General features: G+C 69.0%; 408 protein-coding genes, 3 tRNA genes, 1 other RNA gene, 1 pseudogene and 1 riboswitch (2 of these 414 cut by a window edge). Of the genes and pseudogenes, 233 read left to right on the top strand and 180 right to left on the bottom strand.

What is annotated here, in order from left to right; translation table 11 throughout:
- The 4 genes in view from BDK89_RS14350 to BDK89_RS14335 are tightly spaced (at most 54 nt apart) and all read left to right on the top strand, a layout consistent with a single transcriptional unit that may run on beyond the window.
- A protein-coding gene (locus tag BDK89_RS14350) for a glycosyltransferase (protein ID WP_133869595.1) crosses the window boundary here: on the top strand, positions 1 to 1,332 show its 3' portion. It extends 1,224 nt beyond the left edge of the window; only the last 1,332 of its 2,556 coding nucleotides appear in the window; its start codon lies off the left edge, out of view; the stop codon is at positions 1,330 to 1,332.
- Between the two features lie 54 nt (positions 1,333 to 1,386).
- A complete protein-coding gene (locus tag BDK89_RS14345; RefSeq protein WP_133869594.1) occupies positions 1,387 to 2,202 on the top strand; it encodes an ABC transporter permease in 816 nt (271 codons plus the stop codon).
- A 34-nt stretch (positions 2,203 to 2,236) separates the two neighbouring features.
- Positions 2,237 to 2,482 carry an AbrB/MazE/SpoVT family DNA-binding domain-containing protein gene (locus BDK89_RS14340; protein WP_133869593.1) on the top strand — a complete coding sequence of 82 codons (246 nt, stop codon included), beginning with the start codon at positions 2,237 to 2,239 and terminating at the stop codon, positions 2,480 to 2,482.
- Complete coding sequence (locus tag BDK89_RS14335) at positions 2,466 to 2,888, top strand: PIN domain-containing protein (protein ID WP_133869592.1); 423 nt, start codon at positions 2,466 to 2,468, stop codon at positions 2,886 to 2,888. The genes BDK89_RS14340 and BDK89_RS14335 overlap by 17 nt, the downstream gene beginning before the upstream one ends.
- A 10-nt stretch (positions 2,889 to 2,898) precedes the next feature.
- Here BDK89_RS14335 and BDK89_RS14330 read toward each other — a convergent pair whose 3' ends face one another.
- The gene (locus tag BDK89_RS14330; RefSeq protein WP_133869591.1) at positions 2,899 to 4,101 is read right to left on the bottom strand and encodes an ABC transporter ATP-binding protein; all 1,203 of its coding nucleotides are present in this window, start codon (positions 4,099 to 4,101) and stop codon (positions 2,899 to 2,901) included.
- A gap of 6 nt (positions 4,102 to 4,107) precedes the next feature.
- The gene (locus BDK89_RS14325) at positions 4,108 to 5,682 is read right to left on the bottom strand and encodes a DUF2142 domain-containing protein (protein ID WP_133869590.1); all 1,575 of its coding nucleotides are present in this window, start codon (positions 5,680 to 5,682) and stop codon (positions 4,108 to 4,110) included.
- A gap of 55 nt (positions 5,683 to 5,737) precedes the next feature.
- On the opposite strand from BDK89_RS14325, the gene BDK89_RS14320 reads away from it, so the two are divergent.
- The 9 genes from BDK89_RS14320 to BDK89_RS14280 all read left to right on the top strand — a co-directional run bounded on the left by BDK89_RS14320 (position 5,738) and on the right by BDK89_RS14280 (position 19,461).
- Entirely contained in the window at positions 5,738 to 8,311 is a 2,574-nt protein-coding gene (locus BDK89_RS14320; protein WP_166657587.1) for a glycosyltransferase, read from the top strand.
- Complete coding sequence (locus BDK89_RS14315) at positions 8,308 to 8,526, top strand: hypothetical protein (protein ID WP_133869588.1); 219 nt, start codon at positions 8,308 to 8,310, stop codon at positions 8,524 to 8,526. The genes BDK89_RS14320 and BDK89_RS14315 overlap by 4 nt, the downstream gene beginning before the upstream one ends.
- Positions 8,513 to 10,711, top strand: a complete 2,199-nt coding sequence (locus BDK89_RS14310) for a glycosyltransferase (protein WP_133869587.1) — start codon at positions 8,513 to 8,515, stop codon at positions 10,709 to 10,711. The genes BDK89_RS14315 and BDK89_RS14310 overlap by 14 nt, the downstream gene beginning before the upstream one ends.
- A gap of 11 nt (positions 10,712 to 10,722) precedes the next feature.
- Positions 10,723 to 12,021: a hypothetical protein gene (locus BDK89_RS14305; RefSeq protein WP_133869586.1), complete on the top strand. Its 1,299-nt coding sequence runs from the start codon at positions 10,723 to 10,725 to the stop codon at positions 12,019 to 12,021.
- Positions 12,018 to 15,233 (top strand): rhamnan synthesis F family protein, encoded by a 3,216-nt coding sequence (locus BDK89_RS14300; protein ID WP_133869585.1) that lies wholly within the window; start codon positions 12,018 to 12,020, stop codon positions 15,231 to 15,233. Before BDK89_RS14305 ends, BDK89_RS14300 begins: the two co-directional genes overlap by 4 nt.
- Positions 15,234 to 15,236: 3 nt before the next feature.
- Positions 15,237 to 17,309 carry a glycosyltransferase gene (locus tag BDK89_RS14295; protein ID WP_133869584.1) on the top strand — a complete coding sequence of 691 codons (2,073 nt, stop codon included), beginning with the start codon at positions 15,237 to 15,239 and terminating at the stop codon, positions 17,307 to 17,309.
- Positions 17,310 to 17,347: 38 nt separating this feature from the next.
- Positions 17,348 to 18,235 (top strand): sulfotransferase family protein, encoded by an 888-nt coding sequence (locus BDK89_RS14290; protein WP_133869583.1) that lies wholly within the window; start codon positions 17,348 to 17,350, stop codon positions 18,233 to 18,235.
- A 105-nt stretch (positions 18,236 to 18,340) separates the two neighbouring features.
- On the top strand, positions 18,341 to 18,658 hold the full coding sequence (locus BDK89_RS14285) for a hypothetical protein (protein WP_133869582.1): 318 nt from the start codon (positions 18,341 to 18,343) through the stop codon (positions 18,656 to 18,658).
- Positions 18,658 to 19,461, top strand: a complete 804-nt coding sequence (locus BDK89_RS14280) for a glycosyltransferase family 2 protein (protein ID WP_133869581.1) — start codon at positions 18,658 to 18,660, stop codon at positions 19,459 to 19,461. Before BDK89_RS14285 ends, BDK89_RS14280 begins: the two co-directional genes overlap by 1 nt.
- A 1-nt stretch (position 19,462) precedes the next feature.
- Here the strand turns inward: BDK89_RS14280 and BDK89_RS14275 are convergent, their stop codons facing one another.
- Positions 19,463 to 20,344: a class I SAM-dependent methyltransferase gene (locus BDK89_RS14275; RefSeq protein ID WP_133869580.1), complete on the bottom strand. Its 882-nt coding sequence runs from the start codon at positions 20,342 to 20,344 to the stop codon at positions 19,463 to 19,465.
- An 18-nt stretch (positions 20,345 to 20,362) separates the two neighbouring features.
- The gene (gene galE / locus BDK89_RS14270) at positions 20,363 to 21,355 is read right to left on the bottom strand and encodes a UDP-glucose 4-epimerase GalE (protein ID WP_243839176.1); all 993 of its coding nucleotides are present in this window, start codon (positions 21,353 to 21,355) and stop codon (positions 20,363 to 20,365) included.
- Positions 21,356 to 21,380: 25 nt separating this feature from the next.
- Between galE and BDK89_RS14265 the strand changes: the two genes are divergently transcribed.
- Positions 21,381 to 22,232 carry a glycosyltransferase gene (locus BDK89_RS14265; protein ID WP_166657586.1) on the top strand — a complete coding sequence of 284 codons (852 nt, stop codon included), beginning with the start codon at positions 21,381 to 21,383 and terminating at the stop codon, positions 22,230 to 22,232.
- Here BDK89_RS14265 and BDK89_RS14260 read toward each other — a convergent pair.
- The 6 genes from BDK89_RS14260 to BDK89_RS14235 form a co-directional block, all read right to left on the bottom strand.
- Positions 22,224 to 22,814 (bottom strand): HhH-GPD-type base excision DNA repair protein, encoded by a 591-nt coding sequence (locus BDK89_RS14260; RefSeq protein WP_133869577.1) that lies wholly within the window; start codon positions 22,812 to 22,814, stop codon positions 22,224 to 22,226. The two genes, BDK89_RS14265 and BDK89_RS14260, sit on opposite strands and share 9 nt — an antisense overlap.
- Positions 22,815 to 22,824: 10 nt before the next feature.
- The gene (locus tag BDK89_RS14255; protein WP_133869576.1) at positions 22,825 to 23,334 is read right to left on the bottom strand and encodes a flavin reductase family protein; all 510 of its coding nucleotides are present in this window, start codon (positions 23,332 to 23,334) and stop codon (positions 22,825 to 22,827) included.
- A gap of 32 nt (positions 23,335 to 23,366) precedes the next feature.
- Positions 23,367 to 24,632, bottom strand: coding sequence for a hypothetical protein (locus BDK89_RS14250; protein WP_133869575.1), 1,266 nt, complete (start codon positions 24,630 to 24,632; stop codon positions 23,367 to 23,369).
- Positions 24,633 to 24,710: 78 nt separating this feature from the next.
- Positions 24,711 to 27,455, bottom strand: coding sequence for a pyruvate dehydrogenase (acetyl-transferring), homodimeric type (gene aceE / locus BDK89_RS14245; protein WP_133869574.1), 2,745 nt, complete (start codon positions 27,453 to 27,455; stop codon positions 24,711 to 24,713).
- A 124-nt stretch (positions 27,456 to 27,579) separates the two neighbouring features.
- Positions 27,580 to 29,289, bottom strand: coding sequence for an SGNH/GDSL hydrolase family protein (locus tag BDK89_RS14240; RefSeq protein ID WP_133869573.1), 1,710 nt, complete (start codon positions 29,287 to 29,289; stop codon positions 27,580 to 27,582).
- Complete coding sequence (locus BDK89_RS14235) at positions 29,286 to 31,016, bottom strand: SGNH/GDSL hydrolase family protein (RefSeq protein ID WP_166657585.1); 1,731 nt, start codon at positions 31,014 to 31,016, stop codon at positions 29,286 to 29,288. The genes BDK89_RS14240 and BDK89_RS14235 overlap by 4 nt, the downstream gene beginning before the upstream one ends.
- A 102-nt stretch (positions 31,017 to 31,118) precedes the next feature.
- Between BDK89_RS14235 and BDK89_RS14230 the strand changes: the two genes are divergently transcribed.
- The 3 genes from BDK89_RS14230 (at position 31,119) to BDK89_RS14220 (ending at position 36,960) form a co-directional block, all read left to right on the top strand.
- A complete protein-coding gene (locus BDK89_RS14230) occupies positions 31,119 to 33,263 on the top strand; it encodes an acyltransferase family protein (RefSeq protein WP_133869571.1) in 2,145 nt (714 codons plus the stop codon).
- Between the two features lie 19 nt (positions 33,264 to 33,282).
- Positions 33,283 to 33,729 (top strand): ribonuclease H family protein, encoded by a 447-nt coding sequence (locus tag BDK89_RS14225; RefSeq protein WP_133869570.1) that lies wholly within the window; start codon positions 33,283 to 33,285, stop codon positions 33,727 to 33,729.
- A 96-nt stretch (positions 33,730 to 33,825) separates the two neighbouring features.
- Complete coding sequence (locus tag BDK89_RS14220) at positions 33,826 to 36,960, top strand: SpoIID/LytB domain-containing protein (RefSeq protein WP_133869569.1); 3,135 nt, start codon at positions 33,826 to 33,828, stop codon at positions 36,958 to 36,960.
- Positions 36,961 to 36,982: 22 nt separating this feature from the next.
- Here the strand turns inward: BDK89_RS14220 and argJ are convergent, their stop codons facing one another.
- The 3 genes from argJ to BDK89_RS14205 are packed head-to-tail and all read right to left on the bottom strand — an operon-like array spanning position 36,983 to position 39,621.
- The gene (gene argJ / locus BDK89_RS14215; protein ID WP_133869568.1) at positions 36,983 to 38,149 is read right to left on the bottom strand and encodes a bifunctional glutamate N-acetyltransferase/amino-acid acetyltransferase ArgJ; all 1,167 of its coding nucleotides are present in this window, start codon (positions 38,147 to 38,149) and stop codon (positions 36,983 to 36,985) included.
- Positions 38,150 to 38,192: 43 nt separating this feature from the next.
- A complete protein-coding gene (locus BDK89_RS14210; RefSeq protein WP_208294080.1) occupies positions 38,193 to 38,684 on the bottom strand; it encodes a MarR family winged helix-turn-helix transcriptional regulator in 492 nt (163 codons plus the stop codon).
- Between the two features lie 31 nt (positions 38,685 to 38,715).
- Positions 38,716 to 39,621 carry a TIGR01777 family oxidoreductase gene (locus BDK89_RS14205; RefSeq protein ID WP_133869567.1) on the bottom strand — a complete coding sequence of 302 codons (906 nt, stop codon included), beginning with the start codon at positions 39,619 to 39,621 and terminating at the stop codon, positions 38,716 to 38,718.
- 165 nt (positions 39,622 to 39,786) lie between these two features.
- On the opposite strand from BDK89_RS14205, the gene BDK89_RS14200 reads away from it, so the two are divergent.
- Positions 39,787 to 41,832, top strand: a complete 2,046-nt coding sequence (locus BDK89_RS14200) for a hypothetical protein (RefSeq protein ID WP_133869566.1) — start codon at positions 39,787 to 39,789, stop codon at positions 41,830 to 41,832.
- Positions 41,833 to 41,902: 70 nt separating this feature from the next.
- On the opposite strand, the gene BDK89_RS14195 is transcribed toward BDK89_RS14200, so the two are convergent.
- Complete coding sequence (locus tag BDK89_RS14195) at positions 41,903 to 42,124, bottom strand: thioredoxin domain-containing protein (RefSeq protein ID WP_133869565.1); 222 nt, start codon at positions 42,122 to 42,124, stop codon at positions 41,903 to 41,905.
- Between the two features lie 75 nt (positions 42,125 to 42,199).
- Positions 42,200 to 42,622, bottom strand: a complete 423-nt coding sequence (locus tag BDK89_RS22680; protein ID WP_133869564.1) for a thioredoxin domain-containing protein — start codon at positions 42,620 to 42,622, stop codon at positions 42,200 to 42,202.
- A 128-nt stretch (positions 42,623 to 42,750) separates the two neighbouring features.
- On the opposite strand from BDK89_RS22680, the gene BDK89_RS14185 reads away from it, so the two are divergent.
- From BDK89_RS14185 to lipA, 4 genes are all read left to right on the top strand, one after another.
- Positions 42,751 to 43,176 carry a hypothetical protein gene (locus BDK89_RS14185; protein WP_133869563.1) on the top strand — a complete coding sequence of 142 codons (426 nt, stop codon included), beginning with the start codon at positions 42,751 to 42,753 and terminating at the stop codon, positions 43,174 to 43,176.
- Positions 43,177 to 43,254: 78 nt separating this feature from the next.
- The gene (gene lpdA, locus BDK89_RS14180; protein WP_133869562.1) at positions 43,255 to 44,655 is read left to right on the top strand and encodes a dihydrolipoyl dehydrogenase; all 1,401 of its coding nucleotides are present in this window, start codon (positions 43,255 to 43,257) and stop codon (positions 44,653 to 44,655) included.
- 27 nt (positions 44,656 to 44,682) lie between these two features.
- Positions 44,683 to 46,104 (top strand): 2-oxoglutarate dehydrogenase, E2 component, dihydrolipoamide succinyltransferase, encoded by a 1,422-nt coding sequence (gene sucB, locus BDK89_RS14175; RefSeq protein ID WP_279586817.1) that lies wholly within the window; start codon positions 44,683 to 44,685, stop codon positions 46,102 to 46,104.
- Position 46,105: 1 nt separating this feature from the next.
- On the top strand, positions 46,106 to 47,761 hold the full coding sequence (lipA, locus tag BDK89_RS14170) for a lipoyl synthase (protein ID WP_133869560.1): 1,656 nt from the start codon (positions 46,106 to 46,108) through the stop codon (positions 47,759 to 47,761).
- Positions 47,762 to 47,815: 54 nt separating this feature from the next.
- Here lipA and BDK89_RS14165 read toward each other — a convergent pair whose 3' ends face one another.
- Together BDK89_RS14165 and BDK89_RS14160 are read right to left on the bottom strand one after the other, a co-directional pair.
- Positions 47,816 to 48,712 (bottom strand): LLM class flavin-dependent oxidoreductase, encoded by an 897-nt coding sequence (locus tag BDK89_RS14165; RefSeq protein WP_133869559.1) that lies wholly within the window; start codon positions 48,710 to 48,712, stop codon positions 47,816 to 47,818.
- Between the two features lie 34 nt (positions 48,713 to 48,746).
- Positions 48,747 to 48,986 carry a hypothetical protein gene (locus BDK89_RS14160; RefSeq protein WP_133869558.1) on the bottom strand — a complete coding sequence of 80 codons (240 nt, stop codon included), beginning with the start codon at positions 48,984 to 48,986 and terminating at the stop codon, positions 48,747 to 48,749.
- 148 nt (positions 48,987 to 49,134) lie between these two features.
- Between BDK89_RS14160 and BDK89_RS14155 the strand changes: the two genes are divergently transcribed.
- Positions 49,135 to 50,376 carry an MFS transporter gene (locus BDK89_RS14155; RefSeq protein WP_133869557.1) on the top strand — a complete coding sequence of 414 codons (1,242 nt, stop codon included), beginning with the start codon at positions 49,135 to 49,137 and terminating at the stop codon, positions 50,374 to 50,376.
- An 8-nt stretch (positions 50,377 to 50,384) separates the two neighbouring features.
- On the opposite strand, the gene BDK89_RS14150 is transcribed toward BDK89_RS14155, so the two are convergent.
- The gene (locus BDK89_RS14150; RefSeq protein WP_133869556.1) at positions 50,385 to 51,809 is read right to left on the bottom strand and encodes a dihydrolipoyl dehydrogenase family protein; all 1,425 of its coding nucleotides are present in this window, start codon (positions 51,807 to 51,809) and stop codon (positions 50,385 to 50,387) included.
- Between the two features lie 153 nt (positions 51,810 to 51,962).
- On the opposite strand from BDK89_RS14150, the gene mscL reads away from it, so the two are divergent.
- The 4 genes from mscL (at position 51,963) to BDK89_RS14130 (ending at position 55,811) form a co-directional block, all read left to right on the top strand.
- Positions 51,963 to 52,334 (top strand): large conductance mechanosensitive channel protein MscL, encoded by a 372-nt coding sequence (gene mscL / locus BDK89_RS14145; RefSeq protein ID WP_133869555.1) that lies wholly within the window; start codon positions 51,963 to 51,965, stop codon positions 52,332 to 52,334.
- 84 nt (positions 52,335 to 52,418) lie between these two features.
- Positions 52,419 to 53,222 carry an SGNH/GDSL hydrolase family protein gene (locus BDK89_RS14140; RefSeq protein ID WP_133869554.1) on the top strand — a complete coding sequence of 268 codons (804 nt, stop codon included), beginning with the start codon at positions 52,419 to 52,421 and terminating at the stop codon, positions 53,220 to 53,222.
- Positions 53,223 to 53,278: 56 nt separating this feature from the next.
- Positions 53,279 to 54,895, top strand: a complete 1,617-nt coding sequence (locus BDK89_RS14135) for an ABC-F family ATP-binding cassette domain-containing protein (protein WP_133869553.1) — start codon at positions 53,279 to 53,281, stop codon at positions 54,893 to 54,895.
- Positions 54,896 to 55,019: 124 nt separating this feature from the next.
- Positions 55,020 to 55,811 carry a siderophore-interacting protein gene (locus tag BDK89_RS14130; protein ID WP_133869552.1) on the top strand — a complete coding sequence of 264 codons (792 nt, stop codon included), beginning with the start codon at positions 55,020 to 55,022 and terminating at the stop codon, positions 55,809 to 55,811.
- Between the two features lie 15 nt (positions 55,812 to 55,826).
- On the opposite strand, the gene BDK89_RS14125 is transcribed toward BDK89_RS14130, so the two are convergent.
- The 12 genes from BDK89_RS14125 to BDK89_RS14070 all read right to left on the bottom strand — a co-directional run bounded on the left by BDK89_RS14125 (position 55,827) and on the right by BDK89_RS14070 (position 68,295).
- The gene (locus BDK89_RS14125) at positions 55,827 to 56,027 is read right to left on the bottom strand and encodes a cold-shock protein (protein WP_133869551.1); all 201 of its coding nucleotides are present in this window, start codon (positions 56,025 to 56,027) and stop codon (positions 55,827 to 55,829) included.
- Between the two features lie 105 nt (positions 56,028 to 56,132).
- Positions 56,133 to 56,714: a YdeI/OmpD-associated family protein gene (locus BDK89_RS14120; RefSeq protein ID WP_166657584.1), complete on the bottom strand. Its 582-nt coding sequence runs from the start codon at positions 56,712 to 56,714 to the stop codon at positions 56,133 to 56,135.
- Positions 56,715 to 56,745: 31 nt separating this feature from the next.
- Positions 56,746 to 57,105, bottom strand: a complete 360-nt coding sequence (locus BDK89_RS14115) for a cation:proton antiporter (RefSeq protein ID WP_133869550.1) — start codon at positions 57,103 to 57,105, stop codon at positions 56,746 to 56,748.
- Positions 57,105 to 57,359: an MrpF/PhaF family protein gene (locus BDK89_RS14110; protein ID WP_133869549.1), complete on the bottom strand. Its 255-nt coding sequence runs from the start codon at positions 57,357 to 57,359 to the stop codon at positions 57,105 to 57,107. Before BDK89_RS14110 ends, BDK89_RS14115 begins: the two co-directional genes overlap by 1 nt.
- Entirely contained in the window at positions 57,356 to 57,937 is a 582-nt protein-coding gene (locus BDK89_RS14105; protein ID WP_133869548.1) for a Na+/H+ antiporter subunit E, read from the bottom strand. Before BDK89_RS14105 ends, BDK89_RS14110 begins: the two co-directional genes overlap by 4 nt.
- Positions 57,934 to 59,505 carry a Na+/H+ antiporter subunit D gene (locus tag BDK89_RS14100; RefSeq protein WP_133869547.1) on the bottom strand — a complete coding sequence of 524 codons (1,572 nt, stop codon included), beginning with the start codon at positions 59,503 to 59,505 and terminating at the stop codon, positions 57,934 to 57,936. The genes BDK89_RS14105 and BDK89_RS14100 overlap by 4 nt, the downstream gene beginning before the upstream one ends.
- On the bottom strand, positions 59,502 to 59,918 hold the full coding sequence (locus BDK89_RS14095; RefSeq protein ID WP_133869546.1) for a sodium:proton antiporter: 417 nt from the start codon (positions 59,916 to 59,918) through the stop codon (positions 59,502 to 59,504). The genes BDK89_RS14100 and BDK89_RS14095 overlap by 4 nt, the downstream gene beginning before the upstream one ends.
- Positions 59,915 to 62,725, bottom strand: coding sequence for a hydrogen gas-evolving membrane-bound hydrogenase subunit E (gene mbhE / locus BDK89_RS14090; protein WP_133869545.1), 2,811 nt, complete (start codon positions 62,723 to 62,725; stop codon positions 59,915 to 59,917). Before mbhE (BDK89_RS14090) ends, BDK89_RS14095 begins: the two co-directional genes overlap by 4 nt.
- 75 nt (positions 62,726 to 62,800) lie before the next feature.
- Positions 62,801 to 64,462 carry a fumarate hydratase gene (locus BDK89_RS14085; RefSeq protein WP_133869544.1) on the bottom strand — a complete coding sequence of 554 codons (1,662 nt, stop codon included), beginning with the start codon at positions 64,460 to 64,462 and terminating at the stop codon, positions 62,801 to 62,803.
- Positions 64,463 to 64,591: 129 nt separating this feature from the next.
- Positions 64,592 to 65,332 carry a sulfite exporter TauE/SafE family protein gene (locus BDK89_RS14080; RefSeq protein ID WP_133869543.1) on the bottom strand — a complete coding sequence of 247 codons (741 nt, stop codon included), beginning with the start codon at positions 65,330 to 65,332 and terminating at the stop codon, positions 64,592 to 64,594.
- Entirely contained in the window at positions 65,332 to 67,803 is a 2,472-nt protein-coding gene (gene hrpB, locus BDK89_RS14075; RefSeq protein WP_133869542.1) for an ATP-dependent helicase HrpB, read from the bottom strand. Before hrpB ends, BDK89_RS14080 begins: the two co-directional genes overlap by 1 nt.
- Positions 67,804 to 67,806: 3 nt before the next feature.
- Positions 67,807 to 68,295 (bottom strand): TlpA family protein disulfide reductase, encoded by a 489-nt coding sequence (locus BDK89_RS14070; RefSeq protein ID WP_133869541.1) that lies wholly within the window; start codon positions 68,293 to 68,295, stop codon positions 67,807 to 67,809.
- A 136-nt stretch (positions 68,296 to 68,431) separates the two neighbouring features.
- Here BDK89_RS14070 and BDK89_RS14065 point away from each other — a divergent pair, with 136 nt between their 5' ends.
- From BDK89_RS14065 to BDK89_RS14055, 3 genes are read left to right on the top strand one after another with little or no spacing between them, the layout of a single operon-like run.
- Positions 68,432 to 69,235 (top strand): hypothetical protein, encoded by an 804-nt coding sequence (locus BDK89_RS14065; RefSeq protein ID WP_133869540.1) that lies wholly within the window; start codon positions 68,432 to 68,434, stop codon positions 69,233 to 69,235.
- A 41-nt stretch (positions 69,236 to 69,276) separates the two neighbouring features.
- Positions 69,277 to 70,416 carry a hypothetical protein gene (locus tag BDK89_RS14060; protein ID WP_133869539.1) on the top strand — a complete coding sequence of 380 codons (1,140 nt, stop codon included), beginning with the start codon at positions 69,277 to 69,279 and terminating at the stop codon, positions 70,414 to 70,416.
- 5 nt (positions 70,417 to 70,421) lie between these two features.
- Entirely contained in the window at positions 70,422 to 71,099 is a 678-nt protein-coding gene (locus BDK89_RS14055; RefSeq protein WP_133869538.1) for an HAD family hydrolase, read from the top strand.
- A gap of 82 nt (positions 71,100 to 71,181) precedes the next feature.
- Here BDK89_RS14055 and BDK89_RS14050 read toward each other — a convergent pair whose 3' ends face one another.
- On the bottom strand, positions 71,182 to 72,792 hold the full coding sequence (locus BDK89_RS14050; RefSeq protein WP_133869537.1) for an acyl-CoA dehydrogenase family protein: 1,611 nt from the start codon (positions 72,790 to 72,792) through the stop codon (positions 71,182 to 71,184).
- 65 nt (positions 72,793 to 72,857) lie between these two features.
- Between BDK89_RS14050 and BDK89_RS14045 the strand changes: the two genes are divergently transcribed.
- Positions 72,858 to 73,439: an LOG family protein gene (locus BDK89_RS14045; protein WP_133869536.1), complete on the top strand. Its 582-nt coding sequence runs from the start codon at positions 72,858 to 72,860 to the stop codon at positions 73,437 to 73,439.
- Entirely contained in the window at positions 73,436 to 73,939 is a 504-nt protein-coding gene (locus BDK89_RS14040; RefSeq protein ID WP_133869535.1) for an 8-oxo-dGTP diphosphatase, read from the top strand. The genes BDK89_RS14045 and BDK89_RS14040 overlap by 4 nt, the downstream gene beginning before the upstream one ends.
- A gap of 83 nt (positions 73,940 to 74,022) precedes the next feature.
- Here the strand turns inward: BDK89_RS14040 and BDK89_RS14035 are convergent, their stop codons facing one another.
- The gene (locus BDK89_RS14035; protein WP_133869534.1) at positions 74,023 to 76,491 is read right to left on the bottom strand and encodes a hypothetical protein; all 2,469 of its coding nucleotides are present in this window, start codon (positions 76,489 to 76,491) and stop codon (positions 74,023 to 74,025) included.
- A complete protein-coding gene (locus BDK89_RS14030; RefSeq protein WP_166657583.1) occupies positions 76,484 to 76,951 on the bottom strand; it encodes an RNA polymerase sigma factor in 468 nt (155 codons plus the stop codon). The genes BDK89_RS14035 and BDK89_RS14030 overlap by 8 nt, the downstream gene beginning before the upstream one ends.
- Before the next feature lie 152 nt (positions 76,952 to 77,103).
- Here BDK89_RS14030 and BDK89_RS14025 point away from each other — a divergent pair, with 152 nt between their 5' ends.
- From BDK89_RS14025 to BDK89_RS22435, 4 genes are all read left to right on the top strand, one after another.
- Positions 77,104 to 78,087 (top strand): serine hydrolase domain-containing protein, encoded by a 984-nt coding sequence (locus BDK89_RS14025; protein ID WP_133869532.1) that lies wholly within the window; start codon positions 77,104 to 77,106, stop codon positions 78,085 to 78,087.
- Positions 78,088 to 78,126: 39 nt separating this feature from the next.
- Entirely contained in the window at positions 78,127 to 79,479 is a 1,353-nt protein-coding gene (locus BDK89_RS14020) for a lysylphosphatidylglycerol synthase transmembrane domain-containing protein (protein WP_133869531.1), read from the top strand.
- Positions 79,476 to 80,324 (top strand): HhH-GPD family protein, encoded by an 849-nt coding sequence (locus tag BDK89_RS14015; RefSeq protein WP_243839175.1) that lies wholly within the window; start codon positions 79,476 to 79,478, stop codon positions 80,322 to 80,324. Before BDK89_RS14020 ends, BDK89_RS14015 begins: the two co-directional genes overlap by 4 nt.
- A 196-nt stretch (positions 80,325 to 80,520) precedes the next feature.
- The gene (locus tag BDK89_RS22435; protein WP_243839174.1) at positions 80,521 to 81,912 is read left to right on the top strand and encodes a collagen-like domain-containing protein; all 1,392 of its coding nucleotides are present in this window, start codon (positions 80,521 to 80,523) and stop codon (positions 81,910 to 81,912) included.
- Positions 81,913 to 82,012: 100 nt separating this feature from the next.
- On the opposite strand, the gene BDK89_RS22585 is transcribed toward BDK89_RS22435, so the two are convergent.
- From BDK89_RS22585 to BDK89_RS13990, 3 genes are all read right to left on the bottom strand, one after another.
- A complete protein-coding gene (locus BDK89_RS22585; protein ID WP_279586791.1) occupies positions 82,013 to 82,534 on the bottom strand; it encodes a UGSC family (seleno)protein in 522 nt (173 codons plus the stop codon).
- 14 nt (positions 82,535 to 82,548) lie between these two features.
- Positions 82,549 to 83,982, bottom strand: coding sequence for a thioredoxin family protein (locus tag BDK89_RS13995; protein ID WP_133869527.1), 1,434 nt, complete (start codon positions 83,980 to 83,982; stop codon positions 82,549 to 82,551).
- Between the two features lie 442 nt (positions 83,983 to 84,424).
- Positions 84,425 to 85,243: a phytanoyl-CoA dioxygenase family protein gene (locus BDK89_RS13990; protein WP_133869526.1), complete on the bottom strand. Its 819-nt coding sequence runs from the start codon at positions 85,241 to 85,243 to the stop codon at positions 84,425 to 84,427.
- 47 nt (positions 85,244 to 85,290) lie between these two features.
- On the opposite strand from BDK89_RS13990, the gene BDK89_RS13985 reads away from it, so the two are divergent.
- The 3 genes from BDK89_RS13985 to BDK89_RS13975 all read left to right on the top strand — a co-directional run bounded on the left by BDK89_RS13985 (position 85,291) and on the right by BDK89_RS13975 (position 87,223).
- Positions 85,291 to 85,971, top strand: a complete 681-nt coding sequence (locus BDK89_RS13985; RefSeq protein ID WP_133869525.1) for a hypothetical protein — start codon at positions 85,291 to 85,293, stop codon at positions 85,969 to 85,971.
- Positions 85,972 to 86,065: 94 nt separating this feature from the next.
- The gene (locus BDK89_RS13980; RefSeq protein ID WP_166657582.1) at positions 86,066 to 86,419 is read left to right on the top strand and encodes an iron chaperone; all 354 of its coding nucleotides are present in this window, start codon (positions 86,066 to 86,068) and stop codon (positions 86,417 to 86,419) included.
- A 33-nt stretch (positions 86,420 to 86,452) separates the two neighbouring features.
- Positions 86,453 to 87,223: a DUF429 domain-containing protein gene (locus tag BDK89_RS13975; protein WP_133869523.1), complete on the top strand. Its 771-nt coding sequence runs from the start codon at positions 86,453 to 86,455 to the stop codon at positions 87,221 to 87,223.
- A gap of 10 nt (positions 87,224 to 87,233) precedes the next feature.
- Here BDK89_RS13975 and BDK89_RS13970 read toward each other — a convergent pair whose 3' ends face one another.
- On the bottom strand, positions 87,234 to 87,653 hold the full coding sequence (locus BDK89_RS13970; protein ID WP_133869522.1) for a CoA-binding protein: 420 nt from the start codon (positions 87,651 to 87,653) through the stop codon (positions 87,234 to 87,236).
- 157 nt (positions 87,654 to 87,810) lie between these two features.
- Between BDK89_RS13970 and BDK89_RS13965 the strand changes: the two genes are divergently transcribed.
- Complete coding sequence (locus BDK89_RS13965) at positions 87,811 to 88,713, top strand: DMT family transporter (protein WP_133869521.1); 903 nt, start codon at positions 87,811 to 87,813, stop codon at positions 88,711 to 88,713.
- A 26-nt stretch (positions 88,714 to 88,739) separates the two neighbouring features.
- A complete protein-coding gene (locus BDK89_RS13960; RefSeq protein WP_133869520.1) occupies positions 88,740 to 89,618 on the top strand; it encodes an aldo/keto reductase in 879 nt (292 codons plus the stop codon).
- Between the two features lie 28 nt (positions 89,619 to 89,646).
- Here BDK89_RS13960 and BDK89_RS13955 read toward each other — a convergent pair whose 3' ends face one another.
- On the bottom strand, positions 89,647 to 91,137 hold the full coding sequence (locus tag BDK89_RS13955) for a prolipoprotein diacylglyceryl transferase (RefSeq protein ID WP_133869519.1): 1,491 nt from the start codon (positions 91,135 to 91,137) through the stop codon (positions 89,647 to 89,649).
- On the opposite strand from BDK89_RS13955, the gene BDK89_RS13950 reads away from it, so the two are divergent.
- The 3 genes from BDK89_RS13950 (at position 91,136) to BDK89_RS13940 (ending at position 97,325) form a co-directional block, all read left to right on the top strand.
- A complete protein-coding gene (locus BDK89_RS13950) occupies positions 91,136 to 94,933 on the top strand; it encodes a multifunctional oxoglutarate decarboxylase/oxoglutarate dehydrogenase thiamine pyrophosphate-binding subunit/dihydrolipoyllysine-residue succinyltransferase subunit (protein WP_133869518.1) in 3,798 nt (1,265 codons plus the stop codon). The two genes, BDK89_RS13955 and BDK89_RS13950, sit on opposite strands and share 2 nt — an antisense overlap.
- 71 nt (positions 94,934 to 95,004) lie before the next feature.
- Positions 95,005 to 96,555 (top strand): S1 RNA-binding domain-containing protein, encoded by a 1,551-nt coding sequence (locus BDK89_RS13945; RefSeq protein WP_133869517.1) that lies wholly within the window; start codon positions 95,005 to 95,007, stop codon positions 96,553 to 96,555.
- Entirely contained in the window at positions 96,552 to 97,325 is a 774-nt protein-coding gene (locus tag BDK89_RS13940; protein ID WP_133869516.1) for an exodeoxyribonuclease III, read from the top strand. The genes BDK89_RS13945 and BDK89_RS13940 overlap by 4 nt, the downstream gene beginning before the upstream one ends.
- A 153-nt stretch (positions 97,326 to 97,478) precedes the next feature.
- On the opposite strand, the gene BDK89_RS13935 is transcribed toward BDK89_RS13940, so the two are convergent.
- Positions 97,479 to 99,386: an ATP-dependent helicase gene (locus tag BDK89_RS13935; RefSeq protein ID WP_133869515.1), complete on the bottom strand. Its 1,908-nt coding sequence runs from the start codon at positions 99,384 to 99,386 to the stop codon at positions 97,479 to 97,481.
- On the opposite strand from BDK89_RS13935, the gene BDK89_RS13930 reads away from it, so the two are divergent.
- The 7 genes from BDK89_RS13930 (at position 99,385) to BDK89_RS13900 (ending at position 105,433) form a co-directional block, all read left to right on the top strand.
- The gene (locus BDK89_RS13930) at positions 99,385 to 100,002 is read left to right on the top strand and encodes a PH domain-containing protein (RefSeq protein ID WP_133871105.1); all 618 of its coding nucleotides are present in this window, start codon (positions 99,385 to 99,387) and stop codon (positions 100,000 to 100,002) included. The genes BDK89_RS13935 and BDK89_RS13930 overlap by 2 nt on opposite strands.
- Before the next feature lie 46 nt (positions 100,003 to 100,048).
- Positions 100,049 to 100,966, top strand: coding sequence for an alpha/beta fold hydrolase (locus tag BDK89_RS13925; RefSeq protein ID WP_133869514.1), 918 nt, complete (start codon positions 100,049 to 100,051; stop codon positions 100,964 to 100,966).
- Positions 100,963 to 102,120 (top strand): CaiB/BaiF CoA transferase family protein, encoded by a 1,158-nt coding sequence (locus BDK89_RS13920; protein ID WP_133869513.1) that lies wholly within the window; start codon positions 100,963 to 100,965, stop codon positions 102,118 to 102,120. The genes BDK89_RS13925 and BDK89_RS13920 overlap by 4 nt, the downstream gene beginning before the upstream one ends.
- 35 nt (positions 102,121 to 102,155) lie before the next feature.
- A complete protein-coding gene (locus BDK89_RS13915; RefSeq protein ID WP_133869512.1) occupies positions 102,156 to 102,983 on the top strand; it encodes a PIG-L deacetylase family protein in 828 nt (275 codons plus the stop codon).
- A gap of 69 nt (positions 102,984 to 103,052) precedes the next feature.
- On the top strand, positions 103,053 to 103,805 hold the full coding sequence (locus BDK89_RS13910) for a hypothetical protein (protein ID WP_133869511.1): 753 nt from the start codon (positions 103,053 to 103,055) through the stop codon (positions 103,803 to 103,805).
- A 4-nt stretch (positions 103,806 to 103,809) separates the two neighbouring features.
- Positions 103,810 to 104,166, top strand: coding sequence for a hypothetical protein (locus BDK89_RS13905; protein WP_133869510.1), 357 nt, complete (start codon positions 103,810 to 103,812; stop codon positions 104,164 to 104,166).
- Between the two features lie 118 nt (positions 104,167 to 104,284).
- On the top strand, positions 104,285 to 105,433 hold the full coding sequence (locus tag BDK89_RS13900; protein WP_133869509.1) for an IS30 family transposase: 1,149 nt from the start codon (positions 104,285 to 104,287) through the stop codon (positions 105,431 to 105,433).
- Positions 105,434 to 105,466: 33 nt separating this feature from the next.
- Here the strand turns inward: BDK89_RS13900 and purU are convergent, their stop codons facing one another.
- Positions 105,467 to 106,321: a formyltetrahydrofolate deformylase gene (gene purU / locus BDK89_RS13895; RefSeq protein WP_133869508.1), complete on the bottom strand. Its 855-nt coding sequence runs from the start codon at positions 106,319 to 106,321 to the stop codon at positions 105,467 to 105,469.
- A gap of 122 nt (positions 106,322 to 106,443) precedes the next feature.
- Here purU and BDK89_RS13890 point away from each other — a divergent pair, with 122 nt between their 5' ends.
- The gene (locus tag BDK89_RS13890) at positions 106,444 to 107,004 is read left to right on the top strand and encodes a hypothetical protein (protein ID WP_133869507.1); all 561 of its coding nucleotides are present in this window, start codon (positions 106,444 to 106,446) and stop codon (positions 107,002 to 107,004) included.
- A gap of 32 nt (positions 107,005 to 107,036) precedes the next feature.
- Here the strand turns inward: BDK89_RS13890 and BDK89_RS13885 are convergent, their stop codons facing one another.
- Complete coding sequence (locus tag BDK89_RS13885; protein WP_133869506.1) at positions 107,037 to 108,002, bottom strand: SDR family NAD(P)-dependent oxidoreductase; 966 nt, start codon at positions 108,000 to 108,002, stop codon at positions 107,037 to 107,039.
- Positions 108,003 to 108,169: 167 nt separating this feature from the next.
- Between BDK89_RS13885 and BDK89_RS13880 the strand changes: the two genes are divergently transcribed.
- The gene (locus tag BDK89_RS13880; RefSeq protein ID WP_133869505.1) at positions 108,170 to 108,409 is read left to right on the top strand and encodes a hypothetical protein; all 240 of its coding nucleotides are present in this window, start codon (positions 108,170 to 108,172) and stop codon (positions 108,407 to 108,409) included.
- A 43-nt stretch (positions 108,410 to 108,452) separates the two neighbouring features.
- Positions 108,453 to 109,271, top strand: a complete 819-nt coding sequence (locus BDK89_RS13875) for an alpha/beta hydrolase (protein WP_133869504.1) — start codon at positions 108,453 to 108,455, stop codon at positions 109,269 to 109,271.
- A gap of 12 nt (positions 109,272 to 109,283) precedes the next feature.
- Here the strand turns inward: BDK89_RS13875 and BDK89_RS13870 are convergent, their stop codons facing one another.
- The 3 genes from BDK89_RS13870 to BDK89_RS13860 are packed head-to-tail and all read right to left on the bottom strand — an operon-like array spanning position 109,284 to position 114,176.
- Entirely contained in the window at positions 109,284 to 110,627 is a 1,344-nt protein-coding gene (locus BDK89_RS13870; protein WP_208294079.1) for a UTP--glucose-1-phosphate uridylyltransferase, read from the bottom strand.
- A 37-nt stretch (positions 110,628 to 110,664) separates the two neighbouring features.
- Entirely contained in the window at positions 110,665 to 111,492 is an 828-nt protein-coding gene (locus tag BDK89_RS13865; RefSeq protein WP_133869503.1) for a phytanoyl-CoA dioxygenase family protein, read from the bottom strand.
- Positions 111,489 to 114,176, bottom strand: coding sequence for a family 78 glycoside hydrolase catalytic domain (locus tag BDK89_RS13860; RefSeq protein ID WP_133869502.1), 2,688 nt, complete (start codon positions 114,174 to 114,176; stop codon positions 111,489 to 111,491). The genes BDK89_RS13865 and BDK89_RS13860 overlap by 4 nt, the downstream gene beginning before the upstream one ends.
- A 241-nt stretch (positions 114,177 to 114,417) precedes the next feature.
- Between BDK89_RS13860 and BDK89_RS13855 the strand changes: the two genes are divergently transcribed.
- The 3 genes from BDK89_RS13855 (at position 114,418) to BDK89_RS13845 (ending at position 117,658) form a co-directional block, all read left to right on the top strand.
- Positions 114,418 to 115,380, top strand: coding sequence for a carbohydrate ABC transporter permease (locus BDK89_RS13855; RefSeq protein ID WP_133869501.1), 963 nt, complete (start codon positions 114,418 to 114,420; stop codon positions 115,378 to 115,380).
- On the top strand, positions 115,377 to 116,201 hold the full coding sequence (locus tag BDK89_RS13850; RefSeq protein WP_166657580.1) for a carbohydrate ABC transporter permease: 825 nt from the start codon (positions 115,377 to 115,379) through the stop codon (positions 116,199 to 116,201). Before BDK89_RS13855 ends, BDK89_RS13850 begins: the two co-directional genes overlap by 4 nt.
- Positions 116,202 to 116,278: 77 nt before the next feature.
- Positions 116,279 to 117,658 carry an ABC transporter substrate-binding protein gene (locus tag BDK89_RS13845; protein ID WP_133869499.1) on the top strand — a complete coding sequence of 460 codons (1,380 nt, stop codon included), beginning with the start codon at positions 116,279 to 116,281 and terminating at the stop codon, positions 117,656 to 117,658.
- Between the two features lie 141 nt (positions 117,659 to 117,799).
- Here BDK89_RS13845 and BDK89_RS13840 read toward each other — a convergent pair whose 3' ends face one another.
- Together BDK89_RS13840 and BDK89_RS13835 are read right to left on the bottom strand one after the other, a co-directional pair.
- On the bottom strand, positions 117,800 to 118,768 hold the full coding sequence (locus BDK89_RS13840; protein WP_133869498.1) for a phytanoyl-CoA dioxygenase family protein: 969 nt from the start codon (positions 118,766 to 118,768) through the stop codon (positions 117,800 to 117,802).
- Positions 118,769 to 118,841: 73 nt separating this feature from the next.
- A complete protein-coding gene (locus BDK89_RS13835; protein ID WP_133869497.1) occupies positions 118,842 to 119,837 on the bottom strand; it encodes a LacI family DNA-binding transcriptional regulator in 996 nt (331 codons plus the stop codon).
- A 177-nt stretch (positions 119,838 to 120,014) separates the two neighbouring features.
- Between BDK89_RS13835 and rhaI the strand changes: the two genes are divergently transcribed.
- The 7 genes from rhaI to BDK89_RS13800 all read left to right on the top strand — a co-directional run bounded on the left by rhaI (position 120,015) and on the right by BDK89_RS13800 (position 128,286).
- On the top strand, positions 120,015 to 121,178 hold the full coding sequence (gene rhaI, locus BDK89_RS13830) for an L-rhamnose isomerase (RefSeq protein ID WP_133869496.1): 1,164 nt from the start codon (positions 120,015 to 120,017) through the stop codon (positions 121,176 to 121,178).
- A gap of 9 nt (positions 121,179 to 121,187) precedes the next feature.
- Positions 121,188 to 123,224: a bifunctional aldolase/short-chain dehydrogenase gene (locus BDK89_RS13825; RefSeq protein ID WP_133869495.1), complete on the top strand. Its 2,037-nt coding sequence runs from the start codon at positions 121,188 to 121,190 to the stop codon at positions 123,222 to 123,224.
- A 3-nt stretch (positions 123,225 to 123,227) separates the two neighbouring features.
- Entirely contained in the window at positions 123,228 to 124,580 is a 1,353-nt protein-coding gene (locus tag BDK89_RS13820; RefSeq protein WP_133869494.1) for a rhamnulokinase, read from the top strand.
- On the top strand, positions 124,577 to 125,815 hold the full coding sequence (locus BDK89_RS13815; RefSeq protein ID WP_133869493.1) for an alpha-hydroxy acid oxidase: 1,239 nt from the start codon (positions 124,577 to 124,579) through the stop codon (positions 125,813 to 125,815). The genes BDK89_RS13820 and BDK89_RS13815 overlap by 4 nt, the downstream gene beginning before the upstream one ends.
- A gap of 45 nt (positions 125,816 to 125,860) precedes the next feature.
- Positions 125,861 to 126,640, top strand: a complete 780-nt coding sequence (locus tag BDK89_RS13810) for an enoyl-CoA hydratase/isomerase family protein (RefSeq protein ID WP_133869492.1) — start codon at positions 125,861 to 125,863, stop codon at positions 126,638 to 126,640.
- 20 nt (positions 126,641 to 126,660) lie between these two features.
- Positions 126,661 to 127,605, top strand: coding sequence for a patatin-like phospholipase family protein (locus BDK89_RS13805; RefSeq protein ID WP_208294078.1), 945 nt, complete (start codon positions 126,661 to 126,663; stop codon positions 127,603 to 127,605).
- Between the two features lie 156 nt (positions 127,606 to 127,761).
- Positions 127,762 to 128,286 (top strand): DoxX family protein, encoded by a 525-nt coding sequence (locus BDK89_RS13800; protein ID WP_133869491.1) that lies wholly within the window; start codon positions 127,762 to 127,764, stop codon positions 128,284 to 128,286.
- Between the two features lie 15 nt (positions 128,287 to 128,301).
- On the opposite strand, the gene BDK89_RS13795 is transcribed toward BDK89_RS13800, so the two are convergent.
- The 9 genes from BDK89_RS13795 to BDK89_RS13755 all read right to left on the bottom strand — a co-directional run bounded on the left by BDK89_RS13795 (position 128,302) and on the right by BDK89_RS13755 (position 138,442).
- Positions 128,302 to 129,051 carry an SDR family NAD(P)-dependent oxidoreductase gene (locus tag BDK89_RS13795; protein ID WP_133869490.1) on the bottom strand — a complete coding sequence of 250 codons (750 nt, stop codon included), beginning with the start codon at positions 129,049 to 129,051 and terminating at the stop codon, positions 128,302 to 128,304.
- Positions 129,052 to 129,169: 118 nt separating this feature from the next.
- On the bottom strand, positions 129,170 to 130,942 hold the full coding sequence (locus BDK89_RS13790) for an ABC transporter ATP-binding protein (protein ID WP_133871102.1): 1,773 nt from the start codon (positions 130,940 to 130,942) through the stop codon (positions 129,170 to 129,172).
- 122 nt (positions 130,943 to 131,064) lie between these two features.
- The gene (locus BDK89_RS13785; protein WP_133869489.1) at positions 131,065 to 132,801 is read right to left on the bottom strand and encodes an ABC transporter ATP-binding protein; all 1,737 of its coding nucleotides are present in this window, start codon (positions 132,799 to 132,801) and stop codon (positions 131,065 to 131,067) included.
- Positions 132,798 to 133,307: a TetR/AcrR family transcriptional regulator gene (locus tag BDK89_RS13780; protein WP_279586816.1), complete on the bottom strand. Its 510-nt coding sequence runs from the start codon at positions 133,305 to 133,307 to the stop codon at positions 132,798 to 132,800. The genes BDK89_RS13785 and BDK89_RS13780 overlap by 4 nt, the downstream gene beginning before the upstream one ends.
- Positions 133,308 to 133,545: 238 nt before the next feature.
- The gene (locus BDK89_RS13775; RefSeq protein WP_133869487.1) at positions 133,546 to 134,484 is read right to left on the bottom strand and encodes a magnesium and cobalt transport protein CorA; all 939 of its coding nucleotides are present in this window, start codon (positions 134,482 to 134,484) and stop codon (positions 133,546 to 133,548) included.
- A 122-nt stretch (positions 134,485 to 134,606) separates the two neighbouring features.
- Positions 134,607 to 135,416 (bottom strand): Fpg/Nei family DNA glycosylase, encoded by an 810-nt coding sequence (locus BDK89_RS13770; RefSeq protein WP_133869486.1) that lies wholly within the window; start codon positions 135,414 to 135,416, stop codon positions 134,607 to 134,609.
- A 166-nt stretch (positions 135,417 to 135,582) separates the two neighbouring features.
- Positions 135,583 to 135,657 (bottom strand) — tRNA-Lys (locus BDK89_RS13765).
- A 71-nt stretch (positions 135,658 to 135,728) separates the two neighbouring features.
- Complete coding sequence (locus BDK89_RS13760) at positions 135,729 to 138,062, bottom strand: peptidoglycan-binding protein (protein WP_133869485.1); 2,334 nt, start codon at positions 138,060 to 138,062, stop codon at positions 135,729 to 135,731.
- Between the two features lie 306 nt (positions 138,063 to 138,368).
- Positions 138,369 to 138,442 (bottom strand) — tRNA-His (locus BDK89_RS13755).
- A gap of 128 nt (positions 138,443 to 138,570) precedes the next feature.
- Here BDK89_RS13755 and BDK89_RS13750 point away from each other — a divergent pair.
- The 6 genes from BDK89_RS13750 (at position 138,571) to BDK89_RS13725 (ending at position 145,146) form a co-directional block, all read left to right on the top strand.
- The gene (locus BDK89_RS13750) at positions 138,571 to 139,791 is read left to right on the top strand and encodes an acyl-CoA dehydrogenase family protein (RefSeq protein ID WP_243839171.1); all 1,221 of its coding nucleotides are present in this window, start codon (positions 138,571 to 138,573) and stop codon (positions 139,789 to 139,791) included.
- A 210-nt stretch (positions 139,792 to 140,001) separates the two neighbouring features.
- On the top strand, positions 140,002 to 141,360 hold the full coding sequence (locus BDK89_RS13745) for an aspartate aminotransferase family protein (protein WP_133869483.1): 1,359 nt from the start codon (positions 140,002 to 140,004) through the stop codon (positions 141,358 to 141,360).
- Between the two features lie 279 nt (positions 141,361 to 141,639).
- Positions 141,640 to 142,575: an ABC transporter ATP-binding protein gene (locus tag BDK89_RS13740; RefSeq protein WP_133869482.1), complete on the top strand. Its 936-nt coding sequence runs from the start codon at positions 141,640 to 141,642 to the stop codon at positions 142,573 to 142,575.
- Positions 142,572 to 143,432: an ABC transporter permease subunit gene (locus tag BDK89_RS13735; protein ID WP_133869481.1), complete on the top strand. Its 861-nt coding sequence runs from the start codon at positions 142,572 to 142,574 to the stop codon at positions 143,430 to 143,432. Before BDK89_RS13740 ends, BDK89_RS13735 begins: the two co-directional genes overlap by 4 nt.
- A complete protein-coding gene (locus BDK89_RS13730) occupies positions 143,432 to 144,409 on the top strand; it encodes an ABC transporter ATP-binding protein (protein ID WP_133869480.1) in 978 nt (325 codons plus the stop codon). The genes BDK89_RS13735 and BDK89_RS13730 overlap by 1 nt, the downstream gene beginning before the upstream one ends.
- Entirely contained in the window at positions 144,406 to 145,146 is a 741-nt protein-coding gene (locus tag BDK89_RS13725; RefSeq protein ID WP_133869479.1) for a hypothetical protein, read from the top strand. Before BDK89_RS13730 ends, BDK89_RS13725 begins: the two co-directional genes overlap by 4 nt.
- A gap of 42 nt (positions 145,147 to 145,188) precedes the next feature.
- On the opposite strand, the gene BDK89_RS13720 is transcribed toward BDK89_RS13725, so the two are convergent.
- Positions 145,189 to 145,983, bottom strand: a complete 795-nt coding sequence (locus tag BDK89_RS13720; RefSeq protein ID WP_133869478.1) for a hypothetical protein — start codon at positions 145,981 to 145,983, stop codon at positions 145,189 to 145,191.
- A 70-nt stretch (positions 145,984 to 146,053) separates the two neighbouring features.
- Here BDK89_RS13720 and BDK89_RS13715 point away from each other — a divergent pair, with 70 nt between their 5' ends.
- From BDK89_RS13715 to BDK89_RS13700, 4 genes are all read left to right on the top strand, one after another.
- On the top strand, positions 146,054 to 146,491 hold the full coding sequence (locus tag BDK89_RS13715; protein ID WP_133869477.1) for a DUF983 domain-containing protein: 438 nt from the start codon (positions 146,054 to 146,056) through the stop codon (positions 146,489 to 146,491).
- 303 nt (positions 146,492 to 146,794) lie between these two features.
- Positions 146,795 to 147,847 carry a recombinase RecA gene (gene recA, locus BDK89_RS13710; RefSeq protein ID WP_133869476.1) on the top strand — a complete coding sequence of 351 codons (1,053 nt, stop codon included), beginning with the start codon at positions 146,795 to 146,797 and terminating at the stop codon, positions 147,845 to 147,847.
- A gap of 128 nt (positions 147,848 to 147,975) precedes the next feature.
- A complete protein-coding gene (locus tag BDK89_RS13705) occupies positions 147,976 to 148,407 on the top strand; it encodes a VOC family protein (protein WP_133869475.1) in 432 nt (143 codons plus the stop codon).
- Between the two features lie 63 nt (positions 148,408 to 148,470).
- On the top strand, positions 148,471 to 149,415 hold the full coding sequence (locus tag BDK89_RS13700; protein WP_133869474.1) for an SMP-30/gluconolactonase/LRE family protein: 945 nt from the start codon (positions 148,471 to 148,473) through the stop codon (positions 149,413 to 149,415).
- 26 nt (positions 149,416 to 149,441) lie between these two features.
- On the opposite strand, the gene BDK89_RS13695 is transcribed toward BDK89_RS13700, so the two are convergent.
- From BDK89_RS13695 to BDK89_RS13675, 5 genes are all read right to left on the bottom strand, one after another.
- Entirely contained in the window at positions 149,442 to 150,653 is a 1,212-nt protein-coding gene (locus BDK89_RS13695; protein WP_133869473.1) for a mandelate racemase/muconate lactonizing enzyme family protein, read from the bottom strand.
- 43 nt (positions 150,654 to 150,696) lie between these two features.
- Positions 150,697 to 151,788, bottom strand: coding sequence for an alcohol dehydrogenase catalytic domain-containing protein (locus BDK89_RS13690; protein ID WP_133869472.1), 1,092 nt, complete (start codon positions 151,786 to 151,788; stop codon positions 150,697 to 150,699).
- Positions 151,788 to 152,204, bottom strand: a complete 417-nt coding sequence (locus BDK89_RS13685) for a hypothetical protein (RefSeq protein ID WP_133869471.1) — start codon at positions 152,202 to 152,204, stop codon at positions 151,788 to 151,790. Before BDK89_RS13685 ends, BDK89_RS13690 begins: the two co-directional genes overlap by 1 nt.
- A 56-nt stretch (positions 152,205 to 152,260) precedes the next feature.
- Positions 152,261 to 153,643, bottom strand: a complete 1,383-nt coding sequence (locus BDK89_RS13680; protein ID WP_243839170.1) for a mycothione reductase — start codon at positions 153,641 to 153,643, stop codon at positions 152,261 to 152,263.
- Positions 153,644 to 153,711: 68 nt separating this feature from the next.
- Complete coding sequence (locus BDK89_RS13675; RefSeq protein ID WP_133869470.1) at positions 153,712 to 154,155, bottom strand: hypothetical protein; 444 nt, start codon at positions 154,153 to 154,155, stop codon at positions 153,712 to 153,714.
- Between the two features lie 57 nt (positions 154,156 to 154,212).
- Here BDK89_RS13675 and miaB point away from each other — a divergent pair, with 57 nt between their 5' ends.
- Positions 154,213 to 155,634: a tRNA (N6-isopentenyl adenosine(37)-C2)-methylthiotransferase MiaB gene (miaB, locus tag BDK89_RS13670; protein WP_243839169.1), complete on the top strand. Its 1,422-nt coding sequence runs from the start codon at positions 154,213 to 154,215 to the stop codon at positions 155,632 to 155,634.
- Positions 155,631 to 156,569 carry a tRNA (adenosine(37)-N6)-dimethylallyltransferase MiaA gene (gene miaA / locus BDK89_RS13665; RefSeq protein WP_243839168.1) on the top strand — a complete coding sequence of 313 codons (939 nt, stop codon included), beginning with the start codon at positions 155,631 to 155,633 and terminating at the stop codon, positions 156,567 to 156,569. Before miaB ends, miaA begins: the two co-directional genes overlap by 4 nt.
- On the opposite strand, the gene BDK89_RS13660 is transcribed toward miaA, so the two are convergent.
- The gene (locus BDK89_RS13660) at positions 156,553 to 156,948 is read right to left on the bottom strand and encodes a PPOX class F420-dependent oxidoreductase (RefSeq protein WP_133869468.1); all 396 of its coding nucleotides are present in this window, start codon (positions 156,946 to 156,948) and stop codon (positions 156,553 to 156,555) included. The two genes, miaA and BDK89_RS13660, sit on opposite strands and share 17 nt — an antisense overlap.
- 87 nt (positions 156,949 to 157,035) lie before the next feature.
- Between BDK89_RS13660 and dapF the strand changes: the two genes are divergently transcribed.
- Genes dapF through BDK89_RS13640 form a run of 4 tightly spaced genes read left to right on the top strand, consistent with a single transcriptional unit; the run spans position 157,036 to position 161,296 of the window.
- A complete protein-coding gene (dapF, locus tag BDK89_RS13655; protein WP_133869467.1) occupies positions 157,036 to 157,842 on the top strand; it encodes a diaminopimelate epimerase in 807 nt (268 codons plus the stop codon).
- Complete coding sequence (hflX, locus tag BDK89_RS13650; RefSeq protein ID WP_133869466.1) at positions 157,839 to 159,146, top strand: GTPase HflX; 1,308 nt, start codon at positions 157,839 to 157,841, stop codon at positions 159,144 to 159,146. Before dapF ends, hflX begins: the two co-directional genes overlap by 4 nt.
- Before the next feature lie 52 nt (positions 159,147 to 159,198).
- Positions 159,199 to 160,311 carry an aminotransferase class I/II-fold pyridoxal phosphate-dependent enzyme gene (locus tag BDK89_RS13645; protein ID WP_133869465.1) on the top strand — a complete coding sequence of 371 codons (1,113 nt, stop codon included), beginning with the start codon at positions 159,199 to 159,201 and terminating at the stop codon, positions 160,309 to 160,311.
- Positions 160,312 to 160,321: 10 nt separating this feature from the next.
- Positions 160,322 to 161,296, top strand: a complete 975-nt coding sequence (locus BDK89_RS13640) for a hypothetical protein (RefSeq protein ID WP_133869464.1) — start codon at positions 160,322 to 160,324, stop codon at positions 161,294 to 161,296.
- A 30-nt stretch (positions 161,297 to 161,326) separates the two neighbouring features.
- On the opposite strand, the gene lexA is transcribed toward BDK89_RS13640, so the two are convergent.
- Positions 161,327 to 161,959, bottom strand: coding sequence for a transcriptional repressor LexA (lexA, locus tag BDK89_RS13635; protein ID WP_133869463.1), 633 nt, complete (start codon positions 161,957 to 161,959; stop codon positions 161,327 to 161,329).
- A 226-nt stretch (positions 161,960 to 162,185) separates the two neighbouring features.
- Between lexA and BDK89_RS13630 the strand changes: the two genes are divergently transcribed.
- Together BDK89_RS13630 and nrdR are read left to right on the top strand one after the other, a co-directional pair.
- Entirely contained in the window at positions 162,186 to 162,596 is a 411-nt protein-coding gene (locus BDK89_RS13630; protein WP_133869462.1) for a LysM peptidoglycan-binding domain-containing protein, read from the top strand.
- A gap of 130 nt (positions 162,597 to 162,726) precedes the next feature.
- Positions 162,727 to 163,179, top strand: a complete 453-nt coding sequence (gene nrdR / locus BDK89_RS13625) for a transcriptional regulator NrdR (protein ID WP_133869461.1) — start codon at positions 162,727 to 162,729, stop codon at positions 163,177 to 163,179.
- Between the two features lie 24 nt (positions 163,180 to 163,203).
- Here nrdR and BDK89_RS13620 read toward each other — a convergent pair whose 3' ends face one another.
- On the bottom strand, positions 163,204 to 163,911 hold the full coding sequence (locus BDK89_RS13620; RefSeq protein ID WP_166657578.1) for a dihydrofolate reductase family protein: 708 nt from the start codon (positions 163,909 to 163,911) through the stop codon (positions 163,204 to 163,206).
- A 722-nt stretch (positions 163,912 to 164,633) separates the two neighbouring features.
- Here BDK89_RS13620 and BDK89_RS13615 point away from each other — a divergent pair.
- The gene (locus BDK89_RS13615) at positions 164,634 to 167,489 is read left to right on the top strand and encodes a vitamin B12-dependent ribonucleotide reductase (RefSeq protein ID WP_133869459.1); all 2,856 of its coding nucleotides are present in this window, start codon (positions 164,634 to 164,636) and stop codon (positions 167,487 to 167,489) included.
- A 174-nt stretch (positions 167,490 to 167,663) separates the two neighbouring features.
- Here BDK89_RS13615 and BDK89_RS13610 read toward each other — a convergent pair whose 3' ends face one another.
- Positions 167,664 to 169,991, bottom strand: a complete 2,328-nt coding sequence (locus tag BDK89_RS13610; RefSeq protein WP_133869458.1) for an arylsulfatase — start codon at positions 169,989 to 169,991, stop codon at positions 167,664 to 167,666.
- 257 nt (positions 169,992 to 170,248) lie between these two features.
- Here BDK89_RS13610 and BDK89_RS13605 point away from each other — a divergent pair, with 257 nt between their 5' ends.
- Complete coding sequence (locus tag BDK89_RS13605; RefSeq protein ID WP_133869457.1) at positions 170,249 to 171,934, top strand: SulP family inorganic anion transporter; 1,686 nt, start codon at positions 170,249 to 170,251, stop codon at positions 171,932 to 171,934.
- A gap of 239 nt (positions 171,935 to 172,173) precedes the next feature.
- Here the strand turns inward: BDK89_RS13605 and BDK89_RS13600 are convergent, their stop codons facing one another.
- From BDK89_RS13600 to BDK89_RS13580, 5 genes are all read right to left on the bottom strand, one after another.
- Positions 172,174 to 172,812, bottom strand: a complete 639-nt coding sequence (locus BDK89_RS13600; protein ID WP_133869456.1) for a TetR/AcrR family transcriptional regulator — start codon at positions 172,810 to 172,812, stop codon at positions 172,174 to 172,176.
- 2 nt (positions 172,813 to 172,814) lie between these two features.
- Entirely contained in the window at positions 172,815 to 173,501 is a 687-nt protein-coding gene (locus BDK89_RS13595; RefSeq protein ID WP_133869455.1) for an ABC transporter ATP-binding protein, read from the bottom strand.
- 47 nt (positions 173,502 to 173,548) lie between these two features.
- A complete protein-coding gene (locus BDK89_RS13590) occupies positions 173,549 to 174,646 on the bottom strand; it encodes an ABC transporter permease (RefSeq protein WP_133869454.1) in 1,098 nt (365 codons plus the stop codon).
- Between the two features lie 220 nt (positions 174,647 to 174,866).
- Positions 174,867 to 175,061 carry a hypothetical protein gene (locus BDK89_RS13585; protein WP_133869453.1) on the bottom strand — a complete coding sequence of 65 codons (195 nt, stop codon included), beginning with the start codon at positions 175,059 to 175,061 and terminating at the stop codon, positions 174,867 to 174,869.
- Between the two features lie 42 nt (positions 175,062 to 175,103).
- Complete coding sequence (locus tag BDK89_RS13580; RefSeq protein WP_133871099.1) at positions 175,104 to 175,295, bottom strand: helix-turn-helix transcriptional regulator; 192 nt, start codon at positions 175,293 to 175,295, stop codon at positions 175,104 to 175,106.
- Between the two features lie 75 nt (positions 175,296 to 175,370).
- Here BDK89_RS13580 and map point away from each other — a divergent pair, with 75 nt between their 5' ends.
- Positions 175,371 to 176,351: a type I methionyl aminopeptidase gene (gene map / locus BDK89_RS13575; protein ID WP_133869452.1), complete on the top strand. Its 981-nt coding sequence runs from the start codon at positions 175,371 to 175,373 to the stop codon at positions 176,349 to 176,351.
- Here the strand turns inward: map and BDK89_RS13570 are convergent.
- Positions 176,333 to 178,063, bottom strand: coding sequence for a SulP family inorganic anion transporter (locus BDK89_RS13570; protein WP_166657577.1), 1,731 nt, complete (start codon positions 178,061 to 178,063; stop codon positions 176,333 to 176,335). The genes map and BDK89_RS13570 overlap by 19 nt on opposite strands.
- Positions 178,064 to 178,173: 110 nt before the next feature.
- On the opposite strand from BDK89_RS13570, the gene BDK89_RS13565 reads away from it, so the two are divergent.
- The 3 genes from BDK89_RS13565 (at position 178,174) to BDK89_RS13555 (ending at position 181,661) form a co-directional block, all read left to right on the top strand.
- The gene (locus tag BDK89_RS13565) at positions 178,174 to 179,424 is read left to right on the top strand and encodes a DUF1214 domain-containing protein (RefSeq protein WP_133869450.1); all 1,251 of its coding nucleotides are present in this window, start codon (positions 178,174 to 178,176) and stop codon (positions 179,422 to 179,424) included.
- Positions 179,425 to 179,493: 69 nt separating this feature from the next.
- Positions 179,494 to 180,591: a hypothetical protein gene (locus BDK89_RS13560; RefSeq protein WP_133869449.1), complete on the top strand. Its 1,098-nt coding sequence runs from the start codon at positions 179,494 to 179,496 to the stop codon at positions 180,589 to 180,591.
- 44 nt (positions 180,592 to 180,635) lie between these two features.
- A complete protein-coding gene (locus BDK89_RS13555; protein WP_133869448.1) occupies positions 180,636 to 181,661 on the top strand; it encodes a mechanosensitive ion channel family protein in 1,026 nt (341 codons plus the stop codon).
- A 150-nt stretch (positions 181,662 to 181,811) separates the two neighbouring features.
- Here BDK89_RS13555 and BDK89_RS13550 read toward each other — a convergent pair whose 3' ends face one another.
- The 4 genes from BDK89_RS13550 to BDK89_RS13535 form a co-directional block, all read right to left on the bottom strand.
- On the bottom strand, positions 181,812 to 183,005 hold the full coding sequence (locus BDK89_RS13550; protein WP_133869447.1) for a hypothetical protein: 1,194 nt from the start codon (positions 183,003 to 183,005) through the stop codon (positions 181,812 to 181,814).
- A 105-nt stretch (positions 183,006 to 183,110) separates the two neighbouring features.
- On the bottom strand, positions 183,111 to 185,282 hold the full coding sequence (locus BDK89_RS13545; protein ID WP_133869446.1) for an LPXTG cell wall anchor domain-containing protein: 2,172 nt from the start codon (positions 185,280 to 185,282) through the stop codon (positions 183,111 to 183,113).
- A 227-nt stretch (positions 185,283 to 185,509) separates the two neighbouring features.
- Positions 185,510 to 186,178: a response regulator gene (locus BDK89_RS13540; protein ID WP_133869445.1), complete on the bottom strand. Its 669-nt coding sequence runs from the start codon at positions 186,176 to 186,178 to the stop codon at positions 185,510 to 185,512.
- Entirely contained in the window at positions 186,175 to 187,401 is a 1,227-nt protein-coding gene (locus tag BDK89_RS13535; protein ID WP_133869444.1) for a sensor histidine kinase, read from the bottom strand. The genes BDK89_RS13540 and BDK89_RS13535 overlap by 4 nt, the downstream gene beginning before the upstream one ends.
- 114 nt (positions 187,402 to 187,515) lie before the next feature.
- Here BDK89_RS13535 and BDK89_RS13530 point away from each other — a divergent pair, with 114 nt between their 5' ends.
- The gene (locus BDK89_RS13530) at positions 187,516 to 189,129 is read left to right on the top strand and encodes a glycerol-3-phosphate dehydrogenase/oxidase (RefSeq protein ID WP_133869443.1); all 1,614 of its coding nucleotides are present in this window, start codon (positions 187,516 to 187,518) and stop codon (positions 189,127 to 189,129) included.
- 6 nt (positions 189,130 to 189,135) lie between these two features.
- On the opposite strand, the gene BDK89_RS13525 is transcribed toward BDK89_RS13530, so the two are convergent.
- Positions 189,136 to 191,076, bottom strand: a complete 1,941-nt coding sequence (locus BDK89_RS13525; RefSeq protein ID WP_166657576.1) for a M15 family metallopeptidase — start codon at positions 191,074 to 191,076, stop codon at positions 189,136 to 189,138.
- Positions 191,077 to 191,234: 158 nt separating this feature from the next.
- Between BDK89_RS13525 and BDK89_RS13520 the strand changes: the two genes are divergently transcribed.
- The 3 genes from BDK89_RS13520 (at position 191,235) to BDK89_RS13510 (ending at position 196,118) form a co-directional block, all read left to right on the top strand.
- Positions 191,235 to 194,372, top strand: coding sequence for an ATP-dependent DNA helicase UvrD2 (locus BDK89_RS13520; protein WP_166657575.1), 3,138 nt, complete (start codon positions 191,235 to 191,237; stop codon positions 194,370 to 194,372).
- Positions 194,373 to 194,437: 65 nt separating this feature from the next.
- Complete coding sequence (gene trhA, locus BDK89_RS13515; RefSeq protein ID WP_133869440.1) at positions 194,438 to 195,097, top strand: PAQR family membrane homeostasis protein TrhA; 660 nt, start codon at positions 194,438 to 194,440, stop codon at positions 195,095 to 195,097.
- A 28-nt stretch (positions 195,098 to 195,125) separates the two neighbouring features.
- On the top strand, positions 195,126 to 196,118 hold the full coding sequence (locus BDK89_RS13510) for a Gfo/Idh/MocA family protein (RefSeq protein ID WP_133869439.1): 993 nt from the start codon (positions 195,126 to 195,128) through the stop codon (positions 196,116 to 196,118).
- 13 nt (positions 196,119 to 196,131) lie between these two features.
- Here BDK89_RS13510 and BDK89_RS13505 read toward each other — a convergent pair whose 3' ends face one another.
- A complete protein-coding gene (locus BDK89_RS13505; RefSeq protein ID WP_133869438.1) occupies positions 196,132 to 197,988 on the bottom strand; it encodes an alpha-amylase family protein in 1,857 nt (618 codons plus the stop codon).
- Positions 197,985 to 199,451: a hypothetical protein gene (locus BDK89_RS13500; protein WP_133869437.1), complete on the bottom strand. Its 1,467-nt coding sequence runs from the start codon at positions 199,449 to 199,451 to the stop codon at positions 197,985 to 197,987. Before BDK89_RS13500 ends, BDK89_RS13505 begins: the two co-directional genes overlap by 4 nt.
- A 212-nt stretch (positions 199,452 to 199,663) precedes the next feature.
- On the opposite strand from BDK89_RS13500, the gene BDK89_RS13495 reads away from it, so the two are divergent.
- Together BDK89_RS13495 and BDK89_RS13490 are read left to right on the top strand one after the other, a co-directional pair.
- Entirely contained in the window at positions 199,664 to 200,191 is a 528-nt protein-coding gene (locus tag BDK89_RS13495; protein WP_133869436.1) for an HNH endonuclease, read from the top strand.
- 27 nt (positions 200,192 to 200,218) lie between these two features.
- Entirely contained in the window at positions 200,219 to 200,827 is a 609-nt protein-coding gene (locus BDK89_RS13490) for a flavin reductase family protein (RefSeq protein ID WP_133869435.1), read from the top strand.
- Positions 200,828 to 200,920: 93 nt separating this feature from the next.
- On the opposite strand, the gene BDK89_RS13485 is transcribed toward BDK89_RS13490, so the two are convergent.
- Positions 200,921 to 202,240 (bottom strand): hypothetical protein, encoded by a 1,320-nt coding sequence (locus tag BDK89_RS13485; protein ID WP_133869434.1) that lies wholly within the window; start codon positions 202,238 to 202,240, stop codon positions 200,921 to 200,923.
- Positions 202,237 to 204,066, bottom strand: coding sequence for a glycoside hydrolase family 15 protein (locus tag BDK89_RS13480; protein ID WP_208294075.1), 1,830 nt, complete (start codon positions 204,064 to 204,066; stop codon positions 202,237 to 202,239). Before BDK89_RS13480 ends, BDK89_RS13485 begins: the two co-directional genes overlap by 4 nt.
- 86 nt (positions 204,067 to 204,152) lie before the next feature.
- On the opposite strand from BDK89_RS13480, the gene BDK89_RS13475 reads away from it, so the two are divergent.
- The gene (locus tag BDK89_RS13475; protein WP_133869432.1) at positions 204,153 to 204,713 is read left to right on the top strand and encodes a GNAT family N-acetyltransferase; all 561 of its coding nucleotides are present in this window, start codon (positions 204,153 to 204,155) and stop codon (positions 204,711 to 204,713) included.
- Between the two features lie 4 nt (positions 204,714 to 204,717).
- On the opposite strand, the gene BDK89_RS13470 is transcribed toward BDK89_RS13475, so the two are convergent.
- The 3 genes from BDK89_RS13470 to BDK89_RS13460 all read right to left on the bottom strand — a co-directional run bounded on the left by BDK89_RS13470 (position 204,718) and on the right by BDK89_RS13460 (position 206,644).
- Positions 204,718 to 205,731, bottom strand: a complete 1,014-nt coding sequence (locus BDK89_RS13470) for a DNA topoisomerase IB (RefSeq protein WP_133869431.1) — start codon at positions 205,729 to 205,731, stop codon at positions 204,718 to 204,720.
- Positions 205,732 to 205,829: 98 nt separating this feature from the next.
- Positions 205,830 to 206,222 carry an ATP-binding protein gene (locus tag BDK89_RS13465; RefSeq protein ID WP_166657574.1) on the bottom strand — a complete coding sequence of 131 codons (393 nt, stop codon included), beginning with the start codon at positions 206,220 to 206,222 and terminating at the stop codon, positions 205,830 to 205,832.
- A gap of 41 nt (positions 206,223 to 206,263) precedes the next feature.
- The gene (locus tag BDK89_RS13460; RefSeq protein ID WP_133869429.1) at positions 206,264 to 206,644 is read right to left on the bottom strand and encodes an STAS domain-containing protein; all 381 of its coding nucleotides are present in this window, start codon (positions 206,642 to 206,644) and stop codon (positions 206,264 to 206,266) included.
- Between the two features lie 89 nt (positions 206,645 to 206,733).
- Between BDK89_RS13460 and BDK89_RS21825 the strand changes: the two genes are divergently transcribed.
- The 6 genes from BDK89_RS21825 to BDK89_RS13435 all read left to right on the top strand — a co-directional run bounded on the left by BDK89_RS21825 (position 206,734) and on the right by BDK89_RS13435 (position 212,216).
- Entirely contained in the window at positions 206,734 to 207,363 is a 630-nt protein-coding gene (locus BDK89_RS21825) for a biliverdin-producing heme oxygenase (RefSeq protein WP_166657573.1), read from the top strand.
- Complete coding sequence (locus BDK89_RS13455) at positions 207,360 to 209,570, top strand: SpoIIE family protein phosphatase (RefSeq protein WP_166657572.1); 2,211 nt, start codon at positions 207,360 to 207,362, stop codon at positions 209,568 to 209,570. The genes BDK89_RS21825 and BDK89_RS13455 overlap by 4 nt, the downstream gene beginning before the upstream one ends.
- Positions 209,571 to 209,886: 316 nt before the next feature.
- Entirely contained in the window at positions 209,887 to 210,240 is a 354-nt protein-coding gene (locus BDK89_RS21820) for a c-type cytochrome (protein ID WP_166657571.1), read from the top strand.
- Positions 210,237 to 210,905: an SCO family protein gene (locus BDK89_RS13445; RefSeq protein WP_133869426.1), complete on the top strand. Its 669-nt coding sequence runs from the start codon at positions 210,237 to 210,239 to the stop codon at positions 210,903 to 210,905. Before BDK89_RS21820 ends, BDK89_RS13445 begins: the two co-directional genes overlap by 4 nt.
- On the top strand, positions 210,902 to 211,339 hold the full coding sequence (locus BDK89_RS13440) for a copper chaperone PCu(A)C (RefSeq protein WP_133869425.1): 438 nt from the start codon (positions 210,902 to 210,904) through the stop codon (positions 211,337 to 211,339). Before BDK89_RS13445 ends, BDK89_RS13440 begins: the two co-directional genes overlap by 4 nt.
- 13 nt (positions 211,340 to 211,352) lie before the next feature.
- A complete protein-coding gene (locus tag BDK89_RS13435; protein ID WP_133869424.1) occupies positions 211,353 to 212,216 on the top strand; it encodes a cytochrome c oxidase assembly protein in 864 nt (287 codons plus the stop codon).
- 22 nt (positions 212,217 to 212,238) lie between these two features.
- On the opposite strand, the gene BDK89_RS13430 is transcribed toward BDK89_RS13435, so the two are convergent.
- Both BDK89_RS13430 and BDK89_RS13425 read right to left on the bottom strand, forming a co-directional pair.
- Positions 212,239 to 212,646 carry a DUF1801 domain-containing protein gene (locus tag BDK89_RS13430; protein ID WP_133869423.1) on the bottom strand — a complete coding sequence of 136 codons (408 nt, stop codon included), beginning with the start codon at positions 212,644 to 212,646 and terminating at the stop codon, positions 212,239 to 212,241.
- A 19-nt stretch (positions 212,647 to 212,665) separates the two neighbouring features.
- A complete protein-coding gene (locus tag BDK89_RS13425) occupies positions 212,666 to 213,565 on the bottom strand; it encodes an aldo/keto reductase (protein WP_133869422.1) in 900 nt (299 codons plus the stop codon).
- Positions 213,566 to 213,672: 107 nt separating this feature from the next.
- On the opposite strand from BDK89_RS13425, the gene treY reads away from it, so the two are divergent.
- Together treY and treZ are read left to right on the top strand one after the other, a co-directional pair.
- A complete protein-coding gene (gene treY / locus BDK89_RS13420) occupies positions 213,673 to 216,291 on the top strand; it encodes a malto-oligosyltrehalose synthase (protein ID WP_133869421.1) in 2,619 nt (872 codons plus the stop codon).
- Positions 216,291 to 218,012 carry a malto-oligosyltrehalose trehalohydrolase gene (gene treZ, locus BDK89_RS13415; protein WP_133869420.1) on the top strand — a complete coding sequence of 574 codons (1,722 nt, stop codon included), beginning with the start codon at positions 216,291 to 216,293 and terminating at the stop codon, positions 218,010 to 218,012. The genes treY and treZ overlap by 1 nt, the downstream gene beginning before the upstream one ends.
- A gap of 303 nt (positions 218,013 to 218,315) precedes the next feature.
- Here treZ and BDK89_RS13410 read toward each other — a convergent pair whose 3' ends face one another.
- Positions 218,316 to 219,131, bottom strand: coding sequence for an acyl-CoA thioesterase (locus tag BDK89_RS13410; RefSeq protein WP_133869419.1), 816 nt, complete (start codon positions 219,129 to 219,131; stop codon positions 218,316 to 218,318).
- Positions 219,132 to 219,218: 87 nt separating this feature from the next.
- On the opposite strand from BDK89_RS13410, the gene BDK89_RS13405 reads away from it, so the two are divergent.
- The 4 genes from BDK89_RS13405 (at position 219,219) to gdhA (ending at position 222,798) form a co-directional block, all read left to right on the top strand.
- The gene (locus BDK89_RS13405; RefSeq protein WP_133869418.1) at positions 219,219 to 219,860 is read left to right on the top strand and encodes a TetR/AcrR family transcriptional regulator; all 642 of its coding nucleotides are present in this window, start codon (positions 219,219 to 219,221) and stop codon (positions 219,858 to 219,860) included.
- Entirely contained in the window at positions 219,857 to 220,771 is a 915-nt protein-coding gene (locus BDK89_RS13400; protein WP_133869417.1) for a TauD/TfdA dioxygenase family protein, read from the top strand. The genes BDK89_RS13405 and BDK89_RS13400 overlap by 4 nt, the downstream gene beginning before the upstream one ends.
- Before the next feature lie 15 nt (positions 220,772 to 220,786).
- A riboswitch (guanidine-III (ykkC-III) riboswitch) is annotated at positions 220,787 to 220,849 on the top strand.
- 11 nt (positions 220,850 to 220,860) lie between these two features.
- Complete coding sequence (locus BDK89_RS13395) at positions 220,861 to 221,175, top strand: DMT family transporter (protein WP_133869416.1); 315 nt, start codon at positions 220,861 to 220,863, stop codon at positions 221,173 to 221,175.
- Between the two features lie 282 nt (positions 221,176 to 221,457).
- A complete protein-coding gene (gene gdhA / locus BDK89_RS13390) occupies positions 221,458 to 222,798 on the top strand; it encodes an NADP-specific glutamate dehydrogenase (RefSeq protein ID WP_133869415.1) in 1,341 nt (446 codons plus the stop codon).
- A 27-nt stretch (positions 222,799 to 222,825) separates the two neighbouring features.
- On the opposite strand, the gene meaB (BDK89_RS13385) is transcribed toward gdhA, so the two are convergent.
- The 5 genes from meaB (BDK89_RS13385) to BDK89_RS13365 all read right to left on the bottom strand — a co-directional run bounded on the left by meaB (BDK89_RS13385) (position 222,826) and on the right by BDK89_RS13365 (position 229,826).
- The gene (meaB, locus tag BDK89_RS13385; protein WP_133869414.1) at positions 222,826 to 223,806 is read right to left on the bottom strand and encodes a methylmalonyl Co-A mutase-associated GTPase MeaB; all 981 of its coding nucleotides are present in this window, start codon (positions 223,804 to 223,806) and stop codon (positions 222,826 to 222,828) included.
- Positions 223,807 to 223,810: 4 nt separating this feature from the next.
- Positions 223,811 to 225,994 carry a methylmalonyl-CoA mutase gene (gene scpA, locus BDK89_RS13380; protein WP_133869413.1) on the bottom strand — a complete coding sequence of 728 codons (2,184 nt, stop codon included), beginning with the start codon at positions 225,992 to 225,994 and terminating at the stop codon, positions 223,811 to 223,813.
- A complete protein-coding gene (locus BDK89_RS13375) occupies positions 225,991 to 227,838 on the bottom strand; it encodes a methylmalonyl-CoA mutase subunit beta (RefSeq protein WP_133869412.1) in 1,848 nt (615 codons plus the stop codon). Before BDK89_RS13375 ends, scpA begins: the two co-directional genes overlap by 4 nt.
- Positions 227,839 to 227,927: 89 nt before the next feature.
- A complete protein-coding gene (locus BDK89_RS13370) occupies positions 227,928 to 228,926 on the bottom strand; it encodes an NAD(P)-dependent alcohol dehydrogenase (protein WP_133871098.1) in 999 nt (332 codons plus the stop codon).
- A 132-nt stretch (positions 228,927 to 229,058) separates the two neighbouring features.
- Positions 229,059 to 229,826 (bottom strand): DUF4386 domain-containing protein, encoded by a 768-nt coding sequence (locus BDK89_RS13365; RefSeq protein WP_166657570.1) that lies wholly within the window; start codon positions 229,824 to 229,826, stop codon positions 229,059 to 229,061.
- A gap of 137 nt (positions 229,827 to 229,963) precedes the next feature.
- Between BDK89_RS13365 and BDK89_RS13360 the strand changes: the two genes are divergently transcribed.
- Positions 229,964 to 230,968 carry an AraC family transcriptional regulator gene (locus BDK89_RS13360; RefSeq protein ID WP_133869410.1) on the top strand — a complete coding sequence of 335 codons (1,005 nt, stop codon included), beginning with the start codon at positions 229,964 to 229,966 and terminating at the stop codon, positions 230,966 to 230,968.
- Positions 230,969 to 230,974: 6 nt separating this feature from the next.
- Here BDK89_RS13360 and BDK89_RS13355 read toward each other — a convergent pair whose 3' ends face one another.
- The 7 genes from BDK89_RS13355 to BDK89_RS13325 form a co-directional block, all read right to left on the bottom strand.
- Positions 230,975 to 232,042, bottom strand: a complete 1,068-nt coding sequence (locus BDK89_RS13355) for a DUF2855 family protein (protein ID WP_133869409.1) — start codon at positions 232,040 to 232,042, stop codon at positions 230,975 to 230,977.
- A gap of 139 nt (positions 232,043 to 232,181) precedes the next feature.
- A complete protein-coding gene (locus BDK89_RS13350; protein WP_133869408.1) occupies positions 232,182 to 232,610 on the bottom strand; it encodes a hypothetical protein in 429 nt (142 codons plus the stop codon).
- Positions 232,607 to 233,422, bottom strand: a complete 816-nt coding sequence (locus tag BDK89_RS13345) for a YqjF family protein (RefSeq protein ID WP_133869407.1) — start codon at positions 233,420 to 233,422, stop codon at positions 232,607 to 232,609. The genes BDK89_RS13350 and BDK89_RS13345 overlap by 4 nt, the downstream gene beginning before the upstream one ends.
- 45 nt (positions 233,423 to 233,467) lie before the next feature.
- Complete coding sequence (locus tag BDK89_RS13340; RefSeq protein ID WP_133869406.1) at positions 233,468 to 234,727, bottom strand: NAD(P)/FAD-dependent oxidoreductase; 1,260 nt, start codon at positions 234,725 to 234,727, stop codon at positions 233,468 to 233,470.
- A gap of 44 nt (positions 234,728 to 234,771) precedes the next feature.
- Positions 234,772 to 235,101 carry a helix-turn-helix transcriptional regulator gene (locus BDK89_RS13335; protein WP_133869405.1) on the bottom strand — a complete coding sequence of 110 codons (330 nt, stop codon included), beginning with the start codon at positions 235,099 to 235,101 and terminating at the stop codon, positions 234,772 to 234,774.
- Positions 235,102 to 235,145: 44 nt separating this feature from the next.
- Positions 235,146 to 235,769, bottom strand: a complete 624-nt coding sequence (locus BDK89_RS13330) for an HAD family hydrolase (protein ID WP_133869404.1) — start codon at positions 235,767 to 235,769, stop codon at positions 235,146 to 235,148.
- The gene (locus BDK89_RS13325; RefSeq protein ID WP_133869403.1) at positions 235,766 to 236,671 is read right to left on the bottom strand and encodes an AAA family ATPase; all 906 of its coding nucleotides are present in this window, start codon (positions 236,669 to 236,671) and stop codon (positions 235,766 to 235,768) included. The genes BDK89_RS13330 and BDK89_RS13325 overlap by 4 nt, the downstream gene beginning before the upstream one ends.
- A 201-nt stretch (positions 236,672 to 236,872) precedes the next feature.
- On the opposite strand from BDK89_RS13325, the gene mbhE (BDK89_RS13320) reads away from it, so the two are divergent.
- From mbhE (BDK89_RS13320) to BDK89_RS13290, 7 genes are read left to right on the top strand one after another with little or no spacing between them, the layout of a single operon-like run.
- Entirely contained in the window at positions 236,873 to 239,191 is a 2,319-nt protein-coding gene (gene mbhE / locus BDK89_RS13320; protein WP_166657569.1) for a hydrogen gas-evolving membrane-bound hydrogenase subunit E, read from the top strand.
- Positions 239,188 to 239,616 carry an MnhB domain-containing protein gene (locus BDK89_RS13315; RefSeq protein WP_133869401.1) on the top strand — a complete coding sequence of 143 codons (429 nt, stop codon included), beginning with the start codon at positions 239,188 to 239,190 and terminating at the stop codon, positions 239,614 to 239,616. Before mbhE (BDK89_RS13320) ends, BDK89_RS13315 begins: the two co-directional genes overlap by 4 nt.
- A complete protein-coding gene (locus BDK89_RS13310) occupies positions 239,613 to 240,047 on the top strand; it encodes an NADH-quinone oxidoreductase subunit K (RefSeq protein WP_133869400.1) in 435 nt (144 codons plus the stop codon). The genes BDK89_RS13315 and BDK89_RS13310 overlap by 4 nt, the downstream gene beginning before the upstream one ends.
- Entirely contained in the window at positions 240,044 to 241,525 is a 1,482-nt protein-coding gene (locus tag BDK89_RS13305; RefSeq protein ID WP_133869399.1) for a proton-conducting transporter transmembrane domain-containing protein, read from the top strand. The genes BDK89_RS13310 and BDK89_RS13305 overlap by 4 nt, the downstream gene beginning before the upstream one ends.
- Positions 241,522 to 242,100, top strand: a complete 579-nt coding sequence (locus BDK89_RS13300) for a Na+/H+ antiporter subunit E (RefSeq protein WP_133869398.1) — start codon at positions 241,522 to 241,524, stop codon at positions 242,098 to 242,100. Before BDK89_RS13305 ends, BDK89_RS13300 begins: the two co-directional genes overlap by 4 nt.
- Positions 242,097 to 242,363 (top strand): MrpF/PhaF family protein, encoded by a 267-nt coding sequence (locus tag BDK89_RS13295; protein WP_133869397.1) that lies wholly within the window; start codon positions 242,097 to 242,099, stop codon positions 242,361 to 242,363. The genes BDK89_RS13300 and BDK89_RS13295 overlap by 4 nt, the downstream gene beginning before the upstream one ends.
- Complete coding sequence (locus BDK89_RS13290) at positions 242,360 to 242,665, top strand: monovalent cation/H(+) antiporter subunit G (RefSeq protein WP_133869396.1); 306 nt, start codon at positions 242,360 to 242,362, stop codon at positions 242,663 to 242,665. The genes BDK89_RS13295 and BDK89_RS13290 overlap by 4 nt, the downstream gene beginning before the upstream one ends.
- A gap of 18 nt (positions 242,666 to 242,683) precedes the next feature.
- Here BDK89_RS13290 and BDK89_RS13285 read toward each other — a convergent pair whose 3' ends face one another.
- The 8 genes from BDK89_RS13285 to BDK89_RS13250 form a co-directional block, all read right to left on the bottom strand.
- Positions 242,684 to 244,684, bottom strand: a complete 2,001-nt coding sequence (locus BDK89_RS13285) for a heavy metal translocating P-type ATPase (protein WP_208294074.1) — start codon at positions 244,682 to 244,684, stop codon at positions 242,684 to 242,686.
- On the bottom strand, positions 244,677 to 245,033 hold the full coding sequence (locus BDK89_RS13280; protein WP_133869395.1) for an ArsR/SmtB family transcription factor: 357 nt from the start codon (positions 245,031 to 245,033) through the stop codon (positions 244,677 to 244,679). The genes BDK89_RS13285 and BDK89_RS13280 overlap by 8 nt, the downstream gene beginning before the upstream one ends.
- Before the next feature lie 169 nt (positions 245,034 to 245,202).
- The gene (locus BDK89_RS13275; protein WP_133869394.1) at positions 245,203 to 247,473 is read right to left on the bottom strand and encodes a hypothetical protein; all 2,271 of its coding nucleotides are present in this window, start codon (positions 247,471 to 247,473) and stop codon (positions 245,203 to 245,205) included.
- A gap of 90 nt (positions 247,474 to 247,563) precedes the next feature.
- Positions 247,564 to 248,583, bottom strand: a complete 1,020-nt coding sequence (locus tag BDK89_RS13270) for a Gfo/Idh/MocA family protein (protein ID WP_166657568.1) — start codon at positions 248,581 to 248,583, stop codon at positions 247,564 to 247,566.
- A 342-nt stretch (positions 248,584 to 248,925) separates the two neighbouring features.
- On the bottom strand, positions 248,926 to 250,152 hold the full coding sequence (locus BDK89_RS13265; RefSeq protein WP_133869392.1) for an HNH endonuclease signature motif containing protein: 1,227 nt from the start codon (positions 250,150 to 250,152) through the stop codon (positions 248,926 to 248,928).
- A gap of 24 nt (positions 250,153 to 250,176) precedes the next feature.
- The gene (locus BDK89_RS13260) at positions 250,177 to 250,734 is read right to left on the bottom strand and encodes a flavodoxin domain-containing protein (RefSeq protein WP_133869391.1); all 558 of its coding nucleotides are present in this window, start codon (positions 250,732 to 250,734) and stop codon (positions 250,177 to 250,179) included.
- The gene (locus tag BDK89_RS13255; RefSeq protein WP_133869390.1) at positions 250,731 to 251,189 is read right to left on the bottom strand and encodes an ester cyclase; all 459 of its coding nucleotides are present in this window, start codon (positions 251,187 to 251,189) and stop codon (positions 250,731 to 250,733) included. Before BDK89_RS13255 ends, BDK89_RS13260 begins: the two co-directional genes overlap by 4 nt.
- Positions 251,190 to 251,265: 76 nt before the next feature.
- Positions 251,266 to 254,019 carry a winged helix-turn-helix domain-containing protein gene (locus tag BDK89_RS13250; RefSeq protein ID WP_133869389.1) on the bottom strand — a complete coding sequence of 918 codons (2,754 nt, stop codon included), beginning with the start codon at positions 254,017 to 254,019 and terminating at the stop codon, positions 251,266 to 251,268.
- Between the two features lie 171 nt (positions 254,020 to 254,190).
- Between BDK89_RS13250 and BDK89_RS13245 the strand changes: the two genes are divergently transcribed.
- From BDK89_RS13245 to BDK89_RS13220, 6 genes are all read left to right on the top strand, one after another.
- Positions 254,191 to 254,442, top strand: coding sequence for a hypothetical protein (locus BDK89_RS13245; protein WP_208294073.1), 252 nt, complete (start codon positions 254,191 to 254,193; stop codon positions 254,440 to 254,442).
- Positions 254,439 to 255,305 (top strand): NAD(P)H-binding protein, encoded by an 867-nt coding sequence (locus BDK89_RS13240; RefSeq protein WP_133869388.1) that lies wholly within the window; start codon positions 254,439 to 254,441, stop codon positions 255,303 to 255,305. Before BDK89_RS13245 ends, BDK89_RS13240 begins: the two co-directional genes overlap by 4 nt.
- Before the next feature lie 39 nt (positions 255,306 to 255,344).
- Positions 255,345 to 255,845 carry an anthrone oxygenase family protein gene (locus tag BDK89_RS13235; protein WP_166657567.1) on the top strand — a complete coding sequence of 167 codons (501 nt, stop codon included), beginning with the start codon at positions 255,345 to 255,347 and terminating at the stop codon, positions 255,843 to 255,845.
- 59 nt (positions 255,846 to 255,904) lie between these two features.
- Positions 255,905 to 256,780 (top strand): LLM class flavin-dependent oxidoreductase, encoded by an 876-nt coding sequence (locus BDK89_RS13230; protein WP_133869386.1) that lies wholly within the window; start codon positions 255,905 to 255,907, stop codon positions 256,778 to 256,780.
- A gap of 126 nt (positions 256,781 to 256,906) precedes the next feature.
- Complete coding sequence (locus BDK89_RS13225; protein ID WP_208294072.1) at positions 256,907 to 257,110, top strand: ribbon-helix-helix protein, CopG family; 204 nt, start codon at positions 256,907 to 256,909, stop codon at positions 257,108 to 257,110.
- Positions 257,107 to 257,490: a type II toxin-antitoxin system death-on-curing family toxin gene (locus tag BDK89_RS13220; RefSeq protein ID WP_133869385.1), complete on the top strand. Its 384-nt coding sequence runs from the start codon at positions 257,107 to 257,109 to the stop codon at positions 257,488 to 257,490. The genes BDK89_RS13225 and BDK89_RS13220 overlap by 4 nt, the downstream gene beginning before the upstream one ends.
- 362 nt (positions 257,491 to 257,852) lie before the next feature.
- Here the strand turns inward: BDK89_RS13220 and ssrA are convergent.
- Positions 257,853 to 258,231: a transfer-messenger RNA gene (gene ssrA / locus BDK89_RS13215) on the bottom strand.
- Between the two features lie 128 nt (positions 258,232 to 258,359).
- On the opposite strand from ssrA, the gene BDK89_RS13210 reads away from it, so the two are divergent.
- Positions 258,360 to 258,809 carry a DUF3237 domain-containing protein gene (locus BDK89_RS13210; protein WP_133869384.1) on the top strand — a complete coding sequence of 150 codons (450 nt, stop codon included), beginning with the start codon at positions 258,360 to 258,362 and terminating at the stop codon, positions 258,807 to 258,809.
- A 1-nt stretch (position 258,810) separates the two neighbouring features.
- The gene (locus tag BDK89_RS13205; protein ID WP_208294071.1) at positions 258,811 to 260,079 is read left to right on the top strand and encodes a flavin-dependent oxidoreductase; all 1,269 of its coding nucleotides are present in this window, start codon (positions 258,811 to 258,813) and stop codon (positions 260,077 to 260,079) included.
- Positions 260,080 to 260,094: 15 nt separating this feature from the next.
- Here BDK89_RS13205 and BDK89_RS13200 read toward each other — a convergent pair whose 3' ends face one another.
- The 3 genes from BDK89_RS13200 to BDK89_RS13190 form a co-directional block, all read right to left on the bottom strand.
- The gene (locus BDK89_RS13200) at positions 260,095 to 261,375 is read right to left on the bottom strand and encodes a glycosyltransferase (RefSeq protein WP_133869383.1); all 1,281 of its coding nucleotides are present in this window, start codon (positions 261,373 to 261,375) and stop codon (positions 260,095 to 260,097) included.
- Positions 261,372 to 263,597 carry a glycoside hydrolase domain-containing protein gene (locus tag BDK89_RS13195; protein ID WP_133869382.1) on the bottom strand — a complete coding sequence of 742 codons (2,226 nt, stop codon included), beginning with the start codon at positions 263,595 to 263,597 and terminating at the stop codon, positions 261,372 to 261,374. Before BDK89_RS13195 ends, BDK89_RS13200 begins: the two co-directional genes overlap by 4 nt.
- 172 nt (positions 263,598 to 263,769) lie before the next feature.
- A complete protein-coding gene (locus tag BDK89_RS13190) occupies positions 263,770 to 264,546 on the bottom strand; it encodes a hypothetical protein (RefSeq protein WP_133869381.1) in 777 nt (258 codons plus the stop codon).
- 244 nt (positions 264,547 to 264,790) lie between these two features.
- Here BDK89_RS13190 and BDK89_RS13185 point away from each other — a divergent pair, with 244 nt between their 5' ends.
- Positions 264,791 to 264,970: an antitoxin gene (locus tag BDK89_RS13185; RefSeq protein ID WP_133869380.1), complete on the top strand. Its 180-nt coding sequence runs from the start codon at positions 264,791 to 264,793 to the stop codon at positions 264,968 to 264,970.
- Positions 264,971 to 265,033: 63 nt separating this feature from the next.
- On the opposite strand, the gene BDK89_RS13180 is transcribed toward BDK89_RS13185, so the two are convergent.
- From BDK89_RS13180 to BDK89_RS13165, 4 genes are all read right to left on the bottom strand, one after another.
- Positions 265,034 to 266,083 carry a hypothetical protein gene (locus tag BDK89_RS13180; protein ID WP_133869379.1) on the bottom strand — a complete coding sequence of 350 codons (1,050 nt, stop codon included), beginning with the start codon at positions 266,081 to 266,083 and terminating at the stop codon, positions 265,034 to 265,036.
- Between the two features lie 89 nt (positions 266,084 to 266,172).
- Positions 266,173 to 267,507 (bottom strand): hypothetical protein, encoded by a 1,335-nt coding sequence (locus tag BDK89_RS13175; protein ID WP_133869378.1) that lies wholly within the window; start codon positions 267,505 to 267,507, stop codon positions 266,173 to 266,175.
- The gene (locus BDK89_RS13170) at positions 267,500 to 267,826 is read right to left on the bottom strand and encodes a hypothetical protein (protein ID WP_133869377.1); all 327 of its coding nucleotides are present in this window, start codon (positions 267,824 to 267,826) and stop codon (positions 267,500 to 267,502) included. The genes BDK89_RS13175 and BDK89_RS13170 overlap by 8 nt, the downstream gene beginning before the upstream one ends.
- Positions 267,827 to 267,880: 54 nt before the next feature.
- Positions 267,881 to 269,107: an MFS transporter gene (locus BDK89_RS13165; RefSeq protein ID WP_166657566.1), complete on the bottom strand. Its 1,227-nt coding sequence runs from the start codon at positions 269,105 to 269,107 to the stop codon at positions 267,881 to 267,883.
- A gap of 122 nt (positions 269,108 to 269,229) precedes the next feature.
- On the opposite strand from BDK89_RS13165, the gene BDK89_RS13160 reads away from it, so the two are divergent.
- Together BDK89_RS13160 and BDK89_RS13155 are read left to right on the top strand one after the other, a co-directional pair.
- Positions 269,230 to 269,823 (top strand): GNAT family N-acetyltransferase, encoded by a 594-nt coding sequence (locus BDK89_RS13160; RefSeq protein WP_133869375.1) that lies wholly within the window; start codon positions 269,230 to 269,232, stop codon positions 269,821 to 269,823.
- A gap of 6 nt (positions 269,824 to 269,829) precedes the next feature.
- On the top strand, positions 269,830 to 270,219 hold the full coding sequence (locus BDK89_RS13155; protein ID WP_133869374.1) for a VOC family protein: 390 nt from the start codon (positions 269,830 to 269,832) through the stop codon (positions 270,217 to 270,219).
- A 72-nt stretch (positions 270,220 to 270,291) separates the two neighbouring features.
- Here BDK89_RS13155 and BDK89_RS13150 read toward each other — a convergent pair whose 3' ends face one another.
- Positions 270,292 to 271,122: a fumarylacetoacetate hydrolase family protein gene (locus BDK89_RS13150; RefSeq protein WP_133869373.1), complete on the bottom strand. Its 831-nt coding sequence runs from the start codon at positions 271,120 to 271,122 to the stop codon at positions 270,292 to 270,294.
- 277 nt (positions 271,123 to 271,399) lie between these two features.
- On the opposite strand from BDK89_RS13150, the gene BDK89_RS13145 reads away from it, so the two are divergent.
- Together BDK89_RS13145 and BDK89_RS13140 are read left to right on the top strand one after the other, a co-directional pair.
- Positions 271,400 to 272,275, top strand: coding sequence for a DUF559 domain-containing protein (locus BDK89_RS13145; protein WP_133869372.1), 876 nt, complete (start codon positions 271,400 to 271,402; stop codon positions 272,273 to 272,275).
- 155 nt (positions 272,276 to 272,430) lie between these two features.
- The gene (locus tag BDK89_RS13140) at positions 272,431 to 273,261 is read left to right on the top strand and encodes an IS5 family transposase (RefSeq protein WP_133869371.1); all 831 of its coding nucleotides are present in this window, start codon (positions 272,431 to 272,433) and stop codon (positions 273,259 to 273,261) included.
- Between the two features lie 209 nt (positions 273,262 to 273,470).
- Here BDK89_RS13140 and BDK89_RS13135 read toward each other — a convergent pair whose 3' ends face one another.
- From BDK89_RS13135 to smpB, 4 genes are all read right to left on the bottom strand, one after another.
- A complete protein-coding gene (locus BDK89_RS13135) occupies positions 273,471 to 274,898 on the bottom strand; it encodes an NAD-dependent succinate-semialdehyde dehydrogenase (protein ID WP_133869370.1) in 1,428 nt (475 codons plus the stop codon).
- A gap of 102 nt (positions 274,899 to 275,000) precedes the next feature.
- The gene (locus BDK89_RS13130; protein ID WP_133869369.1) at positions 275,001 to 276,029 is read right to left on the bottom strand and encodes a hypothetical protein; all 1,029 of its coding nucleotides are present in this window, start codon (positions 276,027 to 276,029) and stop codon (positions 275,001 to 275,003) included.
- A gap of 120 nt (positions 276,030 to 276,149) precedes the next feature.
- Positions 276,150 to 276,581, bottom strand: coding sequence for a GNAT family acetyltransferase (locus BDK89_RS13125; protein ID WP_133869368.1), 432 nt, complete (start codon positions 276,579 to 276,581; stop codon positions 276,150 to 276,152).
- 2 nt (positions 276,582 to 276,583) lie between these two features.
- Positions 276,584 to 277,081: an SsrA-binding protein SmpB gene (gene smpB, locus BDK89_RS13120; protein WP_133869367.1), complete on the bottom strand. Its 498-nt coding sequence runs from the start codon at positions 277,079 to 277,081 to the stop codon at positions 276,584 to 276,586.
- 81 nt (positions 277,082 to 277,162) lie between these two features.
- On the opposite strand from smpB, the gene BDK89_RS21815 reads away from it, so the two are divergent.
- Both BDK89_RS21815 and BDK89_RS13110 read left to right on the top strand, forming a co-directional pair.
- Positions 277,163 to 277,561, top strand: a complete 399-nt coding sequence (locus BDK89_RS21815) for a M67 family metallopeptidase (RefSeq protein WP_166657565.1) — start codon at positions 277,163 to 277,165, stop codon at positions 277,559 to 277,561.
- Between the two features lie 193 nt (positions 277,562 to 277,754).
- Positions 277,755 to 278,717 (top strand): PLP-dependent cysteine synthase family protein, encoded by a 963-nt coding sequence (locus tag BDK89_RS13110; protein ID WP_133871093.1) that lies wholly within the window; start codon positions 277,755 to 277,757, stop codon positions 278,715 to 278,717.
- On the opposite strand, the gene BDK89_RS13105 is transcribed toward BDK89_RS13110, so the two are convergent.
- The 4 genes from BDK89_RS13105 to BDK89_RS13090 all read right to left on the bottom strand — a co-directional run bounded on the left by BDK89_RS13105 (position 278,708) and on the right by BDK89_RS13090 (position 288,502).
- Positions 278,708 to 281,095: an HAD-IC family P-type ATPase gene (locus BDK89_RS13105; RefSeq protein ID WP_133869365.1), complete on the bottom strand. Its 2,388-nt coding sequence runs from the start codon at positions 281,093 to 281,095 to the stop codon at positions 278,708 to 278,710. The two genes, BDK89_RS13110 and BDK89_RS13105, sit on opposite strands and share 10 nt — an antisense overlap.
- A gap of 70 nt (positions 281,096 to 281,165) precedes the next feature.
- Entirely contained in the window at positions 281,166 to 282,200 is a 1,035-nt protein-coding gene (locus BDK89_RS13100) for a dihydroorotate dehydrogenase-like protein (RefSeq protein ID WP_133869364.1), read from the bottom strand.
- Positions 282,193 to 285,846 (bottom strand): pyruvate:ferredoxin (flavodoxin) oxidoreductase, encoded by a 3,654-nt coding sequence (gene nifJ / locus BDK89_RS13095; protein ID WP_424955287.1) that lies wholly within the window; start codon positions 285,844 to 285,846, stop codon positions 282,193 to 282,195. Before nifJ ends, BDK89_RS13100 begins: the two co-directional genes overlap by 8 nt.
- A 136-nt stretch (positions 285,847 to 285,982) precedes the next feature.
- Complete coding sequence (locus tag BDK89_RS13090) at positions 285,983 to 288,502, bottom strand: bifunctional acetate--CoA ligase family protein/GNAT family N-acetyltransferase (protein WP_166657564.1); 2,520 nt, start codon at positions 288,500 to 288,502, stop codon at positions 285,983 to 285,985.
- 72 nt (positions 288,503 to 288,574) lie between these two features.
- Here BDK89_RS13090 and murI point away from each other — a divergent pair, with 72 nt between their 5' ends.
- Genes murI through rdgB form a run of 3 tightly spaced genes read left to right on the top strand, consistent with a single transcriptional unit; the run spans position 288,575 to position 290,789 of the window.
- Entirely contained in the window at positions 288,575 to 289,384 is an 810-nt protein-coding gene (murI, locus tag BDK89_RS13085) for a glutamate racemase (protein ID WP_133869361.1), read from the top strand.
- A 59-nt stretch (positions 289,385 to 289,443) separates the two neighbouring features.
- Complete coding sequence (gene rph / locus BDK89_RS13080; RefSeq protein WP_133869360.1) at positions 289,444 to 290,199, top strand: ribonuclease PH; 756 nt, start codon at positions 289,444 to 289,446, stop codon at positions 290,197 to 290,199.
- On the top strand, positions 290,196 to 290,789 hold the full coding sequence (rdgB, locus tag BDK89_RS13075; protein WP_208294070.1) for an RdgB/HAM1 family non-canonical purine NTP pyrophosphatase: 594 nt from the start codon (positions 290,196 to 290,198) through the stop codon (positions 290,787 to 290,789). The genes rph and rdgB overlap by 4 nt, the downstream gene beginning before the upstream one ends.
- A 7-nt stretch (positions 290,790 to 290,796) precedes the next feature.
- Here the strand turns inward: rdgB and BDK89_RS13070 are convergent, their stop codons facing one another.
- Positions 290,797 to 291,795 carry an alanine racemase gene (locus BDK89_RS13070; protein WP_133869359.1) on the bottom strand — a complete coding sequence of 333 codons (999 nt, stop codon included), beginning with the start codon at positions 291,793 to 291,795 and terminating at the stop codon, positions 290,797 to 290,799.
- Between the two features lie 43 nt (positions 291,796 to 291,838).
- Positions 291,839 to 293,872, bottom strand: a complete 2,034-nt coding sequence (locus BDK89_RS13065) for a putative bifunctional diguanylate cyclase/phosphodiesterase (RefSeq protein WP_133869358.1) — start codon at positions 293,870 to 293,872, stop codon at positions 291,839 to 291,841.
- 64 nt (positions 293,873 to 293,936) lie between these two features.
- Between BDK89_RS13065 and BDK89_RS13060 the strand changes: the two genes are divergently transcribed.
- Positions 293,937 to 294,010: transfer RNA gene (locus BDK89_RS13060), tRNA-Leu, on the top strand.
- Between the two features lie 204 nt (positions 294,011 to 294,214).
- Here the strand turns inward: BDK89_RS13060 and BDK89_RS13055 are convergent.
- The gene (locus tag BDK89_RS13055) at positions 294,215 to 296,638 is read right to left on the bottom strand and encodes a helicase HerA-like domain-containing protein (protein ID WP_133869357.1); all 2,424 of its coding nucleotides are present in this window, start codon (positions 296,636 to 296,638) and stop codon (positions 294,215 to 294,217) included.
- Positions 296,639 to 296,697: 59 nt separating this feature from the next.
- Between BDK89_RS13055 and BDK89_RS13050 the strand changes: the two genes are divergently transcribed.
- The 5 genes from BDK89_RS13050 (at position 296,698) to BDK89_RS13030 (ending at position 300,929) form a co-directional block, all read left to right on the top strand.
- On the top strand, positions 296,698 to 297,360 hold the full coding sequence (locus tag BDK89_RS13050) for a DUF2461 domain-containing protein (RefSeq protein WP_133869356.1): 663 nt from the start codon (positions 296,698 to 296,700) through the stop codon (positions 297,358 to 297,360).
- Between the two features lie 91 nt (positions 297,361 to 297,451).
- The gene (locus BDK89_RS13045; RefSeq protein ID WP_133869355.1) at positions 297,452 to 298,147 is read left to right on the top strand and encodes a ZIP family metal transporter; all 696 of its coding nucleotides are present in this window, start codon (positions 297,452 to 297,454) and stop codon (positions 298,145 to 298,147) included.
- A gap of 177 nt (positions 298,148 to 298,324) precedes the next feature.
- On the top strand, positions 298,325 to 298,696 hold the full coding sequence (locus tag BDK89_RS13040; protein WP_133869354.1) for a hypothetical protein: 372 nt from the start codon (positions 298,325 to 298,327) through the stop codon (positions 298,694 to 298,696).
- Between the two features lie 51 nt (positions 298,697 to 298,747).
- Positions 298,748 to 300,271 (top strand): pyridoxal-phosphate dependent enzyme, encoded by a 1,524-nt coding sequence (locus tag BDK89_RS13035; protein WP_243839164.1) that lies wholly within the window; start codon positions 298,748 to 298,750, stop codon positions 300,269 to 300,271.
- A 1-nt stretch (position 300,272) separates the two neighbouring features.
- The gene (locus BDK89_RS13030; RefSeq protein ID WP_133869353.1) at positions 300,273 to 300,929 is read left to right on the top strand and encodes a hypothetical protein; all 657 of its coding nucleotides are present in this window, start codon (positions 300,273 to 300,275) and stop codon (positions 300,927 to 300,929) included.
- Positions 300,930 to 300,953: 24 nt separating this feature from the next.
- On the opposite strand, the gene BDK89_RS13025 is transcribed toward BDK89_RS13030, so the two are convergent.
- A complete protein-coding gene (locus BDK89_RS13025; RefSeq protein ID WP_133869352.1) occupies positions 300,954 to 302,153 on the bottom strand; it encodes a L,D-transpeptidase in 1,200 nt (399 codons plus the stop codon).
- 162 nt (positions 302,154 to 302,315) lie between these two features.
- Here BDK89_RS13025 and BDK89_RS13020 point away from each other — a divergent pair, with 162 nt between their 5' ends.
- The 3 genes from BDK89_RS13020 to BDK89_RS13010 all read left to right on the top strand — a co-directional run bounded on the left by BDK89_RS13020 (position 302,316) and on the right by BDK89_RS13010 (position 306,935).
- Positions 302,316 to 303,542 carry a PLP-dependent lyase/thiolase gene (locus BDK89_RS13020; RefSeq protein ID WP_133869351.1) on the top strand — a complete coding sequence of 409 codons (1,227 nt, stop codon included), beginning with the start codon at positions 302,316 to 302,318 and terminating at the stop codon, positions 303,540 to 303,542.
- Between the two features lie 61 nt (positions 303,543 to 303,603).
- Complete coding sequence (locus BDK89_RS13015) at positions 303,604 to 304,644, top strand: phosphotransferase family protein (RefSeq protein WP_133869350.1); 1,041 nt, start codon at positions 303,604 to 303,606, stop codon at positions 304,642 to 304,644.
- 98 nt (positions 304,645 to 304,742) lie between these two features.
- Complete coding sequence (locus BDK89_RS13010; RefSeq protein WP_133869349.1) at positions 304,743 to 306,935, top strand: choice-of-anchor D domain-containing protein; 2,193 nt, start codon at positions 304,743 to 304,745, stop codon at positions 306,933 to 306,935.
- A 204-nt stretch (positions 306,936 to 307,139) separates the two neighbouring features.
- On the opposite strand, the gene BDK89_RS13005 is transcribed toward BDK89_RS13010, so the two are convergent.
- Positions 307,140 to 308,543: a COG1470 family protein gene (locus BDK89_RS13005; RefSeq protein ID WP_133869348.1), complete on the bottom strand. Its 1,404-nt coding sequence runs from the start codon at positions 308,541 to 308,543 to the stop codon at positions 307,140 to 307,142.
- 256 nt (positions 308,544 to 308,799) lie between these two features.
- Between BDK89_RS13005 and BDK89_RS13000 the strand changes: the two genes are divergently transcribed.
- The 8 genes from BDK89_RS13000 (at position 308,800) to BDK89_RS21810 (ending at position 323,020) form a co-directional block, all read left to right on the top strand.
- Positions 308,800 to 309,423 carry a helix-turn-helix transcriptional regulator gene (locus BDK89_RS13000; protein WP_133869347.1) on the top strand — a complete coding sequence of 208 codons (624 nt, stop codon included), beginning with the start codon at positions 308,800 to 308,802 and terminating at the stop codon, positions 309,421 to 309,423.
- 37 nt (positions 309,424 to 309,460) lie between these two features.
- Positions 309,461 to 310,192: a Pvc16 family protein gene (locus BDK89_RS12995; RefSeq protein ID WP_133869346.1), complete on the top strand. Its 732-nt coding sequence runs from the start codon at positions 309,461 to 309,463 to the stop codon at positions 310,190 to 310,192.
- 34 nt (positions 310,193 to 310,226) lie between these two features.
- Positions 310,227 to 312,299, top strand: a complete 2,073-nt coding sequence (locus tag BDK89_RS12990; protein WP_208294069.1) for an ATP-binding protein — start codon at positions 310,227 to 310,229, stop codon at positions 312,297 to 312,299.
- Positions 312,300 to 312,444: 145 nt separating this feature from the next.
- On the top strand, positions 312,445 to 320,220 hold the full coding sequence (locus tag BDK89_RS22580; RefSeq protein WP_133869345.1) for a hypothetical protein: 7,776 nt from the start codon (positions 312,445 to 312,447) through the stop codon (positions 320,218 to 320,220).
- Positions 320,221 to 320,345: 125 nt separating this feature from the next.
- On the top strand, positions 320,346 to 321,905 hold the full coding sequence (locus BDK89_RS12980) for a phage tail sheath family protein (RefSeq protein ID WP_133869344.1): 1,560 nt from the start codon (positions 320,346 to 320,348) through the stop codon (positions 321,903 to 321,905).
- A 101-nt stretch (positions 321,906 to 322,006) separates the two neighbouring features.
- Complete coding sequence (locus tag BDK89_RS12975; RefSeq protein WP_133869343.1) at positions 322,007 to 322,447, top strand: phage tail protein; 441 nt, start codon at positions 322,007 to 322,009, stop codon at positions 322,445 to 322,447.
- Position 322,448: 1 nt separating this feature from the next.
- Entirely contained in the window at positions 322,449 to 322,865 is a 417-nt protein-coding gene (locus tag BDK89_RS12970) for a hypothetical protein (RefSeq protein WP_133869342.1), read from the top strand.
- Positions 322,862 to 323,020, top strand: coding sequence for a DUF6760 family protein (locus BDK89_RS21810; RefSeq protein ID WP_166657563.1), 159 nt, complete (start codon positions 322,862 to 322,864; stop codon positions 323,018 to 323,020). The genes BDK89_RS12970 and BDK89_RS21810 overlap by 4 nt, the downstream gene beginning before the upstream one ends.
- A 1,190-nt stretch (positions 323,021 to 324,210) precedes the next feature.
- On the opposite strand, the gene BDK89_RS22575 is transcribed toward BDK89_RS21810, so the two are convergent.
- Complete coding sequence (locus BDK89_RS22575; RefSeq protein ID WP_279586790.1) at positions 324,211 to 324,333, bottom strand: hypothetical protein; 123 nt, start codon at positions 324,331 to 324,333, stop codon at positions 324,211 to 324,213.
- 118 nt (positions 324,334 to 324,451) lie between these two features.
- On the opposite strand from BDK89_RS22575, the gene BDK89_RS21805 reads away from it, so the two are divergent.
- From BDK89_RS21805 to BDK89_RS22185, 9 genes are all read left to right on the top strand, one after another.
- Complete coding sequence (locus tag BDK89_RS21805; RefSeq protein WP_166657562.1) at positions 324,452 to 325,276, top strand: eCIS core domain-containing protein; 825 nt, start codon at positions 324,452 to 324,454, stop codon at positions 325,274 to 325,276.
- A 130-nt stretch (positions 325,277 to 325,406) separates the two neighbouring features.
- Positions 325,407 to 325,853, top strand: coding sequence for a phage tail protein (locus BDK89_RS12960; RefSeq protein ID WP_133869340.1), 447 nt, complete (start codon positions 325,407 to 325,409; stop codon positions 325,851 to 325,853).
- A 36-nt stretch (positions 325,854 to 325,889) separates the two neighbouring features.
- On the top strand, positions 325,890 to 326,654 hold the full coding sequence (locus tag BDK89_RS12955; RefSeq protein ID WP_133869339.1) for a CIS tube protein: 765 nt from the start codon (positions 325,890 to 325,892) through the stop codon (positions 326,652 to 326,654).
- A complete protein-coding gene (locus tag BDK89_RS12950) occupies positions 326,651 to 328,405 on the top strand; it encodes a VgrG-related protein (protein ID WP_133869338.1) in 1,755 nt (584 codons plus the stop codon). Before BDK89_RS12955 ends, BDK89_RS12950 begins: the two co-directional genes overlap by 4 nt.
- 20 nt (positions 328,406 to 328,425) lie before the next feature.
- Entirely contained in the window at positions 328,426 to 328,815 is a 390-nt protein-coding gene (locus tag BDK89_RS12945) for a PAAR domain-containing protein (RefSeq protein WP_133869337.1), read from the top strand.
- A gap of 8 nt (positions 328,816 to 328,823) precedes the next feature.
- On the top strand, positions 328,824 to 329,222 hold the full coding sequence (locus tag BDK89_RS12940; protein WP_208294188.1) for a GPW/gp25 family protein: 399 nt from the start codon (positions 328,824 to 328,826) through the stop codon (positions 329,220 to 329,222).
- Between the two features lies 1 nt (position 329,223).
- The gene (locus BDK89_RS12935; RefSeq protein ID WP_133869336.1) at positions 329,224 to 331,164 is read left to right on the top strand and encodes a putative baseplate assembly protein; all 1,941 of its coding nucleotides are present in this window, start codon (positions 329,224 to 329,226) and stop codon (positions 331,162 to 331,164) included.
- Positions 331,165 to 331,177: 13 nt separating this feature from the next.
- Complete coding sequence (locus BDK89_RS12930) at positions 331,178 to 331,993, top strand: phage tail protein (protein WP_208294068.1); 816 nt, start codon at positions 331,178 to 331,180, stop codon at positions 331,991 to 331,993.
- Positions 331,994 to 332,023: 30 nt separating this feature from the next.
- Positions 332,024 to 333,319 carry a zinc ribbon domain-containing protein gene (locus BDK89_RS22185; protein WP_208294067.1) on the top strand — a complete coding sequence of 432 codons (1,296 nt, stop codon included), beginning with the start codon at positions 332,024 to 332,026 and terminating at the stop codon, positions 333,317 to 333,319.
- 36 nt (positions 333,320 to 333,355) lie between these two features.
- Here BDK89_RS22185 and BDK89_RS12920 read toward each other — a convergent pair whose 3' ends face one another.
- Positions 333,356 to 336,118 (bottom strand): AfsR/SARP family transcriptional regulator, encoded by a 2,763-nt coding sequence (locus tag BDK89_RS12920; RefSeq protein WP_133869335.1) that lies wholly within the window; start codon positions 336,116 to 336,118, stop codon positions 333,356 to 333,358.
- Positions 336,119 to 336,255: 137 nt separating this feature from the next.
- Here BDK89_RS12920 and BDK89_RS12915 point away from each other — a divergent pair, with 137 nt between their 5' ends.
- Positions 336,256 to 336,855, top strand: a complete 600-nt coding sequence (locus BDK89_RS12915) for an ATP-dependent Clp protease proteolytic subunit (RefSeq protein ID WP_133869334.1) — start codon at positions 336,256 to 336,258, stop codon at positions 336,853 to 336,855.
- A gap of 30 nt (positions 336,856 to 336,885) precedes the next feature.
- On the opposite strand, the gene BDK89_RS12910 is transcribed toward BDK89_RS12915, so the two are convergent.
- Positions 336,886 to 337,359 (bottom strand): hypothetical protein, encoded by a 474-nt coding sequence (locus BDK89_RS12910; protein ID WP_133869333.1) that lies wholly within the window; start codon positions 337,357 to 337,359, stop codon positions 336,886 to 336,888.
- A 65-nt stretch (positions 337,360 to 337,424) separates the two neighbouring features.
- Positions 337,425 to 338,240 (bottom strand): dienelactone hydrolase family protein, encoded by an 816-nt coding sequence (locus tag BDK89_RS12905; RefSeq protein ID WP_133869332.1) that lies wholly within the window; start codon positions 338,238 to 338,240, stop codon positions 337,425 to 337,427.
- A gap of 138 nt (positions 338,241 to 338,378) precedes the next feature.
- Between BDK89_RS12905 and BDK89_RS12900 the strand changes: the two genes are divergently transcribed.
- The 16 genes from BDK89_RS12900 (at position 338,379) to BDK89_RS12825 (ending at position 354,833) form a co-directional block, all read left to right on the top strand.
- Complete coding sequence (locus tag BDK89_RS12900) at positions 338,379 to 339,902, top strand: YifB family Mg chelatase-like AAA ATPase (RefSeq protein WP_133869331.1); 1,524 nt, start codon at positions 338,379 to 338,381, stop codon at positions 339,900 to 339,902.
- On the top strand, positions 339,899 to 341,065 hold the full coding sequence (locus BDK89_RS12895; RefSeq protein WP_133869330.1) for a DNA-processing protein DprA: 1,167 nt from the start codon (positions 339,899 to 339,901) through the stop codon (positions 341,063 to 341,065). Before BDK89_RS12900 ends, BDK89_RS12895 begins: the two co-directional genes overlap by 4 nt.
- Positions 341,066 to 341,165: 100 nt before the next feature.
- Positions 341,166 to 342,047 (top strand): tyrosine recombinase, encoded by an 882-nt coding sequence (locus tag BDK89_RS12890; protein ID WP_166657561.1) that lies wholly within the window; start codon positions 341,166 to 341,168, stop codon positions 342,045 to 342,047.
- Positions 342,044 to 342,805, top strand: coding sequence for a FliA/WhiG family RNA polymerase sigma factor (locus tag BDK89_RS12885; RefSeq protein ID WP_133869328.1), 762 nt, complete (start codon positions 342,044 to 342,046; stop codon positions 342,803 to 342,805). Before BDK89_RS12890 ends, BDK89_RS12885 begins: the two co-directional genes overlap by 4 nt.
- An 85-nt stretch (positions 342,806 to 342,890) precedes the next feature.
- Positions 342,891 to 343,475, top strand: coding sequence for a murein hydrolase activator EnvC family protein (locus BDK89_RS12880; RefSeq protein ID WP_166657560.1), 585 nt, complete (start codon positions 342,891 to 342,893; stop codon positions 343,473 to 343,475).
- Between the two features lie 125 nt (positions 343,476 to 343,600).
- Positions 343,601 to 344,578, top strand: coding sequence for a 30S ribosomal protein S2 (rpsB, locus tag BDK89_RS12875; RefSeq protein ID WP_133869326.1), 978 nt, complete (start codon positions 343,601 to 343,603; stop codon positions 344,576 to 344,578).
- A gap of 46 nt (positions 344,579 to 344,624) precedes the next feature.
- Positions 344,625 to 345,413: a translation elongation factor Ts gene (gene tsf, locus BDK89_RS12870; RefSeq protein ID WP_133869325.1), complete on the top strand. Its 789-nt coding sequence runs from the start codon at positions 344,625 to 344,627 to the stop codon at positions 345,411 to 345,413.
- A gap of 182 nt (positions 345,414 to 345,595) precedes the next feature.
- Complete coding sequence (gene pyrH / locus BDK89_RS12865; RefSeq protein ID WP_243839161.1) at positions 345,596 to 346,291, top strand: UMP kinase; 696 nt, start codon at positions 345,596 to 345,598, stop codon at positions 346,289 to 346,291.
- Positions 346,292 to 346,379: 88 nt separating this feature from the next.
- Complete coding sequence (locus tag BDK89_RS12860; RefSeq protein WP_208294066.1) at positions 346,380 to 346,832, top strand: DUF5684 domain-containing protein; 453 nt, start codon at positions 346,380 to 346,382, stop codon at positions 346,830 to 346,832.
- A 70-nt stretch (positions 346,833 to 346,902) separates the two neighbouring features.
- Entirely contained in the window at positions 346,903 to 347,460 is a 558-nt protein-coding gene (frr, locus tag BDK89_RS12855) for a ribosome recycling factor (RefSeq protein ID WP_133869323.1), read from the top strand.
- A 72-nt stretch (positions 347,461 to 347,532) separates the two neighbouring features.
- Complete coding sequence (locus BDK89_RS12850; RefSeq protein WP_133869322.1) at positions 347,533 to 348,993, top strand: phosphatidate cytidylyltransferase; 1,461 nt, start codon at positions 347,533 to 347,535, stop codon at positions 348,991 to 348,993.
- Between the two features lie 16 nt (positions 348,994 to 349,009).
- The gene (dxr, locus tag BDK89_RS12845) at positions 349,010 to 350,182 is read left to right on the top strand and encodes a 1-deoxy-D-xylulose-5-phosphate reductoisomerase (RefSeq protein ID WP_133869321.1); all 1,173 of its coding nucleotides are present in this window, start codon (positions 349,010 to 349,012) and stop codon (positions 350,180 to 350,182) included.
- On the top strand, positions 350,179 to 351,498 hold the full coding sequence (locus BDK89_RS12840; RefSeq protein WP_133869320.1) for a M50 family metallopeptidase: 1,320 nt from the start codon (positions 350,179 to 350,181) through the stop codon (positions 351,496 to 351,498). The genes dxr and BDK89_RS12840 overlap by 4 nt, the downstream gene beginning before the upstream one ends.
- A 315-nt stretch (positions 351,499 to 351,813) precedes the next feature.
- On the top strand, positions 351,814 to 353,043 hold the full coding sequence (gene ispG / locus BDK89_RS12835; protein ID WP_133869319.1) for a flavodoxin-dependent (E)-4-hydroxy-3-methylbut-2-enyl-diphosphate synthase: 1,230 nt from the start codon (positions 351,814 to 351,816) through the stop codon (positions 353,041 to 353,043).
- A gap of 47 nt (positions 353,044 to 353,090) precedes the next feature.
- Positions 353,091 to 353,819 carry an SCO6745 family protein gene (locus BDK89_RS12830; RefSeq protein ID WP_133869318.1) on the top strand — a complete coding sequence of 243 codons (729 nt, stop codon included), beginning with the start codon at positions 353,091 to 353,093 and terminating at the stop codon, positions 353,817 to 353,819.
- 3 nt (positions 353,820 to 353,822) lie between these two features.
- Positions 353,823 to 354,833 (top strand): serine hydrolase domain-containing protein, encoded by a 1,011-nt coding sequence (locus BDK89_RS12825; protein ID WP_133869317.1) that lies wholly within the window; start codon positions 353,823 to 353,825, stop codon positions 354,831 to 354,833.
- 40 nt (positions 354,834 to 354,873) lie between these two features.
- On the opposite strand, the gene manA is transcribed toward BDK89_RS12825, so the two are convergent.
- Positions 354,874 to 355,836: a mannose-6-phosphate isomerase, class I gene (gene manA / locus BDK89_RS12820; protein WP_133869316.1), complete on the bottom strand. Its 963-nt coding sequence runs from the start codon at positions 355,834 to 355,836 to the stop codon at positions 354,874 to 354,876.
- A gap of 140 nt (positions 355,837 to 355,976) precedes the next feature.
- Between manA and BDK89_RS12815 the strand changes: the two genes are divergently transcribed.
- On the top strand, positions 355,977 to 356,882 hold the full coding sequence (locus BDK89_RS12815; protein WP_133869315.1) for a hypothetical protein: 906 nt from the start codon (positions 355,977 to 355,979) through the stop codon (positions 356,880 to 356,882).
- Positions 356,883 to 356,950: 68 nt separating this feature from the next.
- Here the strand turns inward: BDK89_RS12815 and BDK89_RS12810 are convergent, their stop codons facing one another.
- From BDK89_RS12810 to BDK89_RS12780, 7 genes are all read right to left on the bottom strand, one after another.
- On the bottom strand, positions 356,951 to 357,580 hold the full coding sequence (locus tag BDK89_RS12810; RefSeq protein WP_133869314.1) for an MBL fold metallo-hydrolase: 630 nt from the start codon (positions 357,578 to 357,580) through the stop codon (positions 356,951 to 356,953).
- 13 nt (positions 357,581 to 357,593) lie between these two features.
- Positions 357,594 to 358,682 carry an S-(hydroxymethyl)mycothiol dehydrogenase gene (locus tag BDK89_RS12805; RefSeq protein ID WP_133869313.1) on the bottom strand — a complete coding sequence of 363 codons (1,089 nt, stop codon included), beginning with the start codon at positions 358,680 to 358,682 and terminating at the stop codon, positions 357,594 to 357,596.
- Positions 358,683 to 358,749: 67 nt separating this feature from the next.
- A complete protein-coding gene (locus BDK89_RS12800) occupies positions 358,750 to 359,214 on the bottom strand; it encodes a DUF1203 domain-containing protein (protein ID WP_133869312.1) in 465 nt (154 codons plus the stop codon).
- A gap of 70 nt (positions 359,215 to 359,284) precedes the next feature.
- A complete protein-coding gene (gene nucS / locus BDK89_RS12795) occupies positions 359,285 to 359,956 on the bottom strand; it encodes an endonuclease NucS (protein WP_133869311.1) in 672 nt (223 codons plus the stop codon).
- Positions 359,957 to 360,171: 215 nt separating this feature from the next.
- Positions 360,172 to 361,761, bottom strand: coding sequence for an ABC1 kinase family protein (locus tag BDK89_RS12790; protein WP_133869310.1), 1,590 nt, complete (start codon positions 361,759 to 361,761; stop codon positions 360,172 to 360,174).
- Between the two features lie 254 nt (positions 361,762 to 362,015).
- Positions 362,016 to 362,834: an enoyl-CoA hydratase-related protein gene (locus BDK89_RS12785; RefSeq protein WP_133869309.1), complete on the bottom strand. Its 819-nt coding sequence runs from the start codon at positions 362,832 to 362,834 to the stop codon at positions 362,016 to 362,018.
- Positions 362,835 to 362,859: 25 nt separating this feature from the next.
- The gene (locus BDK89_RS12780) at positions 362,860 to 363,630 is read right to left on the bottom strand and encodes a 3'(2'),5'-bisphosphate nucleotidase CysQ (RefSeq protein WP_133869308.1); all 771 of its coding nucleotides are present in this window, start codon (positions 363,628 to 363,630) and stop codon (positions 362,860 to 362,862) included.
- A 59-nt stretch (positions 363,631 to 363,689) separates the two neighbouring features.
- On the opposite strand from BDK89_RS12780, the gene dinB reads away from it, so the two are divergent.
- On the top strand, positions 363,690 to 364,913 hold the full coding sequence (gene dinB / locus BDK89_RS12775; protein ID WP_133869307.1) for a DNA polymerase IV: 1,224 nt from the start codon (positions 363,690 to 363,692) through the stop codon (positions 364,911 to 364,913).
- A 371-nt stretch (positions 364,914 to 365,284) separates the two neighbouring features.
- Here dinB and BDK89_RS12770 read toward each other — a convergent pair whose 3' ends face one another.
- Both BDK89_RS12770 and BDK89_RS12765 read right to left on the bottom strand, forming a co-directional pair.
- Positions 365,285 to 365,854 carry a bleomycin resistance protein gene (locus BDK89_RS12770; protein ID WP_208294065.1) on the bottom strand — a complete coding sequence of 190 codons (570 nt, stop codon included), beginning with the start codon at positions 365,852 to 365,854 and terminating at the stop codon, positions 365,285 to 365,287.
- A 38-nt stretch (positions 365,855 to 365,892) separates the two neighbouring features.
- Entirely contained in the window at positions 365,893 to 367,038 is a 1,146-nt protein-coding gene (locus BDK89_RS12765) for a nitronate monooxygenase (protein WP_133869306.1), read from the bottom strand.
- 76 nt (positions 367,039 to 367,114) lie between these two features.
- On the opposite strand from BDK89_RS12765, the gene hisC reads away from it, so the two are divergent.
- From hisC to BDK89_RS12740, 5 genes are all read left to right on the top strand, one after another.
- Positions 367,115 to 368,206 carry a histidinol-phosphate transaminase gene (hisC, locus tag BDK89_RS12760; protein WP_208294064.1) on the top strand — a complete coding sequence of 364 codons (1,092 nt, stop codon included), beginning with the start codon at positions 367,115 to 367,117 and terminating at the stop codon, positions 368,204 to 368,206.
- Positions 368,203 to 368,568: a YidH family protein gene (locus BDK89_RS12755; protein WP_133869304.1), complete on the top strand. Its 366-nt coding sequence runs from the start codon at positions 368,203 to 368,205 to the stop codon at positions 368,566 to 368,568. The genes hisC and BDK89_RS12755 overlap by 4 nt, the downstream gene beginning before the upstream one ends.
- A gap of 13 nt (positions 368,569 to 368,581) precedes the next feature.
- The gene (locus BDK89_RS12750) at positions 368,582 to 368,929 is read left to right on the top strand and encodes a DUF202 domain-containing protein (protein ID WP_133869303.1); all 348 of its coding nucleotides are present in this window, start codon (positions 368,582 to 368,584) and stop codon (positions 368,927 to 368,929) included.
- Positions 368,930 to 369,050: 121 nt separating this feature from the next.
- Positions 369,051 to 369,611, top strand: a complete 561-nt coding sequence (locus BDK89_RS12745) for an RNA polymerase sigma factor (protein WP_133871086.1) — start codon at positions 369,051 to 369,053, stop codon at positions 369,609 to 369,611.
- Complete coding sequence (locus BDK89_RS12740) at positions 369,608 to 369,907, top strand: hypothetical protein (protein WP_133869302.1); 300 nt, start codon at positions 369,608 to 369,610, stop codon at positions 369,905 to 369,907. The genes BDK89_RS12745 and BDK89_RS12740 overlap by 4 nt, the downstream gene beginning before the upstream one ends.
- 18 nt (positions 369,908 to 369,925) lie before the next feature.
- Here the strand turns inward: BDK89_RS12740 and BDK89_RS12735 are convergent, their stop codons facing one another.
- The 3 genes from BDK89_RS12735 to BDK89_RS12725 all read right to left on the bottom strand — a co-directional run bounded on the left by BDK89_RS12735 (position 369,926) and on the right by BDK89_RS12725 (position 373,125).
- Positions 369,926 to 370,321: a tellurite resistance TerB family protein gene (locus BDK89_RS12735; RefSeq protein WP_133869301.1), complete on the bottom strand. Its 396-nt coding sequence runs from the start codon at positions 370,319 to 370,321 to the stop codon at positions 369,926 to 369,928.
- Positions 370,322 to 370,357: 36 nt separating this feature from the next.
- Positions 370,358 to 372,448: a prolyl oligopeptidase family serine peptidase gene (locus BDK89_RS12730; RefSeq protein WP_133869300.1), complete on the bottom strand. Its 2,091-nt coding sequence runs from the start codon at positions 372,446 to 372,448 to the stop codon at positions 370,358 to 370,360.
- A gap of 143 nt (positions 372,449 to 372,591) precedes the next feature.
- Positions 372,592 to 373,125, bottom strand: coding sequence for a GNAT family N-acetyltransferase (locus BDK89_RS12725; protein ID WP_166657559.1), 534 nt, complete (start codon positions 373,123 to 373,125; stop codon positions 372,592 to 372,594).
- Between the two features lie 269 nt (positions 373,126 to 373,394).
- Here BDK89_RS12725 and BDK89_RS12720 point away from each other — a divergent pair, with 269 nt between their 5' ends.
- Both BDK89_RS12720 and BDK89_RS12715 read left to right on the top strand, forming a co-directional pair.
- Entirely contained in the window at positions 373,395 to 373,730 is a 336-nt protein-coding gene (locus BDK89_RS12720) for a hypothetical protein (RefSeq protein WP_133869298.1), read from the top strand.
- Between the two features lie 32 nt (positions 373,731 to 373,762).
- Positions 373,763 to 374,320 carry a putative glycolipid-binding domain-containing protein gene (locus BDK89_RS12715; RefSeq protein ID WP_133869297.1) on the top strand — a complete coding sequence of 186 codons (558 nt, stop codon included), beginning with the start codon at positions 373,763 to 373,765 and terminating at the stop codon, positions 374,318 to 374,320.
- A 59-nt stretch (positions 374,321 to 374,379) separates the two neighbouring features.
- Here the strand turns inward: BDK89_RS12715 and BDK89_RS12710 are convergent, their stop codons facing one another.
- The gene (locus BDK89_RS12710; protein ID WP_166657558.1) at positions 374,380 to 375,324 is read right to left on the bottom strand and encodes a nucleoside hydrolase; all 945 of its coding nucleotides are present in this window, start codon (positions 375,322 to 375,324) and stop codon (positions 374,380 to 374,382) included.
- A 38-nt stretch (positions 375,325 to 375,362) separates the two neighbouring features.
- Here BDK89_RS12710 and BDK89_RS12705 point away from each other — a divergent pair, with 38 nt between their 5' ends.
- The 18 genes and pseudogenes from BDK89_RS12705 to BDK89_RS12620 all read left to right on the top strand — a co-directional run bounded on the left by BDK89_RS12705 (position 375,363) and on the right by BDK89_RS12620 (position 391,289).
- Positions 375,363 to 376,190, top strand: a complete 828-nt coding sequence (locus BDK89_RS12705; RefSeq protein WP_133869295.1) for a hypothetical protein — start codon at positions 375,363 to 375,365, stop codon at positions 376,188 to 376,190.
- 109 nt (positions 376,191 to 376,299) lie between these two features.
- On the top strand, positions 376,300 to 376,746 hold the full coding sequence (gene rpiB / locus BDK89_RS12700; protein WP_133869294.1) for a ribose 5-phosphate isomerase B: 447 nt from the start codon (positions 376,300 to 376,302) through the stop codon (positions 376,744 to 376,746).
- Between the two features lie 31 nt (positions 376,747 to 376,777).
- The gene (locus BDK89_RS12695; RefSeq protein ID WP_133869293.1) at positions 376,778 to 378,019 is read left to right on the top strand and encodes a serine hydroxymethyltransferase; all 1,242 of its coding nucleotides are present in this window, start codon (positions 376,778 to 376,780) and stop codon (positions 378,017 to 378,019) included.
- Between the two features lie 226 nt (positions 378,020 to 378,245).
- Positions 378,246 to 379,523: a glycosyltransferase family 4 protein gene (locus tag BDK89_RS12690; RefSeq protein WP_133869292.1), complete on the top strand. Its 1,278-nt coding sequence runs from the start codon at positions 378,246 to 378,248 to the stop codon at positions 379,521 to 379,523.
- A 134-nt stretch (positions 379,524 to 379,657) separates the two neighbouring features.
- A complete protein-coding gene (locus tag BDK89_RS12685; RefSeq protein WP_133869291.1) occupies positions 379,658 to 379,996 on the top strand; it encodes an AtpZ/AtpI family protein in 339 nt (112 codons plus the stop codon).
- An 8-nt stretch (positions 379,997 to 380,004) separates the two neighbouring features.
- Positions 380,005 to 380,499 carry a Cg1360 family ATP-synthase-associated protein gene (locus BDK89_RS12680; RefSeq protein ID WP_133869290.1) on the top strand — a complete coding sequence of 165 codons (495 nt, stop codon included), beginning with the start codon at positions 380,005 to 380,007 and terminating at the stop codon, positions 380,497 to 380,499.
- A gap of 93 nt (positions 380,500 to 380,592) precedes the next feature.
- Complete coding sequence (gene atpB, locus BDK89_RS12675) at positions 380,593 to 381,351, top strand: F0F1 ATP synthase subunit A (RefSeq protein ID WP_133869289.1); 759 nt, start codon at positions 380,593 to 380,595, stop codon at positions 381,349 to 381,351.
- A 51-nt stretch (positions 381,352 to 381,402) separates the two neighbouring features.
- The gene (gene atpE, locus BDK89_RS12670; RefSeq protein ID WP_133869288.1) at positions 381,403 to 381,654 is read left to right on the top strand and encodes a F0F1 ATP synthase subunit C; all 252 of its coding nucleotides are present in this window, start codon (positions 381,403 to 381,405) and stop codon (positions 381,652 to 381,654) included.
- Positions 381,655 to 381,811: 157 nt separating this feature from the next.
- On the top strand, positions 381,812 to 382,399 hold the full coding sequence (locus BDK89_RS12665; RefSeq protein WP_133869287.1) for a F0F1 ATP synthase subunit B family protein: 588 nt from the start codon (positions 381,812 to 381,814) through the stop codon (positions 382,397 to 382,399).
- The gene (locus tag BDK89_RS12660) at positions 382,396 to 382,953 is read left to right on the top strand and encodes a F0F1 ATP synthase subunit B family protein (RefSeq protein ID WP_133869286.1); all 558 of its coding nucleotides are present in this window, start codon (positions 382,396 to 382,398) and stop codon (positions 382,951 to 382,953) included. Before BDK89_RS12665 ends, BDK89_RS12660 begins: the two co-directional genes overlap by 4 nt.
- On the top strand, positions 382,950 to 383,477 hold the full coding sequence (atpH, locus tag BDK89_RS12655) for an ATP synthase F1 subunit delta (RefSeq protein ID WP_133869285.1): 528 nt from the start codon (positions 382,950 to 382,952) through the stop codon (positions 383,475 to 383,477). Before BDK89_RS12660 ends, atpH begins: the two co-directional genes overlap by 4 nt.
- Positions 383,478 to 383,494: 17 nt before the next feature.
- The gene (gene atpA / locus BDK89_RS12650; protein WP_133869284.1) at positions 383,495 to 385,084 is read left to right on the top strand and encodes a F0F1 ATP synthase subunit alpha; all 1,590 of its coding nucleotides are present in this window, start codon (positions 383,495 to 383,497) and stop codon (positions 385,082 to 385,084) included.
- Between the two features lie 57 nt (positions 385,085 to 385,141).
- A pseudogene (locus BDK89_RS12645) lies at positions 385,142 to 386,044 on the top strand (F0F1 ATP synthase subunit gamma); the annotation flags it as partial.
- A 218-nt stretch (positions 386,045 to 386,262) separates the two neighbouring features.
- A complete protein-coding gene (gene atpD, locus BDK89_RS12640) occupies positions 386,263 to 387,693 on the top strand; it encodes a F0F1 ATP synthase subunit beta (RefSeq protein ID WP_208294062.1) in 1,431 nt (476 codons plus the stop codon).
- Between the two features lie 2 nt (positions 387,694 to 387,695).
- Entirely contained in the window at positions 387,696 to 388,094 is a 399-nt protein-coding gene (gene atpC / locus BDK89_RS12635; protein ID WP_133869282.1) for an ATP synthase F1 subunit epsilon, read from the top strand.
- A gap of 8 nt (positions 388,095 to 388,102) precedes the next feature.
- Positions 388,103 to 389,059, top strand: a complete 957-nt coding sequence (locus tag BDK89_RS12630; protein ID WP_133869281.1) for an SGNH/GDSL hydrolase family protein — start codon at positions 388,103 to 388,105, stop codon at positions 389,057 to 389,059.
- A gap of 113 nt (positions 389,060 to 389,172) precedes the next feature.
- Positions 389,173 to 390,435, top strand: a complete 1,263-nt coding sequence (locus BDK89_RS12625; RefSeq protein WP_133869280.1) for a hypothetical protein — start codon at positions 389,173 to 389,175, stop codon at positions 390,433 to 390,435.
- A gap of 83 nt (positions 390,436 to 390,518) precedes the next feature.
- Positions 390,519 to 391,289: an SDR family NAD(P)-dependent oxidoreductase gene (locus BDK89_RS12620; protein ID WP_133869279.1), complete on the top strand. Its 771-nt coding sequence runs from the start codon at positions 390,519 to 390,521 to the stop codon at positions 391,287 to 391,289.
- Between the two features lie 3 nt (positions 391,290 to 391,292).
- Here the strand turns inward: BDK89_RS12620 and BDK89_RS12615 are convergent, their stop codons facing one another.
- Positions 391,293 to 392,081 (bottom strand): VOC family protein, encoded by a 789-nt coding sequence (locus BDK89_RS12615; protein ID WP_133869278.1) that lies wholly within the window; start codon positions 392,079 to 392,081, stop codon positions 391,293 to 391,295.
- A gap of 149 nt (positions 392,082 to 392,230) precedes the next feature.
- Between BDK89_RS12615 and BDK89_RS12610 the strand changes: the two genes are divergently transcribed.
- The 4 genes from BDK89_RS12610 (at position 392,231) to BDK89_RS12595 (ending at position 400,068) form a co-directional block, all read left to right on the top strand.
- Positions 392,231 to 392,989: an enoyl-CoA hydratase gene (locus BDK89_RS12610; protein WP_133869277.1), complete on the top strand. Its 759-nt coding sequence runs from the start codon at positions 392,231 to 392,233 to the stop codon at positions 392,987 to 392,989.
- An 84-nt stretch (positions 392,990 to 393,073) separates the two neighbouring features.
- Entirely contained in the window at positions 393,074 to 395,191 is a 2,118-nt protein-coding gene (locus BDK89_RS12605) for an ABC transporter permease (RefSeq protein ID WP_133869276.1), read from the top strand.
- On the top strand, positions 395,188 to 398,217 hold the full coding sequence (locus tag BDK89_RS12600; RefSeq protein ID WP_133869275.1) for an MFS transporter: 3,030 nt from the start codon (positions 395,188 to 395,190) through the stop codon (positions 398,215 to 398,217). The genes BDK89_RS12605 and BDK89_RS12600 overlap by 4 nt, the downstream gene beginning before the upstream one ends.
- Positions 398,218 to 398,220: 3 nt before the next feature.
- Positions 398,221 to 400,068, top strand: coding sequence for a type 1 periplasmic-binding domain-containing protein (locus BDK89_RS12595; protein ID WP_133869274.1), 1,848 nt, complete (start codon positions 398,221 to 398,223; stop codon positions 400,066 to 400,068).
- A gap of 21 nt (positions 400,069 to 400,089) precedes the next feature.
- Here BDK89_RS12595 and glpX read toward each other — a convergent pair whose 3' ends face one another.
- Entirely contained in the window at positions 400,090 to 401,088 is a 999-nt protein-coding gene (glpX, locus tag BDK89_RS12590) for a class II fructose-bisphosphatase (RefSeq protein ID WP_133869273.1), read from the bottom strand.
- A gap of 72 nt (positions 401,089 to 401,160) precedes the next feature.
- Between glpX and BDK89_RS12585 the strand changes: the two genes are divergently transcribed.
- The 4 genes from BDK89_RS12585 (at position 401,161) to BDK89_RS12570 (ending at position 405,279) form a co-directional block, all read left to right on the top strand.
- Entirely contained in the window at positions 401,161 to 402,669 is a 1,509-nt protein-coding gene (locus tag BDK89_RS12585; protein WP_133869272.1) for an aminotransferase class V-fold PLP-dependent enzyme, read from the top strand.
- A gap of 547 nt (positions 402,670 to 403,216) precedes the next feature.
- Complete coding sequence (locus tag BDK89_RS12580; protein WP_133869271.1) at positions 403,217 to 403,996, top strand: hypothetical protein; 780 nt, start codon at positions 403,217 to 403,219, stop codon at positions 403,994 to 403,996.
- A 3-nt stretch (positions 403,997 to 403,999) separates the two neighbouring features.
- A complete protein-coding gene (locus BDK89_RS12575; protein ID WP_133869270.1) occupies positions 404,000 to 404,701 on the top strand; it encodes a J domain-containing protein in 702 nt (233 codons plus the stop codon).
- On the top strand, positions 404,698 to 405,279 hold the full coding sequence (locus BDK89_RS12570) for an alpha/beta hydrolase family protein (RefSeq protein ID WP_133869269.1): 582 nt from the start codon (positions 404,698 to 404,700) through the stop codon (positions 405,277 to 405,279). Before BDK89_RS12575 ends, BDK89_RS12570 begins: the two co-directional genes overlap by 4 nt.
- On the opposite strand, the gene BDK89_RS12565 is transcribed toward BDK89_RS12570, so the two are convergent.
- Positions 405,269 to 406,798 (bottom strand): MFS transporter, encoded by a 1,530-nt coding sequence (locus BDK89_RS12565; RefSeq protein ID WP_133869268.1) that lies wholly within the window; start codon positions 406,796 to 406,798, stop codon positions 405,269 to 405,271. The genes BDK89_RS12570 and BDK89_RS12565 overlap by 11 nt on opposite strands.
- A gap of 68 nt (positions 406,799 to 406,866) precedes the next feature.
- Here BDK89_RS12565 and murA point away from each other — a divergent pair, with 68 nt between their 5' ends.
- Positions 406,867 to 408,153, top strand: coding sequence for a UDP-N-acetylglucosamine 1-carboxyvinyltransferase (murA, locus tag BDK89_RS12560; RefSeq protein WP_208294061.1), 1,287 nt, complete (start codon positions 406,867 to 406,869; stop codon positions 408,151 to 408,153).
- A 64-nt stretch (positions 408,154 to 408,217) separates the two neighbouring features.
- On the opposite strand, the gene BDK89_RS12555 is transcribed toward murA, so the two are convergent.
- Positions 408,218 to 408,499 carry a hypothetical protein gene (locus BDK89_RS12555; protein ID WP_133869267.1) on the bottom strand — a complete coding sequence of 94 codons (282 nt, stop codon included), beginning with the start codon at positions 408,497 to 408,499 and terminating at the stop codon, positions 408,218 to 408,220.
- A gap of 41 nt (positions 408,500 to 408,540) precedes the next feature.
- Between BDK89_RS12555 and BDK89_RS12550 the strand changes: the two genes are divergently transcribed.
- The 3 genes from BDK89_RS12550 to BDK89_RS12540 are packed head-to-tail and all read left to right on the top strand — an operon-like array spanning position 408,541 to position 410,584.
- Entirely contained in the window at positions 408,541 to 408,798 is a 258-nt protein-coding gene (locus BDK89_RS12550; RefSeq protein ID WP_133869266.1) for a NifU family protein, read from the top strand.
- A gap of 12 nt (positions 408,799 to 408,810) precedes the next feature.
- Positions 408,811 to 409,770: a methylmalonyl Co-A mutase-associated GTPase MeaB gene (meaB, locus tag BDK89_RS12545; RefSeq protein ID WP_133869265.1), complete on the top strand. Its 960-nt coding sequence runs from the start codon at positions 408,811 to 408,813 to the stop codon at positions 409,768 to 409,770.
- 37 nt (positions 409,771 to 409,807) lie between these two features.
- Complete coding sequence (locus BDK89_RS12540; protein WP_133869264.1) at positions 409,808 to 410,584, top strand: enoyl-CoA hydratase/isomerase family protein; 777 nt, start codon at positions 409,808 to 409,810, stop codon at positions 410,582 to 410,584.
- Positions 410,585 to 410,666: 82 nt separating this feature from the next.
- Here the strand turns inward: BDK89_RS12540 and BDK89_RS12535 are convergent, their stop codons facing one another.
- From BDK89_RS12535 to BDK89_RS12520, 4 genes are read right to left on the bottom strand one after another with little or no spacing between them, the layout of a single operon-like run.
- The gene (locus tag BDK89_RS12535) at positions 410,667 to 411,824 is read right to left on the bottom strand and encodes a glycosyltransferase family 4 protein (RefSeq protein WP_133869263.1); all 1,158 of its coding nucleotides are present in this window, start codon (positions 411,822 to 411,824) and stop codon (positions 410,667 to 410,669) included.
- Positions 411,825 to 411,872: 48 nt separating this feature from the next.
- Positions 411,873 to 412,328, bottom strand: a complete 456-nt coding sequence (locus BDK89_RS12530) for an SRPBCC family protein (RefSeq protein WP_166657557.1) — start codon at positions 412,326 to 412,328, stop codon at positions 411,873 to 411,875.
- A 1-nt stretch (position 412,329) separates the two neighbouring features.
- The gene (gene galT / locus BDK89_RS12525) at positions 412,330 to 413,316 is read right to left on the bottom strand and encodes a galactose-1-phosphate uridylyltransferase (protein ID WP_133869261.1); all 987 of its coding nucleotides are present in this window, start codon (positions 413,314 to 413,316) and stop codon (positions 412,330 to 412,332) included.
- Positions 413,317 to 413,337: 21 nt separating this feature from the next.
- On the bottom strand, positions 413,338 to 414,141 hold the full coding sequence (locus BDK89_RS12520; protein ID WP_133869260.1) for a class I SAM-dependent DNA methyltransferase: 804 nt from the start codon (positions 414,139 to 414,141) through the stop codon (positions 413,338 to 413,340).
- A 68-nt stretch (positions 414,142 to 414,209) separates the two neighbouring features.
- Here BDK89_RS12520 and BDK89_RS12515 point away from each other — a divergent pair, with 68 nt between their 5' ends.
- Positions 414,210 to 415,334, top strand: a complete 1,125-nt coding sequence (locus BDK89_RS12515) for a cysteine desulfurase family protein (RefSeq protein ID WP_133869259.1) — start codon at positions 414,210 to 414,212, stop codon at positions 415,332 to 415,334.
- The gene (gene mnmA / locus BDK89_RS12510) at positions 415,331 to 416,398 is read left to right on the top strand and encodes a tRNA 2-thiouridine(34) synthase MnmA (protein ID WP_133869258.1); all 1,068 of its coding nucleotides are present in this window, start codon (positions 415,331 to 415,333) and stop codon (positions 416,396 to 416,398) included. The genes BDK89_RS12515 and mnmA overlap by 4 nt, the downstream gene beginning before the upstream one ends.
- A 13-nt stretch (positions 416,399 to 416,411) precedes the next feature.
- On the opposite strand, the gene BDK89_RS12505 is transcribed toward mnmA, so the two are convergent.
- On the bottom strand, positions 416,412 to 417,308 hold the full coding sequence (locus BDK89_RS12505; RefSeq protein ID WP_133869257.1) for a hypothetical protein: 897 nt from the start codon (positions 417,306 to 417,308) through the stop codon (positions 416,412 to 416,414).
- A 134-nt stretch (positions 417,309 to 417,442) separates the two neighbouring features.
- Between BDK89_RS12505 and BDK89_RS12500 the strand changes: the two genes are divergently transcribed.
- Positions 417,443 to 418,501 (top strand): uroporphyrinogen decarboxylase/cobalamine-independent methonine synthase family protein, encoded by a 1,059-nt coding sequence (locus BDK89_RS12500; protein WP_133869256.1) that lies wholly within the window; start codon positions 417,443 to 417,445, stop codon positions 418,499 to 418,501.
- A gap of 116 nt (positions 418,502 to 418,617) precedes the next feature.
- Complete coding sequence (gene ligA / locus BDK89_RS12495) at positions 418,618 to 420,687, top strand: NAD-dependent DNA ligase LigA (protein ID WP_208294060.1); 2,070 nt, start codon at positions 418,618 to 418,620, stop codon at positions 420,685 to 420,687.
- A gap of 60 nt (positions 420,688 to 420,747) precedes the next feature.
- Here ligA and BDK89_RS12490 read toward each other — a convergent pair whose 3' ends face one another.
- Entirely contained in the window at positions 420,748 to 421,308 is a 561-nt protein-coding gene (locus tag BDK89_RS12490; protein WP_133869255.1) for a hypothetical protein, read from the bottom strand.
- Between the two features lie 96 nt (positions 421,309 to 421,404).
- Between BDK89_RS12490 and BDK89_RS12485 the strand changes: the two genes are divergently transcribed.
- Together BDK89_RS12485 and BDK89_RS12480 are read left to right on the top strand one after the other, a co-directional pair.
- The gene (locus BDK89_RS12485) at positions 421,405 to 423,807 is read left to right on the top strand and encodes a PASTA domain-containing protein (protein ID WP_133869254.1); all 2,403 of its coding nucleotides are present in this window, start codon (positions 421,405 to 421,407) and stop codon (positions 423,805 to 423,807) included.
- 129 nt (positions 423,808 to 423,936) lie between these two features.
- On the top strand, positions 423,937 to 424,818 hold the full coding sequence (locus BDK89_RS12480; protein ID WP_133869253.1) for an SDR family NAD(P)-dependent oxidoreductase: 882 nt from the start codon (positions 423,937 to 423,939) through the stop codon (positions 424,816 to 424,818).
- Positions 424,819 to 424,866: 48 nt separating this feature from the next.
- On the opposite strand, the gene BDK89_RS12475 is transcribed toward BDK89_RS12480, so the two are convergent.
- From BDK89_RS12475 to BDK89_RS12465, 3 genes are read right to left on the bottom strand one after another with little or no spacing between them, the layout of a single operon-like run.
- On the bottom strand, positions 424,867 to 425,271 hold the full coding sequence (locus BDK89_RS12475; protein WP_133869252.1) for an SCP2 sterol-binding domain-containing protein: 405 nt from the start codon (positions 425,269 to 425,271) through the stop codon (positions 424,867 to 424,869).
- Positions 425,272 to 425,309: 38 nt separating this feature from the next.
- On the bottom strand, positions 425,310 to 426,419 hold the full coding sequence (menC, locus tag BDK89_RS12470) for an o-succinylbenzoate synthase (protein WP_133869251.1): 1,110 nt from the start codon (positions 426,417 to 426,419) through the stop codon (positions 425,310 to 425,312).
- Complete coding sequence (locus BDK89_RS12465) at positions 426,419 to 427,129, bottom strand: GNAT family N-acetyltransferase (protein WP_133869250.1); 711 nt, start codon at positions 427,127 to 427,129, stop codon at positions 426,419 to 426,421. Before BDK89_RS12465 ends, menC begins: the two co-directional genes overlap by 1 nt.
- A 168-nt stretch (positions 427,130 to 427,297) precedes the next feature.
- On the opposite strand from BDK89_RS12465, the gene serA reads away from it, so the two are divergent.
- Positions 427,298 to 428,866, top strand: coding sequence for a phosphoglycerate dehydrogenase (gene serA / locus BDK89_RS12460; RefSeq protein WP_133869249.1), 1,569 nt, complete (start codon positions 427,298 to 427,300; stop codon positions 428,864 to 428,866).
- Positions 428,867 to 428,882: 16 nt separating this feature from the next.
- Here the strand turns inward: serA and BDK89_RS12455 are convergent, their stop codons facing one another.
- The 7 genes from BDK89_RS12455 to BDK89_RS12425 form a co-directional block, all read right to left on the bottom strand.
- A complete protein-coding gene (locus BDK89_RS12455) occupies positions 428,883 to 429,686 on the bottom strand; it encodes an isocitrate lyase/PEP mutase family protein (protein ID WP_133869248.1) in 804 nt (267 codons plus the stop codon).
- A 67-nt stretch (positions 429,687 to 429,753) separates the two neighbouring features.
- Positions 429,754 to 430,566: an orotidine-5'-phosphate decarboxylase gene (gene pyrF / locus BDK89_RS12450; RefSeq protein WP_133869247.1), complete on the bottom strand. Its 813-nt coding sequence runs from the start codon at positions 430,564 to 430,566 to the stop codon at positions 429,754 to 429,756.
- 23 nt (positions 430,567 to 430,589) lie between these two features.
- The gene (locus BDK89_RS12445) at positions 430,590 to 430,781 is read right to left on the bottom strand and encodes a ferredoxin (RefSeq protein ID WP_133869246.1); all 192 of its coding nucleotides are present in this window, start codon (positions 430,779 to 430,781) and stop codon (positions 430,590 to 430,592) included.
- A 24-nt stretch (positions 430,782 to 430,805) separates the two neighbouring features.
- Positions 430,806 to 431,303 (bottom strand): sunset domain-containing protein, encoded by a 498-nt coding sequence (locus tag BDK89_RS12440; protein ID WP_133869245.1) that lies wholly within the window; start codon positions 431,301 to 431,303, stop codon positions 430,806 to 430,808.
- 89 nt (positions 431,304 to 431,392) lie between these two features.
- On the bottom strand, positions 431,393 to 433,102 hold the full coding sequence (leuA, locus tag BDK89_RS12435; RefSeq protein ID WP_243839160.1) for a 2-isopropylmalate synthase: 1,710 nt from the start codon (positions 433,100 to 433,102) through the stop codon (positions 431,393 to 431,395).
- 351 nt (positions 433,103 to 433,453) lie between these two features.
- Positions 433,454 to 434,881: a hypothetical protein gene (locus tag BDK89_RS12430; protein WP_133869244.1), complete on the bottom strand. Its 1,428-nt coding sequence runs from the start codon at positions 434,879 to 434,881 to the stop codon at positions 433,454 to 433,456.
- A gap of 131 nt (positions 434,882 to 435,012) precedes the next feature.
- Positions 435,013 to 436,752 (bottom strand): RNA polymerase sigma factor, encoded by a 1,740-nt coding sequence (locus BDK89_RS12425; protein WP_133869243.1) that lies wholly within the window; start codon positions 436,750 to 436,752, stop codon positions 435,013 to 435,015.
- 259 nt (positions 436,753 to 437,011) lie between these two features.
- Between BDK89_RS12425 and BDK89_RS12420 the strand changes: the two genes are divergently transcribed.
- Together BDK89_RS12420 and BDK89_RS12415 are read left to right on the top strand one after the other, a co-directional pair.
- On the top strand, positions 437,012 to 438,346 hold the full coding sequence (locus tag BDK89_RS12420; protein ID WP_133869242.1) for a DEAD/DEAH box helicase: 1,335 nt from the start codon (positions 437,012 to 437,014) through the stop codon (positions 438,344 to 438,346).
- 85 nt (positions 438,347 to 438,431) lie between these two features.
- Positions 438,432 to 439,370: a hypothetical protein gene (locus BDK89_RS12415; RefSeq protein ID WP_133869241.1), complete on the top strand. Its 939-nt coding sequence runs from the start codon at positions 438,432 to 438,434 to the stop codon at positions 439,368 to 439,370.
- On the opposite strand, the gene leuD is transcribed toward BDK89_RS12415, so the two are convergent.
- Both leuD and leuC read right to left on the bottom strand, forming a co-directional pair.
- Positions 439,371 to 439,952, bottom strand: coding sequence for a 3-isopropylmalate dehydratase small subunit (gene leuD / locus BDK89_RS12410; RefSeq protein WP_133869240.1), 582 nt, complete (start codon positions 439,950 to 439,952; stop codon positions 439,371 to 439,373).
- Between the two features lie 23 nt (positions 439,953 to 439,975).
- On the bottom strand, positions 439,976 to 441,397 hold the full coding sequence (gene leuC, locus BDK89_RS12405) for a 3-isopropylmalate dehydratase large subunit (RefSeq protein ID WP_133869239.1): 1,422 nt from the start codon (positions 441,395 to 441,397) through the stop codon (positions 439,976 to 439,978).
- A gap of 39 nt (positions 441,398 to 441,436) precedes the next feature.
- On the opposite strand from leuC, the gene BDK89_RS12400 reads away from it, so the two are divergent.
- Positions 441,437 to 442,075 carry an IclR family transcriptional regulator gene (locus BDK89_RS12400; RefSeq protein WP_133869238.1) on the top strand — a complete coding sequence of 213 codons (639 nt, stop codon included), beginning with the start codon at positions 441,437 to 441,439 and terminating at the stop codon, positions 442,073 to 442,075.
- A 150-nt stretch (positions 442,076 to 442,225) separates the two neighbouring features.
- Here BDK89_RS12400 and BDK89_RS12395 read toward each other — a convergent pair whose 3' ends face one another.
- The 7 genes from BDK89_RS12395 to BDK89_RS12365 all read right to left on the bottom strand — a co-directional run bounded on the left by BDK89_RS12395 (position 442,226) and on the right by BDK89_RS12365 (position 448,603).
- The gene (locus tag BDK89_RS12395) at positions 442,226 to 443,122 is read right to left on the bottom strand and encodes a GNAT family N-acetyltransferase (protein ID WP_133869237.1); all 897 of its coding nucleotides are present in this window, start codon (positions 443,120 to 443,122) and stop codon (positions 442,226 to 442,228) included.
- Between the two features lie 32 nt (positions 443,123 to 443,154).
- Positions 443,155 to 444,177, bottom strand: coding sequence for an FKBP-type peptidyl-prolyl cis-trans isomerase (locus BDK89_RS12390; RefSeq protein WP_133869236.1), 1,023 nt, complete (start codon positions 444,175 to 444,177; stop codon positions 443,155 to 443,157).
- Between the two features lie 89 nt (positions 444,178 to 444,266).
- Entirely contained in the window at positions 444,267 to 445,331 is a 1,065-nt protein-coding gene (locus BDK89_RS12385; RefSeq protein ID WP_133869235.1) for a hypothetical protein, read from the bottom strand.
- Positions 445,332 to 445,453: 122 nt separating this feature from the next.
- Positions 445,454 to 446,821, bottom strand: a complete 1,368-nt coding sequence (locus BDK89_RS12380; protein ID WP_133869234.1) for an ABC1 kinase family protein — start codon at positions 446,819 to 446,821, stop codon at positions 445,454 to 445,456.
- Positions 446,818 to 447,660: an alpha/beta fold hydrolase gene (locus tag BDK89_RS12375; RefSeq protein ID WP_166657556.1), complete on the bottom strand. Its 843-nt coding sequence runs from the start codon at positions 447,658 to 447,660 to the stop codon at positions 446,818 to 446,820. The genes BDK89_RS12380 and BDK89_RS12375 overlap by 4 nt, the downstream gene beginning before the upstream one ends.
- 64 nt (positions 447,661 to 447,724) lie before the next feature.
- A complete protein-coding gene (greA, locus tag BDK89_RS12370; protein WP_133869232.1) occupies positions 447,725 to 448,174 on the bottom strand; it encodes a transcription elongation factor GreA in 450 nt (149 codons plus the stop codon).
- A gap of 60 nt (positions 448,175 to 448,234) precedes the next feature.
- The gene (locus BDK89_RS12365) at positions 448,235 to 448,603 is read right to left on the bottom strand and encodes a VOC family protein (RefSeq protein WP_133869231.1); all 369 of its coding nucleotides are present in this window, start codon (positions 448,601 to 448,603) and stop codon (positions 448,235 to 448,237) included.
- Positions 448,604 to 448,692: 89 nt separating this feature from the next.
- On the opposite strand from BDK89_RS12365, the gene BDK89_RS12360 reads away from it, so the two are divergent.
- The 8 genes from BDK89_RS12360 to BDK89_RS12325 all read left to right on the top strand — a co-directional run bounded on the left by BDK89_RS12360 (position 448,693) and on the right by BDK89_RS12325 (position 454,846).
- Positions 448,693 to 449,685: a 3-isopropylmalate dehydrogenase gene (locus BDK89_RS12360; protein WP_133869230.1), complete on the top strand. Its 993-nt coding sequence runs from the start codon at positions 448,693 to 448,695 to the stop codon at positions 449,683 to 449,685.
- Positions 449,686 to 449,690: 5 nt separating this feature from the next.
- Positions 449,691 to 450,608 carry a branched-chain amino acid transaminase gene (locus tag BDK89_RS12355; RefSeq protein WP_133869229.1) on the top strand — a complete coding sequence of 306 codons (918 nt, stop codon included), beginning with the start codon at positions 449,691 to 449,693 and terminating at the stop codon, positions 450,606 to 450,608.
- A gap of 27 nt (positions 450,609 to 450,635) precedes the next feature.
- On the top strand, positions 450,636 to 451,289 hold the full coding sequence (locus BDK89_RS12350) for a DUF5995 family protein (protein ID WP_133869228.1): 654 nt from the start codon (positions 450,636 to 450,638) through the stop codon (positions 451,287 to 451,289).
- A 73-nt stretch (positions 451,290 to 451,362) separates the two neighbouring features.
- The gene (locus BDK89_RS12345; protein ID WP_133869227.1) at positions 451,363 to 451,782 is read left to right on the top strand and encodes an AtzH-like domain-containing protein; all 420 of its coding nucleotides are present in this window, start codon (positions 451,363 to 451,365) and stop codon (positions 451,780 to 451,782) included.
- Positions 451,779 to 452,552, top strand: a complete 774-nt coding sequence (locus BDK89_RS12340; protein WP_133869226.1) for a cysteine hydrolase family protein — start codon at positions 451,779 to 451,781, stop codon at positions 452,550 to 452,552. Before BDK89_RS12345 ends, BDK89_RS12340 begins: the two co-directional genes overlap by 4 nt.
- An 8-nt stretch (positions 452,553 to 452,560) precedes the next feature.
- The gene (locus BDK89_RS12335; RefSeq protein WP_166657555.1) at positions 452,561 to 453,736 is read left to right on the top strand and encodes an amidase; all 1,176 of its coding nucleotides are present in this window, start codon (positions 452,561 to 452,563) and stop codon (positions 453,734 to 453,736) included.
- Positions 453,733 to 454,149 carry a cupin domain-containing protein gene (locus tag BDK89_RS12330; RefSeq protein WP_133869224.1) on the top strand — a complete coding sequence of 139 codons (417 nt, stop codon included), beginning with the start codon at positions 453,733 to 453,735 and terminating at the stop codon, positions 454,147 to 454,149. Before BDK89_RS12335 ends, BDK89_RS12330 begins: the two co-directional genes overlap by 4 nt.
- Before the next feature lies 1 nt (position 454,150).
- Complete coding sequence (locus BDK89_RS12325; RefSeq protein ID WP_166657554.1) at positions 454,151 to 454,846, top strand: SDR family NAD(P)-dependent oxidoreductase; 696 nt, start codon at positions 454,151 to 454,153, stop codon at positions 454,844 to 454,846.
- A 28-nt stretch (positions 454,847 to 454,874) separates the two neighbouring features.
- On the opposite strand, the gene BDK89_RS12320 is transcribed toward BDK89_RS12325, so the two are convergent.
- The 5 genes in view from BDK89_RS12320 to BDK89_RS12300 are tightly spaced (at most 57 nt apart) and all read right to left on the bottom strand, a layout consistent with a single transcriptional unit that may run on beyond the window.
- Positions 454,875 to 456,950, bottom strand: a complete 2,076-nt coding sequence (locus BDK89_RS12320) for a 2OG-Fe(II) oxygenase family protein (protein ID WP_133869222.1) — start codon at positions 456,948 to 456,950, stop codon at positions 454,875 to 454,877.
- A 25-nt stretch (positions 456,951 to 456,975) separates the two neighbouring features.
- Positions 456,976 to 458,772 (bottom strand): ABC transporter permease, encoded by a 1,797-nt coding sequence (locus tag BDK89_RS12315; protein WP_133869221.1) that lies wholly within the window; start codon positions 458,770 to 458,772, stop codon positions 456,976 to 456,978.
- A 1-nt stretch (position 458,773) separates the two neighbouring features.
- Positions 458,774 to 460,003, bottom strand: coding sequence for an extracellular solute-binding protein (locus BDK89_RS12310; RefSeq protein WP_133869220.1), 1,230 nt, complete (start codon positions 460,001 to 460,003; stop codon positions 458,774 to 458,776).
- A 57-nt stretch (positions 460,004 to 460,060) separates the two neighbouring features.
- Positions 460,061 to 461,245 (bottom strand): ABC transporter ATP-binding protein, encoded by a 1,185-nt coding sequence (locus BDK89_RS21800; RefSeq protein ID WP_166657553.1) that lies wholly within the window; start codon positions 461,243 to 461,245, stop codon positions 460,061 to 460,063.
- Positions 461,230 to 461,373, bottom strand: the final stretch of a protein-coding gene (locus BDK89_RS12300) for a hypothetical protein (protein WP_166657552.1). 759 nt of this gene lie beyond the right edge of the window; only the last 144 of its 903 coding nucleotides appear in the window; its start codon lies beyond the right edge, outside the window — the gene reads right to left on this strand; it ends in the stop codon at positions 461,230 to 461,232. Before BDK89_RS12300 ends, BDK89_RS21800 begins: the two co-directional genes overlap by 16 nt.

Here is a 461,373-nt window from a genome sequence, read left to right as displayed (position 1 = left end):
GGCTGGCACGGCGCGAGCCCCGGCCCCGGACAGTTGCGCCCGCTCGCCGTCGAACGCGAGGTCTCGGGCGTGACCGCTGCCTCGGCGATGCTGCGCCGTGACGTGTTCGACGAGATCGGTGGGTTCGATCCGGTCCTGTACATCAACTTCAACGACGTCGACGTCAGCCTGAAGATCCGGGCGACCGGCAGACGAATCGTCTGGACGCCGTTCGCCAGCTGGTACCACTTCGAGAGCCAGACCCGCGAAGCGAGCGCCGAGCCGGAGGAGTGGGCCGAGATCGACCGGCGCTGGCACGACGAGATCAACGCCGACCCGTACTACAACCCCCGGTTCGCGCCACGCCGGACCGACTGGCTCGAACGGCCCTGGCACTCGGGCGCCCCGGCGCTGGAGGAGGCCGATGCCGACCAGGGGTTCGGGTCGTGGCTGCTCGACCGGCTCGGCGGCACGATCTCGGGCTCGTCGAGCTCCGCCTGGTGGCGCGCCCCGATGCTCGCGCTCGCGCTGTTCGTCACGTCGTGGGCGCTGGCGGCCGAGGTCGGCGCCGGGCCGAATCCGCTGCGCCGGATCGGAGTGACCGGCGGGGCCGTGCTGATCTGGACGTTGCTGCTCGCGTTGGCCTTCCATCGGCGTCGATGGGTGCTGGCGTCCGCGGTGTTGCTGGCTGCTGCGCCGGCGGCGAGCGGGCATCTGGCGCTCGCCGGTCGGGAAGCGGTGGCGTGGATCGGCACCGTGCTGGTCGCAACGCTGATCGGACCCGTCTCGCGCGCCCGTCCTCCCGTCGCCTGGGCGCTGGCGGGGGCCGTGACGCTCGTCGACGCAGGGGTGTGGTGGCTCGCCGCCGACGACCGCGCCGGATCCGGCGACGGAGCACTCGCCTTCGTTCGCGACGCTCCCGCGGTCTTCGGCGCAGGCGACGGCGGGTGGGCGTTGGCATCGGTCGGTGTCTGGTGGGCGGCGCTGGTCGTGCTCGTCGCCGTCTGGATCATGGGCCGCCACGCGTCGCTCGTCATCGCAGTCGTGGCTGCTCTCGCCGTCCTCACGGTCGTCGCCTGGTGGATCGCCGATCAGCAGGGGAGCAGCGCTGCCGACGTCGGCTTCGTCCTGCTCGCCGGTGTGCTCGTCGCAGCGGCAGCCCGGTTCGACCACGAGGCCGCCGGCGGGCCGATTGCCGTCACCGCCGCATCGGTGGCGCTCGGCGTCGCGTGGTCGGCCTCGCTGCTCGAGTTCGCCGACGGGCGCTGGTGGGCCGGTGCTGCCGCCGTCGTGACGCTCGCCGGCTCGATCAGGGTCACGGTCGGGCTCGTCGGCCGCTCGTCGGCGGACTGACCCTCCCGACCCAGGACGTCGGTCCGGGCCGAGGCGCCAGTAACCTCCCCGCTCATGTCATCGGCGACCGAGTTGTTCGCGCGCCGCGAGCTGCTCTGGAACCTCACCCTGCGAGAGCTGCGCGGCCGCTACAAGCGCAGCATCCTCGGCTGGGGCTGGTCGCTGCTGAACCCGATCGCGTTCATGCTGATCTACACGTTCGCGTTCTCGATCGTGCTGCGCGCCGAGCCGCCGGCCGGTGATCCGAGCGGCCTCGATTCGTATGCGTTCTTCCTGCTCTGCGGTCTCGTCCCGTGGACGTTCTTCAGCGTGGCGGTCAGCACGTCGATGGGGGCCATCGTCGGCAACGCGGCCCTGGTCGGCAAGGTGGCGTTCCCGCGTGAGCACCTCGTGATCTCGACGGTCATGGCCGGACTCTTCACCCTGGGCGTCGAACTCGGCGTCCTCTCGATCGCTCTCCTGATCGCCGGCAACATGGTGCTGCCGTGGCTGCCGGTGGCGGTGCTGGTCTCCGCACTCCTGGCAATGTTCGCGACGGGTCTGGGCCTGGCGCTCGCCGCTGCGAGCGTCTATTTCCGTGACATGAACTACCTGTGGGGCATCGTCATGCAGGCGTGGTTCTTCCTGACCCCGATCGTGTACCCGCCGAAGTTCGTCGAGGACGAGTTCGCCGACTACCCGACCCTGCTGCGGATCTACAACAACATCCCGATCACGACGGCGGTCCGCATGTACCGGAACCTGCTCTACGACTTGCGCATGCCGCGCCTGATCGACTTCGGGGTGCTGGGCGGCACGGCGATCGTCGTCCTGCTCGCCGGATGGTGGCTCTTCGATCGCCTCGAAGGCCGCTTCGCCGAAGAACTCTGACCCCCGCTTCCGAACGAATGGTACGATGCCATCCATGGTGGTATCGATCGATCGTGCGGGTCGGATCGTGATCCCGAAAGACATCCGGGAGCGGTTGTCCCTGGAGGCCGACGCCGAGGTGGAGATCGAGATCGACGGCGACGCGATCCGGCTCGTGCCGGTCCGGACGGCCGGACGTCGCATCGTCGACAAGGACGGGCTCCCCGTCATCGAGCGTGGCGACGGCCCGATGATCACCGACGCCGACGTGCAGCGCTGGCGAGATGCCGACCGACGCTGAGCGGTACGCGGTCGACACGAGCGTCGCCGTGGCAGCGCTCGACGCTGCCCACGCGGCGCACGAGATGTGCCGGGCCGTCGTGGTCGAGAACCGGCCGAGTCTCGCCGGGCACGCGGCCTTCGAGACGTTGTCGGTGCTCACCCGGCTGCCGGGCCCGCTCGCGATCGACGCGCCCAGCGCAGCCGACCTGATCGCCAGGGTGTTCCCGACCGTTGCTCGGCTCGACGCGGACCCGTCCGAGCTGATCGCTCGTCTGGGCATGGTCGGCATCACGGGTGGTGCCGTGTACGACGCACTCGTCGGCGAGGCCGCCCGCACCAACGACGTGCGGCTCCTCACTCGAGATCAGCGGGCACGACGCACCTACGACCTGCTCGGCGTCGACTACGAACTCGTCGGGTTGTAGGCAGACGAGTTCAGACGTTCCAGTTGCCGCCGAGGGTGACGAGGCCGCGGTCACCGTCGGTGCCCTTGAGCACGTCGAACTTCACGAAGCGGTTGCGCACGTCGAACTCGCGCTGACCCGACTCGTCGCGGACCTCGGCGCTGAGCTCGTAGGTGCCCTCGGTGAGTGCGAGATGGTCGAGTTCGAGGGTGACCCTGCGTTCGCCGTGGACCTGGTCGATGCGGGCGTTGCGTGAGCGTGTACCGATCTCGCTGATCAAAGTGCCGCTCTGATCGAACACCGACACCGTGAGTTCCGGATCGAGCACCGGCCGCTCGGCCGACAGCACGAACCGGATCGCCAACGGGTCGCCGCTGCGCGGGATCGTGATCGGCTGTTCGGCGCCGTCGAGCAACTCGACGCTGCTGATTCGGATCTCGCCCGAACCCCACCGCATCGAGTCGTTGATCTCGACCGAACGGCCCGCGTGGGCGGTGTCGAGGTAGGCGTCGGTGATCTCGCTCGGCGCGCCGATCATGCGGAGCGTGCCGTGGTCGATCCACGCCGCCCGCTTGCAGAGGCGGACGACGTCACCCATGTCGTGGGTGACGAGCACGATCGTCTTGCCGCGATCGCGGAACTCGGCGATCTTGTCACCGCACTTGGCCTGGAAATCGGCGTCGCCGACCGCGAGCACCTCGTCGATGATGAGCACGTCGGGGTCGACGTTCACGGCGACCGCGAAGCCGAGCCGGACGAACATGCCCGACGAATAGTTCTTCACCGGTGTGTCGATGAACTGCTCGAGCCCGGAGAAGGCGACGATCTCGTCGAACCGCTCGTGGACGTACTTGCGGGGGACGCCGAGAATCGCAGCGTTGAGATAGACGTTCTCGCGCCCGCTCAGTTCGGGGTGGAACCCGGCGCCGAGTTCGAGCAGTGCCGAGATCGTGCCGTCGACCGAGACCGAACCCTCGTCGGGTTGCAGGATCTTCGTCAGGCACTTGAGCATCGTCGACTTGCCCGACCCGTTGTGGCCGACGATCCCGAACGTCTCACCCTCGTGGACGTCGAAGGAGATGTCGCGCAGCGCCCAGAAGTCCTCGTGGGTGCTGCGACGCCGGTTGAGCAGCGACTGCTTGAGCGACTGGTGCCGTTCGTGGAACAGCCGGAAGCGCTTGGAGAGGTGCGAGACGCGCACCACCGGGCGCGGTTGCGAAGAGGTCGCCGACATCGTGCGTCAGGCTACCGCCGGGTCGTCGGCGGCTCGTTCCGGTCGGGCGATCACCGACCAGCCGAGGCCGACCGAGCAGGCGGCGAGCAACGCGAGCGGGAGCGCCGACGGGACCGGTTGGAGCGAGGTGTCCCACCGCCACGGCAGGTAGCTCCCGTCGAGCCCGACACCCCAACGGCGTGCCGCAGCCCAGGCGCCGAGGTTCAGCACGAGCAGCCCCGTGATCGTCACCCAGACCGTGAGCCGGGCTCCGAACCGACCGACGATGCCATCGGGATCTGCTCCATCGGCACGATCGCCCGGTCGAACGACGAGCAACAGCGGCACGCCGATCAACAATGGCAGCGAGTACCGACCCTGCCAGTAGGTGCCGGAGTCGTTGTTCTGGAGCAGCTCGAACGTCCACGACGACAGGGCGGCGACGAGCACGAGCACGACGGCTGCGACGAGTCCGCGGAGGTTCGTGATCAGGGCGAAGCCGACGGCGCCGCCGATCGCGAGGAGCCAGGCGTAGACCGCGAACGAGGGGATCGGTGCGTCGAGCCAGCCGAGCCGCCCGATCGCCTCGACCAGGTTGTCGTCGGTCTGGTTGACGATCGCGACGACGAGGTCGGTGTCCCACCCCTTCGACCGCGTCGAGACCAGCAGGGGCCAGGCGACGACCCCGGCGATCGCACCGATCGCCACGAGCCACCAACGTGCTTCGGACGGCACCGCATCGGCCTTCGAACGCACGAGCTCGGCGACGACCAGCAGGATCGGGGCGACCACGACCAACTGCGACGTCCTCGAGTCGCTCGTGACACCCCACACCAGGGTGACCAGCGTCGCCACACCGGCGAGCGCGACCGGCCCGACGCTCAACCGCCGTGTCAGATCGACGAGCGCAAACCGGCGGAAGACGGCGACGCCGAACACGATCAGACACGCCCAGACCAACCCGTCCCGTCGTGACACGGCGAGGGCGGCCCACCCCGACGCGATCAGCCAGGCCGTCGCGGTGGGCACACGGCTCCGCAGATCGGTGGTGAGCAGCGCGACCCAGAGCGCGGTCGCGCCGGCGATCGCATAGGTCGAAGGGTTCGCCGACGGCAGGCTCGACCAGGCCATCGGCGTCAGGGCCAGCAACAGAGCGCCTCCGAGCAGTCGGCTGCGCCGGAGCGCCAGGACGATCGCAGCCGACACGAACACCGTGGCGACGACGCCGGCGACGAGGCGCGCCCACCAGACCGGATCGAGCCCGGGCAGGAGGGTGGCCGCGCCGGTGAGCCCGTGGCCGCCCGGCGGGTAGTCATCGGCTCGGGTGAGCACCAGGAGGTCCTGGCCGCTGTGCTCGAGCGGGGCGGCGCAGGTGGCGGGAGCGAACGGGTCGAATGCGTAGCAGCCCGGGTCGGTCATCACGTACCGGTCGGGGAGGACATAGAAACCGTCGGTCTTGTCGGCTCGCAGCACGAGGGCTCCGGAGCGGACGAGGTGGCTGTGCTCGTCGGGCTGCGCCCCGGGCGGGACCACGAGGAGCCACGACAGGATGATGCCGCCGACGAGGGCCGCGACGATCCAGGGGAGCTGCCGGTCGGACACGACGCCCGAGCCTACTCACGGTGGTCGCCCGGTGGCCGGAAGTACACTCCCGCGGATGGCACGGGTTTCGGTGGTCACGGCGACCGAGCATCCCGAGCTCGGCCGGCACACGGCCGTCGTGGCCGACGGTACGACCCTCACCCCGGGGGCGCTCGGTCGGATGGCGGCGGTGCTCGATGCCGACCGCGACGTCGACGTCGTCACCGCCGACTACGAGGTCGCCGACGGCTCGACCACCGGCCGGGCGTACACGCCGGCGTGGTCGCCCGAACGGATGCGGCATCACCCGGTGGCCGGCCCGGTGCTCGTGACCCGGACCGGTGTGGTCGAAGCGCTCCCCGGCGGAGTCCTCACGGGCGACACATCACCGTCGTCGATCCACGACGCAGCGCTTCGCGTCGGTGAGACATCGCAGCGCTGGCACCGTCTGCCGTTCGTCGCCGCACGCTGCGACGCGATCGTGCTCGCCGCCGATCGCTCCGCCGTCGCCGCCCACCTGGAACGAATCGCATCGTCGGCAAGCGTGACCGAGGGCGATCGGCCCCGAACCGTCCGCATCGTGCACCACGATCCGGCCGCGCCGTCGGTCAGCGTGATCGTGCCGACGCGTGGGACCGAGGGCATCGTCTTCGGCAACCGCCGGACGTTCGTGGTCGATGCGGTGCGGAGCCTGGTGGAGCGTTCGGAGTACCGAGCCCTCGAGTTCGTGATCGTGTACGACACCGCGACGCCGGAGCCGGTGCTCGACGAGCTGCGCGACATCGTCGGCGTCGGGCTCGTGCTCGTCGAGTACGGCGAACCGTTCGACTTCTCCGACAAGGTGAACGTCGGCGTCGCCGCCTCGTCCGGGTCGCTCCTGCTGCTGTTGAACGACGACACGGAGCTGATCGCGCCCGACTCATTGTCGGTGCTCGTCGGTCATCTCGCCGACCCCGGTGTCGCGATGGTCGGCGCGAAGCTGCTGTTCGAGGACGGCACCCTCCAGCATGGCGGGCACGTGTACCACGGCGATGTCCACCACGCCTGTTTCGGCTGGCCCGGCGACTCACCCGGCCCCGCACCGTTGTCGCCGCTCGCCGTCGCCCGCGAGTGTTCCGGGGTGACCGCCGGCTGCGCGCTGGTCCGCCGCAGCGTGTTCGACGAGGTCGGCGGCTTCGACTCGGCGTTCCCGCACAACTACAACGACGTCGACTTCTCGCTGAAGGTACGGGCCGCGGGTCATCGCATCGTCTGGACACCCTGGTCGACCTGGTACCACTTCGAGAGCCGTACCCGGGTCGCCGACATCCGCCCCGACGAACGCACACGCCTCGACGAACGGTGGCACGACGAGCTGCGGAACGACCCGTACTACCACCCCGACCTCCCTTCCGGACCGGCCGACTGGCGGCCGGCGCCGACGGCGTCGCCGAACAGCGAACCGAGCCGATCACTGGTGGCGCGGACGCGCTCGTTCGTCGGTCGAACCCTGCTCCGACGGCGGATGCAGCGGCCCCACGGGGTGAACCTCATCGGCTACCTGGGCGCGACGAGTGGTCTCGGGGAACGGGTGCGCGAACTCGAACGGGTGCTCGCCGCCGCCGACGTGCCGTACTCGCGCTGGGATCTCGATCTGACCGAGAGCGCCCGGTCGTCGACGCCGGCCGAGCGGCGCGCCGACGACGACGTGATCTTCGACACGACGATCGCCGTGGTCACGGCCCTGGCGTTCCCCGCGCTCGCCGACGTCTACCCACCCCTGGTCGACGAGGTCGACCGGGTCGTCGGCTACTGGTTCTGGGAACTCGACGAGATCCCCGACAGCCACCGCCCGGCGATCGCCATGGTCGACGAGATCTGGGCCCCGACCACCTTCGTGCGCGATGCCTATGGGGCGGCCGTCGACATCCCGGTACATCTCGTACCGCTGCCGATCCGGCCTCCCGTGCCATCGGGTCGCGACCGCGCCTCGTTCGGGATCGACGACCGGTTCGCGTTCCTCACGAGCTTCGATCACCTCAGCGCGATGGAACGCAAGCACCCCGTGGGTGTCGTCGAGGCCTTCCGGCGGGCGTTCCCCGGCCGCGATGACGTCATGCTGATCGTCAAGTCGATCAATGGTCACCTCCGCCCCGACCAGACGGACGAACTCCTGGCCGCTGCGGGAGATGACGCTCGCATCGAGCTGCGTGACGGCTATCTCAGCGACGGTGACCAGGCTGCGCTGCTCGCCGCCGCCGACTGCTACGTGTCGCTGCATCGCAGCGAAGGGCTCGGGCTGCACATCGCCGAGTCGATGTGGCTCGGCACACCGGTTGTCGCCACCGACTACTCCGGCAGCGTCGACCTGACCTCGCCGCTGCCCGACGGCGATCCGGTCGCCGAACTCGTGCCGTGTCGACTCGTCACCGTCGAGCGCGGCGGTGAGGCGTACACGTCGGGACGATGGGCCGACCCCGATCTCGACGCTGCGGCCGCCGCCTTGCGGCGCGTCGCCGACGATCCGTCCCACCGTTCCCGGATGATCGAGGCGGCACGCCGCCGGGCCGGGACGACGGACGACCTCGACGGTGCTGCAGCCGCCGTGACGAGCCTGTTGCGGTCGAAGCCCGCTCGCGGTTCGCGTCGATCGTTACGATTGCCGACGTGACGTTGCGTTCCCGGGCCCGTTCGTTGATCACCGGCGACGATCGCATCGAACGTCTGGAGCAAGAGCTCCGAGACGTGCACGACGCGATCGACGCGATGCGGCGCGAGCAGGCGGCGACGCTCGACGGACTCCGTCGTTCGGTGGCCGACGCGGTCGACGATCTGGCCGAACGTCGTGCGGCGCTCGACGGCCGGGACGCCGATGTCGCCGACTGAACAGCCGGTCAGCGTCCTCGTCGTCGTCCCCGGACCGGCAGCGGTGCGGCCGGCCGACGCGCTGGTGCGGGCGGTCGAGACGGCGCACCCGTCTTGGCAGGTCCTCCGGGTGTGGGCCGGTGACCCCGACCTCGCTCCTGCGACGGTCGAGTGGTGCGACGCCGGACCCACCGAGTTCGAAGCGGCCGCCCTCCCGGCCGACGGACGGGTCCTGGCAGCAGCCTGCGACGCCGTCGGGCGTCTGCACGTCGGCCCGGTCGTCGTGCTCACCGGTGGTGCCGTGGCGGTCGACGGTTCGCTCGGCGCGCTGGTCGCCCCGGCCGGCGAGATCGTCGTCGTGCCGCGGCTGCTCGAGCCGCCACCGCTCGACGACCTCGGTCCGTCGACGAGCCGGCTCGCCGACGATGGTCGTTGCTCTACCGCGGCGCTCGGGTTCGGCGCCGGCACCGGCGACACCGCTGCGTGGCTCCGGGAAACCCTGACCCGCCCCGAATCCGTGTCGGCAGGGGCGGCGCTCGAAACGACGGCTGCGTTGTTCCCGTCGTCGTGGTGCGACGACCCTGCCATCGGTGCGTCGGCGTGGCGCTGGGGTGCCGACTCGCCCAGCCTGCTCGAGGCGCCGACCTTCGACCCGCAGCGACCGTGGCTGCTCGATCCGTCGCTCGACGCACCGCCGCGAGTGTCGCTCTCCGACCCGGCGCGACGCCGCGTCGTCGACGCGCTGGCGTCGCAGCTCGGTGGCGCCGACGCCGTCCTCCGACTGCCCGGTGGTCTCACAGCCGACGAGACCGTCCGCGAGACACTGCGACGCTTCGGCCAGCCGACCCTGCGACCGTGGACCGAACCGGTCCCGACGAGGAGCGTGCTCGACGAGCACTTCTGGGACGTGCTGCACGATCTCGAACCCGATCTCCGAGCGGCCTTCCCCGACCCGAACGGTGCCGATGCCGGTCGGTGGGCGGCGTGGACCCGTCAGGCGGTGTCCGACCGTCGCGTGCCGCTGCTGATCGAGCCACTGCAGAGCGCCGAACGGAACGGCCCGCGACGCACCGCCGATCGCACCGACGGGGTCAACCTGGTCGGCTATTTCCGACGTCAGAGCGGGGTTGGCGAGGTCGCCCGTCGCGTGGCCGCCGTCCTCGACCGGGCGGGCGTGCCGCACACCACCGTCGGCTACGACGACGGCGACGGCCCGGGCGTCGCCGACGCCCCGGAGTGCGATGACCGACTCGAGTACGCGAACTCGATCGTCTTCGTCAACGGCGACCAGTTCGACCGGTTCCGACGATCGATGCCCGACGTGTTCGGCCCCGGGCGGCGGATCGTCGGCGTCTGGTTCTGGGAGATCGATACCGTCGACCCCGACTGGGTCGGGCACACCCATGTCGACGAGATCTGGTCGGCCACGACGTTCATGGCCCGCACCTTCGCCGCCCTGCGGGGCCCCGAGGTGGTCCACGTCGCCTTGCCGATGGCCGACCCGACGCCGTCGATACGGTCCCGTGCCGAGTTCGCACCGCTCGCGTCGGCCGGAGATCGGTTCGTGTTCGGCGTGGTCTTCGACCATCTCAGCGTCACCCATCGCAAGAACCCGAGCGCCGCGATCCGTGCGTTCCGTGACGCGTTCGCGCCCGACGAGGGCCCATTGCTCGTCGTCAAGAGCATCAACGGTCGACGGTGCTGGGAGGAACACGAGCGGCTGCTGGCCGAGGTCGGCGACCGGCCCGACATCATCGTCTGGGACGAACACCTGCCCCACGCCGATCACATGGCCTTGATCGGCTCGTTCGACGCGCTCGTGTCGCTGCACCGCAGCGAAGGGCTCGGGCTGCACCTCGCCGAGGCAATGGCGCTCGGTGTCCCGGTGATCGCCACTCGGTACAGCGGCAACGTCGACCTGATGGACGACGAGTCGTCGATCCTGATCGATGCCGAGATCGTCCCGATCGGTCCCAACGGCGGCTGGGCCTACCCGGCGACCGCCTCGTGGGCCGAACCCGACCACCACCAGGCGGTCGACGCGCTGCGGCGCCTCGCGAACGACCCCGCCGGTGCGGTCGAGCTGGGGGAGCGAGGACGCCGGCATCACGCCGAGCTCGCCCGCACGACGATGTCGGAAGCCGCCTTCGTCGACGTGATCCGGCACCGTCTCGGCCTCACGGGCAGCCCGACCACCGACCACTAGCCTGGGCGCCGATGCGCGCCGGAACGATCATCGCTTCGAACTACCTGGAGATGGCGAAGCTGCTCGCCGGGTCGTTCCTCGAACAGCATCCGGACGACACGTTCGCGATCCTGCTGGTCGACGACCGGCCGGTCGACGAACCCGGCGACGACCGGATCGACATCCTGCGGCTCTCCGATCTCGATCTCGCGTCCGACGAGGTCGACCTGATGCGTTCGATCTACGACGTGATGGAGCTGGCGACGGCGGTGAAGCCGGCCCTGCTCCAGACCCTGCTGCGCGACGACGACCTGGCCTGCTACATCGACCCCGACATCTACGTGTACGGGTCGTTCCCCGACGTGATCGAACCGGCCCGAACGGTCGGCATCGTCCTCACCCCGCACGCGCTCGAGCCGATCCCGCGCGACGGGCACCACCCGACCGAGCGGGTCATCATGCAGTCGGGCATTATGAACCTCGGCTTCATCGCCGTCGGCCGCCCGGCCGGCGAGTTCCTGGCGTGGTGGCGCGAGCGATTGCTCGTCGACGCGATCAGTGCGATCGAACTCAACCTGTTCACCGATCAGCGGTGGATCGACTGGGTCCCGGCGCTGTTCGACCATGTGGTGTCGCGCGACCCGGGTATGAACATCGCCTGGTGGAACATCCACGAACGACGGATGGAGCGCGGCGCCGACGGAGCGATCCTCGTCAACGGACATCCGCTGCGGTTCGTGCACTTCAGCGGCTACTCGCCGTCGACGCCCGAGATCCTGTCGAAGCACCAGGCCGAGCCGCCCCGGACCGAGCACGCCGACGGTTCGGTGATCCGAGAGCTCGCCGACGAGTACGGGCGGCGGCTGATCGAGAGTGGCCATGCCGATCGAATCGGCGTGCCGTACCAGTACGGCACGACCGACGACGGGCTCGAACTGAGCGGCGCCGTGCGCGGCACCATCCGGCTCGCGCTGCTCGGCGGCCGTGCGACCGGGTCGGAGGTCGGTTCGTTCGACCGGACGGTGCCGCTGGCGTTCGGACCGTCCGCCGACCGGCTCCGGCCGTGGCTCCTCGCGCCCGACGCCGACCATCCCGACCTGACACGCGTGGCGGTCGCGCTGTGGCACCGCCGGCCCGACCTGCGCGCCGTGTTCCCCGACATCGACGGCGCCGACCTCGACCGATACCGGACCTGGCTGGCGACCGATCCGGGTGCAGCGGTCGCGCTGCCCGGACTCGAACACGAGCCGCCCCCTGCCGCGCCCGACGCACCCGCCGGTGCCCGGGACCGGGTGCGTGAGACGCTGCGTCGATTCGCGCCCGTTCGATGATCCCGGCCTCGGTTCGTCGGACCGGCGCCTGGCGGGCGATCGCCCGATGGCGGCGGCGTCGGCTGATCGCGTCCTCGTCGTGGTTCGACGAAGCCTTCTACCGGTCGAGGGTCGCCGACGCCGGCGACGACCCGCTCGGCCACTTCGTCCGGGTCGGCGAGTCGGCCGGGCTCGACCCGCACCCCGACTTCGACACCGATGCGTACGTGCTCCTGAACCCCGGCGCCGAGGGCCAGGCGCTGACGCACTTCGTGCGGACCGTCGCCGCCAACCCGTCGAGGTCGCTGCAGCCGTGGCAGGTGATCGATCCGGCCGACCCGCGTGTCGCCTCGGGCTGGTTCGACGCCGAGTGGTACCGCTCACAGCTCGACGACGGATCTGAGACCGCCGACGACGCGCTCGCGAGGTGGCATCCGTACGTCCACTACGTCCGGCACGGCGTCGCCGACGGGCGGCCGCCGAGTCCGATCTTCGACGCCGACGAGTACGCCGAGCACCACGACGTCGGCACGGAGGGACCCGTCCGCCACTGGATCGACGAGCAGCCCGAGGTCGGCCCGTTCGCGACCCTTCGCACGGCACAGCTCGACGGGCTGCGGCCGTACGGCAGGCATCGAGTCCGGCCCGATCGCGACCTCGACGGCCGCAGCGTGTGCGTCATGGTCCACGGTTTCTACCCCGACGTGCTCCCGGCACTGTTCGAGCGGTTGCGGGCGCTCCCGAGCGGCTGGACGTTGCTGGTCAGTGTCGTGGACGAAGCCGCGGTGAACGTCGCACAGACTGCCGTCGATGCTGCGTTCGAGCAGGGAGTTGGTCCCGGACGCACCGTGGTGCGCGTCGTGGCGAACCGCGGCCGCAACTTCGCTCCGTTGCTCGTCGAGTTCGGCGACGAGGTGCTGACGCACGAGTTCGTCCTGCACCTCCACACGAAGAAGTCGCTCTACACCGGCAACGAGGCGACCGAGTGGCGCGACCACCTGGTCGATCACCTCGTGCCCGACCCGGCCGGTGTGTCCGCGATCCTGAGTGCGTTCGCCGACGACCCGACCACCGGCGTGGTGCAGGCCCCCGCCTTCCCGGCGTTGCCCGTGTGGGCGAACCACTGGCTCGCCAACTCGGGCCGGGGGCGGCAGCTGCTCGAGCGCATGGGGCTCGATCCGGCGCTCGGCCGTGGCTACGTCGACTACCCGGTCGGCGGGATGTTCTGGGCCCGATCGGCGGCTCTGCGCCCGCTGTACGACCTCGGTCTCACGCTCGACGACTTCGAACCGGAGGCCGGCCAGACCGATCGCACCCTCGCCCACACACTCGAACGACTCGTCTCGTGGTCGGCGGTCGCCGCCGGGCTGCAGTACGTGGAGTTCGACGCCGACACGGGAACGTGGCGTCGCGGCTGGACGACGCGGTCGTCCGACCGGATCGGGCGCATCGGTCGCGCCGAGATCGCCGACGCCCTGCGCGGTGCCGACCTGGTCACCATCGACCTGTTCGACACCCTGTTGCTCCGGCCGGCGCTCGACGCCGAGGCGCTGCGTGAAACGGCTGCGCAGCGGCTCGGGGATGAGGGACTCGATCTGCTGCGACGCCGCATCGAGGCAGAGGTCGAGGTTCGCGGACACGGGCTCGGCGACAGCACCCTCGGCGAGATCTACGCCGTGGCGGCCGAACGGTGGCCGGCCGACGCGGATGCCTTCGACCGGCTACGAGAGGCGGAACTCGAGCTCGAACGCCGGACGATCGTGCCCCGCCGCTGGCTGATCGAGACCCTGGCCGACCTGAAGTCGGAGGGGCAGCGGTTCGTCCTGGTCACCGACACCTTCTTCGAGCGCCCGTTCGTCGAGGAGCTCGTGGAGGCCGTCGGCGCCACCGACCTGCTCGACGATCTCGTCGTGTCGAACGACGTGCGAGCGCGCAAGGACACCGGCGACGTCTGGGATCTCGTCGCGGAACGCGAGCACCCCGAGCGATGGGTGCACATCGGTGACAACGAGTTCTCCGACATCCAGCAGGCCGCCGACCGTGGAATCGGCACCCTGTACCTGCCGCACGCCGGTGCGATCGCCTCGGCCGCAGGGTTCGATCTCGGGGCGGTGGCCGCGCCGGCACGGCGGGCGACGTCGATCGTCGCCGGTGCCGGGCTCGCGTCGCTGCTGTCGGTTCGACCCGACCGTGACGCTGCTCGTACTCCGGCCGAGTTCGGGTACGGCGTCGTCGGCCCGCTGATGGTGTCGTTCGTGTCGTGGATCCGGCGGCGGGCGTTGGCCGACGACGTCGATCGCCTGCTGTTCGTCGCCCGCGATGGCTACCTCCCGCACCGCATCATGCAGCAGTTCGACCGGGTCGACCCCGATCGGCGGGTCGCTGCCTCCTACTTCCTCACCTCTCGTCGTGCGGCACTCCGGGTGGCGCTCGGCAGCGACGACCCGGAGATCGCCATCGATGCCGCGCTCGGGGCGTCCTGGTTCGGCGGCACAGTCTCTGCGTTCTTCGACGCACGCTTCGGATGGACGCCCGAACCCGACGTGTTCGACGGCATGGCCGACCGGGTCGTCGACCTTCCCCGCGACGAGCCGATCGTGCGCGACATCGTTCGTGCGGTCCTCGACGAGCTGACCGCCATCGGGGGTCGTGAGCGGGCGGCATTCGATCATTACGTGTCGAGCCTCGGGATCGGAGCCGACGGCCACCACGCCTTGGTCGACCTCGGCTACTCGGGAACGACGCAGCGCCTCCTGGAGACGGCGCTGCCCGGTCGGACATCGGGCTACTACGCGGTGCTCACGCCGGCCGGCACCGCAACACCGGCGACCGCAGCCTGCTTCGGTGACGACGCCGTCTGGAACGACGCGAACCTGATCCTCAATCACCAACGGATCTTCGAGCTGGTCTGTGCCGCACCACACGGCCAGGTGGCCGGTCTCGGCGGCGACGGCACGAGTGTCGGCGTGATGATCGACTCGCGTGCTCAAGTCGGCGAGGACGAACGACTCGTCGTCGCCGAGGTGCAGGCGGCAGCGATCCGGTTCTGCGCCGACCTGATCGAGCGGCACGGCCCCGACCTGCTCAGCGCTCCGCTCGACGAACCGGCCGTCATGCGGGCCATCGAACGGGCGGGGGAGATCATCGTGCCGTCGTTCGAGGCCGTGTTCGCAGGACTCCACCTCGACGACGACTACAGCGGCATCCCACGGTTGCCGATCGAGGTCGACTGACCCGTGAGCAGCCACGAGCGCGGCGACATCACGGCGGTGCCGGTCGTGGTGGTCACGATGCGGCCACCGACCGGCGTCCTCGAGCGGTGCGTGCGGTCATTGCTCGACACGTCTCCCGGTGACGGCCGAGCGATCGAGGTCATCGTCGTCGACAACGGTGGCAGTGCTCGAGCGCGGCTCGACGCCGCCGGTCTCGTCGGCGTCGAGGTCATCGAGACGCACGCCAATGTCGGCTTCGGCGCCGCGGCGAACGTCGGCCTCGACCACGCGGTGAGTCGGCAGGCCGAGGCGGTCGCCGTGTTGAACGACGACGTGTTCGTCCGCTCGGGTTGGCTGGCACCGCTGCTCGACCATCTGGCATCCGGCCGGGTGGCCGCCGCGCAGCCCCTGATCGTCCGGCACGCCGCCGACCCACCGACCGTCGAGAGCGTCGGGCGGGCATCGGACGCTGCCGGGGCCGTGTCCGACCTCGGTGCGGGACGATCGCCGAGCGACTTCGCCGGAGCGGCGCCCGGAGCCGTGCCGGCCGTGAGCTCGGTGGCCGCCGTCTACTCGACCGACTTCGTGCAGGACGTCGGGGGATTCGACGAACGGTTCTTCGTCGGCTACGCAGATCTCGAACTCGGACGACGCGGTTCGGCCGCAGGCTGGACGTTCGCCGTCGTTCCCGGCTCGGTGGTCGAACACGTCGGCTCGGCCACGACATCGATGTTGGGCCCCGGGCTCGTCTACTTCCAGGAGCGCAACCGTCTCTGGGACGTCGCGCTGCACGGGGGAGCGGCCGAGACGGCGCGAGCGATCTGGCTGAGTGTTCGCCGGGTCCGCCACGAACCACGCACGCTCCACCGACGGGCGCTCCTCGACGGTGCCGTCGGAATGCCTCGCCGTTGGCTCGAACGGGCCCGATCGTCCACCCCGTCGCTCCGTGATCGCTCGCGCCGCACGGGCCCCGATCCGATGGCGACACGCCCCACGACGGGCGTCAACGTGGTCGGGTACCACCACATCAGCAGCGGCCTCGGCGACGCAGCCCGCTCGTTCACGGCCTGTCTCCGCGCCGCCGGCGCCGACGTGCTCGAGATCGACAACGACGTCAGCCAGAGCCCGCGCCGGCACGCTGCGAGAACGGTCACGGGACCGCTCCACGACACGACCGTGGCCTTCGTGACGGCGTTCGAGTTCGCCGACTTCTGCGAGCGTCACCCCGAACTGGTCGGCCCGGGTCGCCGCATGATCGGGTATTGGTTCTGGGAGCTGAGCACGGTGCCGCCCCTGCACGCGGAGGCGATGCGGCTCGCCGACGAGGTGTGGACGCCGACGACGTTCGTGCGCGACGCCTACGGCTCGGTCGCCGATCCGGATCGACCGGTGCGCTTGATGCCGATCCCGCTCCCTCGTCCCGAGCCTGACGCGGCAGCGACGTCTCGGTGGCGAGCCGAGTTGGGTGACGCATTCGCCTACCTCGTCAGCTTCGACTACCTGAGCATCCCCGAGCGGAAGAACCCGCACGCCGCGATCGCGGCGTTCCGGTCGGCGTTCCCCGATCGAGAGGACGACTCGGTTCGGCTCGTGGTGAAGACGATCAACCGCGAACGTCGACCCGACGACGCAGCGGCGATCGAAGCACTGGCCGCCGGTGACGACCGGATCGTGTTCGTCGACTGCCACCTCGACGAGAACGATCATCACGGTCTGATCGCCGCGGTCGACTGTCTGGTGTCACCGCACCGCAGCGAGGGACTCGGACTGCAACCGGCGCTCGCCATGTGGTTCCGGACGCCCGTCGTCGCAACGCGGTACGGCGGCGTCGTCGACTACCTCGACGACGACAACGCCTGGCTGTGCGGCTACACCGAGGTCGGCGTCGACGCCGGAGAGGGGATCTACCCACAGGGAGCGCCGTGGGCCGACGTCGACGTCGACGAGCTGGCCGAACAGCTGCGACGCGTGCGTGCCGACGACGGACGGCGGGCGCAGGTCGTCGAAGCAGCACACGCCCGCATCGCCGCCGAGCCCGAACCGGCCGAGTTCGGTCGCCGATACCTCGAGGCGCTGCGCACCCTCCGGCCGGCCTGACGGCCGGTTACGCTGCGAGCGATCGAACGGTCGTCGGTATGAGCTGGTTGTCGAGAGCGAAAGACGTGGTGTCCCGCACCATCGGTGGGCGTTCCAACGAGACGCCCGAGACACGCGAGTCGACGTCCGACCGACCCGAACCCGAGACGGCGCAGGGGTACGTGCCGCCGGAAGAACTCGGTGGGGTGGTGCCCGACCGGGTCGTCGTGTTCCTCCACGTGCCGAAGACGGCCGGCACCTCCTTGCGCGACTTCATGTTCGACGCCATCCGCCCCGGGCTGCTGGCACCCGAACGGCACCGTTTCCCGACCGAGATGACACCCGACGAGGTCGCCGGTCTGTCGAACTACCGGGCGTTCGCCGGCCACTTCGACGTCGTCGATCTGGGTAAGTTCCCCGGTCCGCAGGCGGTGTTCACCGTGCTGCGCGACCCGGCCGACATGCTCGTGTCGCTCTACGACTTCTGGCGGGCCCACGATCCGGCGTTCATCGAGGAGCACGATCTCGTCGGCCCGCGCCTCGCACGCGAGCGTTCGTTCGAGGAGTTCGTGGGCGACGTCGATCAGCGCATCGTCCCCGATCTCGACAACACGCTGGTGCGCACGTTCACCGGACGCATCCGGTCGAACGAGCCGCTCGACGATCGTGAAGCGCTGCTTGCCGAGGCGATCGGGCGACTCGAGTCGTTCGCCCACGTCGGTCACGTGTCCGAACTCGAACGCACCTTCCAGTGGTTGGGCGGCGAACTGGGTGTCGACTCGGTGGTGCCCGAGCGACGCAGCAACGTCCGTGGACAATGGACGGCCGAGCACCTGCACAACGTCGACCGGACCGAGGTGACCCCCGCGGCTCGGAAAGCCCTGCGCCCCCTCACCGACCTCGACGACCGACTCGTCACCCACTTCTTCCCACCCACGACCCCCTGACCCGGACGCGCACCCGTGCCACCGGAGTCGGGTGATCTCCGGAAACGTCGACTCCGTCGCCGTTCCCTGTGACACCCGACCCGGTGCCACTAGGCTCTCGACGACGTGAAGCGGAATCCGATCTCCAGGGCGTTGCGGGGCCTGACCGCTCCCGTGCGCGGGTTCGCCGACCGGCGGGTCGACACCGTGACCCACGAGGTCCGGCAGCAGGCGGGGGAGCGACGCGACGAGGTCGTCGACGCCATCACCCGGGTCGATCAGGCGCACACCGCCCAGGTCGCCGAACTCTCGGCTCAGATCGCCACCCTGACGTCACGGGTCGACGAGATGTCGCAGATGGTGCTCGAGTTGCGAGCGACCAACGATCAGCTGCTCGCCGTCGTCGCCGCCTCGTCCGAGCGGCCCGACCCGGCGGCCGGTTGATGACGGCGGTCTCGCTCACGGCATCGCCTGCGCCGCGGGCGACGTTCGCCTGGACCGACACGCCCGAGCTGTCGGTCGTGATCGTCACGTACGGCACCGGACACGTGCTCGAACGCACGGTGACCGACCTGGCCAGTGCCCTCGAAGGCGACGACCTCGACGCCGAGGTGATCGTCGTCGACAATCCGCACCCGATCCGCGGCACGTGGGCCGGCGACCGCATCGCGCTGGCGACCGACGGTGTCCGACTCGTCCGGGCGTCGGAGAACCTCGGCTTCGGCGGGGGCAACGACCGAGGCGTGTCGATCGCTCGCGCCCCGCTCGTGTGCCTGCTCAACCCCGACGTCTTCCTCCGACCGGGCGACCTGCGCCGCCTCGTCGATGCGGCGCGTCGTCACGACGGCGACATCGTGGCGCCGGCCATGCTGTGGCCCGACGGCACCGTGCAGGAGTTCGGCTTCCGACTCCTCGCCGACGGTTCGACCCGGGCGGTCGAACAGCCGACCGACGACGGGTACGACTACTGCTCGGCGGCGTGCTGGCTGTTGCCGAAGGCGTTGTTCGACGAGCTCGACGGCTTCGACGAGGCGTACCACCCGGCGTACTACGAAGACGTCGACTTCGTGTTGCGGGCCAGGCAGCGTGGCCGGACGATCCATCTCGTCCACGACGTGCAAGTGGTGCATGCCGCCCACTCGGAGCTGTCGTCCGGCTGGACCGAGGCGGTGCCCGACGTGTCACGGCAGCGGTCGGTGTTCGTCGAACGGTGGGCCGATCTGCTCGCCGGTCGCCCCACCGAATAGCTCAGCCGCCGCGTCGGAGGAGCCGTCGCAGCGACGACGACAGTCGCACGGCCCGAGATCGCTTCAGCGCGTCGATCTCGCTGGTCAGCGACTCGTTCGCGTGGCGGAGCGCGTCGTTGGTCTCGTGCAGCGCCGCCAACTGCTCGTCACGGACACGCTGCTCGCCGGCGAAATCGATCGGCTCGTGCTCGACCGTACCGAGTGCGCCCGCACCGTCTCCCGGCACCGCCTCCACGACGAACTGGTACACGGACGAGTCGGGGTCGGCATCGACGTAGCGGAGGGCATCGGCCGGGTACGCGTCGTCGAGCGGCAGTTGGCTGGCGCCCATCGGGTGACGGACGGTCTCGACGCGGGTGGCGGTGAGACCGGCGTCGTCGAGCAGCGACCGCAGGCCCGCTCGGGTGAACCAGCGCAGGTGGGTCCGGTCGAGGAGGCCGACGTCCTGATAGTCCCATCGGCCGCTCAAGAGGTGCAGCCGGACGTCGACGTGCGACACGTTCGGGACCGAGATCACGAACCGGCCGCCGTCGTTCAACAGGCCGGTGAGATCGCGGAGCACCTCGTCGGGGCGACGGAGGTGCTCGAGAACGTCGCCGAGCATGACGACGTCGAACCGCTCGTGTTCGATCTCGCTGAGTCGCTGCACGTCGAGGTCGACGACGTGGCCACGTTCGATGTGCGGGTTCGACGCCAACTCGTCGGCATCGATATCGACCCCGACGACCCGGTTGCCGGCCGCGACGAGTGCTCCGCTGACGTGACCGTTCCAACACCCGAGTTCGAGGACCGATCGATCGGTCCCGATCATGTCGATCGCGTACTTGTGTGGATGGTTCGTGGTGTCGGGTCCGAAGGTCGTGTGGTAGCGGTCGTACGTCATGGCGGGGTCGAACCGAGGTCAGGCGGACGGGGTGGCCTCGAGCTGCGTCGTGTGCCAGCGGAACGCCGTCTCGATGATCTCGTCGAGGCCGTGCCGAGCGTTCCAACCGAGCAGTGCGTTCGAACGCGTCGTGTCACTGAACGTCGACACCGGGTCGCCGGCGCGACGGGGGACGATCCGGTGCGGCACCGGCTGCCCGGCCACCCGCTCGATCGCTCCGAGCACCTCGAGCACCGACGATCCGTTGCCGGTGCCGACGTTCACGGCGGTGGTGTCACCCCCGCCGGCGAGGTAGCCGAGGGCAGCGACGTGCGCAGCGGCGAGGTCGTCGACGTGGATGTAGTCGCGGATGCAGGTGCCGTCCGGTGTGGGGTAGTCGTCACCGAACACCTGCAGCTCCTGGTCGCCGGTCAGCAGGGCGCGGATGGCCACGGGGATCAGGTTGAGCGCGTACGTCCAGTCCTCGCCGATCGTCGCGTCGAAGCTGGCGCCCGCCGCGTTGAAGTACCGGAGGCTGACACTGCGGACGCCGTGGACGACGCCGTACCAGTGCAGGACCCGTTCGACTATCGCCTTGGTGTCGGCGTAGACCGACTCGGGGTGGATCGGTTGCTGCTCGTCGACGGGGACGACGGCCGGCGTGCCGTACACCGAGCACGACGACGAGAAGACGATCTGGCGCACGTCGGCGGCGAGCGCCGCGTCGAGCAGGCGGACCGTGCCGTCGACGTTGTTGCGGAAGTACTTGCCCGGGTCGGCCATCGACTCGCCCACGTTCTTGTAGGCGGCGAAGTGGACGATCGAGTCGACGTCGTGCTCGCGGCAGGTGCGGAGGACGAGGTCGTGGTCGGCGATGTCGCCGACCACCAGGGGAGTGTCGCCGACGGCCTCGGCGTTGCCGAGTTCGAGCGTGTCGTAGGCCACGACGCGTCGGCCGGCCTCTCGCAGTGCTCGGACCGTGTGCGAACCGATGTAACCGGCGCCGCCGGTGACCAGGATGGAGGATGTCACAGGGGGTGACTGTACCGTTCGGGCCGTGATCATCGGGGTCGTCGTGACGCATGCGGCTCCTGCCGCGCAGCTCACCCGGTGCCTCGACGCCCTCGTCGAAGACGGTGCGCTCGACCGTGTGATCGTCGTCGACAACGGCGGCGCCGCAGCGATCGGCGATCGCGACGCTGTCGACGTGATCCGCACCGACAACCGCGGGTACGGTGCGGCGGCCAACGAGGGGTTCTCGCTCGCCACCTCGATGGGCGCCGACCGGATCGCGTTGCTCAACGACGACGTGATCGTCCGTTCGTCGTGGCTCGCGCCGCTCGTCGACGCCCTCGACGCCGACGACCGGCTCGGTGCGGTGCAACCCAAGCTGCTGTTCGCCGATCGCGAACCGGCGACCATCAACAGCCTCGGCGTGCAGATCGACGACTGCGGGGCCGGACACGACATCGCCTACGGAGAGCCCGATCGAACGCCCGACCCGTTCGAGATCGAGGCGTTCACCGGGGGCGCAGTGCTGTTCCGGCGGACGTTCCTCGATGCGACCGGCGGCTTCGACGAGCGTTACTTCCTCTACTACGAGGACGTCGATCTGTCGGCCCGTGGCGGCGTGCTCGGGTGGCGGTACCGGTGCGTGCCGGAGTCGGTGGTCGATCACATCGGTTCCGCCACCACGTCGGCCTCGCCCGACCGCACTCTGTACCTCCAGGAGCGGAACCGGCTCTGGTGCACGTTCCGCAACGGTGATCGCGGCACGATCGTGCGTGCGAAGTGGTTGTCGGTGAGGCGGCTCCGGCACGACCCGAAGGTTGTCCACGCCAAGGCGATGCTGGCCGGGTTCGCCGGCGCACCAGTGCGCTTGTGGGAGCGCCGTCGTCGTTCAGGCTGACGTCGGCCGTCCCTGCTTGTCCTTGCCGGCGGCCTTCTGGGCCGCCTTCCAGGCCCGGACCGCCGCGAGCGAGGCCTCGTCGGCGCAGTCGGCGATCGTGCGGGGTTCGTCGTCGCTGAACACGCCGGCCGCCCGCTCCCAGCCGTCGGGACGGACGGCGAACCGTTTGGCGAGCAGGGCGATGAAGATCTTCGTCTTCTCCGGCCCGAACCCGGGGAGCGCACGCAAGCGCTTCGACAGCGTCGCTGCGTCGCACCCGTCGGCCCAGAGCGACGCGGCGTGACCGTCCCACTCGTCGGTGAGTGCGGCGCAGAGCGAACGGATGCGCTTGCCCATCGAGGCCGGGAACCGGTGGATCGCCGGCTTCTCGCAGCAGACGGTGACGAACTCGTCCTCGTCGAGCGCAGCGATCGTCTCCGGTTCGAGGTGTCCGAGGCGTGCGCGAAGCGTGAAAGGGCCCTTGAACGCCCATTCGAGCGGCACCTGCTGGTCGAGCAGCATGCCGATCATCAGCGCGTCGAAGTCGTCGTTGAGAAGGGCGTCGGCGGCGGCGTCGCCGGTGATGTACAGGTCGCCGGGCATCACGAGGCGGTCAGTGGCCGCCGCGCTTCACGCCGCCGTACTTCATCCGGGTGTCGCTCATCGACGCCGGACGTGCGTCGTCGTCGTCGATCGCAGCGTCGACCACCTCGCCGATGAACAGGGTGTGGGTGCCGAGGTCGTGCGCCTGACGCACCTCGCAGTCGACCCAGGCGATCGCCTCGTCGAATACGGGCGCTCCCGTCGTGGCCTCCCGCACCGCGCGTCCGTTCAGGGTGCCCTCGGCGTCGTCGTACGAGGCCGGCTTGGAGAACTTGACGAAGACCCGGGTGTCGTCGGCGTCCCAGAAGTTGACGGTGAAGCAGCCGCCCTCGCTGATCAGCCGATGGGTGACGGCCGAGTTGTCGACGCCGATCCCGATCAGGACGGGTTCCATCGAGAGCTGGGTGATCCAGCTCGTCGTCATGCCGTTGCGTTCGTCGCCGCTGCGCGACCCGACGAGCGCGAGCGCGTTCGGGATCTTCCAGGTGACTCGGTTGAGGAGTTCGTCGTCGAGTGGCATGCGCCCATACTGGCGCACGCGACCCGGATCGGTCACTCGGGCGGGGCGAGTTCGGTGTCGGTCGGGTTGAGGGTGACCCGATACGAGATCTCGGCGGGATCGCCCTCGTCGTACGCCTCCGACAGGCTGATCTGGCCGCCGTAGCGCTGCAGCAGCAGCACGGGGACCCGGTAGTCGGTGTCCCCGTATTTCGACACCTCGGCGGGCCGGTACGGTCCGTCGCTCGACAGCGGCACCTCGGCGGCGATCAGGACGTCGCCGTCGAACTCGGCCTCGGAGTAGAACGCCGCCAGTTGATCGGGCGTCACGCCCGGGGCGGCCGTCCACTCGAGCATGATCTCGATGTAGTTGAGGCCCTTGTCGGCGTCGAACGAATCGGGCGACCGCTCGATGAGACGCAGGCTGGCGTCGGCGAAGCTCGCATCGTCGGGGACCGGCATCGCGCCGATGAGCGAGTCGAGGATCGGGACGGGGACGATGCCGGGCGACACCTCGGCCGACAGATCGATGCGGTAGCCGCCCTGCAGCGGCGGCGCGTCACTGCGGTACGACGCCCCGGTGACGTCCTCGTCGCCCCAGACGAAGACGCTGTCGATCTCGGCGGGGTTGCCGTTGACGTCGGCAGCGGCGGTTTCGGTCGGCACGTAGACGTGGTTCACGGTGTTCGGACCACCGGGATCGCCCGGGTCGGACGTGGTGCTGTTCTTCCGCTCGTACCCGAGGTCGGCCATGATCGGATCCCAGATCTCGATGATCTGGACCGATCCGGGGCCGTTGTCGTCGAGATCGATGTCGACGTCGGGGATCTCGCCGTCGGGCGCGATGACGGTGTACTCGGTGCCGACGTCGTTGAACTCGGCATCGTCGGTCTGTCGTGCAGTGACCGTGTGGTCGACGCGGTACAGGACCGAACCGTCGGGCACGCCGATCTCGAGCGGGAAGCCGAGTTCGACGGCGAACGCCAGCGGGTCGACCGACGAGAGGTCGCCGATCTGTTCGACGAGGGTCGGCAGGGCCGCCAGGTCGAACTCGATCGGCTCCGGTGCCGGCATCGTGGTGGGCGCCGGGGGCTCGGTGGTCGACGGTGCGGTGTTCGACGGTGCGGTCTCGGGTGTGGCGGTGGTCGGCGGCGCCGTCGTGGCCGTGGCGTCCGTCGAGTCGCTCGTGTCGCTCGTGTCGCTCGTGTCGGTCGTGTCGGCGGTCGCCGCCGTCACCTCGCTCGAAGCGTCGTCACCTCCACCGCAGGCCGCCACAGCGACGAGCAGGGACGAACCGATCAGAACACGTGCAACCGCCATGGCACGACCGTAGGCGTTGCGCCCCCGCCGATCGGCCGGATTAACGACGAAAGGGGTCTCCGACCCCCTTTGGTTCGGTCAGACGATGTAGGGGTCGACGGCGTCGGGGTCGATGTCGTAGCGCTCGATCGCGTCCTGCACGACCGAGGCGTCGACCTCGCCGGCCTCGAGGAGCCCGGTGAGCACGGTGACGACGACGTTGCCGGTGTCGATCTCGAAGTGGCGGCGCAGCGCCTCGCGCGTGTCGGAGCGGCCCATGCCGTCGGTGCCGAGCACGTGGAACGGGCGCCCCTCCGGAGCGAACCGGGCGATCTGTTCCGGCACCGCCGTCATGAAGTCGGACACCGCGGTGATCGGACCTGCCGACTCGCCGAGCAGCTGGGTGACGAGCGGGAGCTCCGCGTCGCGAGACGGGTGCAGTCGGTTGGTGCGTTCGACGGCGAGTGCGTCCTCGCGCAGCTTCTTGTACGACGTGGCCGACCAGAGCTCGGCCGCGACGTCGTAGTGCTCGGCCAACTCGTCGGCCGCCTCGCGCGCTGCGGCGTGCGAGATGCCCGAGAACAAGATGGTGGCCCGCTTGTTCGGCCCCTCGGGCGCGTCGGCCCACTTGTAGAGGCCGCGGACGGCGCCCGCCTCGAACTCCTCTTCACGACCCTCGGGCAGGGCCGGCATCGGGTAGTTCTCGTTGTAGAGGGTGATGTAGTACATCACGTCGGGGTCGAGTTCGCCGCCGTTCTCTCGTGAGTCCTTGCCGTACATCCGCTCGATGCCGGCCTTGACGATCGCACCCACCTCGTAGGCGAACGCGGGGTCGTAGGCCTGCACGGCCGGCACGGTGGAGGCCAGCACGAGGCTGTGGCCGTCCTGGTGCTGCAGTCCCTCGCCGAGCAGCGTGGTACGGCCGGCGGTCGCACCCATCATGAAGCCGCGGGCGCGGATGTCGGCCGCCTGCCAGATCAGGTCGCCGATGCGCTGGAAGCCGAACATCGAATAGAAGGTGTAGAACGGCAGCATCGGCACGTTGCGGGTGGCGTACGACGTCGCGGCGGCGATGAAGCTCGACATCGAGCCGGCCTCGGTGATGCCTTCTTCGAGGATCTGGCCGTCGGAGTCTTCCGTGTACGACAGCAGCAGGTCGTGGTCGACCGGCTCGTACTTCTGGCCCTGGCTGGCGTAGATCTCGAGTTCCTTGAACAGCGAGTCCATGCCGAACGTGCGGCCCTCGTCGGGGATGATCGGGACGACGCGCTTGCCCATCTCCGGGTCGCGGCACAGGCTGCGGAGGAGTCGGGTGAAGCCCATCGTGGTCGACACGGCCTGCTCGCCCGATCCGCCGCGCATCTCGGCGAACGTGGCGTCGACCGGCATCGACAGGGGACGCCGGGCGTGGGTGGTGCGCTTCGGGATCGACCCGCCGAGCGCCTTGCGGCGCTCCATCATGTACTGGTACTCGATCGAGTCTTCCGACGGCCGGAAGTACGGCGGGTTGTCGGCCTGGATGAGGTCTTCGGGGATCTCGTCCTGGAGGTGCAGGCGCTCGCGCAGATCGAGGATCTGCTGCTTGGTCATCTTCTTGATCTGGTGCGTCGCGTTGCGACCCTCGAAGCCCTCGCCGAGGGTCCAGCCCTTGACGGTCTTGGCCAGGATCACCGTCGGGCGGCCGCTGCCCAGGTTCTCCATCGCGGCCTTGTACGCCGCGTAGAGCTTCTTGTAGTCGTGGCCGCCGCGCGGCAGGTTGCGGAGCTCGTCGTCTTCGAGGTGCGACACCATCTGGCGCAGGCGCGGATCGGGGCCGAAGAAGTTGTCGCGGATGTAGTCGCCGTTCTCGACGGCGTACCGCTGGTACTCGCCGTCGACGGTCGTGTTCATCTTGTTGAGGAGGACGCCGTCCTTGTCCTGGGCGAGCAGCTCGTCCCACTTGGAGCCCCAGATGACCTTGATGACGTTCCAGCCGGCGCCGCGGAACACGGCTTCGAGTTCCTGGATGACCTTGCCGTTGCCTCGCACCGGGCCGTCGAGGCGCTGGAGGTTGCAGTTGACGACGAAGACGAGGTTGTCGAGCTGCTCGCGCGACGCGAGCGAGATGGCGCCGAGCGTCTCGGGCTCGTCGCACTCGCCGTCACCGAGGAACGCCCAGACGCGGCTGTCGCTGGTGTCGTCGAGTTGGCGGTTCTGCATGTACCGGTTGAAGCGTGCGTGGTACAGCGCCGTAATGGGGCCGAGGCCCATCGACACGGTCGGGAACTCCCAGAAGTCGGGCATCAGCCGCGGGTGCGGGTACGACGAGAGACCGCGGCCGCCGCGACCGATCTCACGCCGGAAGTGGTCGAGGTCGTCCTCGGTCAGGCGGCCCTCGAGGAAGGCGCGTGCGTACACACCCGGGGCGGCGTGGCCCTGGAAGTAGACGTGGTCGCCGGGCTTGTCGTCCTTGCCCTTGAAGAAGTGGTTGAAGCCGATCTCGTACAGCGAGGCCGAGCTGGCGAACGTCGACAGGTGGCCACCGATGCCGTCGGCGGCCTTGTTGGCCTTGACGACCATGATCGCCGCGTTCCACCGGATGAAGGCACGGATGCGGCGCTCGATGTGCTCGTCGCCGGGGAACCAGGGTTCCTGCTCGCGCGGGATGGTGTTGACGTACGGCGTGCTCACCGTCGCCGGGAAGCTCACGCCGTTGGCGTTGGCCCGGCTGAGCAGCTGCGAGAGGAGGAAGCGGGCACGGGTCTTGCCGTGTGTCTCGACGATGGCGTCGAGTGAGTCCAGCCACTCCTGGGTTTCGGTCGGATCGATGTCGGGCAGCTGGTGCACGTAGCCGTCGAAGATCATGCGGCCCATCATCGCAGGGTTACCGACGGGTACGGCACGGACCGTCTGGAAACGGTTTCATTTCACACGATCGAGACGCTGTGTCTGCCCGGTGACGGTCGATGCCGGCCGTCGCGGCGGCGTGTCAGCGCTGGCGTGTGTCGAGCACTCGCTGGGCGGTGTGGCCCTCGAACACGTCGCCGACCTCGCCGAGCAGGTCGACCACGACGTGGCTTCGGCTGTGCGTCGACACGCACAGCAACCCGTCGGCGTCGGGGGTGAGGAACGCGGCGTTCGCGACGACCTCGCCGACGCCGAGGTTGAGGTTCGACGCAGTGGGCCGGTCGGCGGTGCACGGATAGGCGGTGAAGTGTCCGGCCGCCTCGGCACCGACGCCGGTCAGGTTCACGATGGCGCCGCCGGCGGTCTCGCCGAGTTCGGGGCCGAGGTCGATCTCGACGGTGCTGCCGGCGGCGACCTTCGTCCCGTCGAGGTCGTCGCGTGAGTCGAACAGCCGCCGCGGCAGGTCGACGACGACGCCGGACGCCTCGTCGAAGATGCCGAACAGGTCGACGACGACGTGGGTCGTGGTCGTGGAGCGGAGGCAGATCTCGCCGTCGGCGTCGGGTGCGACGACGACCAGGTTCGGCGTTGCTGCGGCGCCTGCGAAGTTCACGTTCGAGTGGTCGGCGTCGACACCGCAGGGGGTGACGGTGATGTGGCCGAAGTCGGTGCCGGCGACCGACGTGACGTTGATCGCCACGGCGTCGGGGTCGCCGGTGAAACCTGCGGCCGACCGCACGTCGTCGACGTCGAGTCGGAGGGTCTCGCCGCCGCCGAGCGGTGCACCGGCGGTTCGGGTGTCGTGCCACCGGGTCGGTCCGACGGCGTTGAACCCGGCATCCGACGCGAAGGTGCCGGTCACGTCGACGACGAGGTTGGTCTGGGTGAGTGTCGTCAGGCAGAACTCTCCGTTGGCATCGAGCGGTGCGAGGGCGGTGTGGGCGACCACCTGGCCGCGCGAGTAGTTGTGGACCGAGGTGGTCGGTGCCGGCTCGTCGCACCGGTGGACCCCCAGGTGGCCCGACCGGCGGGGGTGGGTCGTGGTCAGGTTGACGGTGGCGGCGACGGCACCGTCGGCGTCGGGGACGCGGATCCGCGTCGTCGATCCGTCGGCGACGGTGGTCGCGGTGCTGTCGACGGCCGACTTGATCAGGCTCGAGTACAGCGCCGCGCCGGTGGTATTGAGGTGGATGGCGTCGTAGGTGATGCCAGGCCGGTTGGCGGCGGCCGCCCAGTCGATCAGCGTCAGGTTGGCGTGGCGGTCGAGCGCTCGTTCGAGATGGTCGTTGACGGTGGGGAAGTACCAGTAGTACGGCTGCACCTGCCGCCATGCTGCGCCCGAGATGTACTGCGGGTCGATCTCTCGCAAGGTCACCCAGTAGACGTGCTTCACGCCCGCCGCGGTGAGCGTGCCGATGATCGAGTCGATCGAGCGGTCGAAGCGCTCCGGGTCCCAGTACGGGTAGTTGTACCCGCCGGCGATGACGACGTGATCGCCGAACCACTGCGGGCTCACGGCGAGGCGGTACTTGACGAAGTCGTTCTCGAGCTGCTCGACGAAGCGGGCGGGCTGGCCGTCGACGTTGACCTCCCAGTCGGCCGGGAAGGCGGCGGGGATCGCCGATCGGGCGCCGAGTCCGACCGAGTCGGCGAACACGGCGACGCGTTGCGAGCGTGGCGCCGCCTCGGTGATGCGTTCGGGTTCCGACGCCTGGCCCGACGCACCCGCGGTCGAGACGCCGAGTCCGAGCGCGGCGATGGCGATGGTGGCGAGGACGCGTGTGGCCCTCACTCGACCCACCAGCCGGTCGTGTCGAACACGGTTTGTCCAGCGTTGATGGCGAAGAGGCACAGCGTGCCGTCCGAGGTGGTGCCCGTCGTGACGAAGTTGGCGAGCGTTCGCCCCTGGAGTGCGTTGACGTTCGAGTTGGTCGGACGGTCGCCACACGACCACGCCTGCAGGTGGCTGTTGCGCATCGGCGCGACCAGCGTGATCGTCCCGGTCACCGCCTGGGCACCCATCGGCGCAACCGTGACCTCGAGGGTCTGTTCGAGTCCGTGGATCGGGTACCAGCCGCCGGTCGCGTCACGGGTGTCGAGCATGCGGGTCGGCGTCGCCGGCTGGAACGCCAGCCGGCCGCTCTCGCTGAACGTTCCGGTTAGGTCGACGACCAAGTCGACCAGACTGAACGAGTCGAGACAGATCGTGCCCTCGTCGGAGACCGGGATGTAGGCGCTCGATGCGATCACCTCGCCCGGGAGGTAGTTGAGCGTGGCCGTGTTCGGGATCGGGTCGAGGCAGGGGTGCGCAGTGACGTGACCGGGTGCCGAACCCATCACAGCGGTGATGTTGACGGCGACCGCCTCGGCGCCGTCGGGGACGGGTAGCTCGAGACGCCGGTTCGCAGTCGTGTCACGGGTGTCGATCAGACGCTCGAGTTCCGGTAGTGGCGTGAACCGGAGTCCGTCGTCGACGAACGCAGCCTGCACGTCGACGATGACGTCGGCAGCAGCATGGCTGTACACGCAGAACGTCTTGTCATCGGTGAGCGGGGTGATCGTGACGGCCCCGCGGTCGCCGGTCGAGTAGTTCGTGAACGACGACGACTCGATGCCGGCGGTACACGCGTTGGCGCCGAGGTGGCCGGGGCCGGCGACACCGGCGGCGGTCACGTAGGCGGCGACCGCGGTGGCGTCGGACGGGACGACGTCGGACACGTCGACCTCGATCGTCTGTCCTGCGCTCAGGCGGCCCGGTGGGTCGGTCCGGGTGTCGAGCACTCGTTCAGGGCCGATCGGCACCATCTCGGACACGCCACCGGTCGACGTCGGGATCGGCGCGGCGAGACCGACGTCGGTGGCGCGACCGAGTGAGGCGGTGATCTCCTCGGCCATCCAGAGCGAGCGATTCCGATAGCCCGTCGGGGACAGGTGGGTGTGGTCGGACGAGTAGTTCCCGGTGGCGTACATCACCGACGGCCAGTCCCACGTGTGGAAATCGGGGTGCTCGCTCGCCATCCGGTCGAGGGCGTTGTTCCAGGCGTCCATCGAGACGCGGTTGTAGGGGAAGCGGGTGATCTTCGGCCACCAGATGCGCTTGCCTGGGCCGATCGTGTCGACGAGGTGCTTGATCGCGTTGTACGAGCACTGGTCGATCGTCTCGTTCCGGTACTGGCACAGCCCGGCATCGTTGGCGCCGAAGTTGACCACGACCGCATCGGGGTCCCAGCCCTGCGACTTCCACAGGTCGATCCAGTAGCTGGCACGGAACGTCGTGCCCACGCCGAAGTAGCCGGTCGAGTAGCCCTCGCCGGCGCGGGCGCGAATCGGCCCCCACCCCTGCTCGGCGAGACGGGTCGGCAGGTCCGGCCCGAAGGCGAGCGAACCGACCATCACCGAGTCGCCGATCACCGAGATCGCGCCGAGCGGTCCGTCGTTTCCTCGAACGATCTCGATGGGCGCCGCCTCGACCGGGTCGGGGTCGGCGGCGACACCGATCGCCACGGTCGTCGTGGCCACGATCGCCATCGCCACCCACACCGCTCTCCGTCGGACCCGCCCGCGCCTGCAATCGTGCATGAGACCACAAGATACTGCGACCGACTCCTACACTCCGAGCAGATGGCCGGCACCGTGACCACTCCTGCTCCCGGCACCGCGCCCCGCATCCGGTACCAGCCGGCGCTCGACGGGGTGCGTGCGCTGGCGGTCGTCGCCGTGCTGCTCTTCCACGCCGGCGTCCCGGGCTTCGACGGCGGCTACCTCGGCGTCTCGGTCTTCTTCACCCTCTCGGGGTACCTGATCACCTCGCTCCTGATCGCCGAGTTCGACACCAAGGGCACGATCGACCTGCCGGCGTTCTACGGGCGGCGCATGCGTCGGCTGCTGCCGGCGAGTGTGCTCACGGTCGGTGTCATCGTCGTCCTGTCGTCGATCACCGACTGGTTCGACGGCGTGAGTTCGTTGCGTCCCCAGGTGATCGGCTCGCTGTTCCAGGTCGCCAACTGGGTCCTGCTCGCCGGTGACGGTTCGTACCAGGAGCTCCTCGCCGAGACGAGTGGCACGCCGTCGCCGCTCGAGCACTTCTGGTCGCTCGCGATCGAGGAGCAGTTCTACTGGCTCTGGCCGCTCGCCATGCTGTTCCTGCTCCGACGTGTCGGCCCGCATCGCAGCCGCACGATCGCGATCGGTGCGCTCACCGCGCTCGCCGCCGTCGTCGCGCCCATCATCGCACAGGTGTGGGGTGCCGACGCGGCGTATTGGGCCACGCCGGCACGCCTCGCCGAGATCCTGGTCGGTGCGTTCCTGGCGATGCTGCTCGGCCGGCGGCTCGACCTGCCGTCGTGGCTCGCGTGGTTGGCGCCGCTGGGTCTGATCGTGTTGTCGGCCTCGGTCGTGCTCTTTCCGACGGTCGGTGGCCCTGCCTACGAGGGCGCGCTCCCGCTGGTCGCCGTCGTGTCGGGTGCGCTGCTGGTCGGTCTGCAGGTCGACGGGCCGGTGCGGGCGGGGCTGTCGATCGCGCCGCTCGTCTTCGTCGGCAAGATCTCGTACGGCGTCTACCTCTACCACTGGCCGATCTATGTCGTGCTCGACGCCGACCGCGCCGGGTTCGACGGTGCACCGCTGGTGTTCGTCCGTCTGGCGCTCACCTTCGTGGTGGCCGTCGCGAGCTACTTCTTCTTCGAGCAGCCGATCCGGCACGCGACCAAGGTCGGATTCCGGCCGACGTTGATCGCGTCGCTCGGTGCCACGACGGCGGTGGCGGTGGCGTCGGTCGTGCTCGTGCCGACCGCGCTCGGCAACTACTGGGAGTCCGACGACCAGACCGCCGAGGCCGCGGCGATCGAGACCGACGACACGACCCCGCTCGTGCCGATCGTCGCCACCACCGCGCCGACGTCGCCGGTCACCACACCGTCCGACGAGAGCAACACGACCGACGGGAGCACACCGGTCGACGGGAGCACCGCCACCGATCCGCCCGGGCCGGGGAGCACGTCGGTGCCGTCGGCCTCGGCCACCACCGTGCCGGCGCCGACCACCGTGCCGCCGCTCCCCGAACTGGCGAGGCCGGTGCGTGCCCTGATGGTGGGTGACTCGACCGCCGAGGCGATCGGCGCCGGGCTCGTGTCGTGGGCGGCCGCCAACCCCGATCTCGCCCAGGTGCAGACCGACGTCGAGCGAGGCTGCGGATTCGTCGTCGTCGGCGAACGAGCCGTCGGCGAGGGGTGGGAGCAGACCCCCGACCGCTGCGTCGCCTGGGTCGACGACCGTGTCCCGGCCCAGGTCGCCGAGCTGACCCCCGACGTCGTCGTGTTGATGGTGACGCCCTGGGACGTCATCGATCACCGATTCGACGGATCGACCGAGAGCACCCCGTTCGACCCGGAATTCGAGGCCGAACTCGTCGAGGCGTACGGCGGGATCGTCGGCGATCTCGTCGACGCCGGCGTGTCGTCGATCGTCTGGGTCGAGCCGCCGACGCCGAACCCGCTGTGGATGAGTCGCGAGGCGCCGCAGGCCGACCCGGCCCGGTACGAGGTCGTCGGGCGCGTCGTCACCGAGCTGCAAGGCCAATACCCGCAGCTGCGGATCCTCCCGTTCGCGGCGTGGCACGCGGCCGAGGGCCTCGACGACGACAAGGAGATCCGGCCCGACGGTGTGCACTGGACACCCGACGTGTCGCGGCTGATCTCGGAGAACTACCTCGGTGAGCAGGTCATCCGGGCGGCACTCGGCTTGCCGTTCTCCGGGCCGACCAACTGAGACCTGAACGGAGACTGTGATGGACGATTCGACGATCACCGTGTACACCGACGGCGCCTGCTCGGGGAACCCCGGGCCCGGCGGATGGGGATGGGCGGTCGCCCCCGACGGCGAGCCGCACGGGTCGGGTGGCGACGACCGCACCACCAACCAGCGGATGGAGTTGCAGGCGGTGCTCGAAGCCCTGCGGGCGCTCGGCGTCGGCAGCGAGGCCGGCCACGTCGAGGTCGTGTCCGACTCGACCTACGTCGTCAACTGCTTCCGTGACGGCTGGTGGAAGAACTGGCGCCGCAACGGGTGGAAGAACTCGAAGAAGCAACCGGTCGCGAACGCCGACATCTGGGAACCGTTGGTCGACCTCGTCGAATCGGGCGACGTCACGTTCCGCTGGGTGAAAGGTCACTCGGGCGACCCGATGAACGATCGCGTCGACGCCCTCGCAGTCGCCGCCGTCCCCGCCAAGTAGTACGGCGACGAACCCCGCGCTTCACCCGTCGGCCGCCGGTGCCGATGAACCAGGGTGACGTTACGGACGTGTGACGATTCGATACGATTTTCCGACGTGATCCGTCGGTCTCTCTCCCGCGTCGTTCGCGCCTGCGTGCTCGGCGGTCTCGTCGCTGGTGCTGCGGTCACCGTCCCGTCCACCGCGGTGCAGGCCGAACCGAGCGGCGACGACACCGTGATCGCGTTCCTCGCCCGCGGCGTCGGGTTCGGGCACGGACGCGGCATGTCGCAGTGGGGCGCCTACGGGCGCGCACAGGCCGGTCACGACTACACCGAGATCCTCGACCACTACTACGGCGGCACCTCGATGGGCACCCGCACCGGCGACATCAGGGTGCGACTCACCGACTGGGACGGGCGCGGCACCTTCGGCGTCGTCAGCACCAGGGGCAAGGCGCGCTGGGCCGGCGCGAGCCAGTCGTCGGCCAACGACTACACCTCGCTCTATGCGGTCGAGACCTCGTCCAACACCTTCGACGTGTACGGCATCGTGTCGAAGCAGAGCTGCCCGTCCGGTTCGGTGGCGACGGTGCCCGAGAGCCTCATCACGTTCGGGATGACCAACAGTTCGGCGGTCGAGCAGATGCAGCGCGTGCTGCGCGATCTCGGCCACGACCCCTCCTACATCGACGGTGACTTCGGCAACCTCACGAAGGCCGCCCTGCACTCGTTCCAGGAAGCGCAGAACCTGCCGTCGGGCGGCACGGTGTGGAACCAGGACGACTGGGAACGGGCGAGCGAACTCCTCGCCGATCAGTCACCGACCACCTGGACCAAGCTGAAGTCGGGCGTCGCCGGCCCGATCACGTTCAGCACCACGGTGGCCGACGACACGGCCGTGCCGGGCGACGTGCTCGGCGCGTGTCAGCCGGACGGATCGCTCACCCACTACCGAGGCGACCTCGAGTTCTGGAACACCGGCGACGGCAACCGGGTCGTGAACGAACTCGACACCGAGCTCTATCTCCGCGGCGTGGTGCCCAAGGAGGTGTCGGCGAGCTGGCCCACCGAATCGCTCAAGGCGCAGTCGGTCGCCGCCCGCTCGTACGGCCTGACCCAGAGCCGGTACTCGTACGCGTCCACCTGCGACACCAGTTCGTGCCAGGTGTACTACGGGGCGGCCACCCGCGGGGGAGCGACGAGTTCGTCGTTCGTCCCGGTCGAGCACGCTCGAACCAACTCGGCGATCGCCGCGACCGCCGGTGACGTGCGGGTGTGGACGGGCACGAACAACCTCGTCTCCACCGAGTTCTCGGCTTCGAACGGACCGCGGACGGCCGGTGGGTCGTTCCCGTCCGTGAACGACCCGTTCGACGACGTCGAGCCGAATCCGCTGCACCAGTGGACGAGGGTCATCGACGCCGACTCGGTCATGTCGCGATACGGCCTGAGTTCGGCCGATGCCGTCGCGACGGTCAACGACCCGACCACTCCGTACGACGGCATCTGGGACAACCGGGTGTCGCTCGGCAACGGCAACTACCGCAGCGCCTGGAACTTCCGGGGCGACTACGGGCTGCCGTCGCCCGGATTCGAGCTGGTCCCGATCTACCGCTCGATGACGAACGCCGCCGACTTCGCGTACATCGGCGACTCGATCGGCACCGGCATGGCGCTCGGCTCGTCGTCCGAGTTCCAGGTGCTCACCGACGAGGTGTTCGACGCCGAGATGTACTCGTCGGTGTCGGGGCGCACGACCGCAGAGGGCGTGGCGGTGGCCGAAACCGTGCCGATGGGCACCGATCTCGTCGTGGTCGAACTCGGCTACAACGACACACCCTCGAAGATGCCGGAACGCATCGACGCGGTGATGAGCGCCCTCGCCGACCGCCAGGTCGGGCTCGTGGTGTGGCCGAACCTGTCGACGCGTCGGAGCGGCTACGACTACGCCTCCACGAACGCCGCGCTCGACGCTGCCCGCTCCGACTGGCCGAACCTGGTCGTCGCCGACTGGAACGCCCACAGCGGCCACGCCTCGGCGCACCGCTGGTTCCAGAGCGACGGCGTGCACCTGACGAGCACCGGCGACGCCGAGTTCTCGCTGTTCCTCCGCGACCGCATCCTGCAACTCCTCGGCGACGGATACACACCGCCGCGCCGCCTCGGCGCGCAGCAGACGCTCGAGGTGCCGGTGCTCGGCGTCGGCGCCGTGCCGGCGTCGGGCGTGTCGGGCGTCGCCCTCAACGTCACCGCCGTCCGGGCGTCCGCCCCCGGCCACCTCACCGTCTGGCCGTGCGGTTCGCCGAAGCCCGAGACCTCGTCGGTCAACTTCGTGGCCGCTGCGGCGTCGCCGAACGCCGTCGTCGTCCCGGTCGACGAAACCGGCGCGATCTGCGTGTGGTCGCTCGTCGCGACCGACCTCATCGTCGACGTGTCGGCCTGGTTCGGCGACAGCGCGTCGATGGAAGCCGCACAGGCCCGGCTGATCGACACGCGGGACGGTACCGGGACGCCACAGCGACCGCTGCCGGAAGGTGAGCGCCTCGAGGTGCCCGTGCTCGGCGTCGGCGGTGTCCCGGCGTCGGGTGTCTCCGGCGTCGCGCTGAACGTCACCGCTGCCCGCCCGACCGCCGACGGCCACCTCACGGTGTGGCCGTGCGGCTCAGAGCGCCCCGACACCTCGTCGGTGAACTACCTCCGTGGCGTCGCCTCCCCGAACGCGGTGGTGGTGCCGGTCGACGAGACCGGCACGGTCTGTGTGTCGACCCACGCCGAAACCGACGTGGTCGTCGACGTGTCGGCGTGGTTCGCCGACAACTCGTCGATGGGCGCGGCCGCGGCCCGGCTGATCGACACCCGCAATGGCACCGGCACGGCGGAGCGGAGCCTGCCGGCTCAGAACCAGCTCGAGGTGCTCGTGCTCGACGTGGGTGGTGTGCCCGGCTCCGACGTGTCCGGCGTGGCGTTGAACGTCACGGCCGCCCGTCCGACCGCCGACGGTCACCTCACGGTGTGGCCGTGCGCATCGGCGAGGCCCGAGACCTCATCGGTCAACTTCGTCAACGGGGTCGCCTCGCCGAACGCCGTGGTCGTGCCCGTCGACGGCACCGGCAAGATCTGCGTCTGGACGTACGCCCGAACCGACGTGCTCGTCGACGTGTCGGCCTGGTTCGGCGCCGGCGCCTCGATGGGTGTCGCGTCCGACCGCCTCGTCGACACCCGCTTCGGCATCGGCCCGCAGCCCGGCTGACGCGCCGAGCTGCTGTGTCGGGCTACGTCGTGTAGTCGGCGTTGATGCGGATGTAACCGTCGGTCAGGTCGCAACCCCACACGGTTGCGGCGCCGTCGGCGATGCCGAGGTCGGCCGAGATGACGACCTCGTCGCCGCGCATGTACGTCGACAACCGCTCGAGTTCGGCGTCGTCGACGCGAGTCGGATAGATCTCGGTGTCGCCGAACGCGATCGAGACCCGGTCCTGGTCGATGTCGGTGTCGTCGCTGCACTTGCCGATCGCCATGGCCACCCGGCCCCAGTTCGGGTCGGCGCCGTGGACGGCGGTCTTCACCAGCGGCGAGTTGACGATCGCCTTCGCGACCCGCTTCGCCTGTGCTGCGTCGCGGGCGCCGGTGACACGGACCTCGATGAGTGTCTCGGCGCCCTCGCCGTCGCTCGCGATCAGCTTGGTCAGCTCGAGACACACCGCTTCGAGGGCGACCTCGAACTCGGCGATGTCGACCGGGCCGGCCGCAGCGCTCGTGAGGACGACGGCGGTGTCGCTCGTGGACGTGTCGGAGTCGACACTCACACAGTTGAACGTGCGATCGACCACCCGACGGAACGTGGCGTCGAGCATGTCCGCGTCGATCTCGGCGTCGGTCGTGACGACGGCGATCATGGTCGCCATGTCGGGCTCGATCATGCCGACGCCCTTGGCGATGCCGACGACACGAGCGGGGCCGTCGCCGATCGTGCGTGCGGCGACCTTCGGCACGGTGTCGGTCGTCATGATGCCGCGTGCTGCTGCTCCGGCGTCGGTGCCGCCGGGAGCGGTCGGGGTGGCGGCTGCTCCGGCCCGGATGCGATCCATCGGGTAGCGGCGGCCGATCACACCGGTCGACGCGACGAGGAGATCGGTCGGCTCGCATCCGAGTCGGTCGGCGACGATCGTCAGGAGTTCGTTGGCGTCGTCGAGTCCTGCCGGACCGTTCGCGACGTTCGCGTTCTTCGACACGATCACGATCCCGCGAGCCCGCCGGTCGGAGAGATGCTCGCGGCTGATCGTCACGCTCGGGCCGGCGAATCGGCTCATGGTGAAGACGCCCGAAGCGGGGTGCGGGTCGGCGGTGGCGATGACGACGAAGTCGTCGGTGTCGTCCTTCACGCCGATGCTCGCGACGTGACAGCCGAATCCGGTCGGCAACGGGATCGTGTCGTCCATGACGTGCATCATGCCCGACCGGGGCGCTGGTTGCACCGGGCGGTCAGGCGTCGTCGAGGGCGGTTCGCACCTTGTCGAAGATGGTCGCGAGGGTCGCCAGCTCGTCCTCGTCGAGCAGGTCGACCAGGCGTCGACGAACGCTGTCGACGTGGGTCGGGGCGGCACACTCGAGGGTGGCGCGCCCCTCGGGCGTGAGCGCTGCGAGCATGACCCGGCGATCGTCGTCGGAGCCGACCCGCTCGACCCACCCTCGCCGGACGATGCCGTCGAGCCGCCGGGTGAGGCCGCTGGGCGAGAGCTGGAGGTCGTCGGCCAGGTCGCACATCCGCAGGCGCTGATCGGGTGCCTCGGACAGGAACACCAACACCTGGTAGTCGCCGAGTGACAGTCCGGTCGGCCGGAGGTCGGCCTCGATCGCGGTGTTCAGGTCGGCCTGGGTCTCGACGTACGACCGCCACGCGCGCATCTCGACGTCGTCGAGCCAGCGGGTCTCGGTCGGTTGCGTGATCGGTGTCGGTGCGGTGGTCTCGCCCACGCCACCAGTGTACGCAGCGATCGTCCGGCCGTTATCGTCCGAGTTCGGCCCGCAACGCCGCCTCGAGACCCGGATGTTCGAACTCGAAGCCGTGGTCGGCGAGCGCCGCCGGGATGACCCGGGCACTGTCGAAGAGCAGGGCTTGGGCGAGGTCGCTGCCGACGACGAGCTTCGGACCGAAGGCCGGAACCGGCAGGAACGTCGGACGGCCGAGGACGTCGCCCAGCACGTCGGTGAACTCGCGGTTGGTGGCGGGGTTCGGCGCCGTCAGGTTGAACGCTCCGTCGACGTCGGACGTGATGGCGTGCACGATGGCGCGCACCTCGTCGGTGAGGCTGATCCAGCTCCACCACTGCCGTCCGTCACCGAAGCGGCCGCCGAGTCCGAACTTGAACAGCGGGAGCATCTTGGCGAGCGCACCACCGTCGGGGGTGAGGACGACGCCGGTCCGGACGGTCGCCACCCGCGTCACGTCGCCCGCACGCACGGCGGCCTGCTCCCACTGGGTGCAGACGCTCGGGAGGAACCCGTCGCCAGGAGCGGACGTCTCCGTCAGGGTCTCGTCGTCCCGATCGCCGTAGTAGCCGATCGCCGATGCGCTCACCAGGGCCCCGGGTGCGTCGGCGCCGAGCTGGTGGAAGGCGTCGACCAACGTCTCGGTGCTGTCGATGCGGCTCGTGCGGATGAGCGACCGGTACTCGTCGGTCCAGCGCTTGTCACCGATGCCGACACCGGCGAGGTTGACGACCACGTCGAGCTCGGCGAGGTCGGCGGGATCGAGACGTCGTTCGGACGGGTCCCAGGAGATCTCGCCGTCGCCTGCTGCGCGTCGGACGATGGGGATCGCCGTGTGGCCGGCGTCGGTGAGCGCGCGTTTGAGCGCCGTGCCGATCAGACCGGACGATCCCGTGATGCCGACGCGGAGAGGAGCGCTCATGACCACACACTACGAAGGCGGTGTCGTCGTCGGATGCAGCCGTCGAATGCAGCCGTCGAATGCAGTCGTCGGATGCAGGGGTTCAGCAGCGACCCGATCCGGCCGATGAAGTTGCGGCGGGAAACTTCGGGTCCCCGCGATCACGGATTGGATACGGTCACGGACATGAGCGACGACACCCCCTGGCAGCCGCCGAGCTCCGACTCGGGCGCCGACCCGGCCGAACCGCAGCGCGGCGATGCGGGCGTCTCTCCGTGGTCACGCGAGGGCGCAGGCGCCGGTGAGCCGGTGTTGCCCGAACCCGAGCCGGCCTCGGCTGCCGTGCCGCCGGCCCCTCCCGCTCCCGACGCCGTCGCGCCGAGCCCCATTGCCTCGAGTCCGGTCGCCCCGCTTCCCGCTGAGTCCGGAGCCACGGCGCCGACGGCGACATCGGGCGAGTCGAGCAAGCGGCGTCCGGTGCTCGTCGCGCTCGCTGCCTGCGCCGTCGTCGCGATCGGTCTCGCGGCGATCTTCGCCGTGCGGCAGTTCAACGACGAGTCGGCGGGTGGCGCCGGATCGCCGGAAGAGCTGGCCGATCAGATGATGGCGTCGATGGAGGGTGAAGACGTCCTCGGTCTCGTCGACCTGATGCTGCCGGGTGAACGCGAGTCACTCGGTGAGCCGATGATCGACACCGTCGCCGAGTTGCAGCGACTCGAGATCCTCTCGTCCGACCTCGACCTCGGCGCCCTCGACGGCTTCGACGTCGTGATCGAGCAGCACACGACCGAGGTCGAGCAGCTCGGTGTCGACGACATCGTGATGCTGCACATGTCGGCCGATGCGCTCGTCACGGTCGACGGCGACGCGATCCCGATGGGTGCGCTGATCACCGACCGCTTGTCCGAGGACGAGCTCGCCGAGATGCGCGGCTCGTCGGTGACCGAATCCGACACACTCGAGATGAGCATGGCGGCCGTCGAGCACGACGGTGCCTGGTACCTGAGCCTGCTCTACACGGCGGCCGAGGCCGCCCGCACCGAGGCGGCCGTCGGTGCGACGCCGTCCGAGGGCATCGGCGCCGTCGGTGCCGACTCGCCGGAGGGTGTCGTCGATCTGTTCGCCGAACATCTCGCGGCACTCGACGTGCGCGGCATGCTGCAGATGCTCGACCCCGCCGAGGCCGAAGCCTTGCAGCGGTACGCTCCGCTCTTCCTCGCCGACGCCGAGCAGGCGATCGCCGACGAATCCGACGGCGTCGAGATCCGGCTGACCGAGACCGACGTGCGCGTCGAGGGCGACGGCTCGGCCCGGACCCTGTTCGTCGACGCCGCCACCATCGAGGCCTCGTACGGCGACGACTCCGTGCGCTTCTCGTTCGAGGACGACTGCATCACGGTCGACTACGCCGGACCGAACGGTTCGGAGTCGGCGGAGACCTGTCTCGACCCGGAGGCCACCTCGTCGATGGAGGAGATGACCGGCGTCGACGTGCCCGAGTCGGTCGAAGCATTCGTCACGGCGTTCACCGAGGCGTTCAGCGACATGGAGGCCGTGGGTCTCGAGGTCCGCGAACGAGACGGGCAGTGGTACGTGAGCCCGATCGCCACCGGTAGCGAGGCGATGCTCGCCGTGCTGCGGGCTCTCGACCGCGACGAACTCGACGAGTTGATCGATCTCGGCACCGCAGCGGTCGGTGACTTCTTCGACATGGCGTTCGGGCTCGTCCCGGGCGTCGTCGGTGACGACGACTTCGCGATCGACCAGGAGTGGACCGACGACGGCTGGGTCGAGGACGACTGGGCCGACGAGGACTGGGACGACGACGACTCGGCCGACGACTGGGAGTACGAGGAGTCGGCGGCCGATCGGTGCTACTCGATCGACGACGCTGCCGAAGCGACCACGTGCTTCGAGACCGAGATCGCCGCCGGCAACGCCGAGGACTGGGAGATGCCGGTCTCGTTGCTCGCTCCCGAGTGCGGGCTCACCGAGTTGCTGTGGTCGGGCGAGGTGTACAGCCTCTCCGACGACGAGTTCACCGCGGCGATGACGGGCGCCGCACCGTGCTACGAAGCGCTCGTCGCCGACGGGTACGACGAATGGCTCGTGCCGTACGAGGTCGACAACGTCGAGTGCTTCGAGGGTCGCAACCCCTACTCGGTGTTCGACGAGGAGTACGGCGACCGGGTCTTCGACTGCGCCTTCGCCGCCGACGCCGACGACGCCTGACCGACGACGCCGACCGGGCGGTGCCGTCTCGCGGACGGTCGACGTCGGCCTGGCGCGTGTGCAGGAGAGCTCAGGCGGTCGCCTGGCTCAGGATGCCGTCGAGCGTCTCGGCGTCGACGGCCCCGGCGATGGTCTGGACATCGCCGTTCGGGAGGACGATGGCGATCGCCGGCTGATACGCCACGCCGAAACGGGTGAACACATCGGCGTTCGTGTCGTCGATCTGCGGGAAGCTCAGGTCGTACCGGTCGGCGAAGTCGACGTACTGGCCGGTGTCACCGGACCACGCCACTCCGACGAAGGCGACTTCGTCTCCCCAACGTTGCTTGGCCTCCTCGACCGAGGGGGCTTCACGATTGCAGGTGCTTCACCAGGGAGCCCAGAACCACAACAGCACGGGTCGGCCGGCGAATGCGCCGAGTTCGATCTCGTTGCCGTCGATCGTGGTGGCCGACACGTCGAGGATCTCGGGCACGGCCACGGGGGCCTCGGTCGGCGACGGCGTCGGCTCGGTAGCCGGTTCACCCGCAGGCTCCTCGACAGGCTCGGCCGCCGGTTCGTCAGCAGGCTCGCCAGCCGGTTCGGTCGCGGGCTCGTCAGCGGGCTCGTCAGCCGGTTCGTCAGCAGGCTCGCCGGCCGGTTCGTCGGCGGGCTCGTCGGCCGGTTGCGGAGCGGGCTCTTCGACCGGGGTCTCCGTCTCGACCTGTGCGTCGGAGTCACCGCCACCGGCGCACGCCGCGAGCACGATGGTGCCGGCGGCGGTGAAAGCGGTGAGGCGACGTGCGATCACGGGCGTCAGAGTAGCGGTCCGGTGCGAGCGGATGGGCGCGACCGGGCCGTCGTTTCGTAGTTGTTCACAGGTCGTTCTCATCCGTCGTGATCGACCGTCGGTCCGTGCCGCCGTTAGCCTCCGAGCGCGTGAAGACCCGGACCTTGCTGCTCCTCGCGCTCGCCTGCGGCCTCGCGATCATGCTCGCCGGCGCCGTCTTCCTGTTCCAGCTCGCCGGCCAGGACGACGTGTCCGAGGCCGTCCCGATCGGGGAGCCGGTCGACGTCGGCGATCTGACGATCGAGGTCGAGGCCGCCGACGAGGCGGATGGCGTGCTCAGCGTGGGCATCCGGATCGCCGGCGTCGACGATCCCGACGGCGCCGCCGGATTCCGCCTGATCGCATCCGGTCGGCCGATCGCGCCGGTCGACACCGATGCCCCCGACGCGTGCGCGGCGACCACGGTCGCCGAGTCGGTGTGCGTCGTGCGGTTCGACGTGTCGAGCGCCGACGGGAGCTCGCGGGTGTTGTTCTACGAACGCGGTGAAGAACAGGCCCGCTGGGTCCTGTCGTGACGACGGTCACCACACGGTGGTGGCCTGGCCACCACCGTCGTGCAGTTACCGGTTGGTAGGGCCGATACGGTGAACGCCGTGAGCAACACGTTCGATCTGGTGGTGATCGGCGGCGGCCCCGGCGGCTACGCAGCTGCGTTGTACGGGGCGTCGGCCGGTCTGCAGGTGGCCCTCGTCGAGAAGGATGCACTCGGAGGCACGTGCCTCAACCGTGGCTGCATCCCGGCGAAGGCCTTCCTCGAGACGGCGGCCGTCAAGCGGCACGTCGAACACAGCGCCGACTTCGGCATCGAGTCGAGCGCCCCGACGGTCGACTTCGCCGTCACGCAGGCCCGCAAGCAGAAGATCGTCGCCGGCCTCGTCGGTGGCATCGGCGCGATGTGCAAGGGCCGCAAGGTCGAGGTGTTCAACGGTGTCGGCTCGCTCGGCGCCGATCGCACGGTCACCGTGCAGATGAACGAGGGCGCAACCGAGACGATCACCGGCACGAACGTGCTGCTGGCGACCGGCTCGGTGCCCCGCCTCATCCCGAACTTCGAGCGTGGCGGCCCGATCATGACGAGCGACGAGGTCCTCGACCTCGAACACGTCCCGGGCCGCGTCGCCGTCATCGGTGGTGGCGCCATCGGCTGCGAGTTCGCCTCCACCTTCGCCGACCTCGGCGCGGAGGTCACGATCCTCGAGGGCCTGCCCAAGATCCTCCCGGGTCTCGACAACGACGTCGCGAACGTCGTCGTGCGCTCGTTCAAGAAGAAGGGCATCACGATCAAGACCGGGGTCATGGTCAACGGCCACACCCCGAACGACAACGGCGGCACCACGGTCGCGTTCGGTGACGGTGAGTCGGTCGAGGTCGACGCCGTGATCGTGTCGGTCGGTCGGCGCCCCTTCGCCGACCAGCTCGGTCTCGACGGCACGGCCGTCACGGTGAGCGAGCGCGGGTTCGTCGAGGTCGACGAGTTCTGCCAGACCGGTGAGCCGGGCGTCTACGCGATCGGCGACCTGATCGACACGCCGCAGCTCGCCCACGTCGGCTACGCCGAAGCGGTCATGGTCGTCAAGCACCTGCTCGGCGAGTCGCCGATGCCGGTCATGTACGACCGTGTCCCGTGGGCCATCTACTGCCACCCCGAGGTCGCATGGGCCGGACCGGGCGAAGACGCCTGCAAGGAGGCCGGCATCGACGTGCTGGTGGCCAAGCACCCGTACAAGTTCAACAGCCGTGCCCAGATCGTCGGCGAGACCGAAGGCATGGTCAAGGTCGTCGCCAAGAAGAACGCCGACGGCACCGCCGGCCAGGTCCTCGGCGTCCACATGGTGGGCCCCTGGGTGACCGAGCAGCTCTCCGGCGGGTACCTTGCAGTCAACTGGGAGGCCACCGTCGACGAGGTCGCCGAGTTCATCCAACCGCACCCGAGCCTGTCCGAGCTGTTCGGTGAGACGATGTTGACGCTCACCGGTCGCAACTTCAACGGCTGATCCACGCTCACCACCCCCTCCACCACGATCAAGAGGACACCCAAGAACATGGCAGACGTCACCCTTCCCCAGCTCGGTGAAACGGTCACCGAAGGAACGATCACGCAGTGGTTCAAACAGGTCGGCGACTCGGTCGCGGCCGACGAGCCGTTGTTCGAGGTCAGCACCGACAAGGTCGACACCGAGGTCCCCTCCCCGGTTGCCGGCACGGTGACCGAGATCCGCGCCGCCGAAGGCGACACGATCGAGGTCGGCACCGTGGTGGCCGTCGTCGGTGACGACGCCGGTGCGGCACCCGCCCCGGCCCCCGAACCCGCACCCGAGCCCGCAGCAGCGCCGGCTTCGGCCCCCGAGCCTGCTCCGGCTCCTGCGCCTGCTCCTGCTCCTGCGCCCGCACCGGCACCGGCACCTGCTCCCGAGCCGGCACCGGCTCCTGCTCCTGCTCCTGCGCCCGAACCCGCCCCGGCCACGGCGGGCGACAACCGACTCCTGTCGCCGGTGGTGCGCCGCCTGGTGAACGAGCACGGGCTCGATCCCGACTCGATCAACGGCACGGGTCCCGGCGGCCGCATCACCCGCGAAGACGTCCTCGACCACATCGACACCCACGGCAGCTCGCCCGCCCCGGCTCCGGCTCCTGCGGCCGCTCCTGCTCCTGCGGCCGCTCCGACTGCGGCTCCCGCCCCGGCGCCGGCCGCTGCGCCCGCTCCGGCCGCCCCGAAGGTCGAAGCCGACGAGCGCGACGAGGTGGTGCGGCTCTCGAAGATCCGTCGCCTCACCGGCGACCACATGGTGATGTCGAAGGCCACCTCCCCGCATGCGTTCAGCGTCGTCGAGGTCGACTTCGCGAACGTCGACGCCACCCGCAGCAAGGTCAAGGCCGAGTTCAAGGCCAGCGAGGGCTTCAGCCTCACCTACCTGCCCTTCATCAGCCGTGCGATCATCGACGGTCTCGGCGAGTTCCCGCACCTCAATGCGAGCGTGTCGGGTGACGAGCTCCTCGTGCACAACTTCATCGATCTCGGCATCGCGGTCGACCTCGACTACGAGGGTCTCCTGGCGCCGGTGATCCGCAACGCCGAGACGAAGCGTCTGAAGGCGATCGCACACGAGATCAGCGATCTCGCCAACCGGGCCCGTGAGCGCAAGCTCGGCCCCGACGAGATCTCGGGTGGCACGTTCACCATCTCGAACAACGGTTCGGCCGGTTCGGTGCTCACGATGCCGATCATCAACCAGCCCCAGGTCGGCATCATCTCGACCGACGCCATCGTGCGCAAGCCGGTCGTCGTGCAGGGCCCCGACGGTGGCGAGGCCATCGCCATCCACCCGGTCGGCAACCTCGCCATGAGCTGGGACCACCGTGCGTTCGACGGCGCCTACGCCGCCGGCTTCCTCAAGCGGGTCAAGGAGATCCTGGAGACGCGTGACTGGAGCGCTGAACTCTGACATGAGTACGGCCCCGCTCCGAGCCCGCTGGCTGGGGCGGGTGCCCTACCGCGAGGCGCTGGCCCTCCAGCAGGCCCTCTTCGATCACGGGCACGAGCAGCACCTGCTGCTGCTCGAGCACGACCACGTCTTCACGTACGGCCCCCACGCCGACCTCGACACCAACCTCCGGTGCGAGCCCGCGGCGGTGGGCGCCGACTTCGTGAAGGTCAAGCGTGGCGGCGACATCACCTACCACGGGCCCGGTCAGCTGGTCGGGTACCCGATCGTGAACCTGCCCAACGTGAAGGGTTCGCTCCAGCACGTCAACGCGGTCGAAGACCTGCTGATCGACACCCTGACCGAGCTCGGGGTGCCCGATGCCGGCCGCCTGCCCGACTATCCGGGCGTCTGGGTCGACGTGAACGGTCACGAGCCGCGCAAGATCGCGGCGATCGGTGTCCGTCTGAAGGGCGGGCGCACCATGCACGGCTTCGCGCTCAACCTCACGACCGACATGCGCTACATGCGCGAGCACATCGTCGCGTGCGGGATCGCCGATCGGCCCGTCACCTCGTTGTCCGAGGAGGGCGTCGACGCCTCGACGGAACAGGTCGTCGACATCCTCGTCCGGCTCGCCGCCGACCGGTGGGGCGGGGGAGCGGTCGATCGCCACGACGTGCAGTGGCAGCACCGGACCGCCGACCTCACCCCGTTCTCCCGTGGCGAGGGGCCCGGTGAGAAGGTCACGTTCCGGCCGCGGTCGCACGCCCGCCTGGAGGCCGCCGGGGTCACCGAGGGACTCCAGATCGAGAGCCGCAAGCCCGACTGGCTCCGCCCGAAAGTCGACCTGAACGCAGAGGTCGTCTCGCTCAAGAAGACGATGCGCGAACTGTCGCTCGTGACCGTGTGCGAGGACGCCGGCTGTCCCAACCTCTCCGAGTGCTGGAGCGACGGCACGGCGACCTTCATGGTGCTCGGCGAACGCTGCACACGTGCGTGCGGGTTCTGCCTCGTCGACACACGCAAGCCGCTCGGGCCCGAGGCCGACGAGCCGCAGCGGGTCGCCGAGGCGGTCGACCGGCTCGGGCTCGACCACGCCGTGCTCACCATGGTTGCCCGCGACGATCTCGCCGACGGCGGCATGGCCCACATCGCCGCCTGTGTCGAGGCGATCCGGCTGCGCCGACCCGCCACGCGCGTCGAGACGCTGATCTCCGACGCCAAGGGCTCGCTCGACTCGCTCGAGCTGCTGTTCGCCGTCCGACCCGACGTGCTCAACCACAACGTCGAGACGGTGCCCCGCCTCCAGCGGGCCGTGCGCCCCTCGGCGGGCTACGCACGCAGCCTGGCGGTGCTCTCGTGGGCGAAGGAGGCCGGGCTCGTCACCAAGTCGAGCCTGATGGTCGGTGTCGGCGAGACCGACGACGAGGTCGTCGCCACGCTGGCCGACCTCGCAGGGATCGGGTGCGACATCGTCACGATCGGCCAGTATCTCCGTCCGACGACGCATCACCTGCCCGTGTCGCGCTGGGCGGAACCCGACGAGTTCGCCCGCTGGAAGCAGATCGGCGAAGACCTCGGCATCGGCCACGTCGAGGCCAGCCCGCTGACCCGCTCGAGCTACCACGCCAAGCAAGCCGCCGAATCGGTCACCACCCCCGTCACCCTGTCCTAGGGGTCGGATACGTTTCGTCGGGACCGACGAAACGTATCCGACCCCATCTGTTCGCTAGGTCTCGAGGGGGAGGAGGGCGTCGGCGGCTTCGGTGAGGTGGGTCTGCCAGGCGTCGACGGTGGTGGGTTCGTCGATCGGAAGGACGACGAACTTGCTGGTGCCGATGTCGACGAAGCGACCGATGAGCGACCGGAGAGCCTCCCAGCTCGTCGGGACGAGCTCGCTCGGGTCGAGATCGGGCCGTCTCTTCGCCAACTGCTCGAGCAGCGGCGTCGGCGCATCGCCCAGCGAGTAGGGGATCAGGACACCGTAGTGATCGTCTTCGATCTCGCGGTTGTGCTCGGTGCAGACCTGCTCGATCACCTCGCGACCGGCGGCCGCGTCGGCCGGCGTGACGAACGAGGGCAACCAGCCGTCGGCGAGGCGCCCGACCCGCTTGAGTTCGGACGGCGCGATGCCGCCGAGCCAGACGTCCATTCGCTTCGGCACCGGGCGCACGCGCACGCCGTCGTAGTGGAAACGTTCGCCGTCGTGCACGACCGGCTCGCCGGTCCAGCACTGGCGCATGACCGACATCGCCTCGTCGAACCACGCCGCCCGTTCCTTGCGGTCGACCCCGAACGCCTGCTGCTCCATCGGGTGGACCTGGCCGAGCCCGAACGCCGGGAGCAGGCGACCGCCCGACATCGTGCCGAGCGTGGCCAATGCCTTGGCGAGCACGATCGGGTTCCGACCAGGCAGCACCATCACCGACATCCCGAACTTCAGGTTCGTGGTGCGGCCGGCCGCGTACGACATCGCGACCATCGGGTCGGGGGCGTCACCGCCGATCTTCTCCGACACCCACAGGCTGTCGAAGCCGTGACGTTCGAGTTCGTCGACGACGAGACCGAAGCGTTCGTCGTGGAGGGTGGTGCGCGTGCCGAGGCCGTAGCCGATCCGGACCTTCATGTCCGGATGGTGTCACACGTGGCGGTGTTGGGTGCTAGCCGAGGGCTCGACCGACGCGGGTGTCGGCGAGGACCATGGCGAGGCGGGGGTCGTCGCCGCGCTCGACGCGGCCGACCTGGATCCAGCTGAGGACGAAACTGGCGGCGGCCACGGCGATGACCAGCGACCACTGCGACACCTCACCGATGAGGCTCAATCCGGCCGCCAAGCCCGCCGCGACCACGCTCAGCACGGCGCCCAGCCGAAGCGTGGCGAAGAGTGTGGCGTTGGTCATGGACCATGTGTAACCCATCGGTCCCTTCTGCTACGCCGGAATTACGGAGTCGCGCGGAAACGACGCGCGTTCTGCAACACAACGGTCATACGCGTCACCTGATCGCGCGGCCGGTCTGCACGTGAGGACCGACCGGTAGCGTGCCGCCATGGCCGATGCCCGACGGGTGCTCCGGCACCGTTCGGTGCGCCTCTACCTGACGTCGACCGCGCTCGCCGCCGTCGGTCTCAACATCTTCGTCACCGTGTTGTTCAAGCACGTGTTCGACATCACGGGCAACGAGCTCGACATCGGCTGGCTCGGCCTCGCCCAGTTCCTGCCCGCCGCGTTCCTGGTGCTGGTGTCCGGTTGGGTCGCCGACCGGTTCGACCGTCGCCGCATCAGCTTCGCGTTCATGATCGTCCGCGTCGTGTGCTGTCTCGCCCTCGTCGCCGTCGCCCGTTCCGAACCGACGAGCATCTGGCCCTTCCTCTTCGTCGCGCTTGCCTTCGGCACCGCCGATGCGATGCTCAACCCGGCTCGGCGATCGATGGCACCGCTGATCGCCCCGGTCGACGAGTTCCCGCAGGTGATCGCGCTCTGGACGGCCACGTTCACGGCGTCGTCGATCATCGGGCCGGTGCTCGGCGGGTTCATCTACGTCCAGGGACCCGACGTCGCCTACCTGGTCGCCGGGGCGCTGCAGTTGGCGGCGGCACCGTTCCTGCTGCTGATCCGGTTCGAACGCCCGCAGGAGCGCTCGACCGGGAGGCCAACGCTCGGGAACGCGATGGAGGGCCTGCGCTTCGTCCGCCGCACACCGATCGTGCTCGCGGCGATCAGCCTCGATCTGTTCGCCGTGCTGTTCGGCGGTGCGGTCGCACTGATCCCGGCGGTTGCTGAGGAGCGGCTGGGCGTCGGCGACATCGCCTACGGCTGGTTGCGTGCGGCGCCGGGTATCGGCGCTGCGGTGATGGCCGTGGTGCTCGCTGTGCGACCGGTGCAACGGCGCGTCGGCCCGACCCTGTTGTGGGTCGTGGCGATCTTCGGTGCCGGCACCGTCGTCTTCGGCGTCACCACCAGCTACGCCGTGGCGTTCGTCGCGCTCGTCGTGCTGTCGGGTGCCGACATGGTGTCGATGTTCATCCGGGGCTCGATCGTCCCGCTCGCCACACCGAACGACCAGCTCGGCCGGGTCAGCGCGGTCGAGGGCGTGTTCATCGGTGCGTCGAACGAGCTCGGCGCCTTCGAGAGCGGTGTCGCTGCGCGTGCGTTCGGGCTGCCATGGGCGATTGCAGGCGGCGGTGCGATCACCATGCTGATCGCCGGCTCGTTCGCGATCTTCTTCCCGACCCTGCGCAAGGTCGACCGCTTCAGCGACGTCAAACCGCCCCAGCCGACGGCGGTCTGAGCACTGCCTCAGCCGAAGATGCGGCTGAGGCGGGCGACGGCGCGGAACTTGCGGCCGGTGTCGAACGATCGGTCGGCGCCGATGCGGCCGATCCCCGAGGCGATCGTCGGGTAGATGTGCACGAGGTCGGAGAGCTCGTCGACGCCGATCCCGAAGCGGATCGCCAGCGCCAGTTCGTGGATCAGTTCGCCTGCACCCGGTGCCAGCGCGTGGGCGCCGACGATGCGGTCGTTTGCCGCAACCACGATGATCGACCCCTCGGTGGTGCCGTCGGCCCGTGCCCGGTCGTTCTCGGCGAGTTCGTGCCGGAAGACGGTGACGTTCCGTTCTCCGTGCCGTTCACGGGCCTCGGCGGCAGTGAGACCGGCATGGGCGAGCTCGGGATCGGTGAAGGTGCACCACGGCACGAGATGAGCGGGCTGCCCGCGCCCGGGGAAGAACATGTCGCGCACCGCCAGGACGGCATCGTGCGCCGCCGCGTGGGTGAAGCGAGGACGGTCGGCTGCCGCGTCGCCCACCACGTAGATGTTGGGGACCAGCGTTCGGTTGCGTTCGTCGACGTCGGCTCCGGCGGCCGAGACCGGAACACCGAACGCGTCGAGACCGAGGTCGTCGACGTTCGCGATCCTCCCGGTGGCGACCAGCAGCCCTTCGGCCGTGAACTCACCTTCGGTCGTCTCGACGACGACGCCGTCGCCGCCGCGCCGAACGGCGGTCGCCGTCGTGGCGAGGCGCAGATCGACCCCTTCCTCTCGCAGGATCTGACCCAGCCGATCGGCGAGTTCGGGTTCGTCGCGCGGGACGAGGCGGTGTGCCTGTTCGATCACGGTCGTCGGGACGCCGAGGCGCACCATGGCCTGCGCGAGCTCGGTGGCGATCGGACCGCCGCCGATCATCACGAGCGACGACGGCGGCCGTTCGAGTGTGAACAGGTTCTCGCTGGTCAATACGTCGACCGATTCGATCCCGTCGATCGCCGGCACGGCCGGACGACTCCCAGTACAGACGAGCGTGTAGCGCGTGTCGAGTTGCACCTCGCCCTCGTCGGTGGTGACGGTGACCTGGCGGTAGCCGGTGATGCGAGCCGTGCCCTCGATGACGTCGACACCCATCTGTCGGAACCGGTCGGGGTGGTCGTCGGTCGCGGCGATCTGGCCCTGGACATCCTTGGTCCGGGCCCACACGGCGTCGAGATCGACCTCGGGTTCGCCGCCGGTGATACCGAAGCGGTCGGCCGTCCGGACGGTGTGCGCCACCCGGGCGCTCGCCAGCAACGTCTTCGATGGCACACAGCCCGTCCAGAGGCAGTCGCCGCCGATCGGGCCCCGCTCGACCGCGGCGACCTTGAGGCCCACTTCGCCGGCGGCGAACTCGGCGGCGAGGGTCCCGCCCGAGCCCATGCCGACGATGACGAGGTCGTAGGTCGGGCCCATCAGGTCGTCGTGGTGGCGGTCGTGGCCGTGGCGTCGGGGCGTCGCATGCGCTGCACACCGTAGACCGTCGGCCCGAGGATCGCTCGGCCGAGTACGCGCGTTCTGCCAGACTGGACGACCGGGGGCCAACCGACCACAGAAAGAGAACCAGCAATGCAGAACATGATCAAAGAGTTCAGAGACTTCATCAACAAGGGCGACGTCGTCACGATCGCCGTCGGCTTGGTGATGGCGCTGTACTTCAAGCAGATCGTCGACAAGATCATCGAGGGCGTCATCACGCCGCTCCTCGCCGCCATCTTCGGCGAGCCCAACTACGCGAGCATCGGCTTCGACATCGGCGACTCGTTCATCAGCATCGGTCTGGTGCTCGGAGCAGTCATCGACTTCATCGCCGTCTCGTTCATCCTGTTCCTCCTCATCAAGGCCTACAACAAGTGGAAGGCCGAGGCTCCGGAGGAAGAGGCCGGCCCGACCGAGGTCGAGCTGCTCACCGAGATCCGCGACTCGCTCCGCAACCGCTGAGTCGAGTCCGACAACACCCAGAACCTGCCGCACGGGCGGGCTCGCGCGTGGCGCGGGCCCGCCCGTCGGCTTGAATGGCTGGTCATGGAGCGGGCGCTACTCGGACTCGTCGGTGTGATCGCGCTCGTCGCGTCCGCCTGTGGCGAGGGTGACGACGCCGTGTCGACGCTGCCCGACGTGCCCGACACGGTTGCCCTCGGCGGGGTCCCCGAGGCGCCGACGCCGATCTCGTCCACGATCGTCCCGGCGACGCTGCCCCCACCGACCACCCTCCCGGAAGTCGAGCCGATCACGGCGCCGGTCGGTGACGCCGCCGCCGGCGACCGGCTCCTGCTGATCGGTGACTCGGCGATGCTGACGCTCACCCCACGCGCCGAGGGGATCGCCTGCGACATCCTGACCGGGCTCGGGTGGCAGGTCGGCATCGAAGCCGAACTCGGCCGATACATCGGGTTCGCCGACGAGGTGGTCGACGAACTCGTCATCGACGTGGCCGACGACTGGCAGGTGATCGGGCTCATGTTCGGGCATCACCTCGACACCACCCCCGACGAGTTCGGTGTTGCGCTCGACGAGGTGCTCGACGACATCGGCGCGGTGCCGGTGCTGCTCTACACCCGGAGCGAGATCGACGAGGCCAGCGCCGAACTGAACGACGTCATCCGGCAGCGGGCCACCGACCGCCCGACGGTGGTGCTGGTCGACTGGGGCACCGCCGTCGCCGACGAGCAGGAACTCGAACTCGTCGGCGCCGACGGGCTCCCGACGGTGGCGGGCATGGAGCGGATCACGCTGCTCACCGCGGCAGCGCTGGGCGAGTCGCCGTCGGGCGGCGGCGGGTTGTGTTTCGAGCCGACCTTCACCGACGACTCGGCCATCGTGCTGTGACACCGGGCCGCCGAACCCACCGTTCGGCTCGGCCCGCACGCTCGTAGCCTGTCCTGATGCTCCAAGCACAAGCACTCTCGGTGGAGGTCGGAGGTCGACTCGTCGTCGATCAGGCCTCGTTCACCGTGATGCCGCGCGACAAGGTGGGCATCGTCGGTCGCAACGGCGCCGGCAAGACCTCGATGTTCAAGGTGCTCGGTGGTGCCGCCGAGCCGTCGGGCGGCAAGGTGCTGCGCAAGGGCGGCTTCGGCTACCTGCCACAAGACCCGAAGATCGACGGATCACAGGAGCACCGAACCGCTGTCCAGCACGTGCTGTCGGGCCGCGGGATCGACGCCGAGGTCGAACGGATCGAGAAGCTGCGTGCCGCGATGGAAGAGTCGCCGACCGACGCCAACGTCGCCCGCTACAGCCGCGCCGAGGAGCGGTTCCGGCTCGAGGGCGGTTACTCCGCCGACAGTGAGGCCCGCTCGCTCGCAGCCGGTCTCGGGATCGGCCAGGATCGCATCGAGCTCCCGATCGGGGTGCTGTCGGGCGGCGAGCGTCGCCGGGTCGAGCTCGCCCGCATCCTGTTCGCCGGATCCGACGTGCTCTGTCTCGACGAGCCGACCAACCACCTCGACGTCGACGCCAAGACGTGGCTGATGGGATTCCTGCGGCAGTACCGCGGCGCCCTGCTCGTGATCAGCCACGACCTCGACCTGCTCGACGAGGCGATCACCCGTGTGCTGCACCTCGACCGTCCGACCGAGACGGCGACCGGCCACATCGTCGAGTACAAGGGCACGTACAGCCAGTACGTGACGGCCCGTGCCGAGGACGAACGTCGCCTCACCAAACAGGCGGCCGAGCAGGAGCGCGAGATCGCCCGCATGCAGAAGTTCGTCGACCGGTTCGGCGCCAAGGCCACCAAGGCCGCCCAGGCACACTCGATCGAGAAGCGCATCGCCCGGCTCGAAGCCGAGAAGGTCGACGCACCGAAGAACACCAAGCAGATCACCGTCCGGTTCCCCGATCCGCCGCCCTGTGGTGAGACGGTCATCGAGGCGAGCGAGCTGTGCAAGGGGTACGGCGGGCCGCCGGTGTTCGAGGACGTCGCCTTCGACCTCGGCCGTGGTGAACGCCTGCTCGTGCTCGGCCTGAACGGCGCCGGCAAGACGAGCCTGCTCCGCATCCTGGCCGGCGAGACCGAAGCCGATCTCGGCCACTTCGAGTTCGGCTACCAGGTGCAGCCGGGCTACTACGCCCAGGAGCACGACAACCTCGACGTGCACCGATCGCTGCTCGACAACATCCGCAACGAGGTCCCGCCCGGCGTGAGCCTGACCGAGACCGAACTGCGCGGACTGCTCGGCATGTTCGGGTTGTCGGGCGAGAAGGTCTTCCAGGACGCCGGCACCCTGTCGGGTGGTGAGAAGACCAAGCTCGCGCTGGCGATGCTGATGGTCGGTCGCAACAACCTGTTGCTGCTCGACGAGCCGACGAACAACCTCGATCCGCCGTCGCGCGAGGCCGTCGCCGATGCCCTCAAGGGCTGGCCGGGAGCGATCATCTTCGTGAGCCACGACACCGAGTTCGTGACCGAGCTGGCCCCGACCAAGGTGCTGCTCATGCCCGACGGCGACGTCGACTACTTCAACGACGAGTGGCTCGAACTCGTCTCCCTCGCCTGACGCTCGCGAACGGTCGGATGAGGTCAGTCGGATGAGGTCAGACCCCAACCGACGAGTTCGTTGATGCCGTCACGTTCCGGTCGGTCGGTTGGGGTCTGACCTCATCCGACAGCACACTGGGTCGATGGGCGACGATGATCTGAAGGCTCGACTGCTCGCTGTTCGCAAGGCGCCGCCTGCGTTCGAGGAGGTGACGGTGGTCGATCGGGTCGAGCGGTCGCCGCGGATGCTGCGGGTGTCGCTCGAGGGCGACGTGCTCCGCCGGATCGAGATCGACCAGCCGGCGATGAGCGTCCGGTTCGTCGTGGCGTGGCCGGGCGACGAGCTCGAACTGCCGGAGTGGAACGGGAACGAGTTCCTGCTGGCCGACGGTCGGCGACCGGCGCTGCGCACGTTCACACCGCTCCGCCACGACGCCGAGCGCAGGCGGCTCGATCTCGAGATCGTGCGTCACGACGGCGGTGCGGTGTCGGGGTGGGCCGAGACGGCCGAGCAGGGGAGTGTCGCCGCGTTCTCCGGACCGGGCGCCGGCTACGACTTCCCCGAGGATGCCGATCGGCTCCTGGTGTTCGGCGACGAGACGGCCATGCCGGCCATCGGGCAACTGATCGAGATGGCGCCCGACCACCTCGCACTCGACGTGCACGTCGAGACGGTGACGCCGGAGGCACAGCTCGATCTCGGGCCGCGCGACGTCGACGACGTCACCTGGTACGACACGCCGGCCGGGGCGCAACCCGGAGGGGCGCTGGCCGATCGTGTCGAGACGCTGACCGGCCTCCCCGACGGTGCCCACGTGTGGGCGGCCGGGGAGGCATCGGCGGTTCAGCGAATCCGCAACCACCTCTTCAAGACGCTCGGGGTCGAGCGCGCTCGAGGAACGGTACGGGGATACTGGAAACCCGCTCGGCAGTGAGCCGGCGGGCGGGCGTCAGATGACCTTGACGCCGACGGCTTCGGGGCCCTTGCGGCCCTCGCCGACCTCGAACTCGACCTGCTGGCCTTCGAGGAGGGTCTTGCGGCCCGATCCTTCGATGTTCGAGAAGTGGACGAAGATGTCCTGGTCGCCTTCGCGGCTGATGAATCCGAAGCCCTTCTGATCATTGAAGAACTTCACGGTGCCAGTGGCCATGTACTTACTGCTTTCTACTGCCCGAACGACCGACGTGATCGCTCGACGCGAGGCACGTTACCTGCCCGACGGCCGAACCGTCCGATCGGTTCGACGAGTCGCTCGTCAGCGATCTCGGAATCCCTTGCCCGCGAGGATCTTCGGCACGTACTTGTCGACCCGGGATGCACGCGTGCTCGACTGCTTCGCGCTCGAGAAATAGAGGTGGTACTCGCGGCGGCGACCGGGGGTCAGTTCGTCGAACGCGGCGGCGAGGTCGGGGTCGGCGTCGAGACGCTCTCGGAGTTCGTCGACCATCTCGGGCTCGGGTGCCGGCCCGACCTCGAGACCGCGGGCCTCGACGTCGATCGCCTGCTCGACGTAGGCCGGGACGATCTCGGCGAGCCGCTCCACGTCGGCGACCGACGTGAACTGCATGCGCCGTGCCGAGCGGGTGTTCGGCCCCTGGTCGTGGAGGACGCCCTCGACATCGTCGAGGAGGGCGCCCTTGAAGAACATCAGGGCCAGGAAGTGCTTCATCTCCTGCATGAGCACGATGTGGCTGCCCTCGTGCGAGTAACAGGGCTTGCCCCACTTGATCGTCTCGTCGAGACCGCACTCGAGCAGCACGGCACGCAGGGCGGCCACCTCGTCGGGCCACTGCTCGCTCGCCGCGAGATAGGCGTCGACGTCGTCGAAATGTTCCATCGCGGCATCGTAGGCCGTTGAGGGAACAGGGTCAGTCGCTGTCGGCCTCGGCGGCTCGTTCGGCTTCGAGATCGCGGCCGAGCTCGTCGGTGGCGTCGAGCGGCGGTCGGATCACGTAGTACACCGATCGTCCCATGATGTGGGTGCCGACAGTACCGGCGATCAGCTGGAGCGCGACGATGAGCAGGGCCTCGATGACCGCCGGCGTGGTGCGCAGCGTCATCGCGACCCCGACGGCCATCAGCAAGATACCGAGCGCCGGCGCCTTGGCGGCGGCGTGCATGCGGGCGTACGTGTCGTCGAAGCGGACGGCGCCGATGCCGGCGAGCAGCACGAGGAGTGCTCCGATGATCATGCTGACGCCGCCGACGACGTCCCAGACCTGATCCATCAGCGATCACCTCGCTGTTCGACGAAGCGGGCGATCGCGCCCGTGGCGACGAAGCTGAGCAGGGCGACGACCAGCAAGGTGTCGAGACCGATCGGCGAGCCGATGTGGGCGGTGCCGACGAGGATGCCGCTCATGATCGTGATCAGGAGGGCGTCGAGGGCGATCATGCGGTCGGGGACGGTCGGGCCCCGGAACAGGCGATAGAGGAAGCAGAACGCTGCGAGCGACAGGATGATCAGGGCGGCGGTGGTCATCGCGGACCTCCCTCGTCGGCGGTCGAGAGCTGGGCTCGCTCGACACTGTCGGCGAACTGTTGTCGGGCCTCCCGCGATCCGAACGCCTTGACCGCGAGTTCCTCGAGGTGGAGGAGGTCGCGCCGGACGGCTTCGACGTCGTGCAGGAAGAGAACGTTGACGTACAGCACGGCGGGGTCGCCCTTCGCCTCGATCGTCATCGTGCCCGGGGTCAGCGTGATCACGTTCGCGACCACCATCATCGTGATCGGCTGCGTGGTGCGGAGCGGCACCGCGACGACGCCGTTGCTGATGCGGCTGCCGGGGGTGATGATCTCCCAGGCGAGGATGAGGTTCGACTTGACCAGCTCGACGAGCACGAAGCCCATGAAGTACAGCAGCGCGAGCGGGCGCACCCGGGGTGTCTGCAGGTCTCCTCGTCGGAGCAGCCGGGGCAGTCGGGCGAATGTCAGCACGAACAGCGCCACCACGATGCCGCTGGCGACGTTGGCGAACGACAGGTCGCCCCACAGCAGGATCCAGAGCACCGTCAGCCACAGGATCGCCGCCGAGGCGCGCATCCCCGAAAAGCGGTTCACGGTGCGTCCTCCGCCTGCTCGGGCTCGAGGTCGACCTGAAACTTGACCTCGTCGTCGACCTCGTCGGTGCCGAGCACCGCCGAGACGTAGCCGGTCGGCTCGAGGAGTTCGATGCTGGCACGTTCGGACACGTCGTAGAGGGCGCCGGCGAAGATGCTGACACCGATCGACGACAGGGCGAGGACGGCCGTCGGGGCGATCATGCCGACCGGGGCGCCGAGGAGGTTCGGGTTCCGCTCCGACTCGGGCGCCAGGCCGACGGGCTCCTCGTCCGGGGCGCTCCAGAAGACGTTCGACCAGATCTTGGTCATCGAGAACAGGGTGAGCATGCCGACGAACAGGCTCGCACCGACGACGAGCCACTCGTCGACGGCGAGGCCGGCATCGGCCAGCGCGAACTTGGCGAGGAAGCCCGAGAAGGGCGGCAGGCCGGCCAGACTCAGGGCCGGGACGGCGAACAGGGCGGCGATCACGGGCGCGGTCCGGATCAGTCCGCCGACCTCGGACAGTCGGGACGAGCCGGCGCGGCGGGCGACCAGCCCGGCGACCAGGAACAGTGCCGTCTTCACGATGATGTGGTGGACGATGTAGAAGACGGCGCCGGCGACACCGGCGACGGTGAACAGCCCGAGGCCGAAGATCATGTAGCCGATCTGGCTGATGATGTGGAACGCCAGGATGCGCTTCATGTCGTCCTGGGCGATCGCGCCGAACACGCCGATCACCATCGTCAGCACGGCGACGACCAAGAGGACGGTGCCCATGTAGTCGGGGCGGTCGAAGAGCAGCGTCTGGGTGCGGATGATGGCGTACACGCCGACCTTGGTGAGCAGGCCGGCGAACACCGCCACGACCGGTCCCGGCGCTGTGGGGTAGCTGTCGGGGAGCCAGAAGAACAGCGGGAACAGGCCGGCCTTGATGCCGAACACGGCGAGCATCGCGAGCGCCAGCATCGCCCGGACCGCCGGGTCGAGTTCGGCGATGCGGATCGACAGGTCGGCCATGTTGACGGTGCCCGTCGCGGTGTACACCCAGGCGAGCGTGGTGATGAAGAGCGCCGACGCCACCAGGCTGATCACGACGTAGCTCATGCCCGACCGGACCTGGTCGGGCCGGCCGCCGAACGTGAGGAGCACATAGCTGGCGGCGAGCATCATCTCGAACGCCACGAACAGGTTGAACAGGTCGGCGGTGACGAAGCTGCCCATCACACCGGCGGCGAGCACGAGATACACGGGATGGAACGCGATGCGTCGACGTTCCTCACCGGCTTGGCCGATCGCGTAGATGTGGACGGCCAGCAGCACGAGCGACGACACGGCGATCATCAGTCCGGCGAGACGGTCGACGACGAGCGTGATGCCGAACGGAGCGGGCCAGCCGCCGTCGCGGTGGATCACGTAGCCCTGGTCGTCGGCGCCGATCAGGAGCGCGATGCTGATGCCGAACACGGCGGTGAGCGCGGCGACGGCGATGATGCGCTGGAGCCAGCGCCAGCGACCGACGACGATCGTGATCGCCGCAGCGAGCAGCGGGATCGCGATCGTGAGGGGGACGAGGGTGCTCATACGGTGTGCTCCTCGTCGAGGTCTTCGTCGTCCTCGTCGGCGTCGGACTCGCGCTGGTCGGCGTCGAGGCGGGCGACGATCCGGTCCTCGATGTCGTCCTCGACGCGGTCGTCTCGCGTGAGCTGCCAGCTGCGGAAGCCGAGCGACAGCAGGAAGATCGTGATACCGAACGTGATGACGATGGCCGTGAGCGCCAGTGCCTGGGGGAGGGGATCGGTGTAGTCGTCGGGGTTGGCGCCTTCGGGAACGATCGGCGCCGGGCCGACACCGCCGCCCGACACGAGGAGCAGCAGGTTGGCGCCGTGACCGAGCAGCCCGATGCCGATGATGATGCGCGACAGGCGGCGCTGCATCAGCAGGAACGAGCCGCAGGCGAACAGGACGGCGGCGACGAAGGCGACGAGGACGGTCATGGCGCCGACGCCTCCATCTGCTCGGGGTCCTGCATCGGTACGGCGTCTTCACCGAAGGCCTCGTAGGCCATCAGCACGAGGCCGACGACGACGAGGTACACCCCGATGTCGAACGGCAGGGCCGAGGTGACCTTGATCTTGCCGAGCAGCGGGAGTTCGCCCTGCCACTTGGCGTGCTCGAGGAACGACTCGCCCAGTGCGAGTGGCACGAGTGCGGTCGTCACCGAGACGAACAGGCCGGTGCCGAGCACGAACCACGGCTTCGGTCGGACCGAACGTCTCACCGACGACACGCCACCGTTGACGTAGCGGAGGCTGATCGCGACACCGGCCGTGAGACCGCCGACGAAGCCGCCGCCCGGCTGGTTGTGGCCGGCGAACAGGAAGTAGATCGACAGCACCATGATGCTGGAGAACAGGATCCGCGCCGACACGTCGACCACCGGCAGCCGGGCGAACGCCGGCACCTCGAGCAGGGTCGGCGCCGGCTCGACCGGGCCGCGTCGGGCCACGCGAGCGAGCGCGACGACGCCGAGCGCGGCGATCACGAGCACGGTGATCTCGCCCAACGTGTCCGCGCCGCGGAAGTCGACGAGGATGACGTTGACGACGTTCGAGCCGTCGCCGGACGACACCGACTGACGCACCATGTCGTCGGCGATGTCGGGTTCGGCGACGTCGCTCCGTGCGGCGGCCGTGACGAGTGCCGCGATGAACGCAGTCACGCCGACGAGGGCTGCGACGGCGATACGGATCGGCAGGGCGATCGCCAGGTGCCGATCGTCGAAGCGGGCCGGGAGGAACCGGAGCACCAGGACGAACATGACCGTGGTGAGCACCTCGATGGCGAACTGGGTGAGGGCGAGGTCGGGGGCGCCCTGGGCGACGTAGAAGCCCGACATGCCGAAGCCGACGGCGCCGAGCATGAGCGCAGCGGCGATGCGGCGATGGACGATCGTGGCGCCGATGGCGGCGGCCAGGACGATGCCGGCGAGCGGCACGTGGATCGGGGTGTCGATCAGGTCGGGCCACTCGTCGAGTGCGGCGGCGGCCGGGATCACGATGGCGAGCATCGACACGGTCAGGATGACCATCAGGTACGTCGGCAGCGAGCCGTTCTGCACGACCCGCGTCGTCCGCTTGGCGAACCGGATCAGACCGTTGAGCAGGAACCAGAAGCTCCGGTCGGCGGTCGGGAACCAGGTGATGGCCCGGTGGAAACGGCGCTGGGCGATCGCCACCGGTCGGCGGGCGACCGTCAGGACGACGCCGACGCCGATGATCAGTGCCGAGAGCATCAGTGCGGTGTTGATCCCGTGCCAGAGCGCGAGGTGCTTCGGCTTGGCCGCCTCGTCGAGCGTGGTCGTCGCGGCACCGACGAGGTCGTCGATGATGACCGGCGCGAGCCCTGCCGCGACCGTGAACGTGGCGAGCAGGATCGATGGGCCGGAGAACGTCCACGCCGGCGCCTTCGCCGTCTCGGTGACGTGTTCGTGCTCGGCATCACCGAACCGGCCGAACACACCGAGCACGAAGCGTGCCGAGTAGGCGAACGTCAGGATCGAGCCGACGACGAACACGACGACCAAGGCGGTCGCACCGGTGAAGTCGCCGTGGAGGGCGCCGTCGAGCCCCTTCTCCTTGGCGATGAATCCGAGGAGCGGCGGCAGGCCCGCCATCGACGCCGCCGAGATCGTCGCCACGGCGAGCACGGGCCACCAGGTGCGCCCGAAGCCGTGGAGCGCCCGGATGTCGCGGGTGCCCGCCTGGTGATCGACGATGCCGACGACCATGAAGAGGGCCGCCTTGAAGGCGCCGTGTGCGAGCAGCACGGTGATGCCGGCCTGTGCGAGTTCGTACTCGCCCATGCCGAACAGCAGCATCATGAATCCGAGCTGGCTGACGGTGCCGTACGCGAGGAGCAGTTTGAGGTCGTGCTGACGCAGCGCTCGCCAACCACCGACGATCATCGTGATCGACGACACGACGAGGATCAGGTTGCGCCAGGTGCCCGTTTCGGCGAGCACCGGCGACAACCGGGCCACGAGGTAGACGCCGGCCTTCACCATGGTGGCGGCGTGGAGGTACGTGCTGATCGGTGTGGGCGCGACCATGGCACCGGGCAACCAGCCGGCGAACGGAATCTGCGCCGACTTCGTCATCGCTCCGAGCAGGATCAAGATGACGGCGGCGGTGATGACGCCGCTGTCGCCGACGGAGATGTCGACGAGCTCGCTGATCAGATACGTGCCGGTCGACTGGCCGAGCAGGATGATGCCGGCGAGCAGGGCGAGCCCGCCTGCGCCGGTGATGATGACGGCCATCAGCGCCGAGTCGCGGGCCTTCGGGTTCTCGTCGTCGTTGCCGATGAGCAGGTACGACGTGATCGACGTCAGCTCCCAGAAGACGAACAACGCCATCAGATGATCGGACAGGACGACGCCGAGCATCGCCCCGGCGAACAGGGTCAGCAGGCCGGCGAGCCGGGCGGTCCCTGGTTTCGGATGGCTGAAGTAGCCGACCGCGTAGGTGCAGACGAGGAGCCCGATGCCCGACACCAGCGACACCATGACGACGCTCATGGCGTCCATGCGCAGGACGATGTTCAGACCGAGCTGGGGGATCCAGCCGTATTCCTCGGTGACCGGCTCACCGTCGATCGCTGCGGCGAACTCGGTTCCGAGCACCGCGAGCGTGATCGCCGGGACGACACCGGCGATCGCGAACGCCCACCGGCCCAGACGGTCACCGGCGACGATCAGCGCGATGCCGACGACTGCGTGGAGGGTGAGGACGAAGATCAGCACGATGGGAACGAAGCAGGCGGGATCACCCGCCGAACCGGGGCGAGTATACCGAGCGCCCGGTTCGGGCCGGGTGGGTCAGCCCAGTCGGACGTTGGTGGCTCGCTGGGCCGCTTCGACCTTGACCTGCTGGAAGAAGTCGTTGCCCTTGTCGTCGACCACGATGAACGCCGGGAAGTCCTCGACCTCGATCTTCCAGACGGCCTCCATGCCGAGTTCGGGATACTCGAGCACCTCGACCTGTTTGATGTTGTCGAGCGCGAGGCGTGCGGCCGGTCCGCCGATCGAGCCGAGGTAGAAGCCACCGTGGGCGTTGCATGCGTCGGTGACCTGCTGGCTGCGGTTGCCCTTGGCGAGCATGATCATCGAGCCGCCGGCGGCCTGGAACTGCTCGACGTAGGCGTCCATCCGGCCCGCCGTGGTGGGGCCGAACGAGCCCGAGGCGTAGCCCTCGGGGGTCTTGGCCGGGCCGGCGTAGTAGACGCAGTGGTCCTGCAGGTACTGCGGCATCGGCTCGCCGGCGTCGAGGCGCTCCTTGATCTTGGCGTGCGCGATGTCACGAGCGACGACCATCGGGCCGGTCAGCATCACGCGCGTCTTCACCGGGTACTTCGACAGCTCGGCGCGGATGTCGCTCATCGGGCGGTTGAGATCGATGTGCACCACGTCGCTGCCGTCGAGGTCGTCATGGGTGACGTCGGGCAGGAAACGGGCCGGGTCGGTCTCGAGCTGTTCGAGGAAGACGCCTTCGCGGGTGATCTTGCCGAGCGCCTGCCGGTCGGCCGAGCACGACACGGCGATGCCGACGGGGCAGCTGGCGCCGTGGCGGGGGAGTCGGATGATGCGAACGTCGTGGCAGAAGTACTTGCCGCCGAACTGGGCGCCGATGCCGGTCGTCTGGGCGAGTTCGAGCACCTTCTTCTCGAGGTCGAGGTCGCGGAAGCCGTGGCCGAGCTCGGAACCCTCGGTCGGGAGCGCGTCGAGGTAGCGGGCGGAGGCGAGCTTGGCCGTTTCGACGGCGAACTCGGCCGAGGTGCCGCCGATGACGATCGCCAGGTGGTACGGCGGGCAGGCGGCGGTGCCGAGCGTCTGGATCTTCTCGAAGATCCACGGCAGCAGCGTGGCCTCGTTGAGCAGGGCTTTCGTCTCCTGGAACAGGTAGCTCTTGTTGGCCGAGCCGCCACCCTTGGCCATGAACAGGAACTTGTACTCGTCGCCGTCGATCGCCGAGATCTTGATCTCGCCCGGCAGGTTCGTGCCGGTGTTCTTCTCGTCGTACATGGTGAGCGGCGCCATCTGGCTGTACCGCAGGTTGCTCGTCTGATACGTGTCCTGGATACCGCGGGCGATCGAGCGCTCGTCGCCGCCGCCGGTGTGGACGTTCTGGCCCTTCTTGCCCTTGACGATGGCGGTACCGGTGTCCTGGCACATCGGCAGCACGCCGCCGGCTGCGACGGCCGCGTTCTTCAGCAGGTCGGTGGCGACGAAGCGATCGTTGTCGCTGGCCTCGGGGTCGTCGAGGATGTTGCGCAGCTGCTGGAGGTGCCCGGGTCGGAGGAAGTGGGCGATGTCGTGCATCGCTTCGGCCGTAAGGCGCTGGATCGCCTCCGGCTCGACCTTGAGGAAGGTGCCGAGCTCGGTGTCGACGGTCGACACGCCTTCGGTCGTGATCAGCCGGTACTGGGTCTGGTCGGGCCCGAGCGGCAACAGTTCCGTGAACCCGAAATCGTCATCAGCCATGCCCGAAACCCTACGCCCGGCTCAGTCCGCCCACCGCATCCCCGACGAATGGGGTCGGAGACGTTTCGTCGGCCGGGTGTCGTCGGGCGAGGACGGTCGTCGACGAAACGTATCCGACCCCATGGGCCGTCAGGCCAGGCTCTTGGCGAGGACGAGGACGGCGCTGGCGGCGCAGACGACGAGGACGAACGGACGCACCCGTTCGGGTGGGAGCTTGGCGATCGTGTACTTGCCGACGGAGAAGCCGGCGATGACGCTCGGGATCAGGAAGCACGCCAGCTGCACCTCGCGCCAGCCGGTCACCCCGGCGATCACGAGCGACGGCAGCGTGAAACAGATCAGACCGATCGTGTTGAAAACCGCCAGCGTCGCCCGGAGTACCCGTGGATCGGAGTGCTGGTAGGTGATCGCCATCGGCGGGCCGCCGACGCCCGCCACCGTGCCGGCGAACCCCGACCCGGTGCCGGCGATCAACTGGTTTCGCAGTGTCGGCCGGACATGCAGGCCGGTGACCGAGGCGACCACGGCGAGCAGCACGGCGAGCCCGACCACGATCGTCACGGCCTCGTCGCCCTGCGACGCCACCAGGGCAGCGCCGGCGACCGATCCGACGAAACGGGCCGGGACGGCTCGATAGATGGTCGAGTCGATGTGCGCGCGTTCGCGCCACGCCATCCCCACCACGAGCGGCGGGATCGACAAGGTCAACGCCCCCGGGATGAACGCCGGGTCGATCAAGCTCAGCGTGGGCGCCGCCATCAGGCCGAGTCCGACGCCGATCGACGCCTGGGTGGCGGCACCGATCAGCACGATCACCATGGCGAGCACCATGAGGCCGGCGTCGACGCCGACGATCTGAGCGGCGAGCATCAGCGTCCCTTGAGACGCTTCGGCTCGGCACCGCCCGGGTCGTCGGGCCAGTGATGCTTGGGGTAGCGGCCCGCGAGCTCCTTCTTCACGTCGGCCCACGTCCCGGTCCAGAACCCGGGGAGGTCGGCGGTCACCTGGATCGGCCGGTCGGCGGGCGACAGCAGGCTGAGCACGATCGGTCGGCCGCCGGCGGTGGGATGGACGGTCGTGCCGAACAGGTCTTGCACCCGCACGCTCGCCTCGGGTTCGTCGCTGCGGTAGTCGATCGGCACCGAACGGCCGGTCGGCAGTTCGAGCGTCGCCGGCGCCAACTCGTCGAGATCGGCGCCCTGCGGCCACGGCAGTTGCGAGCGCAGCACCATGACGAGGTCGAGCCGCTCCAGGTCGCGACGCCCGGTCGCCCCGGGCAGGTACGGGGCGAGCCAATCGTCGACGGTGTCGGCGAGTGCCTCGACACTCCAGTCGGGCCACGGGTCGCCGAGGGCACGGTGCAGGAAGTCGACTCGCTGTCGGAGCGCGATCGAGGCACCCGACCAGCCGAGCACGGCGAGCCCGGTCGCGCGCACCCGGTCCATCAGCGCCGCCGTGGTCGCCTCGCCGGGTTCGGGTCGCCGGGTCGTCGCTCCCAGTTGCATGGAGTCGAGCCGTCGTTCGACCCGTTCGACGAGTTCGTCGCGATCGGTGTCCCATGCGAGCTCGGTCCGTTCGACGACCTCGTCACCGAAGACCAGCGCCACCTCGTCGCCGTCGAGTCCGGCGCCGAGTCGGATCCGGGCTCGGTTCCGTTTGCCGTCGAGGTCGGCGGCGACGACGAACGGTTCGTGGGCAAGTGGGTCGTCGTCGGCCAGCCAGGCTCCCGTGCCGCCACGGAGCTGGAACTGCCCGGGCCGGCGTCGCACACCGAGCCGGTCGGGGAACGCATGGAGGAGGGCCAGGCCGGCCCGGTCGGGGTCGATCAGGTCGGTGTCGAAGCTGATCCGGAGGCGTCGTGCGAGGTCGCGTGCGCGCCGCCGGACCTGGTCGACCGCCCGCCGATCGGCCTGATCGTGGCCGCCACGACCGGCGATCAACCGCAGCCGGAGCCCGAGGTCGGCCGGGAGTTCGTCCGGGCGGCCTCGCAGCACGTCACGCTCGTCGAGCAGTACGGCGAGTGCGCAGCCGAGCGGTGAGCGCTCGTCGACCAGCATCCGGGCGAGCCTCGGGTGTACCGGGAGGCCGAGCATCTGTCGACCGACGTCGGTGAGCCGGCCGTCGGCATCGATCGCCTCGAGTCGCTCGAGGAGTTCGGTGGCGCTCCGCATCGCCTTCCGGGGCGGCGGCGTGAGGAACGCGAGATCGTCGGCCGCGGTGCCCCACGACGCGAGCTCGAGCGCCAGTCCGGCGAGGTCGACCTCGGTGATCTCCGGAGCGCGGTGTGCCGGGCGGCTCCCGTGCTCGATCTTGCTCCACAGCCGGTAGCAGGCGCCGGGCTCCACGCGGCCGGCGCGGCCCGCCCGCTGCTCGGCCGAGGCGCGACTGGTCGAGATCGTCGTCAGTCGGGTCATGCCGGTCCGGACGTCGAAGCGCGGTGCCCGGGCGAGTCCGGAGTCGACGACCACTCGAACGCCGTCGACGGTCAGCGACGTCTCGGCGATGTCGGTCGAGAGTACGACCCGTCGTCGCCCCGGTGGCGAGGGAGCGAGCGCCTGATCCTGCTCGGCGAGCGAGAGAGCGCCGGCCAGCGGGTACACGTCGACGTCGGCACCGACCTGGCCCGTGAGCTGCTCCTGGGTACGTCGGATCTCGCCGATGCCGGGGAGGAACACCAAGACGTCGCCCGGTTCGTCACGCAGCGCCTGCACGACGGTGCGGGTGGTCGCCTGTTCGATGCGCTCCTTGCGGTCGCGCGGCGCCCACCGCATGTCGACCGGGAACATCCGTCCTTCGCTCTCGATCAGCGGCGCGTCGCCGAGCGCGGTGACGAGGGCGTCGGTGTCGGGCGTCGCCGACATGGCGAGGATGCGCAGGTCGGGGCGGAGCGTCGACCGGGCGTCGAGGGAGAAGGCGAGCCCCACGTCGGTCGGCAGGTTGCGCTCGTGCACCTCGTCGAACACGACCAGGCCGACACCGGGCAGCTCGGGATCGGTCTGGAGCCGACGGGTGAGGATGCCCTCGGTGACGACCTCGATCCGGGTGTCGGGGCCGAGGTGGCGCTCGTCGCGGGTTTGGTAGCCGACGACGCCGCCGACCTCGGTGCCGAGCAGGTCGGCCATTCGTCGGGCAGCGGCCCGGGTGGCCAGGCGGCGGGGTTCGAGGACGACGATCTTGCGTCCCTCGAGCCACGGCTCGTCGAGCAGCGCGAGCGGTACGAGGGTCGTCTTGCCGGCTCCCGGGGGAGCGACGAGTACGGCGGTGCCGTGGTCGGCGAGTGCGGTGCGGAGTGCGGGGAAGGTCTCGACGACCGGCAGGTCGGGGAGCGGCCGGCCGGCCACAGGTCAGCCGGCGGCGGGCGAGCCGGCGAACGCCACCGGGTCGCCGGGCGCCGGGATCGTCGGCGGGCTCCAGCGCGTGGTGTCGGAGATGGCGTCGGCGACGGCCTCCCACGACTCGGGGCTCCAGCCCTCGGCCGTGGCGACGGCCTCACCGTCGACGCGGACGAACACGAACGCCGGGAGCGACTCGAGTTCGAGCGCCTTCACGAAGCTGCGGTCGGGGTCGGTGAACACCAGGAACTGCTCGGTGAGCGGGCCCAGGAATTTCTTGGCGTCGGCGTCGTCGGCCGTCACGACGAAGTTGACGCGAGCGTGCGAACCGCGGAACTCCTCGAGGATGCGGACGGCGGTCTTGAGGACCCAGGCGCTCTCGTTGGTGTACGGGTCGAGGACGACGCTCGCCAGATGGAACGTCGTGAGCCACTCGGCCAGCTCGCGGGCTTCGCCTCCGAGGGGGCGCAACATCAGATCGTCAGGCAGTTTCGTCGCCACGGCGTGCGATCCTACCGACCCCCACCACAACCCGCCGAATGCGTGAACAAACTGCGGAATAGTTCCGCAGTTTGTTCACGCCTTGGTCGGGTCGGCGCGAGTGAATCGGGGGTGGGGGAGGGCGTAGGTTGGTGGGGTGCATCCGATCGAGCATCTGCGCTACGTGGCACGCTCCGGTGGAGGCGACCCGGGCGACCTCGCTCGCGAGGCGGCGTTCGCCCTCGGCTCGCTCCGCGCCGACCCGGCGAACCTCGTCGTCGCCAGCCGGCGCATGATCGAACGTCACCCCGACGCCGGACCGATGTGGTGGCTGTGCGCCCAGTTGCTGGTGTCCGACGACCCGTCGACGCTGGCGTGGGAGTTGGCCGACGTGCTGATGGACGACCCGGTCACCGCACGCCTCACCTCCGCACTGCCCGCCGACGGCGCCGTGGTGACGGTCGGATACCCGCCCACCATTGCCGACGCCCTGGTCGGCCGCGACGACCTGCGTGTCTGGTGCGCCGACAGCGAGTTCCGGGCAGGCGACCTGGTCCGTCGCCTCGACCGCGCCGAGGTCGCCGCCGAACCGATCACCCACGACCAGCTCCCGGCCGCGGTCGCCGACGCCGACCTCGTGCTGATCGAAGCCGCCGCTGCGTGCGACCGTCGCGTGCTCACGACGCTGGGCAGTCAGGTGTTGGCCGCGACGGCGTCGTCGGCCGGCACACCCGTGTGGCTCGTCACCCCGACCGGGACCCGCATCCCGCACCAGTACGTCGCCGAGGTCGCCCGACGAGCGATCCCCGACGACGACGGGTGGGGAGCGTCGGTCGACGATCTGCCGATCGACCTGGTCGACGTGGTGATCAACGCGGACGGCCGGTCGACCCAGGTCGGCGTCGCACTGCGTTCCGAGTGCCCGTTCGCGCCGGAACTCCTGCGTACCGGCATCGTCTGAGCTGCCACCGGCCGCCGGCGCTCCCCGGGTACCGTGGCCACATGACTCCCCGAATCCCGGCGCTCCTGTTCGTCGGCGCACTGGTGATCGCCGGGTGCAGTGGAGGCGACGACGAGTCGGCCTCGACCACCGACGCCGCCCCCGAGACGACGGCGACGCCGAGCACCAGCGCTCCGGCGCCCGCCACCGATGCACCGTCGACGACGGCACCCGACGACACGACGGCGCCGGCCGGCGAGTTCGCCGACTGGTGCGCCGTCGCGATCGAGGTCGAGACCCTGAGCAGTGAGAGCGACCTGGTCGACTACACCGACCCGGCAGCGGTGGAGGAATACCTCGACCAGTTGATCCCGGCGCTCGAAGCGTCGGTCGACTCGGCCCCGGCCGAGATCGCCGACGCCGTCGCCACGTCGGCCGACATCAGCGGCCAGTTCCGAGACGCGCTCGCCGACGCCGGCTACGACATGCTCGTGGCCGACCTCTCCCTGGTCGACGAACTCGACGCCGAGCGCGACGCCGCCCGGGACGAGATCCGGGCGTTCAACGCCGAGCACTGCGGCTTCGAGTTCGACGACGACGTCGACCCCGACGAACCCGACGACGACTTCAGCTTCAGCGACGGTTCACTCCGCGACCAGTTCATCGGCCAGCTCGTCGCCTCGGGGTTCACGATGCCCGAAGCGGCGTGCATCTTCCAGGAGATGGACTTCTCGGACCCGTCGTCGCTCGAAGACCCCGACGCCCTCATCCCGATCTTCGAGTTCTGCGGCATCGATCTGGACCGTCTGGAGGAGATCGGCACCGCCGTCGCACCCGACCTCGCCGTCGGTGACGACCTGCTGGCCACCAGCCTCGCCTCGATCGGTCTCGACGACGACCAGATCGAGTGCGTGACCGCCGAGATCGAGGCGTTGCCGCCGAGCGACGTCGACGAAGACCTCGTGCTCGCCACCATGCTCGGTTGTGGCGTCTCGATGGAGCAGATCACCTCGCCCGACCTGTCGTCGGCGGGCGAACTCGAAGACCTCTACGTCGAGCAGTTCATGGCGATGGGTGTCGACGAGGAGGGCGCCCAATGTCTGTACGACGAGCTGCTCGTCGGCAACATCGAGGGATTCACCGCCGAAGACGTGCTCGGCGCACTGGATCTGTGCGGCATCGATCCGCTCACGCTGGACTGACCGTCATGGGCATCGACTACGACGCGATCCTGTTCGACGCAGGCGGGGTGCTGGTGCTGCCCGACCCGACGGTGCTCGGCCCGCTGCTCGAGCCGTACGGCGGCGAGCCGTCGGTCGAGGTGCACCGGCGAGCGCACTACGCCGCCATGGCGGCCAAGTCACGAGAACTCGAGGGTGAGACCGAGTGGGACTCGTACAACGTCACCTACGTGCGAACGGTCGGTGTGCGTGACGATCTGGTGGACCACGCAGCCGTGGTGCTCGACCACACCCGGACTGCGCACCTCTGGCGCTGGGCGATCCCCGAGACGCTCACGGCCCTGGCCGCTCTGGCCGAACGAGGCGTGCCGATGGGCGTGGTGTCGAACGCGAGCGGTCAGGTGGAGGCCGCGCTCGCGGTCGCCGAGATCTGCCAGGCCGGCGACGGGCCGTGCACGTCGATGCGCGTCGTGATCGACAGCCATGTCGTGGGGGTGGCGAAGCCCGACCCACGCATCTTCGACTTCGCACTCCCGTACTTCGCCGAGTTCGAGCGTGACCGCATCGTCTACGTCGGCGACTCGGTCGTGATGGACGTCGGCGGCGCCACGGCGGCCGGTCTGACCCCGGTCCTGATCGACCCCTATGACGACCACGAGGGCGCCGACTTCGCACGCATCCGAGCCGTCACCGACCTCCTGTAACAGATGGGGTCAGGCACCTTCTGGCAAGCCAGGTCGAGGTCACCAGGGCGTCGAAGTCCAGAAGGTGCCTGACCCCATCTGTTCAGGCGACCATGCGGCGGGCGATGACCTTGAGGCAGAGGGTCTCGTCGGCGCCTTCGAAGATCGACAGCACCCGGGCGTCGACGAACAGGCGGCTGACCTCGTACTCCTCGGCGTAGCCGAAGCCGCCGTGGATCTGCATCGCCTCGCGGGTGACCCACTCGGCGGCCTTGCAGACGTACGCCTTCACCATCGAGGCCTCCATCTGGCCCTTGCCCTCGCCCATGAGGCGGGCGACCGCGTACGAGAACTGGCGGCTGGCCTGGATCAGCATGGCCATGCGGCCGAGCTTGGCCTGGGTCAGCTCGTACTCCATGATGTTCTCGCCGAACACCTTGCGGTTCTCGGCGTACTCCACGGCCGAGTCGTAGGCGGCCTGCATCACGCCGAGCGCACGCGCAGCCGTCTGGAGGCGTCCGTTCTCGAAGCCGGCCATCTGGAGATAGAAGCCCTTGCCCATGCCGTCCTCGCCACCGACGAGGTTGTCGGCGGGCACCCACCACTCGTCGAGGGCGATCTCGTAGGAGTGCATGCCGCGGTAGCCGATCGTGTCGATGGGGCGGCCCTCCATCTTGCCCTTGCGGTCGACGCCGTCGATGGTGACGGGGTCTTGCTCGAGCACGAAGCCGTGACCGTCGCCGCGGGGCTTGGGCACGATGAACAGGCTCAGGCCACGGTGGCCGGCCGTCTTGTCGGGGTCGGTGCGGGCCAGGAGCGACAGCACGTCGGCACGGGCGCCGAAGGTGCACCAGGTCTTCACACCGTTGATCACGTAGCCGGGCTGGCCTTCGGGGCCCTTGGCCGGGGTGGCGGTGACCTTGAGGCCGGCGACGTCGGATCCGTAGTCGGGCTCGGTGACCGCAACGGCGGGCATGACCTCGGCCGTCGCCAGCTTGGGGAGCCACTGCGACTTCTGCTCTTCGGTGCCGCCCTTCACGAGCGCCCGGGTGAGGATCTCGGGTCGGGTGATGAGCGAACCGCCGATGCCGAGGCTGGCCTTGCTGAGTTCTTCGGTGGCGACGACCATGCCGAGGTACTCGTCGGGGCCGCCTTCGCTGTAGCCGCCGTACTCGGCGGGCACGCTCAGGCCGAAGGCGCCGAGCTCGGCCATGCCGGAGATGATCTCCTCGGGCACGTCGCCGTTGGTGCGGTGGACGTGCTCGGCGTGGGGCGCGATGACGTCGTCGGCGAACGAACCGAACGCGTCGCGCACCATGTCCATGTCGTCGGGCAGGTGCAGCGCACCGGGCGTCTTGGCGAGCGAGGCGACGAACGACGGGTCGCGGTACTCGCCGACGAAACCGTCGGTCGATGCCAAGGCGTCGGCGTCGACGCCCCACAGCTCGTGACGGCCGATCAGCTTGGTGGCGAGATCGTGCACGGCGTCGGCAGCGAAGCCGCAGGTGAGGGCGGCCTCGGTGTCGCCCTTGGTGCCGTACTCGAGCATCGCTCGCGCCGTGGCGACGGCGGCGCCGCCGTGGGCGAGGTCGTACGCGAAGACCTGGTTCTGGTCGGGCCCACCGAGCTCGGTCAGGCGAGCGATGGCTTTGGCGATCACGGCCTCGGCGGTCTCGATGGCGGCTTCGGCGGCGGCGAGATCGGGCGTCGTCATGGCTCCAACTTACTGCCCGGTAACCCGTGCGCCCCAAGCCGAGCGCGCCGTGGCATCCTGGCCGGGTGGCAAGTCTGTGTGTGTTCTGCGGTGCGAATCCGGGCAACGACGCGGCGATCATCGAACGGGCGACCGAGCTGGGTCGCTCGATCGCCGAGCACGGGCACCGTCTGGTCTACGGCGGCGGCCGCGTCGGCCTGATGGGCACCGTTGCCGACGCCGCTCTGTCGGCCGGTGGCGAGGTCGCCGGGTTCATCCCGCAGGCGCTGTACGACCGCGAGGTCGCCCACACCGGGCTGACCGACCTGATCGTCACCGACTCGATGCACACTCGGAAGCAGGCGATGTGCGACGAGTCCGACGGGATGATCGCCCTGCCGGGCGGGTACGGCACGCTCGACGAGGTGATCGAGATCCTGACCTGGAACCAGATCGGCACGATCGCCAAGCCGGTCGTGTTCCTCGACGTCAACGGCTACTTCGACAGCCTGTTCCGCTTCTTCGACGAGTGCGTCGACGCCGGGCTGATCATGCCGGCCCACCGGGCGATGGCGCAGCGGGCGTCGACGGTGGCCGACGCGTTGGCGATCGCCACCGGCCCGGCGCCGAGCAGCCCGAGCAAGTGGACCGACCCGAGCGTTCGATGACGGGTCGGAGCCCGCGGTCCGTCGATGACGTCGACTGGGCGACCTGGGACCCGAACATCCGGGCGACGCTGCTGTTCGTGATCCGCGACGAACAGGTGCTGCTGATCCACAAGAAGCGCGGGATCGGTGCCGGCAAGATCAACGGGCCCGGCGGCAAGATCGACCCGGGCGAGACGGCGATGGAGTGTGCCGTCCGCGAGACGCAGGAGGAGTTGCACGTCACGGCGACCGGCGTCGCCGAGGCGGGTCGGCTGTGGTTCGACTTCGTCGACGGCACCAAGATCCACTGCATCGTCTTCCGAGCCGACGACTTCGACGGTGAGCCGACCGAGACCGACGAAGCCGTGCCGCTCTGGTTCACCCTCGACGACGTCCCCTTCGAGCGGATGTGGCAAGACGACGAACTCTGGTTCCCGTCCCTCCTGAACCGGGTCCCCTTCGAGCTGAAGGCAACCTTCGACGACGACCAGTTGCTCGACGCCCAACTCTCCGTCGGTTGAGGTCAGACCCCAACCGACGATCCAGTCGGTCGGTCACCGCAGAGACTCCGTCGGTTGGGGTCTGACCTCAACCGACTGGCACCTCACCGGCAGCTCGAGGGAAGGGGCCCGAGCGCATCGGGGGAGATCGGGGGACTCTCCAGCAACCCTCCGGTCGATCCAGCCGGGTCGACGGTGAACGTGATGGGTTCGTCGAGTACCACGCCGTCGGGGATGGCAACGCTGGCGAGGAGCGCGCCGTCGGCCGGATTCACGCTCGGGGACGTGGCGTCGGGGAGCGGGCGCTCGCCGATCCGGGCCTCGACCGCCATCGACTCCACCCCGTCGCCGTGTCCGAGGATCGTCAGCTGCAGCTGCCCGGTGTTCCGGCAGTCGATCTGAGCGTTGGTGACCTGGAAGCCGGCGTCGCCGATGGCGAGGAAGCGTCCGGAGTCGGTGGCGAACTCGACGATCGTCGGACTCGAGGTGGCGTCCGCTGCGATGGAGGTCGTTCCGCTCAACTCGGATCGGGGCAGCGCCAGCACCGTCGCCTCGTGATCGAGTGGGAGTCGGCAGCCGTCTTCCGGATCGCTGAATGTTCGAACCTGGACGTGGCCGTCGACCAGGTCGAGACCATCGAAGAAGGGTCCACAGGTGCCACCGTCGATCGACACGAGCAGGGCGATTTCCGACTCGTAGTCGATCGGATCGCCGGTGCCGACGCGGTCGAACAGTGTCAACAGGCTGTCGAGCTGCGCCTGGTCGGCCGCCCAGCCGATCCATCCACCGCCACTGCCGCCGATCGGCCGTGACACGACTCGGAACGGGACGTCGTCGTCGCGGCCGGATTCCGACGGGGGTTCCCAGGGTGCAGCCTCGCTGGTCGCACAACTCGTCACTGTCTCGGCCGGGATCGGGATGCGGGCGTACTCGATGTCGCCGTCGGTCACCACCAGCTCGGCGTTCTCGCCGGGTACCTCGGTGAGACCGAATCCGATCACCACTTGACCACTGCCGCTCGTGGTGCCGTTCCCGAGCTCCTGGCCGTCTTCGACGACCGTGAGGGTTCGTGTCGCACGCTCGGGCATCTCGAGACCGACGTTCGCCATGACGAGTGATCCGTCGGGACCGCCGCAGCCGATCCGGATACTCGTCACGAAGGCGTCGCCGGTGTCGATGCCGAGCCGCTCGTTTCGGCTGCTGTATCCGGCGAGCGGGATGACGTGCGTGAAGCCGCGGACCGGGTCCTGGAAGGCGAGGATCGGGGAGCCGTACCACGACGTCAGGTCGGCGTTGCCCGAGCGGACCTGGGTGTCGATGACCATCCCGGCATCGGGGCACCCCGTCGGATCGACGACCTCGTCGACGGGACAGATCCGTCCGACTCCCTCCTCGACGACGAGTTGTGCGTCGAACATCCGCCAGATCGGACCGGACGACGACAGGGTGAAGAACTGCTCGACCGTGATGCCGTCGCCGAACGGTCGGGCCGGCAGCGGGTACTGCTCACCGTCGGGCACCTCGGGGTCGCCCTCGACCCGGGTCGCGTCGGACGCCAGGATCTCGACCTCGTCGCCGACGACCCTGCCGGCGTAGCCGGTGAGATCGTCGACACGGTCACGTGTGGCCGACCGGCCCCACGCGTCCCACACCTCGCCCTCGGAGAAGAACGACCGGCCCGATTCGGATGCGACCACGAAGCTCATCAGGTTGGTGGTGTCCGGGTCGACCGGTGAGATCAGATCGATCGTCGCCTGAATCACCGACACGTCGCCGTCGCCGTGGTTGACGACGTAGAACATGCCGGCGGCGGTGTTGTGCAGTTCGGGCTCGCCCTCCGGCGGCAGCGGCACGACCACGTCGGTCGGCGTCAACGTGACGGTGGCGGCATCGTCCGACTCGTCCGGCGTTCCGTCCGGCGCCGTGTACTCGATCGTCTGCTCGGACACGTCGTACAGCTCCGCGGCGGGCACGACGATGTCGGCGCGGTCGCCCAGTGCCGCACGGTCGATGGCGACGACGTACAGCCACGACAGGAGCGGGTCCTCGCAGGCGTCGGCTCGCTCCTCGAACACCGGTATCCAGGTGCTGACGCCGTTCCGGTTGGTCACCTCGAACCGGGTGACGACGTCGGCGCACGCGTTGTCGGGTCGGGTCATGACGAGGGCGACAGCCTCAGCGAATTCGACGTCGGGCTGCTCGACGCCGGGGTTCCAGCCGGCCCACAGCGAGTCGAGCTCCTCCGTCGAGCCGACGAGCGCGGCGTTGCCGAACCCGACCGTGGTCTCGGCGACGATGACGACCTCGAAGTACGCCTCGTCGGCGATCAGTGTCTCGCCGTCGTTCGGGCGCAGCGCGTCGTCGACCGGGCTCACCGGGGCGGTGGCATCGTCGCCTCGCATCAGGACGAGGCCGGTTACGCCGACCACGATCAGGACGACGACGGCAGCGGGGAGGAGCCAGCGCGGCGTGCCCGACGGCTGCCGGTGACGCTCGAACACGCTCTTGGCGCCGGCTTCGTCGACTTCGGGTGCGAGTCGGGCGAGTTGCGCGGCGAAGTCGGTTTCAGGCATCGGACACCTCCATCAGGGAACGGAGACGGGTGCGTGCGTCGTGCAGGTTCGACTTCACCGTGCCGGGGCTGACCTCGAGCGCCGCTGCGACCTCGTCGACCGGGAGGTCGGCCAGGTAGTGCAGACACACCGCCGCCCGCATCCGGTCGGGGAGTGCGGCGACGGCACGTCGCAGGTCGAGCAGATCGGCGGTGAGGTCGGCGTCGGGAACCGGCCGCACGGTGGTGAGGATCTCGCTTCGGCGGCGCCGGTTGCGTTGGCCGTTGAGGAGGCGGTTGACCGCCACCCGTCGGACCCAGCCGGCCGGGTCGTCATAGCGCGACACCTCGGCCCACTTCCGGTCGGCCCGGATGAACGCCTCCTGGACCGCGTCGGCGGCGTCGACCGGGTCGAACGCGACGCCGAGCGATCGCACGAGACGCCCGTATTCGGCGTCGAAGAGCCCACTCACATCCGTCATGTCACCCCCGACACCCGCCAGCATGCCACCCAGTTGGGTCGAAGGATGTCGGTTGATGTCAGACATCAGCCGAGCCGGCGATTGTCGGTGACGCTCCTGAGCGGTCGGTTGATGTCTGACATCAACCGACCGTCCTCGTAAGGTTCGGCCCTATGAGGGTGCAGGAGCAGGTGGATGCGATCTTCGGGCGCGATCCGGAGCAGGGGGTGTCGCTCGCGATGGTGGTGCTCCGCCGGGGCGAGATCGTGGGGGAGCGGTACGGCGTGCAGCCGGCGAACGACTTCCAGCCGGCGGTCGAGATCGGCCCGGAGTCGACCCTCATCTCCTGGAGCACCGCCAAGTCGATGACCCACGCCGCATGCGGCATCCTCGTCCGCGACGGTCTGCTCGATCTCGACGCTCCCGCACCGGTCCCCGGGTGGGCCGGCACGCCGAAGGCCGAGATCACCACCCTCGACCTGCTCGAGATGCGGCCCGGATTGCGCTTCCTCGAGGATTACGTCGACGGTGAGGAGTCGAACTGCATCGCGATGTTGTGGGGCGACGGCGCCCACGACCACGCCGCTTACGCCGCCGGCCTCCCCCTCGACCACGAACCGGGCACCGTCTGGAACTACTCGTCCGGCACGACGAACATCGTCACCCGCATCATCGGCGACATCGTCGGTCACGACCAGGAGCACATGGAACGCTTCCTGATGGAGCGCCTGTTCGGCCCGACCGGCATGACCAGTGCGATCCCCAAGTTCGACGGCGTCGGCACCTGGGTCGGCTCGTCGTACGTGTACGCCACCGCTCGGGACTTCGCCCGATTCGGCGAGTTGTACCGGCACGACGGTGTCACCGAGGACGGTGAGCGGATCCTGCCCGAGGGGTGGGCCGACCACGGCCGCACGTTCGTCGCCCACGACCCGACCGACGACCTGCCGACCGGCTTCGACTACGGCCGTCACTGGTGGATGTGGCCCGAGTTCCCCGGTTCGATCGCGGCTCACGGCTACGAGGGGCAGTACATCATCGTGGTCCCCGACCGAGAACTCACGATCGTCCACCTGGGCAAGACCCCGGCCGAGCACCGCCGTCACGTCGTCGGGCCGATCGCCGACCTCATCCGCAGCGTCCCGCCGTCGACATAACCTGGCGCGACCGCCCTGCTCAGCGGCGGTGAGTCACCGATGACCGATCCGACGACCCCCGCTTCCGACGCTGCTGCGTCCGAGCCGTCCGCCGAGCCGGACGGTCGCGCGGGCGACCACGCCGTCGAACAGGCCGGCGGGTTCGACTCGGACTCGGTGTTGCGGGTCGAACCTGACGAGTACGAGGCACGCCAGGGCGACGCCCCGACCCGCCGCCCCTTCCGGTTCACGCTCAAGCTGCTGCTGTTCCTGGCGGTCATCTACTACTTCGTCGTCCCGCTCGTCCCCGATTTCCGGAACGCCCTCGAAGATCTCCGTCAGGTCGAACCCGCGCTGCTCGTGCTCGGTCTGGTACTCGAACTGATCGCGCTCTACTGCTACGCCCCGCTGATGAAGGCCGCGCTCGGCGACGCCGGGCACGACATCTCCCGCGGCCGGCTGTTCCGCATCCAGATGAGTACTCGCGCACTCTCGTCGATCGTTCCCGGCGGCAACGCGGCGTCGTCGGCACTGGGGTATCGGCTGCTCACACTGTCGGGCATCTCCGGCCCCGACGCCGGGTTCGCCTTGGCGACGGTCGGGCTCGGCTCAGCGGTCGTGCTCAACCTGATCCTGTGGTGCGGGCTCGTCGTGTCGATCCTCATCCGCGGCGTCAACCCGATCTACGCATCGGCAGCGTTGGCCGGCGTGATCGTGATGGGTCTCGCTGCCACCTTGGTGTTCGGCCTGATGGAAGGCCAGGGGAGATCGGAGCGGGCGGTGCGATGGATCGCTCGCAAGATCCACATCGACGAGAACAAGGCAGCGCTCGTCCTCCACCGCGTGGCCGAGCGGCTCGACCAGCTCATCTCCGACCGGCAACTCCTCGGTCGTGTCGTGCTCTGGGCGGCGCTGAACTGGATGTTCGACATGGCCGCCCTGTGGGTCTTCCTCCGTGCGTTCAACACCACGATGCCGCTGGACGCCATCATCGTCTCGTTCGGCATCGCAAACGTGCTCGCCGCCATCCCGATCACACCGGGAGGGCTCGGGTACGTCGACGCGAGCTACGTCGCACTGCTGGTCGGCTTCGGCGCCACCCGCAGCCGCGCCACCCTCGGTGTCGCCGCGTACCGCTTCGCCCAGTTCTTCTTCCCGATCCTGCTCGGCGGTCTGATGTACCTGTCGCTCCGTGTCGGGCCCTGGTCGATCGAGCGACGCGACCGCCTGATCCGGTTGCGAGATCTGGCCGAGGAGGAGACACGTCGCGGCGAGTCGAAGATCGACTTCCAGATGCGGTTCCCGACCCGTGACGACACCGGCCAGCTCATCCGACGACCTCCGTCGGCTCGGGAGAAGATCGAGGAGCAGCAGGAGAAGTTCCGGCGCTGGCGACGGAATCGTAAGGAGTGAGTGGCCTGACCGGCGACGTGCTCGCCTGGGGCGTGCCGCGCCTGCGCGACCTGCCGTGGCGGCACACCCGCGACCCGTGGGCGGTCCTCGTGAGCGAGGTCATGCTGCAGCAGACCCAGGTCGGCCGGGTGATCCCGCGTTGGGAGGCGTTTCTCGAACGGTTCCCGACGCCCGAGGCCTGTGCCGCCGCCCCGCTCGGTGACGTGCTCCGCGAGTGGCAAGGGCTCGGCTACCCGCGTCGCGCCCGCAACCTGCACGCCACGGCACAGCAGGTGGTGGAGCTCGGTGGCTTTCCGCGAGACCTGGCCGGTCTGCTCGCGCTGCCCGGCATCGGCCAGTACACGGCGCGAGCGGTGATGGCGTTCGCGTTCGAGCTCGATGCGGCCGTCGTCGACACCAACATCGCACGTGTCTATGCCCGAGTGGCGGGGGAGCGGTTGACGCCGAAGCGGGTGCAGGCGATCGCCGACGAGTACTGCCCCAGCGGTGACGCCTGGGTCTGGAACCAGTGCCTGATGGACCTCGGCGCCGTCCTGTGTCGCCCGCGGGACCCGGCGTGCGACGCCTGCCCGATCCGTGCCCGTTGCTCATGGGCCGGCGACGTCGACCGGCCCGATCCGGCGGTCGGGTCGAGCGGGGTCAGCACCAAGCAGGCCCCGTTCGAGGGCAGCGACCGCCAGGCCCGCGGTCGCTTGATGAAAGCCCTCGGCGACGGTCCGGTCGCCGTCATCGATGTAGCCACGGTGATGCAGCGCGACGAGGCCACTACCGACCGGTTGCTTCGGTCGCTGATCGCCGACGGCTTGTGTGTACTGGACGACATGTCGGTCCGGCTTCCCGGTTGAGCGTCGGGCGGTCGACGGCGACAACAGCACGGCTGTCGCGCACCCGGTAACCGGTCAAGGGTCGCCTGACCAGGCCCGATGCAGAACCCGTGCGTCGAGATCTCCGACCGGTCCGGGTGCTTCGGCGCCGTGGCGGGCTGCGGCCGACTCGGCGTTGTTGTCAACGGTGCTGAAAGCACCAGCTACGGAGGTTCCCGTGAAAACCCGCTCGACCCGACGCGTCCTGACCGGACTCGCGATCGTCGGACTGACCGCGACGGCAGGCTTTGCCGTTTCGGCCGGTTCGTCGTCCCATGCCGGACCGTCGGTCTTCTACCCGTCCGACTCCTGTCGACTGATCGACTCGCGAGATGTCGGGACCGGCTCCGGCTGGCTCGGTGCCGGCAAGACCCGGTCGATCACTGCCGTCGGGACGTGCTCGATCCCCGCCGACGCCACCGCCCTGTCGGTGAACGTCACGGCCGTCCTGCCGACGAAGCCGACCCACATCACGCTGTTCCCGAACGGCTCGTCCCGACCCGACGCATCCACCTTGAACCCGACGCCGCAGGTCGGCGTCGTCGCGAACACGACCGACGTCCGACTCGGGAACGGCAAGTTCTCGGTCTACAACCATGCCGGCTCGGTCGACGTGATCATCGACGTGCTCGGTTGGTATGCGCCCGGTGCCGGTGCTCCCGGCCCGAAGGGTGACACGGGCGCTCGCGGCGCGCAGGGCCCGCAGGGCGAACAAGGCCCACAGGGCGAACAGGGCGAACAGGGCGAACAGGGTCCGCAGGGCCTGCAAGGCGACCAGGGTCCGCAGGGCCTGCAAGGCGACCAGGGCGACCAGGGCGCGCAGGGCATCCAGGGCCTGATGGGGATCCCGGGTCTGCAGGGTGTCCCCGGTCCGCAAGGCGATCCCGGTGTGCAGGGCCCGCAAGGCGAACAGGGCGACCCTGGTGTGCAGGGGCCGAAGGGCGATCAGGGCGACCCCGGCGTGCAGGGCCCGCAAGGTGAGAAGGGTGACCAGGGCGATCCTGGTGTGCAGGGACCGAAGGGTGACCAGGGTGATCCCGGCGCACCAGGCCCGCAGGGCAACCCGGGCGCGACCGGCGCCACGGGCCCGCAGGGTCCCGCCGGTCCGCAGGGTCCCGCCGGTCCGTCGGGCGCCATGGTGCTCAAGGACGCATCGAACAACACGATCGGCACCGTCACCAGCATCGGTGACTACGGCGTCGAGGTGCTCACCTCGACCGGTCATCTCGCCGGCTTCGCATGGGACGGCACGATGTACCCGGGCCAGATCTACTACACCGGCGCCGGCTGCACCGGCACGGCCTACCTGAACTCGGGCGGCGCCGGATCGCCGGCGACGTGGAGCCGAACGATCGTGTACTCGAATGCGTTCGACTCGCTGATGACCAAGGCCACGGCGGACGCGAACGGCATGTCGCCGAACGTGTCGCTCACCTCGGCGTCGATCGACAACCCGAACTGCTACGCGTCGTCGGGCACCGCGCACGGATACCTCCTGCAGACCGCGACACCGGCGTCGGTCGGGCTCCCGAGCTACCCGCTCGCCGCCCCGCTGTCGATCGGCAGCTGACCCCGACACCCCTCGACGATCACGAGCAAGGCGTGAACAAACTGCGGAATAGTTCCGCAGTTTGTTCACGCCTTCGGCGGTCGGGGTGGGTTGGGGTGGGTCAGCCGGCGGTGACTTGGGCGACGATGTCGTCGAAGGCGGCGTCGGCGTAGGCCCGCATCTCGTCGTCGGTGCGGTCTTGGATGGGATGCGGGGTGAAGACCCGCGCCATCGCCGAGTAGCCGAGCGACTTCGACTGGGCTTCGGCCGCCGTCACGAACTCCTGCGACGCGACGAAGACACCGGGGATGCCACGGAGTTCGAGATCACTGATGTCGTGCACACTGCACGACGTGCAGCTGCCTCAATCGGCGAGCGCCTCGATCACCACCTGGCACTCGGTGGCGATCTCGTGCCGCAGGTCGACCGGAGCGGGCTTGGTGAACGTCGGCTTCATGTAGCGCTTGACGTTCGCGCCGACGCCGGTGAGTCGCTCCTCGAGCCGGTCGAGGAACACGTCGCCTCGCGGCTTGGAGATGTCGAGCAAGCCGACGGTCAGCCCGTCGAGCGATGCCGGGCGCGCCAGGCGTGCCCGTTCGGCGACGGTGCGTTCTCCGGTCGGATCGAGGATCGTTCGCGTCATGGCCCCTCCTGCGTTCAGTATCGCACCGCTCGGGTGACCGGTGTCGAACCCTTCGCGCCGTTCGCCCAACCGGCGATCAGCATCGAGAACAGCCCGGCACCGCCACCGGCGTAGGCCAGCATCAGGCCGGTCGGCGTGAACTTCGGCAGGTCGCCTTCGAGTCCGGCCGGTACACCTTCGGTGATGCCATCGGCGCCGCGAGCGAGTTCGGCTGCCGGTGTCGTGAGTCGGGAGTGGAGCTCGAACAGGATCCGGTCGCGGTCCCAACCGGCCTCGGCGAACACCCGGGCGTGCTCAGGGCCCATGACGAGGATGGCGTCGAACGCGATGACCAGCTTGTGGTGGTGCATCGCCTGGAGCTGGTGGGCGAGCGAGTTGGCCAACGATTCGGGCGTTCGGCTCAGCTGATCGACGATGCAGTGCGGTCCTTCGCCGGCGAACACGGTGATGGCGTCGACACCGTCGTCGATCCCGAACTGTCCGGCGAGCGTGCCGTACGGCGAGGTGACGTCGTCCTCCGCGAAGCAGAAGCCCACCTTGCCGGGGTTTCCGTGGGTCGCCCGGTCGACCTCGCCGGGGCGTCCACCGCCGACGTTGCGGACGACGAGCTGGAGCGCCCGCCCGATCGTCGAGTTGGCACGGTTGCCCTGGCCCATCGCGTTGATCCCCGAGTTCATGCCGATCCGACGGGTGCCGGGGCCGCTGCACACGATCACCGGGCTGACCGGCATCGTGGTCGCGAGGAGACCGTGCATGTTGAACTCGTCGTTGCACACCGCCTCGACCGCGGTGAGGACCCACGGCATGAACTCCGGCTTGCAGCCGGCCATGACGGCGGCGATGGCGACCTTCTCGACGGTCACATCGACGAGGTCGGGCGGCACCGTGGCGACGATCTCGTCGGGAGAGCGAGTGGTGCCGTCGAGCATCGCCATCACGCGCGCCTCGGTCGGCGGCACGACGGGGAGGCCGTCGGTCCAGCCCCGTGTGAACATCATCTCGATGTCGTCCTCCGCGTCGGCGACCTCGATCCGCCGTGCCTGGAGGATGCTGCCGCCGTGGCGCACACGGAGCTCGTCGATCAAGTCGGGGTCGACGCTCTTGCTGCCGCAGCCCGGACGCATCGTCGGCAGGTCGGGTCCGAGGCCCTCGATGCCGGTCAGCGCTTCCCATGCGGTACGCAGCCAGCCGACGGTGCGGTCGACCTCGGTGCCGTTCTCGACCGAGATGAGGGTGGGGACGGTCTCGATCTCGTGGTGCCAGCTGACGCCGAGGTCGGCGTCGTGGACGGCGGCCGGGTCGCCGGGGAAGTCGGGGTCGTCCTGGGTGTAGACCGTGATGCCGGGGCCGGCGGCCAGTTGCTGCAGCACCGGCACCACCGTGCGGCACGTCTCGCAGTCGCGCTTGACCACGACCACCAACCCGTCAGGCAACACCGGCTTCCCCATCCCGCCGACGCTACGCCGTGGTGCAACCACCCGGCGAACCAGCACCCGCCCGCCGCCGGACTCCTGGTGGGTCGAATCGCCTGTGCGTCCGGGGGTGGGGGTGGTCGGGGTCGGGTCGGTGCCGGACGCCTGGTGGATTAAATCGCCTGTGCGTCCACCGGTGGACTCGAGGTGGATTAAATCGACTGTGCGTCCGGGTGAGGGGTTGGTCGGGGTCGGGTCGGTGCCGGACGCCTGGTGGGTTAAATCGCCTGTGCGTCCGCCGGTGGACGCCTGGTGGATTTAATCGCCTGTGCGTCCGGGTGAGGGCTGGTCGGGGTCGGGTCGGTGCCGGACTCCTGGTGGATTAAATCGCCTGTGCGTCCACCGGTGGACCTGAAGTGGATTTAATCGCCTGTGGGTCCGGCGGTGGTCGGTGGGGAGCGCCCTGGAGGCGGCGGGGTCAGGGGGCGGTCGGGACGACGGGGAAGCGGTCGTCGTCGAGGGGGTCGCCCGGGCGGAGGCCGTCGGGTTCGAACGGGGGCGAGACCTGCCACGGGCGTTCGGCCCACACGGCGTCGTCGCCGACCCAGCGCAAGCTGACGACCCGTCGTCGCCGGTCGGCCGACGGGTTGCCCGGCGCGTCGTGCAGGGTCCGGTAGTGGAACACGACGACGTCGCCCGGTTCGACACCGAAGGTCACGGTTCGCAGGGTCGGATCGTCGGCCAGCATGGCGTCGATGTCGGGCAGCAGCTCGTACCGCCCCGACTCCGCGGCGTACGGCGTGTGATCGACGAACTTGCGCGGGATGAACCAGCGGTTCCAGCGATGCGACCCGGCGACGAACCGCACGCCCGCTCCCTCGGGCACCGGGTCGAGTGCGATCCACATCGAGACGTTCTGGTCGCCGTCGACGGAGTAGTACGGCTGGTCGTGGTGCCACGGCGTGCGCTCGGTGGCTCCCGGCTCCTTCACCAGGACGTGCTCGTGGAAGAAGCGGACCGTGTCCGAACCCATCAGGGCTGCGGCGACCTCGGCGAGACCACTGCCGAAGACGGCTGCCTCGTACTGCGGCACGGAGCGCCAGGTCACGTAGTCGCTCCAGAATCCGACCGACTCGTCCGGGTTCGTGTACCAGTGCGACCACGGGCTCGGGTGGGTGCGGTTGTACTCGACGCCGTCGGCCAACCCAGCCAGCGTGGCCGGGTCGACCGCTTCGCGGAGCACGGCAGCGCCGTCGTGTCGGAAGGCATCGATCGCGTCGGGGGTGGCGCTCGTCATCGGAACCAGGATCGCAGAATCGTTCTGCGATCTCTAGGCTGCCGTGCGTGGCACGAGGGCTTCAGGGTGGGAACCGGCTCCGATGCGGCCCCGAGCCGCGTCGGCGAGCGCGCTCCCGGCGCCGCAGTGCCGTTGCCGGTCTGGTCGCGCTGGCGACGCTGACCACCACGGCCTGCGGCGGCAACGACGACGAACCCGAGGTGGTGGCACCCGGGCCGCTCGACTCGCTCGAGGTCGGCGACTACGAACCGGCGGCGAGTCTCTCCGAGCTCGCCGAACGATCCGACCGAACGGCCATGGGCACCATCGTCGACGTCGAGGAAGGGTGGCGGTTCGGAGACGGCCCCGACGACCCGGCGGCGACCCGCATGATCGAGCTGATCGTGGAGGCCGGCGAACTCGACGGACCGATCCACGTGATCTGGCCGTATGCGCAGCGCTACGAGATCGATGTGATCCGTGAGGCGATGCCGATCGGTGCGCCGGTCGTGCTGTACCTGTCCGAGTTCACGGCGATCGACGGCGAAGCAGGCTGGTACCACCTCGGCCCTGACGACGGCCACACCCACTGGGAACTCACCACACCACAGGGGTTCATCCTCGCCGACAGCGAGCTGGGCGTCGCCGTGCTCGGCGATCCGTCGGCACCGTTCGACGACGCACCGCCCCTCGACGGCGATTTCGACCTCTGGCTCGTTCCCACCTCGACCGTGCCGCCGAACGAGTGACCGGTCGAACGACTGACCGACGAACGACGAATCGCCCGGGCGGCTGAACAGTCGGCGGCTTGCATCGGCCGCCGCCCTGACCGACACTGACGCGGTGTCCGCCTCCGAGATCGACGACTACCTCCTGACGTTGCCCGACGACCAGCGGCGCGCGCTCGACGAACTCCGCCGGGCGATCCTGGCGGTGATCCCCGACGCCGAGCAGGGGATCTCGTACAAGCTCCCGGCGTTCCGTGCCGAGGGCAAGCTGGTCGCCGGGTTCGGCGCCTTCAGCAACCACCTGAGCTACCTGCCCCACAGCGGCACCGTGCTCCCGGGCCTCCGGCTCGACGCCGCCGGCTACGACTGCACGAAGTCGTCGCTCCACTTCACCCCCGACCAGCCGCTCCCCGCCGCGCTGGTCGAGCGCCTCCTCGAAGCGAGGCTCGCCGAGATTCGCGGCGACTGACGCTCGCGAGCAGGTCGATGGCATCCTGATGGCGTGCGGCTGATCGGGATCGACCTGGCGGCGAGTCCGGCGTCGACCGGTGTCGTGGTGATCGAACGGGCCACGCGCGGGTGGGTCGCCCGAGCCGTCGACGACGAAGCCGACGACGACCTGCTGGTATCGCTCGCCGTCGACGCCGACGCGATCGGTGTCGATGCCCCGCTCGGCTGGCCCGACGCATTCGTCGAGGCAGTCGCAGCTCACCACCGCGGCGGCCGGTGGACGGGCACGACCGACCGTCGGCCGTTGACGCACCGGCTCACCGACCTGGTCACGCGCGAGATCGTCGGTCGGTATCCGCTGTCGGTGTCGGCCGACCTGCTCGGCGTGGTCGCGATGCGCGCCGCGCTGTTGCAGCAGCGCTGGGCCGACGAGGTGTGGGCCGGCGAGCCGGCGGCCCGCGATGGCAGCGGCGTCGTCAGCGAGACGTATCCGGCGGCCGCCTTCGCAGCGTGGACGATCGCCTGCCGCGGCTACAAGGCGCGCAATCGGCCCGAGGAAGCCCGAGCGGTGCGCGACTCGATCGTGCGTGAGTTGGCCCGCTCGACGACTTCGTGGCTCGACAGCACGGCGATCGCCGATGCGGCGGTCGCGAGCGACCATGTACTCGACGCCTGGGTGTGTGCCCTGATCGCGCTGGCGGTGCGTGCCGGCGCGACAGCCGGGCCGGACCCGGCGCAGGTCGACGTGGCCCGACGCGAAGGTTGGATCCACGTCCCGACGTCACCGCTCGACGCGCTCCGGCCTCCGGGCCGAACCCGGTGAGCAACTCGGCTCAGCGGCGGATCAGCCGGGCGAACTCGATCTCGAGGCACCGGTCCTGCACCACGTCGAGGCCGGCGTGCACGGCGCGTGTGGCGGCGACGTCGTTGACGAGGCCGAGCTGGAACCAGACCGACGTCGCCCCGATCGCGATCGACTCGTCGACGACCCCGGCCAGGTGCTCGGTGCGGCGGAACACGTCGACCATGTCGGGCACCTCGGGAAGCGCGTCGAGGCTCGGATAGACCGGTCGGCCGAACAGTTCGTCGACGGTCGGGTTGACGAACCACAGGGTCCACTCGGTGTGGTCGATGAGGTAGCGGGTGACGGTGTGGCTCGGTCGACGGGGATTGTCGGACACGCCGACGACGGCGACGGATTGCGTCCGCCGCAGGAGTGCACGGAGTCCGTCGTTCTCGTCGATCAGCGGCATCGTGACGGTGCGGGGCAGATGGGTGGCTGCACGACGTCATCTTGGGTGGTGCACCCGGTGCGGGGCAAGCCGTTTGGCACCCGCCCGTTCGGAACATCGACGCGCCGTCCGAAACCGGCCAGCGGGAGGCGACCGCACCGCCGTATCGTCGCTGGCGATGGCCAGCCAGACCGTGCTCCCGACCGTGGCTCCCGAAGACGTATCGATGGGCCCGATCGACTGGGCTCGGTGGGCCGCGCCCGGCCTGATCTGGGGGTCGAGCTTCTACCTGATCGCCGAGGGGCTCGATGCCTTCTCGCCGTACCTCGTGTCGTGGCTCCGGATCGGATTCGGGATGGTCGTCATCGCTGCGTTCGGCGGGTGGCGCGGATCGGTCGATCGTGCGGCGTGGGCGCGGATCGGCCTGTTGTCGGTCGTGTGGATGGCGTTGCCGTTGACGCTGTTCTCGCTCGCCGAGGAACGGGTCTCGTCGAGCGTCACCGGCATGCTCAACGGCGCCAACCCGATCTTCACCGCAGCCGTGGCCGCCGTGATCGTGGCGGCGCTCCCACCGTCTCGTCAGATGGTCGGCCTCGCCGTCGGGCTGCTCGGCATCGTGATGATCGCCGCTCCCACCTGGTCGGAAGGATCGTCGAGCGCGAGCGGCATCCTGATGATCCTGGCCGCACTGGCGTGCTACGGCGTCGCCCTCAACGTCGCCGGACCGGTGCAACGACGGATCGGCTCCATCGCCGTCATCGGCCGGGCGTTGCCGCTGGCGTTCGTGTGGACGGCGCCGATGGGGATCGCCGGCATCGGCGACTCGACGTTCCAGTGGCGCAGCTTCCTCGCCGTCGCCGTGCTGGGCGCGTTCGGCACCGGGGTCGCCTTCGTCCTGATGGCGTCGAACACCGGGCGCTACGGCAGCACCCGGGCGTCGAGCACCACGTACCTGATCCCGGCGATGTCGATCGCGCTCGGGGTCGCGCTGCGTGGTGAGACGACGTACGCCATTGCGCTCCTCGGCAGCGTCGTCGCCGTGGCGGGCGCGTACCTGGTGAACACTGCTCGGCGGCCCTGATTTTCGGCCTGGGGTAGTGTCGCCGCATGCTGCCGACTGCACCGTTCGGGTCGACCGGACACCGTTCCACCCGCATCATCTTCGGCGCCGCTGCGCTCGGCGGGATGAGCCAGCAGCGGGCCGACGCCACCCTCGAGCTCATCGATCGAGCGGGGGTCAACCACATCGACACGGCGGCGAGCTACGGCGCGAGCGAAGACCGACTGCAGCCGTTCCTGTCCGACCACCGCAGCCGCTTCTTCCTCGCCACCAAGACCGGTGAACGATCGGGGTCGGCGGCGCGGGCCGAACTCGAGCGGTCACTCGAACGGATGGGGGTCGACCAGGTCGACCTGATCCAGCTCCACAACCTGGTCGAACCAGACGAGTGGGAGACGGCGTTCGCCCCCGACGGTGCGGTGGCTGCGCTCGAACAGGCTCGTGCCGAAGGACTCACCAGGTTCATCGGGGTGACCGGACACGGGCTGCGGATCGCGTCGATGCACCTGCGGAGTCTCGATGCGTTCGCGTTCGACAGCGTGCTGTTCCCGTACAACCACTCCCTGCTCGGGCTCGACGACTACCGGGCCGACGTCGGTGCGCTCCGCTCTCGGTGCGGTGAACGCGGCGTGGCGGCACAGACCATCAAGTCGATCGCTCGGGGTCGGTGGGCCGATCCCGGTCAGCCGCACTTCAGTTGGTACGAGCCGCTGACCGAACCCGACGCCATCGCCCGCGCCGTGCGCTACGTGCTCGCCGAACCCGACTTGTTCCTCAACACGACGAGTGATGCCCGCCTGCTTCCGGCGATCCTCGACGCAGCGTCGGGCGACGTGACGGCGCCGACCGATGCCGAGATGGCCGCCGACGCCGACGAGTTCGGTGTGACCCCGCTGTTCGACGGCCGCGAGCTCGAGCGGATCTGACACTCGGCGTCAGACGAGCGCCGCGGACTCAGCCGTCCTGTTGGACCAGGCTGGTCTCGCCGGGGCAGATGCCGGCGTCGACGAGCAGGCCGGCGAGCGTGAGGTAGCCGTCCTCGTCGTACGAGCGGGCTTCGTCGCCCTGCAGGGTGCTGCACACGGTGGCGACCGCCAGATCGGCTGCCGGGCTCGTCGTCTGATCGGCGAGTCCGGCCTGGACGGCGAACGCCCGGCCGGCTTCGAGCGCGGCGTCGCACGTGGCCAGTGCCGTGTCGAAGGTGACGCCGGTGACCGTGCACGACACGCCGAGGATCTGTCCGGTGGTCGTCGAGTCGACGATCTGGTTCGCTGCCGGCGTCGTGGCCTCGAACGGCGCTGACGAGTACGAGAGGCGCTGCCACGACCAGCCGGTCGACGGGTCGTCGACGCCGACGAGCACCTCGTCGTCGTCGAGCCAGAGGGTGACCGGGTGGTTGTTCACGTCGTCGACGCCCGGAATGGCGGTCTCCTGGAAGTCTTGCCATTGGAGTGGGAACGCCTCGGCGAACGAGGCGAGGTCGAGCGACAGTTCGTAGCGGGTGCGCTGGTTGTCGTCGTCGTCGCCTTCGTCGACCTGATCGTCGAGGTCGATGTAGCCACGCCGCAGTCGGTTGGTGAGGATCGCGTCCGCGGTGTCGTCGTCGCGCAGATACGTCATGGCCCGGTCGATCGACTGGACGACGGGTTCGGACGGGTCGACGGGCACCCAGAGGCCCTGTTCGTTCTGGGCGAACACCTCGACACCGTCGGGGCTCGTGAGGTTGTCGGTCGCGTTCGGGCTGCCGGCAAGACCGACGAACTCGAACGATCCGGTGTTCGTGTCGAACGTCAGCGTGCCCTGGAGCGGGATCTGCTCGGCGGTCGAGGTGATGAGGATGCTCGTCTGCTGTACGTCGGGCACGTCGGGGCCGGCCGCCGGGATCTGGTCGCGGTCGAGCCAGTCCTGGACGTATCGGGCGCCGACGTAGATGCCGATCGCGGCGGCGCCGAGCAGGCACGTCGCGATCAGGCCCCGGGCGAGGCGGCGGTACCACGGGTTGGCGCGTCGGTAGACGCTGCGGTTCCGCTCGTCGCGGCTGCGGTACACGCTGGCCGCCGCACCGGCGGGTGCGCCGCGCGTCGGTGCCTCGTCGACGCCTCCGGAGGGCGCCGCCGCCCCGGCGCCGAGGCGCGGCTCGTTCGGATCGACGTCGGGTTCGGTGGGCGCGTCGGCCGTGTCGCTCGTTCCGGCGTCGGCGAGCGACTCGCCGTCGTCGGTCGTGCCGCCGTGCCAGGCTGCTGACAATGCGCCGAGGGTCGCCGACGTGTCGGTGTCGTCGGCGACACGGTCGGCCGGTTCGGTGGGAGCGGGCACGACATCGCCCTCGGCTGCGTCGTGCGAAGACGCGACGGCATCGACCGTCTCGGCGTCTGCCGGCTCGGTCGATTCCGTCGTCTCGGGCACGTCGTCCGGTTCGGACGCGTCGCGTTCACCCACCGTCATGCGCACATCGTGCCAGATCGGGCACCCCTCGCGGGTGACTGCGCCCGGGAGGCCCGCGACGCCCGATGAGCAGGGTGGGAACAGCACCACCTTTCGGACACGAGCCGTTGCCGCCGGTACGCTCGGCTTCGTGTCTGGCACAGAGACCTCCGGATCGGCGTTCGGGACCAACTCCTGGCTCGTCGAAGAGATGTACGAGCGATACGTCGCCGATCCCACCGCGGTAGCCGAGTCGTGGCGTGAGTTCTTCGAGGACTACACGTCGATCTCCGCACCGGCGCACCAGAACGATCCGGCACCTGCCCCGGCGCCCGCCCCGGCCGACAGCAACGGTGCGGCGACGCCGCCTCCGCCGCCGGCTGATGCCACGCCGGCACCAGCACCTGCTCCGTCCGCCTCGAAGCCTGCACCTGCGCCAGCGGCCGAACCGGCCGCCGAACCCGGCGAGCTGATCAAGGGCGTCGGCGCTGCGATCGTGCGCAACATGGCGGCGAGCCTCGAGGTGCCGACCGCCACGAGCTTCCGCAACGTGCCGGCCAAGCTGCTCGAGGTCAACCGCAAGGTCATCAACGGGTACCGCACCCGAGCCGGCCTCGGCAAGGTCAGCTTCACCCACCTGATCGGCTACGCCGTCGTGCGAGCGATCGCCGAGACGGTGCCGAACATGAAGAACGGGTTCGTCGAGGGCGCCGACGGCAAGCCCCGGCTGGTGCGCAACGACCACGTCAACATGGGCCTCGCGGTCGACGTCGACAAGGGCGACGGCACCCGCACGCTGGTCGTGCCGGTGCTCAAGCAGGCCGACACGCTCGACTTCGCTGGCTTCCTGGCGGCCTACAACGAGATCATCCGCAAGGTCCAGAACAACAAGCTGACCCTCGACGACTACGCCGGTGCGAACGTCAGCCTGACCAACCCGGGCACGATCGGCACCGTCCAGTCGGTGCCGCGCCTGATGCCCGGCCAGGGCGTCATCGTCGGCGTCGGCAACATCGACTACCCGGCCGAATTCGAGGGCGCCGACAAGCGCAACCTGTCGTCGCTCGGCGTGTCGAAGGTCGTCACCGTCACCAGCACGTACGACCACCGGATCATCCAGGGCGCCGAGTCGGGCCTGTTCCTGAAGCGGGTCCACGAACTCCTGCTCGGCGAGCACGGCTTCTACGAGGACATCTTCCACGACCTCGACATGCCGTACGAGGCGGTCAAGTGGCGGCCCGACACGAACCCGATCGACCGCGAAGAAGCGATGCTCGCCAAGCAGATGGCCGTCGCCAAGCTGATCCGTGTGCACCGGGTCCGCGGTCACCTCATCGCCGACCTCGACCCGCTCCGCTGGAAGGAGCCGCACACCCCGGTCGAACTCGATCCGGCCACGTACGGCCTCACGATCTGGGATCTCGACCGCGAGTTCCTCACCGACGGCGTCGGCGGTCGCGACAAGATGTCGCTCGGCGACCTGCTCGGGGTGCTGCGCGACGCGTATTGCCGCACGATCGGCGTCGAGTACATGCACATCCAGAACACCGAAGAGCAACGGTGGATCCAGGAGCGTGTCGAGTCGAAGCCGCCGTCGTTCGAGAAGGACCAGAAGATGCGGATCCTCGAGCGGCTCAACGCCGCCGAGGCGTTCGAGAAGTTCCTGGCCACCAAGTACGTCGGTACGAAGCGGTTCGGGATCGAGGGGGCCGAGTCGGCGATCCCGATCCTCGACGAGATCCTGTCGCACGCCGCCGACGAGGGGCTCGACGGTTCGGTGCTCGGCATGGCCCACCGCGGTCGACTCAACGTGCTCTCGAACATCGTCGGCAAGAGCTACGAGGCGATCTTCTCCGAGTTCGAGGGCCACGTCGATCCGAACACCGTGCAGGGTTCGGGCGACGTCAAGTACCACCTCGGTGCGACCGGTAAGTACCACAGCCCGTCCGGTGCCGACATCAAGGTCGAGCTCGCCGCCAACCCGAGCCACCTCGAGACGGTCGACCCGATCGTCATGGGCATGGTCCGTGCACAGCAGGACCAGATCGAGCCGATGGGTGCGTTCTCGGTCCTGCCGCTCCTGATCCACGGCGACGCAGCGTTCGCCGGGCAGGGCGTCGTCGCCGAATGCCTCGCCATGAGCGACATCGGCGGCTACCGCATCGGCGGCACGATCCACCTCATCATCAACAACCAGATCGGCTTCACGACCGCCCCCGAGTGGAGCCGGTCGTCGATGTACTGCTCCGACGTCGCGAAGACGGTGCAGGCGCCGATCTTCCACGTCAACGGCGACGACCCCGAGGCGTGCGTCCGGGTGGCCAGGATGGCGTGGGAGTACCGCCAGAAGTTCCACAAGGACGTCGTCATCGACATGGTGTGCTACCGCCGCCACGGTCACAACGAGGGCGACGATCCGAGCTACACCCAGCCGCTGATGTACAAGGCGATCGCCGAACGTCGAAGCGTGCGCAAGGTGTACGTCGAGACACTGGTGAAGCGCGGCGACATCACCGTCGAGGAAGCCGAACAGGCGCTCGAGGACTTCCAGGGCAAGCTCCAGGTGGCGCTCGACGAGACCCGGTCACGCAACACCGAGGCGCCGAAGGTGCCGCGTCCGCCGAAACCGCTCGGCGTCCTGCCCCACATCCCGACCGGCGTCGAACGAGAGACGCTCGAGCGGATCTTCCATCAGCTCACGAACTTCCCCGAGGGCTTCACGCCGCACCCGAAACTGGTGCGCCAGTTCGAGACGCGCACGAAGCAATTCGAGTCGGCGAACGACGTCGACTGGGCGACCGCCGAGGCGCTCGCGATCGGTTCGCTGATCCTCGAAGGTGCCCCGGTCCGACTCGCCGGCGAGGACTCCCGGCGCGGCACGTTCAGCCAGCGCCACGCTGCCGTGGTCGACTTCGAGACCGGCCAGCCGTGGATCCCGCTCGCCGACATCGAGGGCGCCGAAGCCAACTTCTGGGTGTACGACTCCTTGCTGTCGGAGTACGCAGCGCTCGGCTACGAGTACGGCTACGCCCACTCGAACCCGGATGCGCTCGTGATGTGGGAGGCCCAGTTCGGCGACTTCGTCAACGGTGCCCAGATCATCATCGACCAGTACATCGTCGCCGCGGAAGACAAGTGGGGCCAACGCAACGGCGTGGTGCTCCTGCTGCCCCACGGCTACGAAGGCCAGGGCCCCGAACACTCCTCGGCCCGGATCGAGCGCTTCCTCACCCTCGCCGCCGAAGACAACATGCAGGTCGTCAACGCCACGACCGCACGTCAGTACTTCCACCTGCTGCGCCGGCAGGTGCACCAGGAGCGTCAGACCCCCCTGGTGGTGTTCACGCCGAAGCAAGGCCTGCGCATGAAGCAGACCCGTAGCCACATCGACGAGCTCACCATGGGCTCGTTCGAAGAGGTGCTCGACGATCCGCACGTGTCCGACCCCGATGCCGTCAGCCGCATCGTGTTCTGCTCGGGCAAGGTGGCCTGGGACGCGATGTCGGAGCGCGACGCCCGAGAGGCGCCGGTTGCCATCGTCCGTGTCGAGCAGCTGTTCCCGCTGCCGACCGATCAGATGCTCGACATCGTCCAGAACCGGTACCCGAACGCTCGCGAGCTCGTGTGGCTCCAGGAGGAACCGGAGAACATGGGTCCCTGGCACTTCATCGAGCACCACACCTGGCGTGTGAAGGATCTCGGCTACGACCTCCGCCACGTCGCCCGTGTCGAGTCCGGTAGCCCCGCCACCGGGTCGAAGACGGTCCACGACCAGGAACTCGCCGACCTGATGGACGGCATCTTCGACGGCCTCTGAGGGATGCGGCGCGCGCGGGGCGCTGACCCGTACGATGGGCCACCGAGCGCTTGCGCGCTCGGTGGAACAACATGACGAACCAGAACAGCAAACCAGACCTCTTCGTCGTCGATGGCTCGAACATTGCCACGGAAGGTCGGTCCAAGCCCAGCCTCGAACAGCTCAACGAAGCGGTCACCGCCTTCCGTGAGGAGTACCCCGACGTCGACGTGACCGTGGTGGTCGACGCGACATTCGGCCACCGCATCGCCAAGGGGGAGGTCAAACAGTTCGACAAGGCGGTCGCCAACAACGAACTCGTGACCCCACCCGCCGGCGCAGTGGGCCGCGGCGACGCCTTCATCCTCGCGATCGCCGACAAGGCGAACGCGGGCGTCTTCTCGAACGACTCCTTCCAGGAGTTCCACGGCGACTACGGCTGGCTCTTCGAGCACGGCCGCCTCATCGGCGGCAAGCCGGTGCCGCACGTCGGGTGGGTCTTCGTCGACCGCAACCCGGTCCGTGGCCCGAAGAGCCGTGAGTCGATCCGTGCCGCGAAGAAGGCCGAGGCGTCCGACGAACCGGCGACCGCAGCCAAGGACAAGGCCCAGCGTCGTGTCCGCAAGAAGAAGGCAGCGGCGTCCGAACCAGCCGATCAGACGGCGAACGACCAGAACGACGAGTCGACTTCCGCGAAGCAGCAGGACGATGCCAAGCAGACCGGGGCCAAGAGCGGCCGCTCGAGGCGAGGCCGCGGCAAGCAGAGCGCCAAGCCCGACGCTGCCGACCAGGACGGTGCGAAGCAGGAGAACGCGAAGCAGGACGGCGGCGCGTCGTCGACCAAGCACGTCAACGAGCTGGTGAACTTCCTCGAGTTCGTCGAGAAGCACGCCGTCGGTCAGTCGATCACGGCGACGGTGGCGAGCTACTCCTCGCACGGCGCCTACGCCGACTTCGGCAACGTGCAGGTCTACATCCCGCTCCGCCTGATGTCCGACCCTGCGCCGACGAGTGCGCGCAAGGCCGTCACCATCGGCGACGAACTCGAGGTCGTGGTCGCGGCGTTCTCACCCGATCGCCGCAGCATCGACGTGGCCCTGCCCGCCATGGCCGACCGGATCGAGCTGCCCGACGGCCAGACGCCGAGCAGCGACGACGACGAACCCGCTACGAAGCCGAAGAAGCGACGTGCCTCTCGCCGACGCGGCAAGAAGGCTGCCGCCGAGGCCGCATCGGAGACGACCGAGCAGTCCGACGCATCGACGGCTGCCGACGAACCGTCGAGCGAGTCGGCGCAGACGGTGCCGGAACCGGCGACCGACTCCGCTGAGACCGTGGGCGCCGAGCCCGCTCCTGCCAAGGCGCCGGCGAAGAAGCGAGCCGCCAAGAAGAAGGCGGCGGCGAAGAAGGCCCCGGCCAAGAAGAAGGCGGCGGCGAAGAAGGCTCCGGCGAAGAAGAAGGCGGCGGCGAAGAAGGCCCCGGCCAAGAAGAAGGCGGCGGCGAAGAAGGCTCCGGCGAAGAAGAAGGCGGCGGCGAAGAAGGCTCCGGCGAAGAAGAAGGCGGCTGCCAAGAGGGCCCCGGCCAAGAAGAAGGCCGCTGCCAAGAAGGCGGCGGCGCCGGCGGCGGAGACACCCGAACCGTGAGGGTCGTCACCTGGAACGTCAACTCGCTCCGAGCCCGGCTCGAGCGGGTCGAGGAGTGGGTCACCGAGGTGCAGCCCGACGTGTTGTGCATCCAGGAGACCAAGCTCGCCGACGACGCCTTCCCGGCGCTCACGTTCGAGGCGCTCGGCTACGAATGTGCCCACTACGGGCAGGGGCAGTGGAACGGGGTCGCGATCCTGTCGAAGGTCGGCCTCGACGATGTCGTCGCCAACTTCGCCGGCGACATCGAGCCCGACCCCGACGCCCGCATCCTCACTGCGACGTGCGGCGGCGTGCGCATCTCGTGCTGCTATGTGCCGAACGGTCGGTCGCTCGACGACGACCACTACACGTACAAGCTGAGCTGGCTCGACCGGCTGCTCGAGCACCTGCGTGCCGAGAGCGACCCGGGTGACGACGTGATCGTGACGGGCGACTTCAACATCGCCCCGAGCGACGTCGACGTGTACGACATCCGCAAGTTCGCCAACGCCACCCACGTGAGCCAGCCCGAACGCGACCGGCTCCAGGCGCTGTGCGACTGGGGGCTCGTCGATCTGTTCCGGCATCAGCACCCCGACGCGGAGAAGGTCTACTCGTGGTGGGACTACCGGGGCGGCGACTTCCACCAGGGCCGCGGACTGCGCATCGATCTGGTGCTCGGCAGCGCGTCGCTCGTCGACCGCGTCGACTGGGCCGTCGTCGACCGCAACGCCCGCAAGGGCAAGCAACCGAGCGACCACGCCCCGGTCATCGTCGACCTGACCTGACCGCACACCGCGACGAAGGGGGTCGGATACGTTTCGTCGGATGATGTCCGTCGGATGATGTCAGACATCATCCGACCAGATCGTGGTGTGCCCGGGTCGATGGACGTCGGATGATGTCTGACATCATCCGACCTATCCGACCCCCTTGGTCGGTCAGTGCGACTGGAGGGCTCGGTCGATGCCGTGGAACAGGCGGCGGCTGGTGATGGCGCCGAGCCCGGTGAGCTGGTCGAGTTCGTCGGGCGACGACGGGCGGTGGGTGGCGATCAGCGACAGCACGTGGTCGGTCACCAGCGCATCGGGCAGCAAGCCGTTCGCTCGGGCAGCGTCGGCCCGCCACGTTCGGAGTCGGTCGAGGGTCGACTCGCGCGGCGACGGCTGCGTGCCGACCAGCTCGGGTGGGGGCGGGAGCACGACCGGTTCGCCCGGTTCGAACCCGTCGAGCAGGGGAGTGCGGCGCCGCTGGTAGCCGTTACGTCGCTCGGACCAGTGCACCGTGAGCCGATCGGTCGCCCGGGTGACGGAGACGTAGAAGAGGCGCGCCTCCTCGGCCTTCAGCGCTGCCGTCGTCGCCGACCGGTGCGGCACGAGGCTGGTCTCGCAGCCGACGAGGTGCACCGTGTGCCACTCGCGGCCTTTGGCGGCGTGGAACGTGAGCAGTTCGACGCCGGGTCGTGCGGTGCCGAACGGGTCGGTCGCCGACACCCACGCACGGAACGCAACGCCGTCACCGGTCGGGTGGGTCCGAAGGAAGTCATTGGCGGCGAGGGCGACCGTCGTGCGTGGGTCGTCGTCGCCCTCGGCGGCCAGGTGTTGGTCGCGGATCCAGCGTCGTAGCGAGTCCTGCTCTCGAAGGCGGTACGCCTCGTCGAGCAACGGGCCGAGTTCGGTGCCTGCGCCGTCGACCCGGGTGCGCAGCGGCAGTCCGGCGGCCTGGAGCGCAGCCCGGACCGGGGCGAGCGTCGCGTGGGTGCGTGCCAGCACGGCGACCTGGCCCGACCGCAGCCGTGTCGGGTCGTCGGCTGCGATCGCTCGCGCCACGGCGGCCGACTCGGCTGCCTCGTCGTCGTGCGCCGACACGCGAACCGTCGGCCCGTCACCGCGGGCGGATTCGATCGCGGTGTCGACCTCGGCACCCGCCAGGACCACCCGTCCGATCTCGACCACCTGCGGTGTGCATCGGTGGTTGACGGGGAGGCGGATCACCTCGACACCGGGGAACCGGTCGGCGACATCGGTGAGCAGCGCCGGATCGGACCCGGTGAAGCCGTAGATCGCCTGTGCCGGATCGCCCACCAGGTAGAGATCGTCCCGGCCCGTCCGGAGCACGTCGAGGAACCGGTGCTGGAGCGGGTTGAGATCTTGGGCCTCGTCGACGAGGACGTGACGGAACCGCCACCGGAGCGCGTCCGCGAACGTCTCGTCGCGTTCGGCGGCATCGATCGTCAACGCGATCAGATCGTCGAGATCGACGATGCGCCGCTGACGTTTCTCCTCCGTGTAGGCCGAGAGCACGTCGGCGACGAACTCGGGGTCGTGGAGCGAGCGGAGTTCGTTGTTGCGCACCGCCCGGACGTAGGCCCGCGGTGTGAGACCACGCGACGAGGCGACGCCGATCGCATCGACGACGGACGGCAGGTCGGCCGCCGACGCCCGGTCGGTGAAGGCTCGCAGCCCGCCGATGATCCGGGCCCGATCGTCGACGACGGTCCGGGGCGCCTGGTCGAGATCGGCCCACCGTTGTCGGAGGAGCTGATTGGAGATCGAGTGGAACGTACCGGCCGTGATCTGGTCGTTGACGCCCATGCCGGCCAGTCGGCGGCGGAGTTCGCCCGCCGCCTCCCTCGTGAAGGTCAGCACGAGCGTGTGTCTGGCGTCGGCGGTCTCGGTGGCGATCCGGTAGGCGGCTCGCCGGGTCAGCACCCTGGTCTTGCCGGAACCGGCGCCCGCGATCACGGCGACCAGGGACGATTCGCAGGTGACGGCGCGATGCTGGTCGGCGTCGAGATCGGCCAACAACGCTGCGGGGTCCACCTCGTTCACGGTACTGTTTGCGCTCATGCCGTACCCCAAGAATCTGCTCAACGATTACGAGACCGTTGCGCTCGATCTCCACCCGCACTGGTGGTACTACACGAAGGCGATCCTGGCGGTCGCGGCAGCGGTCATCTTCGCGATCGTGGTGACGATCGCGTTCGACGGAACGCTCGAGACCGGGCTGCAGTGGATCGGCATCGCCGCGATCCTCGTGTCGCTCGGTTGGCTCGTGAAGCGGTACGCCACCTGGTCGACCACCAACTTCGTGGTGACGAGCGACCGAGTCATCTACCGGTCGGGTGTCGTCCGCAAGAGCGGGATCGAGATCCCGCTCGAGCGCGTCAACAACGTGTCGTCGAACCAGGGCGTCTTCGAGCGGATGCTCGGTGCCGGCGACCTGCTGATCGAGTCGGGCGGCGAGTCGGGGCAGCAGCGCTTCACCGACATCAAGAACCCGAACCGCGTCCAGAACCTCATCCACGCCCAGCGTGAGGCGAACAACACCCGGATGTACGGCGGAGGCGGCAACAGCGGCAGCGATGTCGCGACCCAGCTCGAGAAGCTCGAGGGCATGCTCGAACGCGGCACGCTCTCCCAAGAGGAGTTCGACGCCCAGAAGCGGCGTCTGCTCGGCGACTGATCGCCCGATCCGGCGGCGTCGAGCCGGGCGTGCCAAGCTCGGCGCCATGACACGCGCTCAACTCGACTCGGGCATCGAGCTCGAGTACGACACCTTCGGCTCGCCCGACGACCCGGCCCTGTTGCTGGTGATGGGCTTCACCGCCCAGATGATCCTCTGGAACGAGGAGTTCTGCGAACAACTCGCGGCCTCGGGGCGGTACGTCATCCGGTTCGACAACCGCGACTGCGGGCTGTCGACGAAGCTCGACGGCCAGCACGTCGACGCCGCAGCCGTGCTGGGCGCGGCGATGGCGGGCGAGGAGATCCCGCCGGTGCCCTACACGCTCTCCGACATGGCGGCCGACGCCATCGGACTCCTCGACGCGCTCGGGATCGACCGTGCCCACGTCGCCGGAGCGTCGATGGGCGGCATGATCGTCCAGACGATGGCGATCGAGCACCGCGATCGTCTGCTCAGCGTCACGTCGATCATGTCGACGGTCGGCGACCCCGAGTACGGAGCGGCCGCTCCGGAAGCGATGGCCGTGTTGCTGTCGCCCCCGCCCGCCGAGCGCGACCAGGTGATCGAACGAGCCGCCAGCACGCGGATCTGGGCATCGAAGCGGTACTTCGACGAGGCCAAGGCGAAAGAGTTCGCCGGCGTCGCGTACGACCGGTCGTTCTACCCGGAGGGCGCGTCCCGCCAGCTCGCTGCGATCACCGCCTCCGGCGACCGCAGCGACGGTCTCCGATCGGTGTCGACGCCGATGCTGGTGATCCACGGTCTCGACGACACGCTGATCGCTCCGTCGGGCGGCCGCCGGACGGCCGAGCTCGTGCCGAACGCACACCTGCTCGAGGTGGCCGACATGGGCCACGACGTACCCCCGCCGCTGTACGGCATCATCGTCGGGGCGATGATCGGGCACCAGGACTCGGCGGTTCATCCGTCGGCTGCGGCGCCGCTGGAGGCGGCATCGTGAGCGGCCCCCTCGACGGCTACCGGATCATCGAGATCGCCGGCATCGGACCCGGTCCGTTCGCCGCGATGCTGCTGAGCGACATGGGCGCCGAGGTCATCCGGGTCGAACGCGCTGGCGCGGTTCGTGGCCCCGCACCCGATGCGCCACACGGCGACATCCTGCGCCGTGGTCGGCGCAACATCGCCCTCGACCTGAAGAACCCCGACGGCGTCGAGACGCTGCTGCAACTGGTCGAGAGCGCCGATGCGCTGATCGAGGGCTTCCGGCCGGGCGTCATGGAACGACTCGGCGTCGGGCCCGACGTGTGTCTCGAACGCAACCCGAAGCTCGTGTTCGGCCGGATGACCGGTTGGGGTCAGGACGGCCCGTACGCCCTCGCCGCCGGCCACGACATCAACTACATCGCCCTGGCCGGAGCGTTGGCCCACTACGGCCGCGCCGGGCAGCCGCCGACCCCACCGATGAACATGGTCGGCGACTTCGGCGGTGGCGGCATGTTCCTCGCCTTCGGCGTCGTGTGTGCCCTGCTCGAAGCGCAGAAGAGCGGTGAGGGGCAGGTGGTCGACACCGCGATGGTCGACGGCACGGCGATCCTCATGACCATGTTCTGGGCGTTCCACCACATGGGCGCGCACGACATCAACCGCCGTGGCGAGAACCTGCTCGACACGGGCGCCCATTTCTACGACGTGTACGAGTGCTCCGACGGTGAGTACGTCTCGCTCGGCTCGATCGAGCCGCAGTTCTACGCCGAGCTGATGCGGCTCACCGGACTGGACGGCGACGAGGAGTTCGCCGCGCAGATGGACGCGTCGAAGTGGCCGCACCTGAAGGAACGGCTGGCCGAACTCTTCCGGACGAAGACTCGCGACGAGTGGTGCGAGATCATGGAGCACACCGACGTGTGCTTCGCTCCGGTCCTCCGGATGGACGAGGCGGCGCAGCACCCGCACAACGTCGAACGCAACACCTTCATCGCCCCCGGCGGCGTGACACAGCCGGCTCCGGCGCCGCGGTTCAGCCGCACGGCCGCCGAGGTCGACCGGCCGCCCGCACACGACGGCCAGCACACCCGCGAGGTACTGGTCGAGTGGGGGATCGACGAGTCGCAGGTCGACGCGCTGATCGAGTCGGGAGCTGCCAAGCAGGCCTGACGCCGGTTCCCGCCATCGCGTCGTATCGTGACGCGATGGCGACACTGGTCTGCTTCCACGCCCACCCCGACGACGAAGCGATCGCAACCGGGGGCACGATGGCTCGCGCCAGCGACGAAGGGCACCGTGTCGTGCTCGTCGTGGCGACCGACGGCATCCACGGCGAACGCCCCGACGACCTCGGTGCCGACGAGTCGCTCGTCGACCGTCGCAAGGCCGAGACGATGGCGTCGGCCGAAGCGCTCGGCATCCACCGCGTCGAGTTCCTCGACTACCACGACTCGGGGATGACCGGCTGGGAAGGAAACGGTCACGACCACGCCTTCGCCAACGCCGATCTCGACGAGGCCGCGGGCCGGCTCGCTCAGATCCTGCGTGACGAAGCGGCCGACGTGCTGACGATCTACGACTGGCACGGCGGCTACGGGCACCCCGATCACATCCGGGTGCACGAGGTCGGCTGCCGAGCCGAGGAGCTGGTTGCCGACGACCTGCCGGCGCTGCGGGTCGTCGAATCGACGATGAACCGCGACGACATGCGACGCGGCATCGAGTCGGCCAAGGAACAGGGGCTCGACTTCGGCCCCGACGAGTTCGACCCGGACGGCCCGATGGACGACGGCAACCCGATGGGTACCCCCGAAGCCGAGATCACCCTGGCCGTCGACGTCGCCGACTGGGCCGAACGCAAACGCCGATCGATCGCGGCGCACCGCAGCCAGGTCACCGACTCGAGCTTCTTCCTCCAGATGCCCATGGACGCGTTCGCCCAGGCGTTCGGCACCGAGTGGTTCATCGAACACGGCCGCGAGGCGGGTGACGGCCCGCGCCGTGGTTGGTTCTTCGCCGACCAGACCGGCTGAGTGCCCGGGGCGGTACGGGTCACACCGGATTGCCGAGGTTTCGCTGCTCGCGTTGGGCAAGATGAGCCCATGCCGACGAGCAGGACCGTTGCCGCGCTCACCGTCGCCGGGCTGATGCTCGTCGCTGCGTGCAGCGACGACGAACCGACCACGTCGCCGACGCCGCCGAGCTTCACGTTCGCGTCGACGACATCGACGACGACCGTTCCCGACACGACGGTGCCCGGCGACGATTCCTCCACCGTCCCCGAGACGACGGTGCCGCCCACGCCGCCGCCGACGGACGCGACCACGACGACGACCGAACCGTTGTCGACCCAGGAACTGATCCTGCGCGGCGACGGCCTCGGTTCGGCCCGGTTCGGCGCCGCACCACAAGGCGTCGTCGAATACGTCACGTCGGTGCTGGGCGGCAACACCGGTGACACCGGTTGGGTCGACCCGTTCGCGTTCGCCGACTGCGGCGCGGGTGGTGCCGCCACCAAGGCACGTCGCGTCGACTGGGGCGTGCTGTCGCTGCTGTTCTCCGACGCCTCGACCTACGCCATCGACCGTGAACACTTCATCGGTTACGAGTACGGACGTGTCGGCGAGATCGGCGACGAACCGGTCGGCCTGCACACGCCGGGCGACGTCGGTCTCGGATCACGGGTGATCGACCTGTTCGCCGAGTTCCCCGAGGCATCGGTGAACGAGGGTGACGAGGACGTCGGCATCCCCCCGAACTACTACGTGAGCGACGTGTTCTACGGGCTGCTCACGGGGACCGCCGACGACGACTTCGTGACCGTGATCTTCGGCGGCTACGGCTGCGGCGAGTGACGCCGTGGGCGACCTGCACAACATCACGGCGTGGGTGCTGATCGCCAGCAACGCGCTCGCCGGCGTCTGGTGCCTCGCGGCCTACCAGTGGCGGCAACTGGCAGGAATGCCGATGTGGGGGCTCGTCATCGTCGCGCAGGCGACCACGTTCGTCCAGGCGGCCGTCGGGGCGCTGTGGGCGAATCAGGCCGACATCGAGATCGACGACATGCACATGCTGTACGGCTTCTCCACGCTCGTCGCCGTGGCGATCCTGTACAGCTATCGCGGCAGCCCGTTCATCAAGGACAAGACCACGCTGCTCTACGGCTTCGGCAGCCTCTTCATCATGGGACTCGGCCTCCGCAACCTCGTCCTCTGAACAGAAGGGGTCAGGCACCTTCTGTTCAGCTCGCTCGGGGTACCTGACCCGGGTGCACAGAAGGTGCCTGGCTGGGTTCCGAGGGTCGTTGCAACACCTTGATCTTTTGGAGGTGTTCATGCCGAGGCAGCGTGTTGCTGATGAGGTTCGTTGTTGGGTGTGGTTGTTGGTGGCCGATGGTCACACACAAGCTGGGGTGGCTCGACGGTTCGGGTTGTCTTCGACAACGGTGCGTCGGATTGCTCATGATCCCGAGGTGGAGAAACAGGTTCGTGACACATCAGTGAGCCGGTTGACGTTGACCGGCCGGGAAGAGATCTCTCGTGGGATCGTGGAAGGGGTTTCCAACGCTGAGATCGCGCGTCGGATTGATCGGCATCGTTCAACGGTGGGCCGTGAGATCAACAACAACGGTGGCCGCGACGAGTATCGGGCGGTTGCTGCGCATCTGGCCGCTCAGCAGCGTGCGAAGCGACCGAAGTTGTTCAAGTTCGAGCAGTTCCCGTTGCTGGCGATGGTGGTTGCGTGCTGGCTTGATCTCGAGCAGTGGTCGCCGGAACAGATCAGTGCCAGGCTGGTGCTCGAGTTTCCCGACGACGAGACGATGCGAGTGTCCCCCGAAACGATCTATCGAGCGTTGTATGTGCATGGTCGGGGCGGGCTCCGTAAAGAACTCGCTGCGTGTCTACGTACTCAACCTCAGCATCGCCGGGCCCGCCCGGTCACGGCTCGGAACCGGGACCAGTCCTCGATCCCGGACCTGGTGTCGATCGCGGAACGTCCCGACGACATCGAGGACCGTCTGGTGCCTGGCCATTGGGAAGGCGATCTGATCATGGGTCGCAACAACGGCTCCCAGGTCGGCACGCTCGTGGAGCGCACCACCGGACTCGTGATGCTGTCCAAACTTGGCACCAAACAAGCCGATCACGTCGCGGACGCGATCGCAGCACGTGTCCGAACCCTGCCGGCCGTGCTGCAGGGAACACTCACCTGGGATCGCGGCACCGAAATGGCTGCTCACCGCCGGTTCACGATGGCCACCGACATGAAGGTGTACTTCTGCGACCCGCACGCTCCCTGGCAACGAGGCAGCAACGAAAACATCAACGGGCTGCTACGCCAATACCTACCCAGAGACAGTGACCTGTCCCAGTTCAGCCAAGAACAACTCGACGCGATCGCTCACAAACTCAACAACCGGCCACGCAAACGCCACAGCTTCCTGACACCATTAGAAGTCTTCGACCAACTCGTGTTGCACTGACCACTGGAATCCAGCCTGACCCCTTCTGTTCGGTCAGCTAAAGACGACGGTCTTGTTGCCGACGAGGAAGACGCGGTCGTCGGCCCAGTAGCGCACGGCGCGAGCGAGGACGAGGCGTTCGGTGTCCTGGCCGAGTTCGACCAGTTGCTCGGCGGTGTGTGCGTGCGAGACGCGAGCGACGTCCTGCTCGATGATCGGCCCCTCGTCGAGTTCGGCGGTGACGAAGTGGGCCGTCGCGCCGACGAGCTTCACGCCACGCTCGTGGGCCTGGTGGTACGGGCGGGCGCCCTTGAAGCCGGGGAGGAACGAGTGGTGGATGTTGATCGCCCGCCCGCGCAGGAACTCGCACAGGTCGTCGGAGAGGATCTGCATGTAGCGGGCGAGCACGACGAGGTCGATGTCGTGAGTGCGCACCAGCTCCTGGATCTGCGCCTCCTGCTCGGCCTTGGTGTCCTTCGTGACGGGTAGGTGGAGGAACGGGATGTCGTACCGGCCGGCGACCGGCTGGCAGTCGGGGTGGTTCGAGACGATCAGCGGGATGTCGATCGGCAGCAGCCCGTTCCGCCAGCGGTAGAGGAGGTCGACGAGGCAGTGGTCGAACTTCGACACCATGACCAGCACCTTCGGCCGGGCGTCGGCCGGGCGCACGTGCACGTCGGCCATCGGGTCGGCGAGTCGTTCGGACACGGCCCAGTGCACCTTCGACGGGTCGTCCGTTCCGGAGTCGACGACCATGCGCATGCAGAACGTGTTCGTCTCCGGGTCGCTGAACTGCTGGTTCTCGACGATGTTGCCGCCGACGTCGAGGACGCCGGCACATACGGCCGCGACGATCCCCGGGCGGTCGGGACAGGTGAGGGTGAGGACGTGGTGGTTGGCCGCGCTCATGCTGCGAGTATGGCGGGACCACAGCCGGTTCGAGACACCGAATTCGAGACGAGTGGTCCTGACATGCGGGACGGCGCCGAGGGTGACGTGTCGCATCGGTCGGGTCCGGGTATCACCCGCACATGCTTCCCCCGACCACCCCCACGACGCATCGCACGAACACCCGAACCTCTGCCCGTCGGCTTCCCGCCCTGCTGGCGGTGGCGACACTGACCCTCGCCGCGTGCGGCGACGATGCCGAGGGCGACGCGAACACCGACGTCGTCGCCGACGAGGAACAGCAGGACGCGCAGCCGACACCCGGGTCGGCCGGCTTCACCGAAGGCGACTTCGACGCCGTCCCGATCGCCCGGGGTGCGACCGAGATCAGCGAGAAGACCGAACGTGACGGCGCGATCAGCCAGTCGTTCACGGCGACGGCCACGAGCCCCCAGCAGATCATGGACTTCTACACCTCGCAGCTGGCCCAGCTCGGCTGGCAGGAGGTCGAAGCTGTCCGAGAGACCGGCACCGACTCGCTGGCCGCAGCGTGGGTGCAGGGCAACGACCGCCTCGAGATCTCGGCGCTGCTCGCCCAGGGCGTCGAGGACGAACAGACCCAGTTCAGCATCGTGCTGCTCCCGGACCGCACCGCCGGCGAGGAGATCAACGACGCCGACGACGGCGAGTCCGACGACGGCTGACCGTGCCGGGTTCGGCCGTCGGAGACCGACGGTCAGAGCCCGGCTTCGGCCGTCACCCAGTTCCAGAGCCGCTCACGGCGCTCGGGGGTGTCGGTCTTCTTGGTGGTCGGCAGCTTGTGGATCGAGCGGAGCCGGCGGTCGAGCCAGAAGCCACCGTTGTGGGCGAGTGGCTCGGCATCGCCGGCGAGCCACACCAGCGTGTCGGCGCCCTCGTCGGCGTCGCGGAGGAGCGGGCCCATCACCTTGCGGAAGCCCGGCAGCGCCGCCTCGACGCCGGGCGTGTCCGCCCAGCCCGGGTGCATGGCCTGGAACGAGACGCCTCGGTCGCCGCACCGTTCCGCCCACATCTCGCTGAGGGTCACCTGGGCCCGCTTCGCCCGGGCGTACTGCTCGGTGCCGGAGTAGTCGTCGGCGGGCATCTCGATCTGTTCGACGGTGAGCCCGGCGGTGTACATGCCGCCCGACGACATCGTGATGACACGGCTGCCGTCGGTATCGGCGAGGCGGTCGAGGAGGAGCGACGTCAGCAGGAACGGGCCGACGACCTGGCTGGCCACGGTCTGCTCCGTCCCGTTCGAGGCGTCGTTGCGTTCGGCGGTGAGTGCGCCGGCGTTGTGGATCAGGACGTCGAGTCGGTCGTGTTCGGTGAGCACCCGATCAGCGAGGTCGCGCACCTGGTCGTACTCGCCGGTGTCGCAGGCGACCTGGCTGATGGTCTGGTTGCCGGTCGAGTCGATCAGCTCGTCGACGACTCCCTGATTGCGCTCGGCGGTTCGTCCGACGACCACCAGCGTCGCGCCCTGATCGGCGAGGATCTGGGCGGCGCACCGGCCGAGTCCGGACGTTGCGCCGGTCAGGACGACGACCCGCCCGGTGAAGTCGTAGTCGGTGAGCGGCGTCCAGCCGTCGAGCTTGCGACGTGCGAGGTAGCCGATCTTGGTGAAGCTGGTGACGATCGGGATCTCGAGCGCCGTGTCGGCGATGTCTCGGACGTTCATGGTTCCAGCTTCCTCCAGTGTGGTCGCGATGTCGATGCCGGCAGTGACCGGCCACGCGGGAGTGCCCGCGCATCGAGGGGTTCACACCTCGCTACGGCCGTCACCCGAACGGTGGATGCGTTTCCGCGCACGGTTTCGCCCCGCCGGCTGCGGGGAACGGTCGGCTCGTGACCGACTCCACGTCCGAACATCCCGCCCCCGCCATCATCGCAACCTTCCCCGACCGGGGTGAGGCCGAGGTGGTCGCCGCCAAGCTGATCGGCGCCGGACTCGACGCCGTCGTCGTCGACGAGGTGGAGGGTGGATCGCTCCCGGTCGACACCGAACCCGGCGTCGTCGTCGCCGTCCCGGCCACCGAGGAAGCCGCTGCGAGGGACGTGCTCGCCATCGATACTCCCCGCAGCTGACCATCGTCGCTACCCTCGTCGTCGACACGGGCGGGAGGAAGCGATGACCAAGCGAGAACCGGAGCAGCTCTACACGGGTGCGGCCCCGGGAAGCGAGAGGTGGGAGCACCACAGGTCGGCATACCACTCGCCGCTGTTCGACAACCCGGTCGTCACCAACGTGGTGCATCCGACGATCACACCCGTGGTCCCGGACGCCCCGAACGGAACGGCGATCGTGATCGCACCCGGTGGTGGTTTCCACGCTCTGTCGATCGAGAGCGAGGGATTCGAGGTCGCCGACTGGCTGGCTGCCCGCGGCGTCACCGCATTCGTGCTGGAGTATCGCCTGGTGCCCTGCGGCGACGATGCCGTCGCCGACCTCGTCACGAAGATGGCGTCCGACCTCGACGGTGTCTTCGACGAGATGAACGAGATCGCACCGCTCGCTGCGGCCGACGCATCGGCGGCCGTCCGCTGGGTACGCGAGCACGCCTCCGAGTTCGGTGTCCGACCCGATCGCGTGGGCTTCATCGGTTTCTCGGCCGGCGGCAACGTCACGATGCGGGTCGCGTACGCCGATGATGCGGGAGCACGGCCCGACTTCGTCGCACCGATCTACGCCTCGGTCCGCGGCTACGAACTCGCCGAGCCGCCGGCCGGCAGTGGACCCATGTTCGTCGTTGCTGCCACCGACGACTCGCTCGGTCTGGCCGACGACTCGGTGGCGATCTACGACAGGTGGCGTCGTGCGGGGATCGCAACCGAGTTGCACATGTACGCGTCCGGTGGCCACGGCTTCGGCATGAAGCACCAGGGCCTGCCGTCCGACTCGTGGATCGACCGGTTCGGCGACTGGCTCGCCGCCAACGGCCTGCTCTGACTCGACCGATCGTCAGGCGCCGAGGACGGCACCGTCGGGGACGGTGCCACCGTCGGGGCCGAGTTCGGCGTCGCCGACGACGCGGACGTCGGCGCCGAACGTCCAGTCGCCTCGTACGACCAGTGAGGTCGCCTCGGCGAGGCTCGGTGCGCCGGCGGGGAAGCGCTGGTCGAAGTCGTCGATCAGCTTGTAGCAGGGAGCGAGCTCGACGAAGGGGATCTCGTCGGGGACCTGGACGAGCCGGAAGTCGTCGGTGAGGCGGTAGCAGTCGCTGCGAACGACGAGGAGATCGTCGGTGGTCTTGACCGGGATGAAGCGGTCGCGGCCCACCTCGACGGTCGTGGCCCCCTCGAACACCTCGACCGCGGCACCCATCGCCGTCTCGAGCTGGATGACGGACGGGCTCTGCTTGTCGGTCGGGTCGACGGTCTTGCGGTTGATGATCACGGGCAGGCCGAGGTCGCCGTCGTTCTCGTCGAGCAATCGTCGCGTGGCAGCGACGTCGAACCACAGGTTGTTCGTCGAGGTGTACGGGTGGCGATCGATGTCGCCCTGCTCGTCGGGCGGGGTCTGGGCCGTCTCGCGCAGGATCAGCCGTCCGTCCGACTTGCGGATCGCGAAGTGCCCACCCTTGCGGTCGCTCGGCGTGCGCCGGACCGCTTCGATCGCGAACGGCGCGCCGCTGTCGGCGAACCAGGCGGCGACGCCGGGATCGGGCACGGCACCGAGGTTGTCGGAGTTGGCCACGAATACGCGCTCGAATCCCTGCTCGGCGAGCTGGTCGAGAAAGCCGGTCGCGTGGAGCACGGTGTAGAGGTCGCCGTGTCCGGGCGGACACCACTCGAGTTCGTGGTCGTCGGGCCACGACACGGGGACGAGTTCGTCGGCGAGCAGCTTGGGGACACGGTGCTGCATCAGCTCGATCGGCAGATCGTCGACGGCGAGGTCGGGGTAGTGCGCCAGCGCAGCAAGGCTGTCGGCCGACGTTCGGAACGAATGCAGGAAGCTGAGTGGCAGGCGTGCACCGGTGGTGCTGCGCAACGTCTGGACCTGACGGACGATGATGTCGAGGAAGCTCAGTCCGTCGCGCACGCCGAGCAACGACTTGGCCTGTTCCATGCCCATCGACGTGCCCAGGCCACCGTTGAGGCGGATCATCGCCGTGCCGCGCAACGCGGACGTGTCGGCGGGGGCCCCGTCGAGTGACGGGGCGTGGTACGGATCGATGTCGGCGTCTCGGAGGAGCCCGCCGGCTCCGGCTCGCACGTCGGCGAGTTGTCGCTCGAACACCGAGATCGCCGTTTCGGCGATCCCGGCTCGTTCCATCACGGCCCGGGGGTCGGTCTCGGCAGTCACGTCCGCCACCGTACCCAACCGACCGCGCAGCGAATCGTTACGCCGACGTGTCGGTGCCGTAGACGAGTGGATTCTGGGCCGGGTCGTCGAGGCGGTCGCCCACGGTCAGCCGTGCAACCTGCTCGTCGGACAGGATGTTCTGCTGCCCGTTGAAGGTGCAACCGTCCGGCATGAACGCAGCCGTCATCGCCCGCCGGAGCCCGGCCGTCATGTTGGCGCCGGCACCGTGGATCGTCATGCCGCTGTGGAACGAGCAACTCCCGGCCCGCATCGCACCGCTGGCAGCCGGACGGCTTCGGAACTGCGGGTAGACCTCGAAGATCGCTCCGACGTTCTTGCCGATGTTGACGTTCTCCGTCGTGGTCTCCTGATGCGAGCCCGGGAAGAAGTAGAGGCAGCCGTTGGCCTCGGTCGCATCGTCGAGCGCGATCCAGATCGAGATCGCGTCGTGCGACGTGAACGACCAGTAGGGCGCATCGAGGTGGAACGCCGTCGGGTTGGCGTACGGCCGTTTGATCAGGGCCTGATCGTGCCACAGCCGCATCGCGTCGTTGCCCGACAACCGCGCCGCCATCTCGCCGATGCGTGGATCGGTGATCAGTGCCTCGAGATCGTCGTCGGTCTGCCACAGGTTGACGAGCTGGTCGAAGACCTGGTCGTAGAAGTCGCCGGCGTCATCGCTCTGATCGATCTCGTCGGTGAGCGCCGTCTGGTTCGCGAACCGCTCGCCGTGCCGGTTCTCGACGGCGTGGGCGACGACCGATCGCCAGTGCTCGAGTTCGTCGGCGTCGAGGAGGTCGGGGACGACGATGAAGCCGTCGCGCCGGTACTGCTCGATCTGCTCGGGGCTGAGTTCGTGGTTCATGCGGACTCCGTGGGGTGCGTGGTCGGGCGGACGAGGTGTGGGTCGGTGACTGCGATGGTGTGGGTGCCTGGTCCGAGGTCGATTGGGCCGTCGTCGTCGGTGGGCTGACCGTCGACGACGACGGCGGACTCAGCCGTCGTCGGGGCGACGAATGTCGCCGTGCTGCCGAACGGCACCTCGACCGTGGCTGCGAACCCGTCGGACACCGACCAGTCGATCGACGCCGGCCCGTACGGGGTGTGGACCGTGGCGCGGGCGTCGTCGATGCCGGCGCACGGACGCGGAGCGAATCGGATCGCGCCGTACCCGGGCGTCGCCGGCGCCAGTCCGGCGAGGTGGCGGTACATCCAGTCGAGCACGGCGCCGTAGGCGTAGTGGTTGAACGACAGCATGTGATGATCGGTCGTGTCGTCGTCGGGTTCGTGGGGGAGGATCGCGCCGTCGTGGATCGAGCCGTCGGGCTTGATCGCGTCCCACCGTTCCCAGGTGGTCGTGGCGCCTTGGCGGACCTGGTAGAGCCACGACGGCGACTCGGTGCGGAGCAGCATCGTGTACGCCTCGTCGAAATACCCGTGACGAGCCAGTGCCGGCAGCACCAACGGGGTGCCGAGGAAGCCGGTCGACACGGCGCCGTCGGCATCGGCGACGAGGTCGGCGAGCCGTCGGGCGACGGCGGCGAGTTCGTCGGGCGGCGCGATCTCGAACACGACGGTGACGGCACAGCCGGTCTGTGAGGTCTGGGCGTGGTCGGCCCACCGCTCCCAGGCGAGCCCGGCGATCTCGTCGCCGAGGTGTTCGTACGCCAGCGCAACGTCTCGGTGACCGAGCTCGTGGGCAGCGCGAGCGGTCAGCCTGGCCGAGTGGGCGAAGAATGCGTTCGCGAGGTAGTCACCCTCGACCTTGGCGAGCCATGGCCGGTCCGACGGAGCGTCGGGGTCGAGCCAGTCGCCGAACTGGAACTCGCCGCCGAGCAGGCCGGCGAGGTCGCCGGTGGGGTGGCGCTTCGAGCGCAGCGTCTCGATCCACCGGATCATGCTCGGCAGTTGGTCGGCGAGGATCGTGAGGTCGCCGTAGGCCTCGAAGTGGGCCCACGGGGCGATCGTGGCCACGTCGGCCCAGCCGGCGCGTCCGGCGCTCGACTCGCCCTCGAGCGCGACGTCGGGGACGACGCTCGGGATCCCACCGTCGTGCTGCTCGAGCGCGACGTCGCGCAACCAGCTCGCCCAGAAGTTGCGGGCGTCGACGAGCAGGCTGGCGGTCGACGCGAACGCCTGGGCGTCGCCGGTCCATCCCATCCGCTCGTCGCGCTGCGGACAATCGGTCGGCACCCCGACGAAGTTGTCCCGCAATGACCACATCACGTTGGCGGCGAGCTGGTTCAGTTCGCCGTTCGAGCACGAGAACGAGCTGCGGGTGGGAAGATCGGAACTGATCGCGACTGCTTCGATCGACACGACGTCGGCCCTGGTTCGGACTTCGGCGTGTCGGAAACCGTGGAAGGTGAACCGCGGCTCCAGTCGCACGGTGCCGCTCTCGGCGAGCACGTATCGGTCGCGGGCCTGCGCGGTCCGGAGTGCCTTGCGATGCAGCGCACCGTCGGGCTCGACGACTTCGGCATGTTCGACGACGACCTCGTCGCCCGCCACCCCGCTCACCTCGACGGCGACCCACCCGCTGATGTTCTGACCGACGTCGACGCGCACAGTCGCGTCGTCGTGTCGAACGGTCTCGAGCGGGCGACGTTCGATGACACGGATCGGTCGCACCGACCAGGGTTCGAGTCGTTCGAGGTCGAACGCCATCGACCCGACGGGCGACCAACCGGTCTGGTCGTGGCCGGCCGTGTCCCACCGTTCGAGCGACCGACGCAGGTCGATCTCGCAGCCGTCGTAGAAGTCGTCGGCGAGGACTTCGGCCGTCGACCAGGTCCAGTCGGGGCCGGTGCCGATCGTGGTGGTGCTGCCGTCGGCGAACTCGATCTCGAGTTGGGCGAGGAGCGCGAGCCCGTCGCCGTAGCGGTTCCGGTCGTCGTCGGTGCCGGACCATCCGAGTCGACCACGGAACCACCCGTTGCCGAGCGTCGCGCCGAGGCAGTTCGGCCCGTCGGCGACGAGGTCGGTCACGTCGTAGGTCTGCACGAGCAGGCGTCGGTGATAGCTCGTCCACCCGGGAGCGAACAGGTCGTCGGCAACGGGCGAGCCGTTGAGGCGCAACTCGTAGACACCGTGTGCCGTCGCGTAGAGCCGGGCCCGGACGATGTCGGTGCGCTCGATCTCGAACTCGCCGCGGAGGAGCGGCGCTGCGGTCGGGTGATCGGCGTCGTGCCCCGGTGCGATCGCTTCGGCGCGCCAGTCGGCGGGGGAGAGGAGGCCGGCTTCGACCGAGCACGGTGCCGACCAGTCGGTCCAGTCGCCGGCGACGAGCGCGGCGACCCGGAACCAACGACGCTCGCGGCTCGTGAGTCGGCCGCCTGGTGCTTCGACGGCCACCTGGCCGGGGCCGGGAACCACCGCCGACGCGATGACGCGGTCGAAGTGCTCGTCGTGGGCCACCTCGATACGCGCGGCCGCCTGCTCGTCGTCGGGGTCGACGATGTTCCAGCTCAGTCGAACGGCGTCGCCGGCGACGCCGATCAGTCCGCCGTCGTGGTGCGGCTGGAGCCCGACGACCCGGTGGGCGGTCATGCCGGAACCGACCGACGACTCGGGGAACTGAAACGTTTCATATCGGCGAACCTACGGGTGTCTCTCGGGCGTCGTCAAGCCGATCGACGCCGTGTCGTTCGCCGGGGCGGCCCCGGGAGGCCGATGGGAGCGTGGTCGGGCGCGACGTCGCCGCCGAGTTGACACCAAGCGCTCGTTCACCGTAAGTTCGCTTCCGACTTGAATCGTTTCAAAACGGTCTGACCATCGAGAGGGGGTATGGATGACCACGATGACGACGCACGAATCGACAGCGACGCCGCACGACACGACCGCCGGCGCGGCCGCATCGCGACGACCGACGCGCCGATCCGGACGGCGCCGCCGGTGGACCGGTCTCGCCTTCTGCGCGCCGCTGCTGCTCCTCGTCGCCGCCCTCGTCGTGTGGCCGATCATCAGCCTCGTCCGCTACTCCTTCACCGACTACGGCGGCCTCACCGACCCGGTCTGGGTCGGACTCAAGAATTACCGGTTCCTGATCAAATGGCAGGACTTCCACCGGATCGTCCTGAACAACGTGGTCATCCTGCTCGGTCTGTTGATCTGGGTGAGTGTCCCGTTCGTGCTCGCGATCATCCTGTTCGGCCGTCGCGGGGCCAACGTGGTCAGGACAATCCTGTTCATCCCGGCGATGCTGTCGCCGATCATCGTCGGCAACGTCTTCCGCATCATCCTCGCCGACGACGGCCCGGTGAACTCCTCGCTGCGGGCGGTCGGCCTCGGAGCGCTCGCTCCCGGATGGTTGAGCGACGGCGACTTCGTGCTCGTCACCCTCGCGCTCGTCATCTGCTGGGCAACGATGGGGAGCGGCATCTTGTTCTACACGTCCGGGCTGTCGGCGATCTCGCCGTCGTACATCGAGGCGGCCAAACTCGACGGCGCCAACTGGCGTCAGATCGTCTGGTACATCTACCGACCGGCGCTGCGCCCGATCACCCGCTTCTGGACCCTGCTGCTCACGGTGACGACGGTGACGGGGTTCTTCCCCTGGGTGTACGGCCTCACGCTCGGCGGACCCGGCGTCTCGTCGACCACGCTCGACTTCGCCGTGTACCTCACGCTCAACCAGGGAAACCAGCTCGGACGAGGCGCGGCGATCGCCGTCGTCTCGGTCGTGCTCGTGCTGCTGGTGCTGAGCGGGCAGTCGGTCATGCGGCTCGTCCGCCGGGACGGTGACTGGTCGTGAACAAGCGTCTCGGTCAACTGCTCGGCGCCGGGGTCGTCGGGATCGCGGTCCTCTCGGTGCTCGGCCCGCTCGTCTGGGTCACGCGCGTCGCCACACGGACCCCGGAGGAGTACCAATCCGACCCGGGTGGGTGGGGCTCGTCGTGGACGCTCCAGAACCTCAGCGACTCGTGGGAGGTCGCCGACCTCGGCGATGCCCTCATCACATCGGCGTCGATCGTCGTGCCCGGAGCAATCCTGGCCACGGTCCTCGCGGCGCTCGCCGGGTGGGGGTACGCCAAGCACGACTTCCCCGGCAAGACGGTCGCGATCGGTGTCACGAGCGCCGCGATGTTCCTCCCGATCGCGGCGCTCGCGATGCCGCTGTTCGAGATCGGACTCTCGTACGGGGTGGTGGGGGAGCGATGGTTCCTCTCCCTCGTGTACGGCACGATCTTCGCGCCGTGGACGACGCTGTTCCTCCGCTCGTACTTCCAGGGCGTCCCCGACTCGATCACCGAAGCGGCCTCGCTCGACGGTGCCTCGGCGTTCCGGACGTTCCTGTCGGTTGGTCTGCCGCTGAGCATGCCCGCCCTCGCCACGGCGTTCATCCTCAACGCCTTCCTCCAGTGGAGCGAGCTCCTGCTCGCGCTGCTGCTCCTGCCGTCGGGCGACGACACGACCGTGTCGGTCGCGATCGCCCAGTTCTCGACCCAGTTCCGCACCGGCGGTCCACTCACCGCCGCCTCGCTCCTCATCGGCTCGCTCCCGATCCTCGCGCTGTTCCTCGTCGGACAGCGCTGGATCCGCTCCGGCATGTTCACCGGCGGCGTGAAGGACTGACGCCGCCCGACGACGCGACGTGCACACCGATCCACCCACCGCCCAGCGGGCGACCCACACCAACGGAGAATCCCACCATGACACCTGAGAACCCCAACATCTCACGCCGCCGGCTCCTCGGTGGCGGCCTCGCGCTCGGCGGATTCGTCGCGCTCGGCGGGCTCAGCGCCTGCGGCGGGGACGACGACGATGACGACGGCAGCGCCGGCACGACGCCGGGAACGACGGGCGGCTCCGGCACGACCGCGCCCGCCTCGGGCGGCGGCGGCTCGATCTCGATGTTCGGCTGGGACATCGCCGACACGACCGCAGGCCTCGGTCTGGGGTTCGAGGCGTGCCGGGTCGCATGGCAGGAGCAGACCGGCAACGAGCTGTCGTTCGACGGTGTGCCGTTCGGTGACTTCGTGGCGACCGGCACGACGCGTGCCCGTGCCGGTGAGCTGTCCGACGTGGTCGAGTTGCTCCCGAACCTGAACCACGCCGGCATCTTCCCGGCGCTCGCGCCGACGGCGAAGGCCGACTACGGCGCACTCGCCGACGAGGTGACCGGCTGGGAGTCGGCGCTGCTCGACGCGACCGTCGACGGCGAGTACGCCGGCATCCCGGGCGGTGCGCAGGGCACGCTCTTCTACTACAACAAGGCGTTGTTCGAGCAGGCCGGTCTCGACCCCGAGGCCGCCCCGACCACCTGGGAAGAGTTCGAGGCGGCGTGCGACGCGCTGCTCGCCGCCGGCATCACGCCGCTCGGCATGTCGGGCGTCGACGGCAACCTGCTGTGGTGGGCGTGGAACGCGTTCACGCCGCAGTTCTTTACGACCGCCGACGAGGTCAACAAGGTGCGCACCGGCGAGATCCCGCTCGACGACGAGCGCTTCATGCAGTCGTTGGCGCCGATCGCCTCGACGTACGCCAAGGGCTACTGGAACGAGGACTACGCGTCGAAGCAGTTCGCCGACATGGAAGCAGCGTTCGGCGCCGGCGAGGTCGCGATCGTCCCCGGCCTGATCACGAGCGCCATCAACTGGCGGGTGTTCGACGACAGCCTCGGCAAGGATGCCTACGGCGTCTTCACCGCCCCGCTGGTCGAGGGCGGCATCGAGCGCAAGCAGTTCTTCAACCCGGTCCTGCTCTACGGATTGTCGACGAGCACCGACGAGGTCGAGCTCAGCCGCGACTGGATCTCGTTCGTCGTGTCGAAGGAGGGTCAGGAGATCATGCTGCGTGAGAGTGGGCAGTTCCCGAACCGTTCCGACGTCAGCGTCGCCGAGGTGGCCGACAGCCCCGGCGCCGCGGCGATCAGCGCGATCGTCGAGGAGGTCGGCGGCGTTCCGGCCGCCCAGGTCAACTTCAACTCGGCCGCCGCCGGCGCTGCCACGCAGGGCATCACCGACGCAGCGGTCAACGACGACCTCGCCGGGTTCCTCGAGAACCTGGCGCTGCTGCAGTCCGAGGGCTGACAGCCTCCAGGCCACCCCGCCGGTGCCCGTCGCCCTCGAGGCGGCGGGCACCGTCGCGTCCGGGGCCGGTTTCATCGACGCTCGAACCGTCGCCCTCGAGGCGGCGACGGGCGCACCGCGGCGGGCGCGTCCGGGCGAGCGTCAGCAGATGCGGCGGCTGGGCTGGATCAGTGCGTCGTCCCACGGCTCGATCGTCAGGTCCGCGTCGAGCCAGTAGCGCTGGAACGTCGTGTCGCCCCACCCCTGGTACACCGTCGCCCAGTCGACGTCGGCGTGGTTGGTCAGCGCGCGTGCCTCGATCGGGTCGTCGGTCGACTGATAGCGCACGTCCATCGAGAGCCGGAGGTGATCGCGATCAAGGGCCGGCAGCGAGCGGTGCACCGTGTAGGCGTTGAACGTGAGGACGTCACCGGCGGCGAAGTCCGCGCCGTGCCAGCGGGGGAGGTCGTCGTCGCACAGCTGCGCGCCGATGTGGCCGGCGCCCGGCGCCTCGATCACCGGTCGGTAGCCCCGACGGTGTGTGCCCGGCAGCACGGCGAGCGAGCCGAGTGACCGGGGGCAGTCGCCGAGCGGGGCCCAGCACGTCCACGTCGCCCCGGTGCCCTGGACGAGCGGGAAGTCCTGGTGCGCCGGCGTCGGGGACAGGCCGCGGTGCGACGTCATCGCGCGCACGATGTGTCGGGGATGGACGAAGACCGATCCGTCGATCAGGTCGTCGTACAGCGACAGCAGTGCCGGGTGGTGGGGGAGGCGATGCAGCGACTCGACCTGCTGGATGTGGACGTACCCCTGCTCGGACACGCCGATGTCGTCTCGTAGTTCGTCGTCGGGGATCGTGTCGATCGCGCGGTGGTCGAGTCGTCCTTGCTCGAGCGGAGCGGCATCATCGAGCCACCCGTCGGCGGCGACGGCAGCGAGGATGTCGCGTCGGACCTCGAGCACGGCCTCGCGTGGCAGGAGGGCGCGAAAGAACAGATAGCCGTCCGCGTCGGCGCGTGCCCGCAGCGCCCGGGGATCGTCGAGCAGGTCGGTGGAGTCGACCAGGTCGTCCAGATCGGCCGGGCCGAGGGCGTCGGAGTCGGAGTCGTGGGGAGGCGGGGGATTCGTCATGCGGTGCCGTGAAACGTGCCTTGAAACGATTCAATCCGCACGGTACCGATGGGACGGCGGCAGGTCAAGAGGGTCACGGCGTACGCGGGGCCGCGGTGCTGCGGCGGACCGACAGGGACGGCTCGAAGCGGATCTGGCGCGGCGAGTGGTCGGGATCGTCGCGCTCGCCGAGCAGCAGTTCGAGTGCTGCAGCGCCGAGTTCGGCGCTGGGCCGTGCCACCGAGGTGAGTGGAACGGCCGCTGCCGCTCCGAACTCGATGTCGTCGAACCCGACGACCGACACGTCGTCGGGGATGCGCGCGCCGCGCTCGAGGAGTGCGAACTCGACCCCGAGCGCCAACAGGTCGTTGGCGCACACGATGGCCGTGGGGAGGTCGTCGACGTCGAGTGATGCGGCCAGGGAGCGGCCCTCGGCGACGGTCAGGTGGTCGACACGCATCGTCGTGACGGCGATGTCGTGGCGGGCAGCTGCCGCCGTGAGCCCGTCGGTGCGCTCGGCGCACTGGGGGATCGAGTCGGGGCCGACGACCCACGTCACCCGGCGATGGCCGAGTTCGGCCAGGTGATCGACGGCGATCGCGGCACCGCGGACGTCGTCGACCGACACCGACGAGGTGTCGCCATCGCTGTGGCGGTCGACCAGGACGACCGGGAGACGGTCGCCGAGGAGTGCGAGTGCATCGTGGGTCGTGTCGGCCGGCGTGATGAGGACACCTGTCGGGCGCTGCTCGACGATCGTGCGGAGATATCGGGCCTCGCGCTCGGCGTCGCCTTCGGTGCTCGCGATCAGGACGGCGAGATCGCGCTCTGCGGCCACGCGCTCGACGCCGCTCGTGAGATCGGCGAAGAACGGGTTCGAGATGTCGGGGATGACGACGTTGATCGTCGGCGCGCTGCCGACCCGGAGTTGCCGGGCGCTCGCGTTGGGGACGTAGCCGGTCTCGGTGATCGCGGCTCGGACGCGCTCGATCGTCGGGTCGGCGACGAGCTCGGGGCGGTTGAGCACGTTGGACACCGTGGCGATCGACACGCCGGCGATCTCGGCGACTTCGCGGATGCTGGCGGCCATCGAGCTGGAGCCTACCCCTCGCTGACCTGCGGATTCGCGGACCGACGGGGGCGCTCGCCGGCGCGTCTCGGTCGGTCGTGTGGACCTCGGCGGGTCGTCGTGTCTAGAGTGTGAAACGTTTCAACCCGGCGCCGTCGACTGGTGCCCTCGCAACCCCCGACGGAGGCAGACCCCACCGTGTTCTCGACCCAAGCCATCGAACGGCTCGACCAGCAGGCGATCGAGGTCCCGTCGTGGGCGTACGGCAACTCCGGCACCCGGTTCAAGGTGTTCGCCCAGGCCGGGGTGCCGCGCGATCCGTACGAGAAGCTGGCCGACGCTGCTCAGGTGCACGCCCTCACCGGACTCGCTCCGAGCGTCGCGCTGCACATCCCGTGGGACGAGGTCGACGACTTCGCCCGACTGGTCGACCATGCCGAGTCGCTCGGGTTGCGGATCGGCACGATCAACTCGAACACGTTCCAGGACGACATCTACAAGCTCGGTAGCCTGGCACACGCCGACGCCGACGTTCGTCAGGCGGCGATCGATCACCACCTCCGCTGCATCGAGGTGATGCACGCCACGGGTTCGACCGACCTCAAGATCTGGCTCGCCGATGGCACGAACTATCCGGGCCAGGACGACATGCGGGCCCGCCAAGATCGCCTTGCCGAGTCGTTGGCCACCATCTACGAGCGGCTCGCCGACGATCAACGCCTCGTTCTCGAGTACAAGTTCTTCGAGCCGGCCTTCTACCACACCGATGTTCCCGACTGGGGCACGTCGTACACCCACTGCGTCGAGCTGGGCGAGCGCGCCGTGGTGTGCCTCGACACGGGCCACCATGCGCCCGGCACCAACATCGAGTTCATCGTCACCCAGCTGCTGCGCCTGGGCCGGCTCGGGGCGTTCGACTTCAACTCGCGCTTCTACGCGGACGACGACCTGATGGTCGGCGCCGCCGACCCCTTCCAGCTCTTCCGCATCATGCACGAGGTGAACCGCGGCGGCGGCTTCGAGGCTGGTTCCGACGTCGTGTTCATGCTCGACCAGTGCCACAACATCGAGGCCAAGATCCCCGGCCAGATCCGCAGCGTGCTCAACGTGCAGGAGATGACCGCACGCGCCCTCCTGATCGACCAGGACGCACTCGCCGACGCGCAAGGGCGTGGCGATGTGCTCGGCGCGAACGAGGTGTTCATGGACGCCTTCTACACCGATGTCCGGACGGCGCTCGCCGACCGGCGTGAAGCGCGCGGGTTGCCGCGCGACCCGATCGCCGCCTACGCGGCGTCGGGGTACCAGGCAGAGATCGAACGGGCCCGGGTCGGCGGAACGCAAGCCGGCTGGGGCGCCTGAGGAGCAGACATGACGAACCGAACCGTCGACGAACTCTTGGCGCGCTCGAACCGCCTTGGTTCCGACCGCAAGAACACCAACTACGCCGGCGGCAACACGTCGGCCAAGGGCACCGACGTCGACCCCGTCACCGGCACCGACGTCGACCTGATGTGGGTCAAAGGATCCGGCGGTGACCTCGGCACGCTGACCGAGGACGGCCTGGCCGTGCTCCGACTCGACCGGATGCGGGCGCTCGTCGACGTCTACCCCGGCGTCGAGCGCGAAGACGAGATGGTCGCCGCGTTCGACTACTGCCTGCACGGCAAAGGCGGTGCCGCACCGTCGATCGACACCGCCATGCACGGCCTGGTGACCGCGCCCCACGTCGACCACCTCCACCCCGACGCCGGCATCGCGATCGCCGCCGCCGTCGACGGCGAGGAACTGACCCGCACGATCTACGGCGGCAAGGTCGCCTGGGTGCCGTGGCGTCGTCCCGGCTTCCAACTCGGACTCGACATGGCCGAGATCCAGCGTGAACACCCCGAAGCGGTCGGGTGCATCCTCGGCGGGCACGGCATCACGGCGTGGGGTGCCACCAGCGAGGAGAGCGAGCGCAACTCGCTCTGGATCATCGACACGGCGGCCGCCTACATCGATGAGCACGGTGCCCCCGAACCGTTCGGGACGGTGCTCGACGGGTACGGTCCGCTGCCGGCAGCCGAACGCCGCGCCAAGGCAGCGGCGCTGGCGCCGACGATCCGCGGCATCGCGTCGCACGACTCACCGATGGTCGGCCATTTCGACGACGACCCCGCGGTGCTCGAGTTCCTCTCCCGCGCCGAACATCCGAGACTCGCTGCGCTCGGCACGAGCTGCCCGGATCACTTCCTCCGTACCAAGGTCAAGCCGATGCTGCTCGATCTGCCGGCCACGGCGTCGGTCGACGACTGCATCACCCGCCTGCGTGAGCTGCACGAGCCGTACCGCGACGAGTACCGCACGTACTACGAGACGTTCGCCGACGAGTCGTCGCCGGCGATGCGCGGTGCCGATCCGCTCATCGTGCTGGTGCCGGGCGTCGGCATGTTCAGCTTCGGACGCAACAAGCAGACCGCCCGCGTCGCGGGCGAGTTCTACATCAACGCCATCAACGTGATGCGCGGTGCCGAGGCGCTGTCGACGTACCAACCGATCTCCGACTACGAGAAGTTCCGGATCGAGTACTGGGCGCTCGAAGAGGCGAAGCTGCAGCGGATGCCGAAGCCCAAGTCGCACGCGACCCGCGTTGCGCTCGTGACCGGTGCGGCGTCCGGTATCGGCAAGGCGATCGCGACACGGTTGGCCGGCGAGGGAGCCTGTGTCGTGGTCGCCGATCTCGACGCCGACAAGGCGGCAGCGGCGGCGGCCGAGCTGGGCTCGACCGACGTGGCCGTCGGCGTCGGTGTCGACGTGTCGGACGCTGCAGCCGTTCGACGAGCCGTCGACGAGGCCGTGCTGGCGTTCGGCGGCGTCGACCTGGTCGTCAACAACGCCGGGCTGTCCCTGTCGAAGCCGTTGCTCGACACCACCGAGGCCGACTGGGATCTGCAGCACGACGTGATGGCGAAGGGCTCGTTCCTGGTGTCGCAGGCGGCGGCGCGGGCCATGATCGACCAGCGGATGGGCGGCGACATCGTGTACATCGCCTCGAAGAACTCCGTCTTCGCCGGCCCGAACAACATCGCCTACTCGGCGACCAAGGCCGATCAAGCCCACCAGGTCCGATTGCTCGCCGTGGAGCTCGGCGAGCACGGCATCCGCGTCAACGGCATCAACCCCGACGGTGTCGTGCGCGGGTCGGGGATCTTCGCCGGTGGATGGGGAGCTCAGCGGGCTGCCACCTACGGCGTCGACGAAGCCGACCTGGGCGAGTTCTACGCACAGCGCACGATCCTCAAGCGGGAGGTGCTGCCCGAGCACGTCGCGAACGCCGTCGCCGCGATCACGGGCGACGATCTCTCGCAGACCACCGGTCTGCACATCCCGGTCGACTCCGGCGTCGCTGCGGCGTTCCTGCGCTGAGCCGTGGCGATCGTCGCAGCGATCGACTGCGGAGCGACCTCGGTCCGCGTGTGTCGCGTCGATCTCGAGGCGCCGAGCCTCGTCCCCGAGGTGGTCCACCGTGTTGCGCACACCCCCCGGCGCGACGCGGCGGGCCACCTCCGTTGGGACTGGACCGCGATCACCTCCGCCGTGGAGCTCGGCCTCGAACGGTGTCTCGAACTCGGGCCGATCGACTCGATCGGGGTCGACACCTGGGCGGTCGACTACGGCTTGCTCGACGGTGACGGGCACCTGATCGCCGACCCGTTCTCGTACCGCGACGAACGGACGAGCGGCTATCGAGCACTCGTCGACGAGTTCGGTGCGACTCGCATGTACGAATCGAACGGGCTCCAGCTGCAACCGTTCAACACGATCTTCCAGCTCGCTGTCCACGACCGCGCCGAGATGGAACGTGCCGAGCGTCTGCTCTGGCTCCCCGAGTTGCTCGTCCACCACCTGTGCGGTGCGACGGTGACCGAGCGGACCAGCGCCGGCTGCTCGGGCCTGGTCGACGTGTCGACCGGCGCGTGGTCGCGCGAGCTGTGCGATCTCGCCGGAATCGACTCCCGGATGCTCGGGGAGATCGTGCCGGCAGGACGCGTCGTCGGCGAGTGGCGCGGCGTGCCGGTCTCGCTCGTTGCTGGCCATGACACGGCATCGGCCGTGGCGGGGATGGGCCCCTCGATCTCGGGCGGCTCGGCATTCGTGGCCACCGGCACGTGGATGCTCGCCGGGATCGAACGCGACGCTGCTGACACCTCGTCGTGGGCACGACGCCGGAATTTCACCAACGAGGCGGCAGCGCTCGGCGGTTTCCGGTTCTTGCGCAACGTCACCGGCTTCTGGCTGCTCGAGCAGTGTCGAACCGAGTGGCGGCTCGATGTGGGCGAGCTCGTGGGGCGTGCCACGGCGGTCGAGGCGAAGGTGCCGATCGTCGACGTCGACGACGAGTCGCTCCGATCGCCCGACGACATGCTCACGGCGTACACGACCCTGGCGGGTCTTCGCAGGGACACCGATCCAGCGCTGGTGACACGCAGCATCGTCGAGTCGGTCGCAGTGAGGACCGCCGACGTGCTCGCCGAGGTCGAGGTGGCGCAGCCCTTCGACGACGTCGTCCTGTTCGGCGGTGCGGCTCGCATCGAGCTGCTCGTCGCTCGGCTGCGCAACTTCACCCGGCGGGCGATTCGGGTCGGTCCGGCGGAGGCCGCCGCACTCGGCAACGCGCTCGTGCAGGGCGTCGCGATCGGCGCGCTGTCGACGCTCGACGCCGGACGCGAGAGAATCACCGGCAGCGTGTACCCGAAGAACGATCGCCGAACAGCACCATGAACGAACGACGCATCCCCAAGCCCGCCGACTTCGCCGAGCTCTTGCGATTCAAGAGCCCGACGCTCGACCGCACTGCGGCTCGGCTCGCGAACGCTCACACGATCGCCGACCTCCGCGCGATCGCCAAGAAGGTCACGCCGAAGGCACCGTTCGACTACACCGACGGGGCGGCCGAGGCCGAGCTGTCGCTCGCGAGGGCCCGTCAGGCGTTCGACGACGTCGAGTTCCATCCGGCGATCCTGCGCGACGTCTCCGAGATCGACACGTCGGTCGAGGTGTGCGGCGGCGCGTCGTCGCACCCGTTCGGCATCGCACCAACCGGCTTCACCCGCATGATGCACTCGGCGGGGGAGCGGGCCGGCGCTGCGGCAGCCGGCGCTGCCGGCATCCCGTTCTCGTTGTCGACGGTCGGCACGGCGACCCCCGAGGACGTGATCGCTGCGAACCCGCACGGTCGCAACTTCTTCCAGCTGTATATGTGGAAAGACCGCGACCGCTCGATGGACGTGCTCGATCGGGCCGCGGCGGCCGGGTTCGACGTGCTCCTGGTGACCGTCGACGTGCCGATCGGCGGGGCACGCCTGCGCGACCGCTACAACGGTCTGACGATCCCGCCGACGCTGACCGCCGGCACGGTGCTCAACGCGATCCCGAAGGTGCGGTGGTGGACCGACTTCCTCACCACCGAGCCGCTCGAGTTCTCGACGTTCAAGGGGTTCGACGGCACCGTCGCCGACCTGCTCGACACCATGTTCGACCCGACGGTCGACTACGAAGACCTCCGCTGGATCAAGGACCGTTGGCCCGGACCGGTGGTCGTGAAGGGCGTCCAGACGTTGGCCGACGCAAAGCGGTGTGCCGATCTCGGTGTCGACGGCGTGTTGCTCTCGAACCACGGCGGTCGACAACTCGACCGGGCTCCGGTGCCGTTCCACCTGCTGCCGACCGTTCGGCGAGAGCTCCCCGACGACGTCGAGGTCTGGATCGACACCGGGATCATGTCCGGTGCCGACGTCGTCGCCGCCGTCGCCCAGGGCGCGGCGTTCACGCTCGTCGGGCGTGCCTACCTGTACGGCCTGATGGCCGGCGGGCGTCGAGGTGTCGATCGGGCGATTGAGATCCTCACCGACGAGATCACCCGCACGATGAAACTGCTGGGCGTCTCGAGCCTCGCCGAACTCGAACCAGGGCACGTCAGCCAGCTCCGCCGTCTGCTCCCGATCGACCCACGCTGACGCTCCGCATCGTCGAGGCGTCGCCGCACTGACGAGACTCGGGCGATGGGGGAGTACGAAGACCTGATCGTCGACCGACGCGGCCATGTCGACATCGTCACGCTGAACCGACCCGACGCTCGCAACGCACTGACGCACCGCACCTACGCCGAACTGACGTATGCGGTCGAGACCACGACGGCGCGATGCCTCGTCATCACGGGTGCCGACCCAGCCTTCTGCTCCGGCGACGACGTCAAGCGGGTGATGGTCGCGTCGGGTGAACAGACCGCCGATCGCCTGCGCACGGAGCCACGCATCACACCGGCGGCGGGTGCCCTCCTGGCCACCGACGTGCCGGTGATCGCCGCAGTGAACGGTGCAGCGGTCGGGTGGGGGATGGAGCTGGCGCTCATGGCCGACATCCGCATCGCGTCCGACCGGGCGAAGCTCGGTGAGCTGTTCGTGAAACGAGGGTTGTGCTGCGATGTCGCCGGCATCGGCCGGCTCGCCGGGATCGCCGGTCGTGAGACCGCCGCCGAGCTGCTGTTCACCGGTCGTGTCGTCGGCGCCGACGAGGCGCACCGGCTCCGGTTGGTGTCACGCGTGGTCCCGCACGACACACTGCTGGCCACGGCGTTCGCCCTCGCCGACGAGATCGCCGACAATCCTCCGCTGGCCGTGCGGCAGCTCAAGGCCGGTTTACGCAGGGCGCTCGATCCCGATTGGGACGAACTCGGTCGGTGGGTCAGCGCGACGCTCGGCGAGCTGTTCCGGACCGACGACCACCGCGAAGGAGTCGCCGCCTTCCTGGAGAAGCGCCCGCCGAACTTCGTCGGTCGCTGAGACCGGGCACACTGGTCGACGTGACGACCGATCCGGCAACCGGCAAACGCGTGGCGCTCGCTCTCGGGAGCGGAGGCGCCCGCGGCTACGCGCACATCGGCGTCATCCAGGAGCTCGAGGAGCACGGGTTCGAGATCGTGGGCATCGCCGGTTCGTCGATGGGCGCGCTGATCGGCGGACTCCACGCGGTGAACGGTCTCGACGAGTTCGCCGACTGGGCCGTGACACTGACCCAGCGCGACGTGCTGCGGATGCTCGACCCGACGCTCATGGGTCCGGGCATGGTGCGTGCCGCCAAGATCTTCGGCAAGCTCGGCGAACTGGTCGGCGATGTCCTGATCGAAGACCTGCCGATCCCGTACACCGCCGTCGCCGCCGACCTGACCCGACGCAAGGAGGTCTGGTTCCAGCGCGGCCGACTCGACGCAGCGATCCGTGCGTCGTCGGCCATCCCCGGGGTCATCACCCCGGTCGTCGTCAACGGTCGGCTGCTCGCCGACGGTGGATTGGTCGACCCACTCCCGGTCGTGGCAACGGCCGGCATCGAGGCCGACGTCGTCGTCGGGGTCGGACTCGCCGGCGAGCACCTGAGCGTGGCCGGTTGGCCGGATGCACCGGCACGGGAGGAGGCGGCGGTCGACGACGAAGAAGTCCGACCCGACAGCGAGCTCGTCCGGACGTTGAACCGGTGGATGGGGAACGTGCGCAGCCAGCTGACCGACACCGACGCGGCAGACGCACCGGCGTACGATCCGCCTCCGGCCGGGTTGAAGACACGCGACGTCGTCGACCTGTCGCTCGACACGCTCCGCAGCGTCGTCGCCAAATACCGGCTGGCGGGCTACCCGCCCGACGTGCTCATCACGATCCCACGCGACGCCGGCGGCACCCTCGACTTCCACCGCGCCGCCGACCTGATCGCCCTCGGCCGAGAACGAACGAAAGCCGCCCTCCAGGTCGGTTGAGGCCAGAAGGGGTCAGGCACCTTCTGGCAGACGATTCGGAGAGCGCAGCGCCTGCGAGCCAGAAGGTGCCTGACCCCTTCTGGCAGGCGGCTCGACGTCGCACAACGGTCGGTTGGGGTCTGACCTCATCCGACGGGTTGGCTACGGTCCTGCGGCATGGGTGATGCTGAGGCGATCGATCTGGCGCTGCTGGTGTTCCGGTGTGGGATCGGGGCGGTCATGCTCGCCCACGGGATCAACCACATCTGGGGTGGCGGCAAGATCGAGGGCACGGCCGGGTGGTTCGGCTCGATGGGGATGCGGCCGCCGCTCGTGCAGGCCTGGCTCGCCAGCCTGACCGAGATCGTCGGCGGTGCGTTGCTCGTGCTCGGTCTGCTGTCCCCGTTCGGGGGCGCCGCCGTGGTGGGGACGATGACCGTCGCGTTCGTCATCAACCATCGCGGCAACGGGTTCTTCATCTTCCGTCCCGGCGAGGGCTGGGAGTACGTGATGACGCTCGGGCTCACCGGCATGGTGCTCGGTGCCGTCGGCCCGGGCTCGTGGTCGCTCGACGACGCGCTCGACATCCGGGCCGACCTGATCGGTTGGACCGGCCTCGCGATCTCCGTCGGCGCCGGCGTCGGTGGTGCCGCGCTGCTGCTGGCGACCTGCTGGCGGCCGCCCGCCGCGCCCGACGGCTGACGAGTACGCCGCGGCCTACTGGCCGATCGGCATGCCGCCGTCGACCCGCACCAGTCCGCCGGTGACGAACGTCGACGCCGGACTGGCCAGGAAGAGTGCCGCGGTGACGATCTCGTCGGGGTCGCCCGGACGCCGGAGCGCATTGTCGGCCGTCTCGCGGGCCTCGTCGGTCCACGCCTTCGAGATGTCGGTGAGGAACGGCCCGGGCGACAAGGTGTTGATGCGCACCGTCGGGCCGTACTCGGCGGCGAGCGAGCGCCCCATCTGGTTCAACGCCGCCTTCGCCGAGCCATAGGGCACGACGTGCGGGAGGGGGAGCAGCGAGCCCGACGAGGTGACGTTGATGATCACGCCGCCGTCGCCGTCGCTCATCCGCTTCGCCACCTGCGACGCCATGCGGAACGGGCCCTTGAAATTGAGGCCGACGACGCTGTCGAACAGGGCCTCGGTCACCTCGTGGCTGGGTGCTGCCGGCCCCATGCCGGCGTTGTTGATGCAGACGTCGATGCGGCCGAACTCGTCGTAGGTGCGGTCGATGAGTGCGTCGATCGAGTCCCACTTCGCGGCGTGTACCTGTACCGCCAGTGCGCGGCGTCCGAGGGCACGCACCTCGTCGGCGACGGCCTCGCAGTTCTCGAGCTTGCGACTCGCGATCACCACGTCGGCGCCGCGCTCGGCGAATGCCTTGACCATCTCGTACCCCAACCCCCGGCTCCCGCCGGTGACGAGCACGACCTTCCCCGAGAAGTCGAACAACGGATCCATGGTCCCAGCCTGGCCGATGGGGCCCCGACGGATGGTGTCGGATCCGTTGCGTCGTCAGGCCAGGTGAGCGAGAGCGATGCGGCGACGCAACGGATCCGACACCATCCGTCGGTCGGGGTCAGGTGGCTTGGCCGGCGAACTGGGCTTGGTGGAGGCGGGCGTATGCGCCGTCGGCGGCCATCAGTTCGTCGTGGTTGCCCTGTTCGACGATCCGGCCGCCGTCCATCACCAAGATGACGTCGGCACCGCGGATGGTGGAGAGACGGTGGGCGATCACGAAGCTGGTGCGCTGCGAGCGGAGCCGGTTCATCGCCTCCTGGATGAGGACCTCGGTGCGGGTGTCGACCGAGCTGGTCGCCTCGTCGAGGATCAGGATCGACGGGTCGTTCAGGAATGCCCGGGCGATCGTGAGCAACTGCTTCTCGCCGGCCGACACGTTGTCGCCCTCGTCGTTGATGACCGTGTCATAGCCGTCGGGGAGGGAGTGGACGAACCGGTCGACGTAGGCGATCTCGGCGGCTTCGTGGATCTCGGCCTCGGTGGCCGAGGGTCGGCCGTAGGCGAGGTTGTCGCGGATCGTCCCGCCGAACAACCACGTGTCCTGCAGCACCATGCCCATCTCCGAACGCAGCTCGCTGCGCGGGATCGACGCGATGTCGCGGCCGTCGATGCTGATCGTGCCGCCGTCGAGTTCGTAGAACCGCATCAGCAGGTTGACGAGTGTCGTCTTGCCGGCGCCCGTGGGGCCGACGATCGCGATCGTCTGGCCGGGTTCCGCGGTCAGCGACAGGTGCTCGATGAGCGGTGTGTCGGGGTCGTACGAGAACGACACGTCGTCGAACACGATGCGGCCCCGCACCGGCTGCGGATCGACCGTCGCCGGGGCTTCCGGTGACTGTTCCTCGGCGTCGAGCAGTTCGACGACCCGCTCCAGCGAGGCGAGGCCCGACTGGAACGTGGCCGCCATCGACGCGAGATGGGTGAGCGGCTGGGAGAACTGGCGGGCGTACTGGATCATCGCCTGCATGTCGCCGACCGTGATCGCCCCGGCCGAGATCCGGAGACCGCCGGCGACCGCGATGATCACGAACTGCAGGTTGCCCATGAAGACCATCATCGGCTGGATCAGACTGGCCGTGAACTGGGCCGACCGGCTCGCCTCGTAGAGCTCGTCGTTCTCGTTCCGGAACCGTTCCTCGACGTCGTCCTGGCGACCGAACGCCTTTACGACGGCGTGGCCGGTGAACACCTCCTCGGCCTGCGCGTTGAGCGACCCGGTGTGTCCCCACTGGGCGATGAAGCGGGGCCGGGCCCGCTTCGAGATGACCTTCATCAACCACACCGACGTCGGCACGGTGACGAGTGCGATCACCGCCAACAGGGGCGAGATCGTGAACATCATGACGGTCACACCGATCAGGGTGAGCAGCGACGTGACGATCTGGCTCGTCGTCTGCTGCAGGCTCTGGGCGAGGTTGTCGATGTCGTTCGTGACCCGGCTCAGCAGGTCGCCACGCTCCTGGCGGTCGATGTACGAGATCGGCAGCGAGTGCAGCTTGTTCTCGACGGCTTCGCGGAGCCGGAACATCGATCGTTGGATCGACCCGGCGACGATGTAGCCCTGGGCGTAGCCGAACACCCACGACGCCACGTAGATCGCGCCGACGAGGATGAGCTGGTCGGCGAGTCGGCCGGTGTCGATGTCGCCGGCGAGCGCGCCGCTCACGATGATGTCGGTCGCCTCACCGAGCAGGCGTGGGCCGACGACGACGCAGGCCACGCTGATCACAGTGAGGAACAGCGAGAGCACGATCCAGCGCTGTTCGGGGCCGATGATCTCGCGCAGGCGGCGCAGTGCCGCACCGGCGTCGCGGCTCTTCTCGGTCGGCATGCCGGCGCCGCCACCGGGGCCGAAGCTGCCTCGTCGGGCTTCGCGGCCGGTGGTGGTGATGACCTCGAGTTCGTCGTCGTGTCGTTCGCCGTCGTGCTCGTCAGGGGTGCGATCGTCGGTGCTCACGCCGCGGCCTCCTCACCGGTCTGCGACGCCAGGATCTCGGCGTACGTGGGGCAGTGTTCGAGCAGTTCGTCGTGGCGTCCGAGTCCGACCACCCGTCCGTCCTCGAGCACGAGGATCTGATCGGCGCCGACGATCGTCGACACCCGTTGGGCGACGACGATCACGGCGGCTTCACGGGTGCGTGGCGCCAGGGCGGTTCTGAGCCTCGCCTCGGTGGCGAGGTCGAGGGCGGAGAACGAGTCGTCGAACACGAAGATGTCGGGATTGGCCACGAGTGCGCGTGCGATCGACAGGCGCTGCCGTTGACCGCCCGAGACGTTGGTGCCGCCTTGGTTGATGGGGCTGTCGAGACCGTTCGGCATCGACTGGACGAACCCGGCCGCCTGGGCGATCTCGAGCGCCTCCCACAGCTCGGCGTCGGTGGCGTCGGGTCGACCGAATCGCAGATTGCTCGCCACCGTGCCGGAGAAGAGGAACGCCCGCTGCGGCACGTAGCCGACGTGACCCCACAGCAGCGACGGATCGAGCCGCTTGAGGTCGACGCCGTTCACCCGCACGGCGCCACCGGTCGCGTCGAACAGGCGGGCGACGAGGTTCACGAGCGTGGTTTTGCCGGCGCCCGTGCTGCCGATGACGGCGAGCGTCTCGCCGGGCCCGACCCGGAACGACACGTCGCAGAGCACCGGCTGGTCGGCGCCCGCGTACCGGAAGTCGACCTGATCGAACTCGACCGTGCCCCGTTCGGGCATGTCGGTGACCGGATCGTCCGGCACCGTCACCGTCGAGGGACGCTCCAGCACTTCGGAGATGCGTTCGCCCGCCACGGACGCACGCGGGATCATCGAGACCATGAACGTGGCCATCACGACGGCGATCAGGATCTGGAGCAGATACGACAGGTAGGCGACGAGCGACCCGACCTGCAGGTCGCCGCTCTCGATCCGGCCGGCGCCGAGCCACAGCACACCGATGCTCGACACGTTGACCATGAAGCCGATCGTCGGGAACATCGCCGCCATGATCCGCCCGGCTCGCAGCGACACGTCGGTCAGGGCGGCGTTGGCCTCGGCGAAGCGCACCCGCTCCTCCGGCTCGCGCACGAACGCCCGCACGACCCGCATGCCGGTGATCTGTTCGCGCAGCACCGAGTTCACCTTGTCGATGCGCACCTGCATCGCCTGGAAGGCCGGGACCATCTGGACGATCAGGATGCCGAGCACGACAACGGTCGCCGGCACGGCGATCACGAGCACGATCGACAACCCGAGGTCTTCGCGCATCGCCATGATCACGCCGACCACCATCGTGATCGGTGCGGCGATCATCATCGTCGCCGCGAGGACCACGAGTTGCTGCACCTGCTGGACGTCGTTGGTGATGCGGGTGATCAGCGACGGGGCACCGAACCGGCCGACCTCGCGAGCGGAGTAGTCGGTGACCTGGTGGAACAGGTCGCGACGGATGTCGCGGCCGAAGCCCATGGCGACGCGTGCTCCGAACCAGACGGCGGCGATCGCGAACACGACCTGTACGAGGCTGAACGCGATCATGATCGCGCCCACCCGCCAGATCTCGGCGTTGTCGCCGACGAGGACCCCCTCGTCGATGAGTCGGGCGTTGAGGCCGGGCAGGGTCAGCGTGGCGGTCGTTTGCAAGGCCTGCAGGATCAGGACGAGCACGAGTTCGCGGCGATACGGCCGCAGCCCGTTGACGATCAGTTGGCGAAGCTTCATCGGGTCTCCTGGGGGGAGGCACAGCCGTGCAGGAATCGGTCGACGATCGTGGCGGCCGGGGCGGGCTCGGCGGCGATCATCGGGTGGGTGAGTGCGAGCACGAACGCCTGGAGGGTGCGGGCGGCGTCGGTGGGCGTGAGCGAGAGCTCGTCGGCATGGCGTGCCATCAGCTCGACGAGTGCGGGGTGTTCGCTCATCGGGCCGCGCTTCGGCGGATGGCGTTCGACGAGCTTCGACAGGAGCCGCCAGATGTCGGTGGTGCGCTGCTGGAGCAGCTCGGTGGCGGCGACGAGCTGACCGGCGAAGTCGAGTGACGGGTCGATGGCCGCCATGGCCTCGTTGACGGGGCCGGGGTCGGTCACCGACAGCACGACGGCCTCGATCAGTTCGACCTTGTCGTCGAACACGTTGAAGATCGTGCCCTCGCTGACCCCGGCGGCCTCGGCCAACTCCTTCGTCGTGACGGCCGAGCCGCGTTCTCGCACGAGGGGGACGGCGGCGTCGATGATCGCCTGCCGTCGCTCTGCCGGCGGCAGGGGAGTGGCTCGTTTGGTGGGTGTTTCGGCGCCGATACCCCGACCCTACCCGACTGAGTGAGTGCTCACTCAGTCGGAACAGAGGGGGTCAGGCACCTTCTGGCGCTCCAGAGTTGGCCCGAGTCGACCGGAAGGGGTCAGGCACCTTCTGGCGCTCCAGGTCTGGCCCATGTTCAGTGAATGGCCAGAAGGTGCCTGACCCCTTCCGTCAGCGGTTGCGGGTGGGGGTGCCGAGCCAGCCGGATCGACGGAACTGCCACCACAGGGCGAGCGACGCCAGGATCATGATCCCGATCGCGAGGGGGTAGCCGAACCGGTAGTCGAGTTCGGGCATCGAGTCGAAGTTCATGCCCCACACTCCGGCGAGCAGTGTCGGCACGAGGAAGATCGCCGCCCACGCCGACATCGTGCGCATGTCGTCGTTCTGCGACACCGACACCTGGGCGAGGTTCGCCTGGAGGGCGTCGCTCAGCACGTCGTTCACGGTGTGGAGCTGCGCGACGAGTCGGCGGACGTGGTCGGCGACGTCGCGGAAGTACTCGTCGATCTCGTCGGCATCGGCACGATTGCGGGTGACCACCGCCAGATCGCCGGTCGGGGAGGCGAGCCGCTCGAGCGGGCCGATCAGTGGCTCGACGTTGCGGAGCATCTCCAGCACGTGCCGCTTGAGCGCATAGATGCGCGGTGCGCTGTTCGTGCGCTCGACCGAGAACACCTCCTGCTCGATCTCCTCGATGTCGATCTGGAGACCCCGGATGATGGGCTCGTACCCGTCGACGACCTCGTCCAGGAGCTCGTACAACACGTCGACCGGTCGTCGTTCGGACAGCGGCGACTCCTGGTGCTTGGCGGCGGCGCGTCCGCCGATCCGGTGGGCGTCGCCGTGGCGCACGGTGACGATGAAGCCGTCGCCGATCGCCACGAACAGCTCACCGATGCGGATCGCCTCGGCGTCGTCGTCGTAGAACGCCGGCTTCGCAACGAGCACGAGGGTGTCGTCGTACCGCTCGAGCTTCGGTCGCTGATGCGCATGCAGCGCATCCTCGGCCGCGAGTTCGTGCAGACCGAAGCGCTCGGTCAGTTCGGAGACGCCGGAGATCGCCTCCCCGCTCAGATCGACCCAACAGTCCGTCGACGTGATGCTCATACGGATGAGCGTTCCCCCGAGCGCTGCTGGTCAATCAAGAACAGAAGGGGTCAGGCACCTTCTGTTCAATCGTGGCCGGGTCGCCGACCTCCCGTGAACAGAAGGTGCCTGACCCCTTCTGTTCAGCGGGGTTGGTGGGTGGGGCAGTAGTAGCAGGTGCGGTTGGCGACGTCGATGGTCTGGATCGGGGTGCCACAGCGCAGGCAGCGGTCGCGCTTGTAGACGTAGGTCGCCTCGCGGCGGGGGATGCGGGCGCCCTTCGGGAGGTCGAGTTCGGCACGGTCGACGGTGACGATGCGGCCCGACTTCACGCCGGCTCGCAGCATGCGGACGGTGGTCTCCCAGACCGCTTCCAGCTCGGAGCGGTCGCAGTCCTTCCCGGGCCGTTCGGGATGGATGCCGTGGACGAAGAGGAGTTCGGCCCGGTACACGTTGCCGATCCCGGCGACGACGGCCTGGTCGAGCAGCAGGCCGCCCATCGCCTTGCGGCTCTTCGCCATCCGGTCGATCGCCCGGTCGGCGTCGGCGTCGTTGCGGAGCGGGTCGGGTCCGAGGCGGTCGACGATCGAGTCGCGGACGTCGGGTGGATCGATCGTGCACGCCGTCGGGCCGCGCAGGTCGATCGTGACGGGGTCACCATCGTCGAGCGTGGTGAGCCGCATCCGGAGCGCGCCCTTCGGTTCGGGCGGGTCGTCACCGCGATGGATGCGGTACTTGCCGAACAGGCCGAGGTGGACGTGGCCGACCTCGCCGGTCGACCACCAGTAGAACAGGTGCTTCCCGTACGGCTCGATCCGTTCGAGGACGGCGCCGTCGACCCGTTCGGCGTCGGCGGCGAACCGCCCCTGCGGGCTCGTCACCGACAGCGGGCGACCCGCCAGCAGCTTCCCGTGATCCCGAGCGATCCGGTGAATCGTGTGGCCTTCGGGCATGCCCCGCAGGGTACAGAAGGGGTCAGGCACCTTCTGTTCGCCGCAGCGTCGGTGGTCAGGCATCGCTCCGAACAGAAGGTGCCTGACCCCTTCTGTTCCGACGAAACGTATCCGACCCCATTCGTTGCTGGACGCGCGAAACCCCGGCTCGGGAGCCGGGGTTTCGTGGTCCGCCCCCTGGGATTCGAACCCAGAACCAATGGATTAAGAGTCCACTGCTCTGCCGTTGAGCTAGAGGCGGTCTGCTGCGAGCAGCACAGCGAGTCTAGGGGGCGGTTTCCCGCCCCCCAACTCGCTTCGGTACCCGGTTCGTCAGGGCTGCGGCGGCGCGAGCAGGGTGTCGATCTCCCACACCACACCCGCTGCGGTCGGCAGCGCGTCGCCCAGGATGTTCGCCGTCACACTCGCGTCGGCGTTGCTCACCGTCGTGCCGGCGACGGTCAGGTCCTGGCCCGACAGCGCCGTCGCATAGTCGCCATCGGCGAGCGGATCGAGCACCGTCGTCACCACGTGGAACGACAGCAGATCGATCAGGTCGTCGGTCGGCGCGGTCGCCGCGTCGTCGGGAAGGGCATCGTTGTTCGGCGCCATCAGGGTGGCGGCGGCGGACGGATCGGACAGCTGACCCTTGACCGCTTCGAGGCCCGGCGTGTCGAGCAGGGCCACCAGTTCGCTGAACTGCGGGTTGGCGATCAGGACACCGAGGATCGAGTCAGCGGGGACCGGCACCGTCGTCGTGGTGGTCGGAGCGGCGCTCGTCGTCGTGGTGGCGGGCGGTGCCGTCGTGGTCGGCGCCGCCGTGGTGGTGGTCGTGTCGACCGGAATGGTCGTGCCGGTGCCGATCGTGGTGGTGGTCGTGCTCGCTGGCGGCTGGTCGCCGCCCGAGTTCGCACCCGCCTGGTAGATCGCCTGCAGCGTCGCCGCATCGAGGATGCCGGTCGGCTCGACGCCGAGGTCGGTCTGGAACGCCTTGATCGCATCGGACAGCGCTTCGCTCCACAGGCCGTCGATGGGGCCGGTGTAGTAGCCGAGTTCGGTGAGCAACTGCTGGACCTCGGTGATCGTCGCCGTCAGGATCGGGTTCTCGCCGAGCGCCTGCTGGATCGCAGCGATCGTCGCCGCGTCGAGTTCGCCGGTCGGCTCGAGGCCGTTGTCGGTCTGGAACGCAGCGATGGCGGCCGCGAACTCGTCGTTCATCTGGCCGTCGATCGGACCGGCGTAGTACCCGAGCTCGGTCAGCGCAGTCTGCATGTCGGCGATGAAGCCGGCGAGCTGCGGCGCAACACGGTCACGGATCTCCTCGAGCGAGATCGTCAGGTCGGCGACGATGTGCAGCGTCCCCGACGAGTCGCGGGCGGTGATGAAGCGACCGCCGCCGGGCTCGCCGTCCTCGGCGAAGTCGATCGGTCCGCTCGGACCTTGGTAGTCGATGTCGAGACCGTCGGCGAGCAACGCCCGGCAGTCGGCGTAGGTGGTGCACACGGTTCCGTCACCGCCGGTCACCGTCCGCATCGCGGCCGAGACCTCGGCGGGGTCGGTGCTGCCGGCCGCCTCGACGGCGAGCGCCATCGAGATCGCACAGTCGTACGCCTGCGCGCCGTAGAGCACCTCGCCCTGTGCAGCCTGCTGGTCGAGCAGTCGGGTGAGGAACGACACCGGGCCGGTGGCACCGATGACGGTCGCTCCGTCGAGCGCCGCCGGGTCTTGCGGAACGGCCTTCTCACCGAGTCGGGGTGTGGCCAACCCGTCGAGGCCGAGCATGGTGTCGGGGGCGACGCCCGCCTCCTGCATGACGCCGGCCAGGCGCGGGCCCTCCTCGAGCGCGATCATCACGTAGAGATCGGCCGCCGTGGCGGCGACCTGCTCGCCGAGACCCGTCATCAACACATCGGCGGGGTTGTACCGCTCGACGGTGACCTCGATGCCGACGAGGCCGAGCATGCCGGCCAGCGTGTTGGAGAGTCCGTCGCCGTACTCGTCGCCGCGGGACACGATGGTGACCTTCGGCTGGCGACCGATCACGTCGGCCGTGTACTCGCGGACCCGGTCGAACGTGTGGATCGCCACGATGTTGTCGTCGAACGTGGTGCGCAGGAAGCGTCCGTCGGCACCCTCGAGCGTCGTCAGGCCCGGCGCCGTGACGCTCGCTCCGCACACGACGGCGTCGTTGCTGCCGAGCAGCGGGATGATCGCGCGGGCGTCGGCCGAGGTGGCCGGGCCGACGATCAGCGGGCTGGTGTCGGCCACCATCGACTCGAACACGGCGGTGACGTCGCGCTCGGGGGTGGGCCGTTCGGCCACGATCGTGAGTTCGCCGCCGAGCACGCCGCCGCCGGCGGCGATGTCGTCCGCTGCGAGGGCGAGGCCGCCCTCCTGGGCCGCGCCCAACAGGTCGAACAGGCCGACCTCGGGCTGGATGAATCCGATCGTCAGCCCGTCGCCGTCGAGTGCGGGCGCATCGTCGTCGCCGTCGTCGGCGGCATCGTCACCGTCGTCTCCGTCGTCGTCGGACGGTTCGTCGACGGCCGAGTCGTCCGACGGCTCGTCATCGTCGTCGTCACCGCTGCACGCGGACGCCAGCAGCGCCACGGCGGTGACCGCCGCGGCAGCTCGCCCGAACCTCGATCGTCGAATCGTCGATCGCATCCCAACCCTCCCAGGTCGCGGCCGAGCCCCTGCGGCTCGTCGCACTGGCCGACATCGTCGCACAGCGAACGCTCGTACGGGAAGGGCAAGACGAAATCCTGAGGGTGCGATCGAAACACGTGCCCGTCCGGCCGACCGCGAACGCTCCGTCGCCGGACCGGGGTCGGGACTCCTGGTGGATTGAATCGCCTGGGCGTCCACCGGTGGAGCCGTGGTGGATTGAATCGCCTGGGTGTCCGGGTCGGACTGGTGCCCCCGGGACGCGACACCGGGGAGCCGGCGTTGCCGACTCCCCGGTTCTCGAAGGGTGACCGAGGGGACTTGAACCCCCGACCTCCAGGATCACAACCTGGCGCTACCACCAGCTGAGCTACGGCCACCATGTATGCCCGGGAGCGTTGCCGCTCACGGCGTCGAACAGTCTGCCAGGTCGGGAGCGGATCGCCACCCTCGATTCGTCGATCGTCCGGCTTCGCGCGGAGCCGCCCTCGTTTGCGACACTGATCGGGTGACGACTTCCGCTGTGACTCCCCTCGAACGTGTCGATGCCGCCATCGACGCCCTCCTCGCCGAGCACCCGCCGGCCTCGACCCCGAACCAGGAGTTCCGGGGACACCGGTACGACGCCGGCCTGGCGTGGGTGCACTTCCCGGAGGGGTTCGGCGGCATGGGGCTCAAGCCCGAGCTGAACAAGCACGTCGACCAGCGACTGAAGGAGGCCGGCGCAAAGCCGACCGAGCCGCACACCTTCTTCATGGCGCTCGCCGGCCCGACGATCGTGACCCACGGCAGCGACGAGGTGAAGGAGCGCTTCCTCCGCCCCATGTACACCGGTGAAGAGGTCTGGTGTCAGCTGTTCTCCGAGCCCGGCGCCGGGTCCGACTTCGCGGGTCTCGCCACCCGCGCCGTGCGAGACGGGGATGAGTGGATCATCAACGGCCAGAAGGTCTGGAACACCCTGGCCCACATCGCCGACTTCGGCATGCTCGTCACCCGCTCCGACCCCGACGCCCCGAAGCACAAGGGCATGACCTACTTCGCGCTCGACATGAAGGCACCCGGTGTCGAGGTGCGACCGCTGCGCCAGATCACCGGCGAGGCCGAGTTCAACGAGGTCTACATGACCGACGTGCGAGTGCCCGACGCCCACCGCGTCGGCGACGTCGGCGAGGGCTGGCGCGCCAGCCTCACCACGCTCATGAACGAGCGCAACGCGATCGGCACCGGCAGCGGCGCCGGATCGGGCTCCACGTCACGCCCGGGCGGTGCGGCCAACGACGCCGTCGCGATCTGGAACGAACTCGACCCGTCCGAGCAGACGCCGGTCCGCAAGGACACCCTCATGAAGTTCTGGGTGCAGGCCGAGGTCAACCGGCTCACGAACCGCCGCGCCGGCCAGAACGCGAAGGCCGGCAACCCCGGCCCCGAGATGTCGATCGCGAAGCTCGCCTTCTCCGAGCTCAACAAGGGCCTGTACGAGTTCTGCATCGACCTGATGGGCGCGGACGCTCTGATCGACTACGACTACACGTTCCGTCGTCCCGAAGACCTCGACGTGTCGGGCATGGGCCACGGGCCCCGCTACTCGTTCCTCCGCGTGCGGGCCAACTCGATCGAGGGTGGCACGACCGAGATCCTCCGCAACATCCTCGGTGAACAGGTGCTCGGCCTGCCGGGCGAACCACGGGTCGACAAAGACGTCCCCTGGAACACCGTCCCCCGCAGCTGAACCGTCGGATGAGGTCTGACCTCATCCGACGGGCGCGACGGCTTCGACCCGCCAATCTGGCCGGATGAGGGGTCGGATGGGGTCAGACCCCATCCGACCAACCGATCCGTGCCGTGGGGCGGGTTGCTGGCCCGGGGAGCGGCGCAGGTCTAGCCTGAGCTGACCCGTCGCGCGGATGCGGCGGCAGTTCACAGAAAGCACCGATAACTCGTGTCGAGTCACGACGAACTCGTTTCGAAGGCCAAGCAGATCACCGAGCGCGAGATGGCGTCCTACGCCGAGCGCACGAAAGCCAGCCAGGCGGCGACCGAACGCGCCCGGAAGGTGATGCCGGCCGGTGTGCCGTCGAGCTTCCAGGCGTACGACCCGTGGCCGGTCGTGGTGAAGCACGCCGCCGGTTTCACGATGGTCGACGTCGACGACAACAGCTACGTCGACTACGACATGGGGTTCGGTGCGCTGTTCGCCGGTCACATGAACCCGGCGGTCCACAAGGCCGTCAGCGAACAGCTCGCCGACGGAACCCTGTACGTCACGCCGTGCGAACTCAACGCCGAAGTCGGCGAGATCCTCGCCGACCGGTACGGGTTCCCGATGTGGCGGCCCACCAACTCGGGAACCGAGGCGACGATGGACGCCATCCGTCTCGCTCGCGGCGTCACCGGACGCGAGAAGCTGGTCAAGGTCGAAGGCGGCTACCACGGCCACCACGACGAGGTGATGATCTCGAACAAGCCGGGTCTCGACGAGGCCGGGCCGGCCGACGCACCGCACTCGGTGCCCCAGTCGGGCGGCATCACGCAGGGCACGATCGACGACGTCATCGTGATCCCCTACAACGACCCCGAGGCACTCGATCGTGCGCTGGCGGCGGGCGACGTGGCGTGCTTCATCGTCGAGCCGGTCATGGAGAACATCGGCATCTGCTTGCCCGACGAGGGCTACCTGCAGGCCGTCCGCGACATCTGCGACAAGCACGGCACCCTCCTGATCTTCGACGAGGTCAAGACCGGCATCACCGCCGGCTACGGCGGCGCCACGAACCAGCTCGGGGTTCGTCCCGACCTGATCACCCTCGCCAAGTCGATCGGCGGCGGCTTCCCCGTCGGAGCGTTCGGCGGCAAGGCCGAGTACATGAACTACATCACCGACGGCACGGTGCTGCACCTCGGCACCTACAACGGCAACCCGCTCGTGATGGCCGCCGTCAAGGCCACGCTGACCGAGGCGTGCACCAAGCCGATCGTGGAGGAGACCGTCGCCCGCAATGGCCGACTGGTCGATGCCTGCCAGGCGATCATCGACCGCTCCGGCATCCCGGCCCACACGGTGCGGTTCGGTGCGAAGGGCTGCATCACGTGGTCGGCGTCGCCGGTTCGCAACTACCGCGACTACAAGGCGACCGACTTCGACCTGGCGTTCGCCCAGTGGATCCACGGCATCAACCGTGGCGTGCTCTTGCCGCCCGGTCTCGACGAGCAGTGGCTGATCTCGGTCATGCACGACGACGACGCCGCGATGCGCTACGCCACCGTCTTCGACGAGTTCGTCCAAGAACTCGTCGGCTGACGCACAGCACCCCATGCGAGTCGAGGCGATGTCGGTCGAGGTCAGACCCCAACCGACATGCCCGGCGTCGCAGGCTTGAGCAAACCCGTCGGTTGGGGTCTGACCTCAACCGACGCAACGGATGGGGTCGTACCTGTCGGTTGATGTCTGACATCAACCGACGAGCACCACGCTGGTCGGTCGATCGATGTCTGACAACCGAGACATCAACCGGCGGGACGACGTCGAATCGGCCGGAAGGACGACGTCGGTGGGGGAGCGGTGCGGCATGATGCTCGGGTGAGTGTGATTTCCACCGCCGGGCTGACAATGCAGTTCGGCTCGCATCGGGCGCTCGACGCCCTCGACGTCGACGTGCCGAACGGCATCACCGGCCTGGTCGGTGCCAACGGCGCCGGCAAGACCACCCTGATGTCGATCCTGCTCGGATTGCGCCGCGCCACGTCCGGCACGGCGACCGTGCTCGGCCTCGATCCGTCGACGCAGGGCGCCGAACTCCGTGCCCTCGTCGGCTACGGCCCCGAGCGCAACGTCCTGCCCGAAGACATGCCGGCGTCCGACTTCGTCAAGCACCTCGCCGAGGTGCGCGGTCTCCCGAGCGACGAGGCCCGCAGTCGGGCCAGTGACGCACTGTGGCTGGTCGGCCTCGGCGAAGAACGGTTCCGTGCCCTCGGCTCGATGTCGACCGGGCAACGGCAGCGCGTCAAGCTCGCCCAGGCGATCGCCGCCGATCCGCGTCTGATCTTCCTCGACGAACCGACCGACGGGCTCGACCCGGTGCAGCGCGACGAGATGCTCGCCCTGATCCGCCAGATCAGTGCCGAGTACTCGATCGACGTCGTGCTCTCGTCGCACCTGCTCGAAGAAGTCGAGCGGATCTGCGACAACGTCGTGGCGCTCGACGCCGGCACGCTGGTCGCGAGCGGCCCGCTCGCCCAGCTCGTCGGCGACGACGAGGGCGTCGTGCTCGAGATCGTCGAGGTCGCCGACCGGCCCGGTGCGATCGAGCAGGTCTCGGCCAGCCTCACCGGCGCCGGCTTCGTCGTCCGGCCGCTCGGGGTCGGCACGGTCGAGGTGATCGGTCCCGACGTCGACCTGGTCGCCGACGGAGTCCGCGATGCGCTCGCTGCGAGCGGCGCCCGTCTCGGCAAGGTCGTCAGACGGCGCCGCCGACTCGAAGACCTGTTCCACATCGCAGCAGAGGTGTCGTCATGAGCGACGCACAGATCCTCGACCGGGGCTACCGCCGCTACGACGGTGAGCGGTCCGGCGTCCGCGGTGCGGTCCGCTCCGTGGCATGGCACACCACACGAAGCATCCTCGGGCTCGGTCGCAAGGGCCGACACAAGGTGTTCCCGATCATCGTGGCGGTCATCGCCTTCGTGCCGGCCACGGTCTTCCTCGCGGTCACGGTGCTGTTCGGGGAGCTCGGCGACGAAGTCCGCCCCGAGTACTGGGAGTTCTTCGGGTTCTCGGTGATGGCGGCGCTGCTGTTCACGGCGTTCGTGGCCCCGGAGGCCATCGTCCGTGACCGTCGCGACGGCATGTTCTCGCTCTACTTGTCGACGCCGCTCACCAAGCCGACCTACCTGCTCGCCAAGGCCATGGCGACCGTCGGCACGCTCTGGTTGATCATCGGTCTGCCGGTGGTCATGGCGTTCATCGGCTACACCGTGCAGTCGCAGGGCCCCGACGGGTTCCCGGCGTGGCTCGGCGTGGCTGCTCGGCTGCTCGCCTCGGGGCTGCTGATCAGCGCCATCTACACGGCGGTCAGCCTCGCAGCGTCGAGCATCACCGACCGGCGTGCGTTCGCGAGCGTGGCCGTGATCATGCTCATGTTCGGTCTCTCGATCGCAGTCAACCTGATCGTCGAAGAGGGTCAGATGAGCGACTGGTTGTCGCTCCTCGACCCGCTCGGCACGCCGCTCGAGATCCCGGCCCGCATGTTCGGCGGCGAGTCGGTCGAGTACGCCGGCGTCGCCACCTGGGCGGTCGCCCTCGCCAACGCGGCGTGGCTGCTCGTTCCGTCCGCGATCGTCGCCTTCCGCTACCGCAACCTGGAGGCCGTCTGATGAGTGACTGGGCACCCCCGACCCCGGCGATGCCGCCGCCTCCCGATCCGAATGCCCCGGCCCCCATGGTCGAGGTCACCAACGTCACCAAGGCGTTCGGCGACGTCGTCGCCGTCTCCGACGTGTCGTTTCGCGTCGGCCCCGGTGTCACGGCGCTGCTCGGCCCGAACGGCGCCGGCAAGTCGACCCTGTTCCGCGTGATGTGTGGCCTGACGCCGCCGTCGCAGGGCACCGTCCGCGTGCTCGGCGCCGACGCTCGAGCCGACCGTGAAGTTCGTGGCCGGATCGGGCTGGCGCCACAGCAGGACGCCTTGTTCGATCGGCTCAGCGCCCATCGATTCGTCGAGATCGCCGCGCTGACCCACGCCGTGTCCGAACCGGCATCGGCCGCGGACCGTGCACTCGAACTCGTCGACCTCGACCCCCGGGTCGACAAGCCGGTCGGTTCCTACTCGAAGGGCATGCGGCAGCGGGTGAAGCTCGCGGCGGCACTCGTCAACGATCCCGACGTGCTGATCCTCGACGAGCCGCTGACGGGCCTCGATCCGGTGCAGCGCAATCGCATGATCCGGCTGTTCCACGATCTCGGCGACCAGGGCAAGTGCCTGCTCGTGTCGAGCCATGTGCTCGACGAGGTGGCCCGGATCGGATCGAACGTCCTCGTGATCGCTCAAGGTCGCCTCGCGGCGTCGGGTGACTATCGGGCGCTCCGTCGCCTGATGGACGATCGTCCGCTGCGTTTGCGCATCAACGCCGACCGGCCGCGCGACCTCGCCGCTGCGCTCGTCGGTGGGTCGTTCGTCGACGGGGTCTCGGTCTCGGCCGACGAGGTGATCGCCGACACCACCGACATCGATCGTTTCGGCCGCCACGTGGCGGCCGTCGCCAAGGAGCTCGACGTGCGCCTGTACGAAGTCCAACCGACCGACGACGACCTCGAGTCGGTCTTCCGCTATCTCGTGGAGCGTCGGCGATGAGCGGCCGTTCGGTTTCCCCGTTCGCCGCCATCGGTCTCACGTACCGGCTGCTGCTGCGACAGCTCGTCAGCCGCGGGCGCGTGCTCGCCCTCCTCGCAGTCGGCTTGGCCGTCGCCGCGGTGGCGTGGGCGGTCGGGTCGTCGTCCGACGTGACCGACCCGCTCGAGGCGTCGGTGGGCGTGATCGCCGGTCTCGGTTTCACCGTCGTCGTCCCGGTCGTGTCGCTCGTGTTCGCCACCGCCGCGCTCGGTGACGCTCGCGAGGACGGCACGCTCGTCTATCTGTGGCTCCGACCGATCGACCGATGGCCGGTCGTGGTGGGCGCCTGGCTCGCCGCACTCACCGTCAGTCTGCCACTCACGCTCGGCCCGCTCGCACTCGCAGCGGTGCTGTCGGGCGAGGCCGGCACGATCTTCGGTGCCACGATGCTCGCGTCGATCGTCGGCGTCGTGGCCTACAGCGCCGTGTTCCTCCTGGTCGGTCTGCTGGTGAAGAACCCGATCGTGTGGGGGCTCGGCTACGTCCTGATCTGGGAAGGCGTCATCTCGGCGTTCGGCAGCTCGGCGGCACAGTTGGCGATCTCGGGATACACCCGCTCGATCGTCACGGCGATGACCGACGTCGACGTCGATCTCGGCGACCAGTCGCTCGCCGCTGGCGTCATCGTTCCGATCCTCGTCGCCGTGGTCGCCCTGTTCGTCGCCGCTCGTCGCCTCGACGGCATGGACGTCGCCTGACGTCGCCGACGCACGTGTCGTCGACCACGTCGGTTCCGTCGGTCAGCTCCAGCCGGGGTTGTCGCCACCGCGATAGCGGGTGACCGACAGCGGCGTCGACCATTGGCGACGCTTGCCGCCCGACATCGACCCGAGGATCAGCACGACGCCCATCACGGCGAAGATCACGGCGCCGCCGAACACGACCGGTGTGGTGCGCAGCGCCAACTGCTTGATCGCGTGCGTCCAGGTCTGGTTGTCGAGTGCCGGCAGCAGATGGACCGGGATGAGATACCCGAACACGATCAGCGACGCGGCGAGCGCGATCCCGAACTCGCCCAGGCCCCGCAGTACATCGCGTCGTTCGGGGCGCGTGAGCAGTCCGAGCACGAGTGCGATCACGCCGATCACGCCCGTCCCGAGTGCGATCCACCCGAGCGCGGCGCGCATGTTCGACAACACACCGATCGTGTCGATCGGCAAGGTGATGTCGGGTGCGTCGACGGCCCGCTCGTCGCGGACGATCGGCACCATGTCGAGCCCGGTGACCACGACCGGGTCGTCGGCGTTGCCGATGATGCGGTCGTGGATGCGCTCGAGGACGGGCGCCATGACGGCGGCGCCGGGGCGCGACGTCATCACGACGTCTTCGAGGAGGGTGCCGAGTTCGGCCTGGGTCTGGCCGATCGTGGGCGCTGCGGCACCGGTGATGAGTGTGTTGAGCTCGACCCGGATGTCGGCCTCTTCGAGGATGGCCGCGGCGCTTTCGCGGGTGTCGTCGGGCGTGAACGCGATCCGTTGGAGCCACCACGACCCGGCTGCGATACTGATCGACACCGCTGCGACCAAGAACAACATCCCGGCAAGACTCCGCTCCACGGGGTGAGAGTCTGGCAAAGACGAGCGGTAGTCTGCGAGTGTGAGTGGTATGTCCGGACAAATCCCCGTCATCCAGCCCATCGAGAAAGCCCCGTCCCGGCCCCGTCTCCTGGCGCGCGGATTCACCCGCCGGTGCCCCTGGTGTGGCGATCGCCACGCCTATTTCACCGGCTGGTTCAAGCGCGAGGAGCGCTGTCAGCGGTGCGGTCACGGCTACCGACGCGGCGACCACGCGTTCGAACTCGGCGCCACCACGGCCAACATCATCCTGACCTTCGGCACCCTGCTCCTGGTGATGCTGGTGCTCGTCGTCGCGACCGTGCCCGACGTACCGGTCGTGCTCGTCGTCGTGGCAGCCAGCGCCGTCGGCCTGCTGGGGCCGGCGCTGTACTACCCGATCTCGTTCACGCTGTGGCAGGCGGTCGACCTCTGGATGCGTCCGCCGACCGAGGCCGAACTCGCCGGCATCGCCGACGCCTCGCTGTAGCGCGCCCGGCCGGCGCCGGGTTCATGGAACGGCGAGACGCTCGAACGACGGGAGAATCGAACGACGGGAAAATCGAACGATTGTTCCCTGGGATCCTTGCCGAACGGTTGTTCGACAACTACAGTGTTGTCATTCCCGATCGCACCTCGGACTGCACCTCGGATCGCACCCGATCCAGCGGCTCGTGACCGACCGGGGAAACCATGTGACACCCCTTCCGTACGGTGATCACCACGTCGAATCCCCGACGGAACGGGCGCACGTCGCCCCGACAACGAGAAGCAGGAACAGGGAGACACCACAATGGCGAACGACCGCGAAAAGGCGCTGGACATGGCGCTGTCCCAGATCGACAAGCAGTTCGGCAAGGGATCGATCATGCGGATGGGCGAGAAGGGCACCATGGCGGTCGAGGCCGTCTCCACCGGTGCACTGAGCCTCGACCTCGCACTCGGCATCGGCGGCCTGCCGCGTGGCCGCATCACGGAGATCTACGGCCCGGAGTCGTCGGGTAAGTCGACCCTCGCCATGCACGTCGTGGCCGAGGCCCAGCGCAACGGTGGCACGTGCGCCTACATCGACGCCGAGCACGCGATGGACCCGGTCTACGCCAAGGCGATCGGCGTCGACATCGACCAGCTCCTCATCTCCCAGCCCGACACCGGCGAGCAGGCACTCGAGATCTGCGACATGCTCGTGCGCTCCGGCGCGATCGACGTCGTCGTCGTCGACTCGGTGGCGGCGCTCACGCCCCGTGCCGAGATCGAGGGCGAGATGGGCGACACCCACGTCGGCCTCCAGGCCCGCCTCATGAGCCAGGCGCTGCGCAAGCTGACCGGCAACCTCAACAAGACCAAGACGATCTGCGTCTTCATCAACCAGCTGCGCGAGAAGATCGGTGTCATGTTCGGCTCGCCCGAGACGACGCCGGGCGGTCGTGCGCTCAAGTTCTACTCGTCGGTCCGTCTCGACATCCGCCGCATCGAGTCCCTGAAGGACGGCGCCGAGGTCGTCGGCAACCGCACCCGCGTCAAGGTCGTCAAGAACAAGGTCGCCCCGCCGTTCCGGCAGGCCGAGTTCGACATCATGTACGGCAAGGGCATCAGTCGTGAGGGGTCGCTGCTCGACATGTCGGTCGATCTGGGCATCGTGACCAAATCGGGAGCGTGGTTCACCTACGAAGGCGAACAGCTCGGCCAGGGCCGGGAGAACGCCAAGAACTTCCTCACCGAGCATCTCGAGGTGATGATGGAAATCAGCGACAAGGTGATGATCGCTGCCGGCCTGCGCCCCGATCCCGATGCGCCCGGCGACGAGTTCACCGACGCCGACGACGAGCCCATCACGCTCGACTGATCCAGGAGGCGGTCGGTTCTGGTCGGGTGTCCGACCGGAACCGGCCACCCGACCGTCGAACGCACCAACCCGGTCGGTTCTGGTCCGACACCAACCGACCGACATCGACCGATCGAGGAGATCACGACATGGCCGTCCCACAACGTCTGACGATGGTGACGCTCGGCGTTGCCGACCTGGCCCGATCGACGGCGTTCTACGAATCGCTCGGTTGGACACGATCGTCGGCGTCGCAGGACACCGTGACGTTCTTCTCGATGCAGGGCAGCGCCCTCGGCCTGTTCGGTCGTGACGCGCTGGCTGATGACGCTGGCGTCGACAGCCAGGGCTCGGGCTTCCGGGCCGTCACCGTGGCGCTTAACTGCGACAGCCGCGACGAGGTCGACGCCGTGTTCGCCGAGTGGGTCGCCGCCGGCGCCGAGCCGGTCAAGCAACCCGAGCCGGTGTTCTGGGGCGGCTACTCGTCGTACGTCGCCGACCCCGACGGCCATCTCTGGGAGATCGCTCACAACCCGTACGCCCCGAACGACGAGTCGGGCCGCATGCCGCTACCCGACTGACCGCCGCTCGCTCCCCGGTGCTCCGGGTCGTGGTGCTCGGTGGTGCGGTGACACGATCGGGCGATGACCCGCTTCGTCGATCTGCAGCCCGAACTGACCGAGGTGGCATCGGGCCTCCGGTTCCCGGAAGGGCCGGTCGCGATGCCCGACGGCTCGGTCGTCCTCGTCGAGATGTTCGGCCCGAGGCTCACGCGTGTCCTGCCCGACGGCACCACCGAGACGATCGCCGACATCCCCGGGGGACCGAACGGCGCGGCGATCGGCCCCGACGGGGCCGTGTACCTGTGCAACAACGGCGGCGCCTTCCGTCCGGCCGAGTTGGGCGACCTGCTCCTCCCGGGTGGGTTCGACGCCTCGGCCCACATCGGCGGTCGGGTCCAGCGCGTCGACCTCGACAGCGGCGAGGTGACCGATCTGTACACCGAGTGCGACGGACGACCACTGCGCGCACCGAACGACCTCGTGATGGACGGCCACGGCGGCTTCTACTTCACCGATCACGGCATCCGCGATCACGGCACCCGGACCAGCGATCTGACGGCGATCTACTACGCCCTCGCCGACGGCAGCCACATCCACGAGGTGGTGTTCCCGACCGAAGCCCCGAACGGCATCGGCCTGTCGCCCGACGGCTCGATGCTCTACTGGGCCGAGACGATGACCGGTCGCGTGTTCCAGCGTGCCGTGGTCACGCCCGGCGAGTTGGCGCCGGCGGTGCCGCTCGACCCGTCGGCCGTGTTGTGCGGCCTCGCCGGCCAGCAGTACCTCGACTCGCTCGCTGTCGACGGCGATGGGTGGGTGTGCGTCGCCACGATCTTCAACGGTGGCGTGACGGCGATCTCGCCCGACGGTGAGGTGGTCGAGCACCACGCGACGGGCGACATCATCACGACCAACATCTGTTTCGGTGGCGACGATCTGCGCACCGCCTACATCACGTTGTCGAGCACCGGTCGACTGGTGTCGACGCCGTGGCCTCGCACCGGGTTGCGCCTGGCGCACACCTGACGTCCAGGGCGCAGCGCCCGTGCCGCTCAGACCCGCCGGTGCAGTTCGGCTTCGTCGATCGGGTCGTTCCACATCGTCAGGTGCGTCGCATCGCCGTCGTACGGGTGGGCCCGGGCGACGTCCTCGTCGAGCTCGACGCCCAGACCGGGTGCGGTCGGGATCACGACGTTGCCCTCCGACCACTGCAACGGTTCGACGAGCAGATCGGCGTGGAAGCCGGTGAGATCCTGGATCGCCTCGGTGATCAGGAAGTTCGGCGTGCACGCAGCCAGCTGCACGTTGGCCGCCAGACCGATCGGACCGTTGTAGCAGTGCGGTGCCACCTGAGCGCCGAACGCCTCGGCGATCGCCGCCACCTTCTTGCCTTCGAGTAGGCCACCGACGCGCCCGAGGTTCGGCTGGATGACCGACGCTGCCCGCGCCTCGAGGAGCCGCGCGAACTCGTACTTGGTCGTCAGCCGTTCACCGGTGGCGACCGGCACGTGCGACGACTGAGCGACCTGCGCCATCGCAGCGATGTCGTCGGGCGGCACCGGCTCCTCGAACCACAGCGGGTCGTACGGGGCGATCGCCGAGGCGATCCGCAGCGCTCCGCCCGCGGTGAACTGCCCGTGGGTGCCGACGAGGATGTCGGCACGGTCACCGACGGCGTCGCGCACGGCGGCGACGATCGACCGGGTGAGTTCGACGTCGGCGCGTCGGGGTTGGTGCCCTCCCATCGCGGTGTACGGCCCGCACGGGTCGAACTTCACCGCCGTGAAGCCCCGCTCGACCTCCTCGGCCGCCCGTGCCGCTGCGGTATCCGGATCGGTGTACACGTCCGCTGTGTCGTCGGGCTTCGGGTACAGGTACGTGTACGACCGCAACGCCTCGTGCACCCGGCCACCGAGCAGCTCGTAGACGGGCTTGCCGGCCGCCTTGCCGATGATGTCCCAACAGGCGATCTCGAGCGCGCTCATGGCGCCCTGCAGGGTCACGTCGGGTCGCTGGGTGAACCCGCGCGAGTAGGCGCGCCGCCAGAACAGCTCGATGTGGTGCGGATCGTGGCCGACGAGGAACTGATCGGCGAGGTCGACGATCGTGTCGGCGAGCACGGGTGCACGCACCGTCGCCCCGTATGCCTCGCCGTATCCGTACAGCCCGTCGTCGGTGGTCACCTTCGCGACGACGAAGTAGTGGCCTCCCCATCCCGGCGGGGGATTCCCGATGACGAACGTCTCGACTGATTCGATGCGCATGCCGGCGAGTCTCCCAGACCGGTACCAGCGGGCCCGAACGCCGTCAGTCGAAGATGATGACGTTGCGCAGCGCGGCGCCGGATCGGACCTCGTCCATCGCGTCGTTGATCTGCTCCAGGGGGAAGCGGCGCGAGATCAGCCCGTCGAGTTCGAGGTCGCCGTCGTGGTAGCGCTGCATCAGGTCGGGAATGTCGCGTGCGATGACCGAGGTGCCCATCTTCGAACCGAGGATCCGCTGGTTGTTGCCGGCCAGCGTGCTCGGGTCGAACGAACCGGCGACGCCCGTGGCGGGCATGCCGACGATCACGACGGCGCCCATCGTGCCGACGATGTCGCCCGCCGTCGCCAGTGCCGAGGGCGCCCCGGTCGCCACGAACACGTAGTCGGCCATCTCGTCGTTGGTGAGTGATCGGACGAGGTCGTCGATCGGACCGTCGGCGAGGTCGTGGGTGTGGGTGGCACCGAGCCGTGCCGCCAGCTCGAGCTTGCCGGCGTGCATGTCGACGGCGACGATCGACGCCGCCTTGGCGATCGCCGCGCCCTGCACCACGTTCAGGCCGACGCCGCCACACCCCAGCACGACGACGGTGCTGCCGGGCTCGACCTGCGCCGTGTTGACGACGGCGCCGACACCGGTGATCACCCCGCAGGCCAGGAGCGACGCCGAGTCGGCCGGCAGATCGCCGTCGATCGGCACGATCTGGCTGGCGTGCACCACGACCTCCTCGGCGAACGCAGCGGTGCGCATGCCGTGCACGATCGAGGCGCCGTCTCGGTCGGTGAGCGGGGAGCGCCCGTCGAGAGCGAACTGGGTCGAGCAGGCGACCTCGGCCCCGTTCTGGCACCGGTGGCACTCGCCACACGATCGGATGAGGGTGACCACGACCGACGTGCCGACCTCGAAGCCGACGCCGTCGCCGACCTCGACGATCTCGCCGGCGGCCTCGTGGCCGAACACGGCGGGTAGCTCACCGCCCCATTCGCCGTCGGCGTACGACACATCGCTGTGGCAGATCGCGACCGCCCGCAGGCGGACGCGCACCTCGCCGGTCTCGGGGCCGGCCAGGGTGAGTTCTTCGACGGCCAAGGGCTCGCCGAACGAACGGCAGACCGCGGCGCGAACCGTCGACGACATCAGAGGCCCGGCTTCCAGACCATCAGGACGAGGCCGATGAAGAGGCCCAGGTGGGTGATGCCGACGCCGGCGGCCAGCTTGCCGCGAGCGGCGTCGGACGTGTCGGTGATCGAGGGTCGGATGAGGAACCAGCTCACGGTGACGAGGATCAGCCAGTCGACGATCGACAGGGCGAGCCACAGCTGGCTCATCTTGTAGGCATCTTCCGACATGCCGGCCAAGCCCATGCCGAGCACCCACAGCACGATCAGCGCGGGGAACGTCATCTTCATGTGCGTCGCCGCGATCGCCTGCGTCTCACCGGTGCGACGCAGACTCGGGTAGAGGAACAGCGGTCCGAACGCCACGATCGCAGCGAGGATGTGGGCCAGCGCCATGGCGCGGTACGGGAAGGTGTCGAGAAGGATGGCGAGCACGACGCGCACGCTACCCGGCGGGTGCGCCGCCAGTCAGATCGCCGGCGAGGCGTGGGTCACAGTTGTTCGACCGCTTCGAGCAGGGCGTTCTCGACGACCTCGGTCAGCGCCGGATGGATCCAGTACGGCTCGTTCGCGATGTCGGCCGCCGTCTGGTCGAACTGCATGGCCTGGATCAGGGGCTGGATCAGCGATGCCGCCTGTGGGCCGATGATGTGGGCGCCGACGATCAACCCGGTCGCGGCGTCGACGACGACCTTGGCGAACGACGTGTCGTCGACGAGGGCCCAGCCGTAGGCGGTGCCGCCGTAGTCGCGGCGACCGATCACGACGTCGCGACCTTCGGCGCGTGCCTGCTCCTCGGTGAGGCCGACCGTCGCCACCTGCGGGTTGCTGAACACCGCCGACGGGACGGCCTTGTAGTCGACCCGCTTCAGGTCGTCGGGGTGGGCGATGTTCCAGAACGCCACCGTTGCCTCGTGGTTGGCGACGTGCTTGAGCTGCCACGAGTTGGCGACGTCACCGATCGCCCAGACACCCTCGACACGCGTCCGGAGGTGTTCGTCGACCTCGATCGTGCCGTGGTGGTGGCACGACAAGCCGCCTTCCTCGGCGGCGACGAGATCGCTGTTCGGCTCGCGCCCGGTGGCGACGAGCAACTGGTCGACGACGATCTCCTCACCGGCGCAGTGGATGACGATCTCGTGCCCGCGCCGCTCGACCTTGGTCGGCAGGTGCTGGAGGTGCACGTCGACGTTGGGACGAGCGGAGAAGACCTCCGTGAACCGTTCGGCGATCTCACGGTCGAAGTGCCGGAGGAGGACGTCGGAGCGGTTGAAGACCGACACCTGCGAACCGAGACCGGCGAACACGTGGCCCATCTCGACGGCGATGAAGCCACCGCCGATGATCCCGAGCCGGCCGGGGAGTTCGTCGAGCCGCATGATCGTGTCGCTCGTGTGGAACCCGGTCTCCATGAGGCCCGGGATCGGCGGCACGACGGGGCGCGAACCGGTGGCGACGAGGATGTGATCGGCGGTCATGCGGACGCCTTCGACGTCGATCACCTTGGGTGCGACGAACTGAGCGGTCGCCTGGTAGAGCGTGACGTTCTCGGTGCCGGTGTCGCGGTACTGGCGGCCTCCTTCGGAGATGGGGTCGATCCGACCGAACACCCGGTCGCGGATCGCCGGCCAGTCGGCACCGTGGTACTCCAGTGAGATGCCGAGCCGGTCGGCATGGCCGGCTTCGAGCGCGACGTCGGCGGGCATCACGAACATCTTCGAGGGGATGCACCCGACGTTGAGGCACGTCCCGCCGAAGGTGCCGCGCTCGATCAGCGCGATGTTCCAGTCGGACAGGTACTCGGGGATCGAGTTCCCCGATCCACTGCCGATGATGATCAGGTCGTATTGCTCGTCGGTCTCGATGGGAGGCACGAGCACAGTGAACACCGAACAGCCCCGAACCCTTCCCGACCGATCGTCTGACCCGATCGTGACCGGTGTCAGTCGTCGGGGCGCGACTCGTGATGGCGTCGTCCGTCCGTGCGGCGATCCTCTTTCATCTCCGACTCGAAGACGTGCTCGCGTCCGTCGAGCAGTTGCCGTTCGACGGCGGTTTTCACGTCGCGGGCCGGCGACCAGTAGGTGGCGTCGTACTCCTCGACGATCTGGAACGTCCAACGGCCCTCGATGACATTGCGACCCACGAACTCGGTGCGGATCCGGTCGGCCAGGTCGCCGTGTCCGGCCTCGTCGAGTTCGTCGGCTGCCTCCCCGAGGAGCAGATCGGCGTGACCGCTCATCTGGTGGAAGTCGTACAGTCGGCCGCGCGCCCGCTCGATCCACTCGACCGCTTCACCGAGCTTGCCGACCGACGAGACCGTGTCGTCGTCGACGCCGTCGGGTCGTCGGTCTCGTTCCAACCAGGGCCGATGCCGCTCGCTCATGCCGGTTCGGTACCCGCAACGCACGCCGGGAAACGCTGGTCGGTAGCCTCGACGGGCGTGACACGCAGCTACGTCGTTCGTACCTACGGGTGCCAGATGAACGAGCACGACTCCGAGCGCATCGCCGGACTGCTCGAGGCCGACGGGCTCGTGCGCGCCGAGTCGGAGGACGAGGCCGACGTCGTCGTGCTCAACACGTGCTGCATCCGTGAGAACGCCGACAACAAGCTGTACGGCAACCTCGGCCACCTCAAGCCGTGGAAGGACGCCAAGGACGGTCGTCAGATCATGGTCGCGGGCTGCCTCGCGCAGAAAGATCGCGATCTCGTGGCGAGCAAGGCCAAGCACGTCGACGTCGTCATCGGCACCCACAACGTGCACCGCGCCGCCGATCTGCTCGAGCAGGCCACCACGAGTTCGGCGCCGATCACCGAGATCCTCGAAGAGGCCGTGATCGACGACCATGCGATGTTCCCGTCGGCACTGCCGGCCCGGCGCGAGACGAGCTACAACGGCTGGGTCACGATCCAGATCGGCTGCGACAACAACTGCGCCTTCTGCATCGTGCCGGCCGTGCGGGGCGCCGAGATCAGCCGCCCGTACGACGACATCGTCGCCGAGGTGCGCCAGCTCGCATCCGACGGCGTGACCGAGGTGACCCTCCTCGGTCAGAACGTCAACTCGTACGGACGAGACCTGCAACTCGCCGCCCGCCGTGCCGGCGACGACGACGCGAAGCTGCGTCCGTTGTTCGCCGACCTGCTCCGCGACGTCGGCTCGGTCGAGGGCATCCGCCGGGTCCGCTACACGAGTCCTCACCCGAAGGACATGCGTCCCGAGACGTTCGCCGCCATGGCCGAGACACCGGCCGTGTGCAATTACCTGCACTATCCGCTCCAGTCGGGCAGCGATCGTGTGCTGTCGCTGATGCACCGCGGCTACACCGGTGAGCGTTACCTCGAGCGGTTGGCCCAGGCCCGTTCGGTGATCGGCGACCTCGCCGTGTCGACCGACATCATCGTCGGCTTTCCCGGCGAGACCGACGACGACTTCGAACGCACGCTCGAAGTCGCCGCCGCCGCGGAGTTCGACTTCGCCTACATGTTCATCTTCTCGCCCCGACCCGGGACCGAAGCGGCCGACATGGAGGGCGACTTCGTCGACGCGGCCGTGGCGGGTGAGCGCTTCGATCGACTCAAGCTCGTGATCGAACGCTCGGCGCTGCGCAAGCATCAGGCGCGCGAGGGGCTCGTCGAGGAGGTCCTGGTCGAGGGGCCGTCGAAGAAGCGCCCCGAGATCACGACCGGCCGGACCCGCCAGAACAAGCTCGTCCACTTCGAGGCGCCCCAGCCGCTGCGGGTCGGTTCGTACGCGAACGTCGAGGTCACCCGCGGCGCGCCGCACTTCCTCGAAGGCCGGTTCGTCGAGCTGCTCGCCGAACCGACCCACAAGCTGCGCATCCCCGTCGCCTCGCTGTGAGCGCGCTGCCCCGACGAGTGGCGGTCGTCGGACCGACCGCGTCGGGCAAGTCGTCGGTGGCGATGGCGGTCGCCGAGCAACTCGGCGACGTCGACCTGGTCTCGATCGACTCGATGCAGGTGTACCGGGGCATGGACGTCGGCACGGCGAAGCCGAGCGTCGAGGAGCGGCATCGCGTGCCGCATCATCTGCTCGACCTCGTGGAGCCGTCCGACGAGTTCACCGTCGCCGAGTTCCAGCGGGCGTACCGGGCGGTGCTCGGCGATCTCGCCGATCGGGGCCGTCGAGCGATCCTCGTCGGCGGGACCGGCCTGTACCACCGAGCGGTCATCGACGACCTCGAGATCCCGGGGGAGTGGCCCGTCGTCCGTGAACGCCTCCGCATCGAACTCGCACGTGCCGGTCCGGAGGTACTGCATGCCCGTCTCGCCGCCATCGATCCCGCCGCGGCAGCCCGGATGGAGCCGACGAACGAGCGGCGGATCGTCCGTGCGTTGGAGGTGTGCGAGGGGAGTGGGCGACCGTTCTCGTCGTTCGGGCCCGGTCTCGACGCCTACCCGCCGACCGACGTGGTGCAGATCGGTCTGCGTTGGGATCGGGCGGTGCTCACCGAGCGGATCGTCCGCCGGGTGCAGATGATGGTCGACGACGGTCTGGTCGACGAGGTCGCAACGATCCGTTCGACGACCGGCTTCTCGAAGACGGCGGCACAGGCACTCGGCTACAAGGAGATCCTCGCCTACCTCGACGGCGAACTGAGCCTCGTCGAGGCCGTCGATCAGGTGACGCTGCGGACCCGGCAGTTCGCGATCCGCCAGTTGCGCTGGTTTGGTCGCGATCCGCGGGTGCGATGGGTCGACGTGGCGGCCGACCCCGTCGCCGAGGCGGCCCAGCTCGTCGTGGACGCGCTCGAGCGGGCTACTCCGGCAGGGTGATCACGACGCCGCGGTCGCCGTAGGGGATGCGGTTGCGCTTGACGATGCCGCCGATCGTGCCGAGCACTTTGGTGATCTTCGTCATGAAGCCGTACTTGTCGTTGACCTTGACCCGGATCGCCTCGAGTTCGTCGCCCTCGACGAGTCGGGCGGTCGCGTCGACGGGTTCGCTCCCGTCGTTCACGTTGCCGCGCGCGTCGCACGGCTGGACGATGACCCGGTCGGTGTGGGCGAGTCGTTTGGCCTTGCCAGAGCCGGAGCTGGTCCAGAAGCCGATCTCCCGGTCGCCGAGCGGCACCGACCACACGGGTGTCGGCACGGCCGTCCCGTCACGCTTGAAGGTCGTGAGCAGGATGTACTTCTCGTCGCCGAGTCCCATGGGTCGAGCGTACGCCACCCGCCGACGTCGGGCGAGCGGAACCCCGAGCCCATCGGTGGACACGACGGCGTACGCTGGTGGGAGCACATGAGCACTCTGACGATCACCAAGCACCACGGCCTCGGCAACGACTTCCTCGTCGTGTTCCACCCCGACGTTCCCGAGACCGACCTGCCCGATCTGGCCCGACGGCTGTGCGATCGCCGACGCGGCCTCGGCGCCGACGGCCTGCTCGTCGCCGAATCGGAGGATGGCTACGCGGCACGCATGGTGCTGTACAACGCCGACGGCAGCCGAGCCGAGATGAGCGGCAACGGCATCCGCTGCTTCGCGCAGGCGCTCGCCGCCCGACGGGGCGACCTCGACGATCAGCACATCCTCACCGACGCCGGCGCCCGGCTCGTGACGCTCGCGACCACCGACGACGACGACACGGTGTTGGCCACCGTCGAGATGGGCTCGGTCGATCCGATCGACGAACCGTCCGGGTGGTCCGAACTCGGGTGCCATCCCGATCGTCCGGTCGCCCACTACAGCCTCGGCAATCCGCACAGCGTCGTCGGCGTCGACGACGTCGACGTGGTCGATCTGCAACAGCTCGGTTCCACCGTCCCGCACGTCAACCTCGAGATCGTCGAGCCCGGCGAGCACACCGACGAGATCCGGATGCGGGTGCACGAACGCGGCGCCGGCATCACCGAAGCGTGCGGAACGGGTGCCTGTGCCTCCGCCGTGGCCGCTGCCTCCTGGGGGCTGGCGACGCCGCGGGAGGGCAAGCTGGTCGTCCACATGGACGGCGGGAGTGCGACGGTGGCGCTCGACACGCCCGACGCCGGACGCGTCACGCTCACCGGGCCGGCGACGTTCGTCGCCACGATCGAGGTCACCGCATGAGCAGCCCGTACCAAGAGGCGCTCAGTTCGACCCTCATCGACCGGACGATCCGGGAGAAGATCGTGCTGGTCGCGGTGGCCCTGCCCGGGGAGACCGACGAGCAGGTCGACCAGAGCCTCGACGAGCTCGAGCTCCTCGTCGACACCGCAGGCGCCGATGTCGCCGGACGACTGATCCAGCGCCGCGACGCCCCCGACCACACGTGGTACATCGGCAAGGGCAAGGTCGACGAGCTGAAGGAGTTGTGTCTGGCGGTCGATGCCGACACGGTCGTGTTCGACAACGAGCTGGCCCCGGCGCAGCAGTTCAACCTGGAGAAGGTGCTCGGCCGAACGGCGATCGATCGCACCGCCGTGATCCTCGACATCTTCGGCCAGAACGCCCACACCCTCGAAGGCAAGGCCCAGGTCGAGCTGGCGCTCCTGCGCTATCGGCTGCCCCGCCTCCGTCGCGGCAAGGGCGCCAAGCTGGCGCAGCAGCGCGGTGGTGTCGGTGCCCGATTCGGCGGTGGCGAGACGAAGATCGAGGTCGATCGCCGTCGAATCATGCGCCGGATCACGAAGCTCGAGAGCGACTTGAAAGACCTGGCGGCGACGCGCGACCTGCAGCGCAAGAGCCGCCGTCGGAGCGGTCTGGCGAACGTCGCGATCGTGGGGTACACCAACGCCGGCAAGTCGACGTTGCTCAACCGGCTCACCGATGCCGGTGTGCTGTCGGAAGACCGGTTGTTCGCCACCCTCGACCCGACGACCCGGCGACTCGCCCTGCCCGGCGGTGAGCCGGTGCTGCTCACCGACACGGTCGGGTTCGTCCGAAGCCTGCCCCACGGTCTGGTCGAGGCGTTCAAGGGCACGCTCGAGGTGGCGGCACTCGCCGACTACCTCGTCCACGTCGTCGACGCGAGCTCGGTCGACCCCGACGGCCAGATCACGGCGGTGCGCGAGGTGCTCGCCGAGATCGGCGGCGACGAAGTGCCCGAGCTGATCGTGTTCAACAAGTCCGATCTGGCGCCCGACCACGCCCCGCAACTCGTCGTCGATCATCCGGGTTCGGTGGCCGTGAGTGCCGTCACCGGCGACGGCATCGAGGTGTTCCTGCGCACCCTCGCCGACCGCTTGCGAGCATTGACGAATGTCGTCGAGTTGTTGATCCCGTACGACCGGGGCGACGTGATCGCCTCGGTGCACCGCGAGGGTGAGGTCGTGTCCACCACCGAGGCCGAGAAGGGTCTCACCGTGCGAGCTCGCCTGTCCGACGCGTCGGCCGGTCGTCTGGCCGAGTTCGTCGTCGCCGACGTGACCTGACGGTCGATCCGTCGCCGGCCGAGGCGGGCGCGTCTCCTAGCATCGGGTTCGCATGACCCCCGAACCGTTCGTCCCGCCGCCGTACCCGTACGAGCGGATCGACCGCTTCAAGCCGTACGGTGAGCGGTTCGAGACCGGCCTGATCGACCTGTCGATCGGGACTCCGTTCGATCCGCCCCCGGCGGCGGTGATCGAGGCGCTGGCCACTTCGAACGCGGAGCGGGGCTACCCGCCGAGCATCGGCACCGTGCCCCTGCGGGAGGCGATCGGGCGGTGGATGCGACGACGTTTCGATCTCGACGTCCCGATCGACCAGATGGCTGCGGCGATCGGCACGAAGGAGTTCGTCGGGACGCTGCCGCAGTGGATGAAGCTGCGTTCGCCCGATCGCGACACCGTGCTCTACCCCGAGATCTCGTACCCGACGTACGAGATGGGGGCCACGTTGGCGGGCTGCCGAGCCGTCCCGATCCCGATGACGCCGACCGGCGGTGTGCAACTCGATGCGATCGACCCGGCCGACGCGGAACGGGCGCTGCTGCTGTGGGTCAACAGTCCGGGCAACCCGAGCGGCATCCTCGACGATCTCGGAGCCGCCGCAGCGTGGGGTCGCGAACACGGCGTGCCGGTCTTCTCCGACGAGTGCTACGTCGAGTTCACGTGGACGGGCCACGGTCGGACCATCCTCGAGCACGGCACCGACGGCGTCGTCGCCGTGCACTCACTCTCGAAGCGGTCGAACCTGGCCGGTGCCCGGCTCGGCTTCTACGCCGGCGACGCCGACCTGGTCGACTACCTGCGCGAGGTCCGCAAGCACGTCGGGATGATGGTGCCGGGCCCGGTGCAGGCCGCCGGCGTGGTGGCGCTCGACGACGACGAACACGTCGAGGTGCAGCGTGAGCGGTATCGGACGCGGCTCGTCCATCTGGCCGATGTGCTGAGCCGCTGGTCGGGGTACGACATCGAGGTGCCCGGGGGTGGCTTCTACCTGTGGTTCCGAGTCGGTGACGCATGGGAGTTCACCGAACGCCTGGCGCGCGAAGCGGGCGTGTTGGTGAGCCCCGGCGACTTCTACGGCGCCGCGGGTGCTGACTACGTGCGGGTGGCCGTGGTACAACCAGACGAGCGGATCGCCGAGATCGCCCAGCGACTCGGCGTTGACTGAAAGGCCACACATGCCCAAGGGAGGACACGGACGCGGCGTCATCGCGGCGATCGGTTTGCTGGTGCTGTGCGCCGGACTCGTCGGCGGAGGTGTCCTCTGGGTCCTCGCCGACCGCGAGCCGGAATCGGCAGCGGAGTCGTTCGCTCGTGCCGTCACCGGCTGCACGACCACGCTGACGTTCGGTGAGCCGGGCGAGTTCTACGTGTTCGAGGAACTGTCCGGCATCGTCGCCCCGGTCGACGGGTGCCAGCCGAGCACTCTGCCCGGACGGCCGTTCACCTTCACGGTGACGACCACGACCGGGGTCGAGGTGCCCCGGGTCGCCGACGACGGCGTCTCGTACGACCTCGACGTCGGCAGTGGCACCTCGGTGGCTCGGATCACGATCCCCGAACCCGGCGAGTACCGCATCAGCGTCCTGGGTGCCGATCCGGCGATCGTCGCCGCGATCGGTGGCGACCCGCAGGACGGCGTCGAACAGTTGCGACAGGGAGCGATCGCCGCCGTGGCGGGCGGACTCGTGCTCGGCGGTTTCCTGCTGTGGCTGTCGGCACGTCGGTCGAAGAAGGCAGCGACCTTCACGGGGCTCGCCGATCCCGGTTGGGGCGTGACCGAACGCGACCACGCCCGGCGCGCCGAGACCCAGAACGGATCGTGGCCGCCCGCGTCGCCCGACGTCCGCCAGGTTCCGGTCAATCCCATGGCGCCGGACGAGCGACGGGTCGCCGAGCCGTGGTCGGCTCCCGACGCCGAGACGACCGCACCGCCGCTGGTCGTGCCGACCCCCGACGTCGACTCGCCGTCGACCGAGTCGGCAGCGACGCCACGCCCGGACCCTTCGGCAGTCTCGCCGGGATCGCCATCGGCGCCCGCTCCGGCGCCGGATTCATCGTCGGCCGTTGCCTGGCCGAGCGATCTCGAACCGTCGCCCGAACGCGACGACGCCGACGTGTCGTCGTCGAGTGACGACGACACGTCGGCGTGATGGTGAGCGCCGTCGGTCGGCGGCCGCCGATCAGAGGCGGCGCATGACGGTCACGACCCGGCCGTAGATCGTGACCTCGTCGGGCCCGAACACCATCGGGTCCATCGTGGAGTTGGCGGGTACCAGGACGACCTGATCGCCCTCGCGGCGGTAGGTCTTGACCGTGGCCTCGTCGCCGGGGATGCCGGCGACGACGATCTCGCCGTTGCTCGCCGTCGACTGCTGCGCCGCGATCACGAAGTCGCCGTCGAGGATGCCGGCGTCGATCATCGACTCGCCGCGGACCCGGAGCATGAACAGTTCGCCATCGCCGGTGAAGTCGGTCGGGACCGGGAACAGTTCTTCGACGTTTTCCTGGGCGAGCACGTCGGTGCCGGCGGCGACGTCGCCGACGAGCGGCACGTGACGGACCGGTCGCCGCTCCATCGCCACACCGGAGTTCGGATCCCACCGCACCTCGATCGCACGGGGCTTGGTGGGGTCGCGGCGCAGGTACCCCATCTTGGTGAGGGTGTTGAGGTGGCTGTGCACCGTGGACGGTGAGGTGAGGCCGACCGCCTCGCCGATCTCGCGGACCGACGGCGGAAAGCCGCGGTCGCGGGTCTGGGACTCGATGAACTCGAGAATCTCTCGTTGACGACGACTGATCGCTTTTTCGGCCATGGTGACATCGTACAGACGTTCGCCGACCAGGTCAAACACCCGTTCGTCGGACAGGTGTTCCGAATCGCGCACCCGTTCGTCGAACAAATGTCCGTTTTCGGGTTGACGAGCGAACGGTCGTTCGGGTACAACTGTTCGACGTACAGTCGTTCGGTCACCCGGCCGGGCGCCTGAGCAGCACCACCAGCACCACCACCGAGCACTGGATCGTCAGTTGGGAGACGAGATGAGCGCCACGATCAGCCTGCAGCACACGACACGAGCCCCGCAGCGGGGTCGCACCCACGGCGGTGACTCGTCGACGGTTCCCGCCGTCGAGCGCCGTCCGGCTCGCCGCCGTGTCAGCGAGGCCACGTATCGCCGGCGCCGAGCCGTCGTCGGAACCGCCCTGGCCGCGTTCGTCGCGGTGGGCGCTGTCACGACGTACGACGTGCTGGCCGGCTCCGGCGGCGTACCTGCCTCCGCTGCCGTGAGCCAGCCGGCACGAAGCTCCGTCGTCGCCCAGCCGGGCGCCTCGCTGTGGACGATCGCCCAGGAACACCGTGGCGAGATCTCGCTCGTCAAGTACGTCGACAAACTGGTCGCCCTGAACGGCGGCGCCACGATCCACGTCGGCCAGATCGTCGTCCTGCCCTGATCTCGCCGAACTGCCGTGCCGAACCGCTGAGCCGAGCTGCTGAAGCGTCACTGAGTGATCGCCGAACGGGCGGCGGTCGGCTCGAGGATCGTCGGGGTGAGCGCGGCGTCGCCGCAGTAACCTCGACCGGGTGCACTGTCCGTCCTGTCACGCCGACGACACCAAGGTCGTCGATTCGCGCCTGGCGGCCGAGGGGTCGGCGATCCGCCGTCGTCGTCAGTGTCTCGGGTGTGGCTACCGCTTTACGACCTACGAACGGGTCGAAGAGCTGCCGCTCGTCGTGACCAAGTCGGACGGTACGACGCAGCCGTTCGACCGCGACAAGATCGTCCACGGTCTGCGGGCGGCGACGAAGGGCCGGAGTGTCGACGACATCACGATCGCCGAGCTCGCCAGCGCCGTCGAGGACGAGCTCCGACTCGACGGTGGTGAGGTCACCAGCAGCCGGATCGGGCTCGCCGTGCTCGAGCGGCTCCGAGTCGTCGACGAGGTCGCCTACATGCGTTTCGCCTCGGTGTACAAGAACTTCGACGGCGCCGCCGACTTCCAGAGCGAACTCGAGCTGCTCAAGAAGCTCTCCTGACGCCGGCGCCGGTCGCCGCGCCGATCAGTCGCGTCGCCGCACCCAGCGGGTGAACAGATAGCCCTCGTCGTCGAGCAGCACGTGCGCCGGCTCGTACCCGAGGCCCCGTTCCGGAGCGCCTGATGTCAGCCGTGCGGCATCGCCACCGACGACGTGGGGCGACACCGTCAGGCAGATCTCGTCGACGAGATCGGCGGCGGCGAGCGCCCCGTTGAGCGTCGGCCCGCCTTCGGCCTGGACGTGGGTGACGCCGGGGATCAGGTGGGGGATGCGTTCGACGGCCGCCACGAGATCGACCTCGCGACCGCCCGTCCGCAGGGTGTCGACGCCGCTCGGGATCTCGGCGTGCTCGTTCGTGATCACGAATCCGGCGCCCGAGGTGAACAGTGGCGACGTCGCATCGATGCGGCCGCTGTTCGTCACGACGCCGATCCGCAGGTCGGGACGCTTCGGCGGGCCGTAGCCCTCGCCGGCCGCGGTCGCTGCGCCGACGATGACGACGTCGACGACGGTCCGCATCGTCGCCAGTACGGCCCGGTCGTTGGCGTTGCCGAGGCCGCCGGATGCGCCGTCGAGTGCGATCGAGCCGTCGAGGCTCGCCACCATGCACACCGTGACCCACGGCCGGTCGGCCGGCCGTGGCCGATCGACGCCGTACTCGTCGACGACCGTGGTCGTGCCGACGGGGTCGGGGGAGAGGCGGCGGATCGCGGGTGCTGCATCGGAGGGCACGAACGAATCTTGCCACTCGGCACCCGCTGCACACCTCGCCGTGCGCCCGTGGCCGAGCGAAGCGACATCCCGGCTGCACGCTGTTCGCGCGCCTGCTGCTCGCCGGGGCGGTGGGGCGGCTGTGGACAACCCGGCGTCGTCCACAGCGGTGTGCACAGGAAGAACCGGCAATTCACACCGTTGTCCCCTTCCGTTCCACAATGGGACACCCGTAGGGTTGCCCCTCGTGCCGGTGGTGGTGCGATGCGCGGATGACGAAGCCGCACGGTTCGGAGGTTGGCCGAGTTGGGGTCGGACGAACGGTGTGAATGGGGTCAGCCACGATCCTGAACCTGCGTATCGCATCACCCTCCGGGACGACCTGGATCGAGTCGCCCACGCCCGGGCGGTCGACGCCGACGACGCCGGATCGGCGCGGGACTGCTTCGGCCCGCGATGCGATCGCGAACAGGCGCGTCGCGGCTGGTCAGCGAGTTGTTTCGCGCGAGTGCGAGCCAAGCGTTGACACTCTCGTAACTACAGTGGTGTAATACCGAGCCCTGCCCGCGACAGGCACAACCAGTTGTGGTCGAGCGAGCAGGAACGGGGTCTTCCCAACAAGATGTTGTGCCCCGACAAATGAAGTTGTGTCGACTGGTGGGCCGGTCGGCACGGCGGACGTCTCCGGTTGCCGGCCGGAGGGACACGCAGCACCGGCCCGCACCCAGACGGAAGGATCACACATGTCTCTCGCACCGGAACGACAGGCCGCCAACGGTCGGATCGGTCTCAATCGGCTGTTCACCTCGCCGGGCGTCGACCCGTACGACGAGGTCGTGTGGGAGCTGCGTGACGCTCGCATCACCAACTGGAAGGACGGCTCGGTCGCCTTCGAACAGCTCGGTGTCGAGTTCCCGACCACGTGGTCGGTCAATGCGACCAACATCGTGTCGCAGAAGTACTTCCGTGGCACCCCCGGCACGCCCGAGCGCGAGTCGTCGCTCAAGCAGGTCGTCGACCGTGTCGTCGACACGATCACGGCCTGGGGCCGTGAGGGCGGCTACTTCGCCGACCCCGACGAGGCACAGGCCTTCAGCGACGAGCTGAAGTTCATCCTCGTCACCCAGCGGGCGGCGTTCAACAGCCCCGTGTGGTTCAACATCGGTGTGAAAGACGTGCCCCAGCAGGCCAGCGCCTGCTTCATCCTGTCGGTCGACGACAAGATGAGCTCGATCCTCAACTGGTACCGCGAGGAGGGCGTCATCTTCAAGGGTGGCTCGGGCTCCGGCGTCAACCTGTCGAAGATCCGCTCGTCGGTCGAGCCGCTCGACGGCGGTGGCACCGCCTCCGGCCCGGTCAGCTTCATGCGCGGCGCCGACGCCTCGGCGGGCACCATCAAGTCGGGCGGCAAGACCCGCCGCGCCGCCAAGATGGTCATCCTCGACGTGGAGCACCCCGACGTCGAGGAGTTCATCTGGTGCAAGGTCAAAGAGGAGCGCAAGGCGCGTGTGCTGCGTGACGCCGGCTTCGACATGGACCTCGACGGTGCCGATTCGTTCTCGATCCAGTACCAGAACGCCAACAACTCGGTGCGCGTCACCGACGAGTTCATGCAGGCCGTCGTCGAAGACGCCGACTGGGGCCTGAAGGCCGTCACCAGTGGCGAGGTCGTGAAGACGATCCGGGCCCGCGACCTGTGGCGTCAGATCGCCCAGGCCTCGTGGGAGTGCGCCGACCCCGGCCTCCAGTTCGACACCACGATCAACAAGTGGCACACCGCCCACACCACGGGCCGCATCAACGGCTCGAACCCGTGCTCGGAGTACATGCACCTCGACAACTCGGCGTGCAACCTGGCCTCGATCAACCTGCTCAAGTACCTCGACGAGGACGGCACGTTCGACGTCGACGCCTACATGCACACGATCGAGATGATCTTCACCGCCCAGGAGATCCTGGTCGGCCGTGCCGACTACCCGACCGAGCCGATCGGCGACACCAGCCGCAAGTTCCGCCAGCTCGGTATCGGCTACGCCAACCTCGGTGCGCTCCTCATGGCGCTCGGCCACGCCTACGACTCGCCCGAGGGCCGGTCGTGGGCCGCCTCGCTCACCTCGCTGATGACGGGCCACGCCTACGCCACCTCGGCCAAGACCGCCGCTCGCCTCGGCCCGTTCGAGGGCTTCGCCGACAACGAGGAGCACATGCTCCGCGTGCTCGGCATGCACCGCGACGCCAGCTACCAGATCGAGAACGACCAGGTCGTCCCCGACGAACTGCTCTCGGCCGGTCAGCGTGCGTGGGAGAACGCCGTCCGCGACGGCCAGGAGTTCGGCGTCCGCAACAGCCAGGCGTCGGTGCTCGCCCCGACCGGCACCATCGGCCTGATGATGGACTGCGACACGACCGGCATCGAGCCCGACCTCGGCCTCGTCAAGATGAAGAAGCTCGTCGGCGGCGGCACGATGCAGATCGTCAACCAGACGATCCCGCGTGCGCTGCGTCGCCTGGGCTACGACGCCCAGCAGGTCGACGAGATCATCGCCTACATCGACGAGAACAAGTCGATCCTCGGCGCCCCGCACCTCGCCGAGGAGCACGTCGCCATCTTCGCCTGCTCGATGGGCGACAACACGATCCACTACGAGGGCCACGTCCGGATGATGGGTGCGGTGCAGCCGTTCCTGTCGGGCGCCATCTCGAAGACGGTCAACATGCCCGAGGAGGCGTCGGTCGAAGACGTCGAGGCGCTGCACCAGCTGTCGTGGGAGCTCGGCCTGAAAGCCGTCGCCATCTACCGCGACAACTGCAAGGTCGCCCAGCCGCTCTCGACCGCCAAGAAGGAGGGCGCCAAGACCGACGACGAGGCAACGGTCGAGGCGGCCACCGAGGTCGTCGAGAAGATCGTCGAGAAGATCGTCCACAAGCCGATCCGCCAGAAGCTGCCCCGCACCCGCTCGTCGAAGACGTTCGAGTTCCGGGTCGCCGATCTCAAGGGCTTCGCCACGATCGGCGAGTACGAGAACGGCCAGCCCGGTGAGGTCTGGCTCACGGTCTCGAAGCAGGGGTCGACCCTGTCGGGCATCATGGACGCTCTGGCCAAGTCGATCAGCCACGGTCTGCAGTACGGCGTGCCGCTGCGTGCCTACGTCGAGGCGTTCACGAACATGAAGTTCGAGCCCGCCGGCATGACCGACGATCCCGACGTCCGCTTCGCCGGCTCGATCGTCGACTACCTGTTCCGTCGTATGGCGCTCGAGTACATGAGCTACGAGGAGCGTGCCGAGCTCGGCATCTTCACGATCGAGGAGCGCACTCAGCCGACGCTGCCGGGTGTCGAGGAGGCGGTCACCGAGACCACCAACGGTTCCGACATCGTCCCCGACCCGGCGAGCATCCCGTCGGTCGACGAGCTGGTCGCCGGTCTCGAGTCGGGCGCCATCGAGCCGACGGTGGAAGACAACACCCCGGCTCGCGGCATCGTGACGTCGTCGAAGGCGATCGACGCCCCGATGTGCATGCAGTGCGGCGTCCACATGGTGCGCGCCGGCAGCTGCCACGCCTGCCCCAGCTGCGGCAGCACCAGCGGCTGCAGCTGACGAAATCGCCCACGGGGTGTCATCTGGTGGATTGCATCAGATGACACCCCGTTCGTCGTTCCACGTCATCTGCTCGTTGCGGTGCTGCGCAGCGGGTCGGCGAGGAAGGACGGGCGGATCTCCCTCGCGAGGTGGCCCATCCGCAGTCCGTTGAAGCGACAACGAGGCGTTGTGTCAGTCGAGAGCGAATGCGGCCGCAGCTTCGGCCTCGAGGTCTACGTACTCGACATCGCCGACGGACACCTCGACCGCTTGGATCTGGCCGCCGGTGAATCGGCCCGGTGTGGTGTACTGGCTACTCACGGCGTCGCCGCTGTCGTAGCCGACGCACAGGCCGTCGCCCGACAGGGTGAACTTCCCGGGTTGGGTACGCATCGGCCCCTCGTCGACCACCTGGTCGCCGACGTACAGCCTGCACGTGCCGAGTGACTCCCGGTTCTCGCCCTGTCCTTCCCGGACGAACTCCATTCCGAGGGTGTAGTCGCCGGGTGCGAGCTCGTCGGAGCTGAACTGCTGCTCGGGCTTGATGCCGAGAAAGTTGTAGACGTAATGAAGCTTCCCGTCCTTGATGAACAGGCTGTGTCCGCCGAACCGAGAACCGTGGGCAAAGATGACGCCCTCGCACCCGTCCTCGATCCGGACGTTGGCGAGCAGCTTGTAGGAGCGGTTGCGGATGTTGACAGCCACGCCTTCGGGCACGGGGGAGGTGTTCGGGTAGTAGATGTAGGTGTCGCGAGGCGGCTCGGTGCTCGGTCGCTCGGTGCCGAGCAGTTCGGCGGCGATCCGGTCGTCGAGCGGCAGCACGTTGTTCCTCTCGGCTTCTTCGAACCACATGTCGACCAGTGCTTGGAGCTTCTCGGGGTGCTCGGAGGCAAGGTCCTTGCTCTCGGAGCGGTCCTCGTCGACGTGGTACAGCTCCCACCGGTCGTTTTCCATGTCGCCGATGCCGCTGAGTGGTGCGTGGATCGCTGACGCCTTCCACCCGTCGGCCCAGATGCCCCGGGTCGAGAACATCGCGAAGTACTGGCGCTCCTTCGTCGTCTGGCCGTCCGGGTCGGCGTCGAAGCTGTAGCGCATCGACGTTCCCGACATCGGCACCTGCTCGACGCCCCGGTAGGTGTCGGGCATCTCGAGACCGCAGACGTCGAGGATCGTGGCGACCACGTCGGTGGAGTGGTGGTATTGGTGACGAACTCCGCCGTGGTCGGTGATGCCCTTCGGCCACGAGATCACCATCGGGTCGCAGGTGCCTCCGGAGAACTGGGAGTAGCGCTTGAACATCTGGAACGGGGTGGACAATGCCGCAGCCCACCCGGTCGGGATGTGGTTGTAGGTGTCGGGGCTGCCCATCACGTCGAGGTATTGGAGGTTGTCGTCGAGGTCGTCGGGGTAGCTGTTGAAGAACTTGTTCTCGTTGACCGACCCGTTCGGCCCGCCCTCGCCGGACGTGCCGTTGTCGGCGCAGTAGAAGATCAACGTGTTGTCGAGCTGTCCGCTCTCCTCCAAGTAGTCGATCAGCCGTCCGATCTCGACGTCGGTGTATTCCGACATGCCGGCCCATGCTTCCATCATCCGGCAGAACAGCTTCTTCTGATCCTCGGACAGCTCGTCCCAGGGCAGCACCTGGTCGATCGGGTTGGCGCGGTCGTCGGGCAGCGGGTTGAACGGTGTGAGTTCGGTTCCCTCGGGAAGCACGCCCTTGTCGATCATGCGTTCCAGGACCCACTCCCGGTACGCCTCATAGCCGTCGTCGAACCGGCCCTTGTACTTGCCGATGTACTCCTGCGGCGCGTGCAGCGGGGCGTGGTTGGCGCCAGGGCAGTACCACATGTACCACGGCTTGGACGGGTTCGACGCCTTCTGGTCCCTGATCATCTTGATCGCCTGGTCGGCGAGATCTTTCGACAGGTGGTAGCCGTCCTCGGGTCCGTAGGGCTGCTCGATGAAGTGATTGTCCTCCACCAGATCGGGGTACCACTGGTTCGTCTCTCCACCGAGGAATCCGTAGAACCGGTCGAAGCCCATGTTCAGCGGCCATCGCGACCGGTCGCCGCCCGGCGCGACGTCTTGCTCAGGTACGTCGTGGTTCTTCCCCAACCAGAACGTGGACCAACCTGCGTCTTGGAGGAGGTGCGACACGGTCGTGCATGCCTCTGGGATTCGGCCGTGCCAGCCGGGGAATCCGTTCGCGCATTCCGTGATACACGACATGCCGTTCAGATGGTGATTGCGACCAGTCATCATCGTCGACCGCGTCGGCGCACACAGCGCCGTCGTGTGCCACTGGGTGTACCGCAACCCCCGATCGGCCAGTCGCTGCAGCGTCGGCATCTCTACACCCCCGCCGAACGGCGACCACGCCGCGAGTCCGGTGTCGTCGTAGAGGATCACCAGCACGTTCGGAGCACCGTCCGGCGCCTTGGTCGGCTTGTACGGCTCCCAATCAGGAACCGAGTCGTTCACATCCAGGTTGATGACGCCGGAGAACTCAGGTTGGGACATCGCAGGGCTTCCTTTCGGGTACGTCTGCCAGAGCGTCATTGTTGCACGACACGTCTGCTTTCCGTGCTGCAGGTCGAACGTGTTCTGGCCTCCGGTACGCCAGACCCGACCAACCATCCAGTAGACACGATGTGAGTGTTCGCGGTGAATCACGAAGGCGCGGCAGCCGCTCCGCTGTCGCGTGGGGTCGATGTCCCGGCAGGGACTCGACGTCGGCGACCGACCGAACGACCTGTTCGACGGCTGGCCGGATTGGCATGACCGTGCGCAGGTTGATTCCGGCTCTGCCCGCCGCAACGTGGATTCGGGACTACCAGCGATCATGGCTTTCGAAGGATCTCGTCGGCGGCCTCGCTGCCGGCTCCGTTGTGATTCCCCAGGCAATGGCTTACGCATCGATCGCTGGGCTGCCAGCCGAGGTCGGCCTCTACACGTGCATGGTTCCCATGCTCGTCTACGGGCTCCTCGGCGGATCGCGCACGCTGTCGGTGAGCACGACCTCGACGGTCGCCGTGCTCACCGGTTCGACGCTGCTGGCAGCGGAGGTTGCGACGAGCGGTGAAGACCCCGCACGCGACCTTGCGACGCTGAGCGTTCTCGTCGGGCTCCTCATGTTGATCGCTCGCCTCCTGCGGCTCGGAGCGCTGATCGACAACATCTCCGAAGCGACCCTCACCGGTATCAGGACCGGCGTCGGCCTCACCGTCGCTGCCGGTCAGCTCCCTGCGTTGCTCGGCGTCGCCGGCGACCCCGACGCCGACGCATTCTTCAGCGAGATCCGTGGCGCGCTCGCCGACCTCGCCGACACCAGCACGGCAACGCTCGTTCTGTCAGCCGTCACGATCGGGCTCCTCGTCGGGCTCGCGCGTGTGGCCCCGGCCGTGCCGGCGCCGCTCCTTGCCGTGGGCCTCGGCATCGTGCTGGTCGCTGTCTGGTCGCTCGACGCACATGGTGTCGCCCTGATCGAATCAGTGCCGTCGGGCCTACCCGCCCCGGTCCGACCACGTCTCGACAGCGTCGAGCCGATGCTGGGTGGCGCAGCCGCGATCGCCTTGATGTGTTTCATGGAGACCGCCTCCGTCGCCGGCGCAGTCCGACGACGTTCCGAGCCACAGATCGACAACGATCAAGAACTCTTCGCGAACGGGTTCGCGTGCCTCGTGGGCGGAGTCTCCGGCGCGATGCCTGCGGCCGGGGGCTTTTCTCAGACGGCGATGAACCAGCGCTCCGGGGCACGAACTCAGCTCAGCGCACTCGTCACCGTGCTGCTCGCGGTCTCGTGTGCCGTGTTTCTCGGTGATGTACTCAGCGACATGCCCGAGGCAACGCTTGCCGCCCTGGTCATCGTGGCAGTCGGCGGACTCGTTCAGCCCCAGCAGTTCGTCCGCTACTGGCGACTCGACCGGCTGTCGTTCTGGATCGCAGCCGCCACCGCCGCTGCAGGCCTAACTCTGGGGCTGCTCGCAGCCGTACTGATCGGCGTCCTGCTCACGTTGTTGCTGGTGCTCCGGGAGCTCAACAGAGTGGGTGTCACCGAACTCCAGCTCTCAGCTGATGGCGACGACCTCCGCATTGCGGCCGACGACACGGCATCGCTCCCCGGGCTGCTCATTCTCCGGATCGATGGGCTGCTGTACACAGCGAACATCAAGCGCGTCCGTCGTGCGATCATGCAGAGCGTGGCCGAACGCTCGCCGACCGTCCTCGTGCTCGACGCCTCGCCGGCGAGCACGACCTCGGTGACCATCATCGACCAGCTCCGCGAACTCGACGACGAACTCGACAAAGCCGGCACCACCCTCTGGTATGCCGGGTTCACAGCCCGCGTGCTCGACACAGCGAGGCGGCTCCCTGAGTGGCAGCGGCTTGATGAGCAGCAACGTCTCCACGACACGGCACTGCTTGCAGCGCGACGGTACCGACAGAATCTCGGTGCAGACTGACGTTCGGCGCACGAATCGTTCACTTCGGGTACGTGCGCCGGAGTTGGTGGCTGCCCACAGCGGGGTGCATGTCGCAACGCAGGCCGAGTCGGATCCTTGTGGCGTGGGCGTAGTGAGCCGCGGGCTGAGGCTTTGCGGCGCGCCGGTTCGTCAGTGCTGATCGACGATCGCCGCTGCCCTTGGCTGGCGGCGGTGAAGCGGTGCAGTGACCGCTCGATGACCCGGCCGGTCTGCCGGCGTCAGGACCGGCCCGTTGCGTTCGGTGCGGCTGCGAGACGTGGCTCGCCGTCGGCGACGGGTTCGATCGCGTTGATGGCGACTCGGATCTGCTCGCGAGCAGCCGTCGGAGGGATGCCGTGTTGAACGAGATCCGTCAGGGTGCGGAGGAGCCCCGAGATCACGATGGTCCGGGCCCGGACGTTGTCATCGACCGGTCGATCGTCGGCGAGGATCTGCTCGAGGGTCGCATACAGGGCTTGGTGCTGGATTGCGATGGCCCCCTGCCGGCGGTCAGTCATGTCGTCTGCCTCGAGCGCGGCGGCGATCATCGCGTGGTTCGACGGGTCCGAAAGCACGTCCAACTGCACGTCGAGCCATCGTTCGAGCCGTTGCGCAGCTGGCTGAACATCGTCTGCGATCGCCGTGCACTCGTCGATGATCGGTCCCATCGTCGCGTCGAACCATGCGTGAATGATCGCCGACTTGGTTCGGAAGTATCGGTACAGCGAGGTGCGAGCGAGTCCGACATCGTCAGCGATGTCGCCGATGCTCACGTCTCGTACGCCGCGTTCGGCGAACAGGCGCATCGCAGCGTCCATGATCTCCCGCTCGCGCACTTCGACGTGCTCGGCGATGGTCGGAGCGGTGATCTTGGGCATGGCTACGCAGCGTCGGACCAGTCTCGCTCGACGAGTCCGCCGTGTTCGATCGTAACGTGGCGCGTCGCTGCGACCTGTTCGGGGAGATGAGTGACGACGAGTGTCGCGACCCCGCTTTCGCGTGCCCGGTCGACCAAGAGCTTCATGATCTGCTCACCGCGCGAGGCGTCGAGTGAAGCGGTCGGCTCATCGGCGACGATGACCGACGGTCGCCCCATGAGGGCGCGAGCGATGTTCACCCGCTGCCGTTCGCCACCGGACAACTCGGCAGGTCGTGCGTCGAGGCGCGAATCGAGCCCGACGGTGCGGAGCAGGTCTGCCGCCCGCTCACGAGCATGGTGGTCGAGTTCACCACGAACGTGCGCGACGAGTTCGACCTGCTGACGGGCTGTGAGCGACGGGAACAGGTTGGCGTTCTGGTACACAACGCCGATGTGTTGCTGGCGGAGCAGCGTGCGATCGCGATCGTTGGCTGCGTGGGCGTCCACGCCGTCGATTCTCACGGTTCCACGGTCGGCTCGCAACAGCAGGGCTGCAACGGCGAGCAGCGTGGACTTCCCCGAGCCGGAGGGGCCGGACAGGGCGACGACCTCGCCGCGGCCGATCACCAGACTTGCGTGATCGAGCAGCGTGCGGGTCTGGTCGCCGTCTGGGACGGTCACGACGATGTCATCGAGTTCGATACTCATGAGTTCGGGTTCTCCATTCTCGGAAGGATTGAACAGGTTGGTGGAGGTCAGGTCCGTGCCCGGAGGGCGATGATCGGGTCGACCGACACGATGCGTCGTAGCGCCACGAGGCATCCAATGACGCCGAATGCGACCAGCAGCGCTATCGACGAGATGACGGGGGCAGCCTCGAGGCGGAACGGGACGCTGGAGCCGACCAAGCTTCCCAGTCCGACCCCCATCAGGGCCCCGATGGTCGACGCTGCGAGCAACACCGCCACCATCTGGCCGATCGCGTCCTTGATCACGTAGAACGTCGACGCCCCGAGTGCTTTGAGGAGCCCGATCTCGCTGTTGCGTTGCACCGTCCAGACGGTGAAAAAGGCTCCGACGACGAGGGCGGAGATCAGCAGCAAGAACGTGCGCATCATCGACATCGTCTGGGTCTCGCCCGTGTAGCCGGGCGACCCGCGAAAAGCTGACTCGCGAGTCTCCAACTCGGTGCCGGATGTGGTCGCCGCCGAGGAAACCGCCTCGAGATCATCGGACCGAACTGCGATCGCCGAGAACCGGTCGGCAGCGTTGTCGCCATAGAGCAACGACTGCCACGTGGTCAGCGACGTGAAAGCGACGTCGACGTGACCGTACGACCCCAGCGAGGCGAAGCCGACGATCGGAATCTCTTGGTCGAGGCCGACGATCGTCACCACGTCTCCCACAGTGAGGACGTCCTCGTACGTGTCGGACACGATCAAACCTGGCGCGGACGCTGCGTCGTCGAGACCGCCGATCGCAGCTGCGAGAAAGCTCTCCGCGGGTGCCCCGAAGACAGCCAGGTCGATCGTGGTGCCGTCGTCTCGACGCGCGTTGAAGAACGACATGCCGATGGGTGCCGACTCGACACCGTCGAGTTCGTCCCATGGTTCGAGGGCCTCGCGTGTCAGCGTCGAACGGCTGAAGGTCGATTCGGCGCCTGGTTGAAAGGCGAGATGGGACGCGGGCAGCTGCCGGAGACCGGACACTCCGTCATCGACCAGTCCGTTCGCCAACCCCGACAGCAGCGTCGCCATCAGCGCGACCAGTCCGATGACGAGCCCCACGAGCGCGAACCGCCCGCGGGCGAACCACAGATCTTTCCTAGCGACGAACACGACGACTCCGATCATTTGTCAACATGGTGTCGACAAGATAGCGACACTATGTCGATATCGCACGGACGGCCCCTGGGTGATGCCTGGCGGGGCGTCGGCGGCGCTCCCGGCACTGCTGATCTCATCGCGCCGACGGGCGCGACGATCGGCGCCCGTCGCGGGCCGCGCGGCCGTGCGGGTGTCGTTGATCCGGGGCCCGAGGTCGTGAACACGCCGGGCTCTGCGAAGGCCGTGCTCAGGAGCGGTTTCGGTCTTCGAGGTGGCGGTAGACCGAGCGGCCGGTCATGCGTCCGCCGCCCGCCCCGGGGCCGCTCGCAAGCGGCCCGATCGTCTGGCGGATCTCGTCGGCGAGCTGGTCGCCGCTGTGCGGCTGTGGTTGCCGTTCGGGCTGCTGCTGCAACAGCGCCCTGAGAAACCCCCGCATCGACATGGCTCGACCGTACGTCGTCTGCGCGGGCGTGGCAACGACGCGCTACCTGCGTTGATCGAGCCAGTCGAGGATCTCGTTGCGGAGCCAGAGGCGGGGGCGCCCGTTGCCGAGGTCGACGACCGGGCGGGGCATGTCGGCGTACCGGCGCTGGTAGAGGCTCACGCTGTTGGCGTGGGACAGGCCGAGGATCGACGCCAGCTCGCGAGAATCGATCAGCTCTTCGGTGTTGACCATCGGTGCCACGCCACGATCGTAGCCGTGTCGAGGGGTGTAGACATCGCACGTCTACGCCCATAGACTCGTTCGCTGATGAAGTTGAAGTCGAACGATCCGTGCTGGTGCGGTAGCGGCCGGAAGCACAAGCGATGCCACGGCGACCGTCAGGCCCTCGACCGGCCGCCGGTCGAACTCGGCCAGGTGTCGCCGATGCGTCCGGTCCCCGAGACGATCGCCCGCCCGGACTACGTCACCACCGGTCGCATCTCGACGCCGAAGGCGGCCCACATCCACGACGCCGAGTCGCTGGCCCGTCATCGTCACGCCTGTCAGGTCGCCGCCGAGGTGCTGCTGCGAACCGGCGCCGCGGTCGCTGCCGGCGTCACCACCGACGAGCTCGACGTCGTCGCCCACGACACCTACGTCGAACTCGGCGCATACCCCAGCACGCTGGGGTATCGCGGCTACACCAAGTCGATCTGTACCTCGGTCAACGGTGTGATCTGCCACGGCATCCCCGACGACCGACCCTTGCGCGAGGGCGACATCGTCAACGTCGACGTCACCGCCTACGTCGACGGCATGCACGGCGACAACTCGGCGATGTTCGTCGTCGGTGAGCCGAGCGACGCCGTGAGCGGCCTGATCGAGACGACCCGCGAGGCGACCCTGCGCGGCATCGCCGCCATCCGGCCGAACGAGTCGATCCAGAACATCGCCCGCGCCATCGAGCCGTTCGCAGCAGCACGCGGCTACGGCGTCATCCGCGAGTACGGCGGCCACGGCATCGGCGTCACGTTCCACGCCGATCCGCACGTCAACCATTGCATCGACGCCCACGACCGGTACGTGTTGCGGCCGGGCATGACGCTCACCGTCGAGCCGATGCTCACGACCGGCCGCCCGACGTTCCACCAGGCCGACGACGGCTGGACGGAGCACGCGAACGACAACCGGCCGTCGGCTCAGTTCGAACACACGGTCCTCGTCACCGACGACGGTGTCGAGATCCTCACGATCACCGCCGACGGCGACACCGCCGTCGGCACACTCGATCAGCTCGCGGTGGTCTGACCCGCCGCGGCCTCGACCGAGTCGTACAGGCGTCCTTCGAAGCGGTCCGACAGGCGCGAGCGGGCGATCTGGGCTCGGGCGCGGGCGTGGATGGCGGCCAGCCTGACCTCGATGCCACGTTCGCCGAGGTCGTCGTCGACGAACTCGAGCGCCTCGGCCCCGGTCGTGTCGAGGTCGGCCATCATCTCGGCATCCACGACGAGCACACGGACGCCCCCTCGATCGGCGAGCAGACGTGCACCTCGGATGAAGCGTTCGGCGTTCGCATAGGTCAACGACCCTTCGAGACGGAGCGCGACGACGCCGTCGCGAGCCGGTCCGTCGACGCGTCGCACCGATCGCCGGAAGACGCCATCCGTCGACGGGCGCAGCTCCACCACGTCGGGGAACGTGGCCCGCCGCACCAGGAACGCCAGCGACATCGCCACGCCGACCAAGATCGCCGGGAGCGCCTCCCACACCAACACGAGCGTGAAGGTGACCACACCGGCGACGAAATCGAACCGGTTCACGTTCCACAGGCCCAGCAGACGACGGGGGTCGGCCGACTTGACGACGGCGGCGATGACGACGGCTGCGAGGATCGGCTCCGGCAACTGCTCGAACACGGGTGCGAGGAACAGCAGCGTCATCAGCAGCACGACGCCACTGATCAGGTTCGACATCTGGGTGCGAGCGCCCGCCTCCTCGGCCGCTGCCGACTTCGAAAGGCTTCCCGACACGGCCTGGCCGCCGACGAGCCCAGCGGCGATGTTGGCGGCGCCGGCGCCCATCAGTTCCTGGTCGGAGTCGACGTCTTCGCCGGTCGACTCCGAAACGGTGGAGGCAGCTGCGTAGCCCTCGGAGAAACCGACCAGCAGGAGGGCTGCGCCACCGCCGAACAGCTCGATCCAGCGCGTCGCCGACAGGTCGGGGATTCCCACACCCGGGAGACCGCTCGGGATGTCGCCCACGATCGCCACCCCGTTGTCGTCGAGCCCGAACAAGACGACAAGCACGATGCCGACGATGACCACGAACAGCGCGCCCGGGAGGCGAGGCACGAACCGCTCCATGAGCAGCAGTGCGGCCAGGCCGCCGAAACCGACCACGACTGTCCACCCTTGCCAGTCGGGGAGCTGTGACATCGTGTCGACGAACTTGGCGACGGCCGACTCCCCGTCGATGTCGATGCCGACGAGCTCGTCGAGCTGGCCGACGAGGATCGAGATCGACAGGCCGGCGACGAACGCATGCAGGACCGGTTTGGAGATGAAGTTGACCACCCAACCGAGGCGAAGTGCACCGGCCACCAGTAAGAGCACGCCCGAGGTGATCGCGAGCGCCGACGTCAACGCGATCGGGTCGACGTCGCCGGTGAAGTCGGCGACGATCGACGCCGACAGGGCAGCGACGGCCGAGGCCGGTCCGACGAACAGGATCGAGGTGCCGCCGGTGAGGAAGTACGCGGCGATCGCACCGAGCGCCGCATAGAGACCGATCTCGGGCGGCACACCCGCCACGCCTGCGTACCCCATCGACTCGGGGATCATGAGCGCTGCGACGGTCAGGCCGGCGATCAGGTCGGGACGGAGGTCGGACCTCCAGCGATAGTCCGGTAGCCACGCGATGACCGGCAGGACGGTCGTGAGCGAACGCCGGCGCGGAGCGACGAGCGGGAGCGGATCGCCGCCGAAGAGTTCGTCGTCGGGATCGGTCACGGGGGTGCCCACGAACGTGCACAGTAGAACCTTCCGGCGTGCCAGATCGCGACGGGACCGCTCACTACAGTGCGTGCTGTTCGGGTGATGGGACCCGGCGGGAACGGCAGGAGGCTCCGACGATGGAGCGCACATTCGACGACGATCAACTCCGTACTGCGTACGGCTACCTCCTCGGGAGGGCGCTGGTCGTCCGACAGGAGCGACGAGATCTCGCCGAGGAGGGTGTCGACTACAACGTCATCAAGCACAACCCGCTGGGATCGGCCGAGTTCGTCAACCCGAACTTCGACGTCGCCTATCTCGAAGCGTGGGTCGCCGTCGACGACGAGACGCCTGTGCTGCTCGAGATACCCCGGATCGAGGGGCGTTACTACACCGCACAGTTCCTCGACGAGTGGGGCGAGGTGATCGTCAACATCAACGAACGCAACTTCCCCGACCACCCGTCGGGCACGTTCGCGCTCGTCGCCCCCGGTGCCGCAGCGTCCGTCCCCGACGGAGCCGTGCCGATCGAGCTGCACTCCGACAAGGCGAAGATGCTCGCCCGCGTCGAGCTCCAGGACTCGCCCGACGACGCCGTCGACCTGGCTCGGCAGTTCACTCTCCGCAGTGTCGGTACGCCCCGGATCGCACCGACGATCGCCATCGACGACTTCGACAACCAGCACCTCGCCGACGTCGGCCTGTTCGACCATGCGAACGAATTGATCGACGCCGCGAGCGACGTGTGTGGTGCAACAGCCGAGCCACAGCGGCTCGCCCGGTCGGTCGCCGCGTACGTCGCTTCGTCGCCGGAGGCTCGTGCGGAGATCGACCGTGCCATCCACGCCGACGTGGTGCCGTGGTTCCTCGCCTACGCCGTCACGAAGTCGGGCGTGTTCCGCAACGGATGGCTCGGGACGATCACGGTCGGGAACTACGGCGACGACTACCTGATCCGGTCGGCGGCGAACCTCGTCGGCATCTGGGCGAACAGCGCCAGCGAGTGCATCTACTTCGTCGGAACGCGCGGCGGTGACGGGCAGCCGCTCGACGGGAGCCGGTCGTACCGACTTCACTTCGGGCCGGGTGACGTGCCGGCGGAGGCCGTGGACGGCTACTGGTCGATCATCCTCGTGAGCCTGCCCGATTATCGGGTCATCCCGAACCCGGATGATCGCTTCAACCTCAACTCGTACTCGCCGCTCGAGTTCGGTGACGACGGTTCGCTCGATCTGTACTGCTCGCCGGTGGCGCCGGACGGACCCCGACGAGCGAACTGGCTGCCCACGCCCGACGGCCATCCGTTCTCGCTGACGTTCCGCACGTACATCCCTCGGGCGAACGTGCGAGCGGGCGAGTGGTTCCCGCCTGCCATCGAGAGCGACTGACCAGCTCCGGAGCCCGCCCGCGCCGAATGTGACGGCATTCGTGCGGCCCGAACCCGTAGGGTCGATGGCATGTTCCGGCGCTGGATCACGTGGGTGCTGTGCCTGGCCGCAATCGTGGCCGGGTCGGTCGCGTGGGCCGGCTGGGTCTACCTCAACACCTGGGCCGATCCTGCCACGACGACCCGGGTCACCAACGCGGTGCTCGACGACCCCGGCGCTCGCGACGAGGTGCTCGCCCCGGTGCGTGGCCAGGTCATGTCGGCGATCCCGGCCGAGTTCGGCGTCACCCAAGACCAGGTCGACGCCGCACTCGTCGCCGTCCTCACCGACCCGGCGGCGCGACAACGGATTGCCGACGCGTTCGTGAGCGAGGCCGGGGCGCTGAACTTCGACGCCGCGAGCGCGGCATTCCAGACCGAGTTCGCGCGCACCCAACCCCAGCTCGCACCGATCATCGAACAGACACCGACCGACCTCTCCCTGCCCGACGTGTCCACGTCGTCGTCGCTGCGCGACACGGCCGACGACTGGGTCTGGCGGCTGGCGCTCGTGAGCGCACTCCTCTTCGTCACCTCGTTCGTGATCGGCGACGCCCGCCTGACCGCCCGTCGGTTCGGCTACTGGGCCGTCGCCACTGGCTTCCTCTGGGTCGTCGGCTCGCCGATCGCCACCTGGCTCGCTCCCCGGATCAGTACCAGCGTCGACGACACCGCAACGGTCGTGGTGCGCGAGTACACCGCGCCGATCGGGCCGTGGGCCCTCGGTCTCACGATCGCCGGCATCGCTGCCATCGCCGGCAGCTTCCTCGTGCCGAAGCGCCGCGATGCACCGGCTCGTGAACCCGCTCCGGAGCCGGTTTCGCGTCCTGACGATCGCCGCGCCCGCCGGCGAGCACCGCAGACGGCCGCCACGGCTGCGACGCCGCAGTACCGACCGTCGGCGCCGCCGCAGCAGCCGCAGTACCGGCGGTCGACCCCGGAGCCTCCGACCGAGCCGGCGCAGGTCGACGCGACCGAACCGGTACCGGTCGCCCGATCGGGAGACACCCGCACGATGCCGGTGCAGACCAACCCGACCCGCGACCACGAACCCCGGCCGACGGCCGACAGCGGCGAGGTCGACGTGTGGGCCGCCTACGACGCACCCGCTCCCCGCAGCGACGTTTGACACGTCGGGACGGCGTGGAACCGTTCCTAGGGTGATTCGAAGCGATGTCTGACTACGACCTGACCCCTCTCGTGGTCGGCGGTGCTGTCGCCGTCGGCCTCCTCCTGCTCGGCCCGATCGTCCAGTTCGTCCTGCGGCGACGCGGTCGCACCCAATTCGCCGCCGACCTGAGACGAATGCGTTCACCGATGCGGCTCGTCGCACTGGCGATCGTGGCCCGCAGCGTCGACCTGGTGTTCGACGAAGAGCCCTACACCTCGCTCAGCGAGGTCGCCGTGATCGCCGCAGTGGCGTGGTTCGTCGTTCGGTTCCTCGTCGTGGTCGAGGGCGTCGTCTTCCGTCGGCTGCGGATCGACACGTTCGACAATCTCCGGGCCCGCAGTCGACGCACCCAAGTGGAGCTGATCCGACGGATCGTGTCGGCGATCGTGATCGTCGGGGCCGTCGCCGTCACCCTGGTCACCGTCACCCCGCTGGGCGACTTCGGTCCGACGATCGTCACGTACGCCGGCGTGATCGGCATCCTCGCCGGTTTCGCGTTGCGGTCGCCGATCGAGAACCTCGCAGCCGGTGTGATCGTGGCGTTCTCGGAACCGATCCGCCTCGACGACGTGGTGGTCGTGGAAGGGGAGTGGGGCCGGATCGAGCACATCGGCCTCGTGAACGTCGTCGTCCGGATCTGGGACGACCGCCGGCTCGTGCTGCCCACGTCGCGGTTCGTCGACGAACCGTTCGAGAACTGGACGCGCTCGTCGTCGGCAGTGACCGGTGTCGTCACCGCATGGGTCGACCACACGGCCGACATCGAGTCGCTGCGGCGTGAGGTCGGCGATCTGCTGGCCCGCAATCCGCTCTGGGACGGTCGCGCCTTCAACGTGCAGGTGATCGAGCTCGACGAGCGGGCGATCCAGGTGAGGATCCTCGTGACCGCTGCGGACGCGTCGGACCTCTGGAATTTGCGCTGCGAGCTGCGTGAAGCGCTGTTGCCGCACCTCGCCGGCCGAGCCGACGAGTTGCCGGTGGTGCGCCTGGCCGATGCTCGTGAGCGGTCGCCCGAACTCGTCGGCTGAGGGTCGCGCCCGGGTCGGGTGATCTCCGGAAACGTCGACTCCGTCGCCGTTCCCTCCGACGCCCGACCCGGTCGGAGCCGTCGCCGTTCCCTCCGACACCCGACCCGGTCGGGGCCGTCGCCGTTTCTTCCGACACCCGACCCGGTCGGGTCAGGCTCGGGCGGCGAAGGTGGCGAGCATCTGGTCGAGGAGCTCGCGGTCGCCCCCGTCCGGGAACTGGAACTCGAGGGTGATCTCGATCGAGCCGCTGTCGGCGTCGGTGGCGGCGAGGACGGCAGCATCGGTGCCGACCCCGGCGCAGTCGCTCAACAGGTGGAGCTCGCCGACATAGACCTCGTCCGCATACGGCTCGGTTGCTTCGAGCGTGCAATCGCCGTTCGCACTCACGGCCTCGAGCAGCGCGCTCGGATCGGCGGCCCCGTCGCCCACGAACGCGACCGTCGCCAGCACGCCGGGCACGTTCCACGAACGCTCGAACTCTTCGATGTCGGTCGTTGCCTGGAGCACGGTCGTCTCGGCGAACTCGAGCGAGCCGACCCACTCCGACCACTCGGTGGGAACGAACAGTCGGATGTCGCCCGCCTGATTGGAGATCGGCTGCAGCGGCAGATCGGCCAACTGATCGATGATCGGAGCGAGTTTCACCGCCTGGCTGTCGAGCGGGTCCAATCGACCGTCCATACCGCACTGCACCTCGATGAACGCCGTCAGCTCGGTGGCGACGTTCTCGTAGGTCGCGAACGCCGCACCGATCTCCTCGGCCTCCGGAGACGAGGAGAACGCCTCGACGTCGTAGTCGTAGGCGGCAAAGCCGGCGGCGATCTGCTCGAGCGCGTCCGCCATCATCTGGGGCTCGCTGCTCATCCCGTCGGGGGCCGACGCGATCGCGGCGTCGACCATGAACCGTAGGATCGACAGCGCAGACTCGGCCTGTTCCGGCGTCGGCTCGGTGAGGACGCTCACGACCTGGTTGAACACGTAGACCTGCTGCGAGTCGAAACAGAACTGTGCCAGCGCCATGTCGCCTCCGTCGGGAACGCTGGAGTCGGGATCGACCGCCGGCGCCGTCGTGGTCGGTGCCGTCGTCTCGGGTGCGGCGGTGGTCTCGGGAACCGTCGTCGGTGCGGCCGTCGTTGCAGGCGCGGCGGTGGTCGCCGGTGCCTCGGTCGTCGGTGCGGCCGTCGTCGCCGGCGCAGCGGTGGTCGCCGGTGCCGCGGTCGTCTCGGTCGCGGCGTCGGTCGTCGTGGCGGACGCGTCGTCGTCGGAGCCGCCGCAGGCGGCAAGCGCCAGGGCGACGGAGCCGAGCAGAACGGCGCGGCGGACGAGGGTGGGGGCGTGGTGCATGCCGACGACACTACGAGACCGGCGTGAACCGACCGGAAAACGGCGAAACGGGTGACCGCCCGGAGGCGGTCACCCGTTTCAGCGGGGTAGGTCAGTGGGTGATCGTCAGGCGGTCTGACGACGGACCAGCAGGCTGATCGCCGCACCGGCGCCGAGCAGCAGGGCGCCGAGCCACACCATCGTGTTCGTGCCGTTGGAGCCGGTCGGGGGCAGCTCGGCGGCGATCGTGGTCGTGGCCGAGTTCGAGCCGACCACGGTGGTGGTCGGGCCGCCGGACGCCGTCGACGTGGTGGTGGGCGTCCCGCCCGTCACGCCGGCTCGGGGCGACATGTCGCACACTTCACCCTCGGTGGGCTCGCACGACAGGCCGGCGGCCTCGTCGAGGAAGTTGGCGTTGCCGTTCACTTCGGGAGCCTCGTAGGTGCCGCGCACCCGGGCCTGGTTCACGATCTGCTCGCCGGGGTCGATGCTGTCGACCGTCACGAGCAGGGTGATGCGGGGCGCTTCGGCGCCGGGGGCCAAGGCGTCGTCGAAGGTGCAGGTGACGAGCTGCGGCTTGGCGGCCTGCGTCAGGCTGCACGATCCGGCGTCGCCCTCGACCTCGTAGTCGACGTAGGTGACGCCGGCCGGGAGCAGGTCGTCGACGACGACCGGGTCGAGGGTGAGGACACCGGTGTTGGTGACGTCGAGGGTGTAGTTGAGTTCGTCGCCTTCGAACACCGTGGTCGCCGAGGAGTCCTTCTCGATCTCGACCGAGGCGAACGAGTTGACGACGACCACGCTGATCGTCTCACCGCGGTGACCGTCGAGGACGAACGAGTTCGGGTTGACGGCCGACAGGCTGGCACCACCGTCGGCGATCTCCTCGATCTTGTACTCGATGCCGAGCGGGTTCATGGTCGAGGGCAGCGGCACGATCTTGCTCTCGTTGTCGAGCAGATCGAACGTGACCTCTTCTTCGAACTCCGCGACTTCGCCGTCGACGGACAGGCGAGACACCTTGATCGTGTAGAGGGTGTCGGCATCGGGGCCGGGGCCCTCGACGTCCTTGGTGAACTCGACGTCGATCTGACAGATGTCGTCGTTCGTCGCCGGGTCGGTCGAACTCGTGTCGAGCGAGTCGGCCGTGGCGACGATCTCACCGTTCACCGAGATGGCGACGCCGTTCTGGTCGGCGCCGACGATCTTGCTGGCGCCCGGGTCGAGGACGACCGAGCCGCCGGCCCAGGTGACTTCCAGGGTGACGTCTTCGTTGTTCGTGACCTCGTACCAGTACGTCTCGAACTCATCCGTGACGGACAGCTCTGCACAGATCACCGTGATGGTGACGTCCGGCTGGCAGTCGGGCGAGTCGGGCGGGAGCTGGTCGTTCCACTCACAGGGCAACGTCGTGGTGGTCGTGGTGGTGGTCGTCGGCTCGACGCAGTCGGGGTGGTCGGGCGGGAGCTGTTCGTTGTACTCGCACGGCAGCGTCGTGGTCGTGGTCGTGGTGGTGGGCGGGACGCAGTCGGGGTGACCGGGCGGCAGCTGCGGGTTGTACTCGCACGGCAGCGTCGTCGTGGTCGTGGTGGTGGTGGTCGTCGTCGTCGTGGTGGTCGTCGGCTGACCGCACGACACCTCGCCCTCCCAGTGGTAGTTCGTGCCGGCGACCTGCGCCCACTCGACCTGGAAGTAGGTCCAGCCGGGCCAGTTGGGGTGCGATGCGAACTCGAAGGCCTGCGTGCCGCTCCAGTCGCCGTCGTCGTTGTGGAAGTTCAGGGTGATCTTCTCGCCCGGGTTGTCGAGATTCTCGATCCGAACGTTCACGTCATTGGCCTGTCCGGCGGGCAACCATTCGGGGTACGTCACCGTCAGTGCGGAGCAGTCGGGGGCGGGGTACGTCCAGTTCGACGTGCAGCCGTCCGGGCGGTACACCCGAGCCGACGTGCGCGTGCCTCCGGCGATGTGACGGCTGCCGTCGTACCAGCTGGCGGACACCGTCTCGGTCTCCCACTGGTCGGTGGCGGGGCGAACCTCGGTGCGGATGAAGCGGCTGCTGCCCACCGCCTGCTGACGCCCCTGGGGGGAATACAGGTCGGCGTTGCTGCTCGTGATCTTCCAGTCGTAGTTGGGCTGGTTGGCCCACGGCCGGACCGTCCAGGTGATGGTCCACGAGCCGTCGTCGTTGCATTCGGCGGAGCCGCTGACTTCAGGGTGGTGTGCCGACGCCGACTGTGGCGCCAGGACGACGACGCCACCGATCAGCATCGTCATCAACATCAGGATTCGTCGGAACATGGGCTGCCTTTCCCGCTCTGCCACCGTCGGTGGCACCGTGGCGGGGCCTCGTTGCAACACGCTGTGAGGTTCCCCGCCGGATTTGCTCACGCACCGTACTCAGGAATGCCAGCTCTCTGTCAACTGATCTGCCATATCTTCAGAAATTGCTGACGGTATCCGAGTAACGCTCACGAAGATCGGTTGCACGAGCACTCAAAGTGGTCACTCGGTGAAAGGAACGCGTCTCACGTGCCGGTCGTCGGGTGCTGGCCCGGGCGAACCAGTCCCGACTCGTACGCCGCGACCACGGCCTGGACGCGGTCGCGGACGTCGAGTTTCAACAGCACGCGGCTCACGTGGGTCTTGACCGTCGTCTCGCCGAGGATGAGCTCGCCGGCGATCTCGGCGTTCGACCAGCCCCGCGCCATGAGGCTGAGCACCTCCTGCTCGCGGTCGGTCAGCTGATCGAGTCCGGGGGCCGGCGTGAGCGTCGACGATCCGGCGACGAACTCCTCGATCAAGCGGCGGGTCACCGAGGGGGCGAGCAGCGCCTCGCCGTCCGCGACGACCTGAACAGCGTGCACCAGCTCGTCGGGTGGTGTGTCCTTAAGGAGGAAGCCGCTCGCTCCGGCGCGGACCGCGGCGTAGACGTACTCGTCGAGATCGAACGTGGTGAGGATCAGGATCCGGGCGTCGGTCGACGACGTGATCTCCCGCGTGGCGGCGATCCCGTCGAGCTCGGGCATCCGGATGTCCATCAAGATGACGTCGGCGCGGTGTCGCTGTGCGAGTTCGATCGCCTCCCGCCCGTCCGCCGCCTGGAACGCGACCTCGATGCCCGGCTCGGAGTCGAGGATCATGGCGAATCCCGTTCGCACGAGGGTCTGGTCGTCGACGACGCCGACTCGGATCATCGGATGGCTCCTGTTCGGGTGGTGACCGAGCTCGGTGGCAGGTGCGCGCGGACGCGAAATCCGCCGCCGGCGCGGGGCACGGCCGTGAGTGTGCCGCCGAACAGTTCGACCCGTTCGCGCATGCCGACGATGCCCTGCCCGGTGGCGCGATCGAGTTCGGTGAACGTGGTGCCACGTCCGTCGTCGTCGACCTGGATCTCGGTGCCGTCGGGCCGGTGGGTGATCCTGACGCTCACCGTCGTGGTCGGCCCGGCATGCTTCAGCACGTTGGTCAGCGCCTCCTGGATCACCCGGTAGGCGGCCACCTCGCGACTGGCCGACGTCACCGGTGCCTCACCTTCGACCTCGAGCGACACGACGGTGCCGTTCGCCGACGACTGCTTCACCAACTGTTCGACGTCGGCGAGCGTCGGCTGCGGTTCGAGGCCCGGGGCATCGCTCCCGCGCAGCACGCCGAGCAGCCGACGCATCTCGGCGAGCGAATCACGACCGACGGTGCCGATCGTGCCGAGAGCGGTCCGGGTCGCCTCGGGATCGTGGTCGAGCGAGCGCTCGGCGGCGCCGGCCTGGATCACCATGACGCTCATGCCGTGGGCGACGATGTCGTGCATCTCGCGTGCGATGCGGCTGCGCTCGTCGAGAACGGCCTGGCGAGCCAACAGCTCGCGCTCCGCTTCGGCGCGCTCGGCCCGCTGTTGGAGCTCGAGGATCCGACGTCGGCGGTCGTAGACGGCCTCGCCGACGAACGCGGCCGTCAGATGGATGGTGACGATGCCGAACAGGGCGATCGCCGGCAGGTCTTCCTGGGGTGCGAAGACGCCCAGGACGACGACGGCGGTGAGCACCAGCACCGCCGCGCCCACACGTCGCCAGACGCGACGGCGGTCGTCGCCGCCGTGCACGGTCGCCGCGTACACGGACAGCAGCGTGAACGCGTCGAAGTTCGACGCGTAGTCGGCGACCCAGAACACGATCGTGAACGCGACGACCCCGAGCAGCGACCACCAGACCGCACGGCGGCGGAATGCGAACGCGGCCGTCTGGCACAACACGAGCACCACGGCGAAGGCGTCGGGTGAACGCTGTGAGCCGACTTCCACGGCGTTGACGAGACCGGTGAGCGCGAAGAAGCCGATAATGGCCGCGAACGCGACGTCGGCAGCGAAGGGGTGCTCCTCGGTCGCCCTACGGAACGACCGCCACCAGCGCGACAGCACACTCATCCCGGGCAACGGTAGCCACGCGGGCAGGTCCGATCATCGGTCGGCAGGACGATGTGACGTCGTTCTCGGGGACGAGTGTTGGGGTTCGGTGCGAGTCCGTGCGACGCTGGTGGCATGACCCTCCGGCAGACGAACATCGACACGATGCGGAACGGCCTCTTCGACGTGTTGGTGGTCGGTGCGGGCATCAACGGTGCGGTCTCGTCGGCGGCGCTCGCAGGTCGTGGCGCGTCGGTCGCACTCATCGATCGAGGCGACTTCGGCGGCTTCACGTCACAGGAGTCGTCCAACCTGGTGTGGGGTGGCTTCAAGTACCTCGAGAACTACGAGTTGCCGCTGGTGTTCGGACTCTGCCGCTCCCGCAACCGTCTGATGAAGGCGTACCCGGACAATGTGAAGGAGATCGGGTTCCTCGCCTCCCTCGGCACCACGGCGCCGTACGCGCCCTGGTTCGCCGGCCTCGGAGCGACCGCCTACTGGGGGATCGGGCAGTTCGGCACCAAGCGACCGAAGGTCTACTCGCCCGAGAAGGTCGAGACGGCCGAGCCGGTGATCAAGACCGACGACATCCGCGGTGCGATCGAGTACTACGACGCCTATCTGGTCGACAACGACTCCCGCTTCGTGTTCTCGTTCGTCCGCTCGGCCATCGAGGCCGGCGCGAGCGTGGCCAACTACGTCGAACTCGTGTCGGCCGAACGTGACGGCGACCGATGGCGCGCACGGCTTCGCGATGTCGACAGCGGCGAGGAGTTCGAGACGTCGGCGCGGGTGATCGTCAACGCAGCCGGACCGTTCGTCGACGGGTTGAACGAGGAGTGGGGACTCACGACCGAGCACCGCATCGTCTACTCCAAGGGCATCCACCTCGTCGTCCCGCGCCTCACGACGACGAAGCACGACCGCGTGCTGGGGTTCTTCGACGACACCCAACGGCTCTTCTACGTGATCCCGATGGGGCGACGATCGGTGATCGGCACCACCGACACGCGCATCGACACCCCGTTCACGGAGGTCGACGACGACGATCGCACCTTCCTGCTCGAGCAGATCAACGCCCGGCTCGACCTCGATCAGCCGCTCACGGTCGACGACGTGATCGCCGAACGATCGGGTGTCCGCCCGCTGGTCGTCAAGCGGGGTGCGGGCGATCAGCGCGACGTCGACTGGACGTCGTTGTCGCGCAAGCACGAGATCGAACGAGACGACGACCGCAGCGTCGTGACCGTGTTCGGTGGCAAGCTCACCGATTGCCTCAACGTCGGCGAAGAGGTCTGTGGCGAGGTCGAACACCTCGGCGTGCCGCTCGAGCGCGACCTGCGCAACTGGTACGGCGAACCGGCGACGGCGACGCGCGACGAGTTCTTCCGTCAGGCGCGGCTCATGAAGCTCGATCGCCTCCGCTCCAAGCCCGACACCGAACCGCTGTCGGATCGCTTGTGGCGCCGCTACGGACGCCGCGCCTTCGACATGCTCGAAGCGATCCGTGCCGACCCCCGGATGGGGGAGGACATCATGGGGTCGGCCGACTATCTGCGTGCGGAGCTGTACAACGCCGCCGAGCACGAGATGATCGTCCGGCTCGACGATTTCATGCGTCGTCGTTCCAAGATCGACCTCGTCGTCAGCGACGAGGCGATTGCGTCGTCACCGGGTCTGCGCGAAGTCGCCGAGATCCTGTTCGGCGACGACGCCCAACTGCGGCTCGACGAGTATTTCGACGCCTGACAGGCGTCAGCGCTCCCGGCTGTCGTGGACGCGGTCGGGCGTCACGGGGCGGAGGCCGACGGTTCGGTCGTCGACCAGCTCGGCCTGCACGTCGATCACCACGTGGGCGTCGGCGTGCAGGTACACGCAGACGATCCCGTCGGAGGGCGCCACGACGGCCATGTTCGCGACCGCTGATCCCGGCACGTAGTTGACGTTGCTCGTCGGAGCGACGCCGTCGACCAGTTCGTCGCACGGCCCGGCCCAGGCGTGACCCGGGGCGGTCGCCCCGGTGATCGTGAGCGTCACGGCGGCGGCCGGGGCGTCGACGCCGAGATCGACCTCGAACGCGTCACCGCCCGACGGCTTGTCGCCGCAGAACGCTTCGGTGCAGAGGCGGGTGTCGAGTGCTCGGCGGGCCGCATCGACCTGCCAGCCGAGGCCATCCTGGGTCAGGAGCCGGCCGAGTTCGTCCACGATGACGTGTGTCGCGGTGTGCACCCAGACGCACGAGCCGTCGACGTCGTTGTCGAGGAGCACCATGTTGGCGCGAGTCGTGCCCTCGACGTAGTTGATGTTGGAGAACGGGGTGGTGTTCACGTCGGCGCACTTGGCCGCCTGCGCATGGCCCGGACCCTGGCTGGCCGCCACGGTCAGGTTCGCGATGCGGGCCGCCGTGTCGTCGGTCGGCACCTGCGCTGCGGCCTGGTCGGCGACCGGCGCCCGGGTCTCGGTGAGTCGGGTGTCGAGGAGGCGTTCGGGAGCCGACGGTTCGAACCAGAGACGCTCGCCGGAGTCGGTCAGGTAGCCGACCACGTCGACCACGCTGTGGACGGCCGTCGACCGGTAGACGCAGAAGCGTCCGTCGGCGTCGACCGGTACGACGGCCATGGCGGCGGCGGTCTCGCCGGGACCGAAGTTGACCGCCGAGGTTCCGTGGTCGTCGACCGGTCCGCACGTCTCGAGCGACAGGTGGCCCGCTGCCGACGACCGCGTCGCCGTGAGGTTGATCATCGCCGCCGTTGCGCCGGCGGGGGCGTCGGTGTCGACCGGGAGACGCCACTCGGCCTCGGGGACGCCGGTGAGGTTGCACTGCTCCACGGTTGCCCCGTCGTCGGTGACCGTCTCGAAGCACTGCCGGCGTGGGTCGTTCTCCATGTTGTGCGCAGCGATCGCAGCGGCCATCTCGGGCGTGCCGCGGAACTCGAAGTGCGGCGGATCGCGGAACACCGTCGTGCGCTGCGTCGTCGTGCTCTGGCAGCCGCTGTTCCAGCCGTAGCCACCCCAGTAGAGCCCCCACTTCTCGGCGGTCTGGATGACCCAGCGGGGCATGTCGGTCTCCATCGGCGTCTGACATGCTGTCTTGCCGTCGATACCGGCGTAGGAACGGATCGGGTTGGTGGCCGAGTTGAAGTCGACCGCAAGGCCCCAGGCGTGGTTGGACAGGTCGTCGGGGTCGCCGGAGGGGCAGCTCCACCCGCCGGAGCTGTTCATGCAGCGGAACGAGTAGCCGACGGCGTATTGGACGTCGTAGCCGTTCTCTTCGATCTCGTTCAGGAAGCCCTCGAACAAGGGCTGGGAGTACTTGTGGAACTGGAGCGTGCCGGGCGACATGCCGGCGACCGATTCGGTATTCGTGACGATCTGGGTGCGTTCCCAGTCGGTCAGGGCGACCGACCCGTTGTACCAGTAGCCCTGCCAGTTCCAGCCCGGACCCACGCCGGGTGCCGGAGGGAGCCCCCAGCCCGTCTCGGACGGGTCGTCGTAGAAGACCATCAGGCAGTCGGCGACGTCGCCGGACTCGGCCTGGGCGACGGAGCACCGGGGCGGCGTCACCGGCAGGGTCCAGGGCGTGTCGTCGAGGGCGCCGACGGTCGGAGTCGTGGTGGCGGCCGAGAGGGCCAGTGCGCTCGTGGCCAGCATCGAGGTGGCGAGCGCGGTGCGGAGAAGTCGTGAGGTGATCGTCATGGTCCTGTTGAGCGGGCCCGCTTCGTCATCAAACCGTAATGTGGTCATGGAACCGTAACATTGCCGTGCGGGAATCCCACCGCGGGTCTCATCGGCACATCGCCCGACGGGCTTGAGGGCGGGCCGCGGGCGCGCACCCCTTCGGTATGGTCGGCCGCGTGATCTCTTGCGTGTACTGCGGAGGCGCGCACGAGCGCCCGGCCGACGTCAAGCGCTGCTGGGCCGATCAGCAGAGCGGCAACCAGTCCGCAGGCCCCTCCCGATCGGACCCGGCCCGACCGGACGACGACGCGGCGCCGCCGGCGCCGCCACCCGCCGAGCCGCTGTTCGAGTCCCGTCCCACGTCATCGGCGCCATCGACGACATCGACGTCATCGACGGCGGTGCGTCGCCGTCCGGCCGGACGCCCGGTTGCACCCGCGACACGCGCCCAGGCTTCCGTCGCGCTGCGGCGAGGGCCGCATGCGCTCGGGCGAAACGTCGTCGTCGAGGCGGGTGCCGTCGCACCACCCGAGTGGTTCGATGCGACCCGGATCACCATCGACGAGTCGGTGCTCGCATCGCCGGCCGAGATGCTCGACCAGGTGCGTACGGCGGCGGCGTCGGCGACCGGCGTCGTGTTCGAACTCGCCGCTGCCTTCGACGACCCGCCCGCCCAGGTCGACACCCGTCCCGCGTACGAGGTCGGTGTCGAGCACGAGTTCCTCCTCGACGAGCTGCACCACCTCGTGTGGTCCAACGCCGTCGACGCCCGCGACGACGAACATCCCCGCTGGCTGCTCGTCGATCAGGCGCTCGCTGCCGGAGCATCAGCGGGCGGGGACGCCGACGTGACCGCTGCCGACGGTCGGCCGCTGTGGCTCGACGGCGGTCCGACACGGCATCACGCATCGATCGACGGGGTCGACGTCGTCGGTCGCGTCGCGATCGAACACGGCAGCCTCACGGGCCCCGGCCCGAACGACAGCACCGCCGAGCTTGCACCCGATCAACTCGCCGCCGTCACCCACGGCACCGGGTCGGCACGCATCATCGCGCCGGCGGGTTCGGGCAAGACACGGGTCCTCACCGAGCGGGCCCGGCACCTCGTCACCCGCTGGAACGTCCCGCCGAGCGCGATCTGTCTGGTGGCGTTCAACAAGCGGGCCCAGATCGAGATGGCCGAGCGGCTCGCCGACGTCGACGGTGTCCAGGTGCGCACGCTCAACTCGATCGCGCTGGCGATCGTCAACGGCACGCCACCGTTCGCTCCGACCGCCGGCCGCCGCACCACGATCGACGAGCCCGAGGTCCGACGCGTCATCCAGCGGTTCGTGCAGACACCACGTCGCCGCAACGTCGACCCGATCGCGCCGTGGATCGAGGCGCTGAGCCTCGTCCGGCTCGGTCTCGTTCCGCCCGAGCAGGCCGAGATGCGGTACGGCGGCGACGTCGACGGTCTCGCGCAGATGTACCCGCGGTTTCGGGCCGAACTCGACCGCGGCGGCGTCGTCGACTTCGACGGACAGATCGACCTCGCGATCGCCACGTTGCTCGCCGATCCGGCCGCCCGCCGAGCGGCCCAGCGGGCGTGCCGCCTGCTGCTGGTCGACGAGTTCCAGGATCTCACGCCCGCGCACCTCCTCCTCGTGCGGCTCCTCGGCGCCGGCGGTGGATCGGTGTTCGGCGTGGGCGACGACGACCAGACGATCTACGGGTACAACGGCGCCGACCCCGGCTGGCTGATCGACTACGCACGCTGGTTCCCGGGCGCGGGCGACCATCCGCTCGAGGTCAACTACCGCTGCCCCGAACCGGTGGTCGAGGTCGCCGACCGCCTGCTGCGGCACAACCGGCGCCGGGTCGACAAGACGATCCGGGCCCGACCCGACGCTCCGGGCACCTGGACGGTGGACGACGGCGACGACACCGTCGCCACGACGGTTGCCGCCGTTCGAGCAGCCATCGACACCGGGGCGTCACCCGCCGACGTCGCGGTCCTCACCCGCGTCAACGCCCTGCTCGCTCCGGTCCAGGTCGCGCTCGGCGCAGCCGGCATCGGCGTGCACGGTGGCGTCGGCACCGAGTTCGCCGATCGCACCTCGGTGCGCGCCGCGCTGGCGTGGCTCCGGCTCGCCTCGGGGCGTCCGTTCGCCCCCGACGACCTGATCGAGGCGATGCGGCGTCCGTCGCGCTCGCTCCACCCCCGGATCATGGAATGGGTGACCGAGCAGGGTGACCCCGACTCGCTCCAGCGCCTCGCCGACCGGCTCAACAACGAACGCGACGCCGAGAAGCTCGGTGAGTTCGTCGGCGACATCCGCCGGCTCACGGCGATGGTGCGCCGGCGGGCGCCGACCGACCGCATCATCGCGACGCTCGTCGACGACATCGGACTCGGCGGCGCCGTCTCGACGCTCGACGACACCCGCCACGGCATGAACCGTGGCGCGCAAGGCGACGACCTGACCGCACTCCGGCAACTCGCTGCGCTGCACGCCGCGTCCGGGGCCGATGACGGGTTCGAGTCGTGGCTGCGTGGCTCCCTCGGCGCTCGCCGTCCCTCCGCCGGCGTCACCCTGGCCACCGTGCACCGGGTGAAGGGTCAGGAGTGGCCGCACGTCGTCGTGCACCAGGCGGCGTCCGACCAGTTCCCGCACCGGCTCGCCGACGACCACGAGGAGGAGCGCCGACTGTTCCACGTGGCGATCACCCGAGCGTCGCAGTCGCTCACCGTCGTGCCCGGCGGTACACCGAGCCCGTTCGTCGACGAGCTCACGACCGAACCGCCCGACCCGTCGGAACTGCACCCCGAACCGCCCCGACCCCAGCGTGCCGAACGGGTGACGAAGGCCAAGCGCACGGCCCCCGACCACCCACTGCTCGACCGCGGCACGGTGATCGCCGTCGCGGGGCTCACCATCGTCGACCAGGGGCAGGAGTGGGTCGTGACGGCGATCGAACCCGATGCTGCCGTTGCCGAGCGCAACGGCAGCACACGGCGATTCCGGATCGGCGCGTCGGTCGAGACGATCGGGAAGCAGCGCGGCAAGCTGGGTGCCCGACCCGGCCAGGTCGATGCCGGCAGTGTCGTGGTCTTCGACCTGCTCCGTCGGTTCCGCGACCGCGCCCGCAACGGCAAGCCGGCGTACACGGTCTTCGACGACAAGACGTTGGCGGCGATCGCCGACCGACGTCCGACGTCGCTCGACGAGCTCGCCCGGGTCAAAGGCGTCGGGCCCGCCAAGCTCGAGCAGTACGGCGAATCGGTCCTGGCCGTCGTCGGCGACGCGATGACGCCGCCGCAACCGGACTGAGACGCCACTGTGAACACCTCGTGTCCGTCTGCAGTTCGGGACGACGGTGCGGTACCGTCGGGCCCATGACCACAGAGCGGCTCGACGTGCTGACGGCGCCTCGTCCCGTGTGGCGCGGGTTGCTGCACTCCTGGGCGTTCGTCCTGGCGATCCCCGCAGGCGTCCTGCTGATCCTCGCCGCCGACCATGCATCGGCGCGTGTCGCCGCCGCGGTCTACGTCGGTTCGCTGCTCGCCGTCTTCGGTACTTCCGCCGCCTATCACCGGCTCGCCCACTCCGTGCGGGCCCGCACGATCATGCAGCGGCTCGATCACTCGATGATCTACTTGCTCATCGCGGGCACGTATGTCCCGATCTGCCTGCTCGCGCTGCCACCCGCCTGGGGAATCCCGCTGCTGTCGGTCGTCGGCGGGCTCGGCCTCCTCGGCATCGTGATCAAGCTGGCGGCGTTCCGCTCGCTGTCGTGGCTGGGCTACGCGCTGTACCCGATCATGGGGTGGTGTGCCGTCGTCGCGACGCCGGCGCTGGGCACACATCTGAGCGGTCTCCAGATCGCACTGGTCGTCGCCGGCGGCCTCGCCTACACGATCGGGTTCCCCGTGCTGCTGCTCCGTCGGCCCGATCCGTGGCCCTCGGTGTTCGGCTACCACGAGGTCTGGCACGGCTTCACGGTGCTGGCCGCGGCGCTGCACTTCGGTGCTGTCACGACGCTCGTCGCGGCCTGACTCGCCCGGCCGGGTAGTTTCCGGCGTCATGACGATTCGTTTGGGCCTGATCGCCGCTTCTCGCATCGCGAAGGGGGCGATCATCGATCCGCTTCCCGACGTCGACGGCGTCGAACTCGTCGCGGTGGCGGCACGCGACCACGCCCGGGCGCGTGCTGCGGCCGACGAGTGGGGAGCCGGGTTGGCGTTCGGGTGCTACGAGGAGCTCCTGGCATCCGACGAGGTCGACGCCGTCTACATCGGCACACCGGCATCGCTGCACCGTGAATGGGCGATTGCTGCGATCGACGCCGGCAAGCACGTGCTGTGCGAGAAGCCGTTGGCAGCGAATGCCGACGACGCCCGAGCGATCGCCGCCGCCGCCGAGCGTGGCGACGTGGTCGTGATGGAGGCGTTCCACTGGCGGTACCACCCCTTCATCGACCGGATCCGCACCGTGATCGACGGCGGTGAGCTCGGACGGATCGACCGGATCGACGCGGCGTTCGACATCCCCGACGGGCGGATCGGACGCGACGACATCCGCTGGGACCTGGCGCTCGGCGGCGGCGCCACGATGGATCTTGGGTGTTACTCGATCCAGTTCGTGCGCTGGGCGGCCGGCGCCGATCCCGAGGTCGTGTCCGCCGAGGCGGTGTGCCCCGTCGACGAGATCGACGGCTCGCTCACCGCCGAGCTGCGCTGGCCCTCCGGCATCACCGGTTCGATCCAGTCCTCGATGATCGCCGCAGGCGACCAGGTCGAGGCGTGGCTCCGGGTCATCGGCGAGCAGGGACGTTTGATCGTGACCAACCCGTTGGCTCCCCAGCACGGGGCGACGCTCGTGGTCGACACCGGCGACCGGATCCGCTACGAGATCGCCGACTCGTCGACGACCTACTTCCACCAGCTCGTGGCGTTCCGCGACGCGATCGTCGACGGCACCTCGTTTCCGACCACGACCGCCGACGGCGTGCGGAACATGGAGATCATCGACGCCTGCTACCGGGCGGCCGGCTTGCAGCCGCGGCCGACGGCCTAGCGGCACACGCCTGTCAGCTCGGCGATGTCGCGAGCGGACCCGGGTCGGCCAGCCAGCGCACCTGGAGCGGCCGCAACAGCCACGGGTCGGGGTCGTTCGGCGCGAGCAGGTCGTGCGCGAGTTCGACCGGGCGGTTGGTCACCGTGACCGCGGTCTCGCCGACGTTCGCCAGGCCGATCATCGTCCCCCAGCGGGGGTTGTCGCGCCGCCACCCGAACACGTGCACGTTGCCGGTGTCAAACGGGCGCGAGACCGTGTCGACGTCGTCGAAGACGCCGGCGGAACGCCGGATCTCGACGAGGTCGCGGATCCGCGCCCAGATCTGCCCCGTGCAGGTGGAGGGGTCGTTGCGGAGTGCGGCGAGGTCGTCGTCGAACGTGGGACGGTGGGCCCAGCGCGTGTCGTGGCGTCGCTCCGGGTCGGTCCGCCAGCTCGGGTCGTCGGCCTGGCACAGCTCGTCGCCCATGTAGATGATCGGGATGCCGCCCCAGCCGAAGGCGATCGAGTAGAGCAGGATCACGCGATCGATCGCGTGGCTGAGGGCGGCAGCGTCGCCGTCGCGGAGCGCCGACGTCACGCCGGCCAGCGTCGCCGCCATGCCGCTCGTGCGTTCGTCTCCGGCGGCCTCGTTCACGCCGAACGGCGTGCCGAGCGCGAACGACGTCGGGAAGTCGCCGCGGAAGAATTCGGCGAGGAACGCCCGATGCCCCGAGCCGGTGACGCCGACGGCGAGCGCGTCGTCGTCGTCGATCGCCCAGCCGATGTCGTCGTGGCAGCGGACGTACGTGAACCACGTGGTGCGACCCGGATGGTCGGGCAGCTGTGACAGCGATCGAAGCGCCAGGTCGGCGCGACGGGTCGCGATCATCGACCAGCCCTGCACCATGAGCTGGTTGTGATACGCGAGCTCGCACTCGCGTCGTTCGAGATCGTGGCGGCCGAGGTAGCCCACCAGGTCGGTCGGCGCCACGATCGCTTCGGCGAGCAGGATCGTGGCGGGCGCCGCCATCGCCACCGTCGCCCGCAGCGCTTGCGCGATCAGGTGGGCCTCGGGTTGGTTCTGGCAGTTCGTGCCCAACCGCTTCCACGTGAACGCGACCGCGTCGAGCCGGAGGATGTCGACCCCGAGGTTGGCGAGTTCGAGCGCGATGCCCGCCACCTCGACCAAGACGTCCGGGTTCGAGTAGTCGAGGTCCCACTGGAACTCGCGGAAGGTCGTCCACACCCACTGTTGGAGCGTGTCGTCCCACGTGAAGTTGCCCGGCGCCATGTCGGGGAACACCTCGGGCAGGCCCTGTTCCCACCGGTCGGGCTCGGTTCGATCGGGATACATCCGGTACAGCCCGCGGTGGTACGCCGAGCCGTTTCGGGCGGCGACGGCCCACTCGTGGTCGTCGCTGGTGTGGTTCATCACGAAGTCGAGGCAGAGGTCGATGCCGTTCGCGTGCAAGCCGTGGATCATGTCGCGCAGGTCGGCGGGGGTGCCGAGGCGCGGATCGGGGGAGAGGTAGTCGCGGATCGCGTAGCCGCCGTCGTTCTCGCCGTCGCGTGGCTCCAGCACCGACAGGAAGTGGACGGTGTCGACGCCGAGTTCGGTCAGGTACGGGATTCGGTCGGCGACGCCGCGGAGATCGCCGGCGAACCGGTCGAGGTAGGCCATGTAGCCGACCCGTTGGTTCGACTGGTACCACGCCTGGTCGATCAGGCGCCGATGATCGCGTTGCACGAGCTCGTCGGCGCGTTCGTCGGCGGCTCGAGACGAGCGCTCGACGAGTCGATCGACCACGTCGTCGACCTGGTCGGGGTACAACCCGGCGACCGCCGCACGGAGGTCGGGCAGCCAGGTGCGGACGAGGTCGGATCGATTCATCGTTCGGTCGGTGGCGGGACGTCGATCCGGCGACCGCAGGCGTCGTCGGCCATCAGGTCGGCGATCATCGCTGCGTCGGTGGTGTCGGCCCAATGGCGACGGCCTTCGTCGTCGAGGCAGGCGAGGATCGCGCGCGACGGCTGCATCTCGCGGTCGGAGATGACGGTGTAGGTCTCGAGCGTCGCCTCGGCGACCCGCTCGGTCGGCGCCGTGCGGGCGGGGAGCGCATCGACGTCGGCTTGCGGGCGCGAACTGCGGAAACCGCCCGGTGCCGGCTCGCCGGCGAGCACGATCGCGCTGTGCTTCGAGAAATAGCCGCCGTTGCCGGTGAGGAACGCTCGCTGGCCCGGCGTGGCGCGGAGCATGCCGACCGCTCGAGTGAGCGGCAGGATGCAGTAGCAGTTCATCGGTCCGGCGGCGAAGGTGAGGCCGCCGGTGATCGTCCAGTCGCGGGCGGGATCGATGTCGAGTTCGCGCTGTGCGACCTGGACGGCGACGGGAAAGCACGAGTACAGGTCGATGATGGCGCAGTCGTCGACGTCGACGCCTGCGAGCCCGAGCGCATCGCGCCCCGTGAGGCGCATGGCCGGCGACTCGTCGAACGCCCAGCGCGTGGTGATCGACGGATGGTCGGCCGCCCCCGAACCCGACAGCGGGAACACCCACCGGTCACGCGGGACGCCGAGCCGTTCGGCGGCCTCGACCGAGCACATGATGATCGCACCGCCCTGATCGACGTTGAGGTTCGACGTCATCAGCTTCGGGTACGGCGTGGTGATCGGACGGTTGGCCTCGCTCGGCGTGGCGATCTGCTCGGCCGACTGCGCTCGTTGCAGCCAGGCGTGCGGGTTGGCGGCGGCGATCTCGCTCGCTCGCGCCCACATGCCGCTGATCCGGCGCAGGTGCTCGCTGGCCGACTCACCGGTGCGGTGCCGGAGCGCTGTTTCGGCCATGGCGTAGAAGCGGACCGGATGATGCACCCCGATCGCGTCTTCGACGGGCGTCGTGAGTGGTGCCTCGGAGCCGACGGTCTCGTCGGCCGCGGCCCCGTCGCGTTCGGTCAGGTACTCGGTGTCGATCCCTCGGGCGTGGTCGGCCCGGCGGGTGCGCATCGACTCGGCTGCGCACACGACGGCGACGTCGATCGAGCCCGCCGTGATCTGTTCGGCGGTGTCGACGACGAGGTCGTAGACCTGGTTGCCGCCCGTCGTCGTCAGCGTCGTGCGAGCCTCGGGTCGACCGAGCCGTTCGGCAATCAGCCGGCCCGGGTCGCGGTACGGCCAGATGCCCCAGACGACGCGAACGGCGTCGACGGCCGCTCGCAGGTCGGCGGTGGCGCCGGCATCGGCGACGGCGGCCTCGGCGCATCGGGTCATCAGATCGATCGGTTCGGAACCGAAATCGCGATCGTTGATCTGCCCGGCGCCGATGATCACCGGCGTGCGCGGGTCGAGTGACGTCATCGGACCGGTGACCCGTCGTCGATCGAAACGGGGGCAGGCGGCGCGCCGAAGGGGGAGTGCAGTGCGGTCACGCGGTCGAAGGTAGCCGAGCACCCGTTCGCGCCGTGTACGCAGCGTGAACAGTCGGGAACCTTCCCCCGCCGAGTGCTCCGGACGTGATAGGCACATACGGCAACCGACGAGATCACACGACTTCGAAGGAGGCGTGGCCCATGCCGATCCCTGTGCTGCTGTTGGACGCCGGCTGGCGAGTCGACCGCGTCATCGGTGTCGAGTTCGCTTGCGAACTGCTGGTGACGGGCAAGGCCGTCGCGGCATCGAGCGACATCGCACAGGTCCTGCACTCGCCGTCGATCGAGGTCGCCGTTCCCTCGGTGATCGCACGCAGCGGGCGGCTGCACGCGGCGCAACGCCGCACCCCGACGTGCTCGCCACGGCGGGTGCGCCAGCGAGACGCCCATCAGTGCCAGTTCGTCATCGACGGGTTGCCCTGCGATCGCCGGGGTGACTCGGTCGACCACCTGTTCCCTCGTTCGCGAGGTGGCGGGAACGGCTGGCTGAACCTGGTCGCTGCGTGCCGACACCACAACCACTCCAAGGCCGATCGTTCGCTCGAGGAGATGCAGCTCCGACACGGCTGGGATCTGCGGCGGGCGCCGTACGTGCCGACGCGCACCGAGGTCCTGGTGTCGTCGATCTCGAACCCGCGCGCCGAATGGGAGCCGTTCCTGGCTGCGTGACGTGATCTCGCTGCCACACTGGCAGTCATGACCACGAAACGCCGGTTCCGCGTCGACGACCTCGAAGGCGTCGACGGCTACAAGCTCGCCACCGGGCTCATCGTGCCGCGCCCGATCGGTTGGATCGGCACGTTGTCGGCGGACGGGGTCCCGAACGTCGCCCCGTACTCGTTCTTCAACGTCGTCAGCGGCCTCCCGCCGACGTTCGTGTTCTCGCCCGGACGGGGCGGCCGCAAGGACACGTTGGAGAACGTGCGCGCTGTCGGCGAGTTCACGATCAACGTCGTGAGCGAGGAGGTCGTCGAGGCGATGAACGCATCGGCGGCGTCGTTCCCGGCCGAGGTCGACGAGTTCGAGGCGTGTGGGTTGACGGCGGTGCCGTCCACGTCGATCCGGCCGCCGATGGTCGGGGAGTGCAAGGCGAACATCGAATGCGTCGTGACCCAGATCGTCGACATCGGCCACCCCGATCACGGCAACGCGCTGGTGATCGGTGAGGCGGTCGAGATCCACGTCGCCGAATCGCTGCTCGACGGCACCCGGGTCGACCAAGCGGAGCTGAAGGCGATCGGACGCCACGTCGGCAACACCTACAGCCGCGCCACCGATCTGTTCGACATCACCCGCCCCGCCTGACATCAGCAAGCCCGCTCCGGGTCGGGTGTCGGAGGGAACGGCGACGGAGTCGACGTTTCAGGAGATCACCCGACTCCGGTGACGTTGGCGGGTTCAGGTGATGTCGTCGAGGGGGGTGCCGGGTGCGTAGGCGCGCAGATCGGTCGTTGGGCCGAGGAGGGGCTCGACGATGCGCCATGCCTCGACGACCTCGTCGAGCGAGGTCATGTGGTGCCGCTCGCCCGTCAGGGCGTCACCGAGCACAGTGGCGTAGGCGTCGAGTGCGCCGTGATCCGAACGCACCGGTGTGCACGCCGTCGCCACGACGGTGCCGTGGGTGTCGGGGTCGAGCTCGTCGAGGTCGATCTGGATTGCCGCCTGCGGCTTGATCTGTGCTCGGACGGACCGGGCGAGGCCGGCGCCGCGGAGGCGCCAGTCGATCGCGAACGCCCCGGACGCGACCCGCTTCCCGGTTCGCAACCGGATCGGCACGCCGCGCCAACGATCGTGGTCGATCTCCAGCTCGGCCGACACGAACGTCGGCACCGCCGAGTCGTCGTCGACGTCGTCGAGATCGCGGTACCCGTCGTACTGTCCGAGCACGCTGCGGTTCGGATCGATCGGTGCGATCCGTCGCAGGAGGTCGACTCGAGCGGCCCGCTCGGCGTCGCCGTCCGACGGTGCACCCGGAGGCGTCGCCAGTGCGCTCGCCACGGTCTGCAGGAGGTGGTTCTGCACCACGTCGGGGACGACGCCGCCGACGCCCTCGTAGAACGAGCCTCGGCCGTCGAGTCCGCCGACCTCGGGGAACTCGATCGTGATCGACTCGAGATGTTCTGCCTGCAACGCCAGGTCGAGCACCGGAGTGCGTCGCGCGTCGACCAGGTTGCGCACCGCCGCCTTTGCGAGGAAGTGGTCGACGAGGAAGAGCCGAGCCGGGTCGATTTGGTCCGTGATGCGTTCGTGCAGGTCGAGCGCTGACGCCCGGTCCTCACCGAACGGCTTCTCGAGCACCAGGCGGCACGAATCGGGGAGTGAACTCGCCGCGACCTGTTCGGCGACGTCGCCGAGCAGCGCAGGCGGCAGTGCGGCGTACACCACCGGGAGCCCTACATCGCCGAGCCGGTCGTGGATGTCGTTCCAGGTCTGCGCTTCGGTTGCGTCGCCTTCGACGAAGCTCAGGTCGATCTCGTCGACGAGTTGCTCGATCGTCAGACCGGTCCGGCCGGCGAGTTCGGGGTCGATGGCATCGCGCAGCAGTTGTTCGATGTCGTCGGGGGCGTTGCGCCCGACGCCCACCACCGGGACGCCGAGGCGCCCCGTGGCGTGGAGCAGGACGAGGCCGGGAAGCAGTTCGTCGTGCCCGAGGTCGCCGGTCAGGCCGAACACGACGAGCGCGTCGCCGCGCTCGGAACGGGGGGTTCGTGGAGTCATGTTTCCTCGCTGTCGAGTGCTTCGTCGAGCGCCACGGCGGCGCTGATCAAAGCCAGGTGGGTGAGTGCTTGCGGGGTGTTGCCGAGCTGCCGACCGGAGGGACCGATCTGTTCGCTGAACAGGCCGACCGGGTTCGCGTAGCCGAGCAACTGGTCGAACGACCGTCGTGCCTCCTCCACCCGCCCGGCCCGGGCGAGTGCCTCGACGAGCCAGAACGAACAGATCGTGAACGAACCCTCGCCGCAGGTCAGACCGTCGTCGTAGCGGTCGGTGTCGTAGCGGTCGACGAGGGGACCGTGGGCCAGGTGCTCGACCACGGCGTCGAGCGTCGAGGTCCAGCGCGGATCGCGGCCGTCGACGAACTTGACGAGCGGGGCGAGCAGGATCGACGCATCGAGCGTGTCGCCACCGAGCGTCTGGGTGAACGCGCCGAGTTCGTCGTTCCAGCCCTCCGTGCGGATGGTGTCGTGCATCTCGTCTCGGGCTCGTCGCCACGCCACGAGGTCGGCTGGCCGGCCGCGGAACTCCGCCATCCGGATCGCTCGTTCGACGGCGACCCAACACATGAGGATCGACGCAGTGTGTCGTTGCGGCTCGGAGCGGATCTCCCACATGCCGTCGTCGGGCTCGCGCCACCGCTCGATCACGTAGTCGACGATGAGACGGATCTTGTCCCAGGTGTCGAGCGAAAGGCCGCGTGATCGGCGGTCGAAGATGTACAACGAATCGATGAGTTCGCCGTAGATGTCGAGCTGGAACTGGTCGGCGGCGGCGTTGCCGATCCGGACGGGACGGCTGTTCTCGTAGCCGCGCCATTCGAGTTCGCGCTCGCCGATGCGGGCGTTGCCGTCGAGGTCGTACACGGGCGTGAGCGGCGACCCGTCCGCCTGGTCGCACTCGTCGACCCGGTCGACGAGCCAGCCGATGAACGCATCGGCTTCGGCGTCGTGTCCGATCTCGAGCAGCGCGTACACGGTGAACGCGGCATCGCGGATCCAGACGAACCGATAGTCCCAGTTCCGTTCGCCTCCGATGTGTTCGGGCAAGCTCGTCGTCCCGGCGGCGAGCATGCCACCCGTGCTGCGGTTGGTGAGCAGCTTGAGTGCGAGCGCCGACCGCTCGACCGCTGAGCGATAACGGCCACGGTACGTGCCACCTGCGGTCCAGAGCTTCCAGTAGTCGATCGTCTCCGTCACGGTGGCGGCGACGTGCTCGGCGACTTCGGTGTCATCGTCGAAATCGCGATCGGTGTCGGCAGCGGCCAGATCGAAGGCGAGCTCGTCCCCCTCGTCGAGTCGCTCGGCGCAGGTGACGAGGCTGGCGTCGCGGTCGAGCGTCAGCTCAGCGGACGCCCGGAGGCGCAGACGGAGTGAGTCCGTCTGCAACGTCACACCGTCGGTGTCGGAGTCCCAGTCGACCGCTGCACGGGCGTAGTCGGGACGCGGCACGAACTCGCTGCGGACGGAGACCGACCCGCGTACGCATCGCACTCGCCGCACCAGGCGTTGGGGTCCGTCCATCGCCATGGCGTCGTCGATCTCGACGATCCCGTCTTCGGTCTGGAACCGGGTGACGAGCACGTTGGTCTCCGACAGGTAGAACTGCTGGGTCCGGTGGGTCGCCGATTCGGGCTGGATCGACCAGCGTCCGGCGTCCGGATCGAGGAGCGACCCGAACAGCGACGGCGCGTCGGCACGCGGCCAGCACATCCAGTCGATGTCGCCCAGATTCGACACGAGCGCGAGCGTCTCGCAGTCGCCGATCACGCCGTGGTCGTCGATCTCGGGCGTGTCCGGGCGAGCGTCTTCGGTGGCGTGTGTGGTCACGGGACACGGGTACCCCTTCCGGGTGACGGCAAACGCGGCGGCTGAGCCTCGAGACGAGCCGTCCGGCACGGTGGCACACTCGGGGCATGACGACATTCGCCCACAAGCCGGTGATCGAGGGTGACCGCACCGTCCTCCGGCCGATCGTGGCCGCCGACGCCGAGTCGATGTTCGCCGATCTCGCCGACGAGGAGGGGATGCGCCTGACCGGTTCTCAGGGGACGTTCGACCGGCCGACGATCGAGGCGTGGACGGCCAGCCGGGGCGACACCGACGATCGGCTCGACCTCGCAGTCACCGACCCGGTCGACGGTTCGTGGCTGGGTGAGGTCGTGATCAACGAGGTCGATCCCGACAACCGGTCGTGCAACTTCCGGATCGCGTTGAGCGCCCACGCGCGGAATCGTGGTGTCGGCACCGAGGCCACGCGTCTGCTCGTCGACTACGTCTTCGAAGAGATCGAGCCCGCCGTGAACCGGATCTCGCTCGGCGTGTACACCTTCAACCCGAGGGCGATCGCGGTGTACGAGCGTGTCGGGTTCGTCCGCGAGGGGGTGCTCCGACAGACACTTCGCTGGGATGGAGCGTTCGTCGACGAGGTCGTGATGGCGATGCTCCGCAGCGACTGGGAGACCGGACGACGCTGACCCGTCACCCGGCGAGCAACTTCCGACTGCACTGTTCGCCGCGGTCGAACAACGTCGACCGACGCGACCGGTTCCAGACGTCCTGGAGGGTGCCCCGCTCGTATGCCTCGACGACGACGGGTGCGACGTACGACGAGCGTGCGACGTCGCGCGTGTTGCCGAGTCGGGCGGCGACGCCGTCGTAGGCGGCGAGGAGGGGATCGTCCGATGTCGAGTCGCGAGCGAGGTCGGGTGCCATGAGTTCGGTCACCATCGTCGCCGTCGCGCCCCACGTACGGAGCTCTTTCGCCGTCATCTCGAGGCCGCTCCACGTCGACAGTGCGTCGGCCACCGAGTCGCCGGTGAGACGTCCGCCCTCGGGTCCGGTGAAGATCGGTTCGCCCGGGGCGAGCCCGCGGGCGTGGCAACGGAGTACCGGGTCGGCGATCGCCCGGTCGGTGACCAGGATGTCCCGGTCGATGCCGCCCTTCGCGGTGAAGCGGAGCCGCAGGTTCGATTCCTCGGCGCTCACGTGCCGCCGGAGCAGCGTGGTGGCTCCGTACGATTCGTGTTCGTCGGCGTAGCGATGCGATCCGACGCGAATGAGCGTGTGGTCGATGAGTGCGATGACGCCGGCGACGTCGCTCGCCGGATCGCTCCCGCACGCGGCGAGATGTCGTCGGATCTCGGCTCGCAGCCGTGGCAGTCGCTCGCCGATGCGCCCCAGTCGTGCGAACTTCGCCGCGTCCGCCGCCGCGCGGAACGCCTCGTGGTACCGGTACTGCGTCCTGCCCTCGTCATCGACACCGACCGCCTGGATGTGGCACCGTTCGTCGGCGGCGATCCGCACATCGGACCACGCCGGGGGGATCGCCAGGAGGTCGATGCGATCGCGCGCCCGACCGGTGACCCGGCGGGCGTCGGCGCCGACGTAGCTGAATCCGGAGCCTCGCCGCTGCCGAACGATGGGCAGCGAAGACGGGTCGACGTGCCGGAGCCCTGCCTCGCGTGCGACGGTCGTCGGGTCGATCACGCTCATGGCGCCGCGACCCTCGAACGATCGACAACTGCTGTCGTGGCGGCGGGCCGGTGCGTGAACACGGACGGCCGATACCCCGACTCGATGTCGGCGAACCCTCAGATCGGCAGGTCGAATCGACACGTGACGGTCACGCGTCCACCCCGGACGTCGATCGACACCTGGTCGGCCAGTGCCTGTACCACGTGCAGGCCCCGTCCGCGTACGCTCGTCGTCGGAACCGGGCCGGCGGGAGGGAGCGGGATGCCGGTCGAGTCGGCGGCGACGGCCACCTGGACACCACCGTCGACCTCGATCGTGATCTCCACCGGGCCGCCCGCGCCGTACTCGATCGCGTTGGTGACGATCTCGCTGACCGCCAGGGTGATCGCGTCGAGCCATGCTGCGTCGGAGGACGCCAAGCGGGAGACGTCGCGGACACGACGACGGACGGCGGCGATCTCGCGGCGATCGCGCACCGTCAGGTGCTCACGCGACACATCGTTCGCCACGACGATGTTCTAGCGGAACCGGTGGGTCGGGGCGCGGAGGGTCAGCCGGGGCTGACGGTGAGGTGGCGATCGAGCCCGCTGATCTCGAGGAGCCTGACCACCGGCTTGCTCGGCGCGACGAGCGTGACGTCGCCGCCGGTGTCGCGAGCAGAGGACGTGAGTGCGACGAGCACGCCGAGCCCGCTCGAGTCGATGAACTCGACGCCGCTCAGATCGAAACGAGCCGAACCGTACGAAGTGAGCATCGACTCGCCGGCCTCCCGAACCGCAGGTGCCGTGTGGGCGTCGATCTCGCCGCGCACCGTCGCCGTCGCGTCGGTCCGTTCGATGATGATCGGGTCGGGCGTTTCCACGGCAATGCACAAGCGCTCGCCAGGGGCGGCGAGCAGCGCCATTCTGACCCATCCCGGGGCGTCGCGCATGTCACCCGTCGGGGTGAAACGTGTCCTCCTGGCTCGCTGCCACGCCCCGGTCGTTGCAGGAGATGCACCTCACTTCCTAATCTGCTCGTGTGGTCGACGGTCGGAACCACCCGCGCAGCGACCGTGCAACCGAACCATTGGGTGCGCTGCGGCGAGCGGTCGACGATCTCCATCAGGCGGTCGACGAACGGTCGTCGCTCGGCACCGCCGGTCTCGACGTGCACCGGTACGGCTCTTCACTGGTGGCGCTCGCGCGCGTGCTGCCGGGTGTCGAACAGGCGTTGGTGCGGTACGGAGACGGCCGATTCCCGTTCGTGCCGCTCACGCCGCTGCTGGTCGCCGATGTGCGGTCGCTCGGCCTCGACATCGACCTCGAGATCGACGATTCGGCCCGGTCGACCGAGTCGGTCGGGTACGACGACGGCGGCTCGTGGTGGGGCGCGATGTACGTGATGCAGGGGTCGCGGCTCGGCTCGACGGTGATCGCGGAGCGGTTGGCCGTCGATCTGCCCGACGTGCCGCGCTCGTACTTCGACGCCGCCGCCACCGACGCCCGTCCCGCCTGGGCGGCCTTCCGCGTCGCCGCCCGCGCCGCGTTCGACGGCGGACAGGCCGACCTCGACCGAGCCGTTCACTCGGCGCGAGCGGTGTTCGACGCCTTGCTCGTCGAGTTGGTACGAGCCGACGAACCGGTTGTTCGGGAAGGAGTCGCGACATGACGGGATACCTGGTTCGCGGCGAGCTGATCGATCTGCACAACTGCGAGGACGAACCGATCCACATCCCCGGGTCGGTGCAACCGCACGGAGCGTTGATCGCCTTCGACGCCGATCTCGTGGTCCAGGCCGCGTCGTCGAACATCAGCGACTGGTTCGGCAACTCGCCGGACGAGATCGTCGGGAGCCACCTCGGCGAGCTCCTCGACGACGTCGCCGCCGAGACGGTCGAGGCCGAGCTCGCTCGCGCCGCCGAAGGACGCGTCGACGAGATCCAGTTCGTGCTCGACGGCGATCGGTACTCCGGGGCGTTGTACGCCTCGACCGGGTGGTTCGTGCTCGAACTCGAGGCGGTTCGCCAGACCAACCTGCCGCTCTCGCTCGTGCGCAGCGCGACGATGGAGTTGAACCAGACGTCGACGATCGCGGCGACCGCCGATGCTGCTGCCGCAGCCGTGCGTGAGATCACCGGCTTCGACCGGGTGATGGTCTACCGGTTCGACGAGCAGTGGAACGGCCAGGTGATCGCCGAACGCAAGCGCGACGATCTCAACACCTTCCTCGGCCTGCGCTATCCGTCGACCGACATCCCGGCCCAGGCCAGGGATCTGTACCGACGCAACTGGCTCCGGGTCATTCCCGACATCCATTTCGAACCTGCTCCGATCGAGCCGCACGACCTGACCCCCGACGGCACGCCGCTCGACCTCAGCGATTCGACGATCCGGAGCGTCTCGCCGATCCACGTCGAGTACCTGAGTCACATGGGCGTGACGGCGTCGATGTCGATCTCGTTGATCATCGACGACGAGCTGTGGGGGCTGATCGCCTGCCACCACTACTCGGGGCCGCACCGCCCTCCTCCGCCCGTCCGGAACACCGCCGAATACATCGGCCAGCTCGCATCGGTGCGCTTGGGTGACTGCGAACGGAACCACGAACGGCAACGCACGACCGAGCTGACGAACCTGGCGAACGCGCTGGGCGACATCCTGCTCGCGAACGACCACCGGTCGCTGACGACCTTGCTCGCCGAACACGAGGCCGACGTGCTCAAGCTGGCGAACGCCACGGGCGCGGCGATCCGGATCGGTGACGACGTCGTGCGGTTCGGCACGGTGCCTCCGGCGGCGGTGACCTGGTCGGTGCTCGATCATTGGAGTGCCGACGACGATGCGTTCGCGTGCGAGCATGCCGCATCGATCGAGCCCGGCGCCGAGCCGTACGCCGATGTCGCAGCGGGCATCCTGGCGATGTCGATGTCGGGCGACCGTGACGATCTGGCCGTGTGGTTCCGCCCCGAACAGGTGGAGTTCGTCGACTGGGCGGGCGACCCGTACGAGAAGGAAGTGGCCGCCGAGCGACCCGGCGTGCGGCTCGCCCCGCGGCGGAGTTTCGAACTCTGGCGGGAGGTCGTCCGGGGACGCAGCGAGCCATGGGCCGAACCCGAGATGGCTGCGGCCTACCGCTTCACGAGGCACCTCATCTCGTCGAAGCTGCGTCGCGACCGCGAAGCGGTGTCGATCGCCGACGATCTGATGAAGGTCGCGCTCCCGGCTCGGCTGCCGTCGGTCCCGGGCTACGCACTCGACGCTCACTACGCACCGGACGGTCAGGGTCGCGTCGGCGGAGACTGGTACGACGTCGTCACGCTGGGCGACCGGACGGCGTTCGTCGTCGGCGACGTCGCCGGGCACGGACTCAGAGCCGCGAGCACCATGACGCAGGCACGCAACTCGTTGCGGGCGTACCTCGCCGACGACCCCGACCCGACGGTCGCGGCCGCCAAGCTCGACCGGCTGCTGCGCACGATGCTGCCCGGTGAACTCGTCACGCTGGTCGTCGCCGTGCTCGATCACGAGTCGAGTCGCGTCCGGTTGTGCGGCGCCGGACACCTCCCGCCGCTGGTCATCGACGCCCACGGCGCGCAGCACACGTCCATGCCGGTGAACCGCTTGCTCGGCGCATTCGACGGGCCGTACGAGGCCGTCGAGTTCGAACTGGTGCCCGGTCAGATGTTGCTGATGTACAGCGACGGACTCGTCGAGAAGCCCGGTCGCGACATCGACGAGGGTCTCGGGGTGCTCCGGCGCGAATCACAGCTGCTGGCCGAGGCGTCGATCGACGGCTGGGCCGAGCGTTTGGCCGATCTGATGGCCGGGCTCGATCCCCACGACGACGTCACCGCCCTCGCGGTCCGTCGTCTCTGACGTGCGGCCGAGACCTCGACGCGAGTACGCGAGCAGTCCTCCACCTTGGATAGGGCCACTTAACGTCTGCGACAAGGCACCCTGACTCGTCGAGTGATAGGGTGCTGTCCGCATGAGGGCGGGGCGAGACCCGGCCCGACGCACGGCCCTCGGCGGGAGCCCGTGCTGGCGTGACGGGTCTCGCCCCACTCGTGCCACGAACCGCCGTGCCGCCGCAGCCGCTCGAGGCGCTGCCGTTCGGCCCCGTTCTGTCGGCATACTCAGAGACGTGGCTTCCCCCCGCCATCGACGACTCCCGATAGTCGGCGGCCTCGTCATGACCGCTGTCGTGGCATTCGTCGCGTGTGGATCCGATTCGGCGGCCGAGCTCTCCGCGCCCGGCGAGCGTGGCAGACAGCTGTCGACCGACCTCGGCTGTGCGGGTTGCCACGGCGGTGACGACCGGGAGGCCACGATCGGCCCCGACTGGACCGGGTCGTGGGGCACCGAGGTCGAACTCGACGACGGGTCGACCGCGACGTTCGACGCGCTCTACGTCGAACGTTCGGTGCGGTCGCCCGACGCGCAACGGCGCACCGGCGACTGGATCCGCATGCCCGAGTACCGTGCCGACCAGCTCACCGACGACGAACTGGCCGATATCGTCGTCTACCTGGAGGAGCTGGGATGACCGACGTCATCGACACACCCGCGACGGTCGACGACGAGCTCGAACGCCGCACCACTCGTCGCCGTGTGATCACGATTGCGATCGTCGCCTTCGTCGTGCTGGCGGTCGGGTTGGCGGTCGGCTTCACCCGGTCGTCCGAGCCCACCCCGAACTGGGTCGAGCTGAGCACGCCGGTCGAGATGCCCGACATCGTCCTCACCGACACCGACGGTGAGCCGTACGACCTGCGAGCCGAATCGGAGGGGAGGGTGACGCTGCTCTACTTCGGCTACCTGAACTGCCCCGACGCCTGCCCGATCCACATGGCGGTCCTCGATCACACCTTCGAACAGCTGGCTCCCGACGTGCGGGCGTCGATCGACGTCGTCTTCGTGACCACCGACCCCGAACGCGACAGCCCAGCCGATCTCGGCGCCTTCCTCGGCCGGTTCGACCCCGACTTCGTCGGGCTGACCGGCTCGGCCGACGATCTGCGCGACGCACAGGTCGCCGCCGGCGTCCCGGTGGCGGTGGTCGAACCGGCCGACGCCGACGGCGAGTACCTCGTCGGTCACGCGACCCAGGTCGTCGTGTTCGACGCCGACGGTGTCGCCCGTCGGGTCTACCCGTTCGGCGTGCGGCAGTCCGATTGGCTCGCCGACCTGCCCCGGCTGGTGACGGAGTGAGACGAGCGATGGTGGCGCTGGCCGCAGCACTCGTCCTCGCTGCGTGCGGCGGCGACGATGCCGACGAACTCGTCGTCGAGCAGCCACGGATCGGCGCCACACCGATCGGCGCCGATGCGGCGCTCTACTTCGGCGTCACGTCGCCGCTCGACGACCGGCTCGTCGGCGTCGACACCGACGTTGCGGGCGTCACCTCCCTGCACGTCACGGGCAGCGCCGACGGGACGATGATCGAGGTCGACGAGTTCGAACTCCCGGCCGACACCCAGGTGCTCTTCGAACCGTTCGGCGACCACGTCATGCTCGAACAGGTGGTGCGCGAACTCGAGCCGGGCGACGAGGTCGAGGTCACGCTGCGGTTCGCCGAGCACGCTCCGGTCCAGGTCAGCGCCGACGTTTCGCAGCTGTACGAGCTGGCGTGGGAAGATTCGTGAAGGAGATGACGACATGAGGTGGTGGTGCTCACAGCTGTACGAGCCGTGGTCGTGGACCCCGCGCCCGTACATCGGTGTCTGGGTGGTCGTCGCGACCCTCGCGATCATCCGATGGCGGGCGCTGCGCGGCCGCAAGGCGGCGACCGGCAGCATCGACCTGACGACTCGGCAACGGGTCTGGTTCTGGCTCGGCCTGTTCTTCCTGTGGCTGGCCTCCGACTGGCCCGTCGGCGCGCTCGGAGCGGGCTACCTCGCGTCGGTCCACATGACGCAGTACATGCTGTACACCTTCGCCGCGGCGCCGCTGTTCGTGCTCGCGGCTCCCGAGTGGTGGGTTCGTCAGGTGCTGGCCCGCACACGGTCGTATCGCCTCGTCGGCTGGCTCGCCCGGCCCGTCCACGCCGTGATCATCGCCAACGGCGTGATGATCGCCACGCACTCGCCCTGGACGGTCGACACCCTGCGGGGCACGCAGCTCGGCTCGTTCCTGCTCGACGTGCTGTGGATGATCAACGGCCTGGTGCTGTGGTACCCCGTCATCTCATCGCTGCCCGAGCACCGGGTGCAGTCGCCGCTCGGCCGTTCCGGATATCTGTTCCTGGCGGCCGGTGTCGCAGCGCTGATCCCGGCCGGGTTCCTCACCTTCTCGTCGAGCCCGCTCTACTCGAGCTACGAGATCGCGCCCCGAGTCGGTCTCGATGCGCTCGACGACCAGCAGCTCGCCGGTGCGATCATGAAGGTGGGCGCGATGCCCGTCATCTGGATCACGATTGCCGCCATCTGGATCAAATGGGCGGCCGCCGAGCGGGCCGCCGACGAGGCGGCGATGAAGGCGGCGAAAGCCGCAGCGGCTGCGGAGCGCGAAGCCGACGTCTGACCGGCGCGGGCCGTGCGGTCGCTCAGTCGGCTGCCGCCCAGGCGCTCTCGACCAACGATTCGAGGACGGCCTCGTCGACGGCGTCGAGGCGCTTGATGTAGAGACAGCCCTTGCCGGTCGTGTGCGGCCCCAGATCGTCGAAGCGCGGATCGGGCTCGGCGGCGTAGCCGTCCCACACGCCATAGATCGTGATCGCCGCCTTGCGCGGCGAGAATCCGACGACGAACCAGTCGTTGGTGCCGGTCGTGTTCGTGTACTCCTGGCGGCCGAACCCGACGATCGACGGCCCCCACATCTCGGCCGGAGCGCCGGTGATGCGTTCCATCATCGTCCGGACTTCGTGCCCCTCGGCGCGCCGTCGCTCGCCGGGCACCGAGTCGAGGAACGTCTCGACGTCGTCGCCGGTCGGCTGGGTCTTGATCGTCGCCATGCGGTCAGTCTCGCGTGCGTCAGGGCAATGGCTCGCCCATCGATGCCTGCACGAGTGCATAGACGTCGCCGCGATCGAGCCGGACGTCGAGCGCCCGGCTCGTGTCGACGATGCGTTCGGGTCGTTGGGTACCGATGATCGCGATCGGTGCCGACGGATGGGCCAGCACGAATGCGATGGCGACGTGGGAGCGGTCGACGCCTTCCCGTTCCGCGATCGAATCCAACACGTCGAGCACGGCCGGTTCGACGCCGTCGCCGGTGGCCAGTCGCCCACCGGCGAGTGGGCTCCACACGAGCGGGACGACGTCGTGGGTCATGGCGTCGTCGAACGTGCCGTCGAGCATCGGGGTGAGTTGGAGGATCGAATACTCGGGCTGCGTCGCTGCCAACGGGAACGGGAGATGAGCGCGGAGCGCTGCGGTCTGGGCGGGGGTGTGGTTGGAGACGCCGACCTCACGGATCTTGCCCTGTTCGCGAAGCGTCGTGAGCGTGGCGGCCACATCGGCGGGATGGGCGTACATGTCGGGCCGGTGGATCTGGTACAGGTCGATCGTGTCGACACCGAGTCGGCGCAACGACGCCTCGCAGGCCTCCGTGATCCACTCGGGCGACGAGTCGTACGGAGTCGGCGGCGTGATGCCGCCCTTGGTCGCCAGCACCATGCGATCACGCAGACCTGGGGTCGACGCGAGCACTTTGCCGAGGAGCTCTTCGACGGTGCCGAAGCCGCCTTCGCCGTCGTAGCCGTAGATGTCAGCCGTGTCGATCAGGTTCATGCCCGCATCGAGCGCCGTCTCGACCAGCCGGCGGGCGGTGTCGATGTCGTCGGTGTCGGCCCGCCACTGCCCGTAGGCGATCGGTCCGACCTCGCCGAGTGAGCCGATGGTGCGTGGTACGGTGCGGACGATCGAGGCCATGACCCGGACGCTACCGACCCGACGAAGGGCGTCCCGAACGTCGGGCGGATCGTGGCGCCGAGCGGATTCGCTGTTTCGCCGTGGCCAGGATCGGGCAAGATGGCTGCGTGGACGGTGCGTCGACGTATCGGGTGCAGCTGCACCCCGGTTTCGGTTTCGGCGATGCTGCCGCCATCGCGGACTATCTGGCCGACCTCGGGGTGACGCATCTGTACTGCTCGCCGTACCTCCAGGCAGCGCCGGGGAGCACGCACGGATACGACGTCGCCGATCCGCACCGGGTGAACGCCGAGCTCGGCGGATTCGATGCACACGACACCCTCGTCGCCGCCTTGGCCGACCACGGACTCGGACAGATCCTCGACATCGTGCCGAACCACATGGTGACGGACGCGACGAACCCCTGGTGGTGGGACGTCCTCGCGAACGGTGCAGCGAGTCGCTTCGCCCCCGTGTTCGACATCGGCTGGCACGAACGGCCCGACGGCGTGACCGATCCGGTGCTCGTCCCGGTGCTCGGCGACCACTATGGCCGGGTCCTCGAGAGCGGGGAGCTGTCGATCGAGCGCCTCGGCGCCCGCTTCGTCGTCCGCTACTACGACCACCGGTTCCCGCTGGCACCACGAACGTACGAGTCGGTGCTCGCCGGCGCAGCCGACCGGGCCGGTTCGTCGGCCCTGGCCGACCTCGCCGAGTCGTTCGGCGCCCTGCCGATGCCACGGGTCAGCGAGGCCGAGGCGGCCCGGGCGCGCCACGATCTCGTCGAGCGCCTCGTCGCCGATCTCATCGAGCTGTTCGACGAGGACCCGTCGATCGCTGCCGCCGTCGACGAGGAGCTCCGGACGGTCAACGGGGAGAACGACCGGCTCGACGCGCTGCTGACACGGCAGAACTACCGGTTGGCGCGCTGGCGGACCGCCAGCGACGAGCTCGACTATCGACGATTCTTCAACATCGACTCCTTGATCGGCGTCCGGGTCGAAGACCCTGCGGTGCTCGAGACCACCCACGAACTCATCCTCCGGCTCGTCGCCGACGGGGTCGTTGACGGGCTCCGGGTCGATCATGTCGACGGGTTGCGCGACCCGGAGCAGTACCTCGACCGGCTGGCCGACGCGACCGACGACACCTACGTGGTGGTCGAGAAGATCCTCGAAGGCCACGAGAACCTGCCGTCGTGGCGATCGGCCGGCACCTCGGGCTACGACTTCCTGATCCGGGTCAACGACCTGTTCGTCGACTCGGGCAACGAGGCCGCGATGTCGGACTGCTACGCCGACTTCACCGGGGAGTCGACCGACTACCACGAGATCGTGCACGCGGCCAAGCACCAGATCATGCGCGACGAGTTGGTGACCGAGGTCGAGCGCGTCACCGATCTCCTCGCCGACGCCTGCGCGTCTCGGCGACGTCACAGCGACCACACACGCCGGGAACTGCGCGACGCGTTGCGGGAGTACGTGGCCCACTTCCCGGTGTACCGAACGTACGTCGCCGGCGGCAGGCCGACGAGCGCCGCCGACCGCGACGTCATCGGAGCGGCCGTCGGCGCGACCCGGTCGGCGCGCCCCGACATCGACGCCGAACTCGTCGACCTGATCGGGCGTCTCGCCGTCGGCGACGAGTCCGACGGTGGCGAGTTCGCGGCGAGGGTGCAGCAGTTGACCGCCCCGGTCATGGCCAAAGGCGTCGAGGACACGGCGTTCTACCGCTACCACCGGCTGATCTCGCTGAACGAGGTCGGCGGCGACCCGTCGAGGTTCGGGCGATCCGTCGACGAGTTCCATCGGCTGACGGCTGCGTCGGCGAGTGCCTGGCCGAACGCCATGAACACCCTGTCGACGCACGACACGAAACGCAGCGCCGACGTACGGGCACGGCTCAACGTGCTGTCGGAGGTTCCGAGCGAATGGTCGGCCACGGTGGAGCGGTTGGCAGAACTGGCGACGCCGCATCGGTCGTTCGACGATCTGAACGCCGAGTACCTGCTCTTCCAGACGCTCGTCGGCGCCTGGCCGATCGACGCCGAACGCGCCGTGGCCTTCATGGACAAGGCGACTCGTGAAGCGAAGGTGCACACCTCGTGGGTCGACCCCGACCCCGAGTACGACCTGGCGATCGCCGCGTTCACGCGGGCGGTCGTCGGCGACGATCGGATCGCCACCGAGATCGAGCGGTTCCTCCGGGAGAACGACGTCGTCGGGCGTGGCCGCCGCAACTCGCTCGCCCAGACTGCGCTGTTGCTGACGGCACCCGGCGTGCCCGATACGTACCAGGGATCCGAGCTGTGGGACCTGAGCCTCGTCGATCCGGACAACCGGCGTCCGGTCGATGTCGACCTCAGGCGTCTCGTCGCCGCCGAGTCCGCCGCAGCATCGGCCGCCGACGTGCTTGCCCGCAGCGACCGTGGCGACCCGAAGTTCTGGATGACCCGCCACCTACTCCGCCTCCGCCGCGAACGGACGCACTCCTTCACCGGGTCCGACTACGAACCGCTCGCGGTCGATGGCGCTCGTTCGGGCCAGGTGGTCGCCTTCGCCCGCCCCGACCTGTCGGTCGTCGTCCCGACGCTGGGCGGCGACGACTGGTCGGGCACGACGGTCGAGACGCCGCCCGGCGACTGGACCGACGCACTGTCGGGCCGACGATTCGACGGCGGCAGCATCCGACTCGACGAACTCTTCGCCGACTTTCCCGTCTCCGTCCTCACCCGGGGTGCCCGCTGATGTTGCGGTACGAGGTGTGGGCACCGTCGGCCGCAGCGGTGGGCCTCGAGGTCGACGGGCGGAGGTTCGACCTCGCCGTCGATGGGGGCGGCTGGTGGACGACCGACGAGATCGTCCCCGAATCGGGCGCTCGCTACGGGTTCTCGGTCGACGGGAGCGATCCACTGCCCGACCCGCGGTCGCCCTCCCAGCCCGACGGTGTGCACGCAGCGTCCGAGTGGGTCGACAACACGGCGTTTGCGTGGACCGACCACGACTGGCGGGGTGTCCCGCTCGCCGGCGCCGTGCTGTACGAGCTCCACGTCGGCACGTTCACGCCCGGCGGCACCTTCGACGACGCGATCGCGATGCTGCCGTACCTCCGGGGCCTCGGCGCCGACGCCGTCGAGGTGATGCCGGTCGCGTCGTTCCCCGGTGAACGGGGCTGGGGATACGACGGGGTCGGCTTGTTCGCTCCACACGCCGCATACGGCGGGCCCGATGCGATGAAACGGTTCGTCGACGCATGCCACGATCACGGCATCGGCGTGGTGCTCGACGTGGTCTACAACCACCTCGGCCCGTCGGGGAACTACCTCGGTCGGTTCGGGCCGTACTTCTCCGAGCGCCACCACACCAACTGGGGGCCCGCCGTCAACCTCGACGGACCTGGCAGCGACGAGGTCCGTCGCTTCGTCGTCGACAACGCGCTCATGTGGCTTCGCGACTATCACGTCGACGGACTGCGTCTCGACGCCGTGCACGCGCTCGTCGACGACTCGGCGGTGCACCTGCTCGAGCAACTCGCCGACGAGGTCGCAGCACTGTCGAGTCACGTCCGCCGACCCCTGTTCCTCGTCGCCGAGAGCGACCTGAACGACCCGCGGTTCGTCCGATCGCACGACGCCGGCGGGTTCGAACTCGACGCCTCGTGGGCCGATGAATGGCATCACGCCCTCCGTTCGGTGCTCACGGGCGACACGAGCGGCTACTACGCCGATTTCGGCACGCTCGAACACCTCGCCAAGGCGTTGCGTCAGGCCTGGGTGTACGACGGCATCTGGTCGGAGCATCGCGGCCGTCACCACGGCCGCCCGCCGACCGGACTGAGCGGTTCACAGTTCGTGGTGTGCACCCAGAACCACGACCAGGTCGGGAACCGGGCGGTCGGCGATCGACCGAGCCGCAACATGTCGGACGGCCGGCTCCGCATCGCTGCGGCGCTCCTGCTCACCTCGCCCTTCACGCCGATGCTCTTCCAAGGCGAGGAGTGGGGAACGACGACGCCGTTCCAGTACTTCACCGACCACGACGATCCCGAACTCGGTCGGGCGGTCAGCGAGGGGCGTCGGAACGAGTTCTCGTACTTCGGGTGGGATCCGGCCGACGTGCCCGACCCGCAGGACCGTTCGACGTTCGAGCGGTCGAAGCTCGACTGGTCGGAGTTCGACGACGACATCCATCGGTCGATGTCCGACTGGTACCGCGAACTGATCGGGCTGCGTCGGGCGTTCCCGTGTCTGTCCGACCCGCGCCTCGACCGGATCGACGTCGAGGTCGACGCCGACAGCCGAACGCTGACCGTCCGGCGCGGCGACATCGACGTGCTGGTCAACCTCGGCACCGGCACCCACCGGTTCCCGACCAGCGGACGACTGATCGCCGCCTCCGACCCCGCGGTCGTCGTGCGCGACGGCGAGGCCGTCGTCCCACTCGACGCCGTCGCCCTCGTCCACCGCTGACCCCGGTGTCCCGCCGCCGAACGTTCTCGGCGGCTGTGGTCCGGGGTCTCGGACTGTGTTCACCGAGATGGTGTGGTGTCGGGTGTTGCGGGGGTTTCTCGGCGGCTGTGGTCCGGGATCTCGGACTGTGTTCACCGAGATGGTGTGGTGTCGGGTGTTGCGGGGGTTTCTCGGCGGCTGTGGTCCGGGATCTCGGACTGTGTTCACCGAGATCGTGAGGCGTCGGGTGCTGCGAGGTTTCTCGGCGGCTGTGGTGCGGGATGTCGGACCCAGTTCACCGAGTTGGTGTGGCGGTCGGCGTCGTCAGCGCTTCTTGCGGAGCAGGACCTCTTGGGCGATCGAGGCGGCGTGCACGCCCGACTCGGTATATGCGTCGGCGGTGACGAGGCCACGTGCGTTCGACAAACCGTTGGCTCGGGCGTCGAACCAGTGCCACTCGTCTGCCCGGCTCGGTCGGTGGAACCAGACGGCATGGTCGAGGCTGGCGCCCTGGAACCAGTGCCGGTCGTTCTCCCGTCCGGCGAACTCGGGATGCAGCGCTCGCGCCGGACGACTCGGCGCGGCGTCCGACATGAACGCCAGACCGCACGCGTGCACCGCCGGATCGTCCGGCAACGCGGCGTCGAGACGGATCCAGTAGCCGATCCGGCCGTCGGGGGAGACGACCTTGCGTCGCTCGAGCAACGCACCCCACGAGTGATCGCTGGTTTCGGGGTCGTCGGGGCGGGGGAGCGCGTCGGGCACCCCGCCGACGGTGACGTCGGCTTCGTCCTCCGGTGACTGGAACGACGCGGACAGGTTGAGGATGGCGCCGGCGGATTGACGGGCGACGACCTGCCGGGTGCTGAACGAGCGGCCGTCTCGGAGCCGCTCCACCTCGAACCGGACCGGTTCGTCGGGCGTGCCGGGGCGGATGAAGTACGAGTGCAGCGAGTGAACGGGGCGTTCGGCGTCGACGGTCTCGATCGCGGCTCGAAGCGCCTGCGCCACGACCTGGCCGCCGAACAGACGCCCACCCCACGGATACTCGGCCGTTGTACCCACGTAGGTGTCGGGGCCGTGCGGTTCGAGGGTCAGGAGATCGACGAAGTCGACCGTTCGATACGTGGGCGTGGCCATCCGTGCAGTCTTCCCGTTCGGGCGCTCGATCGACGATTCGGAAATAAGACAGTTGACTGATTAAGACAGTTGTCGTATTCTGCGCCCATGGCGTCACGCGGGGAGACCGCACGCATTGCGTTGATCGAGGCCGGTGAGCAGCTCTTCGCCGAGCGAGGCATCGAAACCGTCTCGTTGCGCGACATCTCTGCCGCCGCCGGCCAACGCAACCACTCGGCTGCGCAGTACCACTTCGGCGACCGTGCCGGACTCGTGGCGGCCGTGTTCGAGTATCGAATGGGCGAGGTCAACCGACGTCGTCACCGCATGCTCGACCAGGCCATCGCCGAGGGCCGCGACGGCTCGCTCCTCGTCCTGGTCGACGCGGCGATCCGTCCGCTCCTCGAGGTGGTCGACGAGACCGGCGGTTGGTATGCGCGTTTCCTCGTCCGTACCCGATGGGACACGTTCGCTCGCGACGTCGTCGCCGATCTGCCGGTGCTGTCGAGCTTCCGTCGCGTGGTCGATCTGGTCGTCGTCCATCTCGACGGCGATCGCGACCAGCAGCTGCGTCGCGTCGATCAGATGAGCACCCTGTTCGTCGGCACGATCGCCGGCTGGGAATGGCGCCGCCACGAGCGCGAGTCCCGTCAACCGGCTGCCGACCTCTGCGACGAACTCGTCGCGACCTGCCACGCCGTTCTCACCGCACGCGTCAGCGTGTCCGAAACCACCGGGAGTTCCACATGACCGACACCGCCGAAGCCCCGGCCTCGTTCCGATCCGGCCTCCGGTTCGGGCCCCAGGTCGCAGCCCGGGTCCCCGACTCGTGGGCTGACGAGCCGTACACCCGCTTCGAGGTGATCCCGAAGAGCCCGACCATCGGCGCCGAGATCGTCGGTGTCGACCTGACGGCGCTCGACGACGAGACGTTCGCCGACATCCACCGAGCGCTGCTCGAATGGAAGGTGCTGTTCTTCCGTGACGCCGGCCTCGACCCCGAGTCGCACGCTGCGCTGGGCGCCCGCTGGGGCGAACTCGAGTTCCACCCGTTCCTGACCAACGCCCCCGACCGGCCGACCGCCGTCCGGTTCGAGAAGAACGACGCCGTCGGCGGTTACGAAAACGTGTGGCACAGCGACGTCAGTTGGCGGGCGGTGCCGTCACTCGGCTCGCTCTTGCGCGCCGTCGAGGTACCTGCCGCCGGTGGGGACACGCTGTGGGCCGACATGGGCGCGGCCTACGACTGCCTCCCCGACGACGTCAAGCAGCGGATCGACGGCATGCAGGCCGTGCACGACTGGATCGATACGTTCGGTGCGCTCATGACCGAGGAGCAGCGTGAGGCGACCCGGCGTGACTTCCCGCCGTCGGTCCATCCGGTGGTGCGTACTCACCCGGAGACCGGCCGCAAGACGCTGTACGTGAACGCCATCTTCACGACCGAACTGGTCGGCCTCGACCCGGCCGAGGGCGATGCGCTGCTCGAGTACTTGTGCCGGCAGGCCGACTATCCCGAGTATCAGTGTCGCTGGTCGTGGACGCGGGGCGATCTGGCGATCTGGGACAACCGGGCGACGCAGCACTACGCCACCTCCGACTACCACCCCCAACGACGGGTGATGGAGCGGATCACGGTCATCGGCGACCACCCGTTCTGACCGATATCCTGTCGATCGTGGGCCGCCACCGGCCCCCGGACGAGGGAGCCGTACCCGGAGCGCGACAAGACGGCCAGGAAGAAGTCGCCATGGCATGGCTCGTCCTTGTCGTCTCCGGAGTCCTCGAAGCGGTCTGGGCAACCGCACTCGGCCGGTCGGAGAACTTCAGCCGGCTCGCCCCGACGGTCGTGTTCGGGGTCGGTCTCGCGCTCAGCATGGCCGGGTTGGCCTACGCAATGCGTGAACTCCCGGTCGGTACCTCGTACGCGATCTGGGTCGGCATCGGTGCCGTCGGCACGGTCGTGTTCGCGATGGCCACCGGCCAGGAGTCGGTGTCGCTCCTCAAGCTGGCGTTCCTCGCCGGCATCGTCGGTTGCGTGATCGGCCTCAAGCTGTCCCACTGACGGCTCGATGCCGTCGCCGGCGCCGCTCGGTCGGTGGGCCGACCGTTCGACCCTGGGAGCGGTGCCGAGGTCGACTTCAGCAGTGCTGAACTCCTGTTGCAGTTTCTTCACTCATCGCTACGGTCGGCGCCGGCGATGACCGCCTCCAGCACAGCGTCGTGCCCGGAAAGGTCGACGACCCGGCCGACTCGTTCGAGTCGGCCGGGTCACCCTTTTCGTGGCGGACGCGTCGTGTCGCCGCGATCCCCCCGGTTGCGGCTGGAACGAAGGAGACAGAGACCCATGATCGACGAGAAGCTCGAGGACGTCCTCGACGAGGTGCTGCGCCGCAACCCCGGTGAGCTGGAGTTCCATCAAGCGGTCCGTGAGGTGCTCGAGAGCCTCGGCCCGGTCGTGGCGAAGCATCCCGAACTGCTCGAACACAAGATCGTGCAGCGCCTCTGCGAACCCGAGCGTCAGCTGGTGTTCCGCGTGCCGTGGCAGGCAGACGACGGCGAGATCCACATCAACCGTGGCTTCCGGATCGAGTTCAACAGCGCGCTCGGCCCGTACAAGGGTGGCCTGCGCTTCCATCCGTCGGTCAACACGGGGATCGTGAAGTTCCTCGGCTTCGAGCAGGTGTTCAAGAACGCCCTGACCGGCATGCCGATCGGCGGCGGCAAGGGCGGCAGCGACTTCGACCCGAAGGGCCGATCGGACAGCGAGATCATGCGCTTCTGCCAGAGCTTCATGACCGAGCTGTACCGTCACATCGGCGAGTACACCGACGTGCCCGCCGGCGACATCGGCGTCGGCGGCCGTGAGATCGGGTACCTCTTCGGTCAGTACAAGCGGATCACGAACCGCTACGAGTCGGGCATCATCACCGGCAAGGGCGTCGAGTGGGGCGGTGCCCTCGTCCGCAACGAAGCAACGGGGTACGGCACGGTGTTCTTCCTGCGCGAGATGCTCGCCGCCCGAGGTCACTCCCTCGACGGGCGTACGGCGACGGTGTCGGGCTCGGGCAACGTGGCGCTGTTCGCGATCGAGAAGCTGCAGTCGTTCGGCGCGCACGTGATCGCCTGCTCCGACTCGTCGGGCTACGTGGTCGACGACGACGGCATCGACCTCGACGAACTCAAGCAGGTCAAGCTGGTCGAACGAGGCCGGGTCGGCGACTACGCCGATCGGCGTCCGAAGGCGCACCTGGTCGAGCGGGGCAACGTCTGGGAACTGCCGACCGAACTGGCACTCCCGTGCGCGACGCAGAACGAGCTGTCGGGGCGCGACGCCGCGACCCTGATCGACCAGGGCTGCGTCGCCGTTGCCGAGGGTGCGAACATGCCGTGCACCCCGGACGCCGTCCGGGCCTTCGCCGAGGCCGGCGTGGCCTTCGGGCCCGGCAAGGCCGCCAATGCCGGTGGTGTCGCGACCTCGGCGCTCGAGATGCAGCAGAACGCCTCGCGTGACTCGTGGTCGTTCTCGCACACCGAGCAGCGACTCGACGAGATCATGACGAACATCCACCGCCTCTGCGCCGAGACCGCCGAAGGGTTCGGTGCGCCGGGCGACCTCGTGCGCGGTGCCAACATCGCCGGCTTCCAACGGGTCGCTCTGGCCATGGACGCCCTCGGCGTCATCTGAGTCGCCGGCGCGTCGGAACGGGAACTGTCAGGGCCGCAGGTCGAGGAGGCGACGCATCGCGAGCGCGGGCGTCGTCGACCCGGCTGCGAGCTCCGACTCGAGCGCACCGGCGAGATCGCGCACGTCGTCGCGCCGCTTGAACGAATCGACGAGTTCGGTCTCGACCGACGACCACATCCAATCGATCAGCTGGCGGGTGCGTCGCCGCTCGAACTCGCCGGACTCGACCATCGTCGTGCGATGGGCGATGACCTGCTGCCAGACCTCGTCGAGGCCGTCGCCGGTCATCGCGCTGCACATCAGCACCGGGGGGACCCAAACACTCTCCGGCGGGTACAGCAGGTGCAGAGCGGTCGTCAGCTCCGCGGCTGCCCGTCGACACTCGTCGCGATGCTCGCCGTCGGCCTTGTTGATCGCCAGGACGTCGGCGAGTTCGAGCACGCCCTTCTTGATGCCCTGGAGCGAATCGCCCGACCGGGCGAGCATCAGCACGAGGAACGTGTCGGTCATGTCGGCGACGGCGATCTCGCTCTGCCCGACACCCACCGTCTCGACGAGCACGGTGTCGTAGCCGGCGGCCTCGACGATGACGATCGCTTCGCGGGTTGCTGCAGCGACGCCGCCGAGCGTGCCCGACGTCGGCGACGGGCGGATGAACGCATTGTCGTCGATCGACAGGCGTGCCATCCGGGTCTTGTCGCCGAGGATGCTGCCGCCCGTACGCGACGACGACGGGTCGACGGCGAGCACGGCCACCTTGCTGCCCGACTCGGTCAGCTGCGACCCCATCGCGTCGATGAACGTCGACTTGCCCACACCCGGCACGCCGGTGATGCCGACACGGACGGCGTCCCCGGAGCGGGGGAGGAGCCGCAGCAGGAGTTCCTGAGCGGCTTCGTGATGGTCGAGACGTCGCGACTCGACGAGGGTGATGGCGCGGCCGAGCGTCGTGCGGTCGCCCGCCAGGACACCCTGCTCGAGCGCATCGACGTCGATCGGGCGTGCCATCGACTCAGGCGAGACGTTCGTCGAGTTCGTTGATCAGGTCGAGCACGGCATCGGCGATGACGGTTCCCGGCGGGAAGATCGCCGACGCACCGGCCTCACGCAGCTCGTCGAAGTCGCCCGGCGGGATGACGCCACCCACGACGATCATGATGTCGTCGCGGCCGAGCTTCGCCAGCTCCTCACGCAGTTCGGGAACCAGGGTCAGGTGCCCCGCAGCGAGCGACGACGCTCCGACGATGTGGACGTCTGCTTCGACGGCCTGACGAGCGACCTCGGCCGGCGTCTGGAACAGGGGGCCGACGTCGACGTCGAAGCCGAGGTCGGCGAACGCCGTGGCGATCACCTTCTGGCCCCGGTCGTGACCGTCCTGGCCCATCTTGGCGACCATGATGCGTGGGCGACGTCCGTGGTCGTCGAGGAAGCGATCGACGGCCTCCCGCGCGAGCTGGGCGTTCGGGGCGTTGCCGATCTCGTTCCGGTACACGCCCTCGATCGTACGGATCGCGGCGGTGTGACGACCGAACACGGCCTCGAGCGCGTCGCTGATCTCGCCGACGGTGGCGTGCTTGCGGGCGGCATCGACGGCGAGCCGGAGGAAGTTCTGTTCGAGGCCGGGGGCGCGGCTGCCGGTGGTCGACGCCGCTGCCGCCTCGGTGAGCCGCGTCAGCGCTTCCTGGCATGCCTGCTCGTCGCGCTCGGCGCGGAGCCGCTCGAGCTTCGCGAGCTGCTGGGCCCGGACCGAGCTGTTGTCGACCTTGAGGACCTCGATCTGGTCGGGTGTGTCGGGCCGGAACGTGTTCACGCCGATCACCGGCTGGCGGCCGGAATCGATGCGGGCCTGGGTCCGGGCGGCGGCCTCTTCGATGCGCATCTTCGGGATTCCGGCCTCGATCGCGGCGGTCATGCCGCCGGCCTCCTCGATCTCCTGGATGTGCGCCCACGCCCGTTCGGCGAGGTCGTGGGTCAGGCGCTCGATGTAGTACGAGCCGCCCCACGGGTCGATCACGCGTGTCGTCCCCGACTCCTGCTGCAGGAACAGCTGGGTGTTGCGAGCGATGCGAGCACTGAAGTCGGTCGGCAGCGCCAATGCCTCGTCGAGCGCGTTGGTGTGCAGCGACTGGGTGTGGCCCTGCGTCGCCGCCATGGCTTCGACGCACGTGCGCACGACGTTGTTGAACACGTCCTGGGCGGTGAGCGACCACCCCGAGGTCTGGCTGTGGGTGCGCAGCGACAGCGACTTGTCGTTCTTCGGACCGAACTGGTTCACGAGCTTCGCCCAGAGCAGACGACCGGCCCGCATCTTGGCGACCTCCATCGAGAAGTTCATCCCGATCGCCCAGAAGAACGACAGGCGGGGCGCGAACTTGTCGACGTCGAGCCCGGTGTCGATGCCCGCACGCAGGTACTCCACGCCGTCGGCGAGGGTGTACCCGAGTTCGAGATCGGCCGTCGCCCCGGCCTCTTGCATGTGATAGCCGGAGATCGAGATCGAGTTGAACCGCGGCATCTCGCTCGAGGTGTAGGCGAAGATGTCGGAGATGATCCGCATCGACGGCTCGGGCGGATAGATGTACGTGTTCCGGACCATGAACTCCTTGAGCACGTCGTTCTGGATCGTGCCGGCGAGCTGGTGCGGTTCGACGCCCTGTTCCTCGGCCGCCACGATGTAGAGCGCGAGCACCGGCAGCACTGCGCCGTTCATGGTCATCGACACGCTCATCTGGTCGAGCGGGATGCCGTCGAACAGTTGTCGCATGTCGAGGATCGAGTCGATCGCCACGCCGGCCATGCCGACGTCACCTGCGACGCGAGGGTGATCGCTGTCGTAGCCGCGGTGGGTGGCCAGGTCGAACGCCACCGACAGACCCTTCTGACCGGCGGCCAGGTTGCGGCGGTAGAAGGCGTTCGACTCCTCGGCGGTGGAGAACCCGGCGTACTGACGGATGGTCCACGGCTGGTTGACGTACATCGTGGGGTACGGGCCGCGGACGTACGGCTTGATGCCGGGGTAGGTGTCGAGAAAGTCGACGCCGTCGAGGTCGCCGGGTCCGTATGCGCCGTGCACGGCGATGCCTTCGGGGGTCTCCCAGACGGCTTGGTCTGCGTCGTCGCCGGCGTCCTCGCGTCCGGTGCCGGCGGCCGACGCCGTGGTGCGGAGATCGTGGCCGGAGAGATCGGGGATGGTCATGACGGCACTCCCATCTGGTCGAGCGTTCGACTCAGGGTGTCGAGCAGGTCGGTGCCGAGCCCGATCTCGCCGTCGATCCCGTCGAGGCCGACACCGCGGCCGGCGAGGTAGACGGTGGTGGCTCCGGCGTCGCGGAGCGACCGGGCGGCGTCGGCGCCCTGCGCCTCGTACACCGGGTCGGACGAGCACAAACACGCGAACGTGGTGACCGACGGGTCGAAGTCGGCGACCTCACCCTCGATCGTGCGGATACCTGCCACCTCGAAGAAGTTCTTGGCGAACGTGGCGCGAGCGGTGGAGGCCGCCGGGCCCCCGAGGGCAGCGAGGAACAGGCTCGGACGTTCACCACTGGCGGCGACGGCGTCGGCGCGTCCTCGCAACTGTTCGAACTCGTCGCTCAACCGATGCAGGGTGAACGGCTCGAAGGACCCACCGCCGTCGGCGTCCGGCGAGATCGTCGAGGGTGGCGGTGGTGTCTCGGCGATGTTCGGGAACTCGGTGAGTCCGGTGAGCGGGCGCTTGCGCGTGGCGACCGCACGAGATCGCTCCGACGACACGTCGGCGATCGCCTCGTGGATCGAACCGCTCTCGACCGCGGCAACGAGTCCGCCGGCTCCATCGACGCGCTGGAGTTCGTTCCAGGCGACGTCGGCGAGCTGATCGGTGCGACGCTCGACGTACCACGAGCCGCCGGCGATGTCGGTGACCCGGGCGAGGTTCGATTCGAGCAGCAGGACCGACTGGGTGTTGCGTGCGATCCGTCGGCCGAGCGACGAGCCGCCCTGCTCGATGAGCACATCGTGCGGCGTCAGCGTGATCGCGTCGGCGTCGCCCAACGCGGCGGCGAAACACGCGACGGTCGACCGAAGGGTGTTCACCCACGGGTCGTAGCGGGTGAGCATCGGACGTGAGGCGTCGGCGTGGATGCGCATCGCACACTGCTCGGGCGAGAGGCCCGACAGTTCGCCGATGCGCGACCACAGCGAGCGTGCCGCTCGCAGCTTGCAGATCGTGGCGAACTGGTCGGCGGTCGCAGCGAAGCGGAACTCGATCGAGGCGAAGGCGCGCCGGGTCTCGACGCCCGCATCGGCGAGGCGGCGCACCGTGTCGACGGCTGCGGCGATCGTCCAGGCGAGTTCTTGACCGTCGGAGGCACCGGCGTCGTGCCAGACCGTGCCGTCGGCGACGAGGGCACGAGCCTCGGGTGCGCTCTCGGCGAGTTCGTTCACCATGTCGGCGACCGGAGCGATGTCGATCTCGGTGCCGCCACCGGAGCGAGCCCACGCTCCGATCGGATCGACGCCGAGCGAGCCACGGCGAACGGTTGGGCCGATCGAGCGTGCGTCCCACACCGTCATGAGCGCCCGGGCGGCTCCGACGCCGGCCGAGTCGGCAGGCGTGGACAGTGACACCGGTGCGAGATCGAGCAGGACGCCGTCGAGGACGCGTTCGAGCTGATCGGAGGTCACGTCGCCGGGGACCTCGACCAGGACGCCGGTGGCGCCCTGCTCGAGTTCGGTGATGGCGTCGGAGCCGTCGACCGTCGGCCACACGCGCTGGCGGATCTCCCAGTCACGCGGCTCGCGGTGCGTGCCTCGAACGAACGGGAACTCGCCGGGGTCGGGTCGACCGGTCGGCGCATCGTCGGCGGTGTACAACGGCTGCAGATCGAAGCCGTCCTCGGTGTGGGTGACGAGCTGCTTCGCGAAGAGCGAAGCGACCTCGTCGTCGGTCGCGTCGGGGCGATTGCGGGTGAGGACTTTGCGGACGCCGGCGAGCCAGTCGTCGCGGTCGGCACTCGGGAAATCGGCCCCTGGTTGCAGCGGTTCGGTCGTCTGGCCCACGTCTTCAGTCAAGCCGATCCACGCGGACGGGGCCAAGCCGCAGCACCGACCGCTCGAACGGCGATCGGCCCACGACTCGGCCCCGGGGATCAGCGCTCGCCGACGACCGGATCGGCGTCGGCGACGGTCAGTGCGACCTTGCCGCGAGCTGCTCCCGATTCGAGGTAACGCATGGCGTCGGCGGCCCGGTGCAGCGGGAACCGCCGGTCGACGACCGGTGCGACCGCGCCCGCTTCGACGAGGTCGACGAGCCGCTCGAGGTGGTCGGCGTCCTCGGACGCGACGAACGTGGTCATGCGCTGGGTGGAGACCGACGACCAGGCGACGGCACGCAGCTGGCGGTCGAGGCCGCCGAACCAGCGGCCGCCGCCCTCGCCGCCGACGATCACGAGGGTGCCGTCCGGGGCGAGTGCTCGTCGCAGATCGCGCAGGCGCCGGTTCCCACCGGTATCGACGATGACGTCGTACCGGACGTCGCCCGACAGCGGGTCGTCCACCCGGTGATCGATCGTCGACTCGACGCCGAGTGCCCGGACGAGATCGAGCTTGTCGGTCGACGCCGTGCCGGTCACCAGCGCTCCGACCGCTCGAGCGATCTGGACGGCGTATGTCCCGACACCACCGGATGCTCCGAGCACCAGGACGTGTTGACCGGCCGTGACCCGACCGTGGTCCTCGATCGCCTGGAGTGCGGTCGACCCGGTGACGGCCAGCACACCGGCGGCGACGGGGTCGAGACCGTGTGGCGCTGCGGCCAGCTTGCCTTCCGCGGCGATCGCGTACTCGGCGAACGAGCCACGTGCGACGCCGAAGACACGGTCGCCCTCGACGAAGCGGGTGACACCGCGCCCGACCGCTTCGACCACGCCGGACACGTCGAGGCCCGGGATCGGGTTGCGAGGACGTCGGAGGCCGAACCCGAGCCGGGTCGGATACGGCCGGCCGGTCATGAGGTGGCCGACCCCACGGTCGACGCCGGCGGCGACGACCCGGATCAACACATCATGGTCGCCGACCGTGGGCCGATCGGTCTCGTCGAGGACGAGCTGGTCGGCGCCGCCGTAGCGTCGCTGGACGATCGCCCGCATCCGGTCCGGTCGGGGCGAGACGTCGAGCTCGATCGTGGCGGAGTTGGTGGTCGTGGCGGTGGGTGCGTTCGGTGCGGACATGGTGCGCTCCTGTTCGTGTGGGTTGTGTGTGCGTGTGGGTGTCCGGTCGTGTCACTCGGGGCGGCCCGAGCCGGCGGTCCGGGGTCGGAGCCCGCGGAGCAGGCAGATGGCGAAGCCGAACTCGACGACGAGGGCGATCCCGTAGAACGGATCGATGACGGCGAGCAGGTCGGGAGCGAACACGGCGGCGAAGGAGCCCGTGAGGTATACGGCGCCGGTGGCGTACATGCCGAGCGCGATCCAGCGGGGCGTCAGGCGGGAGATCTGGAGCAGGCGTGCGACCGCGAAGCAGCTCAGGGCGAACGCGATCAGACCGATGTCGTACCCGACGGCGTGGCGTTCGATGGCGTCGAGCGCGCTCCGGGCCGGCTCCGGGAGCACCGTTCCGTCGGCGGTGACCGCATCGGTGGCGTGGCCGAGCGCGCTCACCAGGAACAGCAGGTTGACGGCGATGACGGCGCCCTGCAGGAGGCGCCAGACGGTGGCTGTGATGGCGAGCTTGCGGTCGACGTGGCGGAGGAGTCGGAACAAGCCGAACGCCACCATGGCGTCGAAGGCGACCATCGCGATGTCGGCGCCGATGCCGGCCCGGAAGAGTGCGGGGTTCGCGGCGATCTCGGTGGCGGTGGCCATGGGATCGTCGTCGACGACGAGTGATCCTCGCACGACGAACTCGGCGAAGATGCCGGTCGCAATGATGCCCAGATAGGCCAGACCGGTGAGTCGGGCGATCCCCGGCGCACCGTGGCCGGCCGGTTCGACCTGCGCCGAGCCGGTGGCACCGGTGCCATCGATGGTGGGAATGGTGGTGTTCGACATGATTCCTCCTGGTTCGTCGTTCGTCACTCGTGGATGACGGTTTCGAACGTACGGATCGCCCGGGGTCGGGGTCTTGGCTGCTGCTGCCAACGTCGTGACCGGATCGGCCACCGCTGGGTGCGTGCCAGAATCGGCGGATGCCATCGGTCGGAACACCGGTCATCCGGCGGATCGTCGGCGTGTCACGCTCGTCGGTCCCGCACGACCGGCTCCTCGCCGATCTCGGCCTCCCGATCGAGCCGGAAGTGCCGTGGACCGGACAGTCGGTCGACGCCGACGCCTACTACGACCTGCTGGAGCGGGTGGCGGTACCGGACGATCCCGAGTTGCCGTTCCGGTACGGGGCGTCGATCTCCGCCGACTCCCTCGGCGCGTTGGGGTTGGCGATGAAGACGGCGCCGACCGTCGGCGACTCGCTCCGGCGTCTGATGCGGTACGTGCTCGTGCTCAGTGACACCCTCGACTACGAGCTGCTCGACGAGTCCGACGGGTCGACGTTCGCCCTGGTCGGGCGACCGCACCACCGGCCCGGCGCCGCCCTCGCCAACGAGTGTGCGTTGGCAGCGGTCGTCTCGATGATCCGACAGGCGACCGGCTCGTCGTTCGTGCCCCGGCAGGTCGGCTTCCGTCACGAACCACCCGCTGACGCTGCGCCACACCGCGAGTACTTCGGGTGCTCGGTGCGGTTCGGCGCCCACGTCGACGGGCTGCTGCTCGATGCGGAGCAGCTCGCCCGACCGACGCTGCTCGCCGACGAGGGGTTGTCGACCTACCTGCTCGCCCAACTCGACGACCTCAAGGCGAAAGCGGCCGACCGGTCGCTGACCGTCGTCGTGCGTGGTGTGGTCGCCGACACGTTGGCCGACGGTCAGCCGAGCAAGTCGGCGGTCGCCCGCCGCCTCGGGATGAGCGAGCGGACGCTGCACCGCCGCCTCGCCGACGATGGCGTCAATTTCCAGACCCTCGTCACCGACGCACGCCGCGACGCGGCCGAGTCGCTGCTGCAGGCGAGTGCGCACTCGTTGGCCGATGTGGCCTTCCTCACGGGTTTCTCCGACCAGACGGCGTTCAGCCGCGCGTTCAAGCGGTGGACCGGCTTGACACCGGCCGAGTTCCGCCGGCGAGGCGGGCCCGGAACGTGACGCCGATCAGGTCTGGCTGCCGATGACGCCGACGTTCGGCGGGACGGCTCCGTCGTAGACGTCGCTCCACGCCTGGGCGACGGCCTCCGCACCCGTGCGGACGTCGACCGTGAGCCAGTCGCTGCTCGCATCCACGAAGGTGAACAGCGACTCGGCGATCTCGCGCTCGTGGCGTTCCGCCCCCTTCTCATCGATCAACGCCTGGGAGGCGGTCGGGGCGAAGAAGAACTCCGGCGCAGGGCCGGCGTTGACCGGCACCCGTTCGGCCTCGTGGTGGCTCATCCCGATCGTCAGCGACCGGGCGATCGAGTCGCCGAGACGGTCGTGCACCGCCGCGGTCGCCGACGCGACGCCGGCCATGTCAACGACGGTGCTCGGCGCGGCCGGGATCTGATCGACGTCGTCATACGTGACGACCTGGTCGTAGTAGGGCAGGCTCCGGACGAAGTCGACGTTGCGAGGCGAGGTGACACCGACCACCTCGACGCCGCGCGCCTTCGCACAGGCGGCGTAGCCGATCGCCGTCTTCGACGAGGCCGAGAGGACGACGGTCTGTGTCGCCGAGCCCGAGGTGAGCGCGAGATGGCCGTCGGCGAGGAAGCCGGTCACGAACAAGCCGCGGAGCAAGGCGTGCCGGTGCTCGGCGTCGGTGCCGTCCTGGTGGTACGGGTCGCGGTCCGTCGCCACGTAGCTGCGGTAGACCGGTGCGTGCTGCGACCGGTGGTCTCCGTCGTCGCGGATGCCGGCCGACGTCGGCGCGACGGTGGCCACGTGCTCCGACGCCAGCGGGAACCAGCCGTAGTAGCGGTCGCCGGTGGGAACGTCGGGGTGGGCCGACTCGGTGACGGTCGCCCAGCCCATCGCCGGAACGCGTCCCCAGGCGTCGTCGCCCGACGGGAAGAAGTCCCAGTAGCCGAGCATGTCGCCGGCGACGGCGTAGGTGATGTTGTTGGCGGTCAGTGCGAACGACTCGATCGCGAACCGAACCTCGCCGTCGGCGAGCGGTGTCGTCGGCTGGTCGACGGTGCGGGTCCGCTGGGCGTCGTTGCGGTCGGTCTCGAGCACGTTCGGCATGGGTGATTCCCCTCGGGTCGGTGCGCAGCCCCGTGCCACGCTCGCCCCGGACGCTAGCCACCACGCCCAGCCCGCACCCGAGACGGATCTCGCAGAGACCCGGCGAACCGCTCGGCGAGGCCGTGGCGGCGCGGGAGCGTCAGGGGGTGGCGAGGACGGCGGCGAGGACGATGCCGCGGGCGGTCCATGCGGCGGTGCGGATCCAGTTGGTGGTGATGAGGCGCCGGCCGGCGTCGGCGTCGTGGCCGCGGGCGAGCACGCTGTGCATCGGTACTTGGAGCAGCCACGTCGAGGCCAGCGCAACGCCGAGGAGTGCGGCGGCCACCCATGCGCTCAGGGCGCTCATCGTGTCCGGGCGGTCGACGAGCAACGCCAGCGCGGTCGTTCCCTCCACGGCCATCAGGGGCCCGACGATCCAGGTGATCCGGCGTTGGTGGTCGACGGCCGCCGTCACCGGCGACATCGCCGAGTACCCGACGAGCATCGGGTAGTGCACGAGTTGCATCACCCAGATCACGCCGGCCATCGCCCACGTCGCCGCAGCGCCGGCGACGAGCACCGACGTCATCCGCCCGCCGCCACGGCCTCGACGGATCGGATCCGTTCGAACCAGGCCACGCTGACGCCGACACCGGGGGAGTAGCGGGCGATCGGCTCGCCGACGGGTCCCGGCAGTCCGGCTGCCTCGATCACGTCCTGCTCGATCCGGACGCCGGTCACCTCGTGCAGCGGCCAACGCTCGTGGTGCACCCGCCCGTACAGCGGCGTCGCTCGCCGAGTCGTGACGAGCGCCCAACGGGCGCTCAGGAAGTGGTCGAGATCGGTGACGTCGTCGTCGGCGATCGGTGCGCCGACGGTGAACGCGATGTCGGCAACCGCCGATTCGCCGCCGCTGCGGCGGGGCCAACGACGCCGCATCCGGTAGCGGTGACGTTCGCCGTCGACGGTGTGCTCGGTGCTCGCCCAGCAGTACGGGAGCGAGAACACCGTTCGTGCGACCCCGACGATCGCCGAACGCGGCACGTCGAGCGAGAAGAACCACACGGAGCGGCGGCCGAGCCGGTCGCGGACGTAGGTGCGCACGTTGATCTCGATGAACGACCCGAGGAACGGAACCGGCGGCGTCGGGCCGAGCTGCACGTTGCGCATCTCGAACGGGATCAGGCCGACCCAGGCTCGATCGTCGAACGTGTCGACGATGAGCCCGTCGGGCAACAGGCGCTGCACGACGTCCGGCTCGTACGACCAGTGGAAGTATGCGAGTTCGTCCCAACGCTGTCGCATCAAGGTGCGTCGATCCCACGTCGGCGGCTCGGGCGAGATCATCTCGACCGAGGCGCTCGGCGTCGATGTCGCAGATGATGTCTCGCTCGTGGTCATGGTCGCTGCGGGCAGGGGATCGGCTCGTCGGCGGGGATCGGCTCGTCAGGTGAGCGAGTCGGCGACGGCTTCGGCGCAGCGCCGTCCCGAGAACAGTGCGCCCTGGATCGAGGCGGTGTCGCGATGGTCGCCGCAGACGAAGAGTCCATCACCGAGGTCGACGCGTTGCTTCGGGTCGAACGGCGGGTGTTGGCGGGGCTGCCCGTGGGCGATGACGTCGGTGCGGAGATGTCGCCACTCGTCGACCTGCGGGCCCCACATCCGGCCGAGCTGGGTGCGGACCGCCGACTCGATGTCGGGGGCGCGGACGCCCGGACAGGCGGCGGCGATCAGCGCATCGCCCGACGGTGCGTACTCCGGGGCGACGTTGCTCATGACCGCGACGTTGAGCGCCGGGCCGACGCCGGTGCCGTCGAGCACGATGTATCGGTCGTCGATCGGCGGTCGTTCGGCGGCGAACCACACACAGGTGGCGGGGTTCGATTCGACGGGCGGGAGACCGAGCAGCGCCGCGGCCCTCGGCCCCTCGGCGGCCACGACGACCCGTCGTGCGGTGACGACATGGCCGTCGCCGGTCGTGACGCGCTCGGGTGCCACCTCGGTGACCTCGTTGCGGAGGTGGACGGTGCCGGGGTGCAGCGTGTTCGCGAGCTGGGCGGGGATCGCTCCCATGCCGAGCGCCGGGACGGCGGAGTCGCCCTGGAGCAGGCTGCGCAGGATCACGTCGAACATACGTCGACTGGTACGGAGCGAGGGGTCGAGTTGGATGCCACCGACGAGCGGGCGATAGAAGCGTTCGATGACGCGGTCGCCGAACCCGTCGTCGTGCAACGCGTCGAGCGTCGTGGCGTCGGGTTGCCGGAGCAGATCGGGCGCCCTCGTCCGGGTGAGCCGCACACGCTGACGCAGGATGCGGAGCTTGTCGCCCAGCGAGCCGATCGGGGCGATGACGGTCTTGGGTGTGGTGGTGGGCCGGCGGAGCGGGTCGCCGATCAGATGGGTGGCGGCGCCGTCCCAGACGATGGCGCCCGGTTCGAATCGGCGGAGGTCGAGTGCGTTGACGTCGAACTGCCGATCGAGTTCGGGGTACGCGGTGAGGAGCACCTGGAACCCGCGATCGAGGCGATAGCCGTCGACGACGTCGGTACGAACGCGTCCGCCGACACCGTCGGACGCCTCGAGCACGACGACGTCGTGTCCGGCGCGCTGGAGGGTGGTGGCGGCGGCCAGTCCGGCGAGGCCGGCACCGACGATCACGACGTCGGCCGACTCGGGGACCGGGCGTGTGTGGTCACGCTCGTCCATGCCAGATGGAACGTGCGATGGCCGTGATTATTCCGGACGGATGCTCAGTCGATGATGCCGTCGGTGAGTTCGATCAGTTGCCCGATCGTCACCTCGGACTCGAGCGGGTGACGGAAGTGGACTTCGGGATTGATGTGGTACCGGTTCCGGCGACCGACGCGTTCGTGGGTGACGCACCCCGACGCCTCGAGCTCGGCGAGGATCCGGGTGACGGCCCCCGGCGTGATGCCGACGGCGTCGGCGATGTCGCGCTGGCGCATCTCGGGATCTTGGCCGATCGCGACGAGCACGTGGGCGTGGTTCGTCAGGAACGTCCAGGACGGCCGGCCGTCCCCGGCGTCGGTGTCGGTGTCGGTTTCGGTGGCGGACGACATCGTCGATCGATCGTAGCGATCAGAACGTCGACGTTTCGTGTCATTCATTCGGTCCTCCCAGCGGTGACGTCGACGACCTGGTACGCCTCGATGCCGACCTGGCGCGCCGTCGACACATTGCGTGACGAATCGTCGAAGAGCACGATGCGTCCGTGGCCGGCTCGGCGCCGAACGACGCGGAACACTTCGCGGTCCGGTTTGGCGACGCCCAGCACGTCCGACACGAGCACCCTTTCGAACCGGTGCTCGAGGCCGAAGCGCTCGAGTTGGGGGAGCAGCCACTCGGACCGGTGATTGCTGAGGAGCCAGGCCCGTCGGTCGGAGTTCGCGACCAGGTCGAAGATCGGTCCGGGCGCATAGCTCGCTGCGAGTCCACGATCGAGCGTGGCCGGGTCGTCGCCCGGGAACAGACGGTTCCACGCCTCCTCGACCTCGAGGCGCCCCTCCCAGCAATCGAGACGAACGTGTCGGCGCCATCGTCGCCACACGCGACGGGGATCGTCACCCCGTGCCGCGGCGTGTCGATGGACGAACGTCGGGAACGCCCGGTTCAGGACGACGCCGTGCGCATCGAAGACGAGCACGGTGTCGTCGCCCCACGCCGCCGACGACGGCCCGCTGGTGTCGACGCTGCGAATGCGCTGCTTCGTGGTTGCCGACGCCGTCACGCCGCCACCTGGCCGAGCCGTTCGACGACCTCACCGACGAGGTCTTGGGTGAGGGCGGTGGACTCGGCGACGTTCATCGTGGGGATGCCGGCCGTCTTGGCCTGGGCGACGAGGTGATCTTGGATCGCCGTGATGTGATCGAACCGCTGGAGGTGACGGTCGCCGTCGCGGAGCGGCTCGGCGTTCCGTCGGCTCGCGAGGTTCGATCGATGGACCGACGGTGGAGCGATCACGACCCGCTCGACGACCACGGGTCGCATCGGGTGATCGGACAGAGCCTCGGTGAGTGCGCCGGGACGGAGGTGCACGCCTTCGGCGATGACGGATCGGTTCTCGGTGACCAGTCGCGATGCGACGGCGCCGAGGGCGTTCGACACCGCCTCGCACTGACGGTCGAACGCCACGAACGGGTCGGCCTTCGTCGTGTCGACGATCTCGAACGTGGATGCGTGGAGCTCGGGGAGCACGGCGGCGGGCACGACGGTGCGGAGCACCTCGCGGATGGCGTCGGTCGTGACCAGCCGGGTGATCTCGAGCCGGACGGCGAGACGCGTCGCCAGCGTGCTCTTGCCGGCACCCGGCGCACCGCCGAGCACGATGACGACGGGCCGACCGCTGCGACGAACGGCACGCCAGGCGAGCCAACGGCGGACGATCTGCTCGCCCTCCGGTTGTGCTCGGAGCACGTCGCACGCGACCTCGACGAGTTCGTCGGAGTCGTGACGTGCACGACCGTCGTGGAGCGACTCCTGCACGATCGACGCCAATCGGTACGCCTCTTCGGTGTGGAGGCCGGTCGCCAACAGGCTGGTCGCCATGATGCCTCGCGAGAAGGGGAGGACCTCGCCGTGACGGTTCGTGATCCGCAGCGTCGGGTCGTCGGAAGCCAGGTCGATGGGCATGTGCGTCTCCTTCGTTCGTCCTGTCGGCGTCGATGCCGCGGATCCGAGCGATCGTTTGGCGGGCGCTCGGCCGATCGGTCATGACGGGCTGAACAGGTCATGTGAATGACGTAGATCATAATAGCTATGTTTGAAAATAGCTATTACGAGATAACCTTTCGCCATGCGCACCGAAGCGAGCCCCCTCCGGCGGCCCCCGGCATGAGCGATTCCTCGATCATCTGGCTCCTGCTCGCGTCGTTCGGCGTCGCCGTGCTCGTGCTGGCCTCCCGGCCGTGGTCGGGTCGCACCGCGTTCTCGATCGCAGCGGTGCCGCCCGCCCTCACGTCGGTCTGCTCGATCGTGTGGCTCGCCGCCGGTGATTCGCTCACCGCGTCGGTGACGTGGGTCGAGGGGCTCGGCCTCGAGGTGGCGTTCCGGATCGATGCGTTGACGGCGCTGCTCGGGTTGATCGTCGCCGGTATCGGCGTCGCCGTCTTCGTGTACGCCGCCGGCTACTTCTCGTCGGGGGCCGCAGGCCTCGGACGCTTCGCCGCCACCCTGCTCGCCTTCTCGGGGTCGATGCTCGGCCTCGTGTGGGCCGACTCGGTCTGGACGCTGTTCGTGTTCTGGGAGATGACCTCGGTCACGTCGTTCCTGCTCGTCGGTCACAAGTACGCCGACCCCACGGCGCAGATCGCCGCCCGCCGAGCGCTGCTCATCACCGCCGCGGGCGGACTCGTCCTCCTCGCCGGACTCCTCGTACTCACCGGAGCCGACGGTTCGACACGTCTCGGTGCGCTGCAGCCCGTCGGCGGCACCACCGGAGCGGTCGCCGCGGTGTTGGTGGTCGTCGCGGCCGCCACCAAGTCGGCACAGGTGCCGTTCCACGTGTGGCTGCCGGGCGCGATGGCTGCGCCGACGCCGGTGAGCGCATACCTGCACTCGGCCACGATGGTGAAGGCGGGCATCATCCTGCTCGCCGTGCTGCAACCGGCGCTCGGCGACACCGGGCCGTGGCTGCCACTGGTCGTCGGTGTCGGTCTCGCGACGATGCTGTGGGGAGCGATCGGTGCACTCCGCCAGACCGACGCCAAGCTCATCCTCGCCTGGGGCACGGTGTCGCAGCTGGGCCTGATGGTCGCCCTGCTCGGCGTCGGCGAGGGAAAGGCCACCTTCGCCGCCGTCTCGATCCTCGTCGCCCACGCCGTGTTCAAAGCGGCGCTGTTCATGGTCGTCGGCGAGATCGACGTGCGCACCGGCACTCGAGAGATCGCCGAGCTCGGCGGCTTGTGGCGATCGATGCCCGTCGCGTTCGGTGTCGCTGTCCTGTCCGGCCTCTCGATGGCCGGGGTGCCGCCCCTGCTCGGTTTCGCCGCCAAGGAAGCGGGCATCGAGGCCGCGCTGCAGCTCGGCGGCGCCGAGCGGGCGGTCCTGCTCGCCGGCGTCGTCGGCGGCTCGGTGCTCACCGTTGCCTACACGCTCCGGTTCCTGCTCGGCGTGTTCGCCGGTACGGAGCCGGACGGGCTGACGGTCGCCCCTCGCCGCCCCGCCATGACGGTCGTGTCCGGACTCCTCGGTCTGGCAAGCCTCGTCGGCTTCGTCCTGCTCGGCGTGGTCAGCGATCGGGTCCGGGCCGGCGCTGTCCGCATCGACCCGGCGGCCGAGGCCTACACGCTGCTGCGCTGGCCGGGGCTCACCACGGCGTTCGCGATCTCGATGGCGATCGTCGCGGCCGGCGCGGTCCTCGGCCTCGTCCTGGTGCGTCGTGACTCGGCGGCTCCGCGCCCGCTCGGCGCCGATGCCGTCGACGCAATGGTCACGGTGACCCTGCGCTCCGCCCGCCGGGTCGCCGGCGTGGTGCAACACGGCTCGTTGCCCGGCTACGTGCTCACGGCCGCGGTCGTCGCCGCGCTCGCGGCGGTGCCGTTCGTGACCGAGATCGACGTCGACACACTCCGCCCGTGGGACAGCCCCGCCCAGGTGGTGCTCGGAGCGATCGTGCTCGGTGCTGCGATCGCCCTGACGCTGGTTCCGAACCGGCTCGGGGCGGCGCTCGGGCTCGGCGCCGTCGGGTTCGCCGTCGCCGGATTGTTCGTCGTGCAGGGATCACCCGACCTGGCACTCACCCAGCTCCTCGTCGAGACCGTGATCGTCGTCGGCTTCGTCGTCGGCCTCGGTCACCTCGGCCGCGACTTCCCTCGCTTCGGTCTGCTGTGGCGCCAGGTGCGCATCGCCGTGTCGGTGCTCGTCGGCATCGCGGTCGCCGCTGCGCTCGCCGCGGCCGGGAGTCGTCCGACCGGCGCACCGCCGCGCCAGGCCCTCGTCGAGGAGTCGGTCGAGACCGGTGGCGGCAACAACATCGTCAACGTCGTGCTCACCGACATCCGAGCGCTCGACACGTGGGGCGAGATCATCGTGCTCGTCGCCGTCTCGGTCGGTGTCGTGTCACTCGCTCGCGCCGGTCGTGACGAGCAGGCGGGACAACGGGATCGAGTCGCTCCCGAGACGGAGCGCGAACTCACGGAGGTGGCGTCATGATCGCCGAACGTTCCATCGTCGTCCGCACGGGGATCGAGCTCGCCAGCCCGCTCGCCGTCGTCGTCGCCGCCTACCTGTTCTTCGCCGGGCACAACCAGCCGGGCGGCGGCTTCGGCGCCGGGTTGGTCCTGGGAGCCGTCGCCGCGCTGCGCATCGTCGTCGGACTGTCGGCACCGCGTCGCCCCGTGGTTCTCATGGGGATCGGCGGCGTGCTCGCCGGGGTGGTCGCGATCGCCCCGCTGTTGTTCGGTGACGCCCTGCTCGATCAGGTCGTCGTCGACGCCGACCTTCCCGTGCTCGGCACGGTCAAGAGCGGCACGGCGCTGATCTTCGACCTCGGCGTCACCTTCATCGTCGTCGGCCTGGTCGTCGCCGTCCTGCTCGCACTCGGTGGCGACGAACTCGCCGGAGAGGATCGCTCATGAGCGCCACGTTGATCGTCGTGATCGCCGGTTTGGCGGCGATCGGGACCTACCTCGTCACGTCTCGGCTGCTCAGCCGCATCGTGCTCGGGTTCGCGTTGTTCGGCCATGCGGCCGTGCTCGCCCTCGTCGCTGCCGGCGGTGAGGACGGGGCCCCACCGCTCGCCGATCGCTCGACCGCCGACGAGATGTCGAACCCGGTCCCGCAGGCGTTGGCGCTGACGGCGATCGTGATCTCGTTCGGCCTGACGCTGTTCCTGCTCGCACTGGCACGGCGCCAGCAGCAGTTGACCGGCGACGACCTGGTCGAGGACGACATCGAGGACCGCCGGATAGCGGCGCCGGCGATCGACGCCGACGGTGACCACCTGATCGGGTACGCCGTCGCCCCCGGTGCCCGGGACGCGACGATCGAGAACAGGAGCTCGACATGACCACCCTCGTCGGCCTGGCCGTCGGCATCCCGCTCGTGGCGGCGATGCTCGCGCTCCTGCTCCGCACCGCCGCCCGCTGGCGCGACGTCGTCACGCTCGGCTCGCTGGTCGGCCTGACCGGCATCGCGACGACGTTGCTCGTGCACGTGCGCGCCGAGGGCACGGTCGTGCTACGGGTCGGCGGCTGGGACCCCGAACTCGGCATCGTCCTCGTCGCCGACGCGTTCGCCGTGCTCGTGCTGCTCGCTGCGGTGCTCACCATCACGATCGTCGAGGTGTTCGCCATCGGACAGCGGCGGTCGGCCATGGGCGCCGACCCGACCGTCGTCGGTCCGATGCTGCTCGTGCTGACCGGCGGCGTGTCCTTGTCGATCCTCACCGGTGACCTGTTCACCCTGTTCGTCGGCTTCGAACTGATGCTCGTGGCGAGCTACGTCCTGCTGACCCACCAGGGACGCGCCGGCCAGGTGCGGGCCGGCATGACCTACGTGGTGATGAACCTGTTCGCCTCGACCCTGTTCCTCATCGGCGTCGCCATCGTCTACGCCGCGACCGGCACCGTCAACATGGCACTGCTCGCCGAGCGGGTCCCCGACCTGAGCGACGGTGTCCGCCTCGGCATCGGGCTGTGGTTCCTGGTCGTGTTCGGCACGAAGGCGGCGATGTTCCCGCTGTTCTCGTGGCTGCCCGACAGCTACCCGACGGCGCCGACCACGATCACGGCGGTGTTCGCCGGTCTGCTCACCAAGATCGGCGTGTACGTCATGATCCGGTTCCACACGCTGACCGACATGGACGCCCTCGGGCCACTCATCCTCGTGATCGCCGGCCTGACGATGATCGTCGGCGTGGCCGGTGCGCTGGCACAGGACGACGTGAAGCGGATCTTGTCGTTCCACATCGTCAGCCAGATCGGCTACATGCTGATGGGTCTCGGCCTGTTCACCGTGGCCGGTGTCGCCGGGGCCGTGCTGTTCCTCGTCCACCAGATCCCGGTCAAGACGGTGCTGTTCCTCGTCGGTGGTCTGATCGAGGTCGACCGCGGGACCTCGGCGCTCGACCGGGTCAGCGGCATGATCGCCAGTCGGCCGGGTGTTGCAGTGCTGTTCGCACTGCCTGCGCTCAGCCTCGCCGGTCTGCCGCCGTTCTCCGGTTTCGTGGCCAAGCTGGCGCTGGTCGACGCCGGCATCGACGACGTCGCCATCGCGATCGTGGTCGTCGCCCTCGTCGGCAGCCTGCTGACGCTCTTGTCGATGGTGAAGATCTGGATCGGCGTGTTCTGGGGCGCTCCCGACGACGGTGAGCGGCGCCTCGTGCCCGCCACGTCGTGGCGCACGATGACGACGGCCGCAGCGACGGCCGTCGGCGTGACCCTCGCGGTCGCCGTCCTCTCCGGACCGCTGTGGGAGATGAGCGAACGAGCAGCGACCGAGCTGCTCGACAAGGAGCCGTACGTGACGGAGGTGATGTCCGGATGAAGCAGCCCCCGACCCGCAACCGCATGTCACGCAACCGCATGACCCGCAACGGCATGTCCTGGAGCGACCTGCTGACGGTGCGCCGGCTCGTGACCCTTGCTGCCCTCGTGGCGGCGTGGTGCGCCCTGTGGGGATCCGTGAGCTGGGCGAACGTCCTGTCCGGCATCGTCGTCGGCCTGGTCGCGCTGACGATCGGCGTCGGCGGGAGCGGACGAGGTGGCGTCCGGGGCGTGCCGATGCTCCGGCTCGTCGCCGTGGTCGCCGTCGACATGGTCGTGTCGACCCTGGTCGTCGCGCGCGCCGTCGTCGCACCCGGTGATCGTCCACGCGAAGGCATCATCGCCGTGCCGATCTCGGCACCGGCGAAACACCACCTCCTGTTGCTGTTCGTCGCGATCACCGTCACGCCCGGCACCGCGGTGGTCGCGGCCGAGGCCGACGGATCGGTGCTCTACCTCCACGTGCTCGACGTCGAACGACGGGCCGACGTCGAGGCGCACACCCGCAGGCTCGCCGAGCTGGCCTGCGCCGCCTTGCCCACCCCAGAAGCCGAGCGAATCGAGGTCTCGTCGTGATCGTCACCGTCGTCTATTCGATCCTGGGGTTGTCCGCCGTCCTGGCGATCGCCCGCATGGTCGTGGGGCCCACCTTGGCCGACCGCATCATCGCCCTCGACGTGCTGCTGGTCAGCCTGATGATGGCGATCGCGGTCGATGCCGCGAATCGTGGCGTAGACACATGGCTGAACCTGCTCGTCGTCATCGCGATCATCGGCTTCACCGCGACCGTTGCGCTCACTCGTTACATCGAGCGTGAGGCGAGAGGGGCCCGGCCGTGAACCCGCTCGCAACGGTCGCTGCACTGCTCGGCGCGCTGGTCGTGCTCGTCGCCGCGGTCGGGCTGATGCGGTTCGACAGCCCGTACGCCCGTGTCCACGCCGCCGGCAAGGCGAGCCCGGTCGCATTCGTGATCGTCGCCGTCGGTGCTGCCGCCGATGTCGGGTGGTCGGGAGCGCTGCGGCTCGTGCTCGCCGCCGCCGCCCTGATCCTCACGCTGCCGGTCGCCGTGCACCTGTTGTTCCGTGCCGTGCACGCATCATCGCCCGAGTACGACCCGGAGGTCGACGAACTCTCGCGCTGACGTCTCCTGCACCTGTGCTCAGGCGTGAGCGCAGGCCGGCGTGCAGGCGTGGGCGTGTCCGTTGCCGACGTCGTGCGGTCGTTCGTGGTCGTGGCGAGGCGTGGGGGAGTGGTGCCTCGAGGTGTCGGACCGCTGGAGGCGCCGGGCGCGGAGTCCGTTGGCGATGACGACGATCTCGGCGACCTCGTGGATCGCGACGACCGCACCGAGGCCGAGCAGTCCGAACCCGGCGACCGGAACGAGGACGGCGATGATCAGGCCGGACATCACGAGGTTCTGGATCATCAGGCGCCGCGTCCGGACGGCGTGGTCGATCACCTCGGGGAGGTGATCGAGTCGATCTCCCATGATGGCGATGTCGGCCGCTTCGATGGCCACGTCGGTGCCGGCGGCGCCCATCGCGATGCCGATGTCGGCGGTCGCCAGCGCCGGGGCGTCGTTGATGCCGTCTCCCACCATCGCGACGGCGCCGTCGCTGGACAGCTCGCCGACCGCACCGACCTTGTCGTCGGGCAGGAGTTCGGCGCGGACGTCGTCGATGCCGACCTGGCCGGCGAGTGCGGCTGCCGTGACCGCGTTGTCGCCGGTGAGCATCGTCACGCCCAGCCCGCGACGATGCAGGCCGGCGACGACCTCGGCCGCTTCGGGGCGGACCTCGTCGGCGATCGCGATCGCGGCCTCGACGTGTCCGTCGATCTCGACGACGACCACGGTCGCCCCATTGCGTCGGAAGTGGTCGATGTCGCTCCCCAACGCTCCCTCACCGATGAATCCCGGCTTCCCGACCCGGACGGCGACGTCGTCGACCGTGCCGACGATGCCGTGTCCGGGAAAGGTCGTCACGTCGACGGCGGTGGGTAGGGAGGCCGGAGCGGCGCCGACGATCGCAGCAGCGAGCGGATGATCGCTCGACGCTTCGACGGCTGCGGCGAGCGCCAGCGACCGGTCGCGGTCGGCGCCGGTCGCCGTGGCGACATCGACCACGGCCGGACGGTTCCGCGTGAGCGTGCCGGTCTTGTCGAGGGCGACCGTGCGGACGGTGCCGAGTGCTTCGAGCGCAGCGCCGCCCTTGATCACCAAGCCGACCCGGCTGGCGGCGCCGATCGCGGCGAACACGGTGACCGGTACGGAGATGGCGAAGGCACAGGGTGATGCAGCGACGAGCACGACGAGCGCTCGCTCGATCCAGAGGGTCGGATCGCCGAACAGTGAGCCGACCACCGCAATGGCAGCGGAGAGGACGAGGATGCCCGGCACGAGCGGGCGGGCGATCCGGTCGGCCAGCCGCTGTGCGCTGCCCTTGCGGTCGTGTGCCTCCTCGACGGCTCGGACGATGCGCGACAAGGTGCTGTCGGACGCCGGTGCCGACGCCTCGACCTCGAGCACGCCGCCCCCGTTGATGCTGCCGGCGAGCACGGTGCTCCCGGTCGACACGTCGACCGGCATCGACTCGCCGGTCACGGCCGACACGTCGACGCTGGAGGTGCCGGCGACGACGACGCCGTCGGTGGGCAGCCGATCGCCGGCCCACAGGACGATGCGATCACCGGCGGTGATCTCGGAAGTCGCGCGTTCGACGGTGCCGTCACCCAACCGAACTCGAGTCGTCTCGGGAACGAGTGCGAGGACGGCACGCAAGCCTTGTCGGGATCGGGCGACGGCCCAGGCCTCGAGCGCTTCGGAGATGGAGAACAGGAAGGCGAGTGAGGCGGCCTCGCCCCACTGGTCGAGCGCCAGGGCGCCGACGAGCGCGATGGTCATCAGTACGTCGACGCCGAGGCGACCGCCGACGACCGCCCGAACGGCGCCGGGCACGAACGTCGATCCGCCTGCGACGATCGTGACGACGAACAGCGGTCGCGAGATCGACAGATCGGAGAGTTCGGCGGTGATCCCGATCAGCCAGCTCGCCGCGGCGAGCGCGGCAGCCCACCACTGCCAGTGCGCGAACCGACTGCGGTCGTCGGTGCTCGCTCGTTCGTCGGCGACCTGCGCGCCGCCGCAGCAGGCGTCACCCACACCCGTCTCCGCAGGCGCCGGTCGAAGGGTGGTCGCAGAGCCGGACCTCGTGGCCGGTGCGAGCGAGCAACTGCTCGGATGCCCTGAGGAGATCGATCAGCTCCGGGTGGGCGATCGAGTAGTACACCTGCCGGCGCTCGGCCGGGCGATCGGTGACCAGTCCGCATCCACGCAGACACGCCAGATGGTTCGACACGTTCGACTGCGATGAACCGACGGCGGTGACGAGATCGGTCACGCGGCGTTCGCCGCCGAGGAGTTCGAGCAGGATCCGCAGCCGGGTCGGGTCGCTCATCCCGTGGAACAGCTCCGCTGCGGTCGCGATCTGCACCGGTGTCGTGGTCGTCATGCGTGCATCATCGCAAAACACTGATGACATTCGCAACCTCCGATGCAACCATCGTCCGGTGATGACGGAAGGGGACGTCGGTCGGGAGCGATCGCCACCTCGTGTCCCGAGTCGGAGACCCTCGACCCGCGCAGACATGAGCTCGGCGCTCGCCCGCGCCGCTCGGGTGTCAGGCGATGATCCGGTCGAACGACTCGAAGTCGAGGGTCAGGCCGGACGTCGTGGTCTGGTATCGCTGGTTCGTCTCGAGTCGCTCGACGGTGCCCCACGGCGAGTCGTGTCGGGGGAACTCGCTGATCGGCTGTTCGGTGCCGTCGACCACGAACGGTGCATCCCAGCCGAACTCGATCGTGCCGGCGGTCGGCGAGGTCCACGCCACGTCGAAGCCGGTGTCGGTGCGCTCGACCTGCGGCTCGGTCGACGTGACCGCGGTGACGAACTCGTCGAACGTCCCGTCGTCCTCGTTGCCGACCTCGACGATCCAGGCATTGTCCGGACCGCCGTCGGCGACGAGGTCGAACGGGCCGGTCATGCCGTTGGTGGCGACACCGGCCGGGTACTCGCGCCACGCGGTCGGTCGCCACGACCAGAGCGCGACGTAGCCGCCGCTCTTGCTGCCGACGACCCAGTTGCCGACCTCACGGACCTCGTCGAAGTGGTCGGTGGGGAAGTAGGCGTGGGTGAACGGCCGGTACGGGAAGAACGCCCCGAGCAGGGCGTCGGTGGTCTCGTCGTACGCCGGCAGGTACAGGTGCACGGCGGTGCGTTCGAACTGGGCCGACCGCGGCATCGACGCCTCACCGGTCCAGTAGCCCGGGTCGCCGTCGTCGTTCCAGTCGTTCGACTCGGCGCGGTCGGTCATCGGATGGGTCGTGAACACGCGGGCGTCGGGGTCGATCGTCGCCTGCCAGGCGTGACCCTGATCTCGCAGCTCGCCCTTGCGGTGATCGAGCACGGCGGCCAACGACACCTGCGGGCTGCGCCACGCGTAGGTGTTGGCCTCGGCCAGGAAGCCGAGGTTCAGGATCTGCGGGTTGGCCTGTTCCCACGCCTTGATCGCCTCGACGTCGCCACCCTGGGCATCGCTCAGGAGCTTCACCTGGGTGAAGGCGTCGCCTTCCCACAGGCGGAACTCGTCGGCCTGCGCGGTGCCGACCTCGGCGAGCTGCCACATGCCGACGGCGCCGAGCGACCACCAGAAGGGGAGGTTGGCGGGATCGTCGTAGTCGTATCCGAACGGGGCGACCGGGTCGTCGGTGATCGGTTCGGATGCGTCGGCCCAGACACCGTGTCGCTCCCTCGTGACGGTGGTCGAGTCGTCGTGCGCGACGTCGAGGACGAGTGCCGGCGGCCGGTAGCGGGTTGCAGCACCGAAGTACGTCGCGGTCGTGCTCGTGGTGCTCTCGTAGCCGCCGGGTGTGCGGTCGAAGAGCATCTTCGCCAGGTCGAAGGTGTCTTCGTCACGGGCGGTCATCTTGTCCTTCTTGTAGGTGCGTCCGTGCGGGGCGACGTAGGCGCCTCGGTGATAGTGGGACGCCATGTCGAGCAGGCAGGCGTCGAGGCCGACCGCCGCCGCTCGGACGAGGTCGTCGTCGTCCGACAGTTCGCACAGCATCAGGAGCGGGGTGACGTTCTTCGCCATGTAGACGTTCGAGTGCCACTCGAAGAAGCCGAACCGGCCACGTTCGTTGATCCACTCGAGGATGTCCGGCTTGGCTCGGGCGGCGTGCTCGGCGCCGGTCATCCCGGTCACCGGGAACGTCTCGTCGGGGAACATCTCGCCGGCCAGGCACTCGTTCGCGAGCGTGATCAGGCGGTGGTTCTCCGACCAGTACCAGAGATGGTCGATGCGGTCGTCGGGAAGCGGATCGTCGTACCGGTAGCGATTCGCGATCGTGCGCAACGCGATCGCGTCGATGACGCCGGGATCGATCCGGGTCGTGTCGGTGTCACCCCGGCCCAGGGCATACACCCAGTTCAGGTACATGAAGTCGAAGTCACGCGTGTCGCGCCACTCGTCGATCTTCGTCCAGGTCGGTTGGAGCGCCTCGACGGTGACGGCGTCGATGTCCCACCAGTACGACGGGTCGCGTCGGGCCTGTGCGAGTTGGACGACGATGCCGGTCGGGTTGCCCGGGTTGGTCCTGACCGATGCGTACTCGAGGTAGCTGTCGACCCGGGCGCGAAAGAACGCCTCGTCGACGAGGCCCGGTGTTCCGGGCGGGGCGATCGGTGAGGCAGGCGCCGACGGCAGGGTCGACGTGGTCGCCAGCGGAGCGGTGGTGGCGGGTGACGGCGTGGTGGTCGGTGTCGTGCTGGTCGACGGCGCGGTCGTGGCGCCAGCGCTCGTGCTCGTCGAGCTGCTCGACTCGGTGCCGCTGCAGGCGGCGATCGCCGCCAAGCTCAGTCCACCCGTCAAGAACTCCCGTCGCCGCAACATCGAGTCACTCCACCACACGACCCGGCAGCCGGTCAACGCGAACCGGCGAAACCGTGCCTCGCCGGTCGTCAGGTCGTCGTTCGCAGGTCGTCAACGGGGCCACGGCCTGGCTCGGGTCTGGGCGGTGACGGCCAGACGGCACACGCGATGCACGTGAGCGGCCGTCATCAGCGTGTCGGTGCCGGCGCGTATGTCGGCGAGGAGCCGAGCCGCCCAGTCGAGTTCGACGCCGGCCACGTCGATGCGGTGCGTGCCGTCGGCGTCGACCTGGATGAGGTGTTCTCCGCCATCGGCCCCGGCCGGGTCGACGTTGGCCCTCACCTCGAGCGTGCCGGCGGTGCCGGTGATCATCAGCCGACAGTCGCCCCAGCTGCCGAGTCCGGCAGCGGTCAGGTAGTCGACCCGATGCGTGCCGACGACGCCGTTGGCGGCCAGCATCACTCGCCCGACGTCCTGCATCGTCGGCCGGTCGGGGCAACTCACATTGCCGACCGACGACGAGATCAGCTCGACCACCGCCGTGTCGGCGGGGTCGGCGATCGCGCAGAACTGGTCGATCTGATGCGTCGCCAGGTCGGCCAGGATCCCGCCCGACGTCGCCGGATCCCAGAACCAGTCGGGTCGTTGGTCGGCCAGCAGCGAATGGGGTCCGAGCCCGACGACGTCGACCACTCGACCGATCGTGCCTGCGCGGGCTCGTCGGACGGCCTCGCTCACGGCACGGTTGCCGAACCGTTCGGAGAACAGCACCCACCAACGCCGGCCGCTCGATCGCTCTGCGTCGACGACGTCATCGAGTTGCTCGAGCGTGGTCACCCCCGGCTTGTCGGACAACACGTGCTTGCCGGCGCGGAGTGCTGCTGCGGCATGACCGGCTCGCTCGGCAGGCACGCCAGCGACGACGACGAGATCGGCGGCATCGTGACCGAGCGCAGCGGGAACGTCGAGCCGTGGCGAATCGGCACGCCACTGCTCGTACAGCTCCATGAGCGGACCGTCGTCGCCGGCATGACCGACCTCGTGAGCCCCGGCAGTGAGCAGCCCCTCGACCAGCTCGAACACGTGCGGATGCTCGATGCCCACGACGCTGAACCCGACCCCGCTTCCCATGGCGACGACCGTACAGCCGAGGGCGGTCGCCTCGCCGGGTCGACCGGCGGGAGGAGCACCCATGCCGCCCTGCACTGGGCGAGGCGAGCTCGGGATGCCTGGGCACCGGGCGACGGCGCCCTGCTCGCATCGCTCGGCACCCGACCCATCGATCATCGGGTCGAGTGATCTCCCGAATCGCCTCGGCGGTGCCGCGGTGTTCCGTCCGGTACCCGACCCTCGTCCGAGCCCGAGGTTCTTCGGTTGTGAAGGGGCGTGTCGGGGCAGGGGTGATCCGACGGTTGGGGGTGTTCGAGGATGATCGAGGGGATGCAGATCGAGCCGGTGTGCTCGGCCGCCTGGTCAGGCGGCGCGGCGGGTGGGTGGTCCGGTGTTGTGGATGGTGCCGTCGGGGAATCGGAGGGTGAGTTCACGATTCGGACCCAACTCGATGTGCCAGTCGTCGTCGTGGATCTTGGTGTGGTGGTGGGTGCAGACTGGGATGAGGTTGTCGAGGTCGGTGGTGCCGCCGTTGCGCCACCAGATGATGTGGTGGATCTTGCAGCGTTCGAACCGGGTGTCGCAGCCGGGGATCGCACAGGTCGCGTACAGCGCTCGCAGTGCTCGTCGTTGTGCTGGTGATGCCAGTCGGGTCGAGCGGCCGAGGTCGAGTTGGCCGGGTGCGTGCAACACGATGCCGTTGCGGACCACGACGGTGTGCACGACGCCGTCGCTCATCATGTCGGCGAGGACCCGTTGGGGGATGTCGATGGGGATGCCCCAGTCGACGGTGGGGCCACCGTTGCCGTCTCCGGACGAGGTGTCGACGACGACGATGTATTCGGGGCGTCCGGATCGGGGTGCGTCACCGGCGACGAGTCGGGCCAGGGCCAAGGCGTTGAGGTGATGTTGTTTGCCGATCGGGTCGGTCGGGCAGGTGTCGGGCACCGTCTCGGCGAACAGGGCGTTGACGGTGTTGTCGATCCGGCCGAGGAGTTGTCGGCCGGTGACGGGGTCGAACCGGCCGCGGATGCAGATCATGCCGTCGCCGTCGGTCCACGACGACAGGCGGGTGTCGCGCTTCTGGCGTTCCAACTTGTCGATGCCGTCACGACGGCGGATGTTCTTGGCTTCGATGCCCAATCGACGGCGCCACTCGTCGACCGATGCCACGCTGGCGACGTCGCCGAGGTCGCCGACTCGGTCGAACAGTTCGGCGCGTTGCTCGTCGTTGTCCAAGCCACGGGCCGCGTTCGTCAGGGCGTCGACGTGGCCTTCGGTGATGTCGCCGTCGTCCAACAGTCCGCCGAAGACGGGGATCTGGTCGATCGTGTCGGAACGGTCGCGGTCTTTGATCGCGTCGCGGGTCGACCCGCGTGTGCATTCCGCTGCGGTCTTTTCGGGGAACGGGTCGTGTTCGGACAGCAGCGACGTCAGTTCGGTGCGTGACGACGACAACCATGCCTGCAGGCGGGCGACCGACCGCAACGCCTCCTGTACCTGGAGCGAGTCGACACCGTGACCATCACGGCCGGCGGCGCGGGCAGCAGCAACCTGCTCCACGTGCTCGACGACGGCGCTGACATCCATGCCACCCATCCTGACGAAGGGGTGTCACACGGTTTCCGTTCGGGGACGCCCACTCCGTTCGGCAAACGTCACCGTCAGATGATCGGTCCAGGCGTCGATGGCGTCCCAGTCGCGGTGGTCGCCGGCTGCGACGCCGCGTACGGCCAGGAACGCCCGGGCGGCGATGCGTAGGAGCGGGTTCATGCGTGCCGGGGCGACGGCACCGGCGAACCGGCCCACGGTCAACGGATCCAGTTCGGGCGCGATCGTCCGGATCCTCGACTCGTACTGATCGGCCGAGCGCGTCGACTGCGCGCCCGGCTTCGACAACGCCAGACACGTGAAGAAGAAGGCGACCGTCGTCGACGCGAGCTCCGAACGATGGTCGCGAACGAACGTCGTTGCTCCCCGCAGCCACCGGTCGTATCGGATGGCTCCACCCACGACGACGAGGTCGTAGTCGTCGATGTGAACCGTTTCGTCGACCGGGCGCACGTCGACGGCGTGGCCGGCCGCCGCGATCGACTCGCCGATGTGCCGGGCGACTTCGGCCGTCGTGCCGTGACCGGATGCGGCAACGACGAGGACACGAGCTGGCTTCATGACGCCCGACCTGACTCGTCGTGGCCGAGCCCGAGTTGGGTGAGCAGTGTGCCGGTGTCGTAGAACTCACGTTCCTCGACGATCATCCCGCCGGCGACGGTGCTGAACACGGCGACGGGGATGTCGATGCGGCGCCCGGTCGGCGGCACACCGTCGAACTCGCCATCGTGCGTGCCGGTCATCGTCATCGTGGCGGCCACGCGGTCGCCGTCGTGGATCTCCGACGTGATCGAGACGTGGAAGTCGGAGAAGCCGGCCCGATAACCCGCGAGGAGCAGTGCGAGCTCGTCGGGGCCGTCGAGTCGTTCACCGCCGGGGCCCTCGTACCGGTAGTCGGGGTGGACGATCTCGGTCAGCACGTCGAAGCGGCCCGCGTTGAGGATCTCATCGACGAACCGTCGGACCACCGTGATGCCGGTGTGCTCGGAGGGGCTGATGTCGCTGGTGGTGTTCATGCCTCCAAGTGTTCGGAGATCGCGCGGCCCCGTCGTCACCCGAAGGTGGAACACCGGGTGGAATCGTCGCGCTGCGTCAGGGGAGAAGCCCGAGCGAGCGGGCTCGGTCGACGGCAGCGGTGCGGTTCGAGACACCCAGCTTGTCGAGGATGTGGGTGATGTGCTTCTTGACGGTGTTGAGTGACACGTAGAGCTCGTCGGCGATCTGCCGGTTGGGTTTCCCGGTCGCCAACTCGGCGAGCACCTCGAGCTCCCGGTCGGTGAGCGGCACGACGAGCGGTTGTGCAGGCGACGCCGCTGCAGCGGCGGGACCCGGGGTCCGTTCGAAGGCGGCGATCAAGGTGGCGACGTGCCCGAGCACGGTCCGGTCGAGTTCGGGTGACGGTGCGGCGACCACCCGGCCGAGCAGCGTCGCCACCGGCGTCCCCTCGTCGACGAAGGGACGCACGTACCGTTGCGGTGCGGCCAGCACTACCGCTCGCGTCAGCGATGCTGCCGCGTCGGCCGGGTGATCATCGGCCGACGCCAACGCTCGCAACAGCTCGATCTCGATCATGCTCGCCACACGCCCGTCGTCGGTCGCAGTGTGCAGGAGCCGGTCGAGCAACGGCACTGCCTCGCGGCCACGGCCCTCGGCGGTCGTCAGGCGAGCGAGGAGCAGATGTGCCGCCTCGACCGGGTGGTGTGGCTCGTCGTCGAGCCCGACGGCGCGGTGCCGGATCCATCGTTCGGCCGGGGCGCTATCGCCTTCGGCGAGGAACAGCCGGGCTCGCTGCACCGGCACGGGATTGACGAGATCGATGACGTCGTCGTCGGGTCCGACGTCGACGGCCTCGTCCATCAGTTCCCGAGCCACGTCGGTGTCGCCGTCGCATCGGTGGATCCACGCCATGGTGGCAAGGCCCGACGCCAGCGCCTGGGTGTAGACGAGCTGTCGGCTCGCCTCCAGGCCTCGGTCGACCAGGTTCCGCGCGGGCTCCAGCTCGTCGCGCTGATATGCGATCTCGCCCAGCCCGATCAGGGAGACTCCCGCCGCCGGTGAACCCGAGGCGGACGCATCCGCCTCCACGTCGAGCGCCGCTCGATACGTCGCGATCGCGGCATCGAGTTCTCCCCGAGCGCGCTGCGCCCGAGCGAGGTAGTGGCATCCGAAGGCCACACGACCCGGTTCGCCGAGCGCACGCCACCGTTCGACGTTGGTGGTCAGCGCCGACTCGGCAGGACCGACCTCACCGCGGACCCACTGGGCGCTCGCCAGGTGGAGCTGTGCGATCAGGGCGACGGCCGACGAGTCGTCCTCGATGTCGGCGAGCGCTCCCTGCGCGAAGGAGACGGCATCGTCGGAGCGGCCGCGCAGATGGGCGATGAACGCGTGCACGAGCGCCGTGGTCGGATCGAGCGTCGAGAGCGGGCTCGCGGCGCGGTCGATCGACGGCTCGAAGGCATCGTCGGGTTCGGGGCGTGCGTGCGCAGCGGCGTCGAGCAGTAGCTCGGCCTCGCCTGGCCGGCCGGCGTATGCCGCAGTTCGTGCGTGTGCGACGAGCAGGCGACGTGACGCCTCGACCCCATCGGGCAGTTCGGCCAGCCGGCGTCGCAGCGTGGCACCTTCACGGCGGAGGAGCAGTTCGTCCGCGTGCCGCTCGATCAGCCGCATGGCCAACGCGGTGTCGCCCGCAGCCGTGGCATGCTCGATCGCCCGTTCGACGAGGTCGTTCGACTCGTACCACGCTGCGGCGCGGCGATGCAGCTCGTGCACCTCCTCGTCCGGGCGCCGATCGAGCCACGTGCGGAGCAACTCGGCGAAGAGATGGTGGTATCGCCACCATCGGCGCTCGTCGTCGAGCGGCACGAGGAACAGGTTGGCCCGTTCGCACCGTTCGAGCAGCTCCTGGCCGTCGTCGCCCCCGGTGACCGCATCGCACAGTGGGCCCGACAGCCGATCGAGGATCGACGTCGACAGCAGGAAGTCGCGCACCCGATCGGGCTGCCGGTCGAGCACCTCTTCGGTGAGGTAGTCGAGCACGAAGCGGTGGCTACCGGTGAACGTGCCGAGGAACGCCTCGACATCGTCGCGCCCGCTCAGTGACAGCGCGGCGAGCTGCAGGCCGACCGCCCACCCCTCGGTCCGGTCCGTGAGCGTCGCCACGGTCGAGTCGGCGGGGCGAACACCGGTCGCCTGCTCGAGGAACGCCGTTGCCTCATCGGCGCCGAACCGCAGGTCGGCGGCGCGGATCTCGATCAGTTCGCCGCGCGCTCGACGGCGAGCGAGGAGCAGGGGCGGGTCGGCTCTGCTGATCACCACGAAGCGGAGCGGAGCGGGTGCCCGCTCGAGCAGCAGCCGAACGCCGTCGTGCACGCCTTCGTCGACGATCAGGTGGTAGTCCTCCAGCACGAGCACGATGTCGCGGTCGTCGTCGGCGGCGGCGTTGACGATCGTCGTGACGATGTCGTCGACCGTCGCGGCGTTCGCCCGTCGGGACAGCTGCTCGACCGCCGCTCGCAGCGACGCGGAGGTGTCGCCGGCCGCACCGTCGAGCGATGCAGCGACGTGCCGCCAGAATCGGATCGGGTCGTTGTCGTCCGCGTCGAGCGACAACCAGGCGACCGCGGACGATTGTCGACGACACCAGTCGGAGACGAGCACCGACTTGCCGCAACCTGCAGGCGCACACACGAGCGCCATCGTCCCCGGAGCGACCCGGTCGAGCTGGTCGGTGAGGCGGGCCCGTGAGACGAACGTCGCCGGTGGGCGCGGCGCGTGGAGCTTGGTCAACAGCACGGGTTGGCCGCCGAGCGGTGCGTCGGCGGGGGCGTGGGGGAGATCGGCCATGGTTCGATCGGGCCTTCCCGCCCGGCATCCGAAGCACGGTAGCACCGTCGTCACCAGGCCTGATCCGGCGTCGACGCTGCCGGCTACCACCTGCGAGGGTGCCGTTCGGGCGCTGATTCCACCCCGGATACCACCTTCGGGTGGCGACCGAGTGCGGCTCCGCTGCGCACGGTGTCGGCACACATCAACCCGACACGAGGAGACATCGTGCGATACGAGATCCACGTCGACGAGCGGATCGGAGCGAGCAGTTCCGAGTGGTTCGACGGCATGCACATCACGAGCGGATCCGAGGGCACGACGATCGCCGGCGACGTCGCCGACCAGTCGGCCCTCCACGGACTGCTCGACCGTGTGCGCGACTTCGGTCTCACGGTCGTCTCCGTGACCCGTGTCGATCCCGACCCGAAGGAGCGGTCATGACCAACACCCACGACAACCGACACGACGATCAGCAGCCCGTCCTCGTCCTCGGCGGCACCGGCAAGACCGGTCGCCGCGTCGCCCAGCGCCTCGAACAACGAGGTGTCCCCGTCCGGATCGCGTCACGTTCCGGTGAGACACCGTTCGACTGGGAGGACCCGTCGACGTGGGGTCCGGCCCTCGACGGCTGCCGCGCCGTCTACATCTCGTACTACCCGGACCTCGCAGCACCCGGAGCGCCCGAGGCCGTCCGAGCCCTTGCCGATGTGGCCCTCGAGCGTGGCGTCCGCCGTCTGGTCCTGCTCTCGGGGCGCGGCGAGGTCGAGGCGCAGCGTGCCGAGCGGGCGGTGTTCGACTCCGGCGCCGACGTGACGGTCGTCCGGTGCGCCTGGTTCATGCAGAACTTCTCCGAGGCCTTCCTGCGCGACGCCGTGCTGTCGGGCGAACTCGTCCTGCCGGGTGGCGACGCCCTCGAACCGTGGATCGACACCGACGACATCGCCGACGTGGCGGTCGCCGCGTTGACCGAGCCCGGTCACGTCGGTGAGCTGTACGAGTTGACGAGCCCGCAGCTGTACACGCTGACCGATCTCGCCGCCGAGCTCGGCCGGGCGACCGGTCGAGACGTCCGGTACATCCCGGTCTCGGTCGACGACTACGCCGCCGGCGCCGCCGAGCAGGGTGTGCCAGAGGAACTGGTCGGCTTCCTGACCTACCTGTTCTCGGAGGTGTTCGGCCACAACGCACACACCGCCGACGGTGTGCAGCGCGCCCTCGGCCGCCCCGCCCGCGACTTCGCGACGTTCGCCGCCGAGGCAGCCGCTACCGGCGCCTGGGACGCAAGCGTCCTGGCGAAGGTCTGACCGATGCAGCCCGAAACGACCTCACGAACGGACCTCGACATGGACTTCAAGACCCTCCTGCTCGGCGGTGGCATCGTTACCACCGGCCTCATGTCCGGCCTGCTCTACGGCTGGAGCGTGTCGGTGATCCCCGGCACCCGTCGCATCGCTGCAGGCAACTACGTCGACACGATGCAGCACATCAACCGGGCGATCATCAACCCGGCCTTCGTCATCCCGTTCATGGGCATCCCGCTCGTGCTCGGAGGGGCTGCGTGGATGCAGTTCCGGGCCGGCGATCACCGCAAGGGGTGGCTGCTGGTCGGAGCGGCCGGCACCTACGTCGTGGGCGTGCTCGGGGTGACGATCGGCGGCAACGTTCCGCTCAACGACGCCCTCGATGCGTTCGACCTGCGCAACTCGAGTGCGTCGGCCGTCGAGGCTCGACGCACGTCCTACGAGTCACCGTGGAACCGCTGGCATTTCCTCCGCACGGCAGCGAGCGTCGGAGCGTTCGCCCTCGCTGCGGCGGCGGCGCTCGTCACCACCGACGACGCGTGACCGCGTGGTGACAGGTGCATCGGGCGACTCCCTCGCGACGGGATGTCAAGATGCGTTCCATGAGCCTCAGTCGTCTCGGCCTGCTTCTCCCGCCCGTCGGACCCTGGCGTGCAGAGGCACGCGGGTACCGGTGGGCGGAGGAGGTCGGGTACGACGTTGTGTACACGGCTGACCATCTCACGCACCCGACCTACCCGGGCCTGTGGCTGGGCGAGGCGTTCACGACCCTCACGGCAGCGGCGGCAATCACGGATCGCGTCCTGCTGGGCACGTTGGTCGCGTCGTCCACGTTCCGGACGCCGGTGTCGCTGGCTCGGGTCGCCATGACGGTGAACGACGTCAGCGCCGGTCGTCTGGTGCTCGGGGTCGGGATGGGTGCGCCGTTCTGCGCCGAGGCCGATCGCGGGGTCGCCGAACCCGTCGGCGAGATGTCGAAACGGTACGCCGACGTGGTCCGGGGGTTCCGAGCGGTGCTCGACGGCGCGACCGAGTGGCAGGGCGACACCATGGCGTTCGCCGGGCTCCAGACGACGTCAGGGCCCGACGGTGTCGGCTCGCCCGAGTTGCTCTTGGCCGGTCACGGCCCACGGTCGCTCGCACTCGCCGCGGCCCACGCCGACACCTGGAATACGTACGGCGGCCCCGGGACCAGGGACCTCGACGGCGACGACTTCTGGCCGCTCCTCGAACGTCAGGTCGCGGGTTGCGAGGAGGCGTGCCTCCGGCAGGGGCGTGACCCGAAGAACGTTCGACGGTCGGTGCTGCTCGGCTTCGGTCGGGTGTCGCCGACGACGAGTGTGGACGCCTACCTCGCAGCCGTCGAACACGCCGCCGCACTCGGGTTCGACGAACTGATCGTCTACGGAGCACCGTGGACCGACGGCGACCCGCCCGACCTGGCGGTCCACGAGCAGGCGCTTGCGCAGCTGCGCTGAACCCGCCGACGCTTCGAGGCGGCTCGATCGGGACCAGAAACCCGAACTCCCGAACCCTGACGAGGGCCCGGGAGTCTCCGATGTCTCGCGACCCGCTCTCTGGTATCGAAGTGATACCATGCTGACATGGCGATGACGCTCCGGCTCACCGACACCGAACAAGAAGCTCTCCGAGCACGCGCTGACGCGGAAGGAATCTCCATGCAAGAGGCCGCGCGGCGCGCCGTTCGGGAGTTCGTCAGTCGCAGCGAACACCGAGACCGAGTCGCACAGGCCGCGGGTCTGATCATCGAAACCCACAGCGACGCCCTTCGTCGGCTCGGCGAGTGAGCGATCCGGTCGAGTTCCTCGACCTCGACGACGTCGTCGGCCTCGCCGTTGCGCTCCTCGGCGACCCTGCCCCCATCCGCGAGATCGGCTTGCTCGGCTCGGCCGTCGCACGTCCGCAGACGGCAGCGTTCGGCGAGGACGCATACCCCGACATCTGGACCAAAGCCGCTGCGCTGCTCCATTCGATCGTGGGGAACCACGCGCTCGTCGACGGCAACAAGCGTCTCGGCTGGTTGGCGACCGCCGTCTTCCTCGAGATCAACGGCGTCGAGATCTCGAATGCCAGCAACGACGACGTCTATGACCTGGTCATCGAGGTCGCGGCCGGAAAACCGACCGTCGAATCGATCGCCAATCGACTCCGCCAACTCGCTGCGTAGACCAACGGATCCGAACATCGACGGTCGAGATGGGGCCGCCTGGCGTTTCGCATCCCCACTCGGCATCCCCACTCGGCATCAACGACGCCGTCAGCGACGACCGCCTCGACCGTCCCGGCGCCAAACCCTCTTCCTCGTTTGCAGATCGAGTTGAGCGCACAAGGTTGCGAAGGGTCGGCGACGTCGCCGGCTTTGAAGGACACACCGTCGTGGCGAGGGGTCGAGGTGCGTTGCGACGAGCGTCTGGACATGGAAGGCCACCTGCGGCCAGCAGCGCGGTGACTCGTAGCGGGCGGCGCCGGGCGTTGCCGGACACCGCCGAATTCTACGAACCGGGCACCCGTAATTCTACGAATGCCCCATTGTGGAGCTGGGGGGAATCGAACCCCCGTCCACCAGTCCGTGAACGGACCCGATACGACCATTCCCGCATTGCACCTAACGCCGGCGCACTGGCGGGTCAGCCGACCTTGCGATCAGCGCCCGAGCTTTCCCGGGAGTCAGCGGTCTTTCTCGCCGTCAGCGGTCTTTCCCGCCGTCATCCCTCACTTCTGTTGCCGGGCTGTGATGGATTGGCCCCGTGCGGCATTTCTGCTCACGATGACTCTTCACTCACCTGGAAATCAGGCGGCGAGAGTGAACTGCTCATCGGCAATTCTTTGGGTTGCCCCGTTTAGCGAGTCTGAGCAACTCGGGTCGCAAACCCGCCCAACAGTTCTGATGTCGAAACCAGTCAGCCCCGTGAACGATATGTCAGCGGCTCAGTGTACGAGCGGTGAACGCCGCTCCCACGTTCGGTTCGGCCGTCGGCACGCTGTTCGGCGGTCTTCGGTCGTCGACGGGCGCGGGTGAGGTGCCACACTCGTCCGATGGAGTTGCGCCACCTCATGACGATTCGGATCGCCGTGAACCCGGTCGAGTCGTTCGGCCGGTTTCCCTTCGGTGAGCGTCGACTCATCACGTTCGACGAGGGAACGTTCGAGGGGGCCGACCTCCGCGGCACGTTGCTGCCCGGCGGGGTCGACTGGCAGCTGGTCGCACCCGACGGCACGCTTGAGATCCGCGCGCACTATGCACTCCGCACCGACCGGGGCGAGTCGATCGAAGTGGTCTCCGAAGGGGTCCGGGCGGCACCGCCCGAGGTCTTGGCCCGCCTCGCCGCGGGGGAGCAGGTCGACCCCGACGAGTACTACTTCCGGACGCACATCCGGCTGTCGACCGACTCCGAACGACTCGACCGACTCAACCGTGTGCTCGGCGTCGCCCGCGGTGAGCGGGCGCCGGGCGGTGTTGCCATCCACGTCCACGAGGTGCTCTGACGTGGAGCACACCGACGCGATCCTCGTGGTCGGCGGCGGCATCGGCGGGCTGGTCACCGCGTTGAGTCTCCACCAGGACGGCCACGACGTCGTCGTCCACGAAGCAGTGCCGGAGCTCAGGGCCTTGGGCGTCGGCATCAACCTGCTGCCCCACGCGGTGCGCGAACTCGACGCACTCGGTCTGCTCGCCGACCTGGAAGCCGAATCGGTCGCACCGACCGCGCTGGCGTACTTCACGAAGCGGGGACAGCCGATCTGGGAGGAGCAGCGCGGCAGAGCCGCCGGATACCGGTGGCCACAACTGTCGGTCCATCGAGGCACGCTCCACCGCATCCTGAGCGCTGCGTGTGTCGAGCAACTCGGTCACGACCGCATCCGCCTCGGCCACCGGTTGACGGGCGTGCGTTCCGATGGCGACCGAGCGATCGCGACGTTCGAGACCGACCGAGGAGCGGCGCAGGTGTCGTCGCCGCTCGTGATCGGTGCGGACGGCATCCACTCCGCCGCCAGGGCGCAGCGTTACCCCCACGAGGGCATGCCCGAGTGGAACGGAGCGTTGCTCTGGCGCGGCCTCGCCGAGACCGAGCCGGTTCTCGACGGGCGCACGATGGTGTGGGCCGGTCACCCCGATCAGAAGTTCGTCGGCTACCCAGTGCTCGACCTCGACGGTGGTCGTCAACTGTTCAACTTCATCGCCGAGTTCCGGACCGATTCGGTCGTGCTGGCCGAGCGCGAGGACTGGAACCAGCCCGGCCGACTCGACGACTTCATCGACCGCTTCGAGTCGTGGCGGTTCGATTGGCTCGACGTGCCGGCCCTCATCCGCTCGGCGCCGGGAACCTTCCGGTTCCCGATGGTCGATCGGGATCCGGTCGACCGGTGGACGTTCGGTCGGACCACACTGCTCGGCGACGCCGCACATCCGATGTATCCGATCGGATCGAACGGAGCATCGCAGGCGATCCTCGACGCCCGAGTGCTCACCGGTTGTCTCCGCTCCCACCCCGGCGACATCGATCGGGCGCTGGAGCGCTACGAGGAGATCCGACGTCCCGCAACGGCCCAGATCGTGCTCGCGAACCGCGGCCTCGGCCCGGAGGCGCCGATGCAACTCGTCGAGGAGCGTGCGCCCGACGGCTTCGACGACATCGGCGACGTCATCACCCGCGACGAGATCCTGGCGGTCACCGACGGGTACCGCCGCACCGCCGGATTCGCGCTCGAGGCGCTCTCCGACGGCACGTCGATCGCCGACCGAGTCGACGACTGACCGAGTCGGCGGCGCTCAGGCGGCGAGCGTGTCGGTGAGCCCGGTGAACAGGTTGTCGAACACGTTGTTGCGGTCGAACCGCATGGCGTAGGTGCGAGCCGCGGCTTCGCGCGTGCGCAGCTCGGCGGCGCTCATCCCGCCGATCGCCAGGTCGATCGCCTCGGCCAGCTTCTGGGGTGAGCTGTGCGGGACCATCAGGGCGTTCGACCCGACGGCTTCCGGGATGCCGCCGGTCTGGCAGGTGATCACCGGACCGCCGCCGGCGAGCATCTTCTCGACCAGGGCGATCCCGAACGTCTCGACGAACTCGGGTCGGGGTTTGCTCGGGAGCGCGAACGCTGCCGAACCGGCCATCAGGAGCGGCTTCTCGGTGTCGTCGACGTCGTCGAGGAACACGATCTGGTCGGCGGCGAGCGACGAGGTGGCGTGTGCCCGCAGCGCAACCGCCTCGGGGCCGTTGCCGGCGATGACCAGCTTGGTGTGGTTCCGGCTGTGACTCCGGGCGAAGCCGGAGATCAGGTCGTCGACGCCTTTGGCCTTCGACAGGCGAGAGAGGAACAGGACGTACCGATCGCGTTCGAGCCCGCGAGCGGCGAGTGCCCTCGCGATGGCGCCGTCGTCGAGGTTCGTGTACTGGCACGCGTCGATGGCCGGATACGAGATGCCGATCCGCTCCGCACACTGAGGGGCGAACTGCGTGCCGTGTTGATCGTCGATCTCGGCCGCAGCGTGGATGATGATCTCCTTCGTGTACTCGCTCACGGCGACGCACGTCTCGTTGCTGAGGTAGGTCGAGAACAGGTGGGCGGCGGCGCCGAACTTCTCCGACTCCACGCACGACCGCACCACGTTCGTGATGTCGGAGCCGACGGCCTCGGCGATGGTCGTGACGTGTTGGGGGAGACCCGTCGCAGCGGCGACCCGCCGGGCGTCGGCGACGACGGTCGCGTGTGGCGTGAGGTACAGCGACATCGCAACGGTGGGAACCCCGTCGGTGAACAGCTCGACGAGGCGGCCGGTGAGCCCGGCGAGGTAACGGCCGTCGGGCACCTTGTAGTCACCGACACCCGTCGGCCGTTCGACGGTGATGCCGTCCGAGTACGGCATCACCGCGTCGAGCGGCTTGAGCGGCAGGTGCGCAGCGCGCAGGACATCGATCGGCCAGGTGACGATCCGGACGTCGTCGAACCCGCGTGTGAGAGCGACTTCGGCCAGGTTGCGTGCCTCGCCCGAGTGACCGCAGATCACAGGGTCGGCGCGGACGACGATGACGAGGCGTCGATTCGGTGTGTTCATGGGGCTCCTGGTGTTCGTGCGAGCGAATCGCTGGTCGATGCGGATGGGGGGCGGGTCGACGTCGCCCAGGTGGAGGGGCGATCGCCGAGAACGATGTCGAGGCGTCGGCCACCTCGGAGTTCGTGGGCGCCGAGCCAGGAGCGGTCGACGGGCTCACCGTCGAGTCGCACCTCCTGGACGTACTGGCACGGTCGGCCGCGCTCGGGTTCGACGAACCCGGGTGCCTCGATCGTCAGCGGTGTCCCGCCGACATCGACGGTGGCGTGTGCGAACGAGGGGGCGTTCACGAGGAACAAGTTCTGCCCGGCCACCGGAAACAGGCCGAGCGACGCCCAGACGTACCACGACGACAGACCGCCGGAGTCGTCGTTGCCGGCGAGCCCGCCACGACCCGGCCCGAACTGCTGGTCGATCGCCGCCCGCACCACTTCGGTCGTCCGATCGGGTCGCCCGGCGTAGTGATAGGCCCACGGCGCTTCCATGTCGGGCTCGTTGTTCATGCCCTCGAACCGGTTGAGCGCGTAGCCGCGGTCCATCTCGTCCTTGGCCGGTCGTTCGCCCGGCTGCTTGACCGGATCGGCGTGGTACCCGAAGAACTCGTCGAGCAGCGCGACGAAGCGCCGGTCGCCGCCGGCGAAGCCGATCCTCGTCGCCATGTCGTGGAGGATCCGGAACGAGTAGTTCCACTTGCCGCCCTCGTAGAACGACGAGTCGACGAGCAGCCCCGACGCTTGGTCGAAGGCAGCGGTCCAGCCGTCGGCCAGGGCCTCGAGCTGGCCGGCCAGCGCCTCGTCGCCGACCTGACGCGAGACGACGGCGGTGCAGTGGTAGGCGAATGCCACGTCGAGCGTGTGCGTGATCGGGTGAGCCACACCGCGCTCCAGATAGTCCTCGGCGTAGCCGCGTCGGAGATCGCTGTGCATGCACGACAGCGCCCAGTCCCAGTCGATGCCGGGTACCTCGAGGGCACACAGATCGGCGAAGAAGGTGTGGGCCAGCGCGCTGCCCTGTCGGGCGAAGCGGTCGGCGCCCCGTGCCATCCGATAGCCGATCGGGAGGTTGCCTTCCTCCTCGCAGATGTGGAGGAGTGCATTGGCGAGTTCGACCGAACGCTGCGGGAACAGGGTCGAGATCAGCGGCAGCTGCGTCCGGTAGATGTCCCACATCGTGCAGAGGTCGAACACGAACGGCCCGTCGGCCGGCCAGAACGGGCTCTCGCCCGGCGCGAAGCACGGCTTGATCAGCGAGTGGTACAGCGCCGAGGCGAAGACCGTCTCCCGGTCGGCGTCGTCGGTCTCGACGGCGATCGTCCCGAGATGCTCTCGCCACGCACGTTTCGTCGCCGTCCGGCGGGTGTCGAATGCCTCCTGTCGGGTCGCGATGTCGGTCGAGAGGTTGCTCGCGGCACGCTCGGTGCCCCGCAGCGAGAAGCCGATTCGCAGCTCGACCGAGCCGCCCGCCTCGACCGGTCCGCGCCACAGCAGGCCGAACGGGCGGAGCGTCGTGGGGCGGATGTCGTCGAACTCGAGTCGAGTGCTGCCCTCCATGAGCCGGCGGTCGTACCAGAGGCTCTGTCGCCACCCGGGTGAGTCGCACGCGAGATGGAACGAGAGGGGCGCGCCCTCGACCGTGATCTGGCCGGCCGCCTCGGCGTGGCCGTGGGTCTGCATGTGTGCTCGCAGCGGCACGGTCGCGCCGTGGTCGATCGCCAGACCGCCCTGCGAGAGGTCGACGACGACGCGAGCGTCGGTCGCGCTCGGGAACGTGTACCGATGCACCGCCGACTTCGGGCCGACGGTGATCTCGCAGCGGATGCCCGACTCGAGGGTGCACGCGTAGTAGCCGGGCTCGGCGACCTCGTCGGTGATCCGCCAGCTGGTGCCGAGTTCGTCGAGCGGGCCGAGCATCGGGGTGACCCGGACGTAGTTGTAGTACTTGCGGATCGCGCCGGTGCCCGATTGCTGGAAGTGGGTGAAGCCCGAGGCCTGGAGATGGTCGAACCGCCGAGTGGGGAGTCCTTCGGTGCCGAGGTCGTACACGCCGTAGCCGGTCGGGTAGGCGCCTGAATAGGCGCACGCGGACACCATGCCGAACGGATGGCACGCTCCGGGGTGGGTGTTGCCGACCTGGGGTTTCGGGAACCACCACGTGGCGGCGATGCCCTCGGGCGGGGACAGGTCGATGGCATCGGTCCCGATGAACGGATCGACACGATCGAACACGTCGTCGACGGTAGGAAACGAGCAACAACGGATGCCGTCCGATGTGTTTCCACTCGGTGAAGACGGTGTGCGGACGCGGAAGAGCCCGGGGCCGAAGCTCCGGGCTCTTCCTGTTTCTGACCGACCGGCGAGGTGTGGGTGGCCGATCAGATCGTGGTGCTGATCTGGTTCGTCAGACCGTCTGCTTGTCCTTCATCGGGACCTGCTCGGTGAGGAACGCTTCGGGGACCGTGTCGGGGATCTCCTTGCGGCGGGCCTGCCAGACGAAGGCACCGCCCATCACCAGGAAGACGAACCCGAGGCCGGCCAGCAGGATCGAGATGCCGAGGCCGATCTGCAGCGTGGCGTGGGTCGCAGCGCCGACGCCGAGCTCACCGAAGAGGCCGTGTGCGGTGCCGCTCCAGGCACCCTCACGGGCGGGGCCGTCGAGGATGTCGGTCCGGGCGAAGCCGGTCCAGTAGCGGCCGTCGACGGGCACCGTGTAGGTGCCTGCCTCGAGGACCTCACCCTGGTAGGCCTCGACGACGCCGTTGTAGGTGCCATCGGGGTCGAGCGCTCCGCTCTCGATGCCGGCGGCGATGTCGTCGGCGGTGAGGGTCACCATCTGCTCACCGTGGAGCACGTGGTAGCCGATCGTCGCCATCTGGTACATGTACTCAGTGGCGGTGTTCACCAGCGGGTCGTTGGGGTCGAGGTCACTCTCGACGACGGGGAAGTTCCAGTCGTCCTCGAGCAGTTGCATGATCGCCTCGGCACCTTCGGTGGTGCCCCGGTCGGTCAGCTGACCGTCTTCGTTGTAGCTGAGCTCGACGTTCTGGGCCTCGCTGAAGGCCTGCAGTGAGCCGTAGCCGCCTTGCACTTGGCTGTACGCATAGCCGCCTCCGACGAAGAATCCGAGGCCGACCACGATCAAGAAGACTCCGAGGAGTCCGAGTGGCTTCTTGAACATTGTCCCAACTCCTTTCGAGTTGTTGTGCAGTGATTCGTGAGGTGTTTCACGAAGTTCTCGGTACTCATGCTGACGTTTGCGCCGGCAATCGATTAGGGCCCTAGGTCCCGGCTCCGGGGGTATTGCTATCGACCGGACAATTGGTGTTTCCCCTGGTCATGGCGTCACCCCTCGGCACGCCCGGCTCGGGTCCCGAGACGTTCTAGGCTGTCCGGGTCCATCCACGACCACAGGAGGAAACACCATGGGACTGTTCGACAAGGCCAAGGATCTCGTCGGCAAGCACGACGACAAGATCACCGACGGCATCGACAAGGCTGCCGACGTCGCCGACGACAAGCTCGGCGACAAGGTCGGCTCCGACAAGATCGATCAGGCTGCCGACGCGGCGAAGGACGCGGTCGACAAGCTCGGCGACGGCTGACGCCGTCCACCGACGACTCGAGGGCACGGTCCGCACGGACCGTGCCCTCGTCGCGTCCCGGTGTCAGTTCGGCAGCACGAGGGCGTTGAGTTCGATGTTGCCGATCGAGGCGGTCGCATCGGAGTTCTTGCACACGAGACGGACGGCTCCCTGTGACGCACTGAAGAAGTCGATGACGCGCGTGCCGGAGATCGTCGCCGTGCCGACGCCGTCACCGAAGTCGATCTCACTGGTGCCGCTCGCCCACGAGAAACTGGTGGAGGTGCCGACCGAACAGTTGGCCCGATCGCCCGGATTGCCATAGACGATGCCGCTGTAGCCGACGACGAGCTGGCCACCCTGCGGGAGTTCGTACGACAACGACAACACCGTCCGGTCGTTGGTCGACAGTTGCGACCCACCGAACGACGAGCTGCGGATCGCGTACGGCAGGGTCCGTTCGACGACCTGCCGGTTCGCGTACCGTCCGTCGGCTTGTCCCTTGGTCCACACCGAGTCGGTGTCTGCCTTCGCTGCCAGGCGTTGGTCGACATCGCTGCGCGCATAGACGTCGCCGGCGTCGACCTTGTCGGCGAGCAGGCCGTCCACCTCCGTCTTGGTGTGGTAGCGGTCGTCGTGGTGGTGGTCCTGGTGATAGCCCACGAGGTCGATGACGACGTGGACCGTGCCGGCGAAGTTGAACACGTCGAACGTGCCGTCGACCGACAACGGGGTCGTCACCGCGTTCGGCACCGGCGGCTGACCCGGCGACGGGTTCAGGCTCGACGCGTTGGGCACGTCGCCGCCGGGCCACACGGTGAGGTGGGTCGGCTCGCTGGCACCGAGTGCGGTGATGTTGAGCGCCACCGCTCGGACGTCGACCGGGATGTCGGAGCACTCGCCGCTGGTGCCGCGAGCCGAGACCGTGTGCGTGTCGGTCGGGCCGAGTGGTGTGACGCGTCCGCCGATGCCGTTGGCCGGCCGGGTGTCGACCAACCGGCACGAGGCGACGCTCGTGAACACCGTCCGATCGCCGGTTCCCTTCGTTGCCTCGACCAGCCCGACGCCGCCCGCTCCCAACGTGATGGCGATCACTGCGCCGATCGCCGCCCATCGTGTCCGCACCATGTTCATCGGTCCAGCGTGACGATGATCCGGCACGACCACCATCCGGATGACCGGACGACTCGGTAAGGCTGTCCGGAGTCGGTACGGGGCTCGGGTCAATCGGTGTCGAAGGCCGGGTTGGGGACCTTCGGTGTGTAGTCGTGGTCGAGTCCGTTGACGGCGACCGGGTCGTCGTCGCCGTCGGGCTCACCGTCATCGTTCCCATCGTCGGCTGCGTCGTCGTCGGGCGGCGTCTGGTACTTGACCGGGCTCTGCCGGAGCGCGCCGTCGTCGTCGACGAAGAGGTGCCACCCGGCGACGAGCACCGTGTCTCGGCGCGGTTCGAGGTGGAAGGTCTGGACCCGTGCCCGCAGTCGTCCGTCGGCGTGTTCTTCGAGGATGACTTCGTAGGCGCGATGATTCGCGTCGTTGACCGACAGCGCGACCTGGACGCCCTGCAACCCGTTGATGACGAGTGACGCAGCGTTCACGTGTCGGTTGGCGTGGGCGACGGTGCCCGGTGAGGCCGGCGGGGTCGGGAGCGGCTTCGTGCGTGGGCTGCCGTCGGCGTTGCGGCCACCGATGCGACCGTCGACGACGGGCCCGGTGTGCGGCTGGATACCCTGCCCGGTCGTCACGTCGACGCCGCCGCTTCCGGTCGCCGACGTCGACCCGACGAAGGTCGGCCGACCTCCGAGTCGGATCTCGATCGCCTCGAGGTGGTCGTCGTCGACGGTGGCCGGAGCTCGCAGCCCAGTGGCGAACGCGAGTGACAGCAGCGTCTGCCAGACCCCCGAGATCTCGGCGTGGACCTGCTCGACCCCTGTCCGGTACGACACGACGACCCATCCCGGATCCTGCCCGTCGAGCGATGCGGCGGTCGGGATGCCGTCGGGGATGTCGGCGTCGATCGTGTAGTGCTCGTCGCCTCGGTCGACGTGCGGGATCACGATCGGGTAGAGCCTCCCGTCGGGCCCGCGGACGGCACCGCCGCCGGTGTAGTAGGCGTCGGGTCCGAACGACCGACAGCCGGGCGGGATCGCGGTCTGCATCCAGATCGAACGGTCGAGCGCGACGATCGACCGAGCGAGCGAGAACTCTCCGGCTTCGAGACCCGTTGCGCCGACGTCGTCGTTCAAGCCCGCCCACAGGCTCCGTTCCGCATCGACCCAATCGGCGCGCATCGCGGCGAACCACCCTTCGCTGCTGATCGACGAGCCGAAGCGGTCGGCGAGCTCGGCCTGTTCGACGGTCGCCGTGAGGAACCTGGCGAGCGCAACAAGTTCGTCGCCGAGCTCGCGCACGATCGCGACCGACGACCTCGACAGTTCGGCAGTGACGAGCGCCGTCTCGATCGAGGCCGCCTGATCGCGTGCCCGCTCGGCGAGATCGTCGAGTCGCGACGCCGTCAGCCCGACCTGGGCGGTGTCGAGCGTCAGGGCGTCACCCATAGCGCACCCACGGAGCGGGACGCTGTGGCGGGCTGGCGTCGACCTCGTCGGACCGCAGGAAGCGACCGTACGCCGCCGTGTACGCATCGCAGATCGTCGCCCGGTGCCGGGCCTCGACGGCTTGCTGTTCGAGGTCGACGGTCGCCGCCCGGATGTTCGCGAGCGAGACGCCGGTCGTGGCGTCGATCGCCGTGCGCTGCGGGCCGGACAACACGAGCCCATCGGCCAGGGAGCGCAACTGTGCGGCGAGCGTGTCGAGTTGATGGCGGGCGTCGTCGAGCACCGTCGCAATGTGCCGATACTCCGAAGCGGTGGGCATGCCGCCAGTGTCGACGACCGACGTCTCGGACGACATGGGGAAGACTCCCCGGCGTCAGAGCGAGCGAACGGTCGGCCGGGCCACCACGAGCCCGACCAGAGCGCAACACAGCAGTCCGATGACGACCATCGCCGTCGACACGCTGGTCGCAGCGACCAGCCCGAACAGCACGAGCGCCGTGATCGGGAACGCCCCGTTCTGGGCCATTGCGACGAGGCCCATCACGCGCCCCATCAGTTCCGACGGGGTGTGCTGCTGTGTCAGCGTGCGGAGCACCGTCATCGCGATGCCGCCACTGAGTCCCCAGACGAAGCCACATAGCATCGTGATGGCGTATTCGCGCGACAGACCGATCGCCACGAGACCACCGCCGAGCGGGACCGAGGTGAAGAACGCGAGGACCAAGCCAGGGCGGCTCGGCGTCCAGCGGTTGGCCAAGACCATGGAGGTGATCATCATGCCGATGCTCATCGCCACGTTCAGCGCGCTCGCGGCGAGCGAGTCCTTGCCGAGCACGTCGCGGGCGAACTCCGGGAGCAGCAGCGACGACGTCGCGATCGCGACCCCCAGCACGCCGGTGATCGCCAACAGCGACCGGAGCGGCTCGGTGCCCAGCGCGATGCGGATGCCGTCGAACACCGACCCGCGGGTGGCGGCGGCCCCGATCAGCCGGTCCGGCAGCGGCGCCCTCGACACGACGGCGAGTCCGAGCACGCTGGCGACGACCAAGAGCCAGAAGCCGGCCGCCGTGCCGAAGCCCTGCATGACGGCGCCACCGAGGAAGATGCCGCCGATCGTCGAGATCATCATGCTCAGGTTCTGCAGCGCCACGGCCTGCATCAACTGTTCCTTCGGTGACACGGTCGGCACGAGCGCCTGCATCAGCGGCATCAGCATCGACGGCGCGGCGATCGCGACCAGTCCCGTCACCATCGTGAGCGCCACGGTCATCGTGTCGGTCTGGACGAGGAGCGCGGTGACCGTGAACATGACGGCACTGATGACGAACAGGATCGCACCGAGTCGCTTCGGCGCCAGGTAGTCGGCGAGCGAACCGGCCCACGCACTGAGGAACAGCGGAGGGAGGCCGATCACGATCCCGAGGATCGCCGTCGCCGGGTTCCAGTCGGTCAGTTCGCCGACGAGCCAGACGAACACGAAACGGCTCGTCCCGAACACCGTCGCCGACAAGATGTTGGCGACGAGCAGCGCCCGGAACGGCGGCAGCCGGAGCAGGTCGCCGACTGCCGGTTTCGGTACGACCTCGGTCGTTTCTCCCACAGCCGCATCGTGCTCTGTGATGTCCCGGTGCGACGAAGTGGAGCCGCACTCGTCCGGCGCCGGACGCGGCCGGTACGACTCGCGCTCGGCCCGCACCCGCCGGTTCTCGTACCGTGGTCGGCGTGGTCCAGATCCGGAAGGCACGAGCGGGCGACATCGTCCAGGTGGCGCGCACCACCAGTCGAGCGTTCGCCGCCGACCCGGTGATGCGCTGGTTGATCCCCGACGACGACGAGTACGAGTCGGCGTGGTTGGCCGTCTTCGGCAACATCGCCCGTCGTTGGCACGCCACCGACTCGTTGTGGTGCACCGACGACGTCGCCGCCATGGCCGGATGGGTGCCGCCGGGCCGGCCGACCGTCGAGTTGGGTCCCGACGACGGCATCGTCGAGTACGACCATCCCGAGTGGCGTATCGAACGGTTCAAGGCGGTCGGCGCCGCGCTGGCGGAGCACACGCCGCCTGAACCTCACTGGTACCTCAACATGCTGGCGACTCATCCCGACTGGCAGCGACGCGGGTTGGGCGCGGCGCTGATGGGCGAGGTCTTCTCGATCGCCGACGAGGCCGGACTTGCGTGCTATCTCGAGACCGAGTCGGAGGAGAACGTCGCGTACTACCGACGGCACGGCTTCGAGGTCCGCAGCGAGTGGGACCTGGCGACACACGACACGTTCGGCCCGCACATGTGGGGCATGCTCCGTCCGCCACGCTGACCTGTCATGGCCCGTTTCCGTTTCACGACGACGACGCTGAGTACCCGGGATGCCCGTGCGCTCGCTGCGTTCTACGAACGGCTGCTCGGGTGGGAGCGGGGGAGCGACGAACCCGGGTGGGTGACGATCGGCGACCCTGCCGGTGGGCACCGCCTCGGCTTCCACCACGATGACCACTACTCGGCGCCCGCTTGGCCGTCCCGTGCCGGTCAACCGTCGATGACGGCGCATCTCGAGATCGCCGTCGACGACCTCGAATCGGCCGTGGCCCATGCGCAGGAGTGTGGGGCGAGTCCCGCCGACGTGCAGCCGCAGGACGACGTGCGGGTGATGCTCGACCCCGAAGGGCACCCGTTCTGCCTGTTCCTGTGGCCCGACATGCCGGCCGGGGAGTGAGCCGTCCCCGCGCTCGTGGCCCGACGGTCGACGGGCTCCGAGGGATTCGGTCGTCGTCGACCGCTCCGGGTTTCAGACCAGACGGTTGCGGCACTCGCCGACGCCGTCGATCACGGTCGTCAAGGTCTGCCCACGGCGGAGAAACACCTGTGGGTCACGGGCCATGCCGACGCCGCCCGGCGTCCCGGTCACGAGGAGATCGCCGGGAACCAAGGTGACGAACGTCGAGGCGTACTCGATCAGGTCGATGGGGCCGAAGCACAGCTCTCGCGTGTTCGACTGTTGCATCACCACACCGTCGACGATGCACGAGATCGGGAACGATGGTGTGTCGGCGGTGGTGCCCGGCTCGGCGACGAGCAGGTGGGGGCCGACCGGCGTGGAGCCTTCCCACGCCTTGCCCGGCATGAACTGTGTGGTGTGGCGCTGGTAGTCGCGGATGCTCAGGTCGTTGACGACCGTCCATCCGGCGATCGCCGCGGCTGCCTCGTCGGCGCTCGCACGTCGCACCGGCGACCCGATCACGACGCCGAGCTCGGCTTCCCAATCGGCCGACGTCGATTCGTCGTCTCGGGGGAGCGGGACGTCGTCGTAGGCGCCGGTGAGCGAGCGGGCGAACTTGGGGAACAGGGTCGGGTGCGAGGGTCGCTCTCGTCCGGTCTCGGCGATGTGGTCGAGATAGTTGAGGCCGACGCAGATCACCTTCTCCGGATTCGGGATCAGCGTCGCATAGTCGAGCGTGTCGACGTCGTGCCGGGCGCCGTCGGCCGACGAGGCGACCGACCGCCAGTCGGGGTCGGCCAGGAGCGCTCCGACGTCGGCGTGTCCGATCTCGACCGCCTGGTCGTCGTCGACCCGCACACAGGCGTGTCCGTTCCCGGTCCGAATCGTCGCAAGCCGCATCCCCGCAGTCTGCCCGCTCGACCCCGCCCCACCACACTTCCCGCCCCGGACGCCTGGTCGATTTAATCGCCTGGGTATCCACGGGTGGACGCCTGGTCGATTTAATCGCCTGGGTGTCCGAGCGGGATGGGTGGGGAGTTGTGCCCGGTGCAGGGTTCGGGCACATCCGATACCTTCGGCATGGCCGACTCTCCCACGCTCCACGAGGTATTGGGAGATACTCATGCGTCCACTTCCACGGGCCGTACTCGACGGTGCTCGCCGACAACACGGTCTGGTGACCGCGACCGACCTCCGTCGTGCCGACTATGCGGGTCGAGCCCGCACCGACGCGCTCGCTTGCGGACTGCTCGTTCGTGTCCACAAGGGCGTCTACCGCATCGGTTCCCACGCCGAGACGTTCGAGCAGCGGTCCAAGGCGGCGCTCCTCGCCGCCCCCGATGCGGTGTTGGCGGGCCCGACGGCTGCCCGCTTCTGGAACCTGCGATCCGTGCGGACAGACGACGTCCATATCTTGGCGCTTCGGGCGATCAAGTTGCGCGGGGTCCATGCGCATCGCACCGATCTACTCCGGTCCGGCGACAGCGTCGAGAAGCTGGGGTTTCGTCTCCTCGCCCCGGCCCGGCTGCTGTGTGATCTCGCCCGGTTCATCGACGAGGCCGAGCTGGAGTCCGTGTTCGAGCAGATGCTCGACCGACGGATCATCACCGTGTCGTCGGCACGACAGATCGCACGTCGTTTCTGCCGTCCGGGTCGTCCGGGATCGCAAGAGGTCGCCCGATTGCTCGACGCTCGACCGGAGTGGCTCAAGCCGGTCGGGTCGGAACTCGAACTGCGCGTGTGGAAGGCCTTGGCGAGAGTCGGCCATGCCCTGGAACGGCAGGTCGAGGTCGAGGTCGAGGACGGCTCGACCGTGAGACTCGACCTCGCGCAGCGGGAGTGTCGGATCGGCATCGAGGTCGATCACACGCGGTTCCATGGCGGCCGGCTCGATGTTCAGGGTGACAAGCGTCGCGACCGGCTCCTCACTGCACTCGGGTGGACCATCGTGCGAATCACCGATGAGGACGTCGACCGCCGGTTCGTCGCAACGGTCGACGAACTCGTCCGCCTGCTCGACCGACGAATTGCCGACCTCCGGGCCGCATCCTGAACCCGCCCGTCCGTCCGCCCGGTCCCGGACGCCTGGTCGATTAAGGACCCGCGCGGATAGGCGGTGTGTGGTGACCATCCACCGGTTGGTGGGTTGGCTCGGTTTTCATACCGAGTGCAGCCCAACACACCCAACCGGGGAGGTCACCGAACATCATGCGCGCGCTCGAACGAGAAGTGGTGGACGCCGTCTACGCGACCATCGAACCGCTCCTGCCCGAACCACCGCCACACCCCCTCGGATGCCACCGGCCACGCGTCCCGGACCGGCTCTGCTTCTGGGGGATCCTGATCCGACTCACGACCGGATCATCCTGGGTCGACATCGAAGCAATCCTCGAGTACCGCGTGTCGGATACCACGCTCAGATCTCGCCGTGACGAGTGGATCGCCGCCGGCGTGTTCGACCAACTCCGCGACGAAGCCACCCGAGCGTTCGACCGCATCATCGGCCTGGATCTCACCGAAGTCGCCATCGACGGATCAGTCCACAAAGCCCCCTACGGCGGCGAAGGCACCGGCAAGAGTCCTGTCGACCGGGGCAAACTCGGCTGGAAGTGGTCGATCGGCGTCGACCGCCACGGCATCCCGTTGGGCTGGTCGATCGACGGCGCCAACCGCCACGACGTCCGCCTGCTCGAAACCACCCTCGACGCGATCGCAGCCGACGGCTGGACCGCCGAGATCGAGACCATGCACCTCGACCGCGGTTACGACCAACCCAAGATCCGTCGACAACTCATCGACGCTGGACTGCCCGACCACATCATCCAACGACGCCGCCAACCCGGTGACCAGCGACCGAAATCGATCACGCTCGGGCTGCGATGGATCGTCGAAGCCGCCAACAGTTGGCTGTCGAACTACGGACAGCTACGCCGCAACACCGACCGCAAGATCTGCCACCGACACGCCGCGATCTGCCTCGCCGTCACCGTGCTGATCGTCGGCAAACTCCTCACCTACCGAGACCGCTACTGCCGCTGACCGCCAACGCCTATCCGCTCAAGCCCTAAATCGCCCGGGTGTCCGCGGGTGGACGCCTGGTGGATTTAATCGCCTGGGTGTCCGGGTGGTCCGCGCGCCCGGAAAGTGTTCGGGACGCCTGGTCGATTTAATCGCCTGGGTGTCCACGGGTGGACGCCTGGTGGATTTAATCGCCTGGGTGTCCGGGTGGCCGGGTGTCCGGGCGGGGGTCAGAGGGCGAAGCCGCCGGTTTTGGTTTCGAGGTACTCGGCGATGCCGTCGTGGCTGCCTTCGCGGCCGATGCCGGAGTCTTTCATGCCGCCGAACGGGGCCGACGCCGACGTGGGGTTGACGTCGTTGACGCCCACGATCCCGAACCGCAAGCCTTCGAACGCACGGATCGCCGTCGACAGCGACGTCGTGTACACGTAGGCGGCGAGGCCGAAGTTCGTGTCGTTCGCCAGGTCGAGCACGTGATCGACGTCGTCGTACCGGATGACGGGGGCGACCGGCCCGAACGTCTCCTCCCGATAGATCTTCATCCCGTCGGCCACGCCCGACAGCAGCGTCGGGGCGTAGAAGTGACCCCGGTCGAAGGGCGCCTCACGCAACCGGTCGCCACCCACCAGCGCAGAGGCACCCTTGCCGACCGCGTCGGACACCTGGTCGGCGACCTTGGCCACCGCCGCCTCGTTCACCAGCGGCCCGACGCCCACGCCGTCGTCGAACCCGTTGCCCGCCTTCACGCGCGACACGCGCTCGACCAGCGTCGACACGAACGCGTCCTCGTGCTCGGCGGAGACGTACAACCGGTTCGGGCTGATGCAGGCCTGACCTGCGTTGAGGAACTTCAGTGCAGCGGCGCCCTTCGCCGCACGCACCGGATCGGCGTCGGGGAACACGATGAACGGCGCGTGGCCGCCCAGCTCGACCGAGACGCGCTTGAGGTTGCCGGCTGCGACCCCGGCCAGGTGCCGGCCGACGGCTGTCGACCCCGTGAAGGTCAGCTTCCGGACACGGTCGTCGGTCGTGAACACGTCGCCGATCGGCTTCGGGTCGAGGGCGGTCACCAGGTTGACGACGCCGGCCGGTGTGTCGACCTCCTCGAAAATTTCGAACACGGCGCGAGCACACAACGGTGTCGCCTCCGCCGGCTTCAGTACGAGGGTGCAGCCGGCGGCGAGGGCCGGCGCCATCTTCCGGGTCAGCATCGAGATCGGGTAGTTCCACGGCGTCACCATCGCCACCACCCCCACGGGCTGGCGCAGGACGAGGAAGCGCTGATCCGGCCGGGACGACGGCAGCCACTCGCCGGTCACACGCGTGGCCTCCTCGGCGTAGAACCGCAGGAAGTCGGCGGCGTACTTCACCTCGGCCTTGCTTGCCTTGAGCGGCTTGCCCTGCTCACGGGTCATCAGCTCGGCGAGTTCGTCGGATCGCTCCGTCATGCGGCGCCAGGCGGCGTACAGCAGGTCGGCGCGAGCGGTCGCCGTCGTGGACGACCACGCGCGGAACGCGGCATCGGCAGCGGCGATGGCATCGCGGGCGTCGTCGGCGCCGCCGTCGGGCACCTCGCCGATCACCTCACCCGTGGCAGGGTCGGTGACCTCGAACGTGCCGCCCGAGCGGGAGTCGGTCCACTGGCCGTCGATGAACATGCGGCCACGGTACTGCTCGGCACGCAACGGCGTCCGAGCCGAGCCGAACGGACAGCGGGTGTCGGGAGGATCCGCCTGTGCAGAGACGAGCGGAGGAGGCGGTCAGGCGTCGGGTGCTGGGGGGACCGGGGGCTGGCCGACGGCGACGGTGTTGCCCTCGGCATCGGTGCCGGTCGGGACGGCATCGTCGGTGGGTGCCGGGGGAACCGGTGCCTGGCCGACTGCCACGGTGTTGCCGTCGGCGTCGGTGCCGGTCGCCACCTCGGGCTCCGGTGCTGCGGTCTCGGCTGCCTCGACCTCGGGCGTCTCGACCGCGGCCTCGGTGATGTCGACCCGTGCGGGCTGCACCGGGGCAGGTGCCGGGGGGACGGGCGCCTGGCCGACGGCGACGGTGTTGCCGTCGGGATCGGTGCCGGTCGGGACGACATCGTCGGTGGGTGCCGGGGGGATGGGTGCCTGGCCGACGGCGACGGTGTTGCCGTCGGGGTCGGTGCCGGGATCGCTCGCTGCGGGCGTCTCTGCGGTCGGTTCGGGCGTCGGAGCCGGCTGCTCGACCACGTCGGCTGCAGCCGGGGGATCGAACGTGTGCGCTGCGGAGGTGTGGGAGAACGAGGCGAGGTCGGCCTGCAGGTCGAGCACCGGTGCCCGACGAGGGACCTCGGTGGTGTCGTCGCCGACTCGCCCGAGCGGGCGACCGACGCCTGCACCGACGTTCGTGATCTCGTCGGCTTCGATGACCACCGGCGGTTCGGTCTGGTCGAGCGATGTCGTGCCGCCCGTGGCGGCAGCCGACATCGGGCTTGCGACGGTGATCAGTGCAGCACCGGTCGACAACACGGCGAGCATGGTCGCGCGCTGACGGCGCGTCGCGCCCATCAGATCGGCGAGCCGCGCGAGCACGGCGTCGTCGGTCCAGTCGAGATGGTGGGCGAGCGTTTCGATGTCGACCCGTCGCAACGCGATGTTGCGGGCGCGCTGCTGGTTGCGCACCTTCCGGATCAGGCGGAGATAGTCGCGCAGCAGCGCTTCGGCGTCGTCGGATCGAACCGATGTCGATGCCTGGCCGGTACTGAGCTGGCTGTCTGCGATGACGATGGGGCGGCGGCTGGGGGAGATGACGTGGTCGTTCACTGGAATCCTCGGGTCGTTCCTGTCATCGGCACGAACGGCCGCCGTCTTGAGGATTCGTTGCCGATTCGGATCCGGCTGCACGGCCCTCGATCGGGCCCTCGATCTGCCCTGGTCAGCCCGTCAGCCTTGGTCGTCGTCGACGAGTCGGCGCCCCATCGACACGACGTCGTCGAGCTCGTAGCCGATCGATCGGTAGAACTCGACCGCGGCCTCGTTCGAGGTGCGGATCTGCAGGTTGATCTTCGGGCAGCCGCGCCGGGCGAGCACGTGTTCGGCTTCGCGCACCAGACGACCACCGAGTCCGTGCCCCTGCGTGTCGGGGTCGACGGCGAGGTAGTTGAGCCAGCCCCGGTGACCGTCGTACCCGGCCATCACGGTGCCGACGACCCGACCGGCGAGTTCGGCGACGAGGAAGCCTTCGGGGTCGACGGCGATCTTGCGATTGATGTCGAGTTCGGGGTCGTTCCACGGCCGTGTGAGTTCGGCCCTGCCCCAGAGTTCGACGACCGCGGCCCGGTCGCCCGGTTCGAACCGGCGGATGTCGACATCCATCGTCAGCCGCCCTTGGCGTAGCGGCGCATCTCGCGTTCCATCTCGCGCTTGGTGTCGCGTTCGACGATCGCCTGCCGCTTGTCGGCCTTCGCTCGGCCCTTGCCGACACCGAGCTCGACCTTCACCTTGCCGTCGCGGAAGTAGAGGCTGGTCGGCACGATCGACACCCGCTCCTGATCGACGCGTGCCTTGAGGCGGCGGATCTCGTCTTTGTGGAGGAGCAGTTTGCGCGATCGGTCGGGGTCGTGGGCACCGAACCCGATGGCGAAGGTGTAGGGCGCCACGTGCACACCTTCGAGCCACGCCTCGCCGTCGCGGATCCGGGCGTAGGCGTCGGCGAGCTGGACCTGCGCCTCCCGCATCGACTTGACCTCGCTGCCGAGCAGGACGATGCCGGCCTCGAGGGTGTCGTCGATGGCGTAGTTGCGGCGCGCGGCCTTGTTCGAAGCGATCAGCTTCGTGCCCTCGGGTGCGCCCTTCTTCGCCTTCTTCTTCGCCATGGCCCGTCCGAGGCTACCGACCGTCGAGCCAGGACCCTGGACCGGTTCGCCGGAGGGCCGCTCGCCGTTAGGGTTCGACGCGTGCTGCGACTCGACCGAACGGCCTTCGACGACATCTGTGCACTCGCGTACCGCGAGTACCCGCTCGAGATGTGCGGCCTGATCGCCGGCCCGCAGGGTGACGACGCCGCTCGCTTCTACCCGTGCCACAACGACGCCCGGTCGGCGAAGGTGTACACGATCGCACCGCTCGACTTCATGCGGGCGGAGGACGATGCCGACGACCAGGGCTGGGAGATCAACGGCGTGGTGCACAGCCACACCCACTCGGAGCCCTATCCGAGCCCGACCGACGTGGCGCAGGCGGTCGATCCCGGCTGGCACTACGTGATCGTGAGCCTCAAGCGCGAGGCCCCCGAACTGCGCAGTTACCGCATCGTCGACGGCACGATCGAAGAAGAGCCGATCGAGCTCGCCTGACCGCGACACCGACGTCTCGGAAGATCCCGACGTGGTCCGGACAACGGTCCGGGGGTAGAATCCTGACCAATCCGGTCGGATTGATCGGAATGATCTGGATTCAGCAGGTGTTGCAGCAACCATGACCGACATGACCACTCGACCCGACGCCGCCGGCCGAGCCGGCGCCGCCAGTCGACTCGGTGTCGGCGCGATGTCCGGCATCAGCTCCGTGCATGCCAACGTGCTCGACCTGATCGGCAACACGCCGATGGTCGACGTGTCGAATCTCTCACCGAACCCGAACGTGCGCATCATCGCCAAGCTGGAGATGCAGAACCCGTTCGGTTCGGTGAAGGACCGCATCGCCAAGTCGATGATCGAGGCAGCCGAGGCCGACGGCAGCCTGCTCCCCGGTCAGACGATCATCGAGCCGTCGTCGGGCAACACCGGGATCGCACTCGCCGGGATCGCTCGCCTCAAGGGCTATCCGATCAAGATCCTGCTCCCCGAGAGCGTGTCGATCGAGCGTCGCCAGATGCTCGAGATCATGGGCGCCGAGATCATCCTGACGCCCGGGCCCGAAGGGTCGAACGGCGCCGTGAAGCGTGCCCGACAGTTGGCTGCCGAGCATCCCGAGTGGTGCTTCATCTACCAGTACGCGAACGAGGCGAACCCACGTGCGCACTACGAGGGAACCGGTCCCGAGATCTGGCGCGACGTCCCCGAGATCACACACTTCGTTGCCGGCCTCGGCACGAGCGGCACCCTGATGGGCACCGGCACGTTCCTGAAGGAACAGAACCCTGACGTCCAGGTCGTCGCGGTCGAGCCGCCGCTCGGCGAACGCGTCGAAGGCCTCCGCAACATGGACGAGGGCTACATCCCGCCGGTGTTCGACGACTGGAACGGCCGCGAGCTGCTCGATCGCAAGCGTGTCGTCCGGCCGCGCGAATCGATCGAGTGGACCCGTCGCCTGGTGAACGAGTGCGGCGTGTTCGCCGGACTGTCGTCCGGTGCGGCACTGGCCGGAGCGGCCAAGGTCGCCGCCCAGATCGATCAGGGCACGATCGTGTTCGTCGTGTGCGACGGTGGCTGGAAGTACCTCTCGACCGGTGCCTACACCGGCGACCTCGACGCCGCCGAAGAAGCCGCCGAACAGATCATCTACTTCTGACGCCCGACCCTCGACGTCCTCGACGTTCTCGACATCAACGACGAGGCCAGGCGGACGAGTCGGTCGCCGTTCCGGTTGGCGGCCATGATGCCCAATCCGCCGACGGCGACCGCCGCGGCGGCGAGGATGCCGTCCTCCACGCCGGGTAGCCGCAGCTCGAAGAAGTCGGCGACGAACGGGATCGACCACGCAGCGATCGCCGCCGCGGTGAGTGACACGAGCAGGGTCACGTCGTACCGGTCGAGCGGGCGCATCAGCTCGTGGATCGCGACGAGCCCCAGGCCGGTCAGGATGATGGTCGCCGTGCTCTGCGACTCGGCCCGGTCGAGTCCGACCAGTTCGGAGCGAGCGATCCCGAACGCCACCATCGTCACCACGCCGGTCACGATGCCGACGGGCACACTGAACCTGGCGACTCGGCGGATGAAGCCGGGCCGGGCCGGCTCATGGCTCGCCCGGAAGCTCAGGAAGAAGCCGGGGACGCCGATCGTCAGGGTGTCGATGACCGTTAGTTGCCGCGGCAGGATCGGATAGCTCATCGTCGCCGCGCCGATGATCACGGCGAAGACCGCCGCCCACACCGTCTTGGTGACGAACAGGCGAGCCACCCGCTCGATGTTCGCGATCACCCGACGACCCTCGGCGACGACGCCGGGCAGCGTGGCGAACCGATTGTCGAGCAGGACGATCTCGGCGACTGATCGGGCCGCCGGGGTGCCGGATCCCATGGCGATGCCGAGGTCGGCGTCCTTCAGCGCGAGTGTGTCGTTGACGCCGTCACCCGTCATGGCGACCACCTCGCCCCGTGACTGGGCGGCGTCGACGAGCGATCGCTTGACCTCGGGCGTCACGCGGCCGAACACCACCGTCCGATCGGCGGTGTCGCCGAACTCGTCGCCGCCGTCCGGCAGTTCTCGCGCGTCGACCCACCGGTCGGCGCCGGCGACACCGCACCGCTGTGCGATGGCGGCGACGGTTCGAGGATTGTCGCCCGAGATCACCTTCGTGGTGACGTGCTCGCGCTCGAAGTACGCGACCGTGTCGGCCGCATCGGGCCGGATCTCGTCGACACAGACCACGAGGCCGAGCACGCGAAGGTCGGTCGGCAGCACGCCGGTGGCGGCCAACCGGTCGGCTCGACCGACCGCCAACACCCGCCGCCCGTCGTCCGCCAAGGCGCCTACCCGACCGAGGCGTTCGTCGGTCGGCGGCAGCACGACCTCGGGTGCCCCGATGTACCAGGCGCCGCGTTCGCCGAAGTCGACAGCGCTGAACTTGTACGACGACGCGAACGGGACGCGTCCCTGCGCGCTCCATCCCGGCTCGTCGGGCAGCGCGGTCCGGATCGCCGACATGGTCGGATCCGGCTGCGGGTCGGCGGCGGCGATCGCCGCGAGTGCCTCGTCGAGCGGTTCATCGGCTTCGATTCCCTCGAGCACGATGGAGCCTGTCGTGAGCGTGCCGGTTTTGTCGGTGGCGAGCAGGGTGACCCGTGCCAGCGTCTCGACCGCCTGCAGCTGTTGCACCAGCACCTGGTCGCGCCCGAGCCGGATCACCGCTGCCGCTTGGGTCATGCTCAGCAGGAGGACGAGACCCTGCGGCACCAACGCCACGAGCCCGGCCACGGTGCCGACGAGCGACTGCTGCAGCGAGTCGCCCTCGCCGTACCGCTGGGCGAAGAACAGGGCGAGCCCGGCGGGAACGATCAACCACGTGACGGCCCGGAGGATCATGTCGATACCCCGTTCGAGCTCGGAGCGCGGCCGGCGAAAGGCTTTCGCCTCCCGAGCCAGCTTCGCGGCGTAGGCGTCGTCGCCGACAGCGGTGGCCCGCATGACGGCCGACCCGGCGACGACGAAGCTGCCCGACAGCACGCCGTCGCCGACCGCCTTGCCGACGGGGTCGGCCTCGCCCGTGAGGAGCGATTCGTCGACCGACAGTTCGTCGACGCGCACGATCGCGCCGTCGACCACGACCTGGTCGCCGGGGGAGAGCACCAGCAGGTCGTCGAGCACCAGGTCGTCGCGGCCGACCTCGACTCGGGCACCGTCGCGGATCGCCGTCAGTCGGGGTGCCGCGACGAGCGTGAGACGGTCGAGTGTCGCCTTCGAGCGCAGCTCCTGGGCGATCCCGATCACGGCGTTCGAGACCATCACGCCGGCGAACAGGGCGTCGCGGACGTCGCCGACGACGATGATCACCGCGGCGAGTGCTCCGACGATCGCGTTGAAGCGGGTGAGGACGTTCGCCCGGACGATCTCGCCCAGCGAGCGCGACGACGAGTCGTCGACGTGGTTGACCTGGCCGCGTTCGACACGCTCGGCGATCTCGGCGGCGGTGAGTCCTCGGAGTTCCTGGTCGGCGTCGGCGCTGCTCATGGGTGCACGCGGCACCCGTGGGTCGGCGCCGCTTGCACTGTATCCGTCGTCGCTACGGACGCCGGAGCGGTCAGCGTGACTGCAGACGGATCGGCTGTCCGGCGATGAACCGGCTCGAGTAGCTCGCGATGTTGCCGATGTAGTTGGCCCGCTCGTACGCCGCCGGGTCGGCGGTGGAGTCGCGGCTGACGGCGCCGCGCATCTCGCTCACCGACCGGTAGTCGTGGTGCTGCATCCACTCGAGGAGTTCCTGCTCCACCTGTGCGACATACGAGGCGCCGTTGAACAACAGCGCCGACGTCATCATCGTCACGTCGGCTCCGGCCAGGATCAGCTTGACGGCGTCGCGACCACTGTGAACGCCGGTCGAACCGGCGAGCGACAGGTCGAGGAACTCGCGTAGGATCCCGATCCAACGCAGCGGTAGCCGCAGCTCCGCTGGCCGACTGAGGGAGATCTTCGACTTGACGTCGAGCTGCTCGAGGTCGAGGTCGGGCGCGTAGAACCGGTTGAAGAGCACCATGCCTGCTGCCCCCGCCTCCTGGAGCCCGAGGGCGAACGCCGCCACCGACGTGTAGAACGGCGAGATCTTCACGGCGACGGGGATGCCGACGTCCTCGGTGAGCAGGGCGACCAGCTCGAGCTGTTCCGACTCGATGTCCTGGGCCGGGATCGCCGGGTCGGCGTTGACGGCGTACAGGTTCAGTTCGATCGCGTCGGCGCCGGCATCCTCCAGCAAGCGGGCGTACCGGAGCCAGCCGCCGATGTTCGCACCGTTGAGCGAGGCGATCACCGGGACGTCGACGACGTCGCGGGCTGCCTCGATGAGCGACAGATAGGTGTCGGTGCCGGTGTTGTAGTTGTCCAGCTCGGGGACGAACGAGGTCGCCTCCCCGAAGCTGTTCTCGTGCATCGAGTAGAGCCGGTCGATCTCGGACGTCTCGTGCTCGATCTGTTCCTCGAAGAGCGACGGCAGGACGACGGCGGCCACACCGGCGTCACGCAGCTCCCGGAGCTTGTCGAGATCGCCGGTGAACGGGCCGGCAGAGGCCACGAGCGGCGACCGGAGCGAGAGCCCCATGTACTCGGTGTGCAGATCAATCATGCTTCGCCACCTCCACGGGCGTGTCGGTCGCCGCCGACTCGGTCGAGACCAGCTCGGTGGTCAGCTGTTCGTCGTGCTCGTCGACGTGGGGGAGCTGACGCTCGACGTCGGCGAGCTGTGCGTAGTACCGCCAGCGTTCGTCGATCGCCGCCTGGCTCAGGTCGAGGAGCTGCTCCGACCGTTCGGGGTCGGTGCGAGCGAGCATGGCGTACCTCGCCTCCTGGAGTGCGAACTCTCGGAGGGGGATCGACGGTGCGGCCGAGTCGAGATGGAACGGGTGCTCGTGCTCGGCGTCGGTCGGCGTGTATCGGTAGAGCGGCCAGTAGCCGGACTTCACGGCCTGCTTCTGATGCGCCATCGACGTCGTCATGTCGATGCCGTGGGCGATGCAGGTCGAGTAGGCGATGATCAGCGACGGTCCGTCCCAGGCGTCGGCTTCTCGCAGCGCCTTGACCGTCTGGATGTCGCTGCCGCCGAGCGCGACCTGCGCGACGTAGACGTTGCCGTACGAGCGGGCGACCGCACCGAGGTCCTTCTTGCCGGTGGGCTTGCCGGCGGTGGCGAACTTGGCGACGGCCCCGAGCGGTGTGGCCTTCGAGGCCTGCCCGCCGGTGTTCGAGTACACCTCGGTGTCGAGCACCAGCAGGTTGACGTTGCGCCCGCTGCCGAGCACGTGGTCGACGCCGCCGTACCCGATGTCGTACGCCCAGCCGTCACCACCGACGATCCAGGTACTCGACCGCACCAGCTCGTCGGCGATCGTCTCGAGCCGCCGTGCGCGAGGGTCGTCGACCGACGAGAGTCGTTCGCGCAGCGCCGCCACTCGTTGGCGCTGCGCGACGACCTCGGACTCCGTCGGCTGCGGATTCGCCAGCAGCGCCGCAGCCAGTTCGGGGCCGATTGACCCGGCGAGTTCGTCGACGAGACGAGCCGCTTCGTTCTGATGGTGTTCGATGCCGAGTCGGATGCCGAGGCCGAACTCGGCGTTGTCCTCGAACAGCGAGTTCGCCCACGCCGGCCCCAGACCCTGATCGGTCTTGGTGTACGGCGTGGTGGGCAGGTTGCCGCCGTAGATCGATGAGCAGCCGGTCGCGTTGGCGACGACGAGCCGGTCGCCGAACAGCTGGGTCAGCAGCTTGATGTACGGCGTCTCGCCACAACCGGAGCAGGCGCCCGAGAACTCGAACAACGGTTGGAGCAGCTGGCTGTTCTTGACGTTGTCGTGGCTGACGGCCGTGCGGTCGAGTTCGGGGATCGAGCCGAAGAAGTCCCAGCGGTCGCGCTCGACGTCGCGATGCTCGGCCACGTCGCGCATGTTGATCGCCTTGCGCTTGACCTGTGTCTTGTCCTTGGCGGGGCACACGTCGACGCAGATCCCGCAACCGGTGCAGTCGTCGGGGGCGACCTGCACCGTGAGGTGGAAGCCGTCGAGCTCGCGTGATCGGAACGACTTGGTCGGGAAGCCGGCCGGCGCGTCGGCCACGGCGTCGGGTTCGTAGACCTTGAGGCGGATCGCCGCGTGGGGGCAGACGATCGCGCACTTGCCGCAGTCGATGCAGACGTCGGGCTCCCAGATCGGGATCTGGGCGGCCAGCGACCGCTTCTCGAACCGTGTCGTGCCGGTGGGGAAGGTGCCGTCCACCGGGAGCGCCGACACCGGGAGCAGGTCGCCCTTGCCGGCCACCATCGTCGCGGTCACTCGCTCGACGAAGTCGCGATCGGTCTCGGGCGCGCCCGACGCATCGATCGCGGCGAGAGTCGATTCGGGCAGGCCGGCAATGTCGACGTCGGTCGGCACCGGGACTCGGGCCATCTCACCGAGGGCTCGATCGACGGCATCGTGGTTGCGTTCGACGACCAGTCGTCCGCGACGACCGTACGTCTTCTCGATCGACGTCTTGATCGCCTCGATCGCGTCGTCGACCGGCATGACCTCGGCCAACGCGAAGAAGCACGGCTGCATGACCGTGTTGATACGGCCCGGCATCTCGAGCTCCCGGGCGATCCGAGCGGCGTCGATCGAGTACACGGTGAGGTCCTTGGCGACGATCTCGCGCTGGATCGCCGGTGGCAGGTGTTGCCAGACCTCGTCGGCGGGGTAGGGGGCGTTGAGCAGGAACGTGCCGCCGTGCTTCGCCTCGGCGAGCACCTCGAAGCGGTCGAGCAGACCGAACTGATGGCAGGCGACCAGATCGGCCTGGTCGACCAGGTAGGTCGACCGGATCGGATCGGGTCCGTAGCGGAGGTGCGAGACGGTCATCGAACCGGACTTCTTCGAGTCGTACACGAAGTAGCCCTGCGAGTGCAGGCCCGGCTGGTCGCCGATGATCTTGACCGACGACTTGTTGGCGCCGACGGTGCCGTCGCTACCGAGCGCGTAGAAGACGGCGGCGTGATGACCCGTGTCGACTCGGAAGTCGTCGTCGACGTCGAGGCTGAGATTGGTGACGTCGTCGACGATGCCGACGGTGAACCGGCGCTTCGGCGACGCCGCACCGGCCTCGTCGAGCACCGCCTTGACCATCGCGGGTGTGAACTCCTTCGAGCCGAGTCCGTACCGGCCGCCGATCACCCGGATGCTGCCGCGATCGCCGTCGGCGAGCGTGGTCACCACGTCCTGCAGGAGCGGTTCTCCGACGGATCCGGGCTCCTTCGTCCGGTCGAGCACGGCGACGTGGCGCACGGTGTCGGGCAGGGCGGCGAGGAACGCCTCGGTCGGGAAGGGACGGAACAGGCGCACGACCACCAGGCCGACCTTCTCACCGCGAGCCACGAGGGCATCGACTGCCTCGACGGCTGCCTCGGCACCGGACCCCATCATGACGACCACGCGCTCGGCGTCGGGAGCGCCGTGGTATTCGACGAGTTGGTATCGGCGACCCGTCAAGGTGGCGAACTCGTCGAACACCTCGGCGACGATGCCTGGCACGGCGTCGTGGTGCGCGTTGGCGGCCTCACGCCCCTGAAAGAAGACGTCGGGGTTCTGGGCGGTGCCGCGGATGACCGGCGCGGTCGGACGGAGACGCCGGTCCTTATGGGCGGCGACGTCGCTGTCGAGCACGAGCGAGCGCAGATCGTCGTCGCCGAGCAGCTCGACCCGGTTGATCTCGTGCGAGGTGCGGAAGCCGTCGAAGAAGTGCAGGAACGGCACCCGGGACCGCAGCGTCGCCGCATGAGCGACGGCCGCGAAGTCGTGCGCCTCCTGGACCGAGTTCGACGCGAGCATCGCGAACCCGGTCGTGCGGGCCGCCATGACGTCGGAGTGGTCGCCGAAGATCGACAGCGCATGCGTGGCGAGGGCGCGGGCGGCGACGTGGATGACGGCCGGCGTCAGTTCGCCAGCGATCTTGAACATGTTCGGCAACATGAGCAGGAGGCCCTGCGAGGCCGTGAACGTGGTGGCGAGCGACCCGGCCTGCAAAGCGCCGTGCAGCGAACCGGCAGCGCCGGCTTCCGACTGCATCTCGACGATGTCGGGAACGCCGCCCCACACGTTCGGTTGCTCCGCCGCCGACCACGCATCGGCGAACTCGCCCATCGGCGAGGCGGGGGTGATCGGATAGATCGCGATGACTTCGGACAGGGAGTACGCGACGCGAGCCGCCGCCTCGTTCCCGTCGAGGGTGGTGACCGTCATGGTCCCCATTGTCCGGTGGCACGCCTCGTCGCCCCCACGGCCGAAAGTCCCACCGACTCGGGCCGGAAGGGGTCAGGCACCTTCTGGCGTTGCAGGTCGCGGCACCTTCCGGCGGGTCCGCCAGAAGGTGCCTGACCCCTTCTGGTCAGGTTTCGAGGCGGCGGACGGGTTCGTGGCGGTCGGGGGTGCCGAGGCGGACGACCACGTCGGCGACGTGGCAGTGGCCCTCGCTCACGATGACGGGGTTCACGTCGATCTCCTGGAGGCGGGGGTGATCGGACGCGAGGTGTGCGATACGGGCCACCAGGTCGGCGACGCGCGTCAGGGTGTCGTCGTCGAGCGCACCGGACGCCCTGGTCGCCTCCACCATGCGACGTGCGACGACCGGCGACACCGGCGCCAACCGGCTGATCTCGTCACCGATGAGGTCGGCTTGCACCCCACCCAGACCGACCGTGATGATCGGCCCGAGACGCTCGTCGTCCTCGACCCGGACCCGGAGGTCGGTGCCCGGCGGCAGCATTCGCTGGACCTCGACGGTCGCTGCATCGTCACCGAGGTGCTCGCGCATGATCGAGATCGCCTCGGCGACGTCGTCGGCATCGGCCAGATCGAGTGCTATGCCCGCCTCGACCGACCGCCCGATCCGTCGCTGGGCCGCCTTGACGGCGACCGGGTAGCCCAGCTCGTCGGCGGCGGCGACCGCATCGTCTGCGTCGACGCGCCGTGTGGGCGCCATCTCGATGCCGTAGGTGGCGAGCAGCCGGCGTGCCTCCTGGGGGCCGGTGTCGTCGCCGGCGATCATCTCGTCGATGACGTCGTCGGCCCCGAGCCGGTCGATGTTCGCCGGCACCTCGTCGGGTGACTCGTCGACCTCGGTGCGGCGCCACCGCGAGTATGCGTCGACGCGCGCCAGTGCAGCGGCGGCCTGCTCGGGGAAGGCGAAGCTCGCGATGTCGGAGCCGGGCCGCAGCGGGCCGTCGCCCGATCCGAGCATCACGGCGACGACCGGTTTGTCGGCCCCCGATGCGGCACGGTCGATCGCTTCGCTCGGTGCGTTGACGTCGACGGTCGACGGTGGCGCGTGGACGACGAGCAGAGCGTCGATGTCGTCGTCGGCAAGCGTCGTCCGCACGGCGCTCTCGTAGTCGTCCGGTGTGCTCGCCCAGTCGAGTGCCACGGGTGCCACCACCGGGGTGAGGCCGGCTCGTGTGAGCGTGGCCTCCGCCAGCACGGCCGGACTGCGAGAATTACTCAACACGGCGACCCGGTCACCGTTCATGAGCGGTTGGCAGGCGAAGACGCGGGCCGTGTCGAGCATGGCCGTCACGGTGGGCACCTCGATGACGCCGGTCTGGCGGTACAGCGTGGCGTTGGCCGGGTCGAGCAGGGCTGCGCCTGCCCGGACGGCCACGATCGGTTTGCTGCGCGACACCCGGCGGGCGATGCGGGCGAACTTGCGCGGGTTGCCGAACGACTCGGTGTACAGCGCGATGACCTCGGTCGCGTCGTCGTCTTCCCAGAACTGCAACAGGTCGTTCGCCGAGAGGTCGTCCTTGTCGCCGAGCGACACGAACCACGACAGCCCGAGGTGCAGGTGGGCTGCCAGGCGGAGCAATGACGTGCCGAGCGTGCCCGACTGCATCGACACCGCGACCTTGCCGGGCGGTAGTCGCACGTCGACGAGGGCCGCCTGGATCTCGACGTCGGGTCGCGGTGAGGCGATGCCCATGCTCGCCGGCCCCACGATGCGCAGGCCGTTCCGGCGTGCTCGGCTCACGAGCGCCCGCATGTCGATCGTGTCGGGCTCGACGACCGTGATCACGATCGCGCCGCGCACCCGCTTGTCGATGCACTGGTCGATCGTGGCCTCGAGGTGCTGCTGGGGGACGGCGACCACGGCGAGTCCGACATCGTCGGGGATGTCGCCGACGGCGTCGTAGCAGGGGCGGCCGTCGATCTCGTCGAGTCGTGGGTTGACGGCGTAGCTGCGGATCCGGTCGGTCGCCAGCACGTGTTGCCACACCTGGGCGCCGATCGAGTCGGGTCGGTCGGATGCCCCGATCACGGCGATCGAACTGGGGAGGAGCAAGTGTGCCACCGCTCGGGAGTCGGCACGGTGCTCACGGCGCTCGACGGAGTCGATGAACTCGGCGGTCTCGTCGAGCGAGAAGTCGACGTCGATGACACCGGAATCGAAGCGACGATGCACCGGCCAGCCGGCTTTCGAGAACACCGACAGCATGGCCCGGTTCTCGCCGAGGGTCTGGGCGGTGAACCGTTCGATCTCGTTGTCCTGGGCAATGGAGGCGAGATGCTCGAGCAGCAAGGTGGCGATGCCCTTGCCCTGGTGCCCGTCGTCGACCTGGAACGCGACCTCGGCGTCGCCGCGGTTCTGCCAACGCTCGTAGCTGGCCCATGCGATGAACTCATCGTGCTGCTCGACGACCAAGGCCGCCCGGTCGACGAAATCGACGGTCGTGAACCGTTCGAGTTCGTCGTCGGTCAGGACGGGCTTCGGCGAGAAGTACCGTCGATACCGGCTCTCGGGCGACTGCCGCTCGTGGAACGCCTGGAGCGTCGGGGCATCCGCCGGCTCGATCGGGCGGATGAGGGCGCTGGTTCCGTCGCCCAGAACGATCGTCGACGGGGGCACGTTCGTCACGCCTCCGAGCTTGGCACATCGCTCCGCCGGCCGACGACGGCCACCCGGCTCCGGTCGTAACCTGTCGGCGTCATGGATCGGCCGATCGGGATGTTCGACTCGGGTTTCGGAGGGCTCACGGTCGCCCGCGCCCTGATCGACCTGCTCCCGGGCGAAGATCTCGTCTACATCGGCGACACGGGCCGCTATCCGTACGGCTCGAAGCCACTCGACGAGGTGCACGGCTACGCCCGGCAGTTGTCGCGCTCGCTCGTCGACGACTTCGGCGTCAAGGCGATCGTCGTCGCCTGCAACACGGCGACAGCGAGCGGCCTCGACGACATCCGTGCCGACCTCGACGTGCCCGTCATCGATGTCATCGAACCGGGCGCCCGATCACTCGTCCGGGCGACCGACACCGGCCGGGTCGGAGTGATCGGCACCGTCGGCACCATGGCGTCCGGGGCCTACGTCGACGCGGTGGCTCGTACCGGTGCCCCGGTACACCTGGCGCTGGCGGCGTGCCCTGGCTTCGTCGAGTTCGTCGAACGGGGCCAGACGAGCGGCGACGAAGTCCTCGTTCTCGCCGAGCGGCTGCTCGCCCCGGTCCGCGACGCCGACGTGGATGCGCTCCTCCTCGGCTGCACCCACTACCCGTTCCTCGCCCGAGTGATCGCAGACGTGATGGGTCCGGCGGTCACCCTCGTCAGCTCGGCCGACGAGACGGCGTTCGCGGCGATGGACCGGCTGGGTGAGCTCGGGATGTTGCGCGACGACGACCACGTCGGCCAGCATCGATTCCTGTCCAGCGGCGACGTCGAGGTGTTCCGTGAGTTGGGAGAGCGTCTGCTCGGCCCCGAACTCGCCGCCACCGAGGCCTGGTCGCCGAACGCCGCCACCTGAACCATCTGACCCGCTCTCCCGAATCCACCACACCACCTGATCTCTCCACGGAGCCAACCATGACCCGTCCCGACGGCCGCACCCCCGACCAACTCCGCCCGTTCACGTTCGAGCGTGACTTCACCACGATGGCCGACGGCTCGTGCCTCGTGTCCTTCGGCGACACCCGCGTCCTGTGTACGGCGTCGGTCGACGACGACGTGCCGCGCTGGATGCGCAACAGCGGCAAGGGCTGGGTCACCGCCGAGTACTCGATGCTGCCGGGCTCGTCGCCCGAGCGCATCGGCCGCGAGGCCGCCAAGGGCAAACAGAGCGGCCGAACGGTCGAGATCCAGCGCCTCATCGGTCGGTCGCTGCGGGCCGCGTGCGACATGACGCTGCTCGGTGAACGACAGGTCGTCGTCGACTGCGACGTCCTGCAGGCCGACGGCGGTACCCGCACCGCCTCGATCTGCGGCGGCTTCATCGCCCTCCACGATGCGCTCAGTCGTGTCGTTCAGCGCGGCGACCTCGCCCGGCACCCGCTCCACTCGTTCTGTTCGGCGATCAGCGTCGGCATCGTCGGAGGTGAGCCGGTGCTCGACCTTCCCTACGTCGAGGACAGCAAGGCCGAGGTCGACATGAACGTCGTCATGCTGAGCCCGGTCGACGGTGGCGAGGCCCGCTTCGTCGAGGTGCAGGGCACCGCCGAAGGCATGGCGTTCTCCCGTGGCGAGCTCGATTCGCTCTTGGCACTCGCCGAGAGTGGCTTGGCCGAGATCGGCGCCGCACAGCGCGAGCTCGTCGCCACGCCTCCGGCGGAGCGCCCGGCGTGACCGACGGGTCGGCGGTGCTGCCCCAGCTCGTCTGCGCCTCGGCGAACCCCGACAAGGTCGCCGAGATCGCGGCGATCCTCGACGGCGTCGTCGATCTGTTGCCTCGTCCGGCCGACGTGCCCGACGTCGTCGAGGACGCCGACACGCTGGTCGGCAACGCTCGATTGAAGGCCGTCGCCATCTGCGAGGCGGCCGGACTGCCGGCGGTGGCCGACGACACCGGGCTCGAGGTCGACGCCCTCGGCGGTGCTCCCGGCGTGTGCGCGGCTCGCTACGCAGGTGAGAGGTGCTCGTACGCCGACAACCGAGCGAAGCTGCTCGCCGAACTCGGTGACGCCACCGACCGTTCGGCCCGATTCCGCACGAGCGTCCTCGTCCGCTGGCCGGACGGTTCCGAACTGGCCGTCGACGGCGTGTGCGAGGGCGCGATCACCGACACCGAACGTGGCGAGCGCGGGTTCGGCTACGACTCCGTGTTCCGACCCGCCGACGGAGACGGACGCACGTTCGCCGAGATGACCAACGACGAGAAGCACGCGATCTCGCACCGCGGCCGGGCGTTCCGCAACCTGCTCGACGCGCTCCGCTGACGGAACGTCACCAGCCCCGCAGGTCGATCGGCCACCGGTCGATCACCTCGTCGTCGCGGACGAGCCATGCCGCCTCGTGCATGGCCATCGTCGGGTCGACGTGCCCCGGTATCACGGTGGCGCGGTCGCCGACCGACACCGATGTGTGCGGTGCGTACGTCAGGTGTTCGTCGGAGCAGAACCAGACGTCGCCGTCGACGATCGAGGGGTTGCCGTGGTCCATCCCGAGCGCCTTCAGACCGACGTCGGTCACGGCCCACCCGTCGCTGACCGAGATCACGGTGCCGACGACGAACAGCGCCTGTTCGAACGGCAGGCCCTGCTGCCCGTAGTGGGTGTCCATGAGCGCGTAGCTCCCGGCCTGCACCTCGTTGACGCCGGTGTTGCCGTGCAGGTCGAACGTGCCGGTGCCGCCGGCCGACACGATGTCGCCTCCGACGTCGGCGTGCGCCTGGCGCAGCAGCGCCATCGACGCCTCGACCTGCGCCAGCCGGTCGCCCCGCTCGGGCACCATCATCAGGTGGCCCTCGTACCCCATGACACCACGCACCTCGAGCCCGGCGGCACGGGCGTCGTCGGCCAACGACCCGGCCCGCTCGGGTGCCACGCCGCAGCGGGGGAGTCCGACGTTGACGTCGATCAGGCACGATCCGATCCCGTTGTCGGCAGCTGCTCGGATCGTCTCGGCGGAATCGACCGCGACGGTGACCATGACGTCGAGTTCGGCCATCGCTCGCAGTCGTCCGGCATCGACGGTCTCGTTCGCCAGGAGCAGATCGACGCCGACGCCAGCCCGGCCCATGCCGACCACCTCGAGCGGAGTGGCGCACGTGAACGTCGAGTGACCCACCGCCTGCTGCGCGGCGGCCAGTGCCGTGCACTTGTGCGCCTTCACGTGCGGGCGTAGGCGGTCGCCCGGGTGATGCGAGGCCATCGTCGCGAGATTCCGGTCGAAGGCGTCGGCATCGATGACGAGGGCCGGCGTGGCGAGTTCGTTGACGTGCACGGAGCCAGCGTGGCAGACCGTGCGGTGGCTCGACGACCCGCCGTCAGGCGATCGACGAACGTGCGGTGCTGGAGGCGTGCAGCTCGGCGAGATCGCTCAGCCAGGTGCGCAGCTCGATGTAGGTCATCGGAACGGCGATCCCGTACCCCTGCACGACGTCGCAGTCGAGTTCGCGAAGCGCGTGCCACACCATCTGGCTCTCGACACCCTCTGCGACCACGTCGAGGTCGAGTTCGTGCGCCAGCCCGATCAGGGAGGCGACGATCTTCCGGTCGCGATCGCTCGTCAACAATCCCTGGACGAACTCCCGATCGATCTTGACCCGGTCGACGTCGAGCATGCGCAACGTCTGGTACGACGAATAGCCGACCCCGAAGTCGTCGATCGAAATGCGGACGCCCTGGGCGCGCAGCTTGCCGACGGTGTAGCGGGTGCGCTCGGCGTTGCGTGCCAGCGCCCGCTCGGTGATCTCCAGCTCGAGCTGCGACGGCGGGAAACGGGTCTCGGCGAGGATCTCGAACAAGCGGTCGGTGAACATCGGGTCTTCGAGACTTCTCGGCGCCACGTTGACGGCGAGGCGGGTCGTCAGACCGCCCGCCATCAAGCCCTGGGTCGCCGACCGGAGCACCATGTCGGTGATCGGACGAATCAGGTCGGTCTGCTCCGCGAGCCCGATGAACTCATCGGGCGGGATGCGGCCGTACTCGGGATGGTCCCATCGCACGAGGGCCTCGACGGCGTCGACGGTTCCGTCGTGGGTGTGCAACTGGGGCTGGAAGTTGACGTGGAGCTCGTGACGTTCGAGCGCCTGACTGAGATCGCCGAGCAGGTTGGCGCGTCCGTGTTGCGGGAGGTCGACGCAGTCGGCGTGGAGCGAGAACGCCGCACGGGTGCGCTTCGCCTTGTACATGGCAATGTCGGCGGCACGGATGAGCGACGAGCTGGCGATGCCGTCCTCGGGCGCTTGTGACACGCCGATACTCACACCGGCGGTGACCGGAAAGCCCTGGAGCGACAGCGGCGCAACGAGTTCGGCGTGCAACCGGCCGGCGAGGCCGGCGAGATCGGCGTCGTGGTCGGGGACGAGGATTGCGAACTCGTCGCCACCGAGACGTGCCACCGACGAGTTGTCCGGACGCGCCGACTCGAGCCGGTCCGCGAACGCCACCAGGAGAGCGTCACCCATCTGATGACCGAGGCGGTCGTTGACGTCCTTGAAGCCGTTGAGATCCATCAACATCACCACCGCACGGCGTGGTCGTGATTCGAGTGCGTCGTCGACCGCGCTGATGAAGGCCCGACGATTCAACAGGCCGGTGAGCTGGTCGTGTCGTGCTTCGTGGGCTCGCTCGAACGCATGCCGCGTCGACCGCAGTACCAGGATCGTGGTGATGGCGAGCAGCGGCAGCAGGACCGGGTTGAGATCGAGCGCGATCACCCACACCGGGGCGAGCGACAAGAGCGCCCCTTCGGCCGTGACCCGGCTTGCGAGTCCGTGCCGTAGGAGTGCGACGAACGACGTGCGCCGGCGCGCCGATAGCCAGAGTGCCGCCGTGAAGGCGTTGAGGACGACGATCGACACGCCCGCCAGCGCGACGGCGCCGGCCCACGCCCACGACCGGTCGGCGAGTCGGGTCGGTGTGTCCGTCGGGTCGAGTGTCGTGAGGACGAGCCCGGCCGCCGCAAGCGAGAACGCCGTGCTCGCGACGCGCGCGACGACATCGCTCGGGAGCGCGTCGTATCGCACGGCATGGAGCGAGGCGGCGAGCGCGGCGATCCCGATGGTGATCGACGGCGAGCCGAGCAACAACATCGCGAACCCGAACAGCCAGATCGGCGTGACGACACCGATCGGACCGAAGCGGATCCAGGATGCGGGTGTTCGCTCGCAGACGACGAGCGCCACGGCTGCAACCACGAACGCCAGCCAGTCGCCACCGCGGATCGGTGCCGAGATCTCGGTCATCACCTGGACCCAGACGACGCCGAACGCGAGGCCGACGAGCGCCGAGACGGTGACGATCGTTCGGAAGCCCGGTCGGACGAGCGACCCGCCCGGCTCTGTCAGGGTGATCACGACCGGCTCTCCGACACGAACGGACACAGCGATCGAGCGCTCGGCACCGTACGCTGAGCGACGCGCCGACGTAGCCCAATTGGCAGAGGCACGAGGTTTAGGTCCTCGGCAGTGAGAGTTCGAGTCTCTCCGTCGGCACAGTGACGCGTCGAGCCGGGACGCTGTTCCGTGGTCTCCGCGTTGGCGCTCTTCAGCACGGTGTCTCCTCCCGCCCAGGGAGCGGATCCGTGACCGCGCTGCCCGCCCGGCAACGCGGTCACGAACCGCTTGATCAAGTCATCGGTCGGAGCTGAGACGATCTTGAAGAACGGGTGTCCTCGGGTACACCCCCCTGGTGTCGGGTCAGTCGACGGGCAGCCAGGCGAGCGACAGCTGTGCGACCGAGATGTCGGACTTCTCGAGTCCGACGGACAACGTGGTGATCTCCTTGGCAGTCGACATCCAACGGGCGTCGATCTCGGTGATGTCGTCCGCGAGGTCGGCCTCGAGTTCGACGAGGTCCTCCTGGAGCCGGTCGACCTTGTTCTCGGCCGCGTCGAGGCGCTCTTTCGAGGCGTTCGTCCGGCCACGTCGACCGGCTGCGGTTCCGAGCTTGCCCAACATGCTGCTTCGTGACTTGCCGCCGAGCAGGCCGCCGAGCAGCGAACCGGCGGTCGACAGCAGTTCGGAGTTGCGTTTCGAGCTGGCCTGTTCCTCGAGCACGTCGACGCGGTCTTCCGCCGCCTCGATCTGGTCGCGGAGCTTGTCGACCTTGGCCTCGTACTTGTCGCGCAGCTTGGCGATCTCCTCGTCGGCGCGGTCGTTCGCGAGGGTCAGGCATCGTGCCTCGAACGCGTCGGCCTCCTCGCCCGGGCGGCCGTACAGCTTCAGCTCGGTGTTGGCGGGGATCTCGACCTCCATCGTGCGGTACAGATGGTCTTTGAGGTCTCGCTCGATCCCGCTGAAGAACGTCTTGTTGGCCAGTTTCGCATCCGTCATCACGTACACGGGCGACTCGGTCGGCGGCGCCGTTCGGAGGTCTCGCTCGTCGTAGTCGACCGCGACGAGTTGCGTCACGTCGACGTGGTCGTCGAGCGGCGTGATGACGCACTCGAACTCCTCGTCGTGCACCAGATCGGCCTTGGTCTCGTCGTACCGCAGGTTGATCCGGGCGACGACGGCCGCCTGGAGGCGGTTGCCGCGTTCGGACCCACCGACGTCGGCGATCCACGGTGCCGCGACATCGACGTACCGGACGGGGATGCTGTCGGTGACCTCGGGCATGACGGTCGACTCGTCGTCGCCCAGTTCCGGTTCGGCGGCTGCGGGCGTGGCGCTGCCGGCTGCGGCGGCCCCGTCCGCCACGGCAGGAGCCGTCGGGATCGTCGCCGTCGACGTGGCCGCCTCGGCGCGAGCGTCGGCCATGAGCGAACTGATCTGATCTCGTGTCATCGGCCCGCGCAGGTACGACATCGCCCAGCGGGTCGTGAACACCGACGTGGCGTCCTTGCCGGGCACCCGCAGCACGAACTCTCGCTTGCCGAGCCCGGAGATCGTGTCGTCGACCGCCCCGATGTCGACGCCGCCGGCCGCCGACGTCAGCCCCTCGAGCAGACGGGCCTTGTCCCGCTCGGTCGACAGGCGCCCGATCATCCACGTGCCGGCGTTGCTCAGCGCCTTGTAGTCGATGTCGACCGGGTTCTGGGTGCTCAGGACGACCCCGACGCCGAACGCTCGCGCCTGCTTCATCAGCGTCATGATCGGCTTCTTCGTGGGCGGGTTGGCCGTCGGCGGCAGGTAGCCCGCAACCTCGTCCATGTAGAGCATCGCGCGCAGGTCGGTGGTGCCCGATTGGCGACGCATCCACGTGACGAGCTTGCCGAGTACCAGCGAGGTGACGAACTGCCGTTCCTCGTCCGACAGGTGCGCCGTCGTGACGATCGCGCACCGGCCGCGGCCGTTCTCGTCGTAGAGCATCGACTGGATGTCGAGTGACGGGCCCTCGGCCCACGCCGCGAACGACGGGGACGCCAGCAGGCCGTTCAGCTTCATCGCCAAACCCATCCGGTCGTCGGGAGGGAAGAACTGGTCGAGTTCGAACACGCCGAGCTTGCGGATCGGCGGATTGCCGACCATCCCGACCAGCGTCGGCAGATCGAGCGACCGCCCCTGTGACCAAGCGTGGTTGATCAGGTTCGAGAGCAGGATGTGTTCGCGCGAGCTGAGCGGATCGGCGTCGATACCGACGAGCGCGAGGAGTCCGGTGACGTAGCCCTCGATCTCGTCGCCGACGATCTCGGCATCGCTGGTGTCGGCGGGAGCCTCGAGCGAGCCGACGATGTTGACCGGGACGCCGCTCTGCGACCCCGGGGTGTAGATCGTGAAGTCGGTTCGGTCACGGAGCTGCTGGATGTTCTGGGCGGTGAAGCCCCAGCCGAGCAGCCCCTTCGTCCAGAGTTCGGCCTGCGACGCAGCGAACTCGTCGGGCGACTCGCCGGCTGCCGATGCCTGCGCCTCGTCGATCCATGGGCGGAAGTCGGTCGCCTGCAACCCCGGGAACGTGAGGCACAGGTTGGTGAGGTCGCCCTTCGGGTCGATCACGAGCGTCGGGAGACCGGAGGTGAGGACCTCCTCGAGGAGGACGACGCCGAGCCCGGTCTTGCCGGAGCCGGTCATGCCCACGATCACGCCGTGGGTCGTGAACTTGTCGGTGTCGATGCGGATCTCGTCGCCGGTGCGGTCGTGGGTCGCCGGATCGACGACACCACCCAGGAACAGTTCTGCCATGCCAGGGGAGGGTAGTTGCTCGCCCGGACCCCGGCCCCAGAGCCGGTACCGTCTGGCACATGGCGTTCTCCGGGATCCCGCACGACGCGATCGAGTTCTACGAGCAACTCGAGGCCGACAACTCGAAGGCGTTCTGGGAGGCGAACCGCGACCGGTTCAAGCAGGTCGTCCGTGGGCCGGCCGACGAGCTGGCCGCGGCACTCGCCGACTACGGCGACTTCCATCTGTTCAGGCCGCACAACGATCTTCGGTTCTCGAAGAACAAGCCGCCGTACAAGACGCACCAGGGCGCGTACACCGAGTCGGAGGGCGGCGCCGGCTTCTACTTCCACATCTCGGCGCAGGGTCTGATGTGCGGCACCGGCTATTACGCCATGGCCAAGGATCAGCTGGCGCGGTTCCGGTCGGCGGTCGACGCCGACAACACCGGTGCCGAGATCGCCGAGATCGTGTCGTCGTTGAAGAAGCAGCGGTACTCGATCGGCGCGATCTCCGAGCTGAAGACCGCCCCGCGTGGGTTCCCGAAGGATCACCCACGCATCGAACTCATCCGCCGCAAGGGGCTGATGGCCTCAAAGGACTTCGGCGCACCCAAGTGGATCCACACCAAGCAGGCGGCCATTAAGGTCCGCGACACCTGGGACGGTGCTCGGGCACTGAACGACTGGCTCGACGCCCACGTCGGGCCGAGCACCCTCGAACCCGAGGGCTTCTTCGGCTGACGTGTCCGGCGCCGGCTGTTTCGATCACTACTGTCGCCGCGATGTATCGATGCGGGACGGTCGTTCCTCTCAACACTGACGACTCGGACTCGTGAGCGGCTGGCTCGAAGCGCTGCTGCTCGGCCTCGTCGGGCAATCGTCGCTGCTCGTGGCCGGCGTGGCCGTGTGCTGGTTCACCGTGCCGCGCACGATCGTCGGGCTCCTGGCCGGATTCGGCGCCGGTGCGCTGCTGGCGTCGGTGTCGTTCGACCTGTTGGCCGAGACCGACGGCCTCGAACAGTGGGAGGTCGTCGGCCTCATGTTGCTCGGCGCCGCTGTGTTCCTCGGCGGCGATGCGTTCGTCGAGCGCAGGTTCGGGGACGACGGGGAAGCCGGTGCACTCGGGATCGTGGTCGGCTCCGTCGTCGACGGCGTCCCCGAGTCGGTCATCTTCGGCATCCAGGTCGCGGCCGGGGTCCCGATCAGCGTCAGCTTCATGGTCGCCGTCCTGGTGTCGAACTTCCCCCAGGCGATCGCTCCGTCGGCCGACCTGGCGGCGGGCGGTTGGGGCGCGATGCGTCTCGGTCGGCTCTGGGCCGCGGTCGTGGCGGCGTGCGGGGTCGCCGCCCTGCTCGGATACCTCGCTGCCGACGTCAGTTCGTCCGTGACGGGACGAGGCATGGCGGCGCTGGCCGCCGGCGGCATCCTCGCCATGCTCACCGATTCGTTGGTTCCGTTCGCCTACCAGCGAGGCGGCCAACTCGCCGGAGCGGCGACCGTGCTCGGCTTCTGCCTCTCGGCGCTCTGAACACGCCCGTCGACGGTTTCCGTTCCCGGACATCGAGTGCGGCGGCCGTTCATCGCCCATCGCCCATCGTCGGCCTTCGTCGTGCGTCGTTGGGACCTTCGGCCGTCGTGACCGCACGTCGTGCGTGCTTGCATGACAAGCACTCCCGGAGCGTTCCGGAGAGAGTGAGGTTCCGAGATGACCGACCATCCCCCGATCGTGGCCGAGGCGCTGACCGTGCACGGCACGCTCTACCCGGACGAGTACGCCGCACTCATCGAGCACTGGTCGAAGCTCGACCACCGACTCCGTTCGTTCGACCGGCACAGCATCGGCCTCGACCTCCACGTCCACGACCGCGACACATCGAGCCAGCGAGTGATCCTCGAGGCGACGATCCCGGGATTCGCCCCGTTCGTCGCCAAGGACGATTCGCGCGACCTCGGCGCCTCGCTCAACCACGTGCGCGACGAGATGATCCGGCAGTTGGGCGACGCGAAGAACAAGACCGAGCCGCGCAACAACCGCCGGCTCCGCCGGACGGCCCGCCGCAGCTCACCCGACGCGTGAGTCCGGCCGAACGTCGTTGCACCGGCGTCGTTCTTTGACAGACTGTCAAACGTGACGGCAACGACCCCCACCACCGACGAACACCTTGACGCACTCGAGAACCAGTTCGGCCTCGCCGACCGGATCGTCGACGAGCAGGCGTTGGCGAACTCCGTCGAGCGCTTCCGCGAGCGGGGGATCCGACTCCCGACCTTCGCCCAGCTCGCCGACCCGTCGACGTTCTCCCACGACGACCGAGTCGGCGACGCCGACCCGCAGGGGCCAGACGCCCGCAACCTGTGGCGGGTCCACTGGTACAACGACCTCGCGGGAGCGCGCGTGTCGGTACCCGATCATGTGGTCCTGCCGACGGAGCTGACCGGCGTCGAGAGCCCGATCATCGTGGCGTTCGGTGACCGGTTCCCGATGATCACGGCGCACAAGGTGCTCGCCGCCTACGCCTGTCTCGCCCCTCGGGTCGTCACCGGCCAGTTCGATCCCACCCGGCATCGTGCGATCTGGCCGTCGACCGGCAACTACGCCCGGGGCGGCATCGCGATCAGCCGGATCATGGCGAGTCGAGGCGTCGCGATCCTGCCCGAAGGCATGAGCCAGGAACGTTTCGACTGGCTGAACCGGTGGTGCGAGAACCCGGACGAGGACGTCATCCGCACCTACGGCACCGAGTCGAACGTGAAGGAGATCTACGACGCCTGTAACGAGCTCGCCAAGGATCCCGGCAACTTCATCCTCAACCAGTTCTCCGAGTTCGGGAACCACCTGGGCCACTACACGGTCACCGGTCGTGCGCTCGGCCACGTGTTCGAGACCGTGCGCGACGCCAGCGGCCGCGACCTGCGCCTCGCAGCCTTCACCTCGGCGACCGGGTCGGCCGGCACCATCGCCGCCGGCGACCGCCTGAAGGACGACTACGGCAGCAAGATCGTCGCCGTCGAGGCGCTCGAGTGCCCGACGATGCTCGAGAACGGCTACGGCGAGCACAACATCCAGGGCATCGGTGACAAGCACATCCCGCTGATCCACAACGTGATGAACACCGACGTCGTGTGCGCGATCAGCGATGTCGCGACCGACGAGCTCGACGTCGTCTGGAACACCGACGCCGGCCGGGAGTACCTCTCGCGGAAGGGGATCGACGACGGTCTGATCGCCGCCATGGCGCACTTCGGCTTCTCGGCGACGTGCAATGTGCTCGCTGCGATCAAGACGGCCAAGCTGCTCGACCTCGGTCCCGACGACGCGATCGTCACCGTCGCCACCGACGGCGGCGCGATGTACCCGAGCGAGCGCGCCAAGACCATGACGACCCGGTACCGGGGCGAGTTCAGCCACACCGACGCCGCCGAGGCGTTCGGTCAGCACCTCGCCAGCGCCTCGACCGATCACATGATCGACATGTCGGAGGCCGACCGAAGGCGCGTCTTCCAGCTCGGCTACTACACGTGGGTCGAACAGCAGGGAACGCCGTTCGAGCTGTTCGAGGAGCGCCGCCATCAGTCGTTCTGGCAGGGTCTGCGCCGCTACGTCGGCGTGTGGGACGAGATGATCGACTCGTTCAACGAACGACTCGGCTGACGTGCGCTGGCACCGTCGGCTCGACAGCCGGGCCGAGATCGGCCTCGACTGGTGGACCGCGATCTCGTTCATGGTCGGCGCGACCCTGTTCGCACTCGGCTCGTTCCCGCTCTACGCCCAGCGGGTGGCGTCGTCGGCGGTCGGCACGACGTTCTTCGTCGGATCGATCTTCTTCACCGCGGCCGGACTGATGCAGCTCGTCGGGACGGTTCGCGGTGGCGACGCCGTCGAGCCGCCCGGGATGCGACTCGCCGGCCGGGGCCCGCTGTTCTGGGCGGCGACGATCCAGTTCGTCGGCACGGTGCTGTTCAACGTCAGCACGTTCGAGGCAATGAGCGACGGGCTGTCGGCTGCCCAGACCAATCGGCTCGTGTGGGCGCCCGACATGTTCGGGTCGGTCGCATTCCTGCTCGCCGGGTGGTTCGGCTGGACCGCGGTGTGCGGCACGTCGTGGCGGGTCGACCGCGACGATACGGACTGGTGGATGGCGGCGCTGAACGGCGTCGGTGCCATCGTCTTCATGATCTCGGGCATCGCGTCGCTGACGTTGCCCGAAACGGGTGCTGTGCTGAGTCTGACCCTCGTCAACCTCGGGACCTTCGTCGGCGCCGTCTGCTTCTTCGCCGCCGCATTCCTGATGCTGCCCGAGGCCGAGTGATGTCGCCCGCCGCGTCCGCGCTGGTCAGCCCTGCCAGGCGCCCTGCACGTTGACGTTCAGATTGATACGGCCGGTGTCGTAGGTGACGCCGCTCACGTCGTCGAGGCCGAGCCACCCGATGAGCGCATCCATGTCGGCGACCCGCAGGCGGGCGCAGCCCTTGCTGGCGGGGGAGCGCGGCACGTTGTTGGCGCCGTGGATCGCCTGCCCACCATCGAAGTAGAGCGGCTTGTACATGTTGCCGTTGAGGGGGTTGTCCTCGGCGGCCGGGTAGCTGGTGCTGTCGTGCCAACCGCCGTTGTCGCTGGCGGAGTCGTACTTGAACACCCGGCTGCGGTTCTGGGGGCGGGTGTCGAACTCGGCGGTGCCGGTCGAGGTCGGGAAGACGAACTGCAGTCGTTCGGTGCCCTGGCCGACGAACATGATCTGGCACGTCTCGTCGATCAGGACCCACCGTTCGGCCAGCAACGCCGAGGTGAACGGCGTCGGCAGGGTCTCGGTCGACATCAGGAGCTGTTCCTCCTCGCTCCCGGCGACCATGTCGGCCGTGGAGACGGGGAGGCCGGCCGCGAGGCGGAACGCACACAGACGTTGGCGGGTCACCGGACCCGAGATGCCGTCGACGAGCAGTTCGCGGATGCCGTATCCGGCGAACAGCTCGTTCAGTTTGGCCTGCTGCACCTCGACCTCACGCTGCACGAGCACGGCGTTGCGCTCGGTACGGGTCGACCCGTCGATGTCGTTCAGCCCGTTGTCGACGCACACGTCGAGCAGCTGTGCCGGTTCGAGCACATCGGTGTCGAGACCGTTCTCCGCCTTGACCGTGTCGATGTCGACGGTGTCGTCGTCGAACCGGTCGACGATCTCGAGCAGCCCTTCGCCCGGCGCGACCTGGACGACGCAGGCAGCGTCGTAGACGTCGAGCGGGGGGAGCGTCGTCGTGGTCGTGGTGCTGGTGGTTGTGCTCGTCGTGGTGCTGGTGGTCGTGCTCGTCGTCGCCGGCACGGTGGTCGTGGTCGCCGGCACCGTGGTCGTGGTCGCCGGAGCGGTCGACGTCGCGTCAGGGCGCGACGTGTTGGAACCAGCGGTTGCGGTCGGATCGGTGTCGGCCGTCGTCTCGTCGACGACCGGATCGAGGTCGTCGCCCGTCGAGGGCAGCGTCGCCGAACAGCTCGAGAACGCGACGACGACGGCGCCGATGGCGGCGATACGGCGGGTGGTCATATCGCATCGACGCTAGTGGCGCGCCCGTCGGAGGTGGCCGCGGCCCGATGTGACGTTCTCCTCAGGTCGCTCGCCGACGGGGTCGCTACGGTGGACGGTGATGCGGGTGTCGGCCATGTCTCAGCACGAACATCGGACGGCCGCGCACACACGGGGGTGGACGTGATCGCCGGGTGGCGGTGTGCCGTGTGCGGTACCACCGTCGACATCGCCGAACCGTTCACGTGGCGCTGCCCCCGTGCGACGACCGCCGATCCGTACCACGTGCTGCACCTGCTCGACGTCGACGCCTCGATCGTCCCCGACGAACTCGGTGCTGCAGACGACGAGAACCCGTTCCTTCGGTATGGCCCGCGCCTCGCCTGGTGGGCGTTCGCCCGCGCCAACGGCATGACCGTCGATGCGTGTGTCGCCCTGACGAACGAGGTCGCCGGAGCGTTCCGTGTGACCCCGTTCGAGCGTTCGGACGCACTCTCGGCCGACGTCGGCACGGGTGTGTGGGTGAAAGACGAGACGGGCAACGTCGCCGGTTCGCACAAGGCACGTCATCTGGCATCGATCCTGCTCCATCTCAAGGCCGCCGAGCGGCTTCGCATGTCGAAGAACCGACAGCCGCTCGCGATCGCCTCGTGCGGCAACGCCGCCCTCGCCGCGGCGACCCTCGCGGCCGAAGCCGACTGGCCGCTCGACGTCTACGTGCCGACCTGGATGGACGACGCGTTCGGCGAACGTCTCGACGGCCTCGGTGCACGGATCCACCGGTGCGAACGCCGCGACGACGATCCGCCCGGTGATCCGGCGATGCTGCGGTTCCGAGAAGCGCGCGATCAGGGGGCGATCCCGTTCACCGTGCAGGGACCCGAGAACGCCTACTGCCTCGACGGCGGCCGCACCATCGGATGGGAGATCGCTGACCAGGCCGCTGCGGCGGGCGTCGAACTCGACCGGGTCGTGATCCAGGTGGGCGGCGGCGCGTTCGCCGCATCCGTCGGCGCCGGCCTCGGACGCTCGGTCCGGCTCGACACGGTCCAGGCCGAGGGGTGTGCCCCACTGGCCGAGGCATGGGAACGTGCGACCGCGATCGACCAGCCCCACCGCTACTGGTCGCAGGTGATGCGCCCGTGGGCCGACCCGCAGTCGCTCGCCGACGGGATCCTCGACGACGAGACCTATGACTGGATCGCCGACTTCGATGGCATGGTCGAGTCGAACGGCCGCCCGATCGTTGCCGCCGAATCCGACATCGAGCGGGCTCACCGCCTCGCGACCGATGCCGGCTATCGGGTCAGCGCCACCGGGTCGGCGGGGCTCGCCGGCGTACTCACCATCGCCGACGAACTGCACGTGCACGAACACGTCGTCGTCGTGATGTCGGGTGTCGCCCGCTGACCAGGAGGTTCGCGGGCGCCCGTTTCGTCCGAGCTGTGACGGTGATGGCACGCTGGCACGCATGACCCACTCCGACGTCGTCGGTTTCGACCCGATCGCCATCGAACGCTGGCTCCCGACCGCCACGGACGTCACCGGTCCGTTCACCTGGACACGGCTGCCGGGTGGACACTCGAACCTGACGTACCTGCTCACCTCGGCCGACGGTCGCGAGTTGGTGATCCGTCGTCCGCCGCAGGGCGAGCTGCTCCCCAAAGCGCACGACATGTGGCGCGAGTACCGGATCATCGACGGGCTGTGGCCCACCGCCGTTCCCGTCGCCGAACCGATCGCCTACGTCGACGACCGGGAGCTGTGCGAGGTCCACTTCTACGTGATGGGCAAGGTCGACGGCGCGGCGCTGTACTCGGGCGCCGAGGTGCGCGACTGGTTGCCCGAAGCCGCCCGGAAACGGGCCGGCGAATCGTTCATCGACACGCTCGCAGCACTGCACTCGATCGAACCGACCGACGTCGGGCTCGCCGAGCTCGGCCGCCCCGACGGCTACGTCGCCCGCCAGCTCAAGACGTGGTACGGATCGTGGACCGCGTCGGTGCCGTTTGCCGAGCACGACGATCCCCGCGCCCACGAGTTGCACGAGCTGTTCAATGCCAACCTGCCCGAGCAGGGTCCGGCGCGGGTCGTGCACGGCGACTTCGGTCCGCACAACTGCATGTTCTCGCCCGATGGCGAGGTCACGGCCGTGCTCGACTGGGAGATCGCCACGCTCGGCGACCCGCTGGCCGACTTCGCCTATTCCATCAACGCCTGGGTCGAGCCCGGCGATGCGGGCGTCTACGGGGCGGATCCGGCAACGGCACTGCCCGGCTTCCCGAGCCGCGACGACCTCATCGCCCGGTACGCCGAGGCCACCGGCGCCGACCTGTCCGACCTGGCGTTCTACCGTGCGTTCAACGCCTGGAAGACGGCCTGCATCCTCCACGGTGTGTACGCCCGCTACCGAGCCGGTCAGAAGAGCACCGAGGGCGTCGACCTCGACGCCCTGTTCGCACGCATCGGGTTGTCGCTCGACGTCTCCGCCGAGCGCGCCGCCGAGATCTGAACCGGGCGGCGACCGCCACCGGTGCCCGTTCGGGCACACTTGCCGACGTCGGGGCCAATCCGGTGGCTCGCCGAACCGTGCTGCCGTACCGTTGATGTGTGGCACTGGGCCGACGCACGCGGGGCGGCAACGCCGGAACGTCGTCGCGGGTGCGCGTCGCGGTGGCCGCGGCGGCGCTTGCCGGCGTCGCCGTCGCTTCGGTGACGGGCGGCACCGGCCCGGTCGACGCACAAGACCCGTTCGTCCCCGCCGAATTGGCGTCGTACGAACCGTCGGGAAGCCCACTGTTCACCGACGCCGAGAACCCGTCGATGTCGGCGCTCGGTCACGTCGTGTCGTACGAGTACTCGCCGAACGAGACGATCAGCCCACTCATGCGGGTGCGGACCGAACCGTCGGTGGCGGTGCCGAACCCGCCGAACGGGCGCTTTCACGGCCTGAGCGACGACGGCTGCGTGATCGGTTTCAGGATGCCGCCCATCCCGATCTCCGACCGCTCGCTGTACCCACTCGTGCGCTTCAACCGGTGTTCCGGCAACTCGACGTTCCTCGGGTACGCGGACCGGCAGATCCTCGGCTCCGCCGCCGTCGACGCCGATGGCTCGGTGATCGCGTTCCCGGCCGCCGACGGCATCTTCGTCTACACACTGAACGGTGATGCGCTCGCCACGGAAGCGCTGCTGCCGCTGCCCTCCCAGGGTTGGGGCGCAGCGGAGTTGGCGATCTCCGACAACGGGGCGACGCTGGCGGCGATCGCCGGCGCCGGTCCGAACAGCTTCGGTGGACTCGATTTCTCCGAGCTGTACATCGTCGATGTGGCCAGCGGTTCGTTCCAGGGCATCGCCTCGACGGCCAACCGCGTGTCGATGTCGGGTGACGCGACGCTCGTCGCGTATCGCAACTACGAACTCGGGACGATCACGGTGCTCGACCGGTCCGCCGGTCAGAACCGCCCGGTGTTGCCGGCGTCCGACGCCTACCTCAGCAACGACGGGCGACACCTCGCTTATCGACTCTTCGGCGGGGACAACAGCTACGTCTACATCACGACGTCCGGAGACCGATGGGCGACGTCGACCCCGGCCGAGTTCGTCAGCTACACGTTGCCCGGCGTCAACTCGTTCGTGACCGCCTCCGACCCGGTGGTGTCCGAACACGGACGATGGGTGGGTTGGATCAGCCCGTATCCGTTCCTGTACGTCGACCAGCCCGGCGAGATCGGTCGCTTCCAGCAACGACAGGCGTTGGTCCGAGAGCGACGACCCGTGCTCACGGTGCAGTCCATCGACTACGGCACGGTGCCGGGACCGACCGATCGGACGAGCACCGTGACGAACGTCGGGCCGTCGGGCTGGCGCGTCACAGCGATCGAGTCCACAGGGCCGTTCCAGGTCCGGTCCGAGAACTGCCCGGCGGTGCTCCACCCGGGCCAGTCGTGTCAGGTGACCGTTCGCTTTCTCGCCCAGACGCAAGGCCAGTCGACCGGAGAGTTGCGCGTCCGGGACAACTCGTATCCCGGTATTCCGCTCCTCGCGACCGGCCGCCTCATCGGTTCGTTCGACCCGGGGACACCGCCGCCCCGCGTCACGACGACGACGATTTCGACGGTGACCACGACGACGCAACCCGGGACGCCGCAGAACGTGGGACTGTCGATCACGCCGAGTCCGATCGTGTTCGACTCGTCGGTCGTCGGACAGGCCGCCCCGACCCGGGATGCCACGGTGACGAACGTGGGCGACATCGCCGTGACGGTGCAATCGGTGGGGATCGCCGGTGTGGCGACCGCCGACTTCTCCATCATCGACGACGGATGTACCGACGAGGCCCTCGCGCCGGGTGCGTCGTGCCCGCTCGAGATCCGTTTCACGCCGACGGCCGGCGGATCACGCTCGGCTGCGGTCTCGGCGTCGGGGACCAGTGGGACCTTCGCCGCCGCACCACTGCGGGGAGCGGGCCGCTACGAGGTCGAACTCGAGGTGTCGCCGGAGGTCGCCGGTGGTGGCCAGGTCGTGTCGGTCACGGGGACGGGGTATCCGGCGTCGACGTCGGTGCAGGTCAGCCTGGCCGGTTCGCCGCCGCAGTCGGCATCCACCGACGCAGGCGGGCGTTTCGTCGTGCAGTGGCTCGTCCTGGACGGCACGCCCCAGGGCGTCGTGCAGGCCGACGACGTGGCGACGGTCGACTACGACGCCGAGCCCGCCGATCTCCGGATCGTCCCCTCGCCGATGCGTCCCCAGGGCAACCTGGCCACCCTCGACCGCCTCGCTCGCAATCACGTCTCCCGCTGATCCCAGGCGGACGCCTGGTGGATTGAATCGCCTGGGTGTCCGGGGGGTGGACGCCTGGTGGATTGAATCGCCTGGGTGCCCACGGGTGGTGGGTGGTGGTGGACGCCTGGTGGATTGAATCGCCTGGGTGTCCGGGGTGGTGGGTGGTGGTGGACGCCTGGTGAATTGAATCGCCTGGTGGCCGGGCCGGGGTGGGGTTGCGACTCAGCTGGTGGTGGTGGAGTAGCCGGCGAAGAGGACGGCGGCTCGGCAGGCGCCCGGGCTCGGTTCGTCTCGCCGTGGCTCGATGGTGCCGGCGGTGGCGCACACGACCTGGACATCGATCGACTCACCGGCGTCGAAGACGAACGGGGCCACGAAGTGGTAGTCGAGGTCGCGGAAGTTCGCCATGTTCACCGTGAACAGTGGGCTGCCCGACCGGCTGACGATGATCTCGCCCGAGGCCCCGGTCGGGTTCTGGAACACGATGTCGGTGACCTCGAGTTGCGTGCCGGCGGAGACGTTCTGCGACGAGTTCGTGCCGGCGCCGCCGGGCTGGTCGAACACCTCGATCCGGAAGTCGAACGGCCCGGTCTCGGTGATCGGGGCGATCGTGGTGCTGGTCGTGGTGGTCGTCTCGCCGGGGGCCGGCGTCGTCGTCGGCCCGGGCGGGGCGGTCGTCACCGGCACCACGACCGGGGGAGCGGTCGTCGGAGCCGCCGTCGTCGGCGCGGTGGTCTCACCGCCACCGCCACCACCGCCTCCTCCACCGTCACCGGCTCCCGCTTCGGGGATTCCGGCCTCGTCGAGGCGCTGTTCGATCGGGTCGACCGCCTCGGCGATCTTCTCGTCGACGACCTCCTCCGCCGAGTCACGTGCCGTCGACTCGACCGACGGCTCGAGCAGCAGCTTCCACAGCAGGAACAGCAGGATCAGGAGCGCCAGCAGAGCGAGCAACGCCTTCCAGAACCACTTCGGCACCATCGGCTGCTGGAGGAAGTTCGCATCGATCAGCTGCGGTTCGTCCTCGCCTTCCTGGACGACGACCTGGAACGGGATCGACTTCGGCTGGCCGCGCCAGAACCGCTTGCGTGGCCGTACCGTCACCGTCGCGAGGGCAGCCGTGCCGGGCGCGACCTCGACCGAGGGTGGCTTGATCTCGACGGTCAGCAGGCCGTCGGGTTGGATCCCCTCGAAACTCGGGGTGATCTCGGTGTTGCCGAAATTGTCGACGGCGAGTTCGTGAACGCCCTTGGTCCGCCCGGTCGACGTCTTCGGGTGCAGCTCGCCGAATCGCTGCCCGAAGTCGCCGATGACGAGCGTGAGTTCCTCGGCGACGGATCCGTCGGGGTCCTCGGCCGAGATGACCCGGACGGCGAAGGTCAGCTCGCCCAGCGGCGTGTCGGAGGCGCGTGGCGGCGACACGCGGACCGTCACGAACTCCTCCGTCTCGGGGAACAAGCGGACCTCGACGGGTTCGAACGTCACCCAGTTCGGTGCGATGCCCACCGATTCGAACGTGAACGAGTCGACGACGTCGCCGGTGTTCCGGACCCGGAGGCGTACCTCGGCGGACGCGCCCGGTTCGACCGGGAGCGTGGGACGATCGAAAGCTGCACTGGCGCCCATGAGATCACGGTACGGAGCCGGCGCGGTGCGGTCGGGCGGAGATGTGGTCGCTCCGCTGCCCGTTCGGGCACTCGCGTCCCGCCCGTTGGGGAGCTGCTCCACGAGTCGACGGCCACGCCGAGAACGTCGGGCCGGTCGCTCGCAGGCGGCGTCAGCAGGCTCGTTGCGCGGTCGTTGCGCGGCCGGTGCGGGGCGCGTGGGACGGTGTCGGCCGACGCCGGTGTGGAGCCGGCTCCGAACGAAGGGTTGGGAACCTATGGACCGAGTCGGGGTCTTCGTGTACGCGAGCGATCCGATCTCGCAGGCCGGTGTGGCCGCGCAGATCCGGGGCCGGCCGCGCATCTCCGTCGTCGACGAGCGCTTCATCGACGACGCCGACGTGTCCGTCGTCGTGGTCGACGAGATCGACGACGCCGCTGCCCGAACGGTCAGGGGCATCCAGCGCGACGGCTGCCCGCGCATCGTGCTCGTCGCCACGAACCTCGACGAGGCGGCACTGCTGCGTGCGGTCGAGTGCGATGCTCGCGCCGTGCTCCGTCGGAGGGAGGCATCGCCGGAGCGCCTGTCCGAGGTCGTCGAACTCGTCGCCCGTGGTGAAGGGGCGATGGCTCCCGACCTGTTGGGCAAGTTGCTCCACCAGATGAACCGTCTGCAGCGAGACGTCCTGGCCCCGCGCGGCCTCGGTCCGCAGGGGATGTCGGAGCGCGAGGTCGAGGTGCTGCGCTTGTTGGCCGACGGCTACGACACGGCCGAGATCGCAGCGTCGATGGCGTACAGCGAACGCACGATCAAGAACATCATCCACGAGCTCACGAGCCGGCTGGATTTGAAGAACCGGTCGCACGCCGTCGCGTACGCGATGAAGGCCGGCATCATCTGACCGACGGCGGTCGGCTGCGACGCACCGTGAGACGCCCATGATCCACGACCTGGACGAGTCGATCCGCAACCTGTTCGAGCGCGACGTGCTGAACGGGTCGGGAGTCGACCTCGAATTCGATGCACCCACCAAGGAATGGGTCGGACAGCTGAACAAGCCGACGATCGACATCTTCCTCTACGACATCCGTGAGGACCTCACCCGCCGCGAAGTGATGTTCGAAGACGTTCGCGACGAGGACGGCAAGGTCGTCGATCGGCGGCAACCGCCGCGCAGGTTCCGGTTCGCCTACCTCGTCACCGCGTGGACGAAGCGCCCCGAAGACGAACATCGCCTGCTGTCGTCGATCCTGGCCTGCTTGGTCCGCAACGAGCGGCTCCCGCCCGAGATCCTGGCGGGCGCGCTCGCCGATTCCGAGCGGGCGATCGTGACCCAGGTCGCCATGGCGATCGACGACGACCGGATGTACACCAACATCTGGTCGGCGCTCGGCGGCGAGCTGAAGCCGGCCGTCAACCTGGTGTGTATCGCCCCGCTCGACGTGTCCCGGGTGTTGCCGTTCGGCCCGCCCGTCACCGAAGAGCCCCGCATCTCGGTTGCCCGGCCCGACACCGACGACACCGAGACGATCCGCCCACGAGGTCGAGACGAGGACGACGACCGTGCCGACGACGACACGGCGCTGCCCGACGAGACCGTCCGGGGTGGCAAGGAGGACGAACCGGGTCGGGTCTATCGGGTCCACGCCATGCCTCGACGCGAGCGATGACGCAGCGGACGTCCCTCGTCGAATCGAGTCGCTCATGACCATGCTCGTCGGGCCCGAGCTGCAGGACGGCGGGTCGCGTGATGGCTCCGAGCTCGCTGCAGCGACCCTCGCACGCGTCGAGTCGCTCCGCCATCGCATCGGTCGAGCCCTCACCCGTCGACAGCATGACGACGCCCAGCGGCATCCGATGCGAGGACTCGTCATCACCCACGACGACGCAGCTCGACTCATCACGTCGCCGGTGGTCGTGCCGTCACCGCCCGAACCGGACCCGCTCCCGCTCGCGCTCACCACGTGGGCCGAGCGAGCAGGCCTCGATCGCCTCGACATCGACCTGCTCATGGTGGCGTTGGCACCGGACCTCGACAGTCGATTCGAGCAATGGTTCGGCTTTCTCCACGACGACGTGACCCGTCGACGGGCATCTGCCGGTTTGGCGCTCCAACTCGCCGGACTCAGCCCGACGGTTCCGGGCCACCGGCGTCGACTGACGCCGCACGGTCGTCTCGCGGATCGCGGTCTCATCGAACTGGGGTCGAACGATCGGCCGTTCGCGAGCCGTGAGCTGTCGGTTCCCGACAGTGTGATGCTCGGTCTGCTGGGCGACGATGAACCCGTCCTACCGATCCGCCAGGTCGAACACGGCCACGTTCGCAACGGCTGGGTGGACGCGCTCGCCTCGAGTCTGCGACGAGGCGCCGTGCTCGTGTACGTCCGGGACGCACGCGACCGCAGCGCGTTCGAACTCGTCGCCTCAGCGCTGCGGGGCGCCTTCGGAGACGAACACCGAAGCATGTCGGTGGATCTGACACGCTCCGACGAGCAGGCCCACACCGTGGTGGCAGCGCTTCGAATGCGGTCCGTCAGAGGCGCACCGCTGGTCGTCGAAGGAGCAGATGAGGCGCTCCGTTCGGATCCGCGGCTCGGCGACCGGTTGCTCCGCCTGGCCTCCACGGTCGCCCCCGTCGTGCTCATCGGACGGTCGTCGTGGGATCCCGATTGGGCAAGCGGTACCCCGCTGACGCTCGACGCTCCCGTCCTCACGTTCGCCGAACGCGAATCGGCGTGGCGGCATGCGCTCGGTTCCGACGCGGGAAGCGGTGCGGCCGAATCGACGCTGGCGTTCCGGTTGAACCCCGAACGCATCAGGCGGGCATCGGCCGCAGCCAGACTGCAGGCGCTGCACCGTGCCGGTCCCGTCGGGGCCGACGATGTCCGTGTCGGCGCACGCCTGCAGAACTCGGCGGCGCTCGGTCGACTCGCTCGACGGATCGAGCCGCGCGCGACGTGGGACGACCTCGTGGTCGACCCGGCCGCACAAGCCGCATTGTGGTCGGCGTGTGAACGCGTCCGCCATCGTCCCCACGTGCTCGACACGTGGGGCCTCCGCCGCGGCGGGGGGCGAGGCGAGGGCATCACCGCCCTGTTCGCCGGTCCGAGTGGCACCGGGAAGACGCTTGCGGCCGAAGTGATCGCCCACGACCTCGGCGTCGATCTGCACACGATCGACTTGTCGAGTCTCGTCGACAAGTACATCGGTGAGACCGAGAAGAACCTCGACCGCGTGTTCGAAGCGGCCGAACAGACCGACACGGTGCTCTTCTTCGACGAGGCGGACGCCGTGTTCGGGAAGCGCAGCGAGGTGAAGGATGCGCGCGATCGCTACGCGAACGTCGAGGTCGCGTACCTCCTCCAGCGGATGGAACAGTTCGACGGTCTCGTCGTCCTCGCCACCAACCTCCGCCTCAACATGGACGAAGCGTTCGCTCGGCGGCTCGACGTCACCGTCGACTTCCCGAAGCCGACGCCGGCTGCGCGATCGCGGCTCTGGCATCATCTCGTCGGCGACCGTCTCCCGATCGGTCCCGACGTGGATCTCCAGGTGCTCGCGAAATCGTTCGACCTCGCGGGCGGTTCGATCCGGAACGCCGTCGTGACCGCCGCGTACGAGGCGGCATCACAGGGGCGTGAGGTGTCGATGCCCGACCTGATCGGTGCCGTGGCTGGGGAGTATCACAAGCTCGGCCGACTCTGCCTCGAGAGTGAGTTCGGTGATTGGTTCTGGGTGATCGATCAGCGAACGATCGGACCCGCCGGAAGTCGCTGATGCCCGGTCGGGAAGAGGGCACTGCCCGTTCGGCCCCGGCGTGCACCCTCGCGTCTGTCGTCGACAGCGAGAGGATGGCTGCAGCGTGCGCAGATCCGTCCAGAACGACGTCCTGAGGTGACCCGTGCCACCGCAGAAGAACGAAGTGAGCCCGAAGCCCGAGCGTGTCACCGACGTTCGCGCGGAGGAAGGCACGGTCGATGGGGAGGTGCGGCCGGATCGCACGTCGCTGATGCAGCAGGTGCTCGCCTGGCAGCGGTCCGTCGGGAACCAGGCGACCGCCGCGACGCTCGACGAAGCCGCTCCGACGGGGGACCAACCGGACGCCACCGGCCCCGGGGTCGACCTGGCCGCGGCACGCGACGTGGTCGAGATGGAGCCGCTCGTCATCCGGGCCGGGGGAGCGGGCGCCGACGGTGGAGGATCGTCAGGGCCGGATGCCGATGGCGGCGGCGAGTCGGGCGACGCATCCGGCAGTGAGGCGATGGAGGCCGACTCGACCGCAAGCGCCCGATCGGATCCGCGGGCGGAGACCGGCGAGCCGAACACCGATCCGGATGGTTCGGGTGTGGTGGAGATGGAGCCGTTGGTGATCGAGGGTCGTGCTGGGTCTGGTGTGGGTGGTGGCGGTGCGGGTGCGGGTGATGTTGGTTCGGGTGTGGTGGAGATGGAGCCGTTGGTGATCGAGGGTGGTGCTGGGCGTGGTGCGGGTGATGTTGGTGGGGGTGTGGTGGAGATGGAGCCGTTGGTGGTCGAGGGTGGTGCTGGGTCTGGTGTGGGTGATGTTGGTGGGGGTGTGGTGGAGATGGAGCCGTTGGTGGTCGAGGGTGGTGCTGGGTCTGGTGTGGGTGATGTTGGTGGGGGTGTGGTGGAGATGGAGCCGTTGGTGGTCGAGGGTGGTGCTGGGTCTGGTGTGGGTGATGTTGGTGGGGGTGTGGTGGAGATGGAGCCGTTGGTGATCGAGGGTGGTGCTGGGTCTGGTGCGGGTGATGTTGGTGGGGGTGTGGTGGAGATGGAGCCGTTGGTGATCGAGGGTGGTGCTGGGTCTGGTGCGGGGCCCGGTTCGGGTGTGGTGGAGATGGAGCCGTTGGTGATCGAGGGTGGTGCTGGGCGTGGTGCGGGTGATGTTGGTGGGGGTGTGGTGGAGATGGAGCCGTTGGTCGTCGAGGGTGGTGCGGGGCCCGGTGGGGGTGTGGTGGAGATGGAGCCGTCGGTGGTCGAGGGTCGTGCTGGGGGTGGTGCGGGTGATGCGGGTGCTGGGCGTGGTGCGGGTGATGGTGGTTCGGGTGTGGTGGAGATGGAGCCGTTGGTGATCGAGGGTGGTGCTGGGCGTGGTGCGGGTGATGTTGGTGGGGGTGTGGTGGAGATGGAGCCGTTGGTGATCGAGGGTCGCTCCGGGCCGGCCGAGACGGAGCTCACGACACCGGGATTCGAGCGGCGGAACGGGCCGGGGAGCGCCTCCGTCGGCGGCGGACCGGCACCTCCGACAACGCGCGGTGGCGGCGGCCGACAGAGCGGTGGCGGCGGCCGATCGAGCGGCGGTGGCGGCGGCCGACCGAGCGGCGGTGGCGGAGGTGGTGCGGCGCCCCGACCGGCGCCTCTCGGCGACGCCGGCTTGGAGCAGTGGCGCAGCGCATCACAAGCGTCGGTCGACGGAGTCGCCGACGGCGACCTGTCAGCGACGGCCGAAGGCGCCGGTGATGTCTCGAGTGAAGGTGAGTCGATCGATCAGCTGCGGCGTGGTGAAGCGCCGGAGTTCGAATCGGAACTCCGCTCGCAGCAGGCGCCGGTGCCGGAGGACGCGCCACGCCCGACCCAGCTCGACACCATGGCTGCCGACGGGGCGATCTCGAGCATCGAGTCCGCGGCCGGTGAACGCCTGCCCACGCAGCAGCTTTCGCCGGTCGGCACGCCGCCGCCGTACGCGGGACTCAATCCGGCCGATTACGTTCCGAACACTCGTCGTGAAGCGGTCGCGGACCTGGAGCGGCAACTCGAGTCGCCCGATCTCACCGAGGCCGAACGCGCCGACTTGACCCGTCAGCTCGAAGCAGCGCGCGCCGAAGTTGCAGCCATCGAGGAGCGGGCTGGTGCACCCACAGCGGCTGAACCGCCGATCAGCGTCAGCGATGCCGGTCCCGCGTCGCTCGAGCCGCTTCCTGCGGGGCAGGCCGACTTGATCGGCGATGCGGTGGCGCGCCTGCTCGGGCAGGTCGACGACCGAGCCCAGGGGGTCGTCACCGGTGCGGTCGCTGCCACGCATGGTCAGCAGGTTCCCGCCATGGTGGCGCTCGGCGACGAGCGCAAGCCCGACGTGGTATCGGAGATCGACCGTGAGCTGCGCGGCATCGCCGATGCCGCTGGGGTCACCGAGGAGCAGTTGACGGCGAAGGTAACCGAACAGCAGCAGGCGGTCGAGGCCGAACGTGACGCTCAGGTCGACGAGATCAGGTCGGCTGGGACCGCGGCCTCGTCGGCGGTCTCGGAGCGTGGTGCGGAGGAGACCGGCGAGGCGGCGGCCGCGAGGCAGGCGGTCGACTCCGAGAACGCGTCGATCCGCGACGCCGTGACGGGTGAGGCCGACACCGCCGACATCGAGCGCACTCGTGACGACTATCTCGGTCGAGCCCGCACGCTGTCCGCCCAGGCAAAGGCCGGCGTTCGAGCGTCGATGGATCGTCGGCGTGAGCAGTTGCGCGAGGCGGGCGACCAGGTCAAGCGGGATGCCGGCACCGCAGCCGATCGACAAGCGGCAGCGATCCGGCGCCACTGGGCCGACGACGAGGACCCCAACAAGGCAACCGTCGAGGCTCGTCCGACGACGTCGTGGGGGCGAACTCGGGCGTCGGAGGCAGACGCCGAGGTGACGCGACTGACCACGGCGGCTCAGACGGAGGCCGACAGAATCACCGAGACCATCGACGAGCGTGCCGAACAGGCGCGCGAGACCATTCGCGACTGGGCCGCCGGACAAGAAGGGCGTGAGCGCTCGTTCTGGGAGCGCCTGGTCGACAGCTTCCAGGACTGGTGGGCCGATGCCGAGGCCGACAACGAGGCCTGGGAGCGGCAGCGCAATGCGGAAACCCGTGACCGGATGGTCGCAGACCTCGATTCGCTGACCGCGTTGACCGAGGCGCGTGCGACGGGAAGCCGTGAAGCGTTCAACGAGGAGTGGGCGCGCCTCGACGCCGATCAACAACAGCTGGCTCAGCAGTTCTTCCAAGGGGGGATGTCGAGCATCGGTTTCGTCGCCGAGACGACGATGCGTCGCATCGCCTCCCGGCGAACACCCGAGCTGGCGACGGCATTCGAGACCGAGGCGATTGCATCGTTCGGGGGCCTCGAACTGGCCCAACTGGCTCAGGCGACCAACTCGGGCTTCAACCCTGATGTGTTGGCGAACCAGATTCGCGGCGCGATCAGTGGCATGGGGACGGACGAAGCGACCGTGTTCCAGGCGTTGGGGGGCGCGACCACGGCGGTGGAACGTGCCAGTCTCGACAAGCGGTACCAGGAGCTGTTCGGCGACACGCTCGAGGACGACGTCCGAGGTGACCTCAGCGATCGAGAACTCGAGCGTGCCGAGGCGCTCATGTCGGGGGAGGCCGCGCGCGCCGATGCCGCAGCGATCGCCGAAGCAATCGAGGGACTCGGCACGGACGAGGCCGCTGTCGTTGCTGCATTGCGTGGCAAGACACCGGCGCAGATCGCCGCCATCCAGGCCGAGTACGAGCGATTGACGGGGGAGTCGCTCGGCGCCGCGGTGCGCGACGACTTCTCGGAGGCCGAGCTCGATCAGACCGAGGCATTGATCAGCGGCGATGCCGACGCAGCGGACGCCGCCGAACTCGAGGTGGCCATGGCGGGCATGGGCACCGACGAGGAAGGGATGCGCAGCGTCTTCACCCGGATCAGGGCGGAGGAGGAGCGCCGGGCTCGTGAGGAGGGGCTGACGCCGGCGGAGCTGCAGCAACGCATTCGGGAGCGCAACGAGCGCGTGGTGTCGCGATTCGAGGACATGGGGTACGGCGACTTCCGCACCCGCATGATGGCCGAGTTGGCCGATGTCGACGAGAGTGCCGTGGCCGACATGGAAGACCGCGACTCGCCGCTGCTCCGCAACGGAGACATCGGCTTGATGGATGCCATGGTCGGTGGCGACGAGTCGGCGATCGACGCCGCCCGACTCGACCGCGAACGGCGGAGCACGTACGCATCGGACGACGAGACCGAGGCGGTGGTCCGGAACCAGCGGACGCGAGCCGAGCGAGACGTTGCGCTCGACATGCGTGCCGAGCGCGATCGCCTCGAGCTGATGCGCCGGTCCGGCGACCTCAGCAACGACGCCTACCAGGAGGCGCTTGCCGACTTTCAACGACGGGACAGCAACCGCGAGGAGGCGATCCGGGAGCGTGCCGGCGCCAACATGGAAGCGCTCGGCGAGGCGTATCAGTCGGCGACCGGGGGAGTCGAGACGCTCGACGAGTACGTCGATCGCTACACCTCCGGCGTCTCGCACGACGAAATCGAGGCGCTGGTCGCCAACGGTGGTCGGCTGTCGGACGAAGACGAGATCTTCTTCGCGGTCGAGGGCATCGGAAGCACCGACGAGGCACGGATCCGTGAAGTCCTGTCGAACAAGACTCCCGAGGAGATCCAGCGCATCCGCGAGGCATACGAACGCCGCCACGGTGCCGGCAGCTTCGACGACGACATCCTCGGCGACCTCGACGGTCGTGACGATCTCGACATCGGCCACATGCTTCGCTACGGCGACCCGTCGACGTTCTCACGACGTCTCGCCGCTGCGTCGACGCCTGCCGAGCGTGAGCGGATCCTCGGTGAGATGCGGACGATGCTGCGAGAACGTCAGGAGTTCGAGCAGACCGGTCTCGTCGGCGGGTTGTTCGCCGCCGGACTCGACCCGATGAACAGTGCGAGCCAGCTCGAGGCGGCGATCGCGAACGGCGAAGCGTATGCGGAGGCGCTGAACGCACAGGAGGACGCCGAACCGGGGGCGCCCGTCGATCCGGCCCTCGCGGCGGCCCGCTCGAGGTTCGAGACCACGTTCGGCGGAGCACGCGAATCGCAGGAGCAGGTTCGCAAGCAGATCGACGCCTACTCCGACGCCGCCGTCCAGGTGGGCGCCGCAGTTGCTGGCATTGCGGTGACCATCGCAACGGCGGGTACGGCGGGTCCTGCGGTTGCTGCGCTCTACGGTGCGCTCGCGTCGGCGGCGATGGGCATGGCGATCGAGTCGACGATGCGCGGCGCCGCCTACGGCTACGAAGACATGGGTGTCGACGTGGCCGTCGGTGCGGTCGACGCGGTCGTGTCGGTTGCGACCGCCGGCGTCGGCGGTGCGCTGCTCGACGGTGTCGAAGCAGCGATCCGGCAACAGGTCGTGCGCCAGGTCGCTGCCGAAGGTGCCGAAGAGGTGGCCGAGAGCGTCATGCGCAACCTCGTCCGTGAAGCAATCGCCGAGGCGATCGAGGGTGGCATCGGCGCCATGCCGTCAGCGGCGGTCGAGACGATGCTGAACGACGACGTCTGGCGGTCGGGTGATCCGTGGGGGCAGATCCTCGACGCGACCGGTCAGGCAGGTGCGATGGGCGCCGCGATGGGTGCGGGGATGTCCGGCGGTATGGGTGCGTTCAACGCCGCGCGCGGTGCGCCGACCCCGAGGGCCGATGCGCCCTCGTCGGCCGGCGACACGCCGACAGCACACGGCGGTGCGCCTGACGCACCGGCCTCGGGCGCGCCGACCGGTGACGGGGTCCGTCCGGCCGACGTCGACGGGCCGGTGGCGCCCGACACGCCTCCGCCGTACGACACCGACTTCACCCCACCGCCCGACGCCGATCCCGAGATCGCCGCCGCCCGGGCGGCCCGCGGCGAGGAGCCGTCGAACGCTCCGGCCGCCCGGTCTCCGTCTCGCCCCGACGGTGCGCCGACGCCGGCGCGGACCGAGGGCGGTCCCGACGCCGTGTACGACGTCGACGCCGATCCGCACGTCGGCGAGGACGGCATCATCGACCTCGACGATCCTCGCAATCGTCATCTGATCGCCGACCAGATGGCGAGCCAGGCCCCGGGCGAACTGGCGAAGGATCCGGTCGCTTCGCGCGAGCTGTTCGAAGGGTTCGTCGACCAGACACCCGACATGGAGATCGGGCTCGTCCGCAACAACGAGACGGGGGAGTACATCGTGGTGCAAGGGTCTCCCGGGTCAGTGGACACCCGTCACGGGCAGGGCCGCATCTGGGAGGAACTGATGAGCCCCGACAGCGCCCTTCGTGGCCGATGGGAGCTCATCGTGCACAGTCATCCCGTCGACGCCTCGGGTACGACGCCGCCGTATGCCCGGGTGCCGTCGGGCGGCGCGGGCGACATGTGGATCTCGGTGCACCAAGCCCAGCTGACCGGGCAGTCGGTGACCCAGGAGATCCGCATCACGACGGACGCCGGTGCGGACGTCACCCGCTACGGCTTCGATCCGAACCACGAGAAGCCGTACTTCATCGACTTCCCGGGTCCGGACGGCACACGCCAGCCACATCGGTTCGCGACGATCGAGGACTACCACGACTGGTATCGGGGCGAGTTCGGCGGTGACCTCCGGCCGATTCCGTCCGGGTTCCCCGGCCCCCGACGCACCCCGCCGCCCACCACCGGCCAGCCCGACCAGACGCCGGGGGGTCACGTGGACGACACCCCGACCGAGGAGATCGACCTGTCGGAGCTGGACACGACCCAGGAGATCGACACGTCGGATCTCGACACGACCCAAGAAATCGACCTGTCGGAGCTGGAGACGACCCAGGTACGGGAGGCGCCCACCGGTCGGAGTCACACGGAGCAAGCCGCCATCGACGACTTCGACGACGCTCCGACACAAGTGCGCGAAGCACTCTCCGCCGACTCGGAGACGACCCAGGTGATGGAGCGTCCGGACTTCGACTCCGAGACAACGCAGGTGATGGAGCGTCCGGACTTCGACTCCGAGACAACGCAGGTGATGGAGCGTCCGGACTTCGACTCCGAGATAACGCAGGTGATGGAGCGTCCGGACTTCGACTCCGAGACGACCCAGGTGCGTGAAGCCCCCGAGTTCGATCCGGAAGCGACGCAGGAGATCGACGTCACAGACCTCGAGACGACGCAGGAGATCGACATCTCGGAGCTCGACTTCGACGATGCACCGACCGTGGTGACCGGCCCTCCCGTAGCGTCCGCCCCACCTGCGCCGTCGTCGCCGCCGCGCCCCCGAGCCGCTGTCGACCAGGTCTTGCAGCGTCACGGTGTGACGCGTCGTGAAGTAGGACGTACCGGTCTGACGCCCGAGCAGTTCGCGGAGCTTCCGCCCGCGACCCAGGCGGAAGTGGTCGCTCAGATCCGAGACGCCGGTGATCCTGGGGTCGAGATCATCGATCCGACGTCCGTGACGGAACTCGACTTGCCCGAATATCAACTCGCCGTCGAAGAAGCGTCCGACTCGTTCGCGCGATTGTCCAACATCGAGCAGGGCAAGAATGTGGCGGGCACGACGCATGGAGACCAGGCATTGAGCGGGTACCACGATCCCGAAGCGGTCGAGCGGGTTCGCGTCGCGGGAACCGAGGCCGGGCACGAAACCACGCCGCACACGTTCGATCGCGAGTTCGAGGGGCAGTACGAGAGCTCCCACTCCGAGCGGAAGATCGCCGAGAACACGGGACGTTCCTCGCTCGCTTCGTCGAAGGACCTGTGCCCCCTGTGCCAGCGGTGGTTCGCCGCACGCGCGGAGTCGTTGGGCGAGCCGTTTTTCGTCGCCGACCCGACAGGAGTCCGGGTGTTCATGCCCGACGGTCGCGTCGTCACGGTTCCCCACCCATCGGGCGCCGACACGTCGCTGGCCGGCAGCATGCGAAGGGGGCGCTAACGAGCCTGCACCATCGGGCACCGGAGGCTTCCCTGCGGCGCACGCCGGCTGCCTCCACGGGTCGCTCGCTGCGTTCCACGCTGGTCGCAACCACCAGTACGAGCGCACCATGAGGAGGGCGGTTCATGCCCCAGTACCTGTCACCGGGGGTCTACGTGGAGGAGGTCGAGGCAGGGTCTCGACCGATCGAGGGCGTCGCCACATCGGTGGCCGCGTTCGTCGGGATGGCGAAAGCCGGCCCGGTGAACCGTCCGACCCTCGTCACGAACTGGACCCAGTTCACCCAGACCTTCGGGGATCACATGGAGGGCTCGTACCTGGCGCACGCCGTGTACGGCTACTTCAACAACGGCGGTGGCTCGGCCTACGTCGTCCGTATCGGTGCGCCCGACGACGACGCCGACACCCCGCAGCTGGTGCCCGCCACCTCGGCGCTCCCCACGGCGGCCGACGGCGACCAGCTCGGCTACGAGGTCAGCGCCAAGGAAGCAGGGTCCGAAGGCAACGGCTTGCGGGTCGAGGTCCAGGAGGCGTCGGAGCCCGGTGACGACGGTTCGGCGTTCAAGATCGTCGTCAAGCGCGGCGACCAGGAACTCGAATCGTTCGACAACCTCACGACCGGTCGTGGACGTCAGAACGTGGCGACGCACGTGAACGCCAACTCGCAGTTGATCGAGATGACCGAGACATCGGTGAAGGGTTCGATCGAGCGTCGGCCTGCGACCGGGGCATCGGTCGAGCTCGCCGGAGGCGGCGAGGCGGCGCCGTTGCCGGCGCAGCTCGACGCGGCCGACTACGTCGGGGACGCCGCCGACCGCACCGGCTTCGCCGGGCTCGAGGCGATCGAGGACATCACCATGCTGATGGTGCCCGACCTGATGGCCGCCTACCAGCAGCGACTGATCGATCTCGAGGGCGTGCAGGCCGTCCAGCTCGCGATGATCGCTCATGCCGAGCTGATGGGCGACCGCCTCGCGATCCTCGATCCACCGCCGGCGCTCAACGCTCAGCAGGTGAAGGAGTGGCGTGTCGACAAGGCGGGCTACGACTCCAAGCAGGCGGCGCTCTACTGGCCCTGGGTGAAGGTCTTCGACCCGGCCTCGGGACAGAACCAGTTCGTGCCGCCGTGCGGACACATGGCCGGCATCTGGGCACGCAGCGATGCGACTCGCGGCGTCCACAAGGCACCGGCGAACGAGGTCGTCCGCGGGGCGATCGCGCTCGAGACCAACATCACTCGCAGCGAGCACGACGGCCTCAACCCGAACGGCGTGAACGTCATCCGGTCGTTCCCCGGCATGGGCATCCGGGTCTGGGGTGCACGCACGCTGTCGTCCGATCCGGCATGGCGCTACATCAACGTCCGACGGCTCTTCAACTACCTGGAGGAGTCGATCATGGGAGGCACCCAGTGGGTCGTGTTCGAACCGAACGACTACGACCTCTGGCAGCGCATCCGACGCACGATCGCCGCCTTCCTCGTCCGCCAGTGGCGTGACGGAGCGCTGTTCGGCCAGACGCCCGCCGACGCCTTCTACGTGAAGTGCGACGACGAGACGAACCCGTCCGAGATGATCGACGCCGGCCAGGTCACGTGCGAGATCGGCGTCGCACCGGTGAAGCCGGCCGAGTTCGTCGTGTTCCGACTCGCCCAGTTCTCCGGCGGCACCTCGATCTCCGAATAGCCGCACGACAGCGACACCGCGACGGCTGACAGCACCGACACCATCACCACCGACACCATCACGACCGACACGAGTCACCCACCAGAACAAGGAGTACGGAGATGCCCATCGGCGAAGACGCCATTGCGGGTTACACGTTCAAGATCGAGATCGACGGCCAGGTCATCGCCCAGTTCAAGGAGCTGAGCGGACTCGAGGCGTCGCGCGAGGTCATCGAACACCGCGAGAACAACATGGCCGGCAAGGAGGTCATCAAGAAGCTGCCCGGCAAGAAGTCGTGGGGCGACATCACGCTCAAGCGTGGCGTGACCGACAACATGGTCGTCTGGGAATGGTTCCAGAAGGTCATGGACGGCCTCATCGACGAGGCCCGAAAAAACGGCTCGATCGTGCTCTACGACTACGCCGGCGGTGAGACCGGGCGATGGAACCTGACGAACTGCTGGCCGTCGAAGGTCGCGGTGAACGGGATGCAGGCGGGCAGCTCCGATGTGCTCGTCGAAGAGATGACCCTCGTCCACGAGGGCGTGGAACCGGCCTGACATGAGCTCGGCGACGCTCGACCACGGCAGCGATCGGAACGTGGACGCACTGCAGACCGAGTACGCGTTCGTGCTGCCGCGCGGCCTCGTCGACGAGGACGGCACGGTGCACCGCGACGGTGTCATGCGCCTCGCGACGGCACGCGACGAGATCCTGCCGCTGCGCGACCCCCGGGTGCGGGAGAACGAGGCCTACCTGTCGATCGTGCTGCTCGCCCGAGTGGTCGAACGCATCGGCACCGTCGCCGATGTCCACGCCGGTGTGATCGAGCGGCTCTTCGCCGCCGATCTCGCGTTCCTGCAAGACCTGTACCGACGCATCAACCAGGAGGGCCACACGCTGGCTGCGGTCACCTGTCCCGCGTGCCAGCACGACTTCCAGGTCGACGTGGCAGGTGACGCGCCGGGGGAATCGTGACGTACGCAGCCGATCGCCTGTACGAGGAGGTTGCGTACGTCGCCTACCACTTCCACTGGGACCTCGACCAGATCCTCGACCTCGAACACGGGGTCCGACACCAGTTCATCGATCAGATCGGCTCGATCAACGAGCGCATCTCGGCGGGGGAGTGACGCGTCGTGCGGTGGTGGCCATTCGGTCGGCGGGAGCGGCACGACACCGCACCCTCCACGTCCGAACCCGCCCCTGCGCCGACGCCGGCAGTGCGTGACCAGCCGAGGCCGACCGGCGCATGGCGGGCACTGCCTCCCTTGCAGCCGACCGCATCGTCGTTCGAGCTCACCGCGCCGGTGCAGCGCCTCGACGGCGATCTGTCGGTGACGCATCACACCCAGGTCTCGGCGCCGACGCTCGTGCACGACCGCACTCCCACGGCACCGGCCGGTTCCGTCGGTGGGCTCGTGCGGGGCCGGGGACATCGCACCCGACGCGACGAGCGCCCGCTCGCCGTCGCTCCGCTCGCCGATGCGACCGAGGCGGTCCCGCTCCGACCCGCCGACTCGGTCGCGCGGCTCCCGCACGCCGCCGGCACTGACGCCGACCCGCCCGCACCGGCGCCGACCCCGGCGTCGTCGACGGCGTCATCACCGGCGTCGACGGTACGACCCGCCGCTACATCGAGCCCACGGCCGACGACACGTCCGACGTCGCACCGGTCACCGTCGCAACCATCGGCATCGTCACCATCGCCATCACCATCATCATCGTCACCGTCGAAGCCGTCCCCGGCAGGCCAGGTGTCACCGACCGTTGCGACGACACCGTCGACGACATCAGCGGGACTCGGTGCACCTCTGGCCGCCGACCTCGCCCCGGTTCGGTCGGTCGATCTGCCGGCGCGTCGCATGCCGGTCGCTACGGTCCCGCAGGTCGCAGAACCGTCGCCGTCGCCGAGTTCGCCACTCGTCGGCGACATCCAACGACTGCCCACCTCGGCGCCGACATCGAGTTCGACGCCGCCATCGACACCGGCGTCTGGATCGGGGTCGGACCGTCCCACCGGCGAGCCGCCGGCAGCGGCGACCGGTGGTGCCGCGTCCGACACCGGGTCGTCCCGGAGCATCGAGCCGGCGCCGACGGCCGCTGCGCGACCCGGCGCGCCGACCTTCGGGTCGACCCGCGTCGTCCGACGGATCGGCGCACCACTCACCGCCCGGCCGTCGAACATGGTCGATCGCCCGGCCCCACCCGACGCCGCGTCGTCGCCGATCCCCGCCGCCTCCGGCGCGACCGAGACACCGACACTTCCTCAGCCGGCCCCCCGGCCTGCGCCGCCGCGACCGGGCGAGCTCCCGGTGAGGAGTCACCGCCGCGCCGCAGCCGCCGCACCGGCACCCGCTCGAACCGCAGCGTCACCGGGGGCACCGGCCGGAGCGCCGTCGAGCGTCCCGGTCGGGGCGGGCTCGATCCAGCGTCTGGCTGCCACCGCCCCCGCCTTGACCGCGGTGAACCCTGGTCGCTCCACCTCGGCTCCCGCCGATCCGTCTCTCGCGCCGTCGGCGCAGTCAGCGCCGTCGCCCGGCCCCGTGCCGGTCCGGAGGGACGTGCAGCGTGCCCCCGAGTCGGTGCCGCCTGCGGTGCGGAGCGAGCTCGAGCCGCAGTTCGGTGAGTCGCTCGCCGACGTGCGGGTGCACCGGGGCCCGGAGGTCAGCGATGCGGCACGGTCGATCTCGGCCAAGGCATTCGCGACCGGCGGTGAGGTCTTCCTCCCCGACGAGCACGGTCCTGCCGAGTCGGGCGAAGGACGCAAGATCCTGTCGCACGAGCTCACCCACGTCGTCCAGCAGCGCCGACTCGGTGCCGACCTGCCCGACGAGGGTTCGTCGGCAGGAGCGGCGCTCGAACGCGAGGCACGAGAGGTCGGCGGCCAGGCGACACCGGTGCAGGCGCGCCCGATCCCTGCGTCTGCTGGCGGAGAGCAGCGCCTGGCCGCCCCGGCACTGCCGCCGCGACCGAGCCGGTCGGTCCCGACCGCATCGGGCAGCGATCTCGACCCGGCGGGTCAGGCCGCCATGGTCGCCCGCATCCAGACCGCAGCGACGGGAGCGGGCATCGCGGTGAACGTACCGGCAGCCGGCGGCAGTGCTGCTCGCCCCGGCACGCAACGGCTCGCCGACGGCGGCCAGCCCGCATCGCAAGCCGGCCCGACACCGGCGTCGGCCGCAACGCCGACGCCCTCGACATCGTCGGGCGCGGTCACGTCGAGGGTCACCTCGTCGTCGGTCACCTCGTCGGTGGCCTCGTCGACCGAGCGGTCGGCCGACGAGCTCGATGCGCTCGCGGGCCAGCTCTATCCACGCATGCGGACCCGACTCCGTTCCGAACTCCTGACCGACCGCGAACGGTCCGGACGCCTCTTCGACCGGTGAGCACGATGCGCGACACGACCCACGAAACGATCATGGACACGACCCACGACACGATGCACGACACAGTGCACCTCACGTCGGGCGCTCTGACGACCCCGACCGACGACCGGCACGAACCGAGGTGGCCACGATGACCGAACCAGCCGTGCAGGCGGGCTTCAAGGTGGCGGTCGACAACTGCCCGCTCGGCACCTTCGCCAAGTGCGAAGGCCTCAAGGCAACCTATTCGGTGAAGACCTACGAGGAGGGCGGCCAGAACGGCTATGTGCATCAGATGCCGGGCCGACTCTCGTACGAGAACGTCACGCTGACACGGGCCGTGAACAGCGAGTCGATCGGCCTGGCCTCGTGGTTCGCCTCGTACCAGTCGATGGTGAAGCGGTCGACCGGCCGGATCTCGGTCATGGACACCGCCGGCAAGGAGATCGTCACGTGGAGCCTGATGGGCGTGTTCCCCGTGACGTGGTCGGCCGGGGCGATCGAGGCCGGCGCCACCGGGGTCCTGACCGAAACCTTGGTGATCGCCCACGAAGGCTTCTTCGACCTGGGCATGGCGGGCAACGCCGCCAACTTGTGAGCCGTCGAGCGTGAGGAGAGAACCATGTCGGTACCGATGAAGCTGGAGAAGGCCAAGCTGGTGAAGATGGCGGGCGGCGGTGGCGGCGGCCTCGGCGGAGCGATCGCCGGCGCCGCCGCGAACGCAGCGGGTGTGGACGGGATGGTCCCGACCGTCTGGACCGACAGCGAGATGAACTTCCGCTTCAATCCGACCCAACTCACCCTCGACAAGTCGGCGACGTACGGCGGCCAGAACAACCGGGAGAGCGAGCAGGGCGGCCAGGAACAGTTCGCGAACACCGGCACGCGCACCCTCGGCTTCACCGCGCTGCTCGACGAGTGGGAGGCGCCGGCCGGATCCGACGTCGGCGACATGGTGTCGAAGCTCCAGAACTGGTGCAACCCCGATCCGAAGAGCCCGGAGAACCGGCGCGAACCGCCGCTCGTGATGTTCGTCTGGGGCAAGTTCGGGTTCACGGGCAAGCTCGAGACGGTCAACGCCACGTTCGAACTGTTCCGCAAGGACGGCACGCCGGCCCGAGCCGAGGTGACGGTCAGCATGAAGGAACGGCCGGACGAACAGGTGCCCACCAACCCCACCTCCGGCGGACCCCCCGGTCGGCGCTCGCGGTCCCTCGTCGAGGGCGACTCGCTGGCCGGTATCGCCTACCGCGAACTGGGGGACGCCAAGCTCTGGCGGGTCATCGCCGACATGAACGGCATCGACGACCCGCTGTCGGTCGCCCCGGGCACGGTCGTGCTCCTGCCGTCGGCCGACGACGCCGCCACCGAACTCCGACGACTGCGGGCCTCGGCGTGACCGTCCAGGTACGCGCCCAGTTCCCGTTCGTCGGCATCGACGGCACGCCGATGCGGGAGGAGATCCGACGCGAGATCGTCGAGGTCTGGGTCGACGACCATCTGGTGCTGCCCGACTCCGTCTTCGTCCGCCTGCGGTTCGACGACCCCGAGCTGTGGACGCGACTCGGCATCTCGATCGGGCAGACGATCGACATCCGTGCCGGTCAACTCGGCGAGGCGGCCGAAGCGACGCTCATCAAGGCCGAGATCACCTCGATCGAAGCGGTGTACGAGTACGGCAACCGCTTCTTGGTGATCCGGGGCTACGACGCCTCGCACCGTTTGCAGTCCGGTCGCAAGACCCGCTCGTTCAACAATGTGACCGACAGCGACCTCGCTCGGCGGATCGCCGGCGACGCCGGTCTGTCGGTCGGCACGGTCGATTCGACCACGACGGTGCACGACCACGTGAGCCAGATCAACACGACCGATTGGGAGTTCCTCCGGTGGCGGGCACAGGAGATCGGCTTCAAGGTCGCCGTACGCGACGGGCAGTTCTCGTTCACAGCGGCCGACGGCGACAGCGGCGGGGGCGGACTCGGCAGTGCAGCGGGCGGGCTCCTCGGAGGAGGCGCATCCGACTTGGCGGTCGGCCAGGGCCTGCTGTGTTTCCGGCCCCGAGTGACCGGCGCCCAACAGGTGTCGCGCGTCGAGGCACGCGGCTGGGACATGGCCCGGAAGCAGGCCGTCACCCACGAAGCCGATGCGGCGACGTCGAGCGTGACGTTGGAAGAGTCACGGTGGACGCCGACCGACCTCGCCGACGTGTTCGGCGGCCAGCCGTACCTCACCTGTGAGCGACCGATCGCGACGGCCGAGGAGGCGCAGGCGCTCGCCGAGTCGACCGCCGCGCTGATCGCCTCCTCGTTCGCCGAAGCCGAGGGCACCGCCGAGGGCAATCCGGTGATCGTCACCGGCGGCAAGCTGACGATCTCCGGTGCCGGACCGTTCGACGGCGAGTACTTCGTGTCGCACGCACGCCATCGGTTCGACGAGTCGGGCTACCACACCGACTTCGAGGTCGCCGGTCATCAGGAACGCTCGCTGCTCGGGCTCTCGTCGCTCGGCGCCACCGCGAACGGAGCCCCACCGATCTTCGGCGCCGTCGTCGCGCTCGTCACCAACGCACAGGATCCGGAGAAGATCGGACGGGTCAAGGTGAAGTTCCCATGGCTCAGCGACGACTACGAGAGCGACTGGGCCCGTGTCGCCTATCCGGGGGCGGGCAGCCTGCGCGGCTTCTTCAACACGCCCGAGGTCGACGACGAGGTGCTGGTCGTGTTCGAACGCGGCGACATGCGTCGCCCGTACGTGCTCGGCGGCTTGTACAACGGCCTCGACGCACCGCCCTCCGACTCCTACGTCGACGGCAGCGACGGCGGCATCAAGGCCCGTCGGTGGACGAGTACCAAAGGCCACGAGATCGCGATCAGCGAGCAGAGCGACGACGACTCGATCGTGCTGACGTCGAGCAACGGAGGCTTCCGCATCACCATCTCGGAGACCGACGAACTGATCGAGGTCAAGAGCGACGCCAAGGTGCTCGTCGAGGCGGCGCGCGAGATCGAACTGAAGGGTGGCGACGTCAAGATCTCCGGCACGTCGGTGACGATCGAAGCCGACGGCAACCTCGAGATGAGCGGCGCCAACGCCACGCTCGAAGGCAGCGGCCAGACCGAAGTGAAGGGCGGCATCGTGAAGCTCAACTGAGCCGAGCGGAGAGGACCATCATGGGAACACCGGCAGCAGTGCAGAACGACCTGATCACCGCGACGTGCGCGGGGCACCAGATCCCGAACCCGGCGTCGGGGGCGCCACAGCCCGGCCCGCCGTTCCCGTTCAGCGCGCCGGTGACGCTCGGGTGCGAGCCGACCGTCCTCATCGGTGGGGTGCCCGCCGCGGTCGTGGGCGCCAACGGCCTGAACACACCACCGCACGTCGGCCTGCACGTGAGCGACCCCTTCGCCGTGCCGGCGGTCCAGAAAGGAACGATCACCGGCGGGAGCCCTACGGTGCTGATCGGCGGCAAGCCGGCGGCGCGAACGGGCTCGTCGTGCATCGTGTGCTTCGGTGCGCCGGGGCAACTGACGGGGACGGCGGCGACCGTCCAGATCGCGTGAGGTCGGCCGTGGCTCAGCAGTTCATCGGACGCGGGTGGTCGTTCCCGCTACGCATCGACGCGGCCGGCGGCGTCGCCATGGTGTCCGACGACCACAACATCCAGCAGGCCATGCGACTCGTTCTCGGCACTGCGCCAGGCGAGCGACCGATGCGGCCGGCATTCGGCTGCCGCATCCACGAGCACGTGTTCGCGTCTGCCGACGCCACCACGGCCGGACTGATCGCGCACGAGGTGCGCACGTCGCTCAAGCAGTGGGAACCGCGTATCGACGTCACCGACGTTGACGTCGGATTCGACGACGACCGGCCGAGCATCGTCTACATCGACATCTCGTACCGCATCAAGTCGACGAACGACGCCCGCAACCTCGTCTTCCCCTTCTACACGATCCCCGGAGAGGACTGACATGTCGTTGCCCACACCACGCCTCGACGACCGCTCGTTCCAAGACCTCGTCGACGAGGCCAAGCGCTACGTGCAGCAGCGATGCCCGGAATGGACCGATCACAACGTGTCCGATCCCGGCGTCACCCTGATCGAGACGTTCGCCTCGATGACCGACGTCCTGCTGTACCGACTGAACCGTGTGCCCGACCGGCACTACGTCAAGTTCCTCGAACTCATCGGGGTCCAACTCTTCCCGCCGACGGCCGCCAACGTCGACGTCACCTTCTGGCTGTCGGCGCCCGCCACCGAGCCACTCAGGATCCCCGAGCACACCGAGGTCGCGACGGCGCGCACGCCCGAGGACGAACCGATCGACTTCTCCACGACCCGGCCCCTGACCATCGTGCCGACGACCGTCGACCACGTGGCCAGCCAACGGGCCGACGACGACCTGGTCCGGCACCACGACGAGGCGTTCGTCGGTGGGCAACCCTTCTTCTGCTTCAGCGAGACGCCCGTGGCGGGCGACCGGTTCCTGATCGGGCTCGACGACAGTGCGCCGTCGAACGCGCTCCTGCTGCGCTTCGCGTGCGACATCGAGGGCATCGGCGTCGACCCGACCAATCCGCCGCTCGCGTGGGAGGCGTGGAACGGTGACGGGTGGTCGCCGTGCGACGTCGAGAGCGACACGACCGGTGGTCTGAACCGGGCCGGCGACGTCGTGATCCACCTGCCCGACGACCACGAGGTGTCGGTCGTCGACGGCGCGAACGGCGGGTGGTTGCGCGCTCGGGTGGTCGAAGCGTTCGAGACCCAGCCGGAGTACTCCGCGTCGCCGCGCATCCTCGCGCTCGAGGTGATGACCGTCGGCGGCACCGCACCGGCAGTACACGCCAAGACCGTCGTGAACGAGACGCTCGGTGTATCCGATGGCGTTCCCGGCCAACGGTTCCGGCTCGAACACGCGCCCGTCGTTCCCGGCCAGGAGGTCGTCGTCGAGGTGTCCGGTGACGACGGCTGGGTCGACTGGCGTTCGGTGTCCGACTTCGCCGACTCCGAGCCCGACTCGCGTCACTTCCAGCTCGACGCGACGTCGGGTGAGGTCGCGTTCGGTCCGATGGTGCGCCTCGCCGACGGCGGAGTGCAGCAGTACGGCGCTGTTCCACCGACCGGAGCGACCATCCGGGTCGAGCGGTACCGGACCGGGGGCGGCCGCAAGGCCAACGTCGCCGCCGGTGCGATCACGATCCTCCGGACACCGATCCCGACCGTCAATCGAGTCGTCAACCGGCGCTCGGCCGCCGGCGGCCTCGACGGTGAAGACCTGGAGAACGCCAAGGTGCGTGGTCCGATCACGCTCCGCACCCGGAACCGTGCCGTGACGGTGGAGGACTACGAGCAACTGGCCCGCCTCGCGGCACCCGAGATCCTCCGAGTTCGAGCGGTGCCGGCCGCCGACTCGAGCGGTGTGCGCGTGCTCGTCGTGCCCGCCGTCGCCGACGACGAGCAGGGACGGCTCCGCTTCGAGCAGCTGATCCCCGACGACGGGTCGCTCGAACGGATCGCCGACTACCTCGACGAACGGCGCACGATCGGCGCTCGGGTGGTCGTCGAGCCGCCGCGCTACCAGGGCGTGACGGTCGTCGCCCGGGTCCGTGCCCGACGACGTTTCGCCACCGAGCCACTGCGCGACGACTGTCTCCGCGCGCTGTACGACTACCTCCACCCGACCCACGGCGGACCCGACGGCGACGGCTGGCCCTTCGGCCGTCCCGTCCACGTCGGCGAGGTGTACGCAGTACTGCAACGGCTACCCGGCACCGACATCATCGAGGACGCCCGCTTGTTCGCAGCCGATCCGGTGACGGGGGAGCGCGGCGAGAGCGTGCAGCGGCTCGTGCTCGATCCGCACAGCCTCGTCTTCTCGTACGAGCACCAGGTGCAGGTGGTCGACCGATGATCGGACACGGCCCGTGAGCGCCCGCCGCACGGTGCCCGACCTCGGCGTCAGGAGCCGCATCGGCCACATGCTCCCGGCGCTCTTCCACGACGACGAGCTCGCGCAGCGGTGGTGCTCGGGGCTCGACGCCGTCGTCGCCCCGGTGCCGACGACGATCGACAACTTCGCCGCCTACCTCGACGCCAGGTTGGCGCCGCTCGACTTCGTGGAGTGGCTGTCGACCTGGGTCGGCCTCGAACTCGACCAGACCTGGACCGAGCCGCGCCGCCGAGAACTCGTCGCCTCCGCGTACCGCCTGCACGACGCTCGCGGAACGGCTCGCGGGCTGGCCGATCTGATCGAGCTGTACACCGGCACCCGTCCGGAGATCGACGACGGCGCCGGGGTGCGGTGGTCGTCGACACCCGACGCCGAGCTGCCGGGCAGCGACGAACCCGAGTTGGTGGTGCGCCTCCGGGTGGCCGACCCGGACGCCGTCGACGCCGACCGGCTCGAGACGATGGTCCGGTTGTCGAAGCCGGCACACATTCGGCACCGCATCGAGATCGAGCACGACCCGACCGGCACCGCGCCGTCGCCGCCATCGGCTTCGCCGCCGCCCCCGCCACCGCCACCACCCCCGCCGCCGGCACCAACACCATCGTCATCATCGTCGCCGGTCGCGGACGACACGTCGCAGACTGGCCCGGCGCCGGTGCCGCCGACGGTGGCAGCGGGGGAAACCGGGGACACGTCCGAACCCGACGAACTACGCTCGACCACCGAGGGGCCCCGTGGGGACGGGCCCGAGGTCGATGCAGCCGGCGACCCACCCGACGACGGCTCGTGACGCGATGACCGACCAAGGGGAGGACACCCGATGATCGTCTGCAAGGAATGCGGCACGCAGAACGACGACGACGACCTTTTCTGCGGCGGTTGCCCGGCGTTCCTCGAGCACAGCGGCGAACGCATCGACGACGGATCCGAACCCGAGCCCGTCACGGAGTTCGCGGCGCCCGAACGCGACGGGCTGGTGACACGGATCAAGCACGCGATCACCGGTGACCACCTTCCGCCACCGACCGGATCGCCGTCCGACCCGACCGGCCCGGCGGGGAGCCCCGGATCGGGGACGGCGATCGACGCCGACGCCGAGCTCACCGACGAGCAACGGCGGGCCCGAGCGCTGCTGGCCACCGAGACGGCGCAGGAGCCGGCCGAGACGGCCACGCCGCGCTCGGCGCCGTCGACGACGACCGACGGCCCGGCCGGGGCGCGAACCCCCGAAGCGGTCGTGCCGCAGGAGGCGCGAGCGCGGCCCCGCAAGGTCAAGCAACCGCCGAGCCGCACGATCCTGCCGGGCGATCTGATCTGCGGGGCGTGCGGCGAGGGCAACCCCGACACCCGCAAGTTCTGCCGCCGGTGCGGCGACTCGCTGATCGAGGCCGAGGTCAAGAAGGCCTCGTGGTGGCGGCGTCTCGTCCCGACCAGGAAGAAGAAGGAGCCGCTCAAGGCCAGCGAACGGCCCGACCGCGGCACCCACGGCACCGTCGGGAGCAAGGCCCGGGTCGCGCGTGGCAAGTTCCTCGGCAAGCTCGCCCAGGGCCGTCGTCTCCTGGCACTGCTCGCGATCGTCGGCATCGGCGTCGGGTTCGCGATCCCCAGCGTCCGCAACATGGCGACCGACACGGCGTCCGACGGCTACGACAGCGTGCGGCGGGTGGTCAGCCCGACGTACAGCAACATCCCGATCGACCCCGACCGGGTCGAGGCGTCGTCGGCCTTCCCGCCCACCGACGCCGCCGATGTGACCGACAGCAACACCCTGACGTACTGGGAGCCCGACCCCGCCGACCGCGACGCCTCGGTCACGGTCACCTTCGTCGAAGCGACCGATGTCGAGCACGTGCTCGTGCACCCGGGCAAACAAGAAGACGGCGGCCAGGTGATCCGTCCCGATCCTCGACCGCGAGAGCTGCTGTTCCGCGTCCTCGACGACGACGGTTCCGTCAACGAGGTCGTGGCCACGATCGAGGACGAGGACGGCTTCCAGACCGTCGAACTCGGCGTCGACGCTGCGGTGAGCGTCGAGACCGTCGTCATCAACTGCTACCCCGACCCGGTGGTGACCGTCTGCCCCATCACCGAACTCGAATTCCAGACCAAGGACTGACCGAGCTCAGTCCGGGTTCGTGACCGACCCCGACGGTCAGGTGAACGGCGTGGTGGCCGGTTCGAGGCCGAGTTCGTCGAGCATGTCGGCGTACTGCCGGCGCAGGCGGTCGGCCGTGATGGTGTCGCCGCGTCGACCGTGCGCCTCCACGACGAGCCGCCACAACTCGTCGTGGAAGCGGTCGTACTCCAATCCGAGCTCGGCGAGCCGGATCGCAGCCGGAACGTCGTCGAGGGTGAGCGCTGCTGCAGCTCCCGCTGCAGCGGTCCGGGCGACGTGCTGCGAGAACTGGTCGCGTGCGGCGATCAGCCACTCCGGGTTGCCGCAACCCGCCAGCAGTTCGCCGCCGACCGACTCGAGCGCTCGCTCCGCCGCCGCCAGGCGCTCGGCTGCCGGCACGCCGCTCCGAGCTGCGATCGCTGCATCAGCGCGGAAGCGATCGAGATCGGATGCGGCGCCGGCCGGCACGGTCAGGAGGTAGCCGTCGTCGATCCGTTCGACGGTACGTCGGGCGTCGTCGTCGAGAAGGGCACGACGGATCGCCGACACGGCCACTTGGATCCCCCGTCGACCGGTGGCTTCGTCGTCGGGCCACAGCTCGTCGACGAGAGCCGACGCGTCGACCGGCCGCCCGGCGTCGACCGCCAGCCGGATCAGGACGGCCCGGGCGCGCGGCCGCAGCGCGTCGACGGCGTCGTGCCGGTCGGAGAGTCGGAAGCCACCGGTCAGTGTGGTCGTGCCGTGCTGCAACGGCCCATCGACGAGGTGCTCCGGCGCTCGCTCGTCCGTCGCCCCGTCGGCGCCGACGAGGACGAGGAGTGGAGGCTGTCGCAAACCGGCCTTGCGAGCGAGCTGTCGCGATCGCCGCTCGACGGCCGACCGGTCGGGCACGAGCGGCGCGAGGCCTGCGAGCGCCGACGACGCGAGGACGGCACTGTGTTGCCGGTCGGCGAGCTCGGCCGCGGCCTCGAAGTGTCGACGCCGAGCGTCGTCGTCGCCGACGGCCATGGCGGCGCAGAGGTGAGCGATGATCGCTCCCCACGGGTCGCCGTCGGCCGCACAACGCTCGGCGAGGCGTCGCGCCACGTCGGGGCGCGGCGGATCGGCGACGGCAGCGACGACGGCTCCACCCAGCCGACCCAACCAGGTGCCGTCGAGGCCGACGAGGAGCCGGTCGATGAGGGTCAGGTCGGCCGCATCCCCGTCGCCCGCCAGGAGCCGGACCAGCTGGCGGCCGAGCCGGCCGGTGTGGATCGCCCAGTCGGCGGGGTCGTCGTCGAGCAACACCGCATCGAAGCGACGTGCGGCCGCTGCGAGGTCGCCCGACAGGAGCGCGAGCGCGCCGCTCGCCACCGTCGACTCGACCGTCCCCAGCTGTGCGAGGGCCGCTGCCGCCGGCCCGGGGGCGTCGGTGAGGCCGAGCCGCAGCAGGCCGATCCATCCGTCGCCACCGTCGCCGTCGGGAAGGAGGAACGCTTCGAGTTGGGAGCGCTCGCGTCGGCACGTGGCTCGGGCCTCGGCGTGCTCCTCGAGTGAGCGCTCCGCCTGTCGGTACAGGTCGCAGGCGGTGCCGAAGCGCCCGGAGGCCACGGCGACCCGGGCGCGGACCACGGTGAGCCACGGATCGCCGGTCGACGGTTCTGCCGGTTCGAGCGCGTCGAGCATCCCGGCGTTCCGGAGCGCGATCTCGCCGTCGATGAGCTGGGCGAGTCGTGCCGGGTCGCCGGCTCGGCCGGATCGGACGTGGCACCGCATGGCCTCACCGAAGAACCCTGCTGTCGCGAGCAGCTCGGCCGCTCGCTCGTAGCGGGCTTCGAGTTCGTCGGCCGGCAGTTCGTCGGCGAGCTCCGCTTCGAGATGGGCCCGCAGCACCTCGTGGTAGCGGTAGGTGTCGACGTCGAGGCGTGTGACGAACACTTCCGACGCCTCGAGTTGGGTGAGCGCAGCGCGACTCCCGGAGCCGCCGACGAGATCGTCGGCGAGGTCGGGCGTCACGACGCCGAGCACGGAGGTGTGGAGGAGGAACGTGCGGAGTTCGTCGGTGAGCGACCCCAACACGTGCTGAGCGAGATAGCGGCGGGCGAGCCGAGACCGAGTCGACGCATGGCGCGCCAGCCGTCGTTGCTCGGCCGGTGTGCGGTCTCTCGCCGCGAGTCGGAACAGTTGGAACCCGGCGGCCCAGCCGCCGACGCTGCGTGTCAACCGGGCGACGTCGTCGGGACGGAGCACGAACCCCCACGTCTCGTCGAGCAGCTGCTCGGCCTCCCAGGTACGGAAGCGGAGATCATCGGCGTCGATGTGGAGCACGTCGTCCATCAGTTGCAGGCGTGCGTCGTCGAGGATCGGCTGGATCCGGGTGCCGACGGCGATCGACACGTGCGCTGGGAGGCGTTCGACCAGATGGGCGAGGACGTCGCCGGCCTGGCCGCCCGCGATCAGATGGAAGTCGTCGATGACGATCGCGAGCGGGCCCTCGAACGCGTCGAGGGCGTCGAGGGCGGCATCGGCGTGCAGCCAAGCGGCGCCCGGTGCGGCACCGATCGCCGACTCGATCGACCGTTGCAGGTAGGCGAGGAAGGTCGATGCGGCGCCGTCGAGACTGTCGACCGTGTACCAGGCGACCGGGATCGTCGTCCCGTGAGCGAACTGGGCCAGCGCCGTCGTCTTGCCGCTCCCTGCGGGCGCGTGGACGACGGTCAGCCGGTGCCGCTCGATCTGTGACAGGACCAGATCGAGACGTTCACGACTGAGGCCGCTGGCCGCAGGGCAGCGGATCCTCGATGCGATGACTCGTTCCACTGTGATGTTGCTCCGTGCCCGCCGGGAGGACTCCGACGGTATCACCGGCCCTTCGGGCGGATTTCGGGAATAACGGCCGAGCGCTGCCACCCGGACGGCCGTGAGGCACGGGGACCTGGGGCGGTAGCCTTCGGGGCATGAGCGAAGCGCACATGCCCCAGCCGGTCGGACTCGAGGGCGGGTTCGATCCGCGCAGCGACGTCTTCAACCGCCTGCTCAAGAACCGGGTCGTCATGCTCGGCTCCGATGTGAACGACGACATCGCCAACCAGTTGTGCGCCCAGTTGCTGTACCTGGAGGGCGAAGACCCCAACGCCGACATCTGGCTGTACATCAACAGCCCGGGTGGCTCGGTCACCGCCGGTATGGCGATCTACGACACGATGCAGTTCGTCGGCTGCGACGTCGCCACGGTCTGCCTGGGGCTCGCCGCCTCGATGGGCCAGTTCCTGCTCACCGCCGGTGCTGCGGGCAAGCGGTACACCCTGCCCAACGCCCGGATCATGATGCACCAGCCGCTCGCCGGCCTGCGTGGTCAGGCGACCGACATTGCGATCCAGGCCGAGCAGCTGCGCTACACCAAGCGCCGCATGGCCGAACTGATCGCCGAGCACTCGGGCCAGCCGATCGAGAAGATCCAGGAAGACTCCGAGCGCGACCGCTGGTTCACCGCCGAAGATGCCAAGGACTACGGCCTCGTCGACAGCGTGATCCTGCGCCGCGGCGAGATGGTCTGACGCCGAAGGGCGCCACGGCGCCCGGGTGACTCACCCGGGGGTCGACGTGCTCGGCGGGGGAGCGACCGTGGTCGTCACCGCCGGCACGAACTCCTGTGGGGCGATCGTCGTGATCGGGATCTCGACGCCGCAGTTGCGGCTCAGCCACACCGTCACGGCGTAGGCGGCCGGCTCGGTCGCGTACGCCGTTGCGGCCACCAGTTGCTCCGAATCGGGATCGCCCGGCACGAGCGACGCTGCCGTCTCGAAGTTGACCACCAGCTGATTCCATTCGGCAGCGATCGCGAGCGGGGCCAGCTCTCCCATCACCCGATAGAAGTCGAGCGTCGCCTCGAGGCTCGACTCGTCGCTGATCGGTGGGTCGATGATCGTGCTGCGGTGCTCGGCTGCCTCGGCGCAGAAGCGCACGGCGTCGCCCTGGGGCTCGTCGTCACCGCTGCAGGACGCCACGATCAGCGGGGCGAGCGCGACGAGCGCGGCGGCGAGTGGACGGTGTGATCGCACGTCGTCAGAGTGTGGCACGCCGAGGCGCGAACGCCACGTCATGCCGCTCTCGATCGCGTGCGCCGTCAGCGGTCGGTGAGCAGGCGGGATCGGAACAGATCGAGTACCCGGTCGAGCGCGTCGCGGGTCGGTTCGCCGGGCTCGTCGATCAGGTGATCGGTGAGCACGGAGTGCGGTGGGTTCGGTGGTGCGGGATTCGCCGAACCGTCGTCGAGTTCGATCGCCACGAAGGCGTCGCCGAGCTCGCGACGGAGGAACTCGAATCGTTCGCCGGGCACCAGCTTGTCGCCGGTGAAGCGCAGCCCGATCACCTGCAGGCCTGCGTCGCAGCGCTGCTTGACGACAGCCAGCTCGTCCGGGGAGATGTCGATCGAGTCGCGATGCCGCTTCGTGAGGCCGAACGGCAGCGACGGCTGGCTGAGAACCGGTGCGAGCATCCGCTCGTCGGTTGCCATCGCCAGCGCGAAGCCGCCGGTGAAACACATACCCACGGCGCCGACGCCGGGGCCGCCGCACCGATCGTGAGCGTCGCGAGCGAGCTCGCGCAACCAGTCGACCACCGGGGACGTCTTGCCCGTCGCCAAGACGTGGAACTCCCTGGACACGCACGCCGGCACGATCGAGCGGACGAACAGTCCGACGTCAGGCCGGTTCTTCGCCGTGGTCGGGTCGCGTCCTGGTTCGCCGAATAGGTGCGGCATCACGGCGGTGCACCCGATCGACGACACCCGACGGGCGAAGTCGGCGACCGCAGGCGTGATGCCGGGCATCTCGGCGATGACGATCACGGCCGGGCCGGTGCCGAGCGTGTACACGGTCCGACGCTTCCCGAGCGCCTCGAACTCGCGTGTCGTGAAGTCGCCCAACTCGTCGCTCGCCATTCCCCGACCGTAACCGTCACTCGACCGGCGGCGGTGAAACCCTGTGGCACCCCCTCGGTAGTGTGCCCGTCACCGTCGTGGGAGCGGTCCTCCCTCTCGAACACACACCGGCGCGCGTGCGCCGTTCGGGAGGTCGACATGATCGCAACCATCGCCAGCGCAACCATCCTCGGAGCACGAGGCCACCCCGTCACCGTCGAGGTCCACGTCGGTCAGGGGCTGCCGGGCTTCACGATGCTCGGGTTGCCCGACGAGTCGTGCCGAGAGGCCAAGGATCGTGTTCGGGCCGCGATCACGTCGTGCGGGATCGAATGGCCCAACAAGAAGATCGTCGTCAATCTGGCACCGCCGCAGTTCCGCAAGGTGGGGTCCGGCCTCGACGTCGCTGTGGCCGTCGGCTGCCTCGTGGCGTTCGACGTGATCCCGCCCGATGCCGTCGACGGGTTCGCGTTCGCGGGCGAACTGGGTCTCGACGGCCGCATCCGTCGGGTACCCGGCATCGCGCCGATGGTCGGCGTCCGGCCCGACGCCACGTGGGTGGTCCCCACCGATGCCGTCAACGAGGCTGCGGTGGTCGGTACCGGTGTCGTGCGCGGCGTCGATCATCTCTCGACGCTCGTTGCCGCCCTCACCCGCGCCGACGACTGGCCCGAGCTCGACGGCGAGCCGCCGCCCGACGACGAGCACGAACCGGTTCACGATCTCGCCGACGTCAAGGGACAGGCCGAGGCCCGCCTGGCGCTCGAACTGGCCGCCGCCGGCGGCCACCACCTGTTGTTCGTGGGCGCTCCCGGGGCCGGCAAGACGATGCTCGCACGGCGTCTGCCGGGGCTGTTGCCCGACCTCGACGCCGACACGGCGCTGCAGGCCACGATGGTCCATTCCGCCGCGGGTGTCACCCTGCCGCCGAGCGGTCTGCTCCGCCGCCCACCCTTCCGTGCGCCGCACCACACGAGCTCGGTCGGAGCGCTGGTCGGCGGCGGATCGCACCGCTACCGGCCCGGCGAGATCAGTCTCGCCCACGGCGGCGTGCTCTTTCTCGACGAGATGGGCCAGTTCCAGCCGAAGGCGCTCGACGGCCTTCGCGAGGCGATCGAGACCGGACAGGTGATGGTCGGCAGGGTCGAACAAGACCGGGTGGCGATGCCGGCGCGCTTCCAGCTGATCGGTGCCACCAACCCGTGTCCGTGCGGCGCCGGAGCACCGGTCGAGTGTCACTGCGACGAACGGGTCCGCACCCGGTACCTGGCCCGGTTGTCCGGCCCGTTCCTCGATCGGTTCGATCTGCGGATCGCCGTCCGGCGCCCGGAGGTCGGCGACATGCTCGACGGCGAACGCGGTGAGACCACGGCGTCGGTCGCCGAACGCGTCGAGCGGGCTCGGTCGCTCGCCGTCGAACGGGCGGGTCGACTCAACGCCGACCTCGACGACGTGCTGCTCCACGAGCACGCACCGCTCACCGACGACGCCGAACGGCTCTTGCGAGCCGAACTCGAACGTGGGCGCCTCTCGGCACGCGGCTACCACCGCATCAGACGGGTCGCTCGGACACTCTCCGATCTCGCCGGCCTGGTCGACGGTCCGATCGCCGACGACCACGTCGCCACAGCGCTCGTGATGCGCACGGTGATCGGCCCCAACACGATCGGAGCGGCCGCATGAGCACACCCCGAGACCCGCACGACAGCGGCGCGGTCGCTTCGCTCACCCGGCTCCCCGGCGTCGGGTCGGCCCGGCTCGCCGCGCTGCTGCGATGCCACACGCCGGTCGACGCGTTCGAACGGCTGTCGAGCGGGCGGCCGCTCGACCATCGACTGCAGCGCTGGTTTCGTCCCGATCTCGTCGCGTCGCTGCGAGTGGCGGCGCGTGAGTTCGACCCGGTCGCCGAGGCCGAGCGACTCGAGTCGGCGGGCATCCACGCGACCTGGCTCGGTTGCGACGACTATCCGGCCCTCCTGGCGGTCGACGGAGCCGCCCCGACCACCCTGTTCAGCCTCGGAAGCTTCGATGCCCTCGCCGCACGACGCGTCGCGATCATCGGTACCCGGAATGCCTCGACCGCCGGTCTGGCCACTGCACGCGAGCTCGGGTGTGCGCTCGCCGACCACGACGTCACCGTGGTGTCCGGGCTGGCCAGGGGGATCGACGGGGCGGCGCATGGCGGGGTGAGGTCGTCGTCGGGGGCGGGCAAAGCGGTTGCCGTGGTCGGCTCGGGCCCCGACGTCGTCTACCCACGCCGTCACCGCGATCTCTGGTGGTGGATCGCCGAGCACGGGCTCCTGCTCTCGGAGTGGCCACCGGGGACACCACCCGACGCCTGGCGGTTCCCCGAACGCAATCGCATCATCGCGGCCCTGTGCGAGGTGCTCGTCGTCGTCGAGAGCCGAGAGCGTGGCGGCAGCCTGATCACGGCCCGCGACGCACTCGATCGTGACATCGAGGTGATGGCGGTGCCGGGCTCACCGCGCGTTCGGGCGTCGTTGGGCACCAACAAGCTGCTGGTCGACGGTGCCACGCCCGCCACCTGCGTCGACGACGTCCTCGTCGCGCTCGGGCTCGATCACCGGCGCGCCGGGGTCGTCCCCTTCGATCCGCGACCGACGCCCGTCGGCGCCCAGGCCGAGGTGCTCCGGGCCTGCGAAGGCGAGCCGTGCACCCTCGATGTCCTGGTGCAGCGGACCGGCCTCGACCTCACCGTCGCAGCACTCGCCGCCGCCCGCCTCGAACACGACGGATGGCTGGTCGAGGTCGGCGGGTGGTTCGAGCCGACGCGGAGTCATTTCGCGTCGTCGCCCGAACAGTGGATCCCTGGCGAGTCGGCATGAGCCGTCACCCCGCCACCGGCCGGGCGCCGCCACGAGGTACCGACGCGGTTCGCGCCTCCCATCACGCACCGTGGTGGTCGGGTCGAATACCCTGGTCAGCGTGGCGGCCGACGGTGATCCCTGGCGTTTGGACGACTTCGTCCGGGCGCAGACGTCGCTGTCCGACAACACCCTGTCGGCGTATCGCACCGATGTCCGCCTGTTCGCCGAGTGGGTCGAACGGCTCCAGATCGAACACCCCGACCAGGTCGCCCGGACCACCGTGCGGCGATACATCGCCGCGTTGTCCACCCGCGAGTTCGCCCGGCGCAGCATCGCCCGCAAGGCGGCGTCGTTGCGGCGGTACTTCGCCTGGGCCGTGGGGGAGGGGATCGTCGAGGTCGACCCGACCGTGGGCGTGCACGCGTCCGCCGGCAACGGTCGACTCCCGCGTGTGCTCGCCGAGCGTGAGATCGAGCAACTGCTCGAGGGGCCGACACCCGACGAACCCGAGTGGCGCCGACGGCGCGACGACGCCGTGCTCGAGGTGCTGTACGCCGCTGGGGTTCGCGTCTCCGAGCTCTGCTCGCTCGACCTCGCCCAACTCCACGTCGACGAAGCGTTCTTGACGGTGTGGGGCAAGGGCTCGAAGGAGCGCCGGGTCCCGCTCGGTGAGCCGGCGCAACACGCGTTGGTCGCTTGGCTGGCGATCCGACACGAGGTGGCCCCGGACGAGGTGGGCGCCGCCGTGTTCGTCAACGAACGCGGCAAGCGGCTGACGCCGCGCGACGTCCGACGCATTCTCGACCGCCGGTCACCGACCCCGACGCACCCGCACGCACTGCGGCACAGCTTCGCGACCCACCTCCTCGACGGCGGCGCCGATCTGCGCGCCGTGCAGGAGCTGCTCGGTCACGCCGACGTCGCAACGACCCAGCGTTACACTCACGTCAGCCGCGAGCGCCTGCGAACGGCCTACCAGGAGAGCCATCCGAGAGCATGAGCATCGTTCCCGACGACCCCGACTTGGCGATGCACTGGACGCGTTGGCTCAACCGCAAGAACAACGCGTCCCGCGACCACCTCATCGTCCACTACTCGCCGCTCGTGAAGTTCGTTGCCGGTCGTGTCGGTGCGGGTCTCCCCAACAGCGTCGACCCGGGCGACCTGGTGAGTTCCGGCGTGTTCGGGCTGATCGACGCAATCGACCGGTTCGACCCGGAACGAGGGGTGAAGTTCGAGACGTTCGCCGCCCCGCGCATTCGTGGCGCCATCTACGACGGCCTCCGTCAACTCGACTGGGTACCGCGTTCGGTCCGGAGCCGTGCCCGCGAGGTCGAGAAGGCGATTTCCCAGCTCGAACACGAACTGGGTCGTTCGCCCACCGACGAGGAGTTGGCCGAGAAGCTGCGCATCGGCGAGGAAGAGCTCGCCCGGTGGCTGGCCTCGATCGCCGCCACCACGATCGGGCCGCTCGACCGGGCCGTCGCCGCCGGGTACGAGCCCGAGTCGGTCGACTCGGCCGGCATGGAGCATCCCGTCGCCGCCATCGAAGACCAGGAGTTGCGCGACGTGATGCGCGACGAGATCAAGCGGCTCCCCGAGCGGGAGAAGCTCGTGTTGTCGCTGTATTACGACGAGGGCCTGACCCTTGCCGAGATCGGGCAGGTCCTCGGTGTCACCGAGAGCCGTGTCTCCCAGATCCACACCAAGTCGGTGCTGCACCTGCGTTCGCGCATGACGGCCGCCGGCGTCGGCTGAGCCCGACACTCGGCGCATCGCGCCCACTCGGTCGATCACGACCCGCCACCCGTGCCGCACTCGCGGCCCGAACCTGGAGGGTTCCGTGATCCGTCCCCACCCCAACGTCCGGCCGGCGGCGCGCCTCGGCGCCGCATTGGTCGCATCGTGCCTGCTCAGCGGCATCGTGCCCGCGTCGTCGGTCGCCGCCGCCTGCTGGTTCGCCCCGGTCGACGCCCCGATCTCCGATCCGTATCGTCCACCGCGCTGCCCATGGTGCGCCGGCAACCGGGGGATCGAGTACGCCACCGTGCCGGGAACACCCGTGCGAGCCGTGGCGAGTGGAACGGTGACCTTCGCCGGCACCGTCGTCGACCGGCGGTACGTCGTCGTCGAACACGCCGACGGTCGGCGCGCCACGTACGGCCTGTTGTCGTCGATCGGGGTGTCGGCGGGCGACCGGGTCACCGCCCGGTCCATCGTCGGGACGGCCGGGGCGACGACCCATTTCGGGCTCCGCGACGGTGACGACTACGTCGATCCGACACCCGAGATCGGGCGGCTCGCCTACGCGGTCCGACTCGTGCCGCTCGACGGGTCGCCAGGGGCGCCTCCCGGGCCCGCCCGACCCCGGTGCGAAACGCCCGAAATCCGGGCGTTTCCTGGCGCGAACCACGGCCGAGGCCGTTAGTCTGGTGCGTCGGTCCGGTGCGAACCGGTCCGACCCATACCCCCGAATACACATCACCTTCTCCGACAGAGCGGTCGCTGCGGCGCCAGGAGAAGGCCCAGGAACCGCAACAAGGAGAAAATCCCATGGCTGTCATCAGCATGCGCCAGATGCTCGAAGCGGGTGTCCACTTCGGTCACCAGACCCGTCGTTGGAACCCCAAGATGCGTCGCTTCATCTTCGGTGAGCGCAACGGCATCTACATCATCGACCTCGAGCAGACCCTGACCCGGGTCGAGTCGGCTTACGGCTTCGTCCGCGACCTCGTCGCCGACGGTGGCACGATCCTCTTCGTCGGCACCAAGAAGCAGGCCCAGGACCCGATCCAGAGCTTCGCCCTCAAGGTCGGCATGCCGTACGTCAACGAGCGCTGGCTCGGTGGCATGCTCACCAACTTCGAGACGATCTCGAAGCGCGTCAACAAGATGCTCGAGTACGAGCGCATGAAGGCCTCGGGTGAGTTCGACGCCATGATCAAGAAGGAAGCGCTGATGCTCGATCGTGAGCTCACCAAGCTCCAGCGCAACCTCGGCGGTCTCCGCGACATGAAGAAGGCGCCCGACGCGATCTTCGTCGTCGACACCAAGAAGGAGCACATCGCCGTCACCGAGGCGAACAAGCTCGGCATCCCCGTCGTCGCCGTCGTCGACACCAACGTCGACCCCGACGTCGTGCAGTACCCGATCCCGGGCAACGACGACGCCATTCGCGCCAACAGCCTCCTGATCGAGACGATCGCCGCCGCCGTCGAAGAGGGCCGCTACATCGCCTCGCGTCGCCCGAAGGCCGCCGGTGAGCCCGAGGCCGCCGCCAAGCCCGAGCGCAGCCCCGAGGAAGAGGCCGCCTTCGCCCAGGCGCAGGCCGACGCCCGCAACGCCGCGGCGCGTGCACAGCAGGAGCGCGAGGCCCGCCTCGCCGCCAGCAAGTCGAAGCCGGCCGATGAGCCCGCCGCCGAGGCCGCGCCGGTCGACGCCGCCGACGACCAGGCGACCGCGACGCCGCAGCCCGACGGCTCGGCTCCCGAAGCAGCTGCCGAGGCGCCCGCCGCCGACGAGCAGGCCTGACGCACCCCCGACCCCCAACCGAATTCGATCCAGAAGGACACCAGCGATGTCATTCACCGCCCAAGACGTGAAGGCCCTGCGCGAGAGCACCGGCGCCGGCATGATGGACTGCAAGAAGGCCCTCCAGGAGAACGACGGCGACATGGAAGCCGCCAAGCAGTTCCTCCGTGAGAAGGGGCTCGCGGCGAGCGCCAAGCGCGACGACCGCGACAACAACCAGGGCCTCGTGGCGATCAAGGTCGACGGCAACGTCGGCGCGATCGTCCAGCTCAAGAGCGAGACCGACTTCGTCGCCGGCTCCGATCAGTTCAAGGACGAGGCCGATGCCCTCGTCGACCTGGTCATGGCCAAGGGCGCCGACGCGATCGCCGAGCGTTCCGCCGAGCTCGAAGAGCTGAAGATCACGCTCAAGGAGAAGATCGAGCTGGGCGACGTCGTCCAGTTCGCCGCCGCCGACGGCAACACCATCGGTCACTACGAGCACGTCCAGGGTGGCCGTGGCGTCAACGGTGTCCTGGTCGAGATGTCGGGTGCGTCCGACGAGCTCGCCCACGACGTCGCCGTCCACATCGCCTTCGCCCGTCCGAAGTACCTGACGCGCGACGAGGTCCCGGCCGACGTGGTCGAGGCCGAGCGTGCCACGCTCGAGCAGATCACGATCAACGAGGGCAAGCCCGAGCAGGCCGTGCCGAAGATCGTCGAGGGTCGCCTCAACGGCTTCTTCAAGGACATCTGCCTCCTCGAGCAGCCGTACGCCAAGGACGACAAGCAGAGCGTCCAGCAGATCATCGGCGACGCGTCGATCATCCGCTTCCACCAAACCGAAATCGGCTGACGCAACGTCTGAGCGATCGAACCGAAACGACCGGCCCTTCGGGGCCGGTCGTTTCGCGTCCGGGCGACGAGACGTATCCGACCCCATTCGTTCGGTGATGGGGGAGTGGGGGGCTGCGTCTGACAGACTGGGGGCTTGTGAGTGCTGAGACGTCCGGGTCCGAAGTTCGATGGAAACGGATCGTGTTCAAGCCGTCCGGCGAGGCGCTCGCCGGACCATCCGGCAAGGGCCTCGACGGAGCGACGCTCGACCACACCGCCGATGACATCATCGAGCTCCGCCAGGGTCTCGGCGTCGACGTCGCGGTCGTGGTCGGTGGCGGCAACTGGTGGCGCGGCCGAACCGGATCGCTCGAGGGCATGGACGCCACCCAGTCCGATCACATCGGCATGCTCGGCACCGTGATGAACGCGCTGGCCCTCCAGGACGCGCTCGAGCGCAAGGGGCAGCCGACGCGGGTGCAGTCGGCGATCGAGATGCCCCGGATCGCCGAGGCGTACATTCGCCGTCGTGCGGTCCGCCACCTCGAGAAGGGCCGGGTCGTCATCTTCGCCGCCGGTACCGGCAACCCGTTCTTCACCACCGACACCGCCGCCGCGCTGCGCGCCGCCGAGATCGAAGCCGACGCGCTCGTCAAAGGCACCCACTCCGGCGTCGACGGCGTCTACGACGCCGACCCGCGCACGAACCCCGACGCGAAGAAGTACGAGACGGTCGGCTACTCCGAGGTCATCTCCAAAGAACTCAAGGTGATGGATGCCACCGCCGTGACGTTCTGCAAGGAGAACGGGATCCCGATCGTGGTGTTCGACATGTCGGCGCCGGGAGCACTCCGCCAGATCCTGACCGGTGGTCAGGTCGGCACCATCGTCCAGTAGCGGCGATTATCCGCGGTCGGACGGCCGCAGCGTGCAACACTTCCTGGTCGTGGGGGCGGCGGACGTCCCCGACTTGGGAGGTAGTGCAATGAGCCTGTTGGCATCATCGAGCGATTCCGCCGGCGCGGGGTTCATCATCGTCATCTATCTGGCGTTGATCGTCCTCGGCATCGTCGGATTCTGGAAGGTCTTCACGAAGGCCGGCGAAGAGGGATGGAAGTCGATCATCCCGTTCTACAACGTGTACACGTTGCTGAAGATCGTGGGTCGGCCCGGCTGGTGGCTGATCCTGTTCTTCATCCCGTTCGTCAACTTCATCATCTGGATCATCGTGGCGCTCGACCTCGCCAAGAGCTTCGGGAAGGGCACCGGCTTCGGCGTGGGCCTGATCTTCCTCGGCTTCATCTTCATGCTGATCCTCGGCTTCGGCGACGCTCGCTACGTCGGCCCGGGTGGCACCCCGGCCCAGATGGGCTCGCCCCCGCCGCCGCCACCGATGCCGGGTTCGACGCCGCCGCCGCCTCCGCCGCCGTCGGCCTGATCGCGACTGCTGCGATCGCTTCATGCGGGGCATCTCCCGCACGAGGCGATCGCAGGGTTACGCTGGGCTCGTGACCGAAGAAACCCTGCTCGATGCCATGGACAAGATGGACAAGGCCGTCGAGCACGTCCAGACACAGTTCTCCACCATTCGCACCGGTCGAGCCGCTCCCGCACTGGTCGAGCGACTCAGCGTCGAGTACTACGGCGCCCCGGTGCCGCTGCAGCAGCTCGCTGCCATCCAGGTGCCCGAGGCCCGGATGCTGATGGTGAAGCCCCACGACCGCAACTCGCTCGGCGCCATCGAGAAGGCGATCCGCGACAGCGACCTCGGCGTGGCACCCAACAACGACGGTGTGGTGATCCGTCTCAACTTCCCCCCACTCACCGAAGAGCGTCGCCGCGACTACGTCAAGGTCGTCAAGAACATGGCCGAGGACGGACGCATCGCCGTTCGCAACCTGCGGCGCGACGCACGCAAGACGCTCGAGGGGTTCCAGAACGACGGCGAGATCTCCGAAGACGAGCTCGACCGTGCCGAGAAAGAACTCGAGAAGATCACCCACGAGCACGTCGACAAGATCGACGCCGCGCTCGGACGCAAGGAAGCAGAGCTGCTCGAGGTCTGATCGGCCGGCTGCCGCACCAGCGGCGCGCCGATCAGCACGACGAGCCAACACGCAACAGGGGAAAGGACACCGATGAGTGACGACCAGTGGCGCGAGCGACGCCGCGACGAGGACGACTTCAGCGAGTACGGGTCACTGTTCGACGACGCCGAGCCGACCCAGAACATGGCCGAGCTGCCCGCTGACGAACCGATCTCGTTCGGCGACAGCGACACCGGGACGTTGCCGCACTGGACCGAGCCCCCGACGGGCGAGATCCCGCGTTTCGACGCGACGGGTGGCACCGAAGCAGCCGAACACGACGAGGAACTCGACGTGTGGTCGTCGTTCTCGTCCGACGCGCCGGTCTGGAAAGACGACACACCGCTGCCCGACACGCCGGCCGCCGATCCGTCCGGCGAGGTGACGGCGCAGCGTCGGGTCACCGACGCCCGCGACACCGGCCGTCAGCCGGCCGTCGAACCGCCCGTCTCCGGACAGAACCGCCGCGTGACGGGGGAGTCCGAGGCGATCGCTCCCGAGCCGAGCCGCATCACGATCGGCACCGACCCGTCGGGCATGCCGAGGCGCCCACCCGATACGGGGCGCCGACGTCGTGGCGGCCCACCGCCCGCTGCTGCTCGCCCGTCCGCAGGCGCGCCCCCGTCGTCGGGTCGCGACATGCCGACTGCGATCGCCGTCGGACTCGTCCTCGCCGCAGCGTTCGTCGGAGCGCTCATGTGGGACACGCGTGCTGCGGCAGCACTGATCGTGCTGGTGCTCGGTCTCGCCGCGGTCGAGTTCTACGACAAGGTTGCCGAGAAGGGGTACCGTCCGGCGCTGGTGCCGGGTGTGCTCACCTGTGTCGCCGCGCCGATCGCGTCGTACTGGCTCGGGGTCGGCACCCTGCCGCTGGTGCTGGCGTTCGGATTCATGGCCACCTCGGCGAGCTTCGTCGGAGCCCGCAGCGTCGAAGCCGGTCCGATGCCGAATGCGTCGATCACGACGCTCGGCATCATCTGGATCGGCCTGCTCGGTTCCTTCGCGATCCTCATCCTCCGACTCTCGACCCGCGACTTCAGCGCCCTGTCGTCGTTCGAGATGGGCCGCGCCGAGCACCGCGGGACCGACACCTTGTTCCTCCTCGCCCTCGGTGTCGTGGCCAACGACGTCGGTGCGCTGTTCATCGGATCGGCGGCCGGTCGGACGCCGCTGCGGCGTTGGATCAGCCCCAACAAGACGGTCGAGGGCCTCGTCGGAGGCGCCTTCTTCACGATCATGGTGCTCATGTTCGTCGGCATCTCCGACAGCAGCGACACCTGGTCGTCGACCTGGGACCTGTTCATGCTGGCCCTCGTCATCGCCATCCTCGCCCCGATGGGCGACCTGGTCGAGAGCATGTTCAAGCGCAACCTCGACGTGAAGGACTTCGGCACGATCGTCAAGGGCCACGGTGGTGTGCTCGACCGGTTCGACGGGTTCCTGTTCGTGTTGCCGGGCGTCTACTACCTGACGCTGGTGCTCGAGCCATGGACCGAGTTCGTCCCGTCCTGACCGGGCGACGGTTCTCATGACACCCGTCCGGGTGGCGATCGCCGGCTCGTCCGGCTCGATCGGAACGCAGACGCTCGACGTCGTGCGGGCCGAAGGTGCCGACCGTTACGAGGTCGTGGCGCTCAGCGTCGGCGCATCGGCGTCGACGGTGATCGAGCAGGCGCTCGAGTTCCGCCCGCAGGTCGTCGTGGTCGGCGATGAGGCCGCACGGGCCGAGGTGACTGCCGCACTGGCCGACACGTCGATCGAGGTGTCCTCCGACCCGACGGCACTCATCGAACCCGCCGACGTCGTCATCAACGGTGTGGTCGGGTTCGCCGGGCTCCCGGTCACCATCGAGACCCTGCGAGCCGGCAAACGACTCGGCCTCGCCAACAAGGAGAGCCTGATCGCCGCCGGACCGGTCGTGCAACCGCTCCGGGCGACGCCGGGTGCCGAGCTGGTGCCCGTCGACTCGGAGCACTGCGCGATCCACCAGTGCCTGCGTTCCTCGGTCGGCTTCGAGCACGGCCATCGCGAGGTCGGCCGGATCGTCCTCACCGCGAGCGGTGGGCCGTTCCGTGGTCGCACGCTCGACGAACTCGCCGACGTGACACGCGACCAGGCGCTCGCTCATCCCACGTGGGCGATGGGGCCGAAGATCACGATCGACTCGAGCACCCTCATGAACAAGGGTCTCGAGGTGATCGAGGCGCACGAGCTGTTCGGCGTCGACTACGACGACATCGACGTGGTGGTGCACCCGCAGTCGGTCGTCCACTCGATGGTCGAGTTCACCGACGGTTCCACCATCGCGCAACTGTCGATGCCCGACATGAAGCTGCCGATCGGGTACGCGCTCGGATATCCCGACCGGATCGGGACGCCGTTCGGCCGGATCGACTGGACGACGCTGTCCCGACTCGACTTCGAACCGCCCGACACGACGACCTTCCGGTGCCTCGGCCTCGCCTACGAGGCGGGACGCGTCGGAGGTACCGCGCCGGCGTGGTTGAGCGCCGCCAACGAGGTCGCGGTCGACGCATTCCTTGAGAACCGGCTGAGATGGTCGGAGATCGCCGACGTCGCCGCTGCGGTCCTCGACACCCATGACGGTGCCGTGCCGGATACCGTGGGCGACGTGATCGACGCCGACGCAGCGGCCCGACGGCGGGCCGAGGCGGCGATCGGAGCGATGTCTCGAACATGACGACCGACCAGCAGCTGCCCCCACCGCCACCGCTGCCTCCTCCCGAGGCACCGGCGCCGCGCCAGCACGGACGACTCGCGAGCGAGGTCATGGCCGGCGGTTCGGTCGTCGAGAAGGACGACGACGAACTCGTCGGCGGGTGGCGTGGAGCGCTCGGGATCGCCCTGGTCGTCGGGCTGATCGGGTCGCTGGCGCTGTTCAGCATCTGGTGGTTCGTGTTCGCCGTCGGGCTGCTGATCGCGATCTTCCTGCACGAGGTCGGCCACTTCGTCACGGCCCGTTGGACGGGCATGAAGGCGACCCAGTTCTTCGTCGGTTTCGGACCACGCCTCTGGAGCTTCCGCCGCGGTGAGACCGAGTACGGCATCCGGGCGATCCCCGCCGGAGCGTTCGTGCGGATCATCGGCATGAACTCGATGGACGAGGTCGACCCCGAAGACGAAGACCGCACCTACCGGTCGAAGAGCTATCCGCGCCGCATGCTCGTCATCTCGGCGGGCTCGCTCATGCACATGCTCATCGCGATCGTGCTCCTGTTCGGCGTCTACGCGATCGACGGCGAACTCGAACAACGCGACGGTGCCGAGATCGCACAGGTCGTCGCGGGCACGCCGGCCATGGAGGCCGGGCTGCTCGAGGGCGACATCGTGGTGTCGATCGACGGCGAGACCGTCACCGGCTCGGCCGACCTGGGTCGCATCGTCCAGTCGAACGAGCCCGCCGACATCGTGGCGTTCGAGGTACTGCGCGACGGTGAGATGATCGTCATCCCGGTCGGGCTGGGGGCCAACACCGACGAGGACTCGCCACTGTTCGGCAAGCCGTACGTCGGGGTCGCCTCGGGCGGGTACTACGAAACGATCGAGCACAACATCCCGTCGGCGGCGGCCAACGCCGTCACCGACATCATCCCGGTGTCGTGGGAGATGACCAAGGGTGCCGTCAAGGTGCTCAACCCGATCAACATCTTCACCCACCTCGCCGGCACCAACGACGACCTCGAGACCCGCCCGACGACGCTCGTCGGCGTCACCGCCATCAGCGACGACGTCGGTGAGAGCGAGGGCATCATCGGCATCATGTATCTGTTCGCGGTCCTCAACGTGTTCGTCGGCGTGTTCAACATGTTCCCGCTGCTCCCGCTCGACGGTGGGCACGCTGCGATCGCCACCTACGAGCGCATCCGCGAGGGTCGAAGCGGCAAGCGCTACTACGCCGACGTCGCCAAGCTGATGCCGTTCGCGATGGCCGTCATGGTCCTCCTCCTCGGCCTCTTCACCGCCGGCCTCTACCTCGACACGTTCAACCCGTTGTAGCCGAGCAAGCGGGTCAGGTCCGCGGGTCAGGTGCCAGAGGTGACGGGTGAGGCGCAGCCGAACCCGTTACCGGCGGTCACCTGACTCCGGGATCCTGGGGTTGACCAAGTGGCTCGAGTGCTCGGGTTCGCGCACCCGCCCCGGGTCAGGTGATCTCCGGTAACGGCTCGTTCCTCGCCGTCACCTGCGACACCTGACCCGACTCGCCGTCACCTGCGACACCTGACCCGACTCGCCGTCACCTGCGACACCTGACCCGACTCGCGTCACCTGCGACACCTGACCCGGGGTGGCCCGGGATAGCGTGGAACCTGCATGGACGTCAACGAGTGGAAGACCGAGCGACGGACGACGCGACAGATCTCGGTGGGCGACGTGCCCGTCGGGGGAATGGCCCCGGTCACCGTCCAGTCGATGACGACGACCAAGACCGCCGACGTCGAGGGCACCCTGCAGCAGATCTACGCCCTGGCGGCGTCCGGCTGCGACATCGTGCGCTGTACCTGCAACGAGCTCGAGGCGGCCGAAGGCCTCGCCCAGATCGTCCCGCGCTCGCCGATCCCGGTCATCGCCGACATCCACCACCAGTACAAGATGGCGCTCGCCGCCATGGAAGCCGGTGTGCACGGACTCCGCCTGAACCCGGGCAACATCCGCAAGCCCGAGCACATCAAGGCCGTGGCGAGCGAAGCCCGCGATCGCAACCTGCCGATCCGCATCGGTGTCAACGCCGGTTCGCTCGACCCGAAGCTCTACGAGAAGTACGGCGGCGCGACGCCCGAGGCGATGGTCGAGTCGGCGCAGCAGGAGATCGCCTACTTCCACGACGTCGACTTCGATCTGATCAAGATCTCGGTGAAGGCGTCGAGCGTGCCGCTCATGGTCGAGGCGTACCGCCAACTCGCCGACGTCACCGACTACCCGCTCCACCTCGGCGTCACCGAGGCCGGCCCGCCGCCGGCCGGTCTGGTCAAGGCGACAGCCGGGATCGCCACCCTGCTCATGGAGGGCATCGGCGACACGATCCGCTACTCGCTCACCGCCGACCCGGTCGAGGAGGCCAAAGCCGGCCGACAGCTCCTCGAGGCGCTCGGCCTGCGTGAACGCAAGAACGTCGATCTGATCGCCTGCCCGTCGTGCGGACGGGCCGAGGTCGACGTGATCGAGGTCGCGAACAAGGCGATGGAGGCATTCGGCGAGCGCAAGCTGCCGTTGCAGGTCGCCGTCATGGGGTGCGTCGTCAACGGTCCGGGTGAGGCGCGCGAGGCCGATCTCGGCATCGCGGCGGGCAACAAGCGTGGCCACCTGTTCGTCAAGGGCCGAAACATCGCCGTCGTCCCCGAAGACGAGATGGTCGACGCGCTCGTCGAGTGGGCCGAGTTCATCAACGAGCACGGCATCGAGGCCGCGATCGACAAGGCCGACACCGAGAAGGCCGCTCGGGAGGCGGCCAAGGACCGGTCGGCGCTGCTCGAGGAACAGGGCGACGACGCGAACCACTCGACCGAGAAGATCGTCGAGATCCGCAAGACCGCGTCGAACTGACGGCTCCGACAGCGGGTGGCAGGCGTCGGGCTGCCAACATCTCGGGCATGACGCCACGCGAGGTGCTGCAAGCCATCAAACAACCCACCGGCGACATCGGTGCGGTGTTCTACTTCCATCCGGCCACGCTCGAGCGCGGCAAGGAACTCGGTCTCGACGGGTTCCGCTTCTACTTCCTCGGGCGTGGCGGCGTCCTGGGCGACGTCGAGGCCGGCGTCGTCCAGAGTGCGTTCGGCTACTTCAACCCCGACCTGCTCGCCAAGATGTGGAACACCGGCAAGGAGAAGGTTCCGCCGCGTGACGCCGCCCGGGCCTATATCGAGTGCTGCCACGAGGTCGGTCGGAAGGCGTTCGAGGGCATCGACGGACTCGACGCCTACGTGGAGGCTGCCACTGCGGTGATCGACGCCGTCGACGGCGGCGCGCTGACCCTGTTCGCCGGCGTGCGCGCCGAGCCCGTGCCGAGTGACACCGCCGGTGCGGCGATCCACCAGGCCATGGTGCTGCGCGAGCTACGCGGCAGCGCTCACCTCGCCGCCATCGCCGCGGTCGGCGTGTCGACTCGAGTGGCCCACGCGATCAAGCGGCCGGACGACCTCGCGATGTTCGGCTACGAGGAGCCGCCCGCCGTCACCGACGCCGACCGTGCGGCTCTCGAGCGTGCCGAACAGATCACCGACGACATCCTCGAGCCGGCGTTCGCCGTCCTGAGCGACGAGCAGGGCGAGGCACTCGTCGCCGCCACGACGGCGATGCACGCCGCCCTCACCGGCTGAGTCATGGCCGACGCCGCATCGCTCGCTACCGAGGCCGGTGCGGTGGTCGAACGGGATCGCCTCGCCGCCGTGGTGGCGGTCCACCAGCGCGGTGTCCGGGTCGGAGCGACGGCGGGTGGCCTCGCGGACCGACGCTGGGCGATCGCCAACACGGTCGACACCCGCTTCCAACTGGCGAGCGGCACGAAGGGGGTCACCGCGCTCGTCGTGCTGTCGCTCGTCGCGGACGGGGTGCTCGCGCTCGACCAGCCCGTGCGGACGCTGCTCGGTGACGATCTCGCGGCGATCGACGACCGAGTGACGGTCGAGCACCTGCTGTCGCACCGGTCCGGTATCGGCGACTATCTCGACGAGGAACAGCTCGGCGACGTCTCCGACTACATCATGACGGTGCCCGTGCACCGACTCGAGTCGGTCGAGGCCTACCGAGAGGTGCTCGACGGGTTCGCTCAGGTCTCCGAGCCGGGGGAGCGCTTCGCCTACAACAACAGCGGCTTCGTCGTCCTGGCGCTGATCGCGGAGCGGGCGGCCGGGGCGTCGTTCGCCGAGCTCGTCGACCGCCGTGTGTGCGAACCGGCCGGACTCACCGCGACGCGGTTCGAGCGCAACGACGCGCTGCCCGGCGGGGTCGCGGTGGGCTACCTCGATGAGACCGGTCTGCGGACGAACGCGCTGCACCTCCCGCTCCTCGGTGCCGGCGACGGCGGTCTCACCTCGTCGGTCGACGACGTCGACCGACTGTGGCGGGCGGTCGTGCGGGGCGCGGTGGTGCCCGCCGAGCTGGTCGCCTCGATGACGACGCCGCGGTCGACGACGCCGTCGGGCGACCGGTACGGGCTGGGTCTGTGGTTCGCGCCGACGTCGGGCGTGCTCGCGCTGGAGGGGATGGACGCGGGCATCTCGTTCCGTTCGTTGCACGACCCCGACCGGGATCTCACCGCCACGGTCGTGTCGAACACGAGCCGCGGCGCCTGGCCCGTCGCACGGGTCCTCGACGACGCCCTCTGGCACTGAGGGCCCCGGTCTCCGGCCGGCATGTCGAGACGGGTGCTCGTCAGAGCGGCACGACGACGAACGTGTCGGCGGTGACGGTGCTGGTGTCGCCGGGGGCGAGGTACCAGGTGCCGCCCGCCAGGTCGACGGCGAGCTCGTGTCCGGTGGCGGTGTGGGTGGTGCCTGCCGCGAGCCGACGAAGGGTGACGCCTGCGGCCGGGAGCTCGTACTCGTCGCCGCGAGGGAGCACCGGATCGTCGAGTGGGGTCGGGTCGACCACGGCCAGGAGGTCGTCGATGTCGACGTGCTTCACCGTGAGGCCACCGCGGATCACGTTGTCGCTGTTGCCCATCAGCTCGATACCGGCACCGCTCAGGTAGCCGTGCAGGTTGCCGGCGTCGAGCCGGACGCACTCCCCGGGTTCGAGTTCGACCAGGTTGAGGAGCAGCGACGCCGCCACGCTGGCCTCGCCCGGGTACATCGCGTCGAGTCGACGTGCCCATCGCACCTCGATCCGGTCGCTCGACGAGGCTCGACATGCTTCGATCGTCGGGGCCGGGTCGATCGTGCCGCGGTAGAGGCCGTCGAGTGCGGCGCCCGGACCGTCGCCGGTGACGACGTCGGCGAGGGCGTCGGCACCGATGCCGCGGAGGAGGTCGGTCGTCGCGTCGACCGGCCGGATCCCGCAGAACGCCTCGAACGGTGTGAGCGCACACAGCAGCTCCGGCTTCGGGTTGGGGTCGGGGTAGTCGCCCCGTTCGAACCCGGCTCGAGCCTGTTCGCTGTTCGGGTGGGTCTGGAGCGAGAGCGGCCCACCGGCGGCCAGCACCTTGAGGAGGTACGGCAGCTCACCGGTCAGGTCGACGAGCGGCGATCCGTCGGCGAACGTCGTCGGTCCGTTGGGGTGTGTGCCGAGCCACAGCTCGGCCCACGGGCGCCCGTCGGGCTCGGTGCCGATCAGCTCCGGGATGAAGGTGGGGTCACCCCACGCGTAGTGCTGGACGACGCCGTTCACCGCTCGCATACCGTCGAATCTAGGTGAGCCGCTCCGGCGTGACGACCGTTCCGCGACGATCGACACGAACGTTTGATCTTGCACAGACCCGACCGACAGACTCGACCATCATGTGGGAACCGATCCGACTCCGGGTACGTCCAACTCCTATGCGACGAATCCACCCCACCCGTGCAACCGCACTCATCGTCCCCGCCGCACTGGCGTTCACACTCGCCGCGTGTGGCGACGACAGCGAACCCGCCGCCGACGAGCCGATCGACACCGTCGTCGACACGACGGTCCCGCCGACGACGCCCGCGACGACGGCCTCGCCCACGGCTCCTCCCACGACAGTGGCCGACGGCTACGAACACCCGACCGGCGCCGACGAGGTCGTCGTGTCGATCGCCTACGAGGGCGGCTTCATGACGATGGAGGCGACGTTCGCCCAGTTGCCGTCACTGCTCGTCACCGGCGACGCCCGCGAGTTCTCGCTCGGTCCGCAGATCGAGATCTACCCCGGACCGCTGCTCCCGAATGTCCAGCTCGCCGATATCGGCGAGGCCGGTATCCAGGAGCTGTTGGCGCTCGCCGACGAACACGGCCTGCTCCAGGATCGGGAGTACGACGCCGACACCAACGTCGCCGATGCGTCCGACACCGTCGTGACGATCAGCGCCAATGGCGAGACGTATGTGCATCGCGCCTATGCACTCGGCCTCGGCGGCGGCCCCGGGATGACCGAGGAGACCGGCGACCGTGCCGAACTGCAGGCGTTCGTCGATGCGGCGATGATGACGCTCGGCACCTCGGAGACCGAGGCGTTCGAGGCAGAGACGTACCTGGTTCGATCGTTCCCGATCGACGACGTCAGTGGCTACGAGATCGAACCGACGATCGTCGAGTGGTCGGTCGACGGCGTCGACCTCGCTGCGGCGAGCGACTGTGTCGAGATCCCGGCCGACCAGGTCGCCGATCTGTTCGTCGACGCCAACCAGCTCACCTTCTTCGAGCAGGACGGCACCACCTACCAGCTCGCCGTCAAGCCCCAGCTCCCCGGCGACTCCTGCTGACCCGACCCCACAGCGAAGGCGTGAACAAACTGCGGAATAGTTCCGCAGTTTGTTCACGCCTTCGAGAGTCAGGTGAGGCCGAGTTCGGCGGCTCTCGCCATCACGGTGTCGTGTTCGGCGCCGACGGTGGTCGAGTCGCCGTGACCCGTGTGCACCACGGTCTCGGGCGGCAGCGACAGCAGCTTCGAGATGATCGACCGCAGGATGGTCGGCTCGTCGCTGTAGCTGCGGCCCGTGGCTCCCGGCCCACCGCAGAACAAGGTGTCGCCGGAGAAGACCATCCCGGCGTCGACGTCGTGGAAGCAGCAGCAGCCGGGGGAGTGACCCGGCGTGTGCACGACGCCCAGGTGGTGCCCGGCCACGTCGATCGTCGAACCTGGCGTGATCTCGCCGTCGGGGGAGTGATCCGGCCACACGACGTCCCACAGCATGCGGTCGTCGGGGTGGATCAGGATCGGCGCGTCGACCGCGTCGCGCAGCGGGACGGCCGCGTTGATGTGGTCGTTGTGGCCGTGGGTGAGGACGATCGCCTTCACCGTGCGGCCGTTGATGCCGTCGACGATCGGTTGATGATCGTGGGCGGCGTCGAAGACGATCACCTCGCGGTCGTCACCGACGAGCCAGATGTTGTTCGTGACCTCCCACTCGCCGCCGTCGAGCGCGAAGACGCCGTCGGTCGTGACCAGTTCGACCGGCATCAGACGTCACCCCTCATGGCAGCACCACGACACTGCGGAGGACGTCGCCGGCTTCCATCTTGTGGAACGCCTCCTCGACGTCGTCGATCGAGATCGTCTCACTGACGAACCGGTCGAGGTCGAGCCGACCCTGCTGGTAGAGATCGATCAGCATCGGGAAGTCACGGCTCGGCAGGCAGTCGCCGTACCACGACGACTTGAGCGCTCCGCCGCGACCGAACACCTCGATGAACGGCAGCTCGATCTTCATCTCGGGGTTCGGGACGCCGACGAGCACGACGGTGCCGGCGAGGTCGCGGGCGAAGAACGCCTGCTCGTAGACCTTCGGATTGCCGACCGCTTCGATGCAGACGTCGGCGCCGTTGCCGTCGGTGACGGACCGGATGTACTCGACCGGGTCGGTCGAGCCGGCGTTGCAGGTGTGGGTCGCCCCGAAGTCCTTCGCCCACTCCAGCTTCTGGTCGTCGAGGTCGACGGCGATGATCTTCGAGGCGCCGGCGAGGTGGGCGCCGGCGATCGCAGCGTCGCCCACGCCGCCGCAGCCGAACACGGCGACCGAGTCGCCACGGCCGACACCGCCGGTGTTGATCGCCGCGCCGATGCCGGCCATCACACCACAGCCGAGCAGGCCGGCGGCGGTGGCGGGGGCTTCCGGGTCGACCGGCGTGCACTGGCCGGAGTGGACGAGCGTCTTCTCGATGAAGGCGCCGATGCCGAGTGCCGGCGACAGCTCGGTGCCGTCTTCCAGGGTCATCTTCTGCTCGGCGTTGTGGGTGTTGAAGCAATACTGCGGCTTGCCCTTCAGGCACGCACGGCAGTCGCCGCACACGGCACGCCAGTTGAGGATGACGTAGTCGCCGGGTGCGACGTTCGTGACGCCCTCACCGACGGCTTCGACCGTGCCGGCTGCCTCGTGGCCGAGCAGGAACGGGAACTCGTCGTTGATCCCGCCCTCGCGGTAGTGCAGGTCGGTGTGGCAGACGCCGCAGGCTTGGATCTTGACGACGGCCTCACCCGGGCCCGGGTCGGGGACGACGATGTTCTCGATGGTGACCGGCTCGCCCTTGGCCCGCGCCACGACTCCACGTACGACTTGTGACATGCCGCCGAACGTAACACGCACGTTCTCGTCGCACCCCGAGTAGGAATCACTCCCACACCGAGATCGGTCACCGAGCCGCGGGACGCAGCGAAACGGCAGCGAAACATCCGGGGCCGGCATTGTGGATGTGGATGCGATCGACACCGTCGGCGCGGAAGCCGGCGCCCAGCGCCTCGGCCAGATCGGCTCCGTCGACGACGGTGCTCCACCGCATCATGCTTCCGGCGTCGAACCCTCGGAGGGAGAGCCGTCGTGTCGTCAGCTGCCGGGGAAACGCGTCGGAATCGACCTTGGCACTGCAGTCGTCTCGATGCAGATAGATCGGGCCACGGCCCCGGTACGGGGAGTCCGCGTCGTCGGGGAACGGGTCGTAGGAGACGAGGACGAGCGCATCCCCGACGTCGGCGTCGCGCAGGCACTGGCGACACGGGAAGCCGGGCGAGACATCCGCCTCGACCACGACTCCGCCGCTGCGACGGAGACGGTCGGCGGTCGTTCGGTCGAGGGGGAGGGCGCGAATCGTGGTGACCATGCCCCCGAACGTACGGAGCGGACGTACGCCGTGCTGGCGGGCTTCGGACGCAGCGTTCGGCGCCCGCCGTTCAGAACAGGCGGAGTTCGTCGGGGGCCATGCCGCGAAGCTGGTCGTAGTCGACCTCGACCCACGTGAAGCCGCGGCTCTCGGCCAGCACCTTCGCCTGGGGCTTGATCGACTGGGCGACGAACACGCCACGTATGTCGCCGAGCGACGAGTCGAGCTCGAGTCGCTCGATGTATCGGGCCAGCTGTTCGACGCCGTCGATCTCGCCACGACGCTTGACCTCGACCGCCACGGTGGTTCCCTCCGGGTCCTTGCAGACCAGGTCGATCGGCCCGATCGCCGTCGGGTACTCGCGTCGCACCAGCGTGAGGCCGTCCTCGATCGACTCCGGCGTCGCGGCCAGGAGCTCTTGGAGGTGCGCCTCGACGCCGTCCTTCTGCAGCCCCGGGTCGTCACCCAGCTCGTGGGCGGTGTCGGAGATCACCTCGTGGAGGGTGATCGTGAGGGTCTCGTTCTTCGGATTGGTGACCACCCACTGGACCGGATCATCGTCGGTGATCTCGACCAGCTTGTTCGGGGCGTTCATCCAGTTCAGCGGCTTGTAGGCGCCGCCGTCGGCGTGGATGGCGACGCAGCCGTCGGCCTTGACCATGATCAGCCGGTTGGCTTCGGGCAGGTGGGCGGCGAGACGGCCGGCGTAGTCGACCGAGCAGCGGGCGATGACGAGACGCACGGCGCCCGACCCTACCGGCCACGACATGACCCTCGACCGCCCCCCGAGCCGGACTCCTGGTGGATTTAATCGCCTGGGTGTCCGGGGGTGGACGCCTGGTGGATTTAATCGCCTGGGTGTCCGGGGGTGGACGCCTGGTGGATTTAACCGCCTGGGTGTCCGGGGGCAATGGCGGCGGGCCCGGGTCGGGCCGGTTGCGGTGCGGTGTCTCGCCGTCAGGGGCGGGTCGAACGCATTCGCTTCTGGATCAGCTCGCGGCGCTCTTGGAGCTCGCGATACGTGAGGCTGCTCACGTGGTTCTCCACACCGAAGCCGGCCTTCACGCCCTCGAAGTCGAACTCGACGGCGGCGGCGTCGATGCCGAGCTCGGTCGCCAGTCGCTCGCCGTGGCGGGTGGCGAAGTACATCGAGATGCTGGTGATCTCGGCCAGCAAATCGAGGTCGGGGGCAAGGCGTGCGATCGCACCGTCGAGGAACACCATGTTCTTGACGTAGAGCATGAGCTCTTTGGGAAGCTTGGCGCCGTAGCTCAGGAGCGCCTTGACGACGCGCTGCACCTCCTTCACCATCTCCTCGCCGGTCAGCGTCGTCGGGTCGATGGTGGGCTGATCGAGTCCGATGTCGCGGATGACGGCGGCGAGGTCGGTGTCGGGCGGAAGGGCGCCGAGATCGCGCAGCGCCGCCATCTGGCTGTTCAGGTCGTTCGTGGTCGCGCCGAGCATCAGCCGCAGGAACGCCATGCGTCGCTCGCGGGAGAGTCGGGCGACGATGCCGAAGTCGAGCAGTGCGGTGCGGCCGTCGGGGAGGACGAACAGGTTGCCGCCGTGCAGGTCGCCGTGGAAGATCCCGTGGATCATGGCGCCCTCCATGAAGGCGATCATCCCGGTTCGGACCACGGCCTCGGTGTCGATGCCGGCGTCCTTCATCCCGGCGACGTCGTCGAAGTTGAATCCCGCCAGCCGCTCCATGACCAGCACGCGGCGTGTGACCCACTCGGGGTGCGGGCGAGGGACGACGTACTCGGTCTGCTCGAGATCGTGGAGCACGCGGGCAATGTCGAGCATGTTGGCGGCCTCGAGCCGGAAGTCGAGTTCCTCGACGATCGTCTCGGCGAACAGTTCGACGAGCGCCGGTGGGTTGGCGAGCGCCGAGACCGGGATGCGGCCGACGAGGTGCGGGGCGAGCCAGGCCATGGTCGACAGGTCGCGGTGGACGAACTCGCCGACGGTCGGGCGCTGCACCTTCACCACGACGTCCTCGCCGGTGCGGAGGCGCGCGGCGTGGACCTGGGCGATCGACGCTGCTGCGAGCGGTTCGGGGTCGATGTACTCGAAGATCTCGTCGGCGGCGTCGCCGAAGTCTTCTGCGATCGTGCGCCGCACCACTTCGAACGGCTCGGCGGGGACCTGGTCGCGGCACTTCTTGAACTCGTCGACGAGTTCGGCCGGGAACAGGCCCTCGCCGGACGAGATGATCTGACCGAGCTTGATGTAGCTCGGTCCGAGGTGCTCGGCGGCGACCCGAAGCCGGTGCGACAGGTCGGCTCGTGAGGCTTCCTGGCTGCCGTAGCGGCGCAGCTTGCGCTTGGCGAACCACGGGGCGAGCGCCTGGATCAGCCGGCCGCTGACGGTGGCGATCCGCCAGCCCGGCGGGAAGCGTCGCTGCCGTGTCAGCTCGGGCACACGCTCGTTCGCAGCCAATCGGAGGCCCTCGACGACGGGCAACCACTTGACGTCGTCGGGGTCGATCACCCAGGGCGGCGTCTCCGTGAAGGCACCCCAGTCGCGGTCGGTCGAGGCTGACATGTTCCCATTCAACCGGCGCGCAGCCCGGACCCTTCCCGAACCCGCCCGACTTCTCGGTGGCGTCGGTTGCGCATGCCGCAACAGAAATCACCGAGATCCTGGGTGCGGTGTGCCGGGTCGCGGGTTCTCGGTGGTGTTGGTTGCGCATGCCGCAACAGAAATCACCGAGATCGGGGTCGGTGTGCCGGGTCGCGGGTTCTCGGCGGCGTTGGTTGCGCATGCCGCAACCGGATCCACCGAGATCGTGGGTGCGGTCAGAAGCGGGGAGGACGCTTGTCTCGCAGGGCGGCGACGCCTTCGCGGTACTCGGCGGTGCGCATCGCCTCGTCGAGCAGACGCTTCGAGTCGGCGACCGATGCGGCCGAGTCGTGGCGGTGCAGGTCGTGGGCGATCTGCGCCTTGGTGACCGAGACGGCGGTCGGGCCCGTCGTGGTGACGAGCAGGCGGGCGTAGTCGAGCGCCGCGGCCAGTGCTCCCTCGCCGTCGTCGGCAACGCCGTTCCACAGTCCCCACGACTCGGTGTCGGCCACGGTGACGATCCGACCCGAGAGCAGCAGATCGTTCGCCCGGGTGACGCCGACGACACGGGGGAGGATCCAGCTCAGCCCGTACTCGGCCGGCAGGCCGAGCTTCGGTGCGGCGGTCGTGAACTTGGCGTTCGCCGCACCGAACCGGAGATCGCAGAACAACACGAGTGCCAAACCGACGCCGGCGACGGCGCCGTTGACGGCGGCGATGATCGGGGTCCGGAAGCCGAGCATCCAGGCGAAGTCGTCGTCGAACTCCGGCCGGACGCCGACGCCGGGCCGTGCCGGTTCGGCAGGGAGGCCGGTGTCGTAGCCGCCCTTGTCGGCGTGGCCGGCGAGGGCGTCGCTGTCGCCGCCGACGCAGAATGCCGGAGGCGTCCCGGTGACGACGACGACCCGCACGTCGTCGTCGGCTTCGAGCTCGGCCATCGTCGCCCGGAACTCGGTGTGCATGCGGCCGGTCCAGGCGTTGTGGCGGTGCGGCCGGTGGAGCCACACGGTGGCGACGTGGTCGGAAATCTCGTGACGGATGGTGGGTGTCGACATGTGGCTGGGTGTGGGGGAGTGGGCGTCAGGCGGGCAGACGGAAGTCGTCGCCCCACAATGCTCGCAGAGCCGGCTCGGCCAGCTCGGGTCGGCAGATCAGTAGGTCGGGGAGCCACGGATCGCGTTCGTTGTACACCAGTGGGCTGCCGTCGATCCGGCTCGTGAAGAACCCGGCGGCTCGGGCCACGGCGACGGGTGCCGCTGAGTCCCACTGGTACATGCCGCCGTCGTGCACGTAGAGATCGGCCTCGCCCAGCACGACCGCCATCGCCTTGGCGCCGGCCGACCCGAGTCGGACGGCGTCGGCCTCGAGCGCGTTCGCCACCAGCACGGCGGCGTACGGGGCCCGGTACCGCGACGTGATGATGCGAGGCTTGTCGCGGCCGGTGTCGGGCATCGGCGGCGCCGGGTCGGTCGCGAAGACCAGCCCGGCGGCCGGGAGCGAGACGGCGCCGGCGCCGAAACGGCCGTGTTCCCAGAGGGCGACGTGTACGGCCCAGTCGTGTCGGCCGGGCTCGCCGTACTCGCGTGTGCCGTCGAGGGGGTCGATGATCCAGACGCGGTCGGCGCCGAACCGGCGTGGGTCTTCGCGTCCCTCCTCGTCGAGCACGGGATCGTCGGGACGGAGCCGGCTCAGTTCGTCGGCGATGAACCGGTGACCGAGCGCGTCGCCCGAGTCCATGACCTCCCAGTACGCGGCACCCATCGAGAAGAGTTCGTCGCGCAGCTCGACCAGTTGGCGGCCCGTTTCGACCGCGAGTCGGGTCGCGAGCTCGGCGTCGGTCTCGGTGGTCATGCCCGGCCCAGTATGTCGGCTCTGGACACGCGGGCCGCCCGATGCGAACATGTGTTCGTATGAACGGATCGACGGTCACCGTGGCGTCGGAGGGGTCGGCGTCGATCCTGCACGCCGACCTGGATTCGTTCTACGCCTCGGTCGAGCAACGCGATCGTCCCGAGCTGCTCGGCAAGCCGGTGATCGTCGGTGGCGGCATCGTGCTCGCCGCCAGCTACGAGGCCAAGCGCCGTGGGGTGTACACGCCGATGCCCGAGCACCGGGCCCGGCGGCTCTGTCCCGACGCGATCGTGGTGTCGCCGCGTTTCGATGCGTACACCGAGGCGAGCCGGCGGGTCTTCGAGATCTTCGACGACACCACGCCGCTGGTCGAGGGCATGTCGATCGACGAGGCGTTCCTCGACGTGCGGGGACTGCTGCGCACCGCCGGCACGCCGGCCGAAATCGCCGCCCGGCTGCGCCAGCGCGTGGCTGCGGAGGTCGGTCTGCCGATCACGGTCGGTGTCGCACGCACCAAGTTCCTGGCCAAGGTGGCGAGTGGCGTCGCCAAGCCCGATGGGTTGCTCGTCGTCGACCCGGCCCGCGAAACGGAGTTCCTCCATCCGCTACCCGTCGGCAAGCTGTGGGGCGTCGGGCCGATCACCGAGCGCAAGCTCAACGACCGCGGGCTGGTCACGGTCGCCGACGTCGCCGCCGTCGCCGAGGAGCACCTCGTCGCGATGGTCGGCGCTGCGGCAGGTCGCCATCTCCACGCGCTGGCGAACCACCGCGACCCTCGCCGGGTCGACACCGGGCGACGGCGCGGATCGATCGGCTCGCAGCAGGCGCTCGGCCGGGGTCCGAAGTCGTTCGACACGATCGAGGCACTCCTGCTCGGCATCGTCGACCGTGTCACCCGGCGGATGCGCACCGCCGAGCGGGTCGGCCGCACGGTGACGGTGCGGTTCCGCTTCGGCGACTTCGAGCGCGCCACCCGCGCCCGATCGCTCCCGCACCCGACATCGGCGACCGAGCCGGTCGCCGCCGTGGCGATGTCGGTCTTGCGCGAGCACCGCTCGATGATCGAGCAGCGAGGTCTCACCCTGATCGGGCTGTCGGTCGGGAACCTGCGGAACGGCAGCGAGGGTGTCGAGCAGCTCGTGTTGCCGTTCGGTCGGAAGGACACGAGCGGTCTCGACTCGACCGTCGACGACCTCCGCCGACGGTTCGGACACGCCGCGCTGACCCGTGCCTCGCTGGTGCACCAGCGAGGCGGCTTCGAGACCCCGAAGCTGCCCGACTGACGGGCGGCCACGGGCGATCACCGACGGTGGCCGCCGGCCGAGGACGCCATACCACTCGAGATTGCCGGATCCCGATCGGGTGAACCATGCGGCTTCAGGTGTCGATATGCGTGGCTGAGGCCGCGGGACAATACGCCGACCTCGCTCTGCACCGGCCCGCACGTCAAGCGGAGCGGTCTCGCCGCCCGGGTGCTAGGTGGCGCATTGTGGGCAGTGGTCACTGCGACGAGCAGACGTACCGTTCGCCGTACCGGTTCCGAGACGTGTGCTTTGGAAACAGCATGGAGAGGTGTCGGGCGATCCTGACTGTCCGACGCCCGCGTCGCAGAACCTGGGCCGGTCCGCCTCCCTGCTCGTCATGACAGCGAGCGTCAGGTGGCGTCTGGGTTCTGAACGAAGCGCAAGAGGTAGCCATCCGGGTCTTGTACGAGAAACTCGTACGCGACGTGGACCGTGTCGTCTTCTCGGTACTCAGTCCGCAGGAGATCCCGGAAGAGCGGAAGACCTGCTTCGGTGACGCGCGCGTGGAGGCGCTCGACGTCATCGACCTCGATCTGCAGGTTGATCCCTCGACCGAACGGTCGCTCGAGCAAAGCGGTTTCCCACGATGACTGGTGACGCTCTTCCAGCATCACCTGTGCATCGCCGAGTTCGAGGTAAGCGAAGCGGTCCTCCTCTCGTCGGAATCGACAGGAGAACCCGAGGACGCCGGTCCAGAAGTGCATCGAGACGTCGAGGTCGGAGCAGGACAGCTCAGGAACGAGAGCTGCCCAAGATGCCTCCACCAGGCCCAGGCTAGAACTGAACCGATCCGCAGCGACACGGCACCCGGCGGCTGACTCGCCCGCCCGATATCGCCTGTCGACACGAGGACAACTTCCCCGAGCAGTTCGGCACGTATCGGGCGGCTCCGAGGTCCAGAGCGCGAGATGCGTGGCCACACAGCGTCGTCGCCGTCGACCGCCGCAAGCGGGGGACGTCAGTCGGCGAGTTGGGTGTTGAGGCGTTCGACCGATTCGATGAACTCCTCGATCATCTCGTAGACGACACGGGCGGCCGGCTTCGACTCGTTCATCGTGCCGACGACCTGGCCCACGAAGTAGTTCGCCAGACGATTGGCGCCGGTGCCCTCGTGGTGGGCGGCGCGGTCAATGCGCCGGATGGCGTCGTCGACCAGCATCGGCTGGAGCGGCATCCCGAGCGGATCGGGGGTGTCGGCTCGGTCCCACTCCTCGGTCCATGCGGTCACCAGCTGGCGGGCGTGCTTGCCCGTGCGCGACCGGGAGCGCACCGTGTCGGCCGAGGTCGCGGCCAGGAACTTCTCCTTCACCGCCGGGTGCGTCTCCGCCTCGTCGGTGGTCAGCCACACCGATCCACACCACACGCCCTGCGCGCCGAGGGCCATCGCGGCCGCCATCTGGCGGCCCCGACCGATGCCGCCGGCACCGAGCACCGCGGCCGCGTCGCCGACGGCGTCGACGATCTCGGGGATCAGGACCATGGTGCCGATCTCGCCCGTGTGGCCACCCGCCTCGGATCCCTGCGCGATGATCACGTCGACGCCGGCGTTCACGTGCCGCTCGGCGTGCTGGGCCGCACCGGCCAGGGCGCCGACCTTGCGGCCCTCCTCCCGCACCCGCTCGATCATGTGGGCCGGCGGCGGCCCGAGCGCGTTGACCACCAGGGCCGGGCGATGGGCGAGCGCGATCTCGAGCTGCGGGTCGGCACGGTTCGCGGAGAACGGGGCGGCGCCGTCGGAGCCGAGCAGGCCGCGCCCGCTGCGCTCGTCGTCGGGCAGCTCGGGAACCTCGTAGCGCCGGAGGATGTCGTCGACGAACGCCCGGTGCTCGTCGGGGATCATCGCCACGAGGTCGGCCAGGTCCATGCCACCTGCATCGTCGCCTGCGTACTTGGCCGGAACGATCAGGTCGACGCCGTAGGGCCGATCGCCGATCTCGTCCTCGATCCACGCGAGATCGATCTCGAGCTGGCTGTCGCTGTGGGCGACGGCGCCCAGCACGCCCATACCGCCCGCCTTCGACACGGCGGCGACGACGTCGCGGCAGTGACTGAAGGCGAGGATCGGAACGTCGACGCCGAACATCTCGGTGATCGCAGTCTTCATGGCCGGAGTCTCGCGAGATCGTGGCGCTCCCCACGAACCGCACGGCCGTCGGCCAGGAGCGCTACGTTCGGTCGATGTGAGTGACACCGAGATCGGACGACCCCGCCCCGTCATCGCCGGGTTGCCGGCGTACCGGCCGGGCAAGGGTGCGAAGCAGGCCGAGGCCGAACACGGCATCACCGACGCGATCAAGCTCGCCTCCAACGAGAACCCGGCCGAGCCGCTTCCTGCGATCGTCGAGGCGATCACCGCCGCCGCGTCGGGCGCCAACCGCTACGCCGATCACCGCGCCACCGCCGTTCGCCAGGCGCTGGCCGACCGCCTCGGTGTCACCGTCGAGCAGGTCACGGTCGGCAACGGCACGGTGGGCCTGCTGCAACAGCTATGGCTGAGCTACGTCGATCCGGGCGACGAGGTCGTGTACCCGTGGCGCTCGTTCGAGGTCTACCCCGTCTACACCCAGGAGATGGCCGGCACTGCCGTCACGGTCCCGCTGCGCGACGACCTCGGTTTCGACCTCGACGGCGTCGTCGATGCCGTGACCGAACGGACCAAGCTCGTCGTCCTCGCAACACCGAACAACCCGACCGGTGTGGCCTGCACGACCGCCGAGCTGCGCACCGCGCTCGAGCGGATCCCGCGAAGCGTCATCGTCTGCATCGACGAGGCCTATCGCGAGTTCCTCGATCCATCGTTCGGCGACCCGGTGAGCGAGCTGCTGCCCGACTTCCCGAACGCGCTCGTCACCCGCACGATGTCGAAGGCGCACGGTCTCGCCGGGGTGCGTGTCGGCTACGCCGTGGGCCATCCCGACGTGATCGCCACGATCGACAAGACCCTCGTGCCCTTCGCCGTGAATGCGTTGGCCCAAGCCGCCGCGTTGGCGGCGATCGAGCACGACGACGAGATCCGCCGATCGGTCGACGGGCTGCTCGCCGAGCGGTCCCGTGTCGAGTCGGCACTTCGGGCAGCGGGATGGTCACTGCCCGCCCATCAGGCGAACTTCGTCTGGCTCGCGCTGGGCGATCGCACCGACGAGATCGCGCTCGGTCTCGAGCGGAGCGGCGTCGTCGTACGGCCCTTCTCGGGCGAAGGCATTCGCGTCACGATCGGCACACCTGCCGAGAACGACCGGTTCGTCGCAGCGCTGGCCGAGGTCTCGAGTTGAACAAGCAACGGTGGTTCCCCGGCGATCCCCGTCAAGTCGGGAGCGACCCCGACTACCGCTTCACGCTCGCCAACGAGCGGACGTTCCTCGCATGGATCCGGACGTCACTCGCCCTGGCCGCCGGCGGTCTGGGTGCGGTCACCATCCTCGACGACTTCCCGGGCGAAGAATTCCTGGGGATCGGCCTGCTGGCACTCAGCTTCGCCACCGCAGCGACGGCCTACCGGCGGTGGGCGCTCAACGAACGGGCGATGCGCCTCGACGAGCCGCTGCCGCCCTCGAAGTTGCCCGCCACGATGGCCGTCGGTGTGGCGCTCGTCGCCGTCGCGGCCGCCGTCTTCTTCGTGATCGACACCCTCTGATCGTCGCGACGTCATGGCTCGACAGGACCGCCCCAGCCAGGTGTTCGACGCCGGGTTGCAACAGGAGCGCACGGCGCTGGCGTGGGAACGGACCGCGATCGCGTCGATGGTCGCGGGCGTCCTGCTCGCCCGCTACAGCGCCCAAGAACTCCACGTCGCCGTCGCGGCGATCGGCATCCTCCAGGTCGTGCTCGGGGCCGTGCTGTTGATCTGGACCGGGATGCACTACGACGATCTGCACGGGCCGCTGCGCTCCGGCGAGAGCCCGGTCCATCCGCTCGCGGCGAGGGTGGTCGGTCTGGCCACCGTCTGCTTCAGCGGCCTCGCTCTGATCGTGGCGTTCGCCATCGCGCTCCGTTGACCGTCGACGGGAAGCGACGGCGTTCCCGGCGGGTTCCCGACACGTGCCAAGCTTGCTCCATGCGCCGACGGACCACATCGACGTGTCGCCTTCGATCGACGAGGGGCGGCGTGGCGCGCTGATGGACGAGTTGTCGGCCGACGCCAAGTTCGAGCAGTACGTGCTGCCCGAGATCGAGGTGATGCTGCGCGTCGCCCGGTCGCTGACCCGAAACCGGGCCGACGCCGAGGACCTCGTGCAGGACACCCTGGTCAGGGCGTACAAGGCGATCGACCGTTTCGACGGCCGGTTTCCGCGTGCCTGGCTCCTCACGATCCTGCGGAACACCAACATCAACCGCAACCGTCGTCGACGTCCCGAGCTGCTGCGCGACCCCGACACCCAGCTCGAACGCGTCGTCGCCGAGCCGGAGGATGCCGACGCACTGCGTCCCGACCGGTTCATCGACTTCGAACTCGACGCTGCGCTCGAGGACGCGTTGGCAACGCTGACCGAACCGTTCGCCCAGGTGGTCGAACTGGTCGACATCGACGGCCTCGCCTATGCCGAGGCCGCCGAAGTGCTCGACGTGCCGATCGGCACCGTCATGTCGCGCCTGCACCGGGCGCGCAAGAAGCTCCGCGATCAACTCCGCGACGCCGGTGCGGCGCCTGCGTTCGGTGACACCGGGAGGTCGTCATGATCCGTATGTACGTCCGTCGGATGACCGGCGGTCGCTGGCCCTCGATCCAACCGGGGGAGCAGCTCGCTTGCCCCGAGGTGGCGCGGCTCCTCCAGCAGTTCCTCGACGACGAGATCGACGATCCGGTGGTGGTCGAGGCGCTGACCGTCCACGTCGACGAGTGCGGCCCGTGTGGCTACGAGGCCGAGACGTTCCGCACGATCAAGGCGGCGCTGGCGGCGCGGCGGGAGCCGCTCGAGCCGGAGTCGGTCGACCGGTTGCGGTCGTTCGGGTCGTCGCTGATGCGGGAGTCGTGACGCCCGGTCGGGCGACGCTCAGCCGAAGCGAACGGCGACTTCGGCGAGGATCGTGCCCTCTTCGGGGCTGACGTCGTCGTCGATGCCGGCCACCTCACGGGCAGCCGAGAACAGGGCCCGCCGCAGCACACGGCTGCTGATGCGGCGATCGATGTCGTCGATCAGCTCGACCACTTCGCCGTCGGCGATCGCCTGCTGGGCTCGCTCGACGGCCGGTCCGAGGTACTTGTCGAAGGTGAAGTCACCGTCTCGCCAGTCGTCGGTGATGTCCTTGATGGCCTCGATCTCGGCCTCGTCGAGGTTGTGGTCGGCCGCCATCACGAGCGCGAGCAACTCGAGCGCGGCGGTGTGCTCGTAGTTGGCAGTGGCGTGGACGGCCACGCCCTTGTACAGCTCCGTCAGTCGATCGTTCACCGCCGACGAACCTAGTAGACCGGGCCGTCGCGGCCGTCACCCGCTGGTGATGCCGAGGCTGCGCCGCAGGAAGTCGAGCTGGTGGAGCAGCAGGTTCTCGGCCACGATCTCCTGCGGCGTCATGTGGGTGACCCCGACGAGCGGCAGGACTTCGTGTGGCTTGCCGGCGGCGAGCAGCGCTGCGCTGAGCTGCAGGGTGTGCGCCGCCACCACGTTGTCGTCGGCGAGGCCGTGGATCAGCAGTAGCGGCCTCGTCAGTTCGGGTGCCAGGGGCAGCAGCGAGTTGGCGTCGTACACCTCGGGCCGCTCGTTCGGGTCGCCGAGGTAGCGCTCGGTGTAGCAGGTGTCGTAGAGGCGCCACTCGGTGACCGGTGCGCCGGCGATCCCGGCGTGGAACACGTCGGGCCGCTTCATGACGGCGAGCGCCGACAGGTATCCGCCGAAGCTCCAACCGCGCATCGCCACTCGCGTGAGGTCGAGTTCGGGGTGCTGCTCCGCGGCCGCGTGGAGTGCGGTGACCTGGTCGTCGAGGACGCCGGTGGCGAGGTCGAGGAACACCGACCGCTCGTAGGCGGAGCCGCGGCCCGGTGTGCCGCGCCCGTCGGCGACGACGACGGCGAAGCCCTGATCGGCGAACCACTGCGACGCGCAGAACGCGTTGTGCGAGCGCAGGACACGCTGTGCGTGCGGTCCGCCGTACGGGTCGAGGAGGACCGGGAGTGGCGAGCCGTCGTGGTCGTGGGGGAGCAGGACGGCGGTGGTCGGCACGTCGGCCGTGTGGGCGGCGACGCGGACGTTCGGTCGCACCAGCGGACGCTCGGCGTGGGAGGTGAGCGTGTGACCGTTCGGGAGACGCCACCGGGCGCCGGGCTCGTCGACGGTCGCCGTCCGGAACAGGATGGTGTCGCCGCCGACCGCCGCCTGGTTCACGGCGAGCCCGTCGGTGAGCGCCTCGAAGCCGTCGGCGCGGGTCCAGCGGTAGACGTGCAGCTGGCTGGCGTCGTCGAGCGGATTGCCGGTCACCACGACTCGGTCGGCGTCGGCCTGCACGACCGAGCGGATCTGGACGTCGGCCGGCGAGACCAGGTCGTCGCCGAGCGACAGACGGCGGGCGCCGTCGGCCTCCGTGCACATCACCGGCGTGTCGGGAGCGATCAGCGCGCCGGTGCCGGGCACCAGTTCGACCCAGGCGTCGTCGTGGTCGGTGAACACCGTCGTGGTGGCGCCGGTCGACGGGTCGGCAGTGAGTACCTGCAGGTCGCGCTGATCGCGCGAGAGCACGGTGAGGGCGAGGCCGTGGCCGTTCCAGGCGACCTTGGCGAGGTACTCGAACGCCTGGCGGTCCCAGTCGACGGCGACACGATCGCCCGACCCCAGCACGCACACGTGCAGGGTGACCTCCGGGTTCGGTGTGCCTGCCGCGGGATAGCGAACCGGCCGGGGTGTCGAGCCCGGGTCGGCCGGGTTCGAGATGTGCCACACCTGCACCGGTGCGTCGTCGACGCGGCAGGCCGCGATCGCCGAGCCGTCGGGGCTCCACCAGAACCCCCGATAGCGGTTCATCTCCTCCGCGGCGACGAAGTCGGCGCTGCCCCACGACACGGTGTCGGCAGCGCCGTCGGCCGGACCGGCGACGAGGTGTGCGTCGCCGTGCAGGTCGGTGACCCACAGCTCCCGTCCACGGACGTACGCGATCCGCGTCCCGTCGGGGGACACGTGCGGGTCGAACACCGGGCCGGGCACGTCGAGGCGACGGCACTCGCCGTCGAGTTCGGCGGTGAACAGGTTGCCGGCGAGCACGAACACGGCCCGCTCGGCGGCTCGATCGAGTTCGTATCCGGTGATGCCACCGGCGCCTTCGCGCAACCGCTCGCGGCGCGCCCGTTCCTCGGGTGGGAGGTCGGCGTCGTCGGCGGCGATGGCGGCCATCAGGGTGACCGGGTCGGCGACCAGGCGTTCCTCGCCGGTCTCCACGTCGGCCACCCAGAGGCAGTTCACCGGATCGGCGCCGCCACGCGAGCGGGCGAACACGACCCGCTGCCCGTCGGGCGTGACACTCAGGTCGCGCGGCTCACCGAGCGTGAGTCGTTGGGTGCGTGCGTACTGACGAGGAAACGAGTCGACCACGCCGAGCGACGCTAACGGATCGAGTCACCCTCCGAACCGTGCCCACCCACACCTCGGCAACACCGGCCGAGCGCCAGGATCGGCGACGGGTGTGACCAGCCGCTCGCGGACCTGCCGCAGACCCAGGGCCGTGCGGACGTCGATCATGGTGACCGCAGGTCGAGTTCCATGAAACGCCAGTCGTGGTGGAGCTCGCTCGGTACTTCGGCACCGGCGTAGATCGGCCGATCGCGGAAGCCCTCGGCCTCGTAGAGCCGATGCGCAGCGGTCATGAACGGGCCGGAGTCGAGTCGCATGCTCGTGTACCCGAACGACCTCGCATCGGAGACCAGACGTCGCACGATGTCCGCGCCGAGCCCGGTGCCTCGTTGACTCGGGCGCACGAAGACCCGCTTCATCTCCGCTGCCTCGTCGGTCGTCCGGCGCACGCCGCCCATGCCGACGGCCGCCCCGTCGCGTCGTACGAGGTAGAAGACACCCTCTGGTGGCTCCGCCGCGCACAGTGCACCGAGCGTGGCTTCGACGTACTCGACGATCGGTTGATTCAGCAGCGCCGGCAGATCGAGGCCGAAGGTCTGCTGGATGCTGGCGTCGAGCCAGTCGAGGTAGGCGACGTTGAGCTCGGTCAGCACCGCCCGATCGCGGCCGGCGTCAGCGGGTTCGAATGTGGTCGGCATGCAGCCCTCCTCGATGCCGTCGAAGCCGAGTCCTGGGCGACACGACGGCACCATCCTCCCAGGCACGGTCGATGACCACGGTGATTGCGTCACGCGGCGTTGCCGGCGACGGTCGTGGCCAGCGGGTTGTTCCCCGTGCCGTCGGAGGGCGCGCGAACGAGCGACGAGTTCCCGGCGAGGTCGAGACGCCGCACCGAGACCTGATCACGACGAGCCGAGCAGTCGTGAGCAACTTGTGTCGGGGTGCCGTTGGTGTCATTGTCGTCGACATGGACGAGAGGCGGACCGGGCGTCGAGGCAACGACGCTCGCGTCACGCTCGGCGACGACGATCCGCCTGCTGCTCACGGGGCGGCGCTCGGTGCCGGTGAGGTCGGCGGCTGGTGGGCGTGGAGGAGCCGTCGCCGGACGCATGACGGGGTCGACTCGGTGTCGCCGGCGACCGGGCGCGGCACGCTCCACGCACTGCTGTGGTTCGCCGGATTGGCTGCGATCGTGGCGGTTGGACCACTCGTCGTCGCGTGGCCACGCGCCGTGTGGTTCGCCATCGCCGTGGTCGTCATGGTCGGTGTCGGCCTGCTGTGGGACCGAACGCACACGTCCTGACGAGGAACCCGTCGCTGCCGTAGCGTGCACGCATGGCCGGTGGGACAGTGCTGTGGACGTCGGACGAACTCGGGAGTGCGGAACACTGCTCGCTCGACGTCGGCGGGGCCGGTGCGACGTTGGCGGGGACGACCGTGTTGCCGTTCGAGGGGCGACCCGCACACATTCGCTTCTCGGTGACCACCGACCCGCAGTGGCGCACACGCTCGGTCGACGTCGAGATCGTCGGGCATCGCAGCATCACGGTCGTCATGCGCGTCGACGACGGCGCGTGGTCGGTCGATGGCGTCGCCCGTCCTGACCTGGCCGGCTGCGTCGATGCGGACCTCGGGTGGACACCGGCGACCAACACCCTCCCGATCCGACGGCTCGGCCTCGACGTGGGGGAGTCGGCCGAACTCACCGCGGCGTGGCTGCGGTTCCCCGACCTGGTCGTCGTCCCCAGCCGCCAGCGCTACGTCCGCGAGGGTGCGCACGCGTGGCGCTACCTGTCCGGCGACCACGACTTCGCACTCGAGACGAACGCCCACGGGCTGGTCACCCGCTACGGCGACGACCTGTGGGTCGCGACGGCGACCGCAGACACCTGACCGACCTGAACGACCTGATCGACCGGCCGACCCGACCGAGACGGGCTCGCTCGGTCCTGTCAGCCGACCGAGGCGAGAGCGTCGAGCACGATCTGCCAAGCGGCGTCGGCGTCGACCCGATCGAGCACACGGGCGTTGGGCTCGCCGCGCTCGCTGATGTCGCGCCGGTCGATCACCGTCATGCCGGTCGTGTAGGCGCCGCGGGTCTCGACCGTGACGTGGCGCTCGGTGTGCTCGAACAGGTCGGGGTGCGTGACCGCCAGCACGGCCAACGGATCGTGCAATGCAGCGCCGGGCATGTGGTCGTGGCGGCTGATGTAGTTGTCGGTGAAGAAGCGGAACAGGTCGCTCATCAGCGTCGTGAAGTCGCTGCCGATCGCCGCGACCTGATCGATTCGCTCGTGGAGCAGGACGAACTGGTGGGTCACGTCGAGGCCCGCCATCGTGATCGGTGCACCACACCCGAACACGATCTCGGCCGCCTCGGGGTCGGCCCAGATGTTGAACTCGGCCATCGGGGTGCGGTTGCCGAACGTGCCGCCGCCCATCAGCGAGATGCCGGCGATCCGATCGGCCAGGTCGGGGGCGGCGCGCAGTGCTAGCGCGATGTTGGTCAGGGGACCGGTCGGCACGAGCCACAGCCCCTCCTCGAAACGGCACGTCTCGATGATGAAGCCGACGGCGTCGGTCGAGTCGGCGCCCGCCTGGGGCTCGGGCAGATCGGCGCCGTCGAGCCCGCTCTCTCCGTGCACGAACGCACCGAACTTCGGCGGGGCGACGAGCGGCCGTTCGGCGCCGGAGTGCACGCCGCAGCCGACATCGAGCAGGTCACGCATCACGCACGCGTTGTACGTCGTCCGGTCGAGCGGGGCGTTGCCATGTACCGTCGTGATGCCGGCGAGGTTCGTGTGTCGGTGCGCCACGATGATGGCGACGACGTCGTCGTGTCCGGGGTCGCAGTCGAGGATGATCCGAGGGGGAGTGGCGGACGAGGTGGGGGCCATGACGGCCAGCATCGCACGCGACGTGCGACCATGGCGCCGTGACCGCTCGTTCTCGCATCGCACCGCTCGTCGTCGTTGTCGCGACACTCGCCGCGTGCAGTTCGGGGGACGGCACCGACCTCGCCGAGGTCGACACCGACCCCGCGCAGACGACCGTCGAGACGCTCGGCGAGGCGAGCACCGACGACGAGACCGTCGCCGAACCTGCGGTGGGCGACCCCGACGACTCGGGCGACGCCGAACCCGATGCGACGGCGGGCGCCGACGTGACCGTGCCGCCCGATTCCGTCGCGGTCGACGACACGGGCGTGCCCGGGCTCGACGCCGATGACGCGTTCTGCCGGTCGTGGAGCCGCTTCGGCGGCTCGTTCCAGGTGGTCGCGGTCAACGCGGCCTTCGGCGGCAGCGACGACCTCCGCCTCGCCACGCTCGAGGTTGTGGCGTCGCCGACGACCACGTCCGCCTATGCCGATCTCTCGCTCGAGTGGCCCGACGAACTCGCCGACGAGGCCGACGCCGCACTCGACGGCGTCTACGGCCCCTTCGCCCGACGACTCGCCCAGGCCCGCACCGCCCTCGTCGACGCCGGAGCGACGCAGGCCGACCTCGACGCGATCGACGAGGCGTGGGTGCTGGCGCTGGCGACCCGTCGCCCCGACGACCCCGAAGTCGTGATCGACCTCCCCGAACCGCTGTGGCTCCTGATCGACGAGGCCGCCCCGGCCTACCTCGACGAGGTCGGGCCGTGGGCGACCGACGAGAGCCTCGTCACCGACGTCGAGATCCCGCTCACCGACCTCTACCTCAGCGACAACTGCCCCGACCAGGGCGTCCTCGCCGGCCAGGAAGTCACCGAGACGCCCTGATCGACGACATCCTGATCGGACGGGATCGGCGGCGCCTTGCGGCCGGCGTGACGGACGTTTCGTCAACGCAGACGGTCCGCGCCGGTGGCGCCTCCTACACTCGCGACCCGTGACGACGATCGCTTTCGGTGCCGACCACGCAGGATTCGAACTCAAGGAGCACCTCGTGCGACGGCTCGGCGAGCAGGGCTTCGAGATCATCGACCACGGCACCGACTCGACCGACAGTGTCGACTACCCGGCGTTCTGCGCCGCCGCCGCACGCAGCGTGCGCGACGGCGCCGCCGACTTCGGCATCGTGATCGGCGGATCCGGCCAGGGCGAACAACTCGCCGCCAACAAGGTCCGCGGCGTCCGCGCCGCGCTGTGCAACTGCCTCTACACCGCCCGTATGGCCCGAGAGCACAACGACGCCAACGTGCTGTCGGTCGGCGCCCGCGTGGTCGGCCTCGGCCTGGCCGAAGAGATCGTCGACCTGTTCCTCGCCACCGACTTCGAAGGCGGGCGCCACGCCCGACGCGTCGCCCAACTCGGCGAACTCGAAGCCGACTTCTGATCGTTCATCCCCACCCCACCGGAGGCCCCCGATGCCGTTCCACACCGACACCAACCCCGACGTCGAGGTCGAGGCGCTGCTCAAGCGTGAGTACGAGCGCCAGACGACCGGACTGCAGCTGATCGCGAGCGAGAACTTCACCTCGCCCGCCGTCATGCGCGCAGTCGGCTCCGTCCTCACGAACAAGTACTCCGAGGGATACCCCGGCAAGCGCTACTACGGCGGCAACGCCGTCATCGACGACGTCGAAGGGCTCGCCATCGAGCGCGTCAAGGCGCTGTTCGGCGCCGAACACGCGAACGTCCAGCCGCACTCGGGCGCCAACGCGAACATGTGCGTGTACCAGGCACTCCTCGAACCCGGCGACACCGTGCTCGGCCTCAGCCTCGACCACGGCGGCCACCTGACCCACGGCTCGCCCGTCAACGCGTCGGGCCTGCTGTACGACTTCGTCGCCTACGGCGTCGGTGCCGAGGAACGGATCGACGTCGAAGAGGTGCGGGCGAAGGCGCTCGAACACCGGCCGAAGATGATCGTCGTCGGCACCACGAGCTACCCGCGTCGTCTCGACCCGCAGCCGTTCAAGGCGATCGCCGACGAGGTCGGCGCGCTGCTCATGTTCGACATCGCCCACCTCGCCGGTCTGGTCGCCGGTGGCGCCCATCCGAATCCGGTGCCCTACGCCGACGTCGTGACGTTCACGACCCACAAGACACTCCGTGGGCCGCGCGGTGGTTGCATCCTCAGCAAGGCCGAGCACGCCAAGGCGATCGACAAGGCCGTGTTCCCCGGCTGGCAGGGCGGACCGATCGAGAACGCCATCGCCGGCAAAGCGATCGCCTTCTACGAGGCGTCGCAGCCGAGCTTCTCCGAGTACGCCCAGCAGATCGTCGCCAACGCGTCGGCGCTCGCCGAGGCGCTGGTGGGGGAGGGGTTCGCGCTCGTCTCGGGCGGCACCGACAACCACCTGATGGTCGTCGACCTGCGTCCGTTCGACGAGGAGCTCACGGGAAAGGTCGCCCAGTCGTCGCTCGACGAGGCGGGCATCACCCTCAACAAGAACACCGTGCCCGACGATCCGCGCAGCCCGTTCGTGACCAGTGGTGTGCGCATCGGCACGCCGTCGGTGACCACGCAGGGCATGACCGAGGCCGAGATGCCCGTCATCGCCGACCTCATCGCGCGTGCCCTGCGCCATCGTGAGGACGCCGACGCCGTGGCAGGCGTCCGCGACGAGGTCGCCAACCTCTGCGCCAAGTTCCCCGCCTACTGACCGCGAAGGCTCGACGCGCACCCGCCCCGGGTCAGGTGACCGCCGGTAACGGCTCGTTCCTCGCCGTCACCTCTGGCACCTGACCCGAAGAGCTCGGCCCCGCCACCCCGGGTCAGGTGTCGTCGGTGACGGGTGAGGCGCAGCCGAACCCGTTACCAGAGATCACCTGACCCGGAGCACCCTCGGGATCGCGGTACGGGTACGATCGGCGCACGTGGGTCCGGCGATGAGCGATTACGTCTTGGTGGGCGCGGTCGCGGCGATCGTGACCGTGATCGTCACGCCGATCGTCGGGCTGATCGCCCGCACCGTGCAGCCGAAGGGTTGGCTGGTGCCGCCCAACGCCCGCTCGGTGCATACGGCCCCGATCCCGCACGTGGGCGGCATCGCGATGCTCACCGGGTTCCTCGCGGCGATGCTCATGGCGTGGGCGACCGGCCGGTTCGAGGTCGTCTTCACCGACAACACCGAACCGATCGGCATCGTCATCGCAGCGATCGTGATCTTCGTCGTCGGCTACCTCGACGACGTGCGAGACCTCGCACCACCGGCCAAGGTGACCGGCATCGTCCTGGCGGCGATCATCCTCTACTGGTTCGGCGCCACGATGTTCTACTTCCGTGTCCCGTTCTACGACGTGATCCTGCTGTCGGGCGACTGGGTCCCGCTCGTCACCGTGTTCTGGCTGCTCGGCATGACGCAGGCGATCAACCTGATCGACGGGCTCGACGGTCTGGCCGCCGGCATCGTCGCGATCGCCGCCGGCTCGTTCTTCCTCTATGCGTTCCGGTTGAACGAACTCGACCTGCTGCCCGACCGCAACCCCGGCCCGCTGGTGGCGGTCATCGCGGCCGGCGTGTGCATCGGGTTCCTCCCGCACAACTTCAACCCGGCCCGCATCTTCATGGGCGACAGCGGAGCATTCCTGCTCGGGCTGCTGATGGCGGTGTCCACCAGCCTCGTGGGCGGCCGTGCCGACCCGAACACGCAGGCCTTCGTCGGCCAGACCTTCTTCTTCTTCGCCCCACTCGCCATCCCGCTGCTCATCCTCGGCGTGCCGATCGTCGACACCGTGTTCGCGATCATCCGGCGGGCCTCGAAACGACAGGCGCTCGACGTCGCCGACAAGGGCCACCTGCACCACCGACTGATGAACCTGGGCCACGGTCACCGCCGCAGCGTCCTCATCCTCTGGGCGTGGACCGCGCTGCTGTCCGGATTCGTGCTCTACCCGGTGCTCAGCAACCAGAACCCGAGCTACCTCCCGTTCGGCGTGGCGGCCCTCGGTCTGGTGCTGTTCACGGTGCTGCACCCGAGCGTGCGGCGCAAGCGTGCCGAGGCCGTCGAGGCGGCCCTCGACCGACCGGCGTCGGAACAGATCGACCCGTCGCGGCCCGAACGGGCCAGGGAGCGACCCGCACGTGTGCTCGACGACGGTGCCGAGACCGCTTCTGCGGTCGGCTCCGACACCGCTCTCGTCGCCGACGACGACGCGGATGTGTAAGTCTGTCCGTGTCGATCTGCGCGCGAAGTTGCCCCGAGCGACAGCGCCCGATTAGATTGTGCAGCAGTTCACAAGCCCCGGCGGTCAGCACGCCGAGGCCTCGGATCTTCCCTCAACGACGAGTGTCTCCTTCCATGTCCCCGAACAGCCCAGCGCCCCGCCCGCGCGCCGCCGACACCGAGTCGGCACCGCTCGCAGGCCGATTCGGCAGCAACGCCGTCGCCGGTGGTATGGAGATCGCGCTCACGATCCTGCTGTTCGTCCTCATCGGACTCGGGATCGACACGTGGCTCGGCACTCGCCCGTTGTTCATGATCGTGCTGTTCCTCTTCGCAGCGGCCGGCTCGTTCGCCCGCACGAAGCTGATCTACGACGCCGAAATGGATCGTCTCGAGGCCGAGCGCATCGAGAAGCGCAACGCCAAGCGCGCCGAACAGGCTGCGCCGAGCGCCCCGGAGGCCGACGCCGCATGAGCGACGCCATGACCGATCCTGCCGCCACCCCCGACGACGCCGAGATGTCCGACCAGACCGCCGACATCTCGCCCACGTCGCTCCCGGTGCAGGGCGACCCGATCGAATACATGATCAGCCTCGACATCGCGAAGAAGGGCCTCGTCATCGCCCCCGTGATCGTGGCGATCTGCGCCCTCGTCTGGGGCAGCGAGGGTGCCGCCGGCGCTGCCGTCGGGATCGGCCTCGTCGTCGCCAACTTCTTGCTCTCGGCCGCCTTGGTCTCCGGCGCCGCCCGGATCTCGCTCGGCCTGATGATGGGTGCCGTCCTGTTCGGCTACGCGCTGCGCCTCGGCCTCATCTTCCTCGTCATCGTTCTCGTTCGCGACGAGCCCTGGATTTCACTTCCGGCGCTCGGAGCGACCATTATCGCGACGCACCTCGGTCTCCTCATGTGGGAGCTCCGATACGTCGCGATCAACCTGGCCTACCCCGGCCTGGCACCCAAGCAGACGAAGTCGTAGCCCCGGCTCCGACACCGTCGACACACGACACCAGCTCGAACACCCCACGACTTTCACTCGACCGGCTCTCACAAGGAACAGATCGGAAACAACGTGCTCGCCCTCGAATTCCCGCCCCTGAACGAAATCCTCCGTTGGCGCGACCTGTTCCCGACCTTCAACAAGGTCGCGCTCATCGCCGTCGCCGCGGCGCTGATCGGCATCGTGATCTTCCTGATCGCTGCCAGCAAGGACGGTTCCAAGGCGCCCAAGGGCATCCGCAACTTCGCGGAGCTGCTCGTCGAGTTCGTCGAGAACCAGATCATCATGCCGGCGATGGGCAAGTCGGGCATGGGCTGGACCCCGTTCCTGCTGACGCTGTTCATCTTCATCTATCTGTGCAACCTGCCGGGCATCATCCCGATCCTGTACATGCCGGCCACGGCTCGAATGGCGATCCCGCTGTTCCTCGCCCTGCTCGTCTGGCTCGTGTACGTCGGAACCGGTCTGAAGCACCAGGGGCTCGGCTACTTCGGCCACATGATCGCCCCGCCTGGCGTCCCGGCGGCCCTCTACCCGCTGATCGGCCCCATCGAGATCCTCTCGAACCTGGTCATCCGCCCCTTCTCGCTCGCCGTTCGTCTCTTCGCCAACATGCTGGCCGGCCACATCCTGCTCGTGACGTTCTCGCTGCTCACCGAGGAACTCATCCTCGAGGGCGACAACATCATCTTCCGAGTACTCGGCGTGCTGCCGTTCATCATGCTCATGCTCATGACCGTGTTCGAGGTCCTGGTCGGCTTCCTGCAGGCCTACATCTTCACGATCCTCACCGCGGTCTACATCGGTTCGTCGGCTCACCCCGAGCACTGATCCGAACCACCCTCTCTCCCACACCAACACCAACAGGAGTACCAACCCAACATGGAAGCACTCAGCATCCTCGCTCAGGTCGCCGAGCCCGCGGACTTCGGTCCGATCGGTGCCGGCATCGGCTACGGCCTCGCGGCGATCGGCCCGGGCATCGGCATCGGCTACATCGTCGGCAAGTCCGTCGAGGCCATGGCCCGTCAGCCCGAGTCGGCCGGCATGGTCCGCACCACGATGTTCCTGGGTGTGGCGTTCACCGAAGCCATCGCGCTGATCGGCTTCGTGGTCGCCATGCTCGTCCAGTGAGCCGGCCCCACACGCCTGATCATTCCCGGAGCCACGTGCTCAATCCATCCGTCCATCTCTCCCGCAAGGAGCTGACGTGCTGACAGCCGTCGTTACCCGGGGAGTCACAGGAATCGACGTCGCCTTCCTGCCACAGGCAGACGGCGGCGAAGCGGACTTGACGTTCGAAGAGTCCCAAGATTTCTGTGAGTTCCCGTTCGAAACAGAAGAAGAGTTCGAAGCAGAACTGGCGGAGGGCCACCCCTGTGAGGAGGGGCCCAGCCCCATCCTGCCCGAGGTCAAGGAACTCGCGTGGGGCGCAGGCTCGTTCCTCGTGTTCCTCGTCGTCATGCGGCTGTTCCTCTACCCCAAGCTCCGCAAGGGGATGGATGCCCGCTATGCCAAGGTCGAGGAGGGGTTCGAGCAGGCCGATGCCGCTCGTGCCGCCGCCCGGGCCGAGGTCACCGAGTACGAAGCGGCTCTCGCCACCGTGCGCGCCGAAGCGGCCGAGCGTGTCGACGCCGCTCGTGCGACGCTCGCCGGTGAACGTGAGACCCGCCTCGCCGAGGTGAACGCCGAAATCGCCGCCAAGCGTGAAGCCGCCATGGCCGAGGCCCGAGCCGCCCGAGAGGCAGCCGAGTCCGACGTGCGCAGCGCCGTCACCGACGTCACGTCCAAGGTGTTGGAACTGGCGATCGGCCGGGCACCGACCGAGCAGGTCGAGTCCGCCGTCGCCGACGTGATGAACTCGGAGGTTCGCTCATGAACCAGTTGGCATACGGCTTCGTCGCCGCCGACGGTGAGCTGCTCGATCCGGCACGCTCCCCGCACTGGCTGTGGCCCGAAGACGCCGAACTGATCTTCGGCACGATCTCGTCGCTCATCGTCTTCGCCGTGCTGTTCAAGTTCGGCTGGCCGCTCTTCAAGAAGGCCCTCGAGGCCCGAACCGAGCGGATCCAGTCGGCGATGGACGAGTCGGAGACCAAGCTCGCCGAGGCCAAGACCGAGGCTGCCGAGATCCGCTCGGCCGCCGGCGACATCGACGCCGAGCGTCAGCGCCGCTTCGCCGAGGCCGACACCGAGGCGGAGTCGATCCTCGCCGAGGGTCGTGCCCGTCTCGACGAGGAGATCGAGGAGTTGCGGGCAGCCGCCGACTCCGACATCGCCCTCATCGCCTCCCGCGCCAGCGGCGAGATCCGCGGTGAGATCTCGATGCTGTCCCGCCGTGCGGTCGACCGTGCGGTCTCGGGCCAGCCCCTCGACGACGCGACGCAGCAAGAACTGATCGAATCGTTCATCTCGAAGGTGGGTGCCTCATGAGTGACGCACGTGTCCAGGGGTACGCCAAGGCCCTGTTCGAGGTCGCCCGAGCCGAGGGCACCCTCGACGAGGTCGAGGACGAACTCTTCCGTTTCGCCCGCTCGTACGAGTCGAGCGACGAACTGCGCACGGCGCTGAGCGACGAGGGCATCCCCGCCGCCAAGCGTCAGGCGATCATCGAGGATCTGCTCGGTGGCAAGGCCACGTCGACCACGACCCAGTTGGTGTCGATGGTGGTCGGTGCGGGCCGAGCCCGTGAGCTGCCCGCGATCATCGACAAGCTCGTCGCCCGAGCCTCGAGCTCGAAGAACCTGGCCGTCGCCGAGGTACGCAGTGCCGTACCGCTCACCGACGATCAGCAAGCCCGACTGAAGGCCGCACTCGCCAACGCGACCGGCTCGGAAGTCAACCTCAAGATCGTGGTCGACCCCTCGATCATCGGCGGCCTCGTCGCCACCGTCGGCGATACCGTCATCGACGGCAGTGTCCGTACCCGTGTCGACCAGTTGAAGAGCCGTCTCTGACGGACAGGAGCACCGCAATGGCTGAACTCACCATCTCCGCCGCCGACATCGCCTCGGCGCTCAAGAACAACCTCGAAGGCTTCGAGCAGTCGCTCGAGGCCCGCACCGTAGGCCGCGTCGCCGAGATCGGTGACGGCATCGCCCGCGTCAGCGGCCTGCCCGACGCCGCCGTGAACGAACTCCTCGAGTTCGAAGACGGCTCGGTCGGCCTGGCGCTGAACCTCGACGAGGGCTCCATCGGTGCCGTCGTCCTGGGCGACACCGCCAGCATCGAAGAGGGCCAGCCGGTCAAGGCGACCGGTCGCATCCTCTCGGTCCCCGTCGGTGACGGCATGCTCGGCCGCGTGGTCAACGCGCTCGGCGAGCCCGTCGACGGCAAGGGCGAACTTACCGGCACCCAGCTGCGCCGCATGGAGATCCAGGCGCCGGGCATCATGGGCCGCAAGCCCGTGCACGAGCCGCTCCAGACCGGCATCAAGGCGATCGACGCGATGACGCCGATCGGCCGTGGCCAGCGTGAGCTGATCATCGGCGACCGCAAGACCGGCAAGACCACCGTCGCCGTCGACACGATCCTGAACCAGAAGGGTCAGGGCGTGAAGTGCATCTACGTCGCCATCGGCCAGAAGGGCTCGACCGTCGCCCAGACCGTCGAGGTCCTGCGTGAGAACGGCGCCCTCGAGTACACCGTCGTGGTGACCGCCCCGGCCGCCGACTCGGCACCGTTCAAGTACCTCGCTCCGTACGCCGGCTGCGCCATGGGCCAGCACTGGATGGAGAACGGCGAGCACGCCCTCGTGGTGTACGACGACCTCTCGAAGCAGGCCGAGGCCTATCGCCAGATGTCGCTGCTGCTCCGTCGTCCCCCGGGCCGTGAGGCCTACCCCGGCGACGTGTTCTACTTGCACAGCCGCCTGCTCGAGCGTGCCGCCAAGCTCTCCGACGAGAACGGCGCCGGCTCGCTCACTGCGCTGCCGATCATCGAGACGAAGGCCGGCGACGTGTCGGCGTTCATCCCGACGAACGTGATCTCGATCACCGATGGCCAGGTGTACCTGCAGGACAACCTCTTCAAGTCGGGTGTGCGTCCCGCCGTCGACGTGGGCATCTCGGTGTCCCGAGTCGGTTCGGCCGCCCAGACGAAGGGCATGAAGGGCGTCGCCGGCACCCTGAAGCTCGACCTCGCCCAGTTCCGTGAGCTGGAGGCGTTCGCAACCTTCGGTTCCGAGCTCGACGCCGTGTCGAAGGCCCAGCTCGAGCGTGGCTACCGCCTCGTCGAGCTGCTCAAGCAGCCGCTGAACAGCCCGATGTCGGTCGAAGACCAGGTCGTGTCGATCTTCGCCGGCACCAAGGGCTACCTCGACGACATCCCGGTCGCCGACGTGCGCCGCTTCGAGCGCGAACTCCTCGAGTTCATGCACGGCCTGCACGGCGGCATGATGTCGGAGATCAAGGGTGGCGTGCCCGACGGCCTCGCCGGCGCGGTCGACGCGTTCAAGGCCCAGTTCAAGATCACCGGCGCCGACGGCCACCACGTCGACCCCGCCAGTGTCGACGCCGACGAGCTCGGCGAGGCGCACAGCACCAAGACGCTCGCCACCGAGTGATCTGCCCCATGTTCTCGACCCGTCCACCGACCGAGCTTTCGAAAGGAGTGATCTGACATGGCAGGAGGCCAGGAACGTATCCTGCGCGGCCGCATCAACTCGATGCAGGCCACCAAGAAGATCACCCGCGCCATGGAGCTGATCGCGGCGAGCCGGATCGTCAAGGCGCAGCAACGCGTCGAGGCGGCGGTGCCGTACTCCGAGCAGATCACCGAGGTCGTCAAAGACCTGTCGGCTGCCGGTGCGAGCAGCGATTCGCCGCTGCTCGCCGGCCGGAGCGAGGTCAAGAACAAGTGCTACGTCGTGATCACCGCCGACCGCGGTCTCTGCGGCGGCTACAACTCCGGTGTGCAGCGCGCCGCCGAAGGTGAGATCAAGGCCGACGTCCTCGCGGGCAAGGGCTACGAGATCATCCCGGTCGGCAAGAAGGCCGAGGCGTACTTCCGCTTCCGCGGTTACTCGCTCGGCCAGTCGTTCCAGGGCTTCAGTGACAACCCGTCGTACGCCGACGCCAAGGCCATCGGCCAGCACGTCGTCGCGCTGTACGCATCGGGTCACGTCGACTCGGTCGAGCTGGTCTACACCCGCTTCATCTCGGCGGGCAGCCAGGAAGTCGTGCTGCGCCCGCTGGTGCCGCTGCAGCGCGACACGGTCGAAGGTGGCGACGGCAAGGCCGGCTCCACCGATGGATCGGGTTCCGACTACGAGTTCGAACCCGACCCGACGACGATCCTCGACACGCTGCTGCCGCGCTATGTCGAAGCCCGTGTGTACGCAGCACTGCTCAACGCAGCGGCTTCGGAGCACGCGTTCCGTCAGCGGGCCATGAAGTCGGCCACCGACAACGCCGAGGAACTGATCAAGAACCTCAGCATCATCATGAACCGTGCCCGTCAGGACTCGATCACCACCGAGATCATGGAGATCGTCGGCGGTGCCGAGGCGCTGGGCTCCGGCAAGGACGAACAGATCCGCTACGTCGAGCTCGACCTCGACGCCACGTTCGGCGGCTCGTCCGCCGGTCACCCGGCTCCGTCCACCACCCCGACCGGTGATGTCCAGAACGCTGGATCGATCGCCGTCGAAGAACGTACGAACACCGTGACCAACACGACCGACTCGCCCGACGCCGGCGAGAACATCTGACCAAACCGCTGGTTGAGGAGACACTGACAGCCATGACCATGACCGACAACCAACTGCAGGATGGCCGCGTCGTCGGTATCGCCGGCCCGGTGATCGACGTCGAGTTCCCGCCGAGCGCGCTGCCCGAGCTGAACACCGCCGTCGAGTTCGAGGTCGACATCGAAGGTGAGCGCCAGAAGGTGCTCGCCGAGGTCGCCCAGCAGCTCGGCAACGGCCGCGTTCGCGCCGTCTGCCTCAAGCCCACCGACGGCCTCAAGCGCGGCACCCCCGTGCGCAACACCGGTCACGGCATCCAGGTGCCGGTCGGCGACAAGGTCCTCGGCCACGTCTGGAACGTGTGGGGCGAGGCGCTCGACGAGGAGCCCGAAGGCTTCGACCAGATGGAACGGTGGGAGATCCACCGTGAGGCGCCGTCGTTCGACGCTCTCGAGCCGTCGGCTCGCGTGTTCCCCACGGGCATCAAGGTCATCGACCTGCTGACCCCGTACGTCGCCGGTGGCAAGATCGGCCTGTTCGGTGGCGCCGGCGTCGGCAAGACCGTGCTCATCACCGAGATGATCAACCGTGTCGCCTCGCAGCACGGTGGTGTGTCGGTGTTCGCCGGTGTCGGCGAGCGCACCCGTGAGGGCACCGACCTCCGTCTCGAGATGATGGAGTCGGGCGTGTTCGAGAAGGCCGCCCTCGTGTTCGGCCAGATGGACGAGCCGCCGGGCGTCCGCCTCCGTGTCGCCCTGTCGGCGCTCACGATGGCCGAGTACTTCCGTGACGAGCAGAACCAGGACGTGCTCCTGTTCGTCGACAACATCTTCCGGTTCGTCCAGGCCGGTTCCGAGGTGTCGACCCTCCTCGGTCGTATGCCCTCGGCGGTGGGCTACCAGCCGACCCTCTCCGACGAGATGGGCCAGCTGCAGGAGCGCATCACCTCGACCCGCGGTCGTTCGATCACGTCGCTGCAGGCCGTCTACGTGCCCGCCGACGACTACACCGACCCGGCGCCGTTCACGACCTTCACGCACCTCGATGCCACGACCGAGCTCAGCCGTACGGTTGCCTCGCTCGGCATCTACCCGGCGGTCGACCCGCTGGCCTCGACCTCGACCATCCTGTCGCCCGAGATCGTCGGCGAGCACCACTACAACATCGCCCGTGGCGTGCAGGAGACCCTCCAGCGCTACAAGGAGCTGCAGGACATCATCGCCATCCTCGGTCTCGACGAGCTGTCCGACGAGGACCGCCTCACCGTCAACCGTGCCCGCAAGATCCAGCGCTTCTTGTCGCAGCCGTTCTTCGTCGCCAAGGTCTTCACCGGCCTCGACGGTGAGTTCGTGCCGATCGAGGAGACCGTCCAGTCGTTCGAGGCGATCCTCAACGGCGAGGTCGACGAGGTTCCCGAGCAGGCGTTCCTGAACGTCGGTGGCCTCGAGCAGGTTCTCGCGAAGGCCAAGAAGCTCGAGGAGAGCTGACCATGGCCAACGTCATGACCGTCGAAGTGGTCTCGCCCGAGAAGGTGCTCTACTCGGGCGAGGCGACCATGGTCATCACCCGCACGATCGGTGGTGGCGAGGTCGCGTTCCAGCCCGGTCACGTTGCGTTCCTCGGTGCGCTCACCGAGAACCACACCCGGGTGTTCCTGGCCGACGGCTCGACCGAGGACGTCGCCGTCCACGGTGGATTCGTCGAGGTCTCGAACAACAAGGTCTCGATCCTGTCCGACGCCGCCGAGCTCGGCAGCCAGGTCGACATCGAGCGTGCCCGTTCCGCCAAGGAGCGTGCCGAAGAGACGCTGCGTCACGAACACGACGCCGAGGCGGTCAGCGCCCTCGGCCGTGCGCACGCCCGCCTGAACGCGGCCGGCGCACTCTGATTCCGACGGTGAGCGGGCGTCGGCGCTTCTGCGCCGGCGCGATGCTCGCCGTCGTCGTCGTTTTCACCGGCTGTGCGAGCGACACCCCGGAGGTGTCGCCGCCGGCCCAGGTGACGGAGACCGATGTCTTGACGACCGAGGCGCCGTCGACGAGCATCAGCACGCCGTCGAGCACGAGCCCGGCGGTGCCCCGTCCCTCGACGAGCAGCACGACGACCACGACGACCGGCGCATCGTCCAGCACGACGACGAGCAGCACCATCAGTTCGACGACCAGCACGGTCGTGCCGTGCCCGGCGGTCGAGCTCGTCGTGCTCGGGAACTCGACCGACTATTGGCCGAACTTCGTGGTGGGTGTCGACGCACCGACCGACGACGCGTGGCCGGCCCTCCTCGAGACGATGCTCGCACGCTCATTGCCGGCGACCGACGTGAGCGTCGAGAACGGTTCGGTCCTCGGTGCCGGGTTCGACATCGGGCTGTACGGCGTCACGAGCATGACCGAGCAGCTCCGCACGCTCGCCTCGGCGCACACCGACGGGTCAGCGGTGCTCGTGGTGGCGCCGAGCGTCGTCGACCTCCAACTGCGCTCGCTCGACGTCGACGCCTCGTACGAGGCCTTCGATGCGATGTACGACGAAGCCACGTCGGCGTTCGAGACGGTCGCCGTCCTGCCGATGAACCCGGTGGCGGTCGGTTCCGACCCCGCGGTCGCACAGGCGATCGCCGAGTTCAATCGGCGGCTCGTCGAGTCCGGAGTGGTCGATCCCGACGACCGATCTCCGCTCCTGTCCGACGACGGGCTGTTCGGTCGTCCGGCGTACTACGACGACTTCGACGACGGGCGCCTCGACACCGCCGGGCCCGACCCCGACGGGCTCCACCCCGACGTCGACGGGCATGCTGCCATCGCCACCGGCCTGGTGCCCGCCCTGGTCGAGCTGATCCCGATCGTGTGTCCGTGAGCACCGGTCGACGCCGAACGAAATCGAAGATCGCTGCAACGTCGCTCGCTACGGTGGTCAGTCGATGTCGGCTGGCGGACAGTCGACCGTGAACAACAGCGGAGAACCCCTGCATGCACACCACCCCGTCCCGTACCGTCCCGTGGCGCCGTTCGGCCGCCGTGATCGGCGTCCTCGCCTTGGCACTCGGCGCCTGCGGCGGTGACGACGACGCGTCGTCCGACGACACCGACACGACCGAAGCCGACGACGCGGACACGACAGACACCGAGCCAACCGAGACCGACGACACCGACACGACCGACACCGACACGACCGAAGTCGACTCGGCCGGCACCGACACGACCGAGGCCGACTCGGGCGACTCGGGCGACGACGCGTCGTCGGGGTCGTACGAGCCCGGATCGATCGGCTACCGGGTCGTCAACTCGACCGATCAGACCGTCGACGTCTACGTCCGGACCACCGGCCTGGTCGAGGCGTTCGAGGCGCAGATGGGCGTCGAGCCCGGCGTGGTCACCGACTTCTTCTACCCGCCCGAAGGCGGTCCGGTCGTCGTGACGACCGCCGGCGCAGGCGACGCGACGTGCGTCGCCACGTGCGATCACATCCTCAGCAACGTGTCGGCGTTCGACGACACCGGCGACGTCCACACCCTGCTGCTCCACGACGCCGAAGGTCGGGTGCAGACCTTCGACCTGTACGAGGACGCACCGGCCGATCAGACGACCTCGAACGTCATGATCGCCGCCGATCCCTCGGCCGGTCAGCTCGTCGCGATCGCGATCGATCTCACCGACGCCGACTTCGGTCTCAACCTCGGCTACGACGGGGTCGCCGGTTGTCTCGACTCGGTCAACCTCGACGCGAGCATGCTCGTCGGTGGCACGCAGACGCCGGCCTACGCGTACGACGGTGACAGCGTCGACGTGCTGCTGTACGCCAACGACGATCGCGAGTGCGCCGAGGAGCCGGTCGGCGGTCCGTTCACCGTCGAGGGTGGTCCCGGTACGCGCACGATGCTGATCCTCACCGGATCGCCCGGCGACATGGACGCCATCATCGTCCCGTTCCTCAACTCGGTCGAGGCCGATGCGAGCGCCGATGCCGACTCCGGCGACAGTGCGGCGTCGGGCGACGCAGCGACGGCTTACGCCCTGATGGCCGAGGAGCTGACGCTCCAGATCGGCCTCCCTGCTGCCGAGGCCGAGTGCCTCGCTCCCTATGTGGTCGATGCGCTCGGGGTCGACGTCGCGCTCGTCGACGGTGAACTGATCGATCTCGACGCGGCCGACACGGCGACGCAGGACATCGCCTTCGGCGGCATCATCGAAGGCGTCGAGGCCTGCGAGATCGACCCGGCGATCCTCGGCTGACCGTTCCGAACGTCGCGACGAGCCCGGCTCGGTCCTGCATCGTCGGACCGAGCCGGGCCGCTCGCGTGGGTACGCTCGCGGCCATGGCCACGTATCCGTTCCGTACCGCACTCGTGACCGGCGCCTCCTCGGGCATCGGTGAGGTGATGACCGCGCAGCTCGCCGACGCCGGCGTCGCCACCACGGTCGTGGCACGACGCCTCGAACGCCTCGAGGCGCTCGCCGAACGCCACGACGGCATCACACCGATGGCGGCCGACCTGTCGACCGACGACGGGCAGCGGGCTGTCGTCGACCGTATCGCCGAGGGCGACATCGATCTCGTGGTCAACAACGCCGGATTCGGCACCAACGGCGACTTCCACGAGCTCGACCCCGACCGGCTCGCCGACGAGATCGAGGTCAACGTCGCAGCGTTGACACGGCTCAGCCAGGCGTCGCTGGCGGCGATGGTGCCTCGGGGGAGCGGTTATCTGCTCAACGTCTCGAGCGTCGCCAGCTTCCAGCCGGCCCCGCAGCTGGCCGTGTACGCCGCCACGAAGGCGTACGTCACGAGCCTGACCGAGAGCCTCCACGAGGAGGCGGCGCCCCACGGCGTGCACGTCACGGCGCTGTGCCCCGGCCTGACCAAGACCGAGTTCCAGAGCGTCAGCAACACCGACACCTACGCCGATCAGTTCCCCTCGTTCGTCTGGACCAGTCCGGACGAGGTCGCCAGGTGCGGACTCGACGGGGTGGCTGCCAACCGCACCCTCGCCGTCCCGGGAGCGCAGTACAAGGTCATGGTGGCGACGACGAACATCACGCCGCGGTGGTTGCGGCGGCGTGCGTCGTCGATCGTGCAGCGGGGCTGAGCCTCAGCCCTGCTGTTCGGGCTGCAGCGTCGAGAAGCTGCCGCCCTGCGGATCGTGGAAGATGCACATCCGGCCGACGCCGGGTGTGTCCATCGGTGGCATCACGACCGACCCGCCGTTCGCCGTGACGGCTGCGACGGTCGCGTCGGTGTCGGCGACCATGAAGTAGACGGCCCAATGGTTGGGTGCCTGCTCGGGAACGTCGGGTGGCATGGCCATAGCGCCTGCCCAGCCGTCGGTGCCGCCGTGCACGACGTGGTAGATCATCCCGCCGCCCATGTCCATGGCGTCGAACTGCCAGCCGAACACGTCGGTGTAGAAGGGGAGCGCGGTGTCGATGTCGCGGGTCATCAACTCGTTCCACGACCACGTGTTCGGTTCGTTCGCCACGCCGGCGCCGGGATGCTCGCCGGGCTGCCAGATCGAGATCACGGCGCCGGTCGGGTCGGCGATGATCGCCATGTGACCGGCCGACATGACCTGCATGGGCGGCATCATGACGGTGCCGCCTGCCGACTCGACCTTGGCGACGGTGGCGGCGACGTCGGGGGCACAGACGTAGCTGTTCCAGATCGCCATCGGCGGCATACCCGGCTGGTTGGCGCCGAGGCCGGCGACGTCGTTGCCGTCGAGGGAGAAGTTGACGTAGATGCGGTTGCCCTCGTCGTCGAGTTCGTCGTGCGCATCCCAGCCGAACACGGCGGAGTAGAACGCCTTGGACGCATCGACGTCGGGGCTCATCAGGTCGACCCAACACGGCTGACCGGGTTCGTAGGACGTGAAGGCGGGCATACCTCGACCGTACTCCACCCCCGCAACCCCTCGACCCGGCGATCAGCGCGCACCGTCGACACCGGAGTCGGGTGATCTCCGGAAACGTCGACTCCGTCGCCGTTCCCTCCGACACCCGACCCGGATGGGGTGGTTCGCGACGATGGGGCATGGCTGCTGTGCTCACGACCGAGATCGCCGACGGGGTCGCCGTCGTCACGATGAATCGCCCCGAGGCCCGCAACGCGCTCAACACCGAGCTGCGTCGGGCCATCCCGACCCGGTTGCGCGAACTCGACGCCGACCCGGCGGTGCGCGTGATGATCCTCACCGGTGCCGACCCGGCGTTCTGCGCCGGGCTCGACCTCAAAGAACTCGGCTCGAGCGGCTTGTCGGCCGACCCCGACGCGACGCCGCTGCCGTTCGGTTCGCTGACCAAGCCGTTGGTCGGCGCGATCAACGGCGCGGCGGTCACCGGCGGCTTCGAGCTCGCCCTCGGCTGCGACTTCCTGATCGCCAGCGAACGGGCGACGTTCGCCGACACCCACGCGCGGGTCGGCGTCATGCCGGGTTGGGGCCTCACGGTGCTGCTCCCGCAGGCGATCGGCATCCGCCGGGCACGGCAGATGAGTTTCACCGGCAACTACGTCGATGCGTCGACCGCGCTCGCGTGGGGCCTCGTCAACGAGGTCGTCCCGCACGACCGGCTCGTGTCGCGAGCCTGCGAGCTGGCCGCCGACATGGTCACGGTTCCCGAAGCCGGGCTCGGCGCGATCAAGGGTGCGTACCGCGCTGCGGCTGCGGGCGTCGACGACGGTGCCCTCGACGCCGAACGCCGCTACTCGCGCGAGTGGATGCGGCGTTTCGATCCCGACACCCTCGCTGCGAATCGCGAAGCGATCCAGCGGCGCGGCAGCGCCCAAGTGTGACCTGACCCGCCGCCCAATTCTTGCTCCGCTGCGCGCGCTCGGTGCGACACAGCGCGTCGGTGCGCGGCTAGGTTGCGACTCGACATGGGGGTGTCACGACGGGATCGGGGGGTCTCGGGTGCGCAACGGTGGGTCTGGAAGTCGACCCCTCCCGTCGCACTCGTCGCCGTGCAGCTGGTGTTCTTCGGGCTGCCCGCAGGGCAGTGGGTGCGTGGCCTCACGCTCGGCCTCCTCGTCGCCTTGCTCGCGCTCGGCATGGCGCTCGTCTACCGGGCGAACCGCGTCGTCAACTTCGCCCAGGCCGACCTCGGCTTCGTCCCCACATCGCTCGCCGTCGGGCTGATCGTCTTCTCCGGCCTCCCGTACCTCTTCGGGTTCGTCGTCGGTCTGGCCGGGTCGATCCTGGTCGGCGCCGTGGTCGAGCTGGCCTTCGTGCGGCGGTTCGCCCACAGCTCACGACTCGTCCTCACGGTCGCGACGATCGGGATCACCCAGCTGCTCGCTGCGTGCGCGCTGATGATCCCGCGCCTCTGGGATCGCAGCGCGGCGTCGCAACGGATCCCGCCGCCGTTCGACTGGAAGCTCACCATCGGAGGCGCCACCGGCACCGTGCTCTCGGCGAACGACCTGATCGCCATGGTGCTGGCGCCCGCCGCCATGATCGCCGTGGCGATCTTCCTCGGGTCGACTCGTCTCGGCACCGCGATCCGCGGGTCTGCCGAGCGGAGCGAGCGTGCGCTGATGCTGGGGATCCCGGTCGCCTGGCTGTCGACACTGGTGTGGGCGGTGGCGAGTGCGCTGTCGTTCCTCGCCTTGTTCCTCCGAGCCGGCATCCTCGGCGTACCACTCGGCGCTGCGCTCAGCCTGCAGGCGCTGGTGTTGGCACTCGCCGCGCTCGTGCTCGGCCGGCTGACCGATCTGCCGACCATCATCCTGACGGCGATCGCGCTCGGCATCCTCGAGTACGGCGTCGCCTGGAACGCGAGCAGTCCGCTGCTCGTGACCCCGATCATCGGCGCGGCCGTGCTCGTCGCCTTGCTGCTGCAGCGTCGCCGCTACGGGCGGACCGATCGCGACGAGGCGGTCGGTTGGCGGCTCGCCGACGAGATCCGGCCGCTGCGACCGGCCGTCGCCCGGCTCCCGCTCGTCCGCCTGATGCGGTGGGGCACCATCTCGGTCGTCTTCGCCACGTTGCTGGTCGTGCCGGTCGTGTTCCGAACCGACCAGATCATCAAGGCGAACGCGGTGCTCGTCTACGCCGTGATCGGCATGTCGCTCGTCGTGCTGTCGGGCTGGGCGGGGCAGATCTCGCTCGGTCAGATGGCGTTCGTCGGGATCGGCGCCGCCGTCAGCGCGACGTGCACGATCGAGTGGAACGCCGACATCACCCTGGCGCTCCTCGCCGGTGGGGCGGCGGGTGCGGCGGCGGCGTTCGTGGTCGGCCTCCCCGCGCTCCGACTTCGTGGTCTCTACCTGGCCGTGACGACGCTCGTCTTCGCCCTGGCGGTCAACTCGTGGTTCCTCAACCGCCAGTTCTTCGACTGGATCCCCCAGGAGCGTGTCGAGCGGTTGCCGCTCTTCGGCCGTGTCGACCTGTCGACACCCACCCGGTTCTACCTCTTCACGCTGACGGTCATGGTGCTGATGCTGTTGGCGCTCCGCGGCGTTCGCCGCAGCCGCACCGGCCGTGCGATCGTCGCACTGCGCGAGAACGAGTTGGCAGCGCAGGCGCTGTCGGTGTCGCCGGTGCCGGTGAAGCTGACGGCGTTCACGGTGTCGGGCGCGGTGGCCGGCGTCGCCGGTGGCCTGTTCGTGCACATGAGTCAGAGCTTCGACCTCACCAGTTATGCACCGGCCGAGAGCCTCAACGTGTTCACCGCATCCGTCGTCGGTGGCCTCGGCTCACTGTTCGGCGGCATCCTGGGCGCCGTCTTCCTGCGGGGGAGCGAGTGGTTCATCACCGCTGCCGAGTGGCGCCTGCTCTCGTCGGCGATGGGTGTCTTGCTCGTGCTGCTGATCCTGCCGGGCGGCCTCGCCAGCCTCGTGATCAAGATCCGCGACCGGTTCGTCACGATGATCGTCGACCGGCGGGTGCTCACCGACCCGGCACCCGTCGACACCGCCGACACCGCCGACACAGGCGCCCGGCGCGGCTCCGATGCCGAGGCCGCAGCCGACCACGACGACCGGACGACCGTATGAGCGAGGGGACGGTGCTGCAGCGAACATGGTTCGGGGTGCGCCATCCCCGGCGCTGGATGCGCGACCTGTGCGGGGGCGAGTCGGCGTTCCCCCTGATCGTCCTGTTCGGGCTCAACGCCGTCGACGAACTCGACCGCACCGCGTTCGGCATCCTGCTCCCCGAGATCCGCGACGAGTTCGGCATCGACATCCAGACAGCGCTGTCGCTGGTCGCGCTGTCTGCCGTTGCGGCGCTGGCACTCCAGGTGCCGATCGCCCAGTGGGCCGACCGCACCAACCGAATCCCGCTCGTCGTGTCGGGTGCGCTGGCCTGGGGCTTCTTCTCGGGCATGACCGGCCTCGCGACCGGCCTGATCGTGCTCACCGTCGCACGATCGGGCTCGGCACTCGGCAAGGCGGTGATCGACCCGACGCACAACTCGTTGATCGCCGACTACTACCCGATCGAGACGAGATCGCGCGTCTACAGCTTCCATCGGGCGGCCAACGCAGTCGGCGCGTTCGTCGGCCCGCTCACGGCCGGCCTGCTGGCGTACTACCTCGACTGGCGGGCGCCGTTCCTGCTGTTCGTCATCCCGACGGCGATCTTCGCGGTGTTGGCGACCGGATTGCGCGACCCGGTACGAGGCCGGTGGGAGCGTCGAGCCGCGGGCGCATCGCAGGAGGTCGTCGACACCGAGGAGGAGTCGCCCTCGTTCGCCGAGAGTTGGCGCACGGCGCACAAGGTCCGATCGCTGCAGCGGATCTGGTGGAGTCTGCCGTTCCTCGCCACGTCGTTGATCGGATTCGTCGCACTCGCCGCGCTGCTCTACGAGCAGGAGTTCGGACTCGACGAGCGTGAGCGAGGGTTCGCGGCGGCGATCGCCGAGCCGTTCGCCCTCGTCGGACTCGTCATCGGAGCCCGGATCGCGACCCGACGGTTCGCCGGCAACGTGAAGGGGCTGATCCGGTTCGTCGCATCGATCGCCCTCGTGACGTCGTTGGCGTCGGCCGGGTTCGCGTTCGCCCCGTCGATCTGGATCGCCGTCGCCCTCAACTGCGTCATCTCCGCTGCCTTGGCGATCATCGGCCCGGGTGTGCTCGCCGCGCTGTCGCTGGCGATCCCGCCGCGGGCGCGTGCGACCGGCTTCGCGATCGGCTCGCTGTGGGTGATCCCGGGGTTGGCGGTCCTGCCCATGATCGGCTGGGTCGCCGACAACGTCACGATCCAGGTCGGGATGTTGCTGCTCGTGCCGATGTTCGTCATCGGCAGCCTGATCCTCCGCAGCACCGCCGACGTGATCGACGACGACATCGCACAGGTCTGGCAGTCGACGGCGGCTCGCTCCAGCGTGCTCTACGACCGGCGACAGGGCACGACGAGTCTCCTCCTCGTGCGCGGCGTCGAGTCGGGGTACGACCACCGCCGGGTGTTGAACGGCATCGACCTGCACCTCGACGAGGGTGAGGTCGTCGCGCTGCTCGGCACGAACGGCGCCGGCAAGTCGACCCTGCTCAAGACGATCAGCGGCATCGTCGAAGCCGACCGAGGTGCGATCGTGCTCGACGGCCGCGACATCACACACGCGCCCCCGAACGAGATCGCCGCACACGGCATCGTCCAGATGCCGGGCGGGCAGGGGGTGTTCGGCTCGCTCACGGTCCGGGAGAATCTCGAGCTGGCCGGGTGGACGAACCGTCGGGATGCCGCCGGGGTCCGTACAGCGATCGACGAGGCACTCGAGACCTTCCCGGTGCTGGTCGATCGTCTCGACGATCCGGCGGGCAATCTGTCGGGCGGGCAGCAGCAGATGCTGGCGCTCGGGATGAGTTTCGTGATGCGCCCGCGGATCCTCTTGATCGACGAACTGTCGCTCGGTCTCGCGCCGACCATCGTCGGGCAGCTGCTGCCGATCGTGCGCCGGATGGCGGCCGACGGTGTGACCGTCGTGCTCGTCGAACAGAGCGTCAACGTCGCACTCACGGTCGCGGAGCGGGCGTACTTCCTCGAGCGCGGTTCGATCCGCTTCGACGGGCCGACGAGCGAGCTCCTCGACCGTCCCGATCTGTTGCGGTCGGTGTTCCTCGCCGGAGCGATCACCGACCAACCGGACGAGTCTCCGACGGCCGACGACACGAACGGCGACACACCCGGCCCGGATCGTGAGCCGGGCGTGCAGGTCGATCGGCCCGAGGTCCAGCTCGCCGACCACCCCGTCGTTCGGTCCGTCGACGTCGATCGATCGGGTGCTCCGGTGCTGTCGGTGCGCGAACTCGCCGTTACGTTCGGCGGCATCCGTGCCGTCGACGGCGCGACGTTCGACGTGTTCGCCCACGAGATCGTCGGGGTCATCGGTCCGAACGGCGCCGGCAAGACCACGGTGTTCGACCTCGTGTCCGGCTTCACGCCCCGTACTGCCGGAACCGTCACGCTCGACGGTCACGACATCACCGGCACGTCACCGTCGGAGCGGGCCCGCCTCGGACTCGGCCGATCGTTCCAGGACGCCCGGCTCTTCCCCGAACTCACCGTTGCCGAGACGCTCGCGATCGCCCAGGAGCGCTTCGTCGGCAGCCACAGCGTGATGGCCGCAGCCCTGCATCTCCCGATGGTCGTCGAGTCCGAGTTGCAGATCGCCGGTCGGGTCGACGAGCTCGTCGAGCTGATGGGGCTCGGCGACTATCGACATTCGTTCGTGCGGGAGCTGTCCACCGGCACCCGACGCATCGTCGACCTGGCGTGCCTCGTGGCGCACCGCCCGACGGTGATCCTGCTCGACGAGCCCACATCGGGCATCGCACAGCGGGAGGTGGAGGCGTTGGCGCCGGTGGTCCGGCGGCTGCGCGACGAGATGGGGGCGAGCCTCGTGATCGTCGAACACGACATCCCGTTCGTGTCCGGCGTGTCCGACCGGTTGATCGCCTTCGACCAGGGCCGGGTCGTCACGACCGGGCCACCCGCCGACGTGCTCGAACACCCGGCCGTCGTCGAGTCGTACCTCGGCACCTCCGGTGCCGCGATCGCCCGCTCAGGGGGAACGGAGTAGATCATGCAACCAGCACACAGCGGTGACGACGGTTCGTCATCGGCGAATCTCAAGAAGTGGGGGCCGATCGTCGGGATCGTCCTCGTCGTCGGTGCCGTCGTCGGACTCGTGGTGGCGACGGGCGGCGATGACGACGACACCACCGACACGACGGCCGCCGACACGACGGCCATCGACGTCGAACCCGACGCGACCGAACCCGAGGCGACCGATCCTGACGGCGAGGAGCCGGAGGACACCGACCCCGAGGCGACCGAACCCGACTCGACCGAGCCGGAGGCGACCGAGCCCGACTCGACCGACCCCGATCAGCCCACCGGCGACATCACGTATCCGCTGTCGTTCGCCGAGGCCGAGGAGCAGGGTGTCGCTGTCGAATGGGGTGAGCGGTGCGACACCGAGCTCGGCACCGTTGCCATGAAGTGGTACTTCGCGCCGGGGTGCTACGCCCCGTTCGAGGGTGACAACGGGGGAGCCACGGCGACCGGTGTCACCGCCGACTCGATCAAGGTGGTCCAGTACCTCGGCCCCGACGACGATCCGATCATCTCGTACCTGACCGACGCGATCGCCGTCGACGACAGCAACGACGAGGCCGAGGCGACGCTGCGATCGATGCTCGACATGTTCTCGAGCTACTACGAGTTCTACGGACGGTCGATCGACTACGAGACCTATGTCAGTTCCGGCATCGCCAACGACGAGGTGACCGCACGCGCCGACGCCGTGCGCATCGCCGAGGACTTCGAACCGTTCGCGGTGCTGGGCGGACCGGCGCTCACGAACGCCTTCGCCGACGAACTCGCGGCGCGCGGGATCGTCTGCATCGGATGCACGCCGGGTCAGCCGCAGGCCTGGTACGCCGATCGCGCACCGTACGTGTACGGCCTGGCGATCGGGGCAGCGCAGGCTCGCGACCACGGACGGGAGTTCATCTCGAAGCAGCTGATCGGGGGCAACGCCTCCTTTGCCGGCGACGAGGCCTATCAGGGCCAGCCCCGAACCTTCGGGCACGTGTATCTGTCGTCGAGCCCCGAATCACCGGCGCTCGCCGATGATTTCGTCAGCGGTCTCACCGCCGACGGGGCCGATGTCGTCGAGGTGCTGCCCTACACCCTCGACCCGGGCTCGATCCAGCAGCAGGCATCACAGATCGTGGCGAAGCTGAAGTCGTCGGCGGTGACGACGGTCGTCATCGCCGGCGATGGCGTGGCGCCGCGCGACATCACCCGCGAGGCCACGGCGCAGGAGTACTTCCCCGAATGGGTGCTCGTTGCGCCGGCGCTGTCCGACCTCACGGCGTTCGGTCGCACGTACGACCAGTCCCAGTGGGCGAACGCATTCGGCGTCACGCACGGCGCCGTACCGGTCACCCCCGAGGAGTCGGGCTATTTTGCGCTGTACCGGTGGTGGACCGGCGAGGAGCCTCCCGCTGCCGACACGATCGGCGTGCTGATCCCGAACATGGCACTGCTCGTCAGCGGGATCCAACAGACCGGACCCGATCTCACCCCGGAGAACATGAGTGCTGCGTTGTTCGACGGTCCGACGACGACGCCGGGCATCACCGAGCCGTTCCTGTCGTACGGCGAGCGCGGCTACTGGGACGGTGTCGACTTCAGCGGCGTCGACGACGCCGCGTTGATCTGGTGGGACGAGTCGGCCGAAGGGCCCGACGAGATCCGCAAGGACGGTACCGGGATGTACGTGTTCGTCGACGGTGGCACCCGGTACCTGCCGGGTGAGTGGCCGACCGAGTCGGCGCTGTTCGACCCGGCCGGAGGCATCACGATCTACGAGGTGGCTCCGGCGGAGGAGACGCCGCCCGACTACCCGAGCCCGGCCGGATGATCCGGCGGGCGGGGAGTGCGATCAGGAGTAGTCGATCGCGCTGAACTCCTGCAGCTTGCGCACGCGGTGCCGGGCGTCGATGAAACGCACGGTACCGCTGCGCGAGCGCATGACCAGGCTCTGGGTCCGGGCGCCGCGTGCGTCGAACCGGACGCCGCGCAGCAGTTGTCCATCGGTGAGGCCGGTGGCGGCGAAGAAGCAGTTGTCGCCCTGGACGAGGTCGTCCTGGGAGTAGACGCGGTCGAGATCCATGTTCGCCTCGACCATCGCGTCACGCTCGGCATCCGACTGCGGGCAGAAGCGCGCCTGCAGCTCGCCGCCCATTGCCTTGAGCGCGGCGGCCGAGATGACGCCCTCGGGGGTGCCGCCGATGCCGAACAACACGTCGACGCCGGCGTCGGGCCAGGCCGACGCAATCGCGCCGTAGACGTCGCCGTCGTTGATGAGGCGGATGCGAGCGCCGCTGGCACGGACCTCGTCGATCAGGTCGGCGTGGCGGGGGCGGTCGAGGATGACCGCCGTGAGGTCGCGAACCGACTCCTGCTTCGACTTCGCGATCCACCGCAGGTTCTGGGTCGGGCTGGCGGTGATGTCGATCGCGCCGACGCACTCGGGGCCGACGGCGATCTTGTCCATGTAGAACGACGGACCCGGGTTGAGCATCGAGCCGCGTTCGCCGACGGCGATCACCGACAGGGCGTTGTTGAGGCCCTTGGCCGTGAGCGTCGTGCCGTCGATCGGGTCGACCGCCACGTCGACCTTGGGATCTTCGCCGTCGCCGACCTGCTCGCCGTTGTAGAGCATCGGCGCCTCGTCCTTCTCGCCCTCACCGATGACGACGACGCCGTCCATCTGGACGCTCGCCAGACTGAGACGCATCGCGTCGACGGCGGCAGCATCGGCGCCCTCCTTGTTGGCGCGCCCGACCCAACGGGCGGCGGCGAGGGCGGCGGACTCGGTGACCCGCACCAACTCCATCGCGAGGTTGCGGTCGGGCTTCTGTGCGGCCGGTCCTGGCATGTGGCACACCGTAGTGCTGAGCGACCTGGCGCCAAAGCCGGGGCGGAACACCCGTGACTAGGCTCGACCCTCATGAGCTCGCCCGTGTCGGCCCCGAAGTTCGCACCCGATCTCCTGCCGACCGCTGCCGCAGACTTCGTCGCACACCACCCCGACTTCGACGCCGACGGTTCACTCGCCCGGCTCCGCGCCGACGAGTACGCCCGACTCGACGAGACCGACCAGGTGTATCTCGACTACACCGGTGGCGGGATGCACGCCGCGTCGCAGATCGATGCCCACGCCGAACTGCTCCGGACTCGCGTGCTCGGCAATCCGCACTCGGCGAACCCGACCTCGCTGGCCATGACGGAGCTGGTCGAGGGGGCCCGGCGATACGTCGCCGAGTTCTTCGACGCCCCCGACGACGACTATCTCGTGGTGTTCACCCCGAATGCGAGCGGGGCGCTCAGGGTCGTCGGTGAGTCGTACCGGTTCGAGCGCGGCAGCCACTTCGCGCTCACGTACGACAATCACAACTCGGTCAACGGCATCCGGGAGTTCGCCAAGGCGCGAGGCGCAGCGGTCGACTACGTGCCGGTCGTGGCGCCCGAGCTCCGACTCGACCGAGCGGCGATGACCGAGGTGTTGTCGGGAGCCGACCGCTCGAAACGCAACCTGCTCGCGTTCCCGGCCCAGTCGAACTACTCGGGGGTCCAACACCCGCTCGATCTCGTCGACGAGGCCCACGAACACGGCTGGGACGTCCTGGTCGACATGGCTGCGTTCGCCCCGACCAACCGGGTCGACATCGCCGCGCTCCGCCCCGATTTCGCGGCGTTCTCGTTCTACAAGCTGATGGGTTTCCCGACCGGGATCGGCTGCCTGCTCATCCGGCGCGATCGGCTCGGTTCGCTGCACCGACCGTGGTTCGCCGGCGGCACGATCACCATCGCGTCGGTGCAGGGCGACGGCTACTACCTCCACGACGACGAGGCGGCGTTCGAGGACGGTACGGTCGACTACCTGAACATCCCGGCGGTCGAGACCGGGCTGCGTCACCTCGACCGCATCGGGGTCGAGGTCATCCACGAGCGGGTTCGCTGTCTGACCGAGTGGCTCCTCGGCGCACTCGGTTCGCTTCGCCACACGAACGGCGCGCCGTTGGTGCGGGTGTTCGGACCGACCTCGACCGAGTCGCGTGGCGGCACGATCTCGTTCGTCCTGCACGACCCCGATGGTCGGCCGATCGACGACCGGCGGGTCGAAGAGCTCGCGAACGGTGTGAACATCTCGCTGCGCACCGGCTGTTTCTGCAATCCCGGAGCCGGTGAGGTGGCACACGGGCTGACCGCCGACGACATGCGTGACTTCTTCGGGCGCAGCGACGCAGTCTCGTTCATGGACCTGCGCCGTGAGATGCTCGATCGCTACGACCTGCTCGTCGCCGCCGTTCGGGTGTCGGTCGGCGTCGCCAGCAACTTCACCGACGTCTACCGGTTGATCTGTTTCCTGCAGAGCTTCCTCGACCGCTCGACCGACGAGATCGGCCGGGCCGAGTTCGTCGCAGCGAACTGTCGCATCATCCGCGACTCCGCCTGAACCGACGGGTGGGACGGCCGCGCTCGCGGCCGTCCCACCCGTGCTGGTCTACCTGTGCCTTCGATGTCGTTCGCGTCGGGTGAGACGCGCTTGGCGCGCCACCCGGGCGACGTATGCCTGACGCTCGAGGGTCGCTCGACGGTCGGCGGCGTACTGACGGCACAGCTGGGTGTTGAAGGTTTCGTACATGGTGGTGCCCTTTCGGCATGGTCGGGGTTGGTTGGGTTGGGGGGGATCTGGACGCGCCGGGGTCGTGGCCGTGTCGGGCGACGACGCGGGCGCGCGTGCTCGGAGGAGAGGTGCTCGAGGTCGGGAGGAGCAGGCGTGCGCCCGCTCGGACTCAGCCGATCGTCGCGGTGACGCCGCGGAGGCCCGCGGGGTCGCCGATCGACCGGCCGGTGTGCTCGAGGCGGATGATCTGGATCATGGTGTCGGACCTCCTTTCGGTCGTCGTGAGCGAAGTGCGACTGCATCGTGACAGGTGGGTGCCGGTCGTTCCAACGAGGTTTCGCGGTCGGGGTCGCGGCGGCGCCGGTAGCGTGCGTACATGGCGTTCGTGAACAAGTCGGGTGGCGACGGCGAAGAGACATCGACCGATGTCGCCGCCGGCGCCCCGCCCCATCCGGACTTCGATTTCGACCCGAACGATCCCGACCAGGTGAAGGTGCACTACGACCTCGCGGGTTGGAGCATCGACCAGCGGGCCGAACTCGCCGAGACGCTGGCCGAGAACGCCGTGCCCCACGTCTGGGAGGACGACGAGCTGGTCATCCCCGAACACCTCGAGGGTCCGGTCGATCAGCTCTTCGAGCAGCTGGAGGCCGAGATCGGCCCGTTCCCGGTCGTGCTCGGCGACGACGACGCTGCGACCGAGTTCGGGCTCGACGAGTGGAAGCGGGCCGACCTGCTCTCGCTGCAACAGGCGCTGGTCGAGGCCGAGATCCCACACCGCTGGCACGACACGACGCTGTTCGTCGCGACCGATGCCGAACACGTCGTCGACGACCTGCTCGACGCCATCGAGGCCGGTGAGGTCGCGTCGCTCGACGAGGACACCGAGGCCCCCGACGGTGCGTTGCACGCGCTGTACAGCGCCGCCGACAAGCTGCGCCGTGATCCGACCCACGGATCGTCACGTGACTCCCTGCTCGCCCTCGTGCCGAGGCTCTCGCCGTCGGCGCCGCCGTTCGGCATGGCCGGGGGTCCGTGGGCGACCATGGTCGGAGCAGCGACGGCACTGGTCGCGACCTTCGAGAACGGGCGCCCGACCGACGAGATCAAGGAAGCGGCGAACGCCCTGCACGGGGTCTGTCGCGACTGGGTGTAGCCGGTGCTGCTCGCCGAGCTCGAGATCTATCACACCAGGCCGGCGGTCCCGACCCGACGCGTGTCGTTGGGCAACCTCATCCTGCCGACCGATCCGCCTCCCGGCTTCGGTGGGCTCCTGCTCGGCGCGGTCGTCGCCCGCCACATCGCGGCGGTCGGTCCCGACCTGCACAACGACATCAAGCGGCTGATCACCGAGATCGAACGTGGTCAGCGCGTCGTGCAGCCACGCCTGCGCCACCGGTTCCAGGTCGATCGGCACGGGTTGGCCCGCAGCTTGCACCAGATGCACGGCGAGGGTGACGACATCGAGTTCGAGTTCGGTACCCACGGGAGCGACCTGGCGATGGTGCTCGGTGCCGTCTACGCAGCGGAGCGACTCGACATGTCACACCGTCGTCTCGTCACGCCGGTGTTGACGAAGGCGCTCACGTGGCGGGGCCCGATCGGCCCGGCGCTGGTGGCGTACCTGGCCGGCTCCACGTCGACCGCACTCACGGCGCTCGCCGATCCGCGTGGGTGGGCGATGGAGGTGCTCGGGTTCGACCTCGAGGGTCCGACGCCGTCGAAACGCGACGTGACCAAGAGCTACCGTCGCCGGATGCGCGACGTCCACCCCGATCACGGCGGCGAGGCAACCGACGCCAGCAAGGCGATCCTCGACCTGAACGAAGCCCGCCGGATCCTGTCGGCGGAGGCGTCGTGACGCTGCTGCTGTATCCCGGTGCGGGCTCCGACTCGTCGCACTCGTCACTGGCGGCCATCGAGCGGTGGGTGGCGCCGCACCGTTGTGTCCGGGCCGACTTCCCGTACCGCAAGGAAGGTCGCAAGGCCCCCGACCGTGCGCCGAAGCTCATGGCCTCGATCCGCGACGACATCGCCGGGCTCCCCGACGACGAACCGCTCGTGCTGGGAGGCCGATCGATGGGTGGCCGGGTGTGCTCGATGATCGCCGCCGGCGTCGACGAGCAGCCACCGCCACCCAACCTGGCCGGTCTGGTGCTCGTCAGCTATCCGTTGCACCCGCCGGGCAAGCCCGACCGGCTGCGCGTCGAGCACCTGCCGCAGGTGAACGTGCCGACGCTGTTCATCTCGGGCACCAACGACACGTTCGGCACCCCGGACGAGATCCGCGAGTGGACGGCCACGATGCCCCGCAAGGCCAAGGTGCAGCACCTGTTCGTCGATCGGAAGGGTCACGACCTCAAGGGTTGCGATCACACCATCGCCGGTGCCGTCGTCGACTTCCTCGAGCGAGTGCTCGGCAGCGAGTTCAGGGGCTGAGACGCGGCGCGTCGGTCGGTGCCGGCGTCGCGTCTTCGGGGTTGAGATCTTCGAGGGTGCGGTGCGCCGTCTCCGGGAACCACCGGAGCACGACGACCACGACGACGAGCTGCCCGAGCGCCACGAGGCCGATGACCGTGCCGTAGCCGGCGCCCCGGTCGAGGAGACGCCCGACGAGCTGCAACCCGCCGATACCGCCCAACAGGGCAGCGGCCGTGAGCATGCCGGCGGCGCGGCCCCGGTTGCCGGTCGGGAACAACTCGGCGCGATACACGGCGAGCGCCGGGTAGGCGATGCCGCCGACGAATCCGCCGCCGAACGCAGCGAGCCACATGGGGAGGCCCGCAACGACGAACGACCCGAGCACGAGCACCGTGGCCACCGGGATCGTGATCGCGATCAGTCGCCGACGGCCGCGGATGTCGGCGAGCTTGCCGCCGACCACCAGACCGAGCCCGGCGGGCGTCGCGGTGATGAGGGTGAACAGGGCGATCTCGGAAGCGCTGAAGCCGCGCACCTCGTCGAGGTAGCGGTTCTGGAAGCCGCTGGCCGGTGCGACGAAGAAGTTGGCGCAGATGGCGACGATCGCCAGGATCGCGAACCGTGACTTGTCGAGCGGCGGGGCGATGACGTGCGGACGCTCGAAGCGGGTGGTCTCGGGGAGGCGACGGGTGATGTCGACCGCCACCACGAGCCAGATCAGGGTGACGACATAGACCAGACGCCACGCGCTCGGTCCGAGATCGGCCAGTGGGAGCGCCATCACGGCGATCCCGGCGCCGAGCCCGGCCGCCATCGCCATCACGCTGACGGCGTAAGCCCGGCTGTTGCGGGGCATCTCCTCGGCGACGACCACGGCGATGAGGAAGTCGAGCGCCAGACCGAGTGGTCGGCCGACCGACTGGGTCGCGACGAGCGTCGGGAACGTCGGGGCCACGGCGCCGAGCGCGCAGATCAGGGGAGCGGCCCACGCCGCGAAGCGCATCACCCGTTGTCGCCCGACACGGTCGGCGATCGCGGCGAGTGGGAGGGCGATGACGATGCCGAGTCGGACGACGCTCATCGCATTGCCGAACCCGGTGTCGCTCACGCCGAAGTCGTCGGCCGCGAACTGTGCGGTCTGGGTGAAGAGGGTGTTCGTGAACGCGGACGACATCGACGCTGCGGCGAGCAGGCCGAGCACGAGCGCCTGGCGCTCGTCGATGCGGTCGGGTGGTGCCCACCACGGGGGAGCGGATCGGTGCACGGCTCCCCGCCGTTGAAGGGTCCATCGAACGGGGAGCGCGAAGAGCCACGCGAACCAGGGGATCGTCAGCCGATACTGCGTCGTCTCGACCAGTTCGTCGCCCTCCGTGACGACGGAACGACGGTACGCGCGAAACGGGCCCTGCTCCTGCTCGAACTCACCGGCATCGGTGGCCCGTTCGACGACCAGGTCGTCACGTGGGGCGTCGATGATGCGTCGGTGATCGGGATCGGCCGGCCACCGGCGCACGACCGTCTTCTCCGTCCCGAACATCCCCGGCAGCCTACGGCCGCCGGGTCGGGCGGCGGCCGGGCGGCTCCGCTGGTCGGCATACTGGGTGGGTGACCGCCAACGAACGGGGCGACGAGCCCGGCTGCTGCATCCGCGTCCACAACGCGGGCCCGCTGAGCGGCGAAGTGGTCGTTCCCGGCGCCAAGAACTCGGTGCTCAAGCTCATGGCGGCATCGATCCTCGCCGACGGCACCTACGAGATCACCAACGTGCCGGCGATCGTCGACGTCGGCATCATGGCCGACCTGCTCCGCGCGATCGGGCTCGAGGTCACCGTCGGCGATCCGGGACTGGTCACGATCGTCAACCGCGGCGATCTGACGCCGATCGCACCGTTCGAGCTGGTCGCCCAGATGCGGGCGTCGATCAACGTGCTCGGACCACTGCTCACGCGGTGCGGCTACGTCCGAGTGTCGATGCCGGGCGGGGACGACTTCGGCTCTCGGCCGATCGACATGCACGTCGCCGGGCTCACCGCGATGGGCGCCACGTTCGACCTCACCGACGAGTACGTCGAGGCACGTGCCGACCGGCTTCACGGCGCCGACATCATGTTCGACTTCCCGAGCGTGGGCGCGACCGAGAACGTCCTCACCGCCGCCGTGCTGGCCGACGGGGTGACCACGATCGACAACGCGGCGCGCGAGCCCGAACTGATCGACCTGTGCGAGTTCCTGGTGTCGATGGGCGCCCGGATCGAGGGGATCGGCACCTCACGCCTGATCGTCACGGGCGTCGGCCACGACGAGGTGTCGGCATGCCTCCACGAGACGGTGCCCGACCGGATCCAGGCGGCCACGTACATCGCTGCGTGTGCGGTCACGGGCGGGCAGATCGACCTGCTCAACGCTCAGCCCGACCACATGCAGATGGTGCTGAGCAGGTTCCGAGACATGGGGCTCGACTTCCGCGCCCTGCGGTACGGACTCCGGGTGTCGTCGGAGGGGCGGATGCGATCCACCGACATCGCCACGCTCCCGTATCCGGGCATCGCGACCGACTACAAGCCTCTGATCATGACGATGCTGTCGGTCGCCGACGGCGTGGCGATCGTGACCGAGAACATCTACCCCGGTCGGTTCAAGTACGTCGACGAGCTGCAGCGGCTCGGCGCCGACATCCGAACCAACGGCCACCACGCCGTCGTGCGCGGGGTGCCACGACTCGTCGGCACCGATGTCGTGTCGCACGACATCCGTGCCGGGGCCGCGATGGTGGTCGCCGGTCTCGCCGCCGAGGGCACGACCACCATCTCGGGCGTCCACCACATCGATCGTGGGTACGACGACCTCGTCGGCCGCCTCCAGAGCATCGGCGCCGGCATCGAACGCGTCTGACCCCGAACGGGTCGGGTCACCGGGTCAGGTGCCAGAGGTGACGACTCGCCCCCTGGGCGAGGCGTTACCGGCGGTCACCTGACCCGGGGTCCTGTGGGCCGCCACGGCGACTCGTTCCCTCGGGTTCGCGTCCCGACTCCCGGATCGGGTGATCTCCGGGAACGCCTCGTTCCTCGGCGTCACCTGCGATACCTGACCCGATCGCTGCCGACCCGCCTCGTTCGAGGCGGTCGACTCGGCGTTTGGCGAGGGTCAGGGCGACGATGATCACGACGACGGGTCCGACGACCAGCAGGACCTCGTCCCATCCGCCCTGGTGGGCGACGAGAGCCGTGACCGACGCCATGACAGCATCGTACGGGAATGCCTGATTGAATGGTCCGCATCATGCGAGCTCAAGTCGAAGCGTGCATCGAGGTCATCCGACCCGCCCTCCAGGCCGACAACGGCGACATCGAGCTGGTCGACGTCGACGAGACCACCGGCATCGTGTCCGTGCGCCTCGTGGGCGCCTGCGGCACCTGTCCCGTGTCGACGCAGACCCTCAAGGGCGGCATCGAACGCATCATGCGCGACCGGGTCGACGGCGTGACCGAAGTGGTCAACATCGCCGAGGCCGAAGCGGCGATCGACAGCGGCGTCTGACATCCTGGTCCGGTGCCCCGCGTCACCGATCCCGACGAACTCTTCGCCGCCGCACGCACGGGCGATCGTGGTGCGCTCGCCCGACTGCTCTCCTACGTCGAACGTGGGGGTGAACAGGCTCGCCGAGTCGGCCGTCTCGCCTATCCGCTCAGCGGCAACGCGTACACCGTCGGTCTCACCGGCGCGCCGGGGGCCGGCAAGTCGACCCTGACGAGCGCACTGATCGGCCACCTCCGTTCCCTCGCGATCGAGGTGGCGGTGCTGGCGATCGATCCCTCGTCGCCGTTCACGGGTGGGGCCATTCTCGGCGATCGGGTCCGCATGCAGGACCACGCCACCGACCCCGGCGTGTTCATCAGGTCGATGGCGACCCGCGGCCACCTCGGGGGCCTGTCGCTCGCCACACCGGAAGCCGTTCGGCTCCTCGACGCGATCGGTCGGGAGTGGGTCATGGTCGAGACGGTCGGTGTGGGCCAGGTCGAGGTCGAGGTGGCCGGCAAGGCCGACACGACGGTCGTGGTGGTCAACCCCGGTTGGGGCGACAGTGTGCAGGCGAACAAGGCGGGTCTGATGGAGATCGCCGACGTGTTCGTGATCAACAAGGCCGACCGCAAGGGGGTCGACGAGACCCGCCGCGATCTCGAGCAGATGCTCGAACTGACCGATCTGCCGCACGATGCGTGGCGTCCGCCGATCGTCGCCACGATCGCCTCGTCGAGCCAGGGTGTCGACGACCTGTGGGACGCCGTGCTGGCACATCGTGCCCATGCCGAGTCGAGCGGTCAGCTCGCCGAACGCCGCTCGTTCCGTGCCGGCGAAGAGTTGCGCGAGATCGTGACGAACCGCCTCCGCGAACGTGCCCGCACGATCTGCACGGGCGAGCGGTGGGATCAGCTCACCGGCGAGGTCGTCGACCAGACCACCGACCCGTGGACCGCCGCCGACGAGATGCTCGCCGGCGTCGACGCCTGATCTCGCCGCCGGCCGACCGGTCGGGCAAGATGGTGCCATGAGTGATCCCGTGGTGCTGCTCGAACGACGTGACGACGGGGTTGCCGTCGTCACCCTGAACAACGGCAAGGTGAACGCGCTGTCCGGTGCGGTCGTCTCGGCGCTGCACGAGATCGCCGACCAGCTGACGGCCGACCCGCCCGGTGCCGTCGTCGTGACGGGTGGCGAGAAGATCTTCGCCGCCGGCGCCGACATCTCCGAGTTCGGCGGCCCCGACGAGGCCCGACCGATCACCGACGCCATTCACGGTGCGCTCGATGCGATCGCGGCCGTGCCGCGGTTCGTGATCGCGGCGGTCAGCGGCTACGCCCTCGGCGGCGGCTGCGAACTCGCGATCGCATGCGACTACCGCATCGCGTCCGAACGGGCCGTGTTCGGCCAGCCCGAGATCCTGCTCGGCACGATCCCCGGCGGTGGTGGCACCCAGCGACTCGCCCGTCTGGTCGGCCCGAGCCGGGCGAAAGAGCTCTGTCTCACGGGCCGCCAGGTCAAGGCCGACGAAGCCCTGCGCATCGGTCTGGCCGACGAGGTCGTGCCGGGTGACGAACTCCACGATCGTGCGTTCGCGCTGGCCGCCGAGTGTGCGCGCGGCGCCGTGCTGTCGCAAGCCCTGGCCAAGCAGGTGATCGACAGCGGGTTGTCGTCGACGCTCGCCGACGGATTGCTCGCCGAGCGGGACGCGTTCGTCGAGTCGTTCCGCACCAACGACAGCCAGATCGGTGTCCAGAGCTTCCTCGAGCACGGCCCCGGCAAAGCCGAGTTCACCGGCACCTGACCAGCAGGGGCCAGGCACCTTCTGGTCAGACCGGTGACGGTGCCGCTCGCGCGACGACCAGAAGGTGCCTGACCCCTTCTGGTCAGCGGCCGAGGGCGTCGTGGTAGACGGCGACGGTCCGCGCGGCGATCGCGTCCCAGGAGTAGGTGGCCTCGAGGAGTTCGGCGCCGCGCCGGATCATGTCATCGGCGAGATCGCGATCGGTCAAGACCCGCTCGATGCAATCGGCCAGGTCGGCGGCGTTCCCCGGTTCGAACGTGAGCGCCGACCCGGTTCCACCGACGAGTTCGGCGAGACCGCCGGTGTCGGCCACGATCAGCGGTGCTCCGCCGGCGAGCGCCTCGAGCGCGACGACGCCGAACGGCTCGTAGAGCGAGGGGATCACGACGCACCCCGCTGCGTGGATCGCGGCTCGCAACTCGTTGTCGGTCACGAACCCGACGAGGTCGACCAGGTCGCCGACCCCGGCCAGGTCGATCTGCGACTGCAGTTCGGGGAGGTACGAGCCTCGCCCGGCGATCGTGCACTCGAGTCCGGCGACGCGGTACCGCAGCGCGGCGATGGCGCCGGCCAGCACCTGGAAGCCCTTCTCGTACTGCACGCGCCCCCACGCCAGCACGGTGCCGCCGCGCACGCTCGGCGTCGGTTCGTTCGGTCCCGCGGCACGCCACCACTCCGGGTCGATGCCGCCGGGGATGCGTCGGACCGAGTCGGGGTCGAGTTCGAACCCGTCGACGATGTCTCGTACGAGCAGCTTCGTCGACGCGATGATGCGCCTCGACCGATTCGCCTGCCACCACTCGACGCGGTTGATCTGCTCGGCGGTGCCGGGGGAGAGGTGGCCACCGTGGCGGCCGCGTTCGGTGCCGTGGAAGCGGGTGATCATCGGTGCCCCGAACAGCGACGCCGCCGTGTCGGTGGCCCACGCCACACGCCAGTCGTGCGCGTGCACGATGTCGGGTTCCCAGTCGCCGAGGGCCGACAGCGTGCCCACCAGAGCGTGATTGCCCGACGCCGTGTGCGCGATCACATCATCGGGAAGCCACGGCAGGTCGACGTCGGCTCGCAACACGCGGACACCGGCGATGGTCGTGTCGTGGTCGGTGCCGACGACCCGTCGGGTGACGACCACGACCTCGTGGCCGAGCCGCGTGAGGGCGTGCGACAAACCGTCGACGTGGGCCGCGGTACCACCGGTCGAACTCGGTGGGTACTCCCACGTGAACATCAGGACGCGCACGGCGCTGCACGATAGAGCACGCCTCGGCCCGAGCGGGCGATCGTGCGATCAGCGTGGTTGCTCGGCGAGCGAGCGGAAGGTGCGCAGGTTCCGGCGCCAGATGCGCTCCAGCACGAAGCCGCCGACGAAGGCCCCGATCGGACCACCCATCCACCACGGGAACGACAGGGTCTCGGTCCAGATCATGCGAGTGCGACGATCGAGATCGATCGGCTCGAGTCGGAAGCTGCCACGGCCGGTCACGATCCCGCGGTGCTCGACGCCCATCTCGGCGCCGGGCCGCCAGATCGTGATCTCCATCTCGTCGCGGAGCCGGATCGGGCCGACCTTCGTGTCGCACACGAACGCGGTGCCCTCACCCCGGGTCTGATCGCTCCGGAAGTGGATCGCCTCGGCATCGGCCATCCAGTCGACGTGGGTCTCGATCGGCTCGAGAACCGCCCAGACGTCGGCGGTGGTCGCGTCGATGTCGACCGAGACCGTGATGTCGTGCTCGAAGCGCACGTCAGGACGTGAGCGCAGCAGCGTCGCGCAGCACGGCGGCGGCCTGCTCGGGCGGCACGATGTTGATCATGACGCCGGTGCCGCGCTCGAAGCCGGCGGTGGTGACGAGGTTCGGCCAGATGTGGACGTGCCAGTGGTACTCGCCGGTGTGGGAGTGGGGCGCCGTGTGGATGCCGACGTTGTAGGCGACGTCGCCGAGCGCTCGGTTGAGGAAGGCGGTGGCGTCGCGCAGGGCACGGCCGACGGCGGCCAGGGTGTCGTCGGAGCTGTCCTGCAGATGCAGTTCGTGCTGGCGGGGGACGATCAGGAGCTCGTACGGAACGCCACTCCAGTACGGGGCGATGATCGCGACGTCGTCGGTGGCGGCCACGACTCGTTCGCCCGTAGCCAGTTCGGCCTCGACCGTGGTGCACAGCAGGCAGCCGCCGGCGAAGCGCGCGAAGGCACGTTCTTCGTCGAGGACTTCGCCGGGCACGAACGGCAGGGCGAGCAACTGGCCATGCGGGTGGGCGATCGAGGCGCCCGCCTCACGACCGTGGTTGACGATCGCCTGGGTGTACCGGATGTTCGGCATGTCGGCGTGCTGGACGAAGCGAGACTTGAGCGCTCGCATGAAGTCGGCAGCGTGATCGTCGTCGAGGGCGTCGAGCGAACTGAAGTGATCGGGGGTGTAGACGAACACCTCGTGCAGACCGGTGCCCTCGGCCATCACGTGGACCGGTCCCTCGTGGTGGACGGCGAAGCCGCCGTCGCCCTGGAAGGCGGGGTACAGGTTGGGGACCACTCGCATCTGCCAATTGCCGTCGGCGTCGAAGGTCTCGAGTGCCGGTGGCGTCGCCTCCTCGTTCCCGGGACAGAACGGGCAGGCTCGCGAGTCGTCGATCGGTTGGAAATCGCTGCGTGGCCGGAAGTCGGTTGGCCGCTGCGCGCGCTCGGCGACGATGGTGACCCATCGACCGGTGAGCTGGTTGAGACGCATCTGGCTCATCCCTCTCCAATCTAGAGCGGTTCACATGTCTTCGCGGGCACCCGTGGCGTGACCGGCGTGATCGTCACCGGGTCGTCGGTACACCGTCACATGACGGTCGTGATCCGGCCCGTGTGGTGTCCGGCTCATGTCGGCCCAGCGCGCCTCGACGATCATGCCCGCATCGTCGGCGTAGCCATCGAGTTGCTGCAACGTCGAGTAGCGAATCGACCACGGGCGGAGGCGCACGCCGCCGGCTTCGGTGAACTCGACGAACTGACCCTCTGCGACCTGCTCGTCCGCGTGCTGCCGGGAGATCGACAGGACGACGCGGTCGGCGGTCATCGATCGCACGCCGACCACGTCGCCGTCGGCCGCCGGCTCGTGCGGCACGAACGCTTCGACCACGAATCGGCCGCCGGCAGCGAGGCGTTCGGCGACCGCGCCGAAGCAGCGCGCCTGGTCGCCGTCGGCCGTCAGGTTGAACAGGGTGTTGTACGCGACGAACGCCAGGTCGAACGGTCCGGCCGGGAGGTCGTCGACCATGTCACCGACGATCGTCGTGATCCGTCGCTCCGTGTCGGCGGCGTGCAGCACGGCGAGCATCGCCTCGCTCGAATCGATCCCGACGACGCGCAGCCGGTCGTCGGCGGCGAGGGGCAGTGCCAGCCGGCCGGTGCCGACGCCCAGCTCGAGCACGCTCGCGACGTCATCGCTCGCGGCGGCGTCGAGGGCCAGTTCGGTCAACGTGCGAGCGGTCGCCCCGACGTCGGAGACGTCGGCGTACCAGTCGTCGTACACGTCGGCGAACGCCTCGCCGTACGTCGTGCGGTCGTAGCCCTGCATCGCGACGACGGTACCGCGACGCGGGCGACGTCTGGGCGGTCGCGAATCCGTCGGTAGCGTGGTCGGACGTGGCGCTCACCTATCTCGATCACGCGGCTTCGACGCCGATGCGGGAGGGTGCCGTCGCGGCCATGATGCCGTTCTTCAGCGGCACGTACGCCAACCCGAGCGGGTCGCACCGCTTCGCACGCGAGGCGAGGCGGGCGATCGACGAAGCGCGCGACGACGTCGCCGACGTGCTGGGTGTGGCGCCCGGCTCGGTGATCTTCACGAGCTGCGGGACCGAGGCCGACAACACCGTCCTCGCCGGCGTGTCCGGCGCAGCGGTCTGCTCCGCGGCGGAGCACCACGCCGTCCTCCACCCGATCGAGGAACGGGCCGACGGTGTGGTGATCGGCACCGACGCCACCGGCCACATCGACCTCGACCGCCTCGCCGACGCGTGCCGCACGCCGGGCGTCGGCGTCGTCAGCGTGATGGCGGTGAACAACGAGGTCGGCACGATCACCGACCTCGCTGCGGTCGCTGCGATCGTGCGCCGAGAGGCCCCCGATGCCGTGTTGCACACCGATGCGGTGCAGGCGCCGTGCTGGCTCGACCTCCGCAGTATCGCTCCGCTCGTCGACGCGATGTCGTTCAGCGCGCACAAGTTCGGTGGCCCCAAGGGCGTCGGGGTGCTCACGCTGGCGCCGGGCGTCGCGGTCGATCCGCTCATCGTCGGTGGTGGTCAGGAGCGCGAGCGTCGCAGCGGGACGCACAACGTGGCCGGCATCGTCGGCCTCGCCACTGCGCTCGTCGAGACCGACCACGACCGTGCGACCGAACAGGTCCGCCTGACGGCCCTGCGCGACCGGCTCGTCGACGCCGTGACCGGATCGGTCGACGGCGTCGTCGAAACCGTGCCACGCGACCGCAAGGTGGCCGGCTCGGCGCACATGTGCATCGACGGCATCGAGAACGAAGCCTTGCTGTACCTGCTCGACGAGGCCGACGTGTGCGCCAGCGCAGCATCGGCGTGCGCGAGCGGTGCGATGGAACCGTCTCACGTGCTCGCCGCGATGGGCATCGATCGCCGTCTGGCGCTCGGTGCGCTGCGGCTGACGCTCGGCCACACGACCACCGACGCCGACGTCGACCGTGCCGCCGAGGTCGTCGTCGGTGCGGTCCGGCGTCTCCGTGCGAGGGCGTCGTGAAGGTCCTGCTCGCCATGAGTGGCGGCGTCGACTCGTCGGTCGCCGGCGCGTTGTTGCTCGACGCCGGCCACGACGTCGTCGGTGTGACGATGAAGCTGTGGGGCGGCGACAGCGACACCGGGTGCTGCTCGGTCAGCGACGTCGACGACGCCCGCCGCGTCGCGCAGCAGCTCGACATCGACCACCTGGTGTTCAACTTCGGCGACGACTTCGACCGCCACGTCGTCGACCCCTACGTTCGCGACCACGCCCTCGGCGTCACGCCGAACCCGTGCATCGAGTGCAATCGGCACGTCAAGTTCGACCGGCTGCTGAAGCGCGCCGACCAGCTCGGCTTCGATGCGGTCGCCACCGGCCACCACGCCCGGATCGGCCGCACGGCCGACGGCCGGTACACGCTCGAGCGGGGTGCCGACGCCGCCAAGGATCAGAGCTACGTCGTGCACATGCTCGATCAGGACGCGCTGGCACGCACCATGTTCCCGGTCGGTTCGATCGACAAGTCGGAGGTCCGGCGCATGGCGGCCGACCGCGGCTTGCGCACGGCATCGAAGCCCGACAGCCAGGACGTCTGCTTCATCACCTCGACCGGCGGCCGCGAGACCTTCCTCGGCGACCGCATCCAGTTCCGGCCCGGACGGGTCGTCGACGGCGACGGCGTCGAAGTCGGTCGTGTCGAGTCGGTCGAGATGGTCACCATCGGACAACGTCGAGGCATCGGTCTGCCCGGCGGTGGACCGAAGCGGTACGTGGTCGACGTCGACGTCCCGTCGGCGACGGTCACCGTGGGCGACGAGCAGGCCCTGCTCGACACCGAGGTCCGGGTCGCCGACGTGGTCTGGACCGACGTGCCCCACGACGGCCCGGTGCTCGTCCAGGCGAGCGCGCACGGAGCGACGCACCCCGCTGACGTGACGGTGAGCGACGTGACGGACGACGTGACGGACGACGGCGTCGTCCGCGTGCGATGGCACCGCCCGCAGCGTCGCATCGCGCCGGGTCAGAGCATCGTGTTCTACGACGGCACCGACACGAGGGTGCTCGGCGGCGGCATCGCCGTCTGAGCGCCGGCTCCGATCAGCCGATCGCGCCGACCGGGAAACGACGCTCGGTCGCGGCGGCCAGCACCTGACCGGGTCGGGTCGGTGCGATCAGGCAGCCCGTCAGATGGATCGCGCTCCCGCTCGGTGCTCCGGGTACGAGCGACACGAGCGCCGTGATCGACTCGGTGGTACGGATCTCGACGGCGTGACCCGAGGTCGGCCCGGTGAAGTCGGCGGCGTCGGTGCCCGCGGGAGCCAATCCCATGCGAGCGATCTCCTGGCGCCGCAGCATCAGGGTCTCGGCCAGCACGACGTGGTCGTGGATGACGACCCCGACCGGCACGAGCACGATCCACCGACGCGTCAGCCGGTGCCAGCGGGGGAACAGCAGCACGCCGCCCGCCAGGGTGACGCCGCCGAACACGAGCGCCCAGACCGTCTCACCGTTCGCCGCCATCACGCCCGTGAGGAGCGTCGCGACCGCCCAGATCACCCAGGCGAGCGTCGCCACCGCGAGGTAGGCCACCGGTGGGCGGAGGAGGTGTCGGTCCTCGTCGCCGTAGGCCGACGCCTGGACGAAGCCGCGTCCGAGGGCGCTCGATCCGGCGACGACCGACGTGATGATCGCAGCGCCGAGGAAGGCTGCTCCGTCGACGGCGTCGGCGCCGGCCGACCACGCCAGCACGGCGACGGGAACGGCGAGCGGCACCACGAGGCGGGTCGCGGTGAGCGTGGTCGCCGCCGGCACGGCCATCGCCGCGACGCCGACGATCCACCCGGCGAGGCACAGCCAGCGAGTGGCGTCGGCGGGCCCGCCGGCGGTGTCGGCGAGTGCGCCGTCGATCGCTGTTCCGCCGAGCAGCAGCACCGCCACCCAGCCGATTCGCAGCACCCAGGGCACGATCCGGCGGAGTCGGTCGGCGTCGAACACGCCACCAGTGTGGCGGCGACAGGACCGATCGGCACCGATCGGCAGCTGAGGCCGGTCGAGGCACCGTTCGAGGTGTCCTTGAGCACACTCGGAAGAAATCGTCCGGAACGGCGCGGATTTGGCACGATGGGAGCGTGAGCTACTTGCGGTTGCCACCACCGGAGGCAGAGCCGCTCGCAGCGCGCCGCTTGTTCGACGTCGTCGCCCCCGGCTCGACGTACGGCATCGGCAGCTTGCCCCACCTGAGTGCCGGTCAGGCGGCCCGCTTCTCGTTCGACCGCTTCGATCTGCCGACGGTGCCGTCGCTGCCTCGCCGGTCGCCGGCCGAACTCGCCGTCGCCCAGGCGCTCATCGGTGTTCCCGGTGTCACGCTCGGGCACTACGGCGCCCTCGCCGTCGACTGCACCGCACTCGATCCGGCGGCCACCGTCGAGACCGATCTCGACGGGCAGCAGTTCATCGGTCTGCGAGCGTTCCTCAACGAGGCCCGCGACCGCCACTACGACGGTCCGGTCAAGTGGCAGTTCCTCGGTCCGATCTCGGTCGGCTTGGCGCTCGCCCGCGCCGGAGCCCCCTCGCAGGTCGCGTTCCCGGTGGCGCTGGCCGCCGTCCGCAGCCACCTCGTCGCCGTCCAGGCGCTGATCGACCGATCGCTGCCCGACAGCCCACAATTGGTGGTCCTCGACGAGCCGCTCGCCGGCGACCTGACCGCACCCGACTTCCCCCTGGCTCCCGACGACGCCATCGACCTGCTCTCGGGCGCCATGGCCGTCCTCGAGCCGTCCGCCACCGTCGGCGTCCACGCAAGCGGCGAGGCCGACGTCGCGACACTGCTCGCCGCCGGGCCGCACGTCCTGTCGATCCCGGCGAGCCGTTCACTGCTGTCGGTCGTCGGCTATCTCGACCGCTTCCTGCGCGGTGGCGGATGGATCGCCTGGGGTGCGGTTCCCACGGGCGGGCCGATCGGCGCCGGTCAACCGCGTGCGTGGCAGCGGCTCGCCAAGCTCTTCTGCGAGATGGTGCAGGCCGGCTGTGACGGCGATCTGCTGGTGCGCCAGTGTTTCGTCACGTCGGAGGGTGGTCTCGGCAGCCACGGCACGGGCGTTGCCCAGCACGTGGCCGAGCTGCTTCGCGAGACGGCGCTGAGTATGCAGAACGAAGCGACGACGGCGCGCTTCGTCCTGGGCGCCTGACCGCGTTCCGTCCTCGACGAGACGGCTGCCGCGCCGACACGACTCCCGGCACGACGACCGGCACGACGGCTCGCGAAGTCCGAATCGGGCGCGCACCCACTCCGTACACTCGTGACGTGACCGATCCGGAAGCGCGTCTCGACGAACTCCGTGCGCTCGTTGCGCACCACAACCGCCTCTACCACGAGCTCGACGCCCCCGAACTGCCCGACGCCGAGTTCGATGCGCTCGCCCGCGAGCTTCGTGCGCTCGAGGAGGAGTTCCCGGAGTACGCCGTGCCCGACTCGCCGACGCAGGCGGTCGGGGGCGCGGCGAACACCTCGTTCGCGCCGGTCGTGCACGCGGTGCCGATGACGAGCCTCGACAACGCGATGGACGCCGACGAGCTGCGTGCGTGGGCCGATCGAGTCGCCCGTGGTCTCGACGGCGCCGCCCCGACGTACGTGGCCGAGCTGAAGATCGACGGACTCGCGATGAGCCTCCGCTACGAGGCGGGTGAGCTGGTGCAGGCTGCGACGCGCGGCGACGGACGCGTCGGCGAAGACGTCACCGCCAACGTGCGCACTATCGCCGACATCCCGCACCGGCTCGCGGAGCCGGCCGGTGGCATGCCCGCCGTCGTCGAGGTGCGGGGCGAGGTGTACATGTCGACCGCCGTGTTCGACGAGCTCAACCGCGAGTACGAGGCGGCGGGGGAGCGGCCCCTCGTCAATCCGCGCAACGCGGCGGCCGGCAGCCTGCGCCAGAAGGACCCGGCGGCGACCGCCCGGCGTCGTCTGTCGTTCTGGGCCTACCAGCTCGGTCAGGTCGACGGCGGCCCCGAGTTCACCTCGCACCGTCAGACGCTCGACTTCATCGGCGAGATCGGGTTCCCCGTCAACCCCGAGATCCGCGGCTTCGACTCGGTCGACGAGGTGGCGGCGTTCTGTCTCGATCGGCAGGAGCATCGGCACGACCTGGCCTACGAGATCGACGGTGTCGTGGTGAAGGTCGACGATCTGGCCCAGCGAGACCGGCTCGGCTACACCTCTCGGGCGCCGCGCTGGGCGATCGCGTACAAGTTCCCACCCGAAGAGCGCACGACCCTGCTGCGCGACATCCAGGTGTCGGTCGGCCGCACCGGACGCGCCACGCCGTTCGCCGTGCTCGAGCCGGTGTTCGTGGGCGGATCCACCGTGGCCATGGCGACCCTCCACAACCAGGACCAGGTCGCCGTCAAAGACGTGCGCCCCGGCGACACGGTGATCGTCCGCAAGGCGGGCGACGTGATCCCCGAGGTGGTCGGGCCCGTCGTGTCGTTGCGGCCCGACGGCACCGAGCCGTGGGTGTTCCCGACGCACTGCCCGGCGTGCGGCAATCCGTTCGTGCGGCCCGAAGGCGAAGCCGACACCCGTTGTGTGGCGCCCGACTGTCCTGCCCAACGCGACCAGAAGGTCGCCTACTGGGCGAGCCGTGGCGCGATGGACATCGAAGGGCTCGGCGAGCAGATGGTCGAGAAGCTCACGGCCGCCGGGCTGGTGAAGGACTCGGCCGACCTCTATTCGTTGACGGTCGAGCAACTGGTCGAGCTCGAACGGGTCGGCGAGACGAGTGCGTCGAACCTGGTCGCCGAGATCGAGAGGTCGAAGCAGCAGCCGCTCCCTCGTCTGCTGACCGCCCTCGGCGTTCGCCACCTGGGCCCGTCGGCGTCACAGGCGCTGGCGGCCGAGTTCCACACCCTCGACGCGATCCGTGAGAAATCGGTCGACGAACTCGCTGCGGTCGAGGGCGTGGGCACCGTGATCGCCACGACGGTCCGCGAGTGGTTGCAGCTCGACGCGAACCAGGCGTTTCTCGAGCGGCTCCGCGCCGCCGGGCTGAACTTCGGCGACCCCGAAGCCGCTCGTTTGGCGGCCGAGGCCCGAGCCGCCATTCCCCAGACCCTCGACGGCAAGACGGTCGTGGTGACCGGCGCGGTGCCCGGTCACACGCGCGAATCGGCGGAAGAAGCGATCGTCGAGCGCGGCGGCAAGAGTCCGGGGAGCGTCTCGAAGAAGACGTTCGCCCTGGTGGTCGGCGAGGGCGCCGGCGCGAGCAAGCTCACCAAAGCCGAGGCGAACGGCACCCCCGTGGTCCCGGCCGAACGCTTCGCCGACCTCCTCGACGACCCCGACGGCGTCGTCGCCGAACTCGGCAACGCCGACTAGCGCGGCGTCCGGCGTCCGCTGCCGGCCCGGGACTCCTCGTGTTCCTCCTGGCGGGGCGGTCTAGACGACGTTGAAGGTCCAGGTGAAGCGACGGGCCTGTTCCGGAGTCTCGTCGAGCTTCCAATAGAGCACGGTCACCTCGTGGACACCCTCGTCGAAGTCGGAGATCGGCGCGGCCTCGCTCGGGACGAAGGTGAGCGTGGCGTTGCCAGGCTCGTAGACGGTCGCCGCAGGAACGCTGATCTGTTCGCCGGGTTCGACACCGTCGTTCGAGACCGAGGAGACATCGACCGTGGGGATCCGGACGCCGTCGATCACCAAGGTGCCGGTGTAGCCCGACGCGAGATCGACGAACACGCTGGTCTGGCTCAGCGCCTGTTCGGCCTGTGGCACCGGGTTGACCTCTTCGACGGCCGGTGGCAACCCGGCTCGTTCGTCGCCGGTCACCCCGATCATCAGGCCGCGGGTGACGAGCGCGAGGCCGACGCCGATCACCAACGAGACGAGCAGCAGGGTCTTGTCGATCTTGAATCGGCGGCGCTTCGGTCGGGCCGGTTCGAGCTCGCCGCCGTCGAGCGGCGACTCCGACGATGCCGTCGCGGGTGTGGTCGCATCGGTCACCCCTCCATGATGCCGTGAGAGCGGCCGAATTCGACCTGAGAAGCCTCCGAGGGCGTCACCCGCGGGCGGCTCGGCAGGCGGTAGCGTGCGGGCATCGTGAGCACCGGTGACACCCCCGAGCGCACCCGCGTCGAGCCCGCTGACCTGGTCGGATCTGCGATTGCCGACCGGTACGCCCTGACGCGCCTCGTTTCGTCGGGTGCGAACACGACGATCTACGACGCGAGCGACCGCGACACGGGTCGCGTCGTCACGCTCAAGCTGCTCCGGCCGTCGATCGCGGCGTCGCCGAGCTTCCGCGACCAGTTCGACGAGCAGATGCGGTCGGTCGCTGCGTTCAGCCACCCGAACGTCGTCGCGGTGTACGACTGGGGCCTGGCACCCGTCGGCGACGTCACGACGGCGTACGTCGTCACCGAGGCGCTCGGTGGCGGGTCGCTGCGAGATCTATTCGACCGTGGGCGCCGACTCTCGCCCTCGCAGGCGCTCGTCGTCGGCCTCGACGCCTGTCGCGGGCTCGACTACGCCCACCGCCGAGGCTTCGTGCACACCGAGCTGACGCCGTCGAAGCTGGTCTTCGGTGACGACCGTCGTCTCCGCATCGCCGACTTCGGCCTGGCGCGCCTGCTCGGCGACCAGGTCTGGAAGCAACCCGAGTCGGTCCCGAACCACGTGGCCGGCTACGCCGCGCCCGAGCAGGGAGCCGGCTCGCCGCTCGACGGCCGCGCCGACGTCTACGCCCTGTGTCTGTCGCTCCACGAGGCCGTCACGGGCGTCCTGCCCTTCAAGACCGACTCGACCGTCGCCACCCTGGCCGCTCGCGTCGGCAAGCTCATGCCGGTGTCGGCCGACCTCGGCCCGCTCGCCGCCGTGTTCGAGCGCGCCGGCCGACCCGACGCCGCCGAACGGTCGACGGCCGCCGAGTTCGGGAAGGGGCTGGTCCAAGCGGCCTCCAAGCTGCCGCGTCCCGAACCCCTGCCGCTGTTGTCGACGGGACTGTTCGACACCCCGGCCGACCAGATGCGCGACCCCGACGATCCGACCGGAGGCGTCCACCGCACCGGCGAGGCCGCCGTGGTCGTCGTGCAGGCGACCCCCGACGAGCCGGTCGAACCCGACGAGCCGAATGCGCCCGACGAAGCGGCTGATCACGACGGAGCCGACGACGATGGTGTCTCCGGCGCCGCCATCGCCGGCGCGGCCGGTGCGGCGGTCGTCGGTGCAGCTGCTGCGGGTGCGGCTGCCGCACGGACGGGCGACGTCCCCGACATGCCCGAGATCGTGGCCGCCGACGACGTCGACGGTGCCGGTGATGCACCCGATGCCGACGGTGCAGACGCTCTCGACGACGAAGCGGTCGACGCCGCCGACCGTGTCGGTGAGGTGGCCGACGGCGAGATCCTGATCGCGCCGGTCGACTCCGAGCTCGACGGCGGCCCCGATGCCGTCCTGCCCGAACCCGCTCCGACGGTCTCGACCGATGGTCTCGTCATCGCAGCCGACGATCGTTCGCTGCCGCCGACGACGACCATGCCCGCTGCGGCGACCGTGCCCGTCGAACCCGAGCAGCCGGCCAAACGCCGCGGTGTGCCGTGGAAGCTGCTGCTCGCCGCGGTCGTCGCCGCAGCGCTGATCGTGCTCGGCGTGCTCGCCACGAGCATCTTCCAGACGCCCGAGTACGAGGTGCCCGATCTGGTCGGCGTCGACGAGGACGAGGCCCGCAACCTGATCGCCCCGAACGGCTGGGACGTGACGGTCGAACGCGAGCGCAGCGACGTGATCGACGTGCCCGGTCTCGTGATCCGCACGGCACCGACCGCCGGGGTCTCGCTCGCCGAGGACGAGCCGTTCCTGATGGTCGTGAGCGAAGGCCCGACCCTGCGGGAGCTGCCCGATTCCACCGGGGTCCCGCTCGCCGAAGCCACCAATCGGCTGCTCGAACGCGGCCTCGTCGTCGAGGTGGTCGAGGAGTTCGACGAAGAAGTCCCACCCGGCACCGTCGTATCGTGGTCGGTCCCGAGCGACCCGACGCTGACGACCGGGTCGATGGTGCTGCCCGACACCGTGGTCGAACTCGTCGTCTCCCAGGGTCCGGCGCCGCGATCGGTGCCGAACGTGACCGGCGTCCCCGCCGACCAGGCACAGGCACAGATCACCGAACTCCGACTCGTCTACGTCGAGTCCGGGCGTGAGTTCAGCGACGACTTCCCGGCCGGCCACGTCATCCGACAGTCGCCGCAAGAGGGCGTCGAGGTGCCACGCGACAGCGAGGTGTCGGTCGTGATCTCCCAGGGTCCCGACCTCATCACCTTCCCCGACCTGTCCGGAGCGGCGAACTACGACGAAGCGGCCCAGGTCCTCACCGAGGCGGGCTTCGAACCCGTGCTCGTGTTCGGCGACAGCCAGGGCGAGATCCGCTCGATCACCATCGACGGTGAGGAGGCCGTGCCTGGCAACACGTACCGGCGCGGCACCCGCGTCGAGATCGAAGCACTCTGAGCCGCTGACGACCGGCTCGGTCCGGATCGGCCGGGGTGATCGCACGTCCGTTCATTTCGGTTCGCCGATGGGGGAGTTGGTACGGTGCCGACGGACCTCCGCCGGAGGGGCGAAAGGATGGAAACCTGCATGGTCGAGCTCGACGGCCGAGTCGCGATCGTCACCGGTGCCGGACGTGGCCTGGGGCGTGAGTACGCCCTGTGTCTGGCGTCGCACGGTGTGCGCGTCGTCGTGAACGACGTGGGGACCTCCAACGACGGCACCGGACTCGACTGCTCGCCGGCTCAAGCAGTGGTCGACGAGATCGTCGCCGGCGGTGGGGAAGCGATCGTCGACTGCTCCGACGTGGCCTCGTGGAGCGGTGGCGAAGCCGTCGTGCACGCAGCGCTCGACGCGTTCGGCGAGCTCGACATCCTGATCAACAACGCCGGGATCCTGCGCGACTCGACGATCATCAACATGTCGGAGGAAGACTTCGACGAGGTGATCCGCGTGCACATGAAGGGCCACGCTGCGCCGACCAAGTTCGCCGCGACCTACTGGCGAGCGCAACACAAGGATGGCGTCGACCGCCGCCGCAACCTCGTGCACACGGGTTCGACCTCGGGCATCTACGCCAACCCGGGGCAGTCCAACTACGGCCCGGCGAAGTCGGGCATCGTGACCTACAACCAGATCGCGGCGGCCGAGCTGTCGAAGTACGGCGTCGTCTCCAACTGCGTCCTGCCCGGTGCCCGCACCCGTCTGACCTTGTCGTCGCCCGGCCTGCCCGAGATCATGGAAGCGCCGGCCGAGGGTTTCGACCAGTGGGACCCGGCCAACGTGGCGCCGATCGTCGCCTACCTCGCGAACGCCGCGTGCCCGTTCACGGGTGAGGCCTTCTACGTGCAGGGCGGCACCGTGCGCCGCCTCGAGCCGTGGAGTCTCACGGGGCAGTCGATCGAGCGCCCGGTCCGCTGGAGCGTCGACGATCTCGACGAGGCGATGGGCGCCTTCCGCCCGAGCCACTGACCGGTCGAGCCGACGACGTCGTTCTGGTGAACGCCGGCTGTGTGAACGTCAGCTGGTGATCGCTCGGATCTCGCCGGCGAGTTGCATCGCCGCCTCGTTCGTCGGCTGCGCCGCCTGAGCCGCCATCAGCCTCATCATGTCGCCCTGCACGCGGACGCGGCCGTCCATGAACGCCTGCATCGCCAGCGCCGGATCCTGATCGATGATCATGATGCGAGCGGTCTCGTAGTCGGTCGTGACGACGGCGTCGGGCTCGTCGACGGCACCGAGCAGGAACTGGGTGGCTCCCGACGAGGTGTCGAGGTAGGCCTCGATGGTGCCCTCGCCGAACGGCACGTCGGTGATCACCTGGTTGATGCGGATCTCGAGCACCGGTTCGGGCAGCTGGTCGGCGTACTTCTCGCGCAGCGCCTCGGCCGCCTCGAACCATTCGTCGGACAGGAACTGGTGCATGCGTCGCAGCGTAACGTCGGCGCCGGCCGGGCAGCCGGTCAGGCGTCGAGGAAGTCGGTCGACGTCGTGATCGAGTCGAGGAACTCGAGGTCGAGCTCGAAGCCGAGGCCCGGTGCGTCGGGGACGCTGACGGTGCCGTCGGTGACGGTGATCGGCTCGGTCACGATGTCGCGGGCGTAGAAGCGGCTCGAGGCACTGATGTCGCCGGGCAGGGTGAAACCGGGCATGGTCGCGAGGGCGGCGTTGGCGGCGCGCCCGATCCCGGTCTCGACCATGCCGCCGCACCACACCGGCACGTCGCGTGCGACGCACAGGTCGTGGATGCGCCTGGCGGTGAGGTACCCGCCGACCCGACCGGGCTTGATGTTGACGATCTCGGCGGCGCCCATCTCGATCGCGTCCTCGGCCGTCTGCAGCGACACGATCGACTCGTCGAGGCACACCGGCGTCGACGACCGTTCGGCGAGCTGGGCGTGTCCGAGCAGGTCTTCTTCGGGAAGGGGCTGCTCGATCAGCAACAGGTCGAACTCGTCGAGGCGGCAGAGATGTTCGGCGTCCGTGCGCGTGTACGCCGTGTTGGCATCGACCTGGAGCGGCATCTCGGGCCCGATCAGGTCACGCACGAGGCGAACCGGCTCGAGGTCCCAGCCGGGCTCGATCTTGAGCTTGATGCGGGCGTAGCCGTCGTCGACGTACCCCTGAACCTGCGCGAGCAGTTCGTCGAGATCGTCGAAGATGCCGACGGAGACGCCGCTCGGGATCACCGACCGTTCGGCACCGAGGAGCTGATGGAACGTCGTGCCGGAGGCTCGCAGCTCGGCGTCGAGGATCGCCATCTCGAGTGCCGCCTTGGCCATCGGGTGGCCGTGGATCGGTTCGAGGATCGTGGCGACGTCGGCTGCAGCGATGTCGCCCGCTTCGACGAGCATCGGCCAGAGGAAGCGGCGGATCGCCAGATCGGCGCCGTCGACGAACTCGGGGGAGTAGAAGGGGGCACTCATCGCGACGCATTCGCCCCAGCCGTCGCCGGCGTCGGTCGTGACGTGGACGAGCAGGATGTCGCGGTGGAGTTCGGTGCCGAAGCTGGTGCGGAACGGAACGACGAGTTCGAGACCGATCCGACGGAGTTCGAGGCGGTGGAGTCGCATCAGGCCGGCACCGCCACCTGGTAGCTGCCGTCGCGGGTGAAGCCGGTCACGACGCCGCCGGACTCGAGTGCCTCGCCGAGCTCGGTCCGGACCCGGCGCCGCCAATCGGCAGCCGCAGCCGGATCGGTGCGGCGGAGGCGCACGATGTCGTCGGGGGTCGCGATCTCGATCGTCGTGGTGCCGGCAGGTGCCGGGCGACGCTCTGCTGACGGGTCGGTCGGCCAGGCGATCAGCAGACGATCGCTGTCGTCGTCACCGTTGATCGCGTCTCCCATGCTGCCGTAGAAGTTCTCGAGGTACTCGGCGACGTCGGCGTGGAGGACTTCGATGTTGAACCAGGCGTTTCGTCGCACGAGCGGATCGAACGTCCAGGTGATCCAGCCGATGCCCCGCTCGGCCGCCCACGCCCGCTGGTGTTCCTTGATGGCCCTGCCGACGCCCGTGTGCTGGACGCCCGGGAGGATGCCCGTGACGTGGCTGTGGAGGGCCTCCTGGCCGTCGTGACGGCCGAGGAAGCCGAACGACGCCCCGACGATGTTGGCCGCGTCGAACGCTCCGATGACGTAGCCGCCGCTGTGGGCGATGGCGCACAGCAACTCGGTCTCGACGAGCGGGGTCACCGAACCCCAGACCTGCTGGAACATCGTGCCGACCGCGGCCATCTCGTCGGCCGACTCGAGGAGCCGGATCTCGATTTCGGATTCACCCATACGGCCAGCGACGGTACCCGGTCGGCCCGCCCGCCGTACAGGTGGCCGTCGACATCGATCTGCGACGAAGCGCATCGATCTTCGACGATCAGCGGCGGTTGACGTGTCGTTCAAAGATCGGAACGCATTGCGTGATCGGGTGCGATCGCGGATAAGCATGGAGGCCGTATGGCTCGCATCCTCGTCACCGAATCCATCGCTGACGGCGGTCTCGACCGCCTCCGCGCCGCCGGACACGACGTCGACGTCCAGGTCGGCCTGTCTCCGGACGAGCTCCTGTCCGCGATCGTCGGTGCGCACGCCCTGATCATCCGCTCCGCGACCCAGGTCACCGGCGAGGTACTCGCCGCCGCCGACGAGTTGATCGTGGTGGGCCGTGCCGGGATCGGCCTCGACAACGTCGACGTCACCGCAGCGACCGACCGTGGCGTCATGGTCGTCAATGCGCCGCAGTCGAACATCATCTCGGCGGCGGAGCACACGATGGCGCTGCTGCTGTCGCAGGCCCGCAACGTGCCCCAGGCACACGCCGCCCTCGTCGACGGCCGGTGGGAACGCAGCAAGTGGGAAGGCGTCGAACTCGCCGACAAGACGCTCGGCATCGTCGGCCTCGGCCGGATCGGCAAGCTCGTCGCCGACCGCGCCAAGGCGTTCCAGATGCGCCTCGTCGCCTACGACCCGTTCGTCGCCCCCGACCGCGCCCGCCAGATGGGCGTCGAACTGATGACGCTCGATCAGCTGGTCGCCGAGTCCGACTTCCTGACGGTGCACCTCCCGAAGACGAAAGAGACCGCCGGCCTGATCGGCCGTGATCTGCTCGTCAAGGCCAAGCCGAGCCTCCGGGTGATCAACGTCGCACGCGGTGGCATCGTCCACGAAGCCGAGTTGGCCGAGTGCATCCGCGACGGTGTGATCGCCGGCGCCGCGCTCGACGTGTTCGAGAGCGAGCCGACCACCGAGTCGCCATTGTTCGAACTACCCCAGGTCGTCGTCACCCCGCACCTCGGTGCCTCCACCCGCGAGGCCCAGGACAAGGCCGGTGACGCGATCGCCGACATGGTGCAGCTCGCCCTCGCCGGCGATTTCGTGCCGTGGGCGGTCAACGTCGACGCCGCCGAGGCGAACGAGACGATCCGCCCGTTCCTGCCCCTCGCCGAGTCGCTCGGGCGCCTGTACGGCTCGCTCCACAAGAGCTCGCCCGACTCGTTCGAGATCCGGTTCCAGGGCGAGATCGCCGACTACGACACCCGGATCCTCGGTCTCGCCGTCCTGAAGGGCTTCTTCAGCCGGCTGACCGACGACCCGGTGAGCTACGTCAACGCGCCGGCGATGGCGAAGGCCGCCGGTATCACGGTGAGCGAGACCAACTCGTCCGACACCGACGAGTACGTGAACCTGATCACGCTCAGCTGCAGCAACCACAAGAGCATCAGCGGCACCCTCGCCGGTCGCCGCTCCGAGCAGCGCATCGTCGAGATCGACGGCCACGACTTCGACGTGCCGCCGGCCGAGCACATGCTGGTGATCACGAACGACGACCGTCCGGGCGTGATCGGCACGATGGGTGTGCTGCTCGGCGACGCCGGCGTCAACATCGCCGACATGGACGTCGGCCGGGTCGTGTCGAAGGGCACCGCCGTCATGCTGCTCGCCGTGACCGCCGAAGTGCCCGACGAGGTCGTCGACGCGCTCCGTGCAGCTCCGGGCATCCTCAGCGTCGACGTCCTGAACGGCTGAACACGCCCCACCGGCGTCAGCCGAGTGCGGTTCGGTCGTCGGGTCGCAGCGACACGGCGCGGAATGTCGTCGTGCCGCTGTCGAGCAGTTCGCGCGCTCCCGCCATCGCCGACGCGTAGGCGTGGCTGGCCAGCGCACCACCGACCGACACCCGACGGGCTCCGGCCTCGGCGATCGCTGCCACGGTCGGGCCGTTCGGCCAGGTCAGCACGTTGACCGGGGCGCCGACGGCGTCGACGACCGTCCGGATCTGCTCGACGGTCGCGAGCCCGGGTGCATAGAGGCAATCGGCGCCGGCGCCTCGGTAGGCGACGAGGCGTTCGATCGTGTCATCGAGATCGTCGATGCCGTAGAGGAGGTTCTCGCACCGGGCCGTCAGCACCATCGGGTCGTCGTCCCGGTGGGCGGCGTCGGCTGCTGCGGCGACGCGTTCGGTGGCCAGTCCGATCTCGTCGATCGTCCCGGTCGCCGGGTCGTAGTCCTCGATCGAGCAACCCGCAGCGCCCGCCTCGTGCAGCAGCCGCACGGTGCGTTCGATGCCGTCCGTGTCGGCAGCGTAGCAACGCTCGCTGTCGACGTTGAGCGGGACGCCGATCGCCGTCGTGAGCCGACGGGTGTGTTCGACCAGCTCGTCGAGGGTGACGTCCTGGTCGTCCTTGCCGAGCGACCAGGCGAGCCCGGCGCTGGTGGTGGCGAGTGCCTCGAAGCCGGCGTGGGCGAGCAGCCTGGCGGAGCCGACGTCCCACGGGTTCGGCATCAGGAAGACCCCGTCTCGGGCGTGGAGTTCGGCGAAACGGCGGCGGAGGTCGGTCGAGGTCATGCCCAGCAGTGTGGACGTGCCGACCCGACGTGTCGAGCGGGAACCGGACCTGGCCGTGGTGGTGCTGCTACCAGCCCGCCGGCAGGGTCGCGAGCCGCGACTCGATCGCCGTGCGTCGAGCCGCCTCGGCGAAGTCGTCGCCGTTCGAGGCGTAGAGAACCGCCCGAGACGAGCTGATCATCAGACCGCGGCCGTCGTCGCGCGCGCCGGCCTTCACCGCCGCCGCCGGGTCGCCACCTTGCGCTCCGATACCGGGTACCAGGATGGGAAGATCGCCGACGACGCCGCGAACACGTTCGAGCTCTCCGGGATAGGTGGCTCCCACCACGAGACCGCACTCGCCGTGCTGCGACCACTGCTCGGCCACCATGCGCGCCGTGCGGACGAAGAGCGGTTCGCCGCCGCAGTCGAGATTCTGGAGATCGTCGCCACCCGGGTTGCTCGTGCGGCACAACGCGATCACGCCACCCTCGTGTTCGAAGTAGGGGAGTGCGGAATCGGTGCCGAGATACGGGTTCACGGTCACGGCGTGGGCGCCGTACCGTCCGAACGCCTCGCGGGCGTAGTGCTCAGCGGTCGAGCCGATGTCGCCGCGCTTCGCGTCGAGCACCAGCGTGACGTCGGGATACTGCTCGCGGATGTAGGTGCAGATCCGCTCGAGCGGCTCCTCGGCGCGCTGCGACGCGAAGTAGGCGATCTGGGGTTTGAACGCGCACACCAGGTCGGCGGTCGCGTCGACGATCGCGACGCAGAAGCGGTAGATCGCGTCGGGTGCACCGTCGAGCAGTGCCGGAAATCTCGCCGGGTCGGGGTCGAGGCCGACGCACAGCAGCGAGTTCGACGCCGTCCACGACCGTTCGAGCTGTGCGTGGAATCCCATGGGAGCGGATCGTACCGCCCCGCTCACTCCTCGAGTTCGATGGCCGCCGTCGGGCAGAGCTCGGCCGCCTCACGCACCTTGTCGTGGAGCTCGGCCGGGGGCTCCTCCTGCAACACGTACAAGTAGCCGTCGCTGCGGACCTCGAACACCTCGGGGCAGACCTGCATGCACCCTCCGGTGGAGGCGCACAGATCGAAATCGACGTTGACCTTCATGATGTCTCCTGCGTTCGTCTCGGCTCAGGCTTTCGCCCGACGGTAGCCGTCGGCGACTGCAGCGTCCTCAGTGGCGTAGCACCGCTCGGGCACGGTGCGTTCGTAGAAGCGGCCCCCGGGGACGTGGTAGATGCCGGAGTTGGCGTTGCCCTTGATCGGGAAGTCGATCGGGCAGGTGCCGTCGGTCGGGTCGACCCACGTCGCATCGTTCGTCGGCGTCGCAGCGGGTTCGGACACCGGAGCCTCGACGGACGACACCGACGGGGTCGCTGCCCGAGTCGTCGCTCGATCGCGGAGGTCGGGCAGCGGTGCGTCGGTCGACGCATTCGAGCCGAGGTCGGGCAGCGGCGCACGGCCCGTCGGCGCTCCACCGCGAACGGGCGTCGGGACGTCGTCGAACGGCGGCCACTCGGCGGGGCCGTCCGGCATCGGCTCGTTGCGCCGCTGCCACGTCGTGTACAGGGCGTAGCCGACGCCGCCCAGAACCGCCAGCCAGAACAGTCGTCGCGCCAAGGTCAGCATGACGACCACGGTAGCGGCCGGGCGGCGCCCGCGATCCGACCCACAGCGGGCCGGGCTCGGACGGAGGCCGGATGGGAACGGATCCGGTGTCAGCCGTCGGTCTGTCGTTCGAAGGCCGCGAGCACCGCCCGGAGCGACGCCGTGGTGATGTTCGGGTTCTGGCCGACACCCCACTTGATCGTGCCGTCGGCGCTCACCGTCTCCACGTAGGCGACCGCCTGCGCGTTCGAGCCCCGACCGATCGCGTGCTCGGAGTAGTCGACCACGTCGAAGTCCTCACCGAAGTGGGCGACGATCGCCGCGACGAACGCCTCGACGGGGCCGTCGCCCTCGCCCTGCACCGTGACGGGCTCGCCGTCGACGGCGAGCTGGCCGGTCAGCCGCGTCCGGCCCTCGCCCTCGGTCGACGTCGTGTGCAGCTCGTGCGTGCGCAGGACGAAGCGGGGTTCGCTCGGCAGGTACTCGGCCTGGAACGTGTCCCACATCGTGGTGGGCGTGATCTCGGTGCCGGTGTCCTCGGTGTGGTGCTGGATCGCCTTGGAGAACTCGATCTGGAGACGGCGCGGCAACTCGAAGCCGTGCTCTTCTTTCATGACGTAGGCGACGCCACCCTTGCCCGACTGCGAGTTGACCCGGATGACGGCTTCGTACGAACGGCCGACATGGTGCGGGTCGATCGGTAGATACGGCACGCCCCACGTGTCGTACTCGCCGTCGTCGGCACCGGCGTGGAGCGCCTCGAAGCCCTTCTTGATGGCGTCCTGGTGCGAACCCGAGAACGCGGTGTAGACGAGGTCGCCGACGTAGGGGTGGCGTTCGGGCACCGGCAGGCGGTTGCAGTACTCGGCGGTGCGTCGCAGGGCGTCGATGTCGCTGATGTCGAGTTCGGGGTCGACGCCGTTCACGAACAGGTTCATCGCCAGGGCGACGATGTCGACGTTGCCGGTGCGCTCGCCGTTGCCGAACAACGTGCCCTCGACGCGGTCGGCTCCCGCCATCACGCCGAACTCGGCGGCAGCGATCGCGCAGCCCCGGTCGTTGTGGGGATGCAGGCTGACGATCACCGCGTCGCGTTGCTTGATCGTGCGGCCGAACCACTCGATCACGTCGCCGTAGACGTTGGGCGAATAGCACTCGACCGTGGCCGGCAGGTTCAGGATGATCGGGTCGTCGGCGGTCGGCTCGATGACGTCCATCACCGCTTCGCACACCTCGATCGCGAACTCGGGTTCGGTCAGCGTGAAGCTTTCGGGGGAGTACTCGTAGCGCACCGAGGTCTCGGGGATGGTCTCCTCGAGCTTCTTGCACATCTTGGCGCCGTTGACGGCGATCGACTTGATGCCCTCCTGGTCGAGGCCGAACACGACCTCACGTTGCAACGGGTTGGTCGAGTTGTAGAAGTGGACGATGGCACGCGGTGCGCCTGCGATCGCCTCGTAGGTGCGCTCGATCAGCTCCTGGCGGCATTGCACCAGGACCTGGATGTGGACGTCGTCGGGGATCAGGTCGTCCTCGATCAGCTGACGGCAGAAGTCGAAGTCGGGCTGGCTGGCAGCGGGGAAGCCGATCTCGATCTCCTTGAAGCCCATCGCGACGAGTTCGTTGAACATCTTCAGCTTGCGGGCCGGGTCCATCGGGTCGATCAAGGCCTGGTTGCCGTCGCGCAGGTCGACCGAGCACCAGCGCGGCGCCTTGTCCGTGACGACGTTCGGCCACGTGCGGTCGTGGAGCACGATCGGGACGAACGGGCGGTACTTCTCGAAGGGCATCTTGGTGGGGGTGACGTTTGCTGGTGGCATGGCGGTGATCTCCGTGGGGGTGTCGTGCGGCGGTGCGGTCGGGTGGGGACGGCCGGAAAAATGAAGAAGCCCCCGGCCGGGGCGGCGGGGGCGGGCGAACGCGGATATGGAAGCGCTCGCCCTACGTAAGGAGAAGCAGCTCGCGGCGGTTCATCGCCGACCAGTGTAGAGAAGCGTCCGTGCGGTGGCAAGCGTCCCTCCGAAAACGGCCAGCGGCGGCGACGGCGTCCAGGTGATCAGGGGACGCCGTCGCCGCCGAGCCCGCTCCGACTGGCGGGATGGGGGGTTGGGGGAGCGAGGCCGGGGAACGGGCGGCCGGTGGAGGTGGACTCCGTCGGCCGCCCGTCGGAATCAGCGGCCGCTGCGGGCGGTGCCGCGAACGCCGATTCCTGTGGCGACGAGGGCCGCTGCGAGCAGCAGGCCGAGGCCGACCGAGATGCCGGTCATCGGCAGCGATCCGCCGGCGAAGCCGGACGGCTTCGCATCGCCGCCACCGGTGCCGCTCGCCACCTCGTCGTCGTTGGTGCTGTCGTCGGTGGTGTCAGGCCCGCCGCTCGAGGGGTCGTCGCCGGGGTTGTCCGGGTCGTCGGGGTCGTCACCGGGGTTGTCCGGGTCGTCGGGGTCGTCGCCGGGGTTGTCCGGGTCGTCGGGGTCGTCGCCGGGGTTGTCCGGGTCGTCGGGATCGTCGCCGGGGTCGTCGGTGTCGTCGCACTCGGCGGAGGCGTCGCCGATCACGCCGACCGAGGTGCCGCACACCTCGCCGCCGACACACACCGAGCTGCTCGACGTGCATTCGGCTTGGGTGTTCCGGCAGTTGGTGGAAGCGTCACCCAGGAGGGCGACCTCGATCCCGCAGATGACGAGCGGGATGCCGACGTCGCTGGCCGACGTGGCGCCCGACCCCTCGCAATCGGTGTTCGAGGATCCGATGGCGGCGACATTGACGCCGCAGATGCCGGCGATGGCGCCGATGCCGAGGAGGCCATCGTCGGCGTCGTCGGCCTGGGAGCGGTTCGTGCAGTCGGCGTCGGTCGCTCCGAGTGCCGCGACACCGATGCCGCAGAGGTCGACGAGACCGTCGGCATCGATCAATGCGTCGGAAGTGCCGCCGCCCGTCGCTCCGTTGCCGGCGCAGTCGGACGAGGCCGTTGTGTTGACGACGACGTCGATGCCGCACAACGAGGCATCGACGTCGGCGACGCTGATGTCGCCGACCCCGACGTCGGCCGTCGTATCGCCGTCGACGTCCAGTCGGACGGAGGGTTCGTCGTCGAGATCGACTGCGGCCCGAGCCGTCACGTCGACGTCGGCGTCGACGGCATCACCGACGTGGGCGTCGGCGTCGACATCGACGATCGCAACGGTTCCGCTCTGGGACGGCGAGGCGTCGAGACCGACGTTCGCATCGGCGTCGACGTCGAGGTCACCGGGTCCGTCGATCGTCACGTCGACGCCGACCACGTCGACCGAGCCGTTGCCCGTGGGGTTCAGGACGTCGGTGTCGAGATCGACGTCGTCGCCGAGCGCGTCATCGACGACGTCGACCACCTCGTCGACCAGATCGTCGAGCGAGTCGCCGTCGGGTGAGTCGCTGAGCAGATCGTCGAGCGGGTCCGGCGCGTCGTCGTCGCACGGCAGGAGCGGCAAACAGGTCGCCGGGTGCTCGGCGGCGGTGGCGGACGAGCCGAGGGCCAGTCCGATGCTGCCGACGAGGGCGCCGGCGGCGAGGATTCGGAGCGCCGTGGTGCGGCGACTCGGTGGTGACTTCCGTGTGTTCATGATGTTCCCCTGTGCTGTCGGTCGACGCCGGACGGCGCCGTCTGACAGGTGCACACGCACGACTCGGGGGATCATCACGGCTGATCCGAGGAAATCTCGAAAAAAGTTTCGAGCTGCCCGTTCGGCGGTGGTCAGCCGCCGAGCAGGCCACCGACGAGGTCGGTCACGTCGTCGGTGACGTCGACCACGAGGTCGGTGGTGTCGTCGACGAGATCGTCCGTCGACGGGACCGCGGGGAGCGTGCTCGGGACGTCGGTGTCGAGATCGACGTCGGTGCCGAGTACGGAGCTGCCCACCTCGTCGACCAGGTCGACGACGGGTTCGACGACCGGCTCGACGACCGGTTCGAGCGCTCCGGTGACGGGTTCGACGACCGTGCCGAGCGCCGACTCGAGTTCGTCGACGGTGGTGTCGATCGTGCCGGTGACCGGATCGAGTGCCGTGTCGACCCCGTCCGCGATCGTCTCGACCGTGTCGTCGACTCCGTCGCCGAGGCCGTCGACCAGGTCGTCGATGGTGTCGATCGTCGACCCCAGCGCTCCGGACGACGTCGTGATCGGGTCGTCGATCGCGTCGTCGACGGCGTCGACGACACCATCGACGGCACCATCGAGCTGGCCGTCGACGGGTGTTGCGCCGGCGGGAACGGCGGGTGTCGGTGCCGCCACTCCGGTGCCGCCGAGACCCGGTGCGGGATCGGTCGGGGCCGCACGGCTCGGCACGGTCGACTTCGCACCGTTGTTGTCGACGAGATCGGCCGGCGGGTCGACAGCGAGCTCGGGGGATGCGGGCGAGGCAGGGGTGGGAGCGGCAGCCGGCGTCTCGGCGGGTTCGGCCGACCGGTCCGACTCCTGCGTCGCGAGCGCTTCGGGGTCGGATGGCGGATCGATCGCCTGCTCGGTCGGATCGGGTGCGCTCGTGTCGCGGTCGGCGATCACGTCGGTGGCCACGATCGCTCCCGCGGTGAGGGTCGCCACGGCAGCCGGCACGACGATGATCGGGGCGGCACCGCCGACGACCGAGGCGGTGACGCCCCCGAGGTTCTTGATGAAGGCGAGCAGGACCGCCAGCAGCGAACGCGACGGCATCCGTTCGGCGAGCATCTGCATCTGGTCGAACACGGCGGCACAGTCGCCACAGGTGACGACGTGCCGGTCGACGCGGGCGACGGTCGACGCGGCAGCGTCGCCGAGGACGACCGACGGCATGGCCGACCGGGTCGAACGACACGCCGGATCGGCGCACCGGCTGCGGGTGCTCACCGAGAGGTACGAGCGCCGGAGTGCACACCGGGCGCGGTGGCTGAGCGACGCGACGGCGCCGGCGTCGGCTCCGTTCCCGGCGAGTTCGGCGGGCGTCGCTCCCTCGATCTCGGTCGACCACAACACGTCGCGGAACCGATCGGGCAGGTCGCGGAACGCCTCGCTCACCTCGTCGTCGCGCTCGACGGGCTGTGTCGGTGGTGTCAGCACGGCGAGGTCGTCGTGCGCTGTCGCCGTGGTGCGGCGCCCGTCGCCGCGGGTCCCGATCGAGGTTGCCGTGTTCCGGACGCTCCGGAGCAGATATGGACCGGCGTCGTCGGTCGGGCCGCGTCCGGCCAAGGTTGCACGCAACGTGGCGGCGAACACCTCGCTGACGATGTCGTCGGCGTCGGCGGCATTGCGGGCCAATCGCCGGGCGAGTCGCTGGACCGCGGGTCGGTGACGGCGGTACAGCACGTCGAAGGCCCGCTGGTCGCCGTTGCGGATCGAGTCGAGGATCTCGGCGTCGGTCGACTCGTCGGACAGGTGTCGGGCCGTGGAGGACCGCCGTCGTGTCCTGGTGCCGTCGATGACGTCACCCGTGTGGTCCGAGGTGTCGATCGTGGTCATGAGGTGTCGATCGTGGTCATGGGGAACCCGTACCGTCCGGAGCGACCGAGCCGATCACTCCAGCTGATGGGTGTCATCACTAGCGTAGATCAGAACTCACGAACAGTGAAGAGAACGGCAAGAATCTCGCGGAGCGTGATAACAGTGTCATGACTGAGGTGTTCGGACCACGCGACTGATGCGAATGCATCAGTGGTCGATCATCGGTCCGCCGGGAATCGGCCGTGGAGCGTGTCGGGCCCGGTACGGTGGGCGCACCATGAATGCATCCTCCTCACGGCCGTCCGGCCAGCGACGTGGAGGCCGGCGAGGTGGACGCCGCCGGGACACGTCGAACTCAGCCCCCCGCTCCGACTACACCGATGACGACGGCGACGAGCGGGCCGGCAACCTCACCTCGATCAACGCGCTGCCTGCCGTCGAACCGCCGACCGGGTTCGCCGAGCTCGGCGTACCGCCGCGCATCGACGACGGCCTCGCCGCATGCGGGTTCGCGCAGCCGTTCGCCATCCAGACCGAAGCGGTCCCGGTCGCCATGGAGGGACGCGACGTCTGCGGGCGTGCCAAGACCGGCTCCGGCAAGACGCTTGCGTTCGGCGTTCCGATGCTCGCCCGCATCACCGACCGGGCCGAACCGCGCAAGCCCCTCGGGCTGGTGCTGGTGCCGACCCGGGAGCTGGCGGTCCAGGTCGCCGAGGTGCTCGAGCCGATCGCGAAGCATGCCGGCATGCGGGTGCTCGCCGTGTACGGCGGCGCCAGCCGACACGGACAGATCGACGAGCTGGCGAAGGGCGTCGAGCTCGTCGTCGCGACGCCGTTGCGCCTGATCGATCTCATCAAGTCGAACGAGGTCGATCTCGACGCCGCCCAGATCGTGTGTCTCGACGAGGCAGATCGCATGGCCGACGACGGCTTCACACCGCAGGTCGAGTGGATCCTGCGGCATTGCACCGGTCGCAATCAGACGATGCTCTTCTCGGCGACGCTCGACGGCGACGTCGGTCACCTGATCCGTCACTACCTGACCGACCCGATCGAGGTGGCGATCGACGCTGCGACCGACACGGTCGGCACGATGCACCACCTGTTCCTCGCCGTCCACCACATGGACAAGGACAAGGTCATCGGATCGATCGGGCAGGGCATCCCGAAGGTCGTCGTGTTCTGCCAGACGAAGCGCTCGTGCGACAAGGTCGCTCGGAACCTGCAGGATCTCGGTGTCAAGGCCGCGGCCATCCACGGCGACCTTCCCCAGAAGTCACGCGAGCGTGCCCTGCAGCAGTTCGCCGAGGGCAAGCTCGACATCCTCGTCGCCACCGACGTCGCGGCTCGCGGCATCGACATCGACGACATCGGTGCGGTGATCCACTACGAGCCGGCCAAGGACGTCAAGGACTACCTGCACCGCTCGGGCCGCACGGCGCGTGCCGGACGTGACGGGTGGGCGGTCACGCTCGCCGAGTACAACCAGCACACCCAGGTCCGCATCCTGCAGCGAGGCATGCGCCTGCCGACCGACAAGCCGATCGAGGTCTTCTCGAACAACCCGAACCTGCGCGATCTGTCGGCCTTCGGCGCCGACGCCACCACCTGACTCGCTGAGGGGCGCCTGAGCGCGGGCGCGTGACGTCGTTCACGGGTCCGCCGACCGCCGGCCGGCGAGCCGTAACGTGATCGTCATGTTCCGATCCGCCTCACTCGTCGGCGTCGTCGCCACCGTCGCGCTCGTCGCCGGGTGCTCCTCGTCCGGTGACCCGGCCGAGTCGGGCAGCGGTGACGCCGTCGTCGCCTCGACGTCGGTTCCGACGACCGACCTGTCGGCCGATGCGGGAGACGCTGCCGCTCCCAGCACGGCGGTTCCGACGACCACGATCGCCCCCGTCGAACCGCAGGTCGTCACGGTCGACGTCCGCGTTCCCGCCCACGCGATCGATGCGTCGGTGTCGGTCGACGCCGAGGGCGGCGGCGACCCGTTCGACGACGACTTCGCGACGTGTTCGGCGTACCGGTCGGTCGCCGGGGCCTACGCGGTCGGCGTCGGGGGGCCCGATGCCGATCTGCCCTGGGTCTCGATCGTGAGCGCGGCGCGCATCGACGGTGCGGGTGAGGTGGCCGCCGACGTGCGCGTCGACCTGCCCGACGGGAGCGAGATCGACGCCGCCGGGACGATGACACTCGACGCCGACCTGGCCTCGGGCACGTTCACCGCCACCGCAGCGGACGGCGCGGTGGTCGAAGGCGACTTCGACTGTGCCGGTAGCGAGCGACCTCCGGTGACGATGGCGGCGACCGATGAGGGAGCGATCGAGGTGGTCGCCCTCATCGACCGAGACGGTCGCGAGCGGGTCGTCACCGCTGCGACGCTCGACGCCGATGACGCCGACTGCCCGGCCGACCCGACTTCGGTCGTGGTGCGGGTCGACGGCGACGCCACGCTCGGTGCGATCTCGATGTTCGAGATCGATCAGACCGAGGGAGCGGCCGTCATGCGCCTGCGGGTCGGCGCGACGATCTATGAGTTCGACGACGTCGTGCTCGACCTCGACGACGCCGAGCGTGTCGGAACCTTCATCGCAGCGGACGACGTGGCCGTCGTCGGCGCCTTCAGCTGTACCTAGCTAGAGCCAGGCGGGGCGTTGCGTCTCGTACTCGTCGATCGCGGTGGCGTGCGACAGGGTGATCCCGATGTCGTCGAGGCCCTCGAGGAACCGATGCTGGGTCGGGGCGTCCATCGGGAACGTCTCGGTGATGCCGGCGGACGGCACCTCGACGGTGAGGCGCTCCATGTCGACGGTGATCTCGGTCGACGGATCGGACTCGATCGCCGCCCAGATCGCCTCGACGGTCGATTCGGGGAGCACGACGGGCACGAGCCCGTTCTTGGTGCAGTTGTTCCGGAAGATGTCGGAGAACGACGGCGCGATCACGGCGTCGAAGCCGCCTTGCTGGATGGCCCACACGGCGTGCTCGCGTGACGAACCGACACCGAACGCCGGCCCGGCCACGAGGATCGAGGCACCCTGGTACTGCTCCTGGTTGAGGACGAAATCGCGATCGTCGCGCCAGGTGGAGAACAGCCCCTTCTCGAAGCCGGTGCGCTCGACGCGCTTCAGCCAGTCGGCCGGGATGATCTGGTCGGTGTCGACGTCGCTGCGCTTGAGTGGCACACCCGTGCCGCTCACGATTCGTACTGCTTTCATGGTCGTACTGCTCCTCGGGGTGCTCAGGTCAGGTCGCCCGGTGCGGCGAAGGTGCCCTTGACGGCGGTGGCGGCGGCGACGGCCGGGGAGACGAGGTGGGTGCGCCCACCTCGGCCCTGACGGCCCTCGAAGTTGCGGTTGCTCGTGCTGGCGGCACGCTCGCCCGGCGTCAGCTTGTCGGGGTTCATGGCGAGGCACATCGAACAGCCCGGCTCTCGCCAGTCGGCGCCTGCGGCACGGAAGATCTCGTGCAGCCCCTCGGCCTCGGCCTGCTGCTTCACCCGGTGTGAGCCGGGGACGACCATCACGCGCGGCACCGTGACGGTGCGGCCCTCCATCACGGCAGCGGCGGCTCGGAGGTCTTCGATGCGACTGTTGGTGCACGAGCCGATGAACACCGTGTCGACCGAGATGTCCTTGATCGGGGTGCCGGCCTCGAGGCCCATGTACTCGAGCGCGCGGGCGACGGTCTCGCGAGTCGTCGAGTCGGCGTAGTCGTCGGGCGAGGGCACCGTGCCGTCGATCGAGCCGACCTGGCCGGGGTTCGTGCCCCACGACACCTGCGGGGTGATCGAGGCCGCGTCGATGACGACTTCCTTGTCCCAGACGGCTCCGTCGTCGGTGCGCAGCGTCTGCCAGTCGGAGACGGCGGCGTTCCAGGCCTCGCCCGACGGGGCGTGGTCGCGTCCCTCGAGATAGTCGAAGGTCGTCTCGTCGGGAGCGATCATGCCGGCCTTCGCGCCGGCCTCGATCGACATGTTGCAGACCGTCATGCGGCCCTCCATCGACAGGTCGGTGATCGCCTGGCCGCGGTACTCGATCACGTGACCGATGCCGCCGCCGGTGCCGATGTGGCCGATGATCGCGAGCACGATGTCTTTGGCCGTGACACCGTCCGGGGCCGGGCCGTCGACCGTGACCGACATCCACTTCGGACGTGACTGCGGCAGCGTCTGGGTGGCGAGGACGTGCTCGACCTCGCTGGTGCCGATGCCGAAGGCGAGCGCGCCGAACGCACCGTGGGTGGCGGTGTGGCTGTCGCCGCACACGATGGTCATGCCCGGCATCGTGCGGCCCTGTTCGGGGCCGATGACGTGCACGATGCCCTGGTTCGGGTCGCCCATCGGGAAGTTGGTCACGCCGAACTCAGCGGTGTTGCGGCGGAGGGTGTCGACCTGCTTGGCCGAGATCTCGTCGGCGATCGGCTGATCGATGTCGGCCGTCGGGACGTTGTGATCCTCGGTCGCGATCGTCAGTTCGGGACGGCGAACCGTGCGGCCGCTCATCCGGAGACCGTCGAAGGCCTGCGGGCTCGTCACCTCGTGCACCAGGTGTAGGTCGATGTAGAGCAGGTCGGGTTCGCCGGGCGCGGCGTGCACCACGTGGCGGTTCCAGATCTTTTCGGGGAGTGTGAGCGGCCGCCCGGCCGGTTCTTGGGAACTCATCGTTGTCAATCCCACTTCCTGAGATACGATTCTTGCGGTATGGACATCGTAACCGGCGTCGGCGTGCTCGACAAAGCGGTCCTCGTCCTGCGGGCCGTGGCAGAGCGACCGCTCTCGTTGGCAGCGCTGCAGTCGACCACCGGTCTCCCGCGGGCGACGGCCCACCGCCTCGCTGTCGCACTCGAGACCCACGGTCTCCTGCGTCGTGACGACGACGGACGATTCGACCTCGGCCCCGAGCTCGCATCGCTCGGGCGTGTGGCCGCACAGCGGTTCCCGCTGGCCGATCTGGCGTTGCCGGTCATCGAAGGGCTGCGCGATGCGACCGGCGAGAGCGCCCAGCTGTTCGTTCGGGAAGGCACCGCTCGGCGGTGCGTGCTGTCGCTCCAGTCGCCGCACGCCCTGCGCTGGATCGTGCCCGAGGGCGTGCTCTTCCCCCTCGACGTCGGGTCGGCCGGACGTGCCCTGTCGGGCTCGGCCGACGCGCACTGGGTCGAGAGCGTGGAGGAGCGTGAGGCCGGGGTCGCCTCGGTCAGCGCCCCGGTGACATCGCCGTCGGGCGATGTGATCGCCGCCGTCAGCGTCTCGGGTCCGATCGAGCGCATGTCGCGTCAACCCGGCCGCGTCTTCGGCGACCGTGTCGCCGCCGCCGCCCAGTCCCTCTCCGCCCTCCTGTAGCCGCGCCGGGTCGGGTGTCGTCGGGAACGGCGACGGAGTCGACGTTTCCGGAGATCACCCGACTCCGTCGACGACAGCCCGCGGCCGGGTCGGGTGATCTCCCGAAACGCCTCGGCTGCGCCTCGCCATTCCGTACGACACCCGACCCGGTCAGAGGGACTTGGCGTAGCACATGCTGGTGGCGGGGGAGTCGAGGTACTCACCCCACGCCGGACAGCGCGCATAGCCTGATCGCTCGTACAGCGCACGCGCCGCGACCTGCCGTGGCCCGGTCTCGAGCTTCAACTGGTCGAGGCCGAGGCGAGTGGCGCGCAACTCGAGCTGGTCGAGCAGCGCCGCGCCGACACGTCGACCGCGCGCGTCCGGGTCGACGAACATCCGCTTCAACTCGCCGACGTGTGGCTCGATGCGCCGGATTGCGCCGCAGCCGACGAGGTGGCCGTCGAGGCGGGCCCGCACCATTCGTCCGGCGTCACCGGTCACCTCGGCGGTCGTGAGCGAGAAGTGGTTCTCGCCCGGCTCCGTCGCGACGGCGGCCAGCTCCTCGTTCAACCGCTCGACCAACGCCATCGTGTCGGGGTCGTCGAGGTCGGTCTCCTCGAACAGCAGCGGCGCCGGTGGGCGGGCGAACCCGAACGCGTACGCCGACGGCCCTGACCGTTCGAGGAACTCGACCCGCCGGATCGCATCGTCGAGTTCGGCGATCTCGCCCACGGCGACGTGCCAGAGCGCGACCCGCTTCGCGTCGGCTTCGAACCACTCGGCTCGGCGGCGGAAGAACTCGACGTGTTCGCTGCGGTAGACGTAGGCCTTCAGCTCGTCGACCGTCTGCCAGATGCTCATGTTCACCAGTTCGAGCGGATTCGGGAACACGTGGATGTCGGTGGCGTTGCCCTCGTCGGTCTGGAGGCGCCACACGAATCCGGGGGCGTCGTCGGCGATCGCGTTGATGCGATCGAGGTTGTCCATGAACTCGGCGACGGCCGGATCGTCGGTCGGCGCGACCATCGTGCCGATGTTGACCTGGGCGACATGTGCTGCCGTCATGGACGGCAGGTTACGGCGTGCGGGTGGGCCGGTCAGTAGGCGCCCAGCACCTCGACGACGACGATCACGTCGGTGTCGGGCGGCAGGCCGAGCAGCGGACGACCACCTTCGCCGAACGCGTCCTCGGCCGGCATGGTGATCACGCGGGTGCCGCCGACCCGTGTGCCGGGCAGCCCTTCGAAGATGCCCGGCAGGGTCGTCGGTTCGGCGCCACCCATCAGCTCGGGGCGCAACGAGATCACCAGCGGCTGACGCTGGTACCACGAGTCGAACAGGACGACCTGGTTGTCGCCGCGGAGCATCATCATGGCGACGACGGTCGTGTCGCCTTCCTCGACCACCTTGCCGTCACCGACGATGGGGTCGTCGACGGTGACCTCGAGCGCCTCGGTCGAGACGGGGATGTCGAGACCGCGCGGCGAGTCGCCCGGGTCGAGTGGCGGCACGACGACGACGGGTTCGACGACGTAGGTCAACGCGGTCCCGGCGGGAACCTCGTCGGCGGCGAACAAGCCGCTCGCGTCGGGCGTGTCGGCGGGGACGTCGATCCGGATGCGGGCACCGACCTGGGCGCCGACGAGTTCGGCGTCGAGGCCGTCGGTTGCCGCCGTCTCGGTCGTGGCCGGAACACTCGGGTCGGTGGTCGCAGCCGGGTCGGTGGCCGCCGTGGCGATCTGGGGGATGTTGGCGGGCTGGCCGTCGGTCCACGTGCTGCCGATCAGGCTGCCGTCCTCGGCGTTCACGGCGGTGACGTGGTACACGACGCCGTCACCGGCTTGCGCGGCGTACCCGACGCCTTCGACGACGACGGTCGTGGTGACCTCGGTCGGGATCTCACACGGGCGTCGGACCGTCGGGACGTCGCCCTCGTAGTCGGCGGCGACGGGGTCGGTCTCGCAGGCGTCGCTGCCGTCGGGGACGGTGATCGTCGTGGTCGGCGCGAGTGTGGCAGCCGTGGTCGAGGCGTCGTCGGCGTCGTCGCCTCCGCCGCAGGCTGCGAGCACGGAGGCGGTGACGACGGCGCACGCAGCGAGATGTCGGGGGCGTCGTTGCACGGCCGGTGAGGCTATCCGCTCCCGAACGCGCCGGGAGGGCACCGCCACAGCAGTGCCCTCCCGCATCACATCCGACCTGTGGGCCGAGATCAGGGGTTCATGGGATCGACCATGCCTGGAGCGAGTGGCGCCTCGTCGGGGAACGGGAAGACGATGCCGACCGGCTCGTAGTTGGTGGGGGTGAACAATGCCGAGATGACGACATCGTCGAGCGTGATATCGCCCTGCACCTGATCGCACACGAGGTTGATCGCCTGACCGAAGTTGAAGGCGAACGGGTTGTCTGCGACCGCGATCTCCAGGGTCGTCGTGAGGGAGAAGCCGTCCCAGCCGTTCGTCGTCGCACCCCGGTCGTTGAAGATGACCCAGCCCGGGTTTGCCGTCGGAGACACTGAGTTCGTCGTACCGATCTGAACGTCGCAGTAGCCGTAGTCGGACCCTGCGGCATTACCGGCGTACCAGATGCCACTGACGGACACCGTGACATACCCGTCACTGGGGACACGCATGAAGGCAGACGACACGAGCTCAGGCGGACCCGTGAGGTCGAACGAGCTCGTACGATTGCTGACGGCGACACCGGCCTCATTGGTCAGACTCGTGCTGCCCCACGTCTTGTCGTCCACTTCGGTTTCGGTGTAGTAGCGGTCGTCGTGGTTGTGGTCTTGGTAGACGCCGACGATGTCGATGATGACGTGGCTCGTCGCCGAGTTGTTGCGGATCGCGAAGCCGGCTCCGTCGAGTTCGGTCGTGACACTGTTCGGCGTCGGGCTGGCGCCGGGCGCCAGGTTGACGTGCGAAGCGTTCGGCACGGCGCCCGCACCGCTCCAGATCGTGAAGTGGGTGGCGCCGGTGTTGAACAGTCCGGTGACGTTCAGTTCGAGCGCCACGGTGTCGTTGGGGATGCCGGTGCACTGACCGTTGTCGCCGTGGGCGGTGAGGTCATACACCTCGCCGGGTCCGAGCGGCGCCGTTCGCCCGCCGATGCCCTCGTTGGGACGGGTGTCGAGCAGTCGGCACGGCTCGATCGCCGTGTAGACCGCCCGTTCGCCGGAGCTCTTCGTGGCGTCGACGATGCCGATGCCCCCGGCTCCGAGTGTGATGGCCACGGCAGCGCCTACTGCTGCCCAACGGCTCCTCCACATGGTGCTCATGCTGTTCTCCTCCGTGACTGAACGTTCCGCTGTTCAGGTTGTTGTTCGGTGGAGGCAGGTTTGCGCAGATTGCGATGTCGTTCAACCGAATAACGCGTGCCGAACCACCCAGGGGGTGGGCGTCAGTCGAGGGCGTCGAGCCAGGGTTGCGCGGCTTCGCCGATGGGCGTCGACGGGGGAGCGTTCGTGAACGGCCACAGCTCTTCGGCGATGCGGCGGTAGTTGCCGGTGGCGCCGAGCTGTCCGAGCAGGGCATAGAGGCCCAGGTTGATGCGCTGGATGAACACGAACGCCTTCGGCACGGTGGCGTACTGGCTGATCGGGCTGGAACGATCGAACGTGTGCCGCACGATGCTGCTGGCGTACTCGGGAGTCCATGTCATGGTGCGGTCGACCCGGACCGGCTCGTAGAACTGTTCGAAGTACTCGCCGACGGCGGCGGTGTCGGCCGGGGCGCCCGGGCGCAGCATCCCGGCCGCCTCGACGATTCGGCGGAACTCGGCGGGGTCGTTGTCGTAGGCGGCCGCCTTGACCATCGACGCGAACGTGTCCATCTCGTCGTCGGTGAAGTGCTTGACGAGACCGAAGTCGAGGAACGTCACCCGGCCCTCGCCGTGGAAGAGGTAGTTGCCGGGGTGGGGGTCGCCGTTGAACGCGTGCATCCGGTAGAGGCTGCGGAAGACGAACCGGAAGATCGTCTCGCCGGCCAGGTCGCGTTCGTGCTGACTCCACGTGAGCATCTCGTCCCACGTGTGGCCGTCGACGAGTTCGCTGGTCAGCACCCGCTTGGTCGACAGCGCGTCGACCACGTCGGGGACGTGGATCGTCGGGTGGCCTCGGTAGAAGTCGGCGAACGCCCGCTGATTGCGTGCCTCGAGTTCGTAGTCGAGTTCTTCGGTGATGCGTTCCTTGATCTCGGCGACCATGTCGTCGGGGTCGAGGCCTCCGAAGCCCTGCTTGAGCAACACACCGAGGTAGTCGGCGTTGCGCAGGTCGGCGTCGATCGCCTCGTCGACGCCCGGGTACTGCAGCTTGACGGCGACGGGTCGTTCCTCGCCCGACGTCGGGTCGATCGCGATCGCGCGATGCACCTGGCCGATCGAGGCGGCAGCGATCGGGTCGGGGTCCCATTCGACGAACACGTCGGTCGGGTCGGCGCCGAGCTCGTCGCGAACCACCTGGGCCGCCAACTCGCGCGTCATCGGGGGAGCGTCCGATCGGAGCTGGGCGAGCGCGAGCCGCAGCGGCTCGGGAAGCCCTTCGTCGAGGTAGCTGGCCATCTGGCCGAGCTTCATGAGGGCGCCCTTCATGTGGCCCAGTTCGTCGGCGACCGCCTGTGCCGTGCGGAGCCGTCGCTCGTCGTCGAGTTCGACCCGTCGTTCGGCGGAGGCGAAGACCTTGCGAGCCGTGGTGGACGCATGGGTTCCGGCCACTCTGGCGCCGAGTTTGGCGACCTGCGCCGACCGTCGTCCCCAGCTGCGCTTCATCATCGTGCGTGGCTCCGTCCGGTGGCGTGGATCGCTCGTACGAGTTGGGATGCGAACAGGTCGGCCTCGCTCACGACGGCGTCGTGGTTGCCGTGGACCCGGAACACGTCGGCGTCGGGGATCCACCGCCACAGCTTCGTCTGTCGGCGCGGTGGCACGACCTGGTCGGCGGTGGTGACGACGACCGACGTCGGGACGTCGACGTCGCCGATCCAGTCGGTCGAGGAGAACTCGCCGATCGCCCGTCCGGCCTCCAGGATCATGCGCCAGTCGTGGCCGGCGACCTGCTCGGCCGCCCACGGCCCCCACTGCTCGCTCTTGCGTTGCAGATACACCTGATCGGTGATCCAGGCGCGGGCCTGGGCCGGGGTGTAGCGGGCGATCGTGGCGAGTCCGGTCAGGCCGACGAACGACAGTCGCTCCGGGCGCCGCCCGGCGAAGTAGGGGGCCGTCGCCCCGAGCACCAGCCCGTCGACCCGGTCGCGGTGTCGGCGCCAGACGAGTTGGGCGATGGTGCCTCCCATCGAATAGCCGACCGGGATGAACGAATCGACGCCAAGGGCGTCGGCGACGGCAGCGGCATCGTCGGCACAGTCCTCGAGTCGGAACGGCTGCCGGATCCGCAGCCCGGTGCCGTGACCACGGTGATCGTACGCGACGACGTGGAAGTGCTCACCGAGCGCTGCGTAGCAGGCGAACCAGTTGAGGTCGGCGGTCGCGGTCCAACCGTGGAGCAGGACGATGGTGGGTGCCCCGGCCGGGCCGGCGATCTCTCGGATCGTGAGCGGGCCGAGTCCGGGGAGCTCGATCTCCCTGCTCGGAGGCAACGCCGGGCGGTGCACCGACGCCGGAGCGAACGTCAGCTCGCTCCCGGTCTGGTGCGACTCGCTCAGCGCCGGCTCCTGATCAGAGCGTCTCGATCTTGAGGACCGTGACGGTCAAGGCGCCGTTCGGCGCCTCGTAGGTGACGTTTTGGCCGGCGGTCGCGCCCTGGAGCGCCGAACCGAGCGGGCTCGACGCGCTGATGACGTCGGCCCCGTCGACCTCTTCTTCGAGGTTGCCGACCACGTATCGCTCGGCGTCGTCCTCGCCGTCGCCTTCGTAGACGATCGTGTAGACCTTCTGGTCCTCGACGATCTCGGCATTGTCGAGCATGTGCTCGAGCTGCCGGATCCGGCCTTCCATGTGGCCCTGCTCGTCCTTGGCGGCGTGGTAGCCGGCGTTCTCCTTCAGATCGCCTTCTTCGCGGGCTCGTTCGATCTTCTCGGCCACGTCGATGCGGCCGCGGGTGGTGAGATCGTCGAACTCCGCCTTCAGGCGGTCGTAGGCGGCTCGGGACAGTTTCTGGGTCGCCATAGTGGGGCGAGTGTACCCAGCAGCCTGCGGCGTCGAACCCTGCAGCGGGCCCCGGCGCCGTCAGTAGCTGCGGATCTCGACCGTGTTGCCGTCGGGGTCGCGCACATAGACCGACCAGCCGTCACCGCGGGCACCCCACCGCCGTCCCGGCCCGTCGACGACCTCGAATCGGTCGTCGGCGACGATCGAGTCGACGTCGGCGCGGGTGCCGGCGAAGCAGACATGGTTCATGTTCTCGCCGGTCCGGTCGACGGCGAACAGGTCGATGATGGTGCGGTCGTTGACGCGGACCGACGGGAACGGCACGTCACCGGAGCGCCACTCGTCGACCCGTTCCGGGGTGAACCCGAGCATGGTCGTGTACCACTCGAGCGACCGCTCGACGTCGCTCACGTTCAGCACGATGTGGTCGAGATCGCCGATGTCCATCGCGTCGGGACCGTACTCGCCGACGGAGCGCCTGTCGACGGGCGCTCGCCCTGGGAGCGTGTCGCTCGGCGGCACTAGGGTCCGGCCCCATGGCACACAAGATTGCAGTGATCGGCGGCGACGGGATCGGCCCCGAAGTGACCGCCGAGGCCATCAAGGTGATGGAGGCGGCGGGCGTCGAACTCGACACGACCGACTTCGACCTCGGTGGCGCCCGCTACCTGCGCGACGGCGAGATCCTGAGCGACGAGACGCTCGCCGAGCTGCGGAACTACGACGCGATCCTGCTCGGCGCCGTCGGCACGCCCGACGTGCCCCCCGGCGTGATCGAGCGCGGGCTCCTGCTGAAGATGCGGTTCGAACTCGACCTGTACGTCAACCAGCGGCCGTTCGTCGGCACGGCGCCGGGGCACGACCGGCCGCACGACTTCGTCGTGATCCGCGAGAACACCGAAGGCCCCTACGTGGGGGAGGGCGGCGTGCTGCGCAGGGGCACCCCCAACGAGGTCGCCACCCAGGGATCGGTGAACACCCGGATGGGTGTCGAGCGCTGCATCCGGTACGCCTTCGAGCTGGCGCAGACGCGCGCCCGCAAGCACGTCACGCTCGTGCACAAGACGAACGTGCTCACGTTCGCCGGCGATCTCTGGGAGCGCACCTTCGACGAGGTGGCCGCCGAGTACCCCGATACCGAGACGGCGTACAACCACGTCGACGCAGCCTGCATCTACTTCGTGCAAGACCCGCACCGCTACGACGTCGTCGTCACCGACAACCTGTTCGGCGACATTCTCACCGACCTCGGCGGCGCCGTGTCGGGTGGCATCGGGCTGGCGTCGAGCGCCAACCTCAACCCCGATCGCACCGGACCGTCGATGTTCGAACCGGTGCACGGCTCGGCCCCCGACATCGCCGGTCAGAACAAGGCGAACCCGACGGCGGCGGTGTTGTCGGCTGCGTTGATGCTCGACTTCCTCGGCGAACCGGACGCCGCCGAGACCATCCGCGCCGCGTGCGACGATGCGGGTAGCGGCAGCACCACCTCGGTGGGTGACACCATCGCTGCCCGAGTGCGAGAATAAGCGTCATGCCGATCACACCGACGCCGAAGATCTGGATGAACGGCGACCTCGTCGACTGGGACAAGGCGCAGATTCACATCCTCACCCACACCCTGCACTACGGCATGGGCGTGTTCGAAGGGATCCGCGCGTACGAGACGTCGCAGGGCCCGGCCATCTTCCGGCTCACCGAGCACATCGAGCGCCTCCACAACTCGGCGAAGATCCTCGGGATGGAGATCCCGTTCTCGGTCGAGGAGCTGATCACCGCCACGAAGGAGACGGTCGCGTCGACCGGTCTCGACTCGTGCTACGTCCGGCCGATCGCCTACTTCGGGTACGGCGAGATGGGCCTCAACACGATGCCGTGCAGCGTCGACGTCTCGATCGCCTGCTGGCCGTGGGGTGCGTACCTCGGCGACGACGCCGTCACGAAGGGTGTGCGTCTCAAGACGTCCTCGTGGACCCGTCACGACCACAACATCATGCCGCCGGCGTCGAAGACGACCGGCAACTACGTCAACTCGTCGCTCGCCAAGGTCGAGGCGCTCAAGGCGGGTTACGACGAGGCGCTCATGCTCGCCCCCAACGGCCTGATCGCCGAGTGCTCGGGTGAGAACGTGTTCGTCAGCCGTCACGACAAGCTGATCACGCCGCCGCTGTCGGCCGGAGCACTCGAGGGCATCACGCAGAACACGGTGATGACGCTCGCCGCCGATCTCGGGTTCGAGGCCGTGTGCGACAACATCGCCCGCTCCGACGTCTACATCGCCGACGAGATGTTCCTGGTCGGCACCGCCGCCGAGGTCAGTTCGGTCAACTCGGTCGACGACCGTGCCATCCCGTGCCCCGGCCCGAAGACACTCGCGATCGCCGAACTGTACGGCGACGTCGTGCGCGGCAAGGTCGACAAGTACAAGGACTGGTGCGAACTCGCATCCTGACCGGTGAGCGGCGGGCACGCTGACCGCATGGCGGCCCAGGTCGCCGCTTGGGACGAGGTCGGCGATCAGCGCGCCGTCTTCCTCGACTGCTATCGGCGCATGACCGAGGCGGTGGTGCACGACGTCGACGCCGGGCGTTTCGACGACGGCGTCTGGGTGTCGGCCCTGCTCGACCGGTTCGCCGACTACTACTTCCTCACCGTCGACGAGCCGCCCGACGACGCCGAGGTCTACGTGCCCGAACCGTGGCTACTCGCGCACGCAGCGGCACTGTCGGGCGACGGTCAGCCGATCCAACTCCTGCTCGCCGGGGTGAACGCTCACATCAACTACGACTTGGTCCTGACCCTCGTCGATCTGCTCGACGGTGAGTGGGCCGTCGCCGACGACGACCTCCGCCACGTTCGGCAACGCGACTACGACCTCATCAACCTCGTCATCGCCGAGACCGCCGATCTGGTGCAGGACGAGGTGGTCGAGCGACGTTCACCCTGGCTCGACCTGTTCGATCGTGGGCTCGGCCGATTCGACGAGCGGCTCGCCGTTCGTCTCCTGAGCCGCTGGCGCACCCAGGTGTGGCGCCACGCCGTGGAAGCCGTGGAAGACCCGGCCGGGCGCGAGCGACGGGTCGTCGCGATCGAGCAACAGTGCACCAGGCGCGCCCGCTGGCTGCTGCTCTAGCCCGACGCAGACGGCATCGGCACTTCAAGGCGATGAAACACGCCGGAAACACAGTCATCGTACGTTTCCTCGCATGGTCGACCACCCCGAGATCGAGTCGCTGATCCGTGCCGCCGTGCACGACTACGACGACGCCCTGGCCGTCGGTGACGCCCGGAGGGCGACATCGTGGTTCGCTGTTGCGGCCGCCGCCGACGACGACGACGGTGACGGGCCGACGGCCGGTCAGCGCTGGGTGTCGCGGTTCGGTCCGAGCGGTGAGCAGTTCGGCGCCGAGCAGATCGCCGCGGCGCGAGCGGCCCAACCCGCAACCGGCCCGGCCGATCGGATCCACGACGACGTCGTCACGCTCGACACCGACACGGCTCTGCATCTCGCCGTCCTCCGACGAGACGGCGCCGACATCCAGCGAACGCAGGTCTGGCGTCGGCGCGCCGACGGTTGGCGCATCGTGCATGCCCACGTCTCGCAACGACCGGCGGTGGCGTCATGACGCCGGGTGTGATCGGGGCAGGCCGACGCCGGTGGCGTTCGAGCGACGGCCGCATCTCGGTCGCGCGTCCCGACGCGCCGAGGACGGTCCTGGTCGATGCGCTCCCCGCACCGGTCGAGTTCGACCTCGATCGGACGGCGGTGATCGTGGTCGACATGCAGAACGACTTCTGTCATCCCGACGGCTGGTTGGCGTCGATCGGCGTCGACGTCACGTCGGCTCGTTCACCCATCGAACCCCTGGTGAACGGGGTCCCTGCACTCCGGCAGGCGGGTATCCCCGTGGTCTGGCTCGACTGGGGCGCTCGCGCCGACCGGGCCAACCTGCCGCCGAACGTGATCCACGTCTACGACCCGGAGGGCACCGGCGTCGGCATCGGATCGACCGAACCCACCGGGAGCCCGGTGCTCGAACGGAACTCGTGGAGTGCGGCACTCGTCGACGAGCTGGAACGCATCGCGGCCGACGACGACATCCGGATCGACAAGCACCGGATGAGCGGGTTCTGGGACACCGAACTCGACAGCGTCCTGCGCAACCTCGACGTGACGACGCTCCTCTTCGCCGGCGTCAACGCCGACCAGTGCGTCCTCGCGACGCTGACCGACGCCGCATGCGCGGGCTACGACACGATCATGCTCGAGGACGCCTGCGCGACGACGTCGCCCGACTTCTGCTGGGACGCCACCGTCTACAACGTCCGGCAGTGCTTCGGCTTCACGGCGCAGCTCGCCGACGTGGCGCTCGCCTGCGGCGAGGCCGCCTCGTGACGTCTCGGATGGTCGATCACGTCGGCGCCTTCGTCGGCGACCCCGATCTGATGGTTCCCGGCGCGCCATCGGGACCGTTGTCGGGCACGACGCTCGGGGTGAAAGACCTGTTCGACATCGAGGGCGCCGTCACCGGCGCCGGGAACCCGACGTGGGCTGCCACGCACCCGCCCGCCACGTCGACAGCGCCTGCCGTTCGCCGACTCGTCGACGCCGGTGCCTCGGTGGTCGGCAAGACGGTGACGGACGAGTTGGCGTTCTCGTTGTCGGGTACGAACGTGCACCACGGCACACCGACCAACGTGGCGGCACCGGACCGGATCCCCGGGGGGTCGTCGGCCGGCAGCGCCTCTGCGATTGCGGCCGGTCTCGTCGACCTGGCGCTCGGCACCGACACGGCCGGCTCGATCCGCGTGCCGGCCAGCTACTGCGGCATCGCCGGATGGCGATCGACACACGGCTCGATCCCGATGGACGGCGTCGTGCCGTTGGCGCCGTCGTACGACACGGTCGGGCTCTTCGCCCGGGACCTGTCACTGTTGGCCATCGCCGCGTCAGCACTGCTCGGTGAGCGAGACGCCACCGCGCCACCGACATCGGTTCGCTGGCTGGCCGAGTGCGTGGGCGACGTCGAACCAGCGGTCGCCGACGCGGTTGCACGCCGCCTGTCGCCGTGGGTCGACCCAGCCGACGCGGTCGACCTCGGGATCGGACTCGACGTCGCGCTCGGCGCACAACGCACCCGCCAGACCTGGGAGGCGTGGCAAGCCCACGGTCGCTGGATCGACGAACACGATCCCGGGTTCGGGCCGGGTGTCGCGGCGCGGTTCCGTGCCGGCTCCGAGGTGGTCGAGGACGACGTCGAGCGCGCCGATGTGGTCGCCGCAGAGGTGCGCCGGAGGATGCGCGACCTGCTCGGCACCTCCGTCCTCGCCGTCCCGGCGGCAGCGGGCCCGCCACCACCGATCGACGCCGGCGCCGACCGCACCCTTCACGAGCAGCGTCGGGCGAGCACGCTCAGGCTCACCTGCACGGCTGGTCTGGCGGGTGCCCCGGTCGTGGTCATCCCTGGTGCGTCGATCGACGGCCTTCCCGTCGGCGTCGCGCTGATCGGACCGCCCGGATCCGATGTCGGTCTGATCGAGCTCGCTGCCGACCTGTACGCCGAGAGTGAGGTTCGATGATGGAGTTGTTCGACGCCCGGAACGCACCGTGCCACCGCATCACCGACGGCGACACGGTCAAGTTGGCAGTCGTGCGTCCACCGCGTGACCGCGACGACACGAGCGTCACGTTCGAGGTGTGGGACCCGGGCGGGTCGCAGCCGCCGAACTCGCACCCGCGCTCGGTGGAGACGTTCTGGTTCCTCGCCGGTGAAGGCGTCGCCGAGTGCGACGGTGAGTCGACCCCGGTCCGGGCCGGCGAGTTCCTCGTGCTGCCGCCCGGATCGGTCCACCGCATCCGCAACACCGGAACCGGGCGCCTCTACGCAATCACGACGATGTCACCCGACGACGGCTTCGCCGACATGATCGAGCAAGGCCCTGCAGACCGGCTCGACGAACACGATCTGGCCGTGCTGGCCGGTGAGGTCTGACGTGGCGCGCACGATCGTCGTCACGGGAGCGTCGAGAGGGATCGGGCGGCGTCTCACCCAGGTGCTCGCCGAGCGCGGGCATCGTGTGTTCGCAGCGTCCCGGCAACCCGACGCCCGTGGTCCCGACGGGTCACCGGCCGAGCCGATGCGACTCGACACGACCGACCCGGGGTCGTGCCGGGCGCTGGCTTCGTCGCTGCGCGAGCGCGTCGACCAGATCGACGTCCTCGTGAACAACGCGGGGATCAAATCGGCTCCCGGGCAGCGGTGGGAGGCGTCAGCCGGGCCACTGCCACTCGTCGAGCCGACGGCCGTCGCCGACATCTTCGCGACCAACGTCATCGGCACGCTGAACGTCACCCAGGCCCTGTCGCCGCTCATGCGGCACGGGTCGGTCGTGCTGAACGTGTCGTCGCAGCTCGGTTCACTCGCCGACGGCGTCGACGTCGATTATGCGTACAACGCATCCAAGGCGGCGCTCAACATGGTGACGGTCACGATGCAGCGCGACCTCGGCGAGCGCGGCATTTCCGCGGTGGCGCTCAACCCGGGATGGATCCGCACCGAGATGGGCGGTGACGACGCTCCGCTCGACCTCGACGACGCCGTCTCCGACATCGCCGATCTCGTCGGTCGCATCGACTCGTCGTACGGCGGTCGCTTCGTCGACCGCCTCGGCGAACCCATGCGCTGGTGACCCGACGGCCGCTCGCCGGGTCGATCGCTCAGCGGAGCGACGGGTCGCTATCGGCGAGCTGTTCGAACCGAACGGTCGAGTCGTTGCCGGCGTAGATGTCTGCGATGTTCCGATTGAGCCAGTCGCGGCCCGTGATCGGTTCGTAGTGCGGATCTTCGCCCGGTCCGACCAGCTCGGGCAGCGGGGCGATCGTCGCATCGAGCGAGGCCTTCACGAAGAACGGAGACGACATCCGAGGGATGCTCCGGTCGGAGCCCTCCGGTGGTGTCAACACCCGGTGCGGGGTCGCGACGAACCGGTCGTTCGTCAGCCGTTCGAGCTGCTCGCCGATGTTGACGACGTAGGTGCCCGGTACGGGCAGCACGTCTCGCCATCCGCGATGGCGCTGGTGCAACTGCAGCGAGCCGGGTCCGTCGTCCTGCGACAGCATCGTGAAGATGTCGCCGTCTCGGTGTGCCTTGAAGCGGAACGGTGACGGTTCGTGGCCGGCGTCGATGTCGTCCGAGTAGTAGTTGGCGACCAGGGTCGACGGGTCGTTGCCGACGAACTCGCTCAACCGACCGTTCGTCAAGCCGAGGCCGGCCTCGAACACGCGCATCAACCGCTGGGTCAGTGCGTCCATCTCGGCGAAGTAGGCGCGCCACACCGAGCGGAACGACTCGGGGACGTCGGGCCACAGCGCGTCGTGCATGTGGTCGCCGATGTCGTCGGGCGCACCGGCGGCGATCGCCTCGGCGACGGTGTCGTAGCGGCCGACGTTGAACGACTGCCGTTCGCTCGTGTGGTAGCCCGGGCCGTCGCCGGGGCAGGCGTACCCCTGGTACAGCGAGTCGATCGGCGACTTCCAGCGGAGCTTCGTCTCGAGCGGCAACTGGTAGAACGCCTTCGACACCTCGTAGAACTCATCGAGCAGCGCGTCGGCCACCCCGTGGCCCGACACCAACACGAAGCCGACCTCGGTGCAGGCTTCGGCGACCGCTTCGGCGACTCGACGACGAGCATCGGGGTCGTCCCCGTCGAAGGCAGAGATGTCGACGACCGGGACGTCGGCTGCCGCCGAACCGGTGATCGCGACGGGAGCCGCCGCAGAACCGGCCCGCGATGCGAGCGCCGGCCAGGTGCCGTCGACGATCTGCCGGTAGATCTTCCGGACGGCGAGAGTGCCGCGATCGACCTTCAAGTGCACGAGGTCGGTCTGCCCGAGTTCGTAGTCGGGTTCGGTGTGTTCGAGGAGCCACTGGTCTTCCAACGTGACCGCACGATCGAATGCGACGACGTCCTCCGCAGGGACGTCGGCCTCGGTGTCGTTGCGGATCGCCCACTGCACGAGTCGGAGGTGCTCGTCGTCGACCGGGCAGATCCCGGTCACCAGCATGTGGTGGAGACCATTCGGATAGGTGATGCTCATCACGCGCAGGAACGGGGCGACGAAGCGGCTGACCGTCGTGCGGACGGTGCGCTGCTCGCCGATCTGGTTGGCCCGCTGAGCGACGTCGAGGTGGTTCTCGACCACCATCTCCGTCCGTGACTCGAGGCCCTCGTCGGTAAAGGTGATCTCGGGCGGGTCGATGCGAGCGTTCTCCGGTGTTCCGAACGTCTCCTTGTGCACGTAGGCCACGTGTGCCGGGTCGAAGGAGTTGTCGACGAGCCGCGGGGCGGCGGCCGCCCAGACCTCGTCGAACTGGCGGATCGTCCGATACGTAGGGTCGTCGAACTGCTCGATCTCCGGCAGTCCGCCGACGGGTTCCTCGAGGGAGATCCACACGACGCCGTACCGTTCGGTGGCGTGGACGGTACTCAGCTTCGCCTTCGGCGGGATGGGGAGCGACGGGTCGAGTTGCGGGATCACGGCCGCCTTGCCGTCGCCGCCGAACTGCCAGCCGTGGTAGGGGCAGACGACGCAGCCGTTCTCGACCCACCCGATCGACAGCGCCGAGGCACGGTGGGGGCAGACGTCGCGCGCTGCCGCCACTCCGTCGTCGGTCGCCCAGACGACGAGGCGTTCGCCGAGCACGGTCCGTGCGATCGGACCGTCGGCGAGATCCTCGGCGAAGGCGACGGGATACCAGAAGTTGCGGAAGGCGGGGACGTCGGTGACGAGCATGGCGTACCTTTCGTGGGTCGAGGGGTCAGTCGTCGTCGCGGCCTGCGAGGACGGCGCTGGAGGAGATCCCGAATCGGCGTTCGAGGGGCACCACGACGGCGACGACGGCGACGATCAGGATCGCCGAGATCGCTGCGCCGACCGGTGACGGCTGGAACGACATGTCGGACATGAGCTTGACGGGGAGCGTCGTCGTGTCGCCGCTCGCGATCAGGACACTGATCGCTGCTTCGTCGAACGACTGGAGGAAGCCGAAGAGACAGGCGGTGAAGACACCCGATCGGACGAGAGGGAGCGTGATCTTGCGGAACACGGTGAGGGGACGGGCGCCGCACGCGGCGGCCGCTTCCTCCATTCGTGCGTCGATGTTCTCGAAGGTGCTGACGAGCACCCGCGTCATGTAGGGGATCGTGACGACGACGTGTGCGAACAGGAGTCGTTCGAACGACGGGTCGGTCTGGAGGATCAGGAAGAACAGCACGAACCCGACGGCGAGTGCCGCCTGCGGCATGAGCAGCGGCGACATCAGGAACGCGACGACGGCGTCGCGCCCGGGGAATCGGTAGCGGGCGATCGCCCACGACGCGGCGAGTGACAACACGAGGCCGAGGCCGACGGCGACGATCGCCAGTCGGAACGAGAGCAGCAACTGGGTGCGGTAGCCGTCCTCGCGGATTGCTGCCTGGAGCCACTCCGTCGTGAAGCCGTGCCACGACGCCGTGGGAATCTGCGAGTCGTCGACGGCCGTCTTGAGGACGACCACCATCGGGAGGAGCAGGAACGCCGTCATGACGACGAGGTACACCCGCGACACCCATCGGCGGAGCCCGTCGAACGTCGGCAGGTGGTTCAGGCGTGCGGCGGCGTCGGTCAGGGGCCGGGGTCGCAGAATCGGGCCGCGTCGGCGCGACCGTTCGGTGCGGCCACGAGCCATCCGCTGTGAGATCCGCTGCATCGCCACGACGACGCCGACGACGAGGGCGAACAGCAGCATCGAGAGCGCTGCGGCTCGCTCCCACCGGAACGTCGAGATCTGCTGCACGATCAGGGTCGGGATCACCATGGTGCGGCCCTGACCGAGGAAGATCGGTGTGACGAGCGATCCGATCCCGATGACGAACGACAGCACGGCGCCGGCGAGGAGGCCCGGAGCGATCGCCGGGAGAGTGAAGCGCACGAACGCCACGGCGGGGTGGGCGCCGAGCGCTCGGGCGGCCTCCGACTGCGCCGGGTCGAGCCGGTCGATCGAGGCGAGCAGCGGGAGGACGACGAGCGGGACCGACACGTGGACGAGCACGAGCCCGATGCCCGTCACGGTCCCGAGGAACGATTGCGAGACGCCGATCGGTTCGAGCCAGCTGTTGAGGACACCGTTGGGGCTGAGCACGAGGACCCAGCCGAGGTTGCGGACGACGATGTTGATGAGCAACGGCAGCACGACCAGGCACGTGAGCAAGGTTCGTGCCCAGCCGCGTGATCGTGAGATCCGGAACGCGAGCGGCACGGCGACGACGAGCGACACGATCGAGACCGTCAGCGCGAGCCGCAGCGAACGGACGAAGGTGCCACGGAAGTAGCTGTCACCGAGGATCTCGGTATAGAGCTGCGTCCCCGGGTCCTCGATGTTGCCGAGGATGCCGAAGGAATACAGCAGGAGCACGATCAGGGGGCCGATCGCCCCCACCCCGACCACCACCGTGACGGGACCGATGAGACCCGCCGGGGCGAGCCGTCGCATCGATCGTCGCCGCCGCCGCCGAGGCGGCGCTGCCTCGGCGACGGTCGGGTCGGCGGTGGTGGTCGGAGCAGGGACGACGGACATGTCAGCCGACCACCACGCGGTTCCAGAGGTCGATCGTGTCGGGGCCGTTGGCCGACATCGTCGCCCAGTCGACCTCGACGATCGTGCTCGGGTCGTTCGGGTAGACCGTCAGTCCCTCGGGCACCACGAAGTTCGAGCTGACCGAGCCGTAGTACAGCTTCTCGGCCCACGCCTCCTGCACTTCCTGACCGATGAAGTGGGAGATGAAGGCCAACGTGCACGGCAGGTGATCGCTGCCTGCCGGGACCACGAGCGTGTTCATGCCGACGGGGCCACCCTCCTCGGGGATCGTGAACTCGATCGGGTTGCCGCGGTCCATCGAGGCGAGCGCGGCGCCACCGATGTCGGGGTAGATCCAGACCTCGCCGGCCGCGACCTGCGGCTCGACGGCGGGCGAGTTCGGGTAGAACGTGGCGATCTTGTCGCTGTTCTCGCCGATCAACTCGACGGCGGCGGTGAGGTCGTCATCGGTGCCGCCCTCCATCCGATTCAGCATCGCCAGCGTCGCATAGCCGCCCGAGTTGGGCATGGTTGGGAACGCGATGTGGTCGGCGAAGTCGTCACTCAGCAGGTCGGCCCACGAGGTCGGCACCTCGGTGACGAACTCGGGGTTGTAGGCGATGCCGAACTGGATGATCGAACCGCCGTAGCCGGCTTCCATCTTGGCGACGTCGAGCAGCTGTTCGTAGTTGAGGATGGTCTCGTCGGCGGCCTCGGTGACACCGTTCTCGAAGAGCGGCGCGGCCTCGTTGATCGGGACGATCGCCACGTCGATGGTCGGGGAGCCCGATTCGGCGGCCATCTTGGTGAGGCGGTCGCCGAGGTCGTTGGCGAGGAACTCGATCTCGACGCCCGTCGCCTCGGTGAACGAGTCGAACGACGGCCCGATCAGCTCCTCCTGGCTGGCCCAGGTGGAGAGGACGAGCTTGTCCGGTGCGATGTCGGCGGGGCACGTCGCCGCGATCTCCTCCATGGAGGCGAACCCGGATGCGTCACCGCTCGGTGCCTCGGTGGTGTCGGCGGCGTCGGTGGTCTCGGTCGCGTCGGTGGTCTCGGTCTCCGGCTCGGTCGTCTCGGTCTCCGGCTCGGTCGTCTCGGTGTCGGATTCTGCTGCCGGCTCGGCGGCCGGCTCGTCGTCGTCGCCACCGCAGGCGGCGGCGACGAGGGCGAGCACGAGTGGGGCGGCGACGAGTGGGGAGGGACGTCGTCGTCGGGACGGGTTGGGGGTCATGTTCACGCTCCTGGGGTCCTGCCGGCGGGACGGCAGTGGTGGGTGTTGGTAGGTAGGTCAGGCGGCCGTCGGCGTGGCGAACACGTGGACGTGGTCGCGTTCGACGGTCAGTTCGATCGGTGCTCCGACGTCGGGGAGGCGCTCGTGTTGTCGAGCGGGCAGCCGCACCAGCACGTCGGTCGGGCCGTCGGCGGCGTCGATGGCGACACGGATCTCGGCGCTGGTGCCGAGGAACGCAGCGTCGACCAGTCGTCCGCGGACGACAGCGGCCTCGTCGCCGGCGCTGCCGCCCAGCACGAAGTCGTCGGGGCGGATGCACAGCGTGACGTCATCGCCGACGGCGAGTCCCGAGGGGGCCGGGCACGGGAGACCGAGGTCGGAGTGCACGACGCGTCGTCCTCGGTCGTCGGCGACGGTTCCGGAGAACTCGACCGTGGCGCCGGTGAACGACATCACGAAGTGTGACACCGGCGTCCGGTAGAGGTCGACGGCCGACCCGGTCTGTGCGATCCGGCCGCCGTCGAGGACGACGATGCGGTCGGACACGGCCATCGCCTCTTCTCGGTCGTGGGTGACGAAGATCGTCGTGACGCCGAGATCGCGCTGGATGCGACGGATCTCGTCGCGGAGGTAGACGCGCAGGTTGGCGTCGAGACTCGACAGCGGCTCGTCGAGCAGCAAGACGTCCGGTTCGATCACGAGGGCGCGAGCGAGCGACACCCGTTGCTGCTGGCCGCCCGAGAGCTCGCCGGGCACGCGTCGTTCGTACCCGCCGAGGCCGACCAGTTCGAGCATCTCGGACGCCCGCCGGGCCCGTTCGTCACGCTTGACCCGCCGCATCTCGAGCCCGAAGGCGACGTTCTCGGCGACGGTGAGGTGGGGCCAGAGTGCATGACTCTGGTGGACGATGCCGACGTTGCGTCGGTGGGTCGGCACGGTCGTCACGTCGCGCCCGTCGATCGCCACGCTGCCGCCGGACGGGTCGATGAACCCGGCGACGATACGCAGCAGCGTGCTCTTGCCGCAGCCGCTCGGCCCGAGGAGCGACACGAGCTCGCCTTCGGCGACGGCCAGGTCGATCCCGGTCAGCACGGGACCGTCCTTCTCGACATAGGTCTTGGTCAGCCCCTCGATGCGGAGGCGGGCAGCTCCGGGCTCGGCCGCCGCGGCGACGGCCGGCCGGCTGGTCGGGTCCGTTGTGGCGGTGGGAGCGACGGCGGGGTCGTTCACGTCGATGGCCATGTCTTCTCCTGGAGAGGCGGGGACGATTCGTGCTGTGCGTACAGCGATGCGAGCGTGCGGCGATAGGCGAGGGTCGCGGAGTCGCATCGCAGGTGGACTTCGCTGGTGACGTCGATCGGGAAGTCGGG

The sequence above is a fragment of the Ilumatobacter fluminis genome (assembly GCF_004364865.1).
GTDB classification, from domain to species: Bacteria; Actinomycetota; Acidimicrobiia; order Acidimicrobiales; family Ilumatobacteraceae; genus Ilumatobacter; species Ilumatobacter fluminis.
Note: the sequence above shows the minus strand (reverse complement) of the source record. Positions and strands in the feature narration are given on the sequence as shown.

Excerpts from the sequence above, each read along its gene's own strand:
- BDK89_RS14345 (WP_133869594.1), top strand. The coding sequence starts at position 1,387 with ATGTCATCGGCGACCGAGTTGTTCGCGCGCCGCGAGCTGCTCTGGAAC.
- BDK89_RS14340 (WP_133869593.1), top strand. The coding sequence starts at position 2,237 with ATGGTGGTATCGATCGATCGTGCGGGTCGGATCGTGATCCCGAAAGAC.
- BDK89_RS14335 (WP_133869592.1), top strand. The coding sequence starts at position 2,466 with ATGCCGACCGACGCTGAGCGGTACGCGGTCGACACGAGCGTCGCCGTG.
- BDK89_RS14330 (WP_133869591.1), bottom strand. The coding sequence starts at position 4,101 with ATGTCGGCGACCTCTTCGCAACCGCGCCCGGTGGTGCGCGTCTCGCAC.
- BDK89_RS14320 (WP_166657587.1), top strand. The coding sequence starts at position 5,738 with ATGGCACGGGTTTCGGTGGTCACGGCGACCGAGCATCCCGAGCTCGGC.
- BDK89_RS14310 (WP_133869587.1), top strand. The coding sequence starts at position 8,513 with ATGTCGCCGACTGAACAGCCGGTCAGCGTCCTCGTCGTCGTCCCCGGA.
- BDK89_RS14305 (WP_133869586.1), top strand. The coding sequence starts at position 10,723 with ATGCGCGCCGGAACGATCATCGCTTCGAACTACCTGGAGATGGCGAAG.
- BDK89_RS14300 (WP_133869585.1), top strand. The coding sequence starts at position 12,018 with ATGATCCCGGCCTCGGTTCGTCGGACCGGCGCCTGGCGGGCGATCGCC.
- BDK89_RS14290 (WP_133869583.1), top strand. The coding sequence starts at position 17,348 with ATGAGCTGGTTGTCGAGAGCGAAAGACGTGGTGTCCCGCACCATCGGT.
- BDK89_RS14280 (WP_133869581.1), top strand. The coding sequence starts at position 18,658 with ATGACGGCGGTCTCGCTCACGGCATCGCCTGCGCCGCGGGCGACGTTC.
- BDK89_RS14275 (WP_133869580.1), bottom strand. The coding sequence starts at position 20,344 with ATGACGTACGACCGCTACCACACGACCTTCGGACCCGACACCACGAAC.
- BDK89_RS14260 (WP_133869577.1), bottom strand. The coding sequence starts at position 22,814 with ATGCCCGGCGACCTGTACATCACCGGCGACGCCGCCGCCGACGCCCTT.
- BDK89_RS14255 (WP_133869576.1), bottom strand. The coding sequence starts at position 23,334 with ATGCCACTCGACGACGAACTCCTCAACCGAGTCACCTGGAAGATCCCG.
- BDK89_RS14250 (WP_133869575.1), bottom strand. The coding sequence starts at position 24,632 with ATGGCGGTTGCACGTGTTCTGATCGGTTCGTCCCTGCTCGTCGCTGTG.
- aceE (WP_133869574.1), bottom strand. The coding sequence starts at position 27,455 with ATGATCTTCGACGGCTACGTGCACCAGCTGCCCGACATCGATCCGACC.
- BDK89_RS14230 (WP_133869571.1), top strand. The coding sequence starts at position 31,119 with ATGGCCGGCACCGTGACCACTCCTGCTCCCGGCACCGCGCCCCGCATC.
- BDK89_RS14225 (WP_133869570.1), top strand. The coding sequence starts at position 33,283 with ATGGACGATTCGACGATCACCGTGTACACCGACGGCGCCTGCTCGGGG.
- argJ (WP_133869568.1), bottom strand. The coding sequence starts at position 38,149 with ATGGACGACACGATCCCGTTGCCGACCGGATTCGGCTGTCACGTCGCG.
- BDK89_RS14205 (WP_133869567.1), bottom strand. The coding sequence starts at position 39,621 with ATGAGCGCTCCTCTCCGCGTCGGCATCACGGGATCGTCCGGTCTGATC.
- BDK89_RS14200 (WP_133869566.1), top strand. The coding sequence starts at position 39,787 with ATGAGCGACGACACCCCCTGGCAGCCGCCGAGCTCCGACTCGGGCGCC.
- lipA (WP_133869560.1), top strand. The coding sequence starts at position 46,106 with ATGAGTACGGCCCCGCTCCGAGCCCGCTGGCTGGGGCGGGTGCCCTAC.
- BDK89_RS14165 (WP_133869559.1), bottom strand. The coding sequence starts at position 48,712 with ATGAAGGTCCGGATCGGCTACGGCCTCGGCACGCGCACCACCCTCCAC.
- BDK89_RS14160 (WP_133869558.1), bottom strand. The coding sequence starts at position 48,986 with ATGACCAACGCCACACTCTTCGCCACGCTTCGGCTGGGCGCCGTGCTG.
- BDK89_RS14155 (WP_133869557.1), top strand. The coding sequence starts at position 49,135 with ATGGCCGATGCCCGACGGGTGCTCCGGCACCGTTCGGTGCGCCTCTAC.
- BDK89_RS14150 (WP_133869556.1), bottom strand. The coding sequence starts at position 51,809 with ATGGGCCCGACCTACGACCTCGTCATCGTCGGCATGGGCTCGGGCGGG.
- mscL (WP_133869555.1), top strand. The coding sequence starts at position 51,963 with ATGCAGAACATGATCAAAGAGTTCAGAGACTTCATCAACAAGGGCGAC.
- BDK89_RS14140 (WP_133869554.1), top strand. The coding sequence starts at position 52,419 with ATGGAGCGGGCGCTACTCGGACTCGTCGGTGTGATCGCGCTCGTCGCG.
- BDK89_RS14135 (WP_133869553.1), top strand. The coding sequence starts at position 53,279 with ATGCTCCAAGCACAAGCACTCTCGGTGGAGGTCGGAGGTCGACTCGTC.
- BDK89_RS14130 (WP_133869552.1), top strand. The coding sequence starts at position 55,020 with ATGGGCGACGATGATCTGAAGGCTCGACTGCTCGCTGTTCGCAAGGCG.
- BDK89_RS14125 (WP_133869551.1), bottom strand. The coding sequence starts at position 56,027 with ATGGCCACTGGCACCGTGAAGTTCTTCAATGATCAGAAGGGCTTCGGA.
- BDK89_RS14120 (WP_166657584.1), bottom strand. The coding sequence starts at position 56,714 with ATGGAACATTTCGACGACGTCGACGCCTATCTCGCGGCGAGCGAGCAG.
- BDK89_RS14115 (WP_133869550.1), bottom strand. The coding sequence starts at position 57,105 with ATGGATCAGGTCTGGGACGTCGTCGGCGGCGTCAGCATGATCATCGGA.
- BDK89_RS14110 (WP_133869549.1), bottom strand. The coding sequence starts at position 57,359 with ATGACCACCGCCGCCCTGATCATCCTGTCGCTCGCAGCGTTCTGCTTC.
- BDK89_RS14100 (WP_133869547.1), bottom strand. The coding sequence starts at position 59,505 with ATGAGCACCCTCGTCCCCCTCACGATCGCGATCCCGCTGCTCGCTGCG.
- BDK89_RS14095 (WP_133869546.1), bottom strand. The coding sequence starts at position 59,918 with ATGACCGTCCTCGTCGCCTTCGTCGCCGCCGTCCTGTTCGCCTGCGGC.
- BDK89_RS14085 (WP_133869544.1), bottom strand. The coding sequence starts at position 64,462 with ATGGCTGATGACGATTTCGGGTTCACGGAACTGTTGCCGCTCGGGCCC.
- BDK89_RS14080 (WP_133869543.1), bottom strand. The coding sequence starts at position 65,332 with ATGCTCGCCGCTCAGATCGTCGGCGTCGACGCCGGCCTCATGGTGCTC.
- BDK89_RS14060 (WP_133869539.1), top strand. The coding sequence starts at position 69,277 with ATGACTCCCCGAATCCCGGCGCTCCTGTTCGTCGGCGCACTGGTGATC.
- BDK89_RS14055 (WP_133869538.1), top strand. The coding sequence starts at position 70,422 with ATGGGCATCGACTACGACGCGATCCTGTTCGACGCAGGCGGGGTGCTG.
- BDK89_RS14050 (WP_133869537.1), bottom strand. The coding sequence starts at position 72,792 with ATGACGACGCCCGATCTCGCCGCCGCCGAAGCCGCCATCGAGACCGCC.
- BDK89_RS14040 (WP_133869535.1), top strand. The coding sequence starts at position 73,436 with ATGACGGGTCGGAGCCCGCGGTCCGTCGATGACGTCGACTGGGCGACC.
- BDK89_RS14035 (WP_133869534.1), bottom strand. The coding sequence starts at position 76,491 with ATGCCTGAAACCGACTTCGCCGCGCAACTCGCCCGACTCGCACCCGAA.
- BDK89_RS14030 (WP_166657583.1), bottom strand. The coding sequence starts at position 76,951 with ATGACGGATGTGAGTGGGCTCTTCGACGCCGAATACGGGCGTCTCGTG.
- BDK89_RS14025 (WP_133869532.1), top strand. The coding sequence starts at position 77,104 with ATGAGGGTGCAGGAGCAGGTGGATGCGATCTTCGGGCGCGATCCGGAG.
- BDK89_RS14020 (WP_133869531.1), top strand. The coding sequence starts at position 78,127 with ATGACCGATCCGACGACCCCCGCTTCCGACGCTGCTGCGTCCGAGCCG.
- BDK89_RS13995 (WP_133869527.1), bottom strand. The coding sequence starts at position 83,982 with ATGGGGAAGCCGGTGTTGCCTGACGGGTTGGTGGTCGTGGTCAAGCGC.
- BDK89_RS13990 (WP_133869526.1), bottom strand. The coding sequence starts at position 85,243 with ATGACGAGCGCCACCCCCGACGCGATCGATGCCTTCCGACACGACGGC.
- BDK89_RS13970 (WP_133869522.1), bottom strand. The coding sequence starts at position 87,653 with ATGCCGCTGATCGACGAGAACGACGGACTCCGTGCACTCCTGCGGCGG.
- BDK89_RS13965 (WP_133869521.1), top strand. The coding sequence starts at position 87,811 with ATGGCCAGCCAGACCGTGCTCCCGACCGTGGCTCCCGAAGACGTATCG.
- BDK89_RS13960 (WP_133869520.1), top strand. The coding sequence starts at position 88,740 with ATGCTGCCGACTGCACCGTTCGGGTCGACCGGACACCGTTCCACCCGC.
- BDK89_RS13950 (WP_133869518.1), top strand. The coding sequence starts at position 91,136 with ATGCGCACATCGTGCCAGATCGGGCACCCCTCGCGGGTGACTGCGCCC.
- BDK89_RS13955 (WP_133869519.1), bottom strand. The coding sequence starts at position 91,137 with ATGACGGTGGGTGAACGCGACGCGTCCGAACCGGACGACGTGCCCGAG.
- BDK89_RS13945 (WP_133869517.1), top strand. The coding sequence starts at position 95,005 with ATGACGAACCAGAACAGCAAACCAGACCTCTTCGTCGTCGATGGCTCG.
- BDK89_RS13930 (WP_133871105.1), top strand. The coding sequence starts at position 99,385 with ATGCCGTACCCCAAGAATCTGCTCAACGATTACGAGACCGTTGCGCTC.
- BDK89_RS13935 (WP_133869515.1), bottom strand. The coding sequence starts at position 99,386 with ATGAGCGCAAACAGTACCGTGAACGAGGTGGACCCCGCAGCGTTGTTG.
- BDK89_RS13925 (WP_133869514.1), top strand. The coding sequence starts at position 100,049 with ATGACACGCGCTCAACTCGACTCGGGCATCGAGCTCGAGTACGACACC.
- BDK89_RS13915 (WP_133869512.1), top strand. The coding sequence starts at position 102,156 with ATGGCGACACTGGTCTGCTTCCACGCCCACCCCGACGACGAAGCGATC.
- BDK89_RS13910 (WP_133869511.1), top strand. The coding sequence starts at position 103,053 with ATGCCGACGAGCAGGACCGTTGCCGCGCTCACCGTCGCCGGGCTGATG.
- BDK89_RS13900 (WP_133869509.1), top strand. The coding sequence starts at position 104,285 with ATGCCGAGGCAGCGTGTTGCTGATGAGGTTCGTTGTTGGGTGTGGTTG.
- purU (WP_133869508.1), bottom strand. The coding sequence starts at position 106,321 with ATGAGCGCGGCCAACCACCACGTCCTCACCCTCACCTGTCCCGACCGC.
- BDK89_RS13890 (WP_133869507.1), top strand. The coding sequence starts at position 106,444 with ATGCTTCCCCCGACCACCCCCACGACGCATCGCACGAACACCCGAACC.
- BDK89_RS13885 (WP_133869506.1), bottom strand. The coding sequence starts at position 108,002 with ATGAACGTCCGAGACATCGCCGACACGGCGCTCGAGATCCCGATCGTC.
- BDK89_RS13875 (WP_133869504.1), top strand. The coding sequence starts at position 108,453 with ATGACCAAGCGAGAACCGGAGCAGCTCTACACGGGTGCGGCCCCGGGA.
- BDK89_RS13865 (WP_133869503.1), bottom strand. The coding sequence starts at position 111,492 with ATGAACCACGAACTCAGCCCCGAGCAGATCGAGCAGTACCGGCGCGAC.
- BDK89_RS13860 (WP_133869502.1), bottom strand. The coding sequence starts at position 114,176 with ATGACCGCCCACCGGGTCGTCGGGCTCCAGCCGCACCACGACGGCGGA.
- BDK89_RS13855 (WP_133869501.1), top strand. The coding sequence starts at position 114,418 with ATGACCACGATGACGACGCACGAATCGACAGCGACGCCGCACGACACG.
- BDK89_RS13845 (WP_133869499.1), top strand. The coding sequence starts at position 116,279 with ATGACACCTGAGAACCCCAACATCTCACGCCGCCGGCTCCTCGGTGGC.
- BDK89_RS13840 (WP_133869498.1), bottom strand. The coding sequence starts at position 118,768 with ATGACGAATCCCCCGCCTCCCCACGACTCCGACTCCGACGCCCTCGGC.
- BDK89_RS13835 (WP_133869497.1), bottom strand. The coding sequence starts at position 119,837 with ATGGCCGCCAGCATCCGCGAAGTCGCCGAGATCGCCGGCGTGTCGATC.
- BDK89_RS13825 (WP_133869495.1), top strand. The coding sequence starts at position 121,188 with ATGACGAACCGAACCGTCGACGAACTCTTGGCGCGCTCGAACCGCCTT.
- BDK89_RS13815 (WP_133869493.1), top strand. The coding sequence starts at position 124,577 with ATGAACGAACGACGCATCCCCAAGCCCGCCGACTTCGCCGAGCTCTTG.
- BDK89_RS13810 (WP_133869492.1), top strand. The coding sequence starts at position 125,861 with ATGGGGGAGTACGAAGACCTGATCGTCGACCGACGCGGCCATGTCGAC.
- BDK89_RS13800 (WP_133869491.1), top strand. The coding sequence starts at position 127,762 with ATGGGTGATGCTGAGGCGATCGATCTGGCGCTGCTGGTGTTCCGGTGT.
- BDK89_RS13795 (WP_133869490.1), bottom strand. The coding sequence starts at position 129,051 with ATGGATCCGTTGTTCGACTTCTCGGGGAAGGTCGTGCTCGTCACCGGC.
- BDK89_RS13790 (WP_133871102.1), bottom strand. The coding sequence starts at position 130,942 with ATGCCGACCGAGAAGAGCCGCGACGCCGGTGCGGCACTGCGCCGCCTG.
- BDK89_RS13785 (WP_133869489.1), bottom strand. The coding sequence starts at position 132,801 with ATGAAGCTTCGCCAACTGATCGTCAACGGGCTGCGGCCGTATCGCCGC.
- BDK89_RS13775 (WP_133869487.1), bottom strand. The coding sequence starts at position 134,484 with ATGAGCATCACGTCGACGGACTGTTGGGTCGATCTGAGCGGGGAGGCG.
- BDK89_RS13770 (WP_133869486.1), bottom strand. The coding sequence starts at position 135,416 with ATGCCCGAAGGCCACACGATTCACCGGATCGCTCGGGATCACGGGAAG.
- BDK89_RS13760 (WP_133869485.1), bottom strand. The coding sequence starts at position 138,062 with ATGCGATCGACGATTCGACGATCGAGGTTCGGGCGAGCTGCCGCGGCG.
- BDK89_RS13735 (WP_133869481.1), top strand. The coding sequence starts at position 142,572 with ATGAGCGACGCACAGATCCTCGACCGGGGCTACCGCCGCTACGACGGT.
- BDK89_RS13730 (WP_133869480.1), top strand. The coding sequence starts at position 143,432 with ATGAGTGACTGGGCACCCCCGACCCCGGCGATGCCGCCGCCTCCCGAT.
- BDK89_RS13725 (WP_133869479.1), top strand. The coding sequence starts at position 144,406 with ATGAGCGGCCGTTCGGTTTCCCCGTTCGCCGCCATCGGTCTCACGTAC.
- BDK89_RS13720 (WP_133869478.1), bottom strand. The coding sequence starts at position 145,983 with ATGTTGTTCTTGGTCGCAGCGGTGTCGATCAGTATCGCAGCCGGGTCG.
- BDK89_RS13715 (WP_133869477.1), top strand. The coding sequence starts at position 146,054 with ATGTCCGGACAAATCCCCGTCATCCAGCCCATCGAGAAAGCCCCGTCC.
- recA (WP_133869476.1), top strand. The coding sequence starts at position 146,795 with ATGGCGAACGACCGCGAAAAGGCGCTGGACATGGCGCTGTCCCAGATC.
- BDK89_RS13705 (WP_133869475.1), top strand. The coding sequence starts at position 147,976 with ATGGCCGTCCCACAACGTCTGACGATGGTGACGCTCGGCGTTGCCGAC.
- BDK89_RS13700 (WP_133869474.1), top strand. The coding sequence starts at position 148,471 with ATGACCCGCTTCGTCGATCTGCAGCCCGAACTGACCGAGGTGGCATCG.
- BDK89_RS13695 (WP_133869473.1), bottom strand. The coding sequence starts at position 150,653 with ATGCGCATCGAATCAGTCGAGACGTTCGTCATCGGGAATCCCCCGCCG.
- BDK89_RS13690 (WP_133869472.1), bottom strand. The coding sequence starts at position 151,788 with ATGTCGTCGACGGTTCGCGCCGCGGTCTGCCGTTCGTTCGGCGAGCCC.
- BDK89_RS13675 (WP_133869470.1), bottom strand. The coding sequence starts at position 154,155 with ATGAGCGAGCGGCATCGGCCCTGGTTGGAACGAGACCGACGACCCGAC.
- BDK89_RS13660 (WP_133869468.1), bottom strand. The coding sequence starts at position 156,948 with ATGGGACTCGGCGACGAGAAGTACATCCTGCTCACGACCTTCAAGCGT.
- dapF (WP_133869467.1), top strand. The coding sequence starts at position 157,036 with ATGAGCACTCTGACGATCACCAAGCACCACGGCCTCGGCAACGACTTC.
- hflX (WP_133869466.1), top strand. The coding sequence starts at position 157,839 with ATGAGCAGCCCGTACCAAGAGGCGCTCAGTTCGACCCTCATCGACCGG.
- BDK89_RS13645 (WP_133869465.1), top strand. The coding sequence starts at position 159,199 with ATGACCCCCGAACCGTTCGTCCCGCCGCCGTACCCGTACGAGCGGATC.
- BDK89_RS13640 (WP_133869464.1), top strand. The coding sequence starts at position 160,322 with ATGCCCAAGGGAGGACACGGACGCGGCGTCATCGCGGCGATCGGTTTG.
- lexA (WP_133869463.1), bottom strand. The coding sequence starts at position 161,959 with ATGGCCGAAAAAGCGATCAGTCGTCGTCAACGAGAGATTCTCGAGTTC.
- BDK89_RS13630 (WP_133869462.1), top strand. The coding sequence starts at position 162,186 with ATGAGCGCCACGATCAGCCTGCAGCACACGACACGAGCCCCGCAGCGG.
- BDK89_RS13615 (WP_133869459.1), top strand. The coding sequence starts at position 164,634 with ATGTCTCTCGCACCGGAACGACAGGCCGCCAACGGTCGGATCGGTCTC.
- BDK89_RS13610 (WP_133869458.1), bottom strand. The coding sequence starts at position 169,991 with ATGTCCCAACCTGAGTTCTCCGGCGTCATCAACCTGGATGTGAACGAC.
- BDK89_RS13605 (WP_133869457.1), top strand. The coding sequence starts at position 170,249 with ATGACCGTGCGCAGGTTGATTCCGGCTCTGCCCGCCGCAACGTGGATT.
- BDK89_RS13600 (WP_133869456.1), bottom strand. The coding sequence starts at position 172,812 with ATGCCCAAGATCACCGCTCCGACCATCGCCGAGCACGTCGAAGTGCGC.
- BDK89_RS13595 (WP_133869455.1), bottom strand. The coding sequence starts at position 173,501 with ATGAGTATCGAACTCGATGACATCGTCGTGACCGTCCCAGACGGCGAC.
- BDK89_RS13590 (WP_133869454.1), bottom strand. The coding sequence starts at position 174,646 with ATGATCGGAGTCGTCGTGTTCGTCGCTAGGAAAGATCTGTGGTTCGCC.
- BDK89_RS13585 (WP_133869453.1), bottom strand. The coding sequence starts at position 175,061 with ATGTCGATGCGGGGGTTTCTCAGGGCGCTGTTGCAGCAGCAGCCCGAA.
- BDK89_RS13580 (WP_133871099.1), bottom strand. The coding sequence starts at position 175,295 with ATGGTCAACACCGAAGAGCTGATCGATTCTCGCGAGCTGGCGTCGATC.
- map (WP_133869452.1), top strand. The coding sequence starts at position 175,371 with ATGAAGTTGAAGTCGAACGATCCGTGCTGGTGCGGTAGCGGCCGGAAG.
- BDK89_RS13565 (WP_133869450.1), top strand. The coding sequence starts at position 178,174 with ATGGAGCGCACATTCGACGACGATCAACTCCGTACTGCGTACGGCTAC.
- BDK89_RS13560 (WP_133869449.1), top strand. The coding sequence starts at position 179,494 with ATGTTCCGGCGCTGGATCACGTGGGTGCTGTGCCTGGCCGCAATCGTG.
- BDK89_RS13555 (WP_133869448.1), top strand. The coding sequence starts at position 180,636 with ATGTCTGACTACGACCTGACCCCTCTCGTGGTCGGCGGTGCTGTCGCC.
- BDK89_RS13550 (WP_133869447.1), bottom strand. The coding sequence starts at position 183,005 with ATGCACCACGCCCCCACCCTCGTCCGCCGCGCCGTTCTGCTCGGCTCC.
- BDK89_RS13545 (WP_133869446.1), bottom strand. The coding sequence starts at position 185,282 with ATGTTCCGACGAATCCTGATGTTGATGACGATGCTGATCGGTGGCGTC.
- BDK89_RS13540 (WP_133869445.1), bottom strand. The coding sequence starts at position 186,178 with ATGATCCGAGTCGGCGTCGTCGACGACCAGACCCTCGTGCGAACGGGA.
- BDK89_RS13535 (WP_133869444.1), bottom strand. The coding sequence starts at position 187,401 with ATGAGTGTGCTGTCGCGCTGGTGGCGGTCGTTCCGTAGGGCGACCGAG.
- BDK89_RS13530 (WP_133869443.1), top strand. The coding sequence starts at position 187,516 with ATGACCCTCCGGCAGACGAACATCGACACGATGCGGAACGGCCTCTTC.
- BDK89_RS13525 (WP_166657576.1), bottom strand. The coding sequence starts at position 191,076 with ATGACGATCACCTCACGACTTCTCCGCACCGCGCTCGCCACCTCGATG.
- trhA (WP_133869440.1), top strand. The coding sequence starts at position 194,438 with ATGACCACAGAGCGGCTCGACGTGCTGACGGCGCCTCGTCCCGTGTGG.
- BDK89_RS13510 (WP_133869439.1), top strand. The coding sequence starts at position 195,126 with ATGACGATTCGTTTGGGCCTGATCGCCGCTTCTCGCATCGCGAAGGGG.
- BDK89_RS13505 (WP_133869438.1), bottom strand. The coding sequence starts at position 197,988 with ATGAATCGATCCGACCTCGTCCGCACCTGGCTGCCCGACCTCCGTGCG.
- BDK89_RS13500 (WP_133869437.1), bottom strand. The coding sequence starts at position 199,451 with ATGACGTCACTCGACCCGCGCACGCCGGTGATCATCGGCGCCGGGCAG.
- BDK89_RS13495 (WP_133869436.1), top strand. The coding sequence starts at position 199,664 with ATGCCGATCCCTGTGCTGCTGTTGGACGCCGGCTGGCGAGTCGACCGC.
- BDK89_RS13490 (WP_133869435.1), top strand. The coding sequence starts at position 200,219 with ATGACCACGAAACGCCGGTTCCGCGTCGACGACCTCGAAGGCGTCGAC.
- BDK89_RS13485 (WP_133869434.1), bottom strand. The coding sequence starts at position 202,240 with ATGACTCCACGAACCCCCCGTTCCGAGCGCGGCGACGCGCTCGTCGTG.
- BDK89_RS13475 (WP_133869432.1), top strand. The coding sequence starts at position 204,153 with ATGACGACATTCGCCCACAAGCCGGTGATCGAGGGTGACCGCACCGTC.
- BDK89_RS13470 (WP_133869431.1), bottom strand. The coding sequence starts at position 205,731 with ATGAGCGTGATCGACCCGACGACCGTCGCACGCGAGGCAGGGCTCCGG.
- BDK89_RS13460 (WP_133869429.1), bottom strand. The coding sequence starts at position 206,644 with ATGCGCGACGCCCCGGGATGGGTCAGAATGGCGCTGCTCGCCGCCCCT.
- BDK89_RS13455 (WP_166657572.1), top strand. The coding sequence starts at position 207,360 with ATGACGGGATACCTGGTTCGCGGCGAGCTGATCGATCTGCACAACTGC.
- BDK89_RS21820 (WP_166657571.1), top strand. The coding sequence starts at position 209,887 with ATGACCGCTGTCGTGGCATTCGTCGCGTGTGGATCCGATTCGGCGGCC.
- BDK89_RS13445 (WP_133869426.1), top strand. The coding sequence starts at position 210,237 with ATGACCGACGTCATCGACACACCCGCGACGGTCGACGACGAGCTCGAA.
- BDK89_RS13435 (WP_133869424.1), top strand. The coding sequence starts at position 211,353 with ATGAGGTGGTGGTGCTCACAGCTGTACGAGCCGTGGTCGTGGACCCCG.
- BDK89_RS13430 (WP_133869423.1), bottom strand. The coding sequence starts at position 212,646 with ATGGCGACGATCAAGACCCAGCCGACCGGCGACGACGTCGAGACGTTC.
- BDK89_RS13425 (WP_133869422.1), bottom strand. The coding sequence starts at position 213,565 with ATGGCCTCGATCGTCCGCACCGTACCACGCACCATCGGCTCACTCGGC.
- treZ (WP_133869420.1), top strand. The coding sequence starts at position 216,291 with ATGTTGCGGTACGAGGTGTGGGCACCGTCGGCCGCAGCGGTGGGCCTC.
- BDK89_RS13410 (WP_133869419.1), bottom strand. The coding sequence starts at position 219,131 with ATGGCCACGCCCACGTATCGAACGGTCGACTTCGTCGATCTCCTGACC.
- BDK89_RS13405 (WP_133869418.1), top strand. The coding sequence starts at position 219,219 with ATGGCGTCACGCGGGGAGACCGCACGCATTGCGTTGATCGAGGCCGGT.
- BDK89_RS13400 (WP_133869417.1), top strand. The coding sequence starts at position 219,857 with ATGACCGACACCGCCGAAGCCCCGGCCTCGTTCCGATCCGGCCTCCGG.
- BDK89_RS13395 (WP_133869416.1), top strand. The coding sequence starts at position 220,861 with ATGGCATGGCTCGTCCTTGTCGTCTCCGGAGTCCTCGAAGCGGTCTGG.
- gdhA (WP_133869415.1), top strand. The coding sequence starts at position 221,458 with ATGATCGACGAGAAGCTCGAGGACGTCCTCGACGAGGTGCTGCGCCGC.
- meaB (WP_133869414.1), bottom strand. The coding sequence starts at position 223,806 with ATGGCACGCCCGATCGACGTCGATGCGCTCGAGCAGGGTGTCCTGGCG.
- scpA (WP_133869413.1), bottom strand. The coding sequence starts at position 225,994 with ATGACCATCCCCGATCTCTCCGGCCACGATCTCCGCACCACGGCGTCG.
- BDK89_RS13370 (WP_133871098.1), bottom strand. The coding sequence starts at position 228,926 with ATGCGGGCGATCGTCCAGCGACGCTACGGCGGCGCCGACCAGCTCGTC.
- BDK89_RS13365 (WP_166657570.1), bottom strand. The coding sequence starts at position 229,826 with ATGTCGAACACCACCATTCCCACCATCGATGGCACCGGTGCCACCGGC.
- BDK89_RS13360 (WP_133869410.1), top strand. The coding sequence starts at position 229,964 with ATGCCATCGGTCGGAACACCGGTCATCCGGCGGATCGTCGGCGTGTCA.
- BDK89_RS13355 (WP_133869409.1), bottom strand. The coding sequence starts at position 232,042 with ATGCCGAACGTGCTCGAGACCGACCGCAACGACGCCCAGCGGACCCGC.
- BDK89_RS13350 (WP_133869408.1), bottom strand. The coding sequence starts at position 232,610 with ATGACGTCGGTGCTCGTCGCCGGCGCTGCGGCGACGTGGGCGATGGCC.
- BDK89_RS13345 (WP_133869407.1), bottom strand. The coding sequence starts at position 233,422 with ATGACCACGAGCGAGACATCATCTGCGACATCGACGCCGAGCGCCTCG.
- BDK89_RS13340 (WP_133869406.1), bottom strand. The coding sequence starts at position 234,727 with ATGGACGAGCGTGACCACACACGCCCGGTCCCCGAGTCGGCCGACGTC.
- BDK89_RS13335 (WP_133869405.1), bottom strand. The coding sequence starts at position 235,101 with ATGTCGTCCGCCACCGAAACCGACACCGACACCGACGCCGGGGACGGC.
- BDK89_RS13325 (WP_133869403.1), bottom strand. The coding sequence starts at position 236,671 with ATGCCCATCGACCTGGCTTCCGACGACCCGACGCTGCGGATCACGAAC.
- mbhE (WP_166657569.1), top strand. The coding sequence starts at position 236,873 with ATGAGCGATTCCTCGATCATCTGGCTCCTGCTCGCGTCGTTCGGCGTC.
- BDK89_RS13315 (WP_133869401.1), top strand. The coding sequence starts at position 239,188 with ATGATCGCCGAACGTTCCATCGTCGTCCGCACGGGGATCGAGCTCGCC.
- BDK89_RS13310 (WP_133869400.1), top strand. The coding sequence starts at position 239,613 with ATGAGCGCCACGTTGATCGTCGTGATCGCCGGTTTGGCGGCGATCGGG.
- BDK89_RS13305 (WP_133869399.1), top strand. The coding sequence starts at position 240,044 with ATGACCACCCTCGTCGGCCTGGCCGTCGGCATCCCGCTCGTGGCGGCG.
- BDK89_RS13300 (WP_133869398.1), top strand. The coding sequence starts at position 241,522 with ATGAAGCAGCCCCCGACCCGCAACCGCATGTCACGCAACCGCATGACC.
- BDK89_RS13280 (WP_133869395.1), bottom strand. The coding sequence starts at position 245,033 with ATGACGACCACGACACCGGTGCAGATCGCGACCGCAGCGGAGCTGTTC.
- BDK89_RS13275 (WP_133869394.1), bottom strand. The coding sequence starts at position 247,473 with ATGTTGCGGCGACGGGAGTTCTTGACGGGTGGACTGAGCTTGGCGGCG.
- BDK89_RS13270 (WP_166657568.1), bottom strand. The coding sequence starts at position 248,583 with ATGGGAAGCGGGGTCGGGTTCAGCGTCGTGGGCATCGAGCATCCGCAC.
- BDK89_RS13265 (WP_133869392.1), bottom strand. The coding sequence starts at position 250,152 with ATGGATGTCAGCGCCGTCGTCGAGCACGTGGAGCAGGTTGCTGCTGCC.
- BDK89_RS13260 (WP_133869391.1), bottom strand. The coding sequence starts at position 250,734 with ATGAAGCCAGCTCGTGTCCTCGTCGTTGCCGCATCCGGTCACGGCACG.
- BDK89_RS13255 (WP_133869390.1), bottom strand. The coding sequence starts at position 251,189 with ATGAACACCACCAGCGACATCAGCCCCTCCGAGCACACCGGCATCACG.
- BDK89_RS13250 (WP_133869389.1), bottom strand. The coding sequence starts at position 254,019 with ATGGCCGATCTCCCCCACGCCCCCGCCGACGCACCGCTCGGCGGCCAA.
- BDK89_RS13240 (WP_133869388.1), top strand. The coding sequence starts at position 254,439 with ATGACCAACACCCACGACAACCGACACGACGATCAGCAGCCCGTCCTC.
- BDK89_RS13235 (WP_166657567.1), top strand. The coding sequence starts at position 255,345 with ATGGACTTCAAGACCCTCCTGCTCGGCGGTGGCATCGTTACCACCGGC.
- BDK89_RS13230 (WP_133869386.1), top strand. The coding sequence starts at position 255,905 with ATGAGCCTCAGTCGTCTCGGCCTGCTTCTCCCGCCCGTCGGACCCTGG.
- BDK89_RS13225 (WP_208294072.1), top strand. The coding sequence starts at position 256,907 with ATGGCGATGACGCTCCGGCTCACCGACACCGAACAAGAAGCTCTCCGA.
- BDK89_RS13210 (WP_133869384.1), top strand. The coding sequence starts at position 258,360 with ATGGAGTTGCGCCACCTCATGACGATTCGGATCGCCGTGAACCCGGTC.
- BDK89_RS13200 (WP_133869383.1), bottom strand. The coding sequence starts at position 261,375 with ATGAACACACCGAATCGACGCCTCGTCATCGTCGTCCGCGCCGACCCT.
- BDK89_RS13190 (WP_133869381.1), bottom strand. The coding sequence starts at position 264,546 with ATGTTCAAGAAGCCACTCGGACTCCTCGGAGTCTTCTTGATCGTGGTC.
- BDK89_RS13185 (WP_133869380.1), top strand. The coding sequence starts at position 264,791 with ATGGGACTGTTCGACAAGGCCAAGGATCTCGTCGGCAAGCACGACGAC.
- BDK89_RS13180 (WP_133869379.1), bottom strand. The coding sequence starts at position 266,083 with ATGAACATGGTGCGGACACGATGGGCGGCGATCGGCGCAGTGATCGCC.
- BDK89_RS13175 (WP_133869378.1), bottom strand. The coding sequence starts at position 267,507 with ATGGGTGACGCCCTGACGCTCGACACCGCCCAGGTCGGGCTGACGGCG.
- BDK89_RS13170 (WP_133869377.1), bottom strand. The coding sequence starts at position 267,826 with ATGCCCACCGCTTCGGAGTATCGGCACATTGCGACGGTGCTCGACGAC.
- BDK89_RS13155 (WP_133869374.1), top strand. The coding sequence starts at position 269,830 with ATGGCCCGTTTCCGTTTCACGACGACGACGCTGAGTACCCGGGATGCC.
- BDK89_RS13150 (WP_133869373.1), bottom strand. The coding sequence starts at position 271,122 with ATGCGGCTTGCGACGATTCGGACCGGGAACGGACACGCCTGTGTGCGG.
- BDK89_RS13140 (WP_133869371.1), top strand. The coding sequence starts at position 272,431 with ATGCGCGCGCTCGAACGAGAAGTGGTGGACGCCGTCTACGCGACCATC.
- BDK89_RS13135 (WP_133869370.1), bottom strand. The coding sequence starts at position 274,898 with ATGTTCATCGACGGCCAGTGGACCGACTCCCGCTCGGGCGGCACGTTC.
- BDK89_RS13125 (WP_133869368.1), bottom strand. The coding sequence starts at position 276,581 with ATGGATGTCGACATCCGCCGGTTCGAACCGGGCGACCGGGCCGCGGTC.
- smpB (WP_133869367.1), bottom strand. The coding sequence starts at position 277,081 with ATGGCGAAGAAGAAGGCGAAGAAGGGCGCACCCGAGGGCACGAAGCTG.
- BDK89_RS13110 (WP_133871093.1), top strand. The coding sequence starts at position 277,755 with ATGTCCGGCATCAGCTCCGTGCATGCCAACGTGCTCGACCTGATCGGC.
- BDK89_RS13105 (WP_133869365.1), bottom strand. The coding sequence starts at position 281,095 with ATGAGCAGCGCCGACGCCGACCAGGAACTCCGAGGACTCACCGCCGCC.
- BDK89_RS13100 (WP_133869364.1), bottom strand. The coding sequence starts at position 282,200 with ATGATTGATCTGCACACCGAGTACATGGGGCTCTCGCTCCGGTCGCCG.
- nifJ (WP_424955287.1), bottom strand. The coding sequence starts at position 285,846 with ATGGGGACCATGACGGTCACCACCCTCGACGGGAACGAGGCGGCGGCT.
- murI (WP_133869361.1), top strand. The coding sequence starts at position 288,575 with ATGGATCGGCCGATCGGGATGTTCGACTCGGGTTTCGGAGGGCTCACG.
- rph (WP_133869360.1), top strand. The coding sequence starts at position 289,444 with ATGACCCGTCCCGACGGCCGCACCCCCGACCAACTCCGCCCGTTCACG.
- BDK89_RS13055 (WP_133869357.1), bottom strand. The coding sequence starts at position 296,638 with ATGGCAGAACTGTTCCTGGGTGGTGTCGTCGATCCGGCGACCCACGAC.
- BDK89_RS13050 (WP_133869356.1), top strand. The coding sequence starts at position 296,698 with ATGGCGTTCTCCGGGATCCCGCACGACGCGATCGAGTTCTACGAGCAA.
- BDK89_RS13040 (WP_133869354.1), top strand. The coding sequence starts at position 298,325 with ATGACCGACCATCCCCCGATCGTGGCCGAGGCGCTGACCGTGCACGGC.
- BDK89_RS13025 (WP_133869352.1), bottom strand. The coding sequence starts at position 302,153 with ATGACCACCCGCCGTATCGCCGCCATCGGCGCCGTCGTCGTCGCGTTC.
- BDK89_RS13015 (WP_133869350.1), top strand. The coding sequence starts at position 303,604 with ATGACCCACTCCGACGTCGTCGGTTTCGACCCGATCGCCATCGAACGC.
- BDK89_RS13005 (WP_133869348.1), bottom strand. The coding sequence starts at position 308,543 with ATGGGCGCCAGTGCAGCTTTCGATCGTCCCACGCTCCCGGTCGAACCG.
- BDK89_RS13000 (WP_133869347.1), top strand. The coding sequence starts at position 308,800 with ATGGACCGAGTCGGGGTCTTCGTGTACGCGAGCGATCCGATCTCGCAG.
- BDK89_RS12995 (WP_133869346.1), top strand. The coding sequence starts at position 309,461 with ATGATCCACGACCTGGACGAGTCGATCCGCAACCTGTTCGAGCGCGAC.
- BDK89_RS12990 (WP_208294069.1), top strand. The coding sequence starts at position 310,227 with ATGACCATGCTCGTCGGGCCCGAGCTGCAGGACGGCGGGTCGCGTGAT.
- BDK89_RS12980 (WP_133869344.1), top strand. The coding sequence starts at position 320,346 with ATGCCCCAGTACCTGTCACCGGGGGTCTACGTGGAGGAGGTCGAGGCA.
- BDK89_RS12975 (WP_133869343.1), top strand. The coding sequence starts at position 322,007 with ATGCCCATCGGCGAAGACGCCATTGCGGGTTACACGTTCAAGATCGAG.
- BDK89_RS12970 (WP_133869342.1), top strand. The coding sequence starts at position 322,449 with ATGAGCTCGGCGACGCTCGACCACGGCAGCGATCGGAACGTGGACGCA.
- BDK89_RS12960 (WP_133869340.1), top strand. The coding sequence starts at position 325,407 with ATGACCGAACCAGCCGTGCAGGCGGGCTTCAAGGTGGCGGTCGACAAC.
- BDK89_RS12955 (WP_133869339.1), top strand. The coding sequence starts at position 325,890 with ATGAAGCTGGAGAAGGCCAAGCTGGTGAAGATGGCGGGCGGCGGTGGC.
- BDK89_RS12945 (WP_133869337.1), top strand. The coding sequence starts at position 328,426 with ATGGGAACACCGGCAGCAGTGCAGAACGACCTGATCACCGCGACGTGC.
- BDK89_RS12935 (WP_133869336.1), top strand. The coding sequence starts at position 329,224 with ATGTCGTTGCCCACACCACGCCTCGACGACCGCTCGTTCCAAGACCTC.
- BDK89_RS22185 (WP_208294067.1), top strand. The coding sequence starts at position 332,024 with ATGATCGTCTGCAAGGAATGCGGCACGCAGAACGACGACGACGACCTT.
- BDK89_RS12915 (WP_133869334.1), top strand. The coding sequence starts at position 336,256 with ATGAGCGAAGCGCACATGCCCCAGCCGGTCGGACTCGAGGGCGGGTTC.
- BDK89_RS12905 (WP_133869332.1), bottom strand. The coding sequence starts at position 338,240 with ATGGCGAGCGACGAGTTGGGCGACTTCACGACACGCGAGTTCGAGGCG.
- BDK89_RS12900 (WP_133869331.1), top strand. The coding sequence starts at position 338,379 with ATGATCGCAACCATCGCCAGCGCAACCATCCTCGGAGCACGAGGCCAC.
- BDK89_RS12895 (WP_133869330.1), top strand. The coding sequence starts at position 339,899 with ATGAGCACACCCCGAGACCCGCACGACAGCGGCGCGGTCGCTTCGCTC.
- BDK89_RS12885 (WP_133869328.1), top strand. The coding sequence starts at position 342,044 with ATGAGCATCGTTCCCGACGACCCCGACTTGGCGATGCACTGGACGCGT.
- rpsB (WP_133869326.1), top strand. The coding sequence starts at position 343,601 with ATGGCTGTCATCAGCATGCGCCAGATGCTCGAAGCGGGTGTCCACTTC.
- tsf (WP_133869325.1), top strand. The coding sequence starts at position 344,625 with ATGTCATTCACCGCCCAAGACGTGAAGGCCCTGCGCGAGAGCACCGGC.
- BDK89_RS12860 (WP_208294066.1), top strand. The coding sequence starts at position 346,380 with ATGAGCCTGTTGGCATCATCGAGCGATTCCGCCGGCGCGGGGTTCATC.
- BDK89_RS12850 (WP_133869322.1), top strand. The coding sequence starts at position 347,533 with ATGAGTGACGACCAGTGGCGCGAGCGACGCCGCGACGAGGACGACTTC.
- dxr (WP_133869321.1), top strand. The coding sequence starts at position 349,010 with ATGACACCCGTCCGGGTGGCGATCGCCGGCTCGTCCGGCTCGATCGGA.
- BDK89_RS12840 (WP_133869320.1), top strand. The coding sequence starts at position 350,179 with ATGACGACCGACCAGCAGCTGCCCCCACCGCCACCGCTGCCTCCTCCC.
- ispG (WP_133869319.1), top strand. The coding sequence starts at position 351,814 with ATGGACGTCAACGAGTGGAAGACCGAGCGACGGACGACGCGACAGATC.
- BDK89_RS12830 (WP_133869318.1), top strand. The coding sequence starts at position 353,091 with ATGACGCCACGCGAGGTGCTGCAAGCCATCAAACAACCCACCGGCGAC.
- BDK89_RS12825 (WP_133869317.1), top strand. The coding sequence starts at position 353,823 with ATGGCCGACGCCGCATCGCTCGCTACCGAGGCCGGTGCGGTGGTCGAA.
- manA (WP_133869316.1), bottom strand. The coding sequence starts at position 355,836 with ATGCGAGCGGTGAACGGCGTCGTCCAGCACTACGCGTGGGGTGACCCC.
- BDK89_RS12815 (WP_133869315.1), top strand. The coding sequence starts at position 355,977 with ATGCGACGAATCCACCCCACCCGTGCAACCGCACTCATCGTCCCCGCC.
- BDK89_RS12810 (WP_133869314.1), bottom strand. The coding sequence starts at position 357,580 with ATGCCGGTCGAACTGGTCACGACCGACGGCGTCTTCGCGCTCGACGGC.
- BDK89_RS12805 (WP_133869313.1), bottom strand. The coding sequence starts at position 358,682 with ATGTCACAAGTCGTACGTGGAGTCGTGGCGCGGGCCAAGGGCGAGCCG.
- BDK89_RS12800 (WP_133869312.1), bottom strand. The coding sequence starts at position 359,214 with ATGGTCACCACGATTCGCGCCCTCCCCCTCGACCGAACGACCGCCGAC.
- BDK89_RS12790 (WP_133869310.1), bottom strand. The coding sequence starts at position 361,761 with ATGTCAGCCTCGACCGACCGCGACTGGGGTGCCTTCACGGAGACGCCG.
- BDK89_RS12785 (WP_133869309.1), bottom strand. The coding sequence starts at position 362,834 with ATGTCGACACCCACCATCCGTCACGAGATTTCCGACCACGTCGCCACC.
- BDK89_RS12780 (WP_133869308.1), bottom strand. The coding sequence starts at position 363,630 with ATGACCACCGAGACCGACGCCGAGCTCGCGACCCGACTCGCGGTCGAA.
- dinB (WP_133869307.1), top strand. The coding sequence starts at position 363,690 with ATGAACGGATCGACGGTCACCGTGGCGTCGGAGGGGTCGGCGTCGATC.
- BDK89_RS12765 (WP_133869306.1), bottom strand. The coding sequence starts at position 367,038 with ATGAAGACTGCGATCACCGAGATGTTCGGCGTCGACGTTCCGATCCTC.
- BDK89_RS12750 (WP_133869303.1), top strand. The coding sequence starts at position 368,582 with ATGGCTCGACAGGACCGCCCCAGCCAGGTGTTCGACGCCGGGTTGCAA.
- BDK89_RS12745 (WP_133871086.1), top strand. The coding sequence starts at position 369,051 with ATGGACGAGTTGTCGGCCGACGCCAAGTTCGAGCAGTACGTGCTGCCC.
- BDK89_RS12740 (WP_133869302.1), top strand. The coding sequence starts at position 369,608 with ATGATCCGTATGTACGTCCGTCGGATGACCGGCGGTCGCTGGCCCTCG.
- BDK89_RS12725 (WP_166657559.1), bottom strand. The coding sequence starts at position 373,125 with ATGCCGACCACATTCGAACCCGCTGACGCCGGCCGCGATCGGGCGGTG.
- BDK89_RS12720 (WP_133869298.1), top strand. The coding sequence starts at position 373,395 with ATGGACGAGAGGCGGACCGGGCGTCGAGGCAACGACGCTCGCGTCACG.
- BDK89_RS12715 (WP_133869297.1), top strand. The coding sequence starts at position 373,763 with ATGGCCGGTGGGACAGTGCTGTGGACGTCGGACGAACTCGGGAGTGCG.
- BDK89_RS12710 (WP_166657558.1), bottom strand. The coding sequence starts at position 375,324 with ATGGCCCCCACCTCGTCCGCCACTCCCCCTCGGATCATCCTCGACTGC.
- BDK89_RS12695 (WP_133869293.1), top strand. The coding sequence starts at position 376,778 with ATGCCGTTCCACACCGACACCAACCCCGACGTCGAGGTCGAGGCGCTG.
- BDK89_RS12690 (WP_133869292.1), top strand. The coding sequence starts at position 378,246 with ATGAGCGATTACGTCTTGGTGGGCGCGGTCGCGGCGATCGTGACCGTG.
- BDK89_RS12685 (WP_133869291.1), top strand. The coding sequence starts at position 379,658 with ATGTCCCCGAACAGCCCAGCGCCCCGCCCGCGCGCCGCCGACACCGAG.
- BDK89_RS12680 (WP_133869290.1), top strand. The coding sequence starts at position 380,005 with ATGACCGATCCTGCCGCCACCCCCGACGACGCCGAGATGTCCGACCAG.
- atpE (WP_133869288.1), top strand. The coding sequence starts at position 381,403 with ATGGAAGCACTCAGCATCCTCGCTCAGGTCGCCGAGCCCGCGGACTTC.
- BDK89_RS12660 (WP_133869286.1), top strand. The coding sequence starts at position 382,396 with ATGAACCAGTTGGCATACGGCTTCGTCGCCGCCGACGGTGAGCTGCTC.
- atpH (WP_133869285.1), top strand. The coding sequence starts at position 382,950 with ATGAGTGACGCACGTGTCCAGGGGTACGCCAAGGCCCTGTTCGAGGTC.
- atpA (WP_133869284.1), top strand. The coding sequence starts at position 383,495 with ATGGCTGAACTCACCATCTCCGCCGCCGACATCGCCTCGGCGCTCAAG.
- atpD (WP_208294062.1), top strand. The coding sequence starts at position 386,263 with ATGACCATGACCGACAACCAACTGCAGGATGGCCGCGTCGTCGGTATC.
- atpC (WP_133869282.1), top strand. The coding sequence starts at position 387,696 with ATGGCCAACGTCATGACCGTCGAAGTGGTCTCGCCCGAGAAGGTGCTC.
- BDK89_RS12625 (WP_133869280.1), top strand. The coding sequence starts at position 389,173 with ATGCACACCACCCCGTCCCGTACCGTCCCGTGGCGCCGTTCGGCCGCC.
- BDK89_RS12620 (WP_133869279.1), top strand. The coding sequence starts at position 390,519 with ATGGCCACGTATCCGTTCCGTACCGCACTCGTGACCGGCGCCTCCTCG.
- BDK89_RS12615 (WP_133869278.1), bottom strand. The coding sequence starts at position 392,081 with ATGCCCGCCTTCACGTCCTACGAACCCGGTCAGCCGTGTTGGGTCGAC.
- BDK89_RS12610 (WP_133869277.1), top strand. The coding sequence starts at position 392,231 with ATGGCTGCTGTGCTCACGACCGAGATCGCCGACGGGGTCGCCGTCGTC.
- BDK89_RS12605 (WP_133869276.1), top strand. The coding sequence starts at position 393,074 with ATGGGGGTGTCACGACGGGATCGGGGGGTCTCGGGTGCGCAACGGTGG.
- BDK89_RS12600 (WP_133869275.1), top strand. The coding sequence starts at position 395,188 with ATGAGCGAGGGGACGGTGCTGCAGCGAACATGGTTCGGGGTGCGCCAT.
- BDK89_RS12595 (WP_133869274.1), top strand. The coding sequence starts at position 398,221 with ATGCAACCAGCACACAGCGGTGACGACGGTTCGTCATCGGCGAATCTC.
- glpX (WP_133869273.1), bottom strand. The coding sequence starts at position 401,088 with ATGCCAGGACCGGCCGCACAGAAGCCCGACCGCAACCTCGCGATGGAG.
- BDK89_RS12585 (WP_133869272.1), top strand. The coding sequence starts at position 401,161 with ATGAGCTCGCCCGTGTCGGCCCCGAAGTTCGCACCCGATCTCCTGCCG.
- BDK89_RS12580 (WP_133869271.1), top strand. The coding sequence starts at position 403,217 with ATGGCGTTCGTGAACAAGTCGGGTGGCGACGGCGAAGAGACATCGACC.
- BDK89_RS12565 (WP_133869268.1), bottom strand. The coding sequence starts at position 406,798 with ATGTTCGGGACGGAGAAGACGGTCGTGCGCCGGTGGCCGGCCGATCCC.
- BDK89_RS12555 (WP_133869267.1), bottom strand. The coding sequence starts at position 408,499 with ATGGCGTCGGTCACGGCTCTCGTCGCCCACCAGGGCGGATGGGACGAG.
- BDK89_RS12550 (WP_133869266.1), top strand. The coding sequence starts at position 408,541 with ATGCGAGCTCAAGTCGAAGCGTGCATCGAGGTCATCCGACCCGCCCTC.
- BDK89_RS12540 (WP_133869264.1), top strand. The coding sequence starts at position 409,808 with ATGAGTGATCCCGTGGTGCTGCTCGAACGACGTGACGACGGGGTTGCC.
- galT (WP_133869261.1), bottom strand. The coding sequence starts at position 413,316 with ATGAGCCAGATGCGTCTCAACCAGCTCACCGGTCGATGGGTCACCATC.
- BDK89_RS12520 (WP_133869260.1), bottom strand. The coding sequence starts at position 414,141 with ATGCAGGGCTACGACCGCACGACGTACGGCGAGGCGTTCGCCGACGTG.
- BDK89_RS12480 (WP_133869253.1), top strand. The coding sequence starts at position 423,937 with ATGGTCGAGCTCGACGGCCGAGTCGCGATCGTCACCGGTGCCGGACGT.
- BDK89_RS12475 (WP_133869252.1), bottom strand. The coding sequence starts at position 425,271 with ATGCACCAGTTCCTGTCCGACGAATGGTTCGAGGCGGCCGAGGCGCTG.
- menC (WP_133869251.1), bottom strand. The coding sequence starts at position 426,419 with ATGCGACTCCACCGCCTCGAACTCCGTCGGATCGGTCTCGAACTCGTC.
- BDK89_RS12465 (WP_133869250.1), bottom strand. The coding sequence starts at position 427,129 with ATGGGTGAATCCGAAATCGAGATCCGGCTCCTCGAGTCGGCCGACGAG.
- serA (WP_133869249.1), top strand. The coding sequence starts at position 427,298 with ATGGCTCGCATCCTCGTCACCGAATCCATCGCTGACGGCGGTCTCGAC.
- BDK89_RS12455 (WP_133869248.1), bottom strand. The coding sequence starts at position 429,686 with ATGACCTCGACCGACCTCCGCCGCCGTTTCGCCGAACTCCACGCCCGA.
- pyrF (WP_133869247.1), bottom strand. The coding sequence starts at position 430,566 with ATGGGATTCCACGCACAGCTCGAACGGTCGTGGACGGCGTCGAACTCG.
- BDK89_RS12445 (WP_133869246.1), bottom strand. The coding sequence starts at position 430,781 with ATGAAGGTCAACGTCGATTTCGATCTGTGCGCCTCCACCGGAGGGTGC.
- BDK89_RS12440 (WP_133869245.1), bottom strand. The coding sequence starts at position 431,303 with ATGCTGACCTTGGCGCGACGACTGTTCTGGCTGGCGGTTCTGGGCGGC.
- leuA (WP_243839160.1), bottom strand. The coding sequence starts at position 433,102 with ATGCCACCAGCAAACGTCACCCCCACCAAGATGCCCTTCGAGAAGTAC.
- BDK89_RS12430 (WP_133869244.1), bottom strand. The coding sequence starts at position 434,881 with ATGAACACACGGAAGTCACCACCGAGTCGCCGCACCACGGCGCTCCGA.
- BDK89_RS12425 (WP_133869243.1), bottom strand. The coding sequence starts at position 436,752 with ATGACCACGATCGACACCTCGGACCACACGGGTGACGTCATCGACGGC.
- BDK89_RS12420 (WP_133869242.1), top strand. The coding sequence starts at position 437,012 with ATGAATGCATCCTCCTCACGGCCGTCCGGCCAGCGACGTGGAGGCCGG.
- BDK89_RS12415 (WP_133869241.1), top strand. The coding sequence starts at position 438,432 with ATGTTCCGATCCGCCTCACTCGTCGGCGTCGTCGCCACCGTCGCGCTC.
- leuD (WP_133869240.1), bottom strand. The coding sequence starts at position 439,952 with ATGAAAGCAGTACGAATCGTGAGCGGCACGGGTGTGCCACTCAAGCGC.
- leuC (WP_133869239.1), bottom strand. The coding sequence starts at position 441,397 with ATGAGTTCCCAAGAACCGGCCGGGCGGCCGCTCACACTCCCCGAAAAG.
- BDK89_RS12400 (WP_133869238.1), top strand. The coding sequence starts at position 441,437 with ATGGACATCGTAACCGGCGTCGGCGTGCTCGACAAAGCGGTCCTCGTC.
- BDK89_RS12395 (WP_133869237.1), bottom strand. The coding sequence starts at position 443,122 with ATGACGGCAGCACATGTCGCCCAGGTCAACATCGGCACGATGGTCGCG.
- BDK89_RS12385 (WP_133869235.1), bottom strand. The coding sequence starts at position 445,331 with ATGAGCACCATGTGGAGGAGCCGTTGGGCAGCAGTAGGCGCTGCCGTG.
- BDK89_RS12380 (WP_133869234.1), bottom strand. The coding sequence starts at position 446,821 with ATGATGAAGCGCAGCTGGGGACGACGGTCGGCGCAGGTCGCCAAACTC.
- greA (WP_133869232.1), bottom strand. The coding sequence starts at position 448,174 with ATGGCGACCCAGAAACTGTCCCGAGCCGCCTACGACCGCCTGAAGGCG.
- BDK89_RS12365 (WP_133869231.1), bottom strand. The coding sequence starts at position 448,603 with ATGGACATCGGCGATCTCGACCACATCGTGCTGAACGTGAGCGACGTC.
- BDK89_RS12360 (WP_133869230.1), top strand. The coding sequence starts at position 448,693 with ATGGCACACAAGATTGCAGTGATCGGCGGCGACGGGATCGGCCCCGAA.
- BDK89_RS12355 (WP_133869229.1), top strand. The coding sequence starts at position 449,691 with ATGCCGATCACACCGACGCCGAAGATCTGGATGAACGGCGACCTCGTC.
- BDK89_RS12350 (WP_133869228.1), top strand. The coding sequence starts at position 450,636 with ATGGCGGCCCAGGTCGCCGCTTGGGACGAGGTCGGCGATCAGCGCGCC.
- BDK89_RS12345 (WP_133869227.1), top strand. The coding sequence starts at position 451,363 with ATGGTCGACCACCCCGAGATCGAGTCGCTGATCCGTGCCGCCGTGCAC.
- BDK89_RS12340 (WP_133869226.1), top strand. The coding sequence starts at position 451,779 with ATGACGCCGGGTGTGATCGGGGCAGGCCGACGCCGGTGGCGTTCGAGC.
- BDK89_RS12335 (WP_166657555.1), top strand. The coding sequence starts at position 452,561 with ATGGTCGATCACGTCGGCGCCTTCGTCGGCGACCCCGATCTGATGGTT.
- BDK89_RS12330 (WP_133869224.1), top strand. The coding sequence starts at position 453,733 with ATGATGGAGTTGTTCGACGCCCGGAACGCACCGTGCCACCGCATCACC.
- BDK89_RS12320 (WP_133869222.1), bottom strand. The coding sequence starts at position 456,950 with ATGCTCGTCACCGACGTCCCCGCCTTCCGCAACTTCTGGTATCCCGTC.
- BDK89_RS12315 (WP_133869221.1), bottom strand. The coding sequence starts at position 458,772 with ATGTCCGTCGTCCCTGCTCCGACCACCACCGCCGACCCGACCGTCGCC.
- BDK89_RS12310 (WP_133869220.1), bottom strand. The coding sequence starts at position 460,003 with ATGACCCCCAACCCGTCCCGACGACGACGTCCCTCCCCACTCGTCGCC.
- BDK89_RS21800 (WP_166657553.1), bottom strand. The coding sequence starts at position 461,245 with ATGGCCATCGACGTGAACGACCCCGCCGTCGCTCCCACCGCCACAACG.